The following is a 446147-nucleotide window of genomic DNA, read 5'->3' as shown; positions in this document are numbered from 1 at the left end:
GGCAAGCGGCGCCTGCACAAGAAGCCCGACGCCGGCGAAATCGACGCCTGCCGCTGGTGGCTCGAACAGGAGCGCGCCCTTGTCGCGCCCGGGCTGATCGTCGCCCTCGGCGCCACGGCGATCCGCGGCGTGCTCGGGCGCCCCGCGTCCGTCTCTCAATCGCGCGGCCGCTTGATCGACCTCGACCAGGGCGCGAAATTCCTCGCCACCATCCATCCGTCTTTCCTGCTGCGCCTGCAGGAGGAAGAAGATAAGCGGAGGGAATGGACGCGCTTTCTCAGCGATCTGGAGATCGCCGCGGAATGGGCGCGGGCGGGGGACATGCCGGCGAATGTTTAGGCCTTTCTGGTTTTTTTGCGCAGCCGTCGTGATGGTCTTTCCCGCGCGGGCGGAGCTCGTTTCCTTTACGCAGGCGGGCGGCGGCCTGCGGGCGACGGTCAAGATCGACGGGAACGCCTACGATCTCGACCTCCCGCTTCTGCGCCCCGCGCGGCCCGCGCCGGGGGCGCCGCTTTTCGTGGAGACGGCGCCGGGCGACGATCTTGCGCCGCTCGCGCTGTCGCGCGGCTTCGCCGTCCTGCGCCTCGATCTGACGAAGCTTCCTGGCGCGGCGCGGACGGGGGCCCTGCGCGACCTCGCGCCGCGCCTTCGCGGCCTCGGGGCCAAGCGCCTTGTGGCCAACGGCCAGGGCGAGACGGGAGCGGCGCTCGCCGAGGCGGGCGCGCTCTTCGACGGCGTGCTGTTGCAGGACGCGCCGCCGACGGCGCGCCGCGCCGCCGGGGGCCCGCGCATCATCGAGACCTGGGGCGCCGACGCCTATTGGGGCGCGGGCGGCGAGCGCCCCCCGCTCGGCGCCGAGCCAGAGAACCGCCGCAGCTTCTTCCTGACGGGCGTGGCGCCGACGCGCGCCGGCGCCAATTGCGCAGCGCCCGTCAACGGCCTTTCGCCGGCCCCCGCTCTGCGCGCCCTGCTGGCGGCGCTCGACGACTGGACGAAAGGCGCGAAGCCCCCGGGTTCGCGCGCGCCGGCCGAATCCGATCTCGTTCAGGCCGCCGCGCTCGCCTGGCCGAAAATCCCGGGCCTGTCGGCGCCGCCCGGCCCGCCGCGTCGGGCGCCGAAAATAGACGCCGACGGGAACGAACTATCCGGCCTGCGCCTGCCGGATCAGGCCTTGCCGATCGCAACCTTCACCGGCTTCAACGCGCGAAAGGACCCCAAGGGCCCGGCCTGCGCCGCCGGCGCGGCGCTCCCCTTCCCGGCGACGAAAGCCGAGCGCGAAAAGACCGGCGACCCGCGCCCTTCGCTCGTCGAACGCTATGGCTCCCGCGCCTATTTCGTCGCGACGATGCGCGTCGTAGCCGATAAGCTCGTCAGGGAGCGGCTGCTGTTGAAGGAAGACGCCGACGCTTATGTCGCGGCGGCGAAACAGGCGCCTTTCTGAGGCGGCTAGGAATTGAGCGTCAGGACGCCCGCGTTGAGATAGGTCGCGAAGGCGACCCAGAGCGCATAGGGGATCAGGCAGAAAGCCGCGATCCGGTCGAGGCGCCAGAAGGCGGCGATGGTCGCCAGGATCAAGGCCTCCATCGGCAAAATGACGGCAAGGCCGAGCGTCGGGCTGCGCGCCCCGAAAAAGGCGACGGACCAGCCGGCGTTCAGGACCAGCTGCGCGGCAAATAGCCAAATGGCCGCGCGGCGGCCGGGGCCGGCCGGGTCGCCGCGCAGAATGCGGTAAAAGGCGACGCCCATCAGCACATAGAGGATCGTCCACGCCGGGCCGAAGAGCCAGTTCGGCGGCGTGAGCGGCGGCTTGGCGAGGCGGTCGTACCAAGGGGCGATATTGGGGAGCGTCGCGGCGTTGCCGAGCATCGCCGCCGCGAATATGGGCCCCGCCGACCAGGCCGCCGCCGCAAGAGCCCCGAGCCTGCGTTCTCCCGAAGCGGCGCTCATTGCGCCACCGCATGGCCGAGGTGGTCGCCGATCGACTCGAGCCGGTCGCCGAGGTTCTCGCGGCTGCGCGGATCAACAATGGCGAAGGGCGCCGCGACCGCGACGCCCGCCGCCGCGCCGACCGCCGATCCGGCCCCCGTCGCGGCCTGATGGAGCCGATCGCCGATCCCGGCCGCCCCCTCGTTCAAGGCCTGCCCGGCCGCGAGCCGCGCCCCGATCGACCGCACGACCTGGGGCGCCTCGGCGAATTTCGTATGTCCCAGCCGATCGCCCGAGGCGACGTCGGTCAGATCGACGACCTGCAGCTTGTCCCGTTCGAAGACCTCCTGATAGGGATTGGCGTTCGGGTCGACGGCGCCGAGGCGCGGCTTGTCGCCCCAGACCCGGCGGGAGGCGGCCAGCGCCTCGTCGTTGCGCGAGACGAAGATCGTGAACAGCGACGGCCGCACGTTCAGCGCAATGGCTTGTCGGCGGAACACGTCGAAATCGACGTCGGGCGCGGCCAGCATGACGTTGTTGATCTTCTTTGGCAGGCCGCGGTCGCGAATGGCCATCTGCCGCAGGGCCTCGAGCGTCACCCAATTGCCCATGGAATGGGCCAGAATGGAAATCTCGCCGACATTGGGGTCGCGGGCCAACGCCTGCAACAGCGCCTCGAGCGCGTCCCTGGAGTAGCTCGCGCTTTCGTGGTCATAGCCATATTGTAGGAGCTTGCCGCGCGACGGCCAGGTGAAGAGCACCGGCGTGACGTCGGCCTGCGAATCGTGGACGATCTGCGCGAAGCGGTAGACGGCCTCGCCGAAGCGCGTGTTATAGCCGTGCACGAACACCAGAACCTGCCGGCGCGGCGTCTGCTTGATGCGCCGGTCGAAAGCGGCGAGCGCCTGCTCCTTGGTCAGAACTGAAGCGCGGACAGTGGTGAATTGGAGCATGGGGTCCGGCGGCTGCGTCGTCGGCCACTGCACTTCGCCGATCTGGCGATAGGCGTCGGGGGGCAGAGAGATGGCGATGTCGGCGAAAGACATTCCGACGCCGCGCTCGCCGGAGAACATCTCTCCCGGCTCCGCGTCGTTCGGCGCGCGCGTCGTCGCGACCAGCATGTCCACAACATTCGTTCCCGCCGGCGCCTGATGCGAGGGGAGGAGGAAGCCGTGCGGACGTTCGGCGCAGGCGGCGAGCCCCCAGCAAAGCGCGGCGAGAAGGGCGCCCCGGATGAAATTCATAATCGTCGCCTCGATTGAAACCGACGCCAGCTTCGACTCTGGCGCAAAACTTCTACCCTATCTTCGGCGAGGATTCGAGTTGTGTGGTCCCGCACAGCTGGTCGGGACGCTTTGTCGCAAATTGATGGAGCCGTGGGCAGACGGCGTTGGAAGCTCTCCAAGGCTTCCAACGGGGGCGGGAGCGGGGCCCCTCCCACCCCCTAAATCGATTTAGTCGTTCGGCGACAGCATTTTCTCCGGCCGCACGATCGCGTCGAATTCGGCTTCCGTCACCTTGCCGGAGGCGAGCGCCTCTTCCTTGAGGCTGGTGCCGTTCTTATGCGCCGCGCGGGCGATTTTCGAGGCTGCGTCATAGCCGATCTTCGGCGCGAGCGCGGTGACCAGCATCAGCGAGCGCTCGAGGAAGCGGTGAATATTGGCTTCGTCCGCTTCGATCCCGTCGATGCAGCGCGTGATGAAGCTGTCGACGCCCGTCGCCATCAGATCGATCGACTCGAGCAGCGCGAAGGCGATCACCGGCTTCATCACATTGAGTTCGAGATGGCCCTGCGAGGCGGCGAAGGTGATCGTCTGCTGATTGCCGAAGATGCGGGCGCAGACCATGGTGATCGCCTCGACCTGGGTCGGATTGACCTTGCCCGGCATGATCGACGACCCCGGCTCGTTCTCCGGGAGCTTCAATTCCGCGAGGCCGGCGCGCGGGCCGGCGCCGAGCAGGCGAATGTCGCAGGCGATCTTGTAGAGGCCGGCGGCGAGCGCATTGATCGCCCCATGCGCAAAGGCGATGGCGTCATGCGCGGCGAGGGCCTCGAATTTATTGGGCGCCGTGACGAAGGGCAGGCCGGTTTGCTGCGCAATATTGGCGGCGACCTCCTCGGCGAAGCCCTTCGACGTGTTGACGCCCGTGCCCACCGCCGTGCCGCCCTGCGCCAGCGCAAAGAGATCGGGGAGGGTCGCGTGAATGCGGGCCGCGCCATATTTGGCCTGGGCCGCATAGCCGGAAAATTCCTGGCCGAGCGTCACCGGCGTCGCGTCTTGCAGATGGGTGCGGCCGATCTTCACGACATGCGCGAACTGTGAGGCTTTGCGCTCCAGCGCGGCCTGCAGCCGCATGATCGCCGGCAGCAGTTTGCCCGAGATCGCCAGCGCGCCGGCGATGTGAATGGCGGTCGGGAAACTGTCGTTCGAAGACTGGCCGCAATTGACGTGATCGTTGGGATGCACGGGCGCCTTGGCCCCCTTCCCGGCGCCGAGCCGCTCATTGGCGCGATTGGCGATCACTTCATTGACGTTCATGTTCGTCTGAGTGCCCGACCCCGTCTGCCAGACGACGAGCGGGAAATGATCGTCGAACTTGCCGTCGATCACCTCTTGCGCGGCGGAGACGATCGCCTGCGCGACCTCGGGCTTGATCAGCCCCTTCGCCGCGTTCACTTGCGCCGCGGCGAGCTTCACGCGGGCGAGGGCGTGCACCACTTCGATCGGCATGCGCTGGCCGCCGATGGGGAAATTCTCGCGCGAACGCTGGGTCTGCGCGCCCCAATAGGCCCAGGACGGGACGGCGATGTCGCCGAAGGAATCGCGTTCGATGCGGCTATTTTCTGTCATGGTCTCGCTCGGAAAGAGAGGCGGACGTCGCTTGAAGGTCCGCGCTCACGGGTAATGAAAACGCCGGAGCGGCTGATCGCGCGCTCCCTATGCGGCATTTCTCGGCCCGGTTCAATCTCGGCTGAGGGGGGTGAGTTCGGCGGCGGCGCGCGTCTCGCCCGACTCGCGTCTCGGCAGCGACATGATTTCGGTCAGCCGATTGCGCGCGCGATTGACGCGGCTTTTCATCGTGCCCGGCGCGCAGCCGCAGATTTCCGCCGCCTCTTCATACGACAGGCCGGAGGCCGCGACGAGGATCAGCGCCTCGCGCTGGTCGAGCGGAAGTTTCTGCAGCGCCTCGCGGAAATCCAGGAAATCCATATGCGCGTTCTGGGATTCGGGCGCGATCAGCCGCGCCGAGGCGATGGCCCCGTCGGGATCGGGCGCCTCGCGCCGCCGCTTGCGGAATTCGCTGTAGTAGATGTTGCGGAGGATGGTGAAGAGCCATGCGGTCAGATTAGTGCCTTCGGCGAAGGAGCCGAGGCTCCCCCACGCCTTGACCAGCGTCTCCTGGACGAGGTCATCGGCGCGGTCGGGATTGCCGCAGATGGAGACGGCGAAAGCGCGAAGATTAGGGATCGCCGCGATGAGGTCCCTTTTGAGATTCTGTCCGTCGCTGAGACCTGCCTCCTCGTCGCTCACTCTCTCTCCCCAGGCGCGCCACCCGGGCCTGAGGATACCATATTTTGTTCGAGCTGGTTCAAGAGATTCAAAAAGCGGTCGGGAACCGGCTGAGCCACGACGTCATCGTAGAGATTTTGAAGCTCCTTGCCGATCGCGTCGCCAAAATCGAGGCTTCGCATTTTTCGACTGTTCCTTTCCGTCTTGCAAAGCGTGAGCTGGCCCGAGCCCGCTGTCTGCTCCGCATTGGCCGGGCGCGGCGCGCCGACGCCGAGCCCGGCCGCCACCGCCGCCAGGCTCCTGGGGAGCGTTCCCGGAAAACGACGCGCGTCGGCGCACAGCTGATCCCCGTCGGGTTTCACGCGCACAACGGCATTCTCCGGACTGTTTTTTACCATGGAGCCCCCAATCAAAGTCATGATTTTCTGTGGCGGATTTGTTTCGCCGCGCGATATAGTGCACCGCACGGAAGGGAAAACGCCGCGCTCATGGATTGGTTCCTTCGTTTGTGCAGGTCGTTTTGACGCAGCAGTCATGATCTAGCTACCTTTCCGTAAGAGCGGCCGCCTCCGGAGTGGCGTAATATGTCGGTTTCACGAGAGATTTACGGTCATCTTCCCTATCTGCGGCGCTTTGCGAGGGCGCTGGTCGGGACCCGCGAGGGCGGCGACGCCCATGTGCTGGCGACGCTCGAAATAATCGTCTCGGATCCGCGAAAGCTCGATCAAAACGACGATCTCAGGATCTCCCTTTATCGCTTGTTTCTGGCGACCTGGGCCGCCGGGGCGATCGCCCAGCCCGATTCGGCGGCCGCTCTCGGCGACGACGGCGCCCGCGGGCGCCTCGACGCCATTTCCTTGAGGCCGCGCGTCGCCTTTCTGTTGCACGCCCTCGAAGGCTTCGATCTCGAACAGGTCGGCGACACGCTCGGCGTCTCCGAAGAGGTCGCCGCCGATCTCATCGACGCCGCCAACGCCGAAATCGCCGACCAGATTGCGACCAATGTGCTCATCATTGAGGACGAGCCGTTGATCGCCCATGATCTGCGCAGCATTGTGGAAGAACTTGGGCATAGCGTCGCCGGCATGGCGCGCACGCACCGGGAGGCGGTGCTGGCGATGGAAACCGCCAAACCCGGCCTGATCCTCGCCGATATTCAGCTGGCCGACGGCAGCTCCGGCCTCGATGCGGTGAACGAGATCCTCGGGTCCTTTTCGACGCCGGTCATCTTCGTGACGGCCTATCCCGAGCGGTTCCTGACCGGCGCGCCGCCGGAGCCCGCCTTTCTCGTCACCAAGCCCTTCAGCGTCGAGAGTCTCAAGGCCGTCATCAGCCAGGCGCTGTTTTTCAATCGCCGGTCGCAAAGAAAAAGCCTCTGAGGGGCGCGGCCAACTTGTTGATAAGTTTAGGCCCCTATGGGATTTTCGTCCTCCGCAAGCTTAGCTAAGTATATTCCACGATTGCGGAAACCTTGGCCGATTCGGCAAGTTATACGCGTGGCGCAGGGGGCAGGAGGCGACCATGCAGGAAGTAGTGAAGAAGTCCAATCGAGGCTTTGCTTCGATGGATCCGGAGAAGCAGCGCGCCATCGCGCGTAAGGGCGGCCAGAGCGTCCCCGACGAAAAGCGCAGCTTCTCGCAAAATCCCGAACTCGCGGCTCGCGCCGGACGCAAGGGCGGTCAGAGCGTCAATCCGGCGAAACGCAGCTTCTCGCGCGATCATACCCTCGCGTCGGAAGCGGGCCGTAAGGGCGGGCACGCCTCGCACGGCGGCGGTCAGAAGCGGGCGTCCGTCTAGGACCCCCGCCTTTTAAAGCGTTACGCAGCGTGGGGCTTGGAACGCTGCGAAATAAGTGAGTAAAGCGCGTCATGGTCTCGCGTGGCGCGGATGGTTGCGACAAGGCCAGGGTCGCGAAGCATCCGCGCCGCGCAGGCAAGCGCCTTCAGATGATCGGCCCCGGACGATTCGGGCGCGATCAGCAGGAAAACGAGATCGACAGGCCCGCCGTCGAGCGCCTCGAAGTCCACCGGCCGCTCAAGCCGGGCGAAAATCCCGAAAATCGACTTGATCTTGGCAAGCTTGCCGTGCGGAATGGCGATGCCTTCGCCAATGCCGGTCGAGCCCAGGCGCTCGCGGTGCAGCAAGGCGTCGAAAATTTCCCGCGACGGCAGGCCGGAAAGCCGCGCCGCGCGGTCGCTCAGCTCCTGAAGCAGCTGCTTTTTTGATGTCGCCCTCAAATTGGCGATGACTGCTTCCGGCGTGACAAGATCCGTGAGCCGCATGCGACGCCCTATCTCTCAAGCGTTGGAGAACCCTTCAAGCTGCGCGGCCGCGCCGGTGAAGGAAATCGCAAGATACATGCCGGGTTGGTCCCCGAGAGACGACTTCCGGCGGACTTCCTCTCCCGCGAGGCCCCTCCCCGGGGCGGCGGCTATTCGCCGGCGGGCGTATCGATCCAACCGATATTGTTGTCGTTTCGACGATAGACAATATTCACGCGCCCCGTATTTGCGTGACGGAACACCAAAACTGGGGCGCCAGTGAGGTCGAGGTGGAGCACCGCCGAGGACACCGACAAGCGGCGCAGCGTCGTGGTCGATTCGGCGACGACCGCGGGACTGAATTCGGCCGGAGCTTCGCTTTCCTCATCAGGGGCTGCGAGCACCTGATAGGGCACCAGTTCGGACTCCTGTCCGTGGCCGTCGTGATGGCTCTTCAAGCGCTCCTTGTAGCGCCGCAGGCGCTTCTCCAGACGATCCGCGGCTTGGTCGAAGGTCGCATAGGGCTCCTGAGCCCGGCCGTCGGCCTGCAGCACGATGCCCGAGGTCAGATGCAGGCTGCAGTCGGCGCGGTAGCCCGAGCCCTCGGGCGTGATCGTGACATGGCCGCTCACGCCGCCGTCGAAATATTTGGAGGCCGCCTGCTCCAGACGCTGCGTGATATGGGCGCGCAGGGCGTCGCCGATATTGATATTCTTACCTGACACTCTCAGGGACATGTCGCTCCGCCTTTCCGGTAAGCGGCCGATCGTCGCGGCCGAGACAATTAAGCCTCTTTCGCGCTTACTCGCCGATTACGGATTTTCTTCAACTCGGGTCCGCCAGGATCCACGCATGATCCACGCCTGCGCGAATCGCGGCCCTTACGGTTTCCCCTCGAAACCGCGCCGCGCTTTTTCGCGCAGCGTTAGAAGGCCGGGCGCGCGAAGTCAATGGCCCTCCCCGGGGGTCGACAGGCGGGCGGCGCGCCGCCTGCGCCTCAATGGGCCTGCCGCGCCTGTTCCCTCGCCAGCGCGAGCTTGGCGCGACGGCGATCCACCGAGGACGGAATTTTCAGACTGTCCCGATATTTGGCGACCGTGCGCCGGGCGATGTCGATGTCGATCGCCTTGAGCTTCGCGACGATCGCGTCGTCGGACAGCACGTCGTCCGCCGTCTCGCGGTCGATCATCTGCTTGATGCGGAAACGCACCGATTCGGCCGAATGGGCCTCGCCCCCGCTGGTCGTGGCGATGGAGGCGGAGAAGAAATATTTCAGTTCGAAGATGCCGCGCGGCGTCATCATGTATTTGTTCGAGGTGACGCGGGAGACGGTTGATTCGTGCATCCCGATGGCGTCGGCGATGGTGCGCAGATTGAGCGGGCGCAGATGCTCGACGCCCTTGGCGAGGAAGGCGTCCTGGAGCCGAACGATCTCCGAGGCGACCTTGAGAATGGTCCGGCTGCGCTGCTCCAGGCTCTTGGTGAGCCAGTTGGCGTTCTGCAGGCAGGTGGAGATGAAGGTCTTGTCGCCGTCGCGGGCGGCGGCGCTGATTCGCGCCGCATAGCTGTGGTTCACCAGCACGCGCGGCAGCGCGTCCGAATTGAGCTCGACATGCCAGGAGCCGTCGGCGGCGGGGCGAACGATGACGTCCGCCACCAGCGGCTGGATGGGCGCGTCGCCGAAGGCGCGGCCGGGCTTCGGATCGAGTTTGCGCAGCTCGGCCGCCATGTCGGCGATGTCTTCGGCGTCGACGCCGCAGAGCCGCGCCAGCTGGGCGACGTCGCGGCGCGCCACGAGCGGGAGATTGGCGACGAAAATCTGCATCGCCGGATCGTAGCGGTCGCGCTCCTTGAGCTGGATCGCCAGACACTCGGCGAGATCGCGCGCGCCGACGCCTGAGGGCTCGAAAGTCTGGATCAAGGCGAGGATTGCGTCCGTCTCGGCCGGGTCGGCGTCGAGGCGCGCGGCGATCTCGGAGAGGCTTTCGCGCAGATAGCCGGTCTCGTCGATCCCGTCGATGATCGCCTGGCCGATCAGTCGCTTGCGCGGTTCGGCGCAGGCCAGCGCGAGCTGCTCCGCGAGATGTTCATGCAGGCTCGGCCGCGCGGCGACATAGGCTTCGAGATTGGGCGCCTCGCCATCGTCGCCGCCTCCCCCGCCGACCGCGCCGCTCCAGGAGGTCGCCGAAAGACCGGCGCCCTCCTGCGCCTCGCGCGGCGTCAGCGGGTTCACCGCCGGGCCATCGGGCTGAAAGGCGTTGCTCATGTCGGCGCCGAGGTCGGCGGCCAGCGCGCCGGCGTCCACCGCAAGCGATTCCCGCGCCCAGTCGCCCTCATGCGGCTCGCCGGCGAAAGCATCGGGCGCGCCGCTGTCGAATTCGGCGGCGAAATCCTCGGCCGTCCGGCCGTCGCGCGCCGCCGCGTCGGGGGCGTCGCCGTCTTGCGTCTCGAGCAGCGGATTGCGCTCCAATTCGTCGTGCAAGAAGGCGGAGAGCTCGAGATTGGAGAACTGAAGCAGCTTGATCGCCTGCAGAAGCTGCGGGGTCATGACCAGGGACTGGCCCTGGCGCATCATCAGCTTAGTCGACATCGCCATTTGCGCATGCTCGCACGCTAGTCACGTCAGGCTCGACGGCCTGTTTCTTGCTTATAGCATGCTGCCCGGGGCTGGGCAGGGTGAAATAGTCGGCGCCCTCCTTTGCAAATCGCCCAAGGGTTAATCAGGGTGCGCCGAATCCGCCGACAATCCCCGATCCTCTTGTCCTACATACGGAAATCTTCACCGAGATAGATCCGGCGCACGTCCGGATTGGCGACGATGGCCTCCGGCGGCCCTTCGGTCAGAACGTGCCCGTCGTAGATGATGTAAGCGCGATCGGTGAGGCCCAGCGTCTCGCGCACGCTGTGGTCGGTGATGAGGACGCCAATGCCGCGCGCCTTGAGATGGCGCACCAGATCCTGGATGCCGCCGACGGCGATGGGGTCGATGCCGGCGAAGGGCTCGTCGAGCAGCATGAAGGACGGATGGCCCGCCAGGGCGCGGGCGATCTCGCAGCGCCGGCGCTCGCCGCCCGAAAGCGCCACGGCGGGCGTATGACGCATGCGGGTCAAACGAAATTCGTCGAGCAGCCCCTCGAGCTCGTCGGCGCGCTTCCTCTCGTCCGGCTGGGTGATTTCGAGCACGGCGCGGATATTGTCCTCAACCGAAAGCCCCCTGAAAACCGAGGCTTCCTGCGGCAGATAGCCGATGCCGAGCCGGGCCCGGCGATACATGGGCAGCGGGGTCACGTCGTAGCCGTCGAGGGAGATGACGCCCCGATCCGGCTTCACGAGGCCGGTAATCATATAGAAAACAGTGGTCTTGCCGGCGCCATTGGGGCCGAGGAGACCGACCGCTTCGCCGCGCCGCACATGCAGGCTCACATCCTCGACGACGCGCCGAGACTTGTAGGACTTCGCAAGATTGTGGACCGAGAGCAGCCCCTGCCCGTCGTAACCGGGGCTTTCGAGATAGTCTCCGGCAAAAAAACCATCGCTGTCCTGCGCATCGGCGGCGGCTTTCCTGGCCTGCGCCCAGGCCGGCGCATCCTCGGGAGGGGCGCCTAAAATTTCGGCGCCGTTGTCGCCGCGCCAGTCCGCCTCCGTCAGATCATCCCTCTTGTGGGACGGCGCCGTCCCCTTGACACGCGCCCGAACGCCGTCCCACGCCTCGCCGAGGGATTGGGCGGCGGCGCGCAGGCGCGTCGAGAGGGCTGCGAAACTGCTCAAAAGGGCGTCCGTCGCAAGAGGAAGAGAGCAGAGGCGTCAAATCCCGGCCGCCCGCTCTTCCGCCGGGCGGCGTTCAAACGGTTCCTAACGCAGGGGCCGCTCGCCCGCCAGAGGCGGCGGCGTCGCGGCCTCTCCCCAGGTCGCGCTCACGCCCAGGGACGCGACTGCGCGGCGGTCTTTTCAAAAGCGTCGATCTTGTCGGCCTTTTGCAGCGTCAGGCCGATGTCGTCGAGGCCGTTGAGCAGGCAGTGCTTGCGGAAGGGGTCGACGTCGAATTTGACGACGCCGCCGTCAGGCCCGCGGATTTCCTGGGCCTTCAGATCGACCGTCAGCGTCGCGTTGGCGCCGCGGGAAGCGTCGTCCATGAGCTTGTCTAGCTCCGCCTGGGTCACCTTGATCGGCAGGATGCCGTTCTTGAAGCAATTATTATAAAAAATGTCGGCGAAACTCGTGGAGACGATGCAGCGCACGCCGAAATCGAGCAGCGCCCAGGGCGCGTGCTCGCGGGACGAGCCGCAGCCGAAATTGTCGCCGGCGATGAGGATCGTCGCCTTGCGATAGGCGGGCTGATTCAGCACGAAATCGGGGTTTTCGGTCCCGTCCTCGCGGTAGCGCATTTCTGAAAACAGGCCCTTGCCGAGGCCGGTGCGCTGAATCGTCTTCAGATATTGCTTGGGGATGATCATGTCCGTGTCGACATTCATGATCGGCAGCGGCGCGGCGACCCCGGTCAGGGTGGTGAACTTTTCCATTATTCGTTGGCTCTGGCGCGTTCGAGAGTTTAACGCGCCCTTTAGCAAATTGCCCGGGCCAGGCAAAGGGGCAAGCCGGATCCTGGGGCGAACGGGCGCTTTCGGCGTCGGGAGCCTAGGCGGCGCCCCGGGCGAGACCCCGGCTCGCGCGGGCGTTGAGCGCCAGGCCGATGAGGAAGATCGCCGCCGACGCCACGATAAAGCCCCAGTCCCAATAGGCCCATTGCCAGGAGGGAACCTGCTCGTTGACGTGATGGACGCCGAGCCAGACGTGGTTAATCAGACCCTCGACGATGTTGAACCCGCCCCAGCCCATAAGCAGCGCCCCGGCGAAGCGCGAACCTGACCACTCGAAATGCGGCCGACGCGCCGCGCGCCACAGCATGACGAGCCCCGCCGCCACGCAGGCGAGGGTGAAGAGATGGAAGAGCCCGTCCCAGAGCGTGTTGAGCTCCATATTCTCGAGCGTCCGCGGCAGGCTCCAGTTGCTGAGCATGTGGTGCCACTGCAAGAGCTGATGCAGCACGATGCCGTCTACGAATCCGCCGAGCCCGACGCCAAGGACCACGCCCGCCGCCGTCACGCCATTGTCGCGTCCGTTCATCGCCGCCTCCATCGTTTGGGCGCCAACGCGGGGGCGGGCCCGATGTTCCAGTTTTCGAGGGGCCGAGCTGCGACGTGGCGGCCATGCGCGCTTTTCTCGGCCGACGCATTCCATGCGCCTAGAAAGCGCGCTAAAAAGGCGAGGCAACGGGCGAATTCCAGGCCATTCATGATTCCGCACAACTGGCTTATCGAAGCGATCGGCTATATGGCCGCTGCGGCGAATGTCTTCGTCTTCGTGTCGAATACGATGATCCCGCTGCGCATCGCCGCCATCGCCGCCAACGCGCTCTTCGCCGCTTATTTTTACTTGAAGGGCTATCTGCCGCTTTTCGCGCTCAACGCCTTCATGGCGCCCATCAATGTGTTCCGCCTGCGGCAGATGCGCCGGCTCATTTCCGACGTGCGCCAGGCGACTCAGGCGGCGAGCGACGGCGAATTCGATTACGGGTGGCTTCGCCCTTACATGAAGCAGATGAAGCTTTCCGAGGGCTTCACCCTTTACCACATCGGGGATCTTTCCGAAGACGCCTTCATCCTCGTGCGCGGCGAAATTCTGCTGCTCGAGCCGGGCGTGACGCTCAAGGCCGGCGCCTTCTTCGGCGAGATGGGTCTTTTTACCGAAGAAAACCGCCGCACCGCGACCGCCGTCGCCACAACCGACGTCGACCTGCTCTGCGTGCGCTACGACGAACTTCTCGAGCTCTGCGCGCAGAACCCGCAGTTCGGTTTCTATCTCATGAAGCTGATGATGCGGCGAATGCAGCAGAATGTCGAGCTGGCGCGCTCGGGCGCGCTGCAGGCGACGCCGGCGGGCAAAGCTGGGCCGTCCCACGCGGGCGCGACGCCGAACGCATGAGATCACGTCGGGAAACGACTGGAGAGACGTCAAGATGTCGGAGAAACTTCATCCCGTTCCCGCAGGCTTCGAGAAAAGCGCCCGCATCAACGAGCAGGACTACCACGCCCTCTACGAGCGCTCGCTGACCAGCCCTGCCGCCTTCTGGGCGGAGCAGGCGCAGCGCATCGACTGGATCACGCCCTTCACCAAGGTGAAGCATACGAGCTTCGATATTCACAATGTGTCGATCCGCTGGTTCGAGGACGGCACGACCAATGTCGCCATGAACTGCATCGACCGCCATCTGCCGCATCGCGCGCATCAGACCGCGATCATCTGGGAAGGCGACGATCCCGCGCTCTCGCGCCACATCGCATACGGCGAACTGCATGAGCAGGTGTGCCGCTTCGCCAATGTGCTGAAGAAGCACGGCGTCAAGAAGGGCGATCGCGTCACCATCTATCTGCCGATGATCCCTGAGGCCGCCTTCGCCATGCTGGCCTGCGCGCGCATCGGCGCGGTGCATTCGGTGGTGTTCGGCGGCTTCTCGCCCGAGGCGCTCGCGGGACGCATCGCGGATGCAGCTTCCGACGTCGTCGTCACCGCCGACGAGGGGCTGCGCGGCGGGCGCCGGGTGCCCCTCAAGAGCAATGTCGACGCGGCGCTCGAGAAGGTCGAGGGCGTCAAATCGGTCATCGTCGTGACGCGCACAGGGGCCGAGGTCGACATGACGCCGGGGCGCGACTATCGCTATGAGGAAGAGGCGGCGAGCGTTCACGCCGATTGCCCCTACGCCGAGATGAATGCGGAAGACCCGCTCTTCATCCTCTATACGTCCGGCTCAACCGGGCAGCCTAAAGGCGTGGTGCATACGACGGGCGGCTATCTCGTCCATGTCGCGCTCACCCATGAGGCGGTCTTCGACTATCGCGACGGCGAGGTCTATTGGTGCACGGCCGACGTCGGCTGGGTGACGGGCCACAGCTATATTCTCTATGGCCCGCTCGCCAATGGCGCGACGACCCTGATGTTCGAGGGCGTGCCGAATTATCCCGACGTCCGCCGCTTCTGGGAAGTCATCGACAAGCACAAGGTGTCGATTTTCTACACGGCGCCGACGGCGATCCGCGCGCTGATGGCGGCGGGCGAGGAGCCGGTGAAGAAGACGAGCCGCAAGTCGCTGCGGCTTTTGGGCTCGGTCGGCGAGCCGATCAATCCCGAAGCCTGGGAATGGTATCACCGCGTCGTGGGCGAGGGGCGCTGCCCAATCGTCGACACCTGGTGGCAGACGGAGACGGGCGGCATTCTCATCGCGCCGCTGCCGGGCGCGACGGCCCTGAAGCCGGGCTCGGCGACGCGGCCGCTGTTCGGCGTCTTTCCGGAAATCGTCGACGCCGGCGGCAATGTGCTCACAGGCGCCTGCGAAGGCAATCTCGTCATCGCCGATTCCTGGCCGGGCCAGGCGCGCACGGTCTTCGGCGATCACGAGCGCTTCGCGCAGACTTACTTTTCCGCCTATCCCGGCAAATATTTCACCGGCGACGGGGCGCGGCGCGACGCGGACGGCTATTACTGGATCACGGGACGGGTCGACGACGTGATCAACGTCTCGGGCCATCGCCTCGGCACGGCTGAAATCGAAAGCGCCCTCGTCGCCCATGAGAAGGTCTCGGAAGCCGCCGTCGTCGGCTATCCGCACGACCTGAAAGGTCAGGGCATCTACGCCTATGTCACGCTGATGGAGGGCGCGCACGCCACCGAGCATCTGCGCAGGGAGCTCGTCAAATGGGTGCGCGCGGAGATCGGCCCGATCGCGGCGCCGGACGTGATCCAGTTCGCCTCCGGCCTGCCCAAGACGCGCTCGGGCAAGATCATGCGGCGGATCTTGCGCAAGATCGCCGAAGGGGAATTCGGCGCGCTGGGGGATACGTCGACGCTCGCGGACCCGGGGGTCGTGGAGGAGCTGGTGCGCGAGAGGCCGGGAGCGTGAAAGCTCGATTCGGACAATGACGGAGCCGAAGGGCTTTTTGGCAGTAACGTCTGCCTTAAAAACATGGGGAGCGCCGCCCGAAGCGCAGCAACGCCTCGGGGCCCTTGTTATCGTCTGGGGGGTGTTCGAGACCCACCTGGAACGACTTGTGTGCGATCTCACCGCACATGTCAGCGCCAATCTCCTTGACCTTGCCGTCGAGAGCTCCTGGGTTTTGTGCCGGATCGTTTTAGCGGCGCAAGCCGTTCACGAGGGGGAGTCGACGGCGCGGCACATTCTGGCTCTGCGCTCGGATGCCAAGCGAGTGAATTGCGCCACCTTGCAGAATTGATGAATTGCGAAAAAAACTAAATCTGGCGACGTGGCTTTGAGCAGAATCGCAGGCCCACGAACCAGGAACCGGAACCGTGCGCCGGCGCCGCTCATTGACACAGGGCGGTGGCGAAAAATGAGCTTCCATTGGCGCCCACGCGCCTGTTCCACAGCGCGCCGCCGCCTCACCTTTCGTCCAAGCAGAGAGAGGAGTGGGTGAATGCGGCGTTCCGTCCTCGCCGGGCTACTCGCAGCAGCCCCCGCAAGCGCGGACCTCGACGGGGAACAGGGTCGCTTTCTTGGTCGTCGCGGCCAAACGCGACGTCGAGATAAGCGACGACGCGCCGCAGATCGTCGCCGAGACGACGGTCGCCGGCGAGCGCGGCGCGGCCATGAGGCGCGGCGTCAGCCGCCTCGCCGGTTTCGTCCCCACTGCGCTCGCACGACACTGTTCTGGCCTCTTCACGTCCTGGTCGAGGTCGGCCGCAGCTACGACTGACGACCCAGGCGCGCCCGTCCTCGCCGCAAAAGCCGTCAAGAGCGTAAAGCGGGGACGGGCGTTGTCTTACTTGCGAAACAACGCGAGCGCTTCTTGCGCCAAAACGCCGCCGGTGATCTCGATCGAGACGAAAGGCGCGGCGCGGGCGAGCGATTCGCTCGTCGCCATGATCTGGCCGATGCGCGTCGCGAGTTCGGCGATCGAGGCGGCGTAGACCAGCCGACCGAAGCCGCACCACAAAATGGCGCCCATGCACATCGGGCAGGGCTCGCCGGTCGTATAGAGCGTCGCGCCGTGGAGCTCCGCCGCCGGGCGGCGGGCGACGAAACGGCGGATCGCGACCATCTCGCCATGGGCGGTCGGATCGTTGGTCCTGATCCCCATGTTGCGCCCCCTGGCGACGACCTTACCTTCGCGCACGATCACCGCGCCGAAGGGAAAATCTCCCTTTGCCGCCTCGTCGAGAGCAAGGCGCATGAAGGCCTCGTCCCGCGCCTGAACCGGGGCGACAATGGCGTCGGCGTCGGCGGCCGAGGGCAGGGCGGCCCCGATCCCGACGCAGGCGAGAGCCGCGAGGGCGTCGCGCCTGTCCCAACGTCGCCGGCATCCGCAGGCGCACGAATTCGCTTCCATCTCGCCCTCATAGGTTCTCAGGCCGCCGCCGGCGCCGCCAGCCGCTCCTCCCCAGCCCGCTCGTCGCCCGGCCGTCTGTCTCTCGAGCTTGACATGCAACGCCCGCCAATGCCACTCGGCGCGAAACACGGAAAAAACCGAAAGGGCGGAGGCGATGGCGAAGGCGTTTATTTTCCCCGGACAGGGCTCGCAGGCGGTCGGCATGGGCAAGGCGTTGGCGGACGCCTTCGCGCCGGCGCGCGCGGTTTTCGAGGAGGTCGACGACGCGTTGTCGCAGCCGCTCTCGAAACTCATGTTCGAAGGACCAGAGACCGAGCTGACGCTCACCGCCAACGCCCAGCCGGCGCTCATGGCGGCCTCCCTCGCCGCAATCCGCGTGCTCGAGGCCGAATGCGGGCTCGATCTTCGGAAAGACGCCGCCTTCGTCGCCGGCCATTCGCTCGGCGAATATTCCGCGCTCGCCGCCGCTGGCGCGCTCTCGATTTCCGACACGGCGAAGCTCTTGCGCATCCGCGGCGACGCCATGCAAAAGGCCGTGCCGGTGGGCGAGGGCGCGATGGCGGCGCTGCTCGGCGCCGACCTCGAGCAGGCCCGCGACATCGCCGGCGCGGCCGCCGCGGCGCTTTCGGCCGTCTGCCAGGTCGCCAATGACAATGGCGGCGGGCAGGTGGTCATTTCCGGCGCCAAGGCCGCCGTCGAAAAGGCGATGGAGATCGCCAAGGAGAAGGGAATCAAGCGCGCCGTGCTGCTCCCCGTGTCCGCCCCCTTCCATTGCGCGCTGATGCAGCCGGCGGCCGACGCCATGGCGCAGGCGCTGGCCGGCGCGACGATTGCCGCGCCCTGCGTCCCCGTCGTCGCCAATGTCACGGCGGCGCCGGTCGCCGACCCCGAGACGATCCGCCGGCTGCTGGTCGAGCAGGTCACGGGCGCGGTGCGCTGGCGCGAATGCGTCGCCTATATCGCCGACCAGGGCGTCACACAATTCGTCGAATGTGGATCGGGCAAGGTGCTGGCCGGGCTCTTGAAGCGCATTGCGCCGGGCGCGACCGCGATCTCCGTCGGCGCGCCGGCCGATCTCGACGCCTATCGCGCCTTCTAAAGGAGGGGCTCAAAGCCCCGCGATAAAATGGGCGAAGGCGAGCGAGCCTTCCGGCCAGGGGCCGTGGCCGCTCTCCGCGTTGAGATGGCCCGCCGGCCCGGCGTCGATGAAGCGCGCGCCGATCTCCTCGGCGAGGATGCGCGCGAAAGACGCGTCCGCGTAGGGATCATTGCTGCCGCCAACCAGGAGCGCGGGAAAGGGGAGGCGCGCGCGGGGCACGGGCAGAAACGCCGAATCCACGTCCGGCATTTCGCGGATCACCGCCTCCGAGGGCGGCGCGACGAGAAAGGCGCCGGCGATTTTGCTGCGCAATTGCTGCGCAGCATGAAGCGCGGCGATCACGCCCAAGGAATGGGCGACGAGCACGACGGGCCGGCTCGAGGCCAGAACCTCGCGACGGATCGCCTCGACCCATTCGGCGCAATCGGGATGCGCGAAATCGCGCTGGACGACGCGGCGGGCCGTCGAGAGCTTTTTCTCCCAGCGGCTCTGCCAATGTTCCGGACCGGAATCGAGATAGCCCGGAACGATGAGAATAGTGGCCTCGGCGGCGCGCATCAGGCGGGCGCGTTCACGAAGGCGCCGGCGAGCGCGTCGGCGATGAGCTTGCGCGTTTCGGCGACGCCATAGAGCGCGATGAAAGAGCCGAAGCGCGGCCCCTTCTTCTCGCCGAGCAGCACCTCATAGAGCATGTTGAAGAAATCGTTGGAGACGCCCGGACGCTCCGGCGTTGCGCCCTTGGCGGCGAAATCCTGATAGCGCGGCACGGCCCGGCCGACGTCGTACAGCGCCGCCTGAATCTCTTCGGCCGTCGCGCCCGCAGGCAAAGCGGCGAGCGTCGCGTCGATCCTGTCGAGCACCCCGCGCTCCACCTCGTCCGCCGCCCGATAGGATTTCGCAGGCTTCACGAAATCGCGAAAGTAAGCGACCGCATAGCCCACGAGCTTGTCGAGATGCGGGTGGTTTTCGGGCGAGGCGCTCGGCGCGTAGCGCTTGAGAAAGCCCCACAGCACGGCGGGGTCCTCGGCGTTGGCGACGGCGGCGAGATTGAGCAGCATGGAGAAGGAGACGCTCGTTCCCTTCGCTTCGCCGGCATGTTCGAGCGTCTCGGGCGGCGGCGGGTTGCCGGCGTGGATGTGCCAGACCGGATTGCCGAGGCGCTGGCGCCAGTCCTGGCGCGGATAGGCATCGAGAAAGGTCAGATAATCGTCGACGGCGCGCGGGATCACGTCGAAGTAGAGCCGCTTCGCCGCCGTCGGCTTTTGATACATGAACTGCGCGAGGCTCTCGGGGCTCGCGTAGGTCAGCCATTCCTCGATCGTGAGTCCGTTGCCCTTGGACTTGGAGATCTTCTGGCCCTTCTCGTCGAGGAAGAGCTCGTAATTGAAACCCTCCGGCGGGCGGCCGCCGAGCGCGCGCACGATCGCGCCCGAAAGCTTGACTGAATCGATCAGATCCTTGCCGGCCATTTCGTAATCGACGCCGAGCGCATACCAGCGCATCGCCCAGTCGGGCTTCCACTGCAGCTTGCAGTGGCCGCCGGTGACGGGCGTCGTGAATTTTTCGCCCGTCTCCGGATCGGCCCAGTCGATCGTTCCGGCCTCGGCGTCCATGCCGGTCAGGGCAACCTGCATGACAATGCCGGTGCGCGGGTGGATCGGCAGGAAGGGCGAGTAGGTCGCCGCGCGCTCCTCGCGGAAGCTCGGCAACATGATCTTCATGACCGCGTCGTAGCGGGCGAGCATATGTTTCAAAGCCGCGTCGAAGCGCCCGCCTTTGTAATATTCGGTCGAGGAGGCGAATTCGTATTCGAAGCCGAAGGCGTCGAGGAAGGCGCGCAGCCGCGCATTGTTATGGGCGCCGAAGCTGTCGTGCGTGCCGAACGGGTCCGGCACCTGCGTCAGCGGCTTGCCGAGATGCGCGGCGACAAGCTCCTTGTTCGGGATGTTGTCGGGGACCTTGCGCAGCCCGTCCATGTCGTCGGAGAAGGCGATGAGCCGCGTGGCGATCTTGCCTTCGGTGAGCGTCTCGAAGGCGCGGCGCACCATGCTGGTGCGGGCGACCTCGCCGAAAGTGCCGATATGCGGCAGGCCCGACGGGCCGTAGCCGGTTTCGAACAGCACGGATTTCTGCCCGCTCGCCTCGATCCTTTTGACGAGCTTCTTCGCCTCCTCGAAGGGCCAGGCGGGAGAGACGCGGGCGGCGTCGAGAAGTTCGGGCGTGAGAACGAGGGAGGCGGACATGTGCGCGGCGGTGACCATCGAAAGAGGCGGGAAGCCCGGCACAGTAGGTAGCGACGCGGAGGGCGTCAACGCAGAACAGGACTTAAAGGCGCGCGGGAAATGGAGTGTCGGGCCCGCTTCCCTCTCTCTCGCGCGCTCGGGACAAAGCGGCGCGGCCGGCGCGGCGGCATGTGCAAAAAAATGAAGGCGAGGGGCTCTTTCGAGCCGCCGTCGCCTTCAGTAGGCCATCTACCTAACGATCGGGGGACGCAAGCGTCAATTGGCGCAGGTCACGCTGCGCATGTAGCGGACGCGGCCGCGCTCGTCTGTGCTTGGTTTCAGAACGAGCGTGCAATCTTCGTCCTCTGCGCCAAAGGCGCGTCCCACCCTGATCGCCGGTCCGCGCGCCAGCGGACGCATGCCGTCGTCGTTGAGGCTGACCGCTGCCTGGACGGCTGCGGAGGACTGCTTGGCGGTCGGAACGGACGGCGCAGCCGCAACAGCGGCGCACAGACCAACAGCGACCGTAAATCCAAGGACAATCCGCGACGTGCGGCTTGCAAACGGGCTTTCGCGCGTAACGGCCATAAGGGCCCCTCCCACTCAGGTGACGAAAGGTCTTGTCCCTAGAACGCGAAACTCGAAACACTCTACGCGGACTTGGGTGTTCCTCTTTTTGTTGGGAGGGGAACGCTTCAGCTCAGGAAATGGTTGCATTGGCGCCACAAAAAAAATTTCTTTTTTGACGCCCTGCCACAATTGCGCCTTCTCCTCTCGCTGGCCGACAGACGAGCAAGCAGGCGAATCATGTGGCGAAACAATGTGTAAGCCGACGGGGAATCCTTCCGCGCCGGACGCGGTCGTCAGCGGATGATTACTTCCGCTCGAGCCGGGCGAAGAGGCTCGACGTGTCCCAGCGTTTCCCGCCCATGGCCTCGACCTCGGCGTAGAACTGATCGACGAGCGCCGCGACGGGAAGCTTCGCGCCGTTGCGCCGCGCCTCGGCGAGGCAGATGGCGAGGTCCTTGCGCATCCATTCGACCGCGAAGCCGTGGTCGAACGCGCCCGCCAGCATGGTCGTCGTGCGGTTCTCCATCTGCCAGGACTGCGCGGCGCCGTTCTTGATGAGGTCGATCACGGCCTCGGCGTCGAGCCCCGAGCTTCTCGCAAAATGCAGCGCCTCGGAGAGGCTCTGGATCAGCCCGGCGATGGCGATCTGATTGACCATCTTCGTCAGCTGGCCGGCGCCGGGCGGTCCCATCAGCCGGCAGGCGCGCGCGTAGGACGCCATGACGGGCTCGGCTTTGGCGTAGACCTCCGGCTCCGCTCCGCACATGATCGTCAGCGCGCCATTTTCGGCGCCCGCCTGGCCGCCGGAAATGGGCGCGTCGATCGCGCCGAGGTCCATTCGCCGGGCCTCTGCGTAGAGCGCGCGGGCGAGTTCGGCGGAGGCGGTCGTATGGTCGATGAAGATCGCCCTGGGCGACATCGCCTCAAAGGCGCCGTCCGGGCCGAGCGTCACCGAGCGCAGATCATCGTCATTGCCGACGCAGGAGAAGACGAAATCGGCGCCCTCCGCCGCCGCGCCGGGAGTCGGCGCCCATTTGGCGCCCGCGTGCTGCGCGACAAATTTTTCGGCCTTGGCGGTGGTGCGATTATAGACGGTGACCCTATGTCCGGCCCGCGCGAGGTGCCCGGCCATGGGGTAGCCCATGACGCCGAGACCAAGAAACGCGACGTTGTGCGATGTCGTCATGGCTCAGCCGCCCGTCGTGCTCATGTGGCGCGCAACCGACGGCGCTTGCGTCGCCCGGTCGATGACAAAGTCGTGGCCCTTGGGCTTGCGGCGGATCGCGGCTTCGATCGCGGCGTGCAGCAGCGCGTCGTCGGCGCTTTCGCGCAAGGGGGCGCGCAGATCGGCGGCGTCTTCCTGTCCAAGGCACATGAACAGCGTGCCGGTGCAGGTGACGCGCACCCGGTTGCAGCTCTCGCAGAAATTATGGGTGAGCGGCGTGATGAAGCCGACGCGCCCGCCGGTCTCCTCAGTCCGCATGTAGCGGGCCGGGCCGCCGGTGCGATAGTCGATCTCGGTCAGCGTGAACGCCTCGGCGAGCCTGTCGCGCACCGACGACATCGGCAGATATTGATCGACCCGCGCCGGCCCGTCGAGTTCGCCGAGCGGCATGACTTCGATGAAGGTCATGTCCATGCCCCGGTCGTGGGCGAAGCGGACCAGAGAAACGAACTCATCTTCATTGACGCCCTTCAGCGCCACGGCGTTCAGTTTCACCTTCAAACCGGCGGCGCGCGCGGCGTCGATGCCCGCCATCACCCGGGCAAGGTCGCCGGTGCGGGTCAACGTCCGGAAGCGGGCGGGGTCGAGCGTGTCGAGCGAGACGTTGATTCGTTTCACGCCGCAATCGGCGAGCTCTTGCGCGAAACGCGCGAGCTGCGAGCCATTGGTGGTGACGGTGAGCTCTTCGAGCGCGCCGGAAACGAGATGGCGCGACAAAGCGCGAAACAGCTTCATCACGTCATGACGCACCAGCGGCTCGCCACCGGTGATGCGCAGCTTCTTCGTGCCGCGCGCGATGAAAGCGGCGCAGAGCCTGTCGAGCTCCTCGAGCGTCAGCAGGTCCTTGCGGGGCAGGAAGGTCATATGCTCCGACATGCAGTAAACGCAGCGAAAATCGCAGCGGTCGGTCACCGAGACGCGCACATAGGAGACCGCCCGCCCAAAGGGATCGACGAGCGGCGCGGGGGCCGAAGCGGCAGGCGTTTGCGAATAGGCGTTCATGTTTGGCGCTTTCAACGGGCCAATCTTGGGGCAATCTTGCCGGAGCCGACTTCCATATATTGCCCGCGCCCGCTGCGGGGAAGCCCGAGCGTTTCCGTGCGCCGATCGGGAATTCCGATCGTGGCGCCACAGAAGCTTTCCTGCGGGAGTCCGTAATCTCCCCAATTCCGATCGAGGTCCGCTGCGCTTAGGGTCGGCGCGCCATGACGCCAAGGTCGGGCGGCCCGAACTGTCTCTCGTAACCGGGCCGCCCGCCGCTTTTGGCTGGGCGCGAATTCCTGCATTGACGCTTTCGGCCGCCAGTCGGTAAGAGGCTGGACCGCCCGCAGCGCAAGCCGCCTCAACCCGCGCAAAAATGCAGGAGCGCCCGTGACCGCCGACCCCTGGCCCACCGAAATTCGCCTTCTCGACGACGGCCGTCGGTTGCGCGTCGCTTTCGACGACGGCGCCAGCTTCACGCTGAGCGCCGAGCTTCTGCGGGTGCGGAGCCCCAGCGCCGAGGTGCAGGGCCATTCGCCCGCCGACCAGAAAACGGTGGGCGGCAAGCGCAATGTCGCGATCATCGCCGTGGCCCCGGTCGGCAATTACGCGGTTCGCCTCGACTTCGACGATCTGCACCGCACCGGCATTTACACGTGGCGCTATCTGCGCGCGCTCGGCGAGACCGCCGAGACGAGCTTTTCCGCTTATCTTGAAGAGCTTGCCGCCAAGGGGCTGGATCGCGACCGGCCGGGCGAAGCGTGAGCGGGCAAGCTGCGAGGCGGCCTCGTCCGTCGAGACGCCGAGCACGCTCGTCAGATAAGGCCCTCATGCTGAGGAGCCGCCAAAGGCGGCGTCTCGAAGCATGAGGGGGTCCCAATGGATGATCCTTCGGGATGACCCCGCTTACCGCGTGACCACCACTTTGGTGCCGACTTTCACGCGGCTGTAGAGGTCGACCACATCGTCATTGGTCATGCGGATGCAGCCCGAGGACACGGCCTGACCGATCGTCTCGGGCTCGTTGGAGCCGTGGATGCGGTAAAGCGTGCCCGAGAGATACATGGCGCGGGCGCCGAGCGGATTGTTGACCCCGCCCTCCATGTGGCGCGGCAGATCGGGGCGGCGGCGCAGCATCTGGGCGGGCGGCGTCCAGTCCGGCCATTCGCGCTTCGAAGAGATGAAGCGCACGCCCGACCATTCGAAGCCCGGGCGGCCGACGCCGACGCCGTAGCGAATGGCCTGGCCGTTGCCGAGCACGTAATAGAGCCGGCGCTCGCTGGTGTTGATGATGACCGTGCCCGGCGCGTAGCTGGCGTCGAAGGCGACGATCTCGCGCGGAATGGCGACAGCCTGCGGGCGGCCGTCGGGACCATTGGGCGCGACCGGGGTCGGCGCGCCGCCGAAGAGCAGGCTCAACGGGTCGTCGGCTTCCTGCGCGAAGGCGCCGCGCGCATGGCCTTGCGAGACGAGCGCGGCAGTGGCGACGAGAGAACAGAGCGATGCAAGGACAAGCCGTCGCATAATAAATCCCGTATTTCCGAAGGCGAAAAAGTCCGCGCCGAGGGGAGCGGCGCGGACGGTGACTGCGTCGATTAGACTCACAGGCAGGCGCCCTTCGCAAGCGTGAAGCGCGCCTGGCGCGCGTTTCCCTCGCGGCGTGGCTCTCCTGCAACAGTCGAGCGGCTAGAACTTCAATGTGATCGCCTGTTTAACGCCGGGCAGCGCGCTGAGCTCGGCAAGCGTCGCCTCGGGCAGGGGGCCGTCTATCGCGACAAGCGCGACGGCCCGCCCGCCTGGCCGGTCGCGGCCGAGCGCGAAAGTCGCGATATTGACCTGCGATTCGCCGAGCGCTCCCGCGAAACGACCGATGTAGCCGGGACGGTCCTCATTCTCCGTGTAGATCATCGAGGGCGCGAATTCGGCGTCGACGTTGATTTCGCCGATTCGCAGCAGGCGCGGCTTGCCGTCGTGGAACACGGTTCCGGCGACCTTGATGTCGCCGTCGCGCGTCTTCGCGACCAGCGTCACGAGCGATTCATAGTCGCTCTGCGCCGCCCGGCTCACCTCGTCCACGGAGAGCCCGCGCTCCTTGGCGATCGCCGGCGCGGAGACCGGATTGACCGAGTCGAGAATGGGCCGCAGCATGCCCGCGAGCGTCGCGGCCGTCAGCGCCTTGGTCTTCTCGCGCGCGATCGCGCCTTCGAAGGTGACGGAGAGCGTGTCGACGCCGCAGCGCGCGATCTGCCCGACGAGCAGGCCGAGCTTTTCGGCAAGCGCGACGAAGGGGGCGAGCCGCGGCGCCTCCTCGGCCGAGATCGACGGAAAGTTCACCGCGTTGGAGACGGCCCCGCGCGTCAGATAATCCGACATTTGTTCGGCGATCTGCAGCGCGACCTTCTCCTGCGCCTCTGCGGTGGAGGCGCCGAGATGCGGCGTGCAGACAACGTTCTCCAGCGCGAAAAGCGGGTTGTCGATCGCCGGCTCCACGGCGAAAACGTCGAGCGCCGCCCCACCGACATGGCCCGCCTCGAGCGCGCGGCGCAGCGCCGCCTCGTCGACGAGCCCGCCGCGCGCGCAATTGATGATGCGCACGCCGCGGCGCGTCTTGGCCAAGGCCTCGGCAGACAGGATGTTGCGCGTCTGGGCGTTGAGCGGCGTGTGCAGGGAGATGACGTCCGCGCGGGCCAGCAGATCGTCGAGGTCGACCTTTTCGACGCCGATCGCCTGCGCACGCTCTTCCGTCAGGAAAGGATCAAAAGCGAGAACGCGCATTTTCAGCCCGAGCGCCCGGTCGGCGACGATTGCGCCAATATTGCCGCAGCCAATGACGCCGAGCGTCTTGCCGGCGATTTCGACGCCGAGGAAGCGATTCTTCTCCCATCTGCCTCTTTTGGTCGAGGCGTCGGCGGCGGGAATGTCGCGGGCGAGCGCGAACATGAGCGCGATCGCGTGTTCCGCCGTGGTGACGGAATTGCCCGAGGGCGTGTTCATCACGATCACGCCCTTGGCGGTCGCGGCGGGAATGTCGACATTGTCGACGCCAATGCCGGCGCGGCCCACGACCTTCAGCCGGTCGGCGCGCGCCAGAATGTCCGCCGTGACCCTTGTGGCCGAGCGGATGGCGAGGCCGTCATAGGCGGCGATCGCGGCGGCGAGCCGTTCCCTGTCTTTGCCGAGCGACGGCTCGAAATCGGCCTCGATCCCGCGCAGGCGAAAGATCTCGACGGCGGCGGGCGAGAGGGAATCGGAGATCAGGACGCGGGGCGGCATGAATGGCTCCTTCAGCCGGTCGCTTCCATATAGGCCCAGTCGAGCCATTGCGTCAGCAGCGCCACATCGGCGGCCTCGACAGTCGCGCCGCACCAGATGCGAAAGCCCGGCGGCGCGTCGCGATAGGCGCCGAAATCATAGCCGGCCGCTTCTCTTTCGATCATCGCGACCATTTGCTTGGCGAGCGCGGCCTTTTCTTCTTCCGTCGCGGCGGCGGCCGAAGGCGAGAAGGCGAGGCAGACGCTGGTGTTGGAGCGGGTCGCCGGGTCTTTGGCGAGGTGGTCGATCCAGGGCGTACGGGCGACCCATTGGTCGACGACGCCGGCGTTGGCGTCGCAGCGGGCCCGCAGCGCGTCGAGACCGCCGATCGACAGGCCCCACCTCAGCGCGTCGAGATAATCCTCGACGGCGAGGAGCGAGGGCGTGTTGATGGTCTCGCCGCTGAAAATCCCCTCGATCAGCCGGCCGTTCTTGGTCAACCTGAAGATTTTCGGCATGGGCCAGGCGGGGGTATGGCTTTCCAGCCGCTCGACGGCGCGCGGCGAGAGAATCAGCACGCCATGCGCCGCCTCGCCGCCCATGACCTTCTGCCAGCTGAAAGTCGCGACATCGAGCTTTGGAAAGTCGAGATCCTGCGCGAAAGCCGCCGACGTCGCGTCGCAGATCGTCAGCCCCTTGCGGTCGGCGGGGATGAAATCGGCGTTGGGGACGCGCACCCCCGAAGTCGTGCCGTTCCAGGCAAAAACGACGTCATTGTCGAAATCAATTTGCGAGAGGTCCGGCAAGTCGCCATAGGGCGCCGTGAAAATGCGGGCGTTCGGCAGCCGCAGCTGCTTGACGACGTCGGCGGCCCACCCGCTCGAGAAGCTCTCCCAGGCGACGACGTCGACGCCGCGGGGGCCGAGCAGCGACCACAGCGCCATTTCCACCGCCCCGGTGTCGGAGGCGGGGACGATGCCGATGCGATGATCGGGCGGAACGCGCAAGAGCTCTCGCGTGAGCTCGATCGCTGATCTGAGCTTTTCCTTGCCCGGTTTGGAGCGATGCGAGCGGCCGAGCGTCGCCCCCGCGACGGCCTGGAGCGACCACCCCGGCCGCTTGGCGCAGGGGCCGGAGGAAAAGCTGGGATTGGCCGGCCGGGAGCCGGGTTCGGGCGTCGCCATGTCTGTCTCGCGCGCGGGAGCGGGAAAACCCTCCCGCGCTACGCTCTCGCCATGGCGCCGTCAAGACGGCGCGCGCCCTCCGACTTAACCGCGGACTGAAAGCTTGCGGTAGGGGTTTTCCAGGCCGGTCAAAAAGATATGGCCGAATTCCGTTTTTTCGAATGTCACCGTCTCCGCCGGCAGGGCGATCGCGACCGACACGACCTTGAGCGGAAAACCCGGCGTGGCCGAAATGCTGTCGAGCTTGATGTCCGTCGCGCCGGCGCCAACCGAGAAATCGGCGACGACGGCGCCGTCGGCGGAAAAGGCGCGCGCCCAGCCGGGCGTTCCGACGGATTTCGCCGGGGTCGGGTTTTCCGCGAAAGAGGGGGCTTTGGCGGCGTCGAAGGCGGGGCTCGCAAACACATATTCGGCGAGAACCGAACTGCGGGTCACCGGATGATCCGGCGACGGCGGCCGACCGACGGAGTAGAGGACAAGCTTGCCGCCGGAAAGCGCCGCGGCGATCTCTTCCTCGGTGGCGCTGGCGTAGGCTTCGGCTAGTCTCATTGCGGGCTCCTTTTCTGCTCGTTTTGTCGGGGTTGCGACAAATCAGGCCCAGTTGGGGCCGTCCGAGGCCGCTTTCCGCAAGCGCCGTGCCGCCTCCGCCGCTGGCGCGATTTTTTCTTCTGGCGCCGGGCTAAGAAAAAGGGAGAAGCGCCATGTCCGGGCCGAAGGACTACAAATATTTTTTGACCTACAGCGGCGTGCGCATGCCGCTGAAGCTCGTCGAGCCGCTGGGACCCGACGAACTGGGAAACCGAAACACCTATTTTCGCGCCACCTATGACGCCGACGGCCGGGTCGCGACCTGCGAGAAACTCGTTTATGGCGAGGTGGAGCTCTCCCACGTCTACGCCTATCGTGACGATGGCACGCTCAGTCACGCGCGCATCGAACTGGGCGACGAGGTCACCGATGTCAATTGCGACGCGCGCGGCGCCCCGATACGCTGCTGATCGCGGTTCGGGAGCTGCTCATGAAACCTGCCCTCGCCATATTGCTCACGCTGCTCGCGGCGGGGCCGGCCGCGGCCGTGCCGCTCCGCAAGGTGATCAGCGACTGCGGCGCGGACGGCAAGGCCTATTGCGAGGGCGTCGGCTATGGCGCGCCGATGCAGGCCTGCCTGTCCCGCAACAAGGCACGGCTCGCGCCCGCGTGCCGGGCGATCATCGAACGGCTGGAGAAGGGCGAGGAGGTGGAGATTCTAGGGTAGGCCGCCCGGCGCGTCAGAGCGCCTCGCCGGGCGCCTTGGCGGTGACGGCCAGCGCGTGCAGGCCCTCTTTCAGCTCCTGGGCGAGCAGGGCGTTGACCATTCGGTGGCGGTCCACGCGACTCTTGCCCTCGAAAGCCGCGCTCACCACCTCGACGCGGAAGTGGCTCTCATTGCCATGGCGCTTGTCGCCGGGGTGTCCGTGACCCGCGTGATGGTGCGATTCGTCGATCACCTTGAGTGAAATTGGCGCGAGCGCCTCGGTGAGTTTTTGCTCTATGCTTGTCGCCACCGGGCCCTTGACCGCGCTCTTACTCCTGTCTGTCATCGTCGCTTCCTCGTCTCCCGGCCCAGCTAAGTCCCGGGCGCCTCTCTTGCAAGATCGGGCGCAGGCCTAAAAATTGGCGCGGTCCGCGCTTGCGGCCGGGCCCGTCGCCATCATAATGGAATGAAATGAACCTCAATTCGCCCCTCTTCGACCGCATCCGGACGCAGCGTGAGCCGCGCCGCGAGGAGAAGCGCGAGGCGACCATCAAATGCGATTCGCCCGGCTGTGCGGCCGAGGGAACCTATCGCGCCCCCATGGGCCGGCTGCGCGAGGGGCAATATTTCTGCTTCTGCCTCGACCACGTGCGCGAGTACAATTCGAACTACAATTATTTCAACGGGATGAACGACGCGGACGTCGCCCGCTACATGAAGGACGCGACCGTAGGCCATCGCCCGACCTGGACGATGGGCACGCGGCGCGGCGCGGCGGGCTTCCGCGAGGACGGAGGGCCGACGGGCGATCCGCTCGGCATGTATCGCGCCCGCCACCACCGACGCGCGCCGGAGAAGCGGGAGCCGCGCTATTCGCCGGTGACCATGCGCGCCTTTTCGGCGCTCGGCCTCGACGACGCCGCCGGCCCCGAGATCGTCCGGGCGCGTTACAAGGAACTGGTCAAAAGGCTCCACCCGGACGCCAATGGCGGGGACCGCTCCCGCGAGGAAAAATTGCGGGAAATCATTCATGCCTATAAGACGCTGAGGGCCGCGCGACTCGCGTAGCGTCCGGGCGTCGCGGATCGCTCGGAGCGCCGCCAGACGGAGGAAGATTTTGGTCGATACAGTCAATGGCTCGGGGCTCGAGAGCACGCCGGACATCAAGGTTTCGGCGCGTCAGGTTTTCGGGATCGACACGGATCTCGTGGTCCCGGCCTTCTCCGAGCGAAACGAACATGCCCCGGACGTCGACCCGGATTATCTCTTCGACCGGCAGACGACGCTCGCCATTCTCGCCGGCTTCGCCAAGAACCGCCGCGTCATGGTGACGGGCTATCACGGCACCGGCAAATCGACGCACATCGAGCAGGTGGCCGCGCGGCTCAACTGGCCGTTCGTGCGCGTCAACCTCGACAGCCACATCTCCCGCATCGACCTCGTCGGCAAGGATGCGATCGTGCTCAAGGACGGCAAGCAGGTCACGGAGTTCCGCGACGGCATCCTGCCCTGGGCCGTGCAGCATAATGTGGCCCTCTGCTTCGACGAATATGACGCCGGCCGGCCCGACGTGATGTTCGTGATTCAGCGCGTGCTGGAAGTCTCGGGGCGTCTGACGTTGCTCGACCAGAATCGGGTCATCCGCCCGCATCCGGCCTTCCGCCTGTTCGCCACCGCCAATACGGTGGGCCTCGGCGACACCTCCGGCCTGTATCACGGCGTGCAGCAGATTAATCAGGCGCAGATGGACCGCTGGTCGATCGTGACGACGCTCAATTATCTGCCGCATGACGCCGAGACCAACATCGTTACCTCGAAGGTCAAGTCCTATGGCGCCACCAAGGAGGGGCGCGACGTGGCCAACAAGATGGTCCGCGTCGCCGATCTGACCCGCAACGCCTTCATGGCCGGAGACCTCTCCACCGTCATGAGCCCGCGCACGGTCATCACCTGGGCCGAGAACGCGGAAATCTTCAACGACGTCGGCTTCGCCTTCCGCCTCACCTTCCTCAACAAATGCGACGAGCTGGAGCGGCCGCTGGTGGCGGAATTCTACCAGCGCTGCTTCGGCAAGGAGTTGCCGGAGAGCGCGGTGAATGTGGTGATGACATAGCGGAGCCTTGTCTATATGCTGCAGGGCATGGCGGACGGACCAGAAAACCTCGTGCTGCAGCAACTGCGCGTGATGCGCGCGGAAATCGCCGATTCGCACGCGCAACTCAGAAGCGAGATGAACGCTCTGCGCGACGAGATGAAAAGCGACATGCATTCGCTGCGCGCCGACGTCGCCTCGGACCTTCTGGCCATGCAGGCGAAGAACGAGGCGGAGCACAAGGCGACGCGCGAACAGGTCGCCGGGTTGCGGCGCGCGGTGGTGGAATATCGCTCGGCCGTGCTCGGCCACGGCGCGCTGATTTAGCGATCTCGAAGGCCGCGTGCGGCGGCTGGAGCAGAAAGTCGGGGTTTCCGACGCATAAGGTCGGACCCTGCGCTTTACAGAGCGCCGCGCGCAGCCTAATTTCCGCGCACTTCAACGGGGGCGCCCGCTTCCGGTTTCAATTGAAAGAACAAGTCCCATGCGCGCCGAGCCGCTTGCGCTCAAAGAACAGATCGAGCAGTCCATGGGACTGCTGAGGAGGCATCTTTGACGTCGAGACCGCAACCCGCCGTCTCGCCGAACTGAACGTCAAGGCCGAAGACCCGAATTTCTGGAACGATCCCGAAGAAGCGCAAAAGCTGATGCGCGAACGCACCCAGCTCGAGGAGCAGATGGGGGCGCTCGACAAGCTCACGCGCGATCTCGAGGACGCGCTCACCCTCGTCGAACTGGGCGAGGAGGCGGGCGACGCCGCCACCGAAAAGGAGGGCGTCGACGCCCTCAAGGCCGTGCTCAAGGAGGCGCAGCTTCGCCAGGTCGAGGCGCTGTTCTCGGGCGAGGCCGACGGGAACGACACCTTCATCGAAATCCACTCCGGCGCCGGCGGCACCGAAAGCCAGGACTGGGCGCGCATGCTGTTTCGCATGTACGCCCGCTGGGCCGAGCGCAAGAAATTCAAGGTCGAGGTGATCGAGGAGACGGCGGGCGAAGAGGCTGGCATCAAGTCGGGCACGCTGCTGGTCAAGGGCCACAACGCCCATGGCTGGGCGAAGACCGAATCGGGCGTGCACCGGCTCGTGCGCATCTCGCCGTTCGACTCAAACGCCAGGCGGCATACGAGCTTTGCGTCGGTCTGGGTCTTTCCGGTGGTCGACGATCGCATCGAAATCAACGTCAATGAATCCGATTGCCGTATAGACACGTATAGATCGTCTGGCGCGGGCGGTCAGCACGTCAATACGACGGACTCGGCGATCCGCATCACGCATCTCCCGACCGGCATTGTCGTCGCCTGTCAGGCCGAGCGTTCGCAGCACAAGAACCGCGCCACGGCCTGGAACATGCTGCGCGCGCGGCTCTACGAGCTGGAGATCGAAAAGCGCGAGGCGGAGGCCAACAAGGTCGCCGCCAGCAAGACCGACATCGGCTGGGGCCACCAGATCCGCTCCTATGTGCTGCAGCCCTATCAGCTGGTGAAGGATCTGCGCACCGGCGTGACGTCCGGCACGCCCGCGGAGGTGCTCGACGGCGATCTCGACGACTTCATGCAGGCCTCGCTCGCCCAGCGCATCTACGGCGGCGGCCCGGAGTCGGTCGAAGACGTGGAGTAAGGGCTCCCGTCAGGACGTCCAGCTTTCGAGCGAGAGGCCGGGAAGATCGGCGAAATCCTCCGGCGCGAGGGTCGCGAGCGTGCGGTCCTCGGCGATGGCTTGCGCGGCGGTCAGGCGGTCGAGCATGCGCCGCCGTTTGGGCTCGATCTCCCGCAGCAGCGCGCCATAGGCCTCCGCCGCCCTGCGATCGAACGGCAAGATGTCGAGGTTCTGGGCGATCAGGTCGAGATTTTCCGCAAGACGCGCATTTTTGCCGGCCGCCGCCGCGGCGCCGAGCAACTCGGCGTAGACGAGGGCGGGGATCGCCACCTCGCCGATCGGAAGCCGCGCGAGCCGCGCCAGCGTCGCCGCCTCGCCGCTCGCCGCCGCGAAGAGCGTCGTGGCGTCGAGCAGGTAGCGCGCCATCAGTCGGCCTCCGGCCAGTTCCGCTTCGGCGGCTTGAACGCCGGCCGGTCCAGCGGTCCCGGCGCGGGCCCGCGTCCCAGCCGCGCGACCAGCGTCGACATGTCGAGGCGGGCAGGGGAGACGAGAAGGCTCTCGCCCTGGCGCGTCACCACGACCTCGGCGCCCTCGGGCGGCGCGATGTCCCGCGGCAGGCGCACCGCGAGACTGTTGCCGGATCGAAAGACCTTTGTCGTCGCCATGGCGGGAGAGTCCCACCCGCCGCTTGGCTTGTCAATACTCGTATCTACTGAAGAACGCCGCCGAGCGCCGAGGCGGCTCTCAGGAAGCGCGCCGGATCCACCGCCTCGCCGTCCAGGCGCACCTCATAGTGCAGATGCGGCCCGGTGGAGCGCCCGGTCGAGCCCACCCTGCCGACGCCGGCGCCGGGCGACACCTGCTGGCCGGGCGTGACGCTGATGACCGAGAGATGGCCGTAGCGGGTCGACATGCCGCCGCCATGGTCGATCTCGACCAGATTGCCATAGCCCCCCTGCGGCCCGGCGACCGTGACGACGCCCGCGGCCGTGGCTCTGACCTGCGCGCCTTCCTCCTCGCGCAGATCGACCCCGCTGTGCAGCGCGAGCCTCCCGAAGAAAGGGTCGGTGCGATAGCCGAAGGCGGAGGTGAGCTGCAACGGGCCGGCGAGCGGCTTGCGCAGCGGGGCGAGGGGAAGCGCGCGGCGCAATCCGTCGAGCGTCGCGACGGCCGTTTGGGCGGCGGCGAGATGGCGTTCGAACAGCCCGTCGGCCTCCGCTGCGGGTGCGGCGACGAAGGGGCCGCCAACGGCGGTCGCTTCCCTGCGCCGCGGCTTGCCGCCGTCCCGCGCGCCCGTCCCGCCGATCAGCCGCTCCACCGGGACGCCGGCCATGTCGAAGGCTTCGCGCAGCCGTGAGGCCTCTTCCATCGCCGGCCGCAGAATGCCGGACAGCCGGCGCGTCTGTTCGCGCTCGACGCGGTCGAGCGACAAGGCGAGGCGTTCCAGCCGCACAGGCAACGGCGCGCCGGGATCGCGCGCCTCGGCCATAGACGCGTCCGGCGCGGCGAACGACACGTCGACGGGCGTGACGCGCTCGCGCTTCGGCGTCGCCGGCGGGGGCGGCAGCGGAACCGGCTTCGGCTCGTCGCCAAGCCTCAGTTCGAGCCCCTCCGGCTCTGGCTTGGCCGGCTCGGCGGCTTTCGCCGGCGCCTGCACGGCATGGGGACCGGCGTCTACGGTCCCCGCGAGGGCGGCCGGCCCTTTGGCCGCGCGCCCCTCGGCGCGACCGGTCGGGGCGATCATGGTCACGCCCGCGTCTCGGGCGAGGGCGCCCTCGACGAGGCGCGCGACAACGGCGGCGCGCGTTTCGAGCTGCGCCTGACGCAGGACGAGGCTCTGCACCTTCCCCTCGACTCCGTCCTGATCGATGATTTGCCGGCTCGCCAGCTGATCGAGGCGCAGGCGCAACGCGGCGATGCGGTCTTCGTAAGCATATTGCATGCGCGTCTGACGCTCGATCAGGCCGGCGAGAAGCCTGTCGTGAAACATCAGATAGCCGGCGGCGCCGAGCACCGCCGCGGCGAACAGAAGGACGAGTCCGCCGCCGGCGGCGCAGAGCCCCGGCGAGAGACGATAGCGGCGGCGGCGATGGCCGCGCGAGACTTCGAGAATAATGTCGCCCGACGCGTCGACGAAACGGTGCTGCTCGCGATAACCCATGATCCTACCCGCGGAGCCCTGGCTCCCTCAGTCCGACGGGACGTTCGCGCCGCTCGATCGCCCCTCACTCCAAGCGCAATAAGAAAACCATTAGGGTTAATGCTTCGACAAAAAGCCGAGCTTCTGCTCAAGGCGTGTGCAAGGCGTAGACAGTCGCGGCCCTGGCGCTTATGGTTTCTGGAGCCAATGGTTTTGAAGATATGCTGCGCCTTCTGACCCGTTTTCTCGGTCTGCTGCTGCTGGCGGGGGGGTTCATCGCCCTCATCGTCGACGGCACCCGCTCGATCGCCGGCGGCCAGTTGCTGGTCACCACGCTGCGCAAGGGGCTCGCCGAGGCCGTGCCCGCGCTTTATCGCTCGGTCGAAACGAGTCTCGCCGGGAAATCCGCTTTCCTGTGGGATTCGGTCATGTCGACGGCGATGCTGCTGCCGGTCAGCGTCACCCTCGGCGGCGTCGGCGCGCTGCTCATTGTCTTCAGCCACAAGCAGGAAGCCGCCAATCGCTATTGGCGCCGCTGAAACCGCGCTTATCTCTTCGGGCATGGCTCTTTTCGACAAGCTCGACCTCGCCCGCCGACTCGCTCCCCTGCCGGACCGCGAGACGCCTGTTCCACATGGCGCCCGGCATTTTGTGAACGGCCATCCGCTCGACCCGCCGTTTCCGGTCGGGACGCAGGAGGCGTTGTTCGGCCTGGGCTGCTTCTGGGGGGCCGAGCGCAAATTCTGGCAGGCGGGGGAGGCCGTCTACGTCACGGCGGTCGGCTATGCCGGCGGGACGACGAAAAACCCCACCTATGAGGACGTCTGTTCCGGACGCACCGGTCACGCCGAGGTCGTGCGCGTCGTCTATTTCCCAACGGCGATCTCGTTCGAGCAGCTTCTGAAGCTTTTTTGGGAAAGTCACGATCCGACCCAGGGGATGCGGCAGGGCAATGACGTCGGGACGCAATACCGCTCGGCGATTTACGTCTCGAACCCCGAGCAGCTGGCGGCCGCCGAGGCCTCACGGGCGGAGTACCAACGCGTATTGACGGGGGCCGGCTACGGCGCGATCACAACCGAGATCAAACAGGCGCCGCCCTTCTATTACGCCGAAGCCTACCATCAGCAATATCTCGCCAAAAATCCCGGCGGCTATTGCGGGCTCGGCGGCACCGGCGTGTCCTGCCCGGTCGGAGCCGGGGGAGCCTGACGCGGGGTCACTGCGCCTTCAGCACCGCCCGACAGGCGTCCGGCAGCGCGGCCATGGTCATCGGCGGCCAGGACTTGCCCGACTTCTTGGGGTGCAACGCCTCGTCGGTGAACCACCAGGCGAGCGACTGGTCGCAGCCGTCGCCGGTGGGCGTCGCGTCCTGGTCCTTGCAGCTCGACCCGTCGGGGCAAAACAGTCGCACGTGGAAATGGTAATTGTGCCCCCACATGGGTCGCACCTTGCGCATCCAGGATTCGCCCTCGGCGGCGCGGCACAAGGCCCGCTTGATCGCCGGATTGACGAAGATCCGCTGCACCCTGGGCTCCAGGGCGGCGGCGCGGATCACGGCGAAATGCCCTTCGCTCCACACGTCCGGCCGGATGTCGAGCAGGTCCTCGCGCACGACGTCCGTCGCCGACATTTCCTCGCGCTCGGCGCGCGTCAGCTCGCGTTGCGGCATGGGCGTGAGCCAGATGTCCGCGTCCAGCCCGATCTGATGCGAGGCGTGGCCCGTGAGCATGGGGCCGCCGCGCGGCTGCGACATGTCGCCGATCAGGAGACCCGGCCAGCCGGAGGCCTGCGCCGCCTTGGCCGAGAAACGCTCGAGAAAATTGACAAGGACCGGATGGCCCCAGTTGCGGTTGCGCGACAAGCGCATGACCTGCCAGTGCGGTCCGTTGAACGGCAGCTGCTCGCCGCCCGCGAGACAGCCGCGCGAATAGAAGCCGATGGGATTGGGGTCGAGCGGCGCGCCGTCCTGCGCGCGTCCGAACAGCTCCTTGGCCGGCGTCCCGGGGTCGGAGGGATGCGCGAGCGGCGGCAAAGGCTTGGGATCGAGCGTGCCTTTTTCCTGGGCGAGCGCCGCAGCGGCGAAAATCCCCATCGCCGCTAGAAAGATCGCGAGTGTCGATGCGCGCATGGTGATCGTGCCGTTGAGCCTGTTGCTAGACGTCCGCAGGCGACGCCATCGTCCAGCGTCAACCCTAACGTTTCATTTATATTGCCGGCTGCGCGCGGGGGCGCCACAATCTCGGCAATAAGTATTGTGTCGGAGCGTCTCTCATGCGTTTCAAACTTGTCTTTTTCGTGCTGGCCGCGCTCTTCGCCTCGCTCGGCGTCGCCCACGCCACCGCCAATATTCACATCGATCTTTCGACCCAGACCATGCGCGTCGAGTCCGGCGCGGGCAGCTATGTCTGGCCGGTCTCGACCGCCCGCGCCGGCTATTACACGCCGCGCGGCTCCTATGCCCCGACCGGCATGCAGCTCATGCCTTATTCACGAAAATACCACATGTCGCCAATGCCTTACTCGATCTTTTTCCGAGGCGGCTACGCCATTCACGGCACCTATGCCACGGGCGCTCTCGGCCGGCCGGCGTCGCATGGCTGCGTCCGCCTTTCGCCGGGGAACGCGAAGCGCCTCTATGAGATCGTGCAGGCCGAGGGCGGCAGCATTTCGATCACCGGCGCGCCGCCGGCGCGCGCCACCCGCTACGCCAAGACGCAGCGTCCCAACGCCGCCCGCTACGCCAGCCTGCGTCACGGCCATGGCCATGCCCTCGCCTATGCGCCGCTTCGCCATCTCCCGCGCGGGACCGTGCGCGGCTGGCAGGCGCATCCCATGCTGCCGTTCTACTGAAAGCGGCCCGAAGCGTAAGCTTGTCTTAACCTTGACTGCCCAGAGTAAGGCTGGAGCGTAGCCATTGTGGCTCCGCGGGGAACAGCGGCCTTCGCGTCATTCGCGAGGCCCTCAGGGCCAGCATGGGCGACATCATCGAGACGATCATCATCGGCGCGGGCCCGGCGGGCCTCACCGCGGCCTACACTTTGGCGAAGCAGGGGCGCGGCGCGCTCGTGCTGGAGCAGGACCCGGTCTATGTCGGCGGCATCTCCCGCACGGCGAGCTACAAGGGCTTTCTGTTCGACATCGGCGGCCATCGCTTCTTTTCGAAGTCGAAGGAGATCGTCGATCTCTGGAACGAAATCCTGCCGGATGATTTTCTCGAAAGGCCGCGTCTCTCGCGCATCTACTACCGGGGCAAGTTTTACGCCTATCCGCTGAAAGCCTTCGAGGCGCTCAAAAATCTCGGCCTCGTCGAGAGCGCCCTCTGCATGGCCTCCTTCGCCTATGCGAAAGCCTTTCCCGTCAAATCGCCGCGCACTTTCCACGCGTGGGTGCGCAATCAGTTCGGCGAGCGGCTCTTCGGCATTTTCTTCAAGACCTACACGGAAAAAGTGTGGGGCATGGGCTGCGACGAGATTTCCGCCGATTGGGCGGCGCAGCGCATCAAGGGCCTCTCGCTCGGCGCGGCGATCGCCGACGGCCTGCGCCGCTCGCTCGGCCTGCGCCGGGGCGGGGAGCCAGGCGCGAAGACCCTGATCGAATCCTTCCGCTATCCGCGCCGCGGTCCCGGCATGATGTGGGACGCCTGCGCCCGCAAGATGCAGGACATGGGCGGCCGGCTGTTGATGGGGCGCCGCGTCGAGTCGCTCGCCTATGACGAGAGCGCGAAGCTCTGGACGGTGAGCGCGACGGACAGCAGTGGCGCGGTCGAGGTTTTCCACGCCCGCCACGTGATGTCTTCGGCGCCGCTGCGCGATCTCGTGAACGCGATCACCCCGACGCCCTTGAGCCTCTTCAACGCGCGCGCGCTCGCCTATCGCGACTTTCTCACTGTGGTGCTGATCGGCCGGCCGCAGCAGGAGTTGCCCGACAACTGGATCTACATTCACGATCCTTCGGTGAAGGTTGGGCGCGTGCAGAATTTTCGCAGCTGGTCGCCGGAGATGATCCCCGACGGGGTCTCCACCTGCCTCGGCCTCGAATATTTTTGCTTCGAGGGCGACGGCCTCTGGTCGGCGCGCGACGAAGACCTGATTGACCTAGCCAAGCGCGAGATCGGGCAGATCGGCTTGATGGCGCCCGACGACGTGACCGACGCCTGCGTCGTGCGCCAGGCGAAGGCCTATCCCGTCTATGACGAGGCTTACGCGCAAAACGTCGAGGCCATTCGCCGCGAGATCGCGACGCGCTTTCCCACGCTGCATCCGATCGGGCGCAATGGGATGCACAAATACAATAATCAGGACCACGCGATGATGACCGGCATGCTCGCCGCGCTCAACGTCGTCCGCGACGAAGAGCTTTTCGACGTCTGGCAGGTCAACGAGGACGCCGAATATTCCGAGGCCGGCGTCTCGGGGGCGGAGGAAGCGCTGTCGAGCGAGCGCCTGGTTCCGCGCAGGGTGGCGTGACCATGTCGCTTTTCGCCGACGCCCAATTGGCGCTTGCCGCACGCTTCGCGCCGGCGCGACTCCTGCGGTTCCTGCGCGACATGTTTCGTTACGGGGCGGCGAGCCTGGGGGCGCTCGCGCTCGACTACGGCGTCCTCATGATCCTGACGAAAAGCTTCGGCGTCGATTATCTGCACGCCGCCGCGGCTGGCTTTCTCGCCGGACTCGCGCTGATCTATTCGCTCAGTGTCCGCTACGTCTTCGAGGGAAGGCGCCGGCGCGCGCCGCACGTCGAAGTCGTCGGCTTCCTCACGACCGGCGTCGTCGGCCTGCTGCTGACAGAGGGCCTCATGCATCTTTTCGTGGCGCGCCTCGCCTTCCCGCTGACGATCGCGAAGGCGGCGACGGCCGGCGTGGTGTTCCTGTTCAACTTCGTCTCGCGCCGCAGCCTGCTGTTCAAGGCTGCGCCTTGAAACGCTTCGACTGGGACGCGACCCTTTTCGATGAGAGCTTGCGATGAGCGATATTGTCTCACGTGAACGTCCCTGGCCGGACCTCGAGCGCCCGGCGACGCTGCGGCGGCTACGCGTGAGCAACGCCGGCCTCGTCAAGGCGACCCTTCTTTGCGCCTTGGCGCCGATCGCCATCTTCGCGATTTTCCTGCAACCACTCGCCGCCGCGAGCCTGCTGACGGGCGGGGCTCTCATCGCCGCCCTGATCCTCTGGGGTTGGGCGCCCGGCGAAGGCCTTTCCGCGCCGCTCGATTTCCGGCTTTACGCAGGCTGTCTGGCGATAAGCATTGCGCTTTGCCTGCTGGGCGGCGAAGACCATCTTTTCTATGCGACCTGGGATTGGTACACGCGCGACGCGGTGTTGGCCGATCTCGTCGACAACAAGTTCCCGGTGCTTTATCGCTATCAGGGCGTGGACTTCGTCTTGCGCGCGCCGCTGGGAATGTATATGGCGCCGGCGGCGATCGGCTGGGCCTATGGGCTCAAGACCGCGCATCTCGCCCTGCTCTTGCAGAATGCGTTCCTGTTCGGCTCGATTTTTTATCTGGTCGCCTCTCTCACCAGTGGATTCAAGCTCCGCTTCCTGGCGCTCGTCCTCATGTCCGGTCCGATGGACGCCGTCCCGCAGCTGGTCCAATGTCTGTTGAAGGGTGAGGTCGTTCAACCGCACTTCATGTTCTGGAACCCGTTGGCTTCGTTTTGGGCGCAGCTGCCTCAACTCTTTTGGGCCCCCAACCACGCTTTCTCCGGCTGGATGATCGGGACTCTATGCCTCCTCCGCACGCGACGGGAAATCGACATTGCAATCTTGGCGGTCAGTTCGATCATCCTTTTGTTCTGGTCGCCGCTTCCGTTGATCGGCGCGGCGCCCCTGCTTCTGGCCGCCGGCTGGAAAAGTCTCACGCCGGCGCTCTTGCGACCACGCACGGCGGTCGCGGCGCTGGGGGGCGCTTTCATGCTGCCGATTCTCGCCTATTTCTCTCTCGACGCGGCGACGCTCAATCGGGGCTGGCTTTTCGAGAAACAGAGCTTCTTCCTCTGGTATCCGCTGGCGCTTGTCTTCGGCCTTCCTCAGTTATGGCTGTTGCTGCTGGCGCGAAAGGAAATCCCCGATCGGCTCAAACCGACCTTTTTCGCCGTTGGCGTCATCCTCGTTCTTTTTCCTCTCTATCGGTTCGGCGCGACGTCGCTCGACAATGAGATGGCGATGCGTGGGATTTTGACGCCGATGTTCCTACTCGGGGTCATCTTTGCGGAGGTGGCGCCGCGCCTGATCGACGGTCGCCGCGCCTATGCGTTCGCGACGCTGGCGATCGTGATGGCGTCCGCGATGACCGCCACGATGGAAATCAGGCGCGCGCTTTCCGATCCGCCGTATGAAATCAACGACTGCAATCTGCTGACGGCGACCGGCAAAATTCTTTCCTATCCGCTGCCCTCCAATTATCTCGCGCATGTCGAGAAAGCGCCGGCCTGGCTCGTCAGCACGCAGGGGCGCCGGTTGGAGATCGAGCAGCGCCAATGTTGGCCGGGCTTTGCGCTCATGGAGGGGAAATAGGCGAAGAAGGTCGATCATGCTTGCATCCGCGCCGACCGGCAATCCGAGCGAATCCGCCCGCGCGTCATCTGGCGGGGACCGCTCCCTCTCCGTCCTTATGATTGCAGCCCTGCTTTCCTGCGCGGCGCTGCTCGTCTTTCCACAGATCGAGGCGGTCTGGGACGCCGGCGCGTTTTTCGACTCCGACGACGCCATGCGCGCCGTTCAGCTGCGCGACTTTCTCGCGGGCCAGGGCTGGTTCGATCTCACCGCCTATCGGCTCGACCCGCCAGCGGGCAAGATCACGCACTGGTCGCGCGTCGTCGACGTTCCGCTCGCCGGTTTGACTCTCGCTTTCCGCGCCTTCCTCTCCCCCGAATTCGCCGAGCGCGCGACGCGCCTCGTTTTTCCCTTCGCGCTTCTCGCCGCGCTTCTCGCGCTTGCGGGCTGGCTCGCCGCGCTCCTGTCAGGCGCGGCGACGCGTCATGCGGCGATCTGGCTCACGGCGCTCTCCGGCCCCATGTTCCTCCAGTTTGCGCCCGGCCGTATCGACCATCACGCGCCCCAGATCGTGACGCTCCTGGCGGCGCTGTGTTTCCTGCTGCAGGGCCTCGACCCGCGCCAGGCGCCGCGCCTCGCCGTCTGCGCCGCATTGATGGCGCTGTCCCTGGCGATCAGCCTGGAGAACTTGCCCTTTTTCATTGTGATGGCGTCTGCGCCGGCGCTGCTGTTCGTCCGCGACGGCGCGGCGGCGCGCGCCCAGCTCCTTTGCTTCGCCGCCGGCGCGCTCGTCGCCTTCCCGGCGCTTTACGTCGCGACCGTCCCGCGCGCCGCCTATCTGCAGCCGGCCTGCGACGCGTTTTCGATCGTGCATCTCGCGGCGATCCTCGCCGGCGGCCTCGCCCTCCTCGTCCTGGCGGCGCTCGCGCCGCAGCTCGCGACCGCCCGCGCCCGCGCGGGCGTCCTCCTCGTCGCGGGCGCGGCCAGTCTCGCCGGACCGCTCCTCGTCGCGCCGCACTGTCTGGGCGATCCGCTCGGCGGCCTCGACCCTTTGCTGCGGCAGCTTTGGCTCGCCCATGTGACCGAGGCGCTGTCGCTCTCCTCCATCTTCGCAAAGAGCCCGGGCGCCGCTGTCGCCGTCGCCCTGCCGGTCGCCCTGGGGCTTTGCTGCGCCCTCGCCTTTGCCGGGTTCGCCCGCGGGCTGGCGCGCCGGCGCTGGCTCCTCGTCGCCTGCGCCATCGGCGTCGGCCTCGCCGCCGGGATGTGGCAGATACGCGTTTTCTCCTCGGCGACCCCGCTGGCCATGGCGCCGCTGGCCGCGGCGATCGTCCGCGTCCTTGCGCCCTTGGAGGTCGCGTCCGCCCTGCGCGCCGCGCTCATCGGCGTCGTCTGCGCCCTCGTCTCCCCCATTGGCCTCGCCCTCGCCCTGTCCTCGAGCGAGGCGGCCGGGCCGGGGGGCGAGCGCGCCTGCCTGAAGCCGCACGCCTTCGACTTTCTCGCCACATTGCCGCCGTCCCGCGTGCTTGCGTCGTTCAGCCTCGGCAGCCATGTCCTCGCGCATACGGCGCACAGCGTTTTCGCCGCGCCCTATCACCGCAACAACCACGGCAACCGGATCGCCGCGGATATTTTCCTCGCCCCGCCGCAGAAGGCCGAGGGGCTCGCGCGCAGGGCGGGGGCGGGGCTCGTCGTGTGGTGCGCGGCGACGGGCGAGCCCTCGCCGCTCGCGACGGCCGCGCCCGCGGGGCTTGCCGCCATGCTCGGGCGCGGCGAGGCTCCCCCCTGGCTGGAGCGACTTTCACCGGAGGGCGCGCCGCTCCTTGTTTTCGCCCTCAGACCCGTGGAATAGAGACGGCGACTTTCCGGTCACCTCTGGAAACGGGACAAAAACCTTGACCGCATTCGATCGCCGCCGCTTTCTCATGGGCGCCGGCGCGCTCGCCGCCTCGCCCGCCCTCGCGCAACCCTCCACGCAGGAGCTTCTCGACGAGCTTCAAGTCCGCGTCGACAACAGGTCCGTGCCGGAGCTTTGCGCCGAAAAGGACAATATCGAGCTCGACTTCGTCTCGGCGCGGATTCGCAGCCTGCAAATCCAGGCGGTGCACCCTTCCTATATCAACACGATCGTCTCCGACCGCTGGGCCCCGGACTGGTCGAGCTGCGATCTCTCGCATGATCCGAAATTCTTCGCTCAGGCGCGCCGGCGCACCTTCTGGGAGACGCCGGAATTCTGGATGACGGGCTATACGTTCCCCTCCTTCTGGCGGCAAAACGACGTGCCGATCCGCGTCGGCGACACGGTCGAGCAGGGCTTTCATCTGGTGCAGTTCTGGATGTGGTATCGCGAGCGCGCCGAGGAGATCATGGTCTTCTATCCTCCCGACGGCTACTGGCGCGCGCGGCCGCTGCCCTTCGAGGACATGCGCTGGACGGCCTATGGCTCTTCCTTCCTCGTCGGTCCCGTGGAGACGCAGGAACGCCCGATGGTCGCTCTCGAGGAGATCGCCTTCGATCCGGGATCACGCAGCTTCTCCCTGAAGTTCAAGCGCGGCGGTGAGGCGCGGCTGGCGCTGAAAAGCATCGATCAGGAGCGGCTGACGCTCGATATCTCCTTCAGCGACGCCATGCCGGGCGGACGGCCCTTCGCGGCGCTGCGCTCCATGTACGCCATGGAGACGATGAGCGACGCCGCCATCGTCGCGTGGCGCTCCAAGCGCGGCAAGGGCTGGGAAGAGGCGCCGGTCATCGACTTTCCTGGCGCCAGCGCCACGGAAGTCTGGGTCGGCCGCCATCTGCCGTCGCGCCACAATCTTTCCGCGCCGGACATGGTGTTCTCGAAATTCCAGGGCGCGCCGGCGAAATGACGGCGCGCTGGGGCGCTCTCGATGCGGCGCGCGGGCTCGCCGTTCTGGCGATGGTCGTCTTTCATCTGATCTGGGACCTGGCGCATTTCGGCTATATCGAGCCTACGATCCCTTGGTCCGCGCCGGTGAAGGCCTTCGGCCATTCCATCGCCTTCTCGTTTCTGTTCATCGCTGGCGCCTCGCTCGTTCTCGCCCACCGCAACGGGATTTGCTGGGACGCCTTCTGGCGCCGCTTCGCCGTCGTCGCCGGGGCGGCGGCGCTGGTGAGCGTCGGGACCTACGTCGTTTTCCCGAGCGCCTTCGTGTTCTTCGGCATTCTGCATTGCATCGCGGCGGCGAGTCTGCTGTCGCTTCCCTTCCTGCTCCTGCCCTGGTCGGCGGCGCTCGCGGCCGGCGCGGCCTTCTTCGCCGCGCCTTACGTCGTCGCGTCGCCCGCGTTCAATTCACATTGGCTGCAATGGCTGGGCCTCGGGACGGTCGAACCGCTGACGCAGGATTGGCGGCCGCTCTTTCCCTGGGCGGGGGCCATGCTGCTGGGCGTGGCGGCGGCGCGGGCGTTCGTTCCTTTGTTGACGTTCAAGGTCCAGCCCGTCGCGCGCGGAAGGAAAAGCGCGCTACCCTTTCTCGGCCGTCACAGCCTGCTGATCTATCTCCTGCATCAGCCGCTGCTCTTCGGCCTGTTCACGGCGCTGCTGATCGTCGCGCCGCCGGCGCCGGATACGCGCGACTTCATCGCCGCATGCGAGAGAAGCTGCGTCGATGAGGGTTCGACGCAGGCCTATTGTCACAGCTTCTGCGTCTGCACGGCAAAGGAGGCGATAAGCGGCAAGGCGCTCGACGGGGCGCGAGACGACGCCGAACGCGGGCGGCGACTACAGGAAATGGCGCGTCGGTGCATGGCCAGATAGGCCGGCGCGTGTCAGCGCCGCGCTTGGCCTTGGGCTTGATGGCCGGGACAAGCCCGGCCATGACGCCCGCCAGGGATCACATCCCGCCGAGATGCTCGGCGACGGTGAAAATGTCTTTATCGCCGCGGCCGCACATGTTCATCACCATGAGGTGATCCATGGGCTTTTGCGGCGCGAGGTCGAGCACCTTGGCGAGCGCGTGCGAGGGTTCGAGCGCCGGTATGATGCCTTCGAGCTTGGAGCAGAGCTGGAAGGCGGCGAGCGCCTCCTTGTCGGTCGCGCTGATGTAGGTGACGCGGCCCGTCTCGTGCAGCCAGCTGTGCTCGGGCCCGATGCCCGGATAATCCAGGCCCGCCGAGATCGAATGGCCTTCGAGAATCTGGCCGTCGTCGTCCATCAAGAGATAGGTGCGGTTGCCGTGCAGCACGCCCGGCTTGCCGCCGGTGAGCGAGGCGGCGTGGCCATTGGGGACATTGATGCCGTGGCCGGCGGCCTCGACGCCGTAGATCTCGACGGAGGAGTCGTCGAGGAAGGGGTGGAAGAGCCCGATGGCGTTGGAGCCGCCGCCGATGCAGGCGACGAGCGAATCGGGCAGACGCCCCTCCATCTCCTGCATCTGGACGCGCGTTTCATTGCCGATGATCGACTGGAAGTCGCGCACCATCGCCGGATAAGGGTGCGGGCCGGCGGCCGTGCCGATGCAGTAGAAGGTGTCGGCGACATTGGTCACCCAATCGCGCAGCGCCTCGTTCATCGCGTCCTTCAGGGTGCGCGCCCCCGACTGGACGGGAACGACTTCGGCGCCGAGCATTTTCATGCGGAAGACGTTCGGCTTCTGACGCTCGACGTCGACTGCGCCCATATAGACGACGCATTGCAGGCCGAAGCGCGCGCAGGCGGTCGCTGTGGCGACGCCATGCTGGCCCGCGCCCGTCTCGGCGATGATGCGCTTCTTGCCCATGCGCCGCGCGAGCAGAATCTGCCCCAGCACATTGTTGATCTTGTGCGCGCCGGTGTGATTGAGCTCGTCGCGCTTGAAATAGACCTTGGCGCCTTTGCCAGGCTCGGCCTTCTCCCGCACATAGTCGGTGATGCGCTCGGCGAAATAGAGCGGCGAGGGGCGTCCCACGTAATGCTTGTGGAGTCCTTTGAGCTCCTCGTGGAAGGCCGGATCGTCCTTGGCGTCCGCATAGGCCTGTTCGAGGTCGAGCACGAGCGGCATCAAGGTCTCGGCGACGAAACGGCCGCCGAAAATGCCGAAGCGGCCGTTCTCGTCCGGGCCGGCGCGGAAGGAATTGGGAAGCGGCTTGGTCACCTGGGCGTTCCTCTCTGGCGAATCGCCCCCTCCTGTCCTTCCCCGCTCCGCGGGAGCGGGAACGCTCGCGATCCGCGGCGTCCATGAAGGTCACACCCGACCCCCTCTCCCGCAAAGCGGGGGAGGGCTGGGGAGGGGGCGAAAGACGCGACTCTTTCTAGCGAGAACCTTTAGAGCCTCCAGGCGCTATTTCAAAGCGATCGGACGGCGGACACAAATTTCTCGATCAGGGCGGAGTCTTTCACGCCCCTCTCGCGCTCGACGCCGGACGACACGTCGACGGCGGGCGCGCCGGTGCGGCGCAGCGCCTCGGCGACGTTGCCGGCGTCGAGGCCGCCGGAGAGCATCCACTTCGTATCGCTGATCCCCCGCAACAGATCCCAATCGAAGGCGACGCCCGCGCCGCCCGGGACAGCGGCGCCGGGGGCGGGCTTGGCGTCGAACAGCAGCACGTCGGCGACGCCCTGATAAGCCTGCGCCGCAGCGACGTCTCCAGCCGCCGCGACGCCGACCGCCTTGATGACCGGAAGCCCGAAGCGCGCCTTCGCCGCCGCGACGCGCGCGGGGCTTTCCTTGCCATGGAGCTGCAGCATGTCGGGCGCGAGCGCGTCGACGATCTCTTCCAGCGCAGAGTCGCCGGCGTCGACGGTCAGCGCCACTTTGGCGATGCGCCCCTGCGCCATCAGGCCCAGCGTGCGCGCGGTTTCGAGATCGATATGGCGCGGGCTCTTCTCGAAGAACACGAAGCCCGCCATGTCGGCGCCGGCCCCGATGGCGGCGAGCAGCGTCTCGGGGGACGAGAGGCCGCAGATTTTGACGATCGTCTCAGGCATGTCCGGGGTCATGGCGACGCTTGCCGCGGCCATCCACGCCGGGCCGCCTCAAGCAACATGGTGACGTTCGCAACGTGGATGGCCGGCTCGAGGCCGGCCAGGCCGGGACAAAGGCGCCGGCTATCCCCGATTATAGACGTCCTCGAAGCGAACGATATCGTCTTCGCCAAGATAGGAGCCGGTCTGTACTTCGATCAGCTCTAGATCGATCTTGCCCGGGTTGGTGAGCCGATGTTTGCAGCCGATCGGCAGATAGATCGACTCGTTTTCGTGCACGAGATGCAGCTCCTCGTCGCGGCCGACCTCGGCGGTGCCGCGCACGACGATCCAGTGCTCGGCGCGATGGAAGTGTTTCTGCAGCGAGAGGCGCTCCCCCGGCTTCACGACGATGCGCTTGACCTGATAGCGCTGGCCTTCGTCGATCGCCTGATAATAGCCCCAGGGCCGGAAGATGCGCTTGTGCTCGCCGGCTTCGCGGCGGTTCTGCGTCTTGAGCTGGTCGACGAGCTGCTTCACCCGGTCGCCATGTTCGTGGTTGAGCACGAGCACGGCGTCCTGCGTCGTCACCACGATGACGTCATTGACGCCGACGACGGTGGTCAGCGTGTCCTCCGAGCGGACATGGACGTTCGAGGCGTCCATCACGACGCCCTGGCCGCGCACCGAATTGCCGAATTCGTCGCGTTCGGAAAGCTCCCAGACCGCGCGCCAGGTGCCGACGTCCGACCAGCCGATGTCGGCGGGGATCAGCGCCGCTTTGTCGGTCTTCTCCATCACCGCGTAGTCGATGGACTTTTTCGGCGCGCGGGCGAAGGCCTCGGCGTTGAGCACGCAGGCGCCGAGATCCTTGCTCGCGCCGTCGATCGCCGCCTCGGCGGCTTCGGCGATGGCGGGCTCGAAACGCGCGATCTCGGCCTGCATCACATCGGCGCGGAAAATGAAATTGCCGCTGTTCCAGTAATAGCCGGCGTCGATGTAGCGCTGCGCCGTCTCGCGGTCCGGCTTTTCGACGAAGGCGTCGAGCTTGAGCACTTCCCCGCCCGGATGGATCGGCGCGCCGGGCTGCAGATAGCCGTAACCCGTGGCCGGGTGGTCCGGCTTGACGCCGAGCGTGACGATAAAGCCCTCGGCGGCGGCCTCTCCGGCCTTCTTGCACAATTCGGCGAGGCCGGCGCGGTCGCGCACGACATGGTCGGCGGCGAGCACGACGACGACCGTCTCCGGCGCGCGGCGCGCGGCGAGGCCGGCGGCCACGGCGACGGCCGGACCGGAATCGCGGCGCGAGGGTTCGAGGACGATGTCGGCCTCGGCGCCGATCTGGCGCAGCTGGTCGGCGATGAGGAAGCGATAGTCCTTATTGGAGATGACGATTGGCGTCTCGAAGGCGGGATCCGCCAGCATGGCGATGGTGGTCTGGAAGGTGGAGCGCTCGCCGACGAGCGGGATGAACTGCTTGGGCAGGGTCTCGCGCGATTCAGGCCACACCCGCGTGCCCGAACCGCCGCACATGATGACCGGCAAGATTTTTTGCATCTCAATCCCTTTTCAGCCCTTCGAGCGATTCGCTTCCGCGGCGCGCCAGCGGCTCATGAATCACGCCGGATGTGGTTTCTCGAAATTTCCGAAAAGCCAGACCGTCGGCTTCGCCTGAAATGAAGGCGCGCTGGCGCGCCCGGCTTCAGCCCGAGCAACGTCAATCAGCCCGTTTCTTGGCGACAATTTGACCAAAGCCGGCGCAAGGTCAGCCCTTGCCCTTCTTCTCGAGCTCCGCCTTGAGCGCGGCGAGCTTCGCGAAGGGCGAGTCCGGGTCGGGCTGGCGCGCGCGCTTTTCAGCCGGGGGGCCGCCTGCCGGCCTGGGCCGGCGCTCGTCACGGGGGCCGCCACGGTCGGGGCGGTTCTTGTCGAAACGCGGCTTGCCGGCGTTGCGCGGCGCGCCCTCCGGCGCCGCGCCCGCTTCGGCCGGACGCGGCCGGTCGCGTCGCGGCGGCCGGCGCTCGCCTTCGGCGCCGCCTTCCCGGCGTTGCGGCGCGCCATGGCGGCGGGGTCCGCCCGTATGGGCGTGGCGCTGGGGCGCCCAAACCTCGATCGTCGCCGGGGCTTCTTCCGCCACAGCTTCCACGGGCGCTTCGGGGGACGCCTCGGCGGTGGCGGCCGCGGCTTCGACCTCGCCCTCCGTTTGCGGCGCCTCGGGCGCGGCTTCGGCGGCGATCGGCGCTTCCGGCGCGTTGGCCTCCGTCGCCATTGGCTCGACGGCCTCGGCGGGCGCTTCGGGCGCTTCAGGCGCTGTCTCGGCAGTCGCGTCGCCCTCGGCGGGTTTCGGGGCGATCGGCTCGGTCGGGGCGGCCGGGATCAGCGGCGCGGTGATCGCCGGACCGGGACGCTGGGTCGCGCCATAGCCGAGCGATTTCAGGATGGAGGAAAAGGCCTCGCCCGAGCAGCCGGTGAGCGAGGTCATCGCCACGGTGACGACGAAGCCCTCGCCGTCGGCCGCGCCGGGCGGCGGGTCGCCGGCGGTGACCCCCGGCTTATAGGCGATCGCCGGGCGAATGAGATCGGCGAGGCGCTCCAGAATGTCGACGCGCACGACGCGGTCGCCGCAGACTCGGAAGCCGGCGGCGCGATAGAAACCCTTGTGGATCGTGGCGTCCGCGGCGAAAGAGGTGCGTCCCGAGGCGGCGAGATGCGGGACTTCGTCGAGCCCCTTCACATTGTCGAGCCCGCCGTGCTGGAGCGCCCAGAGCAGCGACGCGAGCGTGCGCGGCGCGGGCTTCAGCAGCAGCGGCAGATATATGTGATAGGCGCCGAAGCGCACGCCGAGCTTGCGCAGCGCGCCGCGGTCCTCCTGGGAGAAACTCTTGACCTCCTTGGCGACGCGGGCGCGGTCGAGGACGCCGAGCTCCTCGGCGAGCTGGAAGGCGACGCCGCGCGTCACGCCCTCGAGACCCTCGCCCTTTTCGAGCTGCTCGAGCGGCCCCAGCAGTTTCTTCACATGCTGCGCTAGCCAGAGATTGAGGCGCGTCTGGACCTTCTCCAGCGCCGCCCCGGTCAATTGCTCGTCGGCCAGAACGCGCGTCGTGGGCGCCAGCACGCTCGCGCCGGCGGCGATCTTGGCGACAGGCTCCCCGAGCCAGCGGATGACCCCGTCATTGCCGAGCACGAATGCGTCGTCCACCGCGTCGAAGACGCGCGTCGCCCGCGCCTCGAACTCCCCGGCGAGGGCCTTTTGAGCGGCGGCGTTCAAGGCCTTGGCGGCCTCGCCCGCCGCGCCCGGGTCCGGCGTGAAGCGAAAACCCTGGAGGCTCCCGACATGCTGGCCTTCGACCAGGACGTCGCCGGCGGCGTTAATTTCGGCTTCGAGCATTGCGTTCTCTCTTAGGCGGCGCATCAGCACGCTGGTGCGGCGATCGACGAAACGCTGCGTCAAGCGGTGATGCAGCGCGTCGGACAGGCTGTCCTCTACCCGACGCGCGACGCTCTGCCAATGCTCGGCGTCGTCGAGCCAGCCGGATCGGTTGGCGATGAAGCTCACCGTGCGCACCTGCGCGAGCCGGTAGGAGAGCGTGTCGATGTCGCCGTCGACCTGGTCGACGGCGGCGATCTGGCGCGCCATCCAGTCGGCGGGAATCCTGCCTTTTCGCGCAATGAAGCTGAACACTGACAGCGCGAGCTCGGCGTGGGCCTGCGGCGAGGTTTTCCGATAGTCGGGAATTTGGCAGGCTTCCCATAGCCTTGCGACGTCGGCTGGCGCCTTGGCGTTTTTCTGCGCGACCTCGTCGCGGCTCGCCGCCTCCAGCGCCAGCTGATCGACGGCGATGGGGGCGCGGGTAAAGCGGGGGTGGTCGGGCGTCTTTTCGAGCGAATTGAGCAGGGCGCGCGGCGACGAGAAATCGAGGTCGCTGTTGCGCCACTGCAGAAGCTGGACCGGATCGAAGCGGTGATCCTCCAGGGCCTCGATCAGCTCTTCCTCGAAAGGCGGGCAGCGCGCGGTCGCGCCAAAGGCGCCGTCGCTCATATGGCGTCCCGCGCGCCCGGCGATCTGGCCGAATTCCGCCGGGGTGAGGCGGCGGTAGCGCCAGCCGTCGAACTTCCGGTCCGAGGCGAAGGCCACATGGTCGACGTCGAGATTGAGGCCCATGCCGATGGCGTCGGTCGCGACGATATAGTCGACGTCGCCGGATTGGAAGAGCTCCACCTGGGCGTTGCGGGTGCGGGGGCTGAGCGCGCCGAGCACGACGGCGGCCCCGCCGCGCGCGCGCTTTATCCATTCGGCGATGGCGTAGACTTCCTCGGCGGAGAAGGCGACGATGGCGCTGCGCGGGGGCAGGCGGGAGATTTTCTTGTCGCCGGCGAAACTCAAGCGAGACAGGCGCGGGCGCGTGAAGATGGGCGCGCCCGGAAAAAGCTCGCCGATCATCGGCGCCATGGTGCCGGCGCCGATCAGCAGCGTCTCCTGCCGCCCGCGCCAGCGCAAGAGCCGGTCGGTGAAAATATGGCCGCGATCGAGATCGGCGGCGAGCTGAATCTCGTCGATCGCGACGAAATCCACGTCGATGTCGCGCGGCATCGCCTCGACCGTCGAGATCCAGTAGGCCGGCGCCCGCGGCTTGATCTTCTCTTCGCCGGTGACCAGCGCGACATTGGCGGCGCCGGCCTTGGCGACGACGCGATTGTAGACCTCGCGCGCCAGAAGCCGCAGCGGCAACCCGATGGCGCCGCTCGGAAAGGAGAGCATGCGCTCGATGGCGTGATGGGTTTTTCCGGTGTTGGTGGGGCCGAGCACCGCCGTCACCCCATGGGCGGCGGCGCGGGCGCCCGGCGGGAGCGGCGCCATGATTTTTTGTCGCTTCTTCTTTTTTCTCTCGCAGCGGTCTTTTGCGCCCGCGCCGTCTCATATCGGAACTTTCGGCGCCGCGCGACTTTACCTTTTGAACAGCCTGCGAACGAATCGCGGCCGAATCGCTCACCCGCCGCGAGTCACGCTCTGTTCCGACAGAATATAGGGGCTGCTCGGACTCCTGGCCCAAATTGTTGGCCCCGGCAGATGCGCGGCGCGACGGGCGCACTCCGCCGCCGAGACGGGAGCGAGAGGCTTTGTCAATCGCCCAAACACGCCGCCCCCCGGGCCCGGCGTTAACCCTTGGGGCCGACCGGGAACGGAGGCGGCACGAATCGCTGACAGCCGGCTGTTGGCCTCGCGTTCGCCGCGATGTTGTGGCCGGCGCGATCCTCTGGCCCCAGATCTGGATCGGCGGCGCGCCAGCGCAGCGTGGCGCCCAAGCGTTTTTGCGGGTCGATCCTTAACGCGCATTCCGTTCTGGCGCAGGGCGCGAAATTCGCGCGTCTCTTCGAGTCCCGCGGCGCCGTCGAGACGAGCAGGCGCGTCGGAACGAAATCGTTAACGGCGCGCCGGGAGGCCGAGGCGCGGCGTTCCGATCCGGCGCTTAAGCTAAGCATTAACCATTTCGGAGCCATAGTCGACACAGCCAAGCCTGCGTTGGGAGCAGGCGGCGGCGGCCGGAGCGTTTCCGGCGCCCGCGGACGGACGAGACATGAAAGTAGTGGTGCTGACGGGCGGTCTGGGCACGCGTCTCGCGGAAGAGACCTCGGTGCGCCCGAAACCGATGGTGGAGATCGGCGGCCGCCCGATCCTCTGGCACATCATGAAAATCTATTCGGCGCACGGCTTCAACGAATTCGTGCTGTGCCTGGGCTACAAGGGTTATTGCATCAAGGAGTTCTTCTCCAACTATTTCCTGCACATGTCGGATGTCACCTTCGACATGCGCACGCAGGAGATGGAGGTTCATCGTCGCGCGGCGGAGCCCTGGCGCGTGACGCTGGTCGACACCGGCGACGCCACCATGACGGGCGGCCGCATCAAGCGAATCATCGACTATGTGAAGGACGACGACATCTTTGCGCTCACCTATGGCGACGGCGTCTCCGACATCGACCTGACCGCGCAACTCGCCTTCCATCGCGCGCATGGGAAGATGGCGACGGTCGCCGCCGTGCGCCCGGAAATGCGATTCGGCGCGATGACGCTCGCCGGCGACCGCGTCACGGCCTTCGCCGAAAAACCCGTCGCTGAAAGCGCCTATGTCAGCGGCGGGTTCTTCCTGCTCTCGCCGAAAGTCGGCGAGCTCATCGAAGGAGATGACACCGTCTGGGAGCACGAGCCGATCAACTGGCTCGCAGCGAATGACGAATTGCGCGCCTTCGAGCACACGGGCTTCTGGCGGCCGATGGATACGCTGCGCGACAAGCTCTTCCTCGAAGAAGAATGGAACGCCGGCCGCGCGAAGTGGAGGATCTGGTGATCGGCTCTGCATTCTGGCTCGGCCGGCGCGTATTCGTGACCGGCCACACCGGCTTCAAGGGCTCCTGGCTGACGCTCATGCTCGCGCGGTTGAACGCGCGCGCCACCGGCTATGCGCTGGCGCCGCCGACGCGGCCCAGCCTTTTCGCCCTGGCGAAGGCCGCCGATCATATCGAGGATCACCGCGGCGACGTGCGCGATCTCGATGCGGTGACGCGCGCGATGTCGGCCGCTGCGCCGGAGATTGTGATCCACATGGCGGCGCAGCCGCTCGTGCGCGCCTCCTATGCCGACCCGATCGGCACCTACGCCACAAACGTGATGGGCACGGCGCATGTGCTCGAAGCCGCGCGCCGGGTCGAGAGCGTGCGGCTCGTTCTCGTCGTCACCACGGACAAATGCTACGAGAACCGCGATTGGCTGTGGGGCTATCGCGAGACCGACACGCTCGGCGGGCATGACCCTTATTCAAACAGCAAGGCCTGTGCGGAGCTCGTCACGGCCGCCTACCGCGATAGTTTCTGCCGCGCCAAAGATATTTGCGTCGTCTCGGCGCGCGCGGGGAATGTCATCGGCGGGGGTGATTTCGCCGCCGACCGCATCCTGCCCGACGCTTTGCGCGCCTTTGTCGCGGGCCGCGCGCTGAAGGTGCGCCAGCCGAAGGCCGTGCGGCCCTGGCAGCATGTGCTGGAGCCGCTCTCCGGCTATCTCGCGCTGATCGAGAGAGCTTTCTCGGCGACGCCCGACGCGCGTCTCGACGGCGGCTTCAACTTCGGCCCCGGGCCGGAGTCTGAACGCAGCGTCGAGGATCTGCTCACGCATTTCATATCGGCCTGGGGCGCCCCCGCGATATGGGAGCGCGACGGCGACGATCATCCGCATGAGGCGCGGCTGCTGCGGCTCGACACGGCCAAGGCGCGCGAGCTCGTTCACTGGACGCCGCTCCTCGATTTCCAGCAGGCCGCGCAATGGACGGCGCATTGGTATCGCGCCTTCGTCGACGGCGCCGACATGGCGCATGTCACGCAACAACAGATCGACCGCTATCTCGGCAGCCGCGTGCGGCTGACCTCGCCTTTCGCGGACGACGCCAAGGACAAGAGACATGAGCAACGCAGTGTCGCAGGCTGAACGGCTTCGCGCGCAGATCCTCGATCTCGTCGGAGAGTATCATCGCCTTGCGCATCCTCCCGCCGGCTTTACCCCCGGCCAGTCTCCGGCCTCGGTCTCCGGCCGCGTCTTCGACGCGCGCGATATGCAGGCGCTCGTCGATTCGGCGCTCGACTTCTGGCTGACGACCGGACGCTTCAACGATGCATTCGAGACGCGGCTCGCCGCTTATGTCGGCGCGCGCAAGGCGCTCACGGTCAATTCCGGTTCGTCCGCCAACCTCGTCGCCTTCTCGGCCTTGACGTCGCACACGCTGAGACAGCGCGCGCTGCAGCCGGGCGACGAAGTCATCACCTGCGCCACGGGCTTTCCGACGACGGTCAATCCCATTCTGCTCTGGGGCATGGTTCCGGTCTTTGTCGACGTCGACATTCCGACCTATAATATCGACGTCGACGCCGTCGAGGCGGCGATCACGCCGAAGACCAAAGCGATCATGGTCGCTCATACGCTCGGCAACCCCTTCGACGTGCGCAGGATCAAGGCGCTCTGCGACCGTCATGGCCTGTGGCTGATCGAAGATTGCTGCGACGCGCTGGGCGCGACGGTCGACGGCCAGCATGTCGGGGCTTTCGGCGACGTCGGCACGCTTTCCTTTTATCCGGCCCATCACATCACCATGGGCGAGGGGGGCGCGGTCTTCACGAACAATAATCACCTTGCAAAAGCCATGGAGTCGTTTCGCGACTGGGGCCGCGACTGCTATTGCGCGCCCGGCCGCGACAACAGCTGCAACAAGCGCTTCGGCTGGCGGCTCGGCGATCTTCCCAAGGGCTATGACCATAAATACGTCTACTCGCATCTGGGCTTCAATCTGAAGATCACCGACATGCAGGCGGCCGTGGGCCTCGCCCAGATGAACCATCTGGAAAGCTTCATCGCCGCGCGCCGTCGTAATTTCGATTTACTGAAGGCGGGCCTCGCAGGACTCGAAACGTTTTTCATCCTGCCCGAGGCGACCGCCGGAACGGAGCCCTCCTGGTTCGGCCTTCCGCTGACGCTGCGCGCCGACGCGCCCTTTACGCGCGATGCGCTGGTGGTCCATCTCAATCAAAAGAAGATTGGCACGCGCCTGCTGTTCGGCGGCAATCTCGTGCGCCAGCCCTATATGAAGGGGCGCGCTTTCCGCGTCAGCGGCGACTTGGAAAACGCCGACGTCGTCGTCGACCGCACATTCTGGATCGGCGTTTATCCGGGCCTCACGGAGCAGCATGTCGCTTACATGCTCGACGCGATCACGGACTTCTGCCGGCAAAACAGCATGAAGGCGGCGGTCTGACATGCCGGACGCATTGCCCGACGGCGCCGCGCTCGCTCGACACCCCTTGTGGCGCGAGGACCTTTCGTCGATTCTCGCGGCGGATCTCCCGTGGGACGCATTGGCGGGACGCACCATTCTCGTCGCGGGCGCCAATGGCTTTCTGCCGGCCGCGATGGTCGAGACGCTGCTGGCGCTCTCCTCCAGTGGCGCCGCGCCCGGCATGAAGGTCGTCGCGCTGGCGCGGTCGCGGGAAAATGCGTTGCGGCGCTTTGCGGCCTATCTCGGCCATCCGGCGCTCTCGCTCAGGATCGCGGATGTCTGCGAGCCTTTCGACCTCGATGGCCCTGTGGACATGGTCGTCCACGCCGCGAGCCAGGCGAGTCCGCGCTTTTATGGCGTCGATCCGGTCGGCACGGCGTTGCCCAATGTCGTCGGGTCATGGCGCCTGCTCGATCTCGCCGTGCGCAAGGGCGCGTCGCGGTTTTTGTATTTTTCCAGTTCGGAGATTTATGGCGCGATGGAAAGCCGCGATCCGATCGGCGAAAGCGCTTTCGGGGCGCTCGATCCGGCGGCGCTGCGCGCCTGTTACGCCGAGTCGAAACGCATGGGCGAGACGCTGTGCGTCGCCTATGGGGCGCAATATGGACTCGATTGCGTCATCGCGCGACCTTTCCACACGTACGGCCCGGGCATGCGCCTCGACGACGGCCGAGTCTTCGCCGACTTTGTGCGCGACATCGTCGAGGGCCGCGACATCGTCCTCAACAGCGACGGCGCAGCGGAGCGCGCCTTCTGCTATCTCGCCGACGCCGTCGAGGCGTTCTTCACCCTGCTCTTAAAGGGGGAGAAGGGCCGCGCATATAATGTCGGCAATCCCGAAGCCCTGATCTCGATCCGCGACCTCGCGACGACGCTGACAGCGCTCGACCCTGCACGCAAGCTCACGACGCAATGCGCGCGGCCGCAGGAGGGCTATCTCGCCAGTCGGGTCTCGCGCTCGGCGCCGGATATCGCTTTGCTCGAAAAACTGGGCTGGCGGCCGCGGACCGGCATTCTCGCGGGCTTTGGGCGCACGATCGACATTTATCGCGATATTTTCAACGCGCCCAGCCTTGGAGCCAGCGCATGACAGCTCGAGCCTTACCTCTCCGCGCCGCGCCGGACACGCCGGTCTGCTGGCGCCAGGCCTTCGATGACGGCGCGCTCGAACGACTCGAGCTGTGGAATCGCTTCGCTGAACGACATGCGCTCATTGCGGAGCATGCTGGCGCATTGAACGGGACGGAAGTCGCTGCGCTTGCCGTTCGACCTGCCGGCCTCTCGGTCCTGTTGAACAACGGTCTCGTGTTCTCGCTCGATCCGCAGGCGCTGCGCGAGGCTCCCAACATCATCCTTGCCCAGGGCGGCTACGAGCCCTTCGAGCGCGCTCTGATCCTGCGCCTCGCGCAGGGCGCCAAGGTCGTCTTCGACATCGGCGCCAATATAGGCTGGTACAGTCTTCATATCGCGCAGCAGGAGCCGCAGGCGCGCGTCTATGCCTTCGAGCCCGTGCCGGCGACGCATGAGCGTCTCATCGCAAATCTTGCGCAAAACGGCGTCGGCGCGCGCATCACGCCGATCCGGGACGGTCTCTCCGACGCGCCGGGCGACTTCGACATGTTCGTTCCCGCGACGTCGGGTTCGCCCGCCGCTTCGCTCAACGAGCTGCATCCAACCGAAGGCAGCCGGCGCGTCGCCTGCCGTTTCACCACGCTCGACGATTTCGTCGACGCGCAGCGGATCGAGCGGCTCGATGTCGTCAAATGCGACGTCGAGGGCGCCGAATTGCGCGTCCTGAAAGGGGGGGAAAAGTCCCTGGCGCGCCTGCGTCCGGCCGTGGTGATGGAGCTTCTGCGCAAATGGTCTGCGGCCTTTGGCTATCACCCCAATGACGTGCTCGATTTCTTTTCGGCGCGCGGCTACAGCTGCTACGGCATCTCCCAATCGCGCCTGACCCCGATCGATCGCGTCGACGAGGATACGCGGGAGACCAATTACGTCTTTCTCGATCCGGCGCGGCATCCAGCCGTCGACAGCCTTGTTCCCGCAAAGTGACATGCGCACGGCCGCCTCTCTTGCGTCGTGGCGCGCGCGGGTCTGGCGCGGGCGGGTCTGGCGCCTGCGCGTCGCGCGCTTTCTCGTCGTCGGCGCGGTCAATACGCTGTTCGGCTACGGGGTGTTTTATATGCTGCTCCACGCCGGCCAACCGCCGGCTGCAGCGCTGGCGCTCGCGACGGTGATCGGCGTCGCTTTCAATTTTCTCACGACGGGCCGGATCGTCTTCGACAATCGCGATCCGACCCGGCTCTGGCGCTTCGTCGCCGTCTATGGCGTCGTTTTCCTTCTCAACGCCTTCTTGCTCGAAGGCGCGCGGCGTCTCGGTCTGGGAGCCGCTCTCGCGCAGCTGATGCTCACGGCGCCCTGCGTCTTCTTGTCCTACCGGCTCAATCGCGCTCTGGTCTTCAGCGACAGACAGGAAGTCCGACACTCATGAAAACGATCTCGATCGTCACGCCCTGTTACAATGAGGAGCTGAATATCCGCGAATGCCATGCAGCGATTAGAAAGCTGTTCGCCGACGAGCTGAGGGAATATCGGCGCGAGCATCTTTTCTGCGACAATGCTTCGAGCGACGCCACGCCCGACATTCTTCGCGAGATCGCCGCGCGGGACGAGAATGTGAAAGTCATTTTCAATGCGCGCAACTTCGGGGCCATGCGCTCGAATTACAATGGGGTGATGGCGGCGACCGGCGACGCCGTGCTGCTGTTCCTTCCCGCCGACATGCAGGATCCGCCCGAGATGATACCGGAGTTCGTAGCACACTGGGCGAAGGGCGCCGAAGTCGTCTATGGCGTTCGCAAGATCCGCGAGGAAAACCCCACGATGCGCACGCTTCGCACGCTTTATTACAGGGTGCTGACGTCGCTCTCGGGACTGTCGCTCCCCATGGGCGTCGGCGATTTCCAGCTTGTCGACCGCAAAGTCGTGGAGGCGATGCGCAAGATCGAAGACGCCTATCCCTTCATGCGGATGATGACGTTTGAATGCGGCTTCAAATCCGTTGGAGTGCCCTATAGATGGGTGGAGAGGCGGCGGGGCGTTACGAGCAACACGCTCAAGTCCCTTGTCGATCAGGGCATGAACGGGCTCGTCACCAATACGCTGGCCCCCTTGCGGCTCCTGCTCTTCGGCGGTTTCGCCATCGCGGCGGCGGCGTTGCTTTACGCCTTCGTCAACCTCCTCCTGGGCGTCGTTTACTATCGCAGCATCGCACAGCCGGGCGTGATGACGATCATCACGGCGGTGTTCTTCTTCGGCGGCGTGCAGCTCTTCTCCGTCGGCGTGCTCGCCGAATATGTGCTCGCGATCTATGCGCAAGTGCGACGAAAGCCTGTCGTCTTCGAGCGCGAGCGGCTCAATTTTTAACTGGATCGGAAGGCGGTAAATGGCCAACGCAGAAATAGCCCGTCTGCCGACCGCGCCGAGCGGCGTATCGGCGTGGACGCTGTCTAATTTCCACATATTCTCCTTGACCGCGCTCCTGTTTCTCGCGCCGAATGCGCTTTTCGCAGCGACCGCTCTGCGTCCGCTGCCCGCGGCGGTCGTTCTCGCCGGCTGTGGCGGCGTCGGCGTCATCCTGTGGCGGCTTCGGCAGGCCAGCGGGGTCCTTTCCGCGCCCATTGATCCTGCCCGGCTGGCGCTTTCTCTGTCGCTCGCCCTTGCGCTGTGCCTCCTCGGCGGGGAGGGGCATTTCTTTTTTTCGACCTGGGATTGGCTGACGCGCGACGCCGTTCTGGCCGATCTCGTGCAAAAGGGGCCGCTGGCGTTCTATCATTACGAAGGACGGGACTATGTGCTGCGGGCGCCGCTCGGCATGTATCTTCTCCCGGCGGCTCTCGGGCGCTTGTGGGGCCTCTTCGCGGCCCACATTGCCCTGCTTCTGCAGAATTCCGCGATCTTTGGCCTGATCCTTTACCTTGCCGCGCACATCGCAAAGGTCCGCGCCGCGCCTTTCCTTCTGGTTTTCGTTTTTTTCGGCGGTCTCGACATTCTCGGCTTTTTGGCGGCGCAGCTCGCCGGCAGAGTTACAAATCCGCAGGCGGAATGGTGGAGCGGCAGTTTCGCGCCAGAAGTCGTCTTGCAGTATTCAAGCTTCATCACGCAACTCTTCTGGGTGCCGAACCACGCCGCTCCCGGCTGGTGGCTGGCGCTCCTCGTCTTGCTGCGCGCGCGCGGCGAGATCGGGTTTTCGAAGTTGCTTGCGTGCTGCGCGCCGCTTGCGCTCTGGTCGCCGCTCGCCCTGCTGGGCGCAGTCCCGCTCGTCGCCTTTCTGGCGCTTCGGACGACGTGGCGCGACCTCTTCTCCGCCGTGACCTTGCGCGCGGCGGCGACCGGACTGTGCTTTCTTCCGATTGCGCTCTACCTGGTGACGGACGGCGGCGCCATTACGCATGGATGGCAAGTCTTCAACGACGGTTTCGCCTGGATTTACCCGTTCTTTCTGCTGATCGAGATTCCTCAGGCGGCCATCCTCATTTACGCCTGGCGGAAGCTCGATCCCGTTGACCGCGGCCCGCTCGTGGTCGCGCTTTTGACGCTCGCCCTTCTTCCTCTCTATGCGTTTGGACCCGGCAATGACCTCGCCATGCGCGCCTCCATCCCGGCGTTGGGCCTGCTTGCGTTCAGCTTCGCCCGCATCGCCGTCTCGACGCCGCGCGACGACAGCGCATTTCCAACCGCCATTTCGGTCATCGTGCTGATCTCCGCCGCCAATCCTGTGATGGAAATAAAACGGGCGCTTATTCTCGACGAGTATCGCATCAGCGGCTGCAACCTCCTCACGAGCTGGCAATCGGTGCGGCTCTTGCCGCTTCCGACCAACTACCTCGCGCGGATCGAGAAGATCCCGCCCTGGCTGATGTCCGTGGACGGCGCACAGGCTCCGCTGCGCCTGGAGTTCCTCGATTGCTGGCCCGATCATCCCGATCGGGCCTGGCTGAGGGGAGACCAAGGCTAAAAATCCCTGTCGAGATCTCACACGCCGGGCGCCCTTGTCTTTGACTTCGGCCGGCGCGCTTGGCTAAAAGCTCCCTCCCGAAACGGAGAGAGAATCGAAGATGACATCGATTGTCGAGCGGCTGAGCGGCGAGCTTGCGGCGAAACCCTGGCAGGTGGAGGCCGCGATCAGCCTTCTCGACGGCGGCTCGACGGTGCCCTTCATCGCGCGATACCGCAAGGAGGCGACCGGCCAGCTCGACGATGCGCAGCTGCGCAAGCTCGAGGAGAGGCTGCGCTATCTGCGGGAGCTCGAAGATCGCCGCAAGGCGATCCTCGAGTCGATCGACTCGCAGGGAAAGCTCGACGACGCCCTGCGCCGCGTCATCATGGAAGCCGACAACAAGGCGCGCCTCGAAGACATCTATCTGCCGTTCAAGCCCAAGCGCCGCACCAAGGCGCAGATCGCGATCGAGGCGGGGCTCGCGCCGCTCGCCGAGGCGCTCCTCGCCGCTCCCGACAAAGACCCCAAGGGCCAGGCCGCACCCTTCGTCGACGCCGAAAAGAACGTCGCGACCGTCGAGGCGGCTCTGGAGGGCGCGCGCGCCATTCTCGTCGAGCGCTTCGCCGAAGACGCCGATCTGATCGGCGCGCTGCGCGAAACGCACTGGTCGCAAGCGGTCATGAAGTCGAAGCCGCGCGCAGGCAAGGAAGCGGCGGCGGCGAAATACGCCGATTATTTCGAATTCTCGCAGCCGATCTCAAAACTGCCGTCGCATCGCATCCTCGCGCTGTTTCGCGGCGAAAAGGAAGAGATGCTCGAGCTGGAGCTCATGCCCGAGGCCGAGCCCGGCCTCGGCGGCTATGAGAGCCGCATCGCGCGCCGCTATCAGATCGAGGACCGCGGCCGCCCGGGCGACAAATGGCTGCTCGAGACGGCGCGCTGGGCCTGGCGCACCAAGATCGAGCTGCATCTCGCCGTCGACGCCCGCGCCCGTCTGTGGCGTTTCGCCGAGGAGGAGGCGATCCGGGTCTTTGCGGAAAACTTGCGCGATCTTCTGCTCGCCGCGCCGGCGGGGGCCCGCCCGACCATCGGGCTCGATCCGGGTTTTCGCACCGGCGTCAAAGTCGCGGTGATCGAGGCGACGGGCAAGATCGTCGCGACGACAGCCATCTATCCGCACGAGCCGCAGCGACGCTGGGACGAGGCGATTGCGACGCTCGCGCGCCTCGCGCGGGAGCACAAGATCGAACTCGTCGCCATCGGCAACGGCACCGCCTCGCGCGAGACCGACAAGCTCGCGGGCGAGCTGATGTCGAAGCATCCCGAGCTGAAGCTCACCAAGATCGTCGTCTCAGAGGCGGGCGCTTCGGTCTATTCGGCCTCGGAATACGCCTCGAAGGAGCTTCCCGATCTCGACGTGTCGCTGCGAGGGGCCGCGTCGATCGCCCGGCGCCTTCAGGACCCGCTCGCCGAGCTCGTCAAGATCGAGCCCAAATCGATCGGCGTCGGCCAGTATCAGCACGACGTCTCCGAGACCAAGCTCTCGCGCGCGCTCGACGCCGTGGTCGAGGATTGCGTGAACGCCGTGGGCGTCGACGTCAACACCGCTTCGGCGCCGCTGCTGGCGCGCGTCTCCGGTCTCGGCGAGACGCTCGCGTCCAATATTGTCGCCCATCGCGACGCCAACGGGCCGTTCCGCACCCGCGCCGCCCTCAAGGACGTGCCGCGTCTCGGCCCCAAAGCCTTCGAGCAGAGCGCCGGCTTCCTGCGCATCATCGACGGCGACGATCCGCTCGACCGTTCAGGCGTGCATCCGGAGGCCTATCCGCTGGTGCGGCGCATTCTCCAGACCGCCAAGACCGACATCGGGTCTTTGATCGGCAACGCCAACGAGCTGCGCAAGCTCAAGCCGGCGCAATTCGCGGACGAAACCTTCGGCGTTCCCACCGTGACGGACGTTCTGGCCGAGCTGGAAAAACCCGGCCGCGATCCGCGCCCGGCCTTCAAGACGGCAACCTTCCAGGAGGGCGTCGAGACGCTGAACGATCTCAAGCCCGGCATGACGCTCGAAGGGGTTGTGACCAATGTCGCCGCCTTCGGCGCCTTTGTCGACATTGGCGTGCATCAAGACGGGCTGGTGCACATCTCGGCGCTGTCGAGGGAATTCGTCAAGGATCCGCGCAGCGTGGTGAAGCCCGGCGACATCGTCAAAGTGAAGGTCATGGAGGTGGATGCGCCGCGCAAGCGCATTTCGCTCTCCATGCGGCTCGACGACGCGCCCGGCCAGCAGGCGCGGGGCGGGCAAGGGCAGAATCGCGACCAGAACCGGCCGCGCGGCCCGCAGTCGTCGAACGCGTCGCGCGGGGCGAAGCCGGCCGGCAATTCGCCCGGTGGGCTCGGCGAGGCGCTGCTCGCGGCGATGAAGCAGAAAGGCGGGCGCTAAAGCGGTCGCAGACAGGGCGCGCAGGGACCGGGATGGAGCGGGTGAAGGGAATCGAACCCTCGTATTCAGCTTGGAAGGCTGCTGCTCTACCATTGAGCTACACCCGCGGCCTCTTTTCTATGCCAAGCCGCGCGGCGGTTTGCAATGGTCTATCGGGCGCGCCGGCTGGGCGCATTTATCCATTTGACAGCGCCGCCGGAGCCAACTAACCCGAGCGCCCGACGGTCATCTTCAGGCGCGCGTTTCGACGCTGCTTCTTCTCTCAAGGGATCAACGAACCGTGGCCAAACCCCAACTCGGCGCCAAGCGCCAATGCCAGTCCTGCGCGACGAAATTCTACGATCTCAACAAGGATCCGATCGTCTGCCCGAAATGCGGGACGATTTTCCAGGTCGCCGCCCTCGCCCGCGCGCCCGGCCCCGCTGAGCCGGAAGAGGAGACCGAACTCGAGAAAGAGGGCGTCGACACCGTGTCTCTCGACGAAGTCGAAGAGGGGGAGAACGCCGCCGAGGCGATCGACGTGGAGGACGAGGAACTCGTTGGCGACGATGCGGACGACGACACGTTCCTCGAAGAGGAGGAAGGCGAGGACGACGACGTTTCCGGGCTCATCGACGGCGACATCGAAACCGACGACGAGGGCTAGAAGGAAAAGCGCGGCGCGCGTCCGCCCCGCCCTGTCGACGCCAGAAACCCGCGGCCGAGAGGCCGCGGGTTTTTTATGGAAAGGCGCTATTTGCCGCGGCGGCGGCGCTGCTGGCCGAGGCCCATTTGCTTGGCGAGATTGGAGCGGGCCTTGGCGTAATTGGGCGCAACCATCGGATAATCGGCCGGCAAGCCCCATTTCTCGCGGTATTCCTCCGGCGAGAGACCGTATTGCGTCCGGAGATGGCGTTTCAGGGATTTGAACTTCTTACCGTCTTCGAGACAGACGATATAGTCGTTGTTGACGGAGCGTTTGACCGGGACGGCGGGCTTGGGCGGCTCGGTCGGCGCGATGGGGGCGCCGGAGCCCACGCGCAGCAGCGCGTTGTAGACGTCGCTGATCAGACTGGGCAAATCACCCGCGGGGACGGAGTTATTACTGACATAAGCAGACACGATATCGGCCGCGAGCTCGATATTATTGTTCGTCATAGAGGCGCCTGTGTGCGTGCGGGTTGACGGCGAGGAACTCTCAAGGAATGGATCTTCGGCCAGAGCGAAACGGCCCCCGGACCCCGAACAACATAAATCCCAAAAGGGCTTCGTCGAACGAGTGAAGATTACTCGTTAAATTAAATCATATTTTTGGATCCAGCAAGATTTAATGCAAGATAAATTCTTGCTCGTCGGCGTGGGGACTATTGTTTCGAGGCTTTGACTGATTAGCGCGCATGGTCTCGCGAACAACCATAAGTTTTAGGGCCTCAGGGCCTCAGACGAAGACGCAAAAGCCCGAGACCGCCCCTCCTTTGCGGTGGCCGAAACCCCGCTGGGCCGGTAAATCTCGACGTCGGGACAAAAGGAGCGCCGATGAGATCGTTTAAAGCAATCAGGGTTGACAAGAATTCGCAAGGTTACGAGGCCGATTACGTCGAGATGTCCGACAGCGCACTGATGGACGGCGACGTGGATGTCGACGTTCTCTACTCGGCCATCAATTACAAGGATGGGTTGGCGGTGACCGGCAAGGGTCCGGTCGTGCGGCGCTTTCCCATGGTGCCGGGCGTCGATCTCGTCGGGCGCGTGACGGGGACGGGGCGCCCGGATTTTGCCGTCGGCGACCTCGTGGTCGCGACGGGCTGCGGCGTGGGCGAGGCGCATTTCGGAGGCTTTGCGCAACGGGCGCGCCTATCCGGCGATTGGCTGGTCAAATTGCCGGAACCGCTCACGCCGGCGCGCGCGATGACCGTGGGCACCGCCGGCCTCACTGCCATGTTCTGCGTGCTCGCGCTCGAGCGCCACGGGTTGAAACCGGCCGATGGCCTGGCGGTCGTGTCGGGCGCTTCGGGCGGCGTCGGCTCCTTTGCGGTGGCCTTGCTCGCCCGCGCCGGCTGGCGCGTCGCCGCGATCACCGGACACGCCGCCGAGGCGGATTATCTCAAATCGATCGGCGCGGCCGAGGTTCTGGCGCGCGACGCGTTTTCGGTGCCGGGCAAGGCGCTGCAATCGCAACTTTTCGCGGCGGGCGTCGACACGGTCGGCGGCGTCACCCTCGCCAATCTGCTCTCGCAGACCCAGTTCGACGGGGCCGTCGCCGCCTGCGGCAATGTCGGCGGCATGGATCTGCCGGCGAGCGTCGCGCCCTTCATCCTGCGCGGCGTGGCGCTCCTCGGGGTCGAAAGCGTGCGGCCGCGGATCGAGCTGCGCCGCGCCGCCTGGGCGCGAATCGCCGCCGACCTCGACACGGCGATCATCGACGCCATGTGTGAAATAGTCCCCTTCGATCAGGCGCTGGAGCGGGCGCGCTCGATTGTCTCGGGGAAGGTCCGGGGGCGCGTCGTTATCGAAATGCCCTGACGTCGGCTTGTCGCGGATTGTCGCAGGCGCTCGCGCCTTCTCGACTTTCTCCCCGGCCTCGGTTGTAATGTTTCGGCTTTCGGCCCATGACGGGGCCGTTTGCTTTTTTCCTGCGCGCGCCGCGCTAAAGGTAGGGGACGCATGAGTTCGGCTTTCACCAAGGAACAGGAAGACGACAACCCTCGCGAGGACCTCCCCGATCGGCCGGTCAGCCCGCACCGCAACCTGGTGACGCCGGAAGGGTTGCAGCAGATCGACGACGCGTTGACGCGTCTCCATGCCGAAGTGGAAAAGGCCACGGCCGCGGACGACAATCACGCCCTGGCGGTCGCGCAGCGCGATCTGCGCTATTGGGCGGCGCGACGCGCGAGCGCCGAAGTGGTGCGGCCGATCGCCGACCATTCGCATGTGCGGTTCGGCCACCGCGTCGTGGTGGAGCTCGAAGGGGGCGCGACGCGCGTCTTCCGCCTCGTCGGCGAGGATGAGGCCGATCCCGCCAAAGGGCTCATCCCCTATGTCGCGCCGCTCGCGCAGGCGTTGATGGGCAAGAGCGTCGGCGACAAGGCGGAGGTGATCCACCACAGCGCCAGGATCGTCGAGATCGGGTAAAGCAAGAAAAAGCCGCGTCGCGCCGGCGCGGCTTTCGTCTTCTCCTTACGCCGCTTTCCTTGCAGGCTTTTTCGGCGCGCTTTTTGGGTCGGCGGGGGCCGGCGCCGCAGCGCGCTTTTGCGCCGGGGCGGATTTGTCCGCCGTCGCGCCCTTCTCCGGCTTCGCGCCTGCACGCTTGAGGCGGCGCTTGATGGAGCTCCAGAGCTCCTTCATTTCCTGCGCGGCGACGCCCTCTGGATTGTATTCCGTGACCGCGAGGCCGAGCCGCGCCGCCTCCTGATAGTCGACGCGCGCCGAGACGAGCGGCGTCAGCAGGCCGCCGATCGCCTCGAGCGCCTTGACCCCGAGTTCGACGCGCGCGCTCTGTTGCGAGGGCGGACACTGATTGAGCAGAAAGGCGTAGTCGCGTCCTTGCGCCTTCATCTGCGCGCGCGTCTTGTCGCTCGCCCAGAGATCGAAGGCGTTGGGGCGCGCCGGGATGATGCAAAGATCGGCGGCGCGAATGGCCGCGGCCGCCGCTTCCCCGCCCTGACCGGGGGCGTCGAGAACGACGAGGGTGACGCCCTTCTTCGCGAGCGCGGCGATGGCCTTCTCGAGTTTCGCCGGCGGCACATATTCGACGCCGAGGTCGGGATCGTGGCGCGTCTTGGCCCAGGTGACGAGCGTTTGCAGCGGATCCAGATCGATGATGAAGACGCGCTCTCCCGCCGCGCGCGCGGCGGCGGCGACGCCGCTCGCCAGCGTGCTTTTGCCGGCGCCGCCTTTTTGCGTAACGAAAGCTATGGTTCGCATGGGTGCTGTGTCCGTTTGTCGCCTGCGCGGCGCTGGATGCCTTTGGAGAAAAAAATGAACGCGGTTTTCGGCATACGCAAAGAAACAAGCCGAATCATTTACTTGGTTGAAGGGTAATGGTTGGTTATTGCGGCGTCGAGGTGGTAATCGATCGTAAACGTCTCCATGTATTGTACTTACGAAGCTTTCCGCCGATGCCTGATCTGTTCGAAGCCGCGAAACTCGACGAGACCGCGCCGCGTCCGCTGGCGGACCGGTTGCGGCCGACGCGCCTCGATGAGGTCGTGGGGCAAGATCATCTGCTCGGCCCCGACGGGGCCCTGACGAGGCTCATTCGCGGCGGCGCGCTCGGCTCGCTCATCCTGTGGGGGCCGCCCGGCTCCGGCAAGACGACGGTTGCGCGGCTGCTCGCCCATGAAACGCATCTCGCCTTCGTGCAGATCTCGGCGATCTTTTCGGGCGTCGCCGACTTAAAGAAAACCTTCGAGGCGGCGCGCGCGCGTCGCGCGACCGGTCAGGGCACGCTGCTCTTCGTCGACGAAATTCATCGCTTCAATCGCGCGCAGCAGGACAGTTTCCTGCCGGTGATGGAAGACGGCACCATCACGCTCATCGGCGCCACCACAGAGAATCCGTCCTTCGAACTCAACGCCGCGCTGCTCTCGCGCGCCCGGGTGATGACGTTCAAGTCGCTCGACGCCGCCGCGATCGAAAAGCTTCTCGCGCGCGCCGAGGCGACGGAAGAAAAGACGTTGCCGCTCGACGCGGACGCGCGCGCCGCGCTCGTCGCCATGGCCGACGGAGACGGCCGCGCGGCGCTGACCCTCGCCGAGGAAATCTGGCGCGCGGCGCGCGCGGGCGAAGTTTTCGATCGCGCCGCGCTGGCGGAGGTCGTGCAACGTCGCGCGCCCCTCTACGACAAGGCGCAGGAGGGCCATTACAATCTGATCAGCGCGCTGCATAAATGCGTGCGCGGCTCCGATCCCGACGCGGCGCTCTATTATTTCGCGCGCATGCTGGACGCGGGCGAGGACCCGCTGTTCCTCGCCCGCCGACTCGTGCGCATGGCGGTCGAGGACATCGGCCTCGCCGATCCGCAGGCGCTCGTCGTCGCCAACGCCGCCAAGGACGCCTATGACTTCCTTGGCTCGCCAGAAGGCGAACTGGCGCTGGCGCAGGCGGTGATCTATGTCGCCACCGCGCCCAAATCCAATGCAGCCTATGTCGCCTACAAGAAGGCGCGCCGTCTCGCCGAAGACAAGGGCTCGCTCATGCCGCCGCGGATCATCCTCAACGCGCCGACGAAACTGATGCGCGAAGAGGGCTACGGCGCGGGATACGAATATGATCACGACGCGCCCGACGCCTTCTCGGGGCAGAACTACTGGCCCGAATCGCTCGAGCGCCAGTCGCTTTACCGGCCGGTCGAGCGGGGATTTGAGCGCGAACTCGCCAGAAGGCTCGATTACTGGGAGCGGCTGCGGCGCGAGCGCAACAGTAAATAGTTTTTTTCAGGGGGTTAGGCCGCTGATCTGTTGCGCATTTGTCACGCGCGCCGGCAAACGCAATGCACAAGGCTTACTCAGGCCGCCTTTCCGTTGACCGCCTCCGACCTCCGGCCGTAAGTCTGTTCGGGACAGCGGACGGCCACGCCGACTGCACGGAAATTTCAAGGGACTTGAGGGGGTCAATATGGCCAAATCTGCACTTCTCGCCGGCGTTGCGCTGGCTCTCATTGCCGGCTCCGCCATCGCTGCCGATCTCCCCTCGCGCAAGGGTCCGCCGCCGGCCTTCGTTCCCCCGCCGCCGGCCTTCAGCTGGACCGGCCTCTATGGCGGTGTGAACATCGGCTATGGCTTCGGCGCCGGCGGCACGTCGTCGAACACCTGGGGCTATCTTACGGACGCCGGCACGGGCTTCTTCCCGACGGGCGGCGCGTATAGCGCCACCGCCAACATCAACGGCGTGACCGGCGGCGGCCAGATCGGCTATAATTACCAGTTCTCGCCCTGGCTGGTGGTGGGCGTCGAGGCCGACATCCAGGCCGCAGACATCAATTCCAAGAACGTCGCCTCGGTCGGCGTTGGCGACGGTATCTTCGGGCCGCATGTGCTCACGGCGAATTCGGCCCATTATCTCGACTGGTGGGGCACGGTTCGCGGCCGCCTCGGCCTGACGCTTCCGTCTATGCCGAATCTGATGGTCTACGGCACGGGCGGCTTCGCCTATGGCGGCGTCAACCGCACGGTCAGCGTGGTCGACACGTTCCCGCTCTTCTCGGGCTGGGGCACCGGCGTCTATGACAACACCTCGACCGGCTGGACCGCGGGCGGCGGCGTGGAATGGACCCCGATGGCGTTCCCCACCTGGTCGGTGAAGGTCGAATATCTCTACACCGATCTGGGCTCCACGCCGCTGAACGTCGCGGCGGTCGCCACGATCCCTGCGAATGGGCCGGTCTTCGTGGCTCAGGATCAGGCCTACACCCGCTTCCATTCGGTTCGCGCCGGCGTCAACTGGCACTTCAACCCGTTCGGTTCGAGCGCGCCGGTTCTGGCCAAATATTGAGACACAGGCTTCTCTTGAGAGAGAGCCCGGCCGCAAGGCCGGGCTCTTTTGCGTTAGCGTTTGATTTCGCGCGCGTTTTTTGAGGTCTGCCGCCTCGTGGGCATGGACGCGGCGAGGCGTGGCCGTTAAGAATGGCGCCGAAGCGTCGATGGGGATAATCCGCCGTCGCAGGCCCGTCCCAATGGCTTCCGGGCCGGGCGGGTGTTAACCGTCGAATGGGCAAGCGTCGCCGCGCCCTGGAGCCCGTCCACGAAAGATGTCTCGCAAGGTCTCTCTTGTTCTCGCGATTTTGGCGAGCCTCGCGGTGGGCGCGGCGCTCCCCGGCCTCGTCGCCAGATTTCGGGGCGCCGGCGGCCCCGTTGAGTCGGCGCCGACGGGAACCGACGCCCCCGCGACGGAAGGGCGCGTTGCGCTGACGGCGGCGCAGATCGAGGCCGCCAAGATCAGCGTCGCCAAGGTCGGGCCGGGCGTGATCAAGCGCCAGATCACCGTCCCCGCGGCCGTGAAGCCCGACCCCGACCATCTCGCCCGCGTGGCCGCCAAGGTGTCGGGCGTCGTCGCCGAAATGCGCAAGAAGCTCGGCGACGAGGCGCAAAAGGGCGAGACGGTGGCGATCATCGATTCGCGCGAAGTCGCCGACGCCAAGAGCGAATATCTCGCCGCTGTGGCGAACTACGATTTGCAGTCGCAGCTCTATCAGCGCGAGAAGGGGCTCTTCGAGAAGAAAATCACCGCCGAACAGCTCTTCCTCAGGGCCAAAGCGACCTATACCGAGGCGCGGCTCAGGGTCGAGCTCGCGCGCGGCAAGCTCGCGGCGCTGGACCTCTCCGAAAGCGAGATCGCCGCGCTCGGAACGCAACCCGTCGCCCGCTTGCGGGAGAAGGAGATCCGGGCGCCGATCAAGGGCCGCGTCATCGAGCGTCTCGCCAATATCGGGCAGCCGGTGACGGCGGAAAGCCAGCTCTATGTCCTCGCCGAACTGTCGGAAGTGGAGGCGGAGCTCGCCGTTCCCGTCGCGAGCCTCGCCGAGGTGCGCGTCGGGCAACCTGTCCTCCTCAAAGGCGTCGACGGCCGGGATTTCCAGGGAGTCGTGCGGGTGGTCAACGCCATGATCACCCCGGAGACGCGCACCGGCCATGTCCTCGCCGCTTTCAAGAACCCGAACGGCGCCCTGCGGCCGGGCGTGCTGCTGAACGCCGAAATCGCGCTCGAGCAGAGCTCGGCGAAAGTCCTCATCCCGCGCGCCGCCGTTCAGCTCGTCCACAACGAGCCCACGGTTTTCGTCCGGGTGAAAGACGGCTTCGAGAAGCGCCTCGTCGAGCTCGGCGACGGCGACGAGCGCTCCGTCGAGATCGTCAAGGGCCTGAAAACCGGCGAGACGATCGCCGTGGCCAATAGTTTCCTGCTCAAGGCCGAAGCGGGCAAGAGCGAAATCCCCGAGGAGTGACGGCTCGAGACCATGATGCAGCGGATCATCGCCTTTTCGGTCCATAGCCGCTGGCTGGTCGTGCTGCTGGTCGCGCTCATTGGCGCCTTCGGCCTTTACGCCCTCGCGCATCTGCCGATCGACGCCGTGCCGGACATTACGAATAATCAGGTGCAGATCAACGCCCGCGCGCCGGCGCTTTCCGCCTTCGAGATTGAAAAGCAGGTGACCTATCCCATCGAGAACGCGCTCGCCGGCATTCCCGGTCTCGAATATACGCGCTCCCTGTCGCGTAACGGCTTTGCGCAGGTGACGCCGGTCTTTTCCGATCACGTCGATATTTATTTCGCGCGCCAACAGGTCAATGAGCGCATCGCCCAGGCGCGCGAGGATTTCCCGCCGAGCGTCGAGCTGCGCGTCGGGCCGATCGCGACCGGCCTCTCCGAAATCTACATGTGGAGCGTGCGCTTCAAAGAGCCGCACAAGCTCAGCCCCCCGGGGGAGCCCGGCTGGCGGCGCGACGGCGCCTATGTCACCCCCGAAGGGATGGCGCTGCGCACACCCGTGGAGCTGGAATCTTATCTTCGCACGGTGCAGGACTGGATCATCCGTCCGCAATTGCGCACCGTGCCGGGCGTCGCCGGCGTCGATTCGCTCGGCGGCTATGTGCGCCAATATCACGTGCAGCCCGACCCGGCGAAACTCATGTCGCTCGGCCTGTCCTTCGGCGATCTCGCCGCGACGATCGAGAAGAACAATGTGAGTCGCGGCGCCGGCTATGTCGAGCGCAATGGCGAGGGGCTGGTCGTGCGCAGCGGCGGGCGGCTGGAGACGGTCGAGGACATCGGCAATGTCGTCGCGACGACGCGCAATGGCGTGCCGGTGCGCGTGCGCGACATCGCCGCCGTGTCCATCGGCAAGGAGCTGCGCACCGGGTCGGCCAGTCTGAATGGCGAGGAAGTCGTCATCGGCACGGCCTTGATGCTCATCGGCGCGAACAGCCGCACCGTCTCCGCGGCCGTCGACGAGCGGATGAAGACGATCGTCAAATCCCTGCCGCCGGGCGTCGAGGTCAAGACCATCCTCAACCGCACGCTGCTCGTCGACGCGACGATCAAGACGGTCGCCAAGAATTTGATCGAGGGCGCGGCGCTCGTCATTCTCGTGCTGTTCGTCATGCTCGGCAATTTCCGGGCGGCGCTGGTGACGGCGACCGTCATCCCGGTGACGATGCTGTTCCTGGCGATCGGCATGTATGTCTTCAAGATCAGCGCCAATCTGATGAGTCTCGGCGCGCTGGATTTCGGCCTCATCGCCGACGGCGCGATCATCGTGGCGGAAAACAGCCTGCGCCGCCTCTCCGAGCGCCAGCACGCCGCCGGGCGCCCGCTCACGACGGACGAACGGCTCGACACGGTCATCGACTCAGCGGTCGAAATGCGGCGGCCGACGGTCTACGGCCAGTCGATCATCATCCTCGTCTATCTGCCGATCCTGAGTTTCTCGGGGGTCGAGGGCAAGATGTTCCACCCTATGGCGATGACGGTGATCATCGCGCTGTTGTCGGAATTTTTCCTCTCGCTCACCTTTTTCCCCGCGATGATCGCGCTCTTCGTCTCGGGCCAGGGCGAGGAAGGCGAGAACAGGATCGTGCGCGCCCTCAAGCGCGCCTATGAACCGCTCCTGCGCTGGGCGATGGACGCGCCGGTGAAGGTCATGGCCATCGGCGCCGGCTCCTTCGCCATCGCGGTTCTCCTTTATATGAGTCTCGGCCAGGAGTTCGTGCCGAAGCTCGACGAGAAGAATCTCGCCATGCAGGCGAACCGCATCCCCAGCACGTCGCTCACCCAGTCGCAGGCGATGCAGCTCGATCTGGAAAACGCCATCCGCAAGCTGCCGCAGGTCGATTACGTCTTCTCCAAGACCGGCACGGCGGATATCGCCACCGATCCGATGCCGCCGAATCTGACCGACACCTTCATCATGCTGAAGCCGGAGGACCAGTGGCCGGACCCGGGTCTCGCCAAGGACAGGCTGATAGACGACATAACGGAGAAGATCGCGGAGCTTCCCGGCAACGCCTATGAGTTCTCGCAGCCGATCCAGCTGCGCTTCAACGAGCTGCTCGCGGGCGTGCGCGGCGACATAGCCGTCAAGGTCTTCGGCGAGGACTTCGACGCCATGCTGAAAGCGGCCAATCACATCGCCGCCATTTTGCGCGCGACGCCCGGCGCCGAAGACGTAAAGGTCGAGCAGGTGACCGGCCTGCCGGTTCTCGACATCAAGGTCGACAAGGGCGCCATCGCCCGTTACGGCCTCAGCCTCGGCGCCGTGCAGGACACGATCGGCGCGGCGATCGGCGGCGAGCCCGCGGGGATGATCTTCGAGGGCGATCGGCGCTTCCCGATCTTCGTGCGGCTCGGCGACAATCTGCGCGAAAACGCCGCCGCGCTCGAAACCATCCCCGTTTCCCTGCCGCCCGACGCGCAGGGCCATGTCGCGACCGTGCAGCTCAGGCAACTGGCGAGCTTCTCGACCATCGACGGCCAAAACCAGATTTCGCGCGAGAACGGCAAGCGGCGCGTCGTGGTGAGCGCAAATGTCCGCGGGCGCGACATCGCCTCGGTCGTGAATGAGGCGCGGGCCAAGGTCGACGCCAAGGTTCGGATCCCTCCCGGCTATTGGATCGAATGGGGCGGACAGTTCGAGAATCTCGCGGCGGCGCGCGCGCGGCTGATGATCGTCGTGCCGGTCTGCTTCTTCATGATCTTCCTCTTGCTCTATTCGGCGCTGGGCTCGGCGCGCGACGCGGCGCTCGTCTTCACCGCCGTGCCGCTGGCGCTCGTCGGCGGCGTGCTGGCGCTGTGGCTGCGCGGCATGCCCATGTCGGTGTCGGCGGCGGTGGGCTTCATCGCGCTCTCCGGCGTCGCCGTGCTCAACGGCCTCGTCATGCGCACCTATATTCACCAGCTCATGGTGAGCGGCGTGCCGGAGCGCGACGCCATCTTCAGGGGCGCGATGACGCGTCTGCGCCCGGTCGTGATGACGGCGCTCGTCGCCTCGCTCGGCTTCGTGCCCATGGCGCTCGCGACGTCGACGGGCGCCGAGGTGCAGCGGCCGATCGCGACGGTGGTGATCGGGGGGCTGATCAGCGCGACGCTGCTGACGCTCCTCGTGCTGCCGGCGCTTTACGCCTTCTTCGGCGAGGATGAAGCGGCGCTTTCGGCGGCGCGGGAAAGGGAGGCCGTTTGAGACGCGCGCGCGGCGTTCTTCTCGTCGCTTTTTGCGCTTTCGCGCCCGGCCTTCGCGCCGAGACGCTGAACGGCGCGCTGCTGCGCGCCTATCACATCAGCCCGGTCATCAATTCCAGCCGCGCCGGCGTGCGCGCGCTCGACGAGAAAGTTCCGCAGGCGCTTTCCGGCATGCGGCCGCGCGCCAACGCCGGCGCCTTTCTCGGCGTGCAGCGCAACAGAAGCGTGCAGATACAGAACGAAATCGATCTCCTCGATCCGACGCTCCAAGGACCCGTCAAAAGCGTTCAGAGCGGGGGCAGCACGCCGCGCGCCGCAAACATCACGGTCGAGCAGCCGGTGTTCGACGGCTTCAAGGCGTTCAACGCCACACGCATGGCGGAAACAAACGTTTTCGCCGGCCGCGCGCGGCTTCGGCTCACCGAACAGCGCGTCCTGTTCAACGCCGCCTCGGCCTATATGAATGTGTTGCGCGAAACGGCCGCGCTCCGCTTGCAGGAAAACAATGTCGCCGTGCTGGCCGAGCAATTGCGCCAGACCCGCGAGCGCTATGTCGCAGGGCAGATCACCTTGACCGACATCGCCCAGGCCGAGGCGCGGCTCGCCGCCGGGCAAGCCCTCGTCGGCCAGGCGCGCGCGGCCCTCGATGCGGCGATCGGCGCCTATCGCCAGACCATCGGCGACGAGCCCAAGAAACTCGCGCCTGGCGCGCCGGTCGACAGTCTGATCCCGAAAACGCGCGAAGAAGCCGAGCTCATCGCGCAGGCCGAACATCCGGTCATTCTCGCCGCGCTGCATGACGCCGACGCCGCCGACCTCGACATCAAGGTGATCGAGGCGGATTTCATGCCCAAGCTCTCCCTCGTCGGCAATCTCTTCACCCAGACGGACGTCGCGGGCGTTTACAATCGCAATGTCGGGGCGTCTCTCGGCGGGCGTCTCAATGTCCCGCTATACGAAGGCGGCCTGACCTCCGCGCAGGTGCGCGAAGCGAAAGAGGTCGCCGGCCAGAGGCGGCTCGACGCCGATGTGGCGCGGGCCGACGTTCTTGCGCTGGTGCGCGCCAATTGGGGGGCGCTGCAGGCGGCGAAAACCCAGATCAGCGCGGCGCAAACCCAGATCGCCGCGGCCGAGCGCGCCCTTTACGGCGTGCGCGAGGAAGCCAAGGCCGGCCAGCGCACGACGCTCGAGATCCTCAACGCCCAGCAGGAGCTGCTCAACGCGCGCATCAGCCTGGTTTTCGCGCAGCGTGAAAGGGTCGTCGCGTCCTACGCGGTCCTGTCCGCCATGGGGCGGCTTTCGACCGAAACGCTCGGCCTCGTCGACGCGCCCTATGACCCCGTCATCCATTTCGAGCAGGTCAAGGGACTGTGGGGCGGGATCGAAACTCCGGACGGCGCGCGCTGAAGACTTTTGTCAAAAGACAATCTACTCTCCCGCGCCAATCGCCGCAAAAAGGCGACGCAACAAAAGAGGAAACCCATGCGAGGCGCATTAGTGAAATTCTTTTCCCTGTCGCTCGCCGCGGCGTCGCTCGCCGCCGGTCCGGCGCAGGCCATCTGCTGGCTCGGCTGCGGCGATCCAACCGAAGCTCACGCCCGGAAGATTTTCGAAAATCTCCTGCCGCAGCGCTTCGACAAGCCCGGCAAAATTCTCGAATTCAAGCAGACCATGTCCGAGCCGCTCGAAATGCACGCCACCGGGGAGAAGGGCTATGAGATTTTCTTTACCGCCAAAGTGCAGTTCCCCGAAGGCGCGAACCTCGACTGTAAGCCGGACGACGCCGGCAAGTTCAAGGAGGGCTGCTCGCCGAGCAAGCATTTCGTGACGGCGCCGCGCCAGTCGGATCCCAAGGGCAAGCAATATGTCGCGCCGGGCGAAACGGTGGCCTTCGACGAGGAATATCGCTTCTATGAAGACCCGAACGGCTGGAAAGGCCCCGACGGCAACGTCTATCGGCAGTAGCCAAAAAATTATGGGCGCGCAGATCCTGCGCGCCCCCTGATTTGCCTGAACCTCTCTTCGAAAAAGAGGCCTCGCCAGCCTTACTTCAGCAGGCTGTTGTTCTGCGAGCAGCCGGCCTTCTCGTTGCAGGCTTCGAAAGCGGCGCGGAGCTCGGTCTTGTTGGCGCCGTAGTTCTGGGCGCGGGCGAGATACTCATCGTAGCACTTGGACGCCGCCGCGGCCTGCTTGTCGTCGTCGGCCTTGCGGGTGTCGCAATCGGCGAAGGCCGGGGTCATCATGCCGGCAAACAGGGCCGCCGTCGCGACAAAGGCGAATTTGTTCATTTTTGCGCTTCCTCTTCTCTTCCAATTTTTCAGGTTTTTCGCTCGCGCTGGCGTAGAACCCTCCCGCCGATAACAGTGACGGCCCCTCATAGCGCGTGAAGCGGGCGAACACTGGGGGAAGAAAGGCCCTGTGTCAATCGCATGTCATCCGCCCAACCGGCGACGCGTCGAGGCCCCCTGCTCGTCGACCTATCGGCTTTCCTTTGAAATCACTTGCGAATAGCGCGTCCCCGCCGCTTCGCGCCCCTCCGTGCGGCGGCGCGCAGCTGCAAAAAAATAGAGGCGCGCCAAATGACGCGCCCCCTGATGTCCTTGGCAAAATTGCGTGGTCTCAGAGGCCCTTCGAGTTCTGCGGGCAGCCGCACTTCTCGTCGCAGGCCTTCTTGTTCTCCTTTACTTTTGACATGTCGGCGGTCCAGCCCTGCTGGTCCTTCAGATACTGGTCTTCGCACTTCGAGGCGCAAACGGCCTGATCATCTTCCGCGTGGGTGTCGCAGCTCGCGAATGCCGGCGCGGTCATCGCCGCAAAGAGAGCGACCGCCGTGGCGATGGAGAACTTCTTCATCCTGACGTTTCCTCTTTCTTCTCGAATTTTTTCTTTGTTTTCGTCTCTCGCGCATGCAGTCGGCGCCGCCGTGGCCGGCGGCGCAAGCTCCCACGCTCGAGCCTTTAGAAAAATGTCGCATGGAAACTCGGCCGTCAACGCGCCTGACCGGCGCGTTACGAGGCAAGATGTCGCAGGACGTAGGGCAAGATGCCGCCGTTCTTGAAGTATTCCAATTCGTCCAGCGTATCGATGCGCAACAGCAATGGCGTCGAGACCACTTTCCCGTCGGGGAACGTGATTTCCGCAACCAGCGTCTGACGCGGCGCCAGTCCGGACTCGAGGCCGTGAATGGCGACCGTTTCTTCGCCGCTGAGGCCGAGCGTCGACCAGCTCGTTCCCGCTTCGAACGTGAGCGGCAGAACGCCCGTGCCGACGAGATTGGAGCGATGGATGCGTTCGAAGCTCTGGGCGATCACGGCGCGCACGCCCAAAAGCGCCGTGCCTTTCGCCGCCCAGTCGCGCGACGAGCCATTGCCATATTCAGCGCCCGCGAAGACCACGAGCGGCGCGCCCGCCTGCTTATAACGCATGGCGGCGTCGTAGATCGAAAGCGTCTCGCCGCCGGGATAGTATTTGGTGAGGCCGCCCTCGGGCACGACGCCGTCGGCGCCCTTCATCATGTGGTTCTTGATGCGGATATTGGCGAAGGTGCCGCGCATCATGACTTCGTGATTGCCGCGCCGCGTGCCGTATTGATTGAAGTCGGCCGGCGCGACGCCATTGTCGATGAGCCATTTGCCCGCCGGCGAAGAGGCCTTGATCGAGCCGGCCGGAGAAATGTGGTCGGTGGTGATCTTGTCGCCGAAGAGCGCGAGGACGCGTGCGCCGACGATGTCGGTCACGGGCTTGGGCTCCTTCGTCAGGCCGACGAAATAGGGCGGGTTGCGCACATAGGTGGACTTGTCGTCCCAGCCGTAGGTCTCGCCGGCGGGCGCGGCGACCGCGCGCCAATGTTCGTCGCCGGCGAACACATTGGCGTAGGTGTCACGGAACAGGTCGCGCGTCACATTCTCTTGGATGAAGGCGTCGATCTCGGCGTTCGTGGGCCAGATATCGCGCAGGTAAACGGGCTTGCCGTCCGATCCCGCGCCGAGCGGCTCCTTGGTCAGATCGATCGCCACGGTGCCGGCGAGCGCGAAGGCGACGACGAGCGGCGGCGAGGCGAGGTAATTCGCCTGCACGTCCGGATTGACGCGCCCCTCGAAATTGCGGTTGCCCGAGAGCACCGAGGCGGCCACGAGATCGTGGTCGTTGATGGTCTTGGAAATATGGGCCGGCAGCGGGCCGGAATTGCCGATGCAGGTCGTGCAGCCGAAGCCCACGAGATTGAAGCCCAGTTCGTCGAGCGATTTCTGCAGTCCCGACCGTTCGAGATACTGCCCGACGACCTGGCTGCCCGGCGCCGTGGAGGTTTTCACCCAGGGCTTCACCTTGAGGCCCTTGGCCACGGCGTTGCGCGCGAGCAGGCCCGCGCCGATCAGCACGCTCGGATTGGAGGTGTTGGTGCAGGAGGTGATGGCGGCGATGACGACGTCGCCATGGCCGAGGTCGAAATTCGTCCCCTCCACCTTGTGGCGCGGCCCCAGCCCGCCGTCCTTCTTGTATTCGCCGGCGAGGGCGGTCTCGAAGGCCTTGCCGACCTCTTCGAGCGGCACGCGCCCTTCGGGACGCTTGGGCCCGGCGAGAGAGGGCGTCACATCGGCGAGATCGAGGGCGAGGGTGTCGGTGAATTCGGGATCGGGCGCGGCGGAGCTGCGCAACATGCCCTGCGCCTGCGTATAGGCCTCGATCAGCGCGATGCGCTCGGCGGCGCGGCCCGAGGTGTTGAGATAGGCGAGCGTTTCGGCGTCGACCGGGAAGAAGCCGCAGGTGGCGCCATATTCCGGCGCCATATTGGCGATGGTCGCGCGGTCGGCGAGCGAGAGGTGATTGAGCCCCTCGCCGTAGAACTCCACGAACTTGCCGACCACGCCCTTTTTGCGCAGCATTTGCGTGACGGTGAGCACCACATCCGTGGCGGTGACGCCCTCCTTGGGCGCGCCTGTCACCTTGAAGCCGATGACTTCGGGCGCGAGCATAGACAGCGGCTGGCCGAGCATGGCGGCCTCGGCCTCGATGCCGCCGACGCCCCAGCCGAGCACGGCGAGGCCGTTGACCATGGTCGTATGCGAATCCGTGCCGACGAGCGTGTCGGGATAGGCGACTTCGACTGCAGCGCCGTCAGCCTGCTCGGTCCGGGTCCAGATCGTTTGGGCGAGATACTCCAGGTTCACCTGATGGCAGATGCCGGTGCCCGGCGGCACGACGCGGAAATTGTCGAAGGCCGACTGGCCCCATTTCAGGAAGCGGTAGCGCTCGCCGTTGCGCTCATATTCGAGCTCGACGTTCTTGGCGAAGGCCTTGGGGCTTCCGAATTCGTCGACGATGACCGAATGGTCGATGACGAGGTCCACCGGCACGAGCGGATTGATTTTCTGCGCATCGCCGCCGAGCGCGACAAATGCGTCGCGCATCGCCGCGAGATCGACCACGGCCGGGACGCCGGTGAAGTCCTGCATGAGCACGCGGGCCGGGCTGAAGGCGATTTCGCGCTCGGTCTTGCCCTTTTCGCTCAGCCATTTGGCGAAGGAGAGGATCGTGTCCTTCGTCACCCATCGACCGTCCTCGTGGCGCAGCAGATTTTCGAGCACGACCTTGAGCGAGTAGGGAAGCTTCGAGACCCCGGGAAGGCCGTTCGCCTCCGCCGCCTTCAAGGAAAAATAGTCATAGGTTTTATCCCCCACGACGAGTTTCTGGCGGGATTTGAAACTATCGACGGATGTCATGGGAAAGATCCTTGAAGACTGAAAGGCTGAAGCGCGCCTTTCTAGGAAATTCCGTGCCATGCGCACAAGGCGCGTCGTGTGACAAAGATAGGTCAGTGACGCCGTTCGCCACGCAGCGGCTGCTCCTCCATGCGCGCCATGAACAGAAAAGAAAGCGCCATGCAGACCGCAAGCGCCGCAAAAACCAGACGGAAACTCCCCGAAAGCCGCAAAAGCTCTTCGGGCGACAGCCGCGCTTCCGCGATATAGGCCGCCCGCCCGCCGCCGAGCGCCAGCGCGCCGAACAGCGCGACGACGATCGCCGCGCCGAGCTGGCGGAAAAACTGCGTCGTCGCCGTCGCAGTGCCTAAATCTCGGGCAAGCACCGCGTTCTGCACCGAGACGGTGGCGACCGGCAGCATCGCGCCGACGCCGAAATTGACGACGAACAGCAAGGCGTTGAGCGTGACGAAGGAGACGCTGTCGACCTTCCAGGCGGCGATGGCCGCCGCAAGCGCCCCGACGCCCAGCCCGATGAGCGGCATGACCTTGTAATGGGCGACGACGCCCATGAGCCGCCCCGAAAGGGTCGCCCCGGCGACGGTCGCGATCATCAGCGGGATGAGCGCCAGGCCTGAATCATGCGCGCTGAGGCCGATCGCCACCTCGTAGTAGATTGGCATCACCACCGAGAGCCCGACGAAGCCGCCGAGCCCCAAGGAACTCGAGGCGATGGCGTCGCGCACGATCCGAAGGCTCAACACGCGCAGCGGAATCAGCGGCTCCTCGGCGACGCGCGTGCGCCAGGAAAAGAGCGCCCAGAACAGGGCCGAAAGCGCGAGGAGCCCGAGGATCGGGGCCGAGGCCCAGGGGTAGCGCGTCCCGCCCCAGCCAAGCGCCAGCGCCAGCGCGCCCGACGCAACCACGAGACAGGCCGCGCCGGCATAATCGACCCGATGGGGATGGCGCCGCTCGGGCAGGCGTTTGAGGCGCGAATTGGTGATGAGAAGCGCGGCCACGCCGAGCGGCACGTTGATCCAGAAAATCAAAGACCAGTGCAGATATTGCGCAAAAAATCCGCCGAGCGCCGGGCCGGCGATGCTGGAGGTGACGAAGACGGCCGCGAAATAGGTCTGGTAGCGGCCGCGTTCGCGGGGGGAGACGAGGTCGGCGACGATGGTTTGCGCCAGCGCGATGAGCCCGCCGCCGCCCAGCCCCTGCACCAGACGCGCGGCGGCGAGCGCCGCAATGCTCGGCGCCAGCGCGCAGGCGACCGAGCCGACGATGAAGGTCGCGACGCCGATCAAGAGCACGATCCGGCGGCCGTAAACGTCGGCGAATTTGCCATAGAGCGGCGTGACCACCGTCGCGGCGACGAGATAGGCGGTGACGATCCAGGGCAGGTTCTGCGGCTCGCCGAGATCGACGCCGATCGTCGGCAACGCGGTCACGACGATGGTCTGGTCCATCGCGGAAAGCAGCATGGCGAGGCCGAGGCCGACCATGACCTGCCGCATTTCGGCGTGTTCCGGCGCGGCGGCGGCCGGCGATTCAACCTCGATCGGAGTCATGCTTCCGCTTCTAGCCGATCGAGACGCGCCGCGAAACGTCACGGCTCCCCTTTAAAGCGCGCTGCGACCCGCAAAAACGCATCCCTGTCCTCGACGTCCGCGAGCAGCGGACCGCCGGGGCCGCCCGCCGCGAGGGCGGCGAGCGTCGCGTCGCTTACGACCTTGCGGGGGGCGATCCGACGACGGCGGGCGATGGCGGCCCGTTCGGCCTCGAGCGCGCGAAGCAGGCGCAGCTGCGCGATTGTGAGGCCCCCGCCGAAGACTTGCCCCTCCGCCCGGGCCGGCTCGGGCGGCGTGGGGTCCGACGTGGGCGCTTCCAAGGGCGCTTCCAAGGGCTCGGCCAAGGGTTCGGCCAAGGGCTCGGTCGAGGGTTCGGGGTCGGGCCCGGCCGAGACATGCAGAAGCCGGCTCTCGACCGCCGCGCGCCAGCCGCGCGCGCGCGACGCCAGCCGGCGCGGCCAGGCGAGCGGGCCGCCGCGGCAATGGTCGCAGGCGCCGCAGGGCGGGCTCGCTTCGCCGAATTCGGCGAGCAGCGCCTGGAACCGGCAGGACGGCGTCACGCAGAGCCGCGCCATGGCGCTTCGGCGCGCGTAGTCCGCGGCGGCCTGCTCGTCCGACGCGGCGATCTCCGGGACGCGCCAGCGCTGCGCCAGTTCGCGCGGATCGAAGAGGGCGAGCGCCCGGGCGGCCGCGCCGTCGCGGCCGGCGCGGCCGATCTCCTGATAATAGCCTTCGATCGAGGTCGGCAGATCGGCATGGACGACGAAGCGCACGTCCGGCTTGTCGACCCCCATGCCGAAGGCGATGGTCGCGACCATGACGACGCCCTTGCGCGTGAAAAACGCGTCCTGATGCGCGGCGCGCGTATAGGCGTCGAGGCCAGCGTGATAGGGCAGGGCGTCGAGGCCGATGCGCGCGAGATCGGCCGCCAGCGCGTCAGTCCGGCTGCGGGAGTTGCAATAGACGATCCCGCTGTCTCCCTTGCGCCCAATGAAGCGAAGGATCTGCTTCAAACCCGGCTGCCTGCGCGCGAAGGCGAGGGAGAGATTGGCCCGCGCGAAGGAGCGGACGAAAACCTCGGGGTCGCGGGAAAACAGCAGGCGGCGGATATCGGCGCGGGTGCGCGGCCCGGCCGTGGCGGTGACGGCGAGGACGGGCGCGCCGAGTTTCTTGGCGATGGCGCCGAGGTCGAGATAATCGGGGCGGAATTCGTGCCCCCAATGCGAGACGCAATGGGCTTCGTCCACAGCGAAGAGCCTGACGCGGTTTTTGCGCAGCAAATTCTGCGTCCCCTCCTGCGCCAGCCGCTCGGGCGAAACGTAAAGAAGGCGGGCCTTGCCCGTCGAGACGGCGTCGAGGGCGGCGAGCGCCTCGGCGTCGTCTTGCGCCGAATGCAGCGCTACGGCGGGAACGCCCTTCTCGCGCAGCGCCCGCAACTGGTCGCGCATCAAGGCGATGAGCGGCGAGGCGACGACGACGAGGCCGGGCGCCGCCGCGGCGGGGAGCTGATAGAGCAGGGATTTGCCGGATCCGGTCGGCATGACGGCGAGAACGTCGCGGCCCGCGAGCACGGCGGCGATCGGCTCCGCCTGGCCGGGGAGGAAGTCTGAAAAGCCGAAATTGCTGCGCAGCAATTCGCGCGCGGTCGGGTCCTTTTGCTGCGCAAAAAAGCCTGGGTCCGTCACGGCGCGGCGGCCAGAAGCGCCGTCGCGATCTCCGCCCACTCCGCGTCGAGGGGCGCGTTCTGCGGCGGGCGTCCGGCGCGCCCATACCAGTAGCGCGCGTTTGCGAGGTCGCCTTCCTTGCGGTGGAGATAGGCGTGGACCCACATGCTGTCTTTGTCGTCGCGCGTATCGACGCATTTATGCGCGCCGTCCCAGTCGCCCCGGGCGTCGAGCCAGAGGGCGCGCAGCGGCGCCGCGAGAGCCGGCGGGTCACGCGCGTCGAGCGACGCGCGAAAATCAGCGAGAGCGACCATGCGCGGGAGGTTCCTTCGTCCCGTCACTATGGCGCCTCTGAGCGCGGCGTCGAGGGCAAGGTTGACAATACGGCTTGGTCCCGGCCATCTGGCCCGGGAGAGACGCCAATGGTTGAAAGTCCCTGCAACAAGATTTGCACGCTCGACGCCAACCATATTTGCGTCGGCTGCGGCCGCTCGCGCGCGGAGATCGGCGCCTGGTCGCAGCTGTCCGACGCCGAGAAGACGCGCGTCGTCGAAAAGGCGAAGAAGCGCCTTAAGGCGCTGGCCACGGGCAAGAAGGCCGAACAGGCTCCGGCGTGAGCCCTAGAGCTTCCCGCGCTCGGCTTTGCTGAAATTCGAGAGATCGCCCTCGGCCGCCGCGCGCCGGCGCCAGGAGCGGGCGATCGCCGGATATTTGATCTCCTTGCAGATGCGCGAGACCTGCTGGGTGAGTTTTCCCGACCCGCAGGCCGGGCACTGCGGCGTGTCGGACGAGCGCACCAAAGCCTCGAACTCGGCCTCGCAGTCATTACAGGTATAGGCGTAGAGCGGCATGTTTCTCCTCGCGCGAAGGGACGTCGCACGGAGGGAAGCAAAGATCGTTCCTATCTTCCTGCAAAGCAAAAACAGTGGCTTAAGGGGCGCCGGAGAATTATCTGTCACTTTTCCGACAGCCCTCCGCCGTCATGGCCGGGCTTGTCCCGGCCATCCTCGCCGAGACGCCTCGAGCGATGAGCGCTGCAGGCCTCAATCCTCCGACAACCTTGTCTTCCCCGGCCCGTGCGGCTCGACGAGCGCGCCGAAGTCGTGCGGCTCCTTGCGCGCGCGGCGCAGCGCCGCGTCGAGGTAGACGGTCATCGCGTCGATGTCGCCCTCATGGGTGCGGTGATTGATGATCGCCGCGCGGATCGCCGGGACGCCGTCGAGAATGGTGAGTGAAGGCGCCGCCTCGCCGCGCTCGTGCAGCTCCATTACGATCTCGCGGGCGAGCGAACCGTCGTCGTCGCCCTTCACGCCGAAGCAGACGATATTGAGCGCTGCCGGCGCGCGCATCATGAAATTCTCCGACTGCTCGATCCAGGCCTCGAGCCGCTGCGCCATGCGGCAGCATTGCTCCATGCATTCGGCGAGCTTCTTCGTGCCGAAGGTCTCGATCGTCATCCAGGCCTTGAGCGCGCGAAAGCCGCGCGAGAGATCGGGGCCGAGGTCGCAGGGCCAGGTGTCGCCGGCCGCGAGGCCGCGCGGCGCGCGCGACAGATAGGCCGCGTTGGCGGCGAAGGCGCGCTTGTGCGCCTTGGGGTCGCGGACCAGGAAAAAGCCCGCGTCATAGGGCACATGCAGCCATTTGTGGAAGTCGAAGGCGACGCTGTCGGCCCGCTCCAGCCCCTTCACGAGCGGCTTGAGCTTTGGCGACAAAGCCGCGAGCGCGCCGAAGGCCCCGTCGACGTGAAACCACATGTCCTCCGTATGCGCGACGTCGGCGAGCCGGTCGAGCGGATCGATCGCGCCGGTATCGACCGTCCCCGCCGTGCCGACGATGAGGAAGGGCCGAAAGCCCGCCGCGCGGTCGGCGGCGATGGCGTGGCGCAGGGCGCTCACCTTCATGCGGCGATTGGCGTCCGACGGAATGAGCCGAAGATGCCGGGCGCCGAGCCCCGCGAGCTCCATGGCCTGCCGCACGCAGTTGTGCACTTCGCGCGAGGCGTAGGCGATGAGCTGTCCGCGCTGCGCGCAAAGCCCGTTCAGCCGCACGTCGCGGTCGCCGTAGGCCTGGTCGCGGGCGACGAGCAGCGACAGGAAATTGGCCATGGACGTGCCGGTGACGAAAATGCCGGAGGCGTCGGCTGGAAAGCCGAAGGCCTCGGCCATCCATTTGGCGATCTGACGCTCGACGTCGATGGCGATGTGATTGCGGCCGCCGCAATTGGAATTCATCCCGGCGGCGAGCATTTCGGCGATCATGCCGACCGGCGTGCCCGCCCCCTGCACCCAGCCCATGAACATGGGATGGATGTTGCCCGTCGCGAAAGGCTTGATATAGCGCTCGAAATCCTCGAGCACGGCCGAGAAGTCGCGGCCCTCGGCGGGAAGCGCGCGGTCGAAGCGCGCCTTGGCCTTCGCTGAGGGCGGCGTCCAGACCGGGCGGCTGCGCAGGTCGCGCAGATAGTCGATCATGGAATCGAGCGCGCGATGGCTCTCGGCGCGAAACGCCTCCCAATCCTCGGGGTCGAGATCGACCGGCTTGGTCATGTCGCGGCGCTCGCGCGCCGGGGCGGCGGCGCAAAGGCGGTGATTTCGGGCATGCGCCGCGCGTCTCCCGGCGGGTTCAACGGCACTGCCAATAGCCGCCATGCCCCCGGCGCGCAACCTTGGTCAGCGCGCCAGTGTGACGCGGACGGAGCCGACGCCCGCGATCTCCCCTTCCGCGACGTCGCCCGGCTGCAGCGCGCCGACGCCCGGCGGCGTGCCGGTGAAAATCAGGTCGCCCGCCGCGAGCGTCACTTGCGCCGACAGCGCGGCGATGATCTGCGGCAGGCCCCAGATCATGTCGGAGAGGTCGCCGTTCTGTCTGGGCGCGCCATTGACCGAAAGCGCGATGCGGCCTTGCGACGGATGGCCGATTTCGGCCGCCTTCCGGATCGCGCCGACGGGGGCGGAATTGTCGAAGCCCTTGGACATGTCCCAGGGCCGCCCGGCCTTGCGCGCCTCTGTCTGCAGGTCGCGGCGGGTGAGGTCGATCCCCGCGGCGTAGCCGAAGACGCAGGCGAGGGCGCGTTCCGGCGCGATGTCCGCGCCGCCCGCATGGAGCGCGACGACCAGCTCGATCTCGTGATGGAGATTATGGGTGAGGTTCGGGAAGGGGATGGTCGCGCCGTCGGCGACGACCGCGTCGGCGGGCTTGGCGAAGAAGAAGGGCGGCTCCGCGCCCGGCTCCTTCCCCATCTCGCGCGCGTGTTCAGCGTAATTCAGGGCGACGCAGAAGATCCGGCGGACAGGGAACAGGCGCGTCTCCCCGGCGATGGCGACAGCGGGGCGCGGAGGCGGCGGGAAGACGTATTCGGGATGGGGCATCGGGTCTCAACCCTTCAACACAATTGGCGTGGAGAATATTGACGACAAACGAAGCCAAAAGCCGGCAGCGACGACCCGGGCGCCCGGAGCCCGCGGTCCTCAGCCGAGCGCCGCCGGATCGAAGCTGCGGAACGTCGCGCAGAATTCGCACGTGACGCCGATGCGGCCGTCATCGCCCACCATCTCGGCGCGCTCATCGTCGGAGAAGCTTTTCAGGAGCCGCTCGATGCGCTCCTCGGAGCAGCGGCAGAACTCTTCGAGCGGCCGCTCGTTGAAGACCTTGACGCCGCGCTCGTGAAAGAGGCGGAACAGCAGCCGTTCGCCCGAGAGCGACGGGTCGACGAGTTCATGGTCTTCGAGCGTGCCGGCGAGCGCCTGTCCTTCGAGCCAGGCGTCGTCTTCCTCCTGGTCCGCTCCGCCGTCGCGATCGGGCGCGTCGCCGGGCGGCAGGTCCGGCCGGCGCGCGCCGGCGATGGGAAGATATTGCAAAAGCAGCCCGCCGGCGCGCCAGCTGCGCCCCTGCGGCGTGACGACTTCGCCGACGGCGAGGCGCACGAAGGAAGGAATCTGCTCCGACTGGCGGAAATAGGTATGCGCGGCCTCCGCGAGGCTCTCGCCTTCGAGCGGCACGACGCCCTGATAGCGGGCCGCGTCCTCCTCGCGCTCGATGGTCAAGGCGAGATGGCCGCGCCCGAGCAGGGCGGCGGGGGCGGGGTCGTCGATCTCGCCGAGACGCGCGACGTCGTACCGGGCGAAGCCGCGCAGCTTCCCCGGCGCGTCATAATCCACGACGAGCATGTCGACGGGGCCGTCGCTGCGGGTCTGGAGCTGGAAGCGGCCGTGGGATTCGAGGATCGAACCGAGCAGCGCGGCCAGCGCCAGCGCCTCGCCGAGCAACCGCGCGACCTGCGGGGGGTAGTCATAGTGGCCGAGGATGGCGTCGACCGTCGGTCCAAGCCGCACCAGTCGTCCGCGCAGGTCGAGCGCCTCGACCGCGAAGGGCGTGACGCGATCGTCCCGCGCCTCGCCCGAAACCAGCCGGCTCGGCGCCTCCTGCATCAGGCGACGCCCGGCGCGAGGCACCAGGCCAGCACGCCTTTCTGGGCGTGCAGCCGGTTTTCGGCTTCGTCGAAGACGACGGACTGCGGGCCGTCCATCACCTCGTCGGTGACTTCCTCGCCGCGGTGGGCAGGCAGGCAATGCATGAAAATGGCGTCCTTGGCGGCGTCGCGCATGAGTTTGGCGTCCACCTGATATGGCGCAAGAACCTGGCGGCGGAAGTCCTCGTCGGCGTCGCCCATGGAGACCCAGCAATCGGTGATCACCGCCTGCGCGCCGTCGACGGCGGCGCGCGGGTCGCGCATCACGTTCAACGCCGCGCCTTCGGCCTTCGCCCAGTCGACGAGGCTTTGCGGGGGCGTGAATTCCGCCGGCGTCGCCACGTTGATCGTGAATCCGAAACGGGCGGCCGCGTGCACCCAGCTCGCCAGCACATTGTTGGAGTCGCCGACCCAGGCCACGGTGCGGCCGTCGATCGGTCCCAGATGCTCCTCGAAGGTGAGCAGGTCCGCCATGATCTGGCAGGGGTGGGAGCGCTTGGTCAGGCCGTTGATGACCGGAATGGCGGCGTGGCGCGCGAGCTCGGTCAGATCCTCGTGCGACAGGATGCGGATCATGACGGCGTCGGCGAAACGCGACAGCACGCGCGCCGTGTCGGCGATGCTCTCGCCGCGGCCGAGCTGCATCTCGCCGCCCGTCAGCATGATCGACTCGCCGCCGAGATCGCGCATGGCGATGTCGAAGGAGACGCGCGTGCGCGTCGACGGCTTGTCGAAGATCATCGCCAGATATTTGCCGGCGAGCGGGCGCTCCGCCGGCGGCGCGCCCTTGACGCGCTTCGCCTTCAGCGACTTTGCGAGATCGAGGATATGGCGCAGATCGTCGCGGGTGAAATCGCAAATATCGAGAAAATGACGCGGCCGCGTCAGCGTGTGCGCGGTCATCACGCCGCTCCCAACTGCTTGGCCGGCGTCGCCAGACGCACGCAGGCGCGCTCGAGGCGCGCCGCGGCCTCGACGATATGCGTCTCGTCGATGATGAGCGGCGGCAACAGCCGCACGACATTGTCGCCGGCAAGAACGGTCAGCAGCCCTTCGGCCCGCGCGGCGGCGGCGAAATCGCCATTGGGCCCGCGCGTCTTCACGCCGAACATCAGCCCCTCGCCGCGCACCGTCTCGATGATCGCCGGATAGCGGTCGTTGAGCTCGGCGAGCCGCTGGCGCAGGAGCGCGCCGAGGCGCGCGACGCGCGGCAGAAAGCCTTCGGCCAGCACCACGTCGAGAACCGCGCCGCCGACGGCGGCCGCCAGCGGATTGCCGCCGAAGGTCGAGCCGTGCGCGCCGAGCGTCATGCCCTTGGCGGCTTCGCGCGTCGCGAGACAGGCGCCGATCGGAAAGCCGCCGCCGAGGCCCTTGGCGAGCGCCACGATGTCCGGCGCTACGCCGGCGTGTTCGCAGGCGAGAAATTTGCCGGTGCGGCCGACGCCGCACTGCACCTCGTCGAGAACCAGCAGCAGGCCGCGCGCGTCGCAGAGGGCGCGCAGTTTTTTCAGGAATTCGGCGGAAAAGACCCGCAGCCCGCCCTCGCCCTGGACGGGTTCGAGCAAAACGCCGGCGGTTTCGTCCGAAATCGCGGCTTCGAGCGCGTCGAAGTCCGCGAAGGGAATTTGATCGAAGCCGTCGACCGGCGGGCCGAAACCCTCGAGATATTTGGGATTGCCGCCGGCCGCGATGGTCGCCAGCGTCCGGCCGTGAAAGGCCCCTTCGAAAGTAATCAGCCGATAGCGCTCAGGCGCTCCATTGGCGGCGTGATATTTTCGCGCCGTCTTGATGGCGCACTCCACGGCTTCGGCGCCGGAATTGGCGAAGAAAACCACATCGGCGAAGGTGGCGTCGACGAGGCGCTGCGCCAGCCGCTCGGCCTGCGGAATGCGGTAGAGGTTCGAGACATGCCAGGGCTTCTCGGCCGCCGCCTTCAGCGTCGCGACCAGATGCGGATGCTCATGGCCGAGCGACAGGACCGCGACGCCGGAAGCGAAATCCAGGTAACGGTCGCCGTTCTCAGCGAAGAGCCATGGGCCTTCGCCCCCCGTGAAGGCGATATCGGCCCGCGCATAGGTCGGATAGAGCGCAGAAGTCAACGTCAAGCTCCAAGCCCTCGGGAGCGGCCCGCGGCCGGACCCCAAAAACAAAGCGCCGCCCTTTTTGAGGGCGGCAATCCGAGACTTTGATTTTATGCGCGCGGGCGGCTTCGGTCAAATCCTGCCGCAGGGGCGAGGCCTTGCCTGGGCCGGAGACTTTACAGTCGATTTTCCTCGAAAAAAGCGCGCAAGTGAGTCGCCTGGGCCACACCGGCGCGCGAAAGCGCATGAAAGCCTGTTGAGAACGCCCCCTTCTGCTTGCCAGCGACTCGGACCCGTGATTCAAAAGGATGGTCAGTTTTCGCCGTTGCGGACGCGTTTTTCAAAGCCGCAGGGCGCTTCTCGAGTCTCGATGCGCGTCTCATCGCCGCCGGAGATCCCGGCGCAGCGACGGATGGTGGATTCCGTCGGCGGCGCGTTCGAATCGACCGCTTGGAGGTCAAATTATGTCTTGGACCGAGGAAAGAGTCGATCTGTTGCGCAAGCTTTGGAGCGACGGCCTCAGCGCGAGCCAGGTGGCCGCCGAGCTGGGCCCCGGCATCACGCGCAATGCGGTCATTGGCAAGATTCACCGCCTCGGCCTCGCCGAACGCGCCAAGACAGCGGCCGCGCAGCGCCCGCGCGCGGCGAAGGGGACGGCCCGCCAGCCGGCGACCGCCCCGGTCGTCGCCGCGCCGCGCGCCGGGGGCCACGCGGTCCATGGCAATGTCGCCCTGGCCTTTGCGCCGCAGGCCATGGTCGTCGCCCGCGTCGCGCCGGAGGCCGAGGAGGTCGTCATTCCCATGTCGGAGCGCGTCACGCTGATGGAGTTGCGCGAATCCATGTGCCGCTGGCCGATGGGCGATCCGACGACGCCGGATTTCCGCTTCTGCGGGGCGAAGTCGCCGATCGGCGCCGGCCCCTATTGCGCCCATCATGCGCGCGTCGCCTATCAGCCGGCGCAGGATCGCCGCCGCGCCCGCGATCTCAAGGCCCCGCGCTTCGCGTAATCCTTCCCGAGTTCGGCGGTCCGGCCTTCACTCGCGTCCGAAGGTCTCGTCGAAGGAATAGCCCGAACCGCGCACGGTGCGGATCGGATCCTTCTCCCGCCCGCGGATGAGCGCCTTGCGCAGGCGCCCGACATGCACGTCGACCGTGCGTTCGTCGATTTCAGCCGACATGCCCCAGACGCTGTCGAGCAACTGCGCCCGCGTGAACACGCGGCCGGGCTTCTCCATCAGATATTCCAGCAGGCGGAACTCGGTCGGGCCGAGATGGATCTCGCGGCCCGAGCGGCGCACCCGACGCGTTTCGCGGTCGAGGTCGATGTCCCCCGCCGTCAGCCGCGAGGCGACGCGCTCCGGCCGGGCGCGTCGCAACAGCGCGCGCACGCGGGCCATCAGTTCGGGCGTCGAGAAGGGCTTCACGACATAGTCGTCCGCGCCGACCGACAGGCCCCGCACGCGTTCGCCCTCTTCGCCGCGCGCGGTCAGCATGATGATGGGCATGTCGCGGGCGACGTCGCGGGCGCGCAGCCGCCGGCAGATTTCGAGACCCGAGACGCCAGGCAGCATCCAGTCGAGCAGCAGGAGGTCGGGCGGCGATTCCGCAATGCGCAGTTCCGCCTCGTCGCCATTGTCGACATGCTCGACCTGATAGCCTTCAGCTTCGAGATTATAGACGAGCAGCGTGGCGAGCGGGACCTCGTCCTCGACGACGAGAATGCGCGGCGGGCGATCGGCCCGGCCTTCGCGGGGAAGGGTTTGAATAATGGTTTCGTTCATTGCGCGACGTCTTGTTCCGATCCGCGGAGGCCGATGCGGGATTTCGGCCGCTCCATCGGCAGGCTTTCGCCGGTGGCGAGATAGACGACCGTCTCCGAAATATTGGTCGTGTGGTCGCCGATGCGCTCGAGGTTCTTCGAGCAGAAGAGGAGATGCGTGCAAAAGGAGATGTTGCGCGGGTCCTCCATCATGAAGGTCAAGAGGTCGCGGAACACGCTGTCTTCCAGCGCGTCGAGATCGGCGTCGTTCTCCCACACCGCGCGGGCGCGCTCCACGTCGCGCAGCGCATAGGCGTCGAGCGCGTCCTTGAGCTGCGTCGCCGCGACCTCGTGCATCGACCGCAAGCCGACAATGGCGCGCGGCAGCCGCGCTTCGGTGGCGATCTTCAGCGTGCGCTTGGCGATGTTCTTCGCGAGATCGCCGATCCGCTCGATGTCGCCGGAAATGCGGATCGCGGCGATGCATTCGCGCAGATCGACCGCCAGAGGCTGGCGCCGCGCGATCGTCAGCACGGCGTTCTCCTCGATCTCGCGCTGGAGAATGTCGAGGCGCGCGTCGCTCGCGACGACGCGCTGGGCGAGGTCGACGTCGAGCATCGACAAAGCGTCCATGGCCTCCGCCAGCATCTTCTCGGCGACGCCGCCCATCTCGGAAATGCGGCGGCCCAGCGCCTCGAGATCGCGGTCGTAGGACTTGACGATATGTTCGCTCATGCGATGTCCTTCCTCACCCGAAGCGGCCGGTGATGTAATCCTGGGTGCGCTTTTCGCGCGGCTTGTTGAAGACTTCGTCGGTGTCGCCGAATTCGACGAGCTCGCCGAGATACATGAAGGCCGTATAGTCGGAGACGCGCACGGCCTGCTGCATGTTGTGGGTGACGATGGCGATCGTATAGTCGTTGGCGAGCTCCTCGATGAGCTCCTCCACTTTGGCCGTGGAGATCGGGTCGAGGGCGGAGCAGGGCTCGTCGAAGAGGATCACCTCCGGCTGCACGGCGACGCTGCGCGCGATGCACAGGCGCTGCTGCTGGCCGCCCGAAAGCCCGAGCCCGCTCGTGTGCAGCTTGTCCTTCACCTCGTCCCAGAGCGCCGCGCCGCGCAAGGCTTCCTCGACGCGCTGGTCCATGTCGGCGCGCGACAATTTCTCGTAAAGGCGAACGCCGAAGGCGATGTTCTCATAAATCGACATCGGGAAGGGCGTCGGCTTCTGGAAGATCATGCCGACGCGCGCGCGCAGCGCATTGATGTCGATCGCCGGATCGAGAATATTCTCGCCGTCGAGCAGCACCTCGCCCTCGGCGCGTTGGCCGGGGTAGAGGTCGTACATGCGGTTTAAGACCCGCAGCAGCGTCGACTTTCCGCAACCAGAGGGACCGATGAAGGCCGTGACCTTATGCGTCTGCAGCGGCAGCGAAATGGATTTCAGCGCCTTTGACGCGCCGTAAAAGAAATCCAGGCCCTGGACCGAAATCTTGGCGGCGTGTTCTTTGACCTGTGCGGGGGCGTTCATCACGATTTTCTCCGACCGGCGCTGAGCGCGCGGGCTGTGATCGAGAGAGCGAGGACGGCGGCGGTGATCAGCAGCGCGCCGGTCCAGGCGAGCTGCTGCCAGTCTTTGTAGGGCGACAAAGCGAACTGGAAGATGACGACCGGGAGGCTCGCCATCGGCGCCAGGAGATCGCTGCTCCAGAACTGATTGTTGAGCGCGGTGAAGAGCAGCGGCGCGGTTTCGCCGGAGACGCGCGCCACCGCGAGCAGCACGCCCGTCACCAAGCCCGCCTTGGCGGCGCGATAGGCGACATGCGCGACGACATGGGAGCGTGGCGCGCCGAGCGCGGCGGCCGCCTCGCGCATCGATCCCGGCACCAGCAGCAGCATGTCCTCGGTGGTGCGCAACACGACGGGGATGACGAGCAGGGAGAGCGCGACGGCCCCGGAGACGCCCGAGAAGTGCCCCATGGGATGCACGAGGACTTCATAGACGAAGAGGCCGATCACGATCGACGGCGCGCTGAGCAGAATGTCGTTGATGAACCGCACGACCATCGCGAGCTTGGTGTAACGGCCATATTCCGCCATATAGGTGCCGGCGAGCATGCCGAGCGGCGTGCCGATCGCAACGCCGATTGCGGTCATGACCAGCGATCCAGCGATGGCGTTCAACAGGCCGCCCTTGCTGCCCGGCGGCGGCGTCATTTCGGTGAAGGCCGCAAGCGACAGCCCGCGCAGGCCTTCATAAAGCAGCGACGCGAGGATGAGGAAAAGCCAGGCGATGCCAAAAAGAGCGGCCGCCCAGGCAAGGCTGGTCGCCAGCGAATTCCGCTTGCGGCGCGTGGCGTAAAGCGACATGGCGCTGCTCCTTAAGCCGCTTTGCGTTCGAGGCGCATCAGCATGTAACGCGCGATCGCCAGCACGACGAAGGTCAGAAGGAAGAGGATGAGGCCGAGCGCGATGAGCGACGACGTGTAGACGTCGCCGACGGCTTCGGTGAATTCATTGGCGATGGTCGCCGATATGGTCGTGCCGGGGGCGAGCAGCGACGGCGACACCTTGTGGGCGTTGCCGATGACGAAGGTGACCGCCATGGTTTCGCCGAGCGCGCGCCCGAGCGCCAGCATCACCCCGCCGATGACGCCGACGCGCGTGTAGGGGATGACGACATAGCGCATCATTTCCCAGGTCGTGCAGCCGATGCCGGCGGCCGCCTCCTTGAGAACGGGCGGCACGGTTTCGAAGACGTCGCGTGAGATCGACGCGATGAAGGGCAGCACCATGATCGCCAGGATGAAGCCCGCGGTCAGCATGCCGATTCCATAGGGAGGGCCGGCGAAAAGCGAGGAGAGCAGCGGCACGTCGCTGAAAAGCGAGATCAGGCCGGGCTGCACATAGGTCTGAACGAAAGGCGCGAAGACGAAGAGGCCCCAGATGCCGTAAATGATCGACGGAATGCCCGCGAGAAGCTCGATCGCGATGCCGATCGGGCGCCGTAGCCGATGGGGGCATAATTCGGTCAGGAAGGTCGCGATCCCCAGTCCGACCGGCACGGCGATCAGCATGGCGACGCCCGACGTGACGAGCGTGCCGTAGATCGCCGGCAGCGCGCCGAATTTCTCGGTGACGGGATTCCACGACTGGGAGATCAGGAAGCCTGGCCCGAAGGCCTGCAGGGCTGGCAGCGAGCCAAGGACGAGCGACAGGATCACGCCGCCCAGAATGACGAGCACGATGACCGCCGCCGCGCGGGTCACTTGAAAGAAGATGCGGTCGAGGAGCGCGATGCCGGCAAGGGCCTTGGCGCGGTCGGTGACCGCGGGCCGGGCGACAGCGCTCTCCAATGCGACATCCGACATGTTGTCCACTCCACTCGAGCCGCGCGAGACGGGTTCGGTCATGGTCTTTGCAACTCCCGACGCCGGCTCCCTTGAACGCAGCCGGCGTCTGTCATCTTTCAGGCGGCCTCCGTTTTGAACCGCCTGCGCGCCGACCGCAACGCGGCCTGCGCTCGGCTCAATGCGCCGCGAGCGCCTTGCCGTCCGCGCCCTTGATCTCGCCCCAGCTCTTTTTGATGAGCTCGACGACGGTCTTGGGCATGGGGATGTAATCGAGCTCCTCCGCGGCCTTTCCGCCATTGGCGAAAGCCCAGCCGAAGAACTTCAAGGCTTCGGCGGCCGCCGCCTCGTCCTTCGAGTCCTTGGGCAGCAGGATGAAGGTCGCAGCCGAAATCGGCCAGGACTTCGCGCCCGGCTCATTGGTGATGATCTGATAGAAGCCCGGCGACTTCGCCCAGTCGGCGCTCGCGGCGGCGGATTGGAAGCTCTCCAGGCCCGGCGCGACGACCTTGCCGGCGGCGTTGATCATCTTCGTGTAGGTCAGCTTGTTCTGCTTGGCGTAGGCGTATTCGACATAGCCGATCGCGCCTTTGGTGTTGGAGACGTTGTTGGCGACGCCCTCATTGCCCTTGGCGCCGATGCCGGCCGGCCATTCGACCGCCGAATTCTCGCCGACCTTGGTCTTCCAGTCGTCGGAGACCTTGGAAAGATAATTCGTAAAGTTGAAGGTCGTGCCGGAGCCGTCCGAACGATGCACGACGACGATCGGCGTCGCCGAGAGCTTGGCTTTGGCGTTCAGCTTCTTGATCGCCGCGTCGTCCCAACTCGTAATCTCGCCGAGGAAAATCTTCGCGAGGGTCGGCCCGTCGAGCACGAGCTCGCCCGGCGCGACGCCGTCGAGATTGACGACCGGGACGATGCCGCCGATGACCTGCGGCCACTGGATGAGATTGGCGGCCTGGAGATCCTCGGCCTTGAGGGGCTGGTCCGAGGCGCCGAACGTCACGGTGCGGGCCTTGATCTGCTTGATGCCGCCGCCAGAGCCGATCGACTGATAATTCAGACCGTTTCCGGTCTCCTTCTTATAGGTTTCCGCCCATTTGGCGTAGATGGGATAGGGGAAGGTCGCGCCCGCGCCGGAAATGTCCAGCGCCAGAGCCGCGCCCGTCATGGCGGCGAACGCCGTCGCCGCGATGGCGGCGCGCGTGAAAATCCTGGAGATCATTCGAGATCGCTTTCAAGCTCGAGAAAACTCGGGCGCCCCTTCGCGCCCATCACGGCCGAGGTTCTAGCGGGCGGCCAAGAGGGTTTTGTGACAGTTATCTAACAGGAATATGACAAAAAATTAGTTTTTGAATCAATCGTTTATGTCGAGTTCGCGGGCGTTCCCTCGATCGCCGGCAGGGTCACGCGGAACAGCGCGCCGGCTTCCGGCGCGGAGTCGATCCCGAGACGGCCGCGATGGCGCAGCACAATGTGTTTGACGATGGCGAGGCCGAGGCCGGTCCCGCCCTTGGCCCGGCTCTTTCCGGCGTCCACGCGGTAAAAGCGCTCGGTGAGGCGCGGAAGATGCTCGGGGGAGATGCCCGGGCCATGGTCGCGCACGGAGAAGACGGCGCTGACGCCCCTGCGGGCGAGCGTAATTTCGATGGGACGCGCCTCGCCTTCCGATCGGCCGTATTTCAGGGCGTTCTCGATGAGATTCTCCACGACGCGGGCGAGTTCGTCGCGATCGCCGGGGACGATGACGTTGGGCTCGAGCTCCAGGGCGATCGGCACGCCGTTTTCCTCCGCCATGGGCGTGAGCGTATCCACGATATGGGCGACGAGCACGGTGAAATCGACCGCTTCCACCGGGCGCACATGCATGTGCTGCTCGATGCGCGAGAGCGACAGCAGATCGTCGATGAGGCGCGCCATGCGCTGCGCCTGTTCGCGCATGATCCCGAGGAAGCGCTCGCGCGCCGTGGGGTCGTTCTTGGCCGGGCCCTGCAGCGTTTCCACGAAGCCGAGCAGCGACGACAGCGGCGTGCGCAATTCATGGCTGGCGTTGGCGACGAAATCCACGCGCATGCGTTCGATGCGATGCGCCTCGGTGAGGTCGCGCAGGCTGATCATCGCCGCCGTGCGGAAGCCTTCGAAACGCACCGGCGCGATATGGGCTTCGAACCAGCGCTCCACCGGCAGGCGTTCGGTCCAGGCGGCTTTCTCCGCCTCGCCGCCGGCCACGACGCGCATGGCGGCGTCGAGCATGTCGGGCGAGCGCAGGCTGCGCGACAAGGGCTCGCCGACGCGCAGCGCGGGGGCCAGCGCCTGCGCGGCGGCGTTGAAGGCGAGCGCATGCGTCTCGGCGTCGATGACGAAGACGGGCTCGGGCAGCGCCTCGATCACCGGGCCGAGCATGTCCTCGGCGGGCCATTTGGGTTGCGGCATGAAACGCTCTGAGCTTTTTCCGTACGTTACGGCGCGCGCTCTTCGATGATGCGCGCCACGGCCTCGCGCAGCGCGCCCCAGCGCCGCCGGCCTTCGTCGGCGCCGAGCACGGCGAGCGCGGCGATGAAAGGAACAAAATAATAGACGATGCGGAAGAGCAGCAACGAGGCCAGCACGCTGCCCTGCGACGCGCCCGGCAGGGCGTGCAGCATGGTCGCCTCGAAAACGCCGATGCCGCCCGGCGCATGGCTGACGACGCCGAGGATGCAGGCGAGAACATAGACCGCGAGAAAGGCCGTGAAATTCAGATCGACGCCCGCCGGCAGCAGCACGTAGAGCGCGGCCGCCGCGGCGCAGAGATCGGCCGCGCCGACGACGAGCTGCGCGAGCGTCGAGCCGGGTCCTGGCAACTCCAGCACATGGCCGCGCAGGCGGATCCGGCGCGGCTCGAGCGCGACCCAGGCGCAATAGCCGGCGACCGCCGACAGCACCAGGACGCCGACCGCCATATGCAGCGCGGCGGGGAGATGATCGAGCGCGGCGAGCGCTTCGGCGCCCCTGACCAGGGTGAAGCCGATCACGGCCGTCATGCCGAGCCAGAAGGTGACGCCGGTGATCACGGTGACATTCGCGACCTGCAGGGCGGACATCGACACGCGCGAATAAATCCAGTAGCGCACCGCCGCGCCCGTCACGATCGGGAAGCCCAGATTGAAGGCGATGGCGTAGCTCGCGAAGGACGCGAGCGCCGTGACGCGATAGGGCGCGCGATGGCGGATCTGGCGCAAGGCGGCGACGTCATAGCCGGTGAGCGACAGATAGGAGAGGGCGGTGAAGAACAGCGCGGCCAGAATCTGGCCGCCGCTGGTGTTCTTCAGGGCCTCGACCACATCCGCGAAGCGGATGTTGGAGAGGACGTTTGCGAGGATAGAGGCCGCGACGGCGAACAGGGCGACGCTCGCGAGGGCGCCCAGAAGATGGGTCGCGCCATGCGGCAGGCGCTGCTGCAGCGTTTCGAAAAAGCCCTTGCGCCGCACGACGGCCGGCAGGCCAGCTTGGGGAGAAATTGCGAGGTCCTCGTCTTCCTGCATTGACTACTCACTCGCCCGGCCGCCCGCACAGGCCGCCGCGCCAAGACTCCATCCGCAACAAAGATGACGCCGGCATGACGCGATAGCCCTTTCTAGCTTGGGAGTGAAACGTCCCGAGTCAAGCTGCGCTTACGACAGACCATGCACGAACCAGCGCGGATTGTCCGTCTCGCGGCCGTAAAGACCTTCCCGGAACAGCCAGAACAGTTGGCCGTCCCGGGCCTGCGCATGAAAATAGTCGCGCGTCGGGCCTGTCTCGGCTTCGCCCCACCAGGGCGGAGCGATGCGCTCCGGCCCCTCGAAGGCGACGACGTCATGCAGCAGGCGCCGCCAGCGGAACTTGAGCGGCGGGCCGTCCGGGAACAAAGCAATGGCCTCGATCGGCTCCGGGCGCTCGAACAGCCGCAACGGCCGAACCGTCTCCTGCGGCGGGAAGACCCTTGGCGGCCCATAAGCGGCCGGGACGGCGGCGACCGCGAATTCCGGCAGATGCGCCGCTTCGGCGTGAAGGCGCAGCACGCGGCGCAGGCCGAGCCGCGCCCCGAGCCGGTCGAGGAGGTCGCCGAGATCGGCGTCTTCGCCCGCCCCGCCACGGCTCCCTTGCGGCGTGACGAAGGCGGTCTGCGGCGGCGCCGTCGTCTCCGTTTCCGTGGCGCAGAGCCGCAGCACGTCGAAGCCATAGCCGGTGTCGAGCCCCTCTTCCGCTGCCGCCGCCAGGCGCTCGCCGAGGAGGGCGGCGAGGCGGACGGGATCGCGCAGCGGCCGGCTGGTTCCGGCGGCGAGGCGCTTCACCGCGCCGTCGACGCGGTAGAAGACCGCTTCGAGCCGGCGCGCGCCGACGCCGGCGCGTTCGAGCAGCGGGCAGAGATCGGCGGCGAGGCGCTCGAGCGTCGCCTCGATGTCCTCGCGCCGGGTCAGCCCGTCGGGAAAGCGGCGCTCGGCGATGAAGGCGGGCGCCTCGAAGCGCGGGCGGATCGGATCGCGCAGGCGGCAGGTCAGCGCGTCGAGCCGCGCCAGCGCCGCCTGCCCGAATCGCGCCGCGAGCGGCGCGCGGGGGCGCTCGAGCAGATCGCCGATGCGGCGCAGTCCGGCGCGCCGCAATCCGGCGACCGCCTCCGCCTCGAGCCCCAGCGCCTCGACGGGCAAGGCCGCCGCGAGGCCGTCGATCTCCGCCTGCGGCGCGGCGTCGGCGACGAGCCGCCGGCTGGAGAAACGCGTGAGCGCGCGCGCCAGCGCCGGGCCGGGCGCAATCGCCGCGCGCGCCGAAAACTTGAGCCGGCCGAGGCGCGCTTCGACCTCGTCGACGAGCGTCGCCTCGCCGCCGAACAGATGGGCGGCGCCCGTCACGTCGAGCAGCAGGCCGTCCGGCGGGTCGGGCGCGGCGAGCGGGGTGAAGCGGCGGCTCCAGTCGGCGAGCGCGTCGATGAGCGCGGCGTCGGCTTGGGCGTCGGCCTCGGCGAGTTCGAGCGCCGGGCAGCGGGCGCGCGCGTCGGCGACCGCCATGCCCGGCAGCAGGCCGAGCCGCTGCGCGCCGGCGTCGACGGCGGTCAGCCGCTCCGCGCCCTTCGTTTTGGCGTAGAGGGCGAAGGCGTCAGGCGCGGCGGCGCGCCGGCGCAGCAGCCGGTCGGTCGCGAGCCTCGGCAGGAAAACGCTCAGGAAACGCATGGCGGAACGCTGCTTTTTCGGGGTCGAAGGCGATGTCGCGCCACTGCGCCGGATCGATCTCCCCCCAAAGGCCGGCGCGCGCCTTGATGAGGCGCAGCCGCCATAGGAAGGGCGCGACGGGAGAGAGCGGCGGGCGCGAGGGAAGGATCGGCGGGGGCGCGGCGGCGATTTCGACGCGCAGCCCGGCGGCGCTGGAAAAGCGCGCGGAATCGGGCCCCTGCGGCGGCGCGAGCGGCGCCAGAAGGGCGAGGGCGCCGCCGCGCCGCGCGGCGAGCAACAGCCGGCGCGAGGCGGCGAGGTCATAGAGCTTCGTGTTCAGGAAGGTCTCTGCGACGACCGCCGCGCAGGCGGGGCTTTTCAGCGCCTCCTCCATCGCCCAGAGGGTTTCGCGCGGCCGGCGGGTCCGGATCAGCGCGAAACTGGAAAGGTCGAGTCCGGCCTGCGCCAGGCCGCGGCCATAAGGCAGGCCGAATTCCTGCGCGCCGAGATCTTCGAGAATGACAACCAGCGCGCCGCCGCCGCGCGCCGCCCGCGCCCGCAGCGCCATGGCGAGAGCGAAGGCCGCCGCCGCCGGCGCGTCCGGCGCCCGGGCGGGGAGGATTTCGCTCAAATTGCCGTGGCCGGCGGCGAACAGCGCGTCGAGCGAGGCTCCGGCGTCCAGGCCGGCGGGGGAGGCGCCAAGGAGGGGCCCGAGCCGCGCCGGCGCGGCGTCGCGCGCCTCGATGGCGGCGAGGCGGCGGCGCAAAAAGCCGATGCGTTCCGAAACGCCGCTGTGCGACATCGGTTGTCAAATTCCCGAAAGTGGAGAGGGCGCTCACGGCGCTGTTCGATATTTGTTCTCATGCGGGAAAGAGTCAAGCGAAGAGTCAAATGCCCACAGGACCGTCGCATTGCGGCTGCGCAGCGTTTCAGGAGAAGCGGCCATCTGTGTGTGGGCAATACCTCCCCTTTACGGGGAGGTCGGCGGCCGAAGGCCGCCGGGTGGGGTTCGCGCCGCCAGGTTGTGGCTGGGGCCTACCCCACCCGACCCCGCCTGACGGCGGGGCCACCCTCCCCGTAAAGGGGAGGGATCAGCGCTGCATCGTCGACCAATACGCGCTCGGATTGCGCGGCGGCGCCGCCGCCCATCTCGCGATCTGCGCCGACTACGGCGCGACGCTTTGCACGCTGGACCAGAAATTATTCGCCGCCGGTCCCGCGCTCGGGATTCCCATGCAGATGATCTGACCGCTACTTCTTCCGCAGCCCCAGAATATACGCCGTCACCCCGTCGACCTCCTCGGGCGAGAGAATGAAATTCGGCATGTTCCGGTGCGAGGAGCGCAGGAAGACCTTGATCGACAATTCCGTCGCTGAGGGCATTTTGGCGACGTCGACGAAGGCGGGCGCGTTGGGATCGGGGCTCTTGGCGTGCGGATCGGCGCCGACGGCGTGGCAGCTCGCGCAGGTCTCTCGCGCGAGGCGCGCGCCGACAGCCGGATCGCCGCCCTGGGCCAGAGCGGCGGTAGGAGCGAGGGAGAGGAAGACGAGGGTCGAAAGAAACGCCAATCGCATTTTCATCGCTCCAAAATTACTCGGTCCCGTTCAAATCCTCCGGGCGCGGCTGCAGCATGATGTTGTAGCCGGCGTCGACGAGATGAACCTCGCCGGTGACGCCGCCGGAGAGCTCGGAAAGGAAATAAAGCGCCGAGCCGCCGATTTCATCGAGCGTGATCATTCGCCGCAGCGGGCAATGCTGCTTCTGGAAGGCCCCCATGGAGCGCGCGCCGGTGATGCCCGCGCCCGCCATGGTGCGCACGGGGCCGGGCGAGATCGCGTTGACGCGAATGCCCCGCGGACCGTAGTCCGCCGCGAGATAACGCACCGACGAGTCGAGCGCGGCCTTGGCGACGCCCATCACATTGTAATTGGGCATGACATGGGTGCCGCCGCCGAAGCTCACCGTCACCATCGACCCGCCGTTCTTCATCAACGCGGCCGCGCGGCGCGCGGCCTCGGTGAAGGAGAAGCAGGAGATGACCATGGTGCGGATGAAATTCTCGCGCGAGGTGTCGGCGTAGAGCCCCTTCAATTCGCTCTTGTCGGAATAGGCGATGGAATGAACGAGGAAATCCATCTCGCCCCAATCATATTCGAGCCGTGCGAAAACATCGTCGACCGTCGAGATATCCTCGACGTCGCATGGCAGGACCAGATTGGAGCCCAACTCCGCGGCGAGCGGCTTCACGCGCTTGCCGAGCGCCTCGCCCTGATAGGTGAAGGCGAGCGTCGCGCCCTGGCGCGCAAGCACGCGGGCGATTCCATAAGCGATCGAATGGTCGTTGGCGACGCCCATAACGAGCCCGCGCTTTCCCTGCATCAAACCAGTCGCAACCGTCATCACATGCTTTCTCTATCGCGAGCGGGCGCTCTTGCGGTTGAGCGCCTCGCCCCATCAAACGCGTCGAAATGTTTAGAAGCCGCGAACGCGCGGCGGGCCTCAAAGCAAACCGCCGCGCATCTCTAATAAATTCTCAAGCCTCCGGCCGCTTGAAGACCAGCGTGGCGTTGGTGCCGCCGAAACCGAAGGAGTTCGACAGAACCGCGCCGAGTTTCACATTGTCCCGGCGCTCGCGCAGGATCGGCATATCGGCGAACTCCGGATCGAGCTCCTCGATGTTTGCGCTCTCGCAGATGAAGCCGTTCTGCATCATCAGCAGCGAATAAATCGCCTCCTGCACGCCGGTCGCGCCGAGCGAATGGCCGGTCAAGGACTTGGTCGCGGCGATCGGCGGGCATTTGTCCTCGCGGCCGAACACTTCGCGCAGCGCTTCGATCTCCTTCAAATCGCCGACGGGCGTCGAGGTGGCGTGCGGATTGATGTAGTCGATCGGACATTTCACCGTGGCGAGCGCCTGGCGCATGCAACGCACCGCGCCTTCGCCCGAGGGCGCGACCATGTCGTAGCCGTCCGAGGTCGCGCCATAGCCGGCGACTTCGGCGTAGATCTTGGCGCCGCGCGCCTTGGCGCGTTCATATTCTTCGAGCACCAGCACGCCGGCGCCGCCGGCGATCACGAAGCCGTCGCGATTCTTGTCATAGGCGCGCGAGGCCGTCGCCGGCCGGTCGTTATAGGCCGAGGACATGGCGCCCATGGCGTCGAAGAGCACGGACAGCTCCCATTCGAGCTCCTCGCAGCCGCCGGCGAAGATGACGTCCTGCTTGCCGTACTGGATCATTTCATAGGCGTTGCCGATGCAATGGTTCGAGGTCGCGCAGGCCGAGGAGATCGAATAATTCACGCCCTTGATCTTGAACCACACGGCGAGCGTCGCCGAGGCGGTCGAGGACATGCATTTCGGCACCGCGAAGGGGCCGACGCGCTTGGGCCCTTTGGTGCGGGTGACGTCGGCCGACTCGACGATGGTGCGAGTCGACGGCCCGCCCGACCCCATGATGATGCCGGTGCGTTCGTTGGAAACCTCGTCTTCCGAGAGGCCTGCGTCCTTGATCGCCTGCTCCATGGCGACATGGTTCCAGGCGGTGCCGGCCGCGTGGAAGCGCATGGCGCGGCGGTCGACCACGGTCGCGGCGTCGAGCGTCGGCATGCCGTGAACCTGCGAGCGGAAGCCGAGTTCGGCGTATTTCTCCGCCCGCACGATCCCCGACTTCGCCTCCCGCAGGGAGGCGATCACTTCCTGCGTGGTGTTGCCGATCGACGATACGATGCCCATGCCGGTGACGACGACTCGTCTCATCTTACTCTCCCCTGGCGGCGCGCGCCGCTTCCTTGGCGCCGAGGGCGTTTTCCTCGCCCGTCGAGACGGCGGCGACGCCGCCTCCTCCTTAAGGGTGAGGAAAACCGGCCCGCGCCGTCGAAATATCTGCAACCTCGTCCTTTGGGCGCGCCACGCGCGTCTCGAAGGATGAAGCCGCCTTACTTTACTTACGCCGCCGCTGCGGCCGCGTTGGCGAGGCCGACCTTCAGATCCTTCGCCTCGTAAATGCGCTCGCCGTCGACCGCGACCCAGCCGTCGGCCATGCCGAGGACGAGCTTGCCGGTGCGAACGCGCTTGAGGTCGACGCCATAAGTGACGAGCTTCGCCGTCGGCCGCACCTGGCCTGAAAACTTCACTTCGCCGACGCCGAGCGCCATGCCGCGGCCGGGGTTGCCGAGCCAGGCGAGGTAGAAGCCGACCATCTGCCACAGCGCGTCGAGGCCGAGACAGCCGGGCATGACCGGATTGCCCTTGAAATGGCAGTCGAAGAACCACAGGCTCGGCTTGACGTCGAGTTCGGCGCGCATATAGCCCTTGCCGTGCTCGCCGCCCTCTTCGAAAATCTCGGTGATGCGGTCGAACATCAGCATCGGCGGCAGCGGCAGCTGCGCATTCCCCGGGCCGAAGAGCTCTTCGCGCCCACAGGCCAACAAATCCTCATAGCCGAATGACGAGCGCCGTTCGCTCATGGTCTCACCGCCTCCGCTGGAGCTTTGAAAAGCCCTCTTTCCATCCCTTTCGCGACTCTCCGCCCTTAAGCTGAAGGACGCGACGCCCGCTTGTTTTTGACGGCCTGCGTTCCACCTGGACGCCACGCCGCTCTTCGAAGGGCCGACGTTCCGTAACATAGCCGGAGGCGCGCCGGAAGCGCCTGCTTTCCGCGGGCGGGCCAGCGGCCCGGAAAGCCTCGCGAAAGTTGAGGTTTGCGCGCGTTTTTGGTATAGGTCAAATAATTCCTGAGGTCTCACGAGCCGCCGACCATGGACGCTTTCGCCAACCGACCGCTCTCCCCCGACCTGCCCGAGCGCCATTCCGTTCACGACATGCTCGTCGGGGCCGGCCTGCGCCCGACCCGGCAACGCTTGGCGCTGGGCGAACTTCTGTTTCGCGGCGCCGACCGTCATGTGACGGCCGAGCGCCTCTTCGACGAGGCCGTCGCCGCCCATCTCTCGGTGTCGCTCGCAACCGTCTACAACACGTTGCATCAGTTCACGGACGCGGGCCTGTTGCGCGAAATCGCCGTCGATGGGGCGCGCGTCTATTTCGACACCAACGTCAAGGACCACCACCACTTCCTCGTCGAGGACGACGGCGAGCTTCACGACATCCCGGGGTCCAACGTGACCGTGGCGAATCTGCCGACGCCGCCCAAGGGCCTGCGCATCGACCGGGTGGACGTCGTCGTCCGGCTGCGACGGGAAGAGGGGTGATCGCCCCCGATCAGCCCCAGGGTCCCCGCGGATCGAGCGGATGGCGGCCGTCGCGCGGCAGGAAGGCGCTTTCTGGCGCCGGAACTTCCGCCAGGTTGCCCTCGATCGGAGACGAGTCGGCCGAAGGCGCGATCGCCACGTCCCGCCCGCCAGCGTAGTCGATCAGCGCGCGCACGCGTTCGTCCACGCTCGGATGGGTCGAGAACCAGCCCGACTCCTGCACGCGCGCCGGGCTTTCGATGAAGAAGGCGTGCATGCGGGACGGCATCGCCGGGATGACCGCATGCGCCTCGATCTTGCGCAAGGCGGAAATCATCGCGTCGGGGTTCTTGGTCAGCTCGACGGAACCCGCGTCGGCGAGAAACTCGCGCGAGCGCGACAACGCGAAGCGGATCAGCACCGAGGCGCCCCAGCTCAAGGCGATGACCAGCAGCGCGATGAGGATCGCGAGTCCCGCGCCGCTCTCGCGCCGATTATCCTCCCGCTCGGGCGGCCGGTGGGGCGAAAAGCCGAAGGGGAAATCCCACCGCCGGATCGTGAGATCGGCCACGAAGGCGAAAATGCCGGCGAAGATCACCGCGATGACCATGAGCTGAACGTCGCGGTTGCGGATATGGGTCAGCTCATGGGCGAGCACCGCCTCGATTTCGGCGTCGGTGAGCTCGACCAGCAGGCCGCGCGTCACCGCGATCTTGTATTCGCCTTCCTTCAAGCCGGAAGCATAGGCGTTGAGCGCGTCGCTTTCGAGGATCTGAAGCGCGGGGATCGGAACGCCGCGCGAGATGCAGAGATTTTCCAGGAGATTGTAGAGCCTGGGCGATTCGTCGCGGCTGACGGCGCGGGCGCCGGTGGCGAAGTCGATCATCCGCTGATGGAAAAGATAGGCGATGACGAACCACGCGCCCGCCCCCGCGACGCCCACCGGCCAGTTGTAGAAAAAGTCGCTTTTCGCCCGCGCGAGAATGACGTCGAAAGGCGCGTCTCCCGAGGCGACGGCCTCGTAGAGCAGCGAGAAGGAGAACATGAGCGCCAGAAGCAGCGCGACGAAACCGCCGAGCAGAAAGGCCGACCTCAGCCGGTTGGCGCGGATGTGGGAATAGAGGCCATAGGCTTTGAACATGGGCGGGTCTTGTCCGAAAAGCGAGTTTTATAGGCTCGCGCTTGCTGCCACCGTCATGCGCTCGACGCGGCGCGTTTAGCCGCCCGCCCGCCGCATCGCTCGGTCGCCACCGTGAAAGTTCAGAACTGCACCTTCGGCGCGGCTTCGATCGCCTTCTGCTCGGCGGCGTCGAGATTGAAATAGTCCATGGGCTCGAAACCGAAACGCTGGGCGATCAGGAAGCCGGGAAAGCCCTCGCGGGTGGCGTTATATTCGGCGACCGTATTGTTGAGGAAGCGCCGCGCCGCCGCGATCTTGTTCTCGATATCGGCAAGTTCTCCCTGCAGCTCTTGAAAGTTCTGATTGGCCTTGAGGTCCGGATAGGCCTCGGACAGCGCGATGAGGCGGGAGAGCGCGCCCGTGAGCGCCCCCTCGGCGGCGCCCTGCGCATTGGGTCCCGAAGCGGCGACGGCGGCGTTGCGGGCCCGGATCACGTCCTCGAGCGTGGTCTTTTCGTGGGTCGCGTAGCCCTTCACGGTCTCCACGAGATTGGGAACCAGGTCGTGGCGTTGCTTCAGCTGGACGGCGATATCGGAGAAGGCCTGGCGCGAGCGCTGCCGCAGATTGACGAGCCCGTTGTAGACGCCGACGAGCCACAAGCCGACGGCGGCGACGAGGCCGAGAAAAACCAGTAACGCCATGGATCGACCCTCCCCTCGGCCGTTACGCGCAACCGCTTCGGCCGAACCGGCTCATGTTAGCCGTCTCGGGCCTTGAGGCAAAGGCGATCCATTTGACGGAAAGGCCGCTCACGCCTATCTCTTGGCGCAAAGCCTCAAGTTCCGCGACATGCGGCGAACCCTAAAAGAAACCGACTATGGCTCTTTTGCCGATCCTCACCCTTCCCGACCCGCGCCTGCGCAAGATCTCCGAGCCTGTCGAGCGGGTGGACGCCGAGATCTTGACGATTCTCGACGACATGCTGGAGACCATGTACGCCGCGCCCGGCATCGGGCTCGCGGCCATTCAGGTCGCCGTGGCCAAGCGCATGGTCGTCGTCGACATCGGCAAGTCCGAGGAGGAGCGCGACCCGCTGTTCCTCATCAATCCGGAGATCGTCTGGGCCTCCGAGGAGCTTTCCTCCTACAACGAGGGCTGCCTCTCGGTGCCGGATTATTTCGACGACGTGAAGCGGCCGGCCCTGGTCAGGGTCCGCCATCTGGACCGCGCCGGCAAGACGCAGGAGTTCGACGCCGCCGGCCTGCTGGCGACCGTCGTGCAGCATGAGCTCGAACATCTCGAGGGCGGGCTCTTCATCGATAATATCTCGCGCCTGAAACGCGAGCGCGTCGTGAAGAAATTCGCGAAGGCGGCCCGCTTCGACGAGATCGCGGCGCAGCGCCGCGAGGCCGCCCGCCAGTCGGAAGAAGCCGGGGCCTGACGATTGCGCCTCATCTTCATGGGCACGCCGGACTTCGCGACGGCGCTGCTGAAAGAGATTTGCGCCCGCGGCCATGAGGTCGCGGCGGTCTATTCCCAGCCGCCGCGCCCCGCCGGACGGGGAATGTCGGAAAAGAAATCCAGCGTTCATCAGTTCGCGGACGCTCAAGGGCTTCCCGTGCGCACGCCGAAGAGCCTGCGTGGCGCCGAGGAGCAGGAAGCGTTTAAATCGCTCGGCGCCGATGTCGCGGTGGTCGCGGCCTACGGGCTTTTGCTGCCGCAGCCGATCCTCGACGCGCCGAAACATGGCTGTCTCAATCTGCATGGATCGCTGCTGCCGCGCTGGCGCGGCGCGGCGCCGATCCAGCGCGCCATCATGGCCGGCGACGCCGAGACCGGCGTCGAGGTGATGAAGATGGACGCGGGGCTCGACACCGGTCCGGTGGCGTTGACCGCCAAAACTCCCATCGGCCCGGACATGACGGCCGGCGAGCTGCACGACCGGCTCGCCGCGCTGGGCGCGCCGCTGATGGCCGACGCGCTCGATCTTCTGGCCAAGGGCGAGTTGCGCTTCACGCCACAGCGGGAAGAGGGCGCCTGCTACGCCCAGAAGATCGCCAAGGCCGAAGCGCGCATCGACTGGCGCCGGAGCGCGCGCGATCTGCACAATCACGTGCGCGGCCTCGCGCCCTTTCCGGGCGCTTTTTTCGAGGCCGATCTCGGCCATGGCCTCGAGCGGGTGAAAGTGTTGCGCACGAAGATCGAGGACGGCAAGGGCGCGCCGGGAGCGGTTCTCGACGACGAAGGCCTCGTCGCCTGCGGCGAGGGGGCGCTGCGCCTGCTGCGCGTCCAGCGCGCCGGCAAGGGGGAGATGGGGATCGAGGAATTCCTGCGCGGCCGCCAGCTCGCCAGGGGCGCCGTGTTGGCATGAGAAAGGCGAGGCGTCGCCCCTCGTGCGTCGAGACGCCGTCTCCGGCGGCTCCTTCCGGACGTCGTCCTTGGCGGCAAGCGCGCAGGCCTCATCCTGAGGAGCGAGCGACGCTCGCGTCTCGAAGGACGAGGCCGCCTCGGCAGTTCGAACCCGTCGCTTAAATGCCCCGTTACGCCCTGACGATAGAATATGACGGCGGGCCGTTCGTCGGCTGGCAGCGGCAGGCCAACGGCGTCTCCGTGCAGCAGCGGCTGGAGGAGGCGGTTCTCGCCATCAATGCCCAACGCGCCGTCATTCACGGCGCGGGTCGCACGGACGCCGGCGTCCACGCGCTCGGCCAGGTCTCTCATGTCGATCTCGTCCGCGAGTGGCGGGTCGATCGCCTGCGCGACGCGCTCAATGCGCATTTGAAACCCGACCCGATCGCCGTGCTCGCGGCGCGGGAGGTTCCAGAGACGTTCGAAGCGCGCTTTTCAGCGATCCGCCGCCATTACCGCTATGTGATCGACAATCGCCGCGCGCCGCTCACCGTGACGCTCGGACGCGCCTGGCACGTCAAGCGCCCGCTCGACGCCGAAGCGATGCACGCCGCGGCGCAACGGCTCGTCGGTCGCTTCGACTTCACGACCTTCCGCGCCTCGGAATGCCAGGCCAATTCGCCGATCCGGACATTGGAGCGGCTCGACGTGCGCCGTGAGGGCGACCGCATCGAAATCGTCACCTGCGCCCGCTCCTTCCTGCACAATCAGGTGCGCTCCATGGCCGGTTCGCTGGAACATGTCGGGACCGGCAAATGGACCGCCGACGATCTCGAAGCGGCGCTCGTCGCGAAAGACCGTGCGCGCTGCGGACAAGTCGCGCCGCCGCACGGTCTCTATCTCGTCGCGGTCGATTACTGAGCCGGCGACGGCGCTTGTCGCTTCACGACCGCGATTGTCGGGGCGTCCGGCCATACGGACTTCACATTTGCGGACTTGCCGATGGCTTTTTGAAGCCTCGCCGATTTCTCCTTGGCCAGCGCGCCATGCAAAGGAATGACGCTCGCCGACAGAACGGCGGCAAGAATGCCGTTAACGCAGGGTTCATTTTGGATCATGAAAATCCCCTCTGGTAACGCCCCCGCGCGCCGGCGAATCGAACCGGCTTGGCCCGACGCCATGACGCCGCGAAACGAAGGAGATGTTGCGCCAAGCAATTGACCCGGCGGCGTTTTTATTGCGGCGGCTTTCCGGCGGCCGCTATTCTGAGTTGCGATCGAGCATCATCCTTCTCGAAAAAGTGCAATTTACGCCGCTGCGTCACTCCGGCTCGGCTCGGCCCGTCACCATCGGCCGCAACACGCCCTTGACGCTCACCGCCAGCGCGACATGCAGGAGGATGAAAAGAACCAGCGCGGTCATTGCGAAGAAGTGCACCCGCCGCGCCCCCTCATAGCCGCCCATGACGGCGGCGAGTTCCTGCAGCTGCACCGGCTTCCACAGCGCGAGGCCGGAGAGGATGGCGACGACGATGGCGAGGATCGCAAAGACATAGGCGACGCGCTGCGCCGCTGTGTAGCGTCCCGGCGCATGCGCGGTTTCTCCGGCGACGGCGTCACGAATGTCGCGCCAGGCGCCGGCGAGCGAGAGCGGGAGCAGGCGACGCCGAAAATGGCCCGTGAGCACGCCGTAAAGAAGATAGGCGACGAGATTTGCGCCGAGCAGCCACATGGCGGCGAAATGCCAGGCGAGCGCGCCCGCGAGCCAGCCGCCGAGGGTGAGGCCGCGCGGAAACTCGAAATTCCAGATCGGCGCGGCGTCGTAGATGCGCCAGCCGCTCAAGATCATGATGATGACGGCGAGCGCGTTCACCCAGTGCAGCACCCGCAACGCGAGCGGGTGAATGACATGCTTTTCTTCCTTCACGCTCGGCTCCGCATCCTGCCGGGGCGCCCCGCCCGTCGTTGACAGCCCGGCGGGGATTGATCAAAGACGAGAACCGGACTTGCCGCCCGTCTCGTCAATCTTAAGGCGACGCATGCGCATTTTCATCACTGGCGCGGCCGGATTCGTCGGCTTTCATCTGGCGCGGCGGCTGCTGGCCGCGGGCCATACGGTCGACGGCTTCGATGGGCTGACGCCCTATTACGATCCGCGGCTGAAACAGGCGCGGCGCGACATCCTTCTCCAGCATGAGACCTACCACGACAATGTCGCCATGCTCGAAGATATGGCGGCGCTCACGGACGCCGCGGAGCAGAGCGCCCCGGACGTCATCATCCACCTCGCCGCCCAGGCCGGCGTGCGCTACAGCCTCGAAAATCCGCGCGCCTATGTCGAATCCAATCTCGTCGGCGCTTTCAACGTGATGGAAATCGCGCGCCTCCTCAAGCCGCGCCATCTGCTCATCGCCTCGACCAGCTCCGTCTATGGCGCAAACCCGACCGTGCCGTTTTTCGAGGACGACCGCACCGACCATCCGCTGACCCTCTATGCGGCGAGCAAGAAGGCCGGCGAGGTCATGGCGCATTCCTATGCGCATCTATGGGCGATCCCGACCACGCTGTTCCGCTTCTTTACCGCCTATGGCCCCTGGGGCCGCCCCGACATGGCGCCGTTGAAGTTTCTCGACGCCATCGAAGCCGGGCGCCCGATCGACGTCTACAATCACGGAAACATGTCGCGCGACTTCACCTATGTCGACGATCTCGTCGAGGCGGTGGCGCGGCTCGTCGACTGCGTCCCCGAGCGCGACGCCGGCGACCCTTCCGTCTCCCCCGTTGCGCCCTGGCGCGTGGTGAATATCGGCGGCGGCGCGCCCGTGCAGCTTCTCGACTTCATCGATACGCTGGAAAAGGTCGTCGGCAAAAAAGCGATCCGCAATTATCTCGACATGCAGAAAGGCGACGCGCCGCGCACCTTCGCCTCCGCCGACCTCTTGGAGCGGCTCACTGGGTATCGGCCGCAGACCTCCGTCGAGGAGGGGGTGAAAGCGCTGGTGGAATGGTATCGGGACTATCGCGCCAAGTATGGTCCGCTGCAAATTTGATTGTCGTATGCGCAAGTTAAAAACGTCAAGGCGCCGGTTCTCATGTCTGGAAAATCGCGCGGGTGTCTACACTGGGAGCCGCGCGCCGTCCGGCTTCAACGCGGTCAAATGTGATTAATGCTGAATGAACACAGCGCGCCGCCGGGCGACCATCGGACCGCGGACGACAACGTCGGGCGTTCCCGGCTGGACGGGGTCCGAGCCATTTCGGGCAGGCTGAAAGCTCTGGTCGGGGACACGCTTTCGGCGCTCGTCCTCTTCCCTGTTTCGGCGACCTATCTGCTCTCCTATACGGCGCTGGTCTATTCCGGGCCGCTGGCGTTTGGCCGGCCGGCCGGGCTCGCGGCGATGCTCGTCACCAGCCTTGTCGCAGGTCTCGTGACCGGCCTGGCGAGCTCGTTTCGTTTCGCCTGCGGCACGCTCGACAACAACGCCACCGCCATCATGGCGATGGTTGCGACGGCGATCGCGGGCGAAATGGGACGGGAGGCCGAGCCGCGGTCGCTTCTCGCCACCGTGATTGTCGGCATGGCGATCGCCGGCGTCGTTGCGGGCGCATCCCTTCTTTGCCTCGGGCTGGGACGCGCGGGCGCGATCGTTCGTCTCATGCCGCTGCAGGTCATGGCCGGCTTCGTCGGGACGACGGGATGGATCCTTGCGGCGGGCGGGCTGCGGGTCGCGCTCGGGCGGCCGCCGGGCCTCGACATGTTTTCGGACCCGGCCGCCAATCTCCGTCTCGCCGCCATGGCCGCCATCGCGGGCGCGTTCGGCTATGTCGCCCCGCGCGCGCGGTCGCCCTTCGTTCTCCCCACCCTCATCGCCCTTTGCATCTTCGCCCACCACGCGGTCTTCGCCTTCCTCGGCGTCGGCCTCGCGGCGCAGCGCGCGGGGGGGTGGCTCATCGCCTTTCCGTCAAATCTGGAGCCATCCATTCCCTGGCGTTGGGACACGCTGGCGCATGTCGACTGGACGGCCCTTTCGCATCAGGCTCTTGCGCTCGTCGTTCTCGCCCTCGTTTGCCCGATCAGCCTCCTGCTCACGGCGACCGGCCTGGAGACCGCGACGCGGCGGGAAGCGCGCATCGATCGCGAGCTCGTCGCCGGGGGGCTCTCGTCCCTGGCGAGCGGGCTCGCCGGCGGCACGATCGGCTTCGTCACCTTCGCCCGCAGCATGACGTTGCAGGAGGCGGGCGCGCAGAGCCGGCTCGCCCCCCTGCTCGCCACGCTGCTCACTGGCGTTCTGCCATTTGTTTTTCCGTCCGTTCTCGGCGTCATCCCGGTGACGGCGCTCGGCGGCCTGCTGTTCTTTCTGGGCTTGAGCCTGCTCTACAAATGGGTCTACCAGACAAAAGCGAAAATGCCCCTGGGCGAATGGGCCGCCATCCCGATCGTCGTTGCGCTTTCCGTGCATTACGACGTGATCGTCGGCATATTTGCGGGGGTCGTGATCGGATGCGTGCATTTCACCGTCACCTACGGCCTCGGCGCGCCGGTGCGGGCGCGCTATTTCGGCGACGTCGCCGTCAGCAATGTCTGGCGCGCGCACGGCGACCGGGAGCTTTTGTGGCGTACGGCGCAGGAGCGGCTCGTTCTCTATCTGCAGGGGTTTCTGTTTTTCGGAGTCGCCAATCGCCTGTTGAAGGCCGTCCGCGCCGAAATCGACCGGACGAAGGACCTGCGCTGGCTCATTCTCGATCTCGGCGGGGTCGACGGCGTCGACAGTTCGGCGGTCTCTTCCTTTGAGCGAATCTGCGAAGTCGCCGCTGAAAGAAACATAGGCGTCCTGTTCGCGGCCATGCCCGACGAGATCGCCGCGCGGCTGCGCAAGGCGCATCGCCCCGATGGCGCAACGCCGGTCTTCGCGCCGTCGCTCGACGAGGCGCTGGAATGGTGCGAGGAGCGCGCCCTTGCGGCGGCCGGCGGCGAACGATGCGAGCCGGAAACCCTTTCAGCGACGCTCGCGGCCCAATTCGGGCCCGAGACGGCCCGCGTCTTCCTGGACCATTTCACAATGGGCGACATCCCGGCGGGGGCGGAGCTGATGACGCAAGGCGCGGTCACGGACGACCTCGCCTTCATCGAGAGCGGGAGGGCGAGCGTCCTGGTCTCTTATGAGGGCAGGGCGCCGATGCGGGTCCGCACGCTGGTGGCGGGGACGATGGTCGGGGAGCTGGGCTTCTACACCGGCGGACCCCGCACCGCGACGATCCGCGCCGAGACGGATTGCCGGATTATTCGTGTCGCGCCAGCCGACGTTCGGCGCCTGGAGGAGACGCATCCGCATCTGGCCTTGGCGTTTCACAGCCTGATTGCGCGCCGTCTCTGCCTGCGCATCCATGACAAGGATCACCTGATCGCGGGGCTCATGCGGAGCATGAGACGCAGGGCGCTGTAAAGCTGCGCGGACCCTCGGGTTGCGCTGCGCCCGGCCCGGTCAAATCCAGTCGGGCGCGCGATCCAGCGCGATGAGCTCCTCGACGCTCGGACGCGGACGGATGATCGCGAAACGGTCGCCGTCTACCAGAACCTCGGGGATCAGCGGGCGGGTGTTGTAGGTTCCCGCCTGCACCGCGCCATAGGCGCCGGAGGTGAGGACGGCCAGCAGCTCGCCGGGGAGCGCCTCCGGCAGCTTCCGGTCGAGCGCGACATAGTCTCCCGTCTCGCAGACCGGCCCGACGACGTCCACAATGATCTCCCGGCGGTCCACCGGCTCGCGAACGGGGATGATGTCGTGCCAGGCGTCATAGAGCGTCGGGCGGACGAGGTCGTTCATCCCCGTATCGACGATGAGGAAAGTCTTGGCCTCGCCCCGCTTGACGTAAATCACGCGCGTGACCAGCACGCCGGCGTTGCCGACGATGAGGCGCCCGGGTTCGAAGACGAGCTTGCAGCCGAGCCCGCCGAAATGGCGCCGCACGATCTCGGCGTAGCGCTCGGGGTGATAGGACTGCGGATCGTCGCCCTCGTGATAGGGGATGCCGAGTCCGCCGCCGAGGTCGACATGGCTAATGTCATGGCCGTCGGCGCGCAGGTCCGTGACGAGTTCCGCCAGCAGCGAAAAGGCCTCGTCGAAGGGCGCGAGGTCGGTGAGCTGCGAGCCGATATGCATGTCCGCGCCGCAAACCCTGATCCCCGGAAGTTTTGCAGCCCGGGCGTAAACCTCGCGGGCGCGCGAGAGCGGGACGCCGAATTTGTTCTCGGCCTTTCCGGTCGAAATCTTCTTATGCGTCCGCGCGTCCACGTCCGGATTGACGCGAAGAGACACGGGCGCGACGCCGCCCCGCGCCGCGGCGATGCGCGAGATCGCTTCGAGCTCGGGCTCGGATTCGACGTTGAAGCAGAAGATGCCGGCGTCGAGCGCGGCGGCGATCTCCTCGTCCGTCTTGCCGACGCCCGAGAACGTAATCTTCGATCCGGGGACGCCCGCCGCCAGCGCGCGGGCGAGTTCGCCGCCCGAGACGACGTCCATGCCGGCGCCTTCCTTGGCGAGAAGACGCAGCACAGCCTGGTTCGAATTGGCCTTCATCGCATAGCAAACGAGCGCGTCGAGCCCCTGGAAGGCTTCGGCGAAGACGCGGAAATGCCGGCGGATCGTCGCCGCGGAATAGACGTAGAAGGGCGTGCCCGCCGCCGCGGCGATATCGGACACGGCGACGTCCTCGGCGTAGAGCGCGCCGCCGCGATAATCGAAATGGCGCATGGGCTTTTAGAGCAGCGGATCGAGCGGGAAGGGATAGTCCTCCGGCGGGCGGTTCCCGATGGTTCCGGGAATGGGCGGGGGCGGCGGCGCAGGAACGGCCTGCCCGGGCGCGGGCTTCGGACCGGTCTTGGCCAGCGCCGCCTCCTGTTGCGCCCTGAGCGCCGCGCCGCGCGCCTGCACGTCGGGCGGCAGCTCCAGCGGCCCGCGACGGCCACAGGCGGACAGGCCGGCCACAGCGGCGGCGAGCAGGAGAATGAGGCGAAGAGGGCGAGGCGTCACGGGCTGTCCGTCCGGCGTTTTTTACGAAACGGCGGCACTATACCGATCCCGCCCGAAAAGGCGAGAGCGCCGCCTCAACTCACTTTACGTTTCAAGAGCCTGTTCGCGGCGCGCTTGGCGAACTCCCGCACCCGCCGCCGCCTCTGCTCGCGGCGCAGAGCCGCCTCGAAACCCTCGTCGCGCAGCGAGACCGCAATGTCGCAGACCGCGACGCGATCCGGCCACAGCCGGCCGATCATCGGATGTCTGGCGATGGCGCAGGAATCGGTCAGCTCGATCTCCGGCCGCGCGAGCTGAAGCGCGGCAAGCGCATGAGCGAGCTGAACGCCTGGCGCCAGGGCGCGCAGGCCGTCGTCGATGGCCATTTTCCAACAGTAGCTGCGGTTCTGGCTCTGGAGCAGGATCGCCATGGCGATCGCCCGCCCGTCGAGGCGCAGCGCGGCGATTTTGCAGAGTCCGTCGACGGCGAGAAGGCGCGTGGCGCTGCGCAAGAACGTCGCTCGCGCGGGTTCGGAGAGAAAGGCGCCGCGCCCGGCCTTCCATCCCGAGGCTTCGAGCGCCAGAAACTCCTCGACCGCCGCCCGCGCCGCGCCCGCATCGGCGACGATCCCAAACTCGACGGCGCCGCGCTCGGCGAGGCGGCGTTGGGTGCGGCGGATGTCGTTCACCTTCTTGAGTCCGCCCGCCCGCCTGCATTTTTCGTCGGCGGATCCTCCCGGCGTGAGCGCCGCGCGGGCGAAGCTTTCCAGTATTTCGATGCGCCGCCCCCGCCGCGTCGCCGCGTCGACGAGCGCGGTGTGGAACGCGCCGCCGAGGGGCACGCGGGGAAACAGGGCGCCCGCGGCGGGGCTCGCCGCTGCGGCCCAGTCCAGAAAAGCGACGAGCGTCTCCGGCGCCTGATCGCGGCGCACGAGCGGCGTCGCCAGCGCCGTCAAGTCGCCGCGCCACACGCGAACGAGCCCATCGGCGCCGGAAAGGCCCGTCGGCGCGAGCGGAAAGATTGCGGCGAGGTCGCCGTGCATGTTGCGAAGAGCAATGAAGCGCGGCCGGTCGTCGGGCGGAAGGTGCCGCGCCGCGGCGAGAGCGAAGCCATGCTCGAAAAAGGGGCTGGGCTCGAGCGCCCCTTGGGCGAGGGCGCTCCAGTCTGCCCGCGCTTCTTCGATCGCCTGCGGCGAAAGCTCAACCGCCTGAAAGGCTACTGGCTTCGGCAAGAGCCATGCTCCAGTCGCGACGTGCGGCGCGCTCTGCGCCGCACGGCCGAAGCCGCGGCTCCATCCGACGAAGACGCCGGCCAGGCGGCTTCCCCGCAGAAACGGCGCGGCGGCCTTCGCAAATCCCGCGCTTTGTCCCATCTTGATCCCCAAGGAGACGAAAACGGGACGACGCCCTAACTTCGCGCCCCGTTCTCGCAAGGAATTCAAGACGCGCGCCATCAACCCTAATGCGCAGCGCGGCTTTACCGCCAGCCGCCTGCATGTTTAGGTCGCTCACATGAAAAAATTCTCGCTTGTTCTCATCTCTTGCCTGCTGGCCGGGGCGCCGTGCCAGGCGGCGATGCGCATTTCCATCGATCTCTCCAAGCAGCGGCTGACGGCGGCGCGCGACGGCGGCGAGACGGTCGTGTGGAAAATCTCGAGCGGCCGGCCGGGCTATGAGACGCCGACCGGGCGCTATTCGGTCATGCGGATGGAGGCCGAGCACTATTCGGACGAATATGAGCAGGCGCCCATGCCCTACGCCATCTTCTTCTCGCCGCGGGGCCTCGCCATTCATGGCACCTTCGAGCGCGGGCTCGGGAGTCCGCGCTCCCATGGCTGCGTTCGCCTTGCCGTCAACAACGCCCAGAAGCTTTTCACGTGGGTGGAGGCGCAAGGCGGCGCGACCATCGAGATCGTGGGCGAGACGCCCGCTGCGAGCCGACGCCCGAATCGCGCCAGGCGGCGCATGCCCGAGGTCGAGCCGGAAATCCAGCCTGTTCAAATCTATCGCTATTGACCGGGGCGCAGCGTTGCGCACAAGCAACAGTGGCGCGGGAATCCGCCCGCCGCCCGGGCTAAGCGTTTGCCGCGCGGAGGCCGAGCGGATATGCCTAGAATTTATGTAAATTGCGGACAGACGAGAGTAAGCCTTTGACGACATCGAAGACCCCCCTTCTCGATCAGATCCCGACGCCCGAGGAGCTGCGCAAGCTTCCGCCCGGCCAGCTCAAGCAGGTCGCGGATGAATTGCGCCGCGAGACGATCGACGCCGTCTCGGTGACGGGCGGGCATCTGGGCGCGGGGCTCGGCGTGGTCGAGCTGACGGTGGCGCTGCATTATGTCTTCGACACGCCGCGCGACCGCATCATCTGGGACGTCGGGCACCAGACCTATCCGCACAAGATCCTGACCGGGCGGCGCGACCGCATCCGCACGCTGCGCATGGGCGGCGGCCTCTCGGGCTTCACCAAGCGCGCGGAGAGCGAATATGACGCCTTCGGCGCCGGCCATTCCTCGACCTCCATTTCGGCGGGGCTCGGCATGGCGGTGGCGCGCGATCTCGCGCAGGGCAATAATCACGTCGTCGCCGTCATCGGCGACAGCTCCATGTCCGCCGGCATGGCCTATGAGGCGCTCAACAACGCCGGCGCGCTGGATTCCCGCCTCATCGTCATTCTCAACGACAATGACATGTCCATCGCGCCGCCGACCGGCGCCATGTCGGCCTATCTCGCCCGCCTCGTCTCCGGCGGCGCCTATCGCTCGATCCGCGACGCGGCGAAGCAGCTCGCCTCGCATCTGCCGCGCTTCATCTACGACAAGGCGCGCAAGGCCGAGGAGTTTTCGCGCAGCTTCATCACCGGCGGCACGATGTTCGAGGAGCTCGGCTTCTATTACGTCGGGCCGATCGACGGGCACAATCTCGACCATCTGCTGCCCGTGCTGATGAATGTGCGCGACAAGGACGACGGCCCGGTGCTGGTCCATGTCGTGACCCAGAAGGGCAAGGGCTACGCCCCGGCCGAAGCGGCGGACGACAAATATCACGGGGTCGTGAAGTTCGACGTGGAGACCGGCAAGCAGTTCAAGCCCAAGGCCAACGCCCCGTCCTATACGGGCGTCTTCGCCAAGGCGCTGGTGGCGGAGGCCGAGCATGACGACAAAATCGTCGCCATCACCGCCGCCATGCCGTCGGGCACGGGCCTCGACACCTTCGGCAAGCATTTCCCCGAGCGCACCTTCGACGTCGCCATCGCCGAGCAGCATGCGGTGACTTTCGCGGCGGGCCTCGCCTGCGAGGGCTACAAGCCCTTCTGCGCGCTTTACTCCACCTTCCTGCAGCGCGGGTACGATCAGGTCGTGCACGACGTGGCGATCCAGCATCTGCCGGTGCGCTTCGCCATCGACCGCGCCGGGCTCGTCGGCGCCGACGGCCCGACCCACGCCGGCGCCTTCGACATCGCCTATCTCGGCTGCCTGCCGGGCATGGTGGTGATGGCCTGCGCCGACGAGGCGGAGCTGATGCATATGGTCGCGACGGCGGTGGCCTATGACCAGGGCCCCATCGCCTTCCGCTATCCGCGCGGCGAGGGCGTGGGCGTGGAGCTGCCCGAGCGGGGCGACGTTCTCGAGATCGGCAAGGGCCGCATCCTGCGCGAGGGGTCGAGAGTGGCGCTGCTGTCGCTCGGCACGCGTCTCGCCGAGGCGCTCAAGGCCGCCGACGAGCTGGAGGATTACGGGATCTCGACGACCGTCGCCGACGCCCGTTTCGCGAAGCCCGTCGACCGCGACCTCATTCGCCGCCTCGCCGCCAATCACGAGGTGGTGATCACGATCGAAGAAGGGTCGATCGGCGGCTTCGGGGCCCAAGTCTTCCAGGCGCTCTCGGACGACGGCCTGCTCGACGGAACGCGCGGCGCGTTCAAGTTTCGCAGCTTGACGCTGCCCGACGCCTATATCGACCACGACAAGCACGAGATCATGATCGCCAGAGCAATGCTGGACAGCAAGGCCATGGTCGCCAAGGCGCTCGAGCTGCTCGGCGACGAGAAGGCCGCGGCGCGGGTGATGATCGCCTGAGAGCGATCAGCCCGCCTGATTGTCCTGGAGCGTCGCGCGCGGATAGTTTTTCGCCCCCGGCCGCGTGAGGTCTTCGGGAAAGAAGGTCGTGCCCGGCGAGGCGATGACCTCTGCGCACGGCGCTGTAGGCGCAGCATATTTCGACGGGAGACGGACGCGGCGACGCGCGGCCATGACTTGAGCATGACTGTTCGAGACGCCGCCGTCGAGACGCCGCCGTCGAGACGCCAGCCAGGCCAGAGTTAACGTCCCCTCTCGTCTTGAAAGGCGCCATGATCGGCGCATGGGCAAGATCGGCTTCATCCTGCGCGCCTCCGACGCCCCTGCCACCGCGGGCGCTTATGTGCTGTGGCTGCGGCTCGACGCGGCGCGGGAAGTCCGCGCGGGAAAGAGCGCCACCCGGCTTGCGGCCGGCGATTACCTCTATTGCGGCTCCGCCAAGGGGCCCGGCGGGCTGCGCGCGCGGCTCGCCCGCCACATGCGACGGGAGAAGCGGGCCCATTGGCACGTCGATCAGCTCACCGAGGCCGGGCGCGTGCTCGGCGCCTTCATTCTCGAGGGGGGAAGCGAATGCGCCCTCAACGCCGCGCTTGAAGCGCTGCCTGCGCCGGCGCCCGGCTTCGGCAGTTCGGACTGTCCGCGCTGCGCCGCGCATCTGCGCGCTTTTCCAGTCTCTGCGGCGCTTCCTTCGGCATGGGAAAATGCTAGGAAGACGGCCGAATCCCGCCTCCTTCGCGCAGGAGGCGCAGCGGAATGAGTTCAATGTCCAAAGACGAAAAGAAATCCAAGGTTGAAGCGCGGGCGCCGCGCGGGCTCGCCGATCGCGAGGCGGCGGAACTCGCCGCCACCGGGCGCATGCTCGACGTCATCCGCTCGGTCTATGAGCTTTACGGCTTCGAAGCGCTGGAGACCCCTGCGATCGAATATACGGACGCGCTCGGTAAATTCTTGCCGGATCAGGACCGCCCGAACGAGGGCGTCTTTTCCTTCCAGGACGACGACGAGCAGTGGCTGTCGCTGCGCTACGACTTGACCGCGCCGCTCGCGCGTTTCGTCGCGCAGAATTACGACCGCCTGCCCAAGCCCTATCGCTCCTACCGCTGCGGCCATGTGTATCGCAACGAAAAGCCGGGGCCGGGACGCTTCCGCCAGTTCATGCAGTTCGACGCCGACACCGTCGGCTCCGCCTCGCCCGCCGCCGACGCCGAAATCTGCATGATGGCCGCCGACGCGCTGGAGCGGCTCGGGATCGCGCGGGGCGACTATGTGATTAAGATCAACAGCCGCAAGGTGCTCGACGGCGTGATGCAGGCCATCGGTCTCGCGGGCGACGAAAACGCGGGGCGCCGGCTCGTCGTGCTGCGCGCCATCGACAAGCTCGACCGCCTCGGCCCCGACGGCGTGCGCCAGCTTTTGGGCGAGGGCCGCAAGGACGAAAGCGGCGACTTCACCAAGGGCGCCGGCCTGTCGCTTCAGGCGATCGACACGATCATGTCCTTCAGCCTCGGCGGCCAGTATCGGGACGGCGCGCCGGCCTTCGACCTCTTCGGCCTGCTCGGCAAGAGCGAGATCGGCGCGCAGGGGGCGGAGGAGCTTCTGGAGATCGAGGATCTCGCGCGCGACGCCGGCTTCGGGCCGGACCGCATCCGCATCGACCCCTCCGTGGTGCGCGGCCTCGAATATTACACCGGCCCGGTCTTCGAGGCGGACCTGACCTTCGAAACCCGCGACGAGAAAGGCCATCCGGTGCGCTTCGGCTCCGTCGGCGGCGGCGGGCGCTACGACGGTCTCGTCGGGCGCTTCCGACCCGATAATACGCCGGCGACCGGCTTCTCGATCGGCGTCTCGCGCCTCTTCGCGGCGCTAAAGCTCGTCGGCAGCCCGATCGTGGCGGCGCGGCCGCATGTCGGGCCCGTCGTGGTGCTCGTGCTCGACCGCGACCGTCTCGCCGATTACCAGCGCATGGTCGCGCAATTGCGCGGCGCCAGCGTCGCCGCCGAGCTCTACCTCGGCGCGGCCGGCATGAAGGCCCAGATGAAATACGCCGACCGGCGCAATTCGCCGCTCGTGATCATCCAGGGTTCGGACGAGAAGGCGAAAGGCGAAGTGCAGATCAAGGATCTCGTCGCCGGCGCCAAGGCCGCCGCCGCCATCGCCACCAACGAGGAATGGAAGGCGGCGCGGCCGGCGCAGATTTCCGTCGCAGAGAGCGCGCTGGTCGAGGAGGTGGCCAAAGCGCTCGCCGCACAAGAAGAGCCGGCATAAAGGCGCCCGTCCGCGGGCGCTGCAAGCTAGGCGCGGTCCGCCTGGCGCGATAGGTTTAGGGAAACGCCTCGAAAAGGAAGCGCGACATGATCGGCGAGCCGCCCAAATCCATTGTCCACCCGACCGACCTCTCCTTTGCGAGCCAGGACGCCTTCGCCCACGCGCTGCGCATCGCCGTCGCGACGAAAGGGGTGCTGCATCTGCTGCATATCGCGGACGCCGAGGAGGACGATCCCGACAATTGGAACCGCTTCCCCCATGTGCGGGAAATGCTGGCGCGCTGGGGCATGATCGAGCCCGGCGCCTCGCGTCAGGAAGCGGCCGAAAAGCTCGGCGTCAACTTCGTGAAGGCGTCGATCGAATCGGAATCCCCTGTGCACGGCGTCGCAGCCTATGTCGAACGCCACCTGTGCGACCTCATGGTGCTGATGACGCATAACCGCACCGGGCTCGAACGCTGGCTCGAGGAGTCGATCGCCGAGGAGGCCGTGCGCGAGACGCGCATGCCGGCCCTGTTCCTGCGCGAGGACCATAAAGGGTTCGTCGATCGCGAGACGGGGGCGATCTCGCTCAATACGGTGCTGATGCCGGTCGAGGCGAGCGTGCCGCCGCTCGACGCCTTCCGCCATATCGCCGATTTCGCCCATGCGCTGAACCCGGCCGCCGACGTCATGCTGCTGCATGTGGGCGAGGACCTGCCGATCTTCGATGGCCTGCTGCCGCATATCGAGTTGCGGCAGGGCGGGGTGATCGACACGATCCTGTCTTACGCCGGAGAGATCGGCGCCGATCTCATCGCCATGCCGACGCAGGGGCGCCGCGGCCTGCTCGACGCGCTGCGCGGATCGACGACCGAGCGCGCGCTGCATGACGCGCCCTGCCCGGTTTATGCGGTCCCCGCGAAGTAAGGGTCGAACCTTCATCCGCCCGCTTTGCGCATCCCCCTTCTCCCCGTGAAGGGAGAAGGGGGGGCGCGCGCAAGGCGAAACGGAGGACCGGCGCTCTACAGCGAGCGCTGGAACTTCAGCACGCCGCCCTTGTAGCCCCTGAGAGTCAGGTCGTCGCCCTTGACGTCCCAATAGGGGCCGGAGAGCAGCACGCCCCAGAGGTCGCGCTCGATCCCGGCGAGGGCGCCGTCGCATTGGCGTTCGTTGACAGCCGGCATGGCCCTCGGGCCCAGGCGGTCGGGGCCGATCACGAAGACGCCCGACCAGTTCTTGCAGCCTGAGAAGCCGTTGGCCCGGCCCGTCGAGTCGATGTTGATCCAGATCTCGACCGGCGGCGCCTTGCCGTTGATTTCCTTCAGGACGAAGTTGCGGTTGTGCGGGAAAGGCACATAACGGGGAATGCCCCCCGTCTCCTTGTTGCCCTCGTCCTGCTGCTGCTGTTCCTGTCCCTGGCTTTCTTCCGCGGGCTGGGCTTTCTTCTTGGCGTGGGCCGGCGCGGCGACCATCGCGACGCCGAGGGCGAGAGCGAGGATCGAGAAAGGCTTGTTCATTTCTTGGGTCTCCCTCGCGCGCGGTCTTGCCGCGTGACGAAAGCGGCGGGCGCGCTGATTTTTGACTGATTTCTCCCGGGCTCCGGCGCGGGGGTCCGCGCGGGCGGTCGAGACGCTAAAGCCTTCCGCGCTTTATCACAACATGCTGGGTAGCACGCGATCGGGCGGACGATGCCCGTCCATGAAGGTCTTGATGTTGATGATGACCTTCTCGCCCATGTCGACGCGGCCTTCGATGGTCGCCGAGCCCATGTGCGGCAGCAGCGTGACCTTGCCCGCCTGGGCGAGCTTGAGGAGCTTGGGCGAGACGGCCGGCTCATGTTCGAAGACGTCGAGCCCCGCGCCGGCCATTTCATTGGCCTCGAGCATGCGCACCAGCGCGTTTTCGTCGACGATCTCGCCGCGCGCTGTGTTCACGAGAATCGCGTGCGGCCGCAGATGCTTCAGGCGACGCGCCGACAGCAGGTGATAGGTGGCGGGGGTGTGCGGGCAATGGATCGAAACGATGTCGACGCGCGCCAGCATCTGGTCGAGCGACTCCCAATAGGTCGCCTCGAGCTGCTCCTCGATCTCGGCTGCGGCGCGGCGGCGGTTGTGGTAGTGGATCGACAGGCCGAAAGCCTTGGCGCGGCGCGCCAGCGCCTGGCCGATCCGGCCCATGCCGACGATGCCCAGCCGCTTGCCCGTGATCCGATGGCCGAGCATCCAGGTCGGCGACCAGCCGGACCACGAGCCCTCCGGAATGGCGCGCGCGCCCTCGACCAGGCGACGGGCGACCGAGAGAATGAGCGCCATGGTCATGTCGGCCGTGTCCTCGGTCAGGACGCCCGGCGTATTGGTCACGGTGATGGAGCGGCCGAGAGCCGAAGCGACGTCGATATTGTCGACGCCATTGCCGAAATTGGCGATGAGCTTCATCTGCTCGCCGGCCTGGGCGATCAGGCTCGAATCGATCCGGTCGGTGATCGTCGGCACCAGCACTTCGGCGGTGCGCATCGCCTCGGCGAGTTCGTCATGGGTGAGGGGCTTGTCGCTCTCGTTGAGCCGCGTGTCGAACAGCTCGCACATGCGGGTCTCGATCACCTCGGGCAGTCGGCGCGTCACCACAACGAGCGGCTTTTTCTTAGGCATGTTGCGCTTCGTCCCTTCGGCTCGCACTTTCTTGGCGAAAATCCATAAACTTCGCTACAAGCTCTCATCGCCTGGGCCGGCGTTTGAGTCGGTTTACGTCTCAACCCGGTCTTAACGACGATGGGCGACAAAACCAATACGCCGCCCGACGCTGCGTTTTTCGTTTCCTAGCAGATGGCGGGCCAAAGACAAGACGAGCGGCACTTCCCCCATGCGGCATCTCGACAGCATAGCATTGACTGGCCCCTGCGCGGCGTTCGGGCTCATTTTGCTCATATTTACGGCGTCGGCGCGGGCGCAGGAGCCGCAAAAGGGGCCCGTGAGCAATCTGCCCATCCCGCGTTACGTCAGCCTCAAATCCGACCGCGTCAACGTGCGCGAGGGACCGAGCAAGGAACACCCCACGGTCTGGATCTATCAGCGCGCCGGCCTGCCCGTTGAGATCACCGCCGAATTCGAGACCTGGCGCAAGATTCGGGACTCGGAAGGCTCCGAGGGCTGGGTGCTGCACTCGCTGCTTTCGGGCCGGCGAACCGCTCTGGTCGCGCCCTGGAAGAAAGAGCCGCAGACGCTTTTCGCCACCAACCATACGACGCCGGTCGCCAAGCTCGCCCCCAACGTGATCGGCTCCTTGCGCGGCTGCGACGGCGCATGGTGCCGTCTGGCCGGCAAGGACTTCGACGGCTACATGCAGCAGGAAAATCTCTGGGGAGTGTATCCCGGCGAGAAGGTGGAGTAGGGCCTCATCCCGCCCCGCTTGGCGCAAGCGTCGCAGCGGCCCGTTTCGGCCGCTAGGGCGTTCAGTCGGCCATCGCGGTCTGATCGGAGGCGAGCCGCGCCTTCAAGAAGGCGATCGCCTTGTCGCGCGATTCTTTCCCCTCCGGGATGACGCCCATGAGCTGCCAGCCATGCGGCACGTCGGGCCACAGCTCGAGCGCCGCCTCGACCCCCGCGGCGCGGGCGCGGGCGACGAGCCGCGTGGAATCGTCGCGCAGCGCCTCGTCGGCCCCCGCATGGACGAGCAGGGGCGGCAGGCCAGAAAGATCGGCGTAGAGCGGAGAGGCCAGCGGATTTCTGGCGCTCGTGCGCCCCAGCGCCGCGCGCGCGCCGAGCTGGATCAGGCGCCGCGTGAAAAGGGCGTCCTTGTCCTCGTTCTCCCGGGTCGAGGCGCCGCTCGCGGCAAGGTCGGTCCAGGGCGAGAACAGCGCCGCGGCTTTTGGCAACGGCAATCCCGCGTCGCGCGCCTTCAGCATCAGCGAGAGCGCGAGGCCGCCGCCGGCTGAATCGCCGACCAGAACGAGCGGGCCCGGCCGTGCGGCGACAAGCGCCTGGTAGGCGCGGAAAACGTCGTCGAGCGCCGCCGGGAAGACATGGTCGGGGGCCAGCCGGTAGGCCGGCGCGAAAACGTCGAAGCCCGCCCGCGCGAAGCCCTTGGACACATAATGGAAGGCGCGCGGCGAGCCGAGGAGAAAGCCGCCGCCGTGAAGATAGACGAGCGTCGCGGCGGCGCTCCTGCCGGCTTCGATCCACTCGCCCGGAATTTCTGGAGCGAAGGGCGCCGATTGCTGCGCAAAAAACTGCGCGGCGAAGCGCTCCGCGACCTGAGCGCGGCGGATGAGAAGCTCCAGGCGCGGCTTGACGAAACGGCGCAGAAAGGCCGCCGCGCGCCGGGCCGCGCCGCTCCCTCGAGCCGCCGTCATTTCGTCGCGGCGGGCGCCGCGGGCGGAGCCTTGGGGGCCGCCGGCGTTTGGGGAGCGGAGGCGTTGGAGAGGAAATCGAGCGAGGGGTCGTTCAGGCCCGACGCTTTCGCCCGGTCGCGCCACTCCTTCGCCTGCGCGAGGTCGACGTCGACGCCGATTCCCTCGGCGTAAAGATGCGCCAGCCGGTTCTGCGCCACGGCGTTGCCCTTCAGCGCCGCCTTGCGCAACAGATCGACCGCGGCGACCTTATCCCGCGTCACGCCCGTCCCGTTGAACTGCAGGATGGCGTATTCGACCATCGCCGGGGAGAGGCCGACGTCGGCGGCGCGCTTGAACCAGGCCGCCGCCTCCTGGTCGTTCTTTTCGACGCCCTTGCCGGTCTTGTAGAGCACGCCCAGGGCATAATCGGCGTCGGCGCTGCCGGCGGCGGAGGCCCTCTTGAAGAAGTTCGTCGCCTGCGCGAAGTCGGGGTCCTTGCCGTCGTTTTCGAGCGCCATCTCGCCCAGGAGATGCAGCGCCGCCGCATGGTCGTGGACGCCGGCCTTTTCGAGATAGAGGCGGGCGCGGGCGCGGTCCTTTGGAACGTCGATGCCCTCGAGCGTGGCGACGCCATAGAGATAGGCGGCCTCGGCGTCGCCCGCGTCGGCGCCGCGCCGGAACCAGTCCATTGCCTGTTTCATGTCGCGCTTGACGCCCGAGCCCTCGAGATAGAGCCGGCCGATCAGGGTCAGCGCCGCGGCGTCCTTTGGATTGGCCTCGACGCGCTTCTTCGCCTCGGTCATCGCGGCCTTGTAGTCGCCGCGCTGATAGGCGCCGAAAGCGAGATCACGCGCCGGACTGGCTGGCGCGGGCGGCTGGGGTTCGCCTTCCTTCGCGGCCGCGGGGGTAAGGAGAAGGGCGGCGATCAGCGCCAGCGCCGCGCCGCTCGTCTTCACGCTCTCCGTCATCGCTTCGACTCCGCCTGTTGGATTGCGGCCAGCGCCTGCGCGACGGCGGCGGCCGGGCCGCGGCTGTCGGTCCAGACGGCGTCGTCCAGCAGCACGAAATCGGCGCCCGCCTCGACGAGCGGCGCGACCGCGTCGAGCGTGGCGGCGCGGGCGACGCAGGGCGTGTTGAAAAGCTCGGACCACCAGGCGACGCGCTCGATGAGCGCCGCGAGGTCGTCCTCCTCGAAAAGCACGTAATCGACGCCGAGTTCGCCGGCGCGCATCGCGTCGTCGCGCAGCGCCAGTTCGGCGGCGCCGACGATATATTTGGGCGAGAGCTTCTTGACCGCGTCCGCGAGCGCGTCGCCGCCGCCCGCAATCTGCGCGCCGTCCGCCTTGGCGCGCAGCGCCACGGTCGCCGATCCCTCGACCAGAACGGCGACGCCCTTTTCCTGCGCCGGCGGGGCAAGAGCGCGCGCGATCTCCTCATTGCGGCGCGGATCGTCGGCCGCGAAGCGGATGAGCAGAGAGGCGACGTCGCCGGCCGACAGCGCGCTGTCGAGCGCCGGCAGAAAGTCGCGCGCCTCGGCGAGCGGCGGGGTCGCCAGAGCGAGGCGCGGTCCGTCCTCGCTCATGCCGCGCCCTCGAGGCGGTCGAGCCAGCCCTGCGCGGCGCGGCGGACATTGTCCGGCGCCGTGCCCCCGTAGCTCACGCGGCTTGCAACCGATTTCTCGACGCCGAGCACGTCGAAGACCTCCTGAGTCATGCGCGGCTCGACGCTCTGCAGGTCGGCGAGCGTCAGCTCTTCGAGGCCGACGCCGCGTCCTTCGGCGAGCGCGACGACGCGGCCCGTCACATGATGCGCCTCGCGGAAGGGCAGGTTCAAGCGGCGCACGAGCCAGTCGGCGAGATCGGTCGCCGTGGCGAAGCCGGCGCCCGCCGCCGCCTTCATGCGGGCGCGGTCGACCTTCATGTCGCGCGCCATGCCGGCCATAGCGGCGATGCAGAGCGACAGAGAGTCGAGCGAATCGAAGGCGCCTTCCTTATCTTCCTGCATGTCTTTGGAATACGCGAGCGGCAGGCCTTTCATCACGATGAGCAGCGCCTGCAGCGCCCCGATGATGCGGCCCGACTTGCCGCGCACCAGCTCCGCTGCGTCCGGATTGCGCTTCTGCGGCATGATCGAGGAGCCGGTGGTGAATTTGTCGGAAAGCGAAATGAAAGCGAATTGCGGCGTTGTCCACAGCACGATCTCCTCGGCGAAACGCGACAGATGCGTCGCGCAAATCGCCGCCGCCGAGAGCGTCTCCAGCACGAAGTCGCGATCCGAGACGCTATCGAGCGAATTGGCCGTCGGGCGGTCGAATTCGAGCGCCTTCGCCGTCATGTGGCGGTCGATCGGAAAAGAGGTCCCGGCCAGCGCCGCGGCGCCGAGCGGGCATTCGTTCAATCGCGCGCGCGCGTCGCGGAAGCGCCCGCGATCGCGGCCGATCATCTCGACATAGGCCAGGAGATGGTGGCCAAAGGTGACCGGCTGCGCGCTTTGCAGATGGGTGAAGCCCGGCATGACGCTCGCCGCTTCGGTCAGCGCGCGTTCGGCGAGGGCGCGCTGCAGATCGGCGAGCTGGGCGTCGAGCGCGTCGATCTCGTCGCGGACGTAAAGCCTGAAGTCGGTCGCAACCTGATCGTTGCGCGAGCGCGCCGTGTGCAGGCGGCCCGCCGCCGGGCCGATGAGTTCGGCGAGGCGCGACTCGGCGTTCATGTGAATATCTTCGAGCGCGCGAGAGAAAGTAAATTCGCCGCGTTCGATTTCGCCCCCGATCTGGGTGAGGCCTTCGGCGATCTTCGCCGCGTCGTCCTTCGAGACGATCCCCTGCTCGGCGAGCATGGCGACATGGGCGAGCGAGCCCTTGACGTCCTGGGGGCCGAGACGCTTGTCAAAATCGATGGAGACGTTAATGGCCTCCAGAACCGCGTCGGTTGCGCTCTGGAAGCGCCCGCCCCATATCTTGCTCGTCATTTCCACCCCGGAGCCTGCGCCTGATGAAAAAGCCCGCCGCCTATCGCCTTGCGACTTTGTTGATTGCCGCGGCCGGCGCCGGGTTTCTATACGCGGGCGGGCCGAGCGGCAAGGAAGCGCGCGCGGCGGAGTGCGCCGGGGCGGCGAAGGTCGCCGAAGCGGTGAAGGACCTCGCCAAGGGCGAGGTCGCCGCCATGACCATCGCCAAGACGCCCGAGAGGCTTCCCGATTACGCCTTCACCGATCCCGACGGCAAGCCCGCGACGCTCGCCGCGTTCAGGGGCAAGACGATCCTTTTCAACGTCTGGGCGACGTGGTGCGTGCCCTGCCGCGCCGAAATGCCCGAGCTCGACAAGCTGCAGGCGGAGCAGGGGTCTGACAAGTTTCAGGTCGTGACGGTCAATATCGACACGTCGCGCCTCGACCGGCCGAAGAAGTTTTTCGAGGAGACCGGCGTAAAGTCGCTTTCGCTTTACGCCGACCCGAAGGCCAATATTTTCTTCGAGCTCAAGCAGTCCGGCAAAGCGCTCGGCCTGCCGGTCACCATGCTCGTCGACCCGGAAGGCTGCCAGATCGGGCTGATGAACGGCCCGGCCGCCTGGCATTCGGCGGACGCCAGGGCGCTGGTGACGAAAGCCGTCGATGCGGCCGGTCGGTAACTGCGCCGACGATCTCGCGCCTCTCTGACGACGCGCCGCTCCCTCTCGCCGAGAATGGGGGAAAGGGCGGCCCTGCCCGGCGGGACGGCGAACGCCCCTAGCCCTGGTGTTTTTTCTTCTTCTTCCCGTGGTCGCCGTCATGGCGCGGGGTCGCGGGCGGCGCCGCCTTTGGCGCCTCCGCCGCGGGCGCCGCGGGCGCGGGCGTTTCAGTAGCGGCGGGAGCCGGCGCAGCTGCGGGCGGCGGCGGCGCCGCCTCGCTCTTTTGCGGCGTCTCGCTTCCCGTCGCGGCCGGCGGCGTCGCTTCGGGGGCGGGGCCGTAGGCGGACCGCGTGGTGAAGAGCCAGGTCAGGCCGGCGATGACGATCACGGCCGCCGCGAGGCCCAATCCGATCAGGCCGTGTTTTTGACCGCCGCCGGCGGGGCTGGCCTCGTCCGGCGTGGGGACGGCCGAGTCCGCGGCCGGCGCCTCGGTCTCCGCCGGCAGAACGCCGCGATATTGACTCCAGACCCAGGCGGCGGGCGGCTGCCCTCCGTGTCCTTCCGTGTTGGCCATATCAGAACACTCCAAGCGCGCGGGCTCGTAATTCGAGCCGCCAGCGCCCATGTTGCATCGCATCGGGGCGCGTCACAAGCAGCATGAATCGCTGCGGTAAACGCCCTTCTGCGAAGTCCGAGTTGCGAGCCGGCGACTTTGCAGGAGGACAGCGGCTGGAAACGCGCTAAGTTAAGAAACGATTTTTTTTCGCCTCACCCAAAAAGCGAGAGTGGCATGACCATCCAATCCGGCGACAGAATTCCCGACGTCACGCTTACCGTCATGGGCAAGAACGGGCCCGAGCCCATCAAGACGGGCGACTATTTCAAGGGCCGCAAGATCGCGCTGTTCTCGGTGCCGGGCGCCTTCACCCCCACCTGCCACGCCAAGCACCTCCCGGGCTTCGTCCAACGATACGACGAGCTCAAAGCAAAAGGCGTCGACGCCGTGGCCGTGACTGCGGTCAACGACGTCTTCACCCTCGAGGCCTGGCTCAAGGATCGCGGGGCCGCCGGCAAGATCGACGGGCTCGCCGACGGCTCGGCCGTCTTCGCCCATGCGCTCGGCCTCGAACTGGACCTCAGGGAATTCGGCCTCGGCGTGCGCGGCAAGCGTTTTTCGGCCGTTGTGAACGACGGCGTGGTGCTGTGGATCAACGTCGAGGAAAATTCGAGCCTCGCCACCGTCTCGAGCGCCGAATCGACGCTGGAGAAGCTCTGACCCACTGCGCCGGAGCAGGGCGGGCCGCCTCATCGCGGGCAAAGCCGTGGGGGCGGCCTGGTCTATCAGACGAGGGCCGCCCGAGCGGCGCCGACTTGCTCCTTTTTGCGCGCATGCGCATATAGTGCCGAATGCCTCCCGCCCCGACGAACCGCCGCCCCGCCTCTCCCAAGGAAGCCCCGCAGGAGCCCTTCAAACGGGCCGTCGCCGGCGCCATGCGCGCCATGGCGAGAACGCCCAAGCTCGACGTGATTTATGCGCCCGAGCGCCCGTCGCTCATCGCCGGCGAGGAGGGCGCCAAGGCGCGGCTCACCGAGCCGCCGCGCAAGCTCACGGCCAAGGAGGCGGCGGTCGTTCGCGGCCAGGCCGACTCCCTCGCGCTGCGTCTGGCCTGCCACGACGACGCCCTTCACCGCCGTTTTGCGCCCGAAACGATGGAGGCGCGCGCCGCCTTCGACGCCCTGGAGCAGGCGCGCGTCGAATCGATCGGCGCGCGGCGCATGGCGGGCGTCGCCGCCAATATCGGCGCCATGCTCGAAGACCGCTATACGCGCAGCCATTCGGAAAAAATCGCGAGCCGCGCCGACGCGCCGCTCGAAGACGCGCTGGCGCTGATGGCGCGCGAGCGCCTGACCGGCCTCGAACCGCCGCCCCATGGCGCGAAGATCGTCGAGTTCTGGCGAGAGATGATCGAAGACCGCGCCGGCGCCGATCTCGACCGGCTCGCCGGCGCCGTCGAGAACCAGAAGCATTTCGCCCAGATCGTGCGCGAACTTCTGTCTCATCTCGACATGGCCGGGGCCGAGGCCCCAGAGGAGAGCGAGGCGGAGGACAACCCGCAAGAGGCGCCGCAAAACCCGGACGAGAGCGAAGAGCAGCAGCAGGAAGAGGACCAAGCGAAATCAAAGGCCGAGATGGAGACCTCGCTCGCCGCCGAGGATTCGGAGCAGGAAGGCGAAAGCGAATCGGCGGAAGCCCCTTATGGCGAAGCGGCGGATGAATCGGATTCGGGCGATCTCGAAGAGGCGGCGGACGCGCGCCGCCCATCGACGACCGCCGCCGACCGCTCGGGCGCCGACTATCACGCCTACACCACCCGCTTCGACGAGACCGTGCGCGCGGAAGAGCTGTGCGACGCCGAAGAGCTCGACCGGCTGCGCGCCTATCTCGACAAACAGCTCTTGCATCTGTCCTCTGTCGTCGGCCGTCTCGCCAACCGCCTGCAGCGCCGCCTGATGGCGCAGCAGAGCCGCTCCTGGGAGTTCGACCTCGAAGAAGGCATGCTCGACCCGGCGCGCCTGCCGCGCGTCATCATCGACCCGCAACAGCCGCTGTCCTTCAAGCGCGAGAAGGACATGGACTTCCGCGACACGGTGGTGACCCTGCTGCTCGACAATTCCGGCTCCATGCGCGGCCGGCCGATCACCGTCGCCGCGACCTGCGCCGACATTCTCGCCCGCACGCTGGAGCGCTGCGGCGTGAAGGTCGAGATCTTGGGCTTCACCACCCGCGCCTGGAAAGGCGGCCAATCGCGCGAGCTGTGGATCAACGAGGGCAAGAAACCCAATCCGGGCCGCCTCAACGACATTCGCCACATCATCTACAAGGCGGCCGACGCCCCCTGGCGGCGCGCCCGCCGCAATCTCGGGCTGATGATGCGCGAGGGGCTGCTGAAGGAAAACATCGACGGCGAGGCGCTCGACTGGGCGCATCGCCGCCTGCTCGCGCGCGGCGAACAGCGGCGGATCCTGATGATGATCTCAGACGGCGCGCCCGTCGACGATTCGACCCTCTCCGTCAATCCGGGCAATTACCTCGAGCGGCACCTGCGTCAGGTGATCCACGACATCGAGACCAAGTCGCCGGTCGAGCTCATCGCCATTGGCATCGGCCACGACGTGACGCGCTACTATCGCCGCGCGGTGACGATTGTCGACGCCGAGGAGCTTGGCGGCGCCATGACCGAGAAGCTCGCCGAACTCTTCAGCGAGACCAGCCGGCCGGCGCCGGTCTCCCCTTCCGTTGGCCGCCAACCGACGCGCATCCTGGCCCGCGCTTAGGCGTCGCTTAACGACAACGGCGAGCGGCAGGCCGCTTGCGCGCAATGCAACCAAATTCCATTCCGCGCGTTAACAGATGCGCGCCATCGTGAACGAGCGCGCCGGCCGGGAAGCGTTGCTTGGGAGTATGCGAGATGGCGTTGATCAGGAAATTGCGCGACGAGGCGCCTGCGTATGAAAGAGTCGCCTGCGTGACCGCGATCTGCGCATTGGCGGGTCTGCCGCTCGCCGTGTGCGCGGCCGTCACGATTTTGGGCTGAGAGAGGGGAGCTGCGGCTCCCTTTTTTATCGACTCACGTCCCCTCGGCGATCGGCCACTCGGCCTTGAACGCGCCGCCTTGGTTGTCGTGGGCGACGACGCGTAGCGTCTTCGCGCCATTGGGCGCGTAGGTGAAGCGGAAGTTCGGGTCCTCGGAGAGCGAGATTCCCCCCTCCATTTTGAAGATCAGTTCGTCCCCCTGCCAGACCTCGACCGCATCGACATAATGCGCCGGCGTGTAGGCGCGGGTGATCTGATCCATTTGAAGACCGGAATTATTGGGGTGGCGGATCATGATCTGCGCCTCGCGCTTGCCAGCGGCGGCGCTCGTGAATTCGCGATATTTCATCTTGCCCATATTGGCGCGCGCTTCGTCCGGATCCTTGCCGGCGGGGGCGGAGCAGCCGCCCGAGGCTTTTACGAATTTCATTTCGGAATGGAGCGCCCCGTCACGCGTCTCGGCGACGGCGTGGACATTGGTGTAGGAATTTACCCTTACCCGCGTCTCGATGAAGTCGACCGCCGCCTTGTCGCCGAGCGTGAAGGTCGCGGCCATGGGCATGGGGTTCTGGTCGATGACGAGCGTCGCGACCCTTACGTTCGCCGGGTCGGCGAAGCGCATGGTCATGGGCACGATCGCGGCGTCCTCGGCGCGCGTCGGCGCCTCGAGCGCGATGGTTCCGTCCGCTTTGCGGATGTCGCGGCCCTTGAAGAGGTCGGTCACCAGGCCCGGCCAGGGATCTGGGGCGTTTGTCTGCGCGCGCGCGCCGATGGCGAGCGAGGCGGCGAAGAAGGCGGCGGCGAGCGTCGCGCGGGCTGTTCGGGTCATGGTTCCTCCCGGCTTTTTGCCGATATTAGCCTAGCCTGCCGCCCGGCCCTGCGACAAAGTCACGGCTCCTCCCATTCGAGCTCGGCGAAGCCCGCGGTCGCATTGCGCGGGTTGTAGTCGTCGAAGAGCCGCCATTTTGCGCGCTCGCTGGCGGCGGCGTCGGCGGACGCGGCTGCGACGCCCTCGCCTTTCTTGATCGCGGCGCGCAGATCGGCGGTGAGGCGGGTCAGATAGGCCGTTTCATCCTCGAGCGCCTTGGGCCAGGGCGCGACCATCGGGCCGTGACCCGGCACGACGCGCTCGGCCTTCACGGCCGCGAGCCTGTCGGCGACTTCGAGAAAGCCGAGCAGGCTCCCATCGACGACCGGCACATGCTGGAGAAAGAGCAGGTCGCCGGAAAAGAGCGTGCCTGTGTTCCTGTCGAGGACCGTGAGATCGGCCTCGCTGTGCGAGGTCCGCCACGCCTGCAACTCGATCGGGCGATCGCCGAGATCGAGCGTCGCCGTCTCCGCCACGGTGAGCGACGGTCCGATGATGGACACGCCGTCGAGCGCGTCGCCCATGGTCTGGCGGAACGAGGAGAGGTAATGCGCGCCGCGCGCGGCGAGGGCGCGCGGCAGATTCTTGTGGCCGACGAAGGTCACGCCGGGGCCCGCAAAGGCGGCGTTGCCGAAGACGTGATCGGGGTGCGCGTGCGTATTGACGACGTAGCGGATGGGCTTTTGCGTCTTCTCGCGCAACGCTGCGAGGAACGCCTTCGCCTCGAGCAGGCTGCCGCCGGTGTCGATGACGGCGACGGCCTCGCCTCCCACGATGGCGCCGAGATTGGCGATGGCGCCGAGATTGGCGCGCGTCATGAGCGCCGTTTCCCCCTGATGCGCGTATACGCCGGGGGCGATCTCGACGAGTTGGAACGTCGTTGCGGGCGCCGCCGAAGACGCGGCCGAAAGGGCGCCCGCGACCACGGCGAACGTCGCTAAAAAAAGACGCAAGTTATTGTTCCACATGGCTGCTTCTGGTTCGGCCGGCTCTACGCCGACGCCTTCGTTTTTTGGATTGCGATTCCTCCGGTCAAGACATATTATCCCGCCGTTTCCGAGTTAAAGATGTCTTCCGGACGGGAACCGGGAGCGGCGCGCTGCGGGTGATATTGCACGAGCGGCGCGGGACAAGAACGGAAAACGCCTTCCCAATGTCGAGGCGCCCTTGAGAGGCGTGACGTCGGAGGCGGCGCAACAATAAGGCGCCCCGCGGCGTCATCAGGAGGAAATGCTCATGCATAAGCTGTTGTTGTCGACTTCTGTGGGTATTCTCGCGCTGTTCGCAGCCGGCGCCGCGAACGCCGACGACGAACTGCTCACCCTGCAGAAGGACCCCAAGCAGTGGGTGACGCCGACGGGCGATTACGCCAACGTCCGCCATTCGGGCCTGAAGCAGATCACGACGGAGAACGTCGGCAAGCTGGCTCCCGCCTGGCAGTTTTCGACGGGCGTTCTGCGCGGCCACGAGGGCGCGCCGCTGGTCGTGGGCGACGTGATGTATCTGCATACGCCGTTCCCCAACATCGTTTATGCGCTCGATTTGAAGGATCCCGACCACAAGATCCTCTGGAAATATGAGCCCAAGCAGGATCCGTCGGTCGTGCCGGTGATGTGCTGCGACACGGTCAACCGCGGCCTCGCCTATGGCGACGGCAAGATCTTCCTCGCCCAGGCCGACACGACGCTCGTCGCGCTCGACGCCAAGACCGGCAAGCTCGTCTGGTCGGTGAAGAACGGCGATCCGTCCAAGGGCCAGACCTCGACCGCCGCTCCGCATGTGTTCAAGGACAAGGTCTTCGTCGGCATCGCCGGCGGCGAGTTCGGCGTGCGCGGCCATATCACCGCCTATTCGGTGAAGGACGGCAAGCAGGCGTGGCGCGGCTACTCCATGGGCCCGGACGCCGACACGCTGATCGACCCCGACAAGACCACCCATCTCGGCAAGGTCGTGGGCAAGGATTCGGGCATCTCGACCTGGCAGGGCGACCAGTGGCAGACGGGCGGCGGCACCACCTGGGGCTGGTATTCCTACGATCCTGAGCTGAACCTCGTTTATTACGGCTCGGGCAACCCCTCGACGTGGAACCCGGTGCAGCGCCCGGGCGACAATCGCTGGTCGATGACGATCTGGGCGCGCGACCTCGACACCGGCAAGGTGAAGTGGCTCTACCAGATGACGCCCCACGACGAGTGGGACTATGACGGCATCAATGAGATGGTGCTGGCCGACCAGCCGATCGGCGGCAAGACGGTCAAGACGCTGGTTCACTTCGACCGCAACGGCTTCGGCTATACGCTCGACCGCACCAACGGCGATCTGCTGGTCGCGGAGAAATACGATCCGGCGGTGAACTGGGCGACGAAGGTCGACATGGACAAGGCGTCGCCGACCTATGGGCGTCCGCTGGTCGTCGACAAATATTCGACGCAGCACAATGGCGAGGACACCAACACGCAGAACGTCTGCCCGGCGGCGCTGGGGTCGAAGGACCAGCAGCCGGCGTCCTACGACGCGGCGACGGGTCTGTTCCTCGTGCCGACGAACCACGTCTGCATGGACTATGAGCCGTTCCGCGTGAGCTATACGGCGGGCCAGCCTTACGTCGGCGCGACGCTGGAGATGTTCCCGGCGGGGCGGGTTCTCGGCGACGGGACGAACCACACCGGCAATTTCATCGCCTGGGACGCGAAGGTCGGCAAGATCGTGTGGTCGAACAAGGAGCAGTTCTCGGTTTGGGGCGGGGCGACGTCGACGGACGGCGGCGTGACCTTCTACGGGACGCTCGAAGGCTATCTGAAGGCGGTCGACACCAAGACCGGCAAGGAGCTCTACAAGTATAAGACGCCGTCGGGCATCATCGGCAACGTCATCACCTATGAGGCGGGCGGCAAGCAGTATGTGGCGGTGCTGTCGGGCGTCGGCGGCTGGGCGGGCATCGGCCTGGCGGCCGGTCTCTCCAAGTCCAACGAGGGCCTCGGCGCGGTCGGCAATTACGCCTCGCTCGCCAATTACACCGCGCTCGGCGGCGTGCTCAGCGTGTTTGCGCTGCCGAACTAAACGGCAAAGCAGGCCCGTAAACTAACAACCGGCGCTCGGCGAATTCATTCCGCCGAGCGCCGTCTTTGTAACGAGGAGAGAAAGTATGAGATCGTCGCTTTTCGGGGCGCTGGCCCTGGGCGTCATGATGAGTGTGGGGACCTCCGCCATGGCCGAGGCGCCCGGAGACCCCAAGGCCGTCAAATCGACCGACGGCAAATATTTCGACGCGAAGGGCGATCCCACCTATAATGTCGCGGCCGACGGCACGGTGGACTGGTACACCTTCTCCGGCTATCGCCGTTATCACGCCGAATGCCACGTCTGCCACGGCCCGAACGGCGGCGGCTCGACCTACGCCCCCGCGCTGAAAGATTCGGTGAAGCGCTTCAATTATGCGGAATTCGCCGGCATCGTGATCGGCGGCCGTCAGAACGGCAACAGCGTCATGCCGGCCTTCGCCGACAACAAGAACGCGGTCTGCTACATCGACGACCTCTATGTCTATCTCCGCGCGCTCTCGACCGGCGCCATCCAGGCCGGCCGCCCGGAGAAGAAGGAAGCCCGTCCCGAGGCCTTCGCCAAGGCCGAAGCCGAGTGCATGAGCGCCAAGTAAGCGCGCGTCAAAAGAGGCCGATCGCATGATCGTCTCCCCGAAACAGAGGCGCGGCGCCGCCGCGCTCTTGTCTTCAGCCGGCGCCGCCGCCCTTCTCTTCGCGGCGGCGTCCGGCTTCGCGCAGCATATGGGTCCGGATTTCGGCGCCAAGGGCGCGGACAGCGCCGGCGGAATCGAACTGATCGATCCCAAAGTCCTGCGCGTCTGCGCCGACCCCAATAATCTGCCCTTTTCCAACGAAAAGGGCGAAGGGTTCGAAAACAAGCTCGCCGAACTGCTGGCGCAAAAGCTTCACAAAGAGCTCGCTTACACCTTCTATCCGGGCGCGACGGGCTTCGTGCGCAATACGCTCAACGCGCATCTTTGCGACGTGATCCTCGGCATGCCGCAGGGCAATGACCTTGTGCAGCCGACCAACCCCTATTACCGCACCACTTACGCGATGGTGACGCGCGCGGGCGCCGATCTCGACGGCGTCGAGAACCTCGACGATCCGCGCCTCAAGGACAAGAAGGGGCGCATCGGCCTCATCGCCAATACGCCGCCTGGAAATATTCTCGCCAAGAATGGGATGATCGGGCTCGTCAAGCCCTATGCGCTGATGGTCGACACCCGCGTCGAGTCCTCGACCGCGCAAATGATCCACGACCTCGAAAAAGGCGACATCGACGTCGCGCTGCTGTGGGGGCCGATCGCCGGCTATTACGCCAAGAAATCCGGCGCCAAGCTCACTGTAACGCCGCTCGCCGAGACTCCGGGGACGCGCATGGCTTTCCGCATCGCCTTTGGCGTGCGCCATTCCGACCAGAACTGGAAGCGCGAACTCAATACGTTGCTCGCGCAGAACAAGGCGGATATCGACAAAATCCTTGCCGACTACGGCGTCCCCACGATCGATGAAGCGGGCCAGCCGATCCGGACGACGCCGTGATCCACGCGCTCGTCGCCGTTGCGACGATCGCCTTCGCCGCGTCGGCGCGCGCCGAGAGCGCATCGCCTCCGAGCGAGCCGGAAGGCTACCGGATGGAGAATTATCGCGCGCCCGCGCCCGCGACGCTCAAGGGCGCCGCCGTTATCGATACGGCGACAGCCTTCGACCTGTGGCGCGCCAAGACCGCGGCTTTCATCGACGCCCTGCCGCATGCGCCGAAACCAGAGGGACTTCCGAAAAACGTCGTCTGGCGCGGGCAGCCGCGCTTCGATGTCCCCGGCAGCGTCTGGCTCCCCGACACCGGCTATGGCGCGCTCTCCGAGACCACCGAGCGCTATTTGATAAAGGGGCTCGCCAAGGCGTCCGGCGGCGACACATCCCGGCCGCTCGTGTTCTATTGCCTCGCGGATTGCTGGATGTCCTGGAACGCCGCCAAGCGCGCGTTAAAGCTCGGCTATACGCATGTCCTTTGGTATCCGGAGGGAACCGATGGCTGGGCGGCGGCGAAACATCCGCTGGAAGAGGCGAAGCCCGAACCCCGCGAGTAGCCGCTACTCCATCGCCGCCATAATGGCCCGCGCCAGCGCGCCGAACCGCTGCTCGATCAACGCCGGACTTTCGCAGACATACGCTCCCATTTTGCGCTGCTCCTCGAAGAGGCGCACCCGCCATTGCAGCGCCTCGGCGGCCTTCTTGACGGCTTCGGGGTCCGGCGGCTTCTTGTTCTGCAAATCGTAGAAGGCCTGCGTCTCTTCACGCGTCTTTTCGGCCATGTCCTTCAGACGGCGGCCGAAGCGGTCGAGGCCGGTCACGACGTCCCGCCGTTCGTCGTTCATCCGATCATAAAGCCCGGCGAAGAGAAGCGTCAGGCGCGCCTTGCGATCGCCGCCGGCGTTCTTCGCGAAATCCGCGATGGCTTTCTCGGCCTCTTCGAGCGGCGTACGGCGCGGCGCGATGCGCCCGACGAGGTCGGCGACAGTCGGATCGTTGCGCCATTCCCGCCGCTCCGTGTCGAGCGACGGGCCAGTCCAGACGCCGCCGAGCGCAATCTCCGGCACGCGCACCTGTTTGCAGGGCCAGTCGCCCTGCGAGGTCTGGGCGCCGGCCGACGCGGCGCAGAGCGCGGCGGCGAGGACCAACGCAGGCGCCAAAGGCGCGACGAATTTTCTTGGCGTGACCATGCCTCTATAATGCCCCATGGAGATCATTCCCGTCATCGATATTCGCAACGGCGTCGCCGTACGCGCGGTCGCCGGCCGTCGCGCCGATTACCAGGCCATTGAAACGCCGCTTGCGAAAACCAGCGACGCGCGAGACGTCGCGCGCGGACTGATGTCGCTTTATCCTTTTGAGGCGCTCTATATCGCCGACCTCGATGCGATCGAACGACGCGGCGAAAACTTTCCGACCGTTTCGGCCGTCGCCCGGTCGATCGCGCCGGCGCGCATATGGCTCGATGTCGGCGTTGCGCGCGGGGCGCAGGCGCATCGGCGCGCGGCGGCCGACACTGTCGATGTCGTGCTCGGCAGCGAAACTCTCGAGAACGCCGCCGAGGCCGCGCAGGCGGGAGGGCCGTCGCGCGTCATTCTGTCGCTCGATTTCTCGGACAGAGGATTTCTCGGCGATCCCCGCCTTCTCGCCGACAGCGCGCTCTGGCCGGATCGCGTCATCGTCATGACCTTGGCGCGCGTCGGCGCCGGCGAGGGGCCCGACCTCCATCGCGTGCGCGAGATTGCGCGGCGCGCGCCAGGGCGACGGATCTACGCCGCCGGCGGCGTCCGCGGCCTCGACGATCTCATGGCCCTGCGGGACGCCGGCGCGGCGGGCGCGCTCATCGCCACAGCGCTGCACGAGCGGCGGCTGACGCCTGACGATCTCGCGACGCTCGGCGCAAAATAAAAGGGGAGCCGCACGGGCTCCCCTATTGTCGCTGCGCGTTCTCCGCCGATCAGTTGGCGGCGAAAGGATGCTTTGCGGTGACGCGCTCCTGGACGACGCGCTGGGCCTTGGGGTCGCCCTTCATCGCGCGGGCGATGGCTTCCTTCGTGGCCTGATAGTTGAAGTCCTGGATCTTCTGGTCGTCGTTCGCGTCCCAGTGGATGAAGACGCCGACGCAGATGAAGAGGTCTTCGGCCTTTTCGAGCGGGATCACGCCCTCGGCGACCGAATCGGCGACGGCCTTGGCGACGCCGTGCTGCGCAGGGCCGAACATCTGGACAGCCTGCTTGGCGTTCTTGATGGTCACCTTGTTGAACATCATGGTGTACGGCTTGACGAGCAGATTGGGCGCGATGACCGCGAGGAGCGTCGTGAAGCCGTCCTTGTTGTTGACGAGGCCGTTGGCGAAGGCCTTCTCGGCGGCGGAGCCGCGCGGACCCATGATCAGGTCGATGTGAGCGACTTCGTTGCCGTCGCCGACGAGCGACTCGCCCACTCCCGTCTTGGCGCTCGAGGAGCCGCCGAAACCGCTCGACGGCTTAGGAAACAGCGCGCCAAGAATCTTCTCGAAGAAAGAAGCCATTTTTTCCATCCCTCCCGGTGCTGTTCGCGTCCAGCGGCGTTTTTTGTTAGCGCACGCGCGGAGCCCACCTGTTTATGCGGACGCCCGAGTTCTGGCGATGCGTCCCGTACGGCTGAACGGGGAGCCGCAACGGCTCCCCGATTTTGCAAACGAGGCGATAACGCCCGAAATCAATTCGGGGCGAAGGGGTGCTTGGCTTCGTTGCGCTTGGCGACGACTTCCGAGGCCTTCGGCTCGCCGCGGACGGCGCGGGCGATGGCTTCCTTCGTGGCCTGATAGTTGTAGTCCTGAATCTTCTTGTCGTCGTTGGCGTCCCAATGGATGAACACGCCGACCGAGATGAACAGGTCGTCGGCTTCCGAAACCGGGATCACGCCCTCCGCGACCGAGTCGGCGACCGCCTTGGCGACGCCGTGCTGCGCCGGGCCGAACATCTGGACGGCCTGCTTGGCGCCCTTGATGGTGACCTTGTTGAAGAGAATCGTATTCGGCTTGCAGAGCAGGTTCGGCGCGACGACCGCGAGAAGCGTCGTGAAGCCGTCCTTGTTGTTGACGAGCGCGTTCGCGAAGGCGAGCTCAGCGGCCGAACCGCGCGGACCCATGATGAGGTCGATGTGAGCGACTTCGTTGCCCTCGCCGACGAGCGACTCGCCGACCAGCATCTTGTTGATCAAAGCCATGTGCGTTTCCTTTCCAGGTTCCCCCAAGCGCCGCGCGTCATGCGCCGCAGCGCTCCTATCCTTCGTTTTCGGCGTCGGGCTCTTTAGGATTTTGCCCGACCGGTTGGCCAGATAGCCGCGAGAATGCCCCGCGCGGCGCGGACTCAACCATTTTTGCGCGCGCTTGCCAAGATGGACCGAAGAGAATCTGCAAAAAGAACAGCGACAGTCATGTCTGCGCTTGTGCCTGGATTGACACGCTTTTCCTTCAGCTCGCGGTCGAATTCGAGGGCAAGCTCAAAGGCTTCCCCCCGCCCGGCGGCTTCGATCGCCAAAGCTCTTTGCGCCGCCTCCGCGCAAACCGCGCAGGCCGCCGCGACCCCGTATTTGCGGACGATATGGCTATCGGGCAAGGCGGCCAAAAAGGCCATATAGACCTCGAGCGTCGCACGCGGCGCGTCATGGCCGCGGACGCGGGCGCGGGCGAGGGCGGCGAAGCCGGTCTCGAAAATGTCGACGAAGTCGTGGGCGTATTGATAGGCGATGCGGTCGCGCGGCGCGGCGGCGCGCATCGCCTCGAGCAGGGTGGTTTCCGCCGGGCCCGAGACGTCATGCGCCTCTGCTTCGCCGAGACCGGCGGGATTGGCGCGCCGAATGGCGCGGAAGGCCGCGTCGGCGTCGGCGACGTCGAGCGCGGCGAGGACGCGGGCGGTTTCGCCTGCGAGATCGTCGCTGGTCGCCGTCAGCGCCGCCTGCGCCAGCGGCGCGCAGAGCAGGACGATTCCGAGATTGGTGTTCTGGCCGACGGCCGCCCAGGTCGCCTCGACCGCGCCCAGGATGCGCGCGCCGACGCTTGCCTCCGCGGCGGCGATGAACGGCGCGGCGGCGCGGGCGCTCAGGACGAAATCCTGCGCCGCCATTCCATGGCCGGGCGCGAAATGATGGACATTGCCCGGCTTGGGCGCGGCGAGCTCGGCCTCGCAGGCGGCGATGAAGGCGGATGAAATCCTCTTCTCCCTCTCCTTGGCGGCGGAGAGCGGGTCGAGACGAGGGGCGGAAGGAGCGGTCAAACCTTCGTCTCGATGTCTGGAGGCGTGCAAGATGTCGCGTTTCAACTTAACCCTGTTCCCGCGGTGTTGGGAGAAGGAACGCGGGCGCCCGGGACGAAAGCGAGCGCGTCCGCAGCCAGCCTTTCGGCGATCGAGAAAGCGGTGATCCGTTGCAGGCCGCTCCAGCCGGGCATGCTGTTGACCTCCAGGACCATGGGGCGTCCGTCGGCGTCCGCGATGAGATCGACGCCGGCCACGATCGTTCCCATCGCCCCGGCGGCTGCAAGCGCCATGTCGCGCTCGATGGGAGTCGGCGTAACCGCGATTGGCCGCGCGCCCTGCCGCACATTGGTGATCCAGTGGCTCGAGCGCCGCTTCATGGCGGCGACGATCTCGCCGCGCGAGACGAGGATGCGCATGTCCTCATAGGGCGGTCGCGCCGGACCGACGAAGCGCTGCAGATAAAAGACGCCGCGCGCCTCTTCGAGCGATGGGACGTCGCGTTCGGTCTCGATGAGACGAAGCCCCCAGCCCTGCGCGCCAAAGAGCGGCTTCATCACCAGCGGCCCTCGCGCGCATTCGCGTCGGGCGATGGCGCGCGCCTGCGCCAAGGATTGCGTCGCAAGAGTCTCGGGCGCGGGGACGCCGGCCCGAGCCAACAGGAAGCTCGCCATGCTTTTGTCGGTGCAGCGCTCGATGGCGCGGGGGCCATTGACGAGCGGGACGCCCAACGCCTCGAGCGCATGCAGCGCGCCGAGCCGCATGGTGATGGCCTCGAGCGAGCCGTCGCCAATGGCGCGCACCACGGCGAGGTCGGGCAGGGCGTGAAAGCCGGGAATCGCGAGGCCGTTGGGGCGCGTCGTGTCGATGCGGCAGGCGGCAAGCCGCACGGCGACCGGCGTCGCGCCCAGCGCGCGGAAGGCCGCGACGGTATGCTCGACATGCCAGTCGAGCTTGTCGGTGAAAATCGCGACGCGCGGCGTCATGGCCGAGACAGAGGTCGTCATCGACGGGCCTGTCCCGGCTGTCCACGTACTGCGCCTCCGGCGACAAAACGGCGCCAAAGATGCGCGGGGCCGCCACCTTTAACCATGACATTCCGGATCGGCGCAAAGGATGGCCGGGTCAAGCCCGGCCATGACTCGGATAGGCGCGGATAGACGCGGATACACCGTGTGCGCGCTATCCGCCGAACGACTTGTCGAGCAGCGCCTCGTCGATCTTGCCGGCGCGGAAGGTCTCGCCGGTCTCGACCGCCGTGACCAGCGCTTCCGCCGGCGAGAACAGGCTGCCGTCGATCTTGTAGAAGTCGCCCTTATAGGTTTTGAAGATCTCGGCGAAAGGCTGGCCATAGTCGCGCGAATTGCTGCTCGGCAGCTTTTCGGCGAGTTCCTTCGCCGCCGCCGCCGGTCCTTTCACGAAGAGATGGGCGCGACCGGCGTAAATGATCGCGTCATTGGTGCGCCCCATCGCCTGGACGAAATCCGGATGCGGGGGCGACAGCGGCGCCGTAGCGATTCCGTCGACGATGTTCTCGAGCGGGAAATGCAGTTCATGCGCCTTGTGCAGCGCGACTTCCAGCACGCGGCCGACGACCTGCACGCTGCCCGCGAGCGACTGCGTCGGCGCATAGACAAAAGCGACCTTGTCGGGCGAGACGTCGGACTTCGACGCGACTTTCTCGACCACTTCCTTGGGCGGCGGCGAGCCGCTTTCGAGCACGATGGTCACGCGGTTGGCGCGGTCCTTGTAGGACAGTTCCTCGAAGAGCTTCTCGACCCGCGCCTGGGCGCGGCCGGGCCCCGAGCCCAGCGCGAAGAATTTCTCATGCTGCAGGCTCCAGCCCGCGTATTGGCTGGCGAGGCAGGCGACGACGGGATCGTTGCTGGAGACCGTGAGCCAGAACGGCCATTTGGACGCGCCGGGCGCCGGCGAAAGCGTGACCTTGCCGAGCCCGCCCATGCAGATTTCGGTGAGCAGCAGCCCGGCGTCGATCCCGCCCGCGGCCTTGGCGCCGGCGTCGATGAGCAGTTCCCCGAGGCTGCCGCGCGAGACGGCGACGCGATATTTCTCGGCGCCGGCGACGAGCCGGTCGACGATCTCGCCTGCGAGAGTGTTCACGCTGGCCGTCGCGCGGCCTGTGTTTTCGCTTGCGCTCACTTGTGGTCCTTCCCTCGTATTGGCCATTGGCTCTACCGGCATTGCCTTCGCCGAACTAGTCTTTGCGAAAACAACCCGCTGGCGCGGGCGGAACTTATCGAGCTTCGCAACGAAACGAAAGCGGCTCTTACAGCGTTATAGACGGTATTAACCTTCGTCACATAGCCGTCATGTCGAGCCTTTAGCGCCGTTGCGGGTCGCAGTGGGGGGCGATTATGGACAATCAGTTTATGGACCGCGCGTCGGCCGCGGCGCAGAAGCGTGTGTCTTCGTGGGATCTCGTCGTCGTCGTCGCCGCGGTCGCGGCGATCGTCTTCGCCAACGTCGGGGTCGTGCGCGCGCTCGATTTGGCGCTGGACGTCTTGCATCGCTGAACGCATCCAATCCGACTGCTATCTATCGGGCCGAACGTATTATTTTGGCTCTCACGCGCTCGCTTGCGTAAAGCGGGCCGCCATTTCTTGGCAGAAACTACCGTCTTTTTGTCATTGCGCGTATTTGCCGCAGGCGAGAAGATCGCGCGATGTCGATTGCCAAATCTCCATTTGACCCAGATCTGCTTTCCCGCGAAAGACGTCCGGATCAATTAAGGCGCGTCCGCAAGATCGGGTTTCTGATCTACGGCGACTTTGAAATTCTCGATCTTTGCGGCCCGCTCGACGCATTCTATTACGCCGACCGGGTCCTCTGCCTCAGGGGACGGGAGAACGAACCCGGTTACCAGATTGTCGTGATCGCCGCGGCCAAAGGCATGGTCACAGCGAAATGCGGCCTGCAGATCGCCGCGCCGCTCGGATGCGCCGACATCGTCGAGGGGCTCGATACGCTCGTCGTCGTTGGCGGCGAGGGGGCGATGGCGGCGAGCGCCGACGTCGAACTCATCGACTGGATCAAGCGCGTGGCGGCGCGTACGCGCCGGCTGGCCTCGATCTGCACTGGCGCTTTCCTTCTCGCCAGCGCCGGTCTGCTCAACAATCGCAGGGTCACCACGCACTGGCTTTACTGCGACGAGCTCGCGCGCGCCTATCCGAAGCTCTGCGTCGATCCCAATCGCATCTTCGTGCGCGACGGCGGGGTCTACACCTCGGGGGGCATTACCGCCGGGATTGATCTCGCGCTGTCGCTCATCGAGGAGGACCTCGGCCGCGAGGTCCCCCGCCAGGTCGCGGGCCTGATGGTCGTGTTTTTGCGCCGTCCCGGCGGCCAGGCGCAATTCAGTCCTTTCTTGGAGGACCCCAACGCCGGATGCCGGGACATCGCCGAGCTCAAGGCCTGGGTTCTCGCCAATTGCCATCTCGACCTCTCCGTCGAACGGCTGGCGGATCAGGCCGCGATGAGTCCGCGCAACTTCGCGCGCCGCTTCCTGTCGGAAACCGGCGTGACCCCCGCGCGCTTCGTCGAGCGCGCCCGAGTCGAGGCGGCGCGGTGCCGGCTCGAACAAACCAGCCTTCCCTTACAGGCGATTGCGCAGGCCTGCGGCTTCGCGACCGTGGATCGCCTGCGCCGCGCCTTCAAACGCCATCTCGACGTGGGGCCGCTCGAATATCGCGACCGTTTTCAATCCAGTTTCTTCGATCACTGGGGGTCGACATGAAAATTTTATTTTTGACCACTGCGCACAATAGCCTGAGCCAGCGACTGCTGATCGAATTGACCGAGCGGGGTCACGCCATTTCAGTCGCCATCGCCGATAGCGAGAGAGCGATGGTCGACGCGGTCGCGCGCGACAATCCTGATTTGATCGTCGCGCCAATGCTCAAGGCCGCCGTGCCGGAGGCGATCTGGCGGCGTCGCGTCTGCCTCATTGTGCATCCGGGAATCATGGGCGATCGCGGGCCGTCCTCGCTCGACTGGGCCATCATGGAGGGCGCTGAACGCTGGGGCGTCACGGTCCTGCAGGCCGCCGCCGAGATGGACGCTGGACCGATCTGGGCAAGCCATGAGTTTCAATTGCCGCCTGTCGCCGACGCCAAGGGCAGCCTCTACCGCAACGCCGTCACGGAGGCGGCGGTGCGCGGCGTGCTGGAGGCGGTGGAGAAATTCGAATCCGGCCGGTTCCGGCCTCTCCCGCTCGACTATGCGCGGCCCGAGGCGCGGGGGCGCCTGCGCCCGGCGATGACCCAGCGGGACCGCGCGATCGACTGGTCGCGGGACCGAACGGAGACGGTTCTCCGCAAGATGCGCGCGGCCGACAGCGCGCCGGGCGTTTTGGACGAACTTTTCGGCCTGCAGGTTTTCCTTTATGGGGCGCATGGCGAGGACCGGCTGAAGGGCGCGCCCGGCGCCGTCATCGCCAGGCGCGACGGCGCCATCTGCCGCGCGACGGTCGACGGCGCGGTCTGGATCAGCCATTTGAAGCTCAAGAGCGGCGCCCCGGGTCCCGACTGTGGCCACTTCACTCAGGAGGGGGGTTGCGCCTATTGCGAACCGGACTTCTGCCCGGTCTCCGGCGTCAAGCTGCCGGCGGCGCAAATACTCGGGCCGCTGCTCTTCGGCGTTCCAGAGTCGGTGCTGCCGGTCGTGGCCGAGATCGATTATCGCAGCTATCGCGAAATCCGCTATGTCGAGCGGGACGGCGTCGGCCATATCCACTTCGACTTCTACAATGGCGCGATGAGCACGCAGCAGTGCTATCGCCTGCGAGACGCCTTCCTTTTCGCCCGCAGCCGCCCGACTCGCGTCATCGTGCTGCATGGCGGCAGGGACTTCTTCTCGAATGGCATCCATCTCAACATCATCGAGGCGGCCCCCGATCCGGCGCTCGAATCGTGGCGAAATATCAATGCGATCGACGATCTCGTCTGTGAAATCCTCAACACCATGTCTCATATCGTCATCGCGGCGATGACGGGCAACGCCGGCGCCGGCGGGGCGATGCTCGCTCTGGCCGCTGATCGCGTCGTGGCGCGCGAGAGCGTCGTGCTCAATCCACATTATCGGAGCATGGGCGGGCTTTATGGTTCGGAGTATTGGACCTATGTGCTGCCGAGGCGGGTCGGCTCGGCGCATGCGCAGGAATTGGCGCAGGCCTGCCGTCCCATGGGGACCCGCGAAGCCCTCTCCATCGGCTTCGTCGACGAGGTCGTCGCCGGCGACGCGGAGGCCTTTGTGCGGGGCGTGACGGCGCAGGCCGTCGAAACGGCGCGGCGCGCGGATTTCTGGAGCCTGCTGCGCGACAAGCACGAAAAACGCGTGCGCGACGAGCGCGCCAAGCCGCTCGCCGCCTATCGGGCCGAGGAGCTTGCCCGCATGAAGGCGAATTTCTTCGGACCCGATCCGGCCTATCATCGGGCGCGCGAGAACTTCGTCTTCAAAGGCCGCGCCCGCCCGGCTAAGGCGAAGCCCGCGCCGCGCGCGGTCGCCGCGGTCTAGCTGCGCTCGACGAAGTCGAGGGCGACGCCGCCGGCCATTGGCGCGTCGCCTTTTTCCCTGGCGTCGGCGAGGCGGTCGAGGCGGATGAGGGCGAGGCCCTCCTCGCCGACGGCCGAGCCGGTGATCCCAATCTCGATTTCGCCGGCGCGGATGGGTTCGCCCGGCGCCGGCGCGCCGCCGGCGGCGCGATAGGGCGTGACGCGCTTTCGCACCAGATTGCGGTGCTTCATGCGCGAGACGACCTCCTGTCCGACATAGCAGCCCTTCTTGAAGTCGAGGCCGGCGTAAAGGTCCATGTCGGCTTCATGCGGAAAAGCGTCGCTATAGGCGAAGTCGACGCCGCCCTTGGGAACCCCGGCGCGGATGCGGCGCGCTTCGTAATCCTCGGGGGCGCCGGAAGCGGCGATCCGGCCCCTCTCGGCGATCCCGCGCCAGCCCAGCGCCGCCGACCGCGGCTCGGGCGCCAGCGCCAGCATTTCGACCGCCGGAGTCTCGGTCGCGTGCGGAAAGGCGACGGCTTCGAGACTATCGCTGCGGTTGGCGATCGTGATCTTGGCGCGGAGCTTGTACAGGTTGAGCCGCTTCTCGAGATCTCCCGCGAGCGAAAGCGGACAATCGAGCAGAAAGCGTCCCTCGCCGAGCGCGAAGACGACAAAATCGAACAGAATTTTCCCCTGCGGCGTGAGCAGAGCGGCGAAGCGCGCGTCTCCCGGCGTCAAGCCCGCGACGTCGTTCGTCACGAGATTATGCAGGAACTTCGCCGCGTCTTCGCCGGAAACCTCGATCACGCCGCGGTCCGCCAGCGGAATTGCCGTCGTCATTATCGTCTTTTCCGTTGATTGCGATATCGCGCGCATGCTTGGCGCGCCGCCGACTTGTGCTTATCTTGATCGCAAACTTGCAAGCGGGGCGCCATTCATGCAGCAGAGTTTCGACGTCATCCTCTCCGGCGGCACTCTCGTCAACCAGGACGGCGAGGGGCGGCGCGACCTTGGCGTACGCCACGGCAAGATCGCCGAAATCGGCGACCTGTCCCGCGCCGCGGCGGCCGAGCGGATCGACTGCACGGGCCTGCATATCCTGCCTGGAGTCGTCGACACCCAGGTGCATTTTCGCGAGCCCGGCCTTTCCCACAAGGAAGATCTCGAATCGGGGTCGCGCAGCGCCGTCATGGGCGGCGTGACGGCGGTCTTCGAAATGCCGAACACCAACCCGCTCACCGCCGACGCTACGCAGCTTGCCGACAAGGTTGCGCGCGGGACGGGCCGCATGCATTGCGACTTCGCCTTCTGGGTCGGCGGCACGCATCAGAACGCCAAGGATCTTGCCGAGCTGGAGCGCTTGCCAGGGGCCGCGGGCGTCAAGGTTTTCATGGGCTCCTCCACCGGCTCGCTGCTGATCGCGGATGACGCGGGGATCGCCGAGGTGCTGTCGCATACGCGACGGCGCGTCGCCTTTCACAGCGAGGACGAGGAGCGGCTCAACGAACGCAAGAGCCTGCGCGTCGACGGCGATCCGGCGAGTCATCCGGTGTGGCGCGACGTCGAGACGGCGCTGCGTTCGACGCGGCGGCTGCTGGCCATTGCGCAAGAGAAGCGCGCGCTCATCCATGTGCTGCATGTCACGACTGCAGAAGAGATCGAGCTGCTCGCCGCGCACAAGGATCTGGCGAGCGTCGAAGTCACGCCCAACCATCTCGTGCTCGACGCCGAAGCCTATGGCCGCATCGGCACGCTCGCGCAGATGAATCCGCCCGTGCGCGAAGCGCGCCATCGCGACGCGCTGTGGGAAGGCTTGCGGCAGGGCGTCGTCGACGTCATCGGCTCCGACCATGCGCCGCATACGCTCGAGGAGAAGGCGCAGCCCTATCCAAAAAGCCCCTCCGGCATGACCGGCGTGCAAACCCTCGTGCCGCTGCTGCTCAACGCGGTGAACGAAGGCCGGCTGACGCTGGCGCGTTTCGTCGATCTGACAAGCGCGGGGCCGTTGCGACTCTTCGGCATGGCGGGGAAGGGGCGCGTCGCCAAAGGCTATGACGCCGATCTCACCATCGTCGATATGAAACGCCGCGAGACCATCCGCAACGAATGGGTGGCGTCGCGCGTCGGCTGGACGCCCTTCCATGGCGTGACGGTCGCCGGCTGGCCGGTGGGCACGATCGTGCGCGGCGCCAAAGTGATGTGGGAGGGCGAACTCGTCACGCCTTCGACCGGACGGCCGGTGCGCTTTCAGGCGGCCTTGTAAGAGGCTTCCTTACGACTCCACGCAGCGCGCATGGGCGCCGGATTTGAGCTCTGTCAGATCGGCGCTTATTTGCAGGCCGTTCGTCACCTTAAGAGTGACAATCGGATTCGAGAAGCCGAAGCGATAGTCGCGTTTCATCGGGTAAGATCGTCGGTCGCTGGCGACGTAAAAGCAAAAGGAGCTGTATTCGGGATTGGCCATGCGCGAGATCGAACAGTGAATCTCGTAAGGCAGCGGCGCGCAACGCAACACCACGTCCTTATTGGGGACGTTCCAGTTCGGCGACGCGACCGATCCGGCGAAGGCCGGCGAGGCGAGAAGGAAAAGACAAACGCTGAGACGTCTCATTGCGCGGCTGAACTCCTGCTGACGCAAGCGCGTCGAGCGCGGTTGCATCTCGTTTTCGCCCCTTGAGGCGATCCTACGCCAACGGGCGCTCAGCCGCTAGCAGCCGCAGCGATAGCCAAAGGCGGGATAGGCCGCGCCATAATAGCCATAGGATGGGCGGCCGCCCCAGCCCCAATAGCCGTCGCCCGGGTAGGCCGCCGCCCCGGCGATCATGCCGAGCGCCAGTCCGCCGAACAGGCCGGCCGCCAGGCCGCTCCTTGGGCGTTTGGCGTCGGCTGTCCCTCCCGATACGCGAGAATCTTTCCGCGTCAATCTTCGCCGAAACCGGAATCGCTTTCGGCCGCACGCGCGCTAAATGCCATGGCTCCCCTTCAAGGAGAGGCGAGATGAACAATCCGAACGAAGCGGCGCGCAACGAAGGCGAAGGCAATCGGACCGCCGCCAAGCAATATAACGACGCCCAACGAAAATTCGTCGAAAGCGGCAAGGTCGAGCCCGCCGCGAAAGACGCCGAACACGCGCTGGAGACGGAAGAAGCCGAGGCGCTGAAGCGCGCCGAGGAAGAGGGCCGCTCGCACGCCAAGCCGCACGAGCAGTCGCGCGAAATCTAATCCTCGCTCCAGAAGTAATGCCACACGCCGTCCGACGCGATTCCGATCCGCGTCGGATGGGGCTTGCCCGCCGCGTTGCTGCGCGCCAGATCGCCAAAGCGCACGCAGGCCCACCGGGCGGGCGAGTCGTCCGGGTTCGTCGGCGGCGCCGGCCGCCGGGCGAAAGCCGGCCATTCGTAGAGCGTGACCGGTCCGCGCGTCATCCGCACGAATGGTTGAGCCAGAATGGCGCGAGCGAGGTCCATCGTCTCGCGTCCCTTGCCGTCGAAGGAGAGCTTTTTCAAAATCTCGATCGGATCCGTTCCCGCCGGAAAGCTGCCGCTCTTGGCGAAAAGCGGGCGCACCTCATTCCAGTCGATCGGGACGCGCAACGCCTCCACGTCGTTTTTCTCCAAAGCGGCGAGGATCTTGTTGCGGATGGCCTGGACCGGCGCCGGCAGCGCGGAAAGGTCGGCGGAAGGGTCGGAGACGATGTCGGGCGACGTTTTGCGGGCGCGGGTCATGGGGCATTTAAGCGTCCCTACCTGCAAAAGGCGAACAATCCCGAGATTTGCCGCTTCGCGCCCGCGTTTTCGCCTGTATAATCAAGAAAAACCGTACCAGGACGGACACCCGTCTCGCCGGAGCGCGAATGGACGATTCTCCCAAGAACAAGAAGCCCGCGCCAAAGCCCACGGCGCTCGACCAGGCGCTGCGCAAATCCGCGCGCGCCATCCTCGCCGAGCGGCTGTTGCGGCTTGGGGCCGCCCTGGCGACGCTGGCGCTGTTCTTTCTGACGCTCGCCTGGCTCGGCCTGTGGCGCGCGGCCCCGGTCGAGGCGCGCATGGCGGGGGTCGCGCTCTTTAGCTTCGCCGCCCTGCTCGTGATCGCGCGCGAGATCGGCCGCGGCTACCCGCGCCGCCGCGCCGCCGCCGCCCGTCTCGACTCGGCGGCGATCGGACCGCTCAAACCCGCCGCCTCGCTCGACGACACGCTCGCGGGCGGGGCCGCCGATCCCGCGACGGCCGCGCTTTGGGCGCTGCATCGCAAGCGTCTCGAGTCGGCGCTCGCCGAAACGCCGGTCCTCGCCCCGCGCCCGCGGCTGCCCGAGCGCGACCCTTATGCGCTGCGGGCCTTCGCGCTCGTCGCCGCGGTGGCGGCGGCCTTCGTCGCGGGCGAGGAGAAGGGAGCGCGGTTGGCTTCGGCTTTCGACTGGCGCGCGCCGCATCGGCTCGCCTCGGCGCAGCGCATCGACGCCTGGTTCGAGCCCCCGGCCTATACGGGCCGCCCGCCGATCGTGCTCTCACAGGAGAGCGGCTCCGTCACGGCGCCGGTGAATTCGACGCTGCGCCTGCGGCCGGCGGACGCTGGCGTCGACGTCAGCGGCGCGCTCGCGCCCGCCGAGAGCCAGGGCGCCCCGGAGCGGGCCTATCGGCTCGCCGGCCCGGCGCGCGTCGATCTGCCGGACGGCCGCCGTTTCGACGTCGAAGCCATCCCCGACCTCCCGCCGCAGATCGCCCTCGACGGACATCCGCGCAACAATGCGCGCGGGACCCTCACCCTCGCCTATCGCCTGGAGGACGACTACGGCGTCGTCAGCGCCGAGGCGGTCTTCAGCCGGAAGGGAACGGGCCGCGCGCTCTACGAGCCGCCTCGCCTGCCGCTCGATCTGCCGGCTGGCGCCGGCGGGCTCGGCGACGGCCGCGCGACACTCGATCTCGCCGACAGCCCCTATGCCGGCGCGGTCGCGACCATGCGCCTCGTCGCCAAAGACGCGGCCGGCAACGAGGGCGCCTCCGAGCCCGTCGAGATCATCTTGCCGCAGCGGCGCTTCACCAAGCCGCTGGCCAAGGCCCTCGTCGAGCAGCGGCGCATCCTCGCGCTCGATCCGGACGCGCGCGCCACCGTCCGCGCCGCGCTGGAGGCGCTCGCTCTTGCGCCGGAGGCCTTCGAGACGCCTTCCAACGTCCATCTCGGCCTGCGCGCGGCGCGCCGCAGCCTCGAGGGGCGTCGCACCGACGACGAGCTGCGCGGCGTCGCCGACATGCTCTGGGCCATGGCGCTCCATCTCGAAGACGGCGGCGCCTCCGAGGCTGAACGCGACCTGCGCGCGGCGGAGCAGGCGCTGCGCGAGGCTATGGCGCGCGGCGACAGCGAGGAGGAAATCGCCAAGCGCACTGAGGAGTTGCGTGCGGCTCTCGAGAAATTCCTCGAGCAGGTCGGCGCCCGGCCCCGATCCGGCGAGACGCCCGAGGCGAGCGCCGACGACCCCGACAGCGTCACGGCCGACGATCTCCAGTCGATGCTCGACGAAATCGAACAAGCGGCGAAATCCGGCGACATGGCGCAGGCGCAAAAGCTGCTCGACGATCTGCAGGACATCATGGAGAACGCCCAGACCGGCGAGACGAGCAGCGCCGCGAGCGCCGCGCGCAAGGCGCGCCAGCGCGAGATGCAGCGCAGCTTGAGCGAACTCGACCAATTGTCGCGCGAGGAGCAGCAGCTGCGCGACGACACCTTCCAGGGTCTCAAATCCCCGTTGGAGGACCAGAGGGCGGCGCGCGGCGGCGAGCCGAAGCAGGGAGGCGCCGAGGCCGGCGCCGAACGCCAGCGGCAGGAGGCCCTGCGCCAGAAGCTCGAACGCCAGCAGGACGCGCTGAAAGACGACGCCGGCGAGGCGGGCGAAGACCTCGACGACGCCCGCAAGGCGATGAAGGAGGCGGAGCAGGCGCTCGGCCCGGGCGGCGAGGGCCGCGGCAAGGCGGTGGAGGCGCAGGGCCGCGCGGTCGACTCGCTGCGCAAGGGGGCGGGCAAGCTCGCCCAGCAGATGCAGGGCGGTCAGGAAGGCGAAGCCGGCGACGACGGCCAGCAGGGGCAGGGCAAGGGCCGCCGCGCGCGTCACGGGAAGGGACGCGATCCGCTCGGCCGCTCCTCGGGCGGACAGGCCAGCACGCGCGGCAAATATGATCCGCTCGGCCTGCCGCCGGCGCAGCGCGCCCATCGCGTGCAGGAGGAGCTGCGCCGCCGCCTCGGCCAGCCCGAACGCCCGGCCGAGGAGCTCGACTATCTGCAAAGGCTGCTGACGCGATAACGGCCTTGCTCTCGCGCGGGCGCTTGTCTACTTGCTGAGCAAGGACCCGCACAGCCACAAGGCGCGTTTTTTCAGGATCGAACCTCCGGGCGCGGAACAGGCGGGAAACAACAGAGGGGAGCCCGGCCTTGCGCTGGAACCGGCTTCCCAAGGGGGCGGAATGTCCAATCTTCTGGTGTTCATCGCGGCGTCGGCGGTGTTTGTCGTGCTGCTCGCGGGCTTTTTCAACATGTTCCGCGGCGGCGAGGGCGCGCCGCAACGCTCCCAGATGCTCATGCGCTGGCGCGTCGGCCTGCAGTTCCTGGCGCTCGCGATCGCGCTGACGGTTCTCTGGTTCCGGGGACGCTGATCCGTGGTCAAGCTCGACAGAATCTACACGCGCGGCGGCGACAAAGGGGCGACCTCGCTCGCAACCGGGGCGCGCCGGCGCAAGGACGACATTCGCGTCGAGGCCTATGGCGCGATTGACGAGACCAATGCGGCGATCGGCGTGGCGCGCCTCGCGATCGAACCGCGCGACGCGTCCCTCGACCAGATGCTGGAGCGCATCCAGAACGATCTTTTCGACCTCGGCGCCGAACTCGCGACGCCGCACGATCCTGAAAAGCCCCTCGATCCCGCCATGCGGCTCGTGATTCTGCCCTCGCAGGTCGAGCGGCTGGAGAAGGAGATCGACGCGCTCAACGCCGGTCTCGCGCCCTTACGGTCCTTCGTGCTGCCCGGCGGGACGGCGGCGGCGGCGCATCTGCACCTGGCGCGCACCATCTGCCGCCGCGCCGAACGCGTGATGGTGACGCTGATGGAGACGGAAGGCGAGGACCTGTCCACAACGGCGCTCGCCTATGTAAATCGTCTCTCCGACTTCCTCTTCGTCGCCTCGCGCCATGTGAACCGCGAGACGGGCGACGTGCTGTGGAAGCCCGGCGCGACGCGGTGAGGCGTCACCTGCCGGCCTTTCCCAGCCAATTGACGACGAGCGGATCGTCTACGGCGCCGGTGACGGTCGTCACCTGCCCATCGGGCGCGACCAGCGCGGTGAAGGGCAATTCGCCGCGCCAGCTTCTGTCGGCCTCGAAATAAAGCTTCTCGACGAAGTCGTCGGCGAAACCGTAATGCGCGGCCTTGCCGAGCCCGGCCTTTTCGAGGCGGGCTTCGGCGCGGGGGCGATCCTCCTCGCCGTCCGTATTCACGAAGATGATGTCGACGCCTTTTTGCGCCTCGAGCATCTTCGCCCATTGCGGGAGTTCGGCGATGCAGGGCGGGCAGGTCACCGACCAGAAGTGGATCACCAACGGCCGCCCTCCATGGGCCTTGACGATCTGTGCGAAAGCGCCGCGGCCATAGGGCTTGAAGTCGAGCGCCGACGCCGGTCCCACGAACGCGACGGCGACCCACACGGCGACAAAAATGAATCGCCTCATTTCGCGGCGCTCTTCTCGTCGCGCGGAAGCGGCAGCAGTCGATAGCCTTCCTTATGCGTCGCCCAGGAGAGATAGGCGGTCTTCCTGTCGGCGATGAGTTCGGGATGGTCCGAAGCGTCGGCGGTCTCGGCGACGACTTTGGGCGCGCTCCAGCTCTTGCCCCCGTCGCGCGACATCTGCATCGGAATCGTCGTCGTCGTTCCGTCGAACTCCTTCCAGACGCGATAGAGCCGACCCTTGGCGGCGATGACCGCCGGGTGTCCCGGCGCCTTGGCGTCGTCGCCGAATTTCTCCGGCGCGGAGAAGTTTTTGCCGCCGTCGGCGCTCGCGGCGTAGAAGAGCCCCTGCCGCTTCTTGCCCTTGGTGAACCAGACGACATGCCAGACGCCATTGGCGTCGATCGCGAGGCTCGGCCCGTGATGCGGGCAGGAGTTGATCGCCCATTCGTCGTCGCTGACGCGCCCGCCGGACAGCGTCGCGCCGTCGGCTGAGAGTTTCGCCGCGTAATGGTCGCGGATATTGCCGTCGAACACCTGCCGCCAGAGGAAGACCGGCAGGCCGTCACGGTCGACCGCCGAGGACATGCGGCAGCATTCGCAGGCATGGTCGAGCAGGATTTTCTTGCCCGCGAAGGTCTGCCCCTTGTCGTCGGACCAGGCAAAGGCGACGCCGCTGCCTTCGAACTCCTTGCCCTCGGCCTTGGCTTTGAGAAGGTTCGTCTTGTCGAGCCAGCCCGCATAGACGCGGCCCTTGGGCGTCACGACGAAGGTCTCGAAACGCTGGCCGCCTTCGGTCAGCATCGGCTGCGGCGGAGAAAAGCTCTTGCCGCCGTCAGTCGAGCGCGCGGTGAAGATCGTGCCGATCATCTGCTTGTCGGGCCGCGTCGTATAGCTTGCGAGGAGGGTTCCGTCGGCGAGCGGGACGACCTTGGGCCGCGCGTCGCCATGTGAGTCGATGACGCCGTCGCCGATCGTCGCCACGGTCGCGGGCGCCGAGAAGTTTTTGCCGCCGTCGGGGGAGCTCGCGACATAGACGGACCTCCCCACCGCAAAGGCGACCCAGAGCGTCCCCTTCTTGTCGAAGGCGGGATTAACCGTCATCGCGCAGGCCGGCTTGGCCTCGCTGCAGGCGGGCGCGGCGTGATGGCTCGCGGCGGCGGGCGCGGGCGGGGGAGCAGCCGGCGCGGACGGCGCCGCCGCCTCTTCGGCCAGACCGGTTGCGGGAACGAGAAGCAAAAACGCGGCGAAGACGCCGGCGCGACGGGAGGGATAATGGCTTGGAGTCATTGTGTTCGTCTCTCGATGCTTCGACGCTTTCAAGCGCTTCTGACCTTTTGGCGGTTTGTCGCCTAGTGGAACTCGAGGGTCTCGATCGCTTCCGGGCGGCGCGCCGGCTGCGCGCGCAGTCCCGAGACAGTCGAGCGCAAAATCAATGGAGGCGCCGGGCGCGTCGAGGAGATCACATAAAGCCCGTCGCGTTGGGCGCTGCGGCGCGCGCGCACGGTCGCGTCGCGATCGGGCGCCGCCTCATAGTGGCGCGTCGTCGCCGGACGGAAGGGAAAGGCCCCGCGGCCGTCGTCCCATTCGAAGCCGCACGCTGGCGTCGCCGCGAAAGAGAGCAGGAGAAGGGCCGCGGACGGTCTCATCCGATCACCGGAATTTGAACGTCTGCCCGACGTCCAGGGAACCCCCCGGCGGCGGCGGCGTCACGACCTCGGACAAAATCTTCTTGACGACGTCGGCATGGGTCGGGCTCGACGTCTTGTCGATCGTCACTTTGGTCACCCTGCCCGAGGGGCCGATGATGAAGCTCGCCACAACTTCGCCCGGGCCGGCGGTATTTTCCTCGGGCGTGTGTTTTGCGATCTCGGCGTAGAGCAGGCTCAGATATTTGCTCTCCGACATGCCGCCGGGGGCGGCGGCTTGCGGCGCCGGCTTCTGGCCGGACGCGGCGGCCGGGGCCGCCGGCGGGGGTTGCTGCGCCGCCGGAGAGGCCGGGGCAGGGGCGGCGGCAGGTTTCGGCGCAAGCGAAGGCGCGGGCGCGGCCGCCGGCGAAGCAGGGGCAGGGGCGGGGGCCGCCGGCTTGGGGGGTTCGGCGCGCGCGACGCCGCCAAAGGCGAGCGCGCAAAGAAGCGCGACGCGCCAGCGGGGAAGGGCGTTCATGTTTGTCGCTTTCCGCAAAATAGAGGCGGCGGGTCCAATTAACCCGCCGTCCAAGCGTCAGTGAAAGGCGAAAGCCTGGCTTACGTAAGCAGAGCCGCAGTTTCCGGGCCCGCGCGACGAGGCGACGATGCGCCGCGCCAGCGCCGCGTGAGCGGGCGTGGAGCCGGAGGCCGAGACGCCCGAAATGCCGCCGCCCGCATTGACGTGGAAGGTCACATGGGCGGAGCCGGCGCCGAGGCTCGTCGAGCCCGGCGTGTGCTGACGCAGAGAAGCCGCCACATGGGCGAGGCAGGACGCCTGCGAGGCCCCCGAGCCGCCGCCGGCTTCCGGCGCGCCTGCGCGCCTGCGCGCCTGCGCCTCGCGCCGCTGCTCGGCGCGCTCGACCTGCTTCTGCTCCTCCCGCTTGCGCTCGACCTTTTCGACATCCTCTTTCTTCATGGCGAGCGGGATGGCGTCCGGGGCCATCACAACCGGCGGCGGAAGCGCAACTTCAGGCTGCTCGACGGCGACGGGCGGCGGCGTGTCCTCCGCTGCGCTCACTTCCTCCTGCTCGATGAAATCGCCTTCCTGCACCAGGTCCATGGTGAGGGAGTCGAGCGAGATCGACTTTGGCGCGGGCGCGAACAGGAAGGCGGCGAAAACGGCGAGATGCGCGGCGACAATGGCGGTGGTCGCGACCGGGCGCAGCCAGGGCGGGTTGACCGGCGGGGGACCCGCCGGCTCCTGATCCCGCTGGCCGGCGACCCCGGGCGAAAGCGCGAGATCGGTCATTTCGCCGCTCCTCCCGCCGGAGCCGGAGCCGGAGCCTGAGCCGCGGGCGCGGCGGCCTTGCTCACGGCCGGACCGGTCTTGCTGCGCGAATTGGTCATGATCGCAATGTGGGTGATGCCATGCGTCGCGAGCTTGTCCATCACGGCGACGACCTCGCCGTAGACCGCCTCGGTGTCGCCGCGCACATGCACGACGCGGGTGCGGTCGTCGCCCATCATGGCGTTGATGCCGTCGATGAGCGCGTCCTCGGAAACCGGATCGGCGCCGAGCGATACCTTGCCGTCCTTGCCGACGGTGACGACGATCGGGTCCTTCTGGTTGATCGGCTGCGCCGCGCTGGCTTGCGGCAGATTGACCTTTACGCCTTTTGCAAGCAGCGGCGCCGTCACCATGAAGATGATGAGCAGCACCAGCATCACGTCGACGAGCGGCGTGACGTTGATGTCGGCGAGCGGCTGGTAGAGGTCGTTATTGTTTTTGAAGCGCGTCGGAAGCCCCATTTATGCGGCCTCCTTCTGCTGGCGGGCGCGGGCCGCGCCGGCGCTCGTCATGCGCAGCGCCTCGTCTTCGATGTAATGGGCGACCTGCTGGCCGGCGCGGGCGAAGGCCGCGCCGATGCGGTTGTAGCCGACCGACGCGGGAATGGCGGCCGCGAGGCCATAGGCGGTGGCGGCGAGCGCCTCGGCGATGCCCGGCGCGACCACCGCAAGGCTCGTGTCCTGCGACTGGGCGATGCCGGCGAAGCTCGTCATGATGCCCCAGACGGTTCCAAACAGGCCGACGAAAGGCGCGACGGAGGAGATGACCGCGAGGTTGGGCAGGCCGCCTTCCGCCTTGGTGAGAAATTCGCGCGCCGCGCGGCTCATGTTCTCGGCGACGCGCTCGCGCTTGTCGCCCACGGTCTCGTCCGGAATGTCGAGGGCGAAAGCCTCGCGGCCCGCCTCCGCAACCGGCTCGAGCACGCCGATCGGCCGACCGGCGCGGGCCTCGCGGGCCGCCTTGCCGATGCGCAGAACGGCGACGGTCGCTTCTATGATGAGAACCCAGGTCCAGATCGAGGCGAGGAGCAGCGACGCCATGACGACCTTGCCCACCGGGCCGGCGTTGAGGAACATGGCGAGCGGGGAAAGCGAGGTATGATCCATAGAACTCACTCATTCTTCTATCGAGACGCGCGCGCGAACCTGCGACAGCAGGCGTCTTCTTTTGATTTTTAGTTATGATCAAGACGCGAAAGGCGCCTCTGACCGGCCATTTTAACCGCATGCAGCCGCTGGGCCAGCGTTACGGGGCGCCGATCGGAAAAATTCCAAATTAGCTTCGCGGCGGCGCCCTTGCGCCATGTGCGGAATGAAAGGCGACGCTCTCCGGCTCATAGGCCGTCGCGGCGAGAAGCTGGATGCGCGTCGGCGCGCGATTCGGCGCAACGGGCGTCGCCAGCCTGTGCGGCAGCACGGCCGCCGCGGAATGCGCCGCGAGGCAGCAGGGACACTGATGCTTCGTCGAGTCCTGCCCGTGCCGCGCTTTTTCGCCAATCGAGTCGGCGCGCTGCGTCATGTGACGCTTGAAGCAGGCGAAAAGCCCGCCATGCGCCGCAGCGTTGTTTTTGAAGATTAAATCAGTTGCGTTCGCGGCTGCGGCGCCTGACGCCGAGACGCTGAACATCAGCCCCCACACCGCGATGACCGCGATGACGGCGCGTATCCTGCGGCTGATGTGGCGCAACTGTGACATAAAAGTCTCTTAGTTGATTTTTTAATCTTTGACAACGCGCGACGGCTTGGACCCGTGGTCATTCGACGGCAAAGTCTCGCGGTCGATGTCGAGTCGCGCAGAAAAGCGTTCGCGCGATTTTGGGGACGACGGGGTCTCAACCGGACGACGAATGCGCAAGAGGCTACTCGCATCGCTGATTGTCTGTGTCGCTTTGCTGACACAGCTCGGCGCGTCCTTCGCGGGCGCCGCGGCGGCGCGTGACGGCTTTGTCTTCTGCCATCGCCAGATTGTCGCCGCGCAGGCTTCGGCTCCCGCAGACGTCAAGGGCGCCCCGGCGCAGGCGCCGTTGGGCGCTGACCACGCAAGCTGTTCGCTCTGTCAGCTCGGCTTCAGCGTCATTAGTGGCGAGCCGCCCTATTTCCTGGCGCAGGCGCTCCGCTTTTACCTGCGCGTCGCTTTCGTCGAGCGCGACGCTCCCGCGCCCCGTTCCGCCATTAATCTGAACGCGCCTGCCCGCGCGCCGCCTTCCGCAGTCTGATTCGAACGAAAAAACAAGGCCAAGCGCCAAATCAGACGCGCCGCCCCGTTCGGCGCCCGCGGAAGGACTCGAACAAAATGTCCCGTTATTTTCTGTTGCGCGGCGTCTCCGCCGGCGCATTGTCTCTCGTCGTCCTGTCGCCAGCCATGGCGACTCACAATCTTCCGACGATCGACGTCGGCGGCCAGCGCCGCGCCGCGGTCAACCGCGGCCCGGCGCGCCCCGCCGGCCCGGCCGTCGCGCAGCCCGGCGTGAGCCCGGGGCCCGCGGTCCCGGTCGCGCCCTCGCCCGTCGTCTCGCGCTGGTCGCCGACGCTTCCCGACGGGAGGCCGGCCTTCGTCGAGAAATGGCAGCTTCCCAATACGGTCGCGAGCGTCACGCGCCAGCAGATCGAGCGGAAGATCAATATCGTCGACACCGAAGACGCGGTTCGGTACATGCCCAGCCTGTTCGTGCGCAAACGCAATGTCGGCGACACGCAGGCGGTGCTGCAGACCCGCACCTGGGGCGTCGGCTCCTCGGCCCGCAGCCTGGTTTACGCCGATGATCTCCTGCTTACCGCATTGATCGGCAACGATAACACCATCGGCGCCCCGCGCTGGGGCCTCGTCGCGCCGGAAGAAATCGAGCGCGTCGACTTCCTCTACGGACCCTTCGCGGCGCAATATCCGGGCAACTCCATCGGCGGCGTGCTGAAAATCACGACGCGCATGCCGGAGAAGCTCGAAGTCTCGGTGAAAGACACGGTGGCGATCCAGGATTTCCACCTGTGGGGCACGAACAAGACCCTCGTCAATAATGTGACGAGCATGTTCGTCGGCAACAAGATCGGCGACTTCTCCTACACGATCTCCGGCAACTGGCAGCGCGGCTCGCAGCAGCCGCTCACCTATACGACGACGCCGGCGCTGATCCCCGGCTCGTACATCATGAGCAACGTCTACGGCACGACCTTCGCCAACGTCCTCGGCTCGGGCGGCAATCTCAACAACGATCAGGTCAACGCCAAACTCAAACTCGCCTACGACTTCACCAACACGATCCGCGGCACCTACACTTTCGCCTTCTGGTCCAACGACGGCACGTCCTATCCGGAGAACTATCTCGTTCCCGGCTACGGCGCCAATTGGGGCCCGACGTCCAGCTTCCTGGGCACGGCGGCGCTGCAGAACTTCGCGAGCGCCTATTACCGGGTGCAGGAGAAGATCATGGTGAACGCCGCCGCGGTCAGATCGAACAGCGGCGGTCCGTTCGACTTCGAGGTTTCGGCGTCGAATTTCACTTATCTTCAGTCCGATCAGGTCTCGCCCTTCTCGGCGACGCCGCCGGCCGGCTTTACGCTCAACGGCCGCGACTCAGTGTTTACGGGCACCTATTGGACGCTCTTCGACGCCAAGGGCATCGCCCGTCCGCCGGAAGGTCCGCTCCAGGGCCACGACATCAGCTTCGGCGTGCACGGCGACCAGTTCCACCTCAACAACCCGGTCTGGCTGACCTCCAACTGGGCGTCGGGGCTCGGCGCCAATACGGGGACCGCCGCCTCCATCGCGCAGGGCACCACCCGCACGCAGGCGCTGTGGGCGCAGGACGCCATCAAGCTGCGCGAGGATCTCAAGTTCACGGCCGGCATCCGCGGCGAAGTGTGGCAGGCGTCGAACGGCTATAATCAGTCGGCCAACATCAACGCTTTCGGCACAAATCTTACCGGCGCGCTCAGCACCAGGCTGCCGATCTATCAGCCCAACCAATACAGCACGCGCTTCTCGCCCAAGGGCTCGCTCGAATATTTCTACGACGATCACTGGACCGTTCGGGGCTCGATCGGCATGGCCAATCGCTTCCCGACCGTGCGCGAACTTTATAATCTGGCGACCATCACCAACACGGGACAGGTGACCAATCCCAATCCCAATCTGCGCCCCGAGAATGCGATCAGCTCCGAGCTCGCGATCGAGCGCAGGATCGGGCCGGACGGCACCGCGCGCGTGTCCTTCTTCGACGAGCAGGTGCGCGACGCGATCATCAGCCAGGTGACCGTCGTGCCCGGAACGGCGATCACCGCTTCGACGCCGACGAATGTGCAGCGCATTCGCAACAGCGGCGTCGAAGTCGCGTTTCAGAAAGACAATGTTCTTCTAAGGGGGCTGGAGGTGCTCGGCAGCGCGACCTGGCTCAACTCGCGCATCATCGCCAATCCGACCTGGATCCCGAGCGCCGCAAACGCCGAAATTCCCTGGGCGACCTCGGTGGCGGGCAAGAATGTGCCGAACGTGCCGAACTGGCGCGGGACGCTGGCGATCACCTATCGGCCGGACGACCGCTGGTCCTTTACGGTCGCCGGGCGCTATCAGAGCAAACTGTGGCGCACCATGGCGAACAATGACCGCGCCTATGGGATCTACTTCGCCTTCGATCCCTTCTTCGTCGTCGACACCAAGATCAACTACAAGTGGAGCGATCGGTTCTCCTTCGACTTCGGCATCGACAACGTCAACAACTACAAATACTTCCTGTTCCACCCGTTCCCGCAGCGGACCTATTATTTCGCCGCGAAATATGAGTTCGGGCGGGATAAGAAAGGCGCGCCGGGCATTTTCTTCACCGGCGACGAGGGTGGCCTGCCGGACGTCTCGACCTGGTTCCAGCCGGTGGCCTTCAACTGGAATTGATCTAACGAAAAAAGCCCGGGAGCCCGCTCCCGGGCTTTTTGACGAGTCGGCGCGGGCTGCCCCCCGCATGCATCGAGACGCCTGCTGCGCAGGCTCCTCATGCTTCGAGACGCCGCCTTTGGCGGCTCCTCAGCATGAGGGGCTTTTCCAGGGTTCGAGACCCTTACCTTAGGCCTCATCCCGAGGAGCGCGCGAGGCGCGCGTCTCGGAGGACGAGGCCGCCTCGCAATTTTGGGCCCAGGCGAAAACGCCCGGGCCCTTTATTGCGCGACGCTTCCGTCAGTGCGACAGCGATTTTACGATCGCCTCGACGGTCTTCTTGGCGTCGCCGAACAGCATCATCGTATTGGGGCGGAAGAAGAGCTCGTTCTCCACGCCCGCATAGCCCGAGCCCATGCCGCGCTTGAGAAAGAGGACCGTTTTCGCCCTTTCGACGTCGAGGATCGGCATGCCGTAAATCGCCGAGGACTTGTCGGTCTTCGCCGCCGGGTTGGTGACGTCATTGGCGCCGATGACGAAAGCCACGTCCGCCTGGCCGAATTCCGAATTGATGTCCTCGAGCTCGAAGACCTCGTCATAGGGCACATTGGCTTCGGCGAGCAGCACGTTCATATGGCCCGGCATGCGGCCAGCGACCGGATGGATCGCGTAGCTGACCTCGACGCCTTCCTTCTTGAGCAGGTCCGCCATTTCCCGCAGGGCATGCTGGGCTTGCGCCACCGCCATGCCGTACCCCGGCACGATGATGATCTTGCCGGCGTTCTGCATGATATAGGCGGCGTCCTCCGCCGAGCCCTGCTTGACGTTGCGCGTCTCCTTGGCGCCGCCGCCGACCACCGTCTCGCCGCCGAAGCCGCCGAGGATCACCGAGATGAAGCTGCGGTTCATCCCCTTGCACATGATGTAGGAGAGGATCGCGCCCGAGGAGCCGACCAGCGCGCCGGTGATGATCAGCGCGAGGTTGCCCAATGTGAAGCCGATGCCCGCCGCCGCCCAGCCCGAATAGGAATTGAGCATGGAGACGACGACCGGCATGTCGGCGCCGCCAATCGGAATGATGAGCGTTACGCCGAGCACGAAGGAGACGAGGATCAGCGCCAGGAGCCAGAGGCCCGATTCCGTGGTCACGAACAACAGGATCAGCGCCACGAGGCCAACGCCGAGCATGATGTTGATCGTGTGGCGCTCGGGCAGCAGGATCGGCTTGCCGCTCATGCGCTCGGAGAGCTTGAGAAAGGCGATGATCGATCCGGTAAAGGTGATCGCGCCGATCGCCGCGCCGAGCGACATTTCGAAGAGGCTGCCGCCCTCGATATGGCCCGGCGCGCCAATGCCGAAGGCCTGCGGCGCGAAAAAGGCGCTGCCCGCCACCAGCACGGCGGCGAGGCCGACGAGCGAATGGAAGAAGGCGACGAGTTCCGGCATCGCCGTCATCGGCACGCGCTGCGCCACATAGGCGCCGAGCCCGCCGCCCGCCCCCGCCCCGATCAGGATCAGCACGAGGCCGAAGAGCGGCGGCAGATGCAGGAGCAGCGTCGTGGCCACGGCGACGGCCATGCCGATCATGCCGTAGCGATTGCCCTCTCGGGACGTCGCGGGCGAGGAGAGGCCGCGCAGCGCGAGGATGAACAGCACGCCGGCGACGAGATAGAGAAGGGCTGCGATATTCGCGCTCATGCCGGTCAGCCCTTCTTTTTATACATGGCGAGCATGCGTTCGGTGACGAGGAAGCCGCCGAATATGTTCACGCAGGCGAGAATGAGCGCGATGAAGCCGAGCCAGCGCGCCCAATCCGAGCCGCTGTCGGAGGCGCTCGACGCGTCGACGCCGACCGAGAGAAGCGCTCCGACGACGATGACGGAGGAAATGGCGTTGGTCACCGACATCAGCGGCGTGTGCAGCGCCGGCGTCACCGACCAGACGACGTAATAGCCGACGAAGACGGCGAGCGCGAAAATAGCAAGGCGAAAGACGACCGGGTCGATCGCCCCGCCGCCCAATCCGTGCGAAGCGGCGGCCGCCGCCGTCTGGGCGAGTTCATCGGAATAATGCTGGGCCTGATCCGCGAGCTGACGGGCGGCTTCCGCCGCGGCCCGCGCCTTGTCAAGCAATTGCTGCGTAGAGTCGGTCATGGTTCGACGCCCTCTTTAAGAAGTTGTTGGGGTCAGGCCTTTTTGAAACGTTCGTCGATGACGACGCCGTCGCGCGTGAGCGCGGTCGCTTTCACGAGTTCGTCGTCCCAATTGATTGCAAGCTGCTTCGTCTCCTTGGAGACGAGCGTCTCGACGAAGGCGAGGAGGTTTCGCGCGTAGAGGCTCGACGCGGTCGGCGCCATCCGGCCGGGCAGATTGAGCGCGCCGACGATCTTCACGCCGTTTTCGACCGCGGTCTCGCCCGGGCGCGTAAGCTCGCAATTGCCGCCGCGCTCCGCCGCAAGGTCGATGATGACCGACCCCGGCCGCATCGAGCGCACCATGTCGGCCGAGATGAGCCGAGGGGCCGGACGTCCGGGTATGAGCGCCGTGGTGATGACGACGTCCTGCTTGGCGATGTGGCTCGCGGTCAGTTCCGCCTGCGCCGCCTGATATTCCTTGGACATCTCCTTGGCGTAGCCGCCGGCGGTCTGCGCCTGCTGGAACTCTTCGTTCTCGACCGCGAGGAATTTGGCGCCGAGCGATTCGACCTGCTCCTTCGTCGCCGGGCGCACGTCCGTCGCGGTGACGATCGCGCCGAGGCGGCGCGCCGTGGCGATGGCCTGCAGGCCCGCGACGCCGACGCCCATGATGAAGACCTTGGCGGCGGGCACGGTGCCGGCCGCCGTCATCATCATGGGGAAAGAACGGCCGTATTCCGCCGCCGCGTCGATCACCGCGCGATAGCCTGCGAGATTCGCCTGAGACGAGAGAACGTCCATGGATTGCGCGCGGGTGATGCGCGGCATGAACTCCATGGCGAAGGCGATGGCCCCGGCGCGGGCGAGATCCGCGAGCGCGGCCTCGTTTCCGAACGGGTCGAGGATGCAGATGACCGCGAGATTTTGCTTGGCGCCCGCGAGTTCGGCGGCGGCGGGGCGCCGCACGCGCAGCAAAATATCGGCGCCCGCGAGCGCGGCGGCCGCGTTGGGCGCAAGTGTCGCGCCGGCGGCGGCGTAGTCTTCATCCGAAACCCCAGCCCCGGCGCCGGCGCCGGACTGAACCGCGACCTCCGCGCCGAGACTGATGAATTTCTTGATGGTTTCTGGCGTCGCCGCGACGCGCGGCTCGGCTCTGTCCGTTTCGGCCAATACGGCAATGCGCATGACGAACTCCGATTTTCAAAAGCGAAAACCGTCGCCGTCATGGTGGCCCCTGACGGCTAGGCGTGAGGGGCGTTGCGCGTTTATCGCGCGAAGAGGAAGAAGAGGGCGACCAGTGTTACCGCCGAGGCCGCTGCGGAAAATTTCAGCAGCCAGAGGAAGCCGTTATAGGTTTTCATGTGTTCGGCCCAGTCCGCGTCCGTCGACGCGCGATTGCTCGCCATCTCAATCTCTCCCGATCGTGGTTTTAGAAGCGCGAACAGGACCGCCGCGCCTGTGGCGATGGTAGCCGAGCGGCGCCGGTCTCGCAATGACCCGATGGCGCGCGCTTTCGTCGCTCCCGCACAGCGTCCGCAACGCCCGCAAAGACAGGAGAAAGCCGCGTGCGGGGAAGATTCTCGGATGGGTTCTTTTCGCAGGCGCCACGCATTTTTCGGTTGGGCGACAAAAAAAGCCCCGGGCTTCCCCGGGGCTTTCGAACGCTTTTCAGGCAGGCGGGACTTAGAAGTCCATGCCGCCCATGCCGCCGCCCGGCATGGCCGGCGCGGTTTCCTTCTTCGGCTGTTCGGTGATCGTCGCCTCGGTGGTGATGATCAGGCCGGCGATCGACGCGGCGTCCTGGAGCGCGGTGCGCACGACCTTGGTCGGGTCGATGATGCCGAGCTTGATCAGATCGCCGAACTCGCCCTTCTGAGCGTCGAAGCCGAAGCCGTAGTCCGCGGCCTCGAGCAGCTTGCCCACAACGACCGCGCCGTCGCCGCCGGCGTTGTCGACGATCTGACGGGCCGGAGCCTGGATCGCCTTGCGGACGATCTCGACGCCGGTCTGCTGGTCGGAGTTGCCGACCTTGACGCCGTCGAGCGCCTTGATGGCGCGCAGCAGCGCGACGCCGCCGCCGGGCGAAACGCCTTCTTCAACGGCCGCGCGGGTGGCGTTGAGAGCGTCGTCGACGCGGTCCTTCTTCTCCTTCACCTCGACTTCGGTCGCGCCGCCGACGCGGATCACCGCGACGCCGCCTGCGAGCTTGGCCAGACGCTCCTGGAGCTTCTCACGGTCGTAGTCGGACGTCGTCTCCTCGATCTGGCCCTTGATCTGGGAGATGCGGGCCTCGATGTCCTTCTTGTCGCCGGCGCCGTCGATGATCGTGGTGTTCTCCTTCTCGATGCGCACGCGCTTGGCGCGGCCGAGCATGGGGAGCGTCACGTTCTCGAGCTTGATGCCGAGGTCCTCGGCGATCATCTGGCCGCCCGTGAGGATGGCGATGTCTTCGAGCATGGCCTTGCGGCGGTCGCCGAAGCCCGGCGCCTTCACGGCCGCGATCTTCAGGCCGCCGCGCAGCTTGTTGACGACGAGGGTGGCGAGCGCCTCGCCCTCGATGTCCTCGGCGACGATGACGAGCGGCTTGCCGGTCTGGACGACGGCCTCGAGGATCGGCAGCAGCGGCTGCAGCGTCGACAGCTTCTTCTCGTGGATGAGAAGATACGCGTCGTCGAGCTCGGCGATCATCTTCTCGGCGTTGGTGATGAAGTAGGGCGACAGATAGCCGCGATCGAACTGCATGCCCTCGACGATGTCGGTCTCGGTCTCGAGGCTCTTGGCCTCCTCGACCGTGATCACGCCCTCATTGCCGACCTTCTGCATCGCCTTGGCGATCTCTTCGCCGATGAAGGTGTCGCCATTCGCCGAGATGGTGCCGACCTGGGCGATCTCGTCGTTGGAGGTGACCTTCTTCGAATGCGCCTTGAGGTCGGCGACGATGGCGTCGACGGCGAGATCGACGCCGCGCTTCAGATCCATCGGATTGAGGCCGGCGGCGACGGCCTTGGCGCCTTCGCGGGCGATCGCGGCGGCGAGAACGGTGGCGGTGGTGGTGCCGTCGCCGGCCAGGTCATTCTGCTTGGAGGCGACTTCGCGGACGAGCTGGGCGCCGAGGTTCTCGAACTTGTCGGAAAGCTCGATCTCCTTGGCGACGGTCACGCCGTCCTTGGTGATGCGGGGCGCGCCGAAGCTCTTCTCGATCACGACGTTGCGGCCCTTGGGGCCCAGCGTGACCTTGACGGCGTTGGCGAGGATGTCGACGCCGCGCAGAATGCGGTCGCGCGCGTCGGTGGAGAAACGGACGTCTTTGGCAGCCATGTGAAACTCCTGGAATGGTTGAGGGAAGCGTTTGAGGGTCGGGTCGAGTTAGTCGACGATGCCCAGGATGTCGCTTTCCTTCATGATCAACAGATCTTCGCCGTCGATCTTGACCTCGGTGCCGGACCACTTGCCGAACAGGACGCGGTCGCCGGCCTTCACGTCGAGGGGGGTGAGCTTGCCGCTCTCGTCGCGGCCGCCGGGACCCACCGCGATCACTTTGCCCTCCTGGGGCTTTTCCTTGGCGGTGTCGGGGATGATGATGCCGCCCTTGGTCTTTTCCTCGCCTTCGAGACGCTTGACCACGACCCGGTCGTGCAGGGGACGAAACGCCATTGTTAAGTCTTCCTTTTTTGCGCGCCGGACGAAAATGCCGCCCGCCGCAAGCCATAAGCGAAATTGTTGGCACTCTCTTACGACGAGTGCCAACAGCGGCTCGGAAATATGTCGGGCGGCCGGCGATGTCAAGGTTTGTCGCGTCGCCGCTAGCCGCGCCGGAGCGGGTTCATTAAAATGGACCGCCGTCACCTGCGTCAGAGAACGAGTCGTTGCCGTCCTTATCCGCCTCCCCCCGCGCGCTCGGCCTCACCGCCGTTTGCGCCGCCGCTCTGCTCGATCAGGCCCATAAGTTCTGGATGCTCCATGTCTTCGGCATCGAGGGCCGCCAGCCGGTGACGGTCGCGCCCTTTCTCGATTTGGTGCTGTCGTGGAACTACGGGGTCTCCTATTCGCTTTTTCCCGCCCATGAGGGCACCGGCCGGGCCCTGCTCCTTTCGGGGCAGGCGATGATCGTCGCGTTTCTGTTGTCGTGGATGTGGCGCGCGCAGAGCCGCCTCACCGCAATCGCGCTCGGTCTTGTCGTCGGCGGCGCCGTGGGAAACGCGCTCGACCGGATCGCGCGCGGCGCGGTGGCGGATTTCTTCTATCTGCATACGACCCTGCCGGTCGGGCCGCTGGCCAATTACGTCTTCAACGTCGCCGACGTCGCGATCACCGCGGGCGTGGCGCTGCTGCTGTTCGAGACCCTGTTTCCGCCGCCGCCGCCGGCCGAAAGCGCGGCCTGAAGCTTTCGCCACTAAATCGCCACCAAAGGACGCGCATGTTGGGCCTTTGACGCCGCCCGGCGAGGGCGCGCCCATGTTTTCGTTTTGCCAAGGAGTTCAAATGATGAAGCTCGCTCGGTTCCCGCGCCGCGCTGCTTTCGCCCTGGCGGGCCTCGTCGCGGTCTGCGGCGGGGCGGCGCATGCCGCCGACGACAAGTCCACCGTTGGCGCGGTCATGGAGCTTTTCGGCGTTTCATCCGACCCCTCCGCCGCGTCGATTGATTACCGCGAGCGGCCGAAGCTCGTGCTGCCGCCGAAGATCGGCGAATTGCCGGCGCCGCGCGACCGGGCGGATCGCCCCGAGGGTTGGCCCACCGACACGACCACCAACCGGAACCGGTCCACGGATCGCTACGCGCGCGTGCCGAACGCCCCGCCGCCGGAGAAGAAACCCGGTCTTCTCGAACGCGTCCGCGGCCCGCGGCCCGACGCGGCGCCCGGCACGGACGACGAGCCCGGCTTCTTCCAGCGCGTATTGTTGAACAAGCGCGCCGACGTCGCCCTTTCTTCCGAAGAGCCGAGCCGCCGCATGCTGACGGAACCCCCGACGGGCTATCGCCGGCCTTCCATGGACCTCAGCAAGGTTCCGGATTCCGAGGCCAAGAAATCGAGCTGGTGGAACCCGCTCGGCTATCTCGGCAACAAGGACGACAAAGACCCGGTGGCGCAGCCGGGCGCGGCGACCCCTGCTCAGCAGGCCAAGCCGTCGAGCGGCGGGTCGGAATCCTGGTTCCGCTGGCCGCGTTTCGTCCAGAAGGACCCCGACAAGGATTGAGTTTCGGCGGCGCGGATTTGGGCCTATATAGAGACGAAGTTTATCGTTTCGGGCGGCCGGGGCGCCGCTAGAAAGGCTCGTCGATGTCGTCTTCACCTCTGCCGCCGACCGTCTCGCTCACCCCGGGCGCGGCCGGCGGCTCGGCGCATGCCGGCGCGGAAATTTCGCACTTCAAGCTCGACAACGGTCTCGAGGTCGTGGTCATCCCCGACAACCGCACGCCCGTCGTCACCCATATGATCTGGTACAAGAACGGCTCCGCCGACGATCCGATCGGCAAATCGGGCATCGCGCATTTCCTCGAACATCTGATGTTCAAGGGCACCAAGAACCATCCGCAGGGCGAATTCTCCAATCTCGTGGCCGAGCTCGGCGGCCAGGAGAACGCCTTCACGAGCTACGATTACACGGCCTATTTCCAGCGGATCGGCAAGGAGCACCTCGGCACGCTGATGCAGTTCGAGGCGGATCGCATGATCAACCTCGTGTTGACCGACGAGGTGGTCACGCCGGAGCGCGACGTGGTGCTGGAGGAGCGCCGCATGCGCACCGACAACGATCCCGCCGCCCAGCTCGACGAGGCCGTTCAGGCCGCGCTTTACGCCCACCATCCCTATGGCACGCCGATCATCGGCTGGAACCATGAGATCGAGGACCTGAACCGCGAAGACGCGCTGTTCTATTACAATCGCTTCTATACGCCCGAGAACGCCATCCTCATCGTCGCCGGCGACATTGAGGCCGAGGAGGTCGCGCGCCTCGCCCGCGAGACCTACGGCAAGATACCGGCCCGCGCCGAACCGCCGCAGCGCCGGCGCACCCAGGAGCCGCCGCATCGCGCCCATCGTCTCGTTTCGCTTTCCGACGAGAAGGTGGAGCAGCCGGCGCATGAGCGCGTCTTCCTCGTCCCTTCCTACAAGACGGCCGCCCCCGGCGAGGCTGAGGCGCTCGAGACGCTCGCCCATATGCTCGGCGGCGGCGCGACCAGCGCGCTCTATGAGACGCTGGTGGTCGAGGAGAAATACGCGGTGGGCGCGGGGGCCTATTATCTGGGCTCGGCCGTCGACGACACGCGGCTGTGGGTCTATGCGACCCCGGCGCCGGGCGTCTCTCTCGAGGAGCTCGACGCGGCGATCGACCGCGTCGTCAAGCGCTTCATCGACGAGCCGATCGACGACGCGCATTTGCAGCGCACCAAGACGCGGCTCGTCGCCGACGCCATTTACGCGCAGGACAGCCAGGCCTCGCTCGCCCGCTGGTATGGCGAGGCGCTCGCGACCGGCCTCACGATTGAAGATGTGGCGGCCTGGCCGGCGCGCATGGAGGCGGTGACGGCCGGGGACGTGACCGCCGCGGCGCGCAAATGGCTCGACAAGCGCCGCGCCGTGACCGGCTTCCTGTTGCCGGCCGACATCGACGCCTGACGCTTCATCGACGGGCTGGCGAGCGCGCCGGCCCGACTCTTTTCAGGAACGCCCCATGACCGCCCACGCCCCCGCCGTCACCATGGCCTCCCGCGCCGAGCATGTGCAGAAGGTCGTCACCCCCGGCGGGATAACCGCCTGGCTCGTCGAAAGCTACGCCGTGCCGCTGGTCGCGCTGGAGTTTTCCCTGCGCGGCGGCGCAGCGCAGGACCCGGCCGACAAGCCCGGCCTCGCGACGCTGCTCGCTTCCCTGCTCGACGAAGGCGCGGGCCCCCATGACGCGCGCGGCTTCCACCGCGCCATCGACGAACTCGCCATTCACCTGGGTTTCGGGGCGGACCGCGACTCGATTTCCGGCCATTTGCAGACCTTGTCGAAGAACGCCGACAAGGCGTTCGAATTGTTGAAGCACGCGCTGATCGACGCGCATCTCGCCGAGCCCGACGTCGCGCGGGTGCGCAGCCAGCTCGTGGCCGAACTGAAGCGCGACGCCAATGATCCCGACGCCATGGCGGCGAAGGCCTTCCGCGAGGCGGCCTTCGCCGGCCACCCCTACGGGCGCCCGGTGCGCGGCGAGCTGTCCTCGATCGACACGCTGTCGCGCGCCGATCTCCTGGCGCTGCGCGAGCGGCTGTTCGCGCGCAAGGATCTGAAGATCGCCGTCGTCGGCGCGATCGACGCGCAGACGCTTTCCGATCGGCTCGATTCGACCTTCGGCGCCTTCTCCATGGCCAATGATCTGATCGAGGTTGCGCCGACGATCGTCGCCGGCGCGGGCGCGCGCCATATCGTCAATCTCGACATCCCGCAGACGACGATCCGCTTTGGCCGCACCGGCGTCACCAAGCGCGATCCGGACTATTTTGCGGTCGTCGTCGCGAACCACATCTTCGGCGGCGGCTCCTTCACGGCGCGGCTGTTCAGAGAAGTGCGCGAGAAACGCGGCATGGCCTACAGCGTCTATGCGCAGCTCAACGAATACGACCAGTGCCCGATGCTGATCGGCGCCGCCGCGACCAAGAACGAACGCGCCGGCGAAGCGCTGCGCGTGATCGAAGAGGAAGTGCGGCGCTACGCCGAGGAAGGCCCGACCGAGGACGAGCTCGACAAGGCGAAGAAATTCCTCATCGGCTCCTATGCGCTACGCTTCGACACCTCGACGAAGATCGCAAGCCAGCTCGTCCATCTGCAGATGGACGGTTTCGAGCCGAGCTATCTCGACGAAAGAAACGGCAAGATCGCCGCCGTGGGTCTGGAGGACGCCAAGCGCGCGGCGAAGAAGCTCTTGGGCGACGGCAAGCTCTTGGTGACGATGGTCGGGCGGCCCGAGGGGGTGTGACGCCCCGCTTGTGGGCGGCTAACCCGGGGGGTCCCTCGTCATGACCCGCCGTCGCCGCGGACGCGCCTTGGACGCCCGCGACAAGCGCGGGCGTGACTGAGGCAAGAGCGCCTTACTTCTGCGGCAATAGCGCCAGCAGGTCCGCCATCTTCGGCGCGGCGGCGGGGTTCATCATGCCAACGACGTGATAGCCGGCGTCGACATGCAGGATTTCGCCCGAGACGCCGCGCGACATCGGCGAGAGCAGATAGACGGCGGTCTCGCCGACTTCCTCGATGGTCACGACGCGGCGCAGCGGCGCGTTATACTCGTTCCAGCGCAGGATATAGCGGAAGTCGCCGATGCCGGAGGCCGCCATGGTCTTGATCGGGCCGGCCGAGATGGCGTTGACGCGGATGTTCTTCTCGCCGAGGTCGGCGGCGAGATAGCGCACCGAGGCCTCGAGCCCCGCCTTGGCGACGCCCATCACATTGTAATGCGGCATCCATTTCTCGGCGCCGTAATAGGTGAGGGTGAGCAGCGAACCGCCTTCCGGCATCAGCTTTTCAGCGCGCTGCGCGATCGCCGTGAAGCTGAAGCAGGAGATGTTCATCGACATCAGGAAATTGTCGAGCGTCGTGTCGACGTAGCGGCCGTCGAGCTGATCCTTGTCGGAATAAGCGAGGCAGTGGACGACAAAATCCACCTTGCCCCAAAGCTTCGCGACCTCGGCGAAGATCGCGTCGATCGTCTCGGGCTCGGCGACGTCGCAACGGCCGACGACATGGGCTCCGAGTTCGGCGGCGAGCGGGCGCACGCGCTTCTCGAGCGCCTCGACCTGATAGGTCAAAGCGAGCTCGGCCCCGGCGTCGGCGCAGGCCTTGGCGATGCCCCAGGCGATCGAGCGATTATTGGCGACGCCCAGAATCAGGCCCTTTTTTCCGGCGAGGATTCCGGCGAAAGGAGCGGCGGGCGCGGCGGGCTGTGTCATCGGGGCGTCCATATCTCAAGCGAAAACGGGTCGCGCGCCCTTTAGCGTGGATTTGGCCCAAAGGAAACCCTGGGCGGCGCCGGGGAGGTCAGTATATGAAAATGCGGTCGCGAGCCTGTGGCCATTTGCCGTCGCTTGACCTATCATTCCATAGGAAACGCCACTGAAGGCGGGTCCCTCATCTTCTGAATGGGCCGGATATGTCCAGGAAAGCCGGGATCCTCGAAGGTCTTGGCGGGGTCGTCCCCGCATTGCGCCGCTACGCGCGCGCGCTCTGCGCCGGCGCGGGCCAGGCGCTTTCCGACGAACTCGTGCAGAGCGCCTTGCAGAGCGTCGGCGCGAGAATCCGCGCCAGGGAGCTGCGGCCGGCTGATCTCGACGAGGCGCGCGTCGAGGCCTATGCCGCGCTGACCGCCATGGCGACGAAGCGCCTCGCCGCTGCGCCGCGAACCGCGCCGCGCCAGCCGCCCATCGTCCAGGGCCTTGCCGAGCTTTCCTTGGACGATCGCGCCGCATTGCTGCTCGTGGCGCTCGAAGGCTTCGGCTACGACGCCGCCGCGCGGATCGTCGGCGCCCCGCGGGAGACGTTGCTCGCCCGCTTGACGCGCGCCCGCGCCGCGCTCGCCGCAGACGGCCTGCGCCCGCCCAGCGTCGACACTGGCGCGCGTCGGGCGGCGGCGCATCTGCGCGTCGTGAAATAGGCTCGAGTCTTGAAGTCCTCTGGTTTTATCGAGGAAAGCGACCTGCACGCGCTCGTCGACGGCGAGCTTGATCCGGAACGGCGGCGCAAGGTCGAGGATCATCTGCTGCAGCACCCGGAACATGCGGCCCTCGTGGAGGGCTGGCGGCGCCAGAACGCCGCGCTGCGCGCAGCTTTCGAGCCCGTCGCGCATGAGACGCCGCCGCTCTCGCTCAAGGACGCGGCGTCGCGCGCGCCTGTGTCGACTCAGGGGCCCATCGAAACCGGCGCCATCCACTGGGGTCGGCCCGGCGCGTCGCGGCCTGCGCAGCGACTGGACGATTTACGCGCCCAGCGACGCCGGCAGGCGATGCTGTCGACGCTGCTGACGCTGCTCACCGGGGCCGCCGTCGCCGGGCTGGCGGCGCTGGTGTTCGTGGGCCGCCACGAGACGCCGCGTCCGCCGGTCGCCGCGTCGCTCACGCAGAGCTATGCGGGACGGGCGGGGCTGACCTACGCCACTTACGCCTCGGACGCGCGCCCGGTCGAAATCGACATTTCCCGGCGCGGCGAGCTCGCGGCCTGGCTGCAGGAGCGCGTCGGCTTCTCCTCTACGCCGGACCTCGCAGACCTCGGCCTGCGACTCATCGGCGGCCGCGTCGCGCCGGGCGTCGCGGCCCCCGCCGGACTGCTCATCTATGAGCGGGCGGACGGCGCGCGGGTCGGTCTCTATTTCGAGCGCGCCGAGGCGGCGAATGCGCCGCAGGCGCCGCGCGCCGGGCAGGGCGTCTCTGCGGTCGAGTGGCGGGCGGCGGGATTCGCTTTCGTCCTCGTCGGCCCGCTGTCGTCGGAAGAGATGCAGGCGGCGGGCGAGCGCGCGGCGCGCGCCGTCAGCGCCGCGCCAGACGCGCCTTGACCGCCCGAAAAGCTTTCGAAACCTGAAGGCAAGGGCGCAAAAACGGTTGACTTTGCGCGCCGGTCCAGTCCCTAAGAGGCGCGCTGAGCGCCGGTCCCAGACGCGCGCGTCCGTGAGGAGCGCGACGGAACCGGTCCCGCGCAACGCGTGGCCGAGCGCGCGGCGCGCCCTTTGAAGACTCTTCTCGAAACCGGAGCTTAACATTATGCGTCTCGACGCCATTCCGATCGGCGCGAATCCCCCGCATGAAGTCAATGTCGTGGTCGAAGTGCCGCTCGGCGGGGAGCCGATCAAATATGAGCTCGACAAGGCCTCCGGCACGCTCTTCGTCGATCGTTTCCTCTACACGGCGATGCGCTATCCGGGGAACTACGGGTTCATTCCGCACACGCTCTCCGACGACGGCGACCCCTGCGACGTGCTCGTCGCCAATACGCGGCCCGTCGCGCCGGGCGCCGTCATCGCGGTGCGGCCGATCGGCGTTTTGCGCATGACGGACGAAGCCGGCGGCGACGAGAAGATCGTCGCAGTCCCGTCCTCGCGCCTGACCCAGCGCTACAATGACGTGCACGATTACACCGACCTTCAGGAGATGACCTGGCGGCGCATCGAGCATTTCTTCGTGCATTACAAGGATCTCGAGCCGGGCAAATGGGCCAAGGTCGCCGGCTGGGGCGACGCCGCCGACGCCCGCGGGCTGATCACCGCGGCGATCGAGCGGGCCAAGGCCGCCAAGTAACCCGCGAAGGCCGACGCCGTCGCGCCTGAGGCTTCAGGGGAGCGGCGGCGTGCGCGAGACGACGCCCTTGCGGAAGCACGTCGGCCGATCTTTCCAGGCGACGATGCCGTTCTCGCTCTCGCCGAAGCGCAGGGCCGACTCGATCAGATCGTCGACGCTCGTCTCCGGGTTCAGATCGCCGATCACATAGGTCCATTTCCCAAGCGCCGCGAGGGCGACGGTCGCCGGCCGCTTGCACACGGCGAGACATTCGACGGCCTCGGTCGGAATCGCCAGATTGCGCTCCGCCAGTCTCTTGCGGAGGGCGTCGAGAAAGCGGGCGCCGGGCTGGATATTGGGATCGCCCGCGTCCCGGCAGGACACGCAGACGACAATTCTCACATCCGTGCTGGACACGCTCAATTCTCCCGCGACTCGCGGAAGGTCTTTTCAGTCAGCTTCGCAGGATTGACAAGCGCTTATTAGCCTCGGCCTTGAGCGTTGCTGCGGCGCGACGGCGGGGCGCTTCTCAGGCCGCATCCTCGCGGCGCGGGTCGGGTTTTTCGGAGGGCATCCGCGTCTGCCGGCTGAGCTGCTCGAACTGACCAGCCAGGCGCGACACGCTTTCGACGAGAATGTCCCGCGTCTCCGTGCGCACCCCATGGTCGCGCAGCTTCGCGAAGGCGCGCGACAGCGTCTCCTGCTTGACGCCGAGCCGCGCCGCAATCAGGCGCTTGTCGTAGGGAAGGCGAAAGCGGCACTGTTCGACGCCCGGGGGACAGAGCGACAAGATGAACCCGGCCAGCCGCTGATCGGCGTTCTGCGCCTTGAGCGATTCGATCTCGGTCACGAGCGCGGCGATCTTGTCCTTGCCGTCCTGCAGGACGGCGGCGAAGAGCGCGGGCGACTCCTTCATCAGCCGCATGAAGCGGGCGGCGGGGATTTTGAGCACAGAGGTCGGCCCGATCGCCTCCGCCGAGACGCGGCAGGTCTCGCCGGGGTTCATGGGCGGTTCGCCCACGGTTTCGCCATTCGAGCGAATGCCGATCAACGTCTCGTCGCCGCAGGAGGCGATCCGCAGCACCTTCACGAAACCATGCAGAATGACGACGACCGCGGTGACCGGATCGCCCTGGCGAAAGATGACGCCGCCTTCGTCGAACGTCTCGACCTTCGCCTCGAGCGCAAGGCGTGCGAGCGTCGGCTCGTCGACGAGGGAAAACAAGCGCAGATCGCGCAGCGCCGGAGGCTCGGCGACGGCGATGCGCCCATTGCGTCGGCCCGCCCGGCCTTTTCGATCGGCGGCGAGGCCCAAAGCGATGTCGCTCGTCTGTGTGGACACGCCCGCATCCCCCTTCTCGCGCACGTCGTCGCGATGGCTCATTGGCATAAAAGCTTGTTTTCCCGCCGGGGGCGTCAGCTCAAGGGCGATGGCGCTCGACCGGTCGACTCGCTGAGGCTAACGCGAATGAAAGCGGCGCGAAAGCCGAGGGCGCGGGACAAACCGTCGCATGTTTGCGCGCCAATTCGACGGGCGCGAGCTATTGCGGGGGCGCGCCGCGGGCCAGGAGGAAAACACCCTGCTCGCCCAGCAGGTTCCAGACCCACCAGGGCGCATGGACGCGGATCGGCACGCCGGCGTGATCGAGCGCGACGCCGCGCTCGATGCTGGCGCCGAGCTCATCGATGAGCTCGACGAAATCGCGGATGGTGCACAGGTGGATATTGGGCGTGTCGTGCCAGCTGTAGGAGAGATTGCCGGTGACCGGCATGCGGCCGCGGAAGGCGAGCTGCGCGCGCACGCGCCAATAGCCGAAATTGGGAAAGGAGACGATGGCGCGCCGGCCGATGCGCAACATGTTGCTCAACGCCTCGCGCGGCCGCCGCGTCGCCTGCAGCGTCTGCGAGAGAATGACGTAATCGAAACCGTCGTCCGGATAATCGGCGAGATCGGCGTCGGCGTCGCCTTGAATGACGGAGAGCCCCTTCGCGACGCATTCGTTGACGCCGCGCTGGGAGAGCTCGACCCCGCGCCCGTCGACGTTCTTGCGTTGTGCGAGGAGCTGCAACAGCGCGCCGTCGCCGCAGCCGACGTCGAGCACGCGCGCGCCCTGTTCGACCATGTCGACGATGAGCAGGTGATCTTGGCGGGGTTGTCCGATCCTGATCATGCGCGCCCCTTCAGGCCGCGCGCCGCGGCCGCCGCTTCGAGGAAGCCGCGGGTCGTCGCGATGAAAACGGGCTCGTGCAGGAGAAAGGCGTCATGGCCCTTGTCGGACTCGATTTCGACAAAGGACACCGACGCGCCGCCGGCATTGAGCGCATGCACGATCGCGCGCGAATCGGACGTCGGATACAACCAGTCCGAAGTAAAGGCGACGACGCAAAAGCGCGTCTTCGTATCCTTGAACGCCTGCGCGAGCGAGCCGCCGTAATCGGCCGCGAGATCGAAATAATCGCAGGCCCGCGTCACGAAGAGATAGGAATTGGCGTCGAAGCGCTCGACAAAGGCGAGGCCCTGGTAGCGCAGATAATTCTCGACCTGGAAATCGGCGTCGAAAGAGAAAGTGGGCGCCGAGCGGTCCTGCAGCTTGCGGCCGAATTTGCGCTGCAGAGCGGCCTCGGAGAGATAAGTGATGTGCGCGGACATGCGCGCGACGGCGAGGCCCTTCTCGGGGCGCACGCCCTGTTCGAGATAGCGCCCGCCGCGCCAGTCGGGATCGGCCATCACCGCCTGCCGTCCAACTTCGTTGAAGCCGATGTTCTGCGCCGTGTGTTTGGCCGCCGTGGCGATGGGCATGGCGGCGAAGACGCGCTCGGGATAGCTCGCCGCCCATTGCAGCACCTGCATGCCGCCCATGGAGCCGCCGGCGACGCAAAACAGCGTCTCGATCCCCAGATGGTCGATCAGCATCGCCTGGGCGCGCACCATGTCGCGAATGGTGACGACCGGAAAGTCGAGGCCGTAAGGCCGGCCGGTCGCCGGATTGACCGAGCTCGGCCCGGTCGTGCCCATGCAGCCGCCGACGACATTGGAGCAGATGAGGAAATAGCGCTCCGTGTCGAAGGGCTTGCCGGGGCCGACCATCGCCTCCCACCAGCCCGGCTTGCCGGTGACGGGGTGGACGCCGGCGGCATATTGGTCGCCGGTCAGCGCGTGGCACAGGAGAATGGCGTTGCTTCTGTCGGCGTTGAGCGCGCCATAGGTCTCATAGCCGATGGCCAGCGGCGCAATGCAGCCGCCGCCGTCGGTGACGAGCGCCTGCTCGACCGGAAAGACGACCGATTTGCCATTCGTCCGGGCCGCCGCCGCGCCGACGAGGTCGCCGCCAGGCGCGGCCTGCGGCTCGGCGCTTTGCTGCTGAGCCTGCTCGGATTCAGTCAAAATATCCTCTCGTTCGATATGCCGAACGCGTTGTTCGGCAACATCGAGGCGCGAGCCGGGCCTGTCAAGGCCCGAAATCCACGCTCTTCCTCAACGGACGGCGCTGCGGCTAACCGGCCGAAAAGAGGTCGCGCGGCGGCTCTCCGGCCGGGGGCGCGCTCATCACCTCGACGGCGGCGCCAAGCTGCGCGAGGTCCTCCTCGCGCGAAAGGCGGTGGTCCCCGTCGGCGATGAAGGTCAGCGTCACCGGATCGGCGGGAAGATGCTCGACGAGCGTCAGCGCGTGGCGCCAAGGCACGTCGGGGTCCGCCATGCCTTGTAGAATATGCACGCGCGCATGGGCGCGAATCATGCCGCCGAGCAGAAGATGGCGGCGCCCTTCTTCGATGAGCCGGCGGGTGATCGGCGTCGGGACGGGCGAATATTGCGAGGCGCGCAGGAGGACTCCTTTCTCCATGATGTCGCGCTGCGCGGCGGCGTCGAGGTTTTTCCACATCAATTCTTCGGTGAAATCCACCGCCGGGGCCAGCAGGATGAGCCCCGCAAGGCGCCGCTCCTCGCTCCGTTCGGCGAGGCGCTTCGCGAGCAGCAAGGCGAGCCAGCCGCCCATGGAGCTGCCGATGAGGATCTGCGGGCCCGCTGTCGAGCGCAGCAAAACGCCTTCGGCCTGCGCGAGCCAGTCGCCGATGCAGCCGTCTTCGAACTTCCCGCCGGAGAGCCCGTGGCCAGAGTAGTCGAACCGCAGAAAGCCGCGGCCCCGCGCCCGCGCCCAGTCGTCGAGATAGGCCGCTTTCGTCGACGCCATGTCAGAGGCGAATCCGCCGAGCCAGACGAGGCCCGGTCCGCCGTCGCCCCCTCGGGCGGGCGGGCGGAGGCGCCGCGCGATCCGCCAGGGGGCGCCGCCGCCGGGGTTCTCAATGTCGACGTAATCGAGTTCTAAATCGCTGTGACTCATATGCTTCCCGGATGATCGCCGTGGCGCCCAAGCTTGCTTTTCCGGCCCACGCTCACAATTGGTAAGTAATCTCGCAAGAGAATGCGAGCGGGTCGCCACATCGGGATCGAACGCTCGCTAAATCGCTGAATGTCACAGACCCTCGCCCCTCTCACCGCCGCAGCCGACCCGATCCTCGCCGGGCGCACGGTCCTGCAGATCGTTCCCGATCTCCAGTCGGGCGGGGCGGAGCGCGCCGCCATCGACATGGCGGAGGCGATCTCGCAGGCCGGCGGCCGGTGCCTCGTCGCCTCGCGCGGCGGCCGCATGGTCAGCGAATTGCAGTCGAAGGGCGGGGTGTGGCTTCCCTTCCCGGCGGCGACGAAGAACCCCATCGCCATGGCGCTGAACTCGGTGCAACTCGCGCGCATCATCCGCGACGAGGGCGTCGACATCGTCCACGCGCGGTCGCGGGCGCCCGCCTGGGTCGCTTACTTCGCCACGCGGCAGACCGGCGCGAAGTTCATTACGACCTACCATAGCGCCTATTACGGGGCCTCGCCGATCAAGCTGCGCTATAACGCCATCATGGCGTCCGGCGACATTGTGATCGCGATTTCCGAATTCGCGGCGGAGCGCATCCGGAAGCTGCATCCCGAGGCCGCCGACCGCGTGGTCGTCATTCCGCGCGGCGCCGATCTGCGCGCCTTTTCTCCCGCCGCCGTGTCGCCCGCGCGCGTCCAAAGGCTGCGCGCCGCGTGGGGCGTCGCGCCGCATGAGCGTGTGGTTCTGCTGCCGGCGCGGCTCGCCTCGCGCAAGGGCCATGCGGTGACGATTGACGCCGCGCGCCGCCTCGCGGCGGAAGGTCACGACGACATTCGCATTCTGTTCGTCGGCGATCCGCACAGCGACAGTTTCCGCCGCGCCCTCGAAGCGCAAATCGCCCGCGCCGGCGTTGCGGGTTTCGTGCGCAGCGTCGGCCATTGCGACGACATGCCGGCCGCCTACCTCGCCGCCGCCGTTATCGTGGCGCCCTCGACCGAGCCCGAGGCTTTCGGGCGCGTGGCGATCGAAGCGCAGGCCATGGGCGCGCCGGTCGTCGTCTCCGACATCGGCGCCGCGCCGGAAATCGTGCGCGCGCCGCCGCAGACGCCGCGTCATCAGGCCACCGGCTGGCGCGTGCCGCCGGGCGATCCGGCGAAGCTTGCCGAAGCCATCGGCGAGGCGCTCGCCATGCGCGCCTCGGAGCGCGACGACATGATGCTGCGCGCGCGCGAAAACGTGCAGGCGCGGTTTTCCGTCGAGCAGATGCAGCATGCGACGCTCGACGTCTATCGGCGCCTGCTGCGGCGTTGACGCGGCCTCCTCCCGGTCTTTGTGGGACGGATTGTGGCCGTCGCACGCGAGCGCACGCGCATTGAGGCCGAAGAATCGCCCATAAAATCCTGCATGCTTTTGTGCATCGCAACTGGAAAGGAGCGATCGACATGAAGCGTTATTTCTCTGTCTTCGATCCCTTTGCGCGCTTGTTTGGCGCCGTGGCGCTTGTCGCCCTGGCGACCGCGCCGGCGGCGTTCGGCGCCAGCGACCCGAACGATCCGCATGGGGTCTGGCGCCGGCCGGACGGCGGCGAGCAGTTCAGCTTCTACGACTGCGACGGCGGGCTGCTCTGCGCCAAGCTCGTCGCCGTGGGCAAGCCCGAGGACGCGGGGGCCATCGGGACGGTGATCTTGCGCGGCGCCGCGAAGAGCGGGCCCAACGAATGGAAGGGCAAGCTCTACAATGCGCGCGACGGCAAGATTTACGAAGGATACGTCATCCTGCGCTCGGCCAATGAGCTGAAACTCAAGGGTTGCCTGTGGGGCGTTCTCTGCGGCGGCGAGACCTGGACGCGCGTCGCCGCCGCGGGCCCGGCGGCGAGATCGCATGGAAAGGAAGCGAGCGGGGGCGAGGCGCAATAGCCGCCGGCCCTTGCTCATAACCCGGCGCCGCCTTCGGGCGGCGCTTTTTTTGGTCCGTAAATGCCGCCAGCCGCCTATTGGATCGCAAATTGCTGCGTCGAGCGCGGCCTGCAAGTTTGTGATTCACAGCGCACGGGCGCTATCTGTGTTGTAGCGGGCGCGGGGGAGGCTTCGTGGGCGAACACACACTGCATTTCGAGTCTTATCGCGAGGCGCTGGTCTTCCTGGCGACCGCCGGCGTCGTCGTGCCGCTGTTTCACCGGATGCGCGTCAGTCCCGTTCTCGGCTTTCTGCTCGCCGGCGCGGCGCTCGGGCCGCATGGCCTCGGGCGCTTTGCGGAAAATCACAACGTCGCCTCCCTGTTCACGATCACCGACGTGCAGGGCGTTTCGCAGCTCGCCGAATTCGGGCTCGTCTTCCTGCTGTTCATGATCGGCCTCGAATTGTCGTGGGAGCGCCTCGTCCGCTTGCGCCGGCTGGTGTTCGGCCTCGGCCTGGCGCAGGTCGCGGTCTCCACCACCGTGCTCGCGGCTGTCGGCCATTACTGGTTCGGGGTCGATCCCGCGCCCTCGATTCTGATGGGCGCGGCGCTCGCCATGTCGTCGACGGCGGTGGTCATGCCCGTGCTTTCGGAGGCGCGGCGCATCAACAAGGCGCCCGGCCGCGTCGCCTTTTCCGTGCTGCTGCTGCAGGATCTGATGGTGGCCCCGGCGCTGTTCTTCGTCTCGGTGCTGGCGCGCACGAAGGACGGCGACTTCAGCGCCTTCGAAGCGGCGACCGCCTTTCTGCCGGCTTTCGTCGCGCTTGCCGCGCTGATCTTCGTTGGACGGTTGTTGCTGCGGCCGCTGTTCCGCCTCGTCGCCTCCGTGCAACTGACGGAGCTGTTCATGGCGGCCTGTCTGCTCGTCGTCGTCGGCGAGGCGCTGGTCACGGCGGCGGCGGGCCTCTCCATGGGGCTCGGCGCCTTCATCGCCGGTCTGCTGCTGGCGGAAACGGAGTTCCGCCGCGAGATCGAAGTCACGATCGAGCCTTTCAAGGGCCTGCTGCTCGGCCTGTTCTTCGTCTCGGTCGGGGCGGGGCTCGACATGGACGCGCTCGTCGCCAACCCCGCCCCCATCGTTCTGCACGCCCTCGGCCTGACCCTGGCCAAGGCGGCGATCATTTTCCCGCTCGCGCTGCTCTTCGGCATCGACTGGCGCTCCGCCGCCGAAGCCGCGCTGCTGCTGGCGCCGGGCGGCGAATTCGCCTTCGCCCTGCTCACCTCGGCGATGATCGCAGGCGTGCTGCCGGGCCATTTCGGCGCGGACGCCATGGTGGTCGTCACGCTCAGCATTTTCTTTATCCCGCTGCTCGGGCGGCTCGGGGCGCGCCTGGCGCAGCCCGCCGAACGCGACGACGACGAGGCGCAATATGCGCATCTCGCGCCCGACGCGCCGGTCGCCGAAGGCCGGGTCGTCATCGTCGGCTTCGGGCGCATCGGCAGCCTCGTGGGCGAGATGCTCGAGCGCCATAACGTGCCCTTCGTCGCCGTGGAGAATCTGGTCTCGATCGTCTCCGAGGGGCGGGAGAAGGGCGTCGAAATCTATTGGGGCAATGCGGCGCGACGGGAATTCCTTCTCAGATGCGGCGTCGAACAGGCGCGGGCGCTCGTCGTCACGATCGAAAACGCCGCCGCCGTCGAGGAGATCGTGCGGCTCGCCCATGAAATCCGCGAGGATCTGGTGATCGTCGCGCGCGCCCGCGACGCGCGTCACGCCACGAAGCTCTATCGGCTCGGCGCCAGCGACGCGATTCCCGAGACGATCGAAGCCAGCCTGCAACTCGCGGAGACGGTTCTGGTCGACGTCGGCGTGCCCATGGGCTATGTCATCGCCTCGATTCACGAGAAGCGGGACGAGTTTCGCAAAATTCTGCAGCCCACGGGCGAGGAAGCGCGGGCGCGGCAGGCCGAGCGGCGCAAGGAGATCAAGCGCGAACAGGCGCGCCGCCGCATTTCGGGCCGCTCGTCCGAAGAAGCGGGAGAGGAGGTCTGAGAAGCCTCTGTCCGAGGCGTCCGCCGTCAGCGAAAGACAACTTGCTGTTGATCGAGAGAGCGGGAGCATATATTCCTGAGAGTAGGAATTCTTGCCGGGCCGGCGCCATGGACATTCTCTCGCACGCGCAGATCTGGGCTGCGATCGACGCGCTCGGCGAGCGCTATGGGCTGACCCCGTCGGGGCTTGCGCGCAAGGCCGGCCTCGATCCCACGACCTTCAACCGCTCGAAACGCGAAACCCCGAGCGGCCGCCAGCGCTGGCCCTCGACAGAGTCGATCGCAAAGGTTCTGCAGGCGACGGGGGCGAGCCTCGACGAATTCATGGCGCTCATTTCGGCCAACAGCGGGGCGTCGCGCCGGCATACGCGGCCGCTGATCGGTCTGGCGCAGGCCCGGGAGGGCCGGTTCTTCGACGACGCGGGGTTCGTGGTCGGGGCGGGCTTCGACGAGATCGAGGTGCTCGCCGGCGCGGACGAAAACTCCTATGCGCTCGAGATCTCGGGCGACTCGATGGAGCCGCTCTATCGCGACGGCGACATTGTCATCGTCTCGCCCTCGGCTCCTGTGCGGCGCGGCGACCGCGTCGTGGTCAAGACAAGGAGCGGCGAAATCATGGCCAAGGAGCTCAAGCGGCAGACCGCCCGCTCGGTCGAGCTGCGCTCGATCAACCCCGCCTATCCCGACCGCGTTATATCGCGCGACGAGCTCGCCTGGATGGCGAGGATTTTATGGGCGAGCCAATGAGTCGCGCGCGAAGAGCTGTGCTATAGAACGATTCCCCGAAGGCCCTTTCCCAACGACGGGTTAGAACATGCGCCAGTCCCTGATCGTCTCGCTTCTCGCTCTCCTGTCGCTCGGCGCCGCCTCCGCCCGCGGCGAAGACGCCTTGCGCGATCAGGCGAAGGGCCTCTTCGAGCCGATTCCCAAAACGGCGCCGGCCCTGCCCGACAATCCGACGACGCCGGAGAAGCTCGCGCTCGGCAAGATGCTTTATTTCGAGCCGCGCCTCTCCGAAAGCCGCAGCTTCGCCTGCGCCACCTGCCACAATCTGAGCATGGGCGGCGTCGACGGCGGCGCGCTCTCCTCGGGCGCCGCGCAGCTCGCCGGCCGCGAAGTGCAGACCGTCTTCAACGCCGTCTTCAACAAATCGCAATATTGGGACGGCCGCGCCTCGGATCTCAAGGATCAGGTGGTGAACTCCGTCATGGCCAATCCCAAGGCCATGCTGAAGACCCGCGGCGGGCCCATGGCGATCAATCCGGCGGAGCTGGCCGCGACCAAGCAGCGGGAGATCGATCAGCTCAAGTCCATCTCCGGCTATCGGGACGCCTTCCAGAAAGCCTTCCCGGAGAGCGCCGATCCGCTGGTCTACGACAATATCGGCCGCGCCATCGCCGTGTTCGAGGCGACGCTCATCACCCCCGACTCGGCCTTCGACCGTTGGCTCACAGGCGACGACGCGGCGCTCGACGAGACCCAGAAAGCGGGCCTCAAGCTGTTCGTCGAGAAAGGCTGCGCGGGCTGCCACAACGGGGTGAACCTGGGCGGCGCGAACTACGCCAAATTCGGCGTCGTCGCCGCGCCGGGGCCGGAGCATCTGCCGGCGGAGGACGCCGGCCGCTACGCCGTCACCAAAGCGAACGCCGATCGTTACGTGTTCAAGGTCCCCTCGCTGCGCAACGTCGAACTGACCGCGCCCTATTTCCACACCGGCTCGACCTTCGATCTTCGCAAGGCGGTGAACGTCATGGCGGAGGCGCAGCTCGGGACGAAGCTCTCGGACGACGAGACGACCAAGATCGTCGCCTTCCTCAAATCCTTGACCGGCAAGCAGCCGGAAATCGTCCTGCCGATCCTGCCGCCGCGCGACCGCTGAGCGTCGATCGATCGGGACAAAGCAAAGGCGGGCGCCGTAGGGCCCGCCTTTTCCTTTGGCGCAGCGGCCCGGCGAAGGGGCGCCGGGCCGCGCAAATCTTTACCAGCATCCGCAGCCGGCGCTGCCGTAATAGGCCGGATAGGCTGCGCCGTAAGTGCCGCAACCCGCGGAACCCCAATAGCCGCCGGGATAAGCGGAGCCCCAATAGCCGTAGCCGCCGTAGGGGTAGCCCGCGCCGAGCGCCGCGCCAGTGGCCAGGCCGAGCCCGAGTCCGCCATATCCCCAGCGTCCCCAGCCGCGATGGCGCCATCCCCAGCCGCCGCCGTAGCCCCAATGGCGACCCCATCCATAGCCGCCCCAGGCGGAAGCGGGAGTCGAAATTGAAAGCGTGCTGACCAGCATGGTGGCGGCGAGCGCTGCAGTAATCATCTTACGTGTGTTTGTCATCGCCACATCTCCGCGCCCTTGTCTGACAAAGCCCCGACGCCACCCCTGCAACGCGAAGGTAATTTTCTTGTTCCCAGGCGTTGAAGGCCAGCAGGCGGCGAGCCGTCTATCCCCGATGGGCGGAGTGCTCCTGTGCGCAGTAACTTAAAAATCAAAAATAATTTCGCGGCCATTCACGTCGTCGCCGCCGTTGACCCCCAGCGCTTAGGCCCGAGAAGCGGCAGCCAAGAGCGACAGCGCGCGCAACCGGCGCGCCAAAGGCTCACGTGACGATCCGCTAAACTAAAGGCAGGCGCTCGCTCGAATCATAATGAAGGCTATGCGCTTGCTGAACGTATATGCATTGAACGGCGGCTTCCCCAATGCGCAAGGATCGGAGTTCATCGGCAATCGGATGATCTCCGAGAGCGAGGCTTGCTCCGCCGCTAAACCGAGCGGCGCCGAATTTTCCTTCAGCTTCGATACGTGTGCGAAGCAATCGCGCATCTTTGACCGTGTAGCCGACCGCGGGTCCATTGTGTGAGGAGAGGCGAAGTCCGCCTTCGATGCGACTTGTGAAGCTTGTGCTCGATATGGCCGTTGCTTTCGGCGCTTGCCAAGGGCACGATATCCGCGTCGCAGCGTAACCTTTTTACGCGCGCCGTAGCGAGCGCCTCATGGAAAAAATGCATTTTTCGCGCATGGACCAAGGCACGGACGAAGATTTTCTCGTGCTCAAGCATGTGCACGAAAGTACGTTGAGAGCCTTACCCGATCGACTTTTCGGATTGCTCCGGGAGCTCAGCAAGGACACCGCCTATAATATCAGTCGTTATGATCATTGCCTGCAAACGGCGACGCGCGCGCTGCGCGATGGCAAGGACGAGGAATATGTCGCCGTCGCGCTGCTGCATGATGCGTGCGAGCCGCTTGGCCCTTTCAACCATGGCGAGGTCATCGCCGCGATCCTGAGGCCGTTCATCAGCCGCGACAATTACTGGATGCTCGCCAAACACGGCTTGTTTCAAACCTATTTCTACGCGGCGCACCTGGGCCTCGACCCCAATGCGCGCGACCAGTTCAAGTCTGATCCTGCTTATGAGCGGACCGTTGAGTTCTGTGCGCGGTATGACGAGGTTTCGTTTGACCCGGATTACCCCAACGAGCCCTTGTCCACCTTCGAGCCAATGGTTCGGCGCCTTTTGCAGAAAAGCTGGGAGCCGCCGAAATAAGGCGGGGGCCGCGACGCGGTGAAAGGGGGCGGTGCGATTTCGGCCCCGCAAGTTGCAAAAATCTTCTCTACGGTTCGTTCGCGAAACAATGGAGGGCAGCCTAATGTCGAATCATTTCACCGGACTGAGTCTCGGTCCGCCGCTCGACGATCAGCGTCTCGACCTTTGTGATCTTTATCTGTTCCAGTCGCCTGAAGACAGTGCGAAGACAGTCTTCATTCTCAATGCAAACCCCTCGGCCAACGGATTCCATCCGGACGCGATCTATCGCCTGAATATCGACACGGACGGCGATTGCCTGACCGACGTGGCGGTCAGTTATGTCTTCTCGCCGGTCGAGAATGGGAAGCAAACCGCGAGCGTCTTCATCGCCAAAGGCGCTGACGCGCAATCCGCCGAAGTCGCCGGCGAGCGCATCATCGCCGACGCCGAAGTCTCGTTTCAGACGGCGCCGAACATTGTGAGCGTCGGTCCCTATCGCTTCTTTGCGGGCGCCAGAAGCGACGCCTTCTTTTTTGATCTCGACGGCGTTCTCAATCTCTATGACACGAAGGGAGGACGAAATTTCACCTCGCCGCAGCTCGGCGGCAAGTCGCCCTGGACCGGAATCGACTCGAACTTGCGCGCAAACGTCTGTTCGACGGTGATCGAGATTCCGACGTCGGAGCTGCAGCCCAAGCCGCTGATCGGCGTTTGGGGCCGATGCAGCCTGCGTCGGGACGGCAAGCTCCTTCATGTCGATCGCGCGGGTCATCCGTCGGTCAGCAGCTTCTTCAATACGGACGAGACGAAGGAGGAATACAACGCCAGCGAGCCGATCAATGATCGAAACCGCTGGCTCGGCCAATTCGTGCATCTCATGGGCCATACGGGCGACTATACGGAAGAGGAAGCGATCCGCGCGCTCGACGCAGAAGGCATTCTTCCCGACCTGTTGACCTTCGATCCCTCGAAGCCCGCGGCCTACCCCAACGGCCGACGCCTCACCGACGACGTCTTGAACCACCGTCTCGCCTTTTTGTCGAAAGGCGAAATCCCTCATGACGGCCTCAAGCCGCACACCGACATTCTGAATGTGTTTCCCTTTATCGGCGCGCCTCATCCGACGGCTGGCTGATAGGAAATTCGTTTCGGGCTCGCCTCAGGGCGAGCCCTGCGGCGCCAGCCTGAGGAGTTGATCCGCGCGGCTCAAGGACGAACAGCGGACGATGCGACCCTCTTCCTCGCCCGCATGTATCGGCCCACCCTCTTCCTTCTCGAAAAGCATGATGCGCGTTTCGGGAAAAAGGACGCCGGCGCGGCGCGCCATGTGGTTCATCTGAGCGCGCGCAAGCCCGCCGACGCTGAAGAGCAGGAGCGTCTCGGGCGGCGCCGTCTCTTCCTCCTTGAGGGAGGCGAGCGCAAGGAGACCCGTCGACGCCTGGACCGCGGCGCAGCTTTTCCCCGTCGTCTCGGAGAGGACCGCCGCCGCCAAGCCGCCCGCGGCGGCGTCGATCGGGCCGAGGCCAGGGACGATGATCGTTCGCGCCGACGTCTCGGCCCCAGGCTTGGCGACGGGAAAGACGCTTTCGGTCGCCTCGCGCATCGTATCGGCGATCGCCTGGGCGCGCTCCGCCGAAATGCGGCGGTCGCGAAAATCCTTTGTCGCAACGGCGAGGGCCGGAAGCACGACCGCGTCGCAAATCTCGGGCAGCCCGCGCGTCCCATCGCTTTCCAGCGCCTCGGCCGCGGTCGCGGCGTCTCTCGCCAGCAAGCGATGGTAATATTCCTGCTCGGGCGTGAGAGGGGGGCGATCCCCGAAGAGAAGGCTGAGAAACGACATCGACGGAAAGAACTCGCCGAGCACAACCAGGGTTGTGGTCAGGGGCGCGGCGAGCAGGAGTCCCACCGGGCCCCAGACCACCCACCAGAAACTGCCGGCCGCAATGAAGGCGAGCGGCGACAATCCCACGTGCCGGCCCATCACGACGGGCTCGACAATGTTGGACGTGATCAGCTCGGCGATCAGAAAATAGGCGAGGACACCGAGCAGCAGACCCCAACCGGGCGAAACCGCGGCGGCGAGCAGCAGCGGCGGGACGGCCGCCGCAAATATGCCGATGAAGGGGATGAAGCGCAGCAGCGCGACGGCCATCCCCCAGAGGATGGCGTTCGGAATGCCGAGCGCCGCCAGCACCGCGCCGGTTGCGACGCCAAAAGCCAGATTGATTGCGCCCTGACCGAGGAAGAAGCTTGAAAGACGCTCCCCGGCCGTGCTCAGCGCCGCCGTCGATTCCGACATGTTCTCGACGCCGGCGAGACGCACCACCCTGTCGACGAGATCATATTGGCCAGCGAGCAGCACGGCGACATAAACGAGGGTCAGGAGCGCCATCTCGAGCGGGCCCAACACCGATCGCACCGTCTCCAGCACGCCCGAGACGCCGCCCTCCCGAGGGTTCTCGACAACGACCCGGATCTCCTCGTCCCTTGCTGGCCCGTGGGTCTGCTTTTCCACCTCTCTTTGCAAGGCGTCGAGCGAGTCGATCGCGCGCTGCAACGCGCCGCCGCCCGTCGTCGGGGTGAGCGAGCGGGCCTTTTCGGCAAGGTTGTTCTTATAGGTCGCAAGGCTGCCGGTCAGGCTGATAATCTGCGAACTGAACACCGTGGCCGCAAACAGCGTCGCGCCGACGAGGGTCGAGAGCGCCAAGACGATTGCGAGGAGGCGGGGAAGGCCGAATCGGGCGAGCCAGGCCACGGCCGGCGAGAGCATGAAGGCGACGACGGCGGCGAGGGACAACGGCATGAGCACTTCGCGCCCATACACGATGGCGACCACCACAATCGCTGATACGATGACTTCCGCCACTTTGCGAAGCGCCCTAGAGGAATGGCGGACATGGAGCAAGCCGCTTGCCTGTGGCCAATAACTTGCCCGGGGCGGGAATGTTTCCAGTATCGGCGCCCGCCTGGCAGGGCCGAGCTGGGTTTATTCCGCCGTTGAGCTTGGCTTTAGCCGTCGGTTGCGACTAAGGCGTCTTGTCGAGAGTGTCGAAACTCACTGCCGCTGCCGTTGAAAGGGCCGCAATGTTTCAAAACCGGATCGTCACCGCCGCATCGATCGTTATGCTTGTCTTTGTGGTTCTGGCCGCCTGCAAAATCGCGGAAGCCGTGATCGAGCCCGCGGTCTTCGGGCTCTTCATCGTCATTCTCGCCTGGCCTCTCCAAAACATGCTCCAGAAAAGGCTTGGCAAGGCGGCGGCGCTGTCTTTGACGGTCGTATGCGCCTCGGCCATCGTGCTGGCGCTCGTCTCCATTGTGATGTGGAGCGCAGGCGAGGTCGCGCATTGGCTGAGACAGAACCTGGACTTGATCCAGGATTCCCTCTTCAGCGTGAGCGCATGGCTGGAACGACATGATATCTCGCTCTTCGCGCTCCTGGCGGAGCAATTCAGCGGACCTGCGCTGATCCCGAGGCTGCAGGCTTTCGCGTTGCGCGCGAATAGCATCCTGGCCTTTTCGCTGATTGTGATCGTCTATGTGATCTTGGGACTGGCCGAGGCGGACTATTTTCTGGCGCGAATCGCCGCTCTTCGGAACCGGGAAACAAGCGTCAAGCTGCTCGCTTGCGGCGCGAACATTCAAAAGAAATTCCGCTCTTATATTTACGTTCGCACCATCGCGAGCGTTGCGACCGGCTTGGCGACATGGGCCCTGGCGCGCTATGTCGGGTTGGAGTTAGCTCTTGCCTGGGGCGTTTTGGCCTTCGCGCTGAACTATCTTCCTTACCTCGGCTCATTTATCACCGTTGTGAGCCTGCCGATCTTCGCCCTCGTTCAGTTTGGAACGATTGGCGCGCCCCTCATGGTCCTTCTCGGGCTGATGGCGATCAACTTCATCATCGGCAGCCTTTTGGAGCCGGCCTTCTCCGGCGCGGCTTTGTCGATTTCGCCCCCAGTGGTCCTTTTCGCGATTATTCTTTGGACCTTTCTCTGGGGACCGGTCGGCGCCTTTCTGGGGATCCCGCTCGCAATCGCAATCCTCAGCGCCTTCGAACAGTTCGAGCCGTCCCGATGGATTGCGGCGCTCCTGTCGAGTGGACCCCCGCAGGCTGTTCCAGTCTATCAAAAGGAAGATCGCGTCTAGCGCGTCGCTCAATTGAAAAAGCGCGCCTGAGAAGGCGCGCTTTTAAAAAACGCTTATTGCTTCGGAGCGTCCGCCTGGGGCGCGTCCTGGCGCGGTTGAGGCTTGCCAGTATGCCTCACGCGGGCGACGCGGCGGTGACGGCGCGATCCCCGAAGCGGGCTCCTCGGCCGCTGGACACGGGGCTGATGGCGAAAGCCGGAGAATTGCCGCTCAGTGGATTCCAAAGCTTCAGCGTCCGAGGAAGCGAGGGAAACGACAGGGATGGCGGCGGCCGCGAAGAGCGCGGCGACGAAAGAGCGGCGAGACAGAGATTCGGGCTCTTTATTATCTTTATTCATCGAAGAATCCTCCCATTTATAGAGCTCGTGCGCCTGGACTTTGATCGTAATCCTGCCTGCCGTCAAGGTTGGGCGACCCCGTCGCTGCGCGCCGATTCAGGCCTTCACATGGACGGTTAGCGCCCATCATGGCGGTGTAAGACGCCGCCCCCGCGCTTATTGCGGGCGCGCCGTGGCGCCACGGGCGGGGGGCGTTGCGCGACAGGCGTCGATCCCTCGACCTTCGGGTCGCGGGCCGCAGCCGGCTTCGGCGTGAATTCAGCAACCCTCTCAACGAGATACGGAAAAAAGGGGTTGGACGACATCCGCAGCAGCGCGTCGAGGCTGACGATCAAGGCGCCGCGTTCGCCGCGTGGCGCCAATGCCCCCAATTGGACGCCGAAGTCTTCCGCGCTGTCGGGCGTCAAGCCGTATAGCGCGTCGGTGAGGGGGAAAGGCAGGGCGACATGCGAGAGCGAATAAACGCCCTTCGGGTAGGAGAGCCCAATTCGGCGTATGTGCTGTTCTGTCGCGCCCGCGTCGACGGTCCGCTCAATCGCTTCGTCCGTTCCTTCGTCGGCGTTTGTCAGGATCGTTAACCGATAGCTCCTGATCGCGGGCGGCGCGATCTCGCCGAGCTTCGCGTCGGCGGAGGCTCGGAGCAGCGGCCCGAATTTCGCGTTGCGATTGACGTCGAACAACACCAATTCACTGCCGTTTGCAGGCAAGCGATCGTAAAGCCCCGTCAGAACGGAGGGCGTGCTCACGGTAAAATCCATGACCGACTGAAAAGTGAGAATGGGAGGCAGTTTGCTTAGCGTTCCGTCACGTTGAGCGGCGATGAGTTGCTGGCCCAGCGAATCGGTCAGACGGTACGCCTGTCTTGCGCCATTGACAGGGAAAGAATTGTATTTGAACGGGTTGAATTCCGGCATCACGCTGAGCCAGGCGGCCTTTGCGAACGCCGGGAGCATGGCCGGAAGACCAGCGAGTCCGGCGAAGCGCGCGAAGCGGGTTATCCCGACCATCGGCGAAATGAGGACCAAGCGATCCGCCTGGGGCAAGTCCTGATGGAGCAGGGCGTCGAGCGCATATTTCACTGCGAGCGAACCGCCGTTCGAAAATCCGACGATATGGAGCGGCAAGGGCGCCGGGGCCCGCCGCCGCGCCTCTCGAACCGAAAGCCGCGTCGCCGCCAGCCACGAGCGCCAGTCGACGTCCGTGAGGCCCGCGGGCACGGTCCCGTGGCCCGGTAAGCGGATGGCGACGACGACAAAGCCGCGGTCGCGATAATGCGCGGCGAGATGTCGGAGGCTGTAGGGAGAATCCGTCAGCCCGTGCAACAAGACGACCGCGCCGGAAGGCGCGCCCGTCGGCTCGAGGAGATAGGAGCGGTTCCAGTTCTGCTTGAACTTGCCGGGATAGACGGGGCTGTCTTCGTAATATCTATTGAACGGAACGCGCTCATCTGGCTCCAGCCTTCGGCTGACGTTCAGGATGAGGGAGTCGAACAGCCTGTCTTCTTTCGCGAGGTAAGCGGTCCAGTCGGCGTTATCGATTTCCTCGGCCGTGAATTCCTCCGGCGCATACGTGTGCCATACCTCCAATGGGAGCCCGCGCTGGGTGACGTAAATTCGAACGCCGAGGAAAATCACGAAAGCAAGGCTCAGCAGGATTGCCGACCATTTGACCGCTTTCAAAACCATGGCGAACATTTACGCGAACCTCGCCGTTGGGGGGCGGTCGTAGCTTATCGGCGTGCGCGAGAGGCTGCACGCTCGCGTGACCTTGCGAAAGGACGTCGAGGGGCGCGTAAGGCCGGTGGGGAACTTCATCGGGGCTTCGTACGACTGCCTTTGATATGCGCGACAGAGCGCGCTGTGAAGAGCCGCTCGAACTAGGGCGCCGTCCGGCTGTGACGCGCCTCGCTCTGCGCCTCGCGGCCTCTTCGTCACCAGCGACAGATTCTCCGCCCGCCCCGCCACCAGCAAACCCGGCGTCGCGCCGGTCGGCGGTAACAGACGCGCCGTCCTCTGCGCCACCAGCAGGTGGTGCGGACGGCCGCATCCTCAATGGGCGCCTCGATCAGGGACGCTGCGGCCGCGCCGACCGGCAATGGAGCGGCGTTTGCGGCAGTCGAGGACATTAAGGCTCCCGCCGCCGCGACCGTGGCGCCGCCGATCAGCATTTCGAGAAGAGCGCGGCGTTGGATGTCGCTCATATTCGACTCCTGCACAGGGTGCGCTTTTGAACTTAATGCGCTCGCGCTTCACAGTGGCGCCAATTCGGATCGGAGGCAACCGCGGGAGCCGCCCCAACTATTGCGCCTTATTTGAATAAGCGCGACGCAGGTCTGGATCGACGATCGCAAGCGGCGCGCCGATGGCGAAGACGGCCGCGTTGGTCACGCCCTGCGCGACGCCCATCGACAGCCCTTCAATCTGCCCTCGTAACTCGGATTGCTGGTCGCGAGACGCGCCATTGATCAACTCTTCGCCGAGAAAACGCACGACATTTGGATTCTGGGCGAATTTGCTGTGGCGCAGCGGATCGCCGGCGCCTGCGCCGCTGAGATCGATCACCTCGACGCCTTTTTCTTCGATCCAGGGTTTTTCCGCCGGGTCTGCGCCGCCGAGACGCGCAACATTCCCGCCAATCCCCCTCGAGAGGCGCAGCGCGCGATCTTCACGCGACAAAAACACCACGACGTTCGGGCGTCGTTCGCCGAAGCTGTTGAGCTGAGCGCGAAAAACATCGACGTCGAGATCGGGCGAGGCCAGAATGACGCTGCGGATCCTGGCAGGAACGCGCCCGTCTCGAATCGCAATCTGACGCAAGGACTCCATAGCGAGCCAAGCGCCCATCGAATGCGCAAGCACGGAAACTTCCGTCACATTCTGGCTCTCTGCGAGGCGCCGCAGCAGCTTCTCAAGCGCGTCGCGCGAAAAAGTCGCGCTCTCGCGATCGTAAACATAATTGAAGACGCCGCCCCGGGACGGCCAACTGAACAAGATTGGCGCGGCCTCCGCGCCCGAGTCGTGGAATATCTGCGCGAAGTTGAAAAGGGCGGTTTCGAAGCGCGTGTTGAAGCCGTGCACGAAGACCAAGACGCGCCGATTTTTGGCGCCGTGGCGGCGCAGCCAGCCGTCGATCTGCGAGGGTCCGGAGAGCGCCGTCACGTCGAGCGTGGCGAACTCGCGCGTCGGGTCGGGCGGCAGCGCTTGCGGCCATTGCACGCGACCGATTTCACGGCGATCGTCCGGCGGGATCGAGACGGCGAAACTCGCGAGAGACGCGTCGGCGCGCTCCCCCGAAAAAAGCACCCCTCTTTCCGGCGACGGCGCGCGCGTCGTCGCGACCAGCATGTCGAGACGGGTCGCATCTGGCGCGACGGCCATCGGCGGTTCGAGAACGCCGACCGGCGCAGCGCAACCCGCGAGCGCAAGCCCCATCAGGACCAGCGCGCGCGACGCGCGTCCGACGCCGCCCAAGAGGGCCGTACGAGGGCCGGGGCGCTGCTTCGCCCTCACCGCCATTGGGTCGTTCCGGCTTTACGCTTGGTTTGCCCGGTGGGGGCGCAGAACGACGACGAATCCGCCAATGACGAGACCAATGAGGACGAGCAGCAGCGCCGATTGTTTGAGCCACGCCATCGCCGGCACGGTGAGCGCCAGAACGATCCCGAGCACGGCGATATCGGCGGAGACATGCACGCCCGCGACAAACGTTCCCAGCGCGAGCAGCAACATGAGCGCCAATCCCGTCGCCGGTCCATTGAGGAAGTTATTCACAGAGGGGAAGAGCAGGATGCTCATGGCGATCAGGAACGCCAGCCAATGCAGCGACTGGGTGATGACGAGCTGCCGCCGCGCGGCTTTGTCAGGCGTCTGGCGCCAGCCGATGGCGATGCAGGCGAGGCCGATGGCGAAGCCCAGGAATTCCCAATAGCCGTACAGGGGCTGCCCAGACATGCTCGTGTAGGCGACGCCGAGGATCGCGAGGATCAGGACGACAAGATAGGGCAGACGGAGGGCGAGCCAGCCGCGAACGCTACGCTGAGGCGCAGCCTGTCGCGGGCGGGGAGAATCGACGACGTCTTGCATGGTGGCGATACCTTCCTGGATATTTGGCGTTTCCGAGATGAAAGTTTTATTCTGACTCGAAGATCATGATTTAGCGGGTCGTATCCGTGCTTTCGCCGAGGGGGCGGGCGGGCGGCGCAATCGAAAACAGCGCAGGCCCTTTCTCACTTTCCACCGCCGCGCCAACCGCCGCGGTGGAGACGACCGTGCCGGCGACGGGCGCCGCAACGTCGACCCGCCCCAACGCATCTTCTGCAGCCCGCAAGGCCGCTTGGCTTCGATCGACGGCCGCCTGATCGGCGTCGGCGCGTGCCCCGGCGCGCTCAACGGCGGCGCGCGCCTGCTCGAGCGAGGCGGAGGAGCGCTTGCCGCTCCGTTGCTTGCGCGCGAGGTCTGCCTGGGCTTTGGCGGCAGCCGCGGCGCTGGCCTGGCGGCGCTGCTCGGCTGTCGCAAGCGCAGTTTTTTCGCGCGCGACGGCTTCCCTGAAAGGAGCCGGGTCGAGTTTCGCGCAGATACGCCCCGACTCGACCTCTTGGCCCTTGTCGCAGAGAATGGCGGCCACCGTCCCCGAAACGGGCGCGAAGACCTCGCGCGGCGGCGACGTGTCCAGAATTTTCGCGACGTTTGACGGCGTCTGCGCGGCGGTCGCGACCTGATTTGGCGCGCCGCGCCAAAAAACATAAAGCTCGCCGCCGATGAGCGCTGCAACGGCGAGGGCGCCGAGCAGCGCCTGCCACTTCGGCGGCGGCGTATACGCTTCCGAGGTCGCCGCGCGAAGCGTCGACTGCGACGCCGTGGCCTCCTGCCCGGCGAGCTTGAAGGTGCGGATGAGGAACTTCTCAGCCTCGACGACGAGAAAGAACGCCAGCCCGCCGGCGAAGAGCCACGGCCACATGTCCAAGGGGATCGCATCCGTGCCGAACAGGCGCTGAAGCGGCGGCGCATAGGTGAAGAGAAGCTGCAGCAGGACGACCGCGCCGATTCCGAGCGGCAAATAGGGATTGCCGAGGTGGGCGGAGATCGACAGAGAGGACTCCGTCTTGAACCGGCTGTTCAGCAGATAGAAAATCTGACCGACGACCAGCGTGTTGACGGCGATCGTCCGCGACAGCTCGTCCGAAGCGTTGGTCGATTTCGACCAGAAGAACGCGACGAGCGTAAGAGCGAGGAGCGCAACGCCCACGAAGATCACGCGCCAGATCGCGAAGCCATCCAATATGGGCCGCGAGACGGCGCGGGGCGCCCGCCGCATTACGTCCGTTTCGTGCGGCTCGAAGGAAATCACCAGTCCGAGCGCGACCGAGGTGACCATATTGACCCACAGAATCTGGGGCGCGGTGATCGGGAGCATGAAGCCCGCGACGATCGCGACCAAAATGACCAACGCCTGCGCCACATTGGTCGGCAGCATGAAAAGAAGCGCCTTTTCGATATTATTGTAGACGGTTCTCCCTTCCCGCACCGCCGCGGTGATCGAAGCGAAATTGTCGTCGGCGAGCACCATGGCCGCCGCTTCCTTTGTCACTTCGGTGCCTTTTATGCCCATGGCGACGCCGATATCCGCGCGCTTGAGCGCCGGAGCGTCATTTACGCCGTCGCCGGTCATCGCCACGACCTGGCCGTTGGCCTGTATCGCTTTCACGAGACGCAGCTTGTGTTCTGGGCTCGCACGCGCGAACACGTCGACGTTTTGCACGGTCTGCTGCAACGCCGCGTCATTCATGGACTCGATCTCGGTGCCGGCGACGGCGGTCTCGCCATCGCCGATCCCCAGCATTTTGGCGATCGCCGCCGCGGTGATCTTGTGATCGCCCGTGATCATGGTGACGCGGATGCCGCCCTTGTGGCACTCCGCGACGGCTTCGACGGCCTCTTTTCGCGGCGGGTCCATCAGCCCGACGAGGCCGAGAAGCGCCAGGGACTTCGGCAGGTCGGCTGGGCTCAGACTCGCCGCGTCGATGCGCGGGTTGACGAGCCAGGCCAAGGCGAGCACGCGTTCGCCTTGCGCCGCGAGCCGATTGGAGGCTTCGTCCCAATAATCCCGACGCAAGGGTTCGGGGCCGTTCTCCGTCTCCTGGCGGTCGCAGTGGGCCAGAATGACTTCCGGCGCGCCCTTGACGAGGAGCAGCCGACCGCCGTCCGCCTCCTCATGCAGCGTCGCCATGAATTTATGTTCGGACTCGAAGGGAATTGCGTCGACGCGGCGCCTGCTCTCCCGCTCCGCGTTGCGGTCCACGCCGATCTTGGCGGCGAAGGGATAGAGCGCGGCCTCGGTCGGATCGCCCTCGACTTTCCAGACATTGTCGGTTGCGCGCAACTCGGAGTCGTTGCACAGAGCCGAGACGGTTCCCATGCGCTTCAGGACGGCGCCGCCAGCCGCCGGCGCGCCGTCGAGCAAAATCTGTCCCTCGCTGGCGTAGCCGTCGCCCGTCACCCGGTAGGCGGCGTTCGCCGTGACGGCCGACGCGACCATCATCTCCATAAGGGTGAGCGTGCCCGTCTTGTCGGAGCATATTCTGGAAACCGACCCAAGGGTCTCGACGGCCGGCAGGCGCCTGATGATGGCGTTGCGCTGCGCCATGCGCTGCACGCCGATGGCGAGGGTGATGGTGATCAGCGCCGGCAAGCCTTCGGGGATGACGGAGACCGCAATGCCGACGACCGCCTGGAAGGCCTCGACGAAGGGCAGGTCGCGCACCCACCGCCCATAGGCGAAAACGGCGGCGCTGACAAAGCCGATGACTTTCGCAATCGTATGGCCAAACGCCTTGATCTGCCGCAGCAGCGGCGTCTCGAGCGCGTCGACGCCCGCAAGCATCTGATTGATGCGGCCGAGCTCCGTCCCGGCCCCCGTCGCGACGACGACGCCGGTGGCGCGGCCCGAGACGATCAGCGTGCCCGAGAAGGCCATGTCCTCACGGTCGCCCACCGTCGAATTTTCGGGAACGGGCGCCGTCCCCTTGTCGGCTGGAACGGACTCGCCCGTCAAAGCGGCTTCGTCGGCGCGAAGGTTCTTGACGTCGATCAGTCTCAGATCGGCGGGAACCCGATCTCCCGACTCCAGCAGGACAATGTCTCCGGGAACCAGCTCTTCGGCCGAAACGACGCGCAGCTCTGCGTCGCGAAGCGCGCGCGCATCCGCCGACAGCATGTTGCGGATCGAGTCGAGCGCCTTCTCGGCCTTTCCCTCCTGTAGAAAGCCGAGCACGGCGTTGATCACGACGACGCCGGTGATGATCGATGCGTCCAGCCAAAGGCCAAGCATGAGTTTGACGAAGCCGGCGGCGAGCAAGACGTAAACGAGGACATTGTCGAACTGCTGCAGAAATCGCATCAACGGACCGCGTTTGGCGGCTTCCGGCAGTCGGTTTGGTCCGTATTGCTTCAGCCGCCGCGCGACGTCGTCGCTTGCCAGTCCGCGCGAAGGATCGCTCTCGAGGCGGCGTAACGCCTCCCCCGCGTCGACAGCGTGCCAGATGGCGTCTCTGGAGAGGTCTTTACGCGTCATTACAAGGCCCCCGGGGTTGGCGTGATCTTGTCCGATCGAGCCTTCTGAGTAAAGTGTGGCGCGGAAGGCCGCTTCCTTTTAATTCGCCAAGCGCTGAGAGATTTTCGACATCATATCCCAGCGGCGCTGCGCGTCGCGCTCGAGCGGATTAGGCATTGGTTACGCTTTTCCTTCGTCCGCTTCGTTAATGCCGAACCACAGCACATAGAGCGCCGGCGTGACGATGAGGGTCAGGACCGTCGCGACCAGCAATCCGCCCATGACGGCGAAGGCCATCGGGCCCCAGAACACGGTCGGCGCGATGGGAATGAGACCGAGCACCGTCGAGACGGCGGTCAGCATGATCGGCCTGAATCGGGAAGTCGTCGCGTCGACAACAGCTTGCCACTGATCGCTTTGCTCTTCGCGCTCGATCTCGATCTGCTCGACGAGAATGACCGCGTTGCGGGCGATCATGCCGAGCAGCGACAGAATGCCGAGGATGGCGACGAAGCCGAGCGGTTTGCCAAAGATCAGCAGCGCCAGAATGATGCCGATGAGGCCCATCGGCACGATCGCCAATACGAGGAACATGCGGGCGAAGCTTTGCAACTGGATCATCAGGAACGTCGTCATCAGAAAAAGCATCAGCGGCACGCGGGCAAACACGGAGCCCTGCGACTTGGCGCTTTCCTCGACGGTGCCGCCGGTCTCGATGCGATAGTGCGGCGGCAGACTTGCCGCCATGGCGGCGACGGCGGGCGCCAGCGCCGCGACGGCTGTTTCGGCCGTTCGCCCCGCGGCCGGGTCGGCTTGGACCGTCAACGTCGGCGTGCGGTCGCGCCGCCAAATGAGCGGGCTCTCCTGCTGGAACTCGAATGTCGCAAGCTGGCTCAACGGCGCAAATCCGCCGTTGGGCAAGGGAATCTGCAAGGATTGCAAGGCCTCGAGCGAGGCTCTCTGCTCATCCGTCGCGCGGGCGACGACGTTGACGAGATAAATGTCGTCGCGCAGCTGCGTGATCGTTTGCCCGGTGGCGACGCCCTGCAGGGCGTTGGCGAGGGCCTGCGAGCTCAATCCGAGAAGGCGGGCCTGATCCTGGTCGACCTTCACATGGACCGCGCGGGCGGGCTCGATCCAGTCGAAATTGATCCGCGTCACCGATGGATCTCGACCCATCGCCTTGGCGAGATCGAGCGCAATGTCACGCACTTTCTCAGGGTCGGGACCGCTCACGCGATATTGCACTGGCCAACCGACGGGCGGCCCGAGTTCGAGCGGGGCGATGCGGGTCACGAGCCCGGGGAAACGCTCCGCCAGAATTCCCTCGAGCCTCTTGTGCAGCCGCTCGCGCGCTTCGACATCCTTGGCGATGATCACGAACTGCGAAAAGAAGTCGTGAGCGAGCTGGACATTGAGGGGTAGGTAGAAACGGATCGCGCCGCGTCCGACATAGGCGCTCCAGCTCGCTACGTCCGGGTCGTCTTTCAAAACCTTTTCGAGACGTTCGGCGACCTCCTGGCTCGCATAGATCGAGGCGTTCTGGCGCAGGGAAAGGTCGACGACGAGTTCGGGGCGATCGGAGGCGGGGAAAAACTGCCGGGGCACGAGCGGCGAGACCAGCAAGGAAATGACGAAACAGGCGAGCGTGACGCCGATCGTCGCCCAGCGCGCGCGCATGGCGGCGAGCAGCAGCCGCCGGAAGGCCTGCAGCACGCGGCCTTCCTCGCCCGACGCGGGGCCGTCTGGCTTCGACAATAAAAACACGCCGATCAACGGCGTAAAAAGCACCGCGACGAACCACGAGACAATCAGCGCGATCGACACGACCGCGAAGATCGAGAAGGTGTATTCGCCGGCGGAGCTTTTCGCCAGGCCGATCGGCACGAACCCCGCCGCGGAGACGAAGGAGCCGGTGAGCATCGCCATGGCGACGCTGCTGTAGGCGTAGCTCGCCGCCGCTTCCTTGTCGTCGCCGGCCGCGAGACGCGAACTCATCACATCCACGGTCGTCATGGCGTCGTCGACGAGAAGCCCGAGCGCGATGATCAGCGCGCCGAGCGATATGCGCTGCAGATCGATGCCGATCAGCTGCATGATCGGGAAGATGATGGCGAGGGTGAGCGGGATCGAAATCGCGACCACCGCCCCGGCGCGCAGCCCGAGACTGACGAAGCTGACGGCCATGATGATTCCGATGGCCTGCCATAACGACGTCATGAAGTCGCCGATCGCGTGCTCGACGATCTGCGGCTGGTTCGCCACGAGTATCGGCTCGATCCCCAAAGGCAGATCGGCGGTCGCCTCCTTCATCGCCCTTTCGATGTTGGCGCCGAGCGCCAGCACGTCGCCGCCGGGCCGCATGGCGATCGCGAGCCCGATGGCGGAGCGGCCGTTCACTCGGAACAGGGGCTGCGGCGGGTCGGCGAAGGCGCGGCGAATCTCGGCGATGTCGCGCAGCCTCACGAGCCGGCCGTTCGCAGAGATATTGACTGAAAGGAGATCCTGCTCCGACTGAAAACCGCCGGATACGCGAAGCGAAATTTTTTCGTCGCCGCTCTGCACGACGCCCGAGGGGCTGACGGCGTTCTGCTCCTGCAGCGCCCTGATGAGCTGGGAGCGGTCGATCCCCAATCCCGCGAGATGGCGGGTCGAAAATTCAACGAAGATCTTTTCTTCCTGGGCGCCCAGCACTTCGATCTTCGACACATCCGGGACGGCGAGCAGACGCGAGCGAATTTTCTCCACATAGTCCCGCAGCTCGCGCTGTGAAAAGCCGTCGGCCGTGAACCCGTAGATGATGCCGAACGTATCGCCGAAATCGTCGTTGAAACCCGGACCGACGACGCCCGCGGGCAAGGTGTGGCGGATGTCGCCGATATTTTTGCGCACCTGGTACCAGATGTCCGGCACATCCGCAGGCGCGGTGGCGCCCTTCAGATTGACGAAGATGGTCGTGGAGCCGGCCGTCGTATAGCTGCGCACGAAGTCGAGGCTTTTCGTCTCCTGCAGTTTGCGTTCGAGGCGCTCGGTCACCTGCTTGAGCGTCTCATCCATCGTCGCGCCGGGCCAGAACGCCTGCACGACCATCGTGCGGAAGGTGAAGGCCGGATCCTCGTCGCGCCCCAGACTGGCGTAGGCGTTCGCGCCCGCGATCACGACCGCGATCATGCAGTAAATCATGAAGGAGCGGTGTCGCAGCGCCCAGGCCGATAGATTGAAGCCGCTCATTGACGCGCGTCCAGCAGTCGGACCTTTTGACCGGGATGGAGCGCCTGGACGCCCGCCGTCACGATGGTGTCGTCGGGCCTCAATCCTTCAGAAACGATGACGGCGTCGCTCGTGAAGCGCGCGACTTTGACGTTGCGCAGCGACACGGTCAGCGTCGCGGGATCGACGATCCAGACGCTCGGCCGTCCATCCGTCTCCGTCAGCGACGCGGCCGGAATGGCGATCGCCGCGGCGGGGTCGAGCCGGATGCGTCCGGAAACCGTCGCGCCGAGCCGCATCGCCGGCGGCGGCGACTGGATGCTCACCCGCACGCGAAACGTACGCGTGTTGGGGTCGGCCTGCGGATCGACCTGCCGAACCCGGCCGACGGCGGTGACGTTCGGATCGTCGGTCAGGGCCAGAGCGACCCGCGCGTCGCGCGTCGCGGCGCGCAGCACGCGCGCCGGAACGTCGAAGACGGCGTCCCAGCCGCCGGTCGGGGCGAGACGGAAAATGAGCTGGCCGGGCTGGACCACTTCGCCCGCCTCGGCCGCGCGGGCGACGATGGTGCCGGGCGTGTCCGCCTTCAACTCGGTGTAGCCGACATTGTCCTGCGCAATCTTTTGTTGCGCGGTTGCGTCCACAATGTCCGACTGCGCCGTCTCCATGGCGGTCTGCGCCTGGTCGAATTTGGTCTTGGTCGTATAGCGGCGCGCGAGAAGAGCCTGCTCGCGGGCGAAATTATTGCGCGCTTCGCGCAGGCGCCCTTGCGCCGCCGTCAGCCGCGCCTGCGCGGATCGCAGCGCATTCATCTCGTTTTGAGGATCGAGTCGCACGAGCAGTTGCCCGGCTTTGACCTGGTCGCCCGTGCCGACGAAACGTTCGGCGATGCGGCCGCCGATGCGAAACGACAGGGCGGCTTCGTTTTCCGGCTGGATGCTTCCCGTCAGTTCGACGGTTTCGCCGAGTTTGCTTTTCTCGATGACGACGGCGCGCACGGGGCGAGGCGCGCCGGCGTCGCTTTCCGCGTCACGGCCGCATCCCGAGAGCGCCAACAGGAACGCCGGCGCCGCCCAAACCATGCGCCGCCAGGACGATTCCTTCGCCAATCGCCTGATGAGAGCCAATGTTTCATCCAAAATGCGGTCCTAGCCCTCCTGCAATCGGTAAATGGAAAAGGTCATGTGGTCTGCAACGACGCACGACGACTGGGCGATTTTCTGTGGATAACTGAGCAGTAACACGCCATGCGACGCGGGCGCGCCGTCGAGAGCCGATAAATAAAGATTGGCTGGCGTCAGCCGGCCAATCTCCTGCCTCGCGCGGTGGGAAAAACGCGCCAGGGGAAGAGCGTGCGGACCACGGCGTTGCTGGCACGATCGAGACGACTTCGAGCATCGGCGGTTCTGGCGACGGGCCTGGCGATCGCCGGCCTTTCCAGTTGCAATCTGGATTGGGAAAAGCCCGATCTGAGCGTCGCGCCGCCAGAGCAATTTCTGGAAGGCAAGCCGAAGTCCGCCTCGCCGATCGTCGGCGGGCCGGAATTCGCCGCGAAATTCGGTTCGAAGGAACTGACCGAGCTGACGGCGAAAGCGCTCTCCGACAATCTGGCGATCGCCGCCGCAATGGCCCGAATCGAACAGGCGGACGCCAACGCCCGTATTGTCAGCTCCGCCCTTTGGCCATCCGTCAGTCTCGGCTCTTCAGCGCTGCGCACGCAAGTCCCGGGAACGGTGACGAGCGACTTACCCAATTTCAATCCGGCGAGATCGATCCTGCAGGGGGCCGGCCAGCGCGAGGCGGCCGCGCTCGCCGACAATCTCGGCACGTTCAGCGCGACGCGCACGAACTTCTTCGCGCTCGGCGTGAATGCGAGCTATGAAATCGATTTCTGGGGCAAGAACCAGAACGCCTCCAATGCGGCGCGTCTTCTCGCCAACGCCTCGCGCTTCGATCGCGACGTCGTCGAGATCGCGACCCTCACCGCGGTGATGAACGCCTATTTTCAGGTGCTTGCGGTGCAGGATCAACTGCGCATCGCGGCGGAGAACGTGCGCATCGCCGAGCGCGTTCTCGGCGCGATCAACGCGCGGCTGGAGAAGGGCGCGGCGACGATGCTGGATTACGGCCAGCAGGCGGCGGTTCTCGCAGGACAGAGGGCGACGATACCGCCGCTCGAACAGGCGTTGCGGCAAACGAAGGTCACTTTGGCCGTCCTGCTGGGCCAGACGCCGGAAACGCTCGAAGTCCGAGGCGGGACTTTGAATTCGCTGCGTTATCCCAAGCTCGACGCGGGCCTTCCGTCGGAGGTGCTGCTGCGACGGCCGGACGTGGCCGAGGCGGAGGCGTTTCTCGCGTCGCGCGAATTCTCGGTGCTGCGGGCGCGGGCGGCGTTTTTTCCGTCGATCACGCTGAACGGTCGATACGGCCTGCAAAGCATCGTTTTACGCAACCTGCTCAGGCCTGAAGCGATCGCTTGGGAAATCGGGTCGAATCTCGCGCAGCCCCTGTTCGACGGCTTTGCGCTCCAAGGCCAGTATCAGCTCGAACAGGGACGGTTCAAGGAAGCGGCGGCCTTTTACCGTCAGCGCATTCTGGCGGCGCTCGCCGACACGGAAAGCGCCCTCATCGCCGTGAAGGAGACGGCGAAAAGCGTCAAGATCGGCGTCGAAGCGGTCGCCGCGTCGAAAATCGCGCTGGACGCCGTCGAAGCGCAGCTCCTCGAAGGCACGGTCGACGTCATAACGCTTTCAACGGTGCAGACCACCTTCTTCCAATATGAGTTCAATCTCACGCTGGCCCGGCTCGCATATTACCAATCGGCCGTCAGCCTCTACCAGGCGCTCGGCGGCGGTTGGTCGCCGACGACGCGCAACGCCGAGATCGCGCGCGCCAACGAGGCTTATGAAGCCGACAAGGGCCCGTGGCCGTAAAGTCAGAACGAGCCGACCGTCGATCCCAGGACAATGACGGCGACAAGCGCCAGGATCGCCCCGAGAATGGCGACGACGACGATGTCGAGGTAACTCTCCTTATGCGTGCAGCCGCATACCGCGAGCAAGGTCACGACGGCGCCGTTGTGCGGGAGACTGTCGAGCGTTCCCGCGCCGATCACCGCCACGCGATGCAGGAGCGCCGGGTCGATGCCCTGCTTCTCGGCGAGGCGCAAATAGGTTTCTCCAAGCGTGTCCAGGGCGATGGTGAGCCCGCCAGAAGCCGATCCGGTCAGGGAGGCGAGAACATTGGTGGCGATGGCGAGCGAAACGAGCGGCCCGCCCTCGATCGACAGCACCCATGTCCGAACCGCGGCGAAGGCGGGCAGGGCCGCGACGACCGCGCCGAAGCCGACGAGACTCGCCACGCTGAGCAGCGGCAGCACGGAGGCCGTCGCGCCGGCGTCGACGCTTTCGCGGATCTCGGTCAGACGTCGCCAGTTCAACAGGATGAGAGTCAGGATCGCGACGGCGAGCGCCACGATGACCGACCAGACCCCGCCAACGGCGGCGAGCGTCGTCGGCCCCCAGCGCTCCTCCGAGAGGAAGGAGTCGTCCATGCGCGGGATGACGAGAAGCGACATCACGAGATTGACGCCGACGACGACGATAAGCGGAAGGATTGCGACGAGCACATGGGGCGCGGCGCCGCGATGGCCATGCGGGATCTCGGCGAGATCGAATTCGCGGGCGACGGCCGCCCTGTCGCGAATGGCCTGGTTCTCCGTCGCATCGATGCGGACGCCCGGCTCCTCGCCAAAGCCCTCTCCCCGCCGTCTCGCGGCGCGCTCCGCGCGCCCCAGCCACCACATGCCGAAGCCGAGCATGATGAGGGCGGCGATCACGCCGAGGCCGGGCGCGGCGAAGGCGGTGGTGCCGAAGAACGGCATGGGGATCGCGTTCTGGATCGCGGGCGTTCCCGGCAAGGCCGACATGGTGAAGGTCGACGTGCCGAGCGCGATGGCGGCCGGCGCGAGACGGCGCGGCGTGCCGGCCTTGCGAAATAGCTGCTGCGCCATGGGCGCGAGCACGAAAAACGCGACGAAGAGGCTCACGCCGCCATAGGTGACGAAGGCGCCCGCGAGCACGACCGAAAGGATCGCCCGACGCGGCCCCAATTTATCGGCCATGAAATGAGCGATGGCGGTGACCGAGCCGCTATCGTCCATGAGCTTGCCGAAGAGCGCGCCGAGGAGAAATATGGGAAAAAACTGCGCCACGAAACGCGCCGCGCCGCCCATGAAAGTCACTGTCCAGTGGGCGAGCAGCGGCTCGCGGGCGAAGGCGGCGGCGACAAGCGCCGCGGCGGGCGCGAGCAATAGAACGCTCCAGCCCCGATAAGCGAACCAGATGAGCGCCGCGAGGGCAATGAGAATTCCCAACAGTCCCATTGGTCAGATTCCTTCGAGCAAAGCGTCGAGGTCAAGCGTGGAGCGCGCCCCGACGTCCGCCCCATTGAGATCGAGAAAGGCTTGCGCGGCGCGGCGTCCCTCGTCCCGCAACATGCATAAGAACTTCCACTCGGCGAGGAGCTTGGAGGAGGCGCTGAGCTGAGTCATCATCTCCGTCGAGATGCGGTGGATGCGCATGCCGGCCCATTGCGCGCCCTCCCGGTCGCCAGGGTTGGCGGCCTGGCGCAAGAGCGCGATCATGCGCAACTCCTTGAGAAGAACCGCGTTGAAAGACACTTCGTTGAGGCGGTTGGCGATTTCCGTCGCCGAGCGCGGTCTCTCCTTTCGCTCGATCGGATTGATCTGGACGAGGATCGTGTCCCGCGAAACGCATTCCCGCACCAGCGGCGTGATCGTCGGATTGCCCGAATAGCCGCCATCCCAGTAAAGCTCTCCCTCGATTTCCACAGCTTGAAACATCGTCGGCAGACACGCCGAGGCGAGAAGCGCGTCGGGGGTGACGTCGTTGTTTCGGAAGATGCGCGCGCGCCCAGTCGAAACGCTTGTGGCGGTGACGAAAATCTTTATGGGCGCGCGGGCGACGTTGTCGAAGTCGATGACCTCCGCGAGAATGCGTCGCAACGGATTGACGCCGTTCGGGTTGACGTCGTACGGCGACAAAAGCCGCGACATCAGGTCGGTCGCGACGAAGAGAGGCGAGTTGTCGAGCGTCCATCGACCGAGAAGCACGTCGACGGGGCTGCGCTGCAGAGGACTGAGGCGCGCGGAGTCGGACACGCGCCGCCAGAAGGTTTCGAGCGCCGCGCGCGCCCCTTGCGGACCTCCCTGCATATGGCCGCTGATGAGCGCCGCCGCGTTCATGGCGCCCGCAGACGTTCCGGAGATGCCTTCGATCTTCAGCCATTCTTCTTCGAGGAGGCGGTCGAGCACGCCCCACGTAAAGGCGCCATGCGCGCCGCCGCCTTGCAAGGCGAGATCGACCGAGATCGTGTCGCGTGTCATCTCTGACCTTTCATCTTCCGCAAAGGCGGACGTGGCGCAAGAAGCGAAATTCCCGCAGGCAACGATTGCGATTAGTCCTCAAGCTAAAGCGAAATTCAAGTCGCGTTCGAGGGCGCCGCTCCCCGCCCCCTTCGCATCGGCGGCAAAAGAGCCTGCGCGCCCAGCTATTCTTGACTTTAATTCGCGCTGGGTCACTATGACTGCGACGCTTGATGGCGTTCAAAAGACGAAATCCGTTATTTGACGCGGATAAGGGAGGACTTATATGGGCCTGAACCTGAAAGCTTCATTGTTTGGCGCGATTTGCGGGATGTTCCTTTTTGCGGCGCCTTCTGGCTCGGCGGTTCTTTCGGGCGTCAATGCAGATGGCCTCGACGCTTCGATCGTCGAGAAGACGGCGCACACGACCCCCGCCGGCAAGAACTGTGTCAAATGGACGCGGAGGTGGAATACCCGGCACGGGTTCGGCCACCGCCGCTGCGTTCAGTGGCGGTGACACGAAAACTTGGATCAGAGATCAATCAAGGGGAGGACGGCGCCTGCCGTCCTCCCCTTTCGTTCGAGACAAGGACCTCATTCACTTCGCGGGTGCGGGAGTGATGGCGACGCGGACTGGGTGACGACGTCATAGGCGACGCTGAGCACGACAGTCGCCGGCACAGCGAGCACCACCCCCATTGCGCCGAAGAGCGCGCCGAAGGCGAGCATGCAAAAAAGCAGCACCACCGCCGGCACGCTCAAGGATCGGCTCTGCAGAAACGGCGTGATCAGATAACCCTCGATGAAACTCGCGCCACCGATCGCGAGCGCGGCGAGCGCGGCGGTCTCGCCGCCATGCGGCAGGGCCACGAGCGCGCCGACCAGGATCGCGATGATCGAGCCAATATAGGGAATGAAGGCGAGCGCGCCGCTGATCGTCGCAAGGGCGAGCGGCGCGGGGACTCCGAACGCCCAAAGCGCCACGCCGGCGAAGACCGCATTCATGACGACGACATAGAGCTGGATCACCATCCACTGGCGCAGGGAAGCGCCAGACCGATGGAGAAACGACATCATTTTTGTGCGGTGCTGGACCGGAGTCAGAGCGACGACGCCTTCGATATGTCCCTTCGGATCGGCGGCAAGATAAGCGGCGCCGATAATCGCCAGTGCCGCAAGGGCGAGACCGCCGCCCAACGACCCGAGCGCGGCGCCGACATGCCGTGCGATCGGCGCGGCGGCCTTTGAGTAGTCGACGTCCAGGACAAGTTTCTCGACAAATCGTCCCCAGGGATGCTCCTCGACGAGACGTTCGATGAGAGCGATGGCGGCGGGGATGTCGAGCGCGACTTCATCATATTGACGGATGAGTTGATTGCCGAAGGCCATGAGCGTCGCGGCGGTTCCGGCGATGAGCCCCAATGCGACCGCCAGAAGAGAAAGGCCCGGCGAAATCCCGAACCGTCGGCCGAAGCCTTCCGCCGCGCCGCGCCAGCCGATTGCAAGCACAATCGTCGCGAAGACGATCGGGATGAACTCCGACAACCGCCAGAACAGGAACGCGAGCACGACAGCGCCGGCCGCCACAACGGCGACGGTCACCGCGCGCGCGACAAAATCGGGCTGTTCCAAATTTTTCGTGAGAAAGTTGAGCTTCATAGCGCGCCTCGAGCTCTCCGCTGGGGAATCATGAGCGCCTGCGATCGCAAAGACGCTCGCGCCGACTTAGGTTACGTCGCTCCGGGCACATATTTTTGAAAGGTCGCCAGCTATTCCGCAACCTGAATCCTGGCATTGGCCGGCGAGCGGTGTCAATAGCACGTAACGGTCGGGGGTCCTGCAACGTCGCTCCGACGCCCGCTTCGTTTCCTCGCTGCACGGCCTACAAGAACTCAGAAGCGACGTCTTCGATGAACAGGAATGGCCGTTGCGAGACCTTCAGATCGCCGGAAAAGGGCGAACCGAACAGCAGCACCAGGTATAGACTCATCGCGATCAACAGAGTGACCATGCCGCGCATGACGAGATGAATTCCATGGCTCTCTGTCGTGAAGAAGAACGTAAAGGCGATCGTGATCGCCGCCCCCACGAGCAGGACAACCCATTCCGCGGTCGGCACCCCGAAATTGGACACGCGAGTCCTGTCCAGCCGATTTTCCCAAAGGGATATGATTTCTGAAAGAAGAGCGGGGTGGACTGACTGCTGATTTGGGGTTTTGGGGTCAAGGCTCTTCACGTGGCGCGCGAGTAACAGAAGCGTATGCTGAGCTTTGGCGCTCACCTGGCCTTTTTCCATCAAAGCCCATTCCTTGTCGGCGACTTCGCGGGCGTAGGACTTTACAAGATCTTTGACCGCCGCCTGTTCACCGGGGAATTGCTCGGACAGCGAGTGAATCGACAAAAGCGCCTTGGCCTCATTTTGTACGGTCTTTTCGGCGCTCTGAAATTTCCCCATCGCGTCGAGCACGACCAATCCGAGAAGAACGGCATAGAAGGTGCCAACGAGAGAAAGATAATATCCACCGACCTCATGAGATTTCTTCAACGTCTCCGGGCCGATTGATTTCCTCACAATTGCCTGGAAAACAAGGACAGCGCCGACCGAAAGGGCGATCGCCGCCACCCCGACCGGATAGCGATCGAGAGAAACATGCGCAAACATTTTCGCCTTTACCCCGATTAATTTGTTGCGAGCCTCGCGATTCGCCGGGCTCGGGGCCAGGATTTTGCAAAAGCGGGTTTCAGGCAAGCCATGGCCATCGCTTTTCGAATACGAAATACAATCTACGTCCGACTGGAAGTGCGAAGAGGCGGGTGTGGTGCGATTGATGGTTGATTGCGCCTCCCCCTCTCACCCTCTAGCGGCGGCCCTCTCTTTCGACTGTGGCCGGCGTCGCCGAGGGTCCTCGCGATCGCGTCGGCGTCAAGCATCCTCCGGAATCGATGAGGGCACAGGGGAGAAGGTCGAATTGGGGTGCGCGGCGAGAAAGCTGCCTCCGTAATTGATTGCGGCAGACTCGGACATCGATTGGAGCAGCTCCCGCGGGTGGACGAACGACTCGTGAAAACAGGGAAAGCGCTTGGGGTCGAAAATTCGTCGGAGCCAGTCGATGACCACGACGTGGCGCTTCGATTTGCGGATGTCCGGATGATAGGTCATCCAAATGTCGAGACAGTGCCGCACCCCGATATCGACCGGTACGACCCTGGCTCCCAGAGCGAGAGCGTAACTGGGCAGGAACCCGATTCCCGCATCGCGCTCGACGGCGTAAAGAACAGCTGAGCTTGCGTTGGTGCGAACGCCCACGATGCCTTCCAGGCTGTCGACCCCCAGGCCGCGTTCATAGGCCCCTTCTTCCAAGAGCGGCGAGATTTGCTGAATGACGCGATGAAGCTTCAGGTCGTTTACAGATTTCGGCATCCCATGCATGCGTCGGTAGCCTTCCGAAACGAAGGGGTAGACATGCAGATAGCCGAGCTGAACGGCTTTCAGATCCGGTCGGCTCGGCCGCGTGAACTGGATCGAGATGTCGGCGTCCAAACGCCCGACGTCGACATGTTGCATCGTCGCCTGCAATTCGAAGGTCAGAAACCTGTTGGCCTTTTGAAATTCCAGCAGTCTGGGTAAGACCCAGTAGGTGCCGAGCCCTTCTGTGATGGCGACGCGAACGAGACCGCGCACGCCCTGCGAGGCCATTTGGGATTGCCGGGAGATGTTCAGCGACGCTTGTTCCATAGCGCGCACGTCCTCGAGAATTCTCCGGCCTTCCTCAGTCAACTTCAATCCGCCAGTCGCGCGCAGGAACAGGCGCTGCCCCATCAAGTCCTCGAGCCGCGAAATCCGACGCACCATCGTCGCGGAATCAATGCCAAGCTCCTTCGCCGCGCGACGGAAACTGCCAAGTTCGGCGCAGTTCAAAAACAGCCGCAGATCATCCCAGGACGGCGTCGGATATTCAGCCGTCGTGGGCCGATGCGTTTTTGCAGCGCGGCTATGTAATGTTTTAGGCGGCATCGTCCGGCCTCATTCAGTACATTTCTACCTAGAAATGACATTAATCCGGACCCCACACAATGACTCTCACAAGCGTGGCCTATTCTCCTGATGCGTCTGCGCAGCACTGGTTGCTCGATAATCTCCCTTCGAGCCGTCGGTTCACGGTCGCGCCGGCGAGAATCGAAGAGCTTCAGGAGCTTATGGATGTAACTTCGCAATATATTCCAGGAATTAAAACAGCGTATCGAGATATTTTAACCGTTCAGTATTTCTCGCGGAGCATTCTGGCGATCCGCCAGCAGCGCGGCGTCGTCGGCAGCATCGCCTTCCTGTTTCTCAACCAGGCGGGTTTCGAGGCCCTGGTCGAGGGAGAGTTTCCAATCTCCAGCCCGAATACGCGCCTGCTCGCTCGCGGGGATGAGAAGGCCGCGGCCCTATACGCATGGGCCATGTGTCTGCCGGGCTCGGTCATCGGCGCGATGGGCAACATCATGCATCTGCTTCGCGGGCCGGCCCATGCCGAGGCGGACATCTATGCTCGTCCAGCGACGCTGAAGGGCGAGCAATTCATGGTCAAGACGGGCTTTCGTCCGTTGGCCGACTCCAGCCCGTCGGCGTCGCTCTGGGCTTACCGCCGCGTGAAGCGTCTCTAATTGGACAAAGCAGTAGGAGGTTCTTGTGAGTTACGAGTATGCGCTCGCCGAGGACAAAATCCCCCCGCGCCGGAACCAGAAAACTTACGTGAGAGTCGCTCGCGGCCTCGATGACTTGCTTATGGTTTACGCCATCCGCTCGGCTGTTTACATCGCCGAGCAAGATTGCCCTTTCGCCGAGGAATTCGACGGCAACGACCACTGCGCCACGCATTTCATCGGCTTCTGGAACGACGAACCTGCTGGATGTCTGCGCGTTCGCTTTTTCCATGATTTCGTCAAGCTGGAGCGTCTTGCGGTTCGAAAGAATTTTCGTCCGACATCGCTCGCTTTTCAGCTTGTTCGAACGGGCCTCGAACACGCGCGGCGCAAGGGGTTTCGACGGGCCTACGGCCATGCGCGCGAGGGGCTCGAGCCGTTTTGGGCGCGCTTTGGGGCGAAGCCCATGAAAAACCGGGAGCCGTTCCGTTTCTCCGGTTTCAATTACACGGAGATGAACCTCGATCTCGAACCCTTGCCGGACGCCATCTCGATCGCCAGCGATCCGATGGTGATCCTTCGACCCGAAGGAGACTGGGAGCGTCCCGGCATTTTGGAGCTCTCCGCCCATCGTCCCTTGCATCCGACGACGGATAATGTGGTCTCGGGGCGGGTTTCATCCGGAAAGCGACAATGAATTTTCATAGAGACATTTGGACCGGTCATTCAATGCGAGCCCTTTTGATTTTTATCGCCAACCGTCCGGCCCTCCCGCGAAAAACCGGGAGGGCCTTGCAGCCGAGCAAGCTCGAAGCAAATGGCGTAACGCTGATTGAGAAGTGGGAGAACGCCGAATTGCCTCTCATGTTCGTCGAACATGCCTCGCTGGCGGCCCAAGACGTCCAGGAATGCGCGCGCGCGCAGTTCGACGCCCCGGCGACGCTCGGAAGCTGCTGGGCTTCGCGGAACGACTGTCACGAATATTCCGATCCGCTGGTCAGGCCCCGCCCGGGCGATCTCGTCTTTCAGCCACAAGGGCAGTCGCTGTTTCGCAGTTCGCGCTTCAACAGGTTCTTCGAAGATCTCGGCGGACCGTTGCTCATTCTGGTTAGCGATGATCTGGAAGGCCTTGTCATGGAGACGGCGATCGACAGCTTTCTGACGGGACATCCCATGATTGTCGTCAGCGACGCCGTGCCCCTGGGTGCGGCCGATGTCGACGAAATCTCGGCGTCGCGCTCCAATTCGCTTATGCCCCTTTCCTGCTTTGCTCGCATCGTGAAAACCGAAAAGCTTCTGCAAGAATGGACGATGCCCTGATCGCCAGGAGAGAGAGCCGCAACCGCTATTGTGCAGCTTCCACGCAGCGATCCTTCACCGCCACATGCCGCGCATTTTTGCGCCGACGTCTATTCTTACGCTCCGCGCGGACCTCGCCTCGGCGGCTTGTGGCGTGGGCGTCGGCCAGGACACGACTTCTAGCAAAGGCAGAATCTCTTCTGTTATGAAACGCGTGCGAGACGCATAGACATGGCGATCCCCGCGCGGGTGCTGGCCGTGCGTATAGAATCGTTGCGGGACGACGAGGTGAAGATCGTCTTTCGCTCTGGTCATGGCGACGTAGAGCAGGCGGCGCTCCTCCTCGATTTCCGCCGACGCTCCTGTCGCGAGATCCGACGGAATGCAGCCGTCGACCACGTTGAGGAGAAAAACTGATTTCCACTCCCGCCCCTTGGCTGAATGGATCGTCGAGAGGATGAGGAAGTCTTCGTCGAGATGGGGCGGCCCGGCTTCGTCGCTCGTCGCGTCCGGCGGGTCGAGCGTCAATTCGGTCAGAAAGCGCTCCCGCGACGGGTAGCCGCTCGCAATCTGCTCGAGCTGGACCAGATCGGCGCGCCGCGTCGCCGCGTCGTCGTAGATGCGGTCGAGCTGCCGCTCGTACCACTCCCGGCAATATCCGATTTCAGCCGGCCAACCCGCCGCGCCGGCTTTGAGATGGTCGATCAAAGCCAGGAACAGGGGCCAGTCGGCGCCGACGCGCGCGGGCGCGGTCACGGCCGCGAGCGCCGCCAGCGGATCCGCACCTTCCTTCATGCCGTCGAGAAGTCGCGTCGCCGTGCTTGGCCCCATGCCGGGCAGGAGCTGCATCAAGCGAAAGCCTGCGACGCGATCGCGCGGGTTCTCGACGAAGCGCAGCAGCGCGAGCAGATCCTTGACATGGGCCGCGTCCAAGAATTTCAGCCCGCCGAATTTGACGAAGGGGATGTTCCGGCGGGTCAGCTCCACTTCCAGCGGCCCGCTGTGATGCGATGTCCGAAACAGCACCGCCTGCTGCTTCAAGGCGGCGCCAGCCTCCCGATTGTCGAGGACCCGCTCGACGACGTAGCGGGCCTGATCGGCTTCGTCGCCGACCACGACAAGCAATGGCCGTCCGCCAGAATTCCGTTCGGTCCAAAGGTTCTTGGCAAAGCGTTCGCGCGCAAGGTCGATAACGGCGTTTGCCGCCGCCAATATCGGCTGCGTCGAGCGATAATTGCGTTCCAAAGTGACGATTTTGGCCGGCGGATCGAAGCGCGCGGGGAAATCGAGAATGTTGCGAACCGTCGCCGCGCGGAACGAATAGATCGACTGCGCGTCGTCGCCGACGACCGTCACCCCGCGTCCGTCGGGCTTCAAGGCAAGAAGAATAGACGACTGAACGGCGTTGGTGTCTTGATATTCATCGACCAAAATGTGATCGAAGCGCCTGCCCATCTCGGCCGCGAGAATGGGGTCGTTCGTCATCTCGGCCCAGTAGAGCAGCAAATCGTCGTAGTCGAGCACGTTCTGAGCCTGCTTTGCCTCGACATAGGCTTCGAAAAGCCGCTTCAACTCCTCGCGCCAACCTGCGCACCAGGGAAAAGACGTCGTCAGGACGGCGTCGATGTCCGCTTCGGCGTTGACGCATCGCGAGTAAATGGAAAGGCACGTTCCCTTGGTCGGGAAACGCCGTTCGGTCTTCGAAAAGCCAAGCTCGTGACGAACCAAATTAATGAGATCGGCTGAATCCTCTCGATCATGGATGGTGAAACATGGATCGAGCCCAATCTGGAGCGCATATTCCCGCAGCAGCCGAGCGGCGACGCCGTGGAAAGTGCCGGCCCAAGGCAGGATCGCTCCCTTTGCTTCCCTGGCTCGTCCCTTCGAGGCGAGCGCATCGCCGCAAATTCGCTCGACGCGCCGCGTCATCTCCATTGCCGCTCTGCGCGAAAAAGTCAGCAACAGAATGCGGCGCGGATCCGCGCCATTGGCGACGAGATGGGCGACGCGATGGGCGAGCGTATTGGTCTTCCCCGAGCCAGCGCCCGCGATGACGAGCAGGGGCGGGCAGTCGATCCTGCCCTGCGCCTCCAGGCCGTGCTCGACGGCGCGCCGCTGTTCGCTATTGAGTTTGTCGAGATGGCCGTGAGACAAGTGCGAATCACCCATTTGCAGGAGCATTTTGTGTCTTTTCTTGTTTTGTTCGCAATAAGACGGCGCGCTGCTCATCGCTACGCTATGGCTTGAAGGGGTCCGGCGCCCCCGGCGCGATCCTTCGCGAGTCGAATTGAAAGGGCCCGGGATGACACAGATTCACACTGTCGAAGGCACGGCCTTTGTCGTGGCGGAATTCCGCAATGAAGAGAACGGGGAACCGCATCCGCTTTATCATGACCGGTTCGTCGGCCTGTTTCTCGACGAGGAATCAAAAAAGGCGGCAGCGAATATTTCTCGGTCCTTCCCCCCGATAAGGAACAATGTGAGGCTTAGAACGCGATATTTCGACGATAAGCTCGATCAACAATTGCGACAGGGATGCCGCCAAGTGGTGATTCTGGGCGCCGGCCTCGACACAAGGCCGCAGAGGATGGCGGCGCCCGGCGTCGTCTTCTTCGAAATCGACGCCCCTGGGATCCAGGCCTTCAAGAAAGCCAGGCTCGAAGAGCGTAACATCGACCCGAATACGACATTCATAAGCGGCGACTACCTGACTGGCTCGATCATCGATCGGCTGACATGCCGTGACTTCAACGTCGCCCTTTCCACTTTTGTCATATGGGAGGGAAACAGCATGTATCTGAGCGACCAATCGGTCCGGCAAGTCCTTGCCGCCCTTGCGCGCAATGTTCGAAGCTGTACGATCTCCTTTGATTATTTGGCCGAGGCGGTGATTGAAGGCAGGACGGGCGACCCGGAGATAGCCGATGTGGTCCAGCGTTTTGCGGCGATGGGAGCGCCTTGGACCTATGGGATCAACGACCCCGAGGCGCTCGGAGCCTCCTGCGGGTTCAGGGTGATCGAGACCGCCACCCTAGCCGATCTCCATCGGGCTTACTGGCCCGGCCGCGAATTGACGTCGCCCCTCTATGATTACTACGCTGTTTGCACGGCGCAGAATCAAGCAGCGGGATAGGCGCAAAGTGCGAAAGCGCGATCAATCGCCGGCTCTAAATATAACAAAAACGAGCGCTCGCGCCTCGACGGCATAGTCAATGGCCGCCAAAGGAAAAATGCTGGTAATCGACCGTGTGTTTCCATCTTCCGCCCCATGACCACCCGCGTCGCGCAAAGGCCCGGGTAACGACGTCGCCTTCGGTTATGATCCCCAAAATGTCGCTGCGCCGCTCGTCTGGCTGGTCGTAAGCCCTGCCAGCCTCTGGGGCGGTCGAACTTCCTTCTCGGTAGGGGTTTTGCACCGGGTTGATATCGATCGCGAGGCCGAGCGCATGCTTCGAAAGCCCGCCGTGATCGGTCAGCCGGCAATTGAAGCCGCTCGTGTTGTTCGCCGCGATCGACTTGTCGTCATCAGCGTCGAAGTCGTCTATGAGACGCATTTGGAAGATGCGGAATTTGCCGCTTCTGTAAATTTCCGCGAAGATTTCGGCGACCTGCGCAGCGACCTTGCGCGCCACGACCATTTCGCCCGTTTGCGTCTCCCCGTGAAAATTCCGGTAAGGAATGCGCATCAGCACGAGATCCCCACGCTGGGCGCAGGGCAGGTCTGGCCGCCAGGACCGGCCCTGCATATAGCTCCATACATGGTCGGGTATCGGGCCATAGCTCGCCTGTGGCGTTTGGGCTTGCGTTGCGAAGGAGGCCGACATTGCTAACGCCGCAAGCAAGACGGCTGTTGTCGGGGCCTTTTCATTCCATAGCCACATGTCGCGATCTTTCCTTCGCTTGGAATCTGTCAAACACCGCTCGCACGCGCCACATTAATTCACGCTGCGCCGCTGCGAGGCTTCCACAAGACATGCCCACAGCGCACAGTTTCGGGTCGAATAGTGTTGCAATCGCCTAAAAGTCGGGCCTTATTCCATCTTCCCTTTGGGGTGGGAGTTAATGCATGAATGCTGGCGCATCAGCGGATTTTCCTCCGCAATCCGGTCAAGCGGACGGTCCCCTCGATCCCGTCGCGAGCCTCAATTTGACCTTCCGTGCGCTTTATGGCGCCAATCGCGATCAGCTCTTGGCGGAGCTTCCGCTTGCCGCGCTCACCCTGATCGGAACTGGCGAGATCTGGCGCGTCGAATGCGGCGAGCTCGTGAAGCGCTATCAGCCGGTCGAGATGCTTCCGAAGGCAAAAGGATTGATGCATGCCGTCCTCGGCGCCCACGGGACCTGGGGCCAGCTGGTGCGGCGCCAGGATGCCGACTTGGCGCTGCAGGCGGCAATGCGGCTGAACGCAGCGCTAGGCCAGGCCATCGAGCGGGTTTCCGCTGAACTGCCTGTCGAATTGGCCATTCCAGCGCGGGTCGTTTTGACTGAACTACGAGATCTGTCCGATCTCTGGTGTTCCGGCCAGGCGGCGACGCATGATCAACTTCCGGCCGCCTTACGGCGGGTCAAGGGGGAGCTCGAAGAAGTCATCAGAGCCGTTGGTCAAGCGGCTTTTGACTCGCTCAGACGTAGTTTCCAGGCGTTTCGGGACGACAGCGATCCGGACCATTGGCGGCAGTGTTTCGTCGGCGTCTGTGGCCCGGGCCAGGGCCGGCGTGATAATATCGAGATAGCAGCGGCCATGTCGGTGATGGGCCGCGAAGCCCTTGGGGTTCGCCTGCTCTATTTGGAAAATGCGCTTACGATCCCCGACGGCCTCAAATTCTTGGCGTCGGCGATCGTCGAGAAAGATCTGGGTCAAGCAGTGTTTGACGATCCCTATCGGATGTGGCGCGATCTCTTGGCCGAGGCGGCTGTCGAACATGCCGGCGGAAGCTTCTTTCCTCAGCTCGGACCGGAGCAAGCAGAAGAACGATCGGCCGCACGCTAACGACTCTCGACCTGTTCACGCCGCTCGCGTGTCTCACGCTCGCCGTCGTCCCTGGTCGGGGCCTGCTCTTAGCGTGCGATTTCCGAGACGCGGCTCTTCTCGCGCCATTCGGAGGGCGTGACGCCGCTCCACCTGCGGAAGGCGTCGGAGAAGCTCGAATGCTCCGTATAGGCAAGCGCGCCAGCGATGTCGCCGATTGGCAGGAGCGTGACCTCGAGCAGCTCCCGAGCGATTGAATAACGCACGCCTTCCAAAATGCGCTGAAAGGTCGTTCCTTCCGTTTCGAGGCGGCGCGAGAGCGTTCTCACATTGAGGTTGAGGAGCCTGGCCATGCTGGCGGTCGTTGCTTCTCCTTCAAGCAGGAGCGGTCTTACAGCGTGCTTCACGCGATCCGTCCAGACGTGATCCGAAGCGGGCGAAAGCAACGCGATGCGCTCTCTCAGCCGCGCGAGCTCCTGCGACGACGCTCCCGGGATCGGGGCCGCCATCGACGCGCGATGGAGGACAATGCCAGTCTCCTGTTGGTCGAACCGAACGGGCGACTTCAAGATGGACTGATAGGGTTCGACATCGGCGGGCCGGCGGCTCGAAAGAAGCGTCTCGACCGGCTCGACCGCCCCTTCGGTAAGCGCGTGGACGATATTGACGCCCATAGCTAAAGCAAGAGAATAGACTTGCTCGTGAGCGACGGCGGCCGGATCGTAGATGCCATAACCGAACACAAAGACGTCACCCGCTCTGCGCAGATAGACGGCGGCGCCGCGAGAGTTCGCATCCTGAAGCGCGCAGAAATTTGAAAGCGCCGAACCCAGATCCGGCGAGTTCCGCATAACCTTCCCCGCCAACCCCAACGAGCGATGATCGTGTCGCGAACCGAGAATGAGCCCCACATGGGGACACGCTGTGACATCGACGCACCGCTTTATCAACCTGCCCGCCAATGCGAAAGGCACACGATTGTCCGGGTCGTCGAAGACGCCCGTGGCTATCCCGAGGCCAGCGACAACTTCCTCAGTCCCGCGCCCGAAATCAGCGAGAAGGTCGGGAATTCCCGTCAGAGGCCCCAACCTCTGGGATGCATCCGCGGCTCTGATGCAATTGTCCGACATTCTTTAACAGTTTGCCGCAAAAAAAGTTATGGTCAAGCTGATTCTGCAAGCTGATTCTGTATGCCAACGCCGGACGCTGGAGCTCGCATCAGTGTCCGAAGCGACAATGAGAACGAGCAAGGGAGTAATCCGATGTTGAAATATACCGTGTTCGTGCTTGCTGCGATCGCGAGCCTCGCGGCGTTCGCGCCTCAAGCTAACGCCGTGGTGTGCGCGCGCGGCGTTTATCGTGCAGGATGCGCCGGTCCTCGCGGCGCGGTGGTGACGGGTCGGCCGGTTTACGCGCCGCGGGCCGTTTACCGCAGGTGGTAAGGATTTGAGGGCGCGGGGAAAATCTCGCGCCCCTGCGTCTCGCGCGGCATGCGCGAGAAGCGTTGGCGCATCGCGGTACGCTTGGGCGCCGGGGCGGACGGCCATTCCAAAGGCGTCCCTTTCCTGCTGTGACACAACATAAAGTAGCAAGGGGGCGACGCGCGCTCGGTGAGAAGCGTAATCGAAACGTTGTGCAAGCGGGTTTGAATGAATCCTTGTCCAGCATCATGACGATAAATCTACGACTGCGACCCAAACGAACTTGGAGGTTTCAATGAAAATGAAAGCCGCTCTTTGCTGCGCAATGCTGTTTGCCGCCGGCGGGTCCGCCATGGCGACGACCGAATTGTCCGCATACGCCGATAAAGATGGCTATATCGACGTCCAGGCTCTGACTTGCGACCAGCTGGCGAACACCTATCAGGAGGACGCCGACTATCTGACCGTATGGTACAGCGGATGGTACAACGGGCTTGGCAAGCATCATAAAATGAAGGTTGACCGTGCGAAGACGGTTGAACACGAGGTGATCGTGTATTGCAAGGAGCACAGAGATCAGAAGGTGATCCATGCGATGGATGAGGTCTTCAAAAAATACCGCGCGGAACACGGCATAAAGGTCGAATGATTTTTCGGCGCCTCGGCGACGCCTCCGTTCGCGACCAGGGCGGGGGCGCGTCCTCTATTTTCAGCGCAATAGGAGCGAACATCAAGGTTCGCCCGACGCAGCTACTGCAGTCTTCCCGCCCATCGCGTCGGCCAAGGCCGCGGCGCGTCCGCGCGCACTGGGGAGCAAGCCGGCCTCGTGGATCGCCGGGCAACTATGAATCGATCGCAACCCGTCGTTAGAGTTCGCAATTTCCTGTCACTTCGAGACGTGCTCCAGGAGGCCGGCGTCGACGAGCGCGAAATTCTTGCGTCCGTCAATCTCGACGGCGATCTGTTCGAATGTCCGGATGCGTTCATCAGCTATTCAGCAGGGGCGCTTCTAATCGAGGCGGCTGCCCAGGCAACGGGGTTCGACGACATTGGATTGAGGATCGGCATGCGGCAGGCCGAAGAGACCCTCGGGCTCGCGGGCTTCGTCGCGTCGAACGCCGGGACTGTCCGTGAAGCGTTGGAGATACTTCAGTCGTCCTTGAGATTGACGGACGGAGGAACGACCCTCTATTTGCGAAAAAAAAGCAAGTTCGCTTACTGGTATATTTTCGTCCCTGAAGGACCGGCAAGTTTTCGCATAGCCGAGCTTTGCATGGCCGTTTCCTTCAATATCTTCTCGCGCTTGTGTGGAAGCGGCTGGAAACCGTTGCAGGTAGACCTGCCGAGGCCGCATGCATTGGCGCGCGGCGGGCACACCGCATTCTTCCAGGCGCCAGTCCGTTTCGGGGCCGAACACGCCTGTCTCATTTTTGAAAGCAAGTTTCTGGACCAGGCTGTCGCCCACCGAAATCGGGATCTCTACGACATCCTGTCTCCCCTGCTCAAATCCGCCAAACAACGGGAGGAGAGCTTCGTGGCGGACGTGTTGCAGGTTTTACACGGCCAGATGCTTGCGGGGGAAATGACGCTCGCTGGCACGGCCGCCGCTCTGCAGATGAGTTCACGCACGCTCGTTCGACGTCTTTCGCTCGAGAACCAATCATATGGCGGGTTGGTTCGGCGCGTAAGGCTTCAGGAAGCCCAGCGCCTTCTAAAGGGCGGAAAAACTGTCGCCGAAGCCGCCCTCATGCTTGGCTACGCCGATTCGACGGCCTTCATCAGAGCGTTCCGTCGATGGACGGGAACGCCTCCCGCAAGATGGAGAGCGGAGGAAATCGAGTGAGGGCACTGTGGCATGATTGCAACGCCAAAGGCCAAATCAGAAGACGAGCTGTCTCCTTGACGGGTTTGGAGGGTTCCGTGGCGTGATCTGTCAACGTCAAGTCAATGGCTAGAGCTTAGCTTTAAGGCGGCGCACGGAAGCTGTGCGTTCGCCTACCGTTGACAGAGGATTAAGTATGAAAAAAGCTATGCTGCTGATGGCGGCTTCCCTTGCCACTTTGAGCGTCGGCGGCGCTTTCGCAGCCGATCTGCCGTCTCGCAAGGCGGAGCCTGTTTATGTCCCGCCGCCGCCTCCGCCGTTATGGACCGGGTTTTACGCCGGTCTGAATATTGGCGGCGGCTGGAGCGCCAATAGCGTCAATCCGAACCAGCTGACGCCCTACGCCTCGACAGTGAACGGTTCGCTCCATCTCCTGCCGGGCAATGGCAACGGGGGCAATAATGCCGGCGGCGTCGTCGGCGGCGGCCAGGCGGGTTACAATTATCAGTTCGGTTCGAGCTTCGTCGTCGGCGTCGAGACCGACATCCAGGGCACGAGCATGAGCTCTGGTGGCAACTCGAATTACATCGTCTATCCCGATCCGACCTCGCCCGGCAATTACCTGGTTCCGGTGTCGCCGGGGGGCAACCCGGGCATCGCCCTCAACTGGGTTGGCACCGTTCGCGGGCGCGCCGGCTTCCTCATCACGCCCACGCTGCTCGTCTACGGCACGGGCGGCTTCGCCTATGGCGGCGTCTCTGGCGGCTATTCGAACTTCTCCAACACCCGCACCGGCTGGACGGCTGGCGGCGGCGTCGAGTGGATGTTCATGCCCAATTGGTCGGCGAAGGCGGAGTATCTCTACACGGATCTCAACAGCGGCGGCCAGACCGGCTACTGGGGCTTCCAGACCGGCTACCATCGCCACCCGCAGTTCAACATCGTTCGCGCGGGCGTCAATTATCACTTCAATTTTGGCGCCCCGGCGCCAGCCGTCGCGAAATACTGATCGGCGGACGCTCAGGGTTGAGACGACAGCGGGAAGCTCGGCTTGCGCCGAGCTTCCTTTTTGCGCCTTTGAGGAGGCCGGCTTACGGACTCTGCGGAGCTGAAGTCGCATCGTTTGCGCTCTCCTCGGAGCGCGGCCGCGCAACCAACTGTTTGCTGCGCCGCCTGTTCTCGTCCCATTGCTGCAGAACCACAAAAAATGCTGGAACCAGCACGACCGCGAGGCAGGTCGACGACAGCATCCCGGTAAGCACAGTGACGCCCAGCGATCGTCGCGCATTGGCGCCGGCGCCCGTCGCAATCGCCAGGGGCAGAACGCCCAAAATGAAGGCGAAGGATGCCATCAGGATGGGACGGAAGCGGATGCGCGCGGCGTCGATAGCGGCCTCGACAATGGGCTTTCCGGCCAGTCGATGTTCGCGCGCGACCTCCACGATCAGAATGGCATTTTTTGCGGAAAGCGCGATCAGCAGCATCAAGCCGATTTGCACGTAGAGATTATTGTCGCGCCACCAGTCCCATGCGCTTTGGCCGTCCGTCTTCAACGCCTTGCTGGTTTATGTAAAGTCTAGCGCCCAGTTATGGCAAAAGCCAGCAAAGCTAGCGCTGGCCGGGCTCGCATGCCTCGCCAGGCCTGCGACACGGCGGTTTCCGGGAAACAGAACGTCGCGGGCTCATTCATCGCGTCGCGGACGACGGGCGACGGCGATCGCCGCAAACAGGAAAGCCGTGGTCAGCCCGAACAGGATCAATCCGTTGACGGCTTCGATCGCGCCCAGCAACTGCCAGCGCGGCTCGAGATACAGGGCGGCGTGGCCGTAGGCGGTGATGGCGCTGAGCGAGTAAAGGATTGCGGCGGGCAGGCTCGGAAGCGCGCCCAGAAACAAATAGAGCAGCGCCCATATGATCGCCTCGACGGCGTGCAACAACGCCGCCGCCAGCGCGAGAACCGAAATTGAGCTTACTCTGAAAAGCATCGATCGGGGGCGACTCGTCCCGCGGAAAAGCATGACGAGCGCCCGCTCCATGAGTACGAAGGCGCAAATGTGGATCACGACCGTCGTGACGAGCAGGGGCAGTCCCCACAACCAATCCAGCCCCCAATAGACGACTGTCGGGGCCAACTTGGAAACGGGCTGGTCGTGTTGAAGAGCCGCCCGCGGAGCGGGTTCCGCCAAGGCATGAACGATCTCGATCATCGGACGCGTAGCCTCCGCGGCGTGGGTTTTCGACGTCGGGGGCCCTCGATCGCCGCCGCGGGCGAGGCGCAAGCGGCTGCAAGGCGCGCCGCCTCTCCACCGAAGACAGAATCGCATTCGTCCGACAGCGACACTGCCTCGTTCACGTCGAATTGTTAAGTCAGCGCGAGACGGCGCCAAGAGAAGGCTGGCTCCCCGTCGGCGGAAACTGCGGGTTAGGAGTTCCTCCGAGGCGCTGATCGCTTCGAGGGAGGAGCCGGACGCGGTCGGCGATGATGTGGGGCGCAAAAACGAAGGCGTTGTAGCTCACTGCGGAGCCTCAATCGCGCATCCGTCGGTGAATGTGACAACGCCGGCCACGAGCCCACGTCGAGCGCCGGACAGCTGAAGGCAGAACCGAGACTTGCAGAAAACCTTGGCTGGGGCGGGAGGATTCGAACCTCCGTATGGCGGAATCAAAATCCGCTGCCTTACCACTTGGCGACGCCCCAAAGCGCCCGCTCTCCTTAATGCCGTGGGAGCCGCTTCGCAACCCGGGAGCCGTCTCGCTCGCGCCTGCCCCCGCCCCGCCTCGCCGGCGTCCTCGAAACCGGATTCAATGGCCGTTCGAGCGCTCCCCCGACAGCCGCCTCAGACGCGCCTCTTCGAGGTCCAACTCGGCTTCGACCGCATGAAGCGTCGAATCGTGGACGCAGCCGAGGCGGTGCAGGCGGAGGAGCTCGTCGCGGGCGGTCGAGACGGCCTCGAGCGCCATCTCAAAATGCGCTCGTCGCACGTCGACCAGCGCTTCCCGCTCCTCGTGGTTCTTGCGGTAGATGAAGACGCGGCGACGATATTCCTCCATCAGCCGGGGATGGAGATGCGCGCCGTCGTCGTCGACTTCAGCCTCGATCCGCTCCAGCGCCGCGGAATAGACTTTTTCCCTCGCCGCGTGGTCCCCCAGGGGCGGATTCGGGCCGACCGCTGGCGCGGTCGGCTTCAGCCATGTCACCAGCGGTCCGAGCGTCGCGCCCTGCAGCAGCACGGTGACGGCGATCACGACGAAGGTGGTCAGAATGACGAAGCCGCGCTCGGGAAAGCCGATCGGCAAGGCCAGCGCGGCGGCGAGACTGACGACCCCGCGCATCCCGGCCCAGCCGATGATCACCGGGATGGAAGGCGGCGGAGAGGGATCGCGGGCGCGGATCGCCGGGATCAGCAGGCGCGGCAGATAGGTGGCCGGAAAGACCCAGACAAAGCGGGCGGCGATCATCGCTGCGGTCACCACGAGCGCATGGGGGAGCGCCGAGGTCAGGGCGGGGCCGAAGCCGCCCAGTTCTTCGACGACCTTGCGCAGGGCGAGGCCGATCAGAATGAAGACGGCGGCTTCCATCAGAAAGACCGCCGAGCGCCAGACCGCCTGCGCCTCCAGCCGACTCTCGGCGTCGAGAATGGCGTGCTGGCCCCAGCCCATGATGAGGCCGGCGGTGACGACCGCGAGGACGCCGGACGCATGCAACGCCTCAGCGCCGAGATAGGTCGCCCAGGCCGAGAGAAAGCTCGTGATGATGATAAGTTGCGTGTCGCGCAGCCGCGCCATGAGGAAATTGACGAAAACGCCGGCGGCGGCGCCGGCGGCGAGGCCCCCCGCGGTCAATTGCGCGAACATCATCGCCGCGTCCGACCAGTCGAAAAGACCGGTCAACGCCGCCGCCGTCGCGACGCGATAGAGCATGAGGCCGGAGGCGTCGTTGACGAGGCTTTCGCCCTCCAGAATGGTGACCACTCTTTCGGGCACGGGAAGGCGCGCGAGCACCGCCTTGGCGGCCACGGCGTCTGGGGGCGAGACAATGGCGCCGAGACAGAAGCCGGCCGCGAGCGGCATCGCCGGCACGAGCCAATGCGCGACCAGGCCCACGACCGCCGTGGTGAAGATCACGGCCCCGATGGCCAGCATCATGATCGGCCGGAGATTGGCCTTGAAGTCGCGCCAGACGGTGAAATAGGCGCTCGACTGCAGCAGCGGCGGCAGGAACAGCACCATGATGAATTCGGGGTCGATCTCGAAAGGCAGCCGCTGCGGCGCAAAGGAGAGCGCCATGCCGCCGATGACATAGGCGGCGGCCGGCGGCATGCCGAGCCGCTTGGCCAGGATCGAGAGGATGACCGCCGCCACGAGCAGCGCGAGCACAATGACAAAGGGAGCGTGGGCGATCATCTTGCGTCAGCTCGCGAAAAGACAGGGCCAGGCTAAAGCAAAAGCGCCGCCAATTGAACGGCGTCAGACCCCAATCGCGCCCGCCTGCGCCGCCGCCGCGCGCAGCGCCGCAACATTGGCGGCATATTGCGACCCGCCGCCACGGAAGGCGGCCGAGCCGGCGACGAGCGCGTCGGCGCCGGCGTCCACGATCGCCGCGGCGGTCTCGGGAGTCACGCCGCCGTCGACCTGGAGGCGGATGTCGCGGCGCCCGATCATCTCGCGAATGGCGCGGATCTTGTCGAGCTGCGACGGGATGAAGGTCTGGCCGCCGAAACCGGGATTGACGCTCATCACCAGCACGAGGTCGATGTCGTCCAGGACATATTGCAGCGCGCTCTCATGCGTCGCCGGATTGAGCGACACGCCAGCCTTTTTTCCGCGCGCGCGAATGGTCTGCAGCGATCGGTGCAGATGAGGCCCCGCCTCGGCGTGAACCGTGATAACATCGGCGCCCGCGTCGGCGAAGGCGCCGATATAGGGGTCGACCGGCGTGATCATCAGATGCACGTCCAGCGGCAGGCGCGTATGCGGCCGCAGCGCGGCGACGACGCCGGGGCCGAAGGTGATGTTGGGCACGAAATGCCCGTCCATCACGTCGAGGTGAATCCAATCCGCCCCCGCAAGCTCCATGGCGCGCGTCTCCTCGCCGAGCCTGGCGAAGTCGGCGGAGAGGATCGAGGGAGCGATGACGACGTCGGGCATGCAGTCCTGAAGGCGAGTAGGGGAGGCGGCTCGAACCCCCTCCCTGGCCCTCCCCCGCGCACGGGAGAGGGACGCTAACGATCAGCGCCGCGGCGGCTTACTCCGCCGCTTTCTTCGTCCCGAACTGCGGGTCCAGCGCGCCGCTGGCGTAGCGCTTGGCCATCTCGGCCATCGGGATCGGCTTGATTTTCGAAGCCCAGCCGGCGGTCCCGAATTCCTCGTAGCGCTGGCGGCAGACCTTCACCATCGCCTCCTGGGCGGGCTTCAGATATTTGCGCGGGTCGAACTCGCCCTTGTGCTTCCCGAGCGTGGCGCGGATCGCCGCCGTCATGGCGATGCGGCAGTCGGTGTCGATGTTGATCTTGCGCACGCCGAATTTGATGCCGCGCTGGATCTCCTCGACCGGCACGCCCCATGTCTGGGGCATTTCGCCGCCAGCGGCGTTGAAGGCGTCCTGCAGGTCCTGCGGCACGGACGACGAGCCGTGCATGACGAGATGGGTGTTGGGCAGGCGACGATGGATCTCCTCGACGACGTTCATGGCGAGGATCGCGCCGTCGGGCTTGCGCGTGAATTTATAGGCGCCGTGCGAGGTGCCCATGGCGATGGCGAGCGCGTCGACCTTGGTGAGGGCGACGAAATCCTCGGCCTGCGCCGGGTCGGTCAACAGCTGGTCGTGAGAAAGCTTGCCCTCGGCGCCGTGGCCGTCCTCCTTCTCGCCTTCGCCGGTTTCGAGCGAGCCGAGCACGCCGAGCTCGCCCTCGACCGAAGCGCCGACCCAATGGGCGAGATCGACGACGCGGCGGGTCACGTCGACATTGTATCGATAGTCGGCCGGGGTCTTGCCGTCGGCCTTGAGCGAGCCGTCCATCATCACCGAGGAGAAACCGAAGCGGATGGCGCTGGCGCAGGTCGCTTCGCTGTTGCCATGGTCCTGATGCATCACGATCGGGATGTCGGGATACATGGCGATCAGCGCCTCGATCATCTTGGCGAGCATGATGTCATTGGCGTAGCTGCGGGCGCCGCGCGAGGCCTGGATGATGACCGGCGCGTCGACGGCGGAGGCCGCTTCGAGCACGGCGAGGCCCTGCTCCATATTGTTGATATTGAAGGCGGGCACGCCATAGTCGTGCTCGGCGGCGTGGTCGAGCAATTGCCGCAGGGTAATCAGAGCCATAGTCGCCTCCGCTGATCTCTTAAGCCTTAATTAGGGTGCGGGCCGCCTCGGCCACGGCCTCGGCGGTAATTCCGAAATGTTTGTAAAGCGCCGAAGCCGGCGCGCTGGCGCCGAAGCCGGACATGCCGATGAAGGCGCCGTTGTCGCCGAGCCACCGATCCCAGCCGAGCCGCACAGCGGCCTCGACGCCGACGCGGGGCGCCGCGCCCAGCACCTGCGCGCGATAGCTCGCCGGCTGCGCCTCGAAAAGCTCCCAGCAGGGCATGGAGACGACGGCGGCCTTCACGCCCGTCTGGGCGAGGGCGTCGGCGCCGGCCAGCGCAATCTCGACCTCCGAGCCCGTAGCGAGGATCGTCACGTCGCGACCGCCCTCGGGCTCGCGCAAGACATAGGCGCCCTTCGCAGATAGATTTTCAGTGACCGGGCGCGACAGCGTCGGCAGGTTCTGTCGGGAGAGGCTCAGCGCCGACGGCGTATGGGCTTGCGCCAGCGCCAGCTCCCAGCACTCCGCCGTCTCGATGGCGTCGGCGGGGCGGAACACGAGCAGATTGGGCAGCGCGCGCAGCGAAGCGAGATGCTCGACCGGCTGGTGCGTCGGCCCGTCCTCGCCGAGCCCGATCGAGTCGTGGGTCAGCACATAGACGACGCGCAGGCCCATGAGCGCCGAGAGGCGAATGGCGCCGCGCGCATAGTCGGAGAAGACGAGGAAGGTGCCGCCATAGGGCGCGAAGCCGCCATGCAGCGCGACGCCGTTCATCGCCGCCGCCATGCCGAATTCACGCACGCCGTAGTGGATGTAACGGCCGGAGAAATCATCCGGGCGCACCGACCCCATGCCCTTGGTGATGGTGAAATTGGAGTGCGTCAGATCAGCCGAGCCGCCGATGGTGGCGTCGGTCGCGGCGTTGATGACGGTCAGCGCCATTTCTGAGGACTTGCGCGTCGCGACCTTCGGCTTTTCTGCGGCGAGCGCAGTACGGAAGTCGGCGAGCGGGCCGGCGATCTCCGAGGCGACGTCGCCTTTCAGAAAGGTTGCGAAGGCCCGGCCCTTCGCCGAGGCGGCGCAGCGCTTTTCCCAGGCCTCGCGCGCCCCGGCGCCCCGGCGTCCGGCGGCGCGCCAGGCGGCGAGGATCGTCTCCGGCACCTCGAAGGGCGTGTGCGGCCAGCCGAGCGCGGCGCGGGCGGCGGCGACTTCCTCCGCCCCGAGCGGCGCGCCATGGACCGATTCCTTGCCCTGCTTGCCGGGAGCGCCGTAGCCGATCACCGTGCGGCAGGCGATCATCGAGGGCCGCGGGTCCGCCTTCGCCGTCGCGATCGCGGCCGCGACCGCCTCCGGATCATGGCCGTCGACCCGTTGCGTATGCCAGCCCGCGGCGGCGAAGCGCGCGCATTGGTCCATGGAGGTCGAAAGATCGGTGGGGCCGTCGATGGAGATCGAATTGTCGTCCCAAAGGACGACTAGGCGCGACAGCTTCAGATGGCCGGCGAGGTCGATCGCCTCATGGCTCAGGCCTTCCATCAGGCAGCCGTCGCCGGCGATGACATAGGTGTTGTGGTCGACGAGATCGTCGCCGAAGCGGGCGGCGGCGAGACGCTCCGCAATGGCCATGCCGACCGCCGTGGCGAGGCCCTGGCCGAGCGGGCCGGTCGTCGTCTCGACGCCGGGCGCATGGCCATATTCCGGATGGCCCGCCGTCGGCGCGCCGAATTGGCGGAAATTCTCGAGGTCCGCCCGCGTCATGCCCGGATAGCCGAGCAGATAATGCAGCGCATAGAGCAGCATCGAGCCATGACCGGCCGAGAGCACGAAGCGGTCGCGGTCGGGCCAATTGGGCTCGCTGGCGTCGAAGGTCATGAAGCGCTGGAACAGCACCGTCGCGACGTCGGCCATGCCCATCGGCATGCCGGGATGGCCGGATTTGGCCTTTTCCACGGCGTCCATGGCGAGCGCGCGGATGGCGTTGGCGCAGGAGCGCGTGTCGGCGGTCGGGGCGGCTTCGAGTGCGTCTGACATGTCCTTAAACTTTCACGTCGCGCTCTTGCGGCGCTTGACGAGTTCGAGAATCCTCGGCGTGAGGATGAGTTGCATCGCAAGATCGAGCTTGTTGCCCGGGATGACGATGGAATTGGCCCGCGACATCCAGCTTCCGGCGATCATCGCCACAAGATAGGGGAAATCAACCCCGCGCGGCTCGCGGAAGCGGATCACGACGATGGATTCGTCGGGGGTGGGAATGGAGCGCGCGACGAAAGGGTTCGAGGTGTCGACCGTCGGCGCGCGCTGGAAGTTGATGTCGGTTTCGGAAAACTGCGGGCAGATGTAATGCACGTAGTCGTGCATGCGGCGCAGGATCGTCTCGGTGACGGCCTCCGTCGTATAGCCGCGCGCCTGGCGGTCGCGGTGAAGCTTCTGCGTCCATTCAAGGTTGATGACCGGCACCACGCCGATCTTGAGGTCCGCGTAGCGGGCGACGTTGACCTCGTCCGTGACCACGGCGCCGTGCAGGCCCTCGTAGAAGAGAATGTCCGTATTGGGCGGCAACTCCTCCCAATCGGTGAACTCGCCCGGCGGCACGCCGAGCACCGCGGCCTCGTTCTCGTCGTGCGCGTAATGGCGATAGCGGCCGGAGCCGGTCTCGCCGTATTCGCGGAACAGATTTTCGAGCTCCACCAGGAGGTTGGCGGCCGCGCCGAAATGGCTGAAATGATAGACGCCGCCGGCCTGCGCCTCGGCCATCTTCACCTTCATCTGTTCGCGGTTGTAGCGATGGAAACTGTCGCCTTCGACATAGGCGACCTCGATGCGCTCGCGGCGGAAAATCTGCTCGAAAGTCTGCTTGACGGAACTCGTGCCGGCCCCGGATGAGCCGGTGATCGAGATGATGGGGTGTTTGACCGACATGGGCGCGCTATCCGGAGAGTTCCTGTCGAGCTTGCGGCGTGACCCGCCCTTAGGTCGGCCGCGCCCGGCTTGTCGCATGCCGGACCGGCAAAGAAAAGGCTCTTGAGGCGCCGAAAGCCGCGCGGTCGGGACTTTGGTCGCCTGTCGGCGCCCGCTCGGATGAGCGGGGCCGCCTTTTTCGGGCGCGGCGAACCTAGCGTCTTGACTTGGCGCGCGGCGCCGACCTATATCGCTCGCGTTCCAGAAAGGCTGCGTCAAGACAGTCGGGGCGGAGTAGCTCAGTCGGCTAGAGCAGAGGAATCATAATCCTTGTGTCGGGGGTTCGAATCCCTCCTCCGCTACCATCGCCCGCGCAACCATCCGTCAAAGATCTGCGGCTTCGCGCTCTTCGATCCGACCATGTCGGCTGATGTCGAGACCGCCCGCGCGCGTACAAGCCCGCGCTACCGATTCTGTCTTCGGACGCAAGCATCGAAAGCGTTGTCCGCTTCCAGGCTCATTTGCGGATTTGCATAAATCCCCAAGGCGTCGGAGCCGCTCCCGCTGGCGGCCAGTCGGTGGCGTCGCGCCATCGCCTTCTGCGCTTCAAAGGCGCAGAAAGCTTGGTCGGACCCGGGAGGCTCGTGACGGACGCGCGGCAGGGCCGTCGATGCGTTGAGCGCAAAAATCAGCGTGCAGGAAAGAGTCGAGAACCGTTTCATCGGGGCCGGCGGGCTGGAGTGGACCTCAATGGATATAAACGCAACGAGGCGATGGGTCATCGCCGCGGCCGATTGGATGAGAAGGAAATGCGCTGAGGACCAGCGGGCCTTCCGAGAGCCCCTGCGCTTGATTCACCGCTCCGGCGTCGCTTGAGCGCGCCGTGGGCGGCGCCACTGTGGTCGCGCCCCGCGCTTGATTCCTGGATCGCTTATGTTTACCTGTGCGCCAAATCTCATGGCGTAAAACGGCGAAAAAGACGCTTTTCAACTGTCGCCGACCGCCTGCGCCAACGGTTTTTTCCTTTCGATTTCCGCCGGAACGACAATTGTCGACGTGATTGAATTCTGCGCCGCGGGCGAAACAGGCTCGCTTCGTTAAAGGCGTAAGAGGGCCAAGATGATGGATGCGAAGCCGGACATCCCTCAGACCATCGTCGAGGAGAACTACGTCAAATTTCAGCACGAACTGCTCGAGTTCCTGTTCGCGCACCTCGTCGACATGCGGGCGATTTTCGAAGGGGATCTGGACGCTCTGCTCATCTTCATCTCGATCTCCCGCTATTACCTGCGAGACGAACGCATCAACGCGGCGTCAGAAGAAGCGGGACCGCAACAGCATCATCATCATTTGACCCTGTCGCGCATTGCGCAGATCACGACGATACCGCGCGAGACGGTTCGCAGAAAGCTCAGCCTGCTGGAAAGCAAGGGGCTGCTCGAGAGGGGCCCGAACGACGGCTGGCGCCTCGTCGTCAAGGATGGGCGACCGGTCATCCGCGCCAGATATGAGTCTGTCTGGCAGCGGGTCATGCGCAGGCTGGTCAAGCTCGTCCGGGCGCTGAAGGAGCATGTTTAAGGGCGTAACCGCGTTGCGCGCGCGCTCCCGCCTTGAGATGCGGAAATCCTGGATAGGAGCGCGCTTCCGTTTTCTGGATAGACTACTGCTTTTCGAGCCGGATGACGTAGGCGGGGAAGTAGGGCTCAGAGGTCTTCGCGTCGTAACCCAGGGCCAATGTGACGACGCGGCCATTATCGGCGCTGGTGAAACTATATTGGCGCTGAATCAGGATCTTTCCGGAGCCGAAAGAGGCCCAGCCGCCCACGCCGCGAAGAACGCCGCTACAGGTGGTGGGATCCCATGCTGAGTATACCTTGGTCTCATCGAAAGGGTATGTCGTCCCATTGAAGAGTTCCAATATGCCCCCCAAAGGGGCGCCGGGCAGAGCCATTCTTACGGTCGCCGACATCGACACAACGCCAGAATTCTTGAAGGTCGGGAAAGTGAGGGACCATCTTTCCGTTTGTGCGCCCAGAAGCTTTCCATCTACAGAGACGACGGATCCGCCGCCCTGTCCAGCGTATTCACCGCTCGGTCTCACGCAGGTCGCGGCTGAAGGGGACGCGAACGCCAGCGACAGGATTGCTGCGCCACAAAAACGCAAGTAGCAAGTCGTCTTCATTTTTCCTCCAAGCCGAAAGCGAAACATTTCGACTTGAAGCTACGCTCAAGATAGAGGCGGCGACAGCGAAGAGAAGTTGAAACTGCAGAGCGTCTCGCTGTCGTTTCCCGAAGACGGTGTCGTGACGCGCGCCCGTCGCTTTTTCGAAGCGAGAAAACCGGTCCAGACCGTCGCCGTTGCGCGCACGTCGCGTCACTTGGCCTGCGGCGCGGGCGGCGGAATTACAGGCGTGGATTGCGGCGGAAGGTCAGGGGCGGGCTTCACGATATGGGGGTCGACGCCCGGCGCGGGCTTGATTACGCCCTTCCCCTTGTCGAGCTTCTCGCTCAGGCTTCCGCCCCTGTCGCCGCTTTCGTCGCCGGGCCGTTCATTTTGCGCCAGCGCCGGCGCGGCGCTGACGACGCAAAGAACGACGAGAAGAAGCGCGGCGCGCGTGTCCATGGGCCTCCTCCTATGCGATCGGCCGCAGCGAGAACCTGCGAAAGTCAACCCGCGTTCCGCCGTTCTTCCCTCAATCGGCGAGCGCCCTGACGCCCGCGACGAGGCGGCCGACCCCTTCGACGGCGGTCTCCGGTCGCAAGGCGCCGTAGGCGACGCGCAAATGGCAGCCTCGAGTCAGGCCAAAGGCGTCGCCGGGAATGACCGCAACGCCATGCTCGCGAATGAGCTTCGATGCGTAATCGAGCGGCGCCATCTTCGATTTCAGTCGCAGGAGGAAATAGAGCGCCCCGGCGGCGTGCGGAAGCTCGGCCAGTCCGGCCTCTTCCAACGCCGAGAGTTGGCTCTTCACCATGGCGCGCGTCTGACCAAGCCTGTCCACCTGCTTCTGCACGAAGGCGCGACCCGCCCCGAGCGCCCCGACGGCGGCGTATTGAGCAATGACGGGCGGACAGATGATCACCGTGTCCTGAACCTTTCGCATCGCCGGCTCGAGCGACTCGGGAAAGACCATCCAGCCGATCCGCCAGCTCGCGAAGCCATAGGCCTTGGACATGGAGTAAAGTGAAATCGTATGCGCGGCGGCGCACTGGATCGACGCCGGTGAGAACGGCTTGGCGCCGTCATAAGTAAAATACTCATAGGCCTCATCGCTCACATGGAAGAGTCCGCGCTCGGCGCAAAGCGCATTGACGGCGCTTAGCGCTTCTTTCGGATAAACGGCGCCGGATGGATTATTGGGCGAGATGGTGACGATCGCCCGCGTGCGCGGCGTGATGGCGGCGCGGATGGCGTCGACGTCGAGCTGATAGTTCGCGTCGGTCTCGACGAGAACCGGGCGCGCGTTGACCATAACAATGGCCATCTCGTGATTGAAATAATAGGGAACCGGGAGGATGACCTCGTCTCCGGGATCGAGAATGGCGAGCACGACGTTGAGGAACGCCTGATTGCCCCCGGCGGTGACCATCAGCCGGTTGCCGTGGCCAGGGCCCACGGCGACGCCATTCTCCGCCGCGAGCTTCCGGGACAGCGCCTCGAGCAACGACGGGACGCCCGACGTGGCCTGATATTTGTTGTTGTCGGGCTCGGCGAGGAAGCGCGCGATTTCCTCGGCGGCGGCCGGCGGGGGCCCGTAATTGACGACCCCCTGGCCAAGCGAAATCGTGCCGGGATGAGCGCGGATCAGATCGGCGATCACGGGGATGATGGGCGTCTGAACAGCCTGAAGGCGGCGGGAGTCGTGCATGAGCGTCCTGAAAGCGAGCGGCCGACCCTCTGGCAGGCTGACGCCGCTTCCCTAGCCCGAGCGTCGCGCCTTCTTCAATAGCATGCGGGCGGGCGGCCCCGTCTTCCTGGCGCGGCGCTAATGCATTCAGCTGGCGGCCTGTGGTAGAATGACGTCAAAGATCCGGCGCCGCCGGTCGCTCCTTTCACAAAAACCGCTAGGTCATGGCCACTCTCGAACCGCAGGCCGTAAAGCCGCTTTTCTCCTATCGCAAATACTGGGCGCAGCGCTTCGGGGTCGCGCCCTTCCTGCCCATGTCGCGCGCCGAAATGGAGGCGCTGGGCTGGGATTCCTGCGACGTGATCCTCGTCACCGGCGACGCCTATATCGACCATCCGAGCTTCGGCATGGCGATCATCGGCCGGCTGCTGGAGGCGCAGGGCTTCCGCGTCGGCATTATCGCCCAGCCGGACTGGCGCGACGCCTCCGCCTTCCGCGCGCTCGGGCGGCCCAACCTCTTCTTCGGCGTGACCAGCGGCAACATGGATTCCATGGTGAACCGCTACACCTCGGATCGCCGCTTGCGGCACAATGATTCCTACACGCCGGGCGGAGAGGGCGGCAAAAGGCCGGATCGGGCCGTCATCGTCTACGCGCAGCGCGCGCGCGAGGCCTTCCCGGACGCGCCCATCCTGCTCGGCGGCATCGAGGCGTCGCTGCGCCGCATCGCCCATTACGACTATTGGTCCGACAAGGTGCGCCGCGCCATCCTGCTCGACGCCAAGGCCGACCTGCTGCTCTATGGCAATGCGGAGCGTGCGCTCGTCGATGTCGCGCATCGCATCGCGAAAAGCGGGCTCGACCAGGATTTTTCAAACCTTCGCGGTCTCGCGCTGCTGCGTGACGCGACGCCAGACGGCTGGACCGAGGCGGCCGCCGACGATCTCGACGATCCGAGCGAAGGCCGCCGCCGGGGGACCGGCGAAGAGGCGGAGAAGATCGTCATTCGTCTGCCGTCCTTCGAGCAGGTGCGCGGCGATCCCGAGTCGTACGCCCGCGCCTCGCGCGTGCTGCATAAGGAGAGCAATCCCGGCAACGCCCGCCCGCTCGTGCAGCGCCACGGCGACAAGGACGTCTGGCTCACGGCGCCGCCGATCCCGCTGACCATGGCGGAAATGGACGCGGTCTATGAGCTGCCCTTTGCGCGCGCGCCGCATCCGGCCTACGGCGGCGCGAAAATTCCTGCCTGGGAGATGATCCGTCATTCGGTGACGATCATGCGCGGCTGTTTCGGCGGCTGCTCCTTCTGCTCCATCACCGAACATGAGGGACGCATCATTCAGTCGCGCTCGGAGGGCTCCATCCTGCGCGAGATCGAAACGATCCGCGATAAGACGGAGGGCTTCACCGGAGTCATTTCCGACATCGGCGGGCCGACCGCCAATATGTATCGCATGGCCTGCAAGGATCGCGAGACGGAGGCGCTTTGCCGGCGCCCGTCCTGCGTTTATCCAGACGTCTGCAAGAATCTGGACACCAGCCACGAGGCCTTGATCCAGCTCTATCGCAAGGCGCGGGCGATCCCGGGGGTCAAGAAGGTTTTCGTCGCATCCGGCGTGCGTTACGATCTCGCCGTCAAAAGCCCGGCCTATGTGCGCGAACTCGTCGAGCATCATGTCGGCGGCTATCTGAAGATCGCGCCCGAACATACGGAAGCCGGGCCGCTTTCGAAGATGATGAAGCCGGGCATCGGCGCCTACGATCGGTTCAAGCAGCTCTTCGACGCCGCGGCGCGGGCGGCGAAGAAGGATTATTTCCTCATCCCCTATTTTATCGCCGCCCACCCCGGCACGACGGATGAGGACATGATGAATCTGGCGCTTTGGCTGAAGCGCAACAAATATCGCGCCGATCAGGTCCAGACCTATCTGCCGTCGCCCATGGCGCTCGCCACCGCGATGTATCACAGCGGCTTCAATCCGCTGAAGCCGGTGCGGCGCGGCGTCTCCGAGCCGGTCGACGCGGTGAAGGGCCTGCGCCAGCGCCGCCTGCACAAGGCGTTCCTGCGCTATCACGATCCCGAAAACTGGCCCGTGCTGCGCGACGCCTTGAAGGCCATGGGCCGCGCCGATCTCATCGGGCCGGGCAAGCATCAGCTCGTGCCGGCCTGGCAGCCGGCCGGGACCGGCCGGGCGGGGGAGGGGCGTCGCGTGGCGCAGAAGGGCCGGCCGCGACCCCAGGCGCCACGGCCGTTTCTCACGAAGGGCGTCTAGGCGCCGGCGAGGCGCGCGTCATTCATGACGCCGCGCTCCCGCTTTTGAACGCGGCCGCCTGCAAGCGAACGACCGCCAGGTCGAAGAAAAAGGGCTGCTGTCGCCAGCAGCCCAAGTCGGGGGAGAACGCCCGAGGAGGGCGATGTCAGCTGAGGGAAGGGCTGACTGGCGCAACCCTATTGGGCGCCCCGGCCGCGATCAATGACGACTTGCTCAGTTTGGGCGAGGCCGGGTGAGACAAAGTGACGCAAAGGCGCCGGCCAAGTCGTTGAAGAAAAAGCCCAGCCGCCGGAACGGTTGGGGAATGGGCGCGTTAAACAGCATTGCAGCCATGGCCGCGCCCACTCCGCCGGCCCCAGGCGCCCTTCGGGAAGCGGGTTTCGACCTTTTAGGAGCCGCCGGGCGCTGCAAAGGAAGAGGCAGAACGTGAACCTCCCTTCTGAAGACGCGCAGACGCCCGAGACGGCGCAGGCGCCCCGCACCAAGCGACAGCGCCGCGCGCTCGACGTGCTGGTGATCGAAGACGAGTCCATCATCGCCAAGGACATCGAGCTGATTGTGAGCGACCTCGGCCACCGTGTGATCGGCCCGGCGCGCACGCACGAAGAAGCGCTGTCGCTCGCGCTGAAGGCGCGGCCGGCCGTCGTCGTCGCCGACGTCAAGCTCGCCGACGGCAGCTCCGGCATCGTTGCGGTCGATGAGATGCTGAAAAGCATCGACGCGGCCGTAATCTTCGTCACCGCCGTTCCCCAGTGGCTGCAGACAGGGGAGCTGGAGCCGGTGCTGGTGATCCCGAAGCCCTATTCGGTCGACGAGATCAAGAACGCCGTGTCGAAGGCGACGTCGAAGCGCTCACAGTCGCTCGACACCATCATGGCGACGAAAAGCGCGGTCAGCCGGCTCACCCGCAAGCAATAAGGGACTCCTTCGGCTATTCTCGTCTCTCGCGGCCAGAGCGTTCGCTCTCGTCCGCCATTCGGAATGCCTATATGAGAAGGCGTTGAGGGAGACGTCCATGTTTAAGAAGATTCTCGTGCCGGTTGATCTGAGCGAGCCGGACATGACCAAACTTGCGCTCGACGCTGCGCTCGCCCTGGCCAAAACCGGCTCCGAGGCGAGCCTGCGGCTCATCAATGTCCAACCGCTCGTGCCGGTGGCCTTCGTCGACTATATCCCACCGAATTTCGACGAAGAAATGCGGGAGGCGGCTGAGAAGGAGATCGCTGATCTCGCCGCCAAGGTCGATTTGCCGGGCGAGCGCGTCTCGTCGACCGTGCGCTTCGGCGCCGTCTATCCCGAGGTGCTCGCGGAAGCCGAAGATTGGAGCGCGGATCTGATCGTCGTCGGTTCGCATCGGCCGACGATGGCGACCTACCTGCTCGGCTCCAACGCGAAAACGATCGTCCGCCACGCCAAGTGTTCGGTGCTCGTCGTCCGCCAGTAGGCGTCCGTGACAGGGACGGGGGCTGCGACTAGACTCCCGTCTCATGTCCCGATTCGCCGCGCTGTCGCTTCTCACGGCTCTCGCGCTCCCCGCCGGCTTTGCGGCGGCGCAGCCGGCGCCCCCGTCCAAGAGCGCCCTCAAACAGGGCGAGGCGATCGCAAAAAACAACTGCGGGGCCTGTCATGCGGTTGGCCGGCGGGGCGCGAGCCCCAATCCCAAGTCCCCGCCGTTTCGCTCTCTCGCGCGGCGATATCCACTCGCCAATCTCGAGGAGGCGTTGGGCGAGGGGATCGTGGTCGGCCACGAGGGGCTCGACATGCCGCAGTTCCGCTTCGAAACGGGCGAAGTCGAGGCGCTTCTCGCCTATCTGGCGTCGATCCAGAAGCGCTGACGGCTCTCTTCGCTTTCCTGAAAACTTGGCAATCGCGCGGGGCGCAGACTTTGCGCCGGCGCCCTCTCTCGTCTATGAGAAAGGCTTAAACAGCCGAGGGTAAAATGTCCGCCATTCCCGATTTCGCCAAAATCCCCTTCGCCCCCGTTTCGGTCGCGCAGGAGACGCCGCCGCGCATCTGGATGACGCCGGAAGGGATCGAGGTGAAAAGCGACTACGGGCCGGCGGACGTCGAAGGCCTCTCCTTCGTCGACGGCTTCCCCGGCGTCGCGCCTTTCGTGCGCGGACCCTATCCCACCATGTATGTCGCCCAGCCCTGGACCATCCGCCAATACGCGGGCTTCTCCACGGCCGAGGACTCCAACGCCTTCTATCGCCGCAATCTCGCCGCGGGCCAGAAGGGCCTCTCGGTCGCGTTCGATCTGGCCACCCATCGCGGCTATGATTCCGATCATCCGCGCGTCATGGGCGACGTCGGCATGGCGGGCGTGGCGATCGACTCGATCTACGACATGCGCACGCTGTTCGACGGCATTCCGCTCGATCAGATGTCCGTGTCGATGACCATGAACGGCGCCGTTCTGCCCGTGCTCGCGCTTTTCATCGTCGCGGCGGAGGAACAGGGGGTCTCCGCCGACAAGCTCACCGGCACCATTCAAAACGACATTCTCAAAGAATTCATGGTGCGCAACACCTACATCTATCCGCCGGAGCCCTCCATGCGGATCGTGTCGGACATTTTCGGCTACACCAGCAAACATATGCCGAAGTTCAACTCGATCTCGATCTCCGGCTATCACATGCAGGAGGCGGGCGCTTCGGCCGATCTCGAGCTCGGCTACACGCTCGCCGACGGCGTCGAATATGTCCGCGCCGGCGTCGCCGCCGGTCTCGACATCGACGCCTTCGCGCCGCGGCTGTCGTTCTTCTTCGCCATCGGCATGAATTTCTTCATGGAGGTCGCCAAGCTGCGCGCCGCGCGCCTGCTCTGGGCGCGGCTCATGAAGGATCTCGGCGCCAAGTCGGAAAAGAGCCTGACGCTGCGCACCCATTGCCAGACCTCCGGCTGGTCGCTCACCGCGCAGGACGTCTACGTGAATTCCATCCGCACCTGCATCGAGGCGATGGCGGCCACGCAAGGACATACGCAGTCGCTGCACACCAACGCGCTGGACGAGGCGCTCGCGCTGCCGACCGACTTCTCGGCGCGCATCGCCCGCAACACCCAGATTGTCTTGCAGCAGGAGAGCGGCACGACCCGCATCATCGACCCCTGGGGCGGCTCCTATTATGTCGAGCGCCTCACCGCCGAACTCGCCAAAAAGGCCTGGGAACATATCGAAGAGATCGAGAGGCTCGGCGGCATGGCGAAGGCCATCGCGGCGGGCGTTCCCAAGCAGCGCATCGAGGAGGCCGCCGCCAAGACGCAGGCGCGCATCGATAGCGGGACGCAGGTCGTCGTCGGCGTCAACAAATATCGCCCCGAGAACGACGCCAAGCCGAATGTGCTTAAGGTCGACAACGCCGCGGTGCGCGCGGCGCAGCTCGACAAATTGAAACGGTTGCGGGCCGAGCGCGACGAGGCCACGACTCAGGCGGCGCTCGACGCGTTGACGGAAGGGGCGACGTCTGGCGCCAATCTGCTCGATCTCGCCGTGAAGGCGGCGCGCGCCAAGGCGAGCGTCGGCGAAATCTCCTTCGCGCTCGAAAAGGTCTTCACGCGCCACAAGCCGAAGGCGAACGTCATCTCCGGCGTCTATGCAAAGGAAGCCGGCAAGGACAGCGCACAGGTTGGCCGCGTCGTCGGCATGACCCGCGACTTCGAGGAAAACACCGGCCGCAAGCCGCGCATTCTCGTCGCCAAGATGGGCCAGGACGGCCACGACCGCGGCCAGAAGGTCATCGCCTCGGCCTTCGCCGACATGGGCTTCGACGTCGTCATCGGCGACCTCTTCGCCACCCCCGACGAAGTGGCGCAGAAGGCCAAGGAGGCGGACGTTCACATCGTCGGCGTCTCGACCATGACCGCGGGCCACCTGACCCTCACCCCCGAGCTGCGCGACGCGCTGGCGCGGGTGGGCCGCCAGGACATCATGATGGTCGTCGGCGGCGTCATCCCGCCGGATGATTTCCAGGCGCTGCTCGACTTCGGCGCAGCCGCGATCTTCCCGCCTGGCACGAACATCCCCGCGGCCGCCGAAAAGCTCCTGCACGAGCTTAATATCCGCTTGGGCTTCGCGCAGCGGGAGGTCGCGAAAACGAGGTGAGGCGAGCTGGCGACATTCCCCTGCTCGCGCCAAGCGGCGGGGAGGGGGCAGTGGGTGGGGGCGACGCGTAGCTGCTGGAACGCCTCAAGCAAGGCTCTAAGCGCGCGCTCGCTCAATCTCGCCCTTGCGCCTGTGCGCGCCCATCTCCAAGTGGATGCCGGCCGCCCCGCAAGCGGCTGCTCGAGGCCATGAGATGACCTTCATGTTCGACGCCGCTCTGGCGGCCCTGCGCGAGATCGTCTCGCCGCCGTTCCGCAATGTGCTCTTCAAGAGCCTCGGAATGACCTTCCTCTTCCTGGCGCTTGCCTGGGTGGGTCTCGACAGGCTGGCGTTGTCTTACGTCGCGGTGAACCATCCCTGGCTGCAGCTCGCCCTCACTTACGCGACGGGCGTCGGCCTTTTCATTCTGCTCGCGTTTCTGATCGGGCCGATCTCGGTCCTCGTCGCCGGCCTCTTTCTCGACGATCTCGCCGACGTCGTCGAAGCGGATCTTTATCCGCCGGGGCGTCGCGGCCAAGCGATCCCCGCCGCCCAGGCCATCCTCATGGGCCTGCGCTTTGCGGCGATCTCGGCGGCGGTCAATTTTCTGGCGCTGCTTCTGCTGCTCGTGCCGGGCGTCAACGCCGTGGCTTTCCTTTTCGCCAACGCCTATCTGCTCGGCCGCGAGTATTTTCTCTTCGCCGCCACGCGCTTCCGCCCGTTGGAGGAGGCGACCGAGCTGCGTCGCCGTTATGCGCCGCAGCTCTTTCTGGCCGGCCTGTTCATCGCCGCCTTCGTCGCGACGCCGGGCCTCAATGTGCTGACGCCCCTGTTCGGCGTCGCCTTTATGGCGCGGATTCACAAGTTCCTGTCGACGCGCTGACCGGCGGATCGCGCCGCCGGTTCCGCGGCGCGCGACCTTAAGCCCCGAGGCGCTGCGCCTGGTACTGGCCGGTCTTGCGATAGCGGTAGAGATAGGTCGGGACGATCGCCTCGATCGCCTGCGGCTGCACGCCGAGGCCCTGCAGGGTGCGGCCGTCACGGATGGCCTCTTCGCTCACCACATTGTCGTGCTTGAGCAATTCCACCTGATCCGTGGTCATGCGCAGGAGCTTGGGGAAGAGGCCCAGAGACGCCTTCGTCAGGAGTTGGGTCACGCGGGCGACGAGCTGGCCAGTCCCGAAGGAGAGTTTCGCGACCCGGCGCGCGCGCTCGGTGACCTTGAGCACATATTCGACCAGTTCGGCGAAGGTCTTGGTCTCTGGCCCGCCGAGCTCATAGACGCTTCCGGGCTGGGCGCGGCCGGCCACGGCGGCGGCGACGGCCTCGGCGACGTCGCCGACATAGACCGGCTGGAACCGGGTGTCCGCCCCGACGATCGGGACAATCGGGAAGAAGCGGGCCATTGTGGCGAAGCGGTTGAAGAAATCGTCTTCCGGCCCGAAGATCACAGACGGGCGCAGGATGACGGCCGACGGCGCGGCCTCGCGCATCGCGGCCTCGCCCGCGGCCTTGCTGCGCGCATAGGCGGCGCCCGAACTCGGGTCGGCGCCGATGGCGGAGATGTGGACGACCGTGTCGACGCCGGCGGCCTTGGCGGCCTCGGCGACGGCGCGCGCGCCCTCCGCCTGAACCTTGGAGAAGGTCTGGGCCCCGCCCTCCGCCAGGATGCCGACGAGATTGACGACCGCTGAGGCGCCGCGGAGCGCCGCCGCGACCGATTCCGGGTGGCGCACATTGGCCTGAACCGCCATGACCTGTCCGACCCGCCCCTGCGGCTGCAGGTGGAAAGCCAGGTCGGGCCGACGGCAAGCGATTCGAACGCGCCAGCCGTCGCGCGCGAGCGCTCGGACGACATAGCGTCCGACGAAGCCCGATCCGCCAAACACCGTCACCACGCGCCCCGCGCCCACGTTCACGCCGCTCATGCCTGATGCTCCATTCGCCGCGCCGGCCGCGCCGGCTCAATATTCGTCGCCCGTGCTCTAGCGAAATTTGGCCGCAAAGGAAATGCGCCGGGAGGCTCGGAAGCGCGTTTGGCCGGCTTTTCGCCGGCCGTCACAACTTTTGTGCGGATCGAGATTGACAGAAGCAGGGCGGCGCCCCTAAGAGAGCCCCCACATGCCCAGGTGGCGGAATTGGTAGACGCGCTGGTTTCAGGTACCAGTGGTGAAAGCCGTGGAGGTTCGAGTCCTCTCCTGGGCACCATATTGACTGGCGCGTCTGTGAGCGCCTGTTCTGCGTGGTTGCCTTTCATTTGCTTGGCGCTCATCACCATGCGACCTGCAAGGCGTTGCGCGCGGCGGCCGTAGTCCAACTGCGCCCCAGCTGATTTAGGGAGCGCCACTGGTCGGCGCGTCAGAAGACTTGCAGCAGCCGGCACAGACCCAAACGCCATGAGCAGCTATTCCGCCCTCATCCGCACCTTCAATTCCGAGCAGACTCTGGCGGCCACCCTGCGGTCACTCTCCGAGCAGTCGGCGCCGCCTTCCCAATATATCTTCGTCGACTCCGGCTCTCGAGACGCCACCTTTTCACTGTTGCCGGAGGGCGCGATCGTGCATCGCTTCGTTGGCGAGAAATTCAATTACTCCGCGGCGTTGAACCAAGGGATCGCCCATGTTTCCTGTGACAAGGTTCTGATTATCAGTTCGCACACGGCCCTGTCGGACCCGGGCGCAATCCGCTACGCGCTCGATCTGCTGGATCGCGACGAAACGATAGGCGCGGCCTATTTCGATAATGAAAGAAAGCCGCTCACGCACCAGCGCATAGACCGGTCGAATTTCAACGGCTTCAATGGCGTGTGGAATACTTGCGCCCTTTTGAGAACGGACTTGGTCCGCTCCAGGCCGTTCAGGCCGGAAGTTTTCTCGGCGGAAGATCAGGAGTGGTCGAACTGGCTCGTTCACACGCGAGCGCTGGCGGTCGCGCGGATCTCCGGAGCGGGGATGAGCAACGCCGCTAATCCTAACATCAGCGACAAACTCATGCTCAAACAGCTCAATGAGCATGTTGCAATTGCGTATTACACAAACCGGAAAATGCTGAGCTTGATTGGTCTCGCCCAAATAGCGTTGCACATCGTCAAGCCGATTCCGCCGTTCTCCTTAAAAACGCGCATTTTCTATTTTCTTTTATTAATTCGGCTCGTCGCCTGCCGCTTCGCGGAGCCGCAGCCAAAATCGACATATTTCTAGCGCCAGCCGCCTCAGGAGAGACGTTTTCCAGCAACGTCGCAGAGCAAAGCCGCCAGTCGCGGCCCATAGGCCTGCAACGAATATTTTTCCATTACCTTCTCCCTGCCTCGCACCCCCATCTCTTTTATCAGACCGCTATCGGCTAGGAGGCGACGAAGAGACAAATCCCACTCGTCCTCTTGAGAAGCAAGAAAACCGTTCAGACCGTGATCAACGATATCGGCGTTCACCCCGACCGGCGATGCGACGACAGGGATGCCGCAGGCCATATACTGAATCAGCTTATAACCGCATTTTCCTCTTGCCCATGGCTCGTCCGGGAGCGGCATAATCCCGACGTCCATTCCCTGAATCATCTCGACTTCTGCTTCCTCGGACCAGTCCAGGAACTCGAAATTGGGAGGAACCGTATCTTGGGGACCTGCGCCGATCACCCGAATTTTCAAATTCAACTCTTGAGACAGGCGGCTGAGCAGGGGAACAATCGGCAGAACAAAGCGCCAGGTCGATGGCGAACCGATCCATCCCACGACCAGCGGCCGCGCTGCAGTTGACGCTGGATTTTTTGGAAAATACACCGTCGTATCGACGACGGTTGGGATAATTTCCGCACGCCTGCAGAAGCGTTCGGCATAACTTGCGAGATAGGCGTTCCCGCAGACGCAAAGAGACGCGGCGTTCAATAAAGGCTGCAATTTCAGCCCAAGGAAGCGACGTACGACGGCGCGAGGATGTGAGTCATATTGATGAAAAATCGCATCGTCGAAGTCGTATACGATTGGCTTCCCGCTGAGCTCCGCAAGGCGTTCGAAAAAGCCAGGCATATAAGGAAAGCATTCGTAATGCACCCAGATCAGGTCGAATTGACTTGCTCTCAACAAGAGCGCCGCCCGTGACAGATACGCCGTCACGATGGACAGGACCGGCGCCGACTGTCCCTGAAAGGTGCGTTCCAAATAATCATTGGATAAAAGCGACGAATAAGACACCTCGATCCCGCTTCTCGAAAAATAGGGAACATATTGAAGAAGCCGCTGCCGAGTGCTGGCCGCCTTGTCTCCATATTTCATCAACGCCAACATCTTCATTCAGCCGGCCCGATCCCTTCAGCGTGCAATTTCATAGTAGACGGCGAGGGTTTGCTGAATAACGAACCGCTCGTCGAACTCGGCGAGCGCCTTTTCGCGCGCGGCCTGGCCTAAGCGCCGAGCAAGCGTCGGATTGTCCTGCAATTGTGCGATCGCTCGCGCGAGCGCCTGGGCGTCGCGAACCGGCACCAACAGACCATCCACTCCGTTCGTCACGACCTCACGGCAGCCCGGAACATCCGTCGTGATCAAGGGACGGGCGCACGCCGCACCCTCAATAAGGCTCTTTGGAAGCCCCTCGCGATAGCTGGGCAAGACAATCATGTCGGCCTCGGCGAGGAGCTTGGGCATGTCGGCGACATGCCCGAGCCATTCCACCAGTCCTTCGGCTTGCCAGGCAAGCAACGCTTCTTCGGGGATCGCCGCCGGGTTCCCGGGATCGGGAACGCCAGCGAGAACGAAGCGAAGCGGTCGGCCCTCCGCTTTCAGGATTCGCGCGGCTTCAACGAACTCGCCAATGCCCTTGTCCCACAACATTCGAGCGGCCAGAACCACGCGCAACGGCGCAGACGCATCAGAGTCGCCGCTCGGGGGGCGAAACCGCTGGCAATCGACGCCAGAACCACGCAAGAGGCGGATTTGCTCCAAACCGACAATGCCAGCTTTCTCGAATAGCTGCACATCGTCGGGGTTTTGCAAAATCAAGCGCGCTTTCGGCCCGCCAAACGCCACGCGCATCAAGAGCCGCAATGAAGGCCGAAGAACTCTCGCCTTAATGGAATTATTTACGAATACATAGCCCAGTCCCGCGACCGCATTGATCCGTCCTGCCTTGACCAGCCTCCCGATCAATGAGGCGTAGACCGCGCATTTGATCGTAAACCCGTGCACGATATCGGGTTGCTCCTTCCGCATCAAACGCCAAAGCCAGGCCAGCAGAGCGAGCTCGCTTATTGGATTAAGGCTCCTGCGATCCATCGGAGCCTCTATCCATCGAAAACCGAGCGACTGAAGCTTCTCGCCATAAGGGCCGGGAGGGGAGACGAGAAGGATGTCGTGGCCGCTCTCGCGCAGCGCAGCCGCCAGCGATCGGCGGAAATTATAGAGATACCAGTCGGTGTTCGCGAAGAGTATAAGTTTCAAGGGATCGGCTCGACTGTCTCGGTTTATCCTGACGCTGCTGCTTTCAAAGCGCGTCCTGCCGGAGCGCGTCGAGGCCCCCGGTCTGTGACCTCGAAGATCAAAGCCACGTCTGATATGGAACGTAGCACTTCTCGAAGAGGGAAGATCTTAGCACCCACATGAGCAGGGTCAGCCCCAAGACCATGTGTGGCGCCATATACCACCATGTCGATCGCCTGCCGGTAACCATAAACGGCAACCGCGCCAGAATGACGAGCTGTATCGCAGAGAGATAATATCCGAAGCGGTCCCCCGCGACTGAGGATAAAAAAGAAATCGGAAACACAGCAATCATTGCATATGAGAGGAGTTTGACCATCTTATAATCGGAAGGAAAAAGCTCCTTCCATTTGCGGTCGAACAGCCAAAGGAATGTGATGGCGCTTGCGGCGACCAGCGCGGTTCGGAAAGGCGCGCCGAAAGCCTCGGTGGCCGTCCCGATATAACGTCGCGCGTACATCTCGTAGAAGGTGCTGGTCATCAGGTAGTAAAGGCCGGGCAACGCGAGCAACGCGCCTAAAGCGATGCGCTTGCGGCTGAAGTCGCCGCGTATGAAGGGCGCGAGCAATAAGAAGGCGCCGGCGCTCGTGTGAAACGTCATGGCAATCGCCACGAATCCGACATACCAGCCAAGCCGCTTGTCAACAAATGCGTTGAACGCAAAACATAAAAATCCAAAGGCAAGCGATTGCCGCAGAGCCGACATGGCAAGGTTAAGAATGAGAATTGGAAATGCAAGGACCAAAAAGTTAAGAGGGTCAGGCTGTCTTCGAGCCAACGCGCCAAGTCCGACGAAAAACCCTGCGGAAGCTATAACGTTGATGTACGGGTATTCGAGTTCGAAATAATGTAAGAATTGGTTGGCGGCAAAGAATGCAGGCTCGATCCCGCTCGAAAACAATTCGTTGCGGCGTGCGGAATTGAAAATGACGAGGTAGCCGCCCCAGTCACAGCCGACCCTATACCGAAACCCGACAAAAATGAATAGTCCAAATAAACAGGCGTAATATAAAATACCGCGAAGATTTACGTTCTTTCTTGTCGATAATCCACCGAATAACAGAGCTATATACGTAAGAAAATATGTCACGGACCGCGCCTGTTGAACATCGTCATGGTCTTGTCACTCGCGAAGTGCGCCGAGGATTGGACGTGTCGTTCTAAAGACTTCAGGTGCGTATTTCAATCTTGCTGCAGACCACGACGCCGAACTTTGTCTTGGACCGGTTGCAGGGGGCGGGGCCAGCAATTCGGGCGTTCCAAGCCTTTCTAACTTGTTCGAAGGCGAAGGCGGCCATCTCTGGGAAGAACGGAGCGGCAACCGGTCAGGTCATCCGGCGCTTCGAGGTCGATGCTGGAGAAGCCAAGCTTGCATCATCAGAAGGGTCCAAAGCTGATGCCCGAGGTTATCCTTGCCAAGCTGGTGCGCGCGCCAAAGCGCCTCAGTCTTGTCTGGGTCGAAAAGACCGGTCGCCACGACCTGGTCACGCGACAAAAGGCTTCCGGCCCAATCACGCAGATTTTCACGCAGCCAACGGTCCAAGGGAATTGCAAAGCCCTGCTTTGGTCGTTCCAATAACTCTCGAGGCACATAGCGATAGAGAATGTCGCGAAGAATTCGTTTGCCGATGCGCCCATTGATCTTGGCGTCAAGTGGTAGTCGCCACGCGAGTTCCACCACGCGTCGATCCAAGAACGGGGCGCGCGTCTCCAATGAAGCGCTCATCGCAGCGCGATCGACCTTTACCAAAATATCTCCCGGCAGATAGCTGATGCTATCCATTGCCATCATCCACTCTTCAGCGCCGAGCGCCTGATCGGCGCCATTGCTGAGACAAGTTCCCGCGGCCTCCTCGGACCCGCCCAGCATGATAGCGGCGGGGTCGACGAAGGTGCTCACAAGTTCCCGATAAAGACGCTTGGCGTCGGATGAATGGGAGATAGCTGCGCCGACGCGCGACAACTTATCGACCGTCGTAATCGGAAGTCCAAGATAGGAAGCGACGGCATAGGCGCCTGATTTCTGTTTCGTGCCGGTGGACTGTAATTTACCAAGCGCCGCGCCGGCCATCTTGCGGACAGGCTCAGGAAGCACAGATGTATATCGCAAGACGTTGGGCGCAAAAATATAGCGATTGTAGCCTCCGAACACCTCGTCTCCCCCGTCTCCCGTCAATGCGACGGTGACATGGCGACGACTTAGGCGAGACAAGAGCGCTGTGGGGATTTGAGACGTATCAGCGAAAGGCTCGTCGTAAATGTTCGGGAGATCCGGCACGAGCGAGAGCGCGTCATTTTCTGTGACGATGAACTCCGTATGCTCGGTGCCAAGATGCTCGGCTACACGGCGGGCATAGCCAGACTCGTCGAAACGCTTGTCTTCAAACCCAACTGAGAAGGTTCGCACCTTGTTACGAGAGGTTCTCTGCATCAGCGCCGCAACAAGCGATGAGTCAATTCCTCCCGATAAGAAGCATCCTAGCGGAACGTCACTGAGCATTTGTGATCCGACGACATCCGTAAGGGTCGCCTCAACCATTTCGCAGAGATCGACATAGGGTTCCCGGCGTCGCTGCCGCACTCCGTCGAGGGCAACGTCTTCGAGAGACCAGTAGGGCCGGGGCTCGGCCGCATCAGATTCAGTTCCAATTGAGAACAAGTGGCCTGGTTGTAATTTACGGATCAGCCGGTAGATCGTGGCGGGTTCGGGGATGTAGGAGAACCGTAAATAGGCGGCGATGGCTTCGCGGTCGAGGCGATCGTCACAGCCCGGATACGCTAGGATCGCCTTGAGTTCGGAGCCGAAAAGAAGAGTTTGATTCGCCCACCCGTAATAAAGCGGCTTTTCACCAAGCCGATCTCGCACGAGCGTCAATCTACGGGCGGACCGATCCCAAAGTGCGAAGGCGAACATGCCGCAGGCGCTTTCGAGCGTCGCTTGCAAACCCCAGCACGCGATTGCGTTGACAAGCGTCTCCGTATCAGAATGTCCAAACCAGCCGGAGCGCTCCCCCTGGCTTTCCATTCGGCGCCTCAGTTCGAGGTGATTATATATCTCACCGTTGAGGACAATAACATAGCGTCCGGAGTGGTCTTCCATCGGCTGTGCGCCGGCCGGAGATAAATCGAGAATTGAGAGTCGCCGGTGGGCGAACGCAATTCCGGCGTCGTCGTCGCTCCAGAATCCATCGGCGTCCGGGCCGCGGTGTGCAATCGCATCGGCCATTGGCTGCAGTCGGGACCGGGCCGGACCGCCAGCCCTCAAGGAACGCGGCCCTGCATTGAAGAAGCCAGCTATCCCGCACATTTGCTCTCGACCCTTAACATAATTAGCGCACCCAACGGAGGGGCGTCCGCGACAGATTGTGACAGGCGCGTCGAAGCTGGCGTAAGGCAGAATTCCTGTCGAGGGCCGATCGTCTTCCGGGAGCGCATCTTAGTTGCTTCTGTACTCGATCGCCCGCTTAATCGCCTCGGCATAGCTCGATACGGTCTTGTCGGTTGTCAAGTGCGCTAATCCAAAGTCTCGCGCTTGGTTTCGAATTGAAGCCCGCGCAGGAAGGACCTCGTTGACAAACCAATGCGCAACCGCCTCGAGTTCATCTTGCGACATGGTTGAGATCGTTCTCGCGAATGAGGTGTTGGACAACCCGAACCGCATAGCGTTTGGGGTCCCGGCGGTAGCAAGACCACAAAGCAGATATTCACCTAGTTTGGTTGCTTGAAACGCTTGGTTGGCAAACGTGTCCTTATAGAAGCAGATCCCAAGATCTGCGACCGCCAGATAGCCGGCCACTTCCCCAGACGTAAACGACTTGATGCTCAACGTCGGAATGAGATCCGCGTGCTGGCTCCTTACATAAGTCAAGACATCCTCGGGCGAGCCGCTCATGATCAGAAACCGCGCATTCGGCGCGAGCTGCAGAATGGCTCGAAAAAGTTGGAACATTTGCGGCGGGCAATATTTCTCACCGAAAGAACCGCTGTAAACGATTATTGGAGCGAGTGGATCTATCTCGAGTCTGCGACACGCCAACTCACGTTCCGCCGGAGTTGAAGGCTTGAATTTTGTTGGGTCTCGACCATTGACTGCGACTATGTATTTGTCCTGGCGTGGTTGCGCGTCATATGTCCTGTAAATTTCGCAGGCGCGCTCAGTCCGGCCGATTACCGCCGCGGCGGCGCTTATGGCTGACCGTTCGTACCACTTTAGCATTTTGTAAGAAAGGGAGCTCGGCGACAGCTGGCCCGCATCGACCTTCTCGTCGATCGCCAAACCATCCGCGTCAAATAACATCGGCGCCCGCCCTGCAGATCGTCGCCAATCGGCGTGTAAGGTTGCGATCGCAGGCATAACGCTACGAGGTATAATGACGTCGAAATGGCCGTCCCTCCGTAATTGCAAAATCCTTTTTGAGCCCATTACGGCCGACAGATAGCTACCCAGGCCGCCGGCCGCCTTGGGCACGATCACCCTGTGATAGGCCACCCCACTTTCGTCGCAGACCTGCTCCTGGCGCTCGAGATATGCTTGAGGCCCCCATGTAAACTGCAAGACGTCAATTTCGATGTCATGAGCCCTGAGGCCCGCGAATATCGGTAGGAACAAGCCTTCCAGATAAGAGACTTGGGGCCCGTCCCATGTCACATACAAGGCTCGAACGGCCATGAAGGAAACCTGCCTCTTTTCAGTTTGCGCCCAACGTCGGACCTCTAATTAGCTAAAAGCTTCGAGCCTTGGATGCCACTGCCGCGGCGGCATGCATCTATCGGGACGCAAATCGGACGCGGAGCCGTTCGGCGGCGACACTTTGGTAAAGTTCGTCGAATTCCCTAACATAGCGGTCGGCGCTAAAACTTGTGCGCGCCACTTGCAACCCCGCCTCGCCCATGGATTTCCGTAGGGCGGGATCGCCAATCAATACGAGCAGTTTATCAGCAAGTTCGTCTGGAGCCTTAGGCGAAACAAGAAATCCTGCTTCGGAGGTGACGACGCTTGGTATCCCGCTAACTCGGGTAGCTACGACAGGGAGGCGCGCAAACATGGCCTCCAGAAGGGCAACCGGCAGCCCCTCATAGGCCGATGCGAGTGCAAAAATATCCATAACTTCAAAAAATGGGCGCGTGTTGCCTTGATAGCCAACGAAAAAGACATGTTCTGCTATTCCAAGTTCACCCGCTAAGGCGCAAAGCTTGGTTTTGTCAGGCCCATCCCCGACAATGAGCAGTTTGGATTTAGGTTCGAGAGCATGTACGCGCGCGAACGCCTTGATGAGGTCGCTGACCCGCTTATGCTCGTCGAACAATCGGCAGCAGCATCCAATTATAACGTCGTCCGGCTGGACATTGAGCAGCCCTCGCACCAATCGCATTTCCTCGGCGGTTGCTGCTGGGGGCTCCGTCGCACAATTATTGATCAGCGTAACTCTGTTCTTCGGGATCTTAATGCCATGCACCAAATAATCCCGGACGCTTGGGGACACGGCGACCATTTGATGAGTAAGTGCAGCCAATGTCCTGTAAAGGAGATGCCCTCGAAAGCGCCGACCCACGGGATCAGAGGTCTCTTCGCCAATGATTGCCGGCACCTGAGCCCACGTCCCTGTGATCGCAGCCGTCGCAACGCCTTCGTAAACTGCGCCGTGTATGATGTCTGGTTTGAATTCGCGAACGACGCGATGCGCTCGGGCATAGCGTTCGAAGTCGAAAATATTCGAAAAAACTCCTATTTCATGCACGGGGCAATCGGCGCGCGCGAATTCCGCAGGCAATGAGCCAATAGCCTGGGTGCAAATCAAGGCCTGCTCATAGCGATTCTTGTCGAGCTGTCGAGCTTTGATCAACTTCAACTGCTCGACGCCGCCAGAGCCGACGGTCTCCAGACAATGTAAAACTCTTAGCTTTCGCAACGGACGCGTTCCTTATTTCCCGCGGAGACGCGCGAGTAAAGCGCTTCGAGATCGCGGACGTATCGAGCTGGCTCGAAGCGCCCCTCAACCGTCTTGTGGGCTGCCTGGCCCATTTCGAAGAGTCTTTGGGGTCCAGCGTCCCATGCTTGGCGCAAGCCTTCGACGACGGCTTCCGTTGAGTTGTCCTCCAGAAGCCACCCTGACACAGTCGTTTCAACCAGTTCAGGCGCGTTGCCGATACGCGGCACAACGACCGGCACGCCGCAGCCCATCGCCTCGACCAATGAAATGCTGCATCCTTCAGAGAACGAGGGCTGAACGTAAATGCTGCTGCGTCGCATAAACTCGGCAGGATCGGCTTGAAATCCATAAAGCTTGACTATTCCAGTAAGCCCGTTCTTCTCTATTTGTCGTTCAAGTTCGGGACGCAAACTGCCCTCGCCGATGATCCATACCTCCAAGGGGATGCCTTGTTCGATCAACTTTACTGCTGCGGGAATTAAAACCAAAGGATTCTTCACCGGCTCGAGGCGGCCGACAAAGCAAACCCGGAATTGGGCGTCTAATTCGGGGTTCCGCGTCATTCGCTGTCGGGGCAATCTCGTCGGGCAGTTGAGGCACACAAGCTTCGAGCGAGGAACCTCATTGTTGTTCTCTAGCCAAGCTGAGACGATTTCGGAGACCCCAATAACGCGATGAGCAAGTCCGTAAACGAGACGAAACGTCAGTTTCGCTTTGGCGCCGTGCTCCGGCATGCCAATCTCTTCAGCAATTCGCACGGGGATATCTGCCAGCCATCCTGCAATTAGGCCATGAAAATTTGCTTCCGCTCCATGCGTATGGATAACAACCGGGCGATATTTCTTCAGTAGTTTAAACAAGCGCGTGAGCGCTCCAAAAGATGGGATGCGAACCGGTTGATTCAGGCAAACAACCTCAGCTCTGTTTTCCCTCAAACGTTCCGCGGTTTCGCCTCCGCCGCCAAGCGCCACAAAAACGTGATTCATCGACGCTGCGAGCAATTCCTCTGAAATCAATTCCATATGCTTTTCGACGCCGCCAAAGTGAAGCGACGTGACGACATGCATGACAGTTGGGCCGTTATCGATAATCGTATTACTCCCTATCGGATGCATATTATTCATCTACGACCCATGATGTGGACTTAGAACTCTCTGGCGCGGCGTCTTCGCCTCTCGTGATCTGTTCATAGGCGCCTTCTCGGAACAAGCGGCCATTCTTGAGCTCAAAGATCCGGTCGCAGTTGCGTAAAGTCGAGGTGCGATGAGCGACCATTAATACTGTCGTGTCCTCTCCAAGTGAGTTAATCGCCTCCATGACGGCTGATTCCGTCCCGTCGTCCAGCGCGCTCGTCGCTTCATCCAGGACCAAGACGTCGGCATTCTTGTAGAGCGCTCGGGCCAGACCGATGCGTTGACGCTGACCGCCTGAAAGTCGGACGCCTCTTTCGCCTACCTGCGTGTCATATTGAGCGGGCAGAGTTTCGATAAAATCGGCAAGCTGGGCTTTGTCCGCCGCCTCGCGTACGCGAGCTTGATCAATATCCGGAGCGTTGAGACCAAAAGCTATGTTTTCGGCGATGGTCGCATCGGTCAGGTAGATTGCTTGCGGCACATGCGCGATGCGGGCCTGCCATTCGCGGCGGTTATCGCGTGTAAGTAATTTCCCGTCGATTTCGATCCGGCCCTTTGTCGGCTCCAAAAGGCCCATTATGAGATCGAGCACAGTGCTCTTGCCGCTGCCAGTCTTCCCGACGAAACCAACGCGCGAACCTCTTGGGATGTCGAGGCTCAGTCCGGCGACGACATCCGGAGCGTCTTCGCGGTAGCGGAATCTCACATTGCAGAGTGCGACGCCTTGCTCCAACCTTGTGCGGCCAACCGGACAACGCCTTAAATATTCCTCTGGGATCGGAAGTTCGAGCATCGAAGTGACTTCCGCCAATGCGGTTGAGCTGCCGCTGAGGCCGGCCCAGCCATAGTAGATCTGCTGCATCTGCGGAAATAGTTTTTGGGCGCCCATGGCCAGAGCGCCGAGCGCCGGTATCGCGGCGGACAATCCTCCCATGCGCAAGCTCAGCCAAAACGCAAGGAAAGCAATGAAGACCATACCCATCGATTCGATGAGGTATCTGGGCGAGCCGCCGACGAAGTTATTCGCGGCTTGCGCCCGGCGATAGGCTGAATCGAACTCCCAGAAACGTCTGACGTAAATATCTTGGGTCCCGTCGATAAGAACGTCCCTAATCGCGCCAAGCCCTTCTTGAACGGCCTGAACGCGACGCGTTTCGTTTTCTGCAATGGTCTTGCCGTTGGCCCTCAATGTGCGGCCGGTGACGCGCGTGACGAGAAGGTATAGAGCCGCAAACCCAAGGCCGGCGACTCCCGCGGTCACCGGATCGATGAGAATCAGCGCCGACAGGATAGCAATGGAAATAACCAACGCCATGGTGCTTTGAACTAAAGGATTGATGACGTCGAACGCCATGGTTTGCACTTTGTTCAAGCCGGCGATAATTTGACTGGTGTTTCGCGACACGTGAAAGCTGTAAGGCTGATACAGCGTGCGACGATACACTTCCATGCCGATGTCGGCGGCCACGCCAAAAATCCATTTGGCGCTGGCCCAGGCGACAAGCATTCTTATTGCCGCGGCGCTCAGCGCTACGACGGCGAACAGCATGATGGCGGGAAGAATTGTGTTGTCGCCCTTCCAGGCGACCACGCCCAGAAGCTTCTGCAGCAGCGGGAAGTTGGGGGCCAGGGTCGGATTCGCCAACAAGGCGAGAAAGGGCATTACGGCCCCTAAGGTGGCTAACTCGGCGATCGCTCCGATAATCATGGCGGCCAACAGCCATGCAGCCTGCCAACGTCGGCGTCTGGAAAGGTGCGAGAGCAAGCGCTTTAGGCCAACGATCATTGGCGGAGAGACTTCTGCAATCGGGGCGTTCGCAGTCAAGTTTTTCTGATCTCCTCTATTTCTGCTTCTGCATGGCCTCTGTATCGCCTAGAGCAAAGAATTCGCTCGGATGAGGCGACGGCGGCCTGTCGCCGCCGACAGCTTGATGGAGGGAAAAGCAGACTTGGGACGCTTTTAGAGACGCAGGTCGGACTCGTCAGGGCGAAGAATATATTTAAGGTCGTATAGCACGTGCCCGTCCTTGCCGAAGCTTCTGATCGTCGCGCCAAGGCGCCGGAACTGATCGTGCGCGACCGCCAGAACGATTGCGTCATAAGCGCCCGCCTGCGGATCAGCGACGAGCTTCAATCCGTATTCTCTCTGGGCCTCTTCGGGGTCTGCCCAAGGATCATGGATATCCACAATCGCATTGTAATCCGCGAGTTCACGGATGATGTCGACGACGCGCGTGTTGCGCAGATCGGGGCAATTCTCTTTGAAGGTGAGGCCCATGACCAGGATACGCGCGCCCTCCACATGGATGCGCCGCTTGATGAGCGCCTTGACTAATTGGGAGGTGACATAAACGCCCATGCCGTCATTGAGGCGACGACCTGCGAGAATGATCTCCGGGTGATAGCCGATCGCCATGGCTTTGTGGGTGAGATAGTAAGGGTCGACCCCGATGCAATGGCCGCCGACAAGTCCGGGACGAAACGGCAGGAAATTCCATTTCGTGCCGGCGGCCTGCAACACCGCTTCCGTATCGATCCCCATTCGATTGAAGATGATCGCCAGCTCGTTGATCAATGCAATGTTGAGGTCGCGCTGTGTGTTCTCGATCACTTTGGCCGCTTCCGCGACCTTTATGCTGGACGCCTTATGCGTTCCAGCGACGATGATCTCGCCATAGAGCTTGTCCACGACGTCGGCGATTTCCTCGGTCGAGCCAGACGTAACTTTTTTAATCGTCGAGACACGGTGCAACTTGTCGCCGGGATTGATGCGTTCGGGACTGTAGCCGGCAAAGAAATCGACGTTGAATTTCAGTCCCGAGACAGCTTCCAGCACCGGCGCGCAGTCCTCTTCAGTGGCGCCGGGATAGACCGTGGATTCGTAGATGACGATGTCGCCCTTTTTCAGCACTTTCGCGACGGTCTGTGACGCCTTGATGAGCGGCGAGAGGTCCGGACGTTTGTGCTCGTCGATGGGCGTCGGCACCGTGACGATATATACGTTGCAATCGGCGATCTCGGCGAGGTCGGCGGAGAATTGCAATCCCCGCGCTTCGCGCAGCTCTTCGTCGCTGACTTCCAGAGTGCTGTCGTGGCCGGCTTTGAGGGCCTCAATGCGCGCTGAGTTGATATCGTAGCCTACGACTGATCGCTTTTTTCCGAATTCCACAGCCAAAGGCAGGCCAACGTAGCCAAGACCGATCACCGCCAACCGCAAGTCCTTTAAAGAATACAATGACGCTCCCTCCGGGCCTATTTCCCATAGTAGTCGCGATACCACTTGACGAACTTGTGAACGCCGTCACGAAAATCCGTCTGAGGCATATAACCAGTCAATTGCTGGAGCAATGAGGCGTCCGCCCATGTGGCTGGCACGTCGCCCATCTGCATTGGCAGATAGTTGCGGGTCGCCTTTTGGCCGAGCTCCCGTTCGATCGCCTCGATGAAATCGAGAAGCCGCACCTTGGTCGAGTTGCCGATGTTCACAATGCGAAATGGGGCGACGGGGCTGAGCGAGTCGCCCACGTGGTCTGCGGCGCCTGCAGGGCGCGGCGGGACAGCGTCGATGAGGAGGCGGATGCTTCGCACCAGATCGTCGACATAGGTGAAGTCGCGATACATGTCGCCGCCATTGTAGACGTCTATCGGCCGGCCTTCGAGGATAGCTTCGACGAATTTGAAGAGCGCCATATCCGGGCGCCCCCAGGGGCCATAGACGGTGAAAAAGCGAAACATTGTGGTGGGCAGGCCCCACAAATGCGCATAAGCGTGAGCCAAGGACTCATTGGCCTTTTTTGTCGCGGCGTAAACCGTCAGCTGAGTGTCGGCTTTGTCGGTCTCGGTAAAGGGCATATGCTCGTTCGCGCCATAGACGGAAGAGGTCGACGCCATCAGCAAGTGGCCCACCTTCAGTCTGCGAGCAGCCTCCAACACGTTGAACGCGCCAACGACATTGCTGTCGATGTAAGCGCGTGGATTTTCGAGGCTGTAACGCACGCCTGCTTGAGCTGCGAGGTGAACGACCGCGTCGGGAGAATACCTCTCAATGGCGCCCCAGAGCGCGTCATTATCTTCAAGCATCGCCTCGGTGCAGGAAAATTCCGGATGCTCCAGTAACATATGGTGACGCCGCCGCTTGAGGGCGACGTCGTAGTAGTCGGTCATGCCGTCATAACCGCATACGCTGAACCCTTCCGAGAGAAGAAGCCTAGCGAGATGAAAGCCGATGAAGCCCGCCGTTCCGGTGATAAACACGCGCCGCATGTGTAAGTATGGCCTTCCTCTTGATGCGGTCGCTTTGTCCACGCTACCGCCGTCAGGGTGAAGCGCGCCGCTTTCCCCTGCCTTTTTCTGTGGGGCCTCCCGCGGACGGGCGGCGTGCGTTACGCCGCGTCGACAGCGGATCGGTCGACATAGGCGGACACTTTGCCGCCCATGATGTCGAGCAAGACTTTCACCCGGCCGTTTGCGTCGAGTCGCTCAAGGCAACCGATCGCATTGGCGAACGGTCCGGAGAGAAGGCGAACGGATCGCCCTTCCTCGAGATCAAGATCGAAACGCGTCACGCCGCCGGCGCCAGTACGATCGATAAGCTGTTCAACGACGCCGGCCGGAACCGGCTCCGGCCGCTCCAACGCCATGATCAGCGAGGCGACGCCAATCGTGCTATTGACCGCGCGCCAACGATCTCTGTCCAAATCTAGAATAACAAATAAATAACCGGGAAAAACGGGGCTGAGAACGCTACGCAGTTTTCGCGCGTGGCGCACGGTTTTTGGCAGAAGCGGCAAGAACGTCTGGAATCCTTGCCGACGAAGATTGTTCATCGCTTTGACTTCCTGCCGCGGCAGCGAGCGAGCGACATACCATCGTTCGGATGCAGCAAGTGGGGAGGACAGGGCGCTCTGCCCTTCGCTTAGGGGCTCGGACGAGCCGCGACCGCCTTTCACCTAGGACTCCTCTCAATTTGCGAGCCTCATCGTCAACGGTACCGCAAATCCTTTTAGGAACAAGCGCAGAGCTTGCCAAGAAAAAAAGGGTCGCGGCGGATGCCCGGCGCAGGAACGAGAAAAGGGGTCTGAATCACATAGTTAAGTTCCCAGTCCCGTTGTTGCGGAGTAACTCCTCATGGCTGATTGCGACTATTCGGGGGCGGCGTGCGCAGGCGACGCGCCAAGCTTTCTACACGAGCATACGAATATCCAGCTGCGCCATGCCGGCGCCCCTTAAGCGTTGAGGGGCGCGTTCGACGCCATGCAGGCTTGGAAACCGGGTCTTTGAATTATCTGCGTCGATCTGCACGTCGCGGGAGAGCCGCCGCCGGCGGCTCGATCAACAAGGCGCATGAAAAGGCGAAAACCGACGCCAGGGCGCTGGTGCGTAGCGGATAATCCACGAGAGAGTGAATGAGCAGAAGCAGAATGGTGACGATGGACGCCTCGACAAGATACGTATCGGCCGTCACGGGGCGGCGCTCATCCATCAGGGCCCTGCGAGCGCGGATGATCAGCCAGGCAAGGAAAACGCATACCAGTAACAGCCCGCCGATTCCGGTTTCCAGCGCAAGCTCGAGAAGATCGTTATGCGCATGATTGGCGTAGCTTATGACAAAGAGATCTTTTGGCTTTTCAAACATTTGATAGGTTGGGATAAACGAGCCGAGCCCGCTCCCCGCCGGCAGAAAGGCCTCAGCGGCCAGAAAAGTGACTCTCGCGAAAACGGGCCGCTCGTCTCCGAGCGGGTCGCGTGCAAGGCGATCGAGCAGCGCCCCCAGCGAAGACCATCCAACGAAGAGGAGGGCTGCGCCGACGAGAGCAATGATCCCGCCGATGGCGGGCCGGCCCAAGCGCCACTGCGCCTCATCGATGTCATCCTCGCCGAGCCCGCCTTCAGAACTGCGGAAGAAAGCAACGGCGAGGAGCACGCATAATCCGACGAACATGAGGAAGACGCCGGCGCGGGATCGGGTCACGATCTCGACGGAAATCAGGGTCAGGAGCGCGAGGCCCGAACCGACTGCTATGGCCATTGTCTGGCGGTTTTGCGAGCGGCGGTTCGAGCGCCGCGGATTCAGCGATGCGAGCATCCACGCGGTCGTGGTCATAGCTCCACAATAAAGCAGAGCCGCGAGAAGGTTTTGATTGGGAAAAAACCCTAACGGCTGCGTGGCGTCGACAGATGCGTAGAACCGGAAAACGCTGTCGGAGCCCTGGGCTTTTTGCATCAGGCCGATGAGCCCGCTGACGACAGCGAAGGCGGCGAGGACGAGACTTAGTCGCCGTCGATCGCGCCAGTTGAGAGTCACGACCGCAAGGAACAGAGCAAGCGGCGGCAGTAAGGAAAGCGCCGACAACCAGGTCGCGTCGCGCGCCAAGCTGATTGGCGCCCATGCGAGGGGGTCGCCCAGCAGCGCGTAGGCGGACGTCAATGCATTCCGCCCCGGCAGATGGGTCCACAAAATCGGCGGGAGGGGCGCAAGTTGAAGGAGCGGCAAGGCGACGATCGCCGCGCAAAATGCAATGCTCCAGCGAAGCGGCGTCGATTTCGGGACGCCGCCTAGCCGCCAGATCGCCACGAGCATAAAAGGGACAGAGACGATCTGAAGGATGGCGTCCGAGAGGGAGCCATGCTGCGTCGCGCCGCCTAACAGCAGGCTCGCGAGAAACCCTGCCGCCGTAACGTAGAAAAACATCAGCCGCCGCCCAGTTCAAAAACCGAGCGGCGGCAAACGCCGAAAGGCGTCATTGGGCGGTGTTTTGACCGGTGACAGTCGAGGGCAGCGGCGGGTTCACGATCGGCGGAATGAACGAGCTCGAGGAGCTCTGTTGGGAAGCCAGAGCGGCTGCAATGCCGCCGCCGACGCCGATGAAGCCGGCCGGGAGCCACCAGCACGCCCCGGGATTGGCGTCGACGCTGCAGCAGAGCGGGTCGAGCGAGCCTTGGCACACCTGATCCGGGTTCTGACCCTGGCTGATGAGTTGCGCCCGGAACGAACACGGGGACTGCTTTGCGACCGTCGCCAACGCGCCGGCGGGGATGCTGATGCTGCAGCCGTCGGAATAGACGAGTTTGACGCCGGCCTTCTGTCCGACCTTGATCTTGTCGCCCGGGCCGACTTCCGCCGAGCTCTTCACGGCCGTAAATCCTTCGCCATGGCTGACGCGGACATCGCCCTTGATGTCGTTGAGGGTGGCTGCTTGCGCCGCAGTCGCGGCAAACAGGCTAACAATAAGAATTTTCAGAGTCTTCATCAACGCGCTCCTTTAGGCGTTCGCCTACGCATTCGGCAGGGTCAGCTCCCGCCTTACCGAGCTCGGTGCAAATCTTCCGCCCTATGCGGAACATGTTCCGAAGTACTGCAGCCCATCTGAGCTCGCAAGCTTGGCAGTAATTTGGACTTGGGTTTTTATTTACACGTTGCCGAAAGGCAACAGTAATAGAGCCTCTGTTCGTTAATTTTTGGAAAGCGTCGCGTGCGACGACCTCGTATATATGCGTATCGAGGAAAAAAGTTCGCTTTTGGCCGCTTGTGCGATAAAGGAGTTGATCAGGCCAAGGAGTGGCGGCTGCGCACTTGGCGTAGCTTTTGATTATTAAGGTGGTCCATGGGCGATCGGGTGCATCAGCGTTACTTTCTGTATTGCGCCAAAACCTTCCAAGTAATGGTTTTCCTGAGCCTTTCCGCGATAGTGACGAGTGGATGCAACGGCGTGCCGGGCGACGGGACGGGGTTCGACGCACAGCAGCAGCAGCAGCCGGCGTCGTCTCCCGATGCGGCTGCGGCCAAGGTGGCGGGCAAATACATCTCCACGACAACGCCGGGCAGCGCCAGCTATTTGATCGGCCCGCAGGATGTGCTTGACATTACTGTCTTCAAAGCGCCCGATCTCTCGCGGACGGTTCCCGTGGCGGACGATGGGAATATCAATCTGCCGTTGATTGGAGCAACGCCGGCGGCCGGAAAAAGTCCCTCGGCGCTCGAGAAGGAGATTCAAAAGCGTCTCGACGCCGGCTATATGCGCTCGCCACAGGTCACCGTGGTCGTCAAAGAATACAACAGCCAGCGGGTGACGCTCGAAGGAGCCGTCAAGAATCCCGGCGTGTTTTCGTTGAAGGGAAACGATACGCTCGAACAGGCGATCGCAAAGGCGGGCGGCGTGGACCGAGCGACGTCTTCCGACAGCGTGGTGATTTTCCGGACCGCAGGCGGCTCCCGCACGATGATCCGCTACGATCTCAGCGGCATAAGAAGCGGCACGGCCGAGGATCCGCCTGTTCAGCCCGGCGACGTCATCGTCGTCGAGGACTCCACTGCCAAGACCAGTCTGAATCTCGTGCTGAAAGTACTACCGGTCGCGGGCTATGCGGTGCCTTTCATCTGATGGCAGGCGATCGCGTGAGGAATAAGTAGATGACCGAGAGAGAACTGCCTGTTCAGGTTGAGCCCCAAAACCGAGGGCCGATGACCCAGAGCTCCGCCAAATGGCCGGGCGGCTACGTTTATCCTGACATGGGCGGCTATTTTGGAGAAGCGCAGGGAGAAAGCTCTGATCTCGATCTTCGCGAGATCGTCAGAGTGCTCCTCAAGAGGAAGCGACTGATCGGCGTCGCGGCGGCAATATGCCTCGCTCTCGGGTTGCTGTGGATTTTGCTGCAAAAGCCGCTCTACACGGCGACCATCAGGGTTCAGATCGATAAGAGCGCGACGAATATTCTCTCCGACAAAAACAGGGCGCCGGGCGAGATAGATTATTCAGAGGATTATCTGAACACGGAGCTGGAGCTGCTGAAGGGGCGCAATCTTGCGGAGCGCGTCGCGTCCCGCCTGCGCCTGGACCGTGAATCCAGCGCCAAGGGCGACAGCCCCAGCGATCGGTCGGAGCGCGATCATGCGGCGGGGGGGACCGTGCTGCGCGGCGTCTCGGTCAAGCCGATACCGGGAACCCGCCTGGTCGACATCAGCTATACGGACGCCGACCCTTCGCGGGCGCAAAAGGTGGCGAACGCTTACGGCGACGGTTACGTCGCCGCCAATCTGGATAAGAGGTTCCAGGCCAACGCCTACGCGAAGTCCTTCTTGGAGGACCAGCTCAAGCAGCTCAAGCTTCGGCTCGAAGAGGCCGAAAAGGCCATGATCGCCTTCGCCGAGAAGGAGCAGATCGTCGGCACGTCCGACAAGGCTTCGGTTGCCGAAAACAGCCTCTCTGCCGCAAACACGGCGCTGGGCCAGATCATCGCCGAACGCATCAAGAATGAGCAGTTGTGGCGTCAGGCGGAGAGCGCCACGGGCATCGACTTGCCGCAGCTCTTGACCAACAAGGCGATTGAAGACTTGCGATCCAGGCGCGGGCAGCTCGTCGCCGAATATCAAGAAAAGTCGCAGACGTTTCGCGCCAATTATCCCGAGATGGTGCAGCTGAGCAGCAAAATCAAAGAGCTGGAGCATCAGCTCGGCGTCGAGGTCAAAACGGTAAAATCATCGCTGAAGGCCGCCTATGAGGGCTCTTTGAGCCAAGAAAACCAGATGAAGGAGCGAATCGAAAAGCTGCGGCAGGACACGCTCGATCTTCAGAAGCGGAGCATTCAGTACAACATCCTGAAGAGGGAAGTGGATTCGACGCGTTCGCTCTATGAAAATCTGTTGCAGCGATACAAGGAAGTGGACGTCGCCAGCGGCATCGGCACAAACAACGTCTTCATCGTCGAAAGAGCTCAGATTCCATCCTCGCCGAGCTCGCCCAACCGACCTTTTGTGATGGCGATCGCCCTGGGCCTGGGGCTCGTGATCGGGGTCGGCGGGGCTTTCGCTCTGGAGCACTTCGACGACGTTGTCCACGATCCGGCGGAGGCGGAGAGGGCTTGCGGCCTCACGTTGCACGGGATCATTCCGAAGCCGCCGTCGGGCAGGTCGTTCGAAGAGGAGTCGGCCGACGCGCGATCCGCGATCTCCGAGGCGTTCAGATCCGCCTGCACGTCGCTTCAGTTTTCGACCGAGGCGGGGGCGCCGAAAACGCTCGTTATTACAAGCTCGACCCCAGGCGAGGGGAAATCCAGCGTCGCCTTCGGTCTCGCGAATAGATTTGCCGCATTGGGCGTGCGGGTTCTCGTCATCGACGCAGATTTGCGCAAACCTGCCCTTCATGAAAAGGCGCAGATCGACAACAGCATCGGCCTGAGCACCTATCTCACTCACAACTGCGATCTGGGCGAAGCCATCCGCGAGCTCGAATACACCAATATTCACATTCTCTCCGCGGGGCCGACGCCGCCGAATCCGGTTGAATTGCTGAACGGCGCTCGCTTCGCTTCCCTCGTTTCTTCGAGCGGCGAAGTGTTCGATATGGTCATCATCGACGCCCCGCCCGTGATGGGAATGGCGGACGCTCTGGTGCTCGGCAATATTGCAAAAGCCACCCTGTTCATCGTCGCCGCCGGACAGGGACGCATTGGATTGATCCGGAACGCCATCAAGAGACTGAAACGGTCTCGCGTAACTCCGATCGGCATGATCGTGACAAAATACGATCCGCGGAAAACCGGCTTCGGCGGAGATTACGGCTATGGTTACGGCTACGGATACGGGTACGGATACGGCGCTGAACCTGACAAGATCGAATCGAGAGACATAGACGCGGGCTCTGACAAGGAATCGGCGGATGACGGCTCTGCCGCCGCATGACGACGAACTCGCGGCGATCAGGGCGGCGCTGTCCTTGACGTCCCTTCCGCCGTTCCGTCGTCAACTGCGCAAGGCGGCTCTGCCGGAAGGCATGGACCTTCTGCTGAGCGTTGCGGTCGACGGCGGCGCGGCGGCCGCTGTCGCGACAAGACTTCAGCGGAGTCCGCAGCAAATCATGGAAGCGGCGGGGTTTTTCATTGAGCAGATCATGCTCGCTCCGGGAGGCGACAGCTATCGCACGCTCGGAGGATCGAGAGAGACCCCGTCACAGCAGCTGCGACAGCATTTCGTTTATCTTTGCAAATGGATTCATGCGGAAGAGCGGGACGGCTTCACGGCGAAGGCCTATCTCGTAAAAATCACTCAGGCTTGGAACAATATCAAAACGCCGGACCGGCGCGCCGCCTATGACCAGTCGCTCGACGCGCATCTTTCGCCGCAGGCCTCCGGCGACGACAGGAAGGCGCGCGGTTGGGGCGCGCAGAAATCGAAGCGCGGGTCCTCGGCAAAAGCTTCCGTTCTGCACGGACGGACGCGTATTGGCGTCCGGCGCAAACGCCGCAACCTCATCAGTCGGATCATCGCCTTCGCCATCAAACTGAAATTCTAGCGCATGTTCATGTTTGACCGAGATCGGCTTGGGCAAAGGCAGGGCTCCTCTGGGGCTATCGCTCCCATTCTCTGTTATGGGGCGCTGGGCCTCGTTCTTTGCTGGCTCATCGTGCGCAATAGCGTCGCCGCCTATCTTGCCTGGAGCGAGCCGCAATGGGCGCTGCGTTTGAACGCCAGCGAACCAACCGCGCTTTCCAGGGTCGCAGACAAGGCGATCGACCCAACGCTGAAGCAAAGCGAGGCGACAAAGTCAAAACTCTCGCCGCGAGAGCTCGACGAGCTGAAGTCAGACGTCGAGCGGGCTATCGCGCTCGATCCGCTCCGGGCTCGAAATTATCGGCTGCTGGCGCAGATCGCCGAGATGCAGGGGGCGAAGAAATTGGCCAGCGCCGCAATGGTGGCCGCCGCACGGCATTCGCTTCACGATGGTTATGCGGCTTTTTGGCTCATGGGCAAGGCGCTCGAAAACAAGAACTTCCAGGCTTCCGCCTATTACGCGGACGTCTTGTTGCGATCAGGGTCGGTTTCTGCGGAATATGTTTTGCCCGTTTTCGCCCGCATGCTGGAAAGCAAGGGAGCCGGCGGCCAGGAAGTCATCAAGCTCCTGACCGGAAACCCGCCATGGCGGGGCGTCTTTTTCAGCGAGATTTACAAATATCTTTCCGACGTCGCCGTCCCCCTGGAGCTGTTTTTGAACCTGAGAGAAACCGCGGCGCCGGCCAGTCCGGACGAACTCAACGCCTTTCAATGGATTCTCTACCAGAAGAAGCTTTATCCTCTCGCTTACTATGTCTGGCTTCAGTTCCTGCCGCCGGAAAAGCTGGAGGACGCGGGGTTCTTGTTCAACGGGCGATTTGAGGAGGCGCCGACCGGCTCGCCCTTCGACTGGCAAGCGCCTGTGGGAACGAATGTGACCGTCGATTACGCGGCCAAATCAGAAAACGAGACGGATCGCGCGCTCGTGGTTGGCTTCAATTCGGGGAGAGCCGAGTTTCCGGGGGTCTCACAATTGACCATGTTGACCCCGGGGCGCTATCGGGTCCGGGGCTCCTACAAGGGCGATCTCGAAGGGCCGCGGGGCGTGGAGTGGGCGGTCTCCTGCATGGATGGGCCCGTGTTGGGACAAAGCCAGAGGTTTCTTGGTTTGGCTGAGGATTGGCGGCGCTTCGAATTCGTCTTCGCAGTGCCCGACAAGGGCTGCGCGGCGCAAGTCTTGCGCTTGGGCCTTGCGGCGCGTTCGCCGTCCGAGGAAATTCTCTCGGGCGAGATTTGGTTCGACGACCTTTCCATCACGCCGAACTGAGAACGCCCGGCGTTCAATTGCCGCCGGGTCGTTTCTGATTTGCGAAAACCGTTTTCAGGCCGGGGATGGCGGTAAGCACTTTCGCGCCGAAGGCGGTCACCCCGCCCTGGCGACGATCGGCGGCCCGGCCGGGGCGGCGCCGGTTCTCGTAGGAGGCCGCGTAACTTCCCGGATTGAGCGCGCCGGGCGGCGGCGCCGCCTGCGACGGGTCGGCGTTCTCGAGAATTGCATAAGGCCGCAAATAGACCAGCTGCTCGGCTTCCTCGGCGCCGACCCATTTCTCCGCGGCGGCGCGGCCGGCGGCGAGATCGGGTCCCCGCCGCCGCACGCCATGCGCGTCCGACGCGAGGATGTGCACCAGCCCTTCATCGAGCATCCGCTCCGCCCAATATTTCGGCGTGCTGCCGAAAGCGCCGGTGAGCGATCCGGATGTGATTTGCATCCAAACGCCGGCGCGCGCGAGGCGCACAAACGTCTCATACTGCGCCTCGATCCATCGCAGCCGCTCGGGGTGCGTGAGCACGGGGACATAGCCAGCAGCGAGCAGATCGAAAAAGAAGGCGTCTATTCGGGGAGGCGCGACGTGATGCGGCGGCTCGACAAGAACATATCTGGTGCCTGCGAGGGACGGAATGTTCCCGCTGCGCAGACCGGCGATCATGTTGGGCGTCATATGCGCGTCTGCGCCAGCGACGAGCGTGAGGTCGATGCCAGCGTTATCGAGTTCACGCTGGAGCGCGGCGACCGCCTCGACGATCTGCGGGCCGGTATTGTCGTAAACCCCCGGGAAGATGTGCGGCGTGCAGGCCTGCACGATTACGCCTTGTGAGGCGGCGATGCGCGCCATTTCGAGCGAAAGATTGAGGTCGGCGGCGCCGTCGTCGATGCCCGGCAGGATATGAGAGTGGAGGTCGATCACAGTGGTCTTCTTCAATGATAAAATAACGCACTTGAATAATGCCGGGTCGATTTGGCCTTTATAAGGCGCGACGACTTTTGTCTTGGTCTTTTTATCTCAGGCATCGAGCGTGTTACATGCCTATACCGTTCATCCGCAATGCGAGGCGACGAAAGTGACCCGGGAAAAGCTCCATGACCTGGCGATGGCCAGTCCGATTATCCTCTGGTTCGCCGTCGGCGCCGTTGGATCGTCGCTGCGCGCCCTGGAGCTGTTCGGGGCAAAGGCGGGGACGGCGCAGATTTCTCTTCAGATCGCGACGGTCGTTTTTTTGATGGTGGCGATTGCGCTGTTTATCATACGAAAACCGCCGATAAAAAAGGCGAAGGGGGCGGGGCCGGTATCGGCGGGAGTCATCGGCTGCCTGACCCCTTTTCTGGTTCTCGTTCTGCCTCGAGCAACGCTTTCACAGTCGGCGCTCGCCGTCCTGTCTGCGCTGGGTCTGCTCGGAACGGCCGCTTCCATCTATGTGCTGTTTTGGTTGGGGCGATCGTTCAGCATTCTGCCGCAGGCGCGCGGCCTCGTGACCAACGGGCCCTACCGGTCGATTCGACATCCGCTCTATCTGGCCGAGTTTGTGATCATCGCGAGCAAGGCGTTTGAACTCGCGCCGCCTTGGGCGGTCGTGGCGCTGATGGTCGCGATCGGCTCCCAGATTGCCCGCATCCATTATGAGGAAGAGGTCCTCTCCGAGGCCTTCCCCGATTACAAGGCCTATGCGCGGCGCACGGCGCGACTCATCCCAGGCGTATATTGAGCGCCTCTTTCAGTAACGCTTCGCTCGAGGTCCAGGACGGCGCCGTGGGGCGTCTCAGCGGCGCCGGTCCCCGATCCTTCAACGCTTGAAGGCGCAAAGCTCGACTGGCGCCATCGCATCGCGTGCCGGACGGCGATGTGGTTCTGTTTTTCGCCCATCAAGGCGACCATGAGGGTGCTGAAGACGATGCGCATGTCCAGCATGAACGACGCGTGGCGGATATACCAGATGTCGAGCGCGTCCTTCTCCTCGGGCCCGATTGCCGTGCCGCCGTTGATCTGCGCCCAGCCGGTAATCCCCGGCCGGACGAGAAGACGCGTGCGGGGGTCTTTCGGTTGGTCGTGCGGCAAGAGCGGACGCGGCCCGATGAGAGACATGTCTCCTACGAGTACGCTGTAAAGCTGAGGGATTTCGTCGAGGCGGGTCGCCCTGACCAAGCGGCCGATTCTGGAAAGACGCTGCTCTTCCGGAATGCGGCGTCCCGTTCTGTCGAAGGGCGCATGGTAGGTGCGGAACTTGTAGAGCAGAAACTTCCGCCCGTGCCTGCCGACGCGTTGCTGCCAGAACAGCATCGGCGCGCCCACGTCGTAATAGGTCAAGGCGGCGACGACGGCGGTGATCGGGAGCAGAGCCGCGAGCAAGGCGCTCGCGCCGATGACATCGATGATGCGCTTGATCTCGAAATACTCGCCGACGTCGCTCATCTCCTCCACGTCATAAACGGGCGTGGGGGCCGCCTGCGGCTGAAGATTCAACGCTTCCGAAAGGCGCAGCAACGGCAGGCTTCGTGCGCGACAGCGGGCCGCCACATAGTCGGCGAGATCGCTCGCCAGGGGCGCCGAATCCGAGACCCACACCTCGTCGATCGCGACGCCGTGGACGAGATATTCCTGAATGATTTCGTCGATGTCCGCCGCATTGCCGACGACTTTCACGCCGCTGATCTTGCGTCCCATGATGGACGGGCGTCCATCCAGCGCCGCGACGACGATCGTCGTTCTCGGCCGCTGACAATCGATCAGCCGGATCGCCGCGGCGGCGAAATGATCGACGCCGACGATCAGGACGCGCCGATAGTCTGACGCCTGCGACGTCGAGGCCGACGGGCGATGCGCATGATCCTGGAACATCGTGCGGGCGATGAGCCGCGTCGCGACGAGCCCCGTCACGAGGACGAGCCCGTGAATCAGGGGCGTCGAGCGCGGAACGCCCTCCAGTCGCGTGAGCATGAAAGCGGCGACGCTGCTCAAAGCGACCGCGCAGGCGACCGCGGCGCAGAGATTGGCGGCGTCGCGAATGGAGAAGAAACGGCTTATCCCGTCGCTGATGCGGAAAAACAGAAAGCTGCACAGCGACAGAACGATGGCGATGATTGCATATTGATAGGTTTGTGGAACGACGCCTGCCGCTCCGCCGACGGCGAGGAGCGTCGGATCTCTCAGCGCAAGCGCAACGAATGGCGCCGCTATCGCCCAAACGACGTCCAGCGGCTCGAGCCGCAAGCGATAGCGGTCCCGGGATGTAGGCGAAGCCAATCGCATATATTAAAGCTTCCCTAATCTTCCAAGTAAGGACATCGATTGTAATCAAGCAATTGAGAGCGGGCAATATGAATTGTTGGGGCTCTTATTGCCAAGCTTAAGTACAAAGTTGAAATATACGCGTGATTTCAGGGGTTTTCAAAGCTGAATACAGTGAGTTTTTATTCCATTTTTACTGCGCGCTGACTCTTTTCTTTCCGGCAGTCAAGGTCTGGGCGCCCGTGCGGCGGCTGTGAGTGAGCGCATTTTGGCGGCCCGGGAGTGGTCGGCTGGCGAAAACTCCCTACTCTGCTCCTCAGCCAAGAAGCGCGGCGACCGCGCGAAGGGCGACTGCTGGTCCGGGGGAGCGACGCGATGCGAAAGACTCAGGTGAGCGCGCCGCCCGTCATCCTCGCCGCCGCCGCGCTGAGCGGCGCGATTCTCGCGATCCATATCTATCTGCATCTCGGCGATTACACGGCTGAGCGCGGCCTTTTGGCGTTCGCGCAGGTCGCCGGGATTTCGTCCGCCTTCGGCGCCATGGTCCTTTTGATCTTGGAAGCCGCGCGAAATGCGCTGGAAAACTGGCCGGGACGTGAGTAACGATCGCAAAAGATCACTACTGGGAAGAGCTTAATCTTTCCGAAGCATTTGTTGGCGCAAGCTCTCAAGGTCGGAGCAGGGCCGTTGGGCGCCTGTTTTGCAAGAGTCTTTGCATGCCAAGGATGCGCGCGCTTTTCCTTGCCCTGATTTTCGCGACAGCCGCCGCGGCGTCGCTCGGCCCCGCGCAGGCCGCCCGGCTCGGCTATTCGCGCGGCTCGTGTCTCAGCGAGGCCTTGCCGGCGGTCGAGGCGGTGTCGGCGTGCACAGCGGTCCTTCAGAAGTTCAAGAATAATGCGGCGGTGTTGCTGCGCCGCGGCGTCGCCTTCGGCGAACTCGGGGCGTTCGACTACGCCATCGGCGATTTCAGCCGGGCGATTCGGCTCGCGCCAGATCACGCGCTGGCCCTGAGATTGCGCGGCCTCGCCTATGAAATGCAAGGACAGGCGTCTCAAAGCCTCGCGGATTATCTGCGCCTGCGCGACCTGGGGCGATCCGATGCCGACCTCGAGGCGGCGATCCGCCGGATCACGGAGCCTCACGCCGGTTTGGACGGCCCCGCCGCGCCGGCGCCGCAACCGGCTCAGCTCCCGTCGCCGGAAGTCGCGAAGAGCGTCGCAGCCGTAGAGCCGCCCAAGCTCGCCGCCTCCGACAGATCCCGTGCGTCGGTTGCTCCCTGGGTCGCTCTGCCGGCGGCGCTCCTGGTCTGCGCGGGGGCGGCGCTTCTCTTGTGGCGCTCGCGGCGGCGCCGCGACAATTTTGCCGTCTGACGGGGGGCGGCGTTCCGCATCGCCGCGCATTGACCCTGTCGACCCACCGCCTATCTGCCCCCGACGGCAGGGGGCGATGGGGCGTGAGGGAACAAGAGCATGGCGCGGCACTGCATCTCACTGTTCGTAGCGCTGGCGCTTGGCGTTCCGTTCGCCATGGCGCAGGGCGCGGGAACCTCCGAGACGCGCGGCGGCGCGGGGGCCGGAACGTCCGACCCGCCGGGGCCCGGCGGCGGCCAGCCAGGGCGCTCGGGGCAGGGCGCGTCGACCGGCAACAGAAGCGCCCCGGCCGGTAGCCGCGAGTCCGGCAACTTCGGGTCGGGGCTCGATTGGGGCGTGGGCAGCGGGGCGGGAAGCTCGGGGATGCGCGGCCCTACGAAGTAACGGCGAGGTCGCCACTTGCCGTCTCTGGCCTCGATGTGCGGCGGCGCACATCGGGGCGCCGTCACGATCGCTAGCTTGCCGTCGTCAATCAGACAACGGAGGCGATCATGTCAGACACGCTTTATTCCGCCATGCACGGCGAATCCGCGCGCCGCCAATTCCGCATTTCGCTTTTCATGGTGATCGCATTGGCGATCGGCGCGGCGCTCATCGGCTTTGTCACGCCGTCGGCGCCCGCGCAGGACGCCGCAGCGCTCGACGACGGCGGCGTTTTCGTAGGCCGTCTGGTGGCTTCGGGCGACAGATGAGTCTGGGGTGCGGCACGGTTAGGTGAGACAGCCGGCTGCGGTAATTTGAACCGCAACCGGAGATTTGAAAGTGACCAAGGAAGAGAAGGTTAGCGCCAGGGGCCGGCGTTTTTCCGTTCAGCGCAAGATGGCGGTCGTGGCCCGCCTCCTACGCGGAGAGCCGTTGGAACTGGTGGCTCGCGAGACCAATGTCACCATCCAGAAGCTGACCGAATGGCGGGATCGGGCTCTGGCGGGGGCCGCCTCGGCTCTGAAAGAGCGCGAGCGGGATGACCGCGACGATGAGATCGCCCGGCTGAAGGCCAAGGTGGGCGAGATCACCATGGATAACGAGCTTCTCTACGCCAAGATTGACGTCCTGGAAAACAAACGCCCTTTGGCCCGCCGGAGGCCGAGGAAATGAGCCGGGCTCGTTCTCTGTCTTTCGGTCGCATCTATGGATTGTCGCGCGTGACGCGGGTGTGGGGCCTGTCGCGGGCAACCGTGTATCGATCTCGCGTGGAGACGCCTGAAGACACTCCCCGACGTCGACCCGGCCCCATTGGGGCATGTTCGGATGCCGAACTGGCGGATCACATCCGTCGCGAAATCGAGGCCTCTGAATTCCATGGCGAAGGCTACCGGAAGATATGGGCGCGGCTACGAGTCTCCAGCGTGCGCGCCAGTCCCCGACGGGTGCGGCGCGTGATGCGCGAACATGGATTGCTTGCGCCGCATCGAGTGGTGTCGGCGTCGGCCAAGACGCATGACGGCACGATCGTCACCGATCGTGTCAACGAAATGTGGGGAACCGACATGACACAAACGGTTACGACCGATGAAGGCAAGGCTTATGTGTTCGTCGCCGTCGAACACGCCAACTCGGAGGTCGTCGGCGTTCACGCCGCAAAATCAGCCAATCGGTTCGAGGCGCTGGAGCCTGTTCGACAGGGCGTGAAACGCTGCTTCGGCGCGATCGCTCCAGAAATCGCCTGCGGATTGAGACTGCGTCACGATCACGGGTCCAATTACATGTCGGAAGATTTTCAGTCCGAGGTCAAATGCCTGGGAATTGAAGCCTCGCCCTCTTTCGTGCGAGAGCCCGAGGGCAATGGCGTCGCCGAGCGCTTCATCCGGACGCTGAAGGAGAACCTGTTGTGGGTCAGGGCCTTCCGCACGATCGAGGACCTCAGGGTGGCGCTCATCGAATTCGCCGCGCGTTACAACAAAACTTGGCTCGTCGCCAGGCACGGCTACAAAACGCCCGATCAGGTGAGAGCCGAACAGCTTTCGGTTGCCAAGGCAAACATCGCAGAGCTACCCTTGGCCGCCTGAATAAGCGCAGTCGGTTGTCTCAAAACCGGGCCGCAGTACAGGCGACAGATGAGTCCGACCCTGCAGCGCGCCCGGCGCGCCGAAAGCGGCCGGGCCGGGAAGAGGCGAAATCGTTAAACGTTCCTTTCTTCGATTACCAAAACTTTACCTATTTCCAACTTTGCTTTGGGTTACGTCCCCCTTGTCCCAATGAAAGCGATTTCGACGCGCAGTTTCGCGCGACAGGGCCGCGGTGCGGCAAGCGCCGGAGGGGCGTTCCTGCGAGAGGCAAAGAACAATCATTCGTAAGAATGTGAGGAAGCCGTATGTCGCACGCCTATTTGATCGAGATTGAGCAGGATACGGTGGGGCTGATCGTTCGCGAGGCGGAGGGCTATCGCTTTTATGCGACGCGGCGTTCGCTGAGCGCGCTCCAAAGCAATCTCTTCGGCACCGCGACCGAAGCCCGCGACGCCATCATGGCGCTGCAGGACCGCCCAGAGGCGAAGCAGTCGAGCATGACGCCCCTCCACCGCGCCGCCGCGGCGGAATGATCTTTTTCAAAAAACAAACGGTAACAGGAGTGTCGTGATGACCGAGTCGACAGACAGGAAATATCTCGAAATGCGTGAGCGTCAGGCGCGCGATTGGCTGCTGCGCCATTATCAGGACATTGGCGCCCCGGCGATCGCGGCGGCGCTCGACGTTGCGGTCGGACCCGAGAAGAAGCTCGAAAAAAGCGCCCCGGAACGGCTCGGCGTAATGCCGAGCTTTCTTCTCGCCGACGATCACGCCGCCTGACGCCGCAGCGTCGGCGCGCGGATCAGCGAAGGGGCGGCGCGTATTGAATGCCGCCCATTGTCCACAGCTGATTGAGCCCGCGCGCAATGCCGAGCTTGGATTTCCGGCCGACGTTGCGCTCGAGCGTTTCGCCGTAATTGCCGACGTTCTTTACGATATTGACGGCCCAGTCGGGCGACAGGCCCAGATGCTTGCCAATGTCGCCCTCGGCGCCGACAAAGCGGCGCACCGCCGGCTTCTGGGACTTTTTGGCCTCTTCGACATTGGCGCTGTTGATGCCGAGCTCCTCAGCGTTCAGCATGGCGAAACTGACCCATTTCACGATGTTGAGCCACTGGTCGTCGCCCTGACGCACGGCGGGACCGAGGGGCTCCTTCGAGATGACGTCGGCCAGAATAACATGGTCGTTCGGCTTCTTGAGTTCGAGCCGGTTCGCATGCAATTGCGACACGTCGCTCGAGATCACATTGCACTGGCCGGAGTCGTAGGCCTTGAGAATGTCGGCAAGAAGCTCGAAGCGCACCGGCTCGAACTTCATATGATTTTGCCGGAAGTAGTCCTCGACATTGGCTTCCGTCGTCGTGCCCGCCTTCAGGCAAACCTTGGCGCCGTCGAGTTCGAGCGCGGATGTGGCCTTGCGGCTTTTCGGCACGAGAAAGCCCTGGCCGTCGTAATAGGTGGCTCCGGCGAAGACGAGACCCTGTTCGACCTCATTGGAGAAAGCCCAGGTCGAATTGCGCGACAGCAGGTCGAACTTGCCGGACTTCAAGGCTTCGAAACGCTGGTCGGCCGCGACCGGCACGAATTGAACTTTCGACGGGTCGCCGAAGATCGCCGAGGCGACGGCGCGGCAGAAATCGACGTCGAAGCCCGACCATTTGCCCTTGTCGTCGGCGATCGAAAATCCGGCGATTCCGGAGCTCACCCCGCAGATGAGCGCGCCCCGCTGCTTCACCGTATCGAGGGTCGAGGCCTGCGACGCCGCTCCAAAAAGGCAGAAGGAGGCCGTCAGCAAGGGGATGAACGCGCGAACGCGCTTGTGCAGAAGACGCATAACGACCTCTTTCAATAGCGGTAGGAGATGAAACTACAGATCCGCCGCCTGCTTGACGACGATCTTGGTGCCGATCGGAACGCGATTGAAGAGATCGGTCACGTCGCCGTTGACCAGTCGGAAGCAGCCCGACGAAACGGCGTGGCCGATCGTCTGCGGCTGGTTGGTGCCGTGGATGCGATAGACCGTCTGGCCGATGTAAAGGGCGCGCGCGCCCATCGGATTGCCCGGTCCGCCGGCCATGAAACGCGGCAGATAGGGCTGGCGCTGGATCATCTCCGGCGGCGGGCGCCAGTCGGGCCATTCCTGCTTGCGGGTGATCTTGTGCATGCCGGCCCATTGGAAGCCTTCGCGGCCGACCCCGATCCCGTAACGAATGGCGCGATTGTCGCCCTGCACGAGATACAGATAGCGGTCGGCCGTGTGGACCACGATGGTGCCGGGCGCTTCCGTGGTGCGGAAAAAGACGACCTGTCGCTCGTAAGGCCCGGAAAGCGTCTCCTCCTCCGGGCTCGGCTCATAGCCTGGCTGCTCGTCGATCTCCATTTCATCTGCCTGGGGGCTCGCCGCCGTCGCGGCGCCGAAGCCGAGCAGAAACAGCGCCGAAGACGCCACCATCAGGCGGATAGCCTTGACTGCAAATGCCATCGTCGAACCTCTTTCGGGATGGGCCTAACTGAAATATGCGACGCGGCGCCTTCGCGCTTATGTGCAGCGAACGTAGACCATCGTGCCGTAGCGCGTGGAGTTGTCGGGGCTCACCCATTTCACGGTGAAGGAATTGTCGTCGATTGTGACAATTTCGCGATCGGTCGGCACGGCGGCCGGACCCGGCGGGCCGAGATAGGTGACGCCGCTCGGGCTGCCTTTGAGCACCAGCTCCGACACCTGCGGTTCGTCCGCAAGATGCATCATCACGCCGCCGGTCGGGCCGGGCTTGATTGCATAGGCGTTGTTGCATTGGCGGCGCGCCTCCGCCTCCGTGCGGGGGCGGTCGCTGTCGCGATGGTAGGCGGCGACGCCCCAGCGGCCGACGAGGGCGCCGGGCGCGATGGTCGAGGGAATGGCGGGAACGCCTTGCGCCACGCCGGGGTTCGCCGTCTGAGGGGAATTACAGGAAGCAAGCGGCGCGGCCGCCATCCCGATGGCCAGTGAAACTAAAAGCGGACGCATATTTGAAACGCGCATGAAGACACCTCGGGACTTCGACGGCGACTAAGCCTCGACAAAAGTAACAAGCACGCAAGCGACAGGCGCGTAAAGTCATAGCATAGCTAAAGAATCATTCTAGCCACAATTTTGGTGAACGGCGCGGCGCAAAGGGCGCGCAAATTAAAACGCCGGCCCGAAGGCCGGCGTTTGAGCTCTCTTACACAGGAACAGCTTACTGCGCGCCGGCGCGGATCGAGAACTTGCCGTTGGAGCAGGTCACGTCGCCGTTGAAGACGCGGCCGGTTTCGTTCGGCTTGCCGGTCCAGACGCAATCCTTCTTGTCGTCGGTGCGGTCGACGAGCTTGACGGTGTAGGCGCCGCCGGCGACCGTGCCGTCGAGCTTGTAGGTGAGCACCGAGCCGTTATCGAGCTGCAGGTCGGCCTTGCCGGTGACCTTGTCGCCCTGCGCAGCGATCGTCCAGGTGCCCGAGGCGCGCTTGATGCCGGACGTGGCGATTTCCGTCACGTTCCACGACTCGGCGAGAGCCGGGACGCTCAGGGCGACGACCGCGGCGGCCGTGGTGAAAGCAAGCTTGATCATTCGTTTCGCTCCCATAAAATTTTGGCTGATGAGCGGCTTCGTCGGCCGCAGGGAGACTGAGGCTTAATCGAACTGCGGCCATCAAGCCTTCCTCGTTCTGCTCACAGGTTGAGCGCGAACTGCGGCACTTGGCACGAACATCCGCAGAAGGTCAAATGGTTTTGCCTCGAACGAGGTCAAGCTGCCGCCGCAAGCGACAAGGAGTCCGGCGATGACAGAGAGTTGGCGAGCGGTCGACGATTACATTGCAAATCGCCTCATCGCGCCCGAGGAGGGGCAGCACTCGACGCTCGACGCCAACAAGCGCGCCGGCCTGCCCGCAATCGATGTTTCTGCGCCGCAGGGCAAGCTTTTGCATCTGCTCGCCGCCGCGACCTGCGCCACGCGCATTCTCGAAATCGGAACCCTCGGCGGCTATTCGACGATCTGGTTGGCGCGGGCGCTGGCGCCGAGCGGCAAGGTCGTGACGATCGAATTCGAGCCGCGCCATGCAGAGATTGCGCGCGACAATATCACGCGCGAGGGCGTCGGGGAGAAAGTCGATCTGCGGGTCGGCGCCGCGCTCGACATTCTGCCGAAGCTGGCCGCCGAAGGCGGCGCGCCCTTCGATCTCTCTTTCATCGACGCCGACAAGGCCAACAATGCAGCCTATTTCAAATGGGCGCTCCAACTCTCCCGGCCGGGCGCATTAATCGTCGTCGATAATGTCGTAAGGGAAGGGGCGGTCGCCGACGCCGCCACGACGGATGACGGCGGCCTCGGGGCGCGGGCGCTCTTCGACGCCGTCGCCGCCGAGCCGCGCGTCGCCGCGACGGCGATCCAGACGGTCGGCTCGAAAGGTTGGGACGGTTTTCTGATCGCGCGGGTCAAATAAATGCGGCGGCCCCCACGCGGGTCGCGCGGGGGCGGCTGCGAACCCTCGCCGCCTCAGATTTCGCCCGGGTCGGAGGACCGGATCGGAGCCCCATCGGCGCCGTAAAAGGCGGCCTCGACGCGGCGGCCGGCGTCGTCATAACGCCAGGCGATGCGGGCGGCGCCCACGTCCTTGCGGACAGTCGGCTTGCCCTCGGCGTTGAAATAGGCCTCCTCGACCTGATTGCCTTTCGCGTCATAGGCGCGCGCCACGCGTTCGGCGCCGAGCCCCTTGCGCTTGATCGGGCGGCCGTCGGCGTCGAAATACATTTCCATCACTTCGATGCGCCCCCGCTGTGGGGCGTCGGGGTAGAGCCGCTCGGCCGAAGAGCCGACGCGGATCGAGCCTTCGAGGGGCGCGGTCAGTTTGCCATTCTGCGAGCAGCGCCGCTCGCGCGACGAGATGCGGGCGACAGCCTTGACCGGCTTTCGCTTCCGCGGGGAATTCTGATCCATGATCTGAAGTCACCTAAACGCGCTCCAGCCGGCCGCAACAGAGGCGGACACAACGGGCCTTGCGGCCCGGCTTTGGCAGAGATGATCAAGCGCAAAGCTCTCTGGAGACGCTGTCCAACGCCATGCCTCTTTCCCGCAGGGGCGGGCGAGGCCGTTCGACGCCGCTGGTCGCGGCGGGCTTCAGGCGAAGGCGGGGGGCGCGCGCGAGCCGAGCGGCGGGGTCGCCGCCTCCGATCCCGACAACGCATGCTCGAAGGCGAGGCGGGCCTCGATATAGGTGAGCGCCGGCGGGGTCTCGCCGACAAAGGCTGAGGGCGTCGTCGCGCCGCCCAGGGAGGCGCAATGGATGACGCAGCAGGCGTCGCCATGGCGTGTGGGCCGGATCGGCGCGCCCGGCGAGCCGTCGAGAGGGCCGGAGCTCTTGCCGAGGCAGATCGCGTCGGCGAAAAGCGCCGCGCCGCGAGCGCTGGTGACGGCCCCCGCCGCGATCCCCTGCAGGATAAGCAGATAGGCCACGAGCAGCGTCGCCGCTGTCGAGCCGAAATGCCTTCTCCTGTCGTTGCGCGGGATCATAGCCTCTCGAAGCTAGTGGTTGCTCCCGTCAAGGTCAATGGGCGGGGCATAATTAACGGTCAAGGTTCCCAGGGGGCAGGCGCGGCGACGCCCGCCTCGGCGCGGGAGGCGTCGATGCGGGCCCCCAGGGCGCGCAGTGCCTCGGTGACGCCGGAGCCCGTGGCGGCCGAGAGCGTGAGCAGCGGGCCCCGCGCCTCGGGTGGCGGGCCGGCGCTGGCGATCGCGCGTTTGAGGCGCTCGCGCTGCTTCTTGAGATGGTCGGGATCGACCGCGTCGCTCTTCGAGAGGGCGACGATCTCGGGCTTCTCGTCGAGCCCGGCGCCATAGGCGGAGAGCTCGCCGCGCACGGTCTTGTAGTCTTTGCCCGCGTGTTCGCCGGTGGCGTCGATAAGATGCAGCAGCACGCGGCAACGCTCGACATGGCCCAGAAACCGGTCGCCGAGGCCGTGGCCCTCATGTGCGCCCTCGATCAGCCCCGGAATGTCCGCGAGCACGAACTCCCGCTCGTCGGCGCGCACGACGCCGAGGCCGGGGTGCAGCGTGGTGAACGGATAATCGGCGATCTTTGGCTTCGCCGCGGTCACGCTCGCCAGAAACGTCGATTTGCCGGCGTTCGGCAGGCCGACGAGCCCGGCGTCGGCGATGAGCTTCAGCCGCAGGATGAGGGTGCGCTCCTCGCCGGACTGGCCGGGATTGGCGCGGCGTGGGGCGCGGTTGGTCGAGGTGGTGAAATGGGCGTTGCCGAAGCCGCCATTGCCGCCCTTGCAGATCACCACGCGCTGGCCGACCTCGGTGAGGTCGGCGATTAGCGTCTCGCCGTCCTCTTCGAAGATTTGAGTGCCGACCGGCACTTTCAGCACGGCGTCGGCGCCGCGCCCGCCGGCGCGGTTCTTGCCCATGCCGTGCATGCCGGTCTTGGCCTTGAAATGCTGCTGGTAGCGGTAGTCGATCAGCGTATTGAGGCCGTCGACGCATTCGGCCACGACGTCGCCGCCGCGGCCGCCGTCGCCCCCGTCCGGGCCGCCGAATTCGATGAATTTCTCACGCCGGAAGGAGACGCAGCCGGCGCCGCCGTCGCCGGAGCGGACGTAGACTTTGGCCTGATCCAGGAATTTCATGAAAGGCTCACGTTGACGTCAATCTGGGGCGGCGCGCGCCAAAGGCGGTATGGGCCGCGCCGCGCGAGAGCCGCGTGCGCAGGACCTTCAGCCGCGCGCCGCGGGCCGGCGCGTCGATTTCCGCCTCGCCGAGGCTTACGAAGCCGAGCTTCTCCTGCACGCGGCGGGAGGCGAGATTGCCGGGCAGGGCGTCGCAGACGATCTCGCCGAGCGAGGAGACGCCGAAAATCATATCGACGAAGACCCGCGCGGCTTCCGTCATCAGGCCCTGGCCCCAAAATTCCCGACCGAGCCAGTAACCCAGTTGCGCGGTTCCGCGAAAATCCGACCCATGCGCGCCGATGACGCCAATCGCTTCGTTGGGCCGCCGCTTGAAGGCGAGCGCCAGCACGAGCCCCTGACCCGACTCGTTTTCGGCGCGCGCGCGACGGATGAACTGCTCGGCGTCACGCAGATAATAGGGGTGCGGAATATTGGCGGTCTGCGCGGCGACGTCCGGATCGCCCGCGAGGCGCGCGATGGCGTCGGCGTCCGACATCCGCGGCCACCGCAGCCACATCCGTTCGGTTTCCAGCCTGAAAACGTCGTCGTGGGTAATCTCGGGAAACATGAAGGGCTCCAAGCGAAAGACCGAACCGGCCCCGGACGCGACAAAGGGGAAAGCGGCGGCCGCTTCCCCCTGCTGGCCCAGACGGGCCGTTTCCGGACATTTCGCCTTGGAGCCTTCAAGCTCCTTGCGGGGTCTTCAAGACGACCTGTCCGCCGGGGAAGGACCGGCGGCGGGTCGCTCGCGATCCGTCCGCCTTACTCTGCGGCCTGGGCCGCCGGCACCACGGATACGCTGGAGCGCCCGCGGCTGGATTTAAACTCGACGACGCCGTCGACAAGGGCGAAGAGCGTGTGGTCCTTGCCCATCCCGATGTTGCGGCCGGGATGCCACTTGGTGCCGCGCTGCCGAATGATGATGTTGCCGGCGAGCACCGCTTCGCCGCCAAATTTCTTGACGCCGAGGCGCCGGCCATCCGAGTCGCGGCCGTTGCGCGACGAGCCGCCCGCTTTTTTGTGAGCCATTTTCCTGCTCCGAACCGTTTCTGTTCAGCGGCGCTGAGACCGCTTGTGAATTCTGTCGTTAGATCGCGAGAATCTTGACGAGCGTCAAGTCCTGGCGATGGCCGCGCTTGCGCTTGGAGTTCTGGCGGCGGCGCTTCTTGAAGGCGATCGACTTGGCGCTGCGCGCCTGCTCGACGATCTCGCCCGACACGCTGGCGCCTGCGACGGTGGGAGCGCCGATCTTGGGGGAGTCGCCCCCGATCATCAGCACCTCGTCGAAAGTGACCTTGTCGCCCGGCGCGCCCTCGAGCGCCATGACCGTGATAATGTCTCCAGCGGACACGCTATACTGCTTGCCGCCGGTTTTGATGACTGCGAACATCTTGTTTTCCTGTGTTCGGACCCGGCTCTCGCATTTTTGCGCCTAACGCCGTGACGTTACGCGTGCGGGCCGGCTTCTTGGCAGTTGGACCGGTTGCGCTTCGCTCAAAAAGAAAACGCGGCGAGACCGCCGCGACGAAGCAGAGATTGCCTAGCGCTTCGGCCGGGCCTTGTCAATGGTCAGGCCGCGCTCGCCGCCGGCTAATAACAGTTAGCCGCCTTCATCTGCGCAAGCCAGCCCATGCAGGCGGCCTGGGCGCGATTGGCGCGGGCGGCCCGGCGTTGCGCCCGCCAATAGGCGTCGTCGTCCGCGTCCCAGCCCCCGCGATCGTCATAGCCGCGTCCATAGCCCCCCGGATAGCCTCTTGGCGGGCCCCCGCGGCCGGCGGCGTAATTCTGCTGAACGATGCAGTTGTTGTAGGCGTTGGCCAGGGTCATGCAGACGGCCACGTTCGGGCCTCCCGCCTGAACCGGGGAGGCGGCGAGCAGCGCGCCGGCGCTGGCCAGGAGGAGACGGCGGATCCTTGACATGAACTTCTCGCTTGCGGCGATACAGGCCACTGTAATCTCCTCCCTTTCTCATGAAGGGAGTCTGAACGATCACCAGCCGGCGACGCGGCGGCAGGCGGAGGAGCCGCCGTCGAATTCATAGTGGTCGCCGCAGGCGAAGGCGACCGGCGGCTCGCCCGTCTGCTCGAACATATCGTAGCCCTGCTTGAGGTTCTGCCAGAAGCCGGCCCATTGCGAATAGCCGCCGCCGCCGCTGACGAAAGCCAGCCAGCCGCCCGTGTTCCCGGTTTCGCGGGCGAGATTGGCCTCTGTCATGCGAAAGGGAAAAATATGCACCGGGATTTCCTTCTGCCCGGCGCGCAGGGCGGCTTCGACGAAATTGTAAATTTCCTCGATTCCGCGGTCGGTCATGGCGAAGCAGCCGACCGACTTGCAGGCGCCATGCACCATGACGAGCCCGCCGGTGCGGCCGTTCTGCCGGTCGAAGGCGTTGGGATAGCCGACGTTGAAGGCGCGATAATAATTGGAATGCGGATTGAGCTGCCTGGCCGAGACGCTGTAAAAGCCCTCGGGCGATTGATAATCCGCCTCTTTGAGCTTGGGGCCGAGGCGCCCCGACCATTTGCAGATCGGGAAGGTCTTGAAGAGCGCGTAGCGGCCGTTTTTCTTCAGCCACAGTTCGAGCTGACCCTCCTGCTTGAAGATGCGCACGAAGACCGGATCGCCCATGCCGAATTTCGGCGGCGGGGGCTGGAACGCGTCTTCCGGCGCGGGCCGCAGCGCCGGCTCCTGGAGGCGCGCGACCTGTGCCCCCTCGGCGGCGGCGGAAGGCGCTGCGGCGGCTGGCGCAGCCTCGGTCGTCCCTGGGGCGGCGGCGTCCTTCGCCGGCGCGAGGGCGGCGAGCTTGACAAGATCGGCCGGCCGAGTCGGCGGCGTCGGCACATCCACGTAGAGCGGCGCCGAGGTCGCGGCGGGGGCGTTCTCCGGCGCCGGCTGGGCGGCCTGGGGCCATTGCGGGAAAGACCAGGATAACGCGGGCGTCTGCTGCGCGGGCGCGGCGGCAGGCGGCGCCGGCTGCGCCGCGGGCGGGGCGGGGTCGGGTGGGGCCGGCGCCTCCAGCGCGGCCAGGTCGCGCGGCCGCACGGGCGGCAGCGGGGTTTCCGCATTGCGAAATTCGGGGGGCCGCGTCGGCGGAGGCGGGGGGAAGGACACTGACCCCTCCACGCCGCCGCCGCCGTCGAGACCGGTCGCGGCCGGCTCGGGCGCGCTCTCCGCGGGCGCCGGGGTCGCGGCGGCGATGGCCGCAGGGGGCGCCGGCTGCGCCGTCATCGCCGGGAGCGGGGCGACGCCGGGGAGCAGCATCGCCGCCGGAGCGGCCGGGGCGGTTTCGGCGGAAGCTGGGGAAGGGGCGGAGGCGGCGGGCGGCGGCGTCGCGCCGCGTCGCAGCCCCGGCAGGATGGCGCCGCCGGCGGGATGCGGCGCGCCGGGCGCGACGGCGACTTTACCGGCGCCGGCGCGCGGCTTGCCGGCTCCGGGCAGATAACGCAGCGCGCCGACGCCAAGACCGAACGCGGCGACGGCGAGCGCGGCGAACAGAAGATGCGTGGGGCGCGGCTTCATGAGCGGGCGTTTGGTTCCTCTCGACGCAGAGCCTGGGGCCGCCCCCGGTCAATGTCCCTCGAAGGCGACGAGGGTGCGCACCGGCACGCCGAGCGCCTCAATCTTCTTCGCGCCGCCGAGATCGGGAAGGTCGATGACGAAACAGGCTGCGACCACATCCGCCCCCATTTTCTGCAAGAGCCGGATCGCGCCCGTCGCGGTGCCGCCGGTGGCGATCAGATCGTCGACGAGAATGACGCGCTCGCCTTGCGCGACGGCGTCGACATGCATCTCCATCTCGTCCGTCCCATATTCCAGCTCATAGGCAATCGACACAGTCTCGTGCGGCAATTTGCCTTTTTTGCGAATCGGGATGAATCCCGAAGAGAGTTGATGGGCGACCGCGCCGCCTAGAATGAAGCCGCGGGCCTCCATGCCGGCGACCTTCTCGATCTTCATCCCCGCCCAGGGCTGAACGAGTTCGTCCACCGCCTTGCGAAACGCCTTGGCGTCGCCGAGCAGCGTCGTGATGTCGCGGAAGAGAATGCCTTCCTTCGGATAATCCGGAATCGTGCGAATGGCGGCGCGAAGCGGCATAAAATGACCCTTGGTGGCGTATTACGGCATTCTCAACCTTAAGTTGAGATCGCGCTGGCGCGCGCAGACAAGCTGCATACACTGCAACCGGGCCAAACTCCAAGGTTGTCGCCAGATGCGCCGCGCCGTCGCCTTTTGCCTCGCGCTTTTTCCTTTCGCCGCCGCCGCGCAGGGCGACGCGCCCCAGTTCCCCGCGCCGCCGCCGCTCCTGGGTTCGGCCACGCCAGTCCAACCTTTCAGTCCCGCAAGCCAGGGGAGCGCTCAGGGCGCGGGGCAGGCCGCGGGATTCGGTCCTCAGGGCTATGGCGGCTGCTACGGCTGCAGCTATTCGGGCGATTATTATGGGTCGAACGTCGCGGCCCGCCGCCCCGCGCCGCCGCTGCGCTTGCAGGGCCAATGGCGCAATGGCTGGTGGTATTATTGACGATGGGGCTATTTGCCCGCAGCGTTCAGGCGCCCCATCACCGCGTCGAGCTTTCTCAGCAAAGCCGGGTCGCGCGCTTCCGGCGCCGTTAGAATGGCGTTGTCGAGCGCGCGGTCGGAGCCGATGGGGCATGGCTCGTGTTCGGCGGGGAAATCCTTGAGCACCCGCGCCACGAGACGCGCAGCCGCGGCCGAGTTCCTGCGCACGATCTCGATCACCGACGCCACGTCGACGTGATCGTGCTCGGGATGCCAGCAGTCGAAGTCGGTCACCATGGCGATCGTCGCGTAGGATATCTCGGCCTCGCGCGCGAGCTTGGCCTCGGGCATGGCCGTCATGCCGATGAGGTCGAAGCCCGCCGCCTTGTAGTGAAGCGATTCGGCGTAGGTCGAGAACTGCGGCCCCTCCATGCAGACGTAGGTCCCGCCGACCGCGATCTCGATCCCTTCCGCGCGCGCCGCTGCGGCGATGCGCCCCGACAGCAGCGGCGCGATCGGATGCGCCAGGGAGACATGCGCCACGCAGCCGTCGCCGAAGAACGACGACTGGCGCGCGAAGGTGCGGTCGACGAACTGGTCGACGAGCACGAAAAGGCCCGGGAAAAATTGGGATTTGAACGACCCGCAGGCGGAGACGGAAATGATGTCCGTGACGCCCGCGCGCTTCATCGCGTCAATATTGGCGCGATAGTTGATCGACGACGGGGCGAGCCGGTGGCCGCGGCCGTGGCGGGGCAGAAACACCGCCTTCGTGCCGCCGATCTCCCCGAAAACCAACTCGTCGGAGGGTTCCCCCCACGGCGTCGTGACCCGCTCCCGCCGCACATTCTCGGCGCCGGGCAGTTCGTAGACTCCTGAACCGCCAATGATGCCGACAACCGCGCGCGTCATGCGCCTCTCCCTTTGACAGTCGGCGCGAACGCCCGGGCGTCAACTTATCGCCGCGGCGCGCCGGAGGCAAAGAGCAGCTTGGCTTCATGGGCGCGCGTTTTTTCGACTGTCAAAATGCCGCAGGTCGCGGGGACCGCGGCGCGCTGGCGAGACCAAGAAGGCGGCGCCGGCGAGGTCTGAAAGAAACGCGGTTCGTAGCGCGGGAATCAGGAAATTCGCCGGCGTCCCATTCCGCCGCGCGCGCCGCCGCGCCAGGCGCGCAAAGGGTTTGCGCGGGCGCGTGATTGAAAACGAGGCGCCCGACAGGGTTGCGCCGCAAAATAGGCTGTGTTAGGGGACCCTCGCCCTGGGACTGGGGCGTTGCCGCTTTCAGTTCCTGCCCCTGCAGCATCCGTCGTTTCTAGGCTGACCGCGAAAAACGCGGCGCATTCTGTAGCGCCGTGGCCGGCGTTTGGAACGGCGGAAATTTGACGAGCGATCCAAGTGGCTCAAGACGGAGTTTCGCTTTCCGGCGTCGCAGGACGTTACGCCTCCGCCCTTTACGAACTGGCGTCGGAAAAGAGCGCCACAGACGAGGTCGCCGCGGCGCTCGCCGCGTTTCAGAGCCTCATGAACGATAGCCCCGACCTGAAGCGCCTGGTGAAGAGCCCGGTGTTTACGGCGCAGGAGCAGGTCAAGGCGCTCGACGCCGTTCTCGGCAAGGCCGGCGTTTCCGGCATCGCCGCCAATTTCATCCGGCTGGTCGCCTCCAAGCGCCGCCTCTTCGTCCTTCCCGACATGATCGCCGCCTATCAGGGGCTGCACGACAAGGCCAAGGGCCTCGTGCGCGCCGACGTCACCGTCGCCGCCCCGCTGCGTCCCGATCATGAGGCGGCGCTGCGCCAGGCGCTCGCCGCGGTCACTGGCGGCAAGTCGGTCAGCCTCAATGTTCGCACTGATCCGTCGGTCATCGGCGGCATTATCGTCAAACTCGGTTCGCGCATGGTCGACGCTTCCGTTCGCACCAAGCTCAACTCAATCCGCACACGCATGAAAGAGGTCGGCTGATGGATATCCGCGCCGCTGAAATTTCCGCGATCCTCAAGAACGAGATCGCCAACTTTGGCAATGAGGCCGAAGTCACCGAGGTCGGCCAGGTTCTGTCCGTCGGCGACGGCATCGCCCGAGTCTACGGCCTCGACAATGTCCAGGCCGGCGAGACCGTCGAATTCGAGAACGGCGTGCGCGGCATGGCGCTGAACCTCGAGAGCGACAACGTCGGCATCGTTATCTTCGGCTCCGACCGCGACATTAAGGAAGGCCAGACGGTCAAGCGCACCGGCGCCATCGTCGACGTGCCCGTCGGCAAGGAGCTTCTCGGACGCGTCGTCGACGCGCTCGGCAATCCGATCGACGGCAAAGGCCCGATCAAGGCGACCCAGCGCGCCCGCGTCGACGTCAAGGCGCCCGGCATCATTCCGCGCAAGTCGGTGCACGAGCCGATGGCGACCGGCCTCAAGGCCGTGGACGCGCTGATTCCGATCGGCCGCGGCCAGCGCGAGCTCATCATCGGCGACCGCCAGACCGGCAAGACCGCCATCGCGCTCGACACGATCCTGAACCAGAAATCGCTCAACGTCGAAGGCGCGCCCGAGAGCCAGAAGCTCTACTGCGTCTATGTCGCCGTCGGCCAGAAGCGCTCGACCGTCGCGCAATTCGTGAAGGTGCTCGAGGAGCGCGGCGCGCTCGAATATTCGATCATCGTCGCCGCGACCGCTTCCGATCCGGCCCCGATGCAGTTCCTGGCGCCCTTCGCCGGCTGCGCCATGGGCGAATATTTCCGCGACAACGGCATGCACGCCGTGATCATCTATGACGATCTGTCCAAGCAGGCCGTCGCCTATCGCCAGATGTCGCTGCTGCTGCGCCGCCCGCCGGGCCGCGAAGCCTATCCGGGCGACGTCTTCTATCTGCATTCGCGCCTGCTCGAGCGCGCCGCCAAGCTCAACGACGACCGCGGCGCCGGGTCGCTCACCGCGCTCCCGGTCATCGAGACGCAGGCCAACGACGTGTCGGCATATATTCCGACCAACGTGATTTCGATCACCGACGGCCAGATCTTCCTCGAGACGGATCTGTTCTACCAGGGCATCCGCCCGGCGGTGAACGTCGGTCTCTCCGTGTCGCGCGTCGGCTCCTCGGCGCAGACCAAGGCGACGAAGAAGGTCGCCGGCAAGATCAAGGGCGAATTGGCGCAGTATCGCGAAATGGCGGCCTTCGCCCAGTTCGGCTCCGATCTCGACGCGGTGACGCAGCGCTTGCTCAACCGCGGCGCGCGCCTCACCGAGCTCCTCAAGCAGCCGCAGTTCTCGCCGCTGAAGATGGAAGAGCAGACCTGCGTGATCTACGCCGGCGTCAACGGCTATCTCGATCCGCTGCCGGTCAACCGCGTCAAGGCCTTCGAAGACGGGCTGCTGACGATCCTGCGCACGCAGCACGCCGACATTCTCGAAAGCATCCGTTCGACGAAGGATCTGCCCGCGGAGACGGAAGCGAAGCTCAAGGGCGTGGTCGAAACTTTCGCGAAGTCCTTCGCCTGACGACCATTAGGGCCCTCTCCCCCTCGCGGGGAGAGGGGGAAACGCCTCCTAAGGGCGCGAACTCTCAGCAAGAAGCACGCTCATGCCCTCGTTGAAGGATCTTCGAAACCGGATTTCTTCCGTCAAGGCGACGCAGAAGATCACCAAGGCCATGCAAATGGTCGCGGCCGCCAAGCTGCGTCGCGCGCAGACCGCGGCGGAAGCCGCGCGTCCCTACGCCGAGCGCATGGAATCGGTGCTCGCCAATCTCGCCGCCGGCGTCACCGCCGGCGGTCCGCAGCTTCTCGCCGGCAACGGCCGCGACGATGTGCATCTTCTCGTCGTCGCGACGGCCGAGCGCGGCCTCTGCGGCGCGTTCAACTCCTCGATCGTGCGTCTCGCCCGCGACCACGCGCAGCGCCTTCAGGGCCAGGGCAAGACGGTCAAGATTCTCTGCGTCGGCAAGAAGGGCTACGACCAGCTGCGCCGCCAGTTCGAGAAAGAGATCGTCGAGCTTATCGAACTGCGCGGCCTGAAGCAGATCGGCTTCGAGAACGCCGACGACATCGGCAAGAAGATCATCGCCATGTTCGAGGCGGGCGAATTCGACGTCGCCACGCTGTTCTTCTCGAAGTTCAAATCGGTCATCGCGCAGCTCCCGACCGCGCAGCAGCTCATTCCGGCCCAGATCGCCGCGAACGAGAACGCGCCCGCGCAGGAAGGCCCGCAGCCGACCTACGAATATGAGCCCGGCCAGGACGAGATTCTCTCGACCCTGCTGCCGCGCAATATCTCGGTTCAGGTGTTCCGCGCGCTGCTCGAGAACGCCGCCTCCGAACAGGGCGCGCGCATGAGCGCGATGGACAACGCCACGCGCAACGCCGGCGACATGATCCGCAAGCAGACGACCCTCTACAACCGGTCGCGGCAGGCGATGATCACCAAGGAACTCATCGAAATCATCTCGGGCGCCGAAGCGCTCTGACCGCTAAAATAGACGAGGACGTAACATGGCCGCCAACAAGCCCACGGGCCGCATCACCCAAGTCATCGGCGCCGTCGTCGACGTGAAGTTCGACGGCCACCTGCCCGAGATTCTCAACGCGCTCGAGACGACGAACCAGGGCCAGCGCCTGGTGCTCGAAGTGGCCCAGCATCTCGGCGAGAACTCCGTGCGCACCATCGCCATGGACACGTCCGAGGGTCTGACCCGCGGTCAGGAAGTCACCGACACGGGCGCGCCGATCTCGGTGCCGGTCGGCGAGGAGCTGCTCGGCCGCATCATCAACGTCATCGGCGAGCCGGTCGACGAGGCCGGTCCGGTGAAGTCGAGCGGCGTCCGCGCCATCCATCAGCCGGCCCCCTCCTACGCCGAACAGGCGACGGAAGCGCAGATTCTCGAGACCGGCATCAAGGTCGTCGACCTGCTCGCGCCTTACGCCAAGGGCGGCAAGATCGGCCTGTTCGGCGGCGCCGGCGTCGGCAAGACCGTGCTCATCATGGAGCTCATCAACAACGTCGCCAAGGCGCACGGCGGCTACTCCGTCTTCGCCGGCGTCGGCGAGCGCACGCGCGAGGGCAACGACCTCTATCACGAGATGATCGAGGGCGGCGTCAACAAGAAGGGCGGCGGCGCCGGCTCCAAATGCGCGCTGGTCTATGGCCAGATGAACGAGCCGCCGGGCGCCCGCGCCCGCGTCGCGCTCACCGGCCTGACCGTCGCTGAAGAGTTCCGCGACAAGGGCCAGGACGTGCTGTTCTTCGTTGACAACATCTTCCGCTTCACCCAGGCGGGTTCGGAAGTGTCGGCGCTTCTCGGCCGCATCCCCTCGGCGGTGGGCTATCAGCCGACGCTCGCGACCGACATGGGCGCGCTGCAGGAGCGCATCACGACGACGACCAAAGGCTCGATCACCTCGGTGCAGGCCATTTATGTGCCGGCCGACGACTTGACCGACCCGGCGCCGGCCACTTCCTTCGCCCATCTCGACGCCACGACCGTGCTGTCCCGCTCCATCGCGGAAAAGGGCATCTATCCGGCCGTCGATCCGCTCGACTCGACGTCGCGCATGCTCTCCCCGGCGATCGTCGGCGAAGAGCACTACGACGTCGCCCGCCGGGTGCAGTCGACGCTGCAGCGCTACAAGTCGCTGCAGGACATCATCGCGATCCTGGGCATGGACGAACTCTCGGAAGAGGACAAGCTCGTCGTCGCCCGCGCCCGTAAGATCGAGCGCTTCCTCTCGCAGCCGTTCCACGTCGCGGAAGTCTTCACCGGCTCGCCGGGCAAGCTCGTCGCGCTGGCGGATACGATCAAGGGCTTCAAAGGCTTGGTCGAAGGCGAATACGACCACCTCCCCGAGGCCGCCTTCTATATGGTCGGCTCCATCGAGGAGGCGATCGAAAAGGCCGCCAAGCTCGCCAAGGAAGCGGCGTAAGGCAAAGAACGTCGGAGCCGGACTCGATCCGGCCACCCGCCGTTTGCTTTTTGTGGATGGCCGGGTCGCGCCCGGCCATGACGCGCCGAACAACGGCGCCATCCCCATCGAAGACCCCCGCCGGAGACCGACATGCCCGCTTTTCACTTCGAACTCGTCTCTCCCGAGAAGCTCCTGTTTTCGGGCGACGTCGAAAGCGTCGTGGCGCCGGGCGCCGAGGGCCAGTTCACCGTCCTCAAGGATCACGCGCCGGTGATGACCACCCTCAAATCCGGCGTTGTGACGGTCGCGGGCGGCGACGGAAAGGTCGAGAAGCTTTTCGTGCGCGGCGGATTCGCCGACGTGAACGCCGCCGGCTTCACCATTCTCGCCGAGCTGGCCGTGCCGCTTGACGAGGTCGATGTCGCCAAGCTCGACGCCGACATCAAGAACGCCCGCGAGGACGTCGCTGACGCCAAGTCCGACGACGTCCGGCAGGTCGCCAGCGAAAAACTGGCGCAGCTCGAGGAGCTGCGCGCCTCCGTCGGCGCGTAAGAGCAGCTTTTTTCCATCGTCGCGGCGCTCCGATCCCTCGATCGGAGCGCTTTTGTTTTGGCGCGGGCGCAGCCTATTCGACGCCATCGCCCTCGACGGGAGCGGCGGGCTGGGTGAGTTCGGCCTCGATCATGTCGCCATGCTGGGACTCGGCCGAAAGCTCCTTGCGGCTGGCGGCGACGCTACGGATAGCCTCGCCGACCTCCGGATTGCGCACGATCAGCGACTGTAGATCGTAGGCGTCGAGAATGAGGAGCTTCGTCGGCTCGACGGCGCGAACATTGGCGGAGCGCCGCGCCTTGTGCAGAATGGCCATCTCTCCAAAGAACTGACCCGCCCCGAGCCGCACGGCCTCGTTCGGTAGCTCGATCTCCACTTCGCCTTCCGCGATGAAATACATGGACTGCGCAAGATCGCCGCGTCGCACGATCAAGGTCCCCGCGGGCACGGACTGGGCGCTCAGATAGCGCATGATCTCCGCAATGGAGCTGGCGCCCAGCGTGCGAAATAAGGGCACGCTCGCAACCATGCTCCAGGTGACGACGAATTCGCGGCGGTGTATTTCCTCGGCGAAAGCCGTCGCAACGATGCCGACCGGCAGGCCCAGCATCACATAGCCCATTACCATCGTCACCGAAGCGATCATGCGCCCGGCGACGGTCACGGGCGTGACGTCGCCATAGCCCACCGTGGTGATCGTCACGATCGCCCACCACATCGCGGCGGGAATCGAGCCGAACGCCTCCGGCTGCGCGTCCTGCTCGGCGATGTGGATCGCGCTCGCCGAGAACAGCACCGCGCCAAACAACAGGATCGCCGTCGCCACCAGAGCCTTGCGCTCCGCCTCCATCACGGCGACCAGCGTCCGAATTCCCGCGGAGTAACGCGCCAGCTTGAAGAAGCGCAGCAGCCTCAGCAGCACCATCACCCGGAGGTCTGAGGTGATGAAAAAGGAGAGGTAGAAGGGCAGGATCGTCAGGAGGTCGATGATCGCCGATCCGGAGACGATGAAGGCCAGTCGCGCCGAGACGGGCGTGCGTTCGGCGTAGGGCGTGTGTTCCGGCGACGACCACAGCCGCAACAGATATTCGATGGTGAAGCCGACGACGGCGATATATTCGATCGCGTGAAACAGCCGGTTGAATTTGCGGTCGTATTCCGGCACCGACTCGAGAACGACCGCAATGACGGACAAGGCGACGAGGGTGACGAGGGCGCGATGGACATAGCGGGTGGTCCAGTCATGCCCGCCGCCGTCGAGAATCACATGCACGCGGCGGCGGGCGCGATAATACCAGCTGCGTCCGACCGCCGTCTTCACTGCGCCGCCTTGCCCCTCAAGGCGTCTTCGACCGAGGCGAGGGCCTGATCGATCGCCGCCGCATTTGGACCGCCCGCCTGCGCGAGATCGGGCCGCCCGCCGCCGCCCTTGCCGCCGAGCGCCACGCTCGCGACGCGGACGAATTCCACCGCGCTGTATTTTTCGGTGAGGTCGTCCGTGACGCCGACGACGATTCCCGCCTTGCCGTCGGGCGAAGCGCTGGCGATGGCGACGACGCCCGAGCCGATGCTTTTCTTCGCGTCGTCGACCAGCGACTTCAGATCCCGGGCGTCGATCCCCTCGACCGCGCGGGTCAAGAGCTTCACCCCGCCAATGTCGCGCGCCTCGGGGCCAGCCCCATCGCCGCCGCCGCCGCCCATTGCGAGCTTGCGCTTGGCCTCGGCGAGTTCGCGTTCGAGCCGCTTGCGCTCGTCCATGATCTGCGCCAGCCGGCTCGGCGCGTCTTCGACAGGGGCGCGCATCAGGCTCGCAATGTCCTGCAGCGCGCGAGACTGCGACGTCAGATAGCTGCGGGCGCCCTCGGCGGTGCGCGCCTCGATGCGCCGGACGCCGGAGGCGACCGCGCCCTCGCTGGTGATCGCCAAAAGGCCGATGTCGCCGGTTCGCGCGACATGGGTGCCGCCGCAGAGCTCGACCGAGAAGGCGTGGTGAACGCCGGGATCGGGACGACCCATGGAGACGACGCGGACCTCATCGCCATATTTCTCGCCGAACAGCGCGCGGGCGCCCGACTCGATCGCCTCGTCCTGCGCCATCACGCGGGTGTCGACAGGCGCATTGTCCTGGATGATTTCGTTGGCCAGCGTTTCGATCTGCTCGAGCTCCTCTGCGGTGAGGGGCTTGGGATGGGTGAAATCGAAACGCAGGCGCTCGGGCGCGACGAGCGATCCCTTCTGCGCGACATGGTCGCCGAGAACCTGGCGCAGCGCCTCGTGGAGAATATGCGTCGCGGAGTGATTGGCGCGAATAGCCTTGCGGCGATCGTGATCGACGTCGAGTTCGAGCGCGAGGCCGGGCGTCAATTCGCCCTCTTCGAGGACGCCTTCGTGGACGATGAGGTCGCCGAGCTTTTTTAGCGTGTTTTCGACGCGGAAGCGCAGCCCCTTGCCGCGCATGACGCCGACGTCGCCGATCTGGCCGCCGGATTCGCCATAAAAGGGCGTCTGATTGAGGATGACGGCCCCGCGCTGGCCCTGCTTGAGCGCGAAGGCCTCCGCGCCGTCATGGACGAGGGCCGTGACCACGCCTTCGCTTTTCTCGGTGTCGTAGCCGAGGAATTCGGTCGCGCCGAGACGCTCCTTGAGGGCGAACCACAGCGTTTCGGTCGCGGTCTCGCCCGAACCCGCCCAGGCCTTGCGCGCCTCGGCGCGCTGGCGCTCCATGGCGGCGTTGAAGGCGTCCTTGTCGACGACGATGCCGCGCGGCCGCAGCGCGTCCTCCGTCAGGTCGAGCGGGAAGCCGTAGGTGTCGTAGAGTTTGAAGGCGGTTTCGCCCGAGAACTTGGCGCCCGTTCCGAGGCCGGCGGTCTCGTCGTCGAGAATGGCGAGACCACGCGCGAGCGTCGCGCGGAAGCGGGTCTCCTCGGTCTTCAGCGTATCGACGATGAGCGCCTGGGCGCGGATGAGTTCGGGATAGGCCTGGCCCATTTCGGCGACGAGCGTCGGCACGAGGCGCCACATCAAGGGCTCCTGCGCGCCGAGGATCTGCGCGTGACGCATGGCGCGGCGCATGATCCGGCGCAGCACATAGCCGCGGCCTTCATTGGACGGGGTCACGCCGTCGGCGACCAGGAAGGAGGAGGCGCGCAAGTGGTCGGCGATGACGCGATGGCTCGCCGCCTGCGGCCCGTTGACAGGCGCGCCGGTGAAGTCGGCCACCGCGCCGGTGAGGGCGCGGAACAGGTCGATCTCGTAATTCGAGGTCACGCCCTGCATCAGGGCCGAGATGCGCTCGAGACCCATGCCGGTGTCGATCGACGGGCGCGGCAGCGGCGCGCGGCTCCCCGGCGCAACCTGCTCATACTGCATGAACACGAGGTTCCAGAACTCGAGGAAGCGGTCGCCGTCCTCGTCAGGGCTGCCGGGCGGCCCGCCTGCGAGCGCCTCGCCCTGGTCGTAGAAGATTTCCGAGCAGGGGCCGCAGGGGCCCGTGTCGCCCATGCTCCAGAAATTGTCGGAGGAGGCGATGCGGATGATGCGGCTCTCATGGAAGCCGGCGATCTTCTTCCAAAGGTCATAGGCTTCGTCGTCGTCGTGATAGACGGTGACGAGCAGACGGTCGACGGGGAGCTGGAACTCCCGGGTGATCAGGCCCCAGGCGAGCTCGATGGCGCCTTCCTTGAAGTAATCGCCGAAGGAAAAATTCCCCAGCATTTCGAAGAAGGTGTGGTGACGCGCGGTGTAGCCGACGTTGTCGAGGTCATTGTGCTTGCCGCCGGCGCGCACGCATTTCTGCGCGGAAGCCGCGCGGGCCTGGTGACGCTTCTCGACCCCGGTGAACACGTTCTTGAACTGGACCATGCCCGCATTGGTGAACATGAGGGTCGGATCATTGTGCGGGACAAGCGGAGAGGACGCGACTTTCTCGTGGCCGTTGCGCACGAAATAGTCGAGGAATGCGGAGCGTATCTGGTTGACGCTGCTCATTTTGCGTCTCTCTGAAGGCGACCGGGCGCGCCCGGTCATATGGTGAAAACTTTGCCGGGCGGAAGGCCGTCCCGCCGACGGCCCGCGTCGCGATGGGCCGGATGCAAGCCCGCGCGCGCCGCCTGTTGCGGCCGGATATGCCAGTCCGGGAGCGTTTCGGCAATGAAAAAGGCCCGACGGGCGGGCCTTCGATCGGTAAAGTGGAGAAGGGCGCCGGATTACTCGTCGTCGTCGGGTCCGCCGGCGTCGAGAATCTTTTCGGCGATGAGGCCGGCGTTTTCGCGGATCGCCTGCTCGATGCGGCTGGCGGCCTCCGGATTCTGCCGCAGAAAGGCCTTGGCGTTCTCGCGACCCTGGCCGAGCCGCTGGCTGTCGTAGGAAAACCAGGCGCCCGACTTTTCGACGACTCCGGCCTTGACGCCAAGGTCAATGAGCTCGCCGACCTTGGAGACGCCTTCGCCATACATGATGTCGAATTCAACTTGCTTGAACGGGGGCGCGACCTTGTTCTTGACGACCTTGACGCGGGTCTGGTTGCCGATCGTCTCGTCGCGCTCCTTGATCGCGCCGATACGGCGGATGTCGAGACGGACCGAAGCGTAGAACTTCAGCGCATTGCCGCCCGTCGTCGTCTCCGGCGAGCCATACATCACGCCGATTTTCATGCGGATCTGATTAATGAAGATGACGAGCGTGTTGGAGCGCGAGATCGAACCGGTGAGCTTGCGCAGCGCCTGGCTCATCAGCCGCGCCTGCAGCCCCGGCTGCACCTCGCCCATCTCGCCTTCGATCTCGGCGCGCGGCGTCAGCGCGGCGACCGAGTCGACGACGAGCACGTCGACCGCGCCCGAGCGCACCAGCGTGTCGGTGATCTCGAGCGCCTGCTCGCCCGTGTCGGGCTGGGAAATCAAAAGCTCGTCGAGATTGACGCCGAGCTTGCGGGCGTAGACGGGGTCGAGCGCATGTTCGGCGTCGACGAAGGCGCAAACGCCGCCGGCCTTCTGGGCCTCGGCGATGACATGCAGGGTGAGCGTCGTCTTGCCCGAGGATTCGGGGCCATAGATTTCGACCACTCGGCCGCGCGGCAGGCCGCCGACTCCGAGCGCAATGTCGAGGCCGAGCGAGCCCGTGGAAATGGTCTCGATCTCGACGGCCTTCTGGTTCTTGCCGAGCCGCATGATCGAGCCCTTGCCGAAGGCGCGCTCGATCTGCGACAGGGCGGCGTCAAGCGCCTTGGTCTTGTCCACGGACGATCCTTCCACGAGGCGGAGATTGGCTTGGCTCACGGCTTGAAATCCTTCTGGCACGAATCGACGGACGTGGGCAACGTGCTGGAACGCTATTGTGCATGATTTGTTCTAGACGCCAAGTTCTTTTTTCGTTCTTTTATTAGGAAGAGTATGTCGAGAAGATGTGCCAACCTTAGCTAGATGTTTACGATAATGGCTCGCCGTGGGAAGGTTCTCTTGGATGAAACGCAGATTAGTCCGAGTTCAAGTTACGGTTGAGCCCATTTCTGAACAACATAGCCTCTTACTACAGGCATGGCAGGGTTATCAGATACTCTCAACTTAGGTGAGATTAAACCATTCAGGCTCGCTAATGACATACCTTCAGTCTCGGTTATCCTTAAGCCGGCGTCAGTGATCAAGTCTTTCTGCGCAGCTTGATCCGGAATCAATGAGGGGACCCAAACTCTGTGGCCATCACGTAAAACAAACTCGGCCTTGGCTTGTTCGCCCTGACTACGAAATCGCGAGGCCCACTCAGGGGAAGGCGTAGTAAATAAACATACTCCGCGAGGCCGTAGAAGGCGGCTTACTTCCTCCCAAAACTCAAGGTTATTGTAAGGGTCGCCTAAAGAACTGACGATCAAATCAAACCTTTCTGAGGGGAAGGGAACTTTTGTGGCGCTCGCCAGCAAGAGGTGCGCGCCAGCATTACTTAAGTGTTTTGAGTACGAAAGCATCTTTAGCGAGTTATCAAGTAGAAACAAACGATCTAGAGGAAGTCCCGCGAAAAGTAGCGCTGTAGCAGCCGTCGATGCGCCCGCGCCAACTTCAAGAATGGAAGCAGCCGGAAAATATGAACGAAGACGAGGAACAATAAATGCTCGGCTAAGCTCATTGAAGTTTCCACATGTCGGATGCGATTGCGAGTCGTAGTATTCTGATGCGACGACATCATAATCTGAAGTGGGGCTCAGCTTCGTTCCTCCATAATTACCAGATTGGGCGCTGCAAGACGTAATGGGGCCATTGTTCGAGCAACTGCATTTGCAAGATTTATCACCTCTGGCTCCCCTTCGAGCAACCCTGCGACCTCCGTTGCGGCACGATCATCTCCATATGCAAGCTCGCGCGTTGAGTCGATGTATAGGACGCCGACAGCTACGTTTCCATCCGCTTGGCTTCTTAGAAGCACACAAAGATCGGCCGGACGGGAGGTCCGAGAGGCACTTTGGGCCTCCTCCCGTGTCATACCCCACTCCTTTACTAACTGCTCTTCTGGGGTCCCGGGACTGAAAGCATTGCCCTCACCCAGAGACATCCCAATTCGCCAAGCGCGCCCCATGGAGCCAAAACGTTGCGAAAACCTGCGCCCCTGTTTTTTTGTTCCCTGTCGAGGAAAATAGTCGGTGATTTGATATAAATACTGCTTGAAAACGATGTCTTGCACATGGACCGTCGACCGATGGTTGCTTCTCTCAAATTCCATGCCTCGGGATTGAAGCACTCTCGGCAGAGCTCTTGTGAAAACCATTTGAAGGTGTTGGTCCAGATTCTGAACCGATGCTGAGCGAATGTACTCTTCATCTGCTTTTCGTGTTAATTCATCAATTGAACCCCTCAAGTAATCTCGAATTTTGTCCGCAACCTCCGCATTAACTTCCATTTCGACCCCACCGGCACTTATTTTTCTAATCAATTTAGGTGCCAATTTGAGCGAAGCACGAATTTCCTTAGATAGAACCCAAGCAACTACAATAATCGTGAGGGGCCATGCCAAGGCTTTAATTGCCTCGACCCAGTCACTCGGGCCGTCGTTGGTTTCCTTTATCTCCTTCGATGTGGTTTCTTTTACCTCTTTGGAGATTTGAGGGGCATTGTTGAATCCTTCAGCCCACGGAGCGCCGGTTTTAACCGACTGAGTAAGTATGGAGGGGATTGGCGCGGGCTGCACAATGGCATTTGTCCCCGGCCTCGTTCGAATGTCAGTACTCGTCGAGTTACGCGCGATCGCAGATTTCTGCGCGAAAAAAGATAAGATTACGGCCGAAAAAATCGCCGCCGCCGAGACCGATAGGGGTCCAAATCGAATGCCGAGGAAAGTCCGAATCACAAGAAAGATTGCTTCGATGGGGGAATTTTTGTTAGTTTTCATCCACACCTCTGAGTACGAAGTCTTACCTCGACCACACGTTCGCTAAAGAGCGGCATAATTTGTAGAAGTAGTTTTCCCCATGGAGGATCCGGTTGGAATGTTAATTCATGACCGGTCTTTGGGACAGCGGCTTGGCGCTCGCCCGAGCCCTGGTCGGGGTAGGGCATGAGGGCGCGCACTGAGCACGACGGCGGGCGTTGGCGGGCGATATACCGGCGAACGAATGCGACCGGGCCTCGCTGCCGCGGATTCCCGATGAGATGCTGGCTACTTCGCACCCGGTATGTCCGCTCGGCGGCTAAGGGCGTTCGGGTTCGAGGTGCTCGCCGCAGCAGGCGCGCCGCTGACGCGGGTCCAAGAGTTCGCCGGTCAGCTGCCAATATAGAGCGCCGCAATTTCGAAAATGAATTGCGCTGCGCCAGGCTCCTACTTGCCTCAGGAAAAGCATCCTAAAAGAGAAGTGCCGAGCTCATGCTAGATGGTATATTTTCTTGTTATCTCTTCACCCCCTTCGTTCTTTTCCCAAGCCTCCCGTCCTGAAGAGAAAATCGTTTTGACTCAAACTTCTCTGTAACCACAGCGCAAATGCAGCGGAACCCTGAGCGGCGCGGCCGGCGGATCGGCCCGCCACGCGGCGTCCAGCGCCTTATCCACAAGGGCGAGCGGGTCGCGCCCTAGCCGCTCCCGATATTTGCGCACGGCCGACCAGGTCGAGAGGAAGCGGACGAGACCCTTCTTCGAGTCGGCGATCGGCGTCGTGAAGGCGGGGCTCTCGCGCTCGGGGAAGGGAAAGGGCAGGGTGCGGTAGCCGCTGAAGTAATAATGCGACGTCTCTCCCCAGAACGCGCCGAGAATGTCGGTCTTGAGCCGTTCCAGCACGGCGTCGAGCGCTGGGCGGCCGGTCCAGGGCCAGTCATAGGTCCAGGCCGCAAGAACGCCGCCGGGCTTCAGGGCGCGCCGGGCCAGCGGGTAGAATTTGGCGAGGTCGAACCAGTGCAGCGAGCAGGCGCAGGCGATGAGGTCGACGGCGTCAACGAGGCCAGGGTCGTCCTCCGCGGCGGCGAGGCGGTAGTCGATATTGGGCCGTTTCGGCGCCAAGGCCAATTGCCGCGGGTCGCGCTCGGTGGCGAGCACGCGGTCGAAATGGGGCGAGAGCCCCAACGCCGCCTGGCCGCTGCCGGCGCCGCAATCCCAGGCGAGGCCCCGCGCGGGGGCGGCTTCGGCGAGCCAGGCGAAAAGCGCCTCGGGATAATCCGGTCGAAACGCTGCATATTCCGCCGCGTTCTCGCCAAAGAGCAGCGATTGCCCGTCGTCCGCCTTCACAGCCTCTCCGAAGCCTGCCGTGGTTGCGCGCGCAGCGACGCAAGCCTGCGCCACGTCGCCGCTTTTCTAAATTCGCCGCCTCGCGCCGACGAGGCGGCGAACTTATGCCTTCATGTCTCACATGCGCATGTTGAAGAGAAGCGCCTCCGCCTCGTTGACCCCCTCGAGGCGCAGTTCATCCGCTTCCGTCACGCCGACGCCGTCGCCGGCGGCGAGCCGCTCGCCATTCACGAGGAGGTCGCCGCGCGCGACCTGCACCCAGGCGCCTCGTCCCGGCGCCAGATGCAGCGTCACATTTTCCCCTGCGCCGAGACGTGTCGCATAGAGATCGACGTCGCGATGGAGGGTGAGCGCCCCGTCGCGGCCGTCGCGGGAGGCGATCAGCCGCAACCGCCCGCGCAGCTCCGCCGCGGGGAAGGCCTTCTGCTCATAACCGGGGGCGAGGCCTTCGCGCTCCGGCAAAATCCAGATTTGCAGGAAATGCGCCGGCTCGCGGTCGGAAGCGTTGAATTCGCTGTGGCGCACGCCCGTCCCCGCGGTCATGCGCTGGGCTTCGCCGGGACGCAGAACGCCGCCGCCGCCGGTGCTGTCCTGATGCTCCAGCGCGCCCTCGAGCACATAGGAGATGATCTCCATGTCGCGATGAGGATGCGTCGGAAAGCCGCCGCCCGGCGCGACGCGATCCTCGTTGATCACCCGCAAGGGCCCGAAGCCCATATGCGCCGGATCGTAATAGTCGCCGAAAGAAAAGCTGTGCCGGCTGTCGAGCCAGCCGAGCCGGGCCGCGCCGCGCGCGTCCGCCTTACGGATCGCCATCTGCATGTTTCGATCTCCTGTCCGAGACGAAACATGGTTCCCGCCAGGCCCGGCGCCAATGGCGCCGCTTCAATTGCGGGCGATGGGGCTCGGGCGGTAGCGAATGCGGTAGACGGCGCCGTTCTGGTCGTCGGTGACGAGCAGGGCGCCGTCCGGAGTCTGCGCCACGTCGACCGGCCGGGCGAGATAGGGCGTGACGCCCTTGTTCCAGCCCTCAAGGAAGGGTTCGCTTCGCCCGGCTCTGCCATCGGGCCCAACGGGCGTGAACATCAGCCTTGCGCCGAGCGGCGGCTCGCGGCCGCCGGAGCCATGCTGGGCGGAGAAGATCCCGCCCCGGTATTTCTCGGGAAAAGCCGCGCCCGTGTAGAAGATCATGCCGAGGTCGGCCGCGTGCGGCGCCTCTTCGACTTCCGGAAAGACGACGCCATCCGGCGGCGGCTCGTCGGCATATTGAGGCGTGCGGGCGTGGCCGCCGCCATACCAGGGAAAACCGAAATGCAGGCCGGCGACGGGCGCGCGATTGAGCTCGCCGGGCGGCGTGTCGTCGCCCATTTCGTTCGACTGATTATCGGTAAACCACAGCGCGCCGTCGGCGGGGTTGAAGTCCATGCCGACGGAATTGCGTATGCCGCGTGCGAAGACGTCGCGCGCTGACCCGTCCTTGTTCATCCGAACGACGCCGCCAATGCCGGTTTCGTCGTAGAGCGCCAGCTTTTCTTTCGGCGCAACGTCATAGGGCTGGCCGAGCGACACATAGAGCTTGCCGTCGGGTCCAATGCGGCACATGCGCGAGGTGTGCGCGTCGCTTTCCTCGTCGCTTGGAATGAGCGCGCCTTTTTCGACGACGACCGTCTTCTCGGGCTTGCGCCAATTGTTCTCGGCGTCGGCGAAACGCAGGATCCGGTTGCGCTCGGCGACATAGAGCGACCCTGCGTCGTCGAAGCAGAGGCCGTGCGGCCGATCGAAGTCGACGCCCGACGCGAAGAAGCCGACGGAGGACGCGCCGTCGACGCCAGGCCCCAGCACATAAATGCGGTTGTCGGCGCCCGTGCCGATGAAGATCGCCTTGCCCTGCGGCCCCACCGCGATGCTCCGCGCGCCCGGCGCCCGCGCATAGAGCGAGATGGCGAAGCCGTCCGGGAGGCGCGTCTCCTTCAGCAGGGCGTCGATGTCGCTCGCGCTTTTCGCGTGCGGCGCGGGGTTGGAAAATCGCGCGAGCGCGACCGCGCAAAGGAGGGCGAAAGAGGCGTAGGACATCGGCCGCATGGCTTCCTCCAGGAAGCTCATGAAAATCGTGGCGATGCGCCTTTGTTCCGTGCTGCAAGACGACCGAGGGCGCCTGCGACAACGAGGCGTCTCTAAAGGTCGCGCTTCATCAGCGCGCCCTAAACGGCAGATTCGCGGTTCAGGGCGACGGAAGCAGGTAGAGCGCGGCGGCCATGACGGCGCCGCAAGCGAGCGCGCTGAACAGAAGGGGAGCAATCCTTCGCAAACCCTTTGCGTCTTCGGCCGGCGTCGCGCAATGCGCCTTCGATCCGCTGAAGCGAGGCAGCAGTCGATGCGCGACGACGCAGCCGCCGAGGCCACAGATTGCGGCGACAGCGATTCCAACGGCAAGCGGCGCGGCGAGGGACATGAGCGTCTCCGATCGTTCCCGGCATCTTCGCGCGCGGGCGCTCGCCCGTCAAATCACAGGCCGAGGTCGGAGAGGCCGGGATGGTCCTTGGGACGCGGGCCGAGCGGCCAGCGATATTTGCGCTCGGCTTCGCTGATCGGCTGGTCGTTGATGCTCGCAAAGCGCAGGCGCATCAGACCGTTTTCGTCGAACTCCCAATTCTCGTTGCCATGCGAGCGAAACCAGTTGCCCGAATCGTCGCGCCATTCGTAGGCGAAGCGCACGGCGATGCGATTGTCGGCGCAGGCCCACAGTTCCTTGATGAGGCGATAATCGAGCTCGCGCGCCCATTTGCGCGTCAGAAATTCGACGATTTGCCGGCGCCCGACCGGAAACTCGGCGCGATTGCGCCAACGGCTGTCGATCGTATAGGCGAGCGAGACGCGCTCGGGATCGCGCGTGTTCCAGGCGTCCTCCGCCATGCGCACTTTTTGCATGGCGGTTTCGCGCGTAAACGGCGGCAGCGGCGGTCGTTGCGTCTCGCTCATGAGGTCCTCTCCTCTCTTGTCTCTTTCATATTGTTGCGGAACGGCAGCGCGGCTTCCTGCTCGGCGATCATGGCGTCGACCTCGAGGCGCTCGCGCCGGCAATAGTCGGCGATGGCGGCGCCGAAGCCCTTGTCGACGAAGTCATGCGCCGACCAGGTGAGAACCGGACGATAGCCCCGCGCAAGCTTGTGCTCGCCCTGCGCGCCCGCCTCGACGCGCTTGTAGCCGTGCCCGATCGCATGCTCGATCGCCTGGTAATAGCAGACCTCGAAATGCAGAAAGGGACGCTCGACGAGCGCGCCCCAGTTGCGGCCGTAGATCGCGTCGTCGCCCAGGAAGTTGATTGCGCCTGCAATATATTCGCCGCCTTCGCGCGCCATCACCAGCAGGAGGCGCTCCGCCATCGTCTCGCCGATCATGTCGAAGAATGCGCGTGTGAGATAGGGCCGGCCCCATTTACGCGCGCCCGTGTCCATGTAAAAGGCGAAGAAAGCGTCCCAATGCGCGGGCTTTATTTCGGCGCCGGCGAGACGCTCGATGACGAGGCCGGTTTGCGCCTCGCGTCTTTCCCGACGGATCGCCTTGCGCTTGCGGCTCGCCAGCGCGTCGAGAAAATCATCGAAGTCGCGATAGTCTTCGTTGGTGAAATGGAATTGTTCGCCGGCGCGCAGCGTAAAGCCCGCGGCGCGCAGAGTCTCGGCCTCTGACGGCGTCGCGAAGGAGATGTGCAGCGACGACGCTTCCAGGGCCTGTCGCAGGCCGCGCAGCGCGCCGATCAAAGCCGCCGAAGCGCCGTGGGGCGCGCCGTCTGCGACGAGCAGCCGTCGCCCGGTGACGGGCGTGAAGGGCGACGCGACCTGAAGCTTGGGATAATAGCGCCCGCCCGCGCGCTCATAGGCCTGCGCCCAGCCTTGGTCGAACACATATTCGCCGAGACTGTGCGACTTGAGATAGGTCGGCGCGCAGGCGACGAGACGCCCAGTCGCGTCCTCGACCAGCACGTGAACGGGCGCCCAGCCGGTCTTGCGCCCCACGGAGCCGGAGCGTTCGAGCGCCTGGAGGAAGGCGTAGGAGACGAAGGGATTATGGGGCGCGCCCCGTGGGTTGGCGCAGGCGTCCCATGCAGCGGCGCCGACGCTTTCGAGGGACTGAACGATACGCGCCGAGAGTTCGAGAGCCATGACCGCCGCAGTTTGACAAGTCTCGTCAGTAAATAGGAAACGCCCGGCAAAGCGCCAGCACGTCGTCGCGCGCCGCGGCGATGAGCGAGCGGTCTGTGGGATCGGCGACGACGCCTGCAATCCACGCGCCGATCTGCCGGAATTCGGCGGGGCCGAAGCCGCGCGTCGTGCCGGCGTTGCTGGACAGCCGCAGGCCGGAGGGCGCCTCGGGCGGCCGCGGATCGAAGGGGATCAGATTCTTGTTGACCGCGAGACCGGCCGTCTCGAGCGCTTTGGCGGCGACGTCGCCGGTGACGCCGGTCGCCGACAGATCGACGAGGATCAGCCCCATATCCGTGCCGCCGGCGACGATGCGCAGGCCTGCCGCGTCCAAAGCATGGGCAAGCGTGCGCGCGTTGTCGAGCACGGCTTCGTTATAGGCGCGAAAGTCGGGGCGCAGCGCCTCGCCGAGGCAGGCCGCCTTGCCGGCGACGGCGTGCAGCATCACCGAGCCCTGAACGCCCGGAAAGATCCCGGCGTTGATGCGGCTCGACAAGGCGTCGTCGTTCCACAAAACCAGGCCGCCGCGCGCGCCGCGCAGGGATTTGTAGGTCGTCGTCGTCACGACATGGGCGTGCGGAAAGGGGTGCGGATAGAGTCCTGTGGCGACGAGCCCGGCGAAATGCGCCATGTCGACGAGAAGAAAGGCGCCGACCTCATCCGCAATGGCGCGCAGACCCGCGAAGTCGATCGCCCGCGGATAGGCGGAGCCGCCGGCGACGATCATCCGCGGGCGCGTCTTGCGGGCGAGGTCGCGCACCTCGCCGAGGTCGATCGTCTCCGTGACGCGGTTCACGCCGTAATGGGCAATCTTGTAGTCGCGTCCGGTCAGCGTCGCGGGATGGCCATGGCTGATATGCCCGCCCGCCGCGACATTCATGGAGAGGATCGGATCGCCGAGTTCGAGGAGGCCAAGAAACACGCCGGCGTTGGCGTTCGAGCCCGAATGCGGCTGCACATTGGCGAAGCGGCAGCCGAAAAGTCTTTTGGCGCGCGCGACGGCGAGGCTTTCGATGGCGTCGGCGAATTGAGCGCCGCCGTAATAGCGCGCGTAAGGCGCCCCCTCGACCGTCTTGTTGGTGAGCGCCGAGCCTTGCGCTTCCAGCACCAGGCGCGAGACGATGTTTTCAGAGGCGATCAGCTCGATTCCCTCGCGCTGACGCGAAAGCTCGCCCTTGATCAGGTCGGCGAGTTCGGGATCGGCGTCGACGCCGCGGGTGAAGTAACCCTCCGGGGGATGGGGCATGGCCGCTCCAATGCGCAGACTCTTATTCACATTCCCGAATCGTTCGCGACGTCGATCGTCGCGTAGGAGCGCAATAGTCCGCGGAAAGGCCTATTCGCTCAATTTGCCGAAGGGCTCCGCCGGAAGTTTCAATCCCTTCCCAAAAGGATCGCTCGCGGCGATCCAGCAGTGGACCGTCCGATAGCATGTCGCGCCCGTGATGCGGTTCCTGTGCCAAACTCCGCCGGGCAGCGTTTCAAACAGATACGCCCAGCCGCCTACTATAGAGAGGCCAATGAACACGACGACGAATGCAAAGACGCCCCTTTTTCCGTCGAGCCAGTGCAGCATTTCATTCCTCCGCTTTTCTTGTTGATAACATACCCTGACAAAAATCCAATTGTTCCAATGCTCAATCAACGCGCTTCAAAGAGATGGCGGCCTTGGCCCGGTTGCAGGATTCGAGCGCTTGGTTAATGATAAGAGCGTCCACCAATTACGGTGATGCTTATTTCTCTCCGAGAGGTCAAAATGGCCGTCGTCAGCAGCAGCTTGTTCAAACCGGCCGGTCTTCGCGCCACCGTCTCCGTCGGGACGGCCGCGCTCACCATTTTCGCCGCGTTCTTTCTAGGGGTCGTGGCGCGTTTCGGGTTTGACCACGCGCTCCCGGCTTTTTGAGTAGGAAGTTGGGAAGAGCATGGGATTCTGATCATTGGGGCAAGCGAGACCAAGAACAGTTCGCAATTGATTTCGTCTCTCCGACAATCTTCCGGCTAGGCAGGGAAATCGCCGGAACGCCTCCGCTGTCAGGATTAGTCGGACCAGGATTTCGATGACGCCAAGGGAATGCTCCCCCACTGACGGCCCCGTCGCGCTGGTGATCCAGCAGCGAATCGCGGACGCCGACAGCGAAACCTACGCCATGCTGTTGTCTCGGATCGCCACGAGGTTGCGGAACTGGCCGGGCTTTACCCGTCAGGAGGTGGTGGCGCCGAACCCTCCAACTCAGGTTGACTGGATCGAAATCGAGTATTTTTCTTCCGCCGAATCTGCCCGCTTATGGCTGCAGAGCGGCGAACGGGCGATCCTTCTTGCCGATGCCCGGCAATATGTGGTGGGTCAGGAAGATCTTCAGCTGCTCTCGGATACGAGCCGCGGGCAAGCCCGCGTGGCTTCCGTGATGATTTCACACCGCGTTGAGCCGGAAGACGAAGGCGTCTTTCTGTCCTGGCAACATGATATCCAGGCGGCCGAAGCCAGGTTCAAGGGTTTCTTGCGCCACAAAATTGAAAGACCCTTGCCAGGCGTTCAAAGCAGTTGGGTTACAATTGTCGCCTTTGACTGCGACGCCAACCTCGAGAATTGGCTCAACTCTTCCGAAAGGGCCGCTCTTCTCATGAAGGGGGATAAATTTCAGCGCAGCATGACCGTGCGTCGAAACAATTATGGTTTTGATTTCTGGTTTTCTCCCGACGATCGTGCTCCCGAGGACAAGCATGTGATCATGAAGCAGAACATGGTTGTCCTGCTCGTGCTGTATCCGGTCGTTTACCTTTGGGGTTACTTTATCGGAGGTCCTTTGTTGGACGCCCGCCACGCCCCGCCCTGGCTGAGTCTGTTCATCGGGAATCTCATCAGCACGCAGCTCCTGGGCTGGTGGATCGCGCCTTGGGCGTTCAACAAGCTCGAGTGGTGGATGAAGCCGGACGCATCGACAGGATGGAACATCGCCGGATACGCGCTCGTCATTTTGTTGTACGGCGCATCGATGGCCCTGTACGCCGTCTTGCTGGGCGGCATAGGGTGACAGGCGCGGCCTGATCGCCGCGCCGTCGAGCGAGCTCTTCCTCTTAGTGAGAGAGCGCAGTTGATCTCAGGTCCGCCAAGGATGTTCCGGTAGATCGCAAACGCCGATGGCGCCGCCGCCGGCCTGCGCGACGGCATGATCATTCTCGACCGAGCTGCCCGACACGCCGATTGCGCCGATCATGACCCCATCGACGTCCACGATGGGAAGGCCGCCCGGAAAAGTTATAAGCCCGTCGTTTGACTGTTCGATCGCGTAGAGCGGGCCGCCGGGCTGCGAGAGCTTGCCGATCTGACCGGTGGGCATGCCGAAGAAGACTGCCGTTTTCGCTTTCTTCATCGCGATGTCTATGCTGCCAACCCAAGCGTCGTCCATGCGATAAAAGGCCTTGAGATTAGCGCCGGAATCGACAATGGCGATGCACATCTGCGTATTGAGTTCGAGAGCGCGCTTCCTCGCGGCCTCAATGGCCTTTTCTGCCTGTTCGATCGTCACATGCATTTTCGCCTATCCTCTTTACGCGTCCGGCAGGGCGACCCCAGGGGGACCTCAGCCCGCACCCAAAGCCCTTCCTAGATGGCCACTCGGGCTCGCTTTTCAACCCCTAGGCTTCGGCTGCCAAAGGAACGCCCGGCGGCTCCGCCCGATTAGTTGATCTCCAAGCGAAGCCTCTCTGTCGAATAATTGAGAAGGCTTACAAACTGGAGCGCATCTTCGGCAAGAGCGCGTCTCGCACCACCTCGATCATTCGCGATCGCATGTAGGGCAGGAAGGTAATGGTGTAGATCGCCCGCAATGACGCCAGGAAATATCGGTTCTGTTGAAAAAACGCGTAATCCGCAGCGCCCTTGTCGGCGAAATAAGCCGAGATGAAACTATCACACAATTGCAAGCCCTGATCCGAGGGCATCTTGGTGACCAACTCGCAAAAGCCGAGTTCGGGAAGCCCGTAGATCATGTAGATGAGGCCCAAGTCGAACAAATAGCTGCCGATAGACAAATCCCCCATGTCGATGATGATCGGCTCGCTGTTTCGGATCATGACGTTGCTCGAATGGAGATCGAAATGAACGCAATTTTCGCTATCGGGAATAGCGCGAAGACGCTCAAGCAGAAAATCGACGTCTGACCCCTCGAGAAAGGCGCTCGTTTGCCCGATGTAGTCCAGAAACTGGTCCTTGATGCGCGGAAAAATCCCGGGATCGCCTTTGATCGAATGCACGCTTTTCGCAATATCGGAAAGCATCCGCCCGTATTTGGCTGTGTTTAGAGGGTCGTCTTTGATGATGGCGCTGAAAAGCTCAGCATCGACCATCTCATACACGATGCCGGTTCGTCCTCCATAAGCGACGACGTCGTAGGAGAGGGCGGTCGGTATGCCGAGAAGAAAGGCAGCCTTCGCAAATTGCTTTTCTTTCTCCGCAACGCCGGGATCGACCCCGTCACGATACAATTTGACAACCGTTTCTGAGTCGAGGCGATAACAATCGCCACATGCGCCGGCGGAAATCAGTTCCGCCCCTTCGAGTGAAATCGAGCGCGGCGTCTTCCGGAGGCGCAGGATCTGATCCAAGCCAGTGACTTCGAATACGGAAAAGACCAGAGCCGAGACATTCGCCAGCGACAGAGCGTAGCCTTTGCGGGCGAGATCGCGATGCGCGATGAGCAGCACGCGAAGTCCCGCGCTGGAGACATATTCGCAGTCAGCCATATCGAGCGTGATCGCGCCGTCCGTACGCTCAATCGCCGCGGCGAGCGACGCGCTCGTTTCATTGTCTATACGCCCCGCGAGGCGCAGGACGGTTGGCGTGAGATTTTGGCAGACGACGATTTCGAGGCCCATGCGACGCGTCCTGGCGCAAGCAAGATCAATTGATGTAAATACCTCCCCGGTCAGGAAAAGTCTCCATAGAAGATGATCGAGCGCCCGGCGGTTTCTTTCTCGAACGTCCGACTCGCGGGGACGCACGGGCGTTGATTTTGTTGCTGGACGATTTTTCGACGACGGGCGCTTTCGCGTCTGGCGCGATGGCTCCTCTTCAACAATCGAACTCGGCGCTTGTTCGCTTGACGCCCGCCGCGTGCGTTGGCGCACACACGAGACGGGCGCGCTTCCCTTAATGTCTTGTTAAGGAAATGAGGGAGGCGGGCATGTTGGGCGAAAGTGACGTCGAGGGCGTGATCGTGTCGATTCTGGCGTGCGCTTTATCAGCGACGTTTCTCGGCGCCATGATAATTGGAGTGGTCAAAATCGCCACGGGGACGTGAGCGCCGAGGCCGCTTGAATTTTCCTTCTCCCGTCCCGGTCGGCGCCTTACCTTGGCCCGATGAGCGACGCCAAAGATTATCGCATCGTCGACGGCTCTCAGGGGCCGCGGCGGGATTTCCGGATCACGGTAGGCCTGCGCGAGGGCTGGGACGCGGAGGGGCGCGTCTATGACGTCTCCGAGGCCGTGCGCACCGCGCAGCGCTGGATGCGGTCCAGGGTTGAAGCGGGCAAGCCGGCCCTTTCCGGCATGTTCGCCCGCGCCGAGGTCACCTATGCTTGGCCGAAGGCGGGCGGCGGCGTCGGCTCCGACCGCGAGCCCGTCGCGATTTTCACCGGCGAGGCCGTGCACGCCTATCTCGGCGATCTCCCGGACGAAGAGATCGAGGCCATGCTGAACGAGCTCGCAACCGAGCTCGGCGCCGCGCTCGGGCAGGAGCGCCTCTATGTCGCCTTCTGCGACCGCACCTGGATTTTGAGCTGCGAATCCGAAGGGTCTTGAAGGACAGCGAGGCCGTTCCGATATGCGCGAGGCCGGCGGTTCGGGTCTTGTCGACGCGAAAGACGAGCCCGCCGAGCCTCTCGTTGCAAAACGCGGCCAAGGCCCCGCTCCTTGCAAAAAACGATGTGAATGTGTATAACATTTACATCGGCGCCGGAAGTCCGAAGGCCGAGCATCAGACTGGAGCCAACTATGAGCTGCAATCATCATTCCCGAATGTCCGCCTCACCCTGGGGGCGTCAGGGAGGGTGCGCGCATTGGAGGCCGTTCGAAGTCGCGGCCATCGTTCTCGGCTTCTTCATCTTCTGGCCAATCGGCCTCGCGCTGCTGTTCCTCAAGCTCTGGGGCAAGAGCTTCGGCTATCAGGGCGACCTGTTCTCCTTCGCGGCCGAGCAGGGCGCCAAGGTCAAGGAGGCTTTCGGCGAGGTGTCGCGCGAGGCCGCGAGCGGCGGCTGGGCGGGCCCGTCTTTCATGCGCTCGACCGGCAACGTCGCCTTCGACGAATGGCGGGAAGGCGAACTCGCCCGCCTTGAGGAGGAGCGTCGCAAGCTCGCCGAAGCCGAGCGTGACTTCGCCGAACATATCGCCGAATTGCGCCGCGCCCGCGACCGGGAAGAGTTCGAATCCTTCATGCGGGCCCGCAAGGGCGGAGCCCCGCAGTAACGCTCTCAAAGGCGGCCGGCGGAAACGCCGGCCGTTTCGTTTTCTAGGAGGCGTTGCGGCCTTGATGCTGCGAGACGCCTGCTGCGCAGGCTCCTCAGCATGAGGGGCTTCTTCATTTTGATCGTGCACTGAGGCCTCATCCTGAAGGAGCGCGCTCAGGCGCGCGTCGCGAAGGACGAGGCCGGCCCGGCAGGTCGTCAACGAGCCACTTATGTGACGCGGCCACAGTCTTCGGAAATTTCTCGGTTAACTAAATTTTTCGACGCTCGCTTAACCGACCGTCCGCCACTCTATGCGGCATGGTCCGCCGCGCCACGCTCCTCTTGCTCTTCGCCGCCGCGACGCTGGCGGGCTGCGCCGGTCCGTTCCGGCCGCAGCGGCCGGCTTGGCGCACCCAGGCGGAAAACGCCTGCATCGCGCAACGGCGGGTGCAGCCGTCGGACTTCATTGCGCTCGCCAATGAGCTGGAGGGCCCGGGCATCTGCGGCCTCACCAAGCCGTTCAAGGTGACCGCGCTGCAGGGCGGCGCGGTCGCTTTCAACGCCACGGCGACGCTCGATTGCTCAATGGTCGCGGAACTCGACCAATGGCTCGCCGATACGGTCCAGCCGGCCGCGCAGGCGCGTTTCGGCAGCCGCGTGGTCCGCATCGACTCGATGGGCTCCTACGCCTGCCGGGGCATGAACAATCAAAGCGGCGCGCAGCTCTCCGAACACGCCTTCGGCAATGCGCTCGACATCGGCGGCTTCGTCCTCGAGGACGGGCGCCAGATCACGCTGGTGCGCGATTGGTGGCGCGGCGACGAGCAGACGCGGGCCTTTCTGATGGACGTGCATCGCGGCTCCTGCGAACATTTCACCACGGTGCTGTCGCCGGGCTCCAATGCCTTCCATTACAACCATATTCACGTCGATCTCGCCCTGCATGGCCGCTCCGGACGCGCGATCTGCAAGCCCGCGCCGCAGGAGACCCTGCCGCCGCCCGAGGAATCGCCGCTGATCGCCATGCGCAACGCCAAGCCCGGCGCCGGCGACGAGACGGACAACGACACGACGGGCCGGCCGCCGCGCGCCGCCTTCGAGGGCGGCGACGGCTTTGGGCCGCTCAACGCGCCCGACGCGCCGCTGCCTCCGCGACGGGATGAGGCGACCGAGGGCGATCTAACGTCCTCGATTCGCCGGCGCTAGGGCGCAAATTCCCCGCTCGCCTCGGCCCGCTTCGAGCGCTTGTCATAGATGCAGACGATGACGCGCGGGGCCTTCGCGTCCCGCGACAGGCCGCGCGCGAGTGCGACTCCATAAGTTTCGCTGCCGAAAGGGTCAACGTGGATCGTCGCATGGTCGAGCCGCCCGGCGACGGCCTTTTCACAGCTCTTTTCCACGTCGATGCGAAAGTCCCGCCAAGCGTCGTCGCTCGCGGCTCGCACGAGCGTCGAGGAGAGCGGCAGGAGCAGTAAGACGAGAAGACCCGTGCGGCTCATCTGCGCCCGCTCATGTTCATGAGCCGCAGGATCAGCCAGGCCGGCACGACAAACACTGCGCCTGCGAGCAGATAGCTTACGAGCTCCTTCACCGCGCCGAAGCCGAGGTGATAAATCCGGTCGAAAAAGGCCTGCACGCCGCGCAGAATGTCGATGGGCCGCAGCTCCAGCCACATCAGCAGCGCGCCGACGACGAGCGAGATGAAAAACAGTCGGATGGCGACGTTGATCGGCGAGCCGCCGAGGAAATTTTCGAGCGCGTTCTTAGACGCCATAGAGGGAGATTCCGTTTCGGTTGGGCTGGAGAGGGCTAAAAAATCGCGCTCGAGGCGCGTGGGTTTCTCAAGATGCGGCCAGTTGGCGAAGGGTTCGTCGTCGGTCATCGAAGCCCCCCTGTCAATTCGGCGCTTCTTCCTTGAACAGGCGGATTATGCGTCGCAAGAAGCGCTCGGTAAAGGAGAGCGCCCGCTCGAACTCCTGCTCGCCGGGAAGCGTCGGCGGCCCCTTCGCAATCTGCGCTTGCAGCCTTGCGTTCTCGGCGCGCAGCCTCTCGATCTCGGCTTGAAGCGTCGCGCGCTCGTCGGCGCCGAGGCGGCAGACGGCGACGCCCTCCTTCGCCGAGCAATAGGAGACGGCGCCAGTGTCGCGGTTCAGGCGCAAATAGCCGCCGTTGAGCGGCTGAAGGGTGAAGCGGTCGCCTTCCGGCGCGATGATCGCCGGCGTTTCCTCCGCCTGCGCGACGAAGGGCGCGAGGGCGGTCGCCAGGAACGCAAGGCGCAGCGTGACAGGATGCATGGGCGCCGCCGACGAAGAGGAAAGACTGCCCGCAGATGGGGGCGCGCGCCGCTTGCGTCAATGGCGGCCGGCGCGACGCCCCGCTTGATCGCGGGCCCGCGCTCGGCCATAAATCTCATGCGGAGACGCCAGACGGGTCCCCGCCAAAACAGAGGCGCCAGAAGGGCTTCACACCATGTCGCGTCCCCCGCTGAATTCGCCGTTTCTATTGGGTTTCGACGAAATTGAACGCGCCCTCGAGCGCGTCACGCGCAGCGGCGCCGACGGCTATCCGCCCTATAATATCGAACGGCTCCCGCGCACGGAAAACGAGCCCGAGCGGTTGCGCATCACCTTGGCCGTCGCCGGCTTCACGCGCGACCAGCTCGATGTGTCTCTGGAGGAAAACCAGCTCGTCATCCGGGGCCGGCAAATCGAGGAGCGCGAGCGGCACTTCCTGCACAGGGGCATCGCTGCGCGGCAGTTCCAGCGCGCCTTCCTCCTCGCCGAAGGCATGCAGGTGCTGGGCGCCGATCTGGTCAACGGGCTGCTCTCGGTTGATCTGGTCCGGCCCGAGCCGGAGCGGGTGATCAAGAAGATCAACATCATCGCGCGCGACTAGTCTTCGCGCACGACCCGGGCCTGTTCCTCCTCGACGCCCGCGCCATGTCTGGCGGACGCCCCCGGGGAGGAAGGCCCATGCGCAACGCCCTGATAACGCTCGCCCTGTTTGGGTCGCTGCTGTGCGCGCCAGCGGCGCTGGCGGAAATCGACTGGTCGCGCGTGGACGCGGCGATGGGCCGCGACGGCGTCATGATCGGGACGGCGCACAGATACGAACTGCCGCGCCGCGACCTGCGCACGCGGCTCGACGGCGTCGAGCTCGCGCCGGGCCTCGTCGGCGGCTGGGTCGCCTTCCAGCAGATCGGCCGTTACGCCATGATGCGCGGCGACCTCGTGGTCGCCGAGGTCGAGGCGCCCCGGGCGGTGACGAGGCTGCTGGCGCAGGGCGTGCGAATCTCCGGCGTGCATCACCATTTGCTGCGCGCCCGCCCCGAGGGGGCGCATCTGCATGTCGCGGGATACGGCGACCCGGTCGAACTGGCGCAGGCGTTGCGCGAGGCGGTCCCGATCAAGGCTGCTGATCTTGCTGATCCGTCTCCGGACTTGACCCCGCCCGAGCTGGCGCAGATCGAGGCGGCGCTCGGGGCCAAGGCGCGAATGACGTCGGGCGCCCGGCAGTTTCTCATTCCTCGCGCCGAGGAGGTCCGCGCAAGCGGCGCGCCGGCGCCTGCCGCCCTGGGGGCGGCGTCAGCGCTGAATTTCCAGGCGCTGGGAGACGGAAAGGCGGCGATCACCGCCGAATTCGCCGCGCTCGCAAGTGAAGTGAAACCCCTGGTCGAGACATTGCACGCCAGCGGTCTGGAGGTCGCCGGCCTCTGCGATCACATGCAGGACGACCAGCCGAGGCTCACCTTCGTGCATGTCTTCGCGCAGGGCGAGGCGGTCCAACTCGCCTATGCCCTCAAGCGCGGACTCGACGTTCTGGGCGGCGACTCGGCCCTCATTCCGCCGGCGCCCGCGCCGGCGCGGGCGCTGTCATGGCGGTGAGTTTGGTCGCCGCGACGATAGCGGCGATCGTCAGCCCATAGACCACGACTTGCATCTGCGACGGCTGGTCGGCATAGCCGATGAGCGTATGCAGGACGCGCCCGGGAATGCTTTTGTCCGACAACAGCCAGGACGTGTCCCAGACCGTGTCGGAAAGCGCCGTGATTGTCCCCGCCTGCTGGAGGAAGGCCACCGCCTGCGCGGCGAGACCCGCCGCGAGCAAAGTAATCAGCGCCGTCGTCACAGCGAAGAGCCGGCGCGGCGGAATGGAGACGAGGCCGAAGAAGGTCGCGACGCTGGTCGCCGCGCCGAGCGCCAGGCCCGCGACGCCGCCGATCAGCACGCTCGTCGCCGACTCGCCGGAAGCGAGCACGCCGTAGAGGAAGAGCGCCACTTCCGACCCCTCGCGCAGCACGGCGAGGCCCACGACCGTCGCGAGCGCAAAGAGCGTGCGGTCGCCGCGCGCCACCGCCCGCCCCACGTCGGAAAGCTCCTGCGCCAACTCGCGGCCGTGGCGGGCCATCCAGATATTGTGCCAGGCGAGCATGACGACAGCGACCATCAGCACCGCCGCATTGAACAGTTCCTGCCCGCTGCCCGCGAAGGCGCGCGAAAGCTGATCCGCGAAGGCGGCGACCACCAGCGCCCCCAGGACGCCGCCGCCGACGCCGCCGGCGATGAAGCCGCGCGATCCCGGAACGCCGCGCGTCACCGCTGCGACGATGCCGATGATGAGGCCGGCCTCGATGGCCTCGCGAAAGACGATGATCAGCGCGCCCAGCATTATTCGACGACCAGTTCGCCCTTGGCGCTGTCCTCGTGGAACTCGCCGAAGAATTTGTAGCGCCCAGGCTTGAGCGCGCGCAGCTGGAAGGTCGCCTCGCTGTTGGCCGGCACCACTTTTTCGATGCGCAGGGGCTTCGACTCGAATTCCTCGGGCGTCCCATCGAGATTCTTGACGACAAGCGTCGCGGCCTTGTCGGCGGGGAGCTTCAGCTCGCTAGGGTCGAATTTGTGGTCCTTGATCGTGAGCGTATATGTTTCAGCCGCCGCGGCGCCCGAAAAACCAATCGCGAAAACGAAAACCGCCGCAGCTCGCCTGTTCATGCCTGTCTCTTTTCTGGCCGGATGCTTTTGCAAAGCAACCTAGGCGCCAGGGCAGCGAGCGTCAAAGGGTCAAATCTGGATTGTTTCCAGGGTGCCAGGCGGCGCGATGTCGCGCCGCGACGCGGGAAGCTCCGCGAAAAAAGCCGCTAGCCGGCGGGATAGCCGTGACGGGCCTTGGAGGCGCGCAGCAGCGCGGCCGCCTTCGCGTCCTGCCCAGCGGCGCAGGCGGTCGCGGCCTCGGAGATTTCCCCCTGGATCTGGCGATAGACGCTTGGATTGACGTGCCCCATCGAGAGATCGTTCTCGATCACCGATCTGTAGCGCGCGATGGGGCCCGAGCAGCCCGCGCCTTCGGGGAGCTGCAGGGCGGAGGGGGTTGGCTGCGACGGGCCGGGCGGGTCGATGACCGGCTGAGTTTGACGGGGGCCGTTGCAGGCGGCGAGCGCGGCCGTCGCCAGGCCGGCGACGAGCAGGGTCCAAAGGCGCATGTCTTCCTCCGAAAGGCGCGGGCCCAAGCTCTTAAAATCCCCGGCCGGCGGGGGCAAGGACCCTTGGCGCAAATCCCCCTTGGCGCAAATCCCCCTTGGCGCGAATCCCCCTTGGCGGGCGCAGCGGGAGGCGCTATAAGGCGTCGTAACGTGGCGCGTGGCCGGAAGGTCGCGCGCCGCGACTGTTTTACGGCGCGCGTCCCTTCCGGACGTCGGCGCAAGAACCGGGCAAGCAAATGGTCAACCCATTTACGTTCCTTCAGGAAGTGCGCGCCGAGGCGAATAAGGTCACCTGGCCCACGCGTCGCGAGACGATGATCACCACCGGCCTCGTGATTCTGATGGTGCTGTTCGCGAGCCTGTTCTTCGTCGTCGTCGACTCGGCCCTGCGCTTCCTCGTCGGCCTGCTGCTGCGCGTCGGCCAATAACTTCTTTTCACGGAGCCGGACGCGCCTCATGAGCATGCGCTGGTATATCGTCCACGCTTATTCGAACTTCGAAAAGAAGGTCGCCGAGGCGATCCGCGAAGGCGCCGCGCAGCGGGGCCTGACCGAGGCTTTCGAGGAAATTCTCGTGCCGACCGAGCAGGTCGTCGAGGTGCGTCGCGGACGTAAGGTCTCCACCGAGCGCAAGTTCTTTCCGGGCTATGTGCTCGTGAAGTGCAATCTGACTGACCCCGTGTTCTCTTTGATCAAGAACACGCCGAAGGTCACCGGCTTCCTCGGCGCCGACAACAAGCCCATGCCCATCTCCGAAGAAGAGGCGATGCGGATCAAAGGGCAGGTGGCCGAGGGCGTGGAGCGCCCCAAGCCGACGGTCAGCTTCGAGGTCGGCGAGACGGTGCGCGTCGCCGACGGCCCCTTCGCCTCCTTCAACGGTCTGGTCGAAGAGGTCGACGAGGCGCGCTCGCGCCTCAAGGTGGCGGTCTCGATCTTCGGCCGCCCGACCCCGGTGGAGCTGGAATTCGGGCAGGTCGAGAAGGTTTAGGCGGACCGCTTCGACTGCTGCGGGAGACGGCTGCCCCGGGGACAGTCCCCCGGCGTCAGGGACTCCCGCCATCCCGTCTTGGCGGGAGGGTGGCGCCATCGGCGCATTTCAGCTTGTCATACACCCGCCGCGTTTCTTCCCCAAAAACTGTGCTATAAAGCTTTGCCGTATCGACGGCGAGGGAAGGGGAGCCCCGATGAGCGAGGAGCCCGAGAATTTCACATTGGCGCTGTTGCGCAAAATCGACGCGAAGGTGGACACTCTACGCGACGACTTGTCGGTCATTCGCGACGAGATGGCGGGCATGCGCGACGTGATGGTGACCAAGGACGCGTTGCGCTCGGAGATCAATTCGTTGCGCGCCGATGTGGCGTCCGACATGTTGAACCTCGAGAAACGTCTGAGCGATCAGGTCGTGGGGCTTCGCCGCTCTGTCATGGAATACCATTCATCGGTCATTGGCCACGGCGTGCTGCTGACTGAACTCGAGGAGCGCGTGCGTCGCCTCGAGCAGCATGCAGGTTTTCCCCCCGAGCGGCATTAAGGCTGGCGCTGGGCGATCTTTTCGGCCGCGGCCGCCGCCATTCATCTGATACTTGCGCTTTTCCGCGCCTTCCCCTAAAAGCGGCGCTTCCCTGGACGGTCCCGCCGTCCGGGAAATCTTGCGTGGCGGGTCCGCCCTGACGCCAGGGGAGAACGGATCGGACCACGACCTGCAACCGGCGGGAGCGGGCGCTTTTCGAGGCGCCGCGCGCCGTCCTTCGTTGGAGAAAGCACATGGCGAAGAAAATTGCCGGCTACATAAAGCTGCAAGTGCCGGCCGGCGCGGCGAACCCCTCGCCGCCGATTGGTCCCGCGCTCGGTCAGCGCGGCCTCAACATCATGGAGTTCTGCAAGGCGTTCAACGCCAAGACGGCGCAGATGGAGAAGGGGATGCCGATCCCCGTCATCATCACCGCCTATCAGGACCGCTCCTTCACCTTCGAGATGAAGCAGCCGCCGGTCTCCTTCTTCCTCAAGAAGGCGGTCGGGCTCAAGATCGGCAAGAAGCCAGCTTCGGGCTCCAAGACTCCTGGCCGTAACGTCGTCGGCAAGGTGACGAAGGCGCAGATCAAGGAGATCGCCGAGAAGAAACTCGTCGACCTCAACTGCGCGTCGATCGAATCCGCAATGTCGATGATCGAAGGCTCGGCCCGCGCGATGGGCCTCCAGGTGGTGGAGTAAGACCATGGCGCATGTCGGAAAACGCATCAAGAAGGCCCGCGAGGGCGTCGAGCGCACCAAGCTCTATCCCATCGACGAAGCTGTGAAGCTCGTGCGCAGCCGAGCGACGGCCAAGTTCGACGAATCCGTCGAGATCGCGATGAATCTCGGCGTCGATCCCAAGCACGCCGATCAGATGGTGCGCGGCGTCGTCAACCTGCCGAACGGCACCGGCCGCACGCTGCGCGTCGGCGTCTTCGCGCGCGGCGCCAAGGCGGACGAAGCCAAGGCGGCGGGCGCCGATGTGGTGGGCGCCGAGGATCTCGTCAACATCGTCCAGGGCGGCACGATCGAGTTCGATCGCTGCATCGCCACGCCGGACATGATGCCGCTCGTCGGCCGTCTCGGTAAGGTGCTCGGCCCGCGCGGCATGATGCCGAACCCGAAGGTCGGCACGGTGACCATGGACGTCGCCGGCGCGGTGAAGGCCTCCAAGGGCGGCGCGGTCGAGTTCCGCGTCGAGAAGGCCGGCATCATTCAGGGCACGGTCGGCAAGGCTTCTTTCGACGACGGCAAGCTCGTCGAGAACATCAAGGCCTTCGTCGACGCCGTCGCCAAGGCCAAGCCCACGGGCGCCAAGGGCACCTATATCCAGCGCGTCGCCATCAGCTCGACCCAGGGTCCGGGCGTGAAGGTCGAGGTCGGGTCGATCGGTGCGACTACGGCGTAAGGGCCGGGATAGGTTGAGGTTTTGGAGCCGGCGGGAAACCGCCGGCTTTTTTTTGGCATCGGCCGCCTTGCACCCGTCATGCCGGGCGTCCACGGCGCCGCTCGTAACGCCTCTGCGCGGCGTGGATGCGCGGTACAAGCCTGGCCATGCCCCGGCAATCGCGGCATAGCGCGCTCGGTTGGATGAGCGCTCGCGTGACTTCATCGCGTCCCCTTGCCGCATGCGCCTATTCCGGGCGCTTTCCGCCTTGTAAGCGGGCGCTCTTCCCAATAGTTTGGCGGCCGCGTCATTCACCGCGCGAGACCCTGCCCCCCGTCGAGACGGGGAGCCGGAGGCTCGCGCTTTCCGCGCCGCCCGTTCTCTTTAGGAATCGCTGCATGTCCGTGCTGATCGACAAGAACACCAAAGTCATCACTCAAGGTTTCACCGGCAAGACCGCCACCTTCCATTCGGAGCAGGCGATCGCCTATGGGACCAAGATGGTCGGCGGCGTGTCCCCGGGCAAAGGCGGCTCCACGCATCTCGGCCTCCCCGTTTTCGATACGGTCGCCGAAGCCCGCGCCAAGACCGGCGCCGAGGCCTCTGTCGTTTACGTTCCGCCGCCGGGCGCGGCCGACGCCATTTGCGAGGCGATCGACGCCGAAATCCCGTTGATCGTCTGCATCACCGAGGGCGTGCCGGTGCAGGACATGATCCGCGTCAAGCGCTCGCTCTCGGGCTCCAAGTCCCGCCTCATCGGCCCGAACTGCCCCGGCGTCGTCACCGCCGGCGAGAGCAAGATCGGCATCATGCCGGGCAACATCTTTTCCCGCGGGTCGGTCGGCGTCGTGTCGCGCTCCGGCACGCTCACCTATGAAGCCGTCTTCCAGACGACCCGCGAGGGCCTCGGCCAGACGACGGCCGTCGGCATCGGCGGCGACCCGGTCAAGGGCACCGACTTCATCGAGGTGCTGGAGCTGTTTCTCGCGGACGAGGCGACCAAGTCCATCATCATGATTGGCGAGATTGGCGGCTCGGCCGAGGAGGAAGCGGCCCAATTCTTGAAAGACGAGGCCAAGCGCGGCCGCAAGAAGCCGGTGGTGGGCTTCATCGCCGGCCGCACGGCGCCGCCCGGCCGCCGCATGGGCCACGCCGGCGCGATCATTTCGGGCGGCAAAGGCGACGCCGAGAGCAAGATTGCGGCGATGGAGTCGGCCGGGATCAGGGTTTCGCCCTCCCCGGCGCGTTTGGGCAAGACATTGGTCGAGGTGCTTAAAGGTTAGGCGTTGCCGCGCCCTTCTTTGCCGCCTCGGGGAGCTTAAATTAAGGGCGACGCCGTATCCTGGCGGCGCCTAAAATCAAGCCTTCGGCGGCCGCACGCGTTGCGACGCGCCGTCGTCGGCTTCAAGAGAAGCGAGAAAATGGCGCGTCTTGAAACTGATGGCGTGGCGGGGCCCGCGGCTCCCGGCGGCCCGCGTTCTACGCAAAACCAGAACTTCGCGAGCACCTCCTTTCTTCAAGGCGCCAATGCGGCCTATCTCGAAGGGCTGCTCGACGCCTATGAGGCCGATCCCGCCTCGGTAAGCCCAGAATGGGCGAGATTTTTCTCGGAAATGGGCGTCAAGCCGGGGGCGGCCCAGCAAAATGGCCCCTCCTGGGCGCGTTCTGACTGGCCGCCGACAGCCAATGGCGAATGGGTGAGCGCGCTCACCGGCGACGACGCGACTGCGCAAGCGAAGCCCGCTCCCGCCCCCAGGGGCGCTCCTGTCCCCCCGCCCACGGCCGTCACGGCGGATGAAATCCAGCGCGCCACGCGCGACTCGGTGCGCGCGCTCATGATGATCCGCGCCTATCGCATGCGCGGCCATCTTCACGCCAATCTCGATCCGCTCGGCCTCGAGCAGCGCCACGACCATGGCGAGCTGCATCCCGAGACCTATGGCTTCAAGGACGAGGATTACGACCGCAAGATCTTCATCGACGGCGTGCTCGGCCTGCAATACGCCAGCGTCTTCGAGATGGTCACGATCCTGCGCCGCACCTATTGCGGCTCGATCGGCTTCGAATTCATGCACATCTCCTCGCCGGATGAGAAGGCCTGGCTGCAGGCCCGCATCGAGGGCCCCAAAAAGGAGATCGTCTTCACCGACGAGGGCAAGCGCGCGATCTTCAACAAGCTCATCGAGGCGGAGGGCTTCGAAAAGTTTCTGGACGTCAAATATACGGGCACCAAGCGCTTCGGCCTCGACGGCGCGGAGTCCATCGTTCCGGCGCTGGAGCAGATCATCAAGCGCGGCGGCGCCCTCGGCGTCAAGGAGATGGTGCTCGGCATGGCCCATCGCGGCCGGCTCAACGTGCTCTGCCAGGTGATGGCCAAGCCCCACCGCGCGCTTTTCCATGAATTCAAGGGCGGGTCCTTCCTCCCCGACGAGGTGGAAGGGTCGGGCGACGTCAAATATCACCTCGGCGCCTCCTCCGACCGCGAGTTCGACGGCAACAAGGTGCATCTGTCGTTGACCGCCAATCCGTCGCATCTCGAAATTGTCGACCCCGTCGTGCTCGGCAAGGTGCGCGCCAAGCAGGACCAGCATGGCGGCGACCGCCGCGTGGTGCTGCCGCTGCTCATCCATGGCGACGCCGCCTTTGCGGGTCAGGGCGTGGTGGCGGAATGTTTCGGCCTTTCGGGGCTCAAGGGTCACCGCACCGGCGGATCGGTGCATTTCATCATCAATAATCAGATCGGCTTCACCACCTATCCGCGCTTCTCGCGCTCCTCGCCCTATCCTTCCGACGTGGCGAAGATGGTCGAGGCGCCGATCTTCCATGTGAATGGCGACGATCCTGAAGCGGTCGTCTTCGCCGCGCGCGTCGCCACCGAATTCCGCCAGCAGTTCCAGAAGCCCGTCGTCATCGACATGTGGTGTTACCGGCGCTTCGGCCACAATGAAGGCGACGAGCCCGGCTTCACCCAGCCGCTGATGTACAAGAAGATCCGCGCCCATCGCACGACGCTGGATCTCTACGCCGAGAAGCTCATCGCCGACGGCCAACTCACGCGGGCCGACGCCGACCGGATGAAGGACGCGTGGCGCGCGCGTCTCGAAGCGGAGTTCGAGGCGAGCCAGTCCTACAAGCCCAATAAGGCGGACTGGCTCGACGGCCGCTGGGCGGGGCTCAAGCCCGGCTATCAGGCGTCGGAGGACGAACGCCGCGGCAAGACCGGCGCGCCGCTCGAATCCTTGAAGGAAATCGGCGCCAAGCTCACCACGGTCCCCGCCGACTTCCACCTGCACCGCACGATTCAGCGATTCCTGGACAATCGCAAGAACGCGATCGAGGAGGGCCTCGCGATCGACTGGGCGACGGCGGAGGCGCTCGCCTTCGGCACGCTGCTCGCCGAAGGTTATCATGTGCGGCTTTCCGGCCAGGACGTCGAGCGCGGCACCTTCTCCCAACGTCACGCCGTGCTGATCGACCAGGAGACGGAGCGCCGCTACATCCCCTTCGACCATATCGCGTCGAAGCAAGGACGCTTCGAAGTCATTAATTCGATGCTCTCGGAAGAAGCGGTGCTCGGCTTCGAATACGGCTATTCGCTCGCCGAGCCCGGCGCCCTCGTTTTGTGGGAGGCGCAGTTCGGCGACTTCGCCAATGGCGCGCAGGTCGTTTTCGACCAGTTCCTGTCGGCGGGCGAACGCAAGTGGCTGCGCATGTCCGGCCTCGTCTGCCTGCTGCCGCATGGTTACGAGGGGCAGGGGCCCGAGCATTCCTCGGCGCGTCTCGAACGCTTCCTGCAGCTCTGCGCCGAGGACAACATGCAGGTCGCCAACTGTTCGACCCCGGCGAATTATTACCACATTCTGCGTCGCCAGCTTCATCGCAACATGCGCAAGCCGCTGGTGCTGATGACCCCGAAGTCGCTTCTGCGCAACAAGCGCTGCGTCTCGCGGCTCGGCGAGATGGGCATGGCGTCGAGCTTCCAGCGCATCCTGCTCGATGACGCGGAGACGGCGGCGCAGCCGCAGGCGATGCTGAAGGGCGACGACCAGATCCGGCGCGTCGTTCTCTGCAGCGGCAAGGTCTACTACGATCTCTTCGAAGAGCGCGAAAAGCGCGGGATCGACGACGTCTATCTGCTGCGCGTCGAGCAGCTGTATCCTTTCCCGCTCAAGGGCCTCGTCACCGCCATGGCGCGCTTCCGGAACGCCGACGTCGTCTGGTGTCAGGAGGAGCCCAAGAACATGGGCGCCTGGTTCTTCGTCGAGCCCTATCTCGAATGGGTTCTGGGACAGGTCGGCGGCAAGACCAAGCGCGCGCGCTATGTCGGGCGCCCGGCCTCCGCCTCGACGGCGGCGGGCACCATGTCGAAGCACCTCGCGCAGCTCAAAGCCTTCCTCGACGAGGTCTTTGCAGCCTGATTCCTCTCCCCGCCTGCGGGGAGGGGCTTGCCAATAGACCAAACCTTATTGCCCGCTCGCCGCGATCGACGCGAGGGGACGCCGCCAGGGACGATGAAAGCAATGACTGAAATTCGCGTGCCCACGCTGGGCGAATCCGTCACCGAGGCGACGATCGGCCGCTGGTTCAAGAAGCAGGGCGACGTCGTGCGCGCCGACGAGGCGCTCGCCGAACTCGAGACCGACAAGGTGACGCTCGAGGTCAACGCCCCCGCCGCCGGCGTCCTCGCCGAGATCACCGCAAAGGAGGGCGAGACGGTGCAACCCGGCGCGCTGCTCGGCCAGATCACGCCGGGCGCCGCCGCCGCGGCCGCGCCTGCGGCCCCCGCTCCGGCCGCGAAACCGGCTCCAGCCGCATCCGCCCCAGCTTCCCCCGCGCCGGCCGCCCCTGCGCCGGCGGTTGCGGCGGCTCCCGCCATGCCGCCTTCGCCCGCCGCCGCCAAGATCGCGGCGGAGAAGGGCATCGACGTTTCGCAGATCGCGGGTTCAGGAAAGCGCGGGCAGGCGCTCAAATCCGACGTGATCGACTTCGCCGCCCGCGCGCCCGCCCCGGCGCCCGCGCCGGTCGTGGAGGCGCCGCCGCCCGCGCCGCGTCCGCCCGCGCCGCAGGAGGATGTCGCGCGCGAGGAGCGCGTGAAGATGAGCCGCCTGCGCCAGACGATCGCCCGGCGTCTCAAGGAAGCGCAGAACGTCGCCGCCATGCTCACGACTTTCAACGAAGTCGACATGTCGGCGCTGATCGCGCAGCGCACGAAATACAAAGAGCTTTTCGAGAAGAAGCACGGCGTGAAGCTCGGCTTCATGGGCTATTTCGTGAAGGCCTGCTGTCAGGCCCTCGAAGAAATTCCCGCCGTCAACGCCGAGATCGACGGGACCGACATCATCTACAAGCGCTTCTGCCATATCGGCGTGGCGGTGGGCACGGACAAGGGCCTGGTCGTGCCCGTGCTGCGCGACGCCGACCGCATGAGCGTCGCCGAGATCGAGAAGGGGATCGCCGTTTTGGGCAAGAAGGCGCGCGAGGGAGCCCTCGACATCGCCGACCTGCAGGGCGGCACTTTCACCATCTCGAATGGCGGCGTCTATGGCTCGCTGATGTCGACGCCCATCCTCAACGCCCCCCAGTCCGGCATCCTCGGCATGCACAAGATCCAGGAGCGGCCGGTCGCGGTCGACGGCAAGGTCGAGATTCGCCCGATGATGTATCTGGCGCTTTCGTACGACCACCGGATCGTCGACGGCAAGGAGGCCGTGACCTTCCTCGTCCGCGTCAAGGAAACGCTGGAGGATCCGGGTCGGCTGGCGCTGGCGCTCTAGGCGGGCGCAATACTTGGGCGCGGCTGAAGAATCGGCCGCGCCGCCTCTTTAAATCTTGCTCAAAGCGCCACACATCTCTCTTCAAGACGCGCTGCGCAGCAGGCGTCGACGGGCGGGTCTCGATCGGACGCCGAGGAGGAGTCGAATGGACGCTAAACAAGCCATAGAACGCAAGGCGCCCTTGCTGACGCCGGAGCAGTTCGCCAATCTGGGCGATGGCATGATCGCCTATGTGAAGGCCATGCGGTCGGAAGACGTCAATCGCCTCTACCCGCAGGCGCCGCACATCCAGCCGGGCCTCACGATTTTCGCGCTGATTGGCGCGGATGGCGCGCCGATTGTCCTCGCCGACTCGGAAGAGGGCGCGATCGGCAACGCTCGTGAAAACGACCTCACCATGGTGAGCCTCCACTAGAGCCATCTCCGCTCCGATCGGCTCGGAGCGGCGGGCTCCCATTCGCGTTGCTCGACGATAACAATTGGCGCTGCACGCCGCCGCAGGCGGGTCCAGGCGCGACAGCCTCCATCGAAGACAGGCAGGAAATTTGCTTTCGTTCCAAAGAAGGCAATCAGCCGCCATGGAGGCATTATGCCGACCACAGAACTTTTCGCCGTTTGTCACGTTAACGACGTCGCCAAGCGCGGGGCCGTAGGCTTTGTCCTCGCCCGCCGTGACGGGGACAAGACGGTCCCCTTCCCCATCATGGTCGTGAGACAGGGGAAACACTACCACGCCTATCTCAACCGCTGCCCCCATCAGGGTTCGCGCATCGATTTCCAGCCGGGTCATTTCCTCGATCAGGGGCATCGCGCCATCGTCTGTGGCAAGCATGGCGCGCTGTTCGAGATCGCCACCGGCAAATGCTACGACGGCCCCTGCACCGGGGCGGCGCTGGAGAAAATCGCCGTCGTCATCGACGGCGAGGACGTTTGCATCACCGGCGTGGTGCTCGCTGAAGAGGACGGCCTCGATCGTCTGGAAAACGACGAGGCGCCTCAGATCATGATCACTTCGGATTAGTCGCCGGCCTCCCAGCGCAGCACCGGCTTTCTCGCCGCCAGCGTTTCATCGACGCGACGTCGCGGCGCGAAGCGGGGCGCTTCGATGAAGCGCTCTTTGTCCCCCTCCCGCGCGGCCCGGGCGAGATCGCGCAAGGTGGCGACGAAGAGGTCGAGTGAGGCCTTGGACTCCGACTCCGTGGGCTCGATCAGCATGGCGCCATGCACGACGAGCGGGAAATACATGGTCATCGGGTGATAGCCCTCGTCGATCATCGCCTTGGCGAAGTCGAGCGTGGCGACGCCCGAGCCCTTCAGCCAGGCGTCGTCGAACAGGACTTCATGCATGCAGGCGCGATCGCCGAACGGCTGGGTCATCACGTCGCGAAGCCCGGCGCGGACGTAATTCGCCGAGAGCACCGCGTCCTTTGACGCCTGGGCGACGCCGTCCCCGCCATGCGCCAGCAGATAGGCGAGCGCGCGCACGAACATGCCCATCTGTCCATGGAAGGCGGTCAGGCGCCCGAAGCTCTGCGTCCCCGCCGCGTCTTCGACCAGCGTCAGCCGCTCGCCGTCGCGGCGGATGAAGGGAACGGGCGCGAAGGGCGCGAGGCGTTGAGACAGCACCACAGGCCCCGCGCCCGGTCCGCCGCCGCCGTGCGGCGTCGAGAAGGTCTTGTGGAGATTGATATGCATGGCGTCGACGCCGAAGTCGCCCGGCCGCGCGACGCCGGCGATGGCGTTGAAATTGGCGCCGTCGCAGTAGAAATAGGCGCCCGCCTCATGCACCGCGTCGGCGATCTCGACGATGTCGCGCTCGAACAGGCCGCAGGTGTTGGGATTGGTGAGCATGATGGCGGCGACGTCGGGGCCGAGCGCCTCCGTCACCGCCGCGACGCGCACGGTCCCATCCGCCGCCGCCGGCACGACGCGCACCGAAAAGCCGAGCAGCGCCGCCGTCGCCGGATTGGTGCCATGCGCCGATTGCGGGATCAGCACAACCTTGCGCGTCGCGCCCTCGCCCTTGGCGGCGATTGCGGATTTGATCGCCATCATGCCGCAGAGCTCCCCATGGGCGCCGGCCTTCGGCGAGAGGGCGATGGCCTGCGTGTTGGTCAGCGTCAGCAGCCAATGGGCGAGCGTCTGCATGAGCTCGAGCGCGCCCTGGGCGGTCGAAACCGGCTGCAGCGGATGAATGTCCGCGAGGCCTTCGAGCCGCGCCATCTTCTCGTTCAGGCGGGGATTGTGCTTCATCGTGCAGGAGCCGAGCGGATACAGCCCCGCGTCGATCGAATAGTTCTTCCGCGACAGGCGCACGTAGTGGCGCATGGTCTCGGGCTCGGTGAGGCCGGGGAGGCCGATCGGCTCCGTGCGCGCGAGGCTCCCCAGGCGCGGCGCGAAAGGCGGCGGCTCGTCGACGTCGACGCCGCTCGCCTCGCGGCGGCCGCTCTCGAAGATAAGCGCCTCTTCCTGATCGAGCCCGCGATTGCCGGTGAAGGTCGCAGGCGCTTCTTCGAAGTCGTCGATATGTGCGGGGCGGTCGAGCATCAGAGCGTTTCCTTGAGCGCGGAGACAAAGGCGGCGCGGTCTTCGTCGGCGTTGGCCTCCGTCGAGGCGACGAGCAGCAGATCGTCCAGACCGGCGCCGGGGAGCAGCCGCGAGACCGGAACGCCCGCGAGCACGCCCTTCGCCGCCATTGTCTCGACAATCGCCGCGGCGTCGCCGGGGACGCGCAGCGTGAATTCGTTGAAGAAGGTCCGGTTCAGGAGCTCGACTCCCGGAACCTTTTCCAGCATTTCGGCAAGCGCCACGGCGTTGGCGTGGTTGAGGCGCGCGAGCTTTGTAAGTCCCGCTTCGCCGAGCAGCGTCAGGTGGATCGTGAAGGCCAGCGCGCAGAGGCCGGAATTGGTGCAAATATTGGAGGTCGCCTTGTCGCGGCGGATGTGCTGCTCGCGGGTTGAAAGCGTCAGCACGAAGGAGCGGCGTCCGTCGGCGTCGACGCTTTCGCCGGCGAGCCGGCCCGGCATCTGCCGCACAAACTCGTTGCGCGTCGCAAACAAGCCGACATAGGGCCCGCCAAAATTGAGCGCATTGCCGATCGACTGACCTTCGCCGACGACGATATCCGCGCCCATCGCGCCCGGCGGCGTAACGAGGCCGAGCGACACCGCCTCCGTGAACACGGCGACGAGCAGCGCGCCGTGACGATGGCAGGCCTCGGCGATCGGCGTGAGGTCACGCAGATTGCCGAAGACGTCGGGGGTCTGCACGACGACGCAGGAGAGCGTGTCGTCGATCTGCGCAATGAGATCTTCCGCGCCTCTCGGGTCGGGCGCCATGTCGGCGACCGCATCCTCGGCGAGGCGTGAGATCGTGCGCACGACCTCGGCGTAATGCGGATGCAATCCGCCGGAGAGCAGCGCCTTGCGCCGCTTCGTCAGCCGATGCGCCATCAGAACGGCTTCGGCCGTTGCGGTGGAGCCGTCGTACATGGAGGCGTTGGCGACCTCCATGCCCGTCAACAACGCGACCTGCGTCTGAAATTCGAAAAGATACTGCAAAGTCCCTTGCGATATCTCGGGCTGATAGGGGGTGTAGCTCGTGAGAAACTCGGAGCGCTGAACGAGATGATCGACGCTCGCCGGCACGTGATGCTTATAGGCGCCGGCGCCGACAAAGAAGGGAACCCGGCCGGCGGCGACGTTGCGCGCCGCGAGCCGCGAGAAAATGCGCTCGACTTCCATCTCCGACTTGTGGGGCGGCAGATCGAGCGGCGACGTCAAGAGCGTCGAGGCCGGCGCGTCGGCGTAAAGGGCCTCGATGTCCGCGACGCCGATGGCGGCGAGCATGGCCTCTCTGTCGGCGTCCGACAGCGGGTGATAGCGCATCTTCGGGTTTCCTTGTGGGGGCTACAGCGTCTTCACAAAGCTTGCATAGGCGTCGGCGTCCATCAGGCCCTCGACCTCGCCGGGCGCGTCGACTTTGAGTTTCACGAGCCAGCCGCCTTGCATCGGATCTTCATTGACGAGCGCCGGCTTCTCGCCGAGCGCGGCGTTGACCTCGACGACTTCGCCCGAGATCGGCGCATAGACTTCGCTTGCCGCCTTCACGCTTTCGATGACTGCGAGTTCCGAGCCCTTCGTCACTTTTTTCCCGACCTTCGGCAGGTCGACGAAGACGATGTCGCCAAGCTGCTCCTGCGCATAATCCGTAATGCCGACGACGGCGGCGTCGCCGTCGAGGCGAAGATATTCGTGGTCCTTTGTAAAACGCAGGCCGGTCATGTCGCCTCCTTCAGGCGGTGGGTTTGAAATAGCGATGCGAAACGAAAGGCAGCGGCGCGACGTCGAGCGCCACGCGATTGCCGCGCAATTCGCTCACGACCTGCGCGCCTTTGTTGGCGTGCTTGCTGGCGACATAGCCCATGGCGATCGCCCGTTGCAGCGTCGGCGAGAAGCCGCCCGAGGTCACGTGGCCGGCGAGTTCGCCGCTGGTCGAGACCAGCATGGCGCCTTCGCGCACAGGCGCTTTGGACTGAGGCAGCAGCCCGACGCGCCGCCGCGCCGGCCCGTCCCGCAAGGCGGCGCTGATGCGCGCAAAGCCGGGGAAGCCGCCCTCGGCCCGCCGCCGCTTGCCGATCGACCAGGCAAGGCCCGCTTCGACCGGATCGATCGTCTCGTCGAGGTCGTGGCCATAGAGCGGCAGGCCCGCCTCGAGCCGCAACGCGTCGCGCGCGCCGAGGCCCGCGGGCTGGACGTCCTCATTGTCGAGCAGCGCCTTTACGAAAGTTTCGGCGTTTTCAGAACGGATCGAAATTTCGAATCCGTCCTCGCCCGTATAGCCGCTGCGCGAGACGAAGACGCTGGTCGGGCCTTCCTCGAAGGCGCGCCAGTCCATGAAGGAAAGGTCCTCGACGCCGGGGAGCAAAGCGCCGAGGACCGCGGCCGCGCGCGGCCCCTGCAGGGCGATCAGCGCGCGGTTCAACGGAAGGAGATCGAATTGGGGCAGTCTCTCACGGATGAAGGCGTAATCCTGCGCCTTGCGCGCGGCGTTGACGACGAGAAGCAGTCGCTCCTCCACGCCCGGCAGGCGCGTGGCCATGAGGTCGTCGAGAATGCCGCCCTTGTCGTTCAAAAGCTGCGTGTAACGCGTGTGGCCGGGGGCGAGGCCGACGAGATCGGCGGGGACGAGGCTTTCGAGCGCGGCGGCCGCGCCGGCGCCCGCGAGAATCGCCTGGCCCATGTGCGACACGTCGAAGAGACCCGCTTTCTGACGCGTGTGAAGCGTTTCCGAAACAATGCCGGAGGCATATTGCACCGGCATGTCATAGCCGGCGAAAGGGGCCATGCGCGCGCCGAGGCTGCGATGCAACGCGTCGAGCGGCAAGTGCGCGAGGGGCGCGGTCTGGAGGTTGGGCTCAGCCGTCACGAGGGACTCTCCGGCGTTGGGCGTCAAGCGCAGCTCGCGGACTTCCGCTCCCCGCGCGCCCCCTCTGTCCGGTGACCTGAGAGATTTCCCCACGCCGCTTCCGTCAAGAAGCCTTGCGGGTTACGCCCTTCGGTGGGCGAAGCGCCAGAAGCGCTGCGCCGCTTTCCAGAGTCTTTTCTTCACGCGGTCCTTTTGCCTGAGCGTTTCCGGGGCGGTTTCGCCTTCGGCGCCGGCGCGAATCGCCGGTCTCTCCCGCGAAGAAGTCCACACGGTCAAAGATGTGTCCGTTTGCCTGAGGCGTCAACCCGCTTCGCGCCGGTTTTGCGAGATTTGCGCCTCGGCCTGCGGCCCGGCTATTCTTTTGCACGCTTTCTCATGCATGGACCGTAGCGCCATGCACTCTCCAAACCACCCGGGCGCTGCGGCGAATGTGGCAAGAGCAACTAGACTATTTCTGGGACGGCGGAAGACGTCTCGTCATCGGCGGCTTCGACGGAGCCGAGCGTGCGCCGCCGTTCGCGGCGCGTCCCGCGCTCACCGTGGTTTCGGCGGGCGACATCGACTTCGAGACCGAGTCGACGCTCGCGGATGTGATCGACGCGCCGCGCTGGCGCGCCGGCGCCGTCGTCTTCGATATTCCGGCGGAGCATCGATTCGTGCGGCTCACAGCCGCTGACGGCGCGGCGCTGACGCTCTCTCTCGGGTCCGAGCGCGACCAGCCGCCGGGGGCCGACTACCGCCTGCTGATGACTCTCCTGCCGGAGGGCAATGGCCCCGCCGAAGCGGTCTTCCGGATCATCTCCCTGCCGGCGCGGGGAGACGTCGAGCGTCTCGCCCGCGAGCAAACTGCTTCCGCCGGGGCGCGGCTCGTCTGGGCCTTCGGCCAGCGCCGCGCCTTCGAACAGGGCGCGGATGGCGGGCTCGTGCTGCGTCTCGCGCCGGCCCGGCGCATTTTTCCCGCCTATCAGAGCCGCCTGCTGCTCGAGGCGCGCCCGCTCGAGGCGGAGGCGGCCGCCGATACCCGCGAGGCGCCCTTCGCCGTCATGCAGCACTGGGTCGCCGAGAATGGCGCGCCGCGCGTCGGCCTGCGCCTGCGCATCCCCGATTCGCTCGAGGAGAGCGCGACGCTCGTTGGGCGCGCCTGCGTCGCCATCGCGCTCAATCAGCGCCGGCGCCTGCGCGGCTGGATGCAGGAGCAGAAGCAGGGCGGCGAGCCCATCGTCGATCCGCTCACCTTCGATGACATCCGCCAGGCGACGGGCGAACCTGCAGAGCACCCGGACGCGGTCGAATCGCGCGACGCCGTCGTCGTGTTGAACCTCCTCAATCTGCTGCTCGATCCCGCGTCTCCGGAGGCCGACGGCGTCGCCGTGCGCCGCGCGCCGGAGAAGAACGCCGCCGGGCTCGGCGAAACGATCGAGATCGACTTCTACGGCGCGTCGCTCGGCGACGAGGTCGGCCTCGTCGCGCCCGCCGCGCGGCCGGGCGATCTCGGCGTCGCGCCGGTCGATCCGGGCGGGCCGCCCTTCGTGCGGCTGTTTCGCGTCGAGGCGGATGGGCTCGCGCCGCGCCGCCTCGGCGACGACGATCTGCTGCTCGACGAATTGATGCGCCGGGCCGAAAGCGCCGGGGCGCGCATGAGCACGGGCGCCGCGGCCCGCGCCTTCGCCGAGCGCGCGGCGGGGCTCAAGGGCCGGCGCGAAAAACTCGTCGCCGGGCTGAATGAGGCTTTAACCCGCGCCGGGTTTCCGCCGCGTTTGTCCGCCGCGGGTCTGTGGGACGTGTTCGAGCCGCTGCAGCAGGCGAGTTTCGCGGCGCTCGCCGCTTCCGCCGCCGCGCCCGCGCCGCTGCAGGCGGCCGGCGGCTACGGGGCTTATCGCGCCGATCCCGCCGTGGCGGCGGCGCTCGGCAGGGGAGGGCCGCTCAGTCCTCAGGCGCAGGACGGGCGGATCGGCGCGGCCGCGCGCGGCGCGCTTTCGCTCGTGGCGCGCTACGCCGCCGCCTGCGGCGCCGAGGGCATGGTCCCGCCGGGCCTCGACGCCGCCGCGCAGCTCTCCATGCTCGGCGCCTTGCTGCAGGAGGAGGACGCGCTGTCGCTGCAAGGCGCGCGCATCGGCCTCGCGCCCGATGTGGCGACGCGTCAGAGCGCGGCGCGGGCGGCGCGCATGCTCCTCGACATCAGCGCCGTCGAGCGGGCGCTCGCGCATTTCGAGAGGAGCCGCGACCCGCAAAGCGCCTCGGCGCTCGCCGATTATCTCGCCGCGCGCCGGGCCGGGCGCTGGGTCGCGGCGAGCTCCGCGCCCACGCTCGCCGCGCTCATCGCCCGCGCGGGCGTCGAGCGCGAGGAGGAACAGACCCGCGTCGTCGCCGGCATGACCGCCGCGGCCGCCGCCCCGCCGCCTCCGGCCCCGCCCGCTGCGGCGGAAAAGCCGAAAGGATTTTTCCGAAGGCTGTTCGGCGGATGAGCGATCTGGCTCATTTCGTCGAAACGGGGGCCTCGCGATAAAGCGCCGGAAACAGCGTCCGTAGACTGTCGATTTTCGGCAGGTCGTTAATGACGATGTAAGGCGCCTGCGGATGCTGCGTCAGATAGTCCTGATGGTAGCTTTCGGCCGGGTAAAAGCGCGTCAGCGGCTCGATGCGGGTGACGATCGGCGCAGCGAAGGCGCCAGCGGCCGCCAGCTGCGCCACATAGGCGCGCGCGACCTTCTCTTGCACCGGATCGGCGACGAAAATCGCCGAGCGATATTGCGTCCCCACATCCGGGCCCTGCCGGTTCAGTTGCGTCGGATCATGGACGACGGAGAAGAACACGCGCAGAAGGTCGCCGACGCTCACCTTGGCGGGATCATAAGTGACCTCGACCGACTCGGCATGACCCGTGTCGCCTTGCGTGACCCGCGCGTAATGGGCGGTCTCGCGGTCGCCGCCGGCATAGCCCGAGACCGCGCGCGAGACGCCCTTGACGCGCTGAAACACCCCCTGGACGCCCCAGAAGCAGCCGCCGGCGACGACGAGCTTTTGCAGGCCCGTCGACGCGGGGGCTGGATCATAGGCCGGCGGCGGCAGGCTGACCGCGCGTTCGGCGGCGGCCAGCGGCGTCGCCATGAGGAGCGCCATCAACAGGGCGCGCGCAACCTTTCTCATCTTACGCCTTTCCGCGCGGAACGAAGCGCAAGGCGACGCCATTCATGCAATAGCGCAGACCCGTGGGACGCGGCCCGTCGGTGAAGACATGTCCGAGATGCGCGTCGCAGCGTTTGCAGGAGACGGCGACGCGACGCATGCCGAAGGAAGCGTCGACGCTTTCGACCACATTGATCTTGGAGATCGGCGCGAAGAAGCTCGGCCAGCCGGTCCCCGAGTCATATTTGGTCTTCGAATCGAACAGCGCCGTGTCGCAGCAGACGCAGCGAAACAGCCCGTCGTCATGCGCGTCCCAATAGGGACCGGTGAAAGCGCGCTCGGTCCCGTCGCGGCGCGTGACGTCATAGGCGAGCGCCGAGAGCTGCGCGCGCCACTCGGCGTCCGGCTTCACGACCTTCTCGACCGGCTCGACGCCGAGGCTTTTGCCCGAAGGGTCGAAGGCCTCGATGTCGACGCGCGCCGCGGCGCGGGCGGGAGCGGGGAAGAGGGTGAGCGCGAGGACGCCGAAGACCGCGTCCCTGCGATTGACGCCGTCAGTGCGAGCAAAGCGAAGCAATCGAGCCCTCCGGGAAGACACATCGACCGCTCTCTTACATAGAAAGCGCCGCGCGGCGCTCAAGCTCTTCGCCTCACTTTCGGCCAAAGAGCTTTTCGATGTCCGAAAGCTTCAGCTCCACATAGGTCGGCCGTCCGTGATTGCATTGCGCCGCGCCCGGCGTCGTCTCCATCTCGCGCAAGAGCGCATTCATCTCCGGCGCGCTGAGGCGGCGTCCTGCGCGCACGGAATGATGGCAGGCGCAGGTCGCGAGCACATGGTCGAGCCGGCGCGACAGGGCGCGCGCGTCGCCGGCCTCAGACAGAAGGTCGGCGATATCCTCGACGAGCCGCTTGGCGTCCACCTCGCCGAGGACCGCCGGCGTTTCGCGGGCCAGCACGGCGCCGGGGCCGAAAGGTTCGAGCGTCAGGCCCAGCGCCGCAAGCTCCTCGAAAGCGCCGGCAAGCGCGTTCATGCGCGTCTCGTCGAGATCGACGACGACGGGGATGAGCAGCAGTTGCCGCTCCACGCCCGCCTCGGCGCGCTGTTTTTTGAGCTTTTCATAGACGAGCCGCTCATGCGCCGCATGCTGGTCGACGATGACGAGCCCGTCGAGGGTCTGCGCGATGATATAGGTTTCGTGCAGCTGCGCGCGCGCCGCGCCGAGCGGGGCGTCCTCCGCCGTGGCGTCGGCGAACCCCTCGTGGGGGCGGGCGTCCGCCGAAGGCGCGCCAGTCGAGAACGCCTGTTGCCGCGTCTCGGCAAAGCCTGCGGGCGCATAGGGCGACCGGGCGACGTCCCAATTGGCCGGCGCCGGGGATCGAAAGGCCGCGAAGCCGCTCGCGGCGCCCGAGCGCGTCAGCATGTCGATCGCCGCCTGCGCGCCGCTCGTGGCGCTGCGATGGCTCTTCTCGGCGAGCGCCTGTTTCAACGCGCCCACCACGAGGCCGCGCACCAGGCCCGGATCGGAAAAGCGCACTTCGGCCTTGGCGGGATGGACATTCACGTCGACGATGCGCGGATCGCAGTCGATGAACAGCACGGCGACCGGATGGCGGTCGGCGCTCAAGAAATCGAGATAAGCGGCGCGGATGGCGCCGGAAAAGAGCTTGTCGCGCACGGGGCGGCCGTTGACATAGACATATTGCGCCTGGGCGTTGCCGCGATTGTAGGTCGGCAGACCGGCGAGGCCCGAAAGGCGCACGCCTGAACGTTCCGCGTCAATCTCGAAGGCGTTGGCGCGAAACTCGTCGCCCAGCGCCTGCGCGATGCGCCGCGCCCCATCGGCGCCGCAGGCGGGATAGTCGAAGAGCGGGCCGCTGTCGGTCGAGAGCGAGAAGCGCACGTCGGGATGCGCCATGGCGAGGCGCTTGACGACATCGACGACGGCGGCCGTCTCGGTGCGCTCGGTCTTTAAGAATTTGAGCCGCGCCGGCGTCGCCGCGAACAGCGCGCGCGCTTCGATCCGCGTGCCGCGCGGCCAGCTCGAGGGCGACAGGCCGCGCTTTTCGCCGGCCTCGATGCGGATCGAAAAGCCATGCGGCGCCTCCCTGGCGCGCGTGTCGATCGAAAGATCCGCCACCGCGGCGATGGAGGGGAGCGCCTCGCCGCGAAAGCCGAGCGTCGCAATATGGGTGAGGTCGCCGTCGGGGATCTTCGAGGTCGCGTGCCGCTCGACGGCAAGCGCGAGATCGTGTTCGTCCATGCCGCAGCCGTCGTCGATGACGCGAATGAGCGTGCGGCCGCCGTCCTCGATCGCGACGTCGATGCGCGTCGCGCCGGCGTCGAGCGCGTTCTCGACGAGCTCCTTCACCGCCGAGGCCGGCCGCTCCACCACCTCGCCGGCGGCGATGCGATCGACGAGGATGGGATCGAGACGACGAACGGGCATGATCAAGGGGCTTTTTTTCTCACGCGATCGGCGCCAGCACCAGCACCAGATTGTCGACGCGCACGACGCGCGCGCGGACGCCGGGCATGAGACGATCGACGGCGGCGTCAGCTGAAAGCCGCGCCTCCCAGTCGAGCCCCGACCAATGGACGCGGCCCGTCGCCTTCGTCACCTCATGCGTCGTCACCAGGTCGCGGCCGATGAGGTCGCTGCTCTGGTCTTCCTGCACGTCGGCGGCCTGAAAGCGTTGCAACGGCTTGCGGCCAAGGAGCGCAATGAGGAGGCTCAGCACCGACGCGATGGCGGCGGTTTCCAGGAGTCCCGGCCGGGCGCCCGTCGCAAAGAGCGTCGCGCTCGTGACGAGCGCGCCGACGGCGACGAACATGATCGGGGACAGGCCGACCACGAGGATATCGAAAGCGAGCAGCGCGAGGCCCGCGATCAGGCTCAGCGTGGCCGGGTCGGCAAGGAGGCTCGCGTCGATGTCGATTGCCGTCACTCCTGATTGTCCCATGGCTGCGCACGGCTCTTTGGCGCCGTCGTCGTCCCGGCGTTGACCGTCTTCAGCACGGCCATCGCCCGGGCGATCCAGCCGGCGGGATCCGCGCCATCGCCCATCAGCACCAGCGCATTGCCGGCCTTGGCGAGACGACCATACTGTTCGATCGCGGATTTCGCGACTTCGAGCTGCACCGCCTGATCGCCGCCGACCTGCGTGATCTGCTGGCGCACCAGTTCGATCGCCTTCGCCTGACCTTCGGCGCGCAGGATCGCCGCCTGTTTCTCGCCCTCGGCGCGGTTGATCTCGGATTGCTTCACGCCCTCGGATTCGAGCACGGCGGCGCGCTTGTCGCGCTCGGCCTTCATCTGCCGCTCCATCGACTGGCGCAGCGACTCCGGCATCTTGATGTCCTTGATTTCATAGCGCGTCACATAAGCGCCCCAGAGCTGCGCGGCGTCGGAGACGGCGCGGACCACGCGCTCGTTGATCTCGCTTCTGTTTTCGAAAGTCTTGTCGAGCTCCATCGAGCCGATGGCGGAGCGCATGGAGGTCTGCGCGAGATTGACGATCGCGCGCTGAATGTCCTCGGCGCCATATGCGGCGTCCTTGGCGTTGATGATTTTGTAATAAAGGATGCCGTCGATGGTGACGGTCGCGTTGTCCTTGGTGATGGCGTCCTGCGCCGGCACGTCGATCACCTGCTCGCGCAGATCGAAGACATAAGCCACGCGTTCGACGATGGGATAGACGAAATTGACGCCCGCGGTGAGCGTGCGGTTGTAGCGTCCGAGCCGCTCGACGACGAGCACGCTCTGCTGCCGCACGAAACGCACCATGGTCGCGAGCGCGAGCAGCGCGACATAGGCGAACCAGAACAGCGGATTATGCAGGAATGCGAGGCCGAGGTTCAGATTATGGTCGAGAATCAGAAGGCCGACCGCGACCGCGCCAATGATGAAAAGCGGAAAGCCCATTCAAGTCCTCCGGCTGAGCGGCAAGGCAGGCGCGTGGCCCGTGTAGGCGGGATCATTGCGCCGCCGCGCCGCCGCCAATGTGCGCCGGCGCATGCGCCGCAATCTTGCGCTGCGTCGCCCCCGATCATGGAGTTTTCCGCCACCAGCTCTCCAGCGTCGGCCCGAAGATCGGCGAGCCGTAGCGCGGCAGGCGATCGGGCCGCGTCAGGTCGGCGGAGTGGGCGATCCATTGCTCGGAAGCGTGGAACAGCGGCGCCACGTAAAAGCCCGACAGCAGCACGCGGTCATAGGCGCGCACGGCGGCGACGAAATCCTCGTCGCTTTTGGCGGCGAGCACTGCCGCGATGAGCCCGTCGATCGCGGGCGAGGCGGCGCCGGCGAGATTGAAGGAGGCTTCCTGCGTCGCGCTCGACGAACCCCAGCGCATGCGCTGCTCGTTGCCCGGCGAGGCCGAGGCGACATATTGGCCGATCATCATGTCGAAATCGAATTTCTGGCGCCGCCGCTGATATTGCACTTCGTCGACGAGACGCACGCGCGCCTCGACGCCGATGCGAGCGAGCGTCGACGCGTAGCTCAGCGCCAGTCGCTCCTGATCGCGATCTTTCACCATGATCTCGAAGGAGACGGGCGCGCCGTCCTTTGCGAGTTTTCCGTCCTCCAAGCGATAGCCGGCGGCCGCCAGCAGATCGAGGGCGCGCCGCGCCATCTCGCGGTCGCGCCCGGTGCCGTCGCTCACCGGCGGCCGCCATTTGCCTTCGAGAATGTCGGCGCGCACGGCGTCGGGATAGGGCGCGAGCAAGGCCCGCTCCTTGGCGTTCGCGGGACGGCCCGACGACGACAGCTCCGATTCGTCGAAGAAGCTCTTCGTGCGGGTATAGAGGCCCGAATAGTAATTGGCGTTGACCCACTCGAAATCGAACATCATGCCGAGCGCCTCGCGCAGCCTGACGTCGGCAAAGAGCGGCCGCCGCGTATTGAAGACGAAGCCGTTCAAGCCCTTGGGATTGTCGTTCTTGAGCGATTCCTTCACGACGCGCCCGTCGCGCAGCGCTGGAAAGTCGTAGGAGGTCGACCAGCGCGTCGTGCTCGTCTCGTCGCGATAATCGATCAGGCCGGCCTTGAACGCCTCGAACAGCGAATTGCCGTCGCGGAAATACTGGATGTCGATCTCGTCGAAATTGTAGAGGCCGCGCTGGCTCGGCGCGTCGGTGCCCCAGTAGTTGGGATCGCGGCGCAACAGCACGCGCGCGCCGGGCTGGGCGTCTTCGACGACATAGGGACCGGAGCCGATCGGCTTTGCGAGCGTCGCGTCCGTGAAGGTGTCGGCCTTGGTCGCATGTTTGGGCAAGATCGGCATAATGGCCAGAATGAGCGGCAGTTCGCGGTCATCGACGCCGGTCAGGTCATAACGCACCGTGTGAGCGTCGGGCGCCTCGATGGATTTTACGAGCCCATAGGCGATCCGCTGCTGCGGACGGCCCTTCGATTTCAGGAGGTTGAACGAGAACAGCACGTCCTCCGAGGTGATCGGAGCGCCGTCCGAGAAATGCGCGCGCGGATCGAGATGGAACGTCACATGCGTGCGGGCGGGATCGATCTCGACCGACCGCGCGATCAGCGGATAGAGCGTGAAGGGCTCGTCCTGCGAGCGCGCCATCAGGCTTTGAAACACATTGCCGACGAGCCCCTGCGCCGCCGTGCCGGATTTGACGTTGAAGGGGTTGAGGCTGTCGAAGGTTCCCGGCAGCCCGACGCGCAGCCGGCCGCCTTTCTTCGCCTGCGGGTCGGCGTAGGGGAAGTGGTCGAAGTTCGCCGGCAGCGCCGGCGCGCCATGCACGGAGAGCGCATGCGTCGGCTCCGCGGCTCCGGCTGGCGCGGTCGCGGCGACGATCAGGAGGGCGGCCGCGAGGGCGCGGCCGGGCCGGCCGAAGACGCCGTGGCCGCGAATCGTATGAGACGTCATAGCCCGACCATAGTCGAACATGTGGCGGCTTGAAGCCCGCGGGCGGGCTTCATTCCGCCGCATTTGGCAAATTTTAAGGATGTCCGGCCGTCCAAAGGGACGCAACGCCCTTCGGACCCGCTGGAAATCGTCGCCGTGACGCTGTAAAGAGCTTTGCCGTCGACCAAGGCGCGACGTCGCGCCGCGGTCGAGGCGCGGTAGGGCAAGGGTTTTCACGGCGCCAGTTTTTGCGCCCGCGCGTGCGGCGCCCCCGCGACGACGAGACAACGATAATTTGCTGACGCCGGAACAGCGCCGGCTAGCAGACAAGCGAAAGGGACTTCCTCATGTCGATCCTCTTCCCGCGGTCCGCCGCGGTTGCGTTGGCGGGAGCCTTGCTGCTCGCCGGCTTCTCCGCGCAGGCCCAGCAGGCTCCGGCCCCCGGCGGCGCGCCCGCCCAGCAGCAGCCGGCGCAGCCAGCGGGTCCGATCGCCGCCAATCTGCAGGCGGTCCAGCCCGACTGGACCAAGGTCTGCGGCACGGACCAGGCGACGAAGAAGGAAATCTGCTACACGACCCGCGATTTCGGCGCGGCCGCCAAGGAAGGCGACGCCCCGCAGCCGCTGCTCGCCCTCGCCGTCTACGATCCCAAGGCGGACGACACCAAGATCATCCGCCTGCTGCTGCCGCCGGGGCTCATGTTGAAGCCGGGCTTTCGCTTCGCGATCGACAAGGGACCGGTCGAATCCGGCGCCTTCGAGATCTGCTTCCCGAACGGCTGCTTTGCTGAGGCCAAGGTCAAGAAGACGGTCATCGACGGCATGAAGAAGGCCGAGAAGATGATGATCGTGGTCAAGAACCAGGCCAACGCCGAAGTGACCTTCTACCTGCCTCTGGCCAATTTCGGAAAGGCCTTCGACGGCCCGGCGATCGACCCGAAGGTGCTCGAGGAGCAGCAGAAGAAGCTTCAGGAAGAGTTGCAGAAGAAGGCCGAAGAAGAGCGCAAGAAGCTCGAGGCCAAGGGCTCCGCCGAAAAGAAGTAAGGACGGCTTAGAAAAGGAAAACGCCCGCGTCCCCAACGCGGGCGTTTTTTTTGCATCGCGTCTGGCGGCGGGCGCACGCGTCGCCCGGACGTCTTCGCTGCGCTGTCAAACGTCGTCGGCGCAAAGAAGCGCGGTGGGTCCGGAAGCCTTCGCGACTTGCCGGATGAGGTCGTCAGCAATGCGGGTTAGGGCGCGGCTCGGCGTCCGATCTCTCAATGCCGCTTGGGCGCGCGCATCCGATAGACGCCGTCGTCGTCGCGCTCGAACGTCTCCTCGACCTGGGGATGGCGGACGGGGTCGCCGGAGGTGTCGGGCAGGAGATTCTGCTCCGAGACATAGGCCACATATTCGGTTTCGGCGTTCTCGGCGAAGAGATGGTAGAAGGGCTGGTCCTTGCTTGGCCGCAGCTCTTCGGGAATCGAGAGCCACCACTCCTCGGTATTGGCGAACACCGGGTCGACGTCATAGATGACGCCGCGGAAGGGGTAGCGTCGATGCTTCACGACTTGCCCGATCCCGAATTTTGCAACGCTCTTTCTCGGCATTCTTCCGACGCCTTAACGCGGTTTTTACTCGTCTCTCTGGTAACGCGCCGCGCCCGGCGCCGTCAACGGCGCATTCACGCGCCGCCAAACGGGCCAATGACTCAACAAATAACTTCGCGCTAGGCCTGCAGCGCCGCGACCCCGGGCAGGGTCTTGCCTTCGAGCCACTCGAGGAAGGCGCCGCCGGCCGTGGACACGTAAGAAAATTCCTGAGCGGCATGGGCCTGATTGAGCGCCGCCACCGTGTCGCCGCCGCCGGCGATCGACAACAGCTTGCCTTCGACGGTCAATCGCGCCGCCGTTTGGGCGACGGCGCTCGTGCCCTCTTCGAAGGGCGGCAGTTCGAAGGCGCCGAAGGGGCCGTTCCAGACGAGCGTCTTGCATTTGGCGAGAAGCGATTCGACATGGGCGACCGACTTCGGCCCCACGTCGAGAATCATGTCGTCCTGCGCGACATGGTCGACCGAGACGATATGCGACGGCGCATGCGCCTCGAATTTCTTGGCGACGGTGGCGTCGACGGGGAGAACCACCGTGCAATTGGCGGCTTTGGCTTTCTCGAGAATGTCGCGCGCCGTCGCGGCGAGGTCGTGCTCGCAGAGCGATTTGCCGACCGCCTTGCCTTGCGCGGCGAGGAAGGTGTTGGCCATGCCGCCGCCGATGACGAGATAGTCGACCTTGGCGACGAGATTGCCGAGCAATTCCAGTTTGGTCGAAACCTTGGCGCCGCCGACGATCGCCATCACCGGGCGCGCCGGGCTGGTCAGCGCCGATGAAAGCGCCTCCAGTTCCGCCTGCATGGTGCGGCCGGCGATGGCGGGAAGTTTATGCGCCAGCCCCTCGGTCGTGGCGTGGGCGCGATGCGCCGCCGAGAAGGCGTCGTTGACGAAAATGTCGCCGAGTTTCGCTACGTCATCGGCGAAGGCGGGATCGTTCTTTTCCTCGCCCTTGTGGAAGCGGGTATTTTCGAGGAGCGCGACCTCGCCGTCCTTCAGGCCGGCGACGACGGCCTCGGCGGGCGCGCCCACGCAATCGTCGGCGAACGTCACCTTGCGCTTGAGATAATGTTCGAGCGTGGGGAGCGTGTGGCGCAGCGACTCCTCATCGACGCGCTGCCCCTTGGGCCGGCCGAAATGCGAGAGCAGCACGACCTTGCCGCCCTTCTCGGCGATCTCATTGATCGTCGGCAGGATGCGCTCGATGCGGGTTGCGTCGGTGACCCGGCCTTCCTCCATCGGAACATTGAGATCGACGCGCAGGAGCACGCGTTTGCCTTTGACGTCGACGTCATCGAGGGTGCGGAAGGCGGTCATCTGCGGGCTCCACAATCGTCGTTTACAAAAGCGACGCGGGCCGAAAACGGCCCGCGTCAAAGGTCGTCGTCAGGAGCGCTTCAGATCAGCGACCCGATCAGCGCCGCTGTATCCGTCATGCGGCCGGAGAAGCCCCATTCATTGTCGTACCAGGAGAGGATGGAGACGAGATTGCCGTCCATCACCTTGGTCTGGTCGAGGTGGAACGTCGACGAGGCCGGGTTGTGGTTGAAGTCGATCGAGACGAGCTTTTCCGTCGTATAGGCGAGCACGCCCTTCATCGGACCGTCGGCGGCGGCGATGATCGCCGCGTGGATCTCGTCCTTGGTCGTCGGCCGCTTGGCGATGAACTTCAGGTCCACGGCGGAGACGTTCGGCGTCGGCACGCGAATCGCGAAGCCGTCGAGCTTGCCGTTGAGCTCCGGCAGGACGAGGCCGACGGCCTTGGCGGCGCCCGTCGAGGTCGGGATCATCGACAGCGCGGCGGCGCGGGCGCGGTAGAGGTCCTTGTGGAAGGTGTCGAGCGTCGGCTGGTCGCCCGTGTAGGAGTGGATCGTCGTCATGATCCCCTTCTCGATGCCGATCGCGTCGTTCAGCACCTTCGCCACCGGCGCGAGACAATTCGTCGTGCAGGAGGCGTTGGAGACGATCAGATGGTCCTTCGTCAACTTGTCGTGGTTGACGCCGTAGACGACCGTGAGATCCGCGCCGTCGCCGGGGGCCGAGACAAGCACGCGCTTGGCGCCCGCGTCGAGCAGCAGCTTCGCCTTGTCGCGCGCGGTAAAGAGGCCCGTGCATTCCAAAGCGACGTCGACGCTGAGATCCTTATAGGGAAGCTCCGCCGGGTTCTTGATGGCGGTGACCTTGATTGGGCCGCGACCGACGTTGATCGTGTCGGCCTCGACCTTCACCTCGTGCGGGAAGCGTCCATGGACCGAATCGTAGCGCAACAGATGGGCGTTGGTCTCGACCGAGCCCAGGTCGTTGATGGCCACGACCTCGAGGTCCGTGCGGCCGGTTTCGACGATGTAGCGAAGGATGTTGCGGCCGATACGCCCGAAGCCGTTGATGGCCACTCTGACGGTCATATGGAAAATCTCCTTGTCGCCGCCTGTTTCGCGAGAAAGGCGGCTCTCGCCCTGCTGCGTCTGCGCGCCGCGCGCCGGGCCGTGATGTCGAGGCGAGCGTGTGATAGCACCTCGCGTCCCCCTGTCAACGCGTCGGCGCGCCGCGCGCGGGCCGCGAAGGCGGGCGCCCGGGGCGTTTCTCCCCGCGGCTTCCGTCCAGGCGGCTTCGGAAAGGCCCGATTCATGCTACCAACGTCCTGCGGCGAATCGGCAAGCGCCGGCCGCAACCTCTTCCGCCGCGAGAAATAGGGCGCCGCCCGGCGATGACGCATCCAGAAAAGTCCGCGGAAAAGCTCGACGCCGCGCTTGCGCGCCTCAAGGCCGCGCTGGAACAGCTCGAGCGCACGGTCGCCGTGCGGCTCGAGGACGATCTCTCCAGCGCCGAGCTCGAGGAGGAGCTCGCCATCATGCAGGACGACCGGGGGCGCCTCGCGCTCGAACTCGACGACGCGCTCGCCCGCGTCAGCGCTTTGGAAAAAACCCGCGACGAGGTGCTGCGGCGCCTCGACCACGCGAGTGCGGGGGTCGCCGCCGCGCTCGAGACCGCCGTCGCAGCGCGGGGGGAGGAGTAGCGCCATGGCCGCCGTCCTGGTCAATATCGCCGGCCGCGCCTATCGCCTCTCCTGCGACGATGGCGAGGAGCCGCGGCTCGAGGAGCTCGCGCGCTACGTCGAGGGCAAGATCCTGAATATGAAGGACAGTTTCAAAGAGATCGGCGAGCAGCGCATCGTCGTCATGGCGGCGCTGGCCATCGCCGACGAGTCCATGGACTGCCGGGGCAAGGCCGAGGCGATGGAACGCGAAGTGACAACGTTGCGCGCCGAGCTCGACGCAACGAAAAAGGCCGTCGCCGCGCTCGAGGAAAAAGTTGCGAGCGCCGTCGACGACGCCGCGCGGCGGCTTGAGCAGCTGCATTCCGATTTACAAAAGCCGGCGCCGCTCGAGGATTTTCCGCTGTAGGCGGAAGGCCTCCAACCGCGCCGATCTCGCCTGAGGGGCCGCTCTTACTTGCCCCAGTTTTCGACGCTTTGATCGCGCTTGGCCTTCTGAAGGTCGTCGGCGAAGGTCGAGTATTGGTGATTGAGCTTCTCGGCCGTCATCGCCACGCCGCCATCCGACATGATGGCGATCTTCATCTGCTCGGTCGCCATGCGATCGAGTTCGTTGATCCATTGATTGACGTGGGTGAGCAGCTTGTCCTTGCGCTCTTTTTGAATCGGCCCCGGGGTGGTGTCGCCGGCGAGGGCGATCTCGGCTTTGGCGTCCTCGATCTGTTTGTCGAGATCGGCGACCTTCGCGTCGTCGTGTGCGGCCTCGGCCTCCTTTTTCGCCTTTTCGAGATTATCGAGGCCGTTCTTGAGCCAGCTCGACTGGATGCTCAGCAGCGAGTCGCGCGCGACGCCGGTGAGATTGAAGCCGTTGGGGATCGGGAAATAAGGGCCGAGCTTGGCCGCCTGCGCCGGAGCGGCGAGGCCGAGCGCGCCGGCGACGAGCGCCGCCGCCAGGGCGGACCGCAGCCCCACCGTTTTGGTGACAAAAAACATTGATTTCACTCCCCTGTGGGCGCGCCGGTTTGCCTTGAGGCGCGCTTGTCATTGGGCAGAACTTGGGACATCCCCGCCAGTCTTGCAAGACCGCAGGGGGCCGTGGGCGCCGGTGACGACCGAGCCGGCGTCGCTTGACGCAAGCGGCCATTCGCGCGACTCTCCGCCCCGCCGGGGGAGCCCCGCCCGGCGGCGCTTGCGCGCCGTCACGGGGCTGAGAGGCTGCGGGGGCGTCATGAGGCGCCGGGCGCGGCGACCCTTCGAACCTGATCCAGTTCCAATGCTGGCGGAGGGATGGTGACCAGCTTTTCGAAATTGGGGCGCGGGCCATGCGCGCGCGGGTGATCGGGGCCGGCGTTGCCGGGCTCTGCGCGGCCTTTGCGCTGGCGCGCCGCGGCGTCGCGGTCGAGCTCGTCGAGCGCCAGGAGGCGCCGGGGCAGGGCTGTTCGCGCTTCGCCGGCGGCATGATCGCGCCCTGGTGCGAGCTGGAAAGCGCCGAGCCCATCGTCGCGCAACTCGGAGAGGAGGCGCTCGGCTTCTGGACGCGCGACATTCCCGTCGCGACCGTCGCCGGCAGTCTCGTGATCGCCGCGCCGCGCGAGCGCGCGGAGCTTTCTGACTTCGCCCGCCGCACGGCGCGCTTCGAGCGGCTCGACGCCGGGGGCGTCGCGGCGCTCGAGCCAGACCTTTCCGGCCGTTTCGAACAAGCGCTGTTCTTTCCGCAGGAGGCGCATCTCGATCCGCGCGCGGCGATGCAGGCGCTGTCGTCGCGCCTCGCCGCGACGCCAGACGTCGAGACCCGCTTCGGCGTCGAGGCTGAAAACCTTGCGTCGCCCCCGGACTGGACCCTCGATTGCCGGGGGTTCGCGGCGCGTGACGCGCTTCCTGGCTTGCGCGGCGTCAAGGGCGAGATGCTGGTGCTGCGCAGCGACGAGATTTCGCTGTCGCGCCCGGTGCGCATGCTGCATCCGCGCCGACCTGTCTATGTCGTGCCGCGCGGCGAGGGGCTGTTCATGGTCGGCGCGACCATGATCGAGAATGAGGAGCGCGCGCGCGTGACGGCGCGCTCGGTGGTGGAGCTCGTCAATTCGGCCTTCGCCATTCACCCCGCCTTCGCCGAGGCGGAGATCGTCGAAATGGGCTCGGACGTGAGGCCGGCCTTTCCCGACAATCTTCCGCGCCTTATCCGGCGCGGCCGGACGATCTATATCAATGGGCTCTACAGGCATGGGTTCCTGCTGGCCCCGGCGCTCGCGCGCCGCGCCGCCGAGGTCGTTCTCGACGGAGCCTATTTCCCGGAGGTCATGGATGCGGATTCAGGTGAACGGGCGACCGCGTGACGTGTCGGCCACGACGCTCGACGCCCTGTTGCGCGAATTGGGCTATGAGGACCAGAAGGTCGGCACGGCGCTCAATCAGGAGTTCGTGCGCGACAAGGATCGCGAGAAAACCCAGCTGCAGGAGGGCGACGCCGTCGAAATCGTCACGCCGCGGCAGGGAGGTTGAAGGCTTTTTCCATGGGCGCCGCCGATCCTCTCACCCTCTATCAGGCGCCGCTGCGCTCGCGGCTGTTGCTGGGCACGGCGCGTTATCCGTCGCCGGCCATCCTCGCCGAGGCGGTTCGCGCCTCGGCGTGCGAAATCGTCACCGTGTCCCTGCGCCGCGAGGCCGGCGGCTCGCGCGCCGGCGAGAGCTTCTGGGGGCTCATCCGAGAGATTGGCGTGCGGGTCTTGCCCAACACGGCGGGCTGCCGGACGGCGCGCGAGGCGATCGCCACGGCGCAAATGGCGCGCGACGTCTTCGAGGCCGACTGGATCAAGCTCGAGGTGATCGGCGAGGAAGATACGCTTCAGCCGGACGTTTTCGGCCTCATCGAGGCGGCGCGGGCGCTGTCTGCGGAAGGCTTCAAGGTCTTTCCCTATACGACCGACGATCTCGTCGTCGCCGAGAAGTTGCTCGACGCGGGCTGCGAAGTCCTGATGCCCTGGGCGGCGCCGATCGGCTCAGGGCGCGGCGTCAACAACGCCTTTGCGCTTCGGGCGCTGCGCGCGCATTTCCCGGGCGTGCCGCTCATCGTCGACGCCGGACTTGGCGCGCCCTCCCACGCCGTCGCGGTGATGGAGATGGGCTATGACGCGGTGCTGCTCAACACCGCCGTCTCGCGCGCCGGCGACCCCGTCGCCATGGCGCGGGCGTTCGGCCTCGCGGTAGAAGCCGGCCGTCTGGCGCATCTTGCAAAGCCGATGACGCCCCGCGACATGGCTGAGCCCTCGACGCCGGCGCTCGGCCGGCCCTTTGGGGACGTCGCCTGAATGCGCCGCCCGGCGCAACGCCTCCATTCCCTTTCGCCTGCTATGGCTTGCCGTAGAAGGAGCAGCAGTTGACCGTATCGAACCTCGATCCGTTCTATCTTATCGTCGATCGATCGGACTGGCTGACGCGCCTGCTGCCGCTTGGCGTGAAACTCGTGCAACTGCGTGTAAAAGACCGTTCGGGACCCGAATTGCGCGCCGAGATCGCCCGCGCCCGGGATCTCTGCCGGGCGGCGGGAGCGCAGCTCGTCGTCAATGACTATTGGGAGCTCGCCATCGAGGAGGGCTGCGACTTCGTTCATCTCGGGCAGGGCGATCTCGATACGGCCGACATTGCCGCGCTGCGCCGGCATGGGGTGCGCTTGGGCGTCTCGACGCATGACGACGCCGAGCTCGAACGCGCTCTGGCGCTTTCGCCCGATTATGTCGCGCTCGGTCCGGTCTGGCCGACGCTGCTCAAGAAGATGGATTTCGCGCCGCAAGGGCTCGATCGGCTGGCGGCGTGGAAAAGGCGCGTCGGCGAGATTCCGCTCGTCGCCATCGGCGGGTTGACTCCGGGGCGCGCCTGTCTCGCGCTCGCCTCCGGCGCCGACAGCGCCTGCGTGGTGACCGACGTCTTGCGCGCGACGGACCCCGAATCGCGCACGGTGGAGTGGGTCGCCGCCACCGCGCCCTGGCGGGAGGCGGGCGAATTGGTCCGCCCCTTCGCGGCGGATTACCCCGGCGCGAGAATCCTGCCGTCGCCCAATCACGGTCCACGCGCACGGTCCGTCTCCGCGCTGGTTCTGCATTACACCGGCATGCCGAGCGCTGAGTCGGCGCTCGAGCTCTTGTGCTCGCCCATTCACGAGGTTTCGGCGCATTACGTCGTCGAGGAGGACGGGGCCGTGTTGCAGCTCGTGCCGGAGGCGCGACGCGCCTGGCATGCCGGCGTCAGCTCCTGGGCCGGCGAAACGGACATTAATTCCGCCTCGATCGGCGTCGAGATCGTTCACCCCGGCCACATTGATCCGCACCCGTATCCCACCCCGCAGATCAACGCCGTCATCGCCCTTTGCCGCGATATTTGCGCGCGTCGCGCCATTGCGCCGCAGCGGGTTCTCGCGCATTCCGACATTGCGCCGCGCCGCAAGATCGATCCTGGCGAGTTCTTCCCCTGGGACGCCCTCGCCGCGGCGGGCGTCGGCCGCGACATTGCGCCCATGCCCCCGGATACGGGTCCGGCGCTCGATCTCGACATGGCGGGCGCAGCCGTGTCGGATCTTCAACGCCGGCTTTCGGCTTTCGGCTACAAGGTCACCGAGACCGGCGTCTATGACGAGGACACCGCCGCCGCCGTCTCCGCCTTTCAGCGTCACTTTCGCCGCGCGCGGGTCGACGGCCGCGCGGACGCGTCCACCCTCGACGCGTTGACGCGGCTTCTCGCTCTGTCGGGAGCAGATCATGTCTGAGCGCAGGAAACGCGCGGTCGTCGTCACCGGCGCGTCGACGGGGATCGGCGAAGCCTGCGTCGCGCTGCTGGTCGAAAGCGGCTTCTTTGTCTTCGGCTCGGTGCGCAAAGACGCCGACGCCGCGCGGCTGCAGGCGCGTTTCGGCGCCGATTATGCGCCGCTCCTGTTCGACGTGACCGACGGCGAAGCCGTCGCCGCCGCAGCGCGCGAAGTCGAGCAATGGCTCGACGGCGGGACGCTCTTCGGGCTCGTCAACAACGCCGGCGTCGCCGTGCCGGGACCGTTGCTGCATCTCGACATCGAGGATTTCCGTCGCCAGATCGAAACCAATCTGACGGGTCAATTGCGCGTGATACAGGCCTTTGCGCCGCTCCTGGGCGCGCGCCGGCCGCAGGGCGGCCCGCCCGGCCGCATCGTCAATATGAGTTCGGTCGCCGGGCGACACGCCTCGCCTTTTCTGGGCGCCTATAACGCCTCGAAATTCGGACTCGAGGGCATGTCCGACGCCTTGCGGCGCGAATTGACCGTCTATGGGATCGATCTCATTCTGATCGAGCCGGGCATGATCGCGACTCCGATCTGGGAAAAAGCCGATCGCGCCGATGTCAGCGCTTTCGAGGGCACCATTTACGAGCCCGCGGCGGGTCTCGTGAAAAAATGGGCGGTCGAAGGAGGCCGCGCGGCGCCTGGCCCCGAGACGGTTGCGCAGGCCGTGCTGCGCGCGCTGACGGCGCCGCGGCCCCCCGTCCGCATACCGGTGCACGCCGGAAACATGCTGGGCTTGCTTCCGGCGCGGCTCGTGGACTGGTTGATCGCCTGGCGGCTCGGCTTCCACGACATTCGCAGGGGGCTCGCCGCCCGATCCACAGGAGAGAAGAATGGCCTCTGATCAACCAGCGCCGCATGGCGTCGTGTGCTGGAGCGAACTCGGCGTCCACGACGTCGCGCGGGCCCAGAAATTCTACGCCGAGACGCTCGGCTGGCGTTTCGAGCCGATGCACATGCCGGACATGACCTATTGGATCATCTGGTCCGGCGAGGCGCGGGTCGGCGGCATGTTCGAAATGAAGGAAGCGGTTTTCGAGAACGTTCCCGAACACTGGCTGACCTATATCGCCGTCGACGACGTCGACGCGCGTCTGGCCAGGGCCGTCGCCGCGGGGGCCAAAATCTGCAAGGACGCGTTCGACATCCCGGGCGTGGGGCGCATGGCGGTGCTGGCCGAGCCGGGCGGCGCCATTGTCGCATGGATGACGCCGCGGCCCGCCGGCTAGCCGCTTCCCGCGCTGCGCGACCCCACGCGCTCAGAGCCGCGTGGCGGGGTCCACATGCGTAAGGGGCCGCAGGAATTGGCAGGCGATCTCGCCGTCGCGCACGCGAACGACTTTCGCCGCGGTGGCGCCGATGAGAACCTCGTCGCCGATGCGCACATCGTGTTCGCTGTCGAGCGCGACGCCGGAGGTGGAGAGGCTTCGAATCCGCACGACATGCTCATCGCCATTCGGCAGGGTGAGGATGCTGATCTCATTCTCCGGCGTGATGCGTTCGTGGCGACGGCGATCCTTGGCCTCGTGCCGGTTTACGCGCCAGGCGAGCTGGCCCGCGAGTTTCTCGCGTTTGCGCGGCGTCAATTGCAGGCTCATGTCGAAGCCGATCTCGGTGAGGCGGGATATGGAGCCCGTCAGCCGGCCGAGCTCGCTGAGATAGATGACGACTCTTGCGCCGACCGTCGACACCACGGGCGCGAAGAGCGAGGCCTCGTCCGCCGACATCTCATAGGTGTGGCATTCGTATTCGCCTTTCGATCCCACGAGCATGTATCGGCCAGCAAGAGAGATTTTCACGCGCGCCGGGTCCTTCCGACGCTCGGCCTGGCCGTTTGCATGAGGGAGAATTGCGTCCATCGTCGCCGCACCGAATCTCGCGCCCGCGCCGAGGAGGACGGGCTTGTGAACGGCACGATAGCTGAAAAAACTGCCTAAACCTTTACGGCAGGCCTCGCCCGCTGCTTTGCAGCAAAAAATGCGTCGCGGCGCAGGGAAACATTCGGCGCTACGGCGGGGACGGCCCGGTCCAAGGCCGTCGCCGGCGGCGGCTTTTGCGGGCCCTTCTCCTCGCCTATGCTCTTCAAAAAAAGAGGAAAGGCCATGCTCGATAAATTACCGCCGTCGCTTCTCAAACCCATCGGCCTGACGCTCGGCTGGGCCTTTCTGCTGATGTCGATCCTGGCCATTCCCTTGAGCGTCGTGACCATGATGCGCTGGTTTTCGCTCTCCTGGTGGCTGGCCCTCCCCGGCGTTTTTCTCGTCAGCATCATCCCTTACGCCGGGCGCTTCGCTTATCTCGGCCTGGCGCTGATCGGCGCCTGGTACGTGATCGACGCGGGCTTCAGCCTCCGGGGCGCCGTTGGTCCTTTCATCGACTGACAACGTCAGTCGCGGGCGCAGGCTTTCGCGAAAAGACCGGCGTAAAAGGACGGAACTTTCGACCACGACTGCGTCGCGGGATAGACGCTCCGCGTCGCGCCCGCGGCCATATGGCCTTCGCGCCAGTCGCCGCCATCGGACCGGTAAGCATGTTTCTCGCAGTCGAAAACCACTTGCTCGATCTCCGACAGGCCTTTCTCGGAAAGCTTGAAGCTTGCGGCTTCGCGGGCCTGCGGATCATAATCGGTCAGCGCCCGCACCCTGACCGATCGGTCGGCGAGGGTCTCGCGGGACGTTGCGTCGAGATAGACTTTGGAAAAGTCGTCCTGTCCCACGAGTCGCCACTCGGCGGCGGCGGGGGTCGACAGCAACAGTAAGGGAAGAACGAACGCGCGCCGTGTCATGAAAGCCTCCTCGGTCATTGAAGACGCACAGCGCAAAGGGCTCGTCGATGGTTCCCCGCGACCCTGAGACGGCGCCGCCGCTCGCCTCGCTCGCCGATCTCGTCTCGGCGGTCTTCAACGGCGCGCCGACGCCCGAGGCGGCTGCGGTCTATAGCGCGCAGCTGACTGCGCTTATTTCACTCTACATCTGCTTCGTCGCTGTCTTCCTCATCGGCGTCTATGTGCGCGCCGTCAAGGGACGGCGCGACATGCGCGACGCGCCGCGGACGTTCAAGATCTGGATCGCTTATTCGCTGATGTTCGCCGTTCTCGTCGTCGCGGCGAATGTCGCCTGGTTCTATTTTTCAGCCTGACTCTCAGTCCGGGACTTTCACGCGCGCGGCGCGGCGGCGATTTTCGGCCGCCGCGCGGTCGAGCTCAGCACTCGCCGCCTGCAGCTCGGCGGCCGTCTTTCGTTTTTCAGGCCTCGGCGTAAAGGGCTGGTAGTCCATTCGCTCGGGGCGGGACTCGCGCACGAAGTCCGGCGCGGCCGGGGGCGGCTTGCGAATGCCGAGCGCATCGAAAACCCCGCCGATGAGCTGACCGCCCGTGGCGGGCGGCGCCTCTTGGGCGGCGGCGGGGCTCGAGAGAGTGATAAGAGCGGCGGCGAAAAGGTGACGGAACTGGATCATGGCGCGATCAAGCCCAAGGATTTGGGCGGGAAAAGGGCTATTTAGACCCAACCGGCGATCTCGCGTCGCGCCAGCGTCTCGATGAGCGCGACGCCTTCGTCGCTGTCGTTGAGGCAGGGCAGGCGGGCGAATTTCTCCCCGCCCTTTTCGAGGAAGAGCTCGCGAATTTCGACGCCGAGCTCCTCGATGGTTTCGAGACAGTCGGCCGAAAAGCCGGGCGCGACGATCGCCAGGCGCTTGACGCCGCTCTCCGCCAGCTCGGCGACGACGTCGCTCGTATAGGGCCCGATCCATTTGGCCGGGCCGAAGCGCGACTGGAAGGACAGGCGCAACCTGTCTTCCGCCATGCCGAGCGCCGCGCCCAGTAGGCGCCAGGTCTCCTCGCAATGCTGGCGATAGGGATCGCCGCGATCGACTTGCGCCTGCGGCAGGCCGTGGAAGGAGGCGAGAACGACCTCGGGCTCGAAATCGAGCGCCGCGAGACCGCGCCGGACGCCTGCCGCCAAGGCGTCGATGTAAGCGGGATCGTCGTAATAAGGCGCGCCGATGCGCAGGGCCGGCTGCCGGCGCATCCGCATGAGCGCCGCAAAGGCGGCGTCGGCGACCGAGGCGTTGGTCGAGGCCGCATATTGGGGATAAAGCGGCAAGAGCGCGATGCGCTCGCAGCCCTTGGCCATGAGCGCCTCGATCTGCGAGGCGATCGAGGGCGATCCGTAGCGCAGGGCGTAATCGACGATGACCGGCGCCTTGCCGTCGAACTTGCGAACCGCGAGCCTTTCGGCCTGGCGCCGGGTGATCGTTTTCAGCGGCCCCTCGCCAATGTCGTGGTTCCAGATCGACTGATAGGCCTGCGCCGATTTCTTCGGCCGCGTATTGAGGACAATTCCGTAAAGGATCGGCAGCCAGAGCGGCCGCGGCAGGTCGACGACGCGCGGATCGGAGAGAAATTGCGCCAGATAGCGGCGCACCGAAGGGGGATCGGGCGCGTCGGGCGTGCCCAGATTGACGAGCAGAAGTCCGACAGGCGTATCCAGCGACGTCACGGGCGCATCCTTTCGAAAGCGGCGCGTTCGTCCTCGGCCATGTGGAAGCTTTGCGCCGGCCCGGGAAAGGCGCCCGCGCGCACCTCGGCCGCATAGGCGCCGACCGCCGCGCGCAGCGCCGCGCCAATGTCTGCATAGCGCCGGTTGTGCTTGAAGTCACGCGTTGTCACGCCGGCGAGGTCGTTGACGACGAGAACCTGCCCGTCGACGTCGGGCCCCGCGCCGATGCCGATCGTCGCCGCTCTCACGCTGCGCGAAATGCGGGCGGCGAGCTCCCGGGGGACGAGCTCCAGCACCAGGAATTTCTGCCCGGCCGCGTCTCCGGCAAGGGCGTCATCCAAGAGCTTGGCGGCCGCGGCGGCCGTTTTGCCCTGCCGGCGCTTCACCTCCTGATGCTGCGATTCGAGCCCCAGATGGCCGCAGACGTCGAAGCCCGCCGCGGTCAAGGCCGCGACGACGTCGGGCTGCGCGCCCTCGAACTTGACGCAGTCGGCGCCCGCGTCGCGCAGCAGGCGGGAGCTCGTAAGCGCCTGTTCGGGCGTGTCGTAGGTTGCGAAAGGAAGATCGCCGATGAGATAGACGTCGGGCGCGCCCCGGCGGACGGCGGCGATGTGATGGGCCATGTCGGCGAGCGTCACCTCGCGCTCATGGGCGTAGCCCAGCACATTCACCCCGACGCTGTCGCCCACGAGGATAATGTCGACGCCCGCCTCGACCTCGATGCGGGCCGTCGGCGCGTCATAGGCGGTGACGAGGACGATCTTTTCGCCGCGTCGTTTCTTGTCGAGAAAGAGATCGGCTTTCGACACGCAGGGCTCCCGCTGTCGTCAGGCTTGGCGCCGCCCCGGCGGAGCGACGCGCCTCCGTGGCGTTGTTTAGCGCGCGCCGGCGTTTTTGCAGGCGTGGGGCTGGCCGGGGACGCGGATGCCCTCGAAGTCGCCGCATTTGTCGCAGGCCGAGAGCGCCAGGGCGAGGCCAAGAAGCGTCAGAACCATCGCCAATCTGCTTTTCATGCGCTCCCCCGCGGCCAATTGCGCGCGGAACATAGCCTCGCGCGCCGGCGGCGACAAGAACGGGAGCCTGCGCAGCGGCGCGGGCGCTTGCATCCTGCGCAAACCCGCGTATAAGGCGCGCATCGCGAGGTTCCCGGCCGGGGGCTGAACGGAAGCGTCCGTCAAGGGCGAGGGGTCTCCCGTCTTCCCGTGTCTCCGCCTTCGAACTCATTTCCTCTCGAGCCTTTCCCATCGGCTCGAAGGGCTTGGCGCCGGAACGGCTCGCGGCAACGGAAAGGCGAAAATCCATGCCTCTTTATGAGCATGTCTATCTCGCCCGTCAGGATATTTCTCCCCAGCAGGTGGAGGCTCTGACCGGGCAGTTCAAGAATGTCGTCACGTCGCTCGGCGGCACGGTCGGCAAGACCGAGTATTGGGGCGTCAAGTCGCTGGCCTATCGGATCAAGAAGAACCGCAAGGCCCACTTCACGCTGTTGAACATAGACGCCCCGCCGGCGGCGATCGCCGAGCTCGAGCGCCAGCAGAGCATCAACGAAGACATTCTCCGCGTCCTGACCTTGCGCGTCGAGGAGCTGGAGGAAGGCCCGTCGGCGCAGCTGCGCAAGCGCGACGACGACGACCGCGGCGAGCGCCGCGGCGGCCCGGGCGCCCCGCGCGGCGACCGTCGCCCCCGTCGTGAGGAAGGCCGCGCTGAAGGAGACGCCGAATGAGCACTGCGCCCCGCCGCCCCTTCTTCCGCCGTCGCAAGTCCTGCCCGTTCTCGGGCGCCAATGCGCCCAAGATCGACTACAAGGACACGCGCCTGCTGTCCCGCTACATCTCGGAGCGCGGCAAGATCGTGCCGTCCCGCATCACGGCCGTTTCGGCCAAGAAGCAGCGCGAACTGGCCCAGGCCATCAAGCGCGCCCGCTTCCTCGGCCTTCTGCCTTATGTGATCCGCTAAGGCGCGAGACCGCGCTCGCCCTCGAGAGGGGCGGCTGCTGACGACCCCCGGCGCGAGCTGGGGGTTTGTTTTTGGGGGCGCCAAAACAAAACCCCCGCCTTGAAAGACGGGGGCGAGTTAAGGCGTTTCCGCCTGAAAAAGCGCGTCAGGTCAATCGTTACTGCAGCGTCTTCAGCCAGTCGTCGATATTGCGCTTGGCCTGGTCCTTGCCGATCCCGTATTTCTCCTGGATCGCGCCTTCGAACTGCTCGCGATTGCCTTCCATCCGATCGATATCGTCGTCGGTCAGCTCGCCCCATTTCTCCTTGATCTTGCCCTTGAGCTGCTTCCAGTTGCCTTCTACGCGATTCCAGTCCATGACGGCCTCCTAGCCGGTTGGCGGGGAGCGTGAGGCGCCCGCCCGATGCGGCTTAGAACGCGGGCTTCGCCCGGTTGTTCCCCCGGGCTGCGGCTTTCGCGGAGGCGAACAACCGCCACAATTTCGATTTTTCATGCCCGCGGGTCCGCCGGACGACGCCGGCGACGGATATGTGCGCTCCCGTCCGGCGGTGTTGGACGGTCGAACGCCAGCATGAGCGAGTAGGCATGAATCAACGAGGCGACGACAAGGAACTCAAGGCCGCTTTCGCTGAGTTCAAGGAACTCCTGCGGCGCGAAAACGAGCCGGTCGGCGCGTCCCAGGCGCCCGAGGTCAGTCTCGAGCCGCGGCTCGACGCCGGCCGCGCGCCGGGCCCGGCGCCAGGTCTTCACGCGCAACCTTTGGCTTTGGAAGCCGAGCCGCGCGCGCCTGCGTCCCCCCTTCTCGGCGATGGCGACGATTTCGGGAGCGAGACGTTCGCCCCGCCCGAGCGCGCCCGCCGCCGCAAGCTGGTCTATCTTTCTCTCGCCATCGTCGCCGCAGGCCTCGCGGGGCTCGGCTGGACGATCGCGAAGGGCCCGCGCGTCGGCGAGCCGTCGGAGATCGCCAATATCGCCCCTGACGAGCCGGCCCCGCTCGCGTCGGACGCCGATCAGGCGTCGCTGGAGGCGCCCGACGCGGTCGGGGAGGCCGCTCCCGAGGCCGGCGACGCCGCGCCGGCGGAAAAGGCCGACTTGACCCCGCAGACCCCGGCGCCCGAGGCCCCGTCCAAACCCGCCCCGGCCCCCGCGGCGGGCTCGACCACCGCCGCGACAGCGGCGGCCGCGCCGACCGCCGTCCCGCTTCCGGCCGTACCGGTGGAGACGCCCGCGCCCGTGACGGCGCCAAAGCCCGCCGCCGCCGCCGCCCGGCCCGCCACGGCGGCGCTTGCGCCAGCCCCGACGGCTCCGGCCGCCGCCGCCTTCCAAAAGCCCGCCCCGGCCGCGGCGACGGAGGCGCCCGCCGAGAAGACGGCGGCCCTGCAGCCGGCGAACGCCCCCGCCGAATCGGCGCCGCCAGCGGCGGATCCGGCCAAGCCCGCCGCCAAGCCCGCGAAAGCGGCGAAGCCGAAGCAGCCCAAGGCGTCGCAGACGGCCGCCAAGCCGCATAAGCCGGCGTCGGAAGCGCCCGCCCCGGTCGAGGAGGTCGCCCTTCCGGCGCCGCCTCCCCCGCCGCCGGCTCCCGCGCCGAGCGACAGCGGCGGCGGCGCCTTCGGCTTCGTCAAGCGCACGGTCAACACGGTCGGATCGACCGTCGGATCGACGATCGGCACGATTGGCCGGGCGGTGATCCCCTAAACGGGGCTTTTGCATCGGGCGTTGCGAGGCGCTCCGCGCGCGATGGCGCGACGGCCGGCGTTTGCCAAACGCGCCGCCCCGTCGCAAGCTGCCAGAGACGGGGCGCGCGGACGCGGGCGGCTTTTCGATTTGAGCCCCGTCGCGGCGCAAGCCGGCGCGTTCGAAAGATTCGGGAGCACCGAATGGCGAAGCCAACCCAGGCCGACGCAGAAGCGGCCGTGCGCGTTCTGATCGAATGGGCGGGAGACGATCCAAAACGCGAGGGACTGATCGACACGCCGGCGCGCGTCGCGCGCTCCTATCGCGAGCTGTTTTCCGGCTATGAGATTGATCCGCGAGACTATCTCAAGCGCACCTTCGAGGAAGTCGGCGGCTACGACGAACTCGTGATCCTCAAGAACATCCGCGTCACGAGCTTTTGTGAGCATCACATGCTGCCGGTGACCGGCCGCGCCCATGTCGGCTATCTGCCGACCAATCGCGTCGTCGGCATCTCCAAGCTCGCGCGCGTCGTCAACGGCTTTGCCCGGCGGCTGCAAATCCAGGAGAAGCTCACGGCCGAAATCGCCGAGGCCATCCAGGACATTTTACAGCCGGCCGGCGTCGGCGTGGTGATCGAGGCGGAGCACAACTGCATGACGCTGCGCGGCGTGAACACCCCGGGCTCGTCGTTGACGACGAGCCGTCTGCTCGGGGTCATCCGCGACGATGCGCGCACGCGGGAGGAGTTCCTGATGATGGTGCGCGACGCCTGACAGCGTCGCGGCGGCCTGCGACCCGGCCACACGCCTGGCCAGGAACAACTCGTTGCGCGTCGCGTTAACTCGCCACTTGCATATCCTTGGAGGCGGCAATGGCTGAGGAACGGAACATTCAGCGCCAGCAGCATAATGGGCATGGCGCCGGCGACGTGAGCGGCGTCATCGCGGAACAGGCGTCGACGGCGGCCGAACAGATGGGTCGTGTGGTTCAGCAGGGCGTCGGGCGCGCCAATGCGGCGCTCAACGCGGTGACGGAGAGCAGCGGCAGGGCGGCGGAGCGCACCGGCGAAGTGCTCGGCAATTTCCGCTCTGCGATCGAGACCTCGGCGCGTTCGCAGCCGACGACGACCGTGATGCTGGCGGCGCTCGCGGGCTTCGTCTTCGGCGCGTTCTGGAGGATGGGAAGCCGGTAGTCATGTCCTCCAGCCTCGCGTGGTGACGTCATGTTCGAGCCGATCATAAAGAGGGCCGAAAACGCGGTCGGCGCCACGATCACGCGCGTTTCCGGAAATGCGATGGCGGCCGTCCCGCTGCTCATCGCTTTCGGTTTCGCGACCGCGGCGGCGGCCTATTGGGCGACGGAAAGCCTGGGGCCGCTTCTCGGCAATCTGGCGGTTGCGGGCGCCTTTGTCCTAATCTCGTTGCTCGTCTACGCTCTTGCAAGACGACGCGAGGCGCAGCAACAGGCGCGCGCCAGCGAAGAGTTGGCGGCGCTCACGGAAGCGTCGCCCTTCGCCGCCATTTCGCGCGCCATTCAGTCCTCGAACGCCACGCAGGCCCTGTTCGACCTCGCCAAGAGCGCGGCGCCCGTTGCGGCGAAGAACGCGGCGCGCGTCGCGCTGCGGGAGGCTCCGCGCAACTTGCCCTTGTTGCTTGGCGCTGGCGTCGGATTGATGGTGGCGTCGCGTCTCGTGAATGCGATGACCAACGGACGCGGCCGTCATTAGGTGAAGATCGCGTCAGGTGAAGATCGCGTCACGCGCGCCCGCCTCACCCTCCGACCGGGGGTGAGGCGCGTCGCTTTGAAACTTGTCAGCTCCGCGCGCCCGCCGTTCGTCGAAACCATTCGACCGCGTCCTCTACGGCAAGTCGCGCGGGGCGCGTCTCGTAGCCGAGTTCGCGACGGGCTTTCTGGTCGTCGAAGAACATGCGGGTGCGCGACATTCTGAGGCTGTCGCTATGGAGAAAAGGCTCGTAGCCGATGAGGCGCGCGCCCCACTCATTGACATAAGCGAAGGGCATGAGCGGGCCCGACGGCAGTTTGAACCGCGGCGGCGCGCGGCCCGTGACGCGCGAAATCTCGGTCAGAAGGTCGCATAGCGTCACGTTCTCGCCGCCGAGAATATAGCGCTCGCCGATTCGGCCGCGCTCCATCGCGGCCAGATGGCCGGCGGCGACGTCATCGACATGCACGACGTTCAGGCCGGTTTCCACATAGGCCGGCATGCCGCCGCGCACGGCCTCGGCGACGAGCCGGCCGGTCGGCGTCGGCTTGACGTCGCCCGGCCCGAGCGGCGCTGCGGGGCAAACGATCACGGCGGGGAGGCCATCTTCCTCGATCATCCGCTCGACCAGCCGCTCGGCGACGATCTTGCTCTGCTTATAGGCGCCGATCGCCTTTTCGGGGGAAAGCCGATTCGTCTCGGTGCAGAGACGGCCATTGGCGGCGGCGAGGGTGGCGACGCTGCTCGTATGGACGATGCGCTCGACGCCGGCGCGCAACGCTTCGCGCATGACGATCTCGGTGCCGCGCACATTGACGTCAAACAGCGTCTCGGGCTTCGGGGCCCAGAGCCGGTAGTTGGCGGCCACATGGAAAACCCGCCGCACGCCCGTCATGGCGGCGCGGACGCTCTCGACGTCGGTAATGTCGCCTTCCGCGATCTCGCATTCCGCCGGGATGTTGTCCGTCTGGCTTGTTGGGCGCGCCAGCGCCCTGACCCGGGCGCCTTTCGAAATCAAAAGCCGCGCGAGGGCGCCGCCGATGAAGCCGCTTGCGCCCGTCACCAGAGCAATATCGTCGTCAGTCATTTCTTCCCAGCGCCAAAGCCGCGTCAAAGTCAAATGGCGCTGTGACGCCCCACCGCAAAGCCCGCGCAGTGAGCTTACAGAGGCGCGCAGGCCTTTGCGAGCTTCGCCGTTACCGGCGCGAAAAGCCAAGCTCTCGTCTGGCTTTTCGCAGGCCGTTGTCGCCTGCGTCAACAGATAATAGGCTTCTCGCGGCGAAAAGGACCGAGCTTTCCGGTCCAAAGGGCTTCGGGCGGAGAGGTGCGGGCATGTCCCAGAAGATCGAGATCTCGCGCGCCGGCGCCGTTCTGCGGCTCGTCTTCAACCGGCCCGAAAAAAAGAACGCGCTCGACCGCGAGGCCTATCGGGGCCTGATTGTGGCGCTCGACGCCGCGGGCCGGGACGAGACGGTGCGGGCCGTCGTCTTCGCCGGCGCGGGCGGCGATTTCACCGCGGGCAACGACCTCGCCGACTTCCGCGATTTTGTCGATAAGCCCGAGGCGTTTCCGGCGCTGCATTTCGTGCGCGCGATCGCCGCTTTCCAAAAGCCGATGGTCGCGGCGGTCGCCGGCGACGCGATTGGCGTCGGAACCACCCTGCTGTTTCATTGCGATCTCGTCTTTGCCGCCCCGCAGGCGCGGCTGCGCATGCCCTTTATCGACCTCGGCCTGGTTCCGGAGGCCGGGGCGAGCCTCCTGGTCCCGCAGCGGCTCGGCATGGCGAGGGCCGCGCAATATTTGCTGCTCGGGGAAGGGTTTTCCGGCGAGGAAGCGCATCGTTTCGGCCTCGTCAACGGACTCGCGCCGCCCGAGGGCGTCCTCGACGCCGCCATGGCGGCGGCGCAGGCGCTGGCGGCGAAGCCCGTCGAGGCGCTTCTCGCCTCGCGCCGCCTGTTGCGCGGCGACCCCGCGGAGATACTGGCGCGCATCGACGCGGAGGCTGCGCTGTTCGCCAGGGCGCTCTCGTCGCAAGAGACGCGCGCGCGGCTCGCGGCTTTTTTTGCGCGCAAATAGAGCCTATTTGCGGGTTCCTGACGGGGAGGCGAGAAGCATCATGTGTGGGCGTTACGCCTTGACCTCGGCGCCGGAGGCGATCCGGAAATTGTTCGGCTATGCCGACACGCCCAATTTTCCGCCGCGCTACAATATCGCTCCGACCCAGCCGATCGCCATCGTCGCCTCGGAGCGCGGCGAAAGCGGGTCAGCGCCGCGCTTCAGGCTCGCGCGCTGGGGCTTCGTGCCGGGCTTTGTAAAAGATCCGCGCGACTTTCCGCTCATCATCAACGCGCGCGCCGAGACAGTGGCGGACAAGGCGAGCTTTCGCAACGCCATGAAGCGGCGCCGCTGCCTCGTGCCGGCCGACGCCTATTACGAATGGCTGAAACTTTCCCTCGGCGGGCGCATCCAGCGCAAGCCCTATCTCTTCCGCCGCGTCGACGGCGCGCCGATGGGCCTCGCCGGTCTATGGGAGACCTATGCCGGCGCGGATGGCGCGGAAATCGACACCGCCTGCATTCTCACGACCGACGCCAATGGCGCGACGGCCGCGATCCACGACCGCATGCCCGCTATTCTCGAGCCGAAGGATTTCGCCCATTGGCTCGATTGCGACAACGTCCGTGCGGAGGAAGCGGCGGGGCTGCTCAAGCCCGCTCCCGACGACGCGCTCGAATTTTTCGAAATCAGCCCGCAGATCAACAAGGCGACGAACGACGGCGCGCAATTGCAGGAGAGGCTGGCGCCGACGCTGTTGTGATCAGAGCAGCTTGCCGGGGTTGAGCACCCCGTTGGGATCGAGCGTTTTTTTCAACGCGCGCATCACCTCGAGCGCCACCGGGTTCTTGGTCTCTGCGAGCAGTTCCCGCTTCAACCGGCCGATGCCATGTTCGGCGGAAATCGACCCTTCGAACGCGTCGACGAGCCCGTGAACGAGCGCGTTCATCTCGTCCCAGCGCGCGAGAAAGGCGGCTTTGTCGGCGCCTGCGGGCTGCGAGACGTTATAGTGGAGATTGCCGTCTCCCATATGGCCGAAGGGGACGGGGCGCGCCTGCGGGAAGCGCGCCGCGATGCGCCGGCCCGCTTCGGCGATGAACGCCGGAATGCGCTCGATCGGCACGGAAATATCGTGCTTGATCGAGCCGCCTTCGCGCTTTTGCGCTTCCGACATGCTCTCGCGCAGCCGCCAGAGCGCCGCCGCCTGATCGAGCGAATGGGCGAGCGTCGCGTCCTCAACGAGCTCCGCCTCCAGCGCCTCGGCAAGCGCCAGATCGGCGACGCGCTCCGCCTCGCCTTCGGTAAAGCCCGCGATCTCGAGGAGCGCATACCAAGGGGCTGGCGCGGCGAGCGGGTCCCGCGCGCCGGGAATATGGCGCAGCACCAGCTCGAGGCCAAGCCGCGACATGATCTCGAAGGCCTGTAGGCCGGGACCGGCGCGCTCTTTGACGAAATTGAGAAGCGCGAGGGCGTCGTCGGGACTGTCGAGTCCGAGAAAGGCGACCGCGCGCGAGCGGGGGCGCGGGAAAAGCTTCAGCGTCGCGGCGGTGATGACGCCGAGCGTGCCCTCAGAGCCGATGAAAAGCTGCGTGAGATTGTAGCCGGTGTTGTCCTTGCGCAATTTGCCGAGCGTCGAGAGCAGGCGGCCGTCGGCAAGCGCGACTTCGAGCCCGAGCGCCAGATCGCGCGCCGCGCCATAGGCGAGCACATGCACCCCGCCGGCGTTGGTCGCAAGATTGCCGCCGATGGTGCAGCTGCCTTCCGAGGCGAGCGAAAGCGGGAAATAGCGGTCGGCGGCTTCGGCCGCTTCCTGCGCGCGCGCGAGCGTCACGCCCGCTTCGAGAGTCATCGCGTCAGACGCCGGGTCGACGTCGCGAATGCGATCGAGTTTTTGTAAGGAAAGGACGATTTGTCGGCCGCTCGCGTCGGGCGTCTGGCCGCCGACCAGGCCAGTATTCCCGCCCTGCGGCACGACGCCCACGCCCTGCGTATTGCACAGCGCCAGCACGCGCGCGACTTCTGCGGCGGTCGAGGGTTTGATCACAGCTAATGCGCGGCCGCGATAGAGGTCGCGCGGTTCGGACAGGAAAGCGTCCATATCCGCCGGATCGGTCACAACGGCGGAAGCCCCGACGATCGCCTTCAGGCGATCGCAGAGATCGGGCGCGTCGAACCAAGCACTCTGAGACAGAGAAGGCGCCCTTTTCGGTTACGAGCCCGTCAGTAACGGTGGCGGCGGGCTTTCGCGTCTTTCTTGCGGGCGTAGACGTAAGCGCGCGCGGCAGAGGGCGCGCTTGCGAGGACGACACTGCACAATGCTGCGGCGATTAGCGCATTCATCATGACCATCTCCTTCCAGTTCCGGAGACCATCGGGTCCCCGCCTACACCGGACCATCTCGCAAATCCTATGCCCGAATTTTTTGTGCGGCAACGGGCTTTGCTGTTGGCGCGGCCAAATCCTGTCCGTTTCTTCCCCCTTGAGACATTCTCGTCACAGAAGCGTTGCCCAAAAATTAACGGTTTCACCCTAAAAGGCTCCGTTTTGCCTTTTTCTGGCTGGAGCTGCGCGAAAATGCCGCAACGATTTCGACATGGGGAGCGTAGCGGAATTGGTCAAGCGGCGTGATGCGCTGGGCCCTGAAGCCCGCGTTGACTAAAACCGCGGCGTCCCGCGCGAAACTTTGTGCATTGCAAGAAACCGCCACCGCCAGCGGCGTCGACGACTGGGCGATTTCCTTGGCCTGCGCCGGCGCCCCGGCGCGGGGCGGGTCGAAAACGACCGCGTCGAAGGCCGACAGCTCTGCAGCCGTGAGCGGCCGGGCGAAGAGGTCGCGAACCTCGCATTCGAGCGGCTTGAGGCCGGAGGCGGCGCGGGCGGCGGCGCGCATGGCGTCAACCGCCGGCGCGGCGCTGTCGTAAGCAGCGACTCTGCTCTGCTCGGCGAGGCGCAGCGCAAAGGCGCCCACGCCGCAGAAAAGATCCGCCACATGCTTCGCGCCGCGCGTCGCCTCCAGAACCCGCGCGGCGAGCGCCTCTTCCCCGACCGCGGTCGCCTGAAGAAACGCGCCGGGCGGCAGCTCAACCTGGACCCGGCCGACGGCGACGCGGGGAGTCCGCCGCAAGGCGACGAGCCGGCCATGATTGGTCAGACGCGCGAGATCATGAGCCTCCGCGACGCCAATCAGCGCGCGCATTTCATGTTCTTCCAGCGGTCCCGCGCCTCGCAGATCGACGTCCATCCCGTCGAGCGTGGCGGTCACGGCGATATCGAGCGGCTTGCCGCGGGCGCTGAGAATTTGCGCGAGGGCGCGGGCGGCGGGCAATGCGCCGGAAAGCTCAGGAACGAGCAGCGGGCAGGCCTCGATCTCGACAATCTTGTGCGAGCGCGCCGCCATGAAGCCGACGCGCGCCGCGCCCTGATCCATGCGCGCGTGAAAGGTCACGCGACGGCGCCCGGCGCCCTGCGCGTCGACGAGCGGATCGACCGCGAGCGACAGGCCGACGTTTTTGAGCGCCGTCTCGACAAGGCCGCGTTTCCACGCCCGGTAGGGCTCGTCGCGCAACGCCTGCACCGCGCAGCCGCCGCAATCGGCGTAATGCGGACAGATCGGCGCGATACGGTCGGGCGACGCGGCGACAATTTCAGCGAGCCGCGCCTGCTCGCCGTCGATCTCCGCCAGCACGGTCTCGCCAGCGAGCGCATAAGGCACGAAGACGCGCGCGTCGCCGTCGCGGGCGACGCCCTCGCCGCGATGGCCGAGACGGTCGATGACAAGCCGCTTCATGGACCAACCGCCTGGATAAGGAATTCTCGATTGCCGTCGCCGCCGGCGATCGGCGAGGGCGTCAAGCCCATGACGCGCCAGCCGAGCGCCTCAATATCATGGCGCGCGCGGGCGCAAACCTCGGCGCGAATCCCTTCATCCCGCACCACGCCTTTTTTTGTCGACCCGCGGCCGGCTTCGAACTGCGGCTTGATGAGCGCGACAAGCTGCGCCTGAGGCGCGGCAAGCGAAAGCACATTCGGCAGCAGCGTCGAGAGCGAAATGAAACTGGCGTCGATGACGATGAGCGTCGGCGGTTCGGCGAGTTGCGCCAGCGTCAAGGTGCGGGCGTCCTGGCCTTCCATCGAGGTGACGCGCGCGTCGCGCCGCAGACGCTCGTGCAACTGGTCGTGGCCGACGTCGACCGCGACGACATGGCGCGCGCCGCGCGCCAGCAGCACGTCAGTGAAGCCGCCTGTCGAGGCGCCGACGTCGAGGCAGAAGCGGCCCGCGGGATCGACGCCAAATAAGTCGAGCCCATGCGCGAGCTTGACGCCGCCGCGCGAGACCCAGGGGTAGGGGGCGCGGGCGACGATCTCGGCGCCCTCCGCAATGGGCGTCGCGGGCTTTGTCACGACGCGCCCGTCGACCGTCACGAGGCCGGCCTCGATCGCCTCGCGCGCCTTGGCGCGGCTTTCAAAGAAGCCCCGCGCATGGAGCGCCGCATCGGCGCGCTTCGCGTTCATCATTCGCCCGTCTGCAGCAGCGTGCCGGCGCGGCGCGCGCTTTTCAGGAAGCGGCTGAACCACAGCGCCGCCAAGAAAAACAGAAGCACGTCGAGCGCGGCCCCCTGCGCCAGAAGATCCCAACGCACCACGCGGTCGAGCAGCACGCCGCGCAGGCCCTCGAACACATAGGTCGGCGGCAGAGCCCAGGAGATCGGCTGAACGACCGGGGGCAGCACGGAGACCGGATAATAGACCGCGCCGAGCGGCTGGATGGCGAACATCAGCGCCCAGACGAGGCTCTCGGCGCCCATGCCGTAGCGCAACAGCAGACCTGAAATGAACAGGCCGATCGCCCAGGCGAACACCAGAAGGATCGCGAAGAAGGCGCCGAGCGCCACGCCCAGCGCCCAGAGATTGAAGCCGAAGAGCCAGATGGCGATGAAGGTCACGGGTAGCGTGCTGATCGTCAGACGAATGAAGCTCATCGCCATCAGCGCGGTCGCGAATTCGCTCATGCGCAGCGGGCTCATCAGCAGATTCGCGAGATTGCGCGACCACATTTCTTCGAGAAAAGAGAAGGAAAAGCCCTGCTGCGCGCGCAGCAGAATGTCGAGCAGCAGCACGCCCCCGACCAGCGCGCCCGCCGCCATCTCCACGCCGCCGATGGACTGACCCGCGTAGTTCTTGATGAGATAGGTCTGCAGAAAGCCCCAGGTGAAGAGCTGGACGATCGGCCAGTAGATGATTTCGAGCAGGCGAAAGCCGGAGGAGCGCAGCACATAAGTGTAACGCAGCATCATCGCGCCGACGCGCTGGAAGGAGAAGCCCGCGTTCATGACGCCGCTCCCGCGCGCCCGCGTGCGACGTCGAGAAACACTTCTTCGAGATTGGCGCGGCCATAGCGTGCAAGGAGGCGCGCGGGCGAGTCGTCGTCGACGATGGCGCCTTCTTTGAGCATCAGCACGCGGTCGCACAGGCGCTCGACTTCGTTCATGTTGTGGGAGGCGAGCAGGATGGCGCAATTATGCGTGGCGCGATGCGCCTCGAGCCGGCCGCGCACCCAGTCGGCCGTGTCGGGGTCGAGCGAGGCCGTGGGCTCGTCGAGCAGCAGGAGCTGCGGATCGTTGACGAGCGCCTTGGCGATGGCGACGCGCGTCTTCTGCCCGGCGGAAAGCCGCCCGGTCTGGCGGTCGAGGAAGTCGCGCAGCGCCAGGGCGTCGGCGAGCTCTTCGATTTTCGCTTCGACGTCGGCGACGTCGTAAAGAAGGGCGAAGACGCGCAAATTCTGCCGCACGGTGAGCCGGTGCGGCAGATCGACATAAGGGCTCTCGAAATTCATGCGGCCGAGCACCTCGTAGCGCTCGCGCGAGAGATCGCGGCCAAAGACGCGAATCTCGCCGGCTGTGGGCTCGATCAGCCCCATGACCATGCCGATCGTCGTCGTCTTGCCGGCGCCATTGCCGCCGAGGAGGCCGGTCACGGAGCCCGGCGGCAAGGCGAAATCGAGGGGGCCGACGACGCTGCTTTTGCCGTAGCTCTTCGACAGACCGTGAACCGAGAGCGCCGGTTCGTTCATTGAGGGGGACATGACGAAGGTTATGGCTTCTCGGGGCGGTCCCGGCAAGGGCGCGTTATTTCTGGCAGACGGGACAGTGAAAGGTCGAACGCCCCGACTGCACGCTGCGTAAGACGGTCCCCTTGCAGCCCGGCGTGGGGCAGGCGGCGCCTTCGCGGTCATAGACCCGGAAGGAATGCTGGAAATAGCCGAGCGACCCATCGGCCTGGCGATGATCGCGCAGCGAGGAGCCGCCGGCGGCGAGCGCGGCCTCCAGCACGTCGCGGATCGCGCTGGGCAGGCGTATGAGCGCCGCGCGTGGACGCCCGGCGGCCGTCACCAGCCGGCCGCCCGCCAGAAGCGGCGAAACGCCCGCCCGATGCAGCGCCTCGCAGACATAGATATTGCCAAGCCCCGCGATCAGCCGCTGATCGAGCAGCAGCGCCTTGACCGGAGCGGCGCGTCCGCGAAAGGCGCGCGCCAGAAAGCCCGCGTCGAGTTCGGCGCTCAAAGGCTCGGCCCCGAGCCCCTGAAAAAGTTTGTGGCTGTCGAGCTCGGCGGTGGCGATGAGCAGCATGAAGCCGAAGCGGCGCGGGTCGTTGTAGGTGACGCGGGCGCCGCTCTCCATGTGAAAGACCACATGGTCATGCGTCGCGCTCTTGTCGCGCGGATGGTGAAAGACGCCGGCGATCTCGCCGTCGATCCGGAACGAGCCGCTCATGCCGAGATGCATGACGAGCGTCTCGCCGCCGTCGAGGTCGGCGAGAAGATATTTCGCCCGCCGCCGCAAGGCGAGGACGCGGCGCCCGGAGAGCCGCGCCGCGAAGTCCGGCGGGAAGGGGAAGCGCAAATCCGGGCGGCGCTGCTCGACCTTTGCGATGCGGGCGCCGGCGAGCGTGGGCGCGAGGCCGCGACGCACGGTTTCGACTTCGGGCAGTTCGGGCATGGAAGGGCGCCTCTCCGCGCGGGGCGCTTTCGCCGCTGTCGCGCGCCGCGCTATAAAGCGCTTTAGCAAATCGCGAGAGGCGCATGAAGTTCGATGAGGCCGAAATTGTCGAAGCGCTGCGCGAACGCCTGCCCGAGGCGCTGGCGATCTACCTCTTCGGCAGCGTCGCCAGCGACGAGGCGGGGCCGGAGAGCGACGTCGATCTCGCGGTGCTGAACGACGGCAAGCTCGATCCCGTGAGGATCTGGCAGATTGCCGGCGACCTCGCCGCTCTCGTGGACCGCCCTGTCGATCTCGTCGACCTGCGCGCCGCCTCGACCGTGCTCCAGCACCAGATCGTGACAAGGGGCTGCAGGCTCTACGCGCGGGACGCCCGGGCCGATTTTTACGAAGCCTTTATTTTGAGCGAGAAGGCGAATCTCGACGCCCGCAACGCGGGGCTCATGGAAGACATCCTGCGGGAGGGCCGGGTCTATGGCCGATGAGGTCCTCGTCAACAAGGCTGCGGCCATCGAGCGCTGCGTGAAACGCGCCCGCGACGAATACGCCAAGGGGCCGGACAGCTTCGCGACCGATTTCACCCGCCAGGACGCCGCGGTCCTGAACATCCAGCGGGCCTGCGAGGCGGCGCTGGACATGGGGCAGCATGTCATCCGCCGGGACCGGCTCGGCGCCCCGCAGAGCGCCCGGGACGTGTTCAACTTGCTGGAGGCCGCCGGCCGCATCCCCCCGGAGGCCGCCGAGCCCATGCGGCGGATGACAGGGTTCCGCAATATCGCCGTCCATGATTATCAGGCCTTGCTTCTGCCGATCGTGGTGGCGGTCATCACTCGGCATCTGGATGATTTTCTGGCGTTCAGCGCCGCCCTTCTGGGCAATGAGGGGTAAAAGCGCCCGCCCATAGCCATCCCGGCCGGGAGAGGCTATACCCTCCCCGTCTTTCCATGTCAGGCGAGCGTTAAATGACCGATTCCCATTCCGATCGAGAGGGTTCGACCCATTTCGGCTATTCCGAGGTGCCGCTTACGGAGAAGCAGCATCTGGTGGACGACGTCTTCCACAAGGTCGCCCGCCGCTACGACGTGATGAACGATCTGATGTCCGGCGGCCTGCATCGGCTGTGGAAAGACACTTTCGCCGCCAAGGTCAACGCCCGCAACCGCAAGGAGTTTCGTCATCTCGACGTCGCCGGCGGCACGGGCGACGTCGCCTTCCGGATCGCCCGCCAGTCCCCCGCCGACGCCGAGATCGTCGTCCTCGACATCAATGGCGACATGCTCGAGGTCGGCCGCGACCGCGCCCGCGAGAAGGGCATCGGGGAAAAGCTCGACTTCGTGCAGGCGAACGCCGAGTCGCTTCCCTTTCCGGACAACCATTTCGACGCCTATACGATCGCCTTCGGCATTCGCAACGTGCCGCGTATTCAGACGGCGCTCGAGGAAGCCTATCGGGTGCTCAAGCCCGGCGGCCGTTTTCTCTGCCTCGAATTCTCGCAGGTCAACGTCCCCGGCCTCGACAAGATCTACGAAGCCTATTCCTTCAACGTGATTCCGGCGGTCGGCAAGCTCGTCGCGGGCGATGGCGAGCCCTATCGTTACCTCGTTGAATCGATCCGCAAATTCCCGGCCGCGGACGATTTCGAGCGCATGATCCGCAAGGCGGGCTTCCGCCGCACCGGCTATGAGCGCCTCACCGGCGGCGTCGTGGCGATCCATTCCGGCTGGAAATACTAACGACCAGGACGCTTCTTTGCTTCTCCAGACCGGCAATCTCCTGCGACTGGCGCGCGCCGGCTATATTTTGGCGCGCGAAGGCGTCTTCACCTCGCTCGATCTCAACCTGCTGCCGCCCCCCGCGGTCCCGCTCGTGCGTCTCGCCAATCTCGTCGCCAGGGGCAGGGGCGAGAATGCGGGCGAGGCCCTCGTCCGCGCGCTGTCGCAGATCGGCCCGTCCTATGTGAAGCTCGGCCAGTTTCTGGCGACGCGGCCCGACGTCGTCGGCGGCGAGATCGCCGACGCGCTCACCGCGCTGCAGGACCGCATGGCGCCCTTCGGCCAAGCCAAGGCGATCGACATCGTCGAAAAAGCGCTCGGAAAGCCGGTCGAGGAGATTTTTACCTCCTTTGGCGAGCCCGTCGCCGCCGCCTCCGTGGCCCAGGTGCACATGGCCACGGCGGTCTACCAGGGCAAGGAGCGCAAGGTTGCCGTGAAGGTGTTGCGCCCCGGCGTCGAGGGCCAGTTTGCGCGTGATCTACGCGACATGTATCTCGTCGCCCGCGTCGCCGAACGCTGGTCGGCGGAAGGCCGGCGGCTGCGGCTGATCGAGGTCGTCGATACGCTCGCCCGCACGGTCAAGCTCGAGACGGACTTTCGTCTCGAAGCGGCGGCGGCCTCGGAATTCGCCGAAAACGTCGCCAAGGACCCCAATATTCATGTCCCCCATGTCGATTGGGACCGCACCGCGCGCGAAGTGCTGACGCTCGAATGGATCGACGGCGCGCCCCTCTCCGATCTCGAGCGCGTGGCGGCGGAGGGCCACGACCTCAAGAGGCTCGGCGCCCATGTGCTGCAGTCCTTCCTGCGCCACGCCATGCGCGACGGCTTCTTCCACGCCGACATGCATCAGGGAAATCTTTTCGTCGACAAGCACGGACGGCTCGTCGCCATCGACTTCGGCATCATGGGCCGGCTCGGCGAGAAGGAGCGGCGGTTTCTGGCCGAGATTCTCTACGGCTTCATCACGCGCGACTATCGGCGCGTCGCAGAGGTGCATTTCGAGGCCGGCTATGTGCCGGCCAAACATTCGACCGAAGAATTCTCGCAGGCGCTGCGCGCCATCGGCGAGCCCCTCCACACGATCAACGCCGCGGAAATTTCCATGGCGCGGCTGTTGACCCTGCTTTTCGAGGTCACGGCGCTTTTCGACATGCGCACGCGCACGGAGCTCGTGCTGCTGCAAAAGACCATGGTCGTCGCCGAGGGCGTGGCGCGCACGCTCGATCCCAAGCTCGACATCTGGAAGACCTGCGATCCGGTCGTGCGGACCTGGATCGAGGAGAATCTCGGGCCAAAGGCGAAGATCGAAGACGCGGGCCGAAGCATCGCCGAACTCGCCAAGCTCGCGACGCATCTCCCCAAGACGCTCGCTGACGCCGAGACGGCGATTTCCCGCGTGTCGCAGATGGCCGAGGTCGGCGTCGATCTTTCGCCGGCTTCGCTCGACGCGATCGCCGAGACGCGGCGGCGCTCGGACTTCCGACTGCTTGCGGGCCTGACGGCGCTGACGCTGCTCGCGGCGTGGTTGTTCGGCTAGGATAGCCGTAGGCAATGGCGAGGGCATATGAAGCTTCGCAGTTTTTTTCTCGCCTTTTTTCTCACGCTCGTCACCCTCGCCGGCATGAATCTGGTGCTCGGCTTTTTTCTGGGAAAGGCGGATGAGGCGCGCATCGAATCCGAGCGACAGAAGGACAAGATTACCTCGCTCTCCGAGGACCTCGTCATTTCTTCGCAATGGGCGACGCGCTTTGCGCGCGGCTATGTCGCCACCAAGGATCCCAGGCGGCAGCGCTGGCACAGTCAAATCGCCGGCATCCTCGACGGCAAGATTGCGCGGCCGAGAGACTATGGCGTCGAATATTGGGACCTGGTCTCCAGCGGCCTCGCGCCCGAGCCCGACTTGAAAGCCGAGGGATTGTCTCTGGAGGATCAATTCCTGCAATTGAACCTCACCGTCGAAGAGTTCAATCTGCTGAAGAAAGCCGAAGCGCTTTTCGCTAAAATGGCGGCGACCGAGCGGCTCGCGATGCATGCGGCGAATGGCGAATTCGACGACGGGACTGGCGCCTTTTCGAAAAGGGGAAAGCCCGACGCCGTTATGGCGGACCGGCTGCTTTACAGCGACAGCTACGTCAAGGACAATGGCGAGCTCGCAAAGCTCGTCCATGATTTTACCGACAAGGTGAAAGCGCGCTATCAGAAAATCCTGGAGGCTCAGGAGAAATACGCGACGCAGCTGGTTCGTCTGAACGTTTACGTCGCGGCGGGCTTTTTCACGATCATCCTGGCCTGCGTTCTCTTCCTGCGAAGCCAGTTCATGGCGAGAACGCGACGGCTGATGGCGGCCGTCAAGAAGATCAGCGGCGGCGACCTCGGGGCCGAAATCGACATCGGGGGCAAGGACGAAATCGCCGAATTGGCGCAGGCTGTCGGCTCGATGGCCGGCAATCTGAAAACCGCCTTCGAGAAGCTCGAGGAGAGGGTGATCGTCTCCGAGCAAACCGCCGTGGAATTGAACAACGAACGGCTTCGTTCCGAAAAGCTTCTTCATAATATCCTGCCCGCGACGATCGCACAGCGCCTGCGGGGCGGGGAAGAAGTCATCGCCGAAGTTTATCCCGAGGTGACGGTTTTCTTCTCGGACATCGTCGGCTTCACCGATCTTTCCGCCAGACTGGGCCCGCATGAGACGGTGAGCCTTCTCAACGCCCTCTTCGAAAAGTTCGACGAACTCGTCGAGAAACACGGCGTTGAAAAGATCAAGACCATCGGCGACAGCTATATGGTTGTGGGCGGCGTTCCCAATCGCGATCCGTTGCACTGCCAGCACGTCGCCGAATTTGCTTTGGAAGCCATCGGCTTCGTGCGGGAGTTCTCGACGAGCTATCCCTTCCCCGTCGAGATGCGCATGGGCATTCATACCGGCACTGTCGCCGCCGGCGTGCTCGGCAAGAAGAAATTCTCCTATGATCTCTGGGGCGACGTCGTGAATGTGGCGAGTCGCTTCGAGTCGTCTTCGATGGTCGACAGAATTCACGTGTCGGAGGCGGTTAGAGTTCGTCTCGCCGATGATTTCGTCTTTCAAGACGCCGGAACCGTTGACCTGAAAGGCAAGGGCGTCACGGCGTCCTATTACCTTCTCGGCAAGAAGAAGGACCTCTCCGGCGTGGTCGAATTCAGGAAGCAGCAAGCGCCGCGCGAGGCGGACGCCGACAGATAAAAAGGCGCGCTGGCGAGCTATCCGCCAGCGTGAAACGCTAGCTTCCGCACATTGGGGGTGATCGGTTCTTCGAGGAAGAAATCGAGCACGGCCTCATAGGCGGGGTCGACCGAATAGGGCGTAAAGTCCGTCACGCCTTCCTCGGCGAGCACGCGCACGTCGATGAAGAAATTGCCGGTGCCGCCGCGAGACGGGCGCGTGAGAATGGCGTGCGCGGCGTCGGCGACGATCTCCGGCTTGCGCGCGCGCTTGATCACTTCTTCGCCGCCCAAGAGATTGCCGACCGCGGCGGTGGCGATCGCGGTCTCGGGCCAGAGGGAATTCACCGCGACGCCGTCTCGCGCAAGATCGCGCGCCAGGCCGAGCGTCACGAGGCTCATGCCATATTTCGCCATCGTGTAAGCGAGATTAGGCGCGAACCATTTGGGATTCAGATCGAGCGGCGGCGATAAGGTGAGAATATGGGGGTTTTCCGCCTTGCGCAGATGCGGCAGGGCGAGCTTGGCGCAAAGATAGGTTCCGCGCGCATTGATCTGATGCATCAGATCGAAGCGCTTCATCTCGAGCTGATCGATCCCGCGCAGATCGATGGCGCTGGCGTTGTTGATGAGAATGTCGACGCCGCCAAAAACCGCCGCCGTCTGCGCGAGGGCGGCCTCGACCTGATCGTCGAAGCGAATGTCGCAGGAGAGCGCCAGCGCCTTGCCGCCGGCGGCCTCGATTTCCGCGGCGGCTGTAAAGATCGTGCCGGGAATCTTGGGGTTCTCCGTCACGCTCTTGGCCGCGACGGCGATGTTGGCGCCGTCGCGGGCCGCGCGTCTGGCGATGGCGAGGCCAATGCCGCGGCTCGCGCCGGTGATGAAAAGCGTCTTGCCCTGAAGCGATCCAGACATTGGCCTTGTCCATCAAAGAGGCTTACGCCGGCAAAGCGCCGATTCGCAGGCTCAGACGCTAAAATGTAACGGCGCCCTTACGCGGCGACCTGCGCCGGATAGCCGGCTTCGGTGATGGCCTTGGCGAGCGCCGTCGGGTCTTTGGGCGTGGGCGAGACTTCGACCTTGCCGGTGGCGAGGTCGACTTTTACGTCAGCGCCGGGCTCCATTGTCTGTACGGCCTTGGTGACATGTTTGACGCACATGCCGCAGGTCATGTCCTTCACATTGAACGTGGTCATGGTTTCCTCCTTGCTGTTCTCGTTGACCGGGACGGGCGCCGCTGCAGGCGCCGGCGTTTCATGGGTGGCGGGCGGCAGGGGCGCCTCGGCGACGACCGGGGGCTTGAAGCGGCGCAGACGCAGCGCATTGGTCAGCACGAAGACGCTCGACAGCGCCATGGCGCCCGCGCCCAGCATGGGCGAAAGCTGCATGCCGTTGACGGGATAAAGCGCGCCCGCGGCCACGGGAACGAGCAATGCGTTATAGCCGAAGGCCCAGAACAGATTCTGCTTGATGTTGCGCATCGTGGCGCGCGAGAGCGCCAGCGCCGCCGGAACCTTGGCGAGATCGCCCGACATCAGCACCACGTCTGCGGCTTCGATGGCGATGTCGGCGCCCGTGCCGATGGCGACGCCAGCGTCCGCCGCGGCGAGCGCCGGCGCGTCGTTCACGCCGTCGCCGACGAAGGCGACTTTATTCCCTTCGCGCAGCCGCTCGAGCGTCGCGACCTTGCCGTCCGGCATCACGCCCGCCACGACTTCGTCGATGCCGAGGCGCCGGGCGATGGCGTTCGCCGTGCGCGCGTCGTCGCCGGTGATCATCGCCGTCCTGACGCCGATGGCGTGCAGCGCGTCGATGGCGGGCCTGGTCGTGGGCTTCAGTTCGTCGGCGACGCAAATAATCGCGCGCGCCTTGCCGTCGACCGCGACATAGAACGGCGTCTTGCCTTCTTCCGAAAGCGCGGCGGCGCTTTCGTCGAAGGCGCTCGTGTCGAAGCCGAGCGAAGCCATGTAGCGCGCCGCGCCGATCGCGACCTTGCGCCCGCCGACGACGCCGGCGACGCCCATGCCGGAAACGGATTCGAAATCGGCGACGGCCGCGACCTCGAGCCCCCGTTCCTTCGCCCCGGCGACAAGGGCCGCGCCGACGGGATGTTCGGATTGCGCCTCGACGCTCGCCGCGAGGCGCAAAAGTTCGTCGGCGTTTTCGCCGGGCGCGGGCACGAGGTCCGTCAAGCGCGGCTTGCCGAAGGTCAGCGTGCCGGTCTTGTCGAAGGCGATGAGCGTGACGTCCTGCAGCGTCTGCAGCGCTTCACCCTTGCGAAACAGCACGCCGAGCTCCGCCGCGCGCCCGGTGCCGGTCATGATGGCGGCGGGCGTGGCGAGACCCATGGCGCAAGGGCAGGCGATGATGAGCACGGCGACCGCGCTGACCAGCGCATGGGTCAATCGCGGTTCGGGGCCAATGAGCATCCAGACGACGAAGGTCGCGGCCGCCACGGCGAAGATCGCCGGCACGAAGACGGCGGTGACGCGGTCGACCATCGCCTGAATGGGCAGCTTCGCGCCCTGCGCCTGCTCGACCATGCGGATGATGCCGGCAAGCGTCGTGTCGGCGCCGACGCGGGTGGCGCGGAAAGAGAAAGCCCCCGAGCCGTTGACCGTCGCGCCGGTGACGGTCGCGCCGACGCCTTTCGAAACCGGCGCGGGCTCGCCCGTGACCATGGATTCGTCGACATAGGACGCGCCGGCGGTCACGACGCCGTCAGTCGGGATTCGCTCGCCCGGGCGCACCAGCACGATGTCGCCGACATGCACGTCGTCGATATCGACATCCACGGTCTCGCCATTGCGCTCGATGCGCGCGGTCTTGGGCTGCAATCTGGCGAGCGCGCGGATCGCTTCCGACGTGCGTCCCTTGGCGCGCGCCTCCAGAAAGCGGCCGAAGAGGATCAGCGTGACGATGACGACCGCGGCTTCGTAATAGACATGCACGGCGCCGGCCGGCAGCAGATCGGGCATGAAGGTCGCGACGAGCGAATAGAGATAGGCGCTGAGCGTGCCGACCGCGACGAGCGCATTCATGTCGGGCTGCCGTCTGATCAGCGCCGGTATGCCTTTCTGGAAGAAGACGAGGCCGGGGCCGAACAGAACCAGAGTCGCGAAGAGGAAAGAGAACTGACGGATCAGCTCGTCGCCGATGGTCGCCATGGCCCAGTGATGAACGGCCGGGATCACATGGCCGCCCATTTCGAGGATGAAGACAGGCGCCGTCAGCAGCGCGGAGACGATGAGATTGAAGCGCAGATGGCGCATCTCCTCCTCGCGCCGCGCCCGCTCGCGGTCGGCGCCGCCGGCGTCCGTCTCGATTCTGCGCGGTTCGTAGCCCGCTTCCGAGACGGCGCGGCGCAGCCGGTCCACGAGGCCGGGGCCGGAGAGCGCGCGGACGCTGGCGCGTTCGGTCGCGAGATTGACGCTCGCCGTCAGGACGCCCGGAACCGCCTTGAGCGCCTTTTCGACATGGGCGACGCAGGACGCGCAGGTCATGCCGCCGACGCCGAGCTCGATCGTCTCGACGACGGGCTCATAGCCGGCGTCGGCCACAGACTTCACGAGCGCGGCCGGATCGGCGCCCGGGGCGAGCGAGACGTCGGCGCGCTCGGTCGCGAGATTGACGCTGGCCGAGGTGACGCCGGGCGTCGCCGCCAACGCCTTTTCGACATGGCCGACGCAGGAGGCGCAGGTCATGCCGCGCACGTTGAAATCGAGTTCGGTTCCCGCGCTCATGCCAACTCCGTAATTGCCAGCGAAGTCTAAAGCCAACGGCGCGTGCGCGCCACATAGGCGAGGTAGGCGTCGCCGAATTTGGCCTGCAAATGCCGTTCCTCCGGCTCGATCGCCAGTTTTTGCAGGGCGAAGGCCAGCGCCGGCGTCAGCAGCACGGTGAAGGGCGAGGACAAGAGCAGGCCGAGCCCGAGCACAATGGCGACATGCGAGACATAGATCGGATTGCGCGAGAAGCGGAACGGTCCCTCCGTCGCCAGACGCGAGGCGGCGCGGTGCGGGAGGATGGTCGTATCGAGCCGCGCGAAGATCGTGGCGCACCAGACGTCGTTCGCCAGCGCGAGCGCGACAAGGAATGCGCCGAGCAGCGCCGCGCCGGGGAAGGCGACGAGACCCGCGAGGGCGCCGCCGGTCAGCCAATCGAGCGCGCGGCCGGCGAGGAGCGCGCCGAGGATGAGGAGGGGCGGCCAGGGCGCGCGCGCCGGCGCGGCGTCCCCTTTCGATTCTGCCATGGACCAAGCTCCGTGCCGGTCTAACATCGCGACGCGCGAGCCGATTTTCAAGCTCGCGGCGAAGCTCGCGCCTTTCTTGACTTGACGCGCGCGCCGGCCTTTACCAATCGCGAGACACCTGCCGGAGAAAGACGTGGCGTCCATGCTCGAGCGGTTTCAGGCGGACCTCGCCGGCCTCGCCGCGCGCGACCGGCTGCGCGCGCTTGCACCGCGCGCGGGGCGCGACTTCGCCTCGAACGACTACCTAGGGCTTGCCGAATCACGCGAACTCGCCGAGGCGGCCGCCGCGGCGCTCGCGCGCGGCGTTCCCGTCGGGGCCGGCGGCTCGCGGCTGCTGCGCGGCAATCATCCCGAGCACGAGGCGCTCGAAGACGAGGCTGCGCGCTTCTTTCACGCCGAGAGCGCGCTCTTCTTCGGCGCGGGCTTTTCCGCCAATGAGGCGCTGCTCTCGACTTTGCCGCAGCGCGAGGATGTCATTTTCCACGACGCGCTCATCCATGCGAGCGCGCATGACGGCATGCGGCTGTCGCGCGCGCCGCATGTTTCCTTCCCCCATAATAATGTCGAGGCCCTTGCGGCGGCGCTGGCGGATTGGCGGGCGAAGGGCGGCCTGGGGCGCGCCTGGATCGTCGTCGAGAGCCTTTACAGCATGGACGGCGACAGGGCGCCGCTCGATGATCTGATGTCGCTCGCCGAGCGTGACGAGGCCTTTCTCATTGTCGACGAAGCGCATGCGACGGGCGTCTATGGGCGCGGGGGCCGCGGCCTCGCGGCGCGTTTCGAGGGCCGCGACAATGTCATCACCGTGCACACCTGCGGCAAGGCGCTGGGCGTCTTCGGCGCGCTCGTGTGTCTTGCGCGGCCGCTGCGGGATTTTCTCGTCAACCGCTGCCGCAATTTCATTTTCGCGACGGCGCCCTCGCCGCTCGTCGCCGCCTGCGTGCGCGCCGCGCTCACGATCTGCGAAAGCGCCGAGGACCGCCGCGCCGCCTTGCAGGCGCGCGTCGCTCTCGCCGGGCGGGAGCTGCAGGCCCTTTGCGGCGTCGCGCCTTCGGGGACGCAGGTGCAGCCGGTGATCGTCGGCGCCGATGCGCGGGCCATGGCGCTCGCGGCGGCGATGCGCGCGCGCGGCTACGACATTCGCGCCATCCGCCCGCCGACCGTGCCGGAAGGAACGGCGCGGCTGCGTCTGTCACTGACGCTCAATGTGACCGAAGCGCAGATCATCCAAATGGCGCGCGACCTTTCGAAAGAACTTGCGCAATGAGCCGGACCTTTGTCATCGCTGGAACGGATACGGGCGTCGGCAAGACCTGTTTCTCCGCCGCGCTCGTCGGCGCGCTCGGGGCGTCGTACTGGAAGCCGGTGCAGTCGGGTCTCGAAGACGAAACGGATTCACAAATCGTCGCGCGCCTTTCCGGCGTCGCCCCAGACCACATTCTCCCAGAGGCCTGGCGCCTGAAGCTTCCCGCTTCGCCGCATATTTCCGCACGCGCCGAGGGGATTGAGATTGATCCCGACCGGCTCGCGCCCCCCGACGTCGAGGGCCCGCTCGTCATCGAGACGGCCGGCGGCGTTATGGTCCCGCTCGCCGACGACGTCCTAACCGTTGATGTGCTTGCCCGTTGGCGCCTGCCGGTGGTTCTCGTGGCGCGCACCGCGCTCGGCACGATCAATCACAGCCTGCTCACGATCGAAGCGCTGCGCCGGCGGGACATTCCGCTCCACGGCGTCGCCTTCGTCGGCGACGAAGAGAAGGGCCCCCAGGAGACGATCCTGCGCATCGGCGCCGTGCGCGGGCTCGGACGGCTGCCGCGACTGGAGCCGCTCACGAGGGAGACGCTGCGCGCGGCCTTCGACGCGGCCTTCGCCGTCGAGGATTTCATATGAGCCTCGTCGCCCATTCGCCTGTCTGGCGCCCGTTCACGCAGCACGCGCTGCAGCCCGGCGCCTATAAGATCGTCCATGCGGAGGGCGCCTGGCTCACGGCGGAGGACGGGACGCGCTTTCTCGACGCCATCTCTTCCTGGTGGGTGATCACCCACGGTCATCGCCGCCCGGAGATCATGGCGGCGATCCGCCGCCAGACCGAGACGCTCGACCAGATCATCTTCGCCGGCTTCACCCATGAGCCCGCCGAAGCGCTTGCGCGCCGTCTCGTCGAGATCACGCAGCCCGGGTTGGATTACGTTTTTTATTCGGACAGCGGCTCGACGGCGGTCGAGGTCGCGATCAAGATGGCGCTGGGCTTCTGGCGCAATCGCGGCGGGGATCGTCGGCGCATCGTCGCGCTCGAGCACGCCTATCACGGCGACACGGTCGGCACGATGTCGGCCGGTGCGCGTTCGGTCTTCAACGCGCCTTACGAGCCTTTGCTGTTCGACGTGGCGCGCGTCCCCTTTCCGTCCTCAGGCGCCGAACAGGAGACGCTCGACGCGCTCGAATCGCATTGCCGCGCCGGCGCGGCGGCCTTCATCGTCGAGCCGCTGATTCTCGGCGCGGGCGGCATGCTGACCTATGGCGCGCCGACGCTCGCCGAGATGAAGCGCGTCTGCGAGCGGCACGAGACGCTTTTCATCGCCGATGAAGTGATGACGGGCTTTGGCCGCACGGGGTCGCTTTTCGCCTGCGAGCAGGCGGGGGTCGTTCCCGATATCGCCTGCTATTCGAAGGGCCTGACCGGCGGCGCCGTCCCGCTCGCCGTCACCCTGTGCCGGCGCGAGATTTTCGAGGCGCATTATGCGCAAGATCGCGCGCGGGCGTTCTTCCATTCGAGCTCCTTCACCGCCAATCCGATCGGCTGCGCGTCGGCGCTCGCCAATCTCGACGTGTGGGAACATGCCGACGCCCGCGCGCGCCTCGCCAATCTCGGGGCCATGCAGGCCGAGCGCGCGGCGCGATTTGCGCAGGATCGCCGCTTCTCGGCGGTCCGCCGGCTCGGCACGATCGTGGCGCTCGATCTCGACGTTCCGGAAAGCGGCTACGCCGCGACGCTCGGCCTCGACCTCATACGCTTCTTCAATGCGCGCGGCCTGCTGTTGCGCCCGCTCGGCGCGACGGTCTATGTGCTGCCGCCCTATTGCGTGACCGGCGCGGAGCTCGATTTGGCCTATGACGCGATCGAGGCGGCCGCCGATCAGTTTGCTTCGCGCGCGCGCTGAATTTCGTTTTTCACGGATCGCCCTCGGCCTTCGTCGTTATGAGGGTCGGCGCGCGCCTCGAATTCTTCCTTGAGCGCGCGGCGCAGGATCTTGCCGACATTGGTCTTGGGCAGGCTGTCGCGAAACTCGTAAAACCGCGGCGCCTTGTAGCCCGTGAGGCGCTCATGCGCGAAGCGACGCAGCTCCTCTGTCGTGAGGCTGTTGTCGCGCGGAACGACAAAGGCCATGGGCGCTTCGCCGGAATGCGGGAAGGGCACGCCAATGACGGCGACTTCCTTGACCTTCGGATGTTCGATGAGCGCCGCTTCGACTTCGTTGGGATAGACGTTGAAGCCCGAGACAAGGATCATGTCCTTCAGGCGGTCGACGATCTTGAGCATGCCGTCCGGCTGCATGATGGCGATGTCGCCGCTCTTGAACCAGCCGTCGGGCGTCATCGCCTTGGCGGTCTCGTCGGGGCGGCGCCAATAGCCCGGCATCACCTGCGGCCCGCGCACCCAGAGTTCGCCGCGTTCGCCGAGCGGCGCAATCGCGTCGTCGGTTGTGCGGATCGATATTTCGCTCGAAGGGATCGGATAGCCGATGCCGCCGGTGAACTCGGCGATGTCCGGGCGGTTGACGGTGACGATCGGCGAGGTTTCCGAGAGGCCGTAGCCTTCGATGATCGGCTTGCCCGTCAACGCCTTCCATTTATGCGCGACCACTTGCTGCGTCGCCATCCCGCCCGAGATGTTCATCTGCAGAGCGGAGAAATCCACTTTGCCGATGTCGCGGTGGTCGGCGAGCGCGGCGTAAAGCGTATTGACGCCCGAGAATATCGTGAAGCGCGATTTCCGCATGGTGGCGACGAGGCCCTTCAGATCGCGCGGATTGGCGATGAGCAGGCAGCAACCGCCCGTGCGGATCAGCAGCATGCAGCAGGCGGTGAGCGCGAAGATGTGATAGAGCGGCAGCGCCGTCACCATCACATGCGGGCCGCGCGCCTCGAGATACCAGGCGAGCCAGGCCCAGGTCTGCGCTACATTTGCCGTGATGTTGCGATGGAGCAGCTCGGCGCCCTTGGCGACGCCCGTCGTGCCCCCCGTATATTGCAGAAAGGCGGGGTCCTCCGGCCCGACGTCGACGGACTTGCGGTCGGCGGCGGGGGTCTTCAAAACTGCCGAAAAGAAAACCGCGCCCGGGAGCCGATAGGCGGGGACCATCTTCTTGACGTGGCGCGAAACGAAATTCACGACGAGGCCCTTGAGCCCCATCAGGTCGCCCGCCGTGACGATGATGGCGCGCTCGATCGCCATGCCCGGCCAGGCGCGTTCGGCCGTATAAGCGAAATTCTCGAAGACGAAGAGAAAGCGCGCGCCCGCGTCGTTGAGCTGGTGCTCGAGCTCGCCGGGCGTATAGAGCGGATTGACGTTCACCACGACGCCGCCGGCGATCAGCGCGCCGAACAGAATGGCGGGATAGGCGAGGACATTGGGCGACATGATCGCGACGCGGTCGCCTTTCTGCAGCCCCTGCGCCTGCAGCCAGGCGGCGACGCTGTCGGCGGCTTGCTCCAGCTCCCGATAGGTGAGCTGCGCGCCGAAACTTTCCATCGCGGGACGGTCCGCGTAGTCCGAGGCGCTCTTTCGGAACATCTCGACGACCGTCGAAGTGGCGGAGGGGTCGATGTCCGCCGGCACGCCGGACGGATAGGAGGCGAGCCAGGGCCGCGCCGCATAAGGGTCCTGCTGTCGCTCCGGGGTCGTCATTCTCGCCTCGCTGTCGAAATCAAAAAAATCGAATCGCTTCCATGAGTGAAGATAGCGCGACAGGGCCGCGCGGAACGCAACCGACGCGCCGCGACATTTGCTGCGATGCGAAATTTAAGCGGCGCCGCGCGACAGGCCGAGGCCGAGAAGCAGCGCCAGTCCGAAGCCGAAAACGACGAGCGCGGCGCAAAACTCGGCCAGCCGGGCGATGAGCGTGGTGCGTCGCGCGCCTGGGCCGCTGACGCGGAGCGCCATGTCCTTCGCATAGACGGCGACGGCCGCGATCGCGCCCGTCGTCAACGCCGTGCCAGCCGACATGGCCATGACGGCGCCGGCGCCTGCGGCGAGCATCCCCTGCGACAGCGTGAAGACCAGGACCAGAATGGCGCCCGAACAGGGTCTCAACCCCGCGGCGACGACGGCGCCGAGAGCGTCGCCCCAGCGAAAGCCCGGTCCCGAGAGCAGAGCGGGATCGAGCGCATGGGCATGGCCGCAACCAGGGCCATGGACATGGCGCGGGTCGTCGATCGCCTCGCAAACGAACCGCCCCGAGCCGACCGGCGCGGGAGCCCGCAGGAAGGCCAACAGGCCGCGACCCTTGGTCCAGACGAGTCGCGCGCCCAGCGCCGCGATGGCGACATAGCTTGCGATTTCGACGAACTCCGCTGCGCCGGTCATCTGGCCGGCGGTTGCGTTGAAGACCAGCGCCGCGACGGCCACGAGGAGAATCGCGACGAGCCCCTGCAGCAGGGCGGCGAGCGCCGCCAGCAAGAGGCCGCGCTTGAGCTGGACCTCATTGGCGACCATGTAAGACGTCAGCACCGCCTTGCCGTGGCCGGGCCCGGCGGCGTGAAAGACGCCATAAGCGAAACTCGCCCCTGCGAGCGCGAGAAAGGCGGAGGGGCCCGTCGCGAGGGCGCGCGCCGCCGCTTGCAGTTCGGCATGGAACTTGTTCTGCCAGGCGAGGACAAGTCCGGCGAGGCCGCTCGCCGCGCCAACGGTTTCCTGCGCGCCAACCCCGAACGGATGGCGCTGGGCGAGGGCCGGATCATGGATGAGAAGAACCAGGGCCGCCGCGATGGCGGCAAGCGTCCCGAGCCCTGGCCTCACGGGCAGGCCACGACGGCGCGGGTCGCGAGCTTCACGCCGAAATCGGCGCCCGGCGACATGTTCTGGAAGAAAGCCTCGCTGAGCTTCTGATTGTCGGTGGCGACGAGCGGGGCCGGCTCGACGAGACTCACCGAGCAGCCCGTCGGCGCCTTGGCCAGCTTGACGGGGTCCTTCTTTTCGAGACCGAAGGAGACGAAATAGGTCGGGTCGTAGACCTGGAACGAGAAGGGCTTCTTGGCCGTCGCCGGCGTCTCGAGCGGCAAAAAGAAGTGTAACGTCACAATCTTCTTGTCATTGGCCTCGAGATAGACCTGCTCGGGCGCCTTGAAGGCGGCCTTGCCGTTGTTTTGCTTGGCGTAGGTGAAATAATCGAATTCCGCGAGCGACTCGACATTCGTCTTGGCCAGCGGCGCGAGCTCGTCCCGCGTCGGCGGCTTCCCGTCCTTGCCGAGCCCCTGCACGGCGAAGGCCGAATACATTTCGTCGAATTCCCAGGCGTGGCGCACGCCGAGGATCTTGCCCTCGGGGTCGAAGACAACCTCGCTGCGCACGGCGACCCAGACATGCGGATGCGCCTCGACCCCGGCCATTCCGGCCAGGACGAGGAGCAGCGCAATCGGAAGGCTCCAGAAGCTCATATCCGTCCCGCCTAGGGCTGGAAGTCGGCGAAAACAGGGCGCGGCCGCCCGGTCGAAACCCTGTGTATCCGAGCTTCTGGGTTCTTGAAAACGTCAATCGCTCTGGCTTAGAGTGCCAAGGGACAGGAGCCGCGCCCCGAGGGCGCCCCGGGCGAAGCGATCGCGAGGGGAGGGGCGGAAGGCGGCTGACACACCATGCGGTCCGAGCCTCATCCGGGCTCAAGTGCTCGTTCCTGGTCGTTTTATGCGTTCTGGCGCACCACCCAAGCGCGCATCGCCGTTTCGCGCAGGAGAGTTGTTGAATGGCGGATTTGGTCGCCGGCGACGTTACCCCCGGCTCCGCCCTCGGCGAGGCCAGGCTTTCCGATCGTTTCGACCTCGCCCGGGACCGCGTGCTGATCACGGGCACGCAGGCGATCGTGCGCCTGCTGCTGATGCAGAAGGAGCGGGACCGCCGCGCGGGGCTGAACACGGCGGGCTTGATCACCGGCTATCGCGGATCGCCGCTCGGCGGCGTCGACGCCCAGATGCACAAGGCGAAGCCGCTCTTCGACGCAAACAATATCCTGTTCATGCCGGGCCTCAACGAGGACCTCGCCGCCACCGCCATCTGGGGCGCGCAGCAGGCCGAGATGCGCGGCGAGGGCAAATATGACGGCGTCTTTTCCATCTGGTACGGCAAGGGACCGGGCGTCGACCGCAGCGGCGACGCGCTGCGCCACGTGAATCTCGCGGGGACGTCCCGCCATGGCGGCGTGCTGGCGCTGATGGGGGACGATCACACCGCCGAATCTTCGACGACAGCGCATCAGTCCGACTTCCATTTCGTCGACGTCATGATGCCGATCCTCTCGCCCGCCGGCGTGCAGGAAATTCTCGATTACGGCGTTTACGGCTTCGCCCTGTCGCGTTTCGCCGGCGTGTGGGTCGGCCTGAAACTCTTGAAAGACACGGTCGAGTCGACCGCCTCGATCGACGGCGCGCTCGACCGCGTGCGGCCGATTATCCCTTCCGATTTCGTCTTGCCGGCGGGCGGGCTCAATATTCGCCCGAGCGACCCGGTGCTCGCGCAGGAAGAGCGATTGCAGGAGAGCAAGCGCGACGCCATGCTCGCTTTCATCCGCGCCAATCGCTTGAACCGCATCATCGCCTCCGGCGGCGCCAACCCCAAAATCGGCGTCATCACCGTCGGCAAGTCCTATCTCGACGTGCGGCAGGCGCTCGACGATCTCGGGATTGACGAAATCAAGGCAAATGATCTCGGCCTGCGACTTTATAAGATCGCCGCGCCCTGGCCGCTCGAGCCCAAAGGGGTCATCGACTTCGCGCGCGGCCTCGATCTGATCATGGTGGTCGAGGAAAAGCGTTCGCTCATCGAAGTGCAGCTGCGCGAGACGCTCTACGGCACGCCGCATCAGCCGGTTTGCATCGGCAAGAAGGACGAGCGCGGCGACTGGCTGTTCCCTGTCAAAGGCGCGCTCGACGCCAATGACGTGGCGATCGCCATCGGCCGTCGTCTCCTGAAGTATCACGCGTCGGAAGAGCTCGAAGCGCGCGTGCGCCGTCTCGAACGGCTGCAGGACCGGCGCAAGACGATGACCGACGTCACCGTGCGCGTGCCGCATTTCTGCGCCGGCTGCCCGCATTCGACCTCGACCCACGTGCCCGAGGGGTCTCGCGCCTATACGGGCATCGGCTGTCATTATATGGCGCAATGGATGGGCCGCTCGACCGAGGGCTACACCCATATGGGCGGCGAGGGCGCCAATTGGATCGGCGAAGCGCCGTTCTCGACGCGCCGCCACATGTTCCAAAACCTCGGCGACGGCACCTATAATCATTCTGGCTCGCTCGCCATCCGCTTCGCCGTGGCGGCCGGGACGAACATCACCTTCAAGATTCTCTACAATGGCGTCGTCGCCATGACCGGCGGCCAAAAGCACGAGGGCGGCCTCACCGTCGAAGCGATCGTGCATCAGGTCGCCGCCGAGGGGGTGAAGAAGATCGCGCTCGTCTCGGACGAGCCCGGCAAATATCCGCCGACGATCGCCTGGCCGCCGGGCCTCACCCTCCATCACCGCAACGTCATCAACGAGGTGCAGCGCGAGCTGTCGCAGACGGAGGGCGTCACCGTCCTCATCTACGACCAGACCTGCGCGACCGAGAAGCGTCGTCTGCGCAAGCGCGGCCTGATGCCCGACCCCGACGCGCGCGTCATCATCAACGAGCTCGTCTGCGAGGGCTGCGGCGATTGCGGCACGGCGTCGAACTGCGTCGCGGTGCAGCCGGTCGAGACCGAATTCGGCCGCAAGCGACGCATCGATCAGTCCGCCTGCAACAAGGATTTCTCCTGCCTCGAAGGCTTTTGCCCGAGCTTCGTGACGGTGCGCGGCGGAAGCATGAAAAAGGCGCCGCTGCCGACGAAGGCGGACACACACGGCCAGCCCGCGCTGCCGGAGCCGAAGCTCGCCGAGCTCGGCGCGACGCCTTTCGGCGTTCTGATCGCAGGCCTCGGCGGCACGGGCGTCGTTACTGTCTCGGCCATTCTCGGCATGGCCGCGCATCTCGAGGGCAAGGGCGTCGGCGTCATCGACATGGCCGGCCTCGCGCAAAAGGGCGGGGCCGTCTATTGCCACGTAAAGATCGGCCGCACGCCCGCCGACGTTCACGCGATCCGCATCGCGGCGGGCGAAGCCAATCTGCTGCTCGGGTGCGACCTCGTCGTCGCCGGGGCCAAGCAGGTGCTCGCCGCGGTGGAGCAGGGCAAGACGGCGGTGCTCGTCAACAGCGCCGAGGTGTTCCCCGGCGACATCGAGCGCAATCCCGATTTCGTGCTGCCATCGGAGGAGATCAAGCAGGCGATCCGCCGCGCCGGCGGGCCGGAGTCGATCTTCATTGACACCACCGCGCTCGCCCAGGCGCTGCTCGGCGACTCCATAGCCGCCAATATTTTCATTCTCGGCTACGCCTGGCAGAAGGGCTATCTGCCGCTCTCCGAAGCGGCGATCCTGCGCGCGATCGAGCTCAATGGCGAATCCGTGCCGATGAATCACTCGGCTTTCCTCTGGGGCCGCCGCGCCGCGCATGACATGAAGAGCGTCGAGGCGGTCGTGCAGTCGCTGCGCCGTCCGACCGAAGCCAAGCAACGCTCGAAGACGCTCGAAGAAGTCATCGAGCGCCGCGCCGCTTTTCTCGTCGACTATCAGAACCAGGCCTACAGCGCCCATTATCGCGCCCGCGTCGAGGCGATCGCGAAAGTCGAGAAGGCGCGCGCGCCGGGCTCGACCGAACTGACCGAGGCGGTCGCCCGCTATCTCTTCAAGCTGATGGCCTTCAAGGACGAGTTCGAAGTCTCGCGGCTTTATACGAGCGAAGCATTCCAGCGCCAGCTCGCCGAGACCTTCGAGGGCGATCTCAGGCTCGAATTGCACCTCGCGCCGCCGATCCCGTTCCTGCAGCGCAAGACCGACTTCGGCGGCTCGCGCAAGATCACCTTCGGCCCGTATATGTTCACGGTGATGAAGGCGCTCGCGAAACTCAAATGGATGCGGGGCCGCTGGTTCGACGTCACCCGCTTCAACAACGACCGCATCGTCGAGCGCAAACTGCTCGCCGATTACGAGGCGCTGATCGACGAGATCCTCGCCGCGCTGACGCCCGAAAATCACGCCGCCGCCGTGGCGCTGGCGCGCCTTCCCGAGAAGATACGCGGCTTCGGCCATATCAAGGGGCGGCATATTGCGGCGGCCGAGGCCGAGCGGGCGCGACTCCTCGCGGACTTTCGCAGCCCGGCGGCGGTAAAGCTCGCCGCAGAGTGAGGCGCGGATCTTTGTGCAATGAAGGGGACGGCGAGGCCGGGCGGGGGGCCGCCCGCCGGATTCTGCTCCTCGGCGGCACGAGCGAGGGCCGCGCCCTTGCCGCGCGTGTGGCCGCGCTTCGCTATGACGGCGTGGTCTCGCTCGCCGGCCGCACCAGCGCGCCGCTCGTCCAGGCGTTGCCGACGCGCGTCGGCGGATTCGGCGGCGTCGAGGGGCTGAAGCGCTATCTTACCGAGGAGCGCTTCACGCATGTGGTCGACGCCACCCACCCCTTCGCCGCGCAGATCTCGGCGAACGCCGGCGCGGCCTGCGCGGCGCTCGGCGTCCCGCTCATCGCCTATGTGCGCGCGCCGTGGGCGCCCGAGCCAGGCGACCGCTGGATCGAGGTTGCGGACAATAAAAGCGCAGCCGCGGCGCTGGGAGAAACGCCGCGCCGGGTGTTTCTGACAATCGGGCGGCAGGGCGTCGCGGACTTTCGCGACGCCCCGCAGCATGATTATGTGCTGCGCGTGATTGAACGACCCGACCCCCGTGAGCTGCCGCGAAGCTGCGAGCTTATCTCCGCGCGCGGCCCCTTCGCCTGCGAGGCGGAAATCGCGCTCCTGCGCGAAAAGCGCATCGACATTGTCGTGACCAAGAACAGCGGCGGCGCCCTCACTTACGCCAAGATCGAGGCGGCGCGGGCGCTGGGCCTGCCGGTGGTGATGATCGCGCCGCCGGCCCGAACGGACGTCCCCGTCGCGCATGACGTCGAGGCCGTGCTGGCCTTTCTGGCGTCATGAGCCGCAAGCTGATGATCCAGGGCACGGGGTCGGACGTCGGCAAGTCGCTCGTCGTCGCCGGGCTCGCGCGCGCCTTCGTGCGTCGCGGGCTCAAGGTCGCGCCGTTCAAGTCGCAGAACATGTCGAACAACGCCGCCGTCACGGCCGACGGCGGCGAGATCGGCCGCGCCCAGGCCTTGCAGGCGCGCGCGGCGCGGCTGGCCCCGAGCGTGGATATGAACCCGGTCCTGCTCAAGCCGCAGGGCGCCAATGGCTCGCAAGTGGTGGTGCGCGGCCGCGTCGCCGGCCAGGCGACGGCGCGCGACTACCAGAGCTGGAAGCCGCGATTGATGCCCGCCGTCATGGAAAGTTTTGCAGGGCTTTGCGCAACGGCTGATCTCGTCCTTATCGAGGGCGCAGGCAGTGCGGCGGAGATCAATCTGCGCGCCAACGACATCGCCAATATGGGCTTCGCCCGCGCCGTCGACGCGCCGGTCGTGCTCGTCGGCGATATCGACCGCGGCGGCGTCATCGCCCAGCTCGTCGGCTGCCAGGCGGTGCTCGACGCAGACGACGCGGCCCTGATCGAGGGCTTCATCGTCAACAAGTTCCGCGGCGACGCCGCGCTGTTCTCGGACGGCATGCGCACCGTCGCGCGGCGCACCGGCTGGCGCGCCCTCGGCCTTCTACCGTTTTTCGAGGCTGCCGAGCGGCTGCCGGCGGAGGACGCTTTCAGCCTGCGCGGGCGGCGCGCCAATGAAAAACGCGGCGTCGTCATCGCGGTTCCGCTGCTGCCGCATATCGCCAATTTCGATGATCTCGATCCTCTGAAGGCCGAGCGCGGCGTCGATCTGCGATTCATCGCGCCGGGCGAGCCCATTCCCGCCGCGGCCCGCCTCGTAATTCTGCCCGGGTCCAAGGCGACGATCGCCGACCTTGCCGCGCTTCGCGCCAATGGCTGGGACATCGACCTTCTCGCCCATGTGCGGCGCGGCGGGCGTGTCTTCGGCATATGCGGCGGCTATCAGATGCTCGGCCGCGCGCTCTGCGATCCATTGGGCGTGGAAGGCGACGCCGGCGACGCGAAAGGCCTCGGCCTTCTGGACATTGAGACGACGCTGACGGAGACTAAAACGCTGGTGGAGGTCAGGGGGCGCGCGCTCGCCTTCGATGCGCCGTTTCATGGCTATGAGATGCATGTCGGCGCGACGCGGGGCGCGGCTTGCGCGCGGCCTTTGCTGCGCTTCGACGACGGCCGGCTCGACGGCGCCATGTCGGGCGACGGCCTCGTCATGGGCGCTTATGTGCACGGGCTTTTTGCCGACGACGCGTTGCGCGCGGCGTTTCTTGCAGGGATCGGCGCGGAGACGTCGCCGCTGCGCTTCGAGCAGTCGATCGAGGAGACGCTCGATGCGCTCGCCGCGCATTGCGAAAGCCACCTCGATCTCGGCGGGTTGCTGGAGATCGCCCGATGACGGCGCATCATCTCGCGGCGACGCCGCTCGCGCATGGCGGCCGGCTCGACGCCGCGCGCCGGCGCTATCCCCACGCGCCGCAGCCCTGGGTCGATCTGTCGACCGGGATCAATCCGCGTCCCTATCCGCCGCCGCCGCTCGCGCCAGAGGTCTTTGCGCGTTTGCCCGATGAGGACGCCGTCGCGGCGCTCCTGGTCGCCGCCCGCGCCGCCTATGGCGCGCCGGACCGGGCGGCGATCGTCGCCGGCGCCGGCGCCCAGGCCTTCATCCAGCTGCTGCCGCGCGTCTTCCCGGCGCGCCGCGTCGGCGTTCTGGGCTTTGCCTATGCGGAGCATGGCGCCCGCTGGTCCGCCGCCGGGGCGGATGTCTCCACAGTCTCGCGCTTGGAGGATCTCGCCGTTTTCGACGCCGCCGTGATCGTCAATCCCAACAATCCAGACGGCCGATTGCTGTCCCCGCAGGAAATCGCGCCGCTGGCGCGGGAGATGACGCGCAAGGCCGGCACGCTCGTCCTCGACGAATCTTTCATGGATTTCTTTCCGGAGCAGAGCGCCGTCTCGCTTGCGGCGCAAGACGGCGTCGTCGTGCTGCGGTCGTTCGGCAAAGCCTATGGGCTGGCCGGCGTCCGGCTTGGCTTCGCCATCTGCGCGCCTCCCCGCGCCGCGGCGCTCAGCGCTAGCGTCGGGCCCTGGGCCGTTTCGGGACCGGCGCTCGCGATCGGCGCAACGGCGCTCGCCGATCTCGACTGGCGGCGGAAAGCGGCCGCGGCTTGCGGCGACGACGCCGCGCGTCTCGACGCGACGCTGGCGCGCGCCGGTTTCGAGCTTTTGGGCGGGGTCTCGCTGTTTCGCCTCTACCGCCATGAACGGGCCGGCGACTGGTTTACGCGGTTTTGCGAGAAGGGCGTTCTCGCACGGTCCTTTCCGGAGCGGCCCGACTGGCTGCGATTTGGCCTTCCGCCGGACGAGGCCGCGTGGCGGCGCCTCTCCGACGCGCTGGAGATCGAGTAATGGTTGGGGAAAAACCCCTCCCGCGGCCATTAGCCGCGGACGAGGCGGCGGAAGCGATCGGCCCCACGGCGCCCTTCAACGCGGCGGAGCGCGCCGCCGTCTATCGCGCGATCTACACGCGCCGCGACGTGCGCGACGAGTTCTTGAGCGACGACGTCCCCCAGGCCGTTCTCATGCGGATTCTCGACGCCGCCCATCATGCGCCTTCGGTCGGCTTCATGCAGCCTTGGAATTTCATCGTCATTCGCGACCGCGACGTTCGCGGGGCGGTGCATGAAGCTTTCCGGCGCGGCGCGGCGGCCGAAGAGCAAATCCTCGATCCGGCGCGGCGCGCGCACTATCGCAATCTCAAACTCGAAGGCATTCTCAAGGCCCCCGTCAATATTTGCGTCACCTGTGACCGCAGCCGTCACGGGTCGACGGGGCTCGGCCGCACCCAGCAGCCCAACACCGATCTCTTGAGCACCGCCTGCGCCGTGCAAAATCTGTGGCTTGCCGCCCGCGTCGAGGGCGTCGGGGTCGGCTGGGTCAGCATCATGCGCGAGAGCGAAATGCGCGACATTCTCGGCATTCCGCAGGAAATCGCCGTCGTCGCCTATCTCTGCGTCGGCTTCGTGGAGCGCGCTTACGTCAAACCTGAACTGGAGGTGAAGCGCTGGGCGTCGCGTCTGCCGCTGGAGACCCTGGTCTTCGAAGACCGCTGGGGACGCTCTTGCCCCTCCACAAAGCTGCCTTAATTCCTTTACCAAATAGTAACCGGCGAGCAATTCCTCTGTTGTGAACGCCATCTTAAGCGTCGCAAAAAATGTCGTTTGCGATCGTGTTGGCAATCGGGGAATCATCGCGACGCTCCATCTCGAGGAGCTGCGGAGACGCATGACCATGGCGCCGGCGATAATCGATCAATATTTCGACAAAGCTCTTCCGATTCAGAATAATACTGTGCTGACCGTCACCGAGGTGCCGGACTGTGAGGAGAAGCTGTTGAAGCTTCTCGAAAGCGCCATGCTGCGCGGCTTCGACAATCACGCGCGGCTCACCGAGATCCATCTGCCGATGGAGCGCTTCCCCTTCATGGATTCGAAGTTTTGGCACGTGCCGATCGAGGATTGCGGCAAGGCGCAGGTGTTGCGCTTCTTCTTCGAACATCCCGACGCCGAAGCGCATTAGGCGTCGTTTGAAGCGGAGCGGGCGGCGGCTTCAGGCGGTCGCCGCGCCTTCCTGCGCGCCCGCTTCCGGCTTGGGGGCGCGGCGCAATTTGCTCATCAGCAGATAGATGACCGGCGTCGTGTAGAGCGTCAGAATTTGGCTGAGCAGCAGGCCGCCAATAATGGTGATGCCGAGCGGGCGGCGGAGTTCCGCGCCGATTCCCGATGCAAAAGCGAGCGGCAGGGCGCCGAACATCGCCGCGAGGGTCGTCATGAGGATCGGCCGGAAGCGCTCCTTCGCCGCCTCCAGCGCCGCGTCGTGAATTGAAAGCCCGCGCTCGCGCTCCGCGGAGAGCGCGAAGTCGACGAGCATGATGCCGTTCTTTTTCACAATGCCGATCAACAGCAGAATGCCAATGAAGGCGATCACCGTGAATTCCACGCCGAACAACTCGAGCGACAACAGCGCGCCGAGCCCTGCGGAAGGAAGCGTCGAAATGATGGTGATGGGATGCACGAGACTTTCGTAGAGAATGCCGAGGATGATATAGACGGCGAGCAGGGCGGCGAGGATGAGCGTCGCCATGCCGCGCGCGATCTTGCGGAAGTCGGCGGCGTCGCCCGCAAAGCCCGCGTGCAGGCTGCTCGGCGGATTGAGCTCCTGGATCATCGCTTCGATGGCGGCGGTCGCGGCGTCGAGCGATGAACCGGGCGCGACATTGTAGGAAAGGGTCACCGCCGGCAACACGCCCTGATGGTTGACGACGAGCGGCATGGCCCCGCGCTCGATGCGCGCGAGCGAGGTCAGCGGAATTTGCACGCCGGTCGAGCTCGACACATAGACGCCGGCGAGATCGCGGATGTCGCGCTGGCGCGACGGCGGCGTCTCGAACACGACCCGATACTGGTTGCGCTGCGTGTAGATGATCGTGTCCTGGCGCTGACCGAAGGCGCTGTTGAGCGCAGCGTTGATCGCCGCGATCGGCACGTTCATGCGCGAAGCCGCGTTACGGTCGATAACGACCGAGGCGCGAAGTCCGCCCTGCTCCTTGTCGGACGTCACGTCGACGAGTTCGGGGAGTTGTTTCATGCGCGCCAGCACTTTCTGGCGCCATTCCTCCAGCTCTTCGAGCGAGGCGTCGGAGAGGGTGAACTGATATTGCGATTTGCTCACGCGCCCGCCGCTGCGCAAGTCCTGCGAGGGCACCATGTAGACGCTCAAGCCCTCGATCTTGGCGAATTCCCGGCGCAGGCGGTTGATGACCTCCCGGCTCGACGCTTTGCGCACGCCGACCGGCTTCAGCGAGACGAAGACGCGACCCTGATTTCCCGAGGCCGTGAGCGGACCGGCGCCGATGAAGGAGCCGACGTCGGAGACGTCCGGGTCCGCGAGCAGGACTTCGGTCGCCCGCCGTTGCAGCCGCGACATTTCTTCGAAGGAAACGTCCGGCGAAGCCTCCGTCGTGCCGTTGATGAGTCCGATGTCGTCTTGCGGCAGGTTGCCCTTCGGAATGGTGCGGTAGAGCTGCACGGTCCACAGCACTGTGACGAGAATGACGACGAGCGTTATCCAGGGATGGTCGACCACGGGCCGCAGCGTGCGCGAGTAGAACTCGACGATCCGATCCAGCCCGCCCTCGATCCACCGATCGAAGCGGGTCTGATGCTTTTTCTCTCGCGCCGGCAGCCAGGCGCAGACCATCGGCGTCACGGTCAGCGACACCACCGTCGAGATGACGATGGTGAACGCGAGCGTCACGGAGAATTCCCGCAGGAGACGCCCCATCACGCCTTCCATGAACAGGAGCGGGATGAAGACGGCGACCAGCGACAGGCTGATCGACACCACGGTAAAGCCGATCTGTTTTGCGCCGATGAGCGCCGCCTCCAACCGGCTCAGGCCTTTTTCCCGATTGCTCTCGATGTTCTCGATCATGACGATGGCGTCGTCGACGACGAAGCCCACCGCAATGGTGAGCGCCATGAGCGACAGATTGTCGATCGAGAAGCCCGCGAGCCACATGGCCGCGCAGGTGCCAACGAGCGACAGCGGCACGGTGATCCCCGCCGCAATGACCGGCGTCGCGCGGCGCAGGAAGACGAACACCACCATCATCACCAGCGCCACGGAAATGGCGAGCGTGAACTGGATGTCGTGAATGCTGGCGCGGATCGTCTGGGTGCGGTCCGCGAGCACATTGATCTTGATGCCCGAGGGCACCCATTCCTGAAGCTGCGGCAGCAGAGCCTTGATGTGATCGACGGTCTCGATGACGTTGGCGTTGGGCTGTTTGGTGACGATGACGAGCACGGCCGGCTTGCCATTGTACCACCCCGCCGACATGCGGTTGCGCACGCCGCGTTCGACCGACGCGACGTCGCCGAGCTTCACAACCGCGCCGCCCCGCGAGGCGACGACGATGTTGCGATAATCCTGCGGAGTCGAAAGCTGGTCGGTCGTGCCGAGCGTGATCTCTTGCGTGGTTCCCGCCAGCGCGCCGACGGCGGAATGCGCATTCGCGGCGAAAAGCGCCCGCGCCACTTCATTGACCCCGAGATTCATCGCCGCGAGCCGCGCCGAATCGACCTGCACGCGGATCGCCGGCTGTTCGGCGCCGGCGATGCGCGCTTCGGCGACGCCCGGCACCTGCGAAATGCGCTGAGCGATAACCGAGTCCGTCGCGTCGAAAACGACGCTCGTCGGCAGCGTGTCGGAGGTGAGCGCCAGCACCAGCACTGGCATGGTCGACTGGCTGGCCTTGCGAAAGGTCGGCGCCGTCGGCAGGTCGCTCGGCAGATCGACGAGCGAGGCGTTGATCGCCGCCTGCACGTCGCGCGCCGCGGCGTCGATGTCCTTGTCGATGTCGAACTGGGCGATGATCTGCGTCGAGCCGAGCGAACTGGTCGAGGTCAATTCGTTCAGCCCGGAGATGCCGGAAAGACGCCGCTCGAGCGGCGCGGCGACCGAGGCCGCCATGGTTTCGGGGTCGGCGCCGGGGCGCGAGGCGCCGATGCCGATCGCGGGGAAGTCCACGGCCGGAAGGCTCGCAACCGGCAGAAAGAAATAAGCGACGGCGCCGATCAGAAACAGCGCGGCGGCGAGCAAGGTAGTCCCGACCGGCCGGCGGATGAAGGGTTCGGAGACGTTCACTCCGCCGCCTCCCGCCGGTGTGGCGGCTCTTCCGCCTGCCCGGGCGTTTCGGCGGGCGCCTCCTCCGGCGTTCCGCCGAGCAGCCGCTGACGCAGGCGCTCGACCTGAAGATAGAGCACGGGCGTCGTGTAGAGCGTCAGCGCCTGGCTCACGAGCAGGCCGCCGATGATCGAGACGCCGAGCGGAATGCGCAGCTCGCTCCCCGGCCCATGCGCGAGCGCGAGCGGCAGCGCGCCGAACAACGCGGCGAGCGTCGTCATCATGATCGGGCGAAAGCGCAGTTGCGCCGCGCGCACGATCGATTCCTGCGGCGAGAGCCCCTCGAGACGCTCGGCTTCGAGCGCGAAGTCGATCATCATGATCGCGTTCTTCTTCACGATGCCCATCAGCAGCACGATGCCGATGAGCGCCACGATCGAGAGGTCGATGCCGAGCGCCAGCAACGCGAGCAGCGCGCCGACGCCGGCGGAGGGCAGCGTGGTGAGCACGGTGAAGGGATGGGCGAAACTCTCATAGAGCACGCCCAGCACGACATAGATGGCGATGACGGCGGCGAGGATCAGCCAGGGCTCGCTCGCCAGCGACTTGTTGAACTCCGCGGCGTCGGCGCTGAACACGCCCGTGATGGTCGGCGGCATGCCGATCGCCTTCTCGGCCGCGGCGACCATTTTCACCGCATCGCCGAGCGCCACGCCCTTGGCGAGATCGAAGCTGATGGTCGAGGCGGGAAACTGGTCCTGGTGCGCGACGGAAAGCGGCGCGGCGACGTTGTCGATACGCACGAAGGTCGCGAGCGGCGTCTGCGGGCCGCCGCCGACCGGCGCCACATAGAGCTTCTCGAGCGCCGACATGTCGCGCAGATATTGCGGCGCCGCCTCGAGGATCACGCGATACTGGTTCGACTGCGTGTAGATCGTCGAAATCTGGCGCTGGCCAAAGGCGTCGTTGAGAACATTGTCGACGTCCTGCGCCGAGATGCCGAGTCGCCCCATCTTGTCGCGGTCGATGCGCATCAGCCCGCGCAGGCCGCCGTCCTGCGTTTCGGCGGCGACGTTCTTCAGGCCCGGCGTCGCGCGCAATTGATCGAGCAGGCGGTTGGACCAGCGCAGCAGGTCGCCGGAGTCCGCCGAGGTCAGCGTGTATTGATACTGCGAGCGGCTCGGCCGCGTGGTGATCTGAATATCCTGCACCGGCTCGATGAACAGCGTGGCGCCCGCGACCTTCTCGCCGTCCTGCTTCAACCTGTCGGCAATCTCGTCGGCAGTGGCGTCGCGCAGGTCGCGATTGCGCAGGGTTACGGTTAGGCGGCCGACATTGGTCGTGGCGTTGAGCGCTCCGACGCCGAGCACCGAGGTGACGCCGGTCACGTCCGGATCCTTGCGAAAGGCCTCGGCGACCTTCGCCTGCAGCGCCTTCATGCGTTCGAAGGAGGCGTCGGGCGAGGCCTCGAGAACGACGCTGAGCACGCCCGTGTCCTGCCGCGGCAGGAAGCCTTTCGGAATATAGGCCCAGAGCGCCACGGTGAGCGCCAAGGTGCCGGCGGTCAGTATCATCATGAAGCGCTGATGGGCGAGCGCCCAGTCGAGCGAGCGATAGTATTTGTGGTCGAGCCAGAGCGACAGCCGTTCCCACCGCGAATCGCCGCTTTCGGGCGCGGCGCGCAGCAGCACGGCGCAGAGCATGGGCGTGAGCGTCAGGGAAATGACCGCCGAAATGACCACGGCGATCGACAGCGTCAACGCGAATTCGCGGAACATGCGGCCGACGATGCCGGTCATGAACAGGAGCGGGATGAAGACCGCGATCAGCGAGACCGTGAGCGACACGACGGTGAAGCCAATCTCCTTGGCGCCGTCGAGGGCCGCCTGTAGCGGCGTTTTGCCGTGCTCGATATTGCGAAACACGTTTTCGATCATCACGATCGCGTCGTCGACGATGAAGCCGGTGCCGATGGTCAGCGCCATGAGCGACAGATTGTCGAGCGAGAAGCCGGCCGCCCACATCAAGAAGAACGTCGCGATGATCGACAGCGGGAGGCTGACGCCGGCGATCAGCGTCGCGCGCCAGCTGCGCAGGAACATCAGCACCACGGCCACGACCAGGCCCGCCGCGATGACGAGGGTGAGCTGCACCTCGTGGATCGAGGCGCGGATCGTGTCGGTGCGGTCGTTGACGATGTCGAGCCGCATGCCGGCGGGCAGTTCGCCCCGCAGTTTCGGCAGCGTCTGCTTCACGCGTTCGACGGTGGCGATAATATTCGCGCCGGGCTGCCGCATCACGTCGAGAATGATCGACTGCTCGCCGTTGTGCCAGCCGCCGACGCGGGCGTTCTCGAGGCCGTCCCGGACGGTGGCGACGTCGCGCAGCATCACCGGCGCCTTGTTGCGCCAGGCGACTATGATCGTCTCGTATTGCTTGGCTTGCAGGATCTGGTCGTTGGCCTCGAGCGTATAGGACTGGCGCCGGCCTTCGAGCGATCCCTTGGCCCCGGCGTTGTTGGCGGCGGCGACGGCCTGGCGCAAATCCTCCATGCCGATGCGGTTCGCCGCGAGCCGCGCGAGATCGGCCTCGATGCGGATCGCCGGCCGCACGCCGCCCTGCACGGAGACGCGGCCGACGCCCGACACCTGCGCGAGCTGCGGCGCGATCAGCGTGTCGGCGAGGTCGGAGAGATCGCGCAGCGTCGCGGTCTTGGAGCCGAGCGTCAGCGTCAGCACCGGCGTGTCCGCCGGGTTCACCTTGGCGTAGACCGGCGGATAGGGCAGGTCGCGCGGCAGCGTCGAGGCGGCGGAATTGATCGCCGCCTGCACGTCTTGAGCGGCGGCGTCGATGTCGCGGCCGAGATCGAATTGCAAGGTGATCTGCGACAGCCCGAAAGAGCTTTGCGACGACATGCTGGTCAGCGACGGGATCTGCCCGAACTGCCGCTCGAGCGACGCCGTCACCAGCGAGGCGATGGTGTCAGGATTGGCGCCGGGAAGCTGCGTCGTGACCTGGATTGTGGGGAAGTCGACCTGCGGCAGCGGCGAGATCGAGAGGCGCATATAGCCCAGAATGCCGAAGAGCAGCAGCGCGAAGGCCATGAGCGAGGTCGCAACAGGCCTCTTGATGAAGGGCGCCGATACATTCATGTCGCGTCAGGTCACTTTCCGGGAGAACCTTCTCCCTTTGCGCCGTCCCCTCTTGCGCTATCCCCTTTTGCGCCGCGTCGCCGGCGCCCGCCGCCCTCGGGCTCCTTCTGCGGCTCGGCGGGCGTCGCCGCCGCCGTGGCGGGCTCCTCGACATGCGCCACGCGCACCTTCGCGCCGTCGAAAAGCCGCGCGAATCCGCTGGTCACGACGGTTGCGCCGGGCTCGAGCCCCGAGGTCAGGACGACGATGTTCTCATCCTGCCGTCCTGTTGTGACGCTTTTCATATGGGCGCGGCCGTCGTCCCCCAAAACATAGACGAAGGCGCCATTGGGTCCGCGCTGAACCGCAGGGCTCGGCGTCACGACGGCGTTGCGGATCGTGTCGAGCATCAGCCGCACATTGACGAACTGCCCCGGCCACAGGCGCAGATCCTGATTGGAGAAGGTGGCCTTCAGCTTCACCGTTCCGGTCAGCTGATCGATCTGGTTGTCGATCACCGAGAGTTCGCCGCTCTCGAGCGTCGTGGCGTTGTCGGCGCCGAGCGCCCGAACCTTGGCCGGGCCGGCGGCCTGCGCCTTCTGCACGGCCGGAAGCGCCTGCTGCGGCAGGGTGAAGACCACGTAAATCGGCTTCAGCTGGGTGACGACCACGATGCCGCCCTGGTCGGAAGGGTGCACGATATTGCCCACGTCCACGAGCCGGATGCCCACGCGTCCGTCGATCGGCGAGCGGATCGTGGCGTAGTCGAGGGTCGTCTTGGCGTTGTCGATCGCGGCCTGATCGGCGCGCACCTGCGCCTCGAGCTGCGTCACTTGCGCCTTCTGCGTGGCGTATTGCTGATGGGAGAGAAACTTGCCGGCGACGAGCTTCTCGTATCGCGTCAAATCGACGCGGGCGTTGGCGAGATTGGCCTCGTCCTGCGCTTTCTTGGCGACCGCCTGATCGAAGAGGGCCTGGTAGAGGGCAGGGTCGATCTCGGCGAGAACCTCGCCCTTCTTGATGTCCTGGCCTTCGGTAAAAGCGAGGCGCAGAAGGCGGCCGTCGACCTGGGTGCGGATCGTCACCGTATTGAGGGCCTGCACGGTGCCCACGGCGTCGATCGTCACCGGCACGTCCTCGATCCGCGCCTTCGCCGTCGCGACGCTCACGGCTTCGTCCCGCCGCCGCCCGTCGGGGCCCTCGGCGCTTTCGGCCGCAGGCTTGTCGCCTTGTCCAAAACGCAGACCGCCTTGCCACGCCCAGCCGGCGGCGAGCGCCAGCGCGAGCGCTCCAATGGCCATCAGAACCCGCCGGTCCGCGCGGATCATGGAAAGATCCCTTTATCGGCCTCATAGGCCGCGTTGGCTTGTGCGATCTCGGCGTCTCTCGTCGTGGGAGACCAGCCGCCGCCGAGCGCCTGATATAGGCTCGTCGCAGCTTGAAAGTAAGTGAGCCGCACCACGGCGAGCTGATCCTGCGCCTGAAAAAGCGTCGTCTGCGTCGTCGAGAGGGTGATGATGTCGATCGTGCCCTCCTGCAGCCGCACCTCCGCCACCTCGAGGGCGCGCGCGGCCGCCGCGGCGGCGGCGCCCTGCGCCTTTAGGGCGGCCGCCTGCTCCTTCACCGCGATCAGCGCGTTTTCAGCTTCCTGGAGCGCCGTCAACACCTGCTTGCGGTAGAGGGCGGCAAGCTCGGCGTAGCGCCCCTTCTGGTTCTCGTACTGGCCCTGGATATTGAAACCGTCGAAGATCGGCTGGGTGAGATTGGCCGCCGCCTGCCAGGCGACCGCCTCGGGCCGGAGCAGGTTGTGCAGCAGCGCGCTCTGCACGCCATATTGCCCGGTGAGCGTAATCGAAGGGAAAAAGGCGGCGCGCGCCTGCAGCACCGAAAACTCCTGCGAGGCGAGCCGCGCCTCCGCTTCGGCCACGTCCGGGCGGCGCAGCAGCACTTCCGACGGCAGGCCGGGCGTGACCCGAGGGAAAGTCAACTTCGTCAGCGATCCGCCCTTGACGTCGACGCTTTCGGGCGTCTGGCCGATCAGCACGGCGAGCTGGTTCTTGGTCTGCCGCAAGGTTTGCTCGAGCGGCGGAATGGTCGCCCGGGCCTGCGCGAGCACGCTTTCCTGCTGCGCGACGTCGAGGGCGCTGGCGACGCCAACCTCGAAACGCGCCTGAATGGCGCGGAAGACGCGCTCGGCGATGGCGACGTTGTTATGGGCGATGCGCAGCCGGTCCTGCGCGGTGAGGACCTGGAAATAGGCGTTGATCACCGAGGAGATCGTCGAGATTTCGACCGTGTCCCGGTTGAAACGGCTGGCGTTGGCGAGGAGCCGCGCGGCGTACGAGGCGTCCTCGTTCTTGCCCCAGAAGTCGATCTCGTAGCTCGCCGTCAGGCCGAGCTGAAAGAAGCCGAATTCCCTGGCGCGAAAGCCGGTGAGCGGCGTCTGCTGCGACGAGCCGGTCGCCGTCGAGGCCGGGGTGATGTTCGATCCGGCCGAGGCGACGTTCGTCGTTGTGCCCGGCACGCGCGTCGTGCGGGCGATGTCCTGCATCGAAATATTCGGCCACAGCGCGGCGCTGGCCACGCGCGCCTGGGCGTCGGCCTGGGTGATGCGCGCGGCGGCGGCGGCGATGTCGAGATTTTCGCCCACCGCCTGGGTGACGAGCTGCATCAGCTCCTTGGAGCCGAATGCGGCGGCGAAGTCCGGCCCGCGCGGGATGGCGGTGGCGTTCACGGGCTTGGCTTCGCGAAATTTCGGCGGCGGCGGAACCGCGATGTCGGGCTTCTCCCATTCGAGATCACAGCCCACGAGCAGCGCGGACGCCGCCGCGATCGAGACGGCGTCGAGCCGCATGCGGCGCAGAAACCGGAATGCCTCGACGGCCGTCAACAGAAGCTCACTCCATCTTTCGGCGACGAGACATTCGCCTCCGGTCGCGGCGGTTCGTATGACGAACGCCTGTCGCCGGTCGGATTTGGTCCTGAATGGCGGCGTATAGGCCAGAGTTGGCGCGCATCCAAATCAGCAGGCGCCAAAGCTGGCCCGCCGGCTTCCTGACGTCAAGCTTATCCTGTTAGTAATTTCACTTCAGAAAATGCTTATTGATCCGCGTCTTCCGGCGCCTTCACATGGGCCGGCGCCGCCTTGGGCGCGACAGTCTTGGCCTCCGACGCTTTCGCGGCCTTGGCCGTTTTTGCCGCCTCGGCGCCCGCCGTCGGTTTCGACGCGGGCTTGGCGGGTTCGCCCGGCTTGGCCTGGGTAGAGGCCTTGTCGACCGCCTTGCCGTCTCCCTTGCCTTCCTTTTTGGCCTCTGCGACAGGAGCCTTGCTCTCGGTCTTGCTCTCGGCCTTGCCTTCCGACTTGCTCTCCGCCTTGCCCTCCGCCTTGTCCTCGGCTTTTCCGTCGGCCTTGGCCTCGGGCTTCGGCTCGGCTTTCGGCTTGGGCGGACCGGAGACGCGCGTCCAGGTCTCGCTCTGGCACAGGAACGCCATCAGGCACCCTTGCAGGGTGAACTGGTTGGGGGACTCATAGGTGATCTTGCCCGTATAGGTCTTGCCGTCCTCCGGGTTGAAAAGATCGCCTTTCCAGCTGTTTGGCCCGGTCTTGGCGGCCGAGCGGAGCACGACGGGCGGCGGGCTGCCGTCGAGCATCGGAAGCACGCCCTTGGCGCAGAGCTTCCCGGAACAGTCGTAGAATTCGAGCTTGTCGGTCGGATGGCCGTCGCGCACCCAGACCCCATAGATGGGGTCGGCGGCGAAACTCGCGACGGGCGCGAAGAGGGCCGTGGCGGCGGCAATGCTCAGGATAAGTTTGTTCATGGCGCCGTTTCCCAAGTTGAGGTGGCCCTTAGCGAAAATAGCGAAATGCAGAAAGCCGCCTTTCGTCAAGTCGCGTCGGGCGCGCCCGGCGTCGCATGACGCGGCGGACCTAAAAAGGCGGGGACGATAATGAAGGCGGCGAGCAGCGTGAAAAACAGCGAGATCGTCAGCAACTCGCCCATGCTGGCGGTGCCTGGATGGCTGGACAGGAACAGGCTGCCAAAGGCCGTTCCCGTCGTGAGCGAGCTGAAGAAGATGGCGCGGGTGAGGCTCGACGCCAGCATGTCGACGACGCCCTTCCGCCAGGCGATGACGTAATAGATGTGGAAGGCCACGCCGACGCCGAACATCAGCGGCAGAGCGATGATATTGGCGAAATTCAGCGACACCCCCAGCATTTCCGCAGCCTGAAGGCTCATGATCCCGGCGAGCACGAGCGGGCCGAGGGTGAGCGCGACGTCGATTGCATTGCGCAAAGCTACGGCGAGAATAAGGAAGACCGCGACAAAAGCGAAGATGCCGGCTTCCAGGAAGGCGCGGGTGACCGTCTTGCCCGCCTCCGAGATGATGATGGGCGCGCCGCTCGATTCGGGCGCCACGGCCAGCATGGCGTCGGCGAATCTGCCCATGACCACGCGGTCGTTGCTGTCGCCCTTGGGGGTGGTCTCCAGCCGCACCAGGCCGTCGGCGGAAATCCAGTCGGCGCGCAACTCCTCCGGGAGAGTGTCGGGGGTGACGCGCTGGGCCTGCAAGGCGTCGCGCATCTGGCCCAGAAGCTTCTCGAAGCCGGCGAAAGCCGCGACGCGGGCCATCTCGCGGGTCTGCGGGCCGGCCTTGGCGAGGCCGTCGAGCGTCGCGGCGAAGCGCAGGACGGGAGCCTGCGGCTTCTTGGCCACGGCTGCGCGCAGCGCCTTCGCCGCGGCCGCAAGCGCCTTCATCGTTTCGGCGTCGCTCGGCGCGGGCTTGACCTTGGGATAAAGCGCGCCGCGCAGCTCGGTGGCGGCGCGTTCGATCAGCGGGAGCTTTTCATCCTGTTCGGCGGGAATGAGGGAGAAGACCGAGTCGACGTGGTCGACTTCCGGCAGCGCCAGGATCTTTTGTTTGAGCTCGCGCGCCGCCTCGAGCGAGGGCGCAAGCGTCTCGATCTTGTTGGGCGCGGTCTTCGGGTCCTTGGAGAGATCGAGGAAGGTTGCGACCGATTCGACGCGCTGGTCGCGCAGATTCATCGGATTCGAGTCGAAATGCAGCCGCATCAGCGCCGGCGTCCCGGCCAGCACGATGGCGGCTGTGGCGATCAACACCAAAGGGCGGTGATGGGCGATCCAATGATCGACCGCGGCGAGCGAATGAGTCGCGATCGGCACATGCTCCGCCGGCGGATGCAGAAGTTTGATGGCGGCGGGCAAGAAGGTCAACGTCGCGAAATAGGCGATGATCATGCCGACGCCGGCGATGAGGCCGAGCTCCGCGACGCCGAGAAACGACGTCGGCAGGAAGCAGAAAAAGCCCGCGAGCAGGGAGACGGCGGCAAGGGTCAGCGACACGCCGATGCCTTGAGTCGCATGCAGCAGCGCCGGCTCGAGATCGCCGTGGCCGTGTCGCTCCTCGCGGTAGCGCGTGGCGAATTGGATGCCGAAATCGACGCCGAGGCCGATGAACAGGGCGGCGAAGGCCACGGAAATCAGATTGAACCGGCCAATCAGCAGAATGCCCGCGCCCGAAGTGATGGCGAGCCCGGCGAGCAGCGTGACGAGCACGGCGAGGATGAGCTTCGGCGAACGCAGGGCGGCGAAGAGAATGAGCGAGACGACGACGAGCGTGCCGGCCGTGTTGAGCGCCATATTCTCCGAGAGCGTGGCGAATTCCTCGTCGGCAAGCGGCACGTCGCCGGTGAGGCGGAAGGCGTAGCCGTTCTCTTTGGTGAGCCCCAGCTCGGCCGCAGTCTTGCGAACGACCTCAATTGCTTGCCCGCCCGGCTGCAGGGCGGTGAAGTCGAGGACCGGATTGATGAGGACGATGCGCCGCGTCTCCGGCGGCGGGCCGAGGGGCGCGGATTCCTTGCCGCCCGCGAGCAGCTTCTCCCAGTCCACCTGAGCCGGGCGCCCGGCGAGCGTCGCCTCGAAAGCCTGGGAGAACTGGTCGAGTCCCGCAAGATACAGGGCGGTGGCGCGCTCGCTGCCCGCCGCCCGCTTCTGATTGGCGACGAGAACGCTCGAGAGCCCGCGAAGAGTTGGATCCTCGGCCAGCGGCGTCAGCACGTCGCGCTGGCCGATCATCATGCCGACCGTACGCTCGACCTCGGCGAGGTCGAGATAAAGCAGGCCGTTTTTCGTGAAATAAGCCGGATCGTCCGGGCGCCACACGCGGGTCAGCAGGGGCTTGCCCTTGAGTTCGGCGGTGAGCCGCGACGCGGCGTCGTCGGCCGCCGTCGGGTTGGGGGCGTCGATGACGGCGACGATGGAATTTTCGAGCTGGGGAAAGGCGCGGTAGAGCGCCATCTGGTTTTTCCGCCAGCTGACGTCCGGGGAGAAAAGATTCGCCGTGTCGGTGTCGATCGCGAAACGCTCGACGGTGAGGTAAACGCCGCCGGCGGTCAGTCCGAGCGTAAAAAGAACGACGGTCCAGGGCCAACGAAGACAGAAGGCCACCAGTTTTTCGAGCATTTACCTGACCCCGAACCTGCATTGAGACGAAAAAAACGACATTCTTCTATACGCGCGCCCCGTCGGCGCACCAAGCCGCCAAGCCTCGGCAGCCTGGGTAAATCGCATCAAATCCTTAACGTTAAAGATAGCTTAGCCACCACAGGTCCTGACGCCGGCGCTTGACGTCGGCGAACCAGCGACAAACCGGATAGAGCGCCGCGACGACAAGCGCCCACGCCGCATAGGCGCCGGCGAGGCCCAGGCCGAAGCCCGCCGGCGGCGCCCCCGATTTGGCGAAGTCGCCAATGTCGGCAAGGCTATAGCCGCGCGCCGCCGCGAGCGCCAGCGCCGCCGCGACGCCGACATAGAGGTGCAGGACATAGAACAGCAGCGGCGTCCGGCCGAAGGTGACGAGGACGCGCCCCGCCGCGCCCCGCACGGATTCGAGCGCCGGCAGGACCAAAGCCGCGCCGCCCAGGGTCACGAGCAAATAGAGCAGGGACGGCGGGTATTTGGTGACGTCGAGAAAGGAGAGAAGGGTGAAGACCGCGTCGCCTCGCCCCTTCCAGGGCGTGGGGTCGCCATAGACATTCGACGCGCGCAAAAGGGCGAAGGCGGCGAGGGCGGCAAGCCCCGCCCAGCGCAGCGTCGCGTCGCGCGTCGCCGGCGCGCGCTGGAAAAGCGGCCCGATCCCATAGCCGAGCAGGACGACGCCGATCCAGGGCAGAGCCGGGTAATAGACGACGCCGGGGATCCCCAGGGGCAAGGCGCCTTTCTCGTGCAACAGCCGCCACCACGGGCCGAAGGCTCCGAGATCGGCGGCGTGGATTCCGTCCAGAAGGTTGTGGCCGAGGATGATCGCCGCGCCGATCGCCAATACCCCCGTCGTGGGCAGGCGCGAGAGGACCGAAAGTGCGACGAGCCCGCAGCCGATCCCCCAAAGCGTGCCGAGCATGATCCGCCCCGGCCCGCCCCAGACCGGACTGATCAGAAAGGCGTCGAGCAGAATGAGCCAGACGCCGCGGGTGGCGAGAAACAGGGGCAGCGCGCGCGGGTCCTGACGGCGCGCCCCATAGAGATAGGCGCCGACGCCCGCGAGCAGCGCGAAGGCCGGCGCGCAGAAATGGGTGATAAAGCGCGTGAAGAAAAGAAAAGGATAGGTGCGGTCGAGGTCCGTGGGGCTGAATCGCAGAGCGTCGGCGTCGAAAAAGTCGCGCATATGGTCGAGCGCCATGAGGATCATGACGAGACCGCGCAACCGGTCGATCTCCGGCAGGCGGGGATCCTGTCTGGGGTCCCAACCCGCGCCAGCAGTCATCCGAGCGTCGCCAGGCCGGGGAAGGCTTCGAGCAGCCAGAAAGACATTTCCTGCACGCCGCCAGTGAGGAAAGCGACGCCGGTGAAGATCAGCAGGACGCCCACGACCTTCTCGACCTTGCCGAAATGTTTGCGGAATCGCGCGACGAAGGCGAGGAAGCGGCCAAGCGCAAAACCCGCGGCCACGAAGGGCAGGCCGAGGCCCAGCGAATAAGTGGCGAGCAAGGCGGCGCCGCGTGAGACCGTTTCCTGCGTTCCGGCGACGGCGAGGATCGCCGCCAGGATCGGCCCGATGCAGGGCGTCCAGCCGAAGGCGAAGGCGAGGCCCATCACATAAGAGCCGAACAGTCCCATCGGCTTGGTGATCTCGGCCCGCTTCTCCCGATACAGCAGGCTGACCTTCAGCAGGCCGACGAAGTGCAGTCCCATCAAGATGATGATGGCCCCCGCCGCCCAGGAGAGAATGTGCAGATTGGCGCGGATCACCGCGCCGAAGGCGCTCGCCGTCGCGCCGAGCGCCACAAAGACGGTGGTGAAGCCAAGGACGAAGAGGATCGCCGAGAGCAGCACGTCGCGGCGCGCCTTCGAGCGGGTCTCGATCTCGAGATCCTCCATGGAGACGCCGGCGAGATAGGTCAGATAGGGCGGCACGAGCGGCAGCACGCAGGGCGAGAGAAAAGACAAGAGCCCCGCCGCCGCCGCCGCAGGAAAGGTGACGTCCGCCGCCATGGTGATCCTCTAAGGAATGGTCGACGCGTTATTGCCACAGGCCGCGCCTCGGCGCAAAGGCGTCGCTCCGCGAGCGCCGCGCGACGTCCAGACCTCGCCTTCGCGGAAGGACAGGGTGGACCTGTCAGTTTTATTAAAATTGGCGCTTTTACGCGCCAGAGAGTGAATTAAGCTCCAATCGACAGGGAAAACGAAGGAGCATGGAATTATGATCCAGCATAGCCGCGCGTCAATGCTCAAGGCGTCGATGTTTATTGCCGGTGGGCTTGCCTTTTTTCTTATCGTTATGCATCAGGCCTCGCAGATATTCAGGTGAAGCTGAATAAACCCGGCGATTATTACTCTCCCGGTCGCCGGGTTTTCCTTCAATGCGCCGGGCCGATCGCGACGGCGCTGGGCGCCGCTTCGGCGTCCTCTCGCCGCTGAAAGCGCCGGGAGAGCGCTTGGCCGAGGCCGATCACTCTGAGTTCGATGCGAAAAAGGCCCAGGCAGAACAGGATTGTCCCGGCCAGCAAGGCGACCTGTTCGGCGGCCCCGAGGTCGCTGAAAACCGGGCCGTTGCAGAGCTGCTGCCAGAGATAAACGGAATAGCTGGCGCGGCCCAACGCCCCGACGACGCCGATCGAGAGCAGCTTGCGCAACACGCCGCCCGCCGCCCCCGACAGCAGCACGAGGACCGGAATGGCCCCGACATAGGCCAGGCGATACCAGGCGATCAGCTCCGCGCGCGCCGCTTCATCGGCTCCGAAAGCCGCGATGACGCTCCTCGGCGCAAACACGATCAGCGCGGCCAGCGCCAAGGCCGGCGTCCGCCAATTCGGGAAGAGAGCCTCGATCGCCCCGCCCTGTTTCGCGGCGGCCCAGCCTGCCGAAAAGAGCCCATAGGCGACGACGCAGCCGATCTTGCCGATCCACCAGACGGTGAAAACGAACGGCAGGGCCGCAAAGGCGAGGGCCGCCGCAGCCAGGGCCGGGCGCGGCGCTTTGCCGAGCGCCGACCAGGCGAAAGCCAGGGGAAAGAGGCAGTAGAACTGCTCCTCGAAAGCGAGGCTCCAGGTATGGCCGACATACCAGTTGCAGGACGCGCCGGGCGCGGTCGAATTGCACAGATAGAGGGCCGCGCTGACGATGTTTTCGGCGGAGACGTCGATGAGGCCGGCAAGGCCCAGCGCCGCCAGCGCGCCAAGATAGAGCGTCAGCGGCGGCGCGATTCGGAAAAAGCGCCGCGCATAGAAGGCGGGGGCGGAAAAGCCGCCGGTCGCCGCGACCTCCCGCAGCGCGGTCAGACTGACGACATAGCCGCTGATAAAGAAGAAGATGAAGACGCCCGTCTCGCCATATTGGGAGACCACGCCGATCGCGCTTTGCTCATAAAAGGCGCCGATCTCCTTGTTCATGCCGAGGTGGTCGGCAAAAACGAGAAGGATCGCCACCGCGCGCCATCCGTCGATAAAGGCAAGTCGTTCCGCGGCGCGCATGATCATTCCAACGGCGCCGTCGGGCGCGATTCGGGCCAGAGCCCGACAGTTTCAGATCATGAAACCCGTGTGAAGCTTGCGCCGCTTTAAAAACGGTCGACGCGATAGGGGGCGGGATCGGTGAAGGGCGTTTCGCCCGTCATCATTTCGGCGAGGAGGCGCCCGGTCACCGGCCCGAGCGTCAGGCCGTGATGGGCGTGGCCGAAATCGAACCACAGTCCCTTGTGGCGCGGGGCCGGTCCCAGAACCGGGAGCATATCCGGCAGGCAGGGGCGGGCGCCTTTCCAGGGGGCCCGGTCGAGCGCCGGCCCGAGCGGGAACAGCGTCCGCGCAATCGGCTCGCAGCGCTCGATTTGCACCGGCGTCGGCGGCGCGTCGCGGGTCGCGAACTCCGCGCCGCTCGTCAGCCGGATCCCCCGGTCCATCGGCGCCAGCAGATAGCCATTGTCGGCGTCGAGGATCGGGTGGTTGAGCGTCGCGCCCGGCTGCGGCGCGTAATGCATGTGGTAACCGCGCTTGAAGCCGAAGGGCATCTCATAGCCATAGCGGCGGAAAATCTGATCGGACCAGGGGCCGAGCGCGAGCACGGCGTCGGGCGCCGCAAGGCGCCCCTCCGGCCCCGCGACGCTCCAGCCGCCGTCCGGCTCCTGTTCGAGCGTCAGGGCGTCGGCCGAGACGAAACGCCCGCCGCGGGCGAGGAAGAGATCGGCATAGGCCTTGGCGAGCGCCCCCGGATCGCTCACCGAGGCTGTGTCGAGATAGTGGACGGCGCCCGCGACCTTGGCGAGATGCGGCTCGCGCGCGGCGACGCCCTTCGAATCCAGAATGTCGATCTGGAGGTCATAGGCGCGCAGCTTCTCCGCGTCGGCCACGCCCAGCGCCAGGGTCTCGTCGCTGCGAAACAGCTTGATCCAGCCCGTGTAGCGGATGAGCCGGCCAGCCCCCGCCTGCTGGATCAGCGCCTCGTGCTCGATCAGGCTGCGCTCGATCAGCGGACGCCGGCCGGCGATGCTTTTTGCCACCCGCTCCGGCGAACTCGCGCGCCAGTAGCGCATGAGCCAGGGCGCGACCGAGGGCAAAGCGGCGACGTGATAATGCGCTTCCGGGAGCAGGTTCAGCGCATATTTGACGAGGCGCTTCGGGTCGCGCGGGAAGAGATAGGGGAAGATCGACGAGCGTTCGATCAGGCCGGCGTTGCCAAAGCTCGTCTCGAGACCTGCGCCGCGCCGGTCGACCAGCGCCACGTCCCGCCCGCGCGCCTGCAGATGCAGCGCCGCCGAGACGCCGACCATGCCTGCCCCGAGAACGATCACATCCGCCTTCTGCATGCCGCCTCCCATGATCTTCATATGGTCGGCGCGACGCCCCGACGCCACACCGCCGTCCTGCGCGAGCGAAGCAAACCGGGGGCCGCTCAAAGCGAGGCTTCAGCCGAAAAGCGAGGCGAGATAATAGGCTGCGCCGGCCGCGAGCCCGCCGACGAGAAAGGTCTGCAGGCCGGATTTCACAGGATCGGCGCCGGTGAGCCGCCCTTTGACCGCGCCGAAAACAAGCAGCGCGACGCCGGTAAAAAGAGCGGAATGGAGCAGCGCGCGGCGGATATCGTCCTCGACGATGTAAGGCGCGAGCGGGATCAGACCGCCAATCGCGTAGGCCGCGGCGATCGTCGCCGCGCTGACCGGCGCGCGCTTGGGGTCGGGCCGCTCCAGCCCCAGCTCGAAGCGCATCATGAAATCGACCCAGCGCTTCTTGTCCGCGGAGAGCGCCGAGACGACCGTGTCGACCTCCGGCTTTTCGAGCCCATATTGGGCGAAAATCTCGCGCAGCTCACGGCGCTCCTGGTCTGGAAGTTTTTCGACCTCGGCATATTCGCGCTTCTCTTCGGAGTGGAAGTGCTCCTGGTCGCTGCGCGCCGCGAGATAGCCGCCGAGCCCCATGGCCGTCGCGCCGGCGACGATTTCGGCGAGCCCCGCCGTGACGACGACGCGCGTCGAGGCGATCGCCGCCGATATGCCGGCCGCGAGGGCGAAGGGCACGGTGAGCCCGTCCGCCATGCCGATGACGACGTCGCGCACGGTCTCCGAATTGAGGAAATGCCGCTCGACATGTTCTCCCGACGCGTTTCTGGCGCGCCGCCGGCCGAAGAGCAGGGTGCGCAGTTCGTCGGTCCCAAGAACCCGCTCGAGCTCGACAAAGGCGAAGAAGGGGATGAGCCCGACCGTGGCGATGATCGCCGTCATGAGGATGGCCTGCAGCGAGCCGTCGCCGATCGTCGGGATCGCCTCCCGCACGGTCTTGCCGTGGAAGACGCCGATGAGCGTCTCCTCGACGACATGGAAGGCGACGAGAAGCAGGCCGAAGATCGCCGCTTTGATCAGCGCCGGGACTGCGACGGGCGCATCCCTGTTGGGCTCGCCGAGATGCAGCTTCTGTCCGATCAGGATAATCTTGGCGAGGGCGAGGGCGTTGATGAGCGCGAGGCCCTGCTGATAGGTCAGCAGATCTTCGTTGAAAATGACGGCCTTGTGGAGGGAGAAGAGGGTCAGCAGCACCCAGAGGTAGAGGAAGATGACGAGAAGCTGCCGGCCTTCCTCCACGACCCCCGCCTTGATGCGCGCCAGGCGTTCCTGTTCCATTCCGGCCTCCCCCGGGCGCCGCCCGCCCCGCGATGGATATATCAAGCGGACGGGCCGAGCGCATACAAAAGCGGGGCCGGTCGGCGTCGGCGACAAGCCCCCGAGACGGCCGCGTCCGCCGAGACGTCCGCTGCGGGGGCTCCTCAGGACGATCCGTACTCAATGAATTAATGCGAAAAAGCGTTTCTTGGCGAGGAGCCGCCGAAGGCGGCGTCTCGCTGCATGAGAGGCGTCGGCGCCTGTTTCGTCCCGCCCGCTTTGCGCTTTCTTCGTCACTGTGATAGCGCCCGCGCGAGCATGTTCACCCGCGCGACGAGAGCACAGAGCCCATGATCCCCCGCTATTCCCGCCCCGAGATGACGACGATCTGGGAGCCGCAGACGCGCTTTCGCATCTGGTTCGAGATCGAGGCCTATGCCTGCGACGCGCTCGCCGAACTCGGCGTCATCCCCAAGGAAAGCGCCAAGAACATCTGGGACAAGGCGGATTTCGTGCAGTTCGACGTCGCCCGCATCGACGAAATCGAGCGGGTGACGAAGCACGACGTCATCGCCTTCCTGACCCATCTCGCCGAATTCATCGGGCCGGACTCGCGCTTCGTGCATCAGGGCATGACCTCGTCGGACGTGCTCGACACCTGCCTCGCCGTGCAGCTGTCGCGCGCCGCCGATCTGCTCATCGCCGACGTCGACGCGCTGCTCGCCGCGATCAGGAAGCGGGCTTTCGAGCACAAATTCACCCCGACCATCGGCCGCTCGCACGGCATTCACGCCGAACCCGTGACCTTCGGCCTCAAAATGGCGCAGGCCTACGCCGAATTCTCCCGCGCCCGCGAGCGTCTCGTGCAGGCTCGAAAAGAAGTCGCGACCTGCGCGATTTCCGGAGCGGTCGGCACTTTCGCCAATATTGACCCGCGCGTCGAAGAATATGTCGCCCATAAGATGGGCCTCGTCCCGGAGCCCGTTTCGACGCAGGTCATTCCGCGCGACCGCCATGCGGCCTTTTTCGCGACGCTCGGCGTCGTCGCCTCCTCGGTCGAGCGGCTCGCGACCGAGATTCGCCATCTGCAACGCACCGAAGTGCTGGAGGCCGAGGAATATTTCTCGGCCGGGCAGAAGGGCTCCTCGGCCATGCCGCATAAGCGCAATCCGGTGCTGACCGAAAATCTTACCGGCCTCGCCCGGCTCGTGCGCGGCATGGCGATCCCCGCCATGGAGAATGTGGCGCTCTGGCACGAGCGCGATATTTCGCACTCCTCGGTCGAGCGCATGATCGGGCCCGACGCCACCGTGACGCTCGATTTCGCGCTCGCCCGGCTCACCAATGTGATCGAGAATCTGCTCGTCTATCCGGAGAACATGCAGAAAAATCTCGACCGGCTGGGCGGGCTCGTCCACTCGCAGCGCGTTTTGCTCGCGTTGACGCAAAAAGGCGTGTCGCGCGAAGACGCCTACGCCATGGTGCAGCGGAACGCCATGCCGGTCTGGCGTGGGGAAGGGGAGTTTCGCACGCTGCTCGGGCAGGACCCCGACGTCTCCGCAAAACTCTCGCCAGCGGAGCTCGACGAGCTCTTCGACCTCTCCTACCACTTCAAACATGTCGACACGATCTTCCGCCGCGTCTTCGGCGCGGCGTGAGGCGGCTTCACTTTTGCGCGTGTGATCGCCGCAGCCATCCGGGCTTCTTCAGGAGCTCGGCGCCGGCCTCTATCTCGGAATAGCCGAGCCGAAGCTCTCTGGCGAAGGCGATGAGCGCCCAGGTGAACAGCGCCATCGCGAGGATGAACAGCGCGCCGGCGCCATATTCGTGACGGAAACGGAAGAAGGCGGCTCCAAAGCCGAGGATCACCAGAAAACTGGTGACGACGCAGCTCGCGACGCCCAGATAGATCGAACGGTGCACGAGCTTGGCGCGCCTGCGCAGGATTGGCAGCTCGACCTTGCGATGCGCGCGGGCGTCTTCCTCGCTCATTTCGGCGATGTCGCGGGCTCGATCGACGATGCGATCGAGGCGGGAAATGAGGACGCTGAGCAATTGCGCTTCAGCCGCCAGCAGGAAGGCGGGGCCCGTCACCTGAGAGATCACGCTGGAGAGCTGCTCGATCGAGGGCGTCAGAAATCCTAAGGTCATGGCGGCGCAGCTCGGGAAAGGCTTTCGCTATCTTATACTGGTCTTCGCGGCTGGGCTAATTCCGGCGCGAAGTGGCGCCGCCCGCATTTTTCTTCCAAACCGCGGGGCAAAGCCTTAAACAGCCCTCCATGATCTGGCTCGTCTTCGCCCTCCTCACCGGCGCCGCCGTCATGGCCGTGCTCGCGCCGCTCGCCCTGCGCGGCGAAGTCAGGGACGCCAGCGCCGCCGACGTCGCCTTTTTCGAGGAGCAGATCGCCGAGATCGAGCGCGAGCGCGACGAGGGCCGCCTCGACGCCGTCGAGGCGGACGCCGCCCGCACCGAGGCCGCGCGTCGCTTGCTGCGCGCCGAGGCTGCGCAAAAGGCCGCGCCGGCCCGCTCGCGCCAGACGGCGCTGATTGCGGCGCTCGCCGCCATCGTGATGATTCCGGCCGTCGCCGTGCCCCTTTATCTGCGGCTCGGCAACGCCGCGCGTCCCGACATGCCCTTGACCGCAAGGCTGGACGCCGCGCCGGAGAAGGGCGATCTCGCCGGCGCCGTGGCGCGCATCGAGCAGCACTTGCGCGAGCATCCCGAGGACGGCCGCGGCTTCGAGGTCGTCGCGCCCTATTATCTGCGCACCGGCCGGGGAGAGGCGGCGATCAACGCCTATGAGCAGGCCTTGAAGCTGCTCGGGGCGACGCCGCAGCGCCACGCCGCGCTCGGCCAGGCGCGCATGGTCGTCGCCCAGGGCCAGGTGACGGCCGAGGCGAAAAAGGAATTCGAGGCGGCGCTCGCCATCGATCCATCCTTCTCCATGGCCCGCTTCTATCTCGGCATCGCCGCCGAACAGGCCGGCGAAAAGGACAAGGCGATCGACCTCTTCGCCAGGATGGAGGCCGACGCCCCGGCGGACGCGCCTTACCTTCCCGCCGTCAAGCGACGTCTCGCGGCGCTGCGCGGCGAGACGGAGCCGGCGCCGCCGATCGCGCAGGCGCCGGGCGGCGAGCAGGGCAAGGCGATCGCCGCCTTGCCGTCCGGCCAGCGCGACGCGATGATCCGCGGCATGGTCGACCGTCTGGCGGCACGGCTCGAAACGCAAAGCGACGACGTCGAGGGCTGGCTTCGGCTCATCCGCGCCTATAGCGTCCTGTCGGAAGCCGAAAATGCGAAAAAGGCCGTCGCGGACGCCCGCAAGGCGCTCGCCGGCAAAGACGCCGAGGTCGCCCGCATCGAGGCGCTGGCGAAGGAATTGAACATCGGGGGGTGAGCCCCTCTCCCGCTGGGCGGGAGGATGGCGGCCCCCTGCATGAGCAGGGTCGGGCAAAGGCCACAACCGCCAAGAGAGCGACATGACGCGAAAAGGCAAAAGACTGACGCTGATTATCGGGGCGCTGGCGGCGCTCGGCCTCGCCGCCGGGCTGATCCTCTTCGCGCTGCGCGACAATATCGTCTTTTTCTACACGCCCTCCGAGCTTGCCCAGAAACACGTCGCCCCCGGCGCGCGGCTGCGCATCGGCGGGCTCGTCAAGGAGGGCAGCGTCGTCAGGAACGGACGCGACATTTCCTTCACCGTCACCGATCAGACGAAAGACCTCGCCATCGCCTATACGGGCCTGCTGCCGGATCTTTTCCGCGAGGGGCAGGGCGTCGTCGTCGACGGCCAGTTGCAGTCGAACGGCGCTTTCAAGGCCGACAGCGTCCTCGCCAAGCACGACGAACGCTACATGCCCCGCGACGTCGCGGACGCCCTGAAGAAGCAGGGCGTGTGGCAGGGAGAGAAGAAGTGATGGTCCTTCGCTCCTGCGACGCAGGCCAGCGACAAAGCCCTCCAGGCGTCGATGGCCCGGCCAAGCCGGGCCATGACCGCCAAGAATCGCGACCTACTGGTGCAGCCGCTCATGATCGTTGAAACCGGACATTACGCGCTCGTTCTCGCCTTTGCGCTGGCGCTCGTGCAATTCGTTCTGCCCTTCGCCGGCGCGCGTCTCAATGACGTCGGGCTGATGCGCGTTGCGCAGCCGACGGCGATTGCGCAATTCCTGCTCGTCGCGCTCGCCTATGGCGCGCTCACTTATGCGCATGTCGTTTCGGACTTCTCGCTCGTCAACGTCATCGAGAATTCCCACTCGCTGAAGCCCTTCATCTATAAAATCTCCGGCGTCTGGGGGAATCACGAAGGCTCCATGCTGCTGTGGGTGCTGGTGCTCTCGCTCTGCGGCGCCCTGATCGCGATGTTCTCTTCAACCATGCCGGACAAGCTGCGCGCCGACGCGCTCTCCGTTCAGGGCCTGCTCGGCGCGGCCTTTCTGCTCTTCATCCTGCTCACCTCAAATCCCTTCGCGCGCGTCGATCAGCCGCCGTGGGAGGGCCGCGACCTCAACCCGATCCTGCAGGACCCCGGCCTCGCGATTCATCCGCCGCTGCTCTATCTCGGCTATGTCGGCTTCTCGATCGTCTTCTCCTTCGCCGCCGCGGCGCTGATCGGCGGGCGCATCGACGCCGCCTGGGCGCGCTTCGCGCGGCCCTGGACGCTCTTCGCCTGGGTGGCGCTGACGCTCGGCATCGCCATGGGCTCCTATTGGGCCTATTACACGCTCGGCTGGGGCGGCTTCTGGTTCTGGGACCCGGTCGAAAACGCCTCCCTCATGCCCTGGCTCGCCGGCACGGCGCTGCTCCACAGCGCGGCGGTGATGGAGAAGCGCGAGGCGCTGAAGGTCTGGACGATCTTCCTTGCGATCCTCGCTTTTTCGCTGTCGCTCCTCGGCACCTTCCTCGTGCGTTCGGGCGTCCTCACCTCGGTGCACGCCTTTGCGAGCGATCCCGACCGCGGCGTCTTCATCCTCGGCATTCTCGTCTTCTTCATCGGCGGCGCGCTGGCGCTCTTCGCGCTGCGGGCGGGCGCGCTGCCCGTCGGCGGGCTGTTTTCGCCGATCTCGCGCGAGGGCGCGCTGGTCGTGAACAACCTGCTGCTCTCGGCCTCTTGCGCGACGGTCGTCATCGGCACGCTCTATCCGCTGGCGCTCGAGGCGTTCACCGGTGAGAAGATTTCTGTCGGCCCGCCCTTCTTCAACACCGTGCTGATTCCGATCGCCTTGCCGCTGGCGCTGTTGATGCCGATCGGCCAGATGCTCGCCTGGAAGCGCGGCGACCTGCCGGCGGCGCTGCAGCGCCTGCGCGCGGCCTTCGCAGTCGGCGTCTTGGCCGCGGCGGCCTTGGGCGCCCTCTATGGGACGCCGTTCCTGTCCATCGTGACGGCCGGCGTCGCGGTCTATCTCGTCATCGGCGGACTAAGCGACATCGCCCAGCGCGCCGCCTTCCGCGCCGCCTCGATGGGCGCGGTGTTCTCGCGCCTGCGCGGCCTGCCGCTCTCCGCCTGGGGCACGTCGATTTCTCACGCCGGAATGGGCTTGACGCTTCTCGGCCTCGCGGCGACGGGGTGGGGCGTCGAGAACATCGTCGCGATGAAGCCCGGCGATTTCTATGAGGTCGGCCCCTACAAGATCGGGATCGAGGCCCTCTCCCCGCGCAACGGCCCCAATTACTCGGAAATTTACGCCGTAATGGCGGTGCGCTCGGGCGACCGGACGATCGCCCAAATCGAACCGGCTAAGCGCTTCTATCAGGCGAGGGCCATGCAGCGCTCCGAGGCCGGCATCGTCACCTTGGGCCTGGGGCAGGTCTACGCCGCCATCGGCGACACCCACCCGGACGGCACGATCGACGCCCGACTCTACTGGAAGCCTTTTGTCACCCTGATCTGGATCGGCGCGCTCGTCATGGCCTTCGGCGGCGCCTGCTCGCTGGCCGACCGACGCTTGAGGATCGGCGTGGCGCGGCGCGCCAAGGTCGCGGCCCTGCCGGAGGCGGCGGAATGACGAAGGCCCCCTCCGCGTTCCTCGCGCTCGCCGTCGCCGCGGCCCTGCTCGTTGCGCCGGCCCATGCCGTCACCCCCGGCGAAAGGCTGCCCGACCCGGCGATGGAGGCCCGCGCCCGAGCCATCACCAGCGAATTGCGCTGCCTCGTCTGTCAGAACCAGTCCGTCGACGATTCGGACGCTTCCCTCGCCAAGGATCTGCGCGTGCTCGTGCGCGAGAAGCTCAAGGAGGGCTTGAGCGACGCGCAGGTGAAGGACTATGTCCACGCCCGCTACGGCGATTTCGTGCTGCTGCGCCCGCCGCTGAAGCTCGACACCCTTCTGCTCTGGACCGCCCCGCTGCTGGCGCTTCTGGCGGGCGCGGCGGCCCTGTTCGTCGCGGCTCGCCGGCGCGCGGCGCCTGAGGGCCCCGCCGCCCTCACCGAGGCGGAGCGCGCCCGGTTGAAGGCGCTGGGCGTCGCCGACGAAGCGCGCGAGGACGAAAAGACGCGCCCCCTATGAAAGCGCGCGGCGCTGCAATATAGGGGGCGGAGCCTTATCGAGCCGCCCCACGCGGCGGCAAGCGAGAGAAGCGGACCATGGCCGAACATTCCACGCCCCATTTCCACAATACGCCCGGCGTCGCAGAGATTCGCGTGGGGGCGAAGGAATTCATGTGCATCGGCGCGCTGCCGCCCTTCGACCATCCGCATGTCTATATCGACATGGGCGCCGACACGCAGGCGGTCTGCCCCTATTGCTCGACGCTCTTTGTCTTTGACGCGTCCCTGCACGGCGCCGCCGAGCCGAAAGAATGCGTCTATCACGCTGAAGAGCCGGCCTGAGGCGGTCGCTCCGGCGTGAGCGCCCCCATCGTCATTGCGGGCGCCGGAATCGGCGGTCTGAGCGCGGCGCTCGCCGTCGCGCGCGCCGGCCGGCGCGTCTTGCTCGTGGAGCGGGCCGCCAGAATCGAGGAGGTCGGCGCCGGCCTGCAGATCGCGCCCAACGCCGGCCGCATCCTTGCCGGCCTCGGTCTCGAGGCCGCGCTCGCCCCCGTGGCGCTGCAGCCGCAGGCGATCAACGTCCGGCGCGGGCGCGACGGAACCGTTCTGGCGCGGCTCGATCTCGCCGGCGCCCGCGCCCGCTATGGCGCGCCCTTTCGCGTCTACCACCGCGCCGATCTCCAGCAAGTCCTGTTGGACGCCGCAAGCGCCCACCCGGCGATTGAAATTCGGACCGGCGCGCGAGTCGGCGATTTCGACGATCGCGACGGGATGGTGCGCCTGCGGGTCCATGGGGAGGCGGGCGTCGAGGAGATCACGGCTTCCGGCCTCGTCGGCGCCGACGGGCAGCGTTCGGCCGTGCGCGGCCATCTGCTGCCGACCGAACGCGACGCGCCTTTCTATTCCGGCCTCACCGCCTGGCGCGCGCTCGTGCCGGCCGAGGCCGCTTCCGCCGCGCTGCGCGCCAGCGAGAGCAATCTCTGGCTGTTGCCGGGCGCCCATGTCGTCCATTATCCGCTGCGCGACGGCGCGGTCATCAATGTCGTCGTGATCGTTTCGACCCCTCGCCAGGGCGACGGGGCGGCCATTCTTTCCCTCGACGGGGCGACGCTCGCCCGGACGATGGAGCGCTATCGACCGGCGCCGGAGCTCGTCGCCCTCATCGAGGCCGGCGCAGCGTGGCGTCACTGGCCGCTGTTCGCCCGTCCGCCGCTGAAATTCTGGAGCAGGGGCGCCGTAACGCTTCTCGGCGACGCCGCGCATCCGATGGTTCCCTTCCTGGCGCAGGGCGCGGCGCAGGCCATCGAGGACGCCGAGGCGTTGGGGCGCGCCTTTCTCCAGCTCGGCGTGCGCATCGAGTCCGCCTTTTCGACCTATGAAAGGAACCGCCTCGCCCGCGCCGCGCGCGTCGTGCGCGCATCGCGGCGGCAGGGCGACTACTTCCACCTCGGCGGGCTGGGCGCGGCGGGCCGGGACCTCGCCATTCGCGCCCTCGGCGGGCGTGGCATGCTCTGGCGCAACGATTGGCTTTACCGCTAGCGAATCGATTGTGATGAAAGCGCAACAAGCGCTTTTTTCGCTTCGTAGACAGTGGCCAAGCCGCGCTCGGATTGTTAGGAAATCGTCAAGACAATCTGGAGCGGGGCTGAATTCCTTGCGATTCGGGGCGACAATTCTGGTCTGGGGCGCGGCGTCGCTCGGGTTCGTCGGCGCTGGCGTCGCCGCCGATCTGGTTCCGCCGCCAAAGACGGACGCCCGAGGCTGGATCGTGACGGTCAGCGTCATTGGCGCGATCACGCCGAGTTTTCCGGGGTCCGGCCAGGTGCGGCCCTATCCCTTCCCCTCCGTCTCGTTCCGGCGGGTCGGGGAGCCGGAGAGCTTCTCGACGCCCGACGAGGGCTTCGGCCTCGATCTGATCGACCTCGGCTATCTGAAAGCCGGCCCGGTGGCGAACTTCGTGTTTCAGCGCGGCCAGCGCGACGGGCTGTTCGGCATGCGCCGGGTCGGCCTGACCCATGAGATCGGCGGCTTCGTCGAAGTTTATCCCTTCGACCATTTCCGCGTTCGAGCCGAGATGCGGCAGGGCGTCGACGGGCACAAGGGTTTCGTCGCGGCCTTTTACGCCGACGCCTATGAGACGCTCGGCCCGTTCCGGCTCTCGGTCGGCCCGCGGCTGAATTTCGGCGACAACGCCTACGCGAACGCTTACTTTTCGGTCACGCCCCTGGAGGCGACGCTGAATGGGCGGTTGACGCCCTATTCGGCGACCGGCGGCTTCACCGCCGCCGGCGGCATGGCGACGGCGCGCTACGACATCAACGAATTGACCAGCGTGTCGATCTATGGCGGCGGCCAGCGCCTGCTCGGCAGCGTCGGCTCGAGCCCCATCCCCAATGTGATCGGCTCGCGCAACCAGTTCAACGCCGGTCTCGCCGTCTCCCGCTCCTTCATCGTGGACCCAGCGGCCTATCTGCCCGAGGCGCCGCAATTGCCCAAGGTCTTCTGACCGGGACCCGCCGGCTCCAGATTTTCGCCACATCCGCGCCACAAGAATTGACGCCCTCCCAGCCCGTTAACCAGTCGCCGGCCGCGGCGTTAACGGACGCCCGCCCAAGTCGAGATCAAGAAAAGCGCATCGCCTCCCGCCGTCCCGGCGGTTCTCGACAAAGCTATTGAAAATCAGCTATTTGAAGGAAAGCATCGAATTTTATGCTTTTTGGTCGCATAAAATTATACTTACCGTAAAGCCGCGCAGTTCTGAACGAAATCGTGTAAAATGCGGCAGAATTACTTTGATGGACAGCAAAACTGGAACCCTATTCTCGCCTCATCGAATGGAGGCGGGTCATGCGGGGCGTGGTCGTCAAAACGGTTGTGGCTCTTGGATTGAGCGGCGCGGCGCTGCTCGCTCAGGCGGCGACGAGCTTCGCCGGGACGGAGCTCTCGAGTTATGCGGCGCTCGGGCCGGAGACGAGCGTGCCGTTTGGCTGGGTGGATTTCTGCAACCGCTATCGCGGCGAATGCCCAGAGGAGACGACGGCCCCTCACGACATCGACTTCACCGCCGCAGCCCTGCGCAAGATCGCCCGCATCAACGACTGGGTGAACAAGACCATCGCGCCCGTCACCGACAAGGATCATTGGGCGGCCGTCGACGCCTGGGACTATCCCACCGACGGCAAGGGCGACTGCGAGGATTACGCCTTGCTCAAGCGGCGCATGCTGATCGAGGAGGGCTTTCCGCGCGAGGCGCTGCTCATGACGGTGGTGAAGGAAAAGAACGGCGACGGCCATTCGGTGCTGACGATCCGCACCAATCGAGGCGAATACGTCCTCGACAATTTGACCGACGAGGTCAGGCCCTGGACGCAGACGCCGTACCGCTTCGTGAAGCGCCAGTCGCAGGAAAACCCGAATGTCTGGGTCGCCATTGGCGCGCCGACGACCGCCCCCGCCTATGTGGCGAACGAACGCTGAAAGGTTTTCGCGGCTTGGCGGACAATAATCATCGCTCGCAGAACAGGCCGGCGCGGCGCGCGCGCCGGCCCCGCCGTAAACCATAAGTTAAGAACCCCTTAACGCAGGCCTTGGCAAAGCCGCCCCACTCGTTAAAAATTCCTTAACGACGGGTTGGCGGTTAGGGTTGCGTTAAAATGTGTGTCCTGCGTGAGGCTGCAAAGATTCTGGTTCTTGGCTGTATCGCCTCGGGCGCCGCGTTTCCGGCCGCCGCCGGCAATCGTTTGCCCGTTTCTTCCCTCTCGCCGCTCGGACCCGAGACGAGCGTGCCCTTTGGCTGGGTGGATTTCTGCCAGCGCTACGGGGGCGAATGCGACGAGGCGCAGGGCGCGCCGGAGGCGATCGATCTGACGCCGGCGGCGTTCCAGAAGATCGAGAAAATCAACGCCGGCGTGAACGCCAAGGTCGATCCCGTCGCCGACGCCGATCACGGGGGCGTCCCCGACGCTTGGGATTATCCCGGCGACAACAAAGGCGATTGCGAAGATTATGCGCTGCTGAAGCGTCGGATGCTGATGGAAGCGGGATTTCCGCGCGCCGCGCTGCTGATGACGGTCGTCAAGGACGCGCATGGCGACGGCCACGCGGTATTGCTCGTGCGCACCAGCCGCGGCGATTTCGTGCTCGACAATCTCGCCGACGAGGTGAAGCCCTGGATGCGCGCCGGCTACCGCTTCGTCAAGCGGCAGTCGCAGGAAAACCCCAATGTGTGGGTGTCGATCGGCGCCCCGACGAGCGCGCCGATGTATGTGGCGAAATAAGCTCCCGTCAGGAGACGATCTCGACCAGCCCCTTTACATAACGCCGCCCGTTCTCGACGTAATGCTTGGCTGACTCGAGATGGGCCGCCCGCGATTCCTCGCCCAATTCGCGCAGGATTTTCGCCGGCGAGCCGACGATCAGCGAATTATCGGGATATTCCTTGCCCCCCGTCACCAGCGCATTGGCGCCGACGAGGCAGTTCTTGCCGATCTTCGCGCCATTCAGGATGGTCGCGCCCATGCCGATCAGGCTGCCGTCGCCGATCGTGCAGCCGTGCAGGATGACATTGTGGCCGATCGTGCAGTCGGCGCCGATGTCGAGCGGGTAGCCCATATCGGTGTGCAGGATGCTGTTGTCCTGAATATTCGTTCGCGCGCCGATCGTGATCCATTCGTTGTCGCCGCGCAGCACGCAGTTGAACCAGACATTGGCGTCTTCCTGCAGTTCGACGCGGCCGATCAGATGCGCGCCCGGCGCGACGTAATAGCGCCCCGAACCGGGCAGGCGCGGCGCGACGCCGTCGAGCGTGTAAAGCGGCATTTAGGTACTCCTCCAAGGTGTCGGGCCGACATTGCCATTTCCGTCGGCGCGTTTTCAAGCGACGGGCTCTCTCCCCGAGTCCCTGGCGCAAGGCGCGAGCGGTTAGAACGCCGAGCGGCGCCTTGGCGTGGAGAAGCCGCAAATTCGCTAAGCCGCGAAGATCGTATATAAACAGACGTGCGCGCTTCGCATCTGTCACGGGGCCGAGAAACGCTCTAAGCAAGTCATCGCCTGCCGCGAAGGCGGCGGCGAATCGGAGGATCGGACCTGAACGGCGGTTTGCGCGATCGGATGCGGCTCGTGGGCGCTTTCGCGGCGAAGACATTCGCGCGGCGCGCGAGCGCGCCCTATCACATGGTCAAATCCATGGCGATTGCGCCGCCCGAGCGGCTGCGGATCGCCCCGCCCGACGTTCGGACGGCCGATCCGACCGTCGCGGACGAAATCTATGCGGGCTATTTCTCCTTTGCCGGCAAGACGGCGCAAAGCTACGGCGCGTCGCCCTTCGCGCTGACGCCGCCCTCGCCCGCCTGGCGGCGGGCCCTCACGGGCTTTTCCTGGTTGAGGCATTTGCGCTCGGCCGATAAGGCGCTCGCCCAGGCCAATGCGCGGGCGCTCGTCGCGGAATTTCTCGCGATCAAAAGATTCTCGCCCGAAGATCCGGCGCTGGAGCCCGCCGTGGCGGCGCGGCGGCTCATGTCCTTCTTTGCGCAATCGCCCGTCCTGCTGGACGGCGCCGAGCCGGAATTCTACGACGCCTTCATGCAGGCTCTGGCCCATGGCGCGCGCCTCCTGTGGCGTGCGCTCGCCACCGGCCGGGCGGAAGGCGCCGACCGCGCCTTTTGCGCCATCGCGCTGGCGGAGTTCGCCGTCTGCGCGGATACGGGCCGAAAGATCGCGCCGCAAGTGTCGCGCCTCCTGTCGGCCGAGCTCGAGCGTCAGGTCTTGCCCGACGGGGGGCATATCAGCCGCAACCCTCAGGTGGCGGTCGATCTCCTGCTCGATCTTCTGCCGCTGCGTCAGGTTCTCGCCGCGCGCGGGCTGCAGACGCCCGCCGCCATGATGCGCGCCATCGACCGCATGATGCCGGCCCTGCGCATGATGCAGCATGGCGACAACTCGCTGGCGCTGTTCAACGGCATGGGCGTGACCGAGCTCGATCGCGTCGCCAATGTGCTCGCCAGTGAAGATACGCGCGGCGCGCCGCCGCTGAAGGCCCCTTATTCGGGCTATCAGCGCCTCATTGCGCAGGATGCGGTCGTCATCGTCGATTCAGGGCCGCCGCCGCCGCCGGAGTTCTCTCGCGCCGCGCATGCGGGCTGCCTCTCTTTCGAATATTCGCTCGGCCCGGAGCGGGTCGTCGTCAATTGCGGCGCGCCGTCGCCCCCGCATGAGGATTTGCGCGACATGGCGCGCGCCACGGCCGCCCATTCGACGCTCGTGATCGACGACCGCTCCTCCGCCCGCGTCGCGCCGAAGGACGCGCGCGGCGGGCGCGGCGGTCGGATCGTCGCGGGCCCCCGGCATGTCGAGGCGGAGCGGCGCGACGCGTCGAGCGGGACGACGCTCATGCTGTCGCACGACGGCTACGCCCGCGATTTCGGCCTCGTTCACGCTCGCGAAATCGTGCTTTCCGCCGACGCCGCGACCCTTTCCGGCTGCGACCGTCTGCGCGCCGCCGAGGGCGGACGCCGGGAGGCGGGGGAAATTGAATTCGCCGTGCGCTTCCACCTGCATCCGCGTGCGCGCGCGACGCCGCTGGGGGAGGCGGTGGAAGTGGCGCTGGCGAGCGGCGAGACCCTGATTTTCGAGGCCGAGGGCGCCTTTCCGCAGCTCGACGAGAGCATATTTTTCGCCGCGTCCGGCGGCGCGCGCAAATGCCTCCAGATCGTGCTGCGCGGAAAGGCCGCGCCGGGGGCGGAGGTGAGCTGGTCGTTCCAGCGGGTCTGACCGGTTCCGCCGCCTGTGGATGTGTGGTAAGCGCGGCCCATTCCACAAGGAGGACTTCGCAACATGCCGGTCGATCAGCGTAAAGTCGCGCGAGCGCTACTCTCCGTCTCCGACAAGACGGGGCTCGTCGAATTCGCGCGCGCGCTCGCCGGCCATGGCGTCGAACTCGTCTCGACGGGCGGCACGCGCAAGGCGCTCGCCGACGCGGGCCTCGCCGTCAAGGATATTTCCGACCTCACGCATTTTCCCGAGATGATGGACGGCCGGCTCAAGACGTTGCATCCGAAGGTGCATGGCGGCTTGCTGGCGATCCGCGAGAATCCCGAGCATGAAGCGGCGATGCTGGCGCATGACATCCGCCCGATCGACCTTCTCGTCGTCAATCTCTATCCCTTCGAGGCGACGCTCGCGAAGGGCGCGCCCTTCGATGAATGCGTGGAGAATATCGACATCGGCGGCCCGGCGATGATCCGCGCCGCGTCGAAGAACCACGACGACGTCGCCGTGGTGGTCGACCCTTCCGATTACGCTGCGGTCATCGACGAAATGGCGGCGACGGGCGGCGCGACGCTGAGCGCGACGCGCCGGCGGCTGGCGCAGAAGGCCTTCGCCCGCACCGCGGCCTATGACGCGGCGATCTCCAATTGGCTCGCGCAGGAGATCGGCGACGCCGCGCCGCCGGTCCGCGCCTTCGGCGGGCGACTGTCGGAGCCGATGCGTTACGGCGAAAATCCGCATCAGGCGGCGGGCTTTTATCTTACCGGCGAGGCGCGGCCCGGCGTCGCCACGGCGCGGCAGGCGCAGGGCAAGCAGCTCTCCTACAATAATGTCAACGACACGGACGCGGCTTTCGAATGCGTCGCGGAATTCGATCCCGCGCGCGCGGCCGCCGTCGTCATCGTCAAACACGCGAACCCTTGCGGCGTCGCGGAAGGCGCGTCGCTGGAGGAAGCCTATCGCAAGGCGCTGCGCTGCGATCCGGTCTCCGCCTTCGGAGGCGTCGTCGCGCTCAATCGCAAGCTCGACGCTCAGGCGGCGCGCGAGATCGTAAAGGTCTTCACCGAGGTGATCATCGCGCCGGAAGCCGAAGACGAAGCGATCGAGATCGTCGGCGCGAAAAAGAATTTGCGCCTGTTGCTCACCGGCGGCCTGCCGGACCCGCGCGCCGCCGGCCTCGCCTATCGCAGCGTCGCGGGCGGCTTTCTCGCGCAATCGCGCGACAATGCGGTGGTCGACGACATGGCGCTGAAGGTCGTGACGAAGCGCGCGCCGTCCGAACAGGAGCTCGCCGATCTGAAATTCGCCTATCGCGTCGTCAAGCATGTGAAGTCCAACGCCATTGTTTACGCGAAGGACCTGGCGACGGTGGGCGTCGGCGCCGGGCAGATGTCGCGCGTCGACAGTTCGCGCATCGCCGCCCATAAAGCCGCAGAGGCGGCGCAGGCGGCGGGATCGAGCGAGAGTTTCGCGAGAGGGTCGGTCGTCGCTTCCGACGCCTTCTTCCCCTTCGCTGACGGCCTGCTCGCCGCGGCGACGGCCGGCGCGACCGCCGTCATTCAGCCGGGCGGCTCGATCAACGACAAGGACGTGATCGCCGCGGCGGATGAACAGGGCCTCGCCATGGTCTTTACCGGCGTGCGGCACTTCCGGCACTAGCGCAGGCGTCCCTGTCTCGGATAAGGTGCGCGCAATATTTGTATTCTCGGGAGTTCAACATGCGCCGCGCCGTTTTTCTGTCCCTCTGCCTCGCTGTGTCGACGGGGCTCGCCGCCGGCGACGCCGCATGGGCGAAATCCCGCAAGGCCGGCGTGCGCGTTGCGCCTCAGGCGGCGGCCGATCCCAACGCCATCCCGCTGCCCAAGGATTTGACCAGCAACAAGAACTGGCTCGATGACGGCGCCGGCAATCCGGCGACGGGCAATCTCCAGCCCGACGCGCACAACAACGACAATTATTTTCTCGAACAGCGCAATGGCTATGATCCGACCTGGTACACCGAGGCGGGCCAGCTTTTCGACGGCAACTGAAGGGCGCCCCCGAGTCCGTCGTATCTCGCCGGACTCGCCCTTCCCAAAATGCGATCGACCTAACAGAGCCGCCCCTCTGACCACCGCGTAATTAATCGCAATAGCGCACGCGGCGGAAGCCGACGACGTCGCCGAAGTGATTGTAGATCGGGCGGCGCGTCGTGTAGCAATCGCGATAGACGACGTCGGGACCATAATAGCCGCCCGTCATGGCGCCGCTGGCGACCGCGCCCGCGGCAAAGGCGCCGAGTCCGATGGCGGCGGCCGCGCCGTCGCTCATCGCGGCGGCGGGAGTGGCGGCGGCGCTCGACAGGCCGGCGGCGACAAGGGCGGTAAAGGCGATCTTCTTGAACATGGCGCTCTCCTCTTTCAGACGTTTCGCTCGGCGGTTTGCCTTGCGAATGAGGAGAAGCTAACGGGCTTCGTTCTCGGCGTTTGTGCGATGGGGCACAGGGCGAGGATTACGCGGCGCTCTGCGCCAAAAGCTTTTGCTGATGGTCGGTCAAGAGCCCGTCGATGATCTCGTCGAACTCGCCTTCCATCACGCGATCGAGCTTGTAGAGCGTGAGATTGATGCGGTGGTCGGTGACGCGGCCTTGCGGGAAATTATAGGTGCGGATGCGTTCCGAGCGGTCGCCGGAGCCGACCTGGCTCTTGCGGTCGGCCGAGCGCTCCTGATCGAGCCGCTGACGCTCGGCGTCATAGAGGCGCGAGCGCAGAAGGCTCATCGCTTTCGCCTTGTTGCGATGCTGCGAGCGCTCCTCCTGCATCATGACGACGATGCCGCTCGGGATATGGGTGATGCGGATCGCCGACTCCGTCTTGTTGACGTGCTGGCCGCCGGCGCCGCCCGAGCGCATCGTCTCGATGTTCAAATCCTTGTCGTCGATCGTAATGTCGACGTCTTCCGCCTGCGGCAGAACGGCGACCGTCGCGGCGGACGTATGGATGCGGCCCTGCGTCTCCGTCTCCGGCACGCGCTGCACGCGATGCACGCCCGATTCGAATTTGAGGCGGCCATAGACGCCGCGCCCCTGAATCTCGGCGACGATTTCCTTGAAGCCGCCGAGCGCGCCGGGACTCTCGGAGACGAGCTCGACGCGCCAGCCTTTCAGCGCGGCGTATTTCTGATAGGCGCGGAAAAGATCGCCGGCGAAGAGCGCCGCTTCGTCGCCGCCCGTGCCGGCGCGCACTTCGAGAATGACGCCCTTCTCGTCCGCTTCGTCTTTCGGCAGCAAGGCGAGCTGCAAGGCTTTCTCGGCCCTTTCGAGCCGCTCCCGCGCCTCGCCGATTTCGGCTTCGGCCAGCGCGCGCATATCGGGGTCGAGCGCGCTGTCGGCGAGCATGGCCTCGAGGTCGTTTGCCTCGCGCTCGGCGTCGCGATAGGCGCGGATCGCCTCCACGACCTCGTCGAGCGTCGCGCGCTCGCGCGAGAGCGCGACAAAGGCCTGCCCGTCGGCGCCGCGCGACAGTTTCTCGCCGATTTCCTCATAGCGGCGCATGATGAGATCGAGCTTGTCTTGTGCAAACATGTCTGGTCTTCGAGAACGGGAGAGGGGCGCGTCTTTTGGAGAAAGGCGCCGCTACAAGGGCACGCCGCGCGAGAGGGCGAAATCGCGCAGCTTTTCGCGCAGCGAGGGCGCGCCGTCGTCGGCGGCGAGCAATGTCGCGAGATAGACCTGCGCCTCGTCGAGATCGAGGCTGAGGATCATCGACTTCACCGGGCCGATGGCCGAGGGCGACATTGAGAGCGAGCGATAGCCGAGCGCGAGCAGAGCGAGCGCCTCGAGCGGGCGACCGCCCATCTCGCCGCACAGCGTCACGGGCGTTCCGGCTCGGCCGCCCGAGTCCGCAATGCGCTCCAGCGCGCGCAGCACCGGCGGCGAAAGATTGTCGTAGCGCTTGGAGACCCGCGTATTATCACGGTCGGCGGCGTACATGTACTGGACGAGATCGTTCGAGCCCACCGAGAGAAAATCGGCGCGTTCGGCGATGAGATCGAGTTCCCACAACAGAGAGGGCACTTCAACCATCGCGCCGAGCCGCAGCGTTTCCGGTTCGCCATAGCCATGGCGCCGCAGATGTTCGAGCTCGCGCAGGGCGATCGCCTTCGCCGCTTCGAACTCCGCGACATTGGCGATCATCGGGAACATGATGCGCAGTTCGCGGCCCGCGCCGGCCTTCAGCATCGCGCGCAGCTGCATGCGCAACAGGCCCGGGCGGTCGAGGCCGATGCGGATGGCGCGCCAGCCCAGCGCCGGGTTTTCCTCTTCGATCTTCGCCATATAGGGAAGGATCTTGTCGGAGCCGATGTCGAGCGTGCGGAACGTCACCGGGCGGTCAGGCACGGCGTCGAAGACGCCCTTGTAGAAGCGATACTGGTCGTCCATGCGCGGAAAGCGCGAGGCCAGCATGAATTGCAGCTCGGTGCGAAACAGGCCGATCGACTGTGCGCCGGTTTCATGCACATGCGGCACGTCGATGGCGAGGCCGGCGTTCATGTGCAGCGCGATCTCGACGCCGTCCTTCGTCACGGCGCGCACGTCGCGCAGCTTGGCGTATTGTTCCTGGCGCCGGGCGCGCAGCCGCGCCTTTTCGGCGTAGGCGCTCTGCACGTCGGGCTGCGGACGCACATGCACCTCGCCGGTGGACCCGTCGACGATGATCGGATCGCCCGTCTCGACGAGATCGATGATCCCCGGCACGAGGCCGACCGTCGCGACGCCGAGCGCGCGCGCGACGATGGCGACATGGCTCGACGGGCCGCCTTCTTCGAGCACCAGCCCCCGCAGCCGCGCGCGGTCGTAATCGAGGAGGGCGGCCGGCCCCATGGTGCGGGCGACGATGATGGCGTTTTCGGGAACGCTGTCGCGATCGGCGACATAGCTCTGGCCGGTCAGCTGATGCAGCAGCCGATTGGCGATGTCGTCGAGATCGTGCAATCGATCGCGCAGATAAGGGTCGGTCTGGCGCTGCATGCGCGCGCGCGCGTCGCTTTGCACGCGCTCCACCGCCGCCTCCGCCGTGAGGCCCGACTTCACCGCCTCGCGCAGGCGACGCACCCAGCCGCGGTCATAGGCGACCATGCGCACGGTCTCGAGAACGTCGCGATGTTCCCCGGCGCCCATGCGGTCGCCATGCGCGACAAGTTCGTCGATCGCGGCGCGCATGGCGTCGACCGCCTGTTCGAGGCGGATCAGTTCGCGCGTGAGATCCTCGGCGACGAGCTGCTTCACGACGACGCGCGGCTCATGCAGCAGGACATGGCCGAGGCCGACGCCGTCGCACATGGGCGCGCCTTTGAGCGTCGCAGGCCGGTAAAGGGCGAGGTCGCGGGGGTCTTCGATCGCCTGCAGCTCGCCCGAGGCGATGAGCTCGGCGAGCAGCATCGCCGTCGTCTGCAGCGCCTCGACTTCCTCCTCGGAATAGACGCGGCGCACCTTGTTCTGCACGACGAGGACGCCGAGCGTCGAGCCGCCGCGCAGGATCGGCACGCCGAGGAAGGAGTGATAGGCTTCTTCGCCCGTTTCCGGCTTATAGGCGAAGGCCGGATGGTCCTGCGCCTCGGAGAGCGCCAGCGGCTCGGCGCTGCGGGCGATGAGGCCGACGAGGCCCTCGCCGGCGTGCATCGTCGTCTGGTGCACCGCTTCGCGGTTCAGGCCTTCGGTGGCGTAGAGTTCGAGCCGCTGGTCGGCGCGCAGGACATAGACGGAACAGACCTCGGCGACCATATTGGCGGCGATCTGCACGACGATCTTGTCGAGACGCGTCTGCGCGCTCACCGGCTCCGCGCTGATCTCGCGCAACCGGCGCAGCAGAAGGCGGGGACCGCCGAGAGCGCTACGCATCCTTAATCATTCCCACCCACAAGGCGACGCCCGCGGCCGGACCGTCGCGAAACTGCCGTTCGCCCTTTGTCGGGAAATCCGCGCGCGCCGCGCTGCCGACGCCCTGAAAGCGTATATTGGCGGCCTTCGCCCTCCGCAAGCGCAGCCGACCTCCCCTCGCAAAGACCATACCGCATTTTCCCCTGGTTTGAATCGAGCTTGCGGAACAGGCTGGGAAGCTCTAGTGCTTTAGGCGTCCGCCGCTTGTGGTCCCGCCGGGCGGGCGCCCCGAAGAACCAGGGCTTCGGGCTGAAGGACAACCTTGGGCTGCATTTTCGCCCCGCATTTGTCGCGCCCTGGCCGCGATCCGTAGCTAAGAACGACCGCTCGACAAGAGAAGAGCCAGCCAGCAGGCCGCAGCCGAGAAGAGAATGTGCGTCTTCACAAGCTTCTGATCGCCCTATTCGCCCTTCTGGCCACGACGACCGCAGCCCTCTGCGTTGAATCGGTGCGCGTCCCGCAGGGCGCGCGGGCGATCGACCTCACCCATGTCGTCGAGAAGCATTCGTCCCAGACCGACCGCCTGCAGGTGTCCACCGCGCCCGGGTCGGACGGCATTGTGCGCCGCATCGAAGTCGGCGCCCGCGAGGCCGGCAGCCGGCCGAACTGGATCGTCTTCGCGCTCACCAATGACACCGACGAGCAGATCGAGCGCCTGCTCGTCGCCCCGCATTTCCGGCTCCAGGGCTCCGGCGTCATCTGGCCCGACCTCGGCTCGACCCGCATTTCCGCGATTACCGCGAGCCAGGGCTTCCCGCCCGAGGCGGAGGATTCAGCCGACGCCGACGTCTTCCGCCTGACGCTCGATCCGGGAACGACGGTCACCTATGTCGCCGAGCTGCGCACGCCCAACCTGCCGCAGCTCTATCTGTGGGAGCCCGAGGCCTATAAGGACAAGGTGACGAGCCTGACGCTCTACAAGGGCATCGTCATCGGCATCGCCGGCCTGCTCGCCCTCTTCCTCACCATCGTCTTCGTGGTGAAGGGGGCGGTGATCTTCCCGGCCGCCGCCGCGCTCGCCTGGGCGGTGCTCGCCTATGTCTGCATCGATTTCGGTTTTTGGGACAAGATCTTCGGCTCGGACGCCAACACCGACCGCATCTGGCGCGCCGGCGCCGAGACGGTGCTCTCCGCGACGCTCGTCGTCTTTCTGTTCGCCTATCTCAATCTCGCCCGCTGGCATGTGCGCGCCTGGCATGTCGCGGCCCTTTGGCTGCTGATCCTCCTCGATCTCGTCGGCCTTGCCCTGTTCGACGCGCCCGTCGCGGCGGGCGTCGCCCGCATCTCGCTCGCAACGATCGCCGTCGTCGGCTTCGTTCTGGTGCTTTATCTCGCCTCGCATGGATTCGAGCGGGCGATCATGCTCATCCCGACCTGGTTCCTGCTCGTCGTCTGGGTGGCGACGGCGGGATTCGCCGTGGCGGGCTGGATGACGAACGACCTCGTCTCGCCGGCGCTGGTCGGCGGCCTGGTGCTCATCGTCATGCTGATCGGCTTCACCGTGATGCAAAACGCCTTCGCGACAGGCGGCCTGTCGCATGGCGCGATCAGCGACGTCGAGCGCAAGGCGCTGGCCATGACCGGCGCCAATGAGATTGTCTTCGACTGGGACGTGCCGGCCGACCACATCTATGTGAGCCCGGAGGCCGAGGCGGCCCTTGGCCTCGACCGCGGCGGCCTCGAGGGCGCCGCCTCCTCCTGGCTCGATCTGCTGCATCCCTTCGAGCAGGACCGCTATCGCGCCTGTCTCGACGCCCTTCTGGAGCAGCGCCGCGGGCGCATCAATCAGGAGTTCCGCCTGCGCGCGGCCGACGGCCATTATCTCTGTTACCGCCTGCGCGCGCGCCCGGTCGTCGGGCCGGACGGGGAAGTTATCCGCGTCGTGGGCACGCTCACCGACGTCACCGACGAACGCAACGCCCAGGAGCGCCTGCTCCACGACGCCGTCCACGACAATCTGACGGGACTCCCCAACAAGGAGCTGTTCTTCGACCGGCTCGAGGCGGCGCTCGTCTTCGCGCGCATGGACAAGGACGTGCGCCCGACGGCGCTCGTCATCGACATCGACCGGTTCCGCCAGATCAACGAGCAGGTCGGCGTCGCCATGGGCGACAGCATTCTGTTGACCGTCGCGCACCGTCTCACCCGCCTTCTGCAGCCGCAGGACACGCTGGCCCGGCTGAATGGCGACACTTTCGCGATCATCCTGGTTTCCGAGACGCATCCCGACCATGTGATCACGCTGGCGGATTCGGTGCGGCGCTCGCTGGCGACGCCGGTGCGCTTCGCCGACCGCGAGATCGCGCTTTTCGCTTCGATCGGCATCGCCCTCTACGACCAGCAGACGCATCCCGGCGCGAGCGACATGCTCGACGACGCCGAGATCGCCATGCGCTTCGCCAAGCGCACGGGGGGCAATCGGATCGAGGTGTTCCGCCCCTCGATGCGCGTGCAGCGCTCCGACCGGGTGACGCTCGAAGCCGATATGCGCCGGGCGCTGGAGCGCGGCGAAGTGAAAGTCTTCTTCCAGCCGATCGTACGGCTCGAAGACCGCACCATCGCCGGCTTCGAGTCGCTCTTGCGCTGGGATCACCCCAGGCTCGGCCTTCTCGAGCCGGCGCAATTCCTGCCCGTCGCAGAGCAGACGGGGCTCATCATCGATTTTGGCCTGCTGGCGCTGGAGCGAACGGCGCGGGAGCTCGCCGCCTGGCAGCGGGCGCTCGCCGTCGATCCGCCGATCTTCGCCTCTGTCAACGTTTCCTCGCGGCAATTGCTGCGTCACGACCTGCTGCGCGACGTGAAAAGCGTGCTGATGCGCCACAATGTCGTGAAGGGCAGCCTCAAGCTCGAGCTGTCCGAGGGGCTCGTGATGGAGAATCCCGAATATGCCGCGCAGATGCTGGCGCGCGTGAAAGAACTCGGCGCCGGGCTGGCGCTCGACGATTTCGGCACGGGGTATTCGTCGCTCGCCTATCTCCAGCGCTTCCCCTTCGACACGATCAAGATCGACCGCTCCTTCGTGAAACAGAGCGGCAAGGGCGCCCGTCCCGTCATCCTGCGCTCGCTCATCGCGCTGGCGCAGGACCTCGGCATGGACGTCGTGGCGGAGGGCGCCGAGACGGAGGCCGACGCCATCGAGCTCTATCAACTCGGCTGCGGCTATGCGCAGGGCTACGCCTTCGGGCGCCCGATCAGCGCGCAGGAGGCGCGGCGGCTCGTCGGCGCCGCGCCGGAGGCGGCGGCGTAAGGGTCTCGCGAAAAGGCCCGTGGCGCGATAGGTTGCGTGTGAACGCAAAGCGAAGCACTCCGAAAAGTCCGTGAGGGGCGGGGGACCGTCCAATTCTCGGCTCGAGAGGATATCGCTTCGCCTCCTCTCAACGACGGCCGCGCCATCACGTCGAATGAAAAGAACGCCTCCCGCTTCCAAACCCGTCGAAGAAATGACCGCCCGCCAGGCGCGGGCCGAACATGCGCGGCTCGGGGAAGAGATCGCCGAACACGACCGGCGCTATTATCAGGAAGACGCGCCGGTCGTCTCAGACGCCGATTACGACGCGCTGCGCCAGCGTTACGAAGCGCTGGAGAAGGCGTTTCCCGAGCTCGTCTCGGCGGAGTCGCTGACCAAAAAGGTTGGCGCCAAGCCGTCGGAAAAATTCGCCAAGGTGAAACACGCCGCGCCGATGCTTTCGCTCGGCAATGTCTTTTCCGATGAAGAAGTCGAGGATTTCGTCGCGCGCGTGCGCCGCTTTCTGGGCCTGCCGCAAAGCGCGCCGCTCGCCTGCACGGGCGAGCCGAAAATCGATGGTCTGTCTTGCTCTCTGCGATATGAAAACGGCCGCCTCGTTCAGGCCGCAACGCGCGGCGACGGCTATGAGGGCGAGGACGTCACGGCGAATATTCGCACGCTCAAGGAAGCGCCCGAGAGGCTTCACGATGGCGCGCCGCGGATTCTGGAGGTGCGCGGCGAGGTCTATATGACGCACGCCGATTTCGCCGCGCTCAACGAACGCCAGAAGGCGGCTGGCAAGCAGATTTTCGCCAATCCCCGCAACGCCGCGGCGGGCTCCCTGCGCCAGCTCGACGCGCGAATCACCGCGGAGCGGCCGCTGCATTTTTTCGCTTATGGCTGGGGCGAGGTCAGCGCGTTGCCGGCGACGACGCAATGGGGCGTGCTGGAGGCGTTCAAGGCCTTCGGCCTCAAGGTCAATCCGCGCACGCGGCTCTGCCGGAGCGTCGACGAAATGCTGGCTCAATATCACGCGATCGAGGCGGATCGCGCGCGGCTCGGCTACGACATCGACGGCGTCGTCTACAAGGTCGACGACATTGCGCTCCAGGAGCGGCTCGGCTTCGTCTCGCGGGCGCCCCGCTGGGCGGTGGCGCATAAATTCCCGGCCGAGCGCGCGACGACCATTCTGCGCGACATCGAAATTCAGGTCGGGCGCACCGGCGCGTTGACCCCTGTCGCACGGTTGGAGCCGGTGACGGTCGGCGGCGTCGTCGTGCAGAACGCAACCCTCCACAATGAGGACGAGATCGCCCGCAAGGACATTCGCATCGGCGACACCGTCGTCGTGCAGCGCGCCGGCGACGTCATTCCGCAAATCGTTGAGGTCGTGACCGAGAGGCGGCCGCCGCAGGCCAAGCCCTATGAATTCCCGCAAGTCTGCCCGCGCTGCGGCTCGGCGGCGTTGCGCGAGATCGACGAAAAGACCGGCGAGGCCGACGTCGTGCGCCGCTGCACCGGCTCGCTCGTCTGTCCCGCGCAGGCGGTGGAGCGATTGAAGCATTTCGCCTCGCGCAACGCCTTCGACATCGAAGGGCTCGGCGACAAGCAGATCGAGTATTTCTATCACGAGGGGCTTATCCACACGCCCTCGGATATTTTCACGCTGGAGGAGCGTGACCGCAAAAGCCTGACCAGGATCAAGAACCGCGAGGGATTCGGCGAAACCTCGGTCAAAAATCTCTTCGCCGCCATCGAGGCGCGGCGGCGCATTCCGGTCAATCGCTTCATTTATGCGCTGGGCGTCCGCCATATCGGCGAGACCAATGCGCGCCGACTCGCCCGACATTTCGGCGATTTCGAATCCTTACGCGAAACGGCGCGGGAGGCGGCGCCCGGCTCCGAGGCGCGCGCGCGGATCGACTGCATCGACGGAATCGGGCCGGCGGTCGCCGAGGCGCTGCACGACTTCTTCGCCGAGCCGCATAATGAGAAGGCGCTCGACGCGCTGCTCGCGCAGGTGCGGCTCGAGCCCATGCCGGAAATTGCGTCGTCGTCGCCGGTCGCCGGCAAGACGGTGGTGTTCACAGGCTCCCTCGAGCGTCTGACCCGTGACGAGGCGAAGGCGCAGGCCGAGCGCTTCGGCGCCAAGGTCGCAGCGTCGGTGTCGAAGAAAACCGATCTCGTCGTCGCGGGTCCTGGCGCGGGCTCCAAGCTTGCCAAAGCGGAGGAACTGGGGATCGAGGTGATCTCGGAAGACGAGTGGTTCCGGCGGACGGGGCAGGGGTGACGCTCTGGACCCTACTCGGCGCGCTTCGCAGGGAAGGAAGGATACGGCTCGCCTCTAGCTTGGCGCCCCCTGTCTTGTGTCAGCGTGCGGTCGTGCGGTTCATCGTTGTGGACGGTCAGACTGACCATGTTTGCGGCGACTTTGCAGACGTGGAGTTAGGCACGGCGTCGAACGGGGACAGGCTGGAGAAGCTCTGCAAGGCGGCCGCGCGCATCGCCTTCACGGATGAGTGGTAATGAAGGGGGCCACGTGGTGATGGCTTCGATGATGAGGGACGGCATGGTGCCATGGATGATGTGCGTGAGGGCGCGAGTGCCGCACACCATTCTGCTTGCCCGGAGGGACAACCCTCACGTGCCCTTGTGGCAAGGCATGACGAGCTGAAGGGGCGAGAACTGTTGGGTTTATGACTTGGTGCTGCACCATCGGATTTACATACTGCGCTCGCGCGGTTCCCAGCGACATTAATCCGCAACCTAAACAGATAATCGCTCTCAGCATCGCAGCCCCAGTTCCTTACAGGGTTTCTCCTCGCATGTTAGGTATCACACCGGCGTGGGCGGAAGCTAGGCTCAGGACTCATTGATTGAGATAGAAGGCGACGGCGGCTGCGATGCAGATGGCGCCCGCCGCCAAAATTAATAGGTCCTGACCCTACACTAGCAGTCCTCATCCTGAGGAGCCGCCAAAGGCGGCGTCTCGAAGGACGAGGGCTGCGCGCCGGCCGGCGAACTGCGGGGCCGCTTGCCGAGAGCATGCCGCCGGTCCATCCGGCCCCTCGTCCTTCGAGACGCCCGCTACGCGGGCTCCTCATCCTTCGAGACGCCCGCTACGCGGGCTCCTCAGGATGAGGGTCCTTGGAGTGCGATAGTTGATAGCGCAGCTTCGACAAGCAGTCCGAGGCGCGGCAAAAGGCGATCCCTTTAGACGAAAGGAGGCCCCGCGAAGCGGGGTCGGTGGGGGAGATGCTCACACCGCCTTCGCGCCCGGCGTGTCGTCCTTCTTGTAGGCCGTGCCGAACACGTAATCCCACCAGATCGCGTGCACGCCGAAGCCTTTCTCCGCGTCGCGGAAATGATGCAGCATGTGCAGCCGCTTCACCAATTTTCCGAAGTCGGAGGTCGGCTGGCTGTGATGCGTCCAGTAATGCACGCAATCATAAGCGACATAGCCGGCCATGAAGCCCGCGAGCACCGGCCAGGCGAAGGTCGCGCCGAACAAGAGGCGGGTGATCGCAAGTGCGATGAGCATGATCGGCCCCGACAGGAGCGGGGGCATCACGAGCCGCAGCGGGTCGTTCGGATAGATGTGATGTACGCCGTGGATCAGGAACTGGAACCGCGGCCCGAGCCCGAACGGCAGCGGAAACACCGTGTGAAACAGATAGCGGTGGCCGAAATATTCGGTCAGCGTCCAGGCGACGTAGCCGATGACGAGTCCGAGCAGCAGCAGTCCGATCCCCATCGACGACAGCGAATAAAAGACGAGCCCCAGAATGATCGGCGTGTAGACGATCACCGGCGTGAGGTGATGCACGCGCGAGAGCTTGTCGAGCAGGTCGTTTTCGAAGAGGCGGGGCGAGGCGTCGAGCGCGTCGGTTCTGATGTCCTGGGCCATGTTAACTTACTCCGCCGCCGCGGCGACCGTGGCGTCCCGCTCCGCCGCCTGCGCGACATTTTCGGAGCGCGTGCCGAGCGAATAGGTCGGGTCGAAGATGAAAGTGACGAGCAGCGCCACCCAGGAGCGGTGGCACCGCAACGTGTCATAGAACTCCGGCGCCATCGCCCTCAACTCGGGCAACCGCGTCCATGGAATTTCGTGAAAATCATGGTGCTCGTTGTGATAGCCGATATTGAGCGCCAGTTTGTTCAGCGGCCCATAATAGTCGAAGGTTCCCTGGTCGGGGCCGAAGGCGAAATGCTCCTGAAGCCAGCGCGCGCTCAAGGGATGCAGCCCGCCGACCGAAAACCAGAAGGACAGGAACAGATAGAGCAGCGCGTTGGGGCCGAAGGCCCAGAGCATAAAAAGATCGAAGGCGATGATGACCGCGATGTTGATATAGGTCCATTTGCCCATGATCGGCACGGTTCCCTTCAATCGCGACAGCCGCGCGAGCTGGATGGCGGGGAAGCCGAACAGCCACGCCGCCTTGCGCCAGGCGCTGTCGCCGACCCATTCGACTTCCCAATGGCTCGGGATGTCGGCGTCGTAGTCATAGGCCGAGAGATGCGAATGGTGCTTGATGTGGTAGCAACGAAAGCCCATCGCGGTCGGGAAGGCGTTGGGCAGATCGGCAAGGATCGCCGTCCATTTATTGGCGAGTGGGCTTTCGAACACGCAATTGTGGATCGCGTCGTGGATGATGACGAAATTGGCGTGATTGGCGAAGGCGCCGACGCAAATAGCCAGGATCAGCGACAGCCACCAATAGGAGAGACCGAGCCAGCCGAGCCAGGCGGCGATGAGAAACTGGCCGAGAAATATGCCGGCGGTGATTTTGAAGGTGACCGGGTCACGCCCGAAAAGCGCGCGCACCTGCGGATATTTCTCGAGGATCTGCCGGCGGCGCTCGACATGCGAGCGGTCGGCGCCCTGGGCGGTGACCGAAATGCCGTTCATGGCGATGCTCCGAATTGCTTCTCGTAAATGCGGTGAACCTTGTCGACCTTCCCGCCGAACATCTCGATTGGCCGGCGCATCGCCATATTGTCCTCGAGCACCCAGCCCGCCTCCAGATGCTTGATCGAGGCGGAGGCCCCGCGCCGGCGCATTTCCTCGATCATCCCGAGCAGTATGGCGCCGCCGGTGGCGCTGTTCTGCAAGGCCTTGCGCGTGCCGAGGAGAACGATGCGCGCGGCGTTGAACTTGTGATTGCGCATGCGCGAAATCAGTTTGGGCAGGCCGAAGGGAAACAGCCTGCCGTCGAAGTCGGCGACGATCTCGAAGAGATTGGGCAGCGCGATGACGAAGGACTGCGGCTTGCCGTCGAGCTCGGCGACGATGCCGAATTCGGGCGGCATGACGAGGTTGAGCGCGTCGGCCGTCGAGTCGAATTCGGCCTTGGTGAAGGGCACGAAGCCCCAGTTGCCGCTCCAGCCGTCGTTGAACAGTTCCTCCATCAGCGCGGTCTCGCCGGTCTTGAGCTTGCTCTTGTCGAGCGGGCGCAGCGTCAGCCGATCGCGCCATTCCTTGCGGCTGGTGATGCGCGGCTTTTCGTTGAGCAGGGTCTCTTCGATGGCGAAGCGATAGGAGAGGAGGTCCTTGGCCTTGCCATAGCCCAGCGCCTCCAGATGGCGCGAGAGATAGGGCGGATGCCAGGGCATGAAGATCATGGGCGTCGCTTCGAAGCCCTCGACCAGCAGGCCGCATTCGCCGTTGATCGTCGGCGAGAACGGGCCGTTGATCCGGGTCGCGCCCTTCGCCTTGAGCCAGGCCTCGGCGGCTTCGGTCAGCGCCCGCACGACCTCGGGGTCATCGATCGCGTCGAGCGCGCCGAATTGCGCGGGGCTCGCGCCGACGGGCGTGATCCCGGTCTTATAGACATGCGCCGAGATGCGGCCGACCCATTCGCCGTCGCGGCGGGCGAGGAATTTCTGATCCTCGACGAGCTTGTAATGCGGGTTGAGGAAATGCGCGAACAGCGTCCAGCGCTCGACGTCGAGCGGCGGGGCAAAGCCCGGCGCGCCCTTATAGAGAAGGCGCGGCAGCCTGCAAAAGGCTAGAAATTGCGAAAGCCCGGAAACTGGAACGATCTCGATTCGCGCCATGTCCCAAAGTCCTACTCTGCAAAGGGTCAGCGACAAAGCGTCAAGATGACGCGGCGGCGGGTTTTGAATTTTGAGACGTAGAACTTCAGGGATCCAGCAATGAGGGCGAGGCTTTTTGGGGCGTCTGTCCTCTTATCAGCGAGGCGGCCTCGTCCTTCGAGACGCCCGCGGCGCGGGCTCCTCAGGATGAGGCCTAAGTCTTTGTAAAAAAGTCTTTCATTGCAGGAGCCCCTCATGCTGAGGAGCGAGCGAAGCTCGCGTCTCGAAGCACGAGGGGCGCTATGCGCCGCTCGCCCACTTACAACGGGGATGTAAATCTCATCACGACTCGACCGGGGCAAAATCAAATTGAGACACTGCCCGGCGGCGCGCGCCGGGATCAAGCCGCGGCGCCCGACATGGCGGCGGCGACGATGCGCTGCGCCTCTTCCGAGACGGGCGGGATCTCGCGCAGCGCCTGGATCACGCCGCGAATTTCGACCTCTGTATGGTTGGCGGAGAAGAAGAAGCGCAGCCGCGGTCCGTCCTTGGGCACGCCGATGCGCACGACCGGCGGCACGTAATATCCCTTCTCCAGAAGGTGACGCGCGGCCCACATGGTTTCGAGATCGCTGTCGAAGAGGATCGGCACCACGCCGCGCCCGATGGCGGGCCCGGTGGAGAAGCCGTTTTCATGCGCGACCTGACGGAACAGCTCAGCGTTTTGGGCGAGCTTGTCGATGCGCCAGGTCTCTTCCTGCATGAGGGCGAGGGCGGTGCGCGCCGCGGTGAGGACGACCGGCGAAAAGCCGACGCTGTAGACGAAGCCCGGCAGGGTGAAGCGGAACCATTCGATCACTTCCTTCTTGGCGCAGACATAGCCGCCGCAGGAGGCGAGGCTCTTCGACAAGGTGCCGACGAGAAGATCGATTCGCTGCGGATCGACGCCCTGATGCTCGGCGAGGCCGCGGCCCGTCTCGCCGAGGACGCCGAGCGAATGCGCTTCGTCGACCATGAGCCAGATCTTGTATTTGTCCTTGATCGCATAGAGGCGCGGCAGGTCGGCGGTGTCGCCGTCCATGCTGTAGACGCCCTCCACCACGACGAGGACATTGCGATACTCCTCGCGATGGCGCGCGAGCAGATGCTCGAGATGATCCATGTCGTTGTGGCGGAATTTCACGACATGCGCCGGCGCGCCCTCGGCGCCGTAGACGATGCTGTTATGCGCGAGCTCGTCGATGAAGATGGCGTCGCGCTTGCCGTTCATCAGATAGGCGATGGTCGTGACATTGGCGAGGTAGCCGGAGACGAGCGCCAGCGCGCTCTCCATGCCGATGAATTTGGCGATCTCCGCCTCGAACTGCTTGTGCGTGGTGCGCTCGCCGCCGACGAGCCGCGACGCGAGCGCGCCAATGCCGAGATGGTCGACCTCCTGCTTCGCCGCCTCGCGGATGCGCGGATGGTTGGCGAGGCCGAGATAGTCGTAATTCGCGAAACTGACGAAATGGATCCCCTGGGCCTCGAAGTCCGCTTTCAGCTTGTCGATCTGGGCGAAGAACGGATTGTTGAATTCGAGGAGAGCGTTGCCGGCAAGGCGGAATCGCCGCGACGCATAATCCGAGAGGCTTCTGTGTCTCGTCACTGAATTCGCAGTCCCTAATGGCCTGGCGCGCCGCGCGCACATGTTTCGCGAAGAATCAAAAGCGCCGCTGAAGGCGCCCTGGAGTGATCGCGTCCCTTATCACTCCGAGCCCCCGCGCGCCAGTGCGCCTGTTTTCCGGGGAGCCTGGCGTCGGGGAAACGGACGCCATGGCGGCGCCTATGGCGCTTTGGCGCGGCTTTCTCTATTGGCTTTCGCCATGGAGACAAGCCCGCATCGCCCCCACGCCGACCGCCAGACCGTCCCGCGGCTCAAGGTCGAGAATCTGGCCGTCGCCCGGGGGGGCCGGCCCGTGCTCTCGGGCGTGAATTTCTTGCTCTCGGGGGGCGAGGCGCTTGTCGTGACGGGCCGCAATGGCGTCGGCAAATCCACGCTTTTGCGGGCGATCGCCGGCCTGCTCCCGCATTCGGGCGGAACGGTCGCGCTCGAAGGGGCCGGGGAAGACCAGGAGCTCGCCCAGGCGACGCATTACCTCGCCCATGCCGATGGCATGAAGGCGGCGCTCACGGTCCGGGAGAACCTGGATTTCTGGGGGAATTATCTGGGGCGGGCGGAAGATCGCCGCAGCCGTCCGGTCGCCGAGGCGCTCGCCGCGGTCGGGCTCTCGCATGCGCTCGACGCGCCTTTCGGGGCGCTGTCCGCCGGGCAGAAGCGGCGCGCGGCGCTGGCGCGGCTGCTCGTCGCCTTCCGGCCGCTGTGGCTTCTCGACGAGCCGCTGACGGCGCTCGACCGCGGCTCGCGGGAAAAATTCGCAGCCGCCATGCGCGCGCATTGCGCGCTTGGCGGCCTGATCGTCGCGGCGACCCATGAGCCGCTCGGGCTCGAGGAGGCCGGCGAACTGGCGCTCGGGGCCCCACAGTGACGGCCCCGCTTTCCGCCCTTTTCCTGCGCGAATGGCGCATCGCGCGGCGCGTCGGCGGCTCGGGAGCGATGGGCGTCGTGTTTTTCCTCACGCTCGTCGTCATCGTGCCCTTCGCGGTGGGCCCGGACCCGAACCTGCTGTCGCGCATCGGCCCGGCGATCCTGTGGATCGCGGCGCTGCTCGCGAGCCTTCTGGCCTTCGACCGGCTGTTCCAGGCCGACGCCGAGGACGGCTCGCTCGACCTGCTGCATCTTTCCGACACGCCGCTCGAAGTCGCGGTGCTCATCAAATGCGCGGCCCATTGGGCGGCGACGGGCCTGCCGCTCATCATCGCCGCGCCCTTCCTCGGACTCATGCTCCAGCAGGAGCCCATGGCGCTCGCCGGCGTCGTGGCGACGCTCTTCGTCGGCACGCCGGCGCTGACCCTCGTCGGCGCGATCGGCGCGGCGGCGACGGTCACGGTGCGCCGGGGCGGCCTGCTCATGGCGCTGCTGGTGCTGCCGCTGACAATCCCCGTGCTGATTTTCGGCGTCTCCGCGTCGGAGGCGGCGACGGGCGGCGCGGTTCCCTTCCTGTCGCCCTTTGCGATCCTCTGCGCGATCAGCCTCGCGGCGCTGGCGCTCTGCCCCTTCGCGGCCGCGGCGGCGCTGCGGAATTTGGGGGAATAGCCTCTCGTCGGCTAATCCCAAACCGGCGCGCGCTTTTCCAGAAACGCCGCAATCCCCTCGACGGCGTCGCCCGCCAGCATGTTGTCGACCATGACCGCGCTCGCGAGGTCATAGGCCTCGGCGAGCGGCTTCTCCCGCTGGGCGTAGAAGGCGCGCTTGCCATAACGAATGGCCGCCGGCGACTTCGCGGCGATGACGTCCGCCAGCGTCCGCGCCCCGGTGCGCGCGCCATCGGGCGAGACGCGGTTCACGAGCCCGATGCGCAGCGCCTCCTCTGCGCCGATAGGGACGCCGGTGAGCAGCATCGCCATCGCCTGTTTCGGCGCGACGGCGCGGGAGAGGGCGACGGCGGGCGTCGCGCAGAACAGGCCGATGTCGACGCCCGGCGTGCAGAAGCGGGCGCGGGGGCCGGCGACGGCGAGATCGCAGCTCGCGACGAGCTGGCAGCCCGCGGCGGTCGCCATCTCGTCGACAGCCGCGATCACGGGCTGCGGCAGCGCGACGATCTGCTGCATCAAGGCGGAGCAGGCGCGCATTGTCTCGGCGAAGAAGGCGCGGCCGCGGTCGGGGTCGTTGCGCCGCGCCGTCAGCTCCTTCAGATCGTGGCCGGCGCAGAAGGCGGGGCCTTCGGCCGCAAGCAGCACGACGCGAACGTCAGGGTGCGACGAGATTTCATCCAGGCGTTTCGAGAGCGCGGCAAGCATCGCACGCGACAAAGCGTTGCGCGACCCAGGACTGTTTAGCGTGAGCGTCGCGACGCGGTCTCGTATCTCGATCAGGACGGGCTCGGTCGGCGGGATCATCGTTGGGCTCTTGAGACTGAAACGGCGGAGGAGGCCTTTTGGTCTCCTCCGCCGTCAAAGATCAATACAACCCGCCCGTTCCGGTGCCGACGCGCTGGTCGACGTCCTGCGTGTTGACCTGGCGCGGGCCGTCGCCGCCGCCGGAGTAGGAGTCGGGCGGGGCGGTTCCCGGCTTGAAGGGCCAGAGCTCGCCGCCGCTCGCGGTGCGCAGGCCCGAGCCCGGATTGACCGAGATCAGCTTGATGCCCGGCGGCACGCGGAACGGCGTATCCGGCTTGTCCTTCAAGGCGACCGTCATGAAGTCGCGGAAGATCGGCGCGGCGAAGAGCGCGGCCTGGGCGTGGCTGCCCATGGAGCGCGGCCGGTCGTAGCCGATATAGACGCCAACGCAGAGATCCGGCGAAAAGCCGACGAACCAGAGGTCCTTCGCCTCGTTGGTCGTGCCGGTCTTGCCCGCGAGATGCTTGCCGACCGCCTTGATCGAGACGCCCGTGCCGCGCTGGATGACGTGCTCCATGATCGTCGTGATCTGATAGGCCGTGAGCGGGTCGAGCACCTGCTCGCGCTTGTCGATCAGCTTGGGTTCGTTCTGATTGTCCCATTTGTCCGCGTCGCAGCCCAGGCACTGGCGCTCGTCGTGGCGGTAGATGGTCTTACCCCAGCGGTCCTGCACGCGGTCGACCAGCGTGGGCTTGATGCGCTTCCCGCCGTTGGCGAGCATCGAATAGCCGGTGACCATCTTGAGCAGCGTGGTCTCGCCCGCGCCGAGCGACAGCGAGAGATAGGGCCCCATCTCGTCATAGACGCCGAAACGCTTGGCGTATTCCGCGATGAGCGGCATGCCGACGTCCTTCGCCAGACGCACGGTCATCATGTTCTTGGAATGCGCGACGCCGTAGTCGAGCGGATGCGCGCCGGTTCCGTGGCCGCCTTCGAAGTTTTCCGGCGTCCAGTAGCTGCCGTCGGCCTGCTGGATCGAGATCGGCTCGTCGAGGATCGAGGACGAGGGCGTATAGCCATTGTCGAGCGCCGTGGCGTAGACGAAGGGCTTGAAGGAGGACCCCGGCTGGCGCAACGCCTGGGTGGCGCGATTGAACTCCGACTGGTCGAAGGAGAAGCCGCCGACCATGGAGAAGACGCGGCCCGTGTAGGGGTCCATCGCCACCATCGCGCCGGAGATTTCGGGGATCTGACGCAGGCGGTAGCGGCCGGGACTGCCGACGAGCGGCTCCACATAGATGACGTCGCCGACGGCGAGCGCGCTCTTGGGGCTGCGGCCCGTCCAGCGCATGCCTTCGGCGGTGAGCATGC

Annotated in this window: 435 protein-coding genes, 4 tRNA genes, 2 pseudogenes and 1 riboswitch (2 of these 442 cut by a window edge); of the genes and pseudogenes, 200 read left to right on the top strand and 241 right to left on the bottom strand. The window is 65.5% G+C overall.

Annotated elements, in window-relative coordinates; genetic code table 11:
* Together ACETII_RS08130 and ACETII_RS08125 are read left to right on the top strand one after the other, a co-directional pair.
* Nucleotides 1-339 carry the 3' portion of a UdgX family uracil-DNA binding protein gene (locus ACETII_RS08130; protein WP_472787712.1) on the top strand. Its footprint begins 270 nt before the window's first position, so the window shows 339 of its 609 coding nt (coding positions 271-609); its start codon lies off the left edge, out of view; it ends in the stop codon at nt 337-339.
* Nucleotides 332-1441 carry an alpha/beta hydrolase domain-containing protein gene (locus ACETII_RS08125; RefSeq protein ID WP_472787711.1) on the top strand — a complete coding sequence of 370 codons (1110 nt, stop codon included), beginning with the start codon at nt 332-334 and terminating at the stop codon, nt 1439-1441. The genes ACETII_RS08130 and ACETII_RS08125 overlap by 8 nt, the downstream gene beginning before the upstream one ends.
* Before the next feature lie 5 nt (nt 1442-1446).
* On the opposite strand, the gene ACETII_RS08120 is transcribed toward ACETII_RS08125, so the two are convergent.
* From ACETII_RS08120 to ACETII_RS08100, 5 genes are all read right to left on the bottom strand, one after another.
* Nucleotides 1447-1947, bottom strand: a complete 501-nt coding sequence (locus tag ACETII_RS08120) for a TspO/MBR family protein (RefSeq protein ID WP_472787710.1) — start codon at nt 1945-1947, stop codon at nt 1447-1449.
* Nucleotides 1944-3170 carry an alpha/beta hydrolase gene (locus tag ACETII_RS08115; RefSeq protein ID WP_472787709.1) on the bottom strand — a complete coding sequence of 409 codons (1227 nt, stop codon included), beginning with the start codon at nt 3168-3170 and terminating at the stop codon, nt 1944-1946. The genes ACETII_RS08120 and ACETII_RS08115 overlap by 4 nt, the downstream gene beginning before the upstream one ends.
* Before the next feature lie 210 nt (nt 3171-3380).
* Nucleotides 3381-4778 carry a class II fumarate hydratase gene (fumC, locus tag ACETII_RS08110; RefSeq protein WP_363350441.1) on the bottom strand — a complete coding sequence of 466 codons (1398 nt, stop codon included), beginning with the start codon at nt 4776-4778 and terminating at the stop codon, nt 3381-3383.
* Nucleotides 4779-4889: 111 nt separating this feature from the next.
* Nucleotides 4890-5459 carry a sigma-70 family RNA polymerase sigma factor gene (locus ACETII_RS08105; RefSeq protein ID WP_363350439.1) on the bottom strand — a complete coding sequence of 190 codons (570 nt, stop codon included), beginning with the start codon at nt 5457-5459 and terminating at the stop codon, nt 4890-4892.
* On the bottom strand, nt 5456-5974 hold the full coding sequence (locus ACETII_RS08100) for a NepR family anti-sigma factor (protein WP_363350437.1): 519 nt from the start codon (nt 5972-5974) through the stop codon (nt 5456-5458). The genes ACETII_RS08105 and ACETII_RS08100 overlap by 4 nt, the downstream gene beginning before the upstream one ends.
* 48 nt (nt 5975-6022) lie before the next feature.
* Here ACETII_RS08100 and ACETII_RS08095 point away from each other — a divergent pair, with 48 nt between their 5' ends.
* Nucleotides 6023-6817, top strand: a complete 795-nt coding sequence (locus tag ACETII_RS08095; protein WP_472787708.1) for a response regulator — start codon at nt 6023-6025, stop codon at nt 6815-6817.
* A 142-nt stretch (nt 6818-6959) separates the two neighbouring features.
* Nucleotides 6960-7235 carry a con-10 family general stress protein gene (locus ACETII_RS08090; protein ID WP_363350433.1) on the top strand — a complete coding sequence of 92 codons (276 nt, stop codon included), beginning with the start codon at nt 6960-6962 and terminating at the stop codon, nt 7233-7235.
* Between the two features lie 20 nt (nt 7236-7255).
* Here the strand turns inward: ACETII_RS08090 and ptsN are convergent, their stop codons facing one another.
* From ptsN to ACETII_RS08060, 6 genes are all read right to left on the bottom strand, one after another.
* Nucleotides 7256-7720, bottom strand: a complete 465-nt coding sequence (gene ptsN / locus ACETII_RS08085; protein WP_363350430.1) for a PTS IIA-like nitrogen regulatory protein PtsN — start codon at nt 7718-7720, stop codon at nt 7256-7258.
* Nucleotides 7721-7869: 149 nt separating this feature from the next.
* Nucleotides 7870-8436, bottom strand: a complete 567-nt coding sequence (gene hpf, locus ACETII_RS08080) for a ribosome hibernation-promoting factor, HPF/YfiA family (protein WP_363350428.1) — start codon at nt 8434-8436, stop codon at nt 7870-7872.
* A 260-nt stretch (nt 8437-8696) separates the two neighbouring features.
* Nucleotides 8697-10295, bottom strand: coding sequence for an RNA polymerase factor sigma-54 (gene rpoN, locus ACETII_RS08075; protein WP_363350426.1), 1599 nt, complete (start codon nt 10293-10295; stop codon nt 8697-8699).
* Between the two features lie 167 nt (nt 10296-10462).
* Nucleotides 10463-11437: an LPS export ABC transporter ATP-binding protein gene (gene lptB, locus ACETII_RS08070; protein ID WP_405044879.1), complete on the bottom strand. Its 975-nt coding sequence runs from the start codon at nt 11435-11437 to the stop codon at nt 10463-10465.
* Between the two features lie 176 nt (nt 11438-11613).
* Nucleotides 11614-12219, bottom strand: coding sequence for a 3-isopropylmalate dehydratase small subunit (gene leuD, locus ACETII_RS08065; RefSeq protein ID WP_363350422.1), 606 nt, complete (start codon nt 12217-12219; stop codon nt 11614-11616).
* A gap of 115 nt (nt 12220-12334) precedes the next feature.
* Nucleotides 12335-12823: a DUF2243 domain-containing protein gene (locus ACETII_RS08060; protein WP_363350420.1), complete on the bottom strand. Its 489-nt coding sequence runs from the start codon at nt 12821-12823 to the stop codon at nt 12335-12337.
* Between the two features lie 168 nt (nt 12824-12991).
* On the opposite strand from ACETII_RS08060, the gene ACETII_RS08055 reads away from it, so the two are divergent.
* From ACETII_RS08055 to ACETII_RS08045, 3 genes are read left to right on the top strand one after another with little or no spacing between them, the layout of a single operon-like run.
* A complete protein-coding gene (locus tag ACETII_RS08055; RefSeq protein ID WP_472787707.1) occupies nt 12992-13681 on the top strand; it encodes a Crp/Fnr family transcriptional regulator in 690 nt (229 codons plus the stop codon).
* Nucleotides 13682-13715: 34 nt separating this feature from the next.
* Nucleotides 13716-15653 carry an acetate--CoA ligase gene (gene acs / locus ACETII_RS08050; RefSeq protein ID WP_472787706.1) on the top strand — a complete coding sequence of 646 codons (1938 nt, stop codon included), beginning with the start codon at nt 13716-13718 and terminating at the stop codon, nt 15651-15653.
* A 16-nt stretch (nt 15654-15669) separates the two neighbouring features.
* Nucleotides 15670-15984 carry a hypothetical protein gene (locus ACETII_RS08045; protein ID WP_472787705.1) on the top strand — a complete coding sequence of 105 codons (315 nt, stop codon included), beginning with the start codon at nt 15670-15672 and terminating at the stop codon, nt 15982-15984.
* Between the two features lie 546 nt (nt 15985-16530).
* On the opposite strand, the gene ACETII_RS08040 is transcribed toward ACETII_RS08045, so the two are convergent.
* A complete protein-coding gene (locus ACETII_RS08040) occupies nt 16531-17097 on the bottom strand; it encodes a nucleoside deaminase (RefSeq protein WP_472787704.1) in 567 nt (188 codons plus the stop codon).
* A gap of 154 nt (nt 17098-17251) precedes the next feature.
* Here ACETII_RS08040 and fabD point away from each other — a divergent pair, with 154 nt between their 5' ends.
* Nucleotides 17252-18196, top strand: a complete 945-nt coding sequence (fabD, locus tag ACETII_RS08035; protein WP_363350408.1) for an ACP S-malonyltransferase — start codon at nt 17252-17254, stop codon at nt 18194-18196.
* A 9-nt stretch (nt 18197-18205) separates the two neighbouring features.
* On the opposite strand, the gene ACETII_RS08030 is transcribed toward fabD, so the two are convergent.
* The 5 genes from ACETII_RS08030 to moaA all read right to left on the bottom strand — a co-directional run bounded on the left by ACETII_RS08030 (nt 18206) and on the right by moaA (nt 23215).
* Nucleotides 18206-18754, bottom strand: coding sequence for an RBBP9/YdeN family alpha/beta hydrolase (locus ACETII_RS08030; RefSeq protein WP_472787703.1), 549 nt, complete (start codon nt 18752-18754; stop codon nt 18206-18208).
* Nucleotides 18754-20439 carry a lysine--tRNA ligase gene (locus ACETII_RS08025; protein ID WP_363350404.1) on the bottom strand — a complete coding sequence of 562 codons (1686 nt, stop codon included), beginning with the start codon at nt 20437-20439 and terminating at the stop codon, nt 18754-18756. Before ACETII_RS08025 ends, ACETII_RS08030 begins: the two co-directional genes overlap by 1 nt.
* Before the next feature lie 255 nt (nt 20440-20694).
* The gene (locus ACETII_RS08020; RefSeq protein WP_363350402.1) at nt 20695-21006 is read right to left on the bottom strand and encodes a hypothetical protein; all 312 of its coding nucleotides are present in this window, start codon (nt 21004-21006) and stop codon (nt 20695-20697) included.
* A 286-nt stretch (nt 21007-21292) separates the two neighbouring features.
* On the bottom strand, nt 21293-22174 hold the full coding sequence (locus ACETII_RS08015; RefSeq protein WP_472787702.1) for an NAD(P)-dependent oxidoreductase: 882 nt from the start codon (nt 22172-22174) through the stop codon (nt 21293-21295).
* A 3-nt stretch (nt 22175-22177) separates the two neighbouring features.
* Nucleotides 22178-23215: a GTP 3',8-cyclase MoaA gene (moaA, locus tag ACETII_RS08010; protein WP_472787701.1), complete on the bottom strand. Its 1038-nt coding sequence runs from the start codon at nt 23213-23215 to the stop codon at nt 22178-22180.
* Nucleotides 23216-23584: 369 nt separating this feature from the next.
* Here moaA and ACETII_RS08005 point away from each other — a divergent pair, with 369 nt between their 5' ends.
* Entirely contained in the window at nt 23585-23959 is a 375-nt protein-coding gene (locus ACETII_RS08005; RefSeq protein WP_363350396.1) for a gamma-butyrobetaine hydroxylase family protein, read from the top strand.
* A 141-nt stretch (nt 23960-24100) separates the two neighbouring features.
* On the opposite strand, the gene ACETII_RS08000 is transcribed toward ACETII_RS08005, so the two are convergent.
* The 4 genes from ACETII_RS08000 to ACETII_RS07985 all read right to left on the bottom strand — a co-directional run bounded on the left by ACETII_RS08000 (nt 24101) and on the right by ACETII_RS07985 (nt 28179).
* Nucleotides 24101-24718 carry a L,D-transpeptidase gene (locus ACETII_RS08000; protein WP_363350394.1) on the bottom strand — a complete coding sequence of 206 codons (618 nt, stop codon included), beginning with the start codon at nt 24716-24718 and terminating at the stop codon, nt 24101-24103.
* Nucleotides 24719-24880: 162 nt separating this feature from the next.
* Nucleotides 24881-26467 (bottom strand): phosphoglycerate dehydrogenase, encoded by a 1587-nt coding sequence (serA, locus tag ACETII_RS07995; RefSeq protein WP_472787700.1) that lies wholly within the window; start codon nt 26465-26467, stop codon nt 24881-24883.
* An 11-nt stretch (nt 26468-26478) separates the two neighbouring features.
* The gene (locus ACETII_RS07990) at nt 26479-27630 is read right to left on the bottom strand and encodes a phosphoserine transaminase (RefSeq protein WP_472787699.1); all 1152 of its coding nucleotides are present in this window, start codon (nt 27628-27630) and stop codon (nt 26479-26481) included.
* Between the two features lie 84 nt (nt 27631-27714).
* Nucleotides 27715-28179, bottom strand: coding sequence for a hypothetical protein (locus ACETII_RS07985; RefSeq protein ID WP_472787698.1), 465 nt, complete (start codon nt 28177-28179; stop codon nt 27715-27717).
* A 152-nt stretch (nt 28180-28331) separates the two neighbouring features.
* On the opposite strand from ACETII_RS07985, the gene ACETII_RS07980 reads away from it, so the two are divergent.
* Nucleotides 28332-28628 carry a DUF6156 family protein gene (locus tag ACETII_RS07980; protein WP_472787697.1) on the top strand — a complete coding sequence of 99 codons (297 nt, stop codon included), beginning with the start codon at nt 28332-28334 and terminating at the stop codon, nt 28626-28628.
* Between the two features lie 20 nt (nt 28629-28648).
* Nucleotides 28649-28885, top strand: coding sequence for a hypothetical protein (locus tag ACETII_RS07975; RefSeq protein ID WP_472787696.1), 237 nt, complete (start codon nt 28649-28651; stop codon nt 28883-28885).
* Nucleotides 28886-28898: 13 nt separating this feature from the next.
* Here the strand turns inward: ACETII_RS07975 and ACETII_RS07970 are convergent, their stop codons facing one another.
* Complete coding sequence (locus ACETII_RS07970) at nt 28899-29210, bottom strand: BolA family protein (protein WP_472787695.1); 312 nt, start codon at nt 29208-29210, stop codon at nt 28899-28901.
* 125 nt (nt 29211-29335) lie between these two features.
* On the opposite strand from ACETII_RS07970, the gene ACETII_RS07965 reads away from it, so the two are divergent.
* The 4 genes from ACETII_RS07965 (at nt 29336) to prfB (ending at nt 32572) form a co-directional block, all read left to right on the top strand.
* The gene (locus ACETII_RS07965; RefSeq protein ID WP_363350380.1) at nt 29336-29932 is read left to right on the top strand and encodes a J domain-containing protein; all 597 of its coding nucleotides are present in this window, start codon (nt 29336-29338) and stop codon (nt 29930-29932) included.
* Nucleotides 29933-29978: 46 nt separating this feature from the next.
* Nucleotides 29979-30977 carry a cobaltochelatase subunit CobS gene (cobS, locus tag ACETII_RS07960; RefSeq protein ID WP_472788137.1) on the top strand — a complete coding sequence of 333 codons (999 nt, stop codon included), beginning with the start codon at nt 29979-29981 and terminating at the stop codon, nt 30975-30977.
* A gap of 15 nt (nt 30978-30992) precedes the next feature.
* Entirely contained in the window at nt 30993-31283 is a 291-nt protein-coding gene (locus ACETII_RS07955) for a hypothetical protein (RefSeq protein WP_363350377.1), read from the top strand.
* Nucleotides 31284-31440: 157 nt separating this feature from the next.
* Nucleotides 31441-32572, top strand: a protein-coding gene (prfB, locus tag ACETII_RS07950; RefSeq protein WP_363350376.1) for a peptide chain release factor 2 whose coding sequence is annotated in 2 segments (ribosomal slippage) — nt 31441-31509 and nt 31511-32572 — 1131 coding nt in all. Because the reading frame shifts where the segments join, the coding sequence is not laid out codon by codon here.
* Between the two features lie 9 nt (nt 32573-32581).
* Here prfB and ACETII_RS07945 read toward each other — a convergent pair.
* From ACETII_RS07945 to ACETII_RS07935, 3 genes are read right to left on the bottom strand one after another with little or no spacing between them, the layout of a single operon-like run.
* Nucleotides 32582-32977 (bottom strand): PIN domain-containing protein, encoded by a 396-nt coding sequence (locus ACETII_RS07945; RefSeq protein ID WP_472787694.1) that lies wholly within the window; start codon nt 32975-32977, stop codon nt 32582-32584.
* Nucleotides 32977-33216, bottom strand: coding sequence for an antitoxin (locus tag ACETII_RS07940; RefSeq protein WP_363350373.1), 240 nt, complete (start codon nt 33214-33216; stop codon nt 32977-32979). Before ACETII_RS07940 ends, ACETII_RS07945 begins: the two co-directional genes overlap by 1 nt.
* A 44-nt stretch (nt 33217-33260) precedes the next feature.
* A complete protein-coding gene (locus tag ACETII_RS07935; protein WP_472787693.1) occupies nt 33261-34712 on the bottom strand; it encodes a M23 family metallopeptidase in 1452 nt (483 codons plus the stop codon).
* 200 nt (nt 34713-34912) lie between these two features.
* Here ACETII_RS07935 and ACETII_RS07930 point away from each other — a divergent pair, with 200 nt between their 5' ends.
* Both ACETII_RS07930 and msrA (ACETII_RS07925) read left to right on the top strand, forming a co-directional pair.
* Entirely contained in the window at nt 34913-35230 is a 318-nt protein-coding gene (locus ACETII_RS07930) for a hypothetical protein (RefSeq protein WP_363350371.1), read from the top strand.
* Nucleotides 35231-35252: 22 nt separating this feature from the next.
* Nucleotides 35253-35903, top strand: coding sequence for a peptide-methionine (S)-S-oxide reductase MsrA (msrA, locus tag ACETII_RS07925; protein WP_363350370.1), 651 nt, complete (start codon nt 35253-35255; stop codon nt 35901-35903).
* 7 nt (nt 35904-35910) lie between these two features.
* On the opposite strand, the gene mepA is transcribed toward msrA (ACETII_RS07925), so the two are convergent.
* Nucleotides 35911-36822 (bottom strand): penicillin-insensitive murein endopeptidase, encoded by a 912-nt coding sequence (gene mepA, locus ACETII_RS07920; protein WP_363350369.1) that lies wholly within the window; start codon nt 36820-36822, stop codon nt 35911-35913.
* Between the two features lie 143 nt (nt 36823-36965).
* On the opposite strand from mepA, the gene ACETII_RS07915 reads away from it, so the two are divergent.
* The 7 genes from ACETII_RS07915 (at nt 36966) to ACETII_RS07885 (ending at nt 44960) form a co-directional block, all read left to right on the top strand.
* Nucleotides 36966-37544: a L,D-transpeptidase gene (locus tag ACETII_RS07915; protein ID WP_472787692.1), complete on the top strand. Its 579-nt coding sequence runs from the start codon at nt 36966-36968 to the stop codon at nt 37542-37544.
* A gap of 122 nt (nt 37545-37666) precedes the next feature.
* The gene (locus tag ACETII_RS07910) at nt 37667-39160 is read left to right on the top strand and encodes an NAD(P)/FAD-dependent oxidoreductase (protein ID WP_472787691.1); all 1494 of its coding nucleotides are present in this window, start codon (nt 37667-37669) and stop codon (nt 39158-39160) included.
* Between the two features lie 2 nt (nt 39161-39162).
* A complete protein-coding gene (locus ACETII_RS07905; protein ID WP_472787690.1) occupies nt 39163-39612 on the top strand; it encodes a GtrA family protein in 450 nt (149 codons plus the stop codon).
* Between the two features lie 43 nt (nt 39613-39655).
* Nucleotides 39656-41209 (top strand): hypothetical protein, encoded by a 1554-nt coding sequence (locus tag ACETII_RS07900; RefSeq protein ID WP_472787689.1) that lies wholly within the window; start codon nt 39656-39658, stop codon nt 41207-41209.
* 16 nt (nt 41210-41225) lie between these two features.
* Nucleotides 41226-43037, top strand: a complete 1812-nt coding sequence (locus ACETII_RS07895; protein WP_472787688.1) for a hypothetical protein — start codon at nt 41226-41228, stop codon at nt 43035-43037.
* Between the two features lie 73 nt (nt 43038-43110).
* Entirely contained in the window at nt 43111-44052 is a 942-nt protein-coding gene (locus tag ACETII_RS07890; protein WP_472788136.1) for a hypothetical protein, read from the top strand.
* Nucleotides 44049-44960, top strand: coding sequence for a heparan-alpha-glucosaminide N-acetyltransferase (locus ACETII_RS07885; RefSeq protein ID WP_472787687.1), 912 nt, complete (start codon nt 44049-44051; stop codon nt 44958-44960). Before ACETII_RS07890 ends, ACETII_RS07885 begins: the two co-directional genes overlap by 4 nt.
* Nucleotides 44961-45036: 76 nt before the next feature.
* Here ACETII_RS07885 and trpB read toward each other — a convergent pair whose 3' ends face one another.
* From trpB to ACETII_RS07865, 4 genes are all read right to left on the bottom strand, one after another.
* A complete protein-coding gene (trpB, locus tag ACETII_RS07880; RefSeq protein ID WP_472787686.1) occupies nt 45037-46275 on the bottom strand; it encodes a tryptophan synthase subunit beta in 1239 nt (412 codons plus the stop codon).
* Nucleotides 46276-46466: 191 nt separating this feature from the next.
* Nucleotides 46467-47141: a phosphoribosylanthranilate isomerase gene (locus ACETII_RS07875; RefSeq protein ID WP_472787685.1), complete on the bottom strand. Its 675-nt coding sequence runs from the start codon at nt 47139-47141 to the stop codon at nt 46467-46469.
* Nucleotides 47142-47228: 87 nt separating this feature from the next.
* Nucleotides 47229-48641, bottom strand: a complete 1413-nt coding sequence (locus tag ACETII_RS07870; protein ID WP_363350360.1) for a mannose-1-phosphate guanylyltransferase/mannose-6-phosphate isomerase — start codon at nt 48639-48641, stop codon at nt 47229-47231.
* Nucleotides 48642-48849: 208 nt separating this feature from the next.
* Nucleotides 48850-51939 (bottom strand): helicase-related protein, encoded by a 3090-nt coding sequence (locus ACETII_RS07865; RefSeq protein ID WP_472787684.1) that lies wholly within the window; start codon nt 51937-51939, stop codon nt 48850-48852.
* A 718-nt stretch (nt 51940-52657) separates the two neighbouring features.
* On the opposite strand from ACETII_RS07865, the gene rfbF reads away from it, so the two are divergent.
* The 9 genes from rfbF to ACETII_RS07820 all read left to right on the top strand — a co-directional run bounded on the left by rfbF (nt 52658) and on the right by ACETII_RS07820 (nt 63342).
* Nucleotides 52658-53428 (top strand): glucose-1-phosphate cytidylyltransferase, encoded by a 771-nt coding sequence (gene rfbF / locus ACETII_RS07860; protein ID WP_472787683.1) that lies wholly within the window; start codon nt 52658-52660, stop codon nt 53426-53428.
* On the top strand, nt 53392-54558 hold the full coding sequence (gene rfbG, locus ACETII_RS07855) for a CDP-glucose 4,6-dehydratase (RefSeq protein WP_472787682.1): 1167 nt from the start codon (nt 53392-53394) through the stop codon (nt 54556-54558). The genes rfbF and rfbG overlap by 37 nt, the downstream gene beginning before the upstream one ends.
* On the top strand, nt 54533-55876 hold the full coding sequence (rfbH, locus tag ACETII_RS07850) for a lipopolysaccharide biosynthesis protein RfbH (protein WP_472787681.1): 1344 nt from the start codon (nt 54533-54535) through the stop codon (nt 55874-55876). Before rfbG ends, rfbH begins: the two co-directional genes overlap by 26 nt.
* 1 nt (nt 55877) lies before the next feature.
* Complete coding sequence (locus tag ACETII_RS07845) at nt 55878-56987, top strand: NAD-dependent epimerase/dehydratase family protein (protein ID WP_472787680.1); 1110 nt, start codon at nt 55878-55880, stop codon at nt 56985-56987.
* A complete protein-coding gene (locus ACETII_RS07840; RefSeq protein ID WP_472787679.1) occupies nt 56984-57952 on the top strand; it encodes an FkbM family methyltransferase in 969 nt (322 codons plus the stop codon). Before ACETII_RS07845 ends, ACETII_RS07840 begins: the two co-directional genes overlap by 4 nt.
* Nucleotide 57953: 1 nt before the next feature.
* The gene (locus ACETII_RS07835; RefSeq protein WP_472787678.1) at nt 57954-58391 is read left to right on the top strand and encodes a GtrA family protein; all 438 of its coding nucleotides are present in this window, start codon (nt 57954-57956) and stop codon (nt 58389-58391) included.
* On the top strand, nt 58388-59326 hold the full coding sequence (locus ACETII_RS07830) for a glycosyltransferase family 2 protein (protein ID WP_472787677.1): 939 nt from the start codon (nt 58388-58390) through the stop codon (nt 59324-59326). Before ACETII_RS07835 ends, ACETII_RS07830 begins: the two co-directional genes overlap by 4 nt.
* Before the next feature lie 19 nt (nt 59327-59345).
* Nucleotides 59346-60917 carry a hypothetical protein gene (locus tag ACETII_RS07825; protein WP_472787676.1) on the top strand — a complete coding sequence of 524 codons (1572 nt, stop codon included), beginning with the start codon at nt 59346-59348 and terminating at the stop codon, nt 60915-60917.
* Nucleotides 60918-61017: 100 nt separating this feature from the next.
* Nucleotides 61018-63342 carry a Tex family protein gene (locus tag ACETII_RS07820; protein WP_472787675.1) on the top strand — a complete coding sequence of 775 codons (2325 nt, stop codon included), beginning with the start codon at nt 61018-61020 and terminating at the stop codon, nt 63340-63342.
* Between the two features lie 33 nt (nt 63343-63375).
* On the opposite strand, the gene ACETII_RS07815 is transcribed toward ACETII_RS07820, so the two are convergent.
* Nucleotides 63376-63449: transfer RNA gene (locus ACETII_RS07815), tRNA-Gly, on the bottom strand.
* 173 nt (nt 63450-63622) lie between these two features.
* On the opposite strand from ACETII_RS07815, the gene ACETII_RS07810 reads away from it, so the two are divergent.
* Nucleotides 63623-63988, top strand: coding sequence for a TIGR02300 family protein (locus ACETII_RS07810; RefSeq protein ID WP_472787674.1), 366 nt, complete (start codon nt 63623-63625; stop codon nt 63986-63988).
* An 86-nt stretch (nt 63989-64074) separates the two neighbouring features.
* Here the strand turns inward: ACETII_RS07810 and ACETII_RS07805 are convergent, their stop codons facing one another.
* Entirely contained in the window at nt 64075-64479 is a 405-nt protein-coding gene (locus ACETII_RS07805; RefSeq protein WP_363350348.1) for a Ros/MucR family transcriptional regulator, read from the bottom strand.
* A 378-nt stretch (nt 64480-64857) separates the two neighbouring features.
* Between ACETII_RS07805 and ACETII_RS07800 the strand changes: the two genes are divergently transcribed.
* Together ACETII_RS07800 and greA are read left to right on the top strand one after the other, a co-directional pair.
* A complete protein-coding gene (locus ACETII_RS07800) occupies nt 64858-65844 on the top strand; it encodes an MDR family oxidoreductase (RefSeq protein WP_472787673.1) in 987 nt (328 codons plus the stop codon).
* A gap of 141 nt (nt 65845-65985) precedes the next feature.
* Nucleotides 65986-66453, top strand: a complete 468-nt coding sequence (gene greA, locus ACETII_RS07795) for a transcription elongation factor GreA (RefSeq protein WP_363350346.1) — start codon at nt 65986-65988, stop codon at nt 66451-66453.
* Between the two features lie 45 nt (nt 66454-66498).
* On the opposite strand, the gene ACETII_RS07790 is transcribed toward greA, so the two are convergent.
* A complete protein-coding gene (locus tag ACETII_RS07790) occupies nt 66499-67245 on the bottom strand; it encodes a division plane positioning ATPase MipZ (protein WP_472787672.1) in 747 nt (248 codons plus the stop codon).
* A gap of 194 nt (nt 67246-67439) precedes the next feature.
* Between ACETII_RS07790 and ACETII_RS07785 the strand changes: the two genes are divergently transcribed.
* The 6 genes from ACETII_RS07785 (at nt 67440) to ACETII_RS07760 (ending at nt 76455) form a co-directional block, all read left to right on the top strand.
* The gene (locus tag ACETII_RS07785) at nt 67440-68750 is read left to right on the top strand and encodes a replication-associated recombination protein A (protein ID WP_472787671.1); all 1311 of its coding nucleotides are present in this window, start codon (nt 67440-67442) and stop codon (nt 68748-68750) included.
* Between the two features lie 187 nt (nt 68751-68937).
* Nucleotides 68938-69813, top strand: coding sequence for an outer membrane protein (locus tag ACETII_RS07780; protein WP_363350343.1), 876 nt, complete (start codon nt 68938-68940; stop codon nt 69811-69813).
* Between the two features lie 256 nt (nt 69814-70069).
* Complete coding sequence (locus ACETII_RS07775; RefSeq protein ID WP_472787670.1) at nt 70070-71260, top strand: efflux RND transporter periplasmic adaptor subunit; 1191 nt, start codon at nt 70070-70072, stop codon at nt 71258-71260.
* 12 nt (nt 71261-71272) lie between these two features.
* The gene (locus ACETII_RS07770) at nt 71273-74491 is read left to right on the top strand and encodes an efflux RND transporter permease subunit (protein WP_472787669.1); all 3219 of its coding nucleotides are present in this window, start codon (nt 71273-71275) and stop codon (nt 74489-74491) included.
* Complete coding sequence (locus ACETII_RS07765; RefSeq protein WP_472787668.1) at nt 74488-75897, top strand: TolC family outer membrane protein; 1410 nt, start codon at nt 74488-74490, stop codon at nt 75895-75897. Before ACETII_RS07770 ends, ACETII_RS07765 begins: the two co-directional genes overlap by 4 nt.
* A gap of 90 nt (nt 75898-75987) precedes the next feature.
* The gene (locus tag ACETII_RS07760; protein ID WP_472787667.1) at nt 75988-76455 is read left to right on the top strand and encodes a hypothetical protein; all 468 of its coding nucleotides are present in this window, start codon (nt 75988-75990) and stop codon (nt 76453-76455) included.
* Between the two features lie 80 nt (nt 76456-76535).
* Here the strand turns inward: ACETII_RS07760 and ACETII_RS07755 are convergent, their stop codons facing one another.
* The 6 genes from ACETII_RS07755 to ACETII_RS07730 form a co-directional block, all read right to left on the bottom strand.
* Entirely contained in the window at nt 76536-76778 is a 243-nt protein-coding gene (locus ACETII_RS07755; RefSeq protein WP_363350338.1) for a hypothetical protein, read from the bottom strand.
* A 331-nt stretch (nt 76779-77109) separates the two neighbouring features.
* Nucleotides 77110-77343, bottom strand: coding sequence for a hypothetical protein (locus ACETII_RS07750; protein WP_363350337.1), 234 nt, complete (start codon nt 77341-77343; stop codon nt 77110-77112).
* 155 nt (nt 77344-77498) lie between these two features.
* Nucleotides 77499-80210: an aconitate hydratase AcnA gene (gene acnA, locus ACETII_RS07745; RefSeq protein WP_472787666.1), complete on the bottom strand. Its 2712-nt coding sequence runs from the start codon at nt 80208-80210 to the stop codon at nt 77499-77501.
* Between the two features lie 92 nt (nt 80211-80302).
* A complete protein-coding gene (locus ACETII_RS07740; protein ID WP_472787665.1) occupies nt 80303-81760 on the bottom strand; it encodes an MFS transporter in 1458 nt (485 codons plus the stop codon).
* Nucleotides 81761-81798: 38 nt separating this feature from the next.
* Nucleotides 81799-83445, bottom strand: a complete 1647-nt coding sequence (locus tag ACETII_RS07735; RefSeq protein WP_472787664.1) for a RecQ family ATP-dependent DNA helicase — start codon at nt 83443-83445, stop codon at nt 81799-81801.
* The gene (locus ACETII_RS07730) at nt 83442-83738 is read right to left on the bottom strand and encodes a hypothetical protein (RefSeq protein ID WP_472787663.1); all 297 of its coding nucleotides are present in this window, start codon (nt 83736-83738) and stop codon (nt 83442-83444) included. The genes ACETII_RS07735 and ACETII_RS07730 overlap by 4 nt, the downstream gene beginning before the upstream one ends.
* A 108-nt stretch (nt 83739-83846) precedes the next feature.
* On the opposite strand from ACETII_RS07730, the gene ACETII_RS07725 reads away from it, so the two are divergent.
* The gene (locus tag ACETII_RS07725; RefSeq protein ID WP_472787662.1) at nt 83847-84041 is read left to right on the top strand and encodes a DUF1289 domain-containing protein; all 195 of its coding nucleotides are present in this window, start codon (nt 83847-83849) and stop codon (nt 84039-84041) included.
* Nucleotides 84042-84044: 3 nt separating this feature from the next.
* On the opposite strand, the gene ACETII_RS07720 is transcribed toward ACETII_RS07725, so the two are convergent.
* From ACETII_RS07720 to ACETII_RS07695, 6 genes are all read right to left on the bottom strand, one after another.
* A complete protein-coding gene (locus ACETII_RS07720; protein ID WP_363350331.1) occupies nt 84045-84275 on the bottom strand; it encodes an FmdB family zinc ribbon protein in 231 nt (76 codons plus the stop codon).
* A gap of 192 nt (nt 84276-84467) precedes the next feature.
* Nucleotides 84468-85970 (bottom strand): pyridoxal phosphate-dependent decarboxylase family protein, encoded by a 1503-nt coding sequence (locus tag ACETII_RS07715; RefSeq protein ID WP_472787661.1) that lies wholly within the window; start codon nt 85968-85970, stop codon nt 84468-84470.
* Between the two features lie 123 nt (nt 85971-86093).
* A complete protein-coding gene (locus ACETII_RS07710; RefSeq protein ID WP_472787660.1) occupies nt 86094-86792 on the bottom strand; it encodes a fumarylacetoacetate hydrolase family protein in 699 nt (232 codons plus the stop codon).
* Nucleotides 86793-86891: 99 nt separating this feature from the next.
* Nucleotides 86892-87851: an Hsp33 family molecular chaperone gene (locus ACETII_RS07705; protein ID WP_472787659.1), complete on the bottom strand. Its 960-nt coding sequence runs from the start codon at nt 87849-87851 to the stop codon at nt 86892-86894.
* On the bottom strand, nt 87851-88795 hold the full coding sequence (argF, locus tag ACETII_RS07700; RefSeq protein WP_363350327.1) for an ornithine carbamoyltransferase: 945 nt from the start codon (nt 88793-88795) through the stop codon (nt 87851-87853). Before argF ends, ACETII_RS07705 begins: the two co-directional genes overlap by 1 nt.
* Nucleotides 88795-89991 carry an acetylornithine transaminase gene (locus tag ACETII_RS07695; RefSeq protein ID WP_472788135.1) on the bottom strand — a complete coding sequence of 399 codons (1197 nt, stop codon included), beginning with the start codon at nt 89989-89991 and terminating at the stop codon, nt 88795-88797. The genes argF and ACETII_RS07695 overlap by 1 nt, the downstream gene beginning before the upstream one ends.
* A gap of 446 nt (nt 89992-90437) precedes the next feature.
* Here ACETII_RS07695 and ACETII_RS07690 point away from each other — a divergent pair, with 446 nt between their 5' ends.
* Entirely contained in the window at nt 90438-90980 is a 543-nt protein-coding gene (locus tag ACETII_RS07690; protein WP_363350325.1) for a GcrA family cell cycle regulator, read from the top strand.
* A gap of 27 nt (nt 90981-91007) precedes the next feature.
* Here ACETII_RS07690 and phoB read toward each other — a convergent pair whose 3' ends face one another.
* From phoB to ACETII_RS07640, 10 genes are all read right to left on the bottom strand, one after another.
* Complete coding sequence (gene phoB, locus ACETII_RS07685) at nt 91008-91754, bottom strand: phosphate regulon transcriptional regulator PhoB (RefSeq protein WP_363350324.1); 747 nt, start codon at nt 91752-91754, stop codon at nt 91008-91010.
* Nucleotides 91751-92467: a phosphate signaling complex protein PhoU gene (gene phoU, locus ACETII_RS07680; RefSeq protein WP_363350323.1), complete on the bottom strand. Its 717-nt coding sequence runs from the start codon at nt 92465-92467 to the stop codon at nt 91751-91753. Before phoU ends, phoB begins: the two co-directional genes overlap by 4 nt.
* A 13-nt stretch (nt 92468-92480) precedes the next feature.
* A complete protein-coding gene (gene pstB / locus ACETII_RS07675; protein WP_363350322.1) occupies nt 92481-93263 on the bottom strand; it encodes a phosphate ABC transporter ATP-binding protein PstB in 783 nt (260 codons plus the stop codon).
* The gene (gene pstA, locus ACETII_RS07670) at nt 93263-94102 is read right to left on the bottom strand and encodes a phosphate ABC transporter permease PstA (protein ID WP_472787658.1); all 840 of its coding nucleotides are present in this window, start codon (nt 94100-94102) and stop codon (nt 93263-93265) included. The genes pstB and pstA overlap by 1 nt, the downstream gene beginning before the upstream one ends.
* 11 nt (nt 94103-94113) lie before the next feature.
* The gene (gene pstC, locus ACETII_RS07665) at nt 94114-95103 is read right to left on the bottom strand and encodes a phosphate ABC transporter permease subunit PstC (protein WP_472788134.1); all 990 of its coding nucleotides are present in this window, start codon (nt 95101-95103) and stop codon (nt 94114-94116) included.
* 157 nt (nt 95104-95260) lie between these two features.
* Nucleotides 95261-96307 (bottom strand): phosphate ABC transporter substrate-binding protein PstS, encoded by a 1047-nt coding sequence (gene pstS / locus ACETII_RS07660; protein ID WP_472787657.1) that lies wholly within the window; start codon nt 96305-96307, stop codon nt 95261-95263.
* A 140-nt stretch (nt 96308-96447) separates the two neighbouring features.
* A complete protein-coding gene (locus ACETII_RS07655; RefSeq protein WP_363350318.1) occupies nt 96448-97515 on the bottom strand; it encodes an ATP-binding protein in 1068 nt (355 codons plus the stop codon).
* Nucleotides 97516-97541: 26 nt separating this feature from the next.
* Nucleotides 97542-98606, bottom strand: coding sequence for a lysylphosphatidylglycerol synthase domain-containing protein (locus ACETII_RS07650; protein WP_363350317.1), 1065 nt, complete (start codon nt 98604-98606; stop codon nt 97542-97544).
* A gap of 129 nt (nt 98607-98735) precedes the next feature.
* On the bottom strand, nt 98736-100271 hold the full coding sequence (locus ACETII_RS07645; protein WP_472787656.1) for a Y-family DNA polymerase: 1536 nt from the start codon (nt 100269-100271) through the stop codon (nt 98736-98738).
* Nucleotides 100198-101052: a hypothetical protein gene (locus ACETII_RS07640; protein ID WP_363350315.1), complete on the bottom strand. Its 855-nt coding sequence runs from the start codon at nt 101050-101052 to the stop codon at nt 100198-100200. Before ACETII_RS07640 ends, ACETII_RS07645 begins: the two co-directional genes overlap by 74 nt.
* A gap of 146 nt (nt 101053-101198) precedes the next feature.
* Here ACETII_RS07640 and ACETII_RS07635 point away from each other — a divergent pair, with 146 nt between their 5' ends.
* Complete coding sequence (locus tag ACETII_RS07635; protein WP_472787655.1) at nt 101199-101498, top strand: hypothetical protein; 300 nt, start codon at nt 101199-101201, stop codon at nt 101496-101498.
* Between the two features lie 3 nt (nt 101499-101501).
* Here ACETII_RS07635 and ACETII_RS07630 read toward each other — a convergent pair whose 3' ends face one another.
* From ACETII_RS07630 to fabA, 4 genes are all read right to left on the bottom strand, one after another.
* Nucleotides 101502-101825 (bottom strand): c-type cytochrome, encoded by a 324-nt coding sequence (locus ACETII_RS07630; RefSeq protein ID WP_363350313.1) that lies wholly within the window; start codon nt 101823-101825, stop codon nt 101502-101504.
* 16 nt (nt 101826-101841) lie between these two features.
* Nucleotides 101842-102651, bottom strand: a complete 810-nt coding sequence (fabI, locus tag ACETII_RS07625) for an enoyl-ACP reductase FabI (protein WP_363350312.1) — start codon at nt 102649-102651, stop codon at nt 101842-101844.
* A gap of 133 nt (nt 102652-102784) precedes the next feature.
* Entirely contained in the window at nt 102785-104008 is a 1224-nt protein-coding gene (gene fabB, locus ACETII_RS07620) for a beta-ketoacyl-ACP synthase I (protein WP_363350311.1), read from the bottom strand.
* A gap of 188 nt (nt 104009-104196) precedes the next feature.
* On the bottom strand, nt 104197-104718 hold the full coding sequence (fabA, locus tag ACETII_RS07615) for a 3-hydroxyacyl-[acyl-carrier-protein] dehydratase FabA (RefSeq protein ID WP_363350310.1): 522 nt from the start codon (nt 104716-104718) through the stop codon (nt 104197-104199).
* Nucleotides 104719-105009: 291 nt separating this feature from the next.
* Here fabA and irrA point away from each other — a divergent pair, with 291 nt between their 5' ends.
* The gene (gene irrA / locus ACETII_RS07610; RefSeq protein WP_363350309.1) at nt 105010-105459 is read left to right on the top strand and encodes an iron response transcriptional regulator IrrA; all 450 of its coding nucleotides are present in this window, start codon (nt 105010-105012) and stop codon (nt 105457-105459) included.
* Between the two features lie 10 nt (nt 105460-105469).
* On the opposite strand, the gene ACETII_RS07605 is transcribed toward irrA, so the two are convergent.
* Both ACETII_RS07605 and ACETII_RS07600 read right to left on the bottom strand, forming a co-directional pair.
* A complete protein-coding gene (locus ACETII_RS07605) occupies nt 105470-106579 on the bottom strand; it encodes a M48 family metallopeptidase (RefSeq protein WP_472787654.1) in 1110 nt (369 codons plus the stop codon).
* Nucleotides 106580-106698: 119 nt separating this feature from the next.
* Nucleotides 106699-107259: a LemA family protein gene (locus ACETII_RS07600; RefSeq protein ID WP_363350307.1), complete on the bottom strand. Its 561-nt coding sequence runs from the start codon at nt 107257-107259 to the stop codon at nt 106699-106701.
* Between the two features lie 176 nt (nt 107260-107435).
* Between ACETII_RS07600 and def the strand changes: the two genes are divergently transcribed.
* The 3 genes from def to truA all read left to right on the top strand — a co-directional run bounded on the left by def (nt 107436) and on the right by truA (nt 109828).
* Nucleotides 107436-107999, top strand: a complete 564-nt coding sequence (gene def, locus ACETII_RS07595) for a peptide deformylase (protein ID WP_472787653.1) — start codon at nt 107436-107438, stop codon at nt 107997-107999.
* Between the two features lie 3 nt (nt 108000-108002).
* Nucleotides 108003-108929 carry a methionyl-tRNA formyltransferase gene (fmt, locus tag ACETII_RS07590; RefSeq protein WP_472787652.1) on the top strand — a complete coding sequence of 309 codons (927 nt, stop codon included), beginning with the start codon at nt 108003-108005 and terminating at the stop codon, nt 108927-108929.
* A gap of 161 nt (nt 108930-109090) precedes the next feature.
* The gene (truA, locus tag ACETII_RS07585) at nt 109091-109828 is read left to right on the top strand and encodes a tRNA pseudouridine(38-40) synthase TruA (RefSeq protein WP_472787651.1); all 738 of its coding nucleotides are present in this window, start codon (nt 109091-109093) and stop codon (nt 109826-109828) included.
* On the opposite strand, the gene ACETII_RS07580 is transcribed toward truA, so the two are convergent.
* Nucleotides 109822-110025, bottom strand: coding sequence for a hypothetical protein (locus tag ACETII_RS07580; RefSeq protein WP_363350303.1), 204 nt, complete (start codon nt 110023-110025; stop codon nt 109822-109824). The two genes, truA and ACETII_RS07580, sit on opposite strands and share 7 nt — an antisense overlap.
* A 202-nt stretch (nt 110026-110227) precedes the next feature.
* The gene (locus ACETII_RS07575) at nt 110228-110833 is read right to left on the bottom strand and encodes a cytochrome b/b6 domain-containing protein (protein ID WP_472787650.1); all 606 of its coding nucleotides are present in this window, start codon (nt 110831-110833) and stop codon (nt 110228-110230) included.
* Between the two features lie 112 nt (nt 110834-110945).
* Here ACETII_RS07575 and ACETII_RS07570 point away from each other — a divergent pair, with 112 nt between their 5' ends.
* Nucleotides 110946-111956, top strand: a complete 1011-nt coding sequence (locus ACETII_RS07570) for an NAD-dependent epimerase/dehydratase family protein (RefSeq protein ID WP_472787649.1) — start codon at nt 110946-110948, stop codon at nt 111954-111956.
* A gap of 117 nt (nt 111957-112073) precedes the next feature.
* Nucleotides 112074-114350 (top strand): SulP family inorganic anion transporter, encoded by a 2277-nt coding sequence (locus ACETII_RS07565; RefSeq protein ID WP_472787648.1) that lies wholly within the window; start codon nt 112074-112076, stop codon nt 114348-114350.
* A 39-nt stretch (nt 114351-114389) separates the two neighbouring features.
* Here ACETII_RS07565 and lysA read toward each other — a convergent pair whose 3' ends face one another.
* From lysA to ACETII_RS07550, 3 genes are all read right to left on the bottom strand, one after another.
* Nucleotides 114390-115655, bottom strand: a complete 1266-nt coding sequence (gene lysA, locus ACETII_RS07560) for a diaminopimelate decarboxylase (protein ID WP_472787647.1) — start codon at nt 115653-115655, stop codon at nt 114390-114392.
* Between the two features lie 6 nt (nt 115656-115661).
* On the bottom strand, nt 115662-115934 hold the full coding sequence (lptM, locus tag ACETII_RS07555; protein ID WP_472787646.1) for an LPS translocon maturation chaperone LptM: 273 nt from the start codon (nt 115932-115934) through the stop codon (nt 115662-115664).
* Nucleotides 115935-116008: 74 nt separating this feature from the next.
* Nucleotides 116009-117286: a GNAT family N-acetyltransferase gene (locus ACETII_RS07550; protein WP_472787645.1), complete on the bottom strand. Its 1278-nt coding sequence runs from the start codon at nt 117284-117286 to the stop codon at nt 116009-116011.
* Nucleotides 117287-117425: 139 nt separating this feature from the next.
* Between ACETII_RS07550 and ACETII_RS07545 the strand changes: the two genes are divergently transcribed.
* The 5 genes from ACETII_RS07545 to ACETII_RS07525 all read left to right on the top strand — a co-directional run bounded on the left by ACETII_RS07545 (nt 117426) and on the right by ACETII_RS07525 (nt 123165).
* Nucleotides 117426-117929, top strand: a complete 504-nt coding sequence (locus tag ACETII_RS07545) for a L,D-transpeptidase (protein ID WP_472787644.1) — start codon at nt 117426-117428, stop codon at nt 117927-117929.
* A gap of 134 nt (nt 117930-118063) precedes the next feature.
* Nucleotides 118064-119992 (top strand): 1-deoxy-D-xylulose-5-phosphate synthase, encoded by a 1929-nt coding sequence (gene dxs / locus ACETII_RS07540; protein ID WP_363350295.1) that lies wholly within the window; start codon nt 118064-118066, stop codon nt 119990-119992.
* A 283-nt stretch (nt 119993-120275) separates the two neighbouring features.
* The gene (locus tag ACETII_RS07535) at nt 120276-120749 is read left to right on the top strand and encodes a GIY-YIG nuclease family protein (protein ID WP_472787643.1); all 474 of its coding nucleotides are present in this window, start codon (nt 120276-120278) and stop codon (nt 120747-120749) included.
* Nucleotides 120750-120754: 5 nt separating this feature from the next.
* Entirely contained in the window at nt 120755-122257 is a 1503-nt protein-coding gene (hisS, locus tag ACETII_RS07530; protein WP_472787642.1) for a histidine--tRNA ligase, read from the top strand.
* 86 nt (nt 122258-122343) lie between these two features.
* Complete coding sequence (locus tag ACETII_RS07525; protein ID WP_363350292.1) at nt 122344-123165, top strand: universal stress protein; 822 nt, start codon at nt 122344-122346, stop codon at nt 123163-123165.
* A 95-nt stretch (nt 123166-123260) separates the two neighbouring features.
* Here ACETII_RS07525 and ACETII_RS07520 read toward each other — a convergent pair whose 3' ends face one another.
* Together ACETII_RS07520 and ACETII_RS07515 are read right to left on the bottom strand one after the other, a co-directional pair.
* Nucleotides 123261-123755, bottom strand: coding sequence for an META domain-containing protein (locus ACETII_RS07520; protein WP_363350291.1), 495 nt, complete (start codon nt 123753-123755; stop codon nt 123261-123263).
* A 135-nt stretch (nt 123756-123890) separates the two neighbouring features.
* A complete protein-coding gene (locus ACETII_RS07515) occupies nt 123891-124886 on the bottom strand; it encodes a 2-hydroxyacid dehydrogenase (protein WP_363350290.1) in 996 nt (331 codons plus the stop codon).
* 211 nt (nt 124887-125097) lie between these two features.
* On the opposite strand from ACETII_RS07515, the gene ACETII_RS07510 reads away from it, so the two are divergent.
* Nucleotides 125098-125625 carry an SH3 domain-containing protein gene (locus ACETII_RS07510; RefSeq protein ID WP_472787641.1) on the top strand — a complete coding sequence of 176 codons (528 nt, stop codon included), beginning with the start codon at nt 125098-125100 and terminating at the stop codon, nt 125623-125625.
* Between the two features lie 61 nt (nt 125626-125686).
* Here ACETII_RS07510 and ACETII_RS07505 read toward each other — a convergent pair whose 3' ends face one another.
* Genes ACETII_RS07505 through argH form a run of 4 tightly spaced genes read right to left on the bottom strand, consistent with a single transcriptional unit; the run spans nt 125687 to nt 129532 of the window.
* Complete coding sequence (locus tag ACETII_RS07505; protein ID WP_472787640.1) at nt 125687-126586, bottom strand: alpha/beta hydrolase; 900 nt, start codon at nt 126584-126586, stop codon at nt 125687-125689.
* Nucleotides 126583-127533 (bottom strand): tetratricopeptide repeat protein, encoded by a 951-nt coding sequence (locus tag ACETII_RS07500; protein ID WP_472787639.1) that lies wholly within the window; start codon nt 127531-127533, stop codon nt 126583-126585. The genes ACETII_RS07505 and ACETII_RS07500 overlap by 4 nt, the downstream gene beginning before the upstream one ends.
* A complete protein-coding gene (locus ACETII_RS07495) occupies nt 127530-128147 on the bottom strand; it encodes a thiamine phosphate synthase (RefSeq protein WP_472787638.1) in 618 nt (205 codons plus the stop codon). Before ACETII_RS07495 ends, ACETII_RS07500 begins: the two co-directional genes overlap by 4 nt.
* Complete coding sequence (gene argH / locus ACETII_RS07490) at nt 128144-129532, bottom strand: argininosuccinate lyase (RefSeq protein WP_472787637.1); 1389 nt, start codon at nt 129530-129532, stop codon at nt 128144-128146. The genes ACETII_RS07495 and argH overlap by 4 nt, the downstream gene beginning before the upstream one ends.
* A gap of 23 nt (nt 129533-129555) precedes the next feature.
* Here argH and tlpA point away from each other — a divergent pair, with 23 nt between their 5' ends.
* Nucleotides 129556-130191: a thiol:disulfide interchange protein TlpA gene (gene tlpA, locus ACETII_RS07485; RefSeq protein ID WP_472787636.1), complete on the top strand. Its 636-nt coding sequence runs from the start codon at nt 129556-129558 to the stop codon at nt 130189-130191.
* 97 nt (nt 130192-130288) lie between these two features.
* Here tlpA and ACETII_RS07480 read toward each other — a convergent pair whose 3' ends face one another.
* Nucleotides 130289-130744, bottom strand: a complete 456-nt coding sequence (locus tag ACETII_RS07480) for a hypothetical protein (RefSeq protein WP_472787635.1) — start codon at nt 130742-130744, stop codon at nt 130289-130291.
* A 216-nt stretch (nt 130745-130960) separates the two neighbouring features.
* Here ACETII_RS07480 and ACETII_RS07475 point away from each other — a divergent pair, with 216 nt between their 5' ends.
* From ACETII_RS07475 to ACETII_RS07465, 3 genes are all read left to right on the top strand, one after another.
* A complete protein-coding gene (locus ACETII_RS07475; RefSeq protein ID WP_472787634.1) occupies nt 130961-131446 on the top strand; it encodes a redoxin family protein in 486 nt (161 codons plus the stop codon).
* 131 nt (nt 131447-131577) lie between these two features.
* Entirely contained in the window at nt 131578-133506 is a 1929-nt protein-coding gene (gene cobT / locus ACETII_RS07470) for a cobaltochelatase subunit CobT (RefSeq protein ID WP_472787633.1), read from the top strand.
* A 134-nt stretch (nt 133507-133640) separates the two neighbouring features.
* Nucleotides 133641-133766 (top strand): hypothetical protein, encoded by a 126-nt coding sequence (locus ACETII_RS07465; protein WP_363350280.1) that lies wholly within the window; start codon nt 133641-133643, stop codon nt 133764-133766.
* Between the two features lie 33 nt (nt 133767-133799).
* Here the strand turns inward: ACETII_RS07465 and ACETII_RS07460 are convergent, their stop codons facing one another.
* Both ACETII_RS07460 and ACETII_RS07455 read right to left on the bottom strand, forming a co-directional pair.
* Nucleotides 133800-134594, bottom strand: a complete 795-nt coding sequence (locus ACETII_RS07460) for a quinoprotein dehydrogenase-associated SoxYZ-like carrier (protein ID WP_472787632.1) — start codon at nt 134592-134594, stop codon at nt 133800-133802.
* A 59-nt stretch (nt 134595-134653) separates the two neighbouring features.
* A complete protein-coding gene (locus ACETII_RS07455; RefSeq protein ID WP_472787631.1) occupies nt 134654-135601 on the bottom strand; it encodes a quinoprotein relay system zinc metallohydrolase 2 in 948 nt (315 codons plus the stop codon).
* Nucleotides 135602-135869: 268 nt separating this feature from the next.
* Between ACETII_RS07455 and xoxF5 the strand changes: the two genes are divergently transcribed.
* The 4 genes from xoxF5 to ACETII_RS07435 all read left to right on the top strand — a co-directional run bounded on the left by xoxF5 (nt 135870) and on the right by ACETII_RS07435 (nt 139767).
* Nucleotides 135870-137693, top strand: coding sequence for a lanthanide-dependent methanol dehydrogenase XoxF5 (xoxF5, locus tag ACETII_RS07450; RefSeq protein ID WP_472787630.1), 1824 nt, complete (start codon nt 135870-135872; stop codon nt 137691-137693).
* 127 nt (nt 137694-137820) lie between these two features.
* On the top strand, nt 137821-138288 hold the full coding sequence (locus ACETII_RS07445) for a c-type cytochrome, methanol metabolism-related (protein ID WP_363351253.1): 468 nt from the start codon (nt 137821-137823) through the stop codon (nt 138286-138288).
* A gap of 25 nt (nt 138289-138313) precedes the next feature.
* Entirely contained in the window at nt 138314-139219 is a 906-nt protein-coding gene (locus ACETII_RS07440) for a substrate-binding domain-containing protein (RefSeq protein ID WP_472787629.1), read from the top strand.
* Nucleotides 139219-139767, top strand: a complete 549-nt coding sequence (locus tag ACETII_RS07435) for a PQQ-dependent catabolism-associated CXXCW motif protein (RefSeq protein WP_472788133.1) — start codon at nt 139219-139221, stop codon at nt 139765-139767. Before ACETII_RS07440 ends, ACETII_RS07435 begins: the two co-directional genes overlap by 1 nt.
* A gap of 3 nt (nt 139768-139770) precedes the next feature.
* Here ACETII_RS07435 and ACETII_RS07430 read toward each other — a convergent pair whose 3' ends face one another.
* Nucleotides 139771-140418: a hypothetical protein gene (locus tag ACETII_RS07430; RefSeq protein ID WP_472787628.1), complete on the bottom strand. Its 648-nt coding sequence runs from the start codon at nt 140416-140418 to the stop codon at nt 139771-139773.
* Here ACETII_RS07430 and ACETII_RS07425 point away from each other — a divergent pair.
* Nucleotides 140417-141118 carry a HisA/HisF-related TIM barrel protein gene (locus ACETII_RS07425; RefSeq protein WP_472787627.1) on the top strand — a complete coding sequence of 234 codons (702 nt, stop codon included), beginning with the start codon at nt 140417-140419 and terminating at the stop codon, nt 141116-141118. The genes ACETII_RS07430 and ACETII_RS07425 overlap by 2 nt on opposite strands.
* 49 nt (nt 141119-141167) lie before the next feature.
* On the opposite strand, the gene fae (ACETII_RS07420) is transcribed toward ACETII_RS07425, so the two are convergent.
* The 5 genes from fae (ACETII_RS07420) to mch all read right to left on the bottom strand — a co-directional run bounded on the left by fae (ACETII_RS07420) (nt 141168) and on the right by mch (nt 145608).
* The gene (fae, locus tag ACETII_RS07420; RefSeq protein ID WP_341104055.1) at nt 141168-141740 is read right to left on the bottom strand and encodes a formaldehyde-activating enzyme; all 573 of its coding nucleotides are present in this window, start codon (nt 141738-141740) and stop codon (nt 141168-141170) included.
* Nucleotides 141741-141910: 170 nt separating this feature from the next.
* Nucleotides 141911-142420 carry a formaldehyde-activating enzyme gene (gene fae / locus ACETII_RS07415; protein ID WP_341104053.1) on the bottom strand — a complete coding sequence of 170 codons (510 nt, stop codon included), beginning with the start codon at nt 142418-142420 and terminating at the stop codon, nt 141911-141913.
* A gap of 143 nt (nt 142421-142563) precedes the next feature.
* Nucleotides 142564-143406: a triphosphoribosyl-dephospho-CoA synthase gene (locus ACETII_RS07410; RefSeq protein WP_472788132.1), complete on the bottom strand. Its 843-nt coding sequence runs from the start codon at nt 143404-143406 to the stop codon at nt 142564-142566.
* Nucleotides 143407-143510: 104 nt separating this feature from the next.
* Nucleotides 143511-144455: an ATP-grasp domain-containing protein gene (locus tag ACETII_RS07405; protein WP_472787626.1), complete on the bottom strand. Its 945-nt coding sequence runs from the start codon at nt 144453-144455 to the stop codon at nt 143511-143513.
* A 175-nt stretch (nt 144456-144630) separates the two neighbouring features.
* Nucleotides 144631-145608 (bottom strand): methenyltetrahydromethanopterin cyclohydrolase, encoded by a 978-nt coding sequence (gene mch, locus ACETII_RS07400; RefSeq protein ID WP_472787625.1) that lies wholly within the window; start codon nt 145606-145608, stop codon nt 144631-144633.
* A gap of 215 nt (nt 145609-145823) precedes the next feature.
* Between mch and ACETII_RS07395 the strand changes: the two genes are divergently transcribed.
* The 3 genes from ACETII_RS07395 (at nt 145824) to ACETII_RS07385 (ending at nt 148980) form a co-directional block, all read left to right on the top strand.
* Nucleotides 145824-145982, top strand: a complete 159-nt coding sequence (locus ACETII_RS07395) for a hypothetical protein (protein ID WP_363350272.1) — start codon at nt 145824-145826, stop codon at nt 145980-145982.
* A gap of 149 nt (nt 145983-146131) precedes the next feature.
* Nucleotides 146132-147202, top strand: coding sequence for a GlxA family transcriptional regulator (locus ACETII_RS07390; RefSeq protein ID WP_363350271.1), 1071 nt, complete (start codon nt 146132-146134; stop codon nt 147200-147202).
* Nucleotides 147199-148980 carry a hydrogenase maturation protein gene (locus ACETII_RS07385; RefSeq protein WP_472787624.1) on the top strand — a complete coding sequence of 594 codons (1782 nt, stop codon included), beginning with the start codon at nt 147199-147201 and terminating at the stop codon, nt 148978-148980. The genes ACETII_RS07390 and ACETII_RS07385 overlap by 4 nt, the downstream gene beginning before the upstream one ends.
* Here ACETII_RS07385 and ygfZ read toward each other — a convergent pair.
* Nucleotides 148977-149801: a CAF17-like 4Fe-4S cluster assembly/insertion protein YgfZ gene (gene ygfZ / locus ACETII_RS07380; protein ID WP_472787623.1), complete on the bottom strand. Its 825-nt coding sequence runs from the start codon at nt 149799-149801 to the stop codon at nt 148977-148979. The two genes, ACETII_RS07385 and ygfZ, sit on opposite strands and share 4 nt — an antisense overlap.
* 97 nt (nt 149802-149898) lie before the next feature.
* On the opposite strand from ygfZ, the gene ACETII_RS07375 reads away from it, so the two are divergent.
* Nucleotides 149899-151224: a dihydroorotase gene (locus ACETII_RS07375; RefSeq protein WP_363350267.1), complete on the top strand. Its 1326-nt coding sequence runs from the start codon at nt 149899-149901 to the stop codon at nt 151222-151224.
* Nucleotides 151225-151233: 9 nt separating this feature from the next.
* Here ACETII_RS07375 and ACETII_RS07370 read toward each other — a convergent pair whose 3' ends face one another.
* On the bottom strand, nt 151234-151572 hold the full coding sequence (locus ACETII_RS07370) for a hypothetical protein (RefSeq protein ID WP_472787622.1): 339 nt from the start codon (nt 151570-151572) through the stop codon (nt 151234-151236).
* 96 nt (nt 151573-151668) lie between these two features.
* Complete coding sequence (locus tag ACETII_RS07365; protein WP_472787621.1) at nt 151669-151884, bottom strand: hypothetical protein; 216 nt, start codon at nt 151882-151884, stop codon at nt 151669-151671.
* Nucleotides 151885-151958: 74 nt separating this feature from the next.
* Here ACETII_RS07365 and ACETII_RS07360 point away from each other — a divergent pair, with 74 nt between their 5' ends.
* The gene (locus ACETII_RS07360) at nt 151959-152183 is read left to right on the top strand and encodes a hypothetical protein (RefSeq protein ID WP_363350264.1); all 225 of its coding nucleotides are present in this window, start codon (nt 151959-151961) and stop codon (nt 152181-152183) included.
* Here the strand turns inward: ACETII_RS07360 and ACETII_RS07355 are convergent.
* Nucleotides 152180-152686 carry a hypothetical protein gene (locus tag ACETII_RS07355; protein ID WP_472787620.1) on the bottom strand — a complete coding sequence of 169 codons (507 nt, stop codon included), beginning with the start codon at nt 152684-152686 and terminating at the stop codon, nt 152180-152182. The genes ACETII_RS07360 and ACETII_RS07355 overlap by 4 nt on opposite strands.
* A 128-nt stretch (nt 152687-152814) precedes the next feature.
* Here ACETII_RS07355 and ACETII_RS07350 point away from each other — a divergent pair, with 128 nt between their 5' ends.
* The 3 genes from ACETII_RS07350 to ACETII_RS07340 all read left to right on the top strand — a co-directional run bounded on the left by ACETII_RS07350 (nt 152815) and on the right by ACETII_RS07340 (nt 156190).
* Nucleotides 152815-155253 carry a TIGR02302 family protein gene (locus tag ACETII_RS07350; protein WP_472787619.1) on the top strand — a complete coding sequence of 813 codons (2439 nt, stop codon included), beginning with the start codon at nt 152815-152817 and terminating at the stop codon, nt 155251-155253.
* Nucleotides 155254-155413: 160 nt separating this feature from the next.
* Nucleotides 155414-155602, top strand: a complete 189-nt coding sequence (locus ACETII_RS07345; RefSeq protein WP_363350260.1) for a twin transmembrane helix small protein — start codon at nt 155414-155416, stop codon at nt 155600-155602.
* A gap of 3 nt (nt 155603-155605) precedes the next feature.
* Nucleotides 155606-156190 (top strand): cob(I)yrinic acid a,c-diamide adenosyltransferase, encoded by a 585-nt coding sequence (locus ACETII_RS07340; RefSeq protein WP_363350259.1) that lies wholly within the window; start codon nt 155606-155608, stop codon nt 156188-156190.
* 4 nt (nt 156191-156194) lie between these two features.
* Here the strand turns inward: ACETII_RS07340 and ACETII_RS07335 are convergent, their stop codons facing one another.
* The 8 genes from ACETII_RS07335 to ACETII_RS07300 all read right to left on the bottom strand — a co-directional run bounded on the left by ACETII_RS07335 (nt 156195) and on the right by ACETII_RS07300 (nt 161341).
* Nucleotides 156195-156674, bottom strand: coding sequence for a TlpA family protein disulfide reductase (locus ACETII_RS07335; RefSeq protein WP_472787618.1), 480 nt, complete (start codon nt 156672-156674; stop codon nt 156195-156197).
* On the bottom strand, nt 156671-157960 hold the full coding sequence (locus tag ACETII_RS07330; protein ID WP_472787617.1) for a sialidase family protein: 1290 nt from the start codon (nt 157958-157960) through the stop codon (nt 156671-156673). The genes ACETII_RS07335 and ACETII_RS07330 overlap by 4 nt, the downstream gene beginning before the upstream one ends.
* Before the next feature lie 62 nt (nt 157961-158022).
* Nucleotides 158023-158319 carry a hypothetical protein gene (locus ACETII_RS07325; RefSeq protein WP_472787616.1) on the bottom strand — a complete coding sequence of 99 codons (297 nt, stop codon included), beginning with the start codon at nt 158317-158319 and terminating at the stop codon, nt 158023-158025.
* Nucleotides 158320-158323: 4 nt separating this feature from the next.
* Nucleotides 158324-158836 carry an energy transducer TonB gene (locus ACETII_RS07320; RefSeq protein ID WP_472787615.1) on the bottom strand — a complete coding sequence of 171 codons (513 nt, stop codon included), beginning with the start codon at nt 158834-158836 and terminating at the stop codon, nt 158324-158326.
* 57 nt (nt 158837-158893) lie between these two features.
* Nucleotides 158894-159607 carry an energy transducer TonB gene (locus tag ACETII_RS07315; protein WP_472787614.1) on the bottom strand — a complete coding sequence of 238 codons (714 nt, stop codon included), beginning with the start codon at nt 159605-159607 and terminating at the stop codon, nt 158894-158896.
* Nucleotides 159604-160107, bottom strand: a complete 504-nt coding sequence (locus ACETII_RS07310) for an ExbD/TolR family protein (RefSeq protein ID WP_472787613.1) — start codon at nt 160105-160107, stop codon at nt 159604-159606. The genes ACETII_RS07315 and ACETII_RS07310 overlap by 4 nt, the downstream gene beginning before the upstream one ends.
* Nucleotides 160108-160752 carry a MotA/TolQ/ExbB proton channel family protein gene (locus tag ACETII_RS07305; protein WP_363350252.1) on the bottom strand — a complete coding sequence of 215 codons (645 nt, stop codon included), beginning with the start codon at nt 160750-160752 and terminating at the stop codon, nt 160108-160110. It lies immediately after the preceding gene.
* Between the two features lie 169 nt (nt 160753-160921).
* Nucleotides 160922-161341 carry a DUF2946 family protein gene (locus ACETII_RS07300; protein WP_363350251.1) on the bottom strand — a complete coding sequence of 140 codons (420 nt, stop codon included), beginning with the start codon at nt 161339-161341 and terminating at the stop codon, nt 160922-160924.
* Nucleotides 161342-161492: 151 nt separating this feature from the next.
* Between ACETII_RS07300 and ACETII_RS07295 the strand changes: the two genes are divergently transcribed.
* Entirely contained in the window at nt 161493-161861 is a 369-nt protein-coding gene (locus ACETII_RS07295; protein WP_363350250.1) for a hypothetical protein, read from the top strand.
* Between the two features lie 77 nt (nt 161862-161938).
* Nucleotides 161939-164530 (top strand): TonB-dependent receptor, encoded by a 2592-nt coding sequence (locus ACETII_RS07290; protein ID WP_363350249.1) that lies wholly within the window; start codon nt 161939-161941, stop codon nt 164528-164530.
* Nucleotides 164531-164809: 279 nt separating this feature from the next.
* On the opposite strand, the gene ACETII_RS07285 is transcribed toward ACETII_RS07290, so the two are convergent.
* From ACETII_RS07285 to groES, 6 genes are all read right to left on the bottom strand, one after another.
* Nucleotides 164810-166207, bottom strand: a complete 1398-nt coding sequence (locus ACETII_RS07285) for an NAD(P)(+) transhydrogenase (Re/Si-specific) subunit beta (RefSeq protein ID WP_363350248.1) — start codon at nt 166205-166207, stop codon at nt 164810-164812.
* Nucleotides 166208-166212: 5 nt separating this feature from the next.
* Nucleotides 166213-166662 carry an NAD(P) transhydrogenase subunit alpha part 2 gene (locus ACETII_RS07280; RefSeq protein ID WP_363350247.1) on the bottom strand — a complete coding sequence of 150 codons (450 nt, stop codon included), beginning with the start codon at nt 166660-166662 and terminating at the stop codon, nt 166213-166215.
* A gap of 32 nt (nt 166663-166694) precedes the next feature.
* Nucleotides 166695-167828, bottom strand: a complete 1134-nt coding sequence (locus tag ACETII_RS07275) for a Re/Si-specific NAD(P)(+) transhydrogenase subunit alpha (protein WP_472787612.1) — start codon at nt 167826-167828, stop codon at nt 166695-166697.
* A gap of 80 nt (nt 167829-167908) precedes the next feature.
* Nucleotides 167909-168049, bottom strand: a complete 141-nt coding sequence (locus tag ACETII_RS07270) for an aa3-type cytochrome c oxidase subunit IV (protein ID WP_363350245.1) — start codon at nt 168047-168049, stop codon at nt 167909-167911.
* Nucleotides 168050-168326: 277 nt separating this feature from the next.
* The gene (gene groL / locus ACETII_RS07265) at nt 168327-169961 is read right to left on the bottom strand and encodes a chaperonin GroEL (protein ID WP_363350244.1); all 1635 of its coding nucleotides are present in this window, start codon (nt 169959-169961) and stop codon (nt 168327-168329) included.
* A 48-nt stretch (nt 169962-170009) separates the two neighbouring features.
* Nucleotides 170010-170297: a co-chaperone GroES gene (gene groES, locus ACETII_RS07260; RefSeq protein WP_363350243.1), complete on the bottom strand. Its 288-nt coding sequence runs from the start codon at nt 170295-170297 to the stop codon at nt 170010-170012.
* A 212-nt stretch (nt 170298-170509) separates the two neighbouring features.
* On the opposite strand from groES, the gene lspA reads away from it, so the two are divergent.
* The 4 genes from lspA to ACETII_RS07240 all read left to right on the top strand — a co-directional run bounded on the left by lspA (nt 170510) and on the right by ACETII_RS07240 (nt 174602).
* Nucleotides 170510-171025, top strand: coding sequence for a signal peptidase II (lspA, locus tag ACETII_RS07255; RefSeq protein WP_472787611.1), 516 nt, complete (start codon nt 170510-170512; stop codon nt 171023-171025).
* 100 nt (nt 171026-171125) lie between these two features.
* Nucleotides 171126-171839, top strand: coding sequence for a hypothetical protein (locus ACETII_RS07250; protein WP_472787610.1), 714 nt, complete (start codon nt 171126-171128; stop codon nt 171837-171839).
* 83 nt (nt 171840-171922) lie between these two features.
* The gene (locus ACETII_RS07245; protein ID WP_472787609.1) at nt 171923-173263 is read left to right on the top strand and encodes a M16 family metallopeptidase; all 1341 of its coding nucleotides are present in this window, start codon (nt 171923-171925) and stop codon (nt 173261-173263) included.
* A gap of 55 nt (nt 173264-173318) precedes the next feature.
* Nucleotides 173319-174602, top strand: a complete 1284-nt coding sequence (locus ACETII_RS07240) for a M16 family metallopeptidase (RefSeq protein WP_472787608.1) — start codon at nt 173319-173321, stop codon at nt 174600-174602.
* 112 nt (nt 174603-174714) lie between these two features.
* Here ACETII_RS07240 and fabI (ACETII_RS07235) read toward each other — a convergent pair whose 3' ends face one another.
* Entirely contained in the window at nt 174715-175572 is an 858-nt protein-coding gene (fabI, locus tag ACETII_RS07235; RefSeq protein WP_363350238.1) for an enoyl-ACP reductase FabI, read from the bottom strand.
* Nucleotides 175573-175772: 200 nt separating this feature from the next.
* On the opposite strand from fabI (ACETII_RS07235), the gene ACETII_RS07230 reads away from it, so the two are divergent.
* The 3 genes from ACETII_RS07230 (at nt 175773) to ppa (ending at nt 177906) form a co-directional block, all read left to right on the top strand.
* Nucleotides 175773-176273 (top strand): sigma factor-like helix-turn-helix DNA-binding protein, encoded by a 501-nt coding sequence (locus tag ACETII_RS07230; RefSeq protein WP_363350237.1) that lies wholly within the window; start codon nt 175773-175775, stop codon nt 176271-176273.
* 9 nt (nt 176274-176282) lie between these two features.
* Nucleotides 176283-177167, top strand: coding sequence for an anti-sigma factor family protein (locus tag ACETII_RS07225; RefSeq protein ID WP_472787607.1), 885 nt, complete (start codon nt 176283-176285; stop codon nt 177165-177167).
* A 205-nt stretch (nt 177168-177372) separates the two neighbouring features.
* The gene (ppa, locus tag ACETII_RS07220; RefSeq protein ID WP_363350235.1) at nt 177373-177906 is read left to right on the top strand and encodes an inorganic diphosphatase; all 534 of its coding nucleotides are present in this window, start codon (nt 177373-177375) and stop codon (nt 177904-177906) included.
* A 33-nt stretch (nt 177907-177939) separates the two neighbouring features.
* Here the strand turns inward: ppa and ACETII_RS07215 are convergent, their stop codons facing one another.
* The 5 genes from ACETII_RS07215 to ACETII_RS07195 all read right to left on the bottom strand — a co-directional run bounded on the left by ACETII_RS07215 (nt 177940) and on the right by ACETII_RS07195 (nt 182225).
* Nucleotides 177940-178302: a DUF1636 domain-containing protein gene (locus ACETII_RS07215; protein WP_363350234.1), complete on the bottom strand. Its 363-nt coding sequence runs from the start codon at nt 178300-178302 to the stop codon at nt 177940-177942.
* 112 nt (nt 178303-178414) lie between these two features.
* Nucleotides 178415-179269: a Crp/Fnr family transcriptional regulator gene (locus ACETII_RS07210; protein ID WP_363350233.1), complete on the bottom strand. Its 855-nt coding sequence runs from the start codon at nt 179267-179269 to the stop codon at nt 178415-178417.
* A 157-nt stretch (nt 179270-179426) separates the two neighbouring features.
* Nucleotides 179427-180056 carry a methionine biosynthesis protein MetW gene (metW, locus tag ACETII_RS07205; RefSeq protein ID WP_472787606.1) on the bottom strand — a complete coding sequence of 210 codons (630 nt, stop codon included), beginning with the start codon at nt 180054-180056 and terminating at the stop codon, nt 179427-179429.
* On the bottom strand, nt 180053-181270 hold the full coding sequence (gene metX / locus ACETII_RS07200) for a homoserine O-acetyltransferase MetX (protein ID WP_472787605.1): 1218 nt from the start codon (nt 181268-181270) through the stop codon (nt 180053-180055). Before metX ends, metW begins: the two co-directional genes overlap by 4 nt.
* Before the next feature lie 109 nt (nt 181271-181379).
* The gene (locus tag ACETII_RS07195; RefSeq protein WP_363350230.1) at nt 181380-182225 is read right to left on the bottom strand and encodes an alpha/beta hydrolase; all 846 of its coding nucleotides are present in this window, start codon (nt 182223-182225) and stop codon (nt 181380-181382) included.
* 129 nt (nt 182226-182354) lie between these two features.
* Between ACETII_RS07195 and ACETII_RS07190 the strand changes: the two genes are divergently transcribed.
* The 5 genes from ACETII_RS07190 (at nt 182355) to ACETII_RS07170 (ending at nt 188076) form a co-directional block, all read left to right on the top strand.
* Entirely contained in the window at nt 182355-183560 is a 1206-nt protein-coding gene (locus tag ACETII_RS07190; protein ID WP_363350229.1) for a glycosyltransferase family 4 protein, read from the top strand.
* Between the two features lie 131 nt (nt 183561-183691).
* Entirely contained in the window at nt 183692-184165 is a 474-nt protein-coding gene (locus ACETII_RS07185) for a DUF2147 domain-containing protein (RefSeq protein WP_472787604.1), read from the top strand.
* A 173-nt stretch (nt 184166-184338) separates the two neighbouring features.
* Nucleotides 184339-186198, top strand: coding sequence for a cation:proton antiporter domain-containing protein (locus ACETII_RS07180; protein ID WP_472787603.1), 1860 nt, complete (start codon nt 184339-184341; stop codon nt 186196-186198).
* A gap of 107 nt (nt 186199-186305) precedes the next feature.
* The gene (locus ACETII_RS07175) at nt 186306-186944 is read left to right on the top strand and encodes a S24 family peptidase (RefSeq protein WP_472787602.1); all 639 of its coding nucleotides are present in this window, start codon (nt 186306-186308) and stop codon (nt 186942-186944) included.
* A 67-nt stretch (nt 186945-187011) separates the two neighbouring features.
* Nucleotides 187012-188076 carry a cytochrome-c peroxidase gene (locus ACETII_RS07170; RefSeq protein WP_472787601.1) on the top strand — a complete coding sequence of 355 codons (1065 nt, stop codon included), beginning with the start codon at nt 187012-187014 and terminating at the stop codon, nt 188074-188076.
* A 99-nt stretch (nt 188077-188175) separates the two neighbouring features.
* Here ACETII_RS07170 and ACETII_RS07165 read toward each other — a convergent pair whose 3' ends face one another.
* Nucleotides 188176-188523: a hypothetical protein gene (locus ACETII_RS07165; protein WP_363350224.1), complete on the bottom strand. Its 348-nt coding sequence runs from the start codon at nt 188521-188523 to the stop codon at nt 188176-188178.
* Between the two features lie 656 nt (nt 188524-189179).
* Here ACETII_RS07165 and ACETII_RS07160 point away from each other — a divergent pair.
* Together ACETII_RS07160 and ACETII_RS07155 are read left to right on the top strand one after the other, a co-directional pair.
* Nucleotides 189180-189734, top strand: a complete 555-nt coding sequence (locus ACETII_RS07160) for an HD domain-containing protein (RefSeq protein ID WP_472787600.1) — start codon at nt 189180-189182, stop codon at nt 189732-189734.
* Nucleotides 189735-189837: 103 nt separating this feature from the next.
* Entirely contained in the window at nt 189838-190851 is a 1014-nt protein-coding gene (locus ACETII_RS07155) for a DUF4331 family protein (protein ID WP_472787599.1), read from the top strand.
* Nucleotides 190852-190875: 24 nt separating this feature from the next.
* Here the strand turns inward: ACETII_RS07155 and ACETII_RS07150 are convergent, their stop codons facing one another.
* Nucleotides 190876-192582 carry an AI-2E family transporter gene (locus ACETII_RS07150; RefSeq protein ID WP_472787598.1) on the bottom strand — a complete coding sequence of 569 codons (1707 nt, stop codon included), beginning with the start codon at nt 192580-192582 and terminating at the stop codon, nt 190876-190878.
* Nucleotides 192583-192800: 218 nt separating this feature from the next.
* On the opposite strand from ACETII_RS07150, the gene ACETII_RS07145 reads away from it, so the two are divergent.
* Complete coding sequence (locus ACETII_RS07145) at nt 192801-193859, top strand: AI-2E family transporter (protein ID WP_472787597.1); 1059 nt, start codon at nt 192801-192803, stop codon at nt 193857-193859.
* A gap of 454 nt (nt 193860-194313) precedes the next feature.
* Here the strand turns inward: ACETII_RS07145 and ACETII_RS07140 are convergent, their stop codons facing one another.
* The 7 genes from ACETII_RS07140 to ACETII_RS07110 all read right to left on the bottom strand — a co-directional run bounded on the left by ACETII_RS07140 (nt 194314) and on the right by ACETII_RS07110 (nt 206082).
* Nucleotides 194314-195891, bottom strand: a complete 1578-nt coding sequence (locus ACETII_RS07140) for an alpha/beta hydrolase (protein WP_472787596.1) — start codon at nt 195889-195891, stop codon at nt 194314-194316.
* A gap of 236 nt (nt 195892-196127) precedes the next feature.
* Nucleotides 196128-196397 carry a hypothetical protein gene (locus ACETII_RS07135; protein ID WP_363350218.1) on the bottom strand — a complete coding sequence of 90 codons (270 nt, stop codon included), beginning with the start codon at nt 196395-196397 and terminating at the stop codon, nt 196128-196130.
* 97 nt (nt 196398-196494) lie between these two features.
* Nucleotides 196495-197712, bottom strand: coding sequence for an alpha/beta hydrolase (locus ACETII_RS07130; protein WP_363350217.1), 1218 nt, complete (start codon nt 197710-197712; stop codon nt 196495-196497).
* Nucleotides 197713-197727: 15 nt separating this feature from the next.
* Nucleotides 197728-198279 carry a hypothetical protein gene (locus ACETII_RS07125; RefSeq protein ID WP_472787595.1) on the bottom strand — a complete coding sequence of 184 codons (552 nt, stop codon included), beginning with the start codon at nt 198277-198279 and terminating at the stop codon, nt 197728-197730.
* Between the two features lie 70 nt (nt 198280-198349).
* Nucleotides 198350-201766 (bottom strand): HAD-IC family P-type ATPase, encoded by a 3417-nt coding sequence (locus ACETII_RS07120; RefSeq protein WP_472787594.1) that lies wholly within the window; start codon nt 201764-201766, stop codon nt 198350-198352.
* Between the two features lie 159 nt (nt 201767-201925).
* Nucleotides 201926-204976, bottom strand: a complete 3051-nt coding sequence (locus ACETII_RS07115) for an efflux RND transporter permease subunit (protein ID WP_472787593.1) — start codon at nt 204974-204976, stop codon at nt 201926-201928.
* On the bottom strand, nt 204973-206082 hold the full coding sequence (locus ACETII_RS07110) for an efflux RND transporter periplasmic adaptor subunit (RefSeq protein WP_472787592.1): 1110 nt from the start codon (nt 206080-206082) through the stop codon (nt 204973-204975). The genes ACETII_RS07115 and ACETII_RS07110 overlap by 4 nt, the downstream gene beginning before the upstream one ends.
* 225 nt (nt 206083-206307) lie before the next feature.
* Here ACETII_RS07110 and ACETII_RS07105 point away from each other — a divergent pair, with 225 nt between their 5' ends.
* Complete coding sequence (locus ACETII_RS07105) at nt 206308-207888, top strand: efflux transporter outer membrane subunit (RefSeq protein ID WP_472787591.1); 1581 nt, start codon at nt 206308-206310, stop codon at nt 207886-207888.
* 2 nt (nt 207889-207890) lie between these two features.
* Here the strand turns inward: ACETII_RS07105 and ACETII_RS07100 are convergent, their stop codons facing one another.
* Entirely contained in the window at nt 207891-209339 is a 1449-nt protein-coding gene (locus ACETII_RS07100) for a GntP family permease (RefSeq protein ID WP_363350211.1), read from the bottom strand.
* A 3-nt stretch (nt 209340-209342) separates the two neighbouring features.
* Nucleotides 209343-210362: a patatin-like phospholipase family protein gene (locus ACETII_RS07095; RefSeq protein WP_363350210.1), complete on the bottom strand. Its 1020-nt coding sequence runs from the start codon at nt 210360-210362 to the stop codon at nt 209343-209345.
* A 265-nt stretch (nt 210363-210627) separates the two neighbouring features.
* Between ACETII_RS07095 and ACETII_RS07090 the strand changes: the two genes are divergently transcribed.
* On the top strand, nt 210628-210858 hold the full coding sequence (locus tag ACETII_RS07090; protein ID WP_363350209.1) for a hypothetical protein: 231 nt from the start codon (nt 210628-210630) through the stop codon (nt 210856-210858).
* Between the two features lie 77 nt (nt 210859-210935).
* Here ACETII_RS07090 and ACETII_RS07085 read toward each other — a convergent pair whose 3' ends face one another.
* The 3 genes from ACETII_RS07085 to ACETII_RS07075 all read right to left on the bottom strand — a co-directional run bounded on the left by ACETII_RS07085 (nt 210936) and on the right by ACETII_RS07075 (nt 214356).
* The gene (locus tag ACETII_RS07085; RefSeq protein WP_472787590.1) at nt 210936-212000 is read right to left on the bottom strand and encodes an AI-2E family transporter; all 1065 of its coding nucleotides are present in this window, start codon (nt 211998-212000) and stop codon (nt 210936-210938) included.
* Nucleotides 212001-212223: 223 nt separating this feature from the next.
* Nucleotides 212224-213090: a bestrophin-like domain gene (locus tag ACETII_RS07080; protein WP_472787589.1), complete on the bottom strand. Its 867-nt coding sequence runs from the start codon at nt 213088-213090 to the stop codon at nt 212224-212226.
* 174 nt (nt 213091-213264) lie between these two features.
* Entirely contained in the window at nt 213265-214356 is a 1092-nt protein-coding gene (locus ACETII_RS07075) for a LysR family transcriptional regulator (RefSeq protein ID WP_472787588.1), read from the bottom strand.
* A 59-nt stretch (nt 214357-214415) separates the two neighbouring features.
* Between ACETII_RS07075 and ACETII_RS07070 the strand changes: the two genes are divergently transcribed.
* The 3 genes from ACETII_RS07070 to ACETII_RS07060 all read left to right on the top strand — a co-directional run bounded on the left by ACETII_RS07070 (nt 214416) and on the right by ACETII_RS07060 (nt 216290).
* On the top strand, nt 214416-214991 hold the full coding sequence (locus tag ACETII_RS07070) for a hypothetical protein (protein ID WP_472787587.1): 576 nt from the start codon (nt 214416-214418) through the stop codon (nt 214989-214991).
* 58 nt (nt 214992-215049) lie between these two features.
* The gene (locus ACETII_RS07065; protein ID WP_472788131.1) at nt 215050-215667 is read left to right on the top strand and encodes a GNAT family N-acetyltransferase; all 618 of its coding nucleotides are present in this window, start codon (nt 215050-215052) and stop codon (nt 215665-215667) included.
* A gap of 95 nt (nt 215668-215762) precedes the next feature.
* On the top strand, nt 215763-216290 hold the full coding sequence (locus ACETII_RS07060; protein ID WP_363350205.1) for a hypothetical protein: 528 nt from the start codon (nt 215763-215765) through the stop codon (nt 216288-216290).
* Nucleotides 216291-216344: 54 nt separating this feature from the next.
* On the opposite strand, the gene ACETII_RS07055 is transcribed toward ACETII_RS07060, so the two are convergent.
* Nucleotides 216345-218438: an ATP-dependent helicase gene (locus ACETII_RS07055; RefSeq protein WP_472787586.1), complete on the bottom strand. Its 2094-nt coding sequence runs from the start codon at nt 218436-218438 to the stop codon at nt 216345-216347.
* Nucleotides 218439-218571: 133 nt separating this feature from the next.
* Between ACETII_RS07055 and ACETII_RS07050 the strand changes: the two genes are divergently transcribed.
* On the top strand, nt 218572-219402 hold the full coding sequence (locus tag ACETII_RS07050) for a class I SAM-dependent methyltransferase (protein WP_472787585.1): 831 nt from the start codon (nt 218572-218574) through the stop codon (nt 219400-219402).
* Nucleotides 219403-219478: 76 nt separating this feature from the next.
* Here the strand turns inward: ACETII_RS07050 and ACETII_RS07045 are convergent, their stop codons facing one another.
* On the bottom strand, nt 219479-220093 hold the full coding sequence (locus tag ACETII_RS07045) for a M15 family metallopeptidase (RefSeq protein WP_472787584.1): 615 nt from the start codon (nt 220091-220093) through the stop codon (nt 219479-219481).
* A 440-nt stretch (nt 220094-220533) separates the two neighbouring features.
* On the opposite strand from ACETII_RS07045, the gene ACETII_RS07040 reads away from it, so the two are divergent.
* Nucleotides 220534-221259, top strand: a complete 726-nt coding sequence (locus ACETII_RS07040) for a hypothetical protein (protein ID WP_472787583.1) — start codon at nt 220534-220536, stop codon at nt 221257-221259.
* Between the two features lie 68 nt (nt 221260-221327).
* Here the strand turns inward: ACETII_RS07040 and ACETII_RS07035 are convergent, their stop codons facing one another.
* Entirely contained in the window at nt 221328-222368 is a 1041-nt protein-coding gene (locus ACETII_RS07035; protein ID WP_472787582.1) for an AraC family transcriptional regulator, read from the bottom strand.
* Nucleotides 222369-222500: 132 nt separating this feature from the next.
* On the opposite strand from ACETII_RS07035, the gene ACETII_RS07030 reads away from it, so the two are divergent.
* The 4 genes from ACETII_RS07030 to ACETII_RS07015 all read left to right on the top strand — a co-directional run bounded on the left by ACETII_RS07030 (nt 222501) and on the right by ACETII_RS07015 (nt 225490).
* On the top strand, nt 222501-222680 hold the full coding sequence (locus ACETII_RS07030) for a hypothetical protein (RefSeq protein WP_363350199.1): 180 nt from the start codon (nt 222501-222503) through the stop codon (nt 222678-222680).
* Nucleotides 222681-222954: 274 nt separating this feature from the next.
* Nucleotides 222955-223308: an HdeA/HdeB family chaperone gene (locus ACETII_RS07025; RefSeq protein WP_363350198.1), complete on the top strand. Its 354-nt coding sequence runs from the start codon at nt 222955-222957 to the stop codon at nt 223306-223308.
* A 195-nt stretch (nt 223309-223503) separates the two neighbouring features.
* On the top strand, nt 223504-224502 hold the full coding sequence (locus ACETII_RS07020; protein ID WP_472787581.1) for an AraC family transcriptional regulator: 999 nt from the start codon (nt 223504-223506) through the stop codon (nt 224500-224502).
* 175 nt (nt 224503-224677) lie between these two features.
* Complete coding sequence (locus tag ACETII_RS07015; RefSeq protein WP_472787580.1) at nt 224678-225490, top strand: outer membrane protein; 813 nt, start codon at nt 224678-224680, stop codon at nt 225488-225490.
* 82 nt (nt 225491-225572) lie between these two features.
* On the opposite strand, the pseudogene ACETII_RS07010 reads toward ACETII_RS07015, so the two are convergent.
* The 8 genes and pseudogenes from ACETII_RS07010 to ACETII_RS06975 all read right to left on the bottom strand — a co-directional run.
* Nucleotides 225573-225995, bottom strand: a pseudogene (locus tag ACETII_RS07010) (efflux RND transporter permease subunit); the annotation flags it as partial.
* A gap of 168 nt (nt 225996-226163) precedes the next feature.
* Nucleotides 226164-226688: a hypothetical protein gene (locus ACETII_RS07005; protein WP_472787579.1), complete on the bottom strand. Its 525-nt coding sequence runs from the start codon at nt 226686-226688 to the stop codon at nt 226164-226166.
* Between the two features lie 416 nt (nt 226689-227104).
* Nucleotides 227105-227179: transfer RNA gene (locus ACETII_RS07000), tRNA-Gln, on the bottom strand.
* Nucleotides 227180-227283: 104 nt separating this feature from the next.
* Entirely contained in the window at nt 227284-228885 is a 1602-nt protein-coding gene (locus ACETII_RS06995; protein ID WP_472787578.1) for a Na+/H+ antiporter, read from the bottom strand.
* A 63-nt stretch (nt 228886-228948) separates the two neighbouring features.
* Complete coding sequence (gene rpe, locus ACETII_RS06990) at nt 228949-229629, bottom strand: ribulose-phosphate 3-epimerase (RefSeq protein ID WP_363350164.1); 681 nt, start codon at nt 229627-229629, stop codon at nt 228949-228951.
* 97 nt (nt 229630-229726) lie between these two features.
* Nucleotides 229727-230809 (bottom strand): class II fructose-bisphosphate aldolase, encoded by a 1083-nt coding sequence (gene fba, locus ACETII_RS06985; RefSeq protein ID WP_472787577.1) that lies wholly within the window; start codon nt 230807-230809, stop codon nt 229727-229729.
* Between the two features lie 19 nt (nt 230810-230828).
* Nucleotides 230829-232823, bottom strand: coding sequence for a transketolase (tkt, locus tag ACETII_RS06980; RefSeq protein ID WP_472787576.1), 1995 nt, complete (start codon nt 232821-232823; stop codon nt 230829-230831).
* Between the two features lie 12 nt (nt 232824-232835).
* Nucleotides 232836-233711 carry a phosphoribulokinase gene (locus tag ACETII_RS06975; protein ID WP_472787575.1) on the bottom strand — a complete coding sequence of 292 codons (876 nt, stop codon included), beginning with the start codon at nt 233709-233711 and terminating at the stop codon, nt 232836-232838.
* A gap of 267 nt (nt 233712-233978) precedes the next feature.
* Here ACETII_RS06975 and ACETII_RS06970 point away from each other — a divergent pair.
* Both ACETII_RS06970 and ACETII_RS06965 read left to right on the top strand, forming a co-directional pair.
* Nucleotides 233979-234055, top strand: a tRNA-Met gene (locus ACETII_RS06970).
* A 754-nt stretch (nt 234056-234809) separates the two neighbouring features.
* Nucleotides 234810-235268 carry an IclR family transcriptional regulator gene (locus ACETII_RS06965; RefSeq protein WP_363350160.1) on the top strand — a complete coding sequence of 153 codons (459 nt, stop codon included), beginning with the start codon at nt 234810-234812 and terminating at the stop codon, nt 235266-235268.
* Nucleotides 235269-235350: 82 nt separating this feature from the next.
* Here the strand turns inward: ACETII_RS06965 and ACETII_RS06960 are convergent, their stop codons facing one another.
* The 3 genes from ACETII_RS06960 to ACETII_RS06950 all read right to left on the bottom strand — a co-directional run bounded on the left by ACETII_RS06960 (nt 235351) and on the right by ACETII_RS06950 (nt 237559).
* On the bottom strand, nt 235351-235641 hold the full coding sequence (locus ACETII_RS06960; protein WP_472787574.1) for a hypothetical protein: 291 nt from the start codon (nt 235639-235641) through the stop codon (nt 235351-235353).
* A 423-nt stretch (nt 235642-236064) separates the two neighbouring features.
* A complete protein-coding gene (locus ACETII_RS06955; RefSeq protein ID WP_363350157.1) occupies nt 236065-236313 on the bottom strand; it encodes a hypothetical protein in 249 nt (82 codons plus the stop codon).
* 70 nt (nt 236314-236383) lie between these two features.
* Nucleotides 236384-237559, bottom strand: coding sequence for a pyridoxal phosphate-dependent aminotransferase (locus tag ACETII_RS06950; RefSeq protein WP_472787573.1), 1176 nt, complete (start codon nt 237557-237559; stop codon nt 236384-236386).
* A gap of 203 nt (nt 237560-237762) precedes the next feature.
* Between ACETII_RS06950 and ACETII_RS06945 the strand changes: the two genes are divergently transcribed.
* The 6 genes from ACETII_RS06945 to ACETII_RS06920 all read left to right on the top strand — a co-directional run bounded on the left by ACETII_RS06945 (nt 237763) and on the right by ACETII_RS06920 (nt 244775).
* Nucleotides 237763-239811: a YgiQ family radical SAM protein gene (locus tag ACETII_RS06945; protein ID WP_472787572.1), complete on the top strand. Its 2049-nt coding sequence runs from the start codon at nt 237763-237765 to the stop codon at nt 239809-239811.
* A gap of 426 nt (nt 239812-240237) precedes the next feature.
* Entirely contained in the window at nt 240238-240729 is a 492-nt protein-coding gene (locus ACETII_RS06940; protein ID WP_363350154.1) for a response regulator, read from the top strand.
* A 97-nt stretch (nt 240730-240826) separates the two neighbouring features.
* On the top strand, nt 240827-241255 hold the full coding sequence (locus tag ACETII_RS06935) for a universal stress protein (RefSeq protein WP_363350153.1): 429 nt from the start codon (nt 240827-240829) through the stop codon (nt 241253-241255).
* A gap of 43 nt (nt 241256-241298) precedes the next feature.
* Nucleotides 241299-241646 carry a c-type cytochrome gene (locus ACETII_RS06930; RefSeq protein WP_363350152.1) on the top strand — a complete coding sequence of 116 codons (348 nt, stop codon included), beginning with the start codon at nt 241299-241301 and terminating at the stop codon, nt 241644-241646.
* Between the two features lie 104 nt (nt 241647-241750).
* Nucleotides 241751-243913, top strand: coding sequence for a methylmalonyl-CoA mutase (scpA, locus tag ACETII_RS06925; protein WP_472787571.1), 2163 nt, complete (start codon nt 241751-241753; stop codon nt 243911-243913).
* Between the two features lie 193 nt (nt 243914-244106).
* Nucleotides 244107-244775, top strand: coding sequence for a sulfate transporter family protein (locus tag ACETII_RS06920; protein WP_363350149.1), 669 nt, complete (start codon nt 244107-244109; stop codon nt 244773-244775).
* A gap of 37 nt (nt 244776-244812) precedes the next feature.
* Here ACETII_RS06920 and ACETII_RS06915 read toward each other — a convergent pair whose 3' ends face one another.
* Nucleotides 244813-245820: a complex I NDUFA9 subunit family protein gene (locus tag ACETII_RS06915; protein ID WP_472787570.1), complete on the bottom strand. Its 1008-nt coding sequence runs from the start codon at nt 245818-245820 to the stop codon at nt 244813-244815.
* 195 nt (nt 245821-246015) lie between these two features.
* Between ACETII_RS06915 and ACETII_RS06910 the strand changes: the two genes are divergently transcribed.
* Both ACETII_RS06910 and ACETII_RS06905 read left to right on the top strand, forming a co-directional pair.
* Nucleotides 246016-246100 (top strand) — tRNA-Leu (locus ACETII_RS06910).
* A gap of 188 nt (nt 246101-246288) precedes the next feature.
* The gene (locus ACETII_RS06905) at nt 246289-247092 is read left to right on the top strand and encodes a glycosyltransferase family A protein (RefSeq protein WP_472787569.1); all 804 of its coding nucleotides are present in this window, start codon (nt 246289-246291) and stop codon (nt 247090-247092) included.
* An 11-nt stretch (nt 247093-247103) separates the two neighbouring features.
* Here ACETII_RS06905 and ACETII_RS06900 read toward each other — a convergent pair whose 3' ends face one another.
* The 13 genes from ACETII_RS06900 to ACETII_RS06840 form a co-directional block, all read right to left on the bottom strand.
* Nucleotides 247104-248180, bottom strand: a complete 1077-nt coding sequence (locus ACETII_RS06900; protein ID WP_472787568.1) for a glycosyltransferase family 4 protein — start codon at nt 248178-248180, stop codon at nt 247104-247106.
* A gap of 18 nt (nt 248181-248198) precedes the next feature.
* Complete coding sequence (locus ACETII_RS06895) at nt 248199-249323, bottom strand: glycosyltransferase family 4 protein (protein WP_472787567.1); 1125 nt, start codon at nt 249321-249323, stop codon at nt 248199-248201.
* 97 nt (nt 249324-249420) lie between these two features.
* Nucleotides 249421-250452, bottom strand: a complete 1032-nt coding sequence (locus tag ACETII_RS06890) for an EpsG family protein (RefSeq protein WP_363350144.1) — start codon at nt 250450-250452, stop codon at nt 249421-249423.
* A gap of 240 nt (nt 250453-250692) precedes the next feature.
* Entirely contained in the window at nt 250693-252669 is a 1977-nt protein-coding gene (asnB, locus tag ACETII_RS06885) for an asparagine synthase (glutamine-hydrolyzing) (protein ID WP_472787566.1), read from the bottom strand.
* 129 nt (nt 252670-252798) lie between these two features.
* Nucleotides 252799-254031, bottom strand: coding sequence for a glycosyltransferase (locus ACETII_RS06880; protein WP_472787565.1), 1233 nt, complete (start codon nt 254029-254031; stop codon nt 252799-252801).
* Between the two features lie 97 nt (nt 254032-254128).
* Nucleotides 254129-255271 carry a glycosyltransferase gene (locus ACETII_RS06875; protein ID WP_472787564.1) on the bottom strand — a complete coding sequence of 381 codons (1143 nt, stop codon included), beginning with the start codon at nt 255269-255271 and terminating at the stop codon, nt 254129-254131.
* Nucleotides 255259-256359, bottom strand: coding sequence for a glycosyltransferase (locus tag ACETII_RS06870; RefSeq protein ID WP_472787563.1), 1101 nt, complete (start codon nt 256357-256359; stop codon nt 255259-255261). The genes ACETII_RS06875 and ACETII_RS06870 overlap by 13 nt, the downstream gene beginning before the upstream one ends.
* Before the next feature lie 49 nt (nt 256360-256408).
* A complete protein-coding gene (locus ACETII_RS06865; protein ID WP_472788130.1) occupies nt 256409-258133 on the bottom strand; it encodes an ABC transporter ATP-binding protein in 1725 nt (574 codons plus the stop codon).
* A 252-nt stretch (nt 258134-258385) separates the two neighbouring features.
* The gene (tviB, locus tag ACETII_RS06860; protein ID WP_472787562.1) at nt 258386-259660 is read right to left on the bottom strand and encodes a Vi polysaccharide biosynthesis UDP-N-acetylglucosamine C-6 dehydrogenase TviB; all 1275 of its coding nucleotides are present in this window, start codon (nt 259658-259660) and stop codon (nt 258386-258388) included.
* Nucleotides 259661-259677: 17 nt separating this feature from the next.
* Nucleotides 259678-260688 (bottom strand): NAD-dependent epimerase/dehydratase family protein, encoded by a 1011-nt coding sequence (locus ACETII_RS06855; RefSeq protein ID WP_472787561.1) that lies wholly within the window; start codon nt 260686-260688, stop codon nt 259678-259680.
* Between the two features lie 119 nt (nt 260689-260807).
* Complete coding sequence (gene nusG, locus ACETII_RS06850) at nt 260808-261374, bottom strand: transcription termination/antitermination protein NusG (protein ID WP_472787560.1); 567 nt, start codon at nt 261372-261374, stop codon at nt 260808-260810.
* Between the two features lie 332 nt (nt 261375-261706).
* Nucleotides 261707-263116, bottom strand: a complete 1410-nt coding sequence (locus ACETII_RS06845; protein WP_472787559.1) for an O-antigen ligase family protein — start codon at nt 263114-263116, stop codon at nt 261707-261709.
* A 49-nt stretch (nt 263117-263165) separates the two neighbouring features.
* Nucleotides 263166-263675: a hypothetical protein gene (locus ACETII_RS06840; RefSeq protein ID WP_472787558.1), complete on the bottom strand. Its 510-nt coding sequence runs from the start codon at nt 263673-263675 to the stop codon at nt 263166-263168.
* A gap of 354 nt (nt 263676-264029) precedes the next feature.
* On the opposite strand from ACETII_RS06840, the gene ACETII_RS06835 reads away from it, so the two are divergent.
* The 4 genes from ACETII_RS06835 (at nt 264030) to ACETII_RS06820 (ending at nt 269018) form a co-directional block, all read left to right on the top strand.
* On the top strand, nt 264030-264806 hold the full coding sequence (locus tag ACETII_RS06835; protein WP_472787557.1) for a polysaccharide biosynthesis/export family protein: 777 nt from the start codon (nt 264030-264032) through the stop codon (nt 264804-264806).
* Between the two features lie 80 nt (nt 264807-264886).
* A complete protein-coding gene (locus tag ACETII_RS06830) occupies nt 264887-267103 on the top strand; it encodes a GumC family protein (protein WP_472787556.1) in 2217 nt (738 codons plus the stop codon).
* Nucleotides 267081-267713 (top strand): hypothetical protein, encoded by a 633-nt coding sequence (locus tag ACETII_RS06825; protein ID WP_472787555.1) that lies wholly within the window; start codon nt 267081-267083, stop codon nt 267711-267713. Before ACETII_RS06830 ends, ACETII_RS06825 begins: the two co-directional genes overlap by 23 nt.
* A 9-nt stretch (nt 267714-267722) precedes the next feature.
* On the top strand, nt 267723-269018 hold the full coding sequence (locus ACETII_RS06820; protein WP_472787554.1) for a hypothetical protein: 1296 nt from the start codon (nt 267723-267725) through the stop codon (nt 269016-269018).
* A gap of 13 nt (nt 269019-269031) precedes the next feature.
* Here the strand turns inward: ACETII_RS06820 and ACETII_RS06815 are convergent, their stop codons facing one another.
* A complete protein-coding gene (locus ACETII_RS06815; protein WP_472787553.1) occupies nt 269032-269937 on the bottom strand; it encodes a tyrosine-protein phosphatase in 906 nt (301 codons plus the stop codon).
* Nucleotides 269938-270046: 109 nt separating this feature from the next.
* Here ACETII_RS06815 and ACETII_RS06810 point away from each other — a divergent pair, with 109 nt between their 5' ends.
* Nucleotides 270047-270733, top strand: a complete 687-nt coding sequence (locus ACETII_RS06810; protein WP_472787552.1) for a methyltransferase family protein — start codon at nt 270047-270049, stop codon at nt 270731-270733.
* On the opposite strand, the gene ACETII_RS06805 is transcribed toward ACETII_RS06810, so the two are convergent.
* On the bottom strand, nt 270691-272274 hold the full coding sequence (locus ACETII_RS06805) for a sugar transferase (protein WP_472787551.1): 1584 nt from the start codon (nt 272272-272274) through the stop codon (nt 270691-270693). The two genes, ACETII_RS06810 and ACETII_RS06805, sit on opposite strands and share 43 nt — an antisense overlap.
* A 354-nt stretch (nt 272275-272628) precedes the next feature.
* Between ACETII_RS06805 and ACETII_RS06800 the strand changes: the two genes are divergently transcribed.
* From ACETII_RS06800 to ACETII_RS06770, 7 genes and pseudogenes are all read left to right on the top strand, one after another.
* A complete protein-coding gene (locus tag ACETII_RS06800) occupies nt 272629-272856 on the top strand; it encodes a hypothetical protein (RefSeq protein ID WP_363350126.1) in 228 nt (75 codons plus the stop codon).
* A gap of 113 nt (nt 272857-272969) precedes the next feature.
* The gene (locus tag ACETII_RS06795; RefSeq protein WP_472787550.1) at nt 272970-273623 is read left to right on the top strand and encodes a tetratricopeptide repeat protein; all 654 of its coding nucleotides are present in this window, start codon (nt 272970-272972) and stop codon (nt 273621-273623) included.
* Between the two features lie 99 nt (nt 273624-273722).
* Nucleotides 273723-274007, top strand: coding sequence for a hypothetical protein (locus ACETII_RS06790; protein ID WP_472787549.1), 285 nt, complete (start codon nt 273723-273725; stop codon nt 274005-274007).
* Nucleotides 274008-274114: 107 nt separating this feature from the next.
* Nucleotides 274115-274315, top strand: coding sequence for a hypothetical protein (locus tag ACETII_RS06785; RefSeq protein WP_363350123.1), 201 nt, complete (start codon nt 274115-274117; stop codon nt 274313-274315).
* Nucleotides 274316-274379: 64 nt separating this feature from the next.
* Nucleotides 274380-275629 (top strand): annotated as a pseudogene (locus tag ACETII_RS06780) (IS3 family transposase).
* Between the two features lie 305 nt (nt 275630-275934).
* Entirely contained in the window at nt 275935-276162 is a 228-nt protein-coding gene (locus ACETII_RS06775) for a hypothetical protein (protein ID WP_472787548.1), read from the top strand.
* A 37-nt stretch (nt 276163-276199) separates the two neighbouring features.
* Nucleotides 276200-276409: a hypothetical protein gene (locus ACETII_RS06770; RefSeq protein ID WP_472787547.1), complete on the top strand. Its 210-nt coding sequence runs from the start codon at nt 276200-276202 to the stop codon at nt 276407-276409.
* Between the two features lie 22 nt (nt 276410-276431).
* Here the strand turns inward: ACETII_RS06770 and ACETII_RS06765 are convergent, their stop codons facing one another.
* The 4 genes from ACETII_RS06765 to ACETII_RS06750 form a co-directional block, all read right to left on the bottom strand.
* Nucleotides 276432-277463 carry an amino acid ABC transporter substrate-binding protein gene (locus ACETII_RS06765; protein WP_363350120.1) on the bottom strand — a complete coding sequence of 344 codons (1032 nt, stop codon included), beginning with the start codon at nt 277461-277463 and terminating at the stop codon, nt 276432-276434.
* Between the two features lie 33 nt (nt 277464-277496).
* Nucleotides 277497-278111, bottom strand: a complete 615-nt coding sequence (locus ACETII_RS06760; RefSeq protein ID WP_472787546.1) for a L,D-transpeptidase — start codon at nt 278109-278111, stop codon at nt 277497-277499.
* Between the two features lie 57 nt (nt 278112-278168).
* Nucleotides 278169-278651, bottom strand: coding sequence for a hypothetical protein (locus ACETII_RS06755; RefSeq protein WP_472787545.1), 483 nt, complete (start codon nt 278649-278651; stop codon nt 278169-278171).
* Between the two features lie 196 nt (nt 278652-278847).
* Nucleotides 278848-279216 (bottom strand): hypothetical protein, encoded by a 369-nt coding sequence (locus tag ACETII_RS06750; RefSeq protein ID WP_363350117.1) that lies wholly within the window; start codon nt 279214-279216, stop codon nt 278848-278850.
* Nucleotides 279217-279427: 211 nt separating this feature from the next.
* Here ACETII_RS06750 and ACETII_RS06745 point away from each other — a divergent pair, with 211 nt between their 5' ends.
* The gene (locus tag ACETII_RS06745) at nt 279428-280090 is read left to right on the top strand and encodes an O-methyltransferase (RefSeq protein WP_472787544.1); all 663 of its coding nucleotides are present in this window, start codon (nt 279428-279430) and stop codon (nt 280088-280090) included.
* A gap of 53 nt (nt 280091-280143) precedes the next feature.
* Here the strand turns inward: ACETII_RS06745 and ACETII_RS06740 are convergent, their stop codons facing one another.
* From ACETII_RS06740 to ACETII_RS06700, 9 genes are all read right to left on the bottom strand, one after another.
* Nucleotides 280144-280584, bottom strand: coding sequence for a hypothetical protein (locus ACETII_RS06740; RefSeq protein WP_363350115.1), 441 nt, complete (start codon nt 280582-280584; stop codon nt 280144-280146).
* A 180-nt stretch (nt 280585-280764) separates the two neighbouring features.
* Nucleotides 280765-281157 carry a DUF2946 family protein gene (locus ACETII_RS06735; RefSeq protein ID WP_363350114.1) on the bottom strand — a complete coding sequence of 131 codons (393 nt, stop codon included), beginning with the start codon at nt 281155-281157 and terminating at the stop codon, nt 280765-280767.
* A 59-nt stretch (nt 281158-281216) separates the two neighbouring features.
* Complete coding sequence (gene obgE / locus ACETII_RS06730) at nt 281217-282275, bottom strand: GTPase ObgE (protein WP_472787543.1); 1059 nt, start codon at nt 282273-282275, stop codon at nt 281217-281219.
* Between the two features lie 7 nt (nt 282276-282282).
* On the bottom strand, nt 282283-282885 hold the full coding sequence (locus ACETII_RS06725) for a GNAT family N-acetyltransferase (RefSeq protein ID WP_363350112.1): 603 nt from the start codon (nt 282883-282885) through the stop codon (nt 282283-282285).
* A gap of 194 nt (nt 282886-283079) precedes the next feature.
* Nucleotides 283080-283346: a 50S ribosomal protein L27 gene (gene rpmA / locus ACETII_RS06720; protein ID WP_472787542.1), complete on the bottom strand. Its 267-nt coding sequence runs from the start codon at nt 283344-283346 to the stop codon at nt 283080-283082.
* A 58-nt stretch (nt 283347-283404) separates the two neighbouring features.
* The gene (gene rplU / locus ACETII_RS06715) at nt 283405-283707 is read right to left on the bottom strand and encodes a 50S ribosomal protein L21 (RefSeq protein ID WP_363350110.1); all 303 of its coding nucleotides are present in this window, start codon (nt 283705-283707) and stop codon (nt 283405-283407) included.
* 200 nt (nt 283708-283907) lie between these two features.
* Nucleotides 283908-284237, bottom strand: coding sequence for a hypothetical protein (locus ACETII_RS06710; protein ID WP_472787541.1), 330 nt, complete (start codon nt 284235-284237; stop codon nt 283908-283910).
* Between the two features lie 69 nt (nt 284238-284306).
* The gene (locus ACETII_RS06705; protein WP_472787540.1) at nt 284307-285836 is read right to left on the bottom strand and encodes a L,D-transpeptidase family protein; all 1530 of its coding nucleotides are present in this window, start codon (nt 285834-285836) and stop codon (nt 284307-284309) included.
* A gap of 48 nt (nt 285837-285884) precedes the next feature.
* Nucleotides 285885-286412 (bottom strand): adenine phosphoribosyltransferase, encoded by a 528-nt coding sequence (locus ACETII_RS06700; RefSeq protein WP_363350107.1) that lies wholly within the window; start codon nt 286410-286412, stop codon nt 285885-285887.
* A 115-nt stretch (nt 286413-286527) separates the two neighbouring features.
* On the opposite strand from ACETII_RS06700, the gene ACETII_RS06695 reads away from it, so the two are divergent.
* Nucleotides 286528-286836 (top strand): hypothetical protein, encoded by a 309-nt coding sequence (locus tag ACETII_RS06695; protein ID WP_472787539.1) that lies wholly within the window; start codon nt 286528-286530, stop codon nt 286834-286836.
* A gap of 8 nt (nt 286837-286844) precedes the next feature.
* On the opposite strand, the gene ACETII_RS06690 is transcribed toward ACETII_RS06695, so the two are convergent.
* Nucleotides 286845-287726, bottom strand: a complete 882-nt coding sequence (locus tag ACETII_RS06690) for an S-methyl-5'-thioadenosine phosphorylase (protein ID WP_472787538.1) — start codon at nt 287724-287726, stop codon at nt 286845-286847.
* 483 nt (nt 287727-288209) lie between these two features.
* On the opposite strand from ACETII_RS06690, the gene ACETII_RS06685 reads away from it, so the two are divergent.
* The 5 genes from ACETII_RS06685 (at nt 288210) to ACETII_RS06665 (ending at nt 293256) form a co-directional block, all read left to right on the top strand.
* On the top strand, nt 288210-288773 hold the full coding sequence (locus ACETII_RS06685; protein WP_363350104.1) for a F0F1 ATP synthase subunit delta: 564 nt from the start codon (nt 288210-288212) through the stop codon (nt 288771-288773).
* Nucleotides 288773-290305, top strand: coding sequence for a F0F1 ATP synthase subunit alpha (gene atpA / locus ACETII_RS06680; RefSeq protein ID WP_363350103.1), 1533 nt, complete (start codon nt 288773-288775; stop codon nt 290303-290305). The genes ACETII_RS06685 and atpA overlap by 1 nt, the downstream gene beginning before the upstream one ends.
* An 82-nt stretch (nt 290306-290387) precedes the next feature.
* Entirely contained in the window at nt 290388-291269 is an 882-nt protein-coding gene (locus ACETII_RS06675) for a F0F1 ATP synthase subunit gamma (RefSeq protein ID WP_363350102.1), read from the top strand.
* A 25-nt stretch (nt 291270-291294) separates the two neighbouring features.
* The gene (gene atpD / locus ACETII_RS06670) at nt 291295-292722 is read left to right on the top strand and encodes a F0F1 ATP synthase subunit beta (RefSeq protein ID WP_363350101.1); all 1428 of its coding nucleotides are present in this window, start codon (nt 291295-291297) and stop codon (nt 292720-292722) included.
* 132 nt (nt 292723-292854) lie between these two features.
* Entirely contained in the window at nt 292855-293256 is a 402-nt protein-coding gene (locus ACETII_RS06665; RefSeq protein WP_472787537.1) for a F0F1 ATP synthase subunit epsilon, read from the top strand.
* Nucleotides 293257-293329: 73 nt separating this feature from the next.
* Here ACETII_RS06665 and ACETII_RS06660 read toward each other — a convergent pair whose 3' ends face one another.
* The 13 genes from ACETII_RS06660 to ACETII_RS06600 all read right to left on the bottom strand — a co-directional run bounded on the left by ACETII_RS06660 (nt 293330) and on the right by ACETII_RS06600 (nt 307725).
* Nucleotides 293330-294577 carry a cyclic nucleotide-gated ion channel gene (locus ACETII_RS06660; RefSeq protein WP_363350099.1) on the bottom strand — a complete coding sequence of 416 codons (1248 nt, stop codon included), beginning with the start codon at nt 294575-294577 and terminating at the stop codon, nt 293330-293332.
* Nucleotides 294574-297243 (bottom strand): alanine--tRNA ligase, encoded by a 2670-nt coding sequence (gene alaS / locus ACETII_RS06655; RefSeq protein WP_472787536.1) that lies wholly within the window; start codon nt 297241-297243, stop codon nt 294574-294576. The genes ACETII_RS06660 and alaS overlap by 4 nt, the downstream gene beginning before the upstream one ends.
* A 218-nt stretch (nt 297244-297461) precedes the next feature.
* Nucleotides 297462-298529 carry a recombinase RecA gene (recA, locus tag ACETII_RS06650; protein ID WP_363350097.1) on the bottom strand — a complete coding sequence of 356 codons (1068 nt, stop codon included), beginning with the start codon at nt 298527-298529 and terminating at the stop codon, nt 297462-297464.
* Between the two features lie 212 nt (nt 298530-298741).
* The gene (locus tag ACETII_RS06645) at nt 298742-299311 is read right to left on the bottom strand and encodes a methyltransferase domain-containing protein (RefSeq protein WP_472788129.1); all 570 of its coding nucleotides are present in this window, start codon (nt 299309-299311) and stop codon (nt 298742-298744) included.
* A gap of 134 nt (nt 299312-299445) precedes the next feature.
* Nucleotides 299446-300627 carry a hypothetical protein gene (locus tag ACETII_RS06640; RefSeq protein ID WP_472787535.1) on the bottom strand — a complete coding sequence of 394 codons (1182 nt, stop codon included), beginning with the start codon at nt 300625-300627 and terminating at the stop codon, nt 299446-299448.
* 558 nt (nt 300628-301185) lie between these two features.
* Nucleotides 301186-302004 carry a class I SAM-dependent methyltransferase gene (locus ACETII_RS06635; RefSeq protein WP_472787534.1) on the bottom strand — a complete coding sequence of 273 codons (819 nt, stop codon included), beginning with the start codon at nt 302002-302004 and terminating at the stop codon, nt 301186-301188.
* A gap of 63 nt (nt 302005-302067) precedes the next feature.
* Entirely contained in the window at nt 302068-302772 is a 705-nt protein-coding gene (locus ACETII_RS06630; protein WP_363350095.1) for a pirin family protein, read from the bottom strand.
* Nucleotides 302773-302835: 63 nt separating this feature from the next.
* A complete protein-coding gene (locus ACETII_RS06625) occupies nt 302836-304053 on the bottom strand; it encodes a PQQ-dependent sugar dehydrogenase (protein ID WP_472787533.1) in 1218 nt (405 codons plus the stop codon).
* Between the two features lie 118 nt (nt 304054-304171).
* Entirely contained in the window at nt 304172-304402 is a 231-nt protein-coding gene (locus tag ACETII_RS06620; RefSeq protein WP_363350093.1) for a hypothetical protein, read from the bottom strand.
* A 53-nt stretch (nt 304403-304455) separates the two neighbouring features.
* On the bottom strand, nt 304456-304929 hold the full coding sequence (locus ACETII_RS06615) for a nuclear transport factor 2 family protein (RefSeq protein WP_472787532.1): 474 nt from the start codon (nt 304927-304929) through the stop codon (nt 304456-304458).
* Nucleotides 304926-306110, bottom strand: a complete 1185-nt coding sequence (locus tag ACETII_RS06610; protein WP_472787531.1) for a GNAT family N-acetyltransferase — start codon at nt 306108-306110, stop codon at nt 304926-304928. Before ACETII_RS06610 ends, ACETII_RS06615 begins: the two co-directional genes overlap by 4 nt.
* Before the next feature lie 25 nt (nt 306111-306135).
* The gene (locus ACETII_RS06605; protein ID WP_472787530.1) at nt 306136-307395 is read right to left on the bottom strand and encodes a serine hydroxymethyltransferase; all 1260 of its coding nucleotides are present in this window, start codon (nt 307393-307395) and stop codon (nt 306136-306138) included.
* A gap of 90 nt (nt 307396-307485) precedes the next feature.
* Nucleotides 307486-307725, bottom strand: coding sequence for a hypothetical protein (locus tag ACETII_RS06600; RefSeq protein ID WP_472787529.1), 240 nt, complete (start codon nt 307723-307725; stop codon nt 307486-307488).
* Nucleotides 307726-307905: 180 nt separating this feature from the next.
* On the opposite strand from ACETII_RS06600, the gene ACETII_RS06595 reads away from it, so the two are divergent.
* Together ACETII_RS06595 and ACETII_RS06590 are read left to right on the top strand one after the other, a co-directional pair.
* Nucleotides 307906-308052 (top strand): hypothetical protein, encoded by a 147-nt coding sequence (locus ACETII_RS06595; protein WP_363350088.1) that lies wholly within the window; start codon nt 307906-307908, stop codon nt 308050-308052.
* A 154-nt stretch (nt 308053-308206) separates the two neighbouring features.
* Entirely contained in the window at nt 308207-309181 is a 975-nt protein-coding gene (locus ACETII_RS06590; protein ID WP_363350087.1) for a putative antibiotic biosynthesis monooxygenase, read from the top strand.
* Nucleotides 309182-309247: 66 nt separating this feature from the next.
* On the opposite strand, the gene ACETII_RS06585 is transcribed toward ACETII_RS06590, so the two are convergent.
* Nucleotides 309248-309682, bottom strand: a complete 435-nt coding sequence (locus ACETII_RS06585) for a GlcG/HbpS family heme-binding protein (protein WP_363350086.1) — start codon at nt 309680-309682, stop codon at nt 309248-309250.
* Nucleotides 309683-309875: 193 nt separating this feature from the next.
* On the bottom strand, nt 309876-311024 hold the full coding sequence (locus ACETII_RS06580) for an STAS domain-containing protein (protein WP_472787528.1): 1149 nt from the start codon (nt 311022-311024) through the stop codon (nt 309876-309878).
* Between the two features lie 484 nt (nt 311025-311508).
* On the opposite strand from ACETII_RS06580, the gene ACETII_RS06575 reads away from it, so the two are divergent.
* From ACETII_RS06575 to ACETII_RS06565, 3 genes are all read left to right on the top strand, one after another.
* Complete coding sequence (locus ACETII_RS06575) at nt 311509-311949, top strand: hypothetical protein (protein ID WP_363350084.1); 441 nt, start codon at nt 311509-311511, stop codon at nt 311947-311949.
* A 192-nt stretch (nt 311950-312141) separates the two neighbouring features.
* Nucleotides 312142-312612, top strand: a complete 471-nt coding sequence (locus ACETII_RS06570; RefSeq protein ID WP_363350083.1) for a DUF2852 domain-containing protein — start codon at nt 312142-312144, stop codon at nt 312610-312612.
* Nucleotides 312613-312911: 299 nt separating this feature from the next.
* Entirely contained in the window at nt 312912-313799 is an 888-nt protein-coding gene (locus ACETII_RS06565) for an extensin-like domain-containing protein (protein WP_472787527.1), read from the top strand.
* Here the strand turns inward: ACETII_RS06565 and ACETII_RS06560 are convergent.
* From ACETII_RS06560 to ACETII_RS06550, 3 genes are all read right to left on the bottom strand, one after another.
* The gene (locus tag ACETII_RS06560; RefSeq protein WP_472787526.1) at nt 313796-314092 is read right to left on the bottom strand and encodes a hypothetical protein; all 297 of its coding nucleotides are present in this window, start codon (nt 314090-314092) and stop codon (nt 313796-313798) included. The genes ACETII_RS06565 and ACETII_RS06560 overlap by 4 nt on opposite strands.
* Nucleotides 314089-314367: a DUF6460 domain-containing protein gene (locus ACETII_RS06555; protein ID WP_363350080.1), complete on the bottom strand. Its 279-nt coding sequence runs from the start codon at nt 314365-314367 to the stop codon at nt 314089-314091. Before ACETII_RS06555 ends, ACETII_RS06560 begins: the two co-directional genes overlap by 4 nt.
* A 121-nt stretch (nt 314368-314488) precedes the next feature.
* A complete protein-coding gene (locus tag ACETII_RS06550; protein WP_363350079.1) occupies nt 314489-314887 on the bottom strand; it encodes a hypothetical protein in 399 nt (132 codons plus the stop codon).
* 175 nt (nt 314888-315062) lie between these two features.
* On the opposite strand from ACETII_RS06550, the gene ACETII_RS06545 reads away from it, so the two are divergent.
* The gene (locus tag ACETII_RS06545; RefSeq protein ID WP_363350078.1) at nt 315063-315488 is read left to right on the top strand and encodes an Hsp20 family protein; all 426 of its coding nucleotides are present in this window, start codon (nt 315063-315065) and stop codon (nt 315486-315488) included.
* A gap of 77 nt (nt 315489-315565) precedes the next feature.
* Nucleotides 315566-316477, top strand: a complete 912-nt coding sequence (locus ACETII_RS06540; protein ID WP_472787525.1) for a DUF1259 domain-containing protein — start codon at nt 315566-315568, stop codon at nt 316475-316477.
* Here the strand turns inward: ACETII_RS06540 and ACETII_RS06535 are convergent.
* The 3 genes from ACETII_RS06535 to ACETII_RS06525 form a co-directional block, all read right to left on the bottom strand.
* Nucleotides 316431-317261 carry an FTR1 family iron permease gene (locus tag ACETII_RS06535; RefSeq protein ID WP_363350076.1) on the bottom strand — a complete coding sequence of 277 codons (831 nt, stop codon included), beginning with the start codon at nt 317259-317261 and terminating at the stop codon, nt 316431-316433. The two genes, ACETII_RS06540 and ACETII_RS06535, sit on opposite strands and share 47 nt — an antisense overlap.
* Nucleotides 317261-317584, bottom strand: coding sequence for a cupredoxin domain-containing protein (locus tag ACETII_RS06530; RefSeq protein WP_363350075.1), 324 nt, complete (start codon nt 317582-317584; stop codon nt 317261-317263). Before ACETII_RS06530 ends, ACETII_RS06535 begins: the two co-directional genes overlap by 1 nt.
* A gap of 146 nt (nt 317585-317730) precedes the next feature.
* Nucleotides 317731-318072 (bottom strand): hypothetical protein, encoded by a 342-nt coding sequence (locus tag ACETII_RS06525; protein WP_472787524.1) that lies wholly within the window; start codon nt 318070-318072, stop codon nt 317731-317733.
* Between the two features lie 236 nt (nt 318073-318308).
* Between ACETII_RS06525 and secE the strand changes: the two genes are divergently transcribed.
* From secE to ACETII_RS06475, 10 genes are all read left to right on the top strand, one after another.
* A complete protein-coding gene (gene secE / locus ACETII_RS06520; protein ID WP_341104868.1) occupies nt 318309-318500 on the top strand; it encodes a preprotein translocase subunit SecE in 192 nt (63 codons plus the stop codon).
* A gap of 28 nt (nt 318501-318528) precedes the next feature.
* A complete protein-coding gene (gene nusG / locus ACETII_RS06515) occupies nt 318529-319059 on the top strand; it encodes a transcription termination/antitermination protein NusG (protein WP_363350073.1) in 531 nt (176 codons plus the stop codon).
* Between the two features lie 196 nt (nt 319060-319255).
* The gene (locus ACETII_RS06510; protein ID WP_472787523.1) at nt 319256-319603 is read left to right on the top strand and encodes a hypothetical protein; all 348 of its coding nucleotides are present in this window, start codon (nt 319256-319258) and stop codon (nt 319601-319603) included.
* Between the two features lie 233 nt (nt 319604-319836).
* Nucleotides 319837-320283, top strand: a complete 447-nt coding sequence (gene rplK, locus ACETII_RS06505) for a 50S ribosomal protein L11 (protein WP_363350071.1) — start codon at nt 319837-319839, stop codon at nt 320281-320283.
* Nucleotides 320284-320287: 4 nt separating this feature from the next.
* Entirely contained in the window at nt 320288-320992 is a 705-nt protein-coding gene (rplA, locus tag ACETII_RS06500; RefSeq protein WP_363350070.1) for a 50S ribosomal protein L1, read from the top strand.
* Nucleotides 320993-321369: 377 nt separating this feature from the next.
* Nucleotides 321370-322254, top strand: coding sequence for a succinate--CoA ligase subunit alpha (gene sucD, locus ACETII_RS06495; protein ID WP_363350068.1), 885 nt, complete (start codon nt 321370-321372; stop codon nt 322252-322254).
* A 138-nt stretch (nt 322255-322392) separates the two neighbouring features.
* Nucleotides 322393-325389 (top strand): 2-oxoglutarate dehydrogenase E1 component, encoded by a 2997-nt coding sequence (locus ACETII_RS06490; RefSeq protein ID WP_472787522.1) that lies wholly within the window; start codon nt 322393-322395, stop codon nt 325387-325389.
* A 102-nt stretch (nt 325390-325491) separates the two neighbouring features.
* The gene (odhB, locus tag ACETII_RS06485; protein WP_363350066.1) at nt 325492-326745 is read left to right on the top strand and encodes a 2-oxoglutarate dehydrogenase complex dihydrolipoyllysine-residue succinyltransferase; all 1254 of its coding nucleotides are present in this window, start codon (nt 325492-325494) and stop codon (nt 326743-326745) included.
* Nucleotides 326746-326890: 145 nt separating this feature from the next.
* A complete protein-coding gene (locus tag ACETII_RS06480) occupies nt 326891-327160 on the top strand; it encodes a BQ00720 family protein (RefSeq protein ID WP_363350065.1) in 270 nt (89 codons plus the stop codon).
* Nucleotides 327161-327334: 174 nt separating this feature from the next.
* Nucleotides 327335-327766, top strand: a complete 432-nt coding sequence (locus tag ACETII_RS06475; protein WP_472787521.1) for a Rieske (2Fe-2S) protein — start codon at nt 327335-327337, stop codon at nt 327764-327766.
* Here ACETII_RS06475 and gcvPB read toward each other — a convergent pair.
* Genes gcvPB through gcvT form a run of 4 tightly spaced genes read right to left on the bottom strand, consistent with a single transcriptional unit; the run spans nt 327763 to nt 332172 of the window.
* Complete coding sequence (gene gcvPB, locus ACETII_RS06470; protein WP_363350063.1) at nt 327763-329292, bottom strand: aminomethyl-transferring glycine dehydrogenase subunit GcvPB; 1530 nt, start codon at nt 329290-329292, stop codon at nt 327763-327765. The two genes, ACETII_RS06475 and gcvPB, sit on opposite strands and share 4 nt — an antisense overlap.
* Nucleotides 329292-330632 (bottom strand): aminomethyl-transferring glycine dehydrogenase subunit GcvPA, encoded by a 1341-nt coding sequence (gene gcvPA / locus ACETII_RS06465; protein WP_472787520.1) that lies wholly within the window; start codon nt 330630-330632, stop codon nt 329292-329294. The genes gcvPB and gcvPA overlap by 1 nt, the downstream gene beginning before the upstream one ends.
* A gap of 21 nt (nt 330633-330653) precedes the next feature.
* Nucleotides 330654-331028, bottom strand: a complete 375-nt coding sequence (gene gcvH / locus ACETII_RS06460; protein ID WP_363350061.1) for a glycine cleavage system protein GcvH — start codon at nt 331026-331028, stop codon at nt 330654-330656.
* Nucleotides 331029-331038: 10 nt separating this feature from the next.
* Entirely contained in the window at nt 331039-332172 is a 1134-nt protein-coding gene (gene gcvT / locus ACETII_RS06455; RefSeq protein ID WP_363350060.1) for a glycine cleavage system aminomethyltransferase GcvT, read from the bottom strand.
* 174 nt (nt 332173-332346) lie between these two features.
* Nucleotides 332347-332437, bottom strand: a riboswitch (glycine riboswitch).
* A 163-nt stretch (nt 332438-332600) separates the two neighbouring features.
* Here gcvT and ACETII_RS06450 point away from each other — a divergent pair.
* Nucleotides 332601-334637 carry a hypothetical protein gene (locus tag ACETII_RS06450; protein WP_363350059.1) on the top strand — a complete coding sequence of 679 codons (2037 nt, stop codon included), beginning with the start codon at nt 332601-332603 and terminating at the stop codon, nt 334635-334637.
* A 10-nt stretch (nt 334638-334647) separates the two neighbouring features.
* Here ACETII_RS06450 and msrA (ACETII_RS06445) read toward each other — a convergent pair whose 3' ends face one another.
* From msrA (ACETII_RS06445) to ACETII_RS06420, 6 genes are all read right to left on the bottom strand, one after another.
* Complete coding sequence (msrA, locus tag ACETII_RS06445) at nt 334648-335319, bottom strand: peptide-methionine (S)-S-oxide reductase MsrA (RefSeq protein WP_472787519.1); 672 nt, start codon at nt 335317-335319, stop codon at nt 334648-334650.
* A 1-nt stretch (nt 335320) separates the two neighbouring features.
* Nucleotides 335321-335767, bottom strand: a complete 447-nt coding sequence (gene msrB, locus ACETII_RS06440; protein WP_449825636.1) for a peptide-methionine (R)-S-oxide reductase MsrB — start codon at nt 335765-335767, stop codon at nt 335321-335323.
* Between the two features lie 181 nt (nt 335768-335948).
* On the bottom strand, nt 335949-337745 hold the full coding sequence (gene mutL / locus ACETII_RS06435; protein WP_472787518.1) for a DNA mismatch repair endonuclease MutL: 1797 nt from the start codon (nt 337743-337745) through the stop codon (nt 335949-335951).
* 19 nt (nt 337746-337764) lie between these two features.
* Complete coding sequence (locus ACETII_RS06430) at nt 337765-338259, bottom strand: NfeD family protein (protein WP_472787517.1); 495 nt, start codon at nt 338257-338259, stop codon at nt 337765-337767.
* Nucleotides 338241-339221, bottom strand: a complete 981-nt coding sequence (locus ACETII_RS06425; RefSeq protein ID WP_363350054.1) for an SPFH domain-containing protein — start codon at nt 339219-339221, stop codon at nt 338241-338243. Before ACETII_RS06425 ends, ACETII_RS06430 begins: the two co-directional genes overlap by 19 nt.
* Nucleotides 339222-339345: 124 nt before the next feature.
* Nucleotides 339346-341187: an extracellular solute-binding protein gene (locus ACETII_RS06420; protein WP_472787516.1), complete on the bottom strand. Its 1842-nt coding sequence runs from the start codon at nt 341185-341187 to the stop codon at nt 339346-339348.
* A gap of 326 nt (nt 341188-341513) precedes the next feature.
* Here ACETII_RS06420 and ACETII_RS06415 point away from each other — a divergent pair, with 326 nt between their 5' ends.
* Nucleotides 341514-342209: an invasion associated locus B family protein gene (locus tag ACETII_RS06415; RefSeq protein WP_363350052.1), complete on the top strand. Its 696-nt coding sequence runs from the start codon at nt 341514-341516 to the stop codon at nt 342207-342209.
* Between the two features lie 212 nt (nt 342210-342421).
* Here ACETII_RS06415 and hspQ read toward each other — a convergent pair whose 3' ends face one another.
* The 3 genes from hspQ to gap form a co-directional block, all read right to left on the bottom strand.
* Nucleotides 342422-342754, bottom strand: a complete 333-nt coding sequence (gene hspQ / locus ACETII_RS06410) for a heat shock protein HspQ (RefSeq protein ID WP_363350051.1) — start codon at nt 342752-342754, stop codon at nt 342422-342424.
* Between the two features lie 119 nt (nt 342755-342873).
* Nucleotides 342874-344067 carry a phosphoglycerate kinase gene (locus ACETII_RS06405; protein WP_472787515.1) on the bottom strand — a complete coding sequence of 398 codons (1194 nt, stop codon included), beginning with the start codon at nt 344065-344067 and terminating at the stop codon, nt 342874-342876.
* A gap of 80 nt (nt 344068-344147) precedes the next feature.
* Nucleotides 344148-345155 carry a type I glyceraldehyde-3-phosphate dehydrogenase gene (gene gap / locus ACETII_RS06400; protein ID WP_472787514.1) on the bottom strand — a complete coding sequence of 336 codons (1008 nt, stop codon included), beginning with the start codon at nt 345153-345155 and terminating at the stop codon, nt 344148-344150.
* Between the two features lie 302 nt (nt 345156-345457).
* On the opposite strand from gap, the gene ACETII_RS06395 reads away from it, so the two are divergent.
* The gene (locus tag ACETII_RS06395; RefSeq protein ID WP_472787513.1) at nt 345458-345766 is read left to right on the top strand and encodes a DUF4164 family protein; all 309 of its coding nucleotides are present in this window, start codon (nt 345458-345460) and stop codon (nt 345764-345766) included.
* A 4-nt stretch (nt 345767-345770) separates the two neighbouring features.
* Nucleotides 345771-346154, top strand: a complete 384-nt coding sequence (locus tag ACETII_RS06390; RefSeq protein ID WP_363350047.1) for a cell division protein ZapA — start codon at nt 345771-345773, stop codon at nt 346152-346154.
* A gap of 44 nt (nt 346155-346198) precedes the next feature.
* Here ACETII_RS06390 and ACETII_RS06385 read toward each other — a convergent pair whose 3' ends face one another.
* The gene (locus tag ACETII_RS06385) at nt 346199-346738 is read right to left on the bottom strand and encodes a hypothetical protein (RefSeq protein WP_363350046.1); all 540 of its coding nucleotides are present in this window, start codon (nt 346736-346738) and stop codon (nt 346199-346201) included.
* Between the two features lie 329 nt (nt 346739-347067).
* Between ACETII_RS06385 and ACETII_RS06380 the strand changes: the two genes are divergently transcribed.
* The 6 genes from ACETII_RS06380 to ACETII_RS06355 all read left to right on the top strand — a co-directional run bounded on the left by ACETII_RS06380 (nt 347068) and on the right by ACETII_RS06355 (nt 351775).
* Complete coding sequence (locus ACETII_RS06380; RefSeq protein WP_472787512.1) at nt 347068-348078, top strand: FAD-dependent oxidoreductase; 1011 nt, start codon at nt 347068-347070, stop codon at nt 348076-348078.
* Nucleotides 348047-348244, top strand: coding sequence for a sulfur carrier protein ThiS (thiS, locus tag ACETII_RS06375; protein WP_363350044.1), 198 nt, complete (start codon nt 348047-348049; stop codon nt 348242-348244). Before ACETII_RS06380 ends, thiS begins: the two co-directional genes overlap by 32 nt.
* A gap of 11 nt (nt 348245-348255) precedes the next feature.
* On the top strand, nt 348256-349050 hold the full coding sequence (locus tag ACETII_RS06370) for a thiazole synthase (protein ID WP_472787511.1): 795 nt from the start codon (nt 348256-348258) through the stop codon (nt 349048-349050).
* Nucleotides 349051-349118: 68 nt separating this feature from the next.
* Nucleotides 349119-350501 carry a thiamine phosphate synthase gene (locus ACETII_RS06365; RefSeq protein WP_363350042.1) on the top strand — a complete coding sequence of 461 codons (1383 nt, stop codon included), beginning with the start codon at nt 349119-349121 and terminating at the stop codon, nt 350499-350501.
* Nucleotides 350494-351390: an SDR family NAD(P)-dependent oxidoreductase gene (locus ACETII_RS06360; protein ID WP_363350041.1), complete on the top strand. Its 897-nt coding sequence runs from the start codon at nt 350494-350496 to the stop codon at nt 351388-351390. Before ACETII_RS06365 ends, ACETII_RS06360 begins: the two co-directional genes overlap by 8 nt.
* The gene (locus ACETII_RS06355) at nt 351380-351775 is read left to right on the top strand and encodes a VOC family protein (protein ID WP_472787510.1); all 396 of its coding nucleotides are present in this window, start codon (nt 351380-351382) and stop codon (nt 351773-351775) included. Before ACETII_RS06360 ends, ACETII_RS06355 begins: the two co-directional genes overlap by 11 nt.
* A 30-nt stretch (nt 351776-351805) precedes the next feature.
* On the opposite strand, the gene ACETII_RS06350 is transcribed toward ACETII_RS06355, so the two are convergent.
* Nucleotides 351806-352405, bottom strand: a complete 600-nt coding sequence (locus ACETII_RS06350) for a PilZ domain-containing protein (RefSeq protein WP_472787509.1) — start codon at nt 352403-352405, stop codon at nt 351806-351808.
* Between the two features lie 243 nt (nt 352406-352648).
* On the opposite strand from ACETII_RS06350, the gene ACETII_RS06345 reads away from it, so the two are divergent.
* Complete coding sequence (locus ACETII_RS06345) at nt 352649-352927, top strand: hypothetical protein (RefSeq protein WP_472787508.1); 279 nt, start codon at nt 352649-352651, stop codon at nt 352925-352927.
* A 5-nt stretch (nt 352928-352932) separates the two neighbouring features.
* Here the strand turns inward: ACETII_RS06345 and ACETII_RS06340 are convergent, their stop codons facing one another.
* Nucleotides 352933-353331, bottom strand: a complete 399-nt coding sequence (locus ACETII_RS06340; RefSeq protein ID WP_363350037.1) for a surface-adhesin E family protein — start codon at nt 353329-353331, stop codon at nt 352933-352935.
* A 47-nt stretch (nt 353332-353378) separates the two neighbouring features.
* Between ACETII_RS06340 and ACETII_RS06335 the strand changes: the two genes are divergently transcribed.
* Nucleotides 353379-353684 carry a hypothetical protein gene (locus tag ACETII_RS06335; protein ID WP_472787507.1) on the top strand — a complete coding sequence of 102 codons (306 nt, stop codon included), beginning with the start codon at nt 353379-353381 and terminating at the stop codon, nt 353682-353684.
* 3 nt (nt 353685-353687) lie between these two features.
* On the opposite strand, the gene ACETII_RS06330 is transcribed toward ACETII_RS06335, so the two are convergent.
* The 4 genes from ACETII_RS06330 to ACETII_RS06315 form a co-directional block, all read right to left on the bottom strand.
* Nucleotides 353688-354002 carry a hypothetical protein gene (locus tag ACETII_RS06330; protein ID WP_363350035.1) on the bottom strand — a complete coding sequence of 105 codons (315 nt, stop codon included), beginning with the start codon at nt 354000-354002 and terminating at the stop codon, nt 353688-353690.
* Between the two features lie 41 nt (nt 354003-354043).
* Nucleotides 354044-355045, bottom strand: a complete 1002-nt coding sequence (hemH, locus tag ACETII_RS06325; protein ID WP_472787506.1) for a ferrochelatase — start codon at nt 355043-355045, stop codon at nt 354044-354046.
* Nucleotides 355042-355854 carry a 3-methyl-2-oxobutanoate hydroxymethyltransferase gene (panB, locus tag ACETII_RS06320; protein WP_472787505.1) on the bottom strand — a complete coding sequence of 271 codons (813 nt, stop codon included), beginning with the start codon at nt 355852-355854 and terminating at the stop codon, nt 355042-355044. The genes hemH and panB overlap by 4 nt, the downstream gene beginning before the upstream one ends.
* A gap of 66 nt (nt 355855-355920) precedes the next feature.
* Nucleotides 355921-356058: a hypothetical protein gene (locus tag ACETII_RS06315; protein ID WP_363350032.1), complete on the bottom strand. Its 138-nt coding sequence runs from the start codon at nt 356056-356058 to the stop codon at nt 355921-355923.
* 287 nt (nt 356059-356345) lie between these two features.
* Between ACETII_RS06315 and rpsF the strand changes: the two genes are divergently transcribed.
* Both rpsF and rpsR read left to right on the top strand, forming a co-directional pair.
* On the top strand, nt 356346-356768 hold the full coding sequence (gene rpsF / locus ACETII_RS06310) for a 30S ribosomal protein S6 (RefSeq protein ID WP_363350031.1): 423 nt from the start codon (nt 356346-356348) through the stop codon (nt 356766-356768).
* Nucleotides 356765-357001: a 30S ribosomal protein S18 gene (gene rpsR / locus ACETII_RS06305; protein WP_016917696.1), complete on the top strand. Its 237-nt coding sequence runs from the start codon at nt 356765-356767 to the stop codon at nt 356999-357001. The genes rpsF and rpsR overlap by 4 nt, the downstream gene beginning before the upstream one ends.
* 157 nt (nt 357002-357158) lie before the next feature.
* Here the strand turns inward: rpsR and ACETII_RS06300 are convergent, their stop codons facing one another.
* The gene (locus ACETII_RS06300) at nt 357159-357359 is read right to left on the bottom strand and encodes a CsbD family protein (RefSeq protein WP_363350030.1); all 201 of its coding nucleotides are present in this window, start codon (nt 357357-357359) and stop codon (nt 357159-357161) included.
* Between the two features lie 227 nt (nt 357360-357586).
* On the opposite strand from ACETII_RS06300, the gene ACETII_RS06295 reads away from it, so the two are divergent.
* From ACETII_RS06295 to ACETII_RS06280, 4 genes are all read left to right on the top strand, one after another.
* Nucleotides 357587-358696: a hypothetical protein gene (locus tag ACETII_RS06295; protein WP_472787504.1), complete on the top strand. Its 1110-nt coding sequence runs from the start codon at nt 357587-357589 to the stop codon at nt 358694-358696.
* Nucleotides 358697-358878: 182 nt separating this feature from the next.
* Nucleotides 358879-359451, top strand: a complete 573-nt coding sequence (gene folE, locus ACETII_RS06290) for a GTP cyclohydrolase I FolE (RefSeq protein ID WP_363350028.1) — start codon at nt 358879-358881, stop codon at nt 359449-359451.
* 98 nt (nt 359452-359549) lie between these two features.
* Nucleotides 359550-359870, top strand: a complete 321-nt coding sequence (locus tag ACETII_RS06285) for a hypothetical protein (RefSeq protein ID WP_363350027.1) — start codon at nt 359550-359552, stop codon at nt 359868-359870.
* Between the two features lie 30 nt (nt 359871-359900).
* Complete coding sequence (locus ACETII_RS06280) at nt 359901-360404, top strand: hypothetical protein (protein ID WP_472787503.1); 504 nt, start codon at nt 359901-359903, stop codon at nt 360402-360404.
* An 85-nt stretch (nt 360405-360489) separates the two neighbouring features.
* On the opposite strand, the gene hpnA is transcribed toward ACETII_RS06280, so the two are convergent.
* Nucleotides 360490-361488, bottom strand: coding sequence for a hopanoid-associated sugar epimerase (gene hpnA, locus ACETII_RS06275; protein WP_363350025.1), 999 nt, complete (start codon nt 361486-361488; stop codon nt 360490-360492).
* 245 nt (nt 361489-361733) lie between these two features.
* Between hpnA and ACETII_RS06270 the strand changes: the two genes are divergently transcribed.
* Both ACETII_RS06270 and ACETII_RS06265 read left to right on the top strand, forming a co-directional pair.
* A complete protein-coding gene (locus tag ACETII_RS06270; RefSeq protein WP_472787502.1) occupies nt 361734-362477 on the top strand; it encodes an enoyl-CoA hydratase-related protein in 744 nt (247 codons plus the stop codon).
* Nucleotides 362478-362517: 40 nt separating this feature from the next.
* Nucleotides 362518-363219, top strand: coding sequence for an SOS response-associated peptidase (locus ACETII_RS06265; protein ID WP_472787501.1), 702 nt, complete (start codon nt 362518-362520; stop codon nt 363217-363219).
* Here the strand turns inward: ACETII_RS06265 and ACETII_RS06260 are convergent, their stop codons facing one another.
* The 7 genes from ACETII_RS06260 to mutM all read right to left on the bottom strand — a co-directional run bounded on the left by ACETII_RS06260 (nt 363220) and on the right by mutM (nt 369451).
* Nucleotides 363220-364572, bottom strand: coding sequence for an FAD-binding oxidoreductase (locus ACETII_RS06260; RefSeq protein WP_472787500.1), 1353 nt, complete (start codon nt 364570-364572; stop codon nt 363220-363222).
* Between the two features lie 104 nt (nt 364573-364676).
* Complete coding sequence (locus ACETII_RS06255; RefSeq protein WP_363350021.1) at nt 364677-364799, bottom strand: hypothetical protein; 123 nt, start codon at nt 364797-364799, stop codon at nt 364677-364679.
* A 181-nt stretch (nt 364800-364980) separates the two neighbouring features.
* Nucleotides 364981-366243 (bottom strand): class I SAM-dependent RNA methyltransferase, encoded by a 1263-nt coding sequence (locus ACETII_RS06250; RefSeq protein ID WP_472787499.1) that lies wholly within the window; start codon nt 366241-366243, stop codon nt 364981-364983.
* Nucleotides 366240-366968 (bottom strand): TlyA family RNA methyltransferase, encoded by a 729-nt coding sequence (locus ACETII_RS06245; protein WP_472788128.1) that lies wholly within the window; start codon nt 366966-366968, stop codon nt 366240-366242. The genes ACETII_RS06250 and ACETII_RS06245 overlap by 4 nt, the downstream gene beginning before the upstream one ends.
* Nucleotides 366968-367786, bottom strand: coding sequence for an ABC transporter permease (locus ACETII_RS06240; RefSeq protein WP_472787498.1), 819 nt, complete (start codon nt 367784-367786; stop codon nt 366968-366970). The genes ACETII_RS06245 and ACETII_RS06240 overlap by 1 nt, the downstream gene beginning before the upstream one ends.
* Nucleotides 367783-368538, bottom strand: coding sequence for an ABC transporter ATP-binding protein (locus tag ACETII_RS06235; RefSeq protein WP_472787497.1), 756 nt, complete (start codon nt 368536-368538; stop codon nt 367783-367785). The genes ACETII_RS06240 and ACETII_RS06235 overlap by 4 nt, the downstream gene beginning before the upstream one ends.
* 43 nt (nt 368539-368581) lie before the next feature.
* Entirely contained in the window at nt 368582-369451 is an 870-nt protein-coding gene (mutM, locus tag ACETII_RS06230; protein WP_472787496.1) for a bifunctional DNA-formamidopyrimidine glycosylase/DNA-(apurinic or apyrimidinic site) lyase, read from the bottom strand.
* An 83-nt stretch (nt 369452-369534) separates the two neighbouring features.
* Between mutM and mntA the strand changes: the two genes are divergently transcribed.
* From mntA to ACETII_RS06205, 5 genes are all read left to right on the top strand, one after another.
* Nucleotides 369535-369936, top strand: coding sequence for a type VII toxin-antitoxin system MntA family adenylyltransferase antitoxin (gene mntA, locus ACETII_RS06225; RefSeq protein WP_472787495.1), 402 nt, complete (start codon nt 369535-369537; stop codon nt 369934-369936).
* On the top strand, nt 369926-370339 hold the full coding sequence (gene hepT / locus ACETII_RS06220) for a type VII toxin-antitoxin system HepT family RNase toxin (RefSeq protein ID WP_363350014.1): 414 nt from the start codon (nt 369926-369928) through the stop codon (nt 370337-370339). Before mntA ends, hepT begins: the two co-directional genes overlap by 11 nt.
* Before the next feature lie 74 nt (nt 370340-370413).
* On the top strand, nt 370414-371184 hold the full coding sequence (ubiE, locus tag ACETII_RS06215; protein ID WP_363350013.1) for a bifunctional demethylmenaquinone methyltransferase/2-methoxy-6-polyprenyl-1,4-benzoquinol methylase UbiE: 771 nt from the start codon (nt 370414-370416) through the stop codon (nt 371182-371184).
* 16 nt (nt 371185-371200) lie between these two features.
* Nucleotides 371201-372763, top strand: a complete 1563-nt coding sequence (gene ubiB / locus ACETII_RS06210; protein WP_472787494.1) for a 2-polyprenylphenol 6-hydroxylase — start codon at nt 371201-371203, stop codon at nt 372761-372763.
* A 27-nt stretch (nt 372764-372790) separates the two neighbouring features.
* Nucleotides 372791-374446: an adenylate/guanylate cyclase domain-containing protein gene (locus tag ACETII_RS06205; RefSeq protein ID WP_472787493.1), complete on the top strand. Its 1656-nt coding sequence runs from the start codon at nt 372791-372793 to the stop codon at nt 374444-374446.
* A gap of 17 nt (nt 374447-374463) precedes the next feature.
* Here ACETII_RS06205 and ACETII_RS06200 read toward each other — a convergent pair whose 3' ends face one another.
* The 3 genes from ACETII_RS06200 to ACETII_RS06190 all read right to left on the bottom strand — a co-directional run bounded on the left by ACETII_RS06200 (nt 374464) and on the right by ACETII_RS06190 (nt 378676).
* A complete protein-coding gene (locus ACETII_RS06200) occupies nt 374464-375339 on the bottom strand; it encodes an SDR family oxidoreductase (protein WP_363350010.1) in 876 nt (291 codons plus the stop codon).
* Nucleotides 375340-375416: 77 nt separating this feature from the next.
* A complete protein-coding gene (locus ACETII_RS06195) occupies nt 375417-378167 on the bottom strand; it encodes a heavy metal translocating P-type ATPase (RefSeq protein WP_472787492.1) in 2751 nt (916 codons plus the stop codon).
* A 26-nt stretch (nt 378168-378193) separates the two neighbouring features.
* Nucleotides 378194-378676, bottom strand: a complete 483-nt coding sequence (locus ACETII_RS06190; RefSeq protein ID WP_472787491.1) for a methyltransferase family protein — start codon at nt 378674-378676, stop codon at nt 378194-378196.
* Between the two features lie 142 nt (nt 378677-378818).
* On the opposite strand from ACETII_RS06190, the gene ACETII_RS06185 reads away from it, so the two are divergent.
* Genes ACETII_RS06185 through ACETII_RS06175 form a run of 3 tightly spaced genes read left to right on the top strand, consistent with a single transcriptional unit; the run spans nt 378819 to nt 381837 of the window.
* On the top strand, nt 378819-379943 hold the full coding sequence (locus ACETII_RS06185) for an 8-amino-7-oxononanoate synthase (RefSeq protein ID WP_472788127.1): 1125 nt from the start codon (nt 378819-378821) through the stop codon (nt 379941-379943).
* On the top strand, nt 379940-380566 hold the full coding sequence (gene bioD / locus ACETII_RS06180) for a dethiobiotin synthase (protein ID WP_472787490.1): 627 nt from the start codon (nt 379940-379942) through the stop codon (nt 380564-380566). Before ACETII_RS06185 ends, bioD begins: the two co-directional genes overlap by 4 nt.
* Nucleotides 380563-381837 carry an adenosylmethionine--8-amino-7-oxononanoate transaminase gene (locus ACETII_RS06175; protein WP_472787489.1) on the top strand — a complete coding sequence of 425 codons (1275 nt, stop codon included), beginning with the start codon at nt 380563-380565 and terminating at the stop codon, nt 381835-381837. Before bioD ends, ACETII_RS06175 begins: the two co-directional genes overlap by 4 nt.
* On the opposite strand, the gene ACETII_RS06170 is transcribed toward ACETII_RS06175, so the two are convergent.
* From ACETII_RS06170 to ACETII_RS06160, 3 genes are all read right to left on the bottom strand, one after another.
* The gene (locus tag ACETII_RS06170; RefSeq protein WP_472787488.1) at nt 381813-383585 is read right to left on the bottom strand and encodes an AMP-binding protein; all 1773 of its coding nucleotides are present in this window, start codon (nt 383583-383585) and stop codon (nt 381813-381815) included. The genes ACETII_RS06175 and ACETII_RS06170 overlap by 25 nt on opposite strands.
* A gap of 114 nt (nt 383586-383699) precedes the next feature.
* A complete protein-coding gene (locus tag ACETII_RS06165; RefSeq protein WP_472787487.1) occupies nt 383700-384695 on the bottom strand; it encodes a nickel/cobalt transporter in 996 nt (331 codons plus the stop codon).
* Nucleotides 384692-385333 carry a DUF1007 family protein gene (locus tag ACETII_RS06160; RefSeq protein WP_472787486.1) on the bottom strand — a complete coding sequence of 214 codons (642 nt, stop codon included), beginning with the start codon at nt 385331-385333 and terminating at the stop codon, nt 384692-384694. Before ACETII_RS06160 ends, ACETII_RS06165 begins: the two co-directional genes overlap by 4 nt.
* A gap of 302 nt (nt 385334-385635) precedes the next feature.
* Here ACETII_RS06160 and ACETII_RS06155 point away from each other — a divergent pair, with 302 nt between their 5' ends.
* The 6 genes from ACETII_RS06155 to ACETII_RS06130 all read left to right on the top strand — a co-directional run bounded on the left by ACETII_RS06155 (nt 385636) and on the right by ACETII_RS06130 (nt 393567).
* Nucleotides 385636-389151 carry an indolepyruvate ferredoxin oxidoreductase family protein gene (locus tag ACETII_RS06155; protein WP_472787485.1) on the top strand — a complete coding sequence of 1172 codons (3516 nt, stop codon included), beginning with the start codon at nt 385636-385638 and terminating at the stop codon, nt 389149-389151.
* Nucleotides 389152-389162: 11 nt separating this feature from the next.
* Nucleotides 389163-389933, top strand: a complete 771-nt coding sequence (locus ACETII_RS06150) for a cobalt-precorrin-6A reductase (protein ID WP_472787484.1) — start codon at nt 389163-389165, stop codon at nt 389931-389933.
* Nucleotides 389930-391387 (top strand): cobyric acid synthase, encoded by a 1458-nt coding sequence (locus tag ACETII_RS06145; protein ID WP_472787483.1) that lies wholly within the window; start codon nt 389930-389932, stop codon nt 391385-391387. The genes ACETII_RS06150 and ACETII_RS06145 overlap by 4 nt, the downstream gene beginning before the upstream one ends.
* Nucleotides 391384-392397 carry a threonine-phosphate decarboxylase CobD gene (gene cobD / locus ACETII_RS06140; protein WP_472787482.1) on the top strand — a complete coding sequence of 338 codons (1014 nt, stop codon included), beginning with the start codon at nt 391384-391386 and terminating at the stop codon, nt 392395-392397. The genes ACETII_RS06145 and cobD overlap by 4 nt, the downstream gene beginning before the upstream one ends.
* Nucleotides 392397-393134, top strand: coding sequence for a 5,6-dimethylbenzimidazole synthase (gene bluB, locus ACETII_RS06135; protein WP_472787481.1), 738 nt, complete (start codon nt 392397-392399; stop codon nt 393132-393134). Before cobD ends, bluB begins: the two co-directional genes overlap by 1 nt.
* 139 nt (nt 393135-393273) lie before the next feature.
* Complete coding sequence (locus ACETII_RS06130; RefSeq protein ID WP_363349996.1) at nt 393274-393567, top strand: hypothetical protein; 294 nt, start codon at nt 393274-393276, stop codon at nt 393565-393567.
* Between the two features lie 30 nt (nt 393568-393597).
* Here the strand turns inward: ACETII_RS06130 and ACETII_RS06125 are convergent, their stop codons facing one another.
* The 11 genes from ACETII_RS06125 to ACETII_RS06075 all read right to left on the bottom strand — a co-directional run bounded on the left by ACETII_RS06125 (nt 393598) and on the right by ACETII_RS06075 (nt 411944).
* A complete protein-coding gene (locus tag ACETII_RS06125) occupies nt 393598-396696 on the bottom strand; it encodes an efflux RND transporter permease subunit (RefSeq protein WP_363349995.1) in 3099 nt (1032 codons plus the stop codon).
* The gene (locus ACETII_RS06120; protein ID WP_363349994.1) at nt 396693-399827 is read right to left on the bottom strand and encodes an efflux RND transporter permease subunit; all 3135 of its coding nucleotides are present in this window, start codon (nt 399825-399827) and stop codon (nt 396693-396695) included. Before ACETII_RS06120 ends, ACETII_RS06125 begins: the two co-directional genes overlap by 4 nt.
* Before the next feature lie 11 nt (nt 399828-399838).
* Nucleotides 399839-401134, bottom strand: a complete 1296-nt coding sequence (locus ACETII_RS06115) for an efflux RND transporter periplasmic adaptor subunit (RefSeq protein WP_472787480.1) — start codon at nt 401132-401134, stop codon at nt 399839-399841.
* The gene (locus ACETII_RS06110) at nt 401131-402660 is read right to left on the bottom strand and encodes an efflux transporter outer membrane subunit (RefSeq protein ID WP_472788126.1); all 1530 of its coding nucleotides are present in this window, start codon (nt 402658-402660) and stop codon (nt 401131-401133) included. Before ACETII_RS06110 ends, ACETII_RS06115 begins: the two co-directional genes overlap by 4 nt.
* Nucleotides 402661-402905: 245 nt before the next feature.
* On the bottom strand, nt 402906-403625 hold the full coding sequence (locus ACETII_RS06105) for a DUF2147 domain-containing protein (RefSeq protein WP_472787479.1): 720 nt from the start codon (nt 403623-403625) through the stop codon (nt 402906-402908).
* Nucleotides 403626-403690: 65 nt separating this feature from the next.
* Nucleotides 403691-406288: an MMPL family transporter gene (locus ACETII_RS06100; RefSeq protein WP_472787478.1), complete on the bottom strand. Its 2598-nt coding sequence runs from the start codon at nt 406286-406288 to the stop codon at nt 403691-403693.
* Between the two features lie 121 nt (nt 406289-406409).
* Nucleotides 406410-407588: an acetyltransferase domain-containing protein gene (locus tag ACETII_RS06095; RefSeq protein ID WP_472787477.1), complete on the bottom strand. Its 1179-nt coding sequence runs from the start codon at nt 407586-407588 to the stop codon at nt 406410-406412.
* On the bottom strand, nt 407585-408316 hold the full coding sequence (locus ACETII_RS06090; protein WP_363349988.1) for a cytochrome c biogenesis CcdA family protein: 732 nt from the start codon (nt 408314-408316) through the stop codon (nt 407585-407587). Before ACETII_RS06090 ends, ACETII_RS06095 begins: the two co-directional genes overlap by 4 nt.
* 365 nt (nt 408317-408681) lie before the next feature.
* Complete coding sequence (locus tag ACETII_RS06085; RefSeq protein WP_472787476.1) at nt 408682-409800, bottom strand: acyltransferase family protein; 1119 nt, start codon at nt 409798-409800, stop codon at nt 408682-408684.
* Between the two features lie 80 nt (nt 409801-409880).
* Complete coding sequence (locus ACETII_RS06080) at nt 409881-411122, bottom strand: NAD(P)/FAD-dependent oxidoreductase (RefSeq protein ID WP_472788125.1); 1242 nt, start codon at nt 411120-411122, stop codon at nt 409881-409883.
* A 99-nt stretch (nt 411123-411221) separates the two neighbouring features.
* Nucleotides 411222-411944 (bottom strand): VIT1/CCC1 transporter family protein, encoded by a 723-nt coding sequence (locus tag ACETII_RS06075; protein ID WP_363351233.1) that lies wholly within the window; start codon nt 411942-411944, stop codon nt 411222-411224.
* Nucleotides 411945-412759: 815 nt separating this feature from the next.
* Between ACETII_RS06075 and purB the strand changes: the two genes are divergently transcribed.
* Nucleotides 412760-414067 (top strand): adenylosuccinate lyase, encoded by a 1308-nt coding sequence (gene purB, locus ACETII_RS06070; protein WP_363349986.1) that lies wholly within the window; start codon nt 412760-412762, stop codon nt 414065-414067.
* A 7-nt stretch (nt 414068-414074) separates the two neighbouring features.
* Here purB and ACETII_RS06065 read toward each other — a convergent pair whose 3' ends face one another.
* Nucleotides 414075-414560, bottom strand: coding sequence for a DUF2721 domain-containing protein (locus tag ACETII_RS06065; RefSeq protein ID WP_472787475.1), 486 nt, complete (start codon nt 414558-414560; stop codon nt 414075-414077).
* Nucleotides 414561-414688: 128 nt separating this feature from the next.
* Between ACETII_RS06065 and ccmI the strand changes: the two genes are divergently transcribed.
* From ccmI to ACETII_RS06020, 9 genes are all read left to right on the top strand, one after another.
* Nucleotides 414689-415807 (top strand): c-type cytochrome biogenesis protein CcmI, encoded by a 1119-nt coding sequence (gene ccmI, locus ACETII_RS06060; RefSeq protein ID WP_472787474.1) that lies wholly within the window; start codon nt 414689-414691, stop codon nt 415805-415807.
* A gap of 82 nt (nt 415808-415889) precedes the next feature.
* Nucleotides 415890-416327: a cytochrome c maturation protein CcmE gene (gene ccmE, locus ACETII_RS06055; RefSeq protein ID WP_363349983.1), complete on the top strand. Its 438-nt coding sequence runs from the start codon at nt 415890-415892 to the stop codon at nt 416325-416327.
* A 111-nt stretch (nt 416328-416438) separates the two neighbouring features.
* Nucleotides 416439-418415, top strand: a complete 1977-nt coding sequence (locus ACETII_RS06050) for a heme lyase CcmF/NrfE family subunit (protein WP_472788124.1) — start codon at nt 416439-416441, stop codon at nt 418413-418415.
* Nucleotides 418412-418915 (top strand): cytochrome c-type biogenesis protein, encoded by a 504-nt coding sequence (locus ACETII_RS06045; protein WP_472787473.1) that lies wholly within the window; start codon nt 418412-418414, stop codon nt 418913-418915. Before ACETII_RS06050 ends, ACETII_RS06045 begins: the two co-directional genes overlap by 4 nt.
* 77 nt (nt 418916-418992) lie before the next feature.
* Complete coding sequence (locus ACETII_RS06040; protein WP_472787472.1) at nt 418993-419238, top strand: zinc-finger domain-containing protein; 246 nt, start codon at nt 418993-418995, stop codon at nt 419236-419238.
* A 15-nt stretch (nt 419239-419253) separates the two neighbouring features.
* Nucleotides 419254-420435: an FAD-dependent monooxygenase gene (locus ACETII_RS06035; RefSeq protein ID WP_472787471.1), complete on the top strand. Its 1182-nt coding sequence runs from the start codon at nt 419254-419256 to the stop codon at nt 420433-420435.
* 115 nt (nt 420436-420550) lie between these two features.
* A complete protein-coding gene (locus tag ACETII_RS06030) occupies nt 420551-421402 on the top strand; it encodes a MipA/OmpV family protein (protein ID WP_472787470.1) in 852 nt (283 codons plus the stop codon).
* A 341-nt stretch (nt 421403-421743) separates the two neighbouring features.
* Entirely contained in the window at nt 421744-422373 is a 630-nt protein-coding gene (locus ACETII_RS06025; RefSeq protein WP_363349979.1) for a transglutaminase-like cysteine peptidase, read from the top strand.
* 176 nt (nt 422374-422549) lie between these two features.
* A complete protein-coding gene (locus tag ACETII_RS06020) occupies nt 422550-423173 on the top strand; it encodes a transglutaminase-like cysteine peptidase (protein WP_472787469.1) in 624 nt (207 codons plus the stop codon).
* A 7-nt stretch (nt 423174-423180) separates the two neighbouring features.
* On the opposite strand, the gene ACETII_RS06015 is transcribed toward ACETII_RS06020, so the two are convergent.
* Nucleotides 423181-423714 carry a gamma carbonic anhydrase family protein gene (locus ACETII_RS06015; protein WP_363349976.1) on the bottom strand — a complete coding sequence of 178 codons (534 nt, stop codon included), beginning with the start codon at nt 423712-423714 and terminating at the stop codon, nt 423181-423183.
* A gap of 291 nt (nt 423715-424005) precedes the next feature.
* Between ACETII_RS06015 and ACETII_RS06010 the strand changes: the two genes are divergently transcribed.
* From ACETII_RS06010 to ACETII_RS06000, 3 genes are all read left to right on the top strand, one after another.
* Nucleotides 424006-425664: a heparinase II/III family protein gene (locus tag ACETII_RS06010; RefSeq protein ID WP_363349975.1), complete on the top strand. Its 1659-nt coding sequence runs from the start codon at nt 424006-424008 to the stop codon at nt 425662-425664.
* A gap of 63 nt (nt 425665-425727) precedes the next feature.
* Nucleotides 425728-427320 (top strand): bifunctional phosphoribosylaminoimidazolecarboxamide formyltransferase/IMP cyclohydrolase, encoded by a 1593-nt coding sequence (gene purH / locus ACETII_RS06005; RefSeq protein WP_472787468.1) that lies wholly within the window; start codon nt 425728-425730, stop codon nt 427318-427320.
* 59 nt (nt 427321-427379) lie between these two features.
* Nucleotides 427380-427691, top strand: a complete 312-nt coding sequence (locus ACETII_RS06000; RefSeq protein ID WP_472787467.1) for a cellulose-binding protein — start codon at nt 427380-427382, stop codon at nt 427689-427691.
* Between the two features lie 91 nt (nt 427692-427782).
* Here ACETII_RS06000 and ACETII_RS05995 read toward each other — a convergent pair whose 3' ends face one another.
* The 3 genes from ACETII_RS05995 to ptsP form a co-directional block, all read right to left on the bottom strand.
* Nucleotides 427783-428046, bottom strand: a complete 264-nt coding sequence (locus ACETII_RS05995) for a hypothetical protein (RefSeq protein ID WP_472787466.1) — start codon at nt 428044-428046, stop codon at nt 427783-427785.
* Between the two features lie 106 nt (nt 428047-428152).
* On the bottom strand, nt 428153-429223 hold the full coding sequence (gene prfA / locus ACETII_RS05990; RefSeq protein WP_472787465.1) for a peptide chain release factor 1: 1071 nt from the start codon (nt 429221-429223) through the stop codon (nt 428153-428155).
* 51 nt (nt 429224-429274) lie between these two features.
* On the bottom strand, nt 429275-431539 hold the full coding sequence (gene ptsP / locus ACETII_RS05985; RefSeq protein ID WP_363349968.1) for a phosphoenolpyruvate--protein phosphotransferase: 2265 nt from the start codon (nt 431537-431539) through the stop codon (nt 429275-429277).
* 412 nt (nt 431540-431951) lie between these two features.
* Here ptsP and ACETII_RS05980 point away from each other — a divergent pair, with 412 nt between their 5' ends.
* From ACETII_RS05980 to ACETII_RS05970, 3 genes are all read left to right on the top strand, one after another.
* Nucleotides 431952-434825, top strand: coding sequence for an EAL domain-containing protein (locus tag ACETII_RS05980; protein WP_472787464.1), 2874 nt, complete (start codon nt 431952-431954; stop codon nt 434823-434825).
* Nucleotides 434826-435018: 193 nt separating this feature from the next.
* Entirely contained in the window at nt 435019-437094 is a 2076-nt protein-coding gene (ligA, locus tag ACETII_RS05975; protein WP_472787463.1) for an NAD-dependent DNA ligase LigA, read from the top strand.
* Nucleotides 437095-437186: 92 nt separating this feature from the next.
* Complete coding sequence (locus ACETII_RS05970; RefSeq protein ID WP_472787462.1) at nt 437187-437330, top strand: hypothetical protein; 144 nt, start codon at nt 437187-437189, stop codon at nt 437328-437330.
* A gap of 733 nt (nt 437331-438063) precedes the next feature.
* Here ACETII_RS05970 and ACETII_RS05965 read toward each other — a convergent pair.
* The 4 genes from ACETII_RS05965 to ACETII_RS05950 form a co-directional block, all read right to left on the bottom strand.
* Entirely contained in the window at nt 438064-438711 is a 648-nt protein-coding gene (locus tag ACETII_RS05965) for a sterol desaturase family protein (protein ID WP_472787461.1), read from the bottom strand.
* Between the two features lie 6 nt (nt 438712-438717).
* Nucleotides 438718-439713, bottom strand: a complete 996-nt coding sequence (locus ACETII_RS05960) for a fatty acid desaturase (protein ID WP_472787460.1) — start codon at nt 439711-439713, stop codon at nt 438718-438720.
* Nucleotides 439710-440861: a hypothetical protein gene (locus tag ACETII_RS05955; RefSeq protein ID WP_472787459.1), complete on the bottom strand. Its 1152-nt coding sequence runs from the start codon at nt 440859-440861 to the stop codon at nt 439710-439712. Before ACETII_RS05955 ends, ACETII_RS05960 begins: the two co-directional genes overlap by 4 nt.
* A 379-nt stretch (nt 440862-441240) precedes the next feature.
* A complete protein-coding gene (locus tag ACETII_RS05950; RefSeq protein WP_472787458.1) occupies nt 441241-442485 on the bottom strand; it encodes an aminotransferase class I/II-fold pyridoxal phosphate-dependent enzyme in 1245 nt (414 codons plus the stop codon).
* 217 nt (nt 442486-442702) lie between these two features.
* Between ACETII_RS05950 and ccmA the strand changes: the two genes are divergently transcribed.
* A complete protein-coding gene (gene ccmA, locus ACETII_RS05945) occupies nt 442703-443365 on the top strand; it encodes a heme ABC exporter ATP-binding protein CcmA (RefSeq protein WP_363349960.1) in 663 nt (220 codons plus the stop codon).
* Nucleotides 443362-444033: a heme exporter protein CcmB gene (gene ccmB / locus ACETII_RS05940; protein WP_363349959.1), complete on the top strand. Its 672-nt coding sequence runs from the start codon at nt 443362-443364 to the stop codon at nt 444031-444033. The genes ccmA and ccmB overlap by 4 nt, the downstream gene beginning before the upstream one ends.
* An 11-nt stretch (nt 444034-444044) precedes the next feature.
* Here ccmB and ACETII_RS05935 read toward each other — a convergent pair whose 3' ends face one another.
* Entirely contained in the window at nt 444045-444836 is a 792-nt protein-coding gene (locus tag ACETII_RS05935; protein ID WP_472787457.1) for an enoyl-CoA hydratase, read from the bottom strand.
* Nucleotides 444837-444897: 61 nt separating this feature from the next.
* A protein-coding gene (locus ACETII_RS05930) for a penicillin-binding protein 1A (RefSeq protein ID WP_363349957.1) crosses the window boundary here: on the bottom strand, nt 444898-446147 show its 3' portion. 1153 nt of this gene lie beyond the right edge of the window; 1250 of the gene's 2403 nt are visible here — the last part of the coding sequence; its start codon lies off the right edge, out of view; the stop codon is at nt 444898-444900.

This window comes from Methylocystis sp. NC52PC (assembly GCF_055698645.1).
This window is presented reverse-complemented; position numbering and strand designations above follow the sequence as displayed.

Excerpts from the sequence above, each read along its gene's own strand:
- ACETII_RS08125 (WP_472787711.1), top strand. The coding sequence starts at position 332 with ATGTTTAGGCCTTTCTGGTTTTTTTGCGCAGCCGTCGTGATGGTCTTT.
- ACETII_RS08120 (WP_472787710.1), bottom strand. The coding sequence starts at position 1,947 with ATGAGCGCCGCTTCGGGAGAACGCAGGCTCGGGGCTCTTGCGGCGGCG.
- ACETII_RS08115 (WP_472787709.1), bottom strand. The coding sequence starts at position 3,170 with ATGAATTTCATCCGGGGCGCCCTTCTCGCCGCGCTTTGCTGGGGGCTC.
- fumC (WP_363350441.1), bottom strand. The coding sequence starts at position 4,778 with ATGACAGAAAATAGCCGCATCGAACGCGATTCCTTCGGCGACATCGCC.
- ACETII_RS08100 (WP_363350437.1), bottom strand. The coding sequence starts at position 5,974 with ATGACTGCTGCGTCAAAACGACCTGCACAAACGAAGGAACCAATCCAT.
- ACETII_RS08095 (WP_472787708.1), top strand. The coding sequence starts at position 6,023 with ATGTCGGTTTCACGAGAGATTTACGGTCATCTTCCCTATCTGCGGCGC.
- ACETII_RS08090 (WP_363350433.1), top strand. The coding sequence starts at position 6,960 with ATGCAGGAAGTAGTGAAGAAGTCCAATCGAGGCTTTGCTTCGATGGAT.
- ptsN (WP_363350430.1), bottom strand. The coding sequence starts at position 7,720 with ATGCGGCTCACGGATCTTGTCACGCCGGAAGCAGTCATCGCCAATTTG.
- hpf (WP_363350428.1), bottom strand. The coding sequence starts at position 8,436 with ATGTCCCTGAGAGTGTCAGGTAAGAATATCAATATCGGCGACGCCCTG.
- rpoN (WP_363350426.1), bottom strand. The coding sequence starts at position 10,295 with ATGGCGATGTCGACTAAGCTGATGATGCGCCAGGGCCAGTCCCTGGTC.
- leuD (WP_363350422.1), bottom strand. The coding sequence starts at position 12,219 with ATGGAAAAGTTCACCACCCTGACCGGGGTCGCCGCGCCGCTGCCGATC.
- ACETII_RS08060 (WP_363350420.1), bottom strand. The coding sequence starts at position 12,823 with ATGAACGGACGCGACAATGGCGTGACGGCGGCGGGCGTGGTCCTTGGC.
- ACETII_RS08055 (WP_472787707.1), top strand. The coding sequence starts at position 12,992 with ATGATTCCGCACAACTGGCTTATCGAAGCGATCGGCTATATGGCCGCT.
- acs (WP_472787706.1), top strand. The coding sequence starts at position 13,716 with ATGTCGGAGAAACTTCATCCCGTTCCCGCAGGCTTCGAGAAAAGCGCC.
- ACETII_RS08045 (WP_472787705.1), top strand. The coding sequence starts at position 15,670 with ATGACGGAGCCGAAGGGCTTTTTGGCAGTAACGTCTGCCTTAAAAACA.
- ACETII_RS08040 (WP_472787704.1), bottom strand. The coding sequence starts at position 17,097 with ATGGAAGCGAATTCGTGCGCCTGCGGATGCCGGCGACGTTGGGACAGG.
- fabD (WP_363350408.1), top strand. The coding sequence starts at position 17,252 with ATGGCGAAGGCGTTTATTTTCCCCGGACAGGGCTCGCAGGCGGTCGGC.
- ACETII_RS08030 (WP_472787703.1), bottom strand. The coding sequence starts at position 18,754 with ATGCGCGCCGCCGAGGCCACTATTCTCATCGTTCCGGGCTATCTCGAT.
- ACETII_RS08025 (WP_363350404.1), bottom strand. The coding sequence starts at position 20,439 with ATGTCCGCCTCCCTCGTTCTCACGCCCGAACTTCTCGACGCCGCCCGC.
- ACETII_RS08020 (WP_363350402.1), bottom strand. The coding sequence starts at position 21,006 with ATGGCCGTTACGCGCGAAAGCCCGTTTGCAAGCCGCACGTCGCGGATT.
- ACETII_RS08015 (WP_472787702.1), bottom strand. The coding sequence starts at position 22,174 with ATGACGACATCGCACAACGTCGCGTTTCTTGGTCTCGGCGTCATGGGC.
- moaA (WP_472787701.1), bottom strand. The coding sequence starts at position 23,215 with ATGAACGCCTATTCGCAAACGCCTGCCGCTTCGGCCCCCGCGCCGCTC.
- ACETII_RS08000 (WP_363350394.1), bottom strand. The coding sequence starts at position 24,718 with ATGCGACGGCTTGTCCTTGCATCGCTCTGTTCTCTCGTCGCCACTGCC.
- serA (WP_472787700.1), bottom strand. The coding sequence starts at position 26,467 with ATGCCGCCCCGCGTCCTGATCTCCGATTCCCTCTCGCCCGCCGCCGTC.
- ACETII_RS07990 (WP_472787699.1), bottom strand. The coding sequence starts at position 27,630 with ATGGCGACGCCCGAACCCGGCTCCCGGCCGGCCAATCCCAGCTTTTCC.
- ACETII_RS07985 (WP_472787698.1), bottom strand. The coding sequence starts at position 28,179 with ATGAGACTAGCCGAAGCCTACGCCAGCGCCACCGAGGAAGAGATCGCC.
- ACETII_RS07980 (WP_472787697.1), top strand. The coding sequence starts at position 28,332 with ATGTCCGGGCCGAAGGACTACAAATATTTTTTGACCTACAGCGGCGTG.
- ACETII_RS07975 (WP_472787696.1), top strand. The coding sequence starts at position 28,649 with ATGAAACCTGCCCTCGCCATATTGCTCACGCTGCTCGCGGCGGGGCCG.
- ACETII_RS07970 (WP_472787695.1), bottom strand. The coding sequence starts at position 29,210 with ATGACAGACAGGAGTAAGAGCGCGGTCAAGGGCCCGGTGGCGACAAGC.
- ACETII_RS07965 (WP_363350380.1), top strand. The coding sequence starts at position 29,336 with ATGAACCTCAATTCGCCCCTCTTCGACCGCATCCGGACGCAGCGTGAG.
- ACETII_RS07955 (WP_363350377.1), top strand. The coding sequence starts at position 30,993 with ATGCTGCAGGGCATGGCGGACGGACCAGAAAACCTCGTGCTGCAGCAA.
- ACETII_RS07945 (WP_472787694.1), bottom strand. The coding sequence starts at position 32,977 with ATGGCGCGCTACCTGCTCGACGCCACGACGCTCTTCGCGGCGGCGAGC.
- ACETII_RS07940 (WP_363350373.1), bottom strand. The coding sequence starts at position 33,216 with ATGGCGACGACAAAGGTCTTTCGATCCGGCAACAGTCTCGCGGTGCGC.
- ACETII_RS07935 (WP_472787693.1), bottom strand. The coding sequence starts at position 34,712 with ATGGGTTATCGCGAGCAGCACCGTTTCGTCGACGCGTCGGGCGACATT.
- ACETII_RS07930 (WP_363350371.1), top strand. The coding sequence starts at position 34,913 with ATGCTGCGCCTTCTGACCCGTTTTCTCGGTCTGCTGCTGCTGGCGGGG.
- msrA (WP_363350370.1), top strand. The coding sequence starts at position 35,253 with ATGGCTCTTTTCGACAAGCTCGACCTCGCCCGCCGACTCGCTCCCCTG.
- mepA (WP_363350369.1), bottom strand. The coding sequence starts at position 36,822 with ATGCGCGCATCGACACTCGCGATCTTTCTAGCGGCGATGGGGATTTTC.
- ACETII_RS07915 (WP_472787692.1), top strand. The coding sequence starts at position 36,966 with ATGCGTTTCAAACTTGTCTTTTTCGTGCTGGCCGCGCTCTTCGCCTCG.
- ACETII_RS07910 (WP_472787691.1), top strand. The coding sequence starts at position 37,667 with ATGGGCGACATCATCGAGACGATCATCATCGGCGCGGGCCCGGCGGGC.
- ACETII_RS07905 (WP_472787690.1), top strand. The coding sequence starts at position 39,163 with ATGTCGCTTTTCGCCGACGCCCAATTGGCGCTTGCCGCACGCTTCGCG.
- ACETII_RS07900 (WP_472787689.1), top strand. The coding sequence starts at position 39,656 with ATGAGCGATATTGTCTCACGTGAACGTCCCTGGCCGGACCTCGAGCGC.
- ACETII_RS07895 (WP_472787688.1), top strand. The coding sequence starts at position 41,226 with ATGCTTGCATCCGCGCCGACCGGCAATCCGAGCGAATCCGCCCGCGCG.
- ACETII_RS07890 (WP_472788136.1), top strand. The coding sequence starts at position 43,111 with ATGGGCGCCGGCGCGCTCGCCGCCTCGCCCGCCCTCGCGCAACCCTCC.
- ACETII_RS07885 (WP_472787687.1), top strand. The coding sequence starts at position 44,049 with ATGACGGCGCGCTGGGGCGCTCTCGATGCGGCGCGCGGGCTCGCCGTT.
- ACETII_RS07875 (WP_472787685.1), bottom strand. The coding sequence starts at position 47,141 with ATGGCCGCGGCAAGCGTCGCCATGACCCCGGACATGCCTGAGACGATC.
- ACETII_RS07870 (WP_363350360.1), bottom strand. The coding sequence starts at position 48,641 with ATGCAAAAAATCTTGCCGGTCATCATGTGCGGCGGTTCGGGCACGCGG.
- ACETII_RS07865 (WP_472787684.1), bottom strand. The coding sequence starts at position 51,939 with ATGGCGCCGCTCCCGCCGGGCGCCCGCGCCGCCGCCCATGGGGTGACG.
- rfbF (WP_472787683.1), top strand. The coding sequence starts at position 52,658 with ATGAAAGTAGTGGTGCTGACGGGCGGTCTGGGCACGCGTCTCGCGGAA.
- rfbG (WP_472787682.1), top strand. The coding sequence starts at position 53,392 with ATGGAACGCCGGCCGCGCGAAGTGGAGGATCTGGTGATCGGCTCTGCA.
- rfbH (WP_472787681.1), top strand. The coding sequence starts at position 54,533 with ATGAGCAACGCAGTGTCGCAGGCTGAACGGCTTCGCGCGCAGATCCTC.
- ACETII_RS07845 (WP_472787680.1), top strand. The coding sequence starts at position 55,878 with ATGCCGGACGCATTGCCCGACGGCGCCGCGCTCGCTCGACACCCCTTG.
- ACETII_RS07840 (WP_472787679.1), top strand. The coding sequence starts at position 56,984 with ATGACAGCTCGAGCCTTACCTCTCCGCGCCGCGCCGGACACGCCGGTC.
- ACETII_RS07835 (WP_472787678.1), top strand. The coding sequence starts at position 57,954 with ATGCGCACGGCCGCCTCTCTTGCGTCGTGGCGCGCGCGGGTCTGGCGC.
- ACETII_RS07830 (WP_472787677.1), top strand. The coding sequence starts at position 58,388 with ATGAAAACGATCTCGATCGTCACGCCCTGTTACAATGAGGAGCTGAAT.
- ACETII_RS07825 (WP_472787676.1), top strand. The coding sequence starts at position 59,346 with ATGGCCAACGCAGAAATAGCCCGTCTGCCGACCGCGCCGAGCGGCGTA.
- ACETII_RS07820 (WP_472787675.1), top strand. The coding sequence starts at position 61,018 with ATGACATCGATTGTCGAGCGGCTGAGCGGCGAGCTTGCGGCGAAACCC.
- ACETII_RS07805 (WP_363350348.1), bottom strand. The coding sequence starts at position 64,479 with ATGACGAACAATAATATCGAGCTCGCGGCCGATATCGTGTCTGCTTAT.
- ACETII_RS07800 (WP_472787673.1), top strand. The coding sequence starts at position 64,858 with ATGAGATCGTTTAAAGCAATCAGGGTTGACAAGAATTCGCAAGGTTAC.
- greA (WP_363350346.1), top strand. The coding sequence starts at position 65,986 with ATGAGTTCGGCTTTCACCAAGGAACAGGAAGACGACAACCCTCGCGAG.
- ACETII_RS07790 (WP_472787672.1), bottom strand. The coding sequence starts at position 67,245 with ATGCGAACCATAGCTTTCGTTACGCAAAAAGGCGGCGCCGGCAAAAGC.
- ACETII_RS07785 (WP_472787671.1), top strand. The coding sequence starts at position 67,440 with ATGCCTGATCTGTTCGAAGCCGCGAAACTCGACGAGACCGCGCCGCGT.
- ACETII_RS07780 (WP_363350343.1), top strand. The coding sequence starts at position 68,938 with ATGGCCAAATCTGCACTTCTCGCCGGCGTTGCGCTGGCTCTCATTGCC.
- ACETII_RS07775 (WP_472787670.1), top strand. The coding sequence starts at position 70,070 with ATGTCTCGCAAGGTCTCTCTTGTTCTCGCGATTTTGGCGAGCCTCGCG.
- ACETII_RS07770 (WP_472787669.1), top strand. The coding sequence starts at position 71,273 with ATGATGCAGCGGATCATCGCCTTTTCGGTCCATAGCCGCTGGCTGGTC.
- ACETII_RS07755 (WP_363350338.1), bottom strand. The coding sequence starts at position 76,778 with ATGAACAAATTCGCCTTTGTCGCGACGGCGGCCCTGTTTGCCGGCATG.
- ACETII_RS07750 (WP_363350337.1), bottom strand. The coding sequence starts at position 77,343 with ATGAAGAAGTTCTCCATCGCCACGGCGGTCGCTCTCTTTGCGGCGATG.
- acnA (WP_472787666.1), bottom strand. The coding sequence starts at position 80,210 with ATGACATCCGTCGATAGTTTCAAATCCCGCCAGAAACTCGTCGTGGGG.
- ACETII_RS07740 (WP_472787665.1), bottom strand. The coding sequence starts at position 81,760 with ATGACTCCGATCGAGGTTGAATCGCCGGCCGCCGCCGCGCCGGAACAC.
- ACETII_RS07730 (WP_472787663.1), bottom strand. The coding sequence starts at position 83,738 with ATGGTCGCTCTCGCTGATTTTCGCGCGTCGCTCGACGCGCGTGACCCG.
- ACETII_RS07725 (WP_472787662.1), top strand. The coding sequence starts at position 83,847 with ATGGTTGAAAGTCCCTGCAACAAGATTTGCACGCTCGACGCCAACCAT.
- ACETII_RS07720 (WP_363350331.1), bottom strand. The coding sequence starts at position 84,275 with ATGCCGCTCTACGCCTATACCTGTAATGACTGCGAGGCCGAGTTCGAG.
- ACETII_RS07715 (WP_472787661.1), bottom strand. The coding sequence starts at position 85,970 with ATGACCAAGCCGGTCGATCTCGACCCCGAGGATTGGGAGGCGTTTCGC.
- ACETII_RS07710 (WP_472787660.1), bottom strand. The coding sequence starts at position 86,792 with ATGCCCCATCCCGAATACGTCTTCCCGCCGCCTCCGCGCCCCGCTGTC.
- ACETII_RS07705 (WP_472787659.1), bottom strand. The coding sequence starts at position 87,851 with ATGCAGGAGGCGCCGAGCCGGCTGGTTTCGGGCGAGGCGCGGGACGAT.
- argF (WP_363350327.1), bottom strand. The coding sequence starts at position 88,795 with ATGACCGCGCACACGCTGACGCGGCCGCGTCATTTTCTCGATATTTGC.
- ACETII_RS07690 (WP_363350325.1), top strand. The coding sequence starts at position 90,438 with ATGTCTTGGACCGAGGAAAGAGTCGATCTGTTGCGCAAGCTTTGGAGC.
- phoB (WP_363350324.1), bottom strand. The coding sequence starts at position 91,754 with ATGAACGAAACCATTATTCAAACCCTTCCCCGCGAAGGCCGGGCCGAT.
- phoU (WP_363350323.1), bottom strand. The coding sequence starts at position 92,467 with ATGAGCGAACATATCGTCAAGTCCTACGACCGCGATCTCGAGGCGCTG.
- pstB (WP_363350322.1), bottom strand. The coding sequence starts at position 93,263 with ATGAACGCCCCCGCACAGGTCAAAGAACACGCCGCCAAGATTTCGGTC.
- pstA (WP_472787658.1), bottom strand. The coding sequence starts at position 94,102 with ATGTCGCTTTACGCCACGCGCCGCAAGCGGAATTCGCTGGCGACCAGC.
- pstC (WP_472788134.1), bottom strand. The coding sequence starts at position 95,103 with ATGTCGGATGTCGCATTGGAGAGCGCTGTCGCCCGGCCCGCGGTCACC.
- pstS (WP_472787657.1), bottom strand. The coding sequence starts at position 96,307 with ATGATCTCCAGGATTTTCACGCGCGCCGCCATCGCGGCGACGGCGTTC.
- ACETII_RS07655 (WP_363350318.1), bottom strand. The coding sequence starts at position 97,515 with ATGCCGCAACCCAAATGGCCCGCCGAGGACATGCTCGGCCCGGTGATC.
- ACETII_RS07650 (WP_363350317.1), bottom strand. The coding sequence starts at position 98,606 with ATGCAGGAAGACGAGGACCTCGCAATTTCTCCCCAAGCTGGCCTGCCG.
- ACETII_RS07645 (WP_472787656.1), bottom strand. The coding sequence starts at position 100,271 with ATGCGTTTCCTGAGCGTTTTCCTGCCGAGGCTCGCGACCGACCGGCTG.
- ACETII_RS07640 (WP_363350315.1), bottom strand. The coding sequence starts at position 101,052 with ATGTCGCACAGCGGCGTTTCGGAACGCATCGGCTTTTTGCGCCGCCGC.
- ACETII_RS07630 (WP_363350313.1), bottom strand. The coding sequence starts at position 101,825 with ATGCGATTGGCGTTTCTTTCGACCCTCGTCTTCCTCTCCCTCGCTCCT.
- fabI (WP_363350312.1), bottom strand. The coding sequence starts at position 102,651 with ATGACGGTTGCGACTGGTTTGATGCAGGGAAAGCGCGGGCTCGTTATG.
- fabB (WP_363350311.1), bottom strand. The coding sequence starts at position 104,008 with ATGAGACGAGTCGTCGTCACCGGCATGGGCATCGTATCGTCGATCGGC.
- fabA (WP_363350310.1), bottom strand. The coding sequence starts at position 104,718 with ATGAGCGAACGGCGCTCGTCATTCGGCTATGAGGATTTGTTGGCCTGT.
- irrA (WP_363350309.1), top strand. The coding sequence starts at position 105,010 with ATGGACGCTTTCGCCAACCGACCGCTCTCCCCCGACCTGCCCGAGCGC.
- ACETII_RS07605 (WP_472787654.1), bottom strand. The coding sequence starts at position 106,579 with ATGTTCAAAGCCTATGGCCTCTATTCCCACATCCGCGCCAACCGGCTG.
- ACETII_RS07600 (WP_363350307.1), bottom strand. The coding sequence starts at position 107,259 with ATGGCGTTACTGGTTTTTCTCGGCCTCGTCGCCGCCGTCGGCTTGTGG.
- def (WP_472787653.1), top strand. The coding sequence starts at position 107,436 with ATGGCTCTTTTGCCGATCCTCACCCTTCCCGACCCGCGCCTGCGCAAG.
- truA (WP_472787651.1), top strand. The coding sequence starts at position 109,091 with ATGCCCCGTTACGCCCTGACGATAGAATATGACGGCGGGCCGTTCGTC.
- ACETII_RS07580 (WP_363350303.1), bottom strand. The coding sequence starts at position 110,025 with ATGATCCAAAATGAACCCTGCGTTAACGGCATTCTTGCCGCCGTTCTG.
- ACETII_RS07570 (WP_472787649.1), top strand. The coding sequence starts at position 110,946 with ATGCGCATTTTCATCACTGGCGCGGCCGGATTCGTCGGCTTTCATCTG.
- ACETII_RS07565 (WP_472787648.1), top strand. The coding sequence starts at position 112,074 with ATGCTGAATGAACACAGCGCGCCGCCGGGCGACCATCGGACCGCGGAC.
- lysA (WP_472787647.1), bottom strand. The coding sequence starts at position 115,655 with ATGCGCCATTTCGATTATCGCGGCGGCGCGCTCTACGCCGAGGACGTC.
- ACETII_RS07550 (WP_472787645.1), bottom strand. The coding sequence starts at position 117,286 with ATGGGACAAAGCGCGGGATTTGCGAAGGCCGCCGCGCCGTTTCTGCGG.
- ACETII_RS07545 (WP_472787644.1), top strand. The coding sequence starts at position 117,426 with ATGAAAAAATTCTCGCTTGTTCTCATCTCTTGCCTGCTGGCCGGGGCG.
- ACETII_RS07535 (WP_472787643.1), top strand. The coding sequence starts at position 120,276 with ATGGGCAAGATCGGCTTCATCCTGCGCGCCTCCGACGCCCCTGCCACC.
- hisS (WP_472787642.1), top strand. The coding sequence starts at position 120,755 with ATGTCCAAAGACGAAAAGAAATCCAAGGTTGAAGCGCGGGCGCCGCGC.
- ACETII_RS07525 (WP_363350292.1), top strand. The coding sequence starts at position 122,344 with ATGATCGGCGAGCCGCCCAAATCCATTGTCCACCCGACCGACCTCTCC.
- ACETII_RS07520 (WP_363350291.1), bottom strand. The coding sequence starts at position 123,755 with ATGAACAAGCCTTTCTCGATCCTCGCTCTCGCCCTCGGCGTCGCGATG.
- ACETII_RS07515 (WP_363350290.1), bottom strand. The coding sequence starts at position 124,886 with ATGCCTAAGAAAAAGCCGCTCGTTGTGGTGACGCGCCGACTGCCCGAG.
- ACETII_RS07510 (WP_472787641.1), top strand. The coding sequence starts at position 125,098 with ATGCGGCATCTCGACAGCATAGCATTGACTGGCCCCTGCGCGGCGTTC.
- ACETII_RS07505 (WP_472787640.1), bottom strand. The coding sequence starts at position 126,586 with ATGACGGCGGCTCGAGGGAGCGGCGCGGCCCGGCGCGCGGCGGCCTTT.
- ACETII_RS07500 (WP_472787639.1), bottom strand. The coding sequence starts at position 127,533 with ATGACGGAGAGCGTGAAGACGAGCGGCGCGGCGCTGGCGCTGATCGCC.
- ACETII_RS07495 (WP_472787638.1), bottom strand. The coding sequence starts at position 128,147 with ATGAGCGAGGACGGACCGCGCCTCGCTCTGGCGACCCCGCCGCTCGCC.
- argH (WP_472787637.1), bottom strand. The coding sequence starts at position 129,532 with ATGACGAGCAAGATATGGGGCGGGCGCTTCCAGAGCGCAACCGACGCG.
- tlpA (WP_472787636.1), top strand. The coding sequence starts at position 129,556 with ATGAAAAAGCCCGCCGCCTATCGCCTTGCGACTTTGTTGATTGCCGCG.
- ACETII_RS07480 (WP_472787635.1), bottom strand. The coding sequence starts at position 130,744 with ATGGCCAACACGGAAGGACACGGAGGGCAGCCGCCCGCCGCCTGGGTC.
- ACETII_RS07475 (WP_472787634.1), top strand. The coding sequence starts at position 130,961 with ATGACCATCCAATCCGGCGACAGAATTCCCGACGTCACGCTTACCGTC.
- cobT (WP_472787633.1), top strand. The coding sequence starts at position 131,578 with ATGCCTCCCGCCCCGACGAACCGCCGCCCCGCCTCTCCCAAGGAAGCC.
- ACETII_RS07465 (WP_363350280.1), top strand. The coding sequence starts at position 133,641 with ATGGCGTTGATCAGGAAATTGCGCGACGAGGCGCCTGCGTATGAAAGA.
- ACETII_RS07460 (WP_472787632.1), bottom strand. The coding sequence starts at position 134,594 with ATGACCCGAACAGCCCGCGCGACGCTCGCCGCCGCCTTCTTCGCCGCC.
- ACETII_RS07455 (WP_472787631.1), bottom strand. The coding sequence starts at position 135,601 with ATGTGGAACAATAACTTGCGTCTTTTTTTAGCGACGTTCGCCGTGGTC.
- xoxF5 (WP_472787630.1), top strand. The coding sequence starts at position 135,870 with ATGCATAAGCTGTTGTTGTCGACTTCTGTGGGTATTCTCGCGCTGTTC.
- ACETII_RS07445 (WP_363351253.1), top strand. The coding sequence starts at position 137,821 with ATGAGTGTGGGGACCTCCGCCATGGCCGAGGCGCCCGGAGACCCCAAG.
- ACETII_RS07440 (WP_472787629.1), top strand. The coding sequence starts at position 138,314 with ATGATCGTCTCCCCGAAACAGAGGCGCGGCGCCGCCGCGCTCTTGTCT.
- ACETII_RS07425 (WP_472787627.1), top strand. The coding sequence starts at position 140,417 with ATGGAGATCATTCCCGTCATCGATATTCGCAACGGCGTCGCCGTACGC.
- ACETII_RS07430 (WP_472787628.1), bottom strand. The coding sequence starts at position 140,418 with ATGGGGCATTATAGAGGCATGGTCACGCCAAGAAAATTCGTCGCGCCT.
- fae (WP_341104055.1), bottom strand. The coding sequence starts at position 141,740 with ATGGCTTCTTTCTTCGAGAAGATTCTTGGCGCGCTGTTTCCTAAGCCG.
- fae (WP_341104053.1), bottom strand. The coding sequence starts at position 142,420 with ATGGCTTTGATCAACAAGATGCTGGTCGGCGAGTCGCTCGTCGGCGAG.
- ACETII_RS07405 (WP_472787626.1), bottom strand. The coding sequence starts at position 144,455 with ATGACGACCTCTGTCTCGGCCATGACGCCGCGCGTCGCGATTTTCACC.
- ACETII_RS07395 (WP_363350272.1), top strand. The coding sequence starts at position 145,824 with ATGGACAATCAGTTTATGGACCGCGCGTCGGCCGCGGCGCAGAAGCGT.
- ACETII_RS07390 (WP_363350271.1), top strand. The coding sequence starts at position 146,132 with ATGTCGATTGCCAAATCTCCATTTGACCCAGATCTGCTTTCCCGCGAA.
- ACETII_RS07385 (WP_472787624.1), top strand. The coding sequence starts at position 147,199 with ATGAAAATTTTATTTTTGACCACTGCGCACAATAGCCTGAGCCAGCGA.
- ygfZ (WP_472787623.1), bottom strand. The coding sequence starts at position 149,801 with ATGACGACGGCAATTCCGCTGGCGGACCGCGGCGTGATCGAGGTTTCC.
- ACETII_RS07375 (WP_363350267.1), top strand. The coding sequence starts at position 149,899 with ATGCAGCAGAGTTTCGACGTCATCCTCTCCGGCGGCACTCTCGTCAAC.
- ACETII_RS07370 (WP_472787622.1), bottom strand. The coding sequence starts at position 151,572 with ATGAGACGTCTCAGCGTTTGTCTTTTCCTTCTCGCCTCGCCGGCCTTC.
- ACETII_RS07360 (WP_363350264.1), top strand. The coding sequence starts at position 151,959 with ATGAACAATCCGAACGAAGCGGCGCGCAACGAAGGCGAAGGCAATCGG.
- ACETII_RS07355 (WP_472787620.1), bottom strand. The coding sequence starts at position 152,686 with ATGACCCGCGCCCGCAAAACGTCGCCCGACATCGTCTCCGACCCTTCC.
- ACETII_RS07350 (WP_472787619.1), top strand. The coding sequence starts at position 152,815 with ATGGACGATTCTCCCAAGAACAAGAAGCCCGCGCCAAAGCCCACGGCG.
- ACETII_RS07345 (WP_363350260.1), top strand. The coding sequence starts at position 155,414 with ATGTCCAATCTTCTGGTGTTCATCGCGGCGTCGGCGGTGTTTGTCGTG.
- ACETII_RS07335 (WP_472787618.1), bottom strand. The coding sequence starts at position 156,674 with ATGAGGCGATTCATTTTTGTCGCCGTGTGGGTCGCCGTCGCGTTCGTG.
- ACETII_RS07330 (WP_472787617.1), bottom strand. The coding sequence starts at position 157,960 with ATGACTCCAAGCCATTATCCCTCCCGTCGCGCCGGCGTCTTCGCCGCG.
- ACETII_RS07325 (WP_472787616.1), bottom strand. The coding sequence starts at position 158,319 with ATGAGACCGTCCGCGGCCCTTCTCCTGCTCTCTTTCGCGGCGACGCCA.
- ACETII_RS07320 (WP_472787615.1), bottom strand. The coding sequence starts at position 158,836 with ATGAACGCCCTTCCCCGCTGGCGCGTCGCGCTTCTTTGCGCGCTCGCC.
- ACETII_RS07315 (WP_472787614.1), bottom strand. The coding sequence starts at position 159,607 with ATGACCGATCTCGCGCTTTCGCCCGGGGTCGCCGGCCAGCGGGATCAG.
- ACETII_RS07310 (WP_472787613.1), bottom strand. The coding sequence starts at position 160,107 with ATGGGGCTTCCGACGCGCTTCAAAAACAATAACGACCTCTACCAGCCG.
- ACETII_RS07305 (WP_363350252.1), bottom strand. The coding sequence starts at position 160,752 with ATGGATCATACCTCGCTTTCCCCGCTCGCCATGTTCCTCAACGCCGGC.
- ACETII_RS07300 (WP_363350251.1), bottom strand. The coding sequence starts at position 161,341 with ATGTCACAGTTGCGCCACATCAGCCGCAGGATACGCGCCGTCATCGCG.
- ACETII_RS07295 (WP_363350250.1), top strand. The coding sequence starts at position 161,493 with ATGCGCAAGAGGCTACTCGCATCGCTGATTGTCTGTGTCGCTTTGCTG.
- ACETII_RS07290 (WP_363350249.1), top strand. The coding sequence starts at position 161,939 with ATGTCCCGTTATTTTCTGTTGCGCGGCGTCTCCGCCGGCGCATTGTCT.
- ACETII_RS07285 (WP_363350248.1), bottom strand. The coding sequence starts at position 166,207 with ATGAGCGCGAATATCGCAGCCCTTCTCTATCTCGTCGCCGGCGTGCTG.
- ACETII_RS07280 (WP_363350247.1), bottom strand. The coding sequence starts at position 166,662 with ATGACCGACTCTACGCAGCAATTGCTTGACAAGGCGCGGGCCGCGGCG.
- ACETII_RS07275 (WP_472787612.1), bottom strand. The coding sequence starts at position 167,828 with ATGCGCATTGCCGTATTGGCCGAAACGGACAGAGCCGAGCCGCGCGTC.
- ACETII_RS07270 (WP_363350245.1), bottom strand. The coding sequence starts at position 168,049 with ATGGCGAGCAATCGCGCGTCGACGGACGCGGACTGGGCCGAACACATG.
- groL (WP_363350244.1), bottom strand. The coding sequence starts at position 169,961 with ATGGCTGCCAAAGACGTCCGTTTCTCCACCGACGCGCGCGACCGCATT.
- groES (WP_363350243.1), bottom strand. The coding sequence starts at position 170,297 with ATGGCGTTTCGTCCCCTGCACGACCGGGTCGTGGTCAAGCGTCTCGAA.
- ACETII_RS07250 (WP_472787610.1), top strand. The coding sequence starts at position 171,126 with ATGATGAAGCTCGCTCGGTTCCCGCGCCGCGCTGCTTTCGCCCTGGCG.
- ACETII_RS07245 (WP_472787609.1), top strand. The coding sequence starts at position 171,923 with ATGTCGTCTTCACCTCTGCCGCCGACCGTCTCGCTCACCCCGGGCGCG.
- ACETII_RS07240 (WP_472787608.1), top strand. The coding sequence starts at position 173,319 with ATGACCGCCCACGCCCCCGCCGTCACCATGGCCTCCCGCGCCGAGCAT.
- fabI (WP_363350238.1), bottom strand. The coding sequence starts at position 175,572 with ATGACACAGCCCGCCGCGCCCGCCGCTCCTTTCGCCGGAATCCTCGCC.
- ACETII_RS07230 (WP_363350237.1), top strand. The coding sequence starts at position 175,773 with ATGTCCAGGAAAGCCGGGATCCTCGAAGGTCTTGGCGGGGTCGTCCCC.
- ppa (WP_363350235.1), top strand. The coding sequence starts at position 177,373 with ATGCGTCTCGACGCCATTCCGATCGGCGCGAATCCCCCGCATGAAGTC.
- ACETII_RS07210 (WP_363350233.1), bottom strand. The coding sequence starts at position 179,269 with ATGAGCCATCGCGACGACGTGCGCGAGAAGGGGGATGCGGGCGTGTCC.
- metW (WP_472787606.1), bottom strand. The coding sequence starts at position 180,056 with ATGATCAGGATCGGACAACCCCGCCAAGATCACCTGCTCATCGTCGAC.
- ACETII_RS07195 (WP_363350230.1), bottom strand. The coding sequence starts at position 182,225 with ATGAGTCACAGCGATTTAGAACTCGATTACGTCGACATTGAGAACCCC.
- ACETII_RS07190 (WP_363350229.1), top strand. The coding sequence starts at position 182,355 with ATGTCACAGACCCTCGCCCCTCTCACCGCCGCAGCCGACCCGATCCTC.
- ACETII_RS07185 (WP_472787604.1), top strand. The coding sequence starts at position 183,692 with ATGAAGCGTTATTTCTCTGTCTTCGATCCCTTTGCGCGCTTGTTTGGC.
- ACETII_RS07175 (WP_472787602.1), top strand. The coding sequence starts at position 186,306 with ATGGACATTCTCTCGCACGCGCAGATCTGGGCTGCGATCGACGCGCTC.
- ACETII_RS07170 (WP_472787601.1), top strand. The coding sequence starts at position 187,012 with ATGCGCCAGTCCCTGATCGTCTCGCTTCTCGCTCTCCTGTCGCTCGGC.
- ACETII_RS07165 (WP_363350224.1), bottom strand. The coding sequence starts at position 188,523 with ATGACAAACACACGTAAGATGATTACTGCAGCGCTCGCCGCCACCATG.
- ACETII_RS07160 (WP_472787600.1), top strand. The coding sequence starts at position 189,180 with ATGGAAAAAATGCATTTTTCGCGCATGGACCAAGGCACGGACGAAGAT.
- ACETII_RS07155 (WP_472787599.1), top strand. The coding sequence starts at position 189,838 with ATGTCGAATCATTTCACCGGACTGAGTCTCGGTCCGCCGCTCGACGAT.
- ACETII_RS07145 (WP_472787597.1), top strand. The coding sequence starts at position 192,801 with ATGTTTCAAAACCGGATCGTCACCGCCGCATCGATCGTTATGCTTGTC.
- ACETII_RS07140 (WP_472787596.1), bottom strand. The coding sequence starts at position 195,891 with ATGTTCGCCATGGTTTTGAAAGCGGTCAAATGGTCGGCAATCCTGCTG.
- ACETII_RS07135 (WP_363350218.1), bottom strand. The coding sequence starts at position 196,397 with ATGAGCGACATCCAACGCCGCGCTCTTCTCGAAATGCTGATCGGCGGC.
- ACETII_RS07130 (WP_363350217.1), bottom strand. The coding sequence starts at position 197,712 with ATGGCGGTGAGGGCGAAGCAGCGCCCCGGCCCTCGTACGGCCCTCTTG.
- ACETII_RS07125 (WP_472787595.1), bottom strand. The coding sequence starts at position 198,279 with ATGCAAGACGTCGTCGATTCTCCCCGCCCGCGACAGGCTGCGCCTCAG.
- ACETII_RS07120 (WP_472787594.1), bottom strand. The coding sequence starts at position 201,766 with ATGACGCGTAAAGACCTCTCCAGAGACGCCATCTGGCACGCTGTCGAC.
- ACETII_RS07115 (WP_472787593.1), bottom strand. The coding sequence starts at position 204,976 with ATGAGCGGCTTCAATCTATCGGCCTGGGCGCTGCGACACCGCTCCTTC.
- ACETII_RS07100 (WP_363350211.1), bottom strand. The coding sequence starts at position 209,339 with ATGGGACTGTTGGGAATTCTCATTGCCCTCGCGGCGCTCATCTGGTTC.
- ACETII_RS07095 (WP_363350210.1), bottom strand. The coding sequence starts at position 210,362 with ATGACACGCGACACGATCTCGGTCGATCTCGCCTTGCAAGGCGGCGGC.
- ACETII_RS07090 (WP_363350209.1), top strand. The coding sequence starts at position 210,628 with ATGGGCCTGAACCTGAAAGCTTCATTGTTTGGCGCGATTTGCGGGATG.
- ACETII_RS07085 (WP_472787590.1), bottom strand. The coding sequence starts at position 212,000 with ATGAAGCTCAACTTTCTCACGAAAAATTTGGAACAGCCCGATTTTGTC.
- ACETII_RS07075 (WP_472787588.1), bottom strand. The coding sequence starts at position 214,356 with ATGCCGCCTAAAACATTACATAGCCGCGCTGCAAAAACGCATCGGCCC.
- ACETII_RS07070 (WP_472787587.1), top strand. The coding sequence starts at position 214,416 with ATGACTCTCACAAGCGTGGCCTATTCTCCTGATGCGTCTGCGCAGCAC.
- ACETII_RS07055 (WP_472787586.1), bottom strand. The coding sequence starts at position 218,438 with ATGGGTGATTCGCACTTGTCTCACGGCCATCTCGACAAACTCAATAGC.
- ACETII_RS07050 (WP_472787585.1), top strand. The coding sequence starts at position 218,572 with ATGACACAGATTCACACTGTCGAAGGCACGGCCTTTGTCGTGGCGGAA.
- ACETII_RS07045 (WP_472787584.1), bottom strand. The coding sequence starts at position 220,093 with ATGTCGGCCTCCTTCGCAACGCAAGCCCAAACGCCACAGGCGAGCTAT.
- ACETII_RS07035 (WP_472787582.1), bottom strand. The coding sequence starts at position 222,368 with ATGTCGGACAATTGCATCAGAGCCGCGGATGCATCCCAGAGGTTGGGG.
- ACETII_RS07030 (WP_363350199.1), top strand. The coding sequence starts at position 222,501 with ATGTTGAAATATACCGTGTTCGTGCTTGCTGCGATCGCGAGCCTCGCG.
- ACETII_RS07025 (WP_363350198.1), top strand. The coding sequence starts at position 222,955 with ATGAAAATGAAAGCCGCTCTTTGCTGCGCAATGCTGTTTGCCGCCGGC.
- ACETII_RS07020 (WP_472787581.1), top strand. The coding sequence starts at position 223,504 with ATGAATCGATCGCAACCCGTCGTTAGAGTTCGCAATTTCCTGTCACTT.
- ACETII_RS07015 (WP_472787580.1), top strand. The coding sequence starts at position 224,678 with ATGAAAAAAGCTATGCTGCTGATGGCGGCTTCCCTTGCCACTTTGAGC.
- ACETII_RS07005 (WP_472787579.1), bottom strand. The coding sequence starts at position 226,688 with ATGATCGAGATCGTTCATGCCTTGGCGGAACCCGCTCCGCGGGCGGCT.
- ACETII_RS06995 (WP_472787578.1), bottom strand. The coding sequence starts at position 228,885 with ATGATCGCCCACGCTCCCTTTGTCATTGTGCTCGCGCTGCTCGTGGCG.
- rpe (WP_363350164.1), bottom strand. The coding sequence starts at position 229,629 with ATGCCCGACGTCGTCATCGCTCCCTCGATCCTCTCCGCCGACTTCGCC.
- fba (WP_472787577.1), bottom strand. The coding sequence starts at position 230,809 with ATGGCTCTGATTACCCTGCGGCAATTGCTCGACCACGCCGCCGAGCAC.
- tkt (WP_472787576.1), bottom strand. The coding sequence starts at position 232,823 with ATGTCAGACGCACTCGAAGCCGCCCCGACCGCCGACACGCGCTCCTGC.
- ACETII_RS06975 (WP_472787575.1), bottom strand. The coding sequence starts at position 233,711 with ATGTCGGTCAAACACCCCATCATCTCGATCACCGGCTCATCCGGGGCC.
- ACETII_RS06965 (WP_363350160.1), top strand. The coding sequence starts at position 234,810 with ATGATGGATGCGAAGCCGGACATCCCTCAGACCATCGTCGAGGAGAAC.
- ACETII_RS06960 (WP_472787574.1), bottom strand. The coding sequence starts at position 235,641 with ATGGCTCTGCCCGGCGCCCCTTTGGGGGGCATATTGGAACTCTTCAAT.
- ACETII_RS06955 (WP_363350157.1), bottom strand. The coding sequence starts at position 236,313 with ATGGACACGCGCGCCGCGCTTCTTCTCGTCGTTCTTTGCGTCGTCAGC.
- ACETII_RS06950 (WP_472787573.1), bottom strand. The coding sequence starts at position 237,559 with ATGCACGACTCCCGCCGCCTTCAGGCTGTTCAGACGCCCATCATCCCC.
- ACETII_RS06945 (WP_472787572.1), top strand. The coding sequence starts at position 237,763 with ATGGCCACTCTCGAACCGCAGGCCGTAAAGCCGCTTTTCTCCTATCGC.
- ACETII_RS06935 (WP_363350153.1), top strand. The coding sequence starts at position 240,827 with ATGTTTAAGAAGATTCTCGTGCCGGTTGATCTGAGCGAGCCGGACATG.
- ACETII_RS06930 (WP_363350152.1), top strand. The coding sequence starts at position 241,299 with ATGTCCCGATTCGCCGCGCTGTCGCTTCTCACGGCTCTCGCGCTCCCC.
- scpA (WP_472787571.1), top strand. The coding sequence starts at position 241,751 with ATGTCCGCCATTCCCGATTTCGCCAAAATCCCCTTCGCCCCCGTTTCG.
- ACETII_RS06920 (WP_363350149.1), top strand. The coding sequence starts at position 244,107 with ATGACCTTCATGTTCGACGCCGCTCTGGCGGCCCTGCGCGAGATCGTC.
- ACETII_RS06915 (WP_472787570.1), bottom strand. The coding sequence starts at position 245,820 with ATGAGCGGCGTGAACGTGGGCGCGGGGCGCGTGGTGACGGTGTTTGGC.
- ACETII_RS06905 (WP_472787569.1), top strand. The coding sequence starts at position 246,289 with ATGAGCAGCTATTCCGCCCTCATCCGCACCTTCAATTCCGAGCAGACT.
- ACETII_RS06900 (WP_472787568.1), bottom strand. The coding sequence starts at position 248,180 with ATGAAGATGTTGGCGTTGATGAAATATGGAGACAAGGCGGCCAGCACT.
- asnB (WP_472787566.1), bottom strand. The coding sequence starts at position 252,669 with ATGTGCGGGATAGCTGGCTTCTTCAATGCAGGGCCGCGTTCCTTGAGG.
- ACETII_RS06880 (WP_472787565.1), bottom strand. The coding sequence starts at position 254,031 with ATGGCCGTTCGAGCCTTGTATGTGACATGGGACGGGCCCCAAGTCTCT.
- ACETII_RS06870 (WP_472787563.1), bottom strand. The coding sequence starts at position 256,359 with ATGCATGTCGTCACGTCGCTTCACTTTGGCGGCGTCGAAAAGCATATG.
- ACETII_RS06865 (WP_472788130.1), bottom strand. The coding sequence starts at position 258,133 with ATGATTATCGGAGCGATCGCCGAGTTAGCCACCTTAGGGGCCGTAATG.
- ACETII_RS06855 (WP_472787561.1), bottom strand. The coding sequence starts at position 260,688 with ATGCGGCGCGTGTTTATCACCGGAACGGCGGGCTTCATCGGCTTTCAT.
- ACETII_RS06845 (WP_472787559.1), bottom strand. The coding sequence starts at position 263,116 with ATGTTTTTCTACGTTACGGCGGCAGGGTTTCTCGCGAGCCTGCTGTTA.
- ACETII_RS06840 (WP_472787558.1), bottom strand. The coding sequence starts at position 263,675 with ATGAAGACTCTGAAAATTCTTATTGTTAGCCTGTTTGCCGCGACTGCG.
- ACETII_RS06835 (WP_472787557.1), top strand. The coding sequence starts at position 264,030 with ATGGGCGATCGGGTGCATCAGCGTTACTTTCTGTATTGCGCCAAAACC.
- ACETII_RS06830 (WP_472787556.1), top strand. The coding sequence starts at position 264,887 with ATGACCCAGAGCTCCGCCAAATGGCCGGGCGGCTACGTTTATCCTGAC.
- ACETII_RS06825 (WP_472787555.1), top strand. The coding sequence starts at position 267,081 with ATGACGGCTCTGCCGCCGCATGACGACGAACTCGCGGCGATCAGGGCG.
- ACETII_RS06820 (WP_472787554.1), top strand. The coding sequence starts at position 267,723 with ATGTTTGACCGAGATCGGCTTGGGCAAAGGCAGGGCTCCTCTGGGGCT.
- ACETII_RS06805 (WP_472787551.1), bottom strand. The coding sequence starts at position 272,274 with ATGCGATTGGCTTCGCCTACATCCCGGGACCGCTATCGCTTGCGGCTC.
- ACETII_RS06800 (WP_363350126.1), top strand. The coding sequence starts at position 272,629 with ATGCGAAAGACTCAGGTGAGCGCGCCGCCCGTCATCCTCGCCGCCGCC.
- ACETII_RS06795 (WP_472787550.1), top strand. The coding sequence starts at position 272,970 with ATGCCAAGGATGCGCGCGCTTTTCCTTGCCCTGATTTTCGCGACAGCC.
- ACETII_RS06790 (WP_472787549.1), top strand. The coding sequence starts at position 273,723 with ATGGCGCGGCACTGCATCTCACTGTTCGTAGCGCTGGCGCTTGGCGTT.
- ACETII_RS06785 (WP_363350123.1), top strand. The coding sequence starts at position 274,115 with ATGTCAGACACGCTTTATTCCGCCATGCACGGCGAATCCGCGCGCCGC.
- ACETII_RS06775 (WP_472787548.1), top strand. The coding sequence starts at position 275,935 with ATGTCGCACGCCTATTTGATCGAGATTGAGCAGGATACGGTGGGGCTG.
- ACETII_RS06770 (WP_472787547.1), top strand. The coding sequence starts at position 276,200 with ATGACCGAGTCGACAGACAGGAAATATCTCGAAATGCGTGAGCGTCAG.
- ACETII_RS06765 (WP_363350120.1), bottom strand. The coding sequence starts at position 277,463 with ATGCGTCTTCTGCACAAGCGCGTTCGCGCGTTCATCCCCTTGCTGACG.
- ACETII_RS06760 (WP_472787546.1), bottom strand. The coding sequence starts at position 278,111 with ATGGCATTTGCAGTCAAGGCTATCCGCCTGATGGTGGCGTCTTCGGCG.
- ACETII_RS06755 (WP_472787545.1), bottom strand. The coding sequence starts at position 278,651 with ATGCGCGTTTCAAATATGCGTCCGCTTTTAGTTTCACTGGCCATCGGG.
- ACETII_RS06750 (WP_363350117.1), bottom strand. The coding sequence starts at position 279,216 with ATGATCAAGCTTGCTTTCACCACGGCCGCCGCGGTCGTCGCCCTGAGC.
- ACETII_RS06745 (WP_472787544.1), top strand. The coding sequence starts at position 279,428 with ATGACAGAGAGTTGGCGAGCGGTCGACGATTACATTGCAAATCGCCTC.
- ACETII_RS06740 (WP_363350115.1), bottom strand. The coding sequence starts at position 280,584 with ATGGATCAGAATTCCCCGCGGAAGCGAAAGCCGGTCAAGGCTGTCGCC.
- ACETII_RS06735 (WP_363350114.1), bottom strand. The coding sequence starts at position 281,157 with ATGATCCCGCGCAACGACAGGAGAAGGCATTTCGGCTCGACAGCGGCG.
- obgE (WP_472787543.1), bottom strand. The coding sequence starts at position 282,275 with ATGAAATTCCTGGATCAGGCCAAAGTCTACGTCCGCTCCGGCGACGGC.
- ACETII_RS06725 (WP_363350112.1), bottom strand. The coding sequence starts at position 282,885 with ATGTTTCCCGAGATTACCCACGACGACGTTTTCAGGCTGGAAACCGAA.
- rpmA (WP_472787542.1), bottom strand. The coding sequence starts at position 283,346 with ATGGCTCACAAAAAAGCGGGCGGCTCGTCGCGCAACGGCCGCGACTCG.
- rplU (WP_363350110.1), bottom strand. The coding sequence starts at position 283,707 with ATGTTCGCAGTCATCAAAACCGGCGGCAAGCAGTATAGCGTGTCCGCT.
- ACETII_RS06710 (WP_472787541.1), bottom strand. The coding sequence starts at position 284,237 with ATGTCAAGGATCCGCCGTCTCCTCCTGGCCAGCGCCGGCGCGCTGCTC.
- ACETII_RS06705 (WP_472787540.1), bottom strand. The coding sequence starts at position 285,836 with ATGAAGCCGCGCCCCACGCATCTTCTGTTCGCCGCGCTCGCCGTCGCC.
- ACETII_RS06700 (WP_363350107.1), bottom strand. The coding sequence starts at position 286,412 with ATGCCGCTTCGCGCCGCCATTCGCACGATTCCGGATTATCCGAAGGAA.
- ACETII_RS06695 (WP_472787539.1), top strand. The coding sequence starts at position 286,528 with ATGCGCCGCGCCGTCGCCTTTTGCCTCGCGCTTTTTCCTTTCGCCGCC.
- ACETII_RS06690 (WP_472787538.1), bottom strand. The coding sequence starts at position 287,726 with ATGACGCGCGCGGTTGTCGGCATCATTGGCGGTTCAGGAGTCTACGAA.
- atpA (WP_363350103.1), top strand. The coding sequence starts at position 288,773 with ATGGATATCCGCGCCGCTGAAATTTCCGCGATCCTCAAGAACGAGATC.
- ACETII_RS06675 (WP_363350102.1), top strand. The coding sequence starts at position 290,388 with ATGCCCTCGTTGAAGGATCTTCGAAACCGGATTTCTTCCGTCAAGGCG.
- atpD (WP_363350101.1), top strand. The coding sequence starts at position 291,295 with ATGGCCGCCAACAAGCCCACGGGCCGCATCACCCAAGTCATCGGCGCC.
- ACETII_RS06665 (WP_472787537.1), top strand. The coding sequence starts at position 292,855 with ATGCCCGCTTTTCACTTCGAACTCGTCTCTCCCGAGAAGCTCCTGTTT.
- alaS (WP_472787536.1), bottom strand. The coding sequence starts at position 297,243 with ATGAGCAGCGTCAACCAGATACGCTCCGCATTCCTCGACTATTTCGTG.
- ACETII_RS06640 (WP_472787535.1), bottom strand. The coding sequence starts at position 300,627 with ATGAAAACTAACAAAAATTCCCCCATCGAAGCAATCTTTCTTGTGATT.
- ACETII_RS06630 (WP_363350095.1), bottom strand. The coding sequence starts at position 302,772 with ATGCAGATGGCGATCCGTAAGGCGGACGCGCGCGGCGCGGCCCGGCTC.
- ACETII_RS06625 (WP_472787533.1), bottom strand. The coding sequence starts at position 304,053 with ATGAGCTTCCTGGAGGAAGCCATGCGGCCGATGTCCTACGCCTCTTTC.
- ACETII_RS06620 (WP_363350093.1), bottom strand. The coding sequence starts at position 304,402 with ATGTCCCTCGCCGCGCCGCTTGCCGTTGGAATCGCTGTCGCCGCAATC.
- ACETII_RS06615 (WP_472787532.1), bottom strand. The coding sequence starts at position 304,929 with ATGAGCGAGACGCAACGACCGCCGCTGCCGCCGTTTACGCGCGAAACC.
- ACETII_RS06610 (WP_472787531.1), bottom strand. The coding sequence starts at position 306,110 with ATGGCTCTCGAACTCTCGGCGCGTATCGTTCAGTCCCTCGAAAGCGTC.
- ACETII_RS06605 (WP_472787530.1), bottom strand. The coding sequence starts at position 307,395 with ATGCCCCATCCCCCGGAGGGTTACTTCACCCGCGGCGTCGACGCCGAT.
- ACETII_RS06600 (WP_472787529.1), bottom strand. The coding sequence starts at position 307,725 with ATGCTGCACTGGCTCGACGGAAAAAGGGGCGTCTTTGCATTCGTCGTC.
- ACETII_RS06595 (WP_363350088.1), top strand. The coding sequence starts at position 307,906 with ATGGCCGTCGTCAGCAGCAGCTTGTTCAAACCGGCCGGTCTTCGCGCC.
- ACETII_RS06590 (WP_363350087.1), top strand. The coding sequence starts at position 308,207 with ATGACGCCAAGGGAATGCTCCCCCACTGACGGCCCCGTCGCGCTGGTG.
- ACETII_RS06585 (WP_363350086.1), bottom strand. The coding sequence starts at position 309,682 with ATGCATGTGACGATCGAACAGGCAGAAAAGGCCATTGAGGCCGCGAGG.
- ACETII_RS06580 (WP_472787528.1), bottom strand. The coding sequence starts at position 311,024 with ATGGGCCTCGAAATCGTCGTCTGCCAAAATCTCACGCCAACCGTCCTG.
- ACETII_RS06575 (WP_363350084.1), top strand. The coding sequence starts at position 311,509 with ATGAGCGACGCCAAAGATTATCGCATCGTCGACGGCTCTCAGGGGCCG.
- ACETII_RS06570 (WP_363350083.1), top strand. The coding sequence starts at position 312,142 with ATGAGCTGCAATCATCATTCCCGAATGTCCGCCTCACCCTGGGGGCGT.
- ACETII_RS06565 (WP_472787527.1), top strand. The coding sequence starts at position 312,912 with ATGGTCCGCCGCGCCACGCTCCTCTTGCTCTTCGCCGCCGCGACGCTG.
- ACETII_RS06560 (WP_472787526.1), bottom strand. The coding sequence starts at position 314,092 with ATGAGCCGCACGGGTCTTCTCGTCTTACTGCTCCTGCCGCTCTCCTCG.
- ACETII_RS06555 (WP_363350080.1), bottom strand. The coding sequence starts at position 314,367 with ATGGCGTCTAAGAACGCGCTCGAAAATTTCCTCGGCGGCTCGCCGATC.
- ACETII_RS06550 (WP_363350079.1), bottom strand. The coding sequence starts at position 314,887 with ATGCATCCTGTCACGCTGCGCCTTGCGTTCCTGGCGACCGCCCTCGCG.
- ACETII_RS06545 (WP_363350078.1), top strand. The coding sequence starts at position 315,063 with ATGTCGCGTCCCCCGCTGAATTCGCCGTTTCTATTGGGTTTCGACGAA.
- ACETII_RS06540 (WP_472787525.1), top strand. The coding sequence starts at position 315,566 with ATGCGCAACGCCCTGATAACGCTCGCCCTGTTTGGGTCGCTGCTGTGC.
- ACETII_RS06535 (WP_363350076.1), bottom strand. The coding sequence starts at position 317,261 with ATGCTGGGCGCGCTGATCATCGTCTTTCGCGAGGCCATCGAGGCCGGC.
- ACETII_RS06530 (WP_363350075.1), bottom strand. The coding sequence starts at position 317,584 with ATGAACAGGCGAGCTGCGGCGGTTTTCGTTTTCGCGATTGGTTTTTCG.
- ACETII_RS06525 (WP_472787524.1), bottom strand. The coding sequence starts at position 318,072 with ATGCGCCTTTGGACCCTGCTCGTCGCCGGCCTGGCGACGGCCGCGCTC.
- secE (WP_341104868.1), top strand. The coding sequence starts at position 318,309 with ATGGTCAACCCATTTACGTTCCTTCAGGAAGTGCGCGCCGAGGCGAAT.
- nusG (WP_363350073.1), top strand. The coding sequence starts at position 318,529 with ATGAGCATGCGCTGGTATATCGTCCACGCTTATTCGAACTTCGAAAAG.
- ACETII_RS06510 (WP_472787523.1), top strand. The coding sequence starts at position 319,256 with ATGAGCGAGGAGCCCGAGAATTTCACATTGGCGCTGTTGCGCAAAATC.
- rplK (WP_363350071.1), top strand. The coding sequence starts at position 319,837 with ATGGCGAAGAAAATTGCCGGCTACATAAAGCTGCAAGTGCCGGCCGGC.
- rplA (WP_363350070.1), top strand. The coding sequence starts at position 320,288 with ATGGCGCATGTCGGAAAACGCATCAAGAAGGCCCGCGAGGGCGTCGAG.
- sucD (WP_363350068.1), top strand. The coding sequence starts at position 321,370 with ATGTCCGTGCTGATCGACAAGAACACCAAAGTCATCACTCAAGGTTTC.
- ACETII_RS06490 (WP_472787522.1), top strand. The coding sequence starts at position 322,393 with ATGGCGCGTCTTGAAACTGATGGCGTGGCGGGGCCCGCGGCTCCCGGC.
- odhB (WP_363350066.1), top strand. The coding sequence starts at position 325,492 with ATGACTGAAATTCGCGTGCCCACGCTGGGCGAATCCGTCACCGAGGCG.
- ACETII_RS06480 (WP_363350065.1), top strand. The coding sequence starts at position 326,891 with ATGGACGCTAAACAAGCCATAGAACGCAAGGCGCCCTTGCTGACGCCG.
- ACETII_RS06475 (WP_472787521.1), top strand. The coding sequence starts at position 327,335 with ATGCCGACCACAGAACTTTTCGCCGTTTGTCACGTTAACGACGTCGCC.
- gcvPB (WP_363350063.1), bottom strand. The coding sequence starts at position 329,292 with ATGCTCGACCGCCCCGCACATATCGACGACTTCGAAGAAGCGCCTGCG.
- gcvPA (WP_472787520.1), bottom strand. The coding sequence starts at position 330,632 with ATGCGCTATCACCCGCTGTCGGACGCCGACAGAGAGGCCATGCTCGCC.
- gcvH (WP_363350061.1), bottom strand. The coding sequence starts at position 331,028 with ATGACCGGCCTGCGTTTTACAAAGGACCACGAATATCTTCGCCTCGAC.
- ACETII_RS06450 (WP_363350059.1), top strand. The coding sequence starts at position 332,601 with ATGTGGCAAGAGCAACTAGACTATTTCTGGGACGGCGGAAGACGTCTC.
- msrA (WP_472787519.1), bottom strand. The coding sequence starts at position 335,319 with ATGAGAAAGGTTGCGCGCGCCCTGTTGATGGCGCTCCTCATGGCGACG.
- mutL (WP_472787518.1), bottom strand. The coding sequence starts at position 337,745 with ATGCCCGTTCGTCGTCTCGATCCCATCCTCGTCGATCGCATCGCCGCC.
- ACETII_RS06430 (WP_472787517.1), bottom strand. The coding sequence starts at position 338,259 with ATGGGACAATCAGGAGTGACGGCAATCGACATCGACGCGAGCCTCCTT.
- ACETII_RS06425 (WP_363350054.1), bottom strand. The coding sequence starts at position 339,221 with ATGGGCTTTCCGCTTTTCATCATTGGCGCGGTCGCGGTCGGCCTTCTG.
- ACETII_RS06420 (WP_472787516.1), bottom strand. The coding sequence starts at position 341,187 with ATGACGTCTCATACGATTCGCGGCCACGGCGTCTTCGGCCGGCCCGGC.
- ACETII_RS06415 (WP_363350052.1), top strand. The coding sequence starts at position 341,514 with ATGTCGATCCTCTTCCCGCGGTCCGCCGCGGTTGCGTTGGCGGGAGCC.
- hspQ (WP_363350051.1), bottom strand. The coding sequence starts at position 342,754 with ATGCCGAGAAAGAGCGTTGCAAAATTCGGGATCGGGCAAGTCGTGAAG.
- ACETII_RS06405 (WP_472787515.1), bottom strand. The coding sequence starts at position 344,067 with ATGACCGCCTTCCGCACCCTCGATGACGTCGACGTCAAAGGCAAACGC.
- gap (WP_472787514.1), bottom strand. The coding sequence starts at position 345,155 with ATGACCGTCAGAGTGGCCATCAACGGCTTCGGGCGTATCGGCCGCAAC.
- ACETII_RS06395 (WP_472787513.1), top strand. The coding sequence starts at position 345,458 with ATGACGCATCCAGAAAAGTCCGCGGAAAAGCTCGACGCCGCGCTTGCG.
- ACETII_RS06390 (WP_363350047.1), top strand. The coding sequence starts at position 345,771 with ATGGCCGCCGTCCTGGTCAATATCGCCGGCCGCGCCTATCGCCTCTCC.
- ACETII_RS06385 (WP_363350046.1), bottom strand. The coding sequence starts at position 346,738 with ATGTTTTTTGTCACCAAAACGGTGGGGCTGCGGTCCGCCCTGGCGGCG.
- ACETII_RS06380 (WP_472787512.1), top strand. The coding sequence starts at position 347,068 with ATGCGCGCGCGGGTGATCGGGGCCGGCGTTGCCGGGCTCTGCGCGGCC.
- thiS (WP_363350044.1), top strand. The coding sequence starts at position 348,047 with ATGCGGATTCAGGTGAACGGGCGACCGCGTGACGTGTCGGCCACGACG.
- ACETII_RS06370 (WP_472787511.1), top strand. The coding sequence starts at position 348,256 with ATGGGCGCCGCCGATCCTCTCACCCTCTATCAGGCGCCGCTGCGCTCG.
- ACETII_RS06360 (WP_363350041.1), top strand. The coding sequence starts at position 350,494 with ATGTCTGAGCGCAGGAAACGCGCGGTCGTCGTCACCGGCGCGTCGACG.
- ACETII_RS06355 (WP_472787510.1), top strand. The coding sequence starts at position 351,380 with ATGGCCTCTGATCAACCAGCGCCGCATGGCGTCGTGTGCTGGAGCGAA.
- ACETII_RS06350 (WP_472787509.1), bottom strand. The coding sequence starts at position 352,405 with ATGGACGCAATTCTCCCTCATGCAAACGGCCAGGCCGAGCGTCGGAAG.
- ACETII_RS06345 (WP_472787508.1), top strand. The coding sequence starts at position 352,649 with ATGCTCGATAAATTACCGCCGTCGCTTCTCAAACCCATCGGCCTGACG.
- ACETII_RS06340 (WP_363350037.1), bottom strand. The coding sequence starts at position 353,331 with ATGACACGGCGCGCGTTCGTTCTTCCCTTACTGTTGCTGTCGACCCCC.
- ACETII_RS06335 (WP_472787507.1), top strand. The coding sequence starts at position 353,379 with ATGGTTCCCCGCGACCCTGAGACGGCGCCGCCGCTCGCCTCGCTCGCC.
- ACETII_RS06330 (WP_363350035.1), bottom strand. The coding sequence starts at position 354,002 with ATGATCCAGTTCCGTCACCTTTTCGCCGCCGCTCTTATCACTCTCTCG.
- ACETII_RS06315 (WP_363350032.1), bottom strand. The coding sequence starts at position 356,058 with ATGAAAAGCAGATTGGCGATGGTTCTGACGCTTCTTGGCCTCGCCCTG.
- rpsF (WP_363350031.1), top strand. The coding sequence starts at position 356,346 with ATGCCTCTTTATGAGCATGTCTATCTCGCCCGTCAGGATATTTCTCCC.
- rpsR (WP_016917696.1), top strand. The coding sequence starts at position 356,765 with ATGAGCACTGCGCCCCGCCGCCCCTTCTTCCGCCGTCGCAAGTCCTGC.
- ACETII_RS06300 (WP_363350030.1), bottom strand. The coding sequence starts at position 357,359 with ATGGACTGGAATCGCGTAGAAGGCAACTGGAAGCAGCTCAAGGGCAAG.
- ACETII_RS06295 (WP_472787504.1), top strand. The coding sequence starts at position 357,587 with ATGAATCAACGAGGCGACGACAAGGAACTCAAGGCCGCTTTCGCTGAG.
- folE (WP_363350028.1), top strand. The coding sequence starts at position 358,879 with ATGGCGAAGCCAACCCAGGCCGACGCAGAAGCGGCCGTGCGCGTTCTG.
- ACETII_RS06285 (WP_363350027.1), top strand. The coding sequence starts at position 359,550 with ATGGCTGAGGAACGGAACATTCAGCGCCAGCAGCATAATGGGCATGGC.
- ACETII_RS06280 (WP_472787503.1), top strand. The coding sequence starts at position 359,901 with ATGTTCGAGCCGATCATAAAGAGGGCCGAAAACGCGGTCGGCGCCACG.
- hpnA (WP_363350025.1), bottom strand. The coding sequence starts at position 361,488 with ATGACTGACGACGATATTGCTCTGGTGACGGGCGCAAGCGGCTTCATC.
- ACETII_RS06270 (WP_472787502.1), top strand. The coding sequence starts at position 361,734 with ATGTCCCAGAAGATCGAGATCTCGCGCGCCGGCGCCGTTCTGCGGCTC.
- ACETII_RS06265 (WP_472787501.1), top strand. The coding sequence starts at position 362,518 with ATGTGTGGGCGTTACGCCTTGACCTCGGCGCCGGAGGCGATCCGGAAA.
- ACETII_RS06255 (WP_363350021.1), bottom strand. The coding sequence starts at position 364,799 with ATGATGAATGCGCTAATCGCCGCAGCATTGTGCAGTGTCGTCCTCGCA.
- ACETII_RS06250 (WP_472787499.1), bottom strand. The coding sequence starts at position 366,243 with ATGAAGCGGCTTGTCATCGACCGTCTCGGCCATCGCGGCGAGGGCGTC.
- ACETII_RS06245 (WP_472788128.1), bottom strand. The coding sequence starts at position 366,968 with ATGAACGCGAAGCGCGCCGATGCGGCGCTCCATGCGCGGGGCTTCTTT.
- ACETII_RS06240 (WP_472787498.1), bottom strand. The coding sequence starts at position 367,786 with ATGAACGCGGGCTTCTCCTTCCAGCGCGTCGGCGCGATGATGCTGCGT.
- ACETII_RS06235 (WP_472787497.1), bottom strand. The coding sequence starts at position 368,538 with ATGTCCCCCTCAATGAACGAACCGGCGCTCTCGGTTCACGGTCTGTCG.
- mutM (WP_472787496.1), bottom strand. The coding sequence starts at position 369,451 with ATGCCCGAACTGCCCGAAGTCGAAACCGTGCGTCGCGGCCTCGCGCCC.
- mntA (WP_472787495.1), top strand. The coding sequence starts at position 369,535 with ATGAAGTTCGATGAGGCCGAAATTGTCGAAGCGCTGCGCGAACGCCTG.
- hepT (WP_363350014.1), top strand. The coding sequence starts at position 369,926 with ATGGCCGATGAGGTCCTCGTCAACAAGGCTGCGGCCATCGAGCGCTGC.
- ubiE (WP_363350013.1), top strand. The coding sequence starts at position 370,414 with ATGACCGATTCCCATTCCGATCGAGAGGGTTCGACCCATTTCGGCTAT.
- ACETII_RS06205 (WP_472787493.1), top strand. The coding sequence starts at position 372,791 with ATGAAGCTTCGCAGTTTTTTTCTCGCCTTTTTTCTCACGCTCGTCACC.
- ACETII_RS06200 (WP_363350010.1), bottom strand. The coding sequence starts at position 375,339 with ATGTCTGGATCGCTTCAGGGCAAGACGCTTTTCATCACCGGCGCGAGC.
- ACETII_RS06195 (WP_472787492.1), bottom strand. The coding sequence starts at position 378,167 with ATGAGCGCGGGAACCGAACTCGATTTCAACGTGCGCGGCATGACCTGC.
- ACETII_RS06190 (WP_472787491.1), bottom strand. The coding sequence starts at position 378,676 with ATGGCAGAATCGAAAGGGGACGCCGCGCCGGCGCGCGCGCCCTGGCCG.
- ACETII_RS06185 (WP_472788127.1), top strand. The coding sequence starts at position 378,819 with ATGCTCGAGCGGTTTCAGGCGGACCTCGCCGGCCTCGCCGCGCGCGAC.
- bioD (WP_472787490.1), top strand. The coding sequence starts at position 379,940 with ATGAGCCGGACCTTTGTCATCGCTGGAACGGATACGGGCGTCGGCAAG.
- ACETII_RS06175 (WP_472787489.1), top strand. The coding sequence starts at position 380,563 with ATGAGCCTCGTCGCCCATTCGCCTGTCTGGCGCCCGTTCACGCAGCAC.
- ACETII_RS06170 (WP_472787488.1), bottom strand. The coding sequence starts at position 383,585 with ATGACGACCCCGGAGCGACAGCAGGACCCTTATGCGGCGCGGCCCTGG.
- ACETII_RS06160 (WP_472787486.1), bottom strand. The coding sequence starts at position 385,333 with ATGAGCTTCTGGAGCCTTCCGATTGCGCTGCTCCTCGTCCTGGCCGGA.
- ACETII_RS06155 (WP_472787485.1), top strand. The coding sequence starts at position 385,636 with ATGGCGGATTTGGTCGCCGGCGACGTTACCCCCGGCTCCGCCCTCGGC.
- ACETII_RS06145 (WP_472787483.1), top strand. The coding sequence starts at position 389,930 with ATGAGCCGCAAGCTGATGATCCAGGGCACGGGGTCGGACGTCGGCAAG.
- cobD (WP_472787482.1), top strand. The coding sequence starts at position 391,384 with ATGACGGCGCATCATCTCGCGGCGACGCCGCTCGCGCATGGCGGCCGG.
- bluB (WP_472787481.1), top strand. The coding sequence starts at position 392,397 with ATGGTTGGGGAAAAACCCCTCCCGCGGCCATTAGCCGCGGACGAGGCG.
- ACETII_RS06130 (WP_363349996.1), top strand. The coding sequence starts at position 393,274 with ATGACCATGGCGCCGGCGATAATCGATCAATATTTCGACAAAGCTCTT.
- ACETII_RS06120 (WP_363349994.1), bottom strand. The coding sequence starts at position 399,827 with ATGAATGTATCGGCGCCCTTCATCAAGAGGCCTGTTGCGACCTCGCTC.
- ACETII_RS06115 (WP_472787480.1), bottom strand. The coding sequence starts at position 401,134 with ATGATCCGCGCGGACCGGCGGGTTCTGATGGCCATTGGAGCGCTCGCG.
- ACETII_RS06110 (WP_472788126.1), bottom strand. The coding sequence starts at position 402,660 with ATGCGGCTCGACGCCGTCTCGATCGCGGCGGCGTCCGCGCTGCTCGTG.
- ACETII_RS06105 (WP_472787479.1), bottom strand. The coding sequence starts at position 403,625 with ATGAACAAACTTATCCTGAGCATTGCCGCCGCCACGGCCCTCTTCGCG.
- ACETII_RS06100 (WP_472787478.1), bottom strand. The coding sequence starts at position 406,288 with ATGCTCGAAAAACTGGTGGCCTTCTGTCTTCGTTGGCCCTGGACCGTC.
- ACETII_RS06095 (WP_472787477.1), bottom strand. The coding sequence starts at position 407,588 with ATGACTGCTGGCGCGGGTTGGGACCCCAGACAGGATCCCCGCCTGCCG.
- ACETII_RS06090 (WP_363349988.1), bottom strand. The coding sequence starts at position 408,316 with ATGGCGGCGGACGTCACCTTTCCTGCGGCGGCGGCGGCGGGGCTCTTG.
- ACETII_RS06085 (WP_472787476.1), bottom strand. The coding sequence starts at position 409,800 with ATGATCATGCGCGCCGCGGAACGACTTGCCTTTATCGACGGATGGCGC.
- ACETII_RS06080 (WP_472788125.1), bottom strand. The coding sequence starts at position 411,122 with ATGCAGAAGGCGGATGTGATCGTTCTCGGGGCAGGCATGGTCGGCGTC.
- purB (WP_363349986.1), top strand. The coding sequence starts at position 412,760 with ATGATCCCCCGCTATTCCCGCCCCGAGATGACGACGATCTGGGAGCCG.
- ACETII_RS06065 (WP_472787475.1), bottom strand. The coding sequence starts at position 414,560 with ATGACCTTAGGATTTCTGACGCCCTCGATCGAGCAGCTCTCCAGCGTG.
- ccmI (WP_472787474.1), top strand. The coding sequence starts at position 414,689 with ATGATCTGGCTCGTCTTCGCCCTCCTCACCGGCGCCGCCGTCATGGCC.
- ccmE (WP_363349983.1), top strand. The coding sequence starts at position 415,890 with ATGACGCGAAAAGGCAAAAGACTGACGCTGATTATCGGGGCGCTGGCG.
- ACETII_RS06050 (WP_472788124.1), top strand. The coding sequence starts at position 416,439 with ATGATCGTTGAAACCGGACATTACGCGCTCGTTCTCGCCTTTGCGCTG.
- ACETII_RS06045 (WP_472787473.1), top strand. The coding sequence starts at position 418,412 with ATGACGAAGGCCCCCTCCGCGTTCCTCGCGCTCGCCGTCGCCGCGGCC.
- ACETII_RS06040 (WP_472787472.1), top strand. The coding sequence starts at position 418,993 with ATGGCCGAACATTCCACGCCCCATTTCCACAATACGCCCGGCGTCGCA.
- ACETII_RS06025 (WP_363349979.1), top strand. The coding sequence starts at position 421,744 with ATGCGGGGCGTGGTCGTCAAAACGGTTGTGGCTCTTGGATTGAGCGGC.
- ACETII_RS06020 (WP_472787469.1), top strand. The coding sequence starts at position 422,550 with ATGTGTGTCCTGCGTGAGGCTGCAAAGATTCTGGTTCTTGGCTGTATC.
- ACETII_RS06015 (WP_363349976.1), bottom strand. The coding sequence starts at position 423,714 with ATGCCGCTTTACACGCTCGACGGCGTCGCGCCGCGCCTGCCCGGTTCG.
- ACETII_RS06010 (WP_363349975.1), top strand. The coding sequence starts at position 424,006 with ATGCGGCTCGTGGGCGCTTTCGCGGCGAAGACATTCGCGCGGCGCGCG.
- purH (WP_472787468.1), top strand. The coding sequence starts at position 425,728 with ATGCCGGTCGATCAGCGTAAAGTCGCGCGAGCGCTACTCTCCGTCTCC.
- ACETII_RS06000 (WP_472787467.1), top strand. The coding sequence starts at position 427,380 with ATGCGCCGCGCCGTTTTTCTGTCCCTCTGCCTCGCTGTGTCGACGGGG.
- ACETII_RS05995 (WP_472787466.1), bottom strand. The coding sequence starts at position 428,046 with ATGTTCAAGAAGATCGCCTTTACCGCCCTTGTCGCCGCCGGCCTGTCG.
- prfA (WP_472787465.1), bottom strand. The coding sequence starts at position 429,223 with ATGTTTGCACAAGACAAGCTCGATCTCATCATGCGCCGCTATGAGGAA.
- ptsP (WP_363349968.1), bottom strand. The coding sequence starts at position 431,539 with ATGCGTAGCGCTCTCGGCGGTCCCCGCCTTCTGCTGCGCCGGTTGCGC.
- ligA (WP_472787463.1), top strand. The coding sequence starts at position 435,019 with ATGACCGCCCGCCAGGCGCGGGCCGAACATGCGCGGCTCGGGGAAGAG.
- ACETII_RS05965 (WP_472787461.1), bottom strand. The coding sequence starts at position 438,711 with ATGGCCCAGGACATCAGAACCGACGCGCTCGACGCCTCGCCCCGCCTC.
- ACETII_RS05960 (WP_472787460.1), bottom strand. The coding sequence starts at position 439,713 with ATGAACGGCATTTCGGTCACCGCCCAGGGCGCCGACCGCTCGCATGTC.
- ACETII_RS05955 (WP_472787459.1), bottom strand. The coding sequence starts at position 440,861 with ATGGCGCGAATCGAGATCGTTCCAGTTTCCGGGCTTTCGCAATTTCTA.
- ccmA (WP_363349960.1), top strand. The coding sequence starts at position 442,703 with ATGGAGACAAGCCCGCATCGCCCCCACGCCGACCGCCAGACCGTCCCG.
- ACETII_RS05935 (WP_472787457.1), bottom strand. The coding sequence starts at position 444,836 with ATGATCCCGCCGACCGAGCCCGTCCTGATCGAGATACGAGACCGCGTC.